Annotated in this window: 325 protein-coding genes, 5 tRNA genes and 1 riboswitch; of the genes, 159 read left to right on the top strand and 171 right to left on the bottom strand. The window is 65.1% G+C overall.

Annotated elements, in window-relative coordinates:
- The first annotated feature begins 197 nt into the window (after positions 1-197).
- Both IT549_RS13555 and IT549_RS13550 read left to right on the top strand, forming a co-directional pair.
- Positions 198-271: transfer RNA gene (locus IT549_RS13555), tRNA-Gly, on the top strand.
- 250 nt (positions 272-521) lie between these two features.
- Positions 522-1,682 carry an alpha/beta fold hydrolase gene (locus IT549_RS13550; protein ID WP_292974059.1) on the top strand — a complete coding sequence of 387 codons (1,161 nt, stop codon included), beginning with the start codon at positions 522-524 and terminating at the stop codon, positions 1,680-1,682.
- On the opposite strand, the gene IT549_RS13545 is transcribed toward IT549_RS13550, so the two are convergent.
- From IT549_RS13545 to IT549_RS13470, 16 genes are all read right to left on the bottom strand, one after another.
- A complete protein-coding gene (locus tag IT549_RS13545; protein WP_292974057.1) occupies positions 1,654-3,264 on the bottom strand; it encodes a fatty acid desaturase in 1,611 nt (536 codons plus the stop codon). The genes IT549_RS13550 and IT549_RS13545 overlap by 29 nt on opposite strands.
- The gene (locus IT549_RS13540; protein ID WP_292974055.1) at positions 3,257-4,192 is read right to left on the bottom strand and encodes a Rieske 2Fe-2S domain-containing protein; all 936 of its coding nucleotides are present in this window, start codon (positions 4,190-4,192) and stop codon (positions 3,257-3,259) included. The genes IT549_RS13545 and IT549_RS13540 overlap by 8 nt, the downstream gene beginning before the upstream one ends.
- Positions 4,189-4,773 (bottom strand): nuclear transport factor 2 family protein, encoded by a 585-nt coding sequence (locus tag IT549_RS13535; protein ID WP_292974053.1) that lies wholly within the window; start codon positions 4,771-4,773, stop codon positions 4,189-4,191. The genes IT549_RS13540 and IT549_RS13535 overlap by 4 nt, the downstream gene beginning before the upstream one ends.
- Positions 4,774-4,866: 93 nt before the next feature.
- Positions 4,867-5,949: a hypothetical protein gene (locus IT549_RS13530; protein WP_292974051.1), complete on the bottom strand. Its 1,083-nt coding sequence runs from the start codon at positions 5,947-5,949 to the stop codon at positions 4,867-4,869.
- Between the two features lie 3 nt (positions 5,950-5,952).
- Positions 5,953-7,308, bottom strand: a complete 1,356-nt coding sequence (locus tag IT549_RS13525) for a radical SAM protein (protein ID WP_292974049.1) — start codon at positions 7,306-7,308, stop codon at positions 5,953-5,955.
- A gap of 2 nt (positions 7,309-7,310) precedes the next feature.
- Complete coding sequence (locus IT549_RS13520) at positions 7,311-8,654, bottom strand: radical SAM protein (RefSeq protein WP_292974047.1); 1,344 nt, start codon at positions 8,652-8,654, stop codon at positions 7,311-7,313.
- Positions 8,651-10,159: a GH3 auxin-responsive promoter family protein gene (locus IT549_RS13515; RefSeq protein WP_292974045.1), complete on the bottom strand. Its 1,509-nt coding sequence runs from the start codon at positions 10,157-10,159 to the stop codon at positions 8,651-8,653. Before IT549_RS13515 ends, IT549_RS13520 begins: the two co-directional genes overlap by 4 nt.
- Positions 10,146-10,805, bottom strand: a complete 660-nt coding sequence (locus IT549_RS13510; protein ID WP_292974043.1) for a hypothetical protein — start codon at positions 10,803-10,805, stop codon at positions 10,146-10,148. The genes IT549_RS13515 and IT549_RS13510 overlap by 14 nt, the downstream gene beginning before the upstream one ends.
- A gap of 210 nt (positions 10,806-11,015) precedes the next feature.
- Positions 11,016-11,213: a hypothetical protein gene (locus IT549_RS13505; RefSeq protein WP_292974041.1), complete on the bottom strand. Its 198-nt coding sequence runs from the start codon at positions 11,211-11,213 to the stop codon at positions 11,016-11,018.
- A complete protein-coding gene (locus tag IT549_RS13500) occupies positions 11,213-11,608 on the bottom strand; it encodes a cytochrome c-type biogenesis protein (RefSeq protein WP_292974039.1) in 396 nt (131 codons plus the stop codon). The genes IT549_RS13505 and IT549_RS13500 overlap by 1 nt, the downstream gene beginning before the upstream one ends.
- The gene (locus tag IT549_RS13495) at positions 11,605-12,135 is read right to left on the bottom strand and encodes a redoxin family protein (protein WP_292974037.1); all 531 of its coding nucleotides are present in this window, start codon (positions 12,133-12,135) and stop codon (positions 11,605-11,607) included. Before IT549_RS13495 ends, IT549_RS13500 begins: the two co-directional genes overlap by 4 nt.
- On the bottom strand, positions 12,132-14,081 hold the full coding sequence (locus tag IT549_RS13490; protein ID WP_292974035.1) for a heme lyase CcmF/NrfE family subunit: 1,950 nt from the start codon (positions 14,079-14,081) through the stop codon (positions 12,132-12,134). The genes IT549_RS13495 and IT549_RS13490 overlap by 4 nt, the downstream gene beginning before the upstream one ends.
- Before the next feature lie 29 nt (positions 14,082-14,110).
- Positions 14,111-16,726: an SPOR domain-containing protein gene (locus IT549_RS13485; protein WP_292974033.1), complete on the bottom strand. Its 2,616-nt coding sequence runs from the start codon at positions 16,724-16,726 to the stop codon at positions 14,111-14,113.
- 70 nt (positions 16,727-16,796) lie between these two features.
- Positions 16,797-20,453 (bottom strand): cytochrome c3 family protein, encoded by a 3,657-nt coding sequence (locus IT549_RS13480; protein ID WP_292974031.1) that lies wholly within the window; start codon positions 20,451-20,453, stop codon positions 16,797-16,799.
- A gap of 209 nt (positions 20,454-20,662) precedes the next feature.
- Positions 20,663-22,432 carry a cytochrome c3 family protein gene (locus tag IT549_RS13475; RefSeq protein WP_292974029.1) on the bottom strand — a complete coding sequence of 590 codons (1,770 nt, stop codon included), beginning with the start codon at positions 22,430-22,432 and terminating at the stop codon, positions 20,663-20,665.
- Positions 22,432-23,211 carry a hypothetical protein gene (locus IT549_RS13470; RefSeq protein WP_292974027.1) on the bottom strand — a complete coding sequence of 260 codons (780 nt, stop codon included), beginning with the start codon at positions 23,209-23,211 and terminating at the stop codon, positions 22,432-22,434. The genes IT549_RS13475 and IT549_RS13470 overlap by 1 nt, the downstream gene beginning before the upstream one ends.
- Positions 23,212-23,529: 318 nt before the next feature.
- Here IT549_RS13470 and IT549_RS13465 point away from each other — a divergent pair, with 318 nt between their 5' ends.
- From IT549_RS13465 to IT549_RS13455, 3 genes are all read left to right on the top strand, one after another.
- Positions 23,530-24,597 (top strand): hypothetical protein, encoded by a 1,068-nt coding sequence (locus IT549_RS13465; protein ID WP_292974025.1) that lies wholly within the window; start codon positions 23,530-23,532, stop codon positions 24,595-24,597.
- A 2-nt stretch (positions 24,598-24,599) separates the two neighbouring features.
- Positions 24,600-25,910, top strand: a complete 1,311-nt coding sequence (locus IT549_RS13460) for an NAD(P)-binding domain-containing protein (protein WP_292974023.1) — start codon at positions 24,600-24,602, stop codon at positions 25,908-25,910.
- Positions 25,911-25,998: 88 nt separating this feature from the next.
- On the top strand, positions 25,999-26,649 hold the full coding sequence (locus IT549_RS13455; RefSeq protein ID WP_292974021.1) for a response regulator transcription factor: 651 nt from the start codon (positions 25,999-26,001) through the stop codon (positions 26,647-26,649).
- Positions 26,650-26,730: 81 nt separating this feature from the next.
- Here the strand turns inward: IT549_RS13455 and IT549_RS13450 are convergent, their stop codons facing one another.
- The 4 genes from IT549_RS13450 to IT549_RS13435 form a co-directional block, all read right to left on the bottom strand.
- Positions 26,731-27,864, bottom strand: coding sequence for an aminotransferase (locus IT549_RS13450; protein WP_292974019.1), 1,134 nt, complete (start codon positions 27,862-27,864; stop codon positions 26,731-26,733).
- Between the two features lie 128 nt (positions 27,865-27,992).
- Positions 27,993-29,429, bottom strand: a complete 1,437-nt coding sequence (locus tag IT549_RS13445; protein ID WP_292974017.1) for a bifunctional 3-(3-hydroxy-phenyl)propionate/3-hydroxycinnamic acid hydroxylase — start codon at positions 29,427-29,429, stop codon at positions 27,993-27,995.
- A gap of 5 nt (positions 29,430-29,434) precedes the next feature.
- Positions 29,435-30,274, bottom strand: a complete 840-nt coding sequence (locus IT549_RS13440; protein ID WP_292974015.1) for a fumarylacetoacetate hydrolase family protein — start codon at positions 30,272-30,274, stop codon at positions 29,435-29,437.
- Positions 30,271-31,290, bottom strand: coding sequence for a VOC family protein (locus IT549_RS13435; protein WP_292974013.1), 1,020 nt, complete (start codon positions 31,288-31,290; stop codon positions 30,271-30,273). The genes IT549_RS13440 and IT549_RS13435 overlap by 4 nt, the downstream gene beginning before the upstream one ends.
- Before the next feature lie 96 nt (positions 31,291-31,386).
- On the opposite strand from IT549_RS13435, the gene IT549_RS13430 reads away from it, so the two are divergent.
- Positions 31,387-32,010 (top strand): TetR/AcrR family transcriptional regulator, encoded by a 624-nt coding sequence (locus tag IT549_RS13430; protein ID WP_292974011.1) that lies wholly within the window; start codon positions 31,387-31,389, stop codon positions 32,008-32,010.
- A 133-nt stretch (positions 32,011-32,143) separates the two neighbouring features.
- On the opposite strand, the gene IT549_RS13425 is transcribed toward IT549_RS13430, so the two are convergent.
- The 7 genes from IT549_RS13425 to IT549_RS13395 all read right to left on the bottom strand — a co-directional run bounded on the left by IT549_RS13425 (position 32,144) and on the right by IT549_RS13395 (position 39,310).
- Positions 32,144-33,349, bottom strand: coding sequence for an MFS transporter (locus IT549_RS13425; RefSeq protein WP_292974009.1), 1,206 nt, complete (start codon positions 33,347-33,349; stop codon positions 32,144-32,146).
- Positions 33,346-34,569, bottom strand: coding sequence for an MFS transporter (locus tag IT549_RS13420; RefSeq protein ID WP_292974008.1), 1,224 nt, complete (start codon positions 34,567-34,569; stop codon positions 33,346-33,348). The genes IT549_RS13425 and IT549_RS13420 overlap by 4 nt, the downstream gene beginning before the upstream one ends.
- Before the next feature lie 11 nt (positions 34,570-34,580).
- Positions 34,581-34,955 carry a limonene-1,2-epoxide hydrolase family protein gene (locus IT549_RS13415; RefSeq protein WP_292974006.1) on the bottom strand — a complete coding sequence of 125 codons (375 nt, stop codon included), beginning with the start codon at positions 34,953-34,955 and terminating at the stop codon, positions 34,581-34,583.
- A 2-nt stretch (positions 34,956-34,957) separates the two neighbouring features.
- Complete coding sequence (locus tag IT549_RS13410; RefSeq protein ID WP_292974004.1) at positions 34,958-36,133, bottom strand: saccharopine dehydrogenase NADP-binding domain-containing protein; 1,176 nt, start codon at positions 36,131-36,133, stop codon at positions 34,958-34,960.
- A 246-nt stretch (positions 36,134-36,379) separates the two neighbouring features.
- Positions 36,380-37,552 (bottom strand): acyl-CoA dehydrogenase family protein, encoded by a 1,173-nt coding sequence (locus IT549_RS13405; protein WP_292974002.1) that lies wholly within the window; start codon positions 37,550-37,552, stop codon positions 36,380-36,382.
- Positions 37,553-37,718: 166 nt separating this feature from the next.
- Positions 37,719-38,273 carry a dCTP deaminase gene (gene dcd, locus IT549_RS13400; RefSeq protein ID WP_292974000.1) on the bottom strand — a complete coding sequence of 185 codons (555 nt, stop codon included), beginning with the start codon at positions 38,271-38,273 and terminating at the stop codon, positions 37,719-37,721.
- A 38-nt stretch (positions 38,274-38,311) separates the two neighbouring features.
- Positions 38,312-39,310 carry an NAD-dependent epimerase/dehydratase family protein gene (locus tag IT549_RS13395; protein WP_292973999.1) on the bottom strand — a complete coding sequence of 333 codons (999 nt, stop codon included), beginning with the start codon at positions 39,308-39,310 and terminating at the stop codon, positions 38,312-38,314.
- A 120-nt stretch (positions 39,311-39,430) separates the two neighbouring features.
- Here IT549_RS13395 and wecB point away from each other — a divergent pair, with 120 nt between their 5' ends.
- The 5 genes from wecB (at position 39,431) to IT549_RS13370 (ending at position 42,885) form a co-directional block, all read left to right on the top strand.
- A complete protein-coding gene (gene wecB / locus IT549_RS13390; protein ID WP_292973998.1) occupies positions 39,431-40,564 on the top strand; it encodes a UDP-N-acetylglucosamine 2-epimerase (non-hydrolyzing) in 1,134 nt (377 codons plus the stop codon).
- Positions 40,548-41,849, top strand: a complete 1,302-nt coding sequence (wecC, locus tag IT549_RS13385) for a UDP-N-acetyl-D-mannosamine dehydrogenase (RefSeq protein ID WP_292973996.1) — start codon at positions 40,548-40,550, stop codon at positions 41,847-41,849. The genes wecB and wecC overlap by 17 nt, the downstream gene beginning before the upstream one ends.
- A gap of 87 nt (positions 41,850-41,936) precedes the next feature.
- A complete protein-coding gene (locus IT549_RS13380; RefSeq protein WP_292973994.1) occupies positions 41,937-42,248 on the top strand; it encodes a hypothetical protein in 312 nt (103 codons plus the stop codon).
- The gene (locus IT549_RS13375) at positions 42,245-42,640 is read left to right on the top strand and encodes a hypothetical protein (RefSeq protein WP_292973992.1); all 396 of its coding nucleotides are present in this window, start codon (positions 42,245-42,247) and stop codon (positions 42,638-42,640) included. Before IT549_RS13380 ends, IT549_RS13375 begins: the two co-directional genes overlap by 4 nt.
- A 95-nt stretch (positions 42,641-42,735) precedes the next feature.
- Complete coding sequence (locus IT549_RS13370; protein WP_292973990.1) at positions 42,736-42,885, top strand: hypothetical protein; 150 nt, start codon at positions 42,736-42,738, stop codon at positions 42,883-42,885.
- Positions 42,886-42,897: 12 nt separating this feature from the next.
- Here IT549_RS13370 and IT549_RS13365 read toward each other — a convergent pair whose 3' ends face one another.
- Positions 42,898-43,185 carry a DUF1330 domain-containing protein gene (locus tag IT549_RS13365; RefSeq protein ID WP_292973988.1) on the bottom strand — a complete coding sequence of 96 codons (288 nt, stop codon included), beginning with the start codon at positions 43,183-43,185 and terminating at the stop codon, positions 42,898-42,900.
- Positions 43,186-43,465: 280 nt separating this feature from the next.
- Between IT549_RS13365 and IT549_RS13360 the strand changes: the two genes are divergently transcribed.
- A complete protein-coding gene (locus IT549_RS13360; protein WP_292973986.1) occupies positions 43,466-44,047 on the top strand; it encodes a hypothetical protein in 582 nt (193 codons plus the stop codon).
- Positions 44,048-44,401: 354 nt separating this feature from the next.
- On the opposite strand, the gene IT549_RS13355 is transcribed toward IT549_RS13360, so the two are convergent.
- From IT549_RS13355 to IT549_RS13305, 11 genes are all read right to left on the bottom strand, one after another.
- Positions 44,402-44,704 carry a DUF1294 domain-containing protein gene (locus IT549_RS13355; RefSeq protein WP_292973984.1) on the bottom strand — a complete coding sequence of 101 codons (303 nt, stop codon included), beginning with the start codon at positions 44,702-44,704 and terminating at the stop codon, positions 44,402-44,404.
- A 13-nt stretch (positions 44,705-44,717) separates the two neighbouring features.
- Positions 44,718-45,284 carry a hypothetical protein gene (locus IT549_RS13350; RefSeq protein WP_292973982.1) on the bottom strand — a complete coding sequence of 189 codons (567 nt, stop codon included), beginning with the start codon at positions 45,282-45,284 and terminating at the stop codon, positions 44,718-44,720.
- A 279-nt stretch (positions 45,285-45,563) separates the two neighbouring features.
- Positions 45,564-46,088: a hypothetical protein gene (locus tag IT549_RS13345; RefSeq protein WP_292973980.1), complete on the bottom strand. Its 525-nt coding sequence runs from the start codon at positions 46,086-46,088 to the stop codon at positions 45,564-45,566.
- Between the two features lie 94 nt (positions 46,089-46,182).
- Positions 46,183-46,416, bottom strand: coding sequence for a hypothetical protein (locus tag IT549_RS13340; RefSeq protein ID WP_292973978.1), 234 nt, complete (start codon positions 46,414-46,416; stop codon positions 46,183-46,185).
- 4 nt (positions 46,417-46,420) lie between these two features.
- On the bottom strand, positions 46,421-46,678 hold the full coding sequence (locus IT549_RS13335; RefSeq protein ID WP_292973976.1) for a DUF2442 domain-containing protein: 258 nt from the start codon (positions 46,676-46,678) through the stop codon (positions 46,421-46,423).
- A complete protein-coding gene (locus IT549_RS13330) occupies positions 46,662-46,904 on the bottom strand; it encodes a DUF4160 domain-containing protein (RefSeq protein WP_292973974.1) in 243 nt (80 codons plus the stop codon). Before IT549_RS13330 ends, IT549_RS13335 begins: the two co-directional genes overlap by 17 nt.
- Positions 46,905-46,908: 4 nt before the next feature.
- Positions 46,909-47,976, bottom strand: a complete 1,068-nt coding sequence (locus IT549_RS13325) for a ribonucleotide-diphosphate reductase subunit beta (protein WP_292973972.1) — start codon at positions 47,974-47,976, stop codon at positions 46,909-46,911.
- Positions 47,977-48,240: 264 nt separating this feature from the next.
- Positions 48,241-48,618, bottom strand: a complete 378-nt coding sequence (locus tag IT549_RS13320) for a PepSY domain-containing protein (RefSeq protein WP_292973971.1) — start codon at positions 48,616-48,618, stop codon at positions 48,241-48,243.
- A 168-nt stretch (positions 48,619-48,786) separates the two neighbouring features.
- A complete protein-coding gene (locus IT549_RS13315) occupies positions 48,787-49,404 on the bottom strand; it encodes a hypothetical protein (RefSeq protein WP_292973969.1) in 618 nt (205 codons plus the stop codon).
- Positions 49,401-49,790 carry a membrane protease subunit gene (locus tag IT549_RS13310; protein WP_292973967.1) on the bottom strand — a complete coding sequence of 130 codons (390 nt, stop codon included), beginning with the start codon at positions 49,788-49,790 and terminating at the stop codon, positions 49,401-49,403. Before IT549_RS13310 ends, IT549_RS13315 begins: the two co-directional genes overlap by 4 nt.
- Before the next feature lie 34 nt (positions 49,791-49,824).
- Positions 49,825-51,840, bottom strand: a complete 2,016-nt coding sequence (locus tag IT549_RS13305; protein WP_292973965.1) for a ribonucleoside-diphosphate reductase subunit alpha — start codon at positions 51,838-51,840, stop codon at positions 49,825-49,827.
- 644 nt (positions 51,841-52,484) lie between these two features.
- Here IT549_RS13305 and IT549_RS13300 point away from each other — a divergent pair.
- Both IT549_RS13300 and IT549_RS13295 read left to right on the top strand, forming a co-directional pair.
- Positions 52,485-53,015, top strand: a complete 531-nt coding sequence (locus IT549_RS13300) for a hypothetical protein (protein ID WP_292973963.1) — start codon at positions 52,485-52,487, stop codon at positions 53,013-53,015.
- Between the two features lie 78 nt (positions 53,016-53,093).
- On the top strand, positions 53,094-53,345 hold the full coding sequence (locus IT549_RS13295; protein ID WP_292973961.1) for a GlsB/YeaQ/YmgE family stress response membrane protein: 252 nt from the start codon (positions 53,094-53,096) through the stop codon (positions 53,343-53,345).
- 2 nt (positions 53,346-53,347) lie between these two features.
- Here the strand turns inward: IT549_RS13295 and IT549_RS13290 are convergent, their stop codons facing one another.
- Positions 53,348-53,758 (bottom strand): MAPEG family protein, encoded by a 411-nt coding sequence (locus IT549_RS13290; protein WP_292973959.1) that lies wholly within the window; start codon positions 53,756-53,758, stop codon positions 53,348-53,350.
- 100 nt (positions 53,759-53,858) lie between these two features.
- Between IT549_RS13290 and IT549_RS13285 the strand changes: the two genes are divergently transcribed.
- Positions 53,859-54,209 carry a helix-turn-helix domain-containing protein gene (locus IT549_RS13285; protein ID WP_292973957.1) on the top strand — a complete coding sequence of 117 codons (351 nt, stop codon included), beginning with the start codon at positions 53,859-53,861 and terminating at the stop codon, positions 54,207-54,209.
- Here the strand turns inward: IT549_RS13285 and IT549_RS13280 are convergent.
- The 5 genes from IT549_RS13280 to IT549_RS13260 form a co-directional block, all read right to left on the bottom strand.
- A complete protein-coding gene (locus tag IT549_RS13280) occupies positions 54,206-55,087 on the bottom strand; it encodes an alpha/beta fold hydrolase (protein WP_292973955.1) in 882 nt (293 codons plus the stop codon). The genes IT549_RS13285 and IT549_RS13280 overlap by 4 nt on opposite strands.
- 65 nt (positions 55,088-55,152) lie before the next feature.
- A complete protein-coding gene (ppk2, locus tag IT549_RS13275; RefSeq protein ID WP_292973953.1) occupies positions 55,153-56,226 on the bottom strand; it encodes a polyphosphate kinase 2 in 1,074 nt (357 codons plus the stop codon).
- Between the two features lie 131 nt (positions 56,227-56,357).
- On the bottom strand, positions 56,358-57,932 hold the full coding sequence (gene nadB, locus IT549_RS13270) for an L-aspartate oxidase (RefSeq protein ID WP_292973951.1): 1,575 nt from the start codon (positions 57,930-57,932) through the stop codon (positions 56,358-56,360).
- Positions 57,929-58,324 (bottom strand): DUF559 domain-containing protein, encoded by a 396-nt coding sequence (locus IT549_RS13265; protein WP_292973949.1) that lies wholly within the window; start codon positions 58,322-58,324, stop codon positions 57,929-57,931. The genes nadB and IT549_RS13265 overlap by 4 nt, the downstream gene beginning before the upstream one ends.
- 150 nt (positions 58,325-58,474) lie before the next feature.
- A complete protein-coding gene (locus IT549_RS13260) occupies positions 58,475-59,416 on the bottom strand; it encodes an ABC transporter ATP-binding protein (RefSeq protein WP_292973947.1) in 942 nt (313 codons plus the stop codon).
- A gap of 147 nt (positions 59,417-59,563) precedes the next feature.
- Here IT549_RS13260 and IT549_RS13255 point away from each other — a divergent pair, with 147 nt between their 5' ends.
- The 7 genes from IT549_RS13255 (at position 59,564) to IT549_RS13225 (ending at position 65,095) form a co-directional block, all read left to right on the top strand.
- On the top strand, positions 59,564-60,142 hold the full coding sequence (locus tag IT549_RS13255) for a DUF4402 domain-containing protein (protein WP_292973945.1): 579 nt from the start codon (positions 59,564-59,566) through the stop codon (positions 60,140-60,142).
- A gap of 128 nt (positions 60,143-60,270) precedes the next feature.
- A complete protein-coding gene (locus IT549_RS13250; protein ID WP_292973943.1) occupies positions 60,271-60,846 on the top strand; it encodes a DUF4402 domain-containing protein in 576 nt (191 codons plus the stop codon).
- A gap of 39 nt (positions 60,847-60,885) precedes the next feature.
- Positions 60,886-61,083 carry a zinc-finger domain-containing protein gene (locus tag IT549_RS13245; protein WP_292973942.1) on the top strand — a complete coding sequence of 66 codons (198 nt, stop codon included), beginning with the start codon at positions 60,886-60,888 and terminating at the stop codon, positions 61,081-61,083.
- Positions 61,084-61,128: 45 nt separating this feature from the next.
- Positions 61,129-62,562, top strand: coding sequence for a metalloprotease TldD (gene tldD / locus IT549_RS13240; RefSeq protein ID WP_292973940.1), 1,434 nt, complete (start codon positions 61,129-61,131; stop codon positions 62,560-62,562).
- Positions 62,563-62,642: 80 nt separating this feature from the next.
- The gene (locus tag IT549_RS13235; RefSeq protein ID WP_292973938.1) at positions 62,643-63,053 is read left to right on the top strand and encodes a hypothetical protein; all 411 of its coding nucleotides are present in this window, start codon (positions 62,643-62,645) and stop codon (positions 63,051-63,053) included.
- Positions 63,054-63,192: 139 nt separating this feature from the next.
- Positions 63,193-64,443, top strand: coding sequence for a cytochrome P450 (locus tag IT549_RS13230; protein WP_292973936.1), 1,251 nt, complete (start codon positions 63,193-63,195; stop codon positions 64,441-64,443).
- Positions 64,444-64,456: 13 nt separating this feature from the next.
- Positions 64,457-65,095: a TetR/AcrR family transcriptional regulator gene (locus tag IT549_RS13225; RefSeq protein WP_292973934.1), complete on the top strand. Its 639-nt coding sequence runs from the start codon at positions 64,457-64,459 to the stop codon at positions 65,093-65,095.
- 1 nt (position 65,096) lies between these two features.
- Here IT549_RS13225 and IT549_RS13220 read toward each other — a convergent pair whose 3' ends face one another.
- A complete protein-coding gene (locus tag IT549_RS13220; RefSeq protein WP_292973932.1) occupies positions 65,097-66,347 on the bottom strand; it encodes an MFS transporter in 1,251 nt (416 codons plus the stop codon).
- 68 nt (positions 66,348-66,415) lie between these two features.
- Between IT549_RS13220 and IT549_RS13215 the strand changes: the two genes are divergently transcribed.
- Positions 66,416-66,910 (top strand): asparaginase domain-containing protein, encoded by a 495-nt coding sequence (locus tag IT549_RS13215; protein ID WP_292973930.1) that lies wholly within the window; start codon positions 66,416-66,418, stop codon positions 66,908-66,910.
- Here IT549_RS13215 and IT549_RS13210 read toward each other — a convergent pair.
- Together IT549_RS13210 and guaA are read right to left on the bottom strand one after the other, a co-directional pair.
- On the bottom strand, positions 66,907-68,130 hold the full coding sequence (locus IT549_RS13210; RefSeq protein ID WP_292973928.1) for an esterase-like activity of phytase family protein: 1,224 nt from the start codon (positions 68,128-68,130) through the stop codon (positions 66,907-66,909). The genes IT549_RS13215 and IT549_RS13210 overlap by 4 nt on opposite strands.
- Before the next feature lie 15 nt (positions 68,131-68,145).
- A complete protein-coding gene (gene guaA, locus IT549_RS13205; RefSeq protein WP_292973926.1) occupies positions 68,146-69,717 on the bottom strand; it encodes a glutamine-hydrolyzing GMP synthase in 1,572 nt (523 codons plus the stop codon).
- A 65-nt stretch (positions 69,718-69,782) separates the two neighbouring features.
- Here guaA and IT549_RS13200 point away from each other — a divergent pair, with 65 nt between their 5' ends.
- Positions 69,783-71,021 carry an MFS transporter gene (locus IT549_RS13200; RefSeq protein ID WP_292973924.1) on the top strand — a complete coding sequence of 413 codons (1,239 nt, stop codon included), beginning with the start codon at positions 69,783-69,785 and terminating at the stop codon, positions 71,019-71,021.
- On the opposite strand, the gene IT549_RS13195 is transcribed toward IT549_RS13200, so the two are convergent.
- The 4 genes from IT549_RS13195 to IT549_RS13180 all read right to left on the bottom strand — a co-directional run bounded on the left by IT549_RS13195 (position 70,984) and on the right by IT549_RS13180 (position 75,966).
- A complete protein-coding gene (locus IT549_RS13195) occupies positions 70,984-72,522 on the bottom strand; it encodes a class I adenylate-forming enzyme family protein (protein WP_292973922.1) in 1,539 nt (512 codons plus the stop codon). The two genes, IT549_RS13200 and IT549_RS13195, sit on opposite strands and share 38 nt — an antisense overlap.
- Before the next feature lie 410 nt (positions 72,523-72,932).
- Positions 72,933-74,336, bottom strand: coding sequence for a M20/M25/M40 family metallo-hydrolase (locus IT549_RS13190; protein ID WP_292973920.1), 1,404 nt, complete (start codon positions 74,334-74,336; stop codon positions 72,933-72,935).
- A 59-nt stretch (positions 74,337-74,395) separates the two neighbouring features.
- Entirely contained in the window at positions 74,396-74,791 is a 396-nt protein-coding gene (locus tag IT549_RS13185; RefSeq protein WP_292973918.1) for a MarR family transcriptional regulator, read from the bottom strand.
- Positions 74,792-74,844: 53 nt separating this feature from the next.
- Entirely contained in the window at positions 74,845-75,966 is a 1,122-nt protein-coding gene (locus IT549_RS13180) for a hypothetical protein (RefSeq protein ID WP_292973916.1), read from the bottom strand.
- A 129-nt stretch (positions 75,967-76,095) separates the two neighbouring features.
- On the opposite strand from IT549_RS13180, the gene gyrB reads away from it, so the two are divergent.
- The 3 genes from gyrB to IT549_RS13165 all read left to right on the top strand — a co-directional run bounded on the left by gyrB (position 76,096) and on the right by IT549_RS13165 (position 81,262).
- Positions 76,096-78,639 carry a DNA topoisomerase (ATP-hydrolyzing) subunit B gene (gene gyrB, locus IT549_RS13175; protein ID WP_292973914.1) on the top strand — a complete coding sequence of 848 codons (2,544 nt, stop codon included), beginning with the start codon at positions 76,096-76,098 and terminating at the stop codon, positions 78,637-78,639.
- 121 nt (positions 78,640-78,760) lie between these two features.
- Complete coding sequence (locus tag IT549_RS13170; protein WP_292973912.1) at positions 78,761-79,828, top strand: bifunctional nicotinamide-nucleotide adenylyltransferase/Nudix hydroxylase; 1,068 nt, start codon at positions 78,761-78,763, stop codon at positions 79,826-79,828.
- Positions 79,829-79,879: 51 nt separating this feature from the next.
- The gene (locus IT549_RS13165) at positions 79,880-81,262 is read left to right on the top strand and encodes a nicotinate phosphoribosyltransferase (RefSeq protein ID WP_292973910.1); all 1,383 of its coding nucleotides are present in this window, start codon (positions 79,880-79,882) and stop codon (positions 81,260-81,262) included.
- A gap of 45 nt (positions 81,263-81,307) precedes the next feature.
- Here the strand turns inward: IT549_RS13165 and IT549_RS13160 are convergent, their stop codons facing one another.
- Together IT549_RS13160 and IT549_RS13155 are read right to left on the bottom strand one after the other, a co-directional pair.
- Entirely contained in the window at positions 81,308-81,943 is a 636-nt protein-coding gene (locus IT549_RS13160) for a response regulator transcription factor (protein WP_292973908.1), read from the bottom strand.
- Positions 81,940-83,202 carry a HAMP domain-containing sensor histidine kinase gene (locus IT549_RS13155; RefSeq protein ID WP_292973906.1) on the bottom strand — a complete coding sequence of 421 codons (1,263 nt, stop codon included), beginning with the start codon at positions 83,200-83,202 and terminating at the stop codon, positions 81,940-81,942. Before IT549_RS13155 ends, IT549_RS13160 begins: the two co-directional genes overlap by 4 nt.
- 191 nt (positions 83,203-83,393) lie before the next feature.
- Here IT549_RS13155 and IT549_RS13150 point away from each other — a divergent pair, with 191 nt between their 5' ends.
- Together IT549_RS13150 and IT549_RS13145 are read left to right on the top strand one after the other, a co-directional pair.
- Positions 83,394-83,789, top strand: a complete 396-nt coding sequence (locus tag IT549_RS13150) for a hypothetical protein (RefSeq protein WP_292973904.1) — start codon at positions 83,394-83,396, stop codon at positions 83,787-83,789.
- Between the two features lie 139 nt (positions 83,790-83,928).
- Entirely contained in the window at positions 83,929-85,011 is a 1,083-nt protein-coding gene (locus IT549_RS13145) for a C1 family peptidase (protein WP_292973902.1), read from the top strand.
- A gap of 58 nt (positions 85,012-85,069) precedes the next feature.
- Here IT549_RS13145 and IT549_RS13140 read toward each other — a convergent pair whose 3' ends face one another.
- Positions 85,070-85,705 (bottom strand): TetR/AcrR family transcriptional regulator, encoded by a 636-nt coding sequence (locus IT549_RS13140; protein ID WP_292973900.1) that lies wholly within the window; start codon positions 85,703-85,705, stop codon positions 85,070-85,072.
- A 131-nt stretch (positions 85,706-85,836) separates the two neighbouring features.
- On the opposite strand from IT549_RS13140, the gene IT549_RS13135 reads away from it, so the two are divergent.
- A complete protein-coding gene (locus IT549_RS13135; RefSeq protein WP_292973898.1) occupies positions 85,837-87,606 on the top strand; it encodes a bifunctional metallophosphatase/5'-nucleotidase in 1,770 nt (589 codons plus the stop codon).
- A 16-nt stretch (positions 87,607-87,622) separates the two neighbouring features.
- On the opposite strand, the gene IT549_RS13130 is transcribed toward IT549_RS13135, so the two are convergent.
- From IT549_RS13130 to lgt, 5 genes are all read right to left on the bottom strand, one after another.
- Positions 87,623-88,417: a DUF1295 domain-containing protein gene (locus tag IT549_RS13130; protein WP_292973896.1), complete on the bottom strand. Its 795-nt coding sequence runs from the start codon at positions 88,415-88,417 to the stop codon at positions 87,623-87,625.
- Positions 88,410-89,015, bottom strand: a complete 606-nt coding sequence (locus IT549_RS13125) for a 1-acyl-sn-glycerol-3-phosphate acyltransferase (RefSeq protein ID WP_292973894.1) — start codon at positions 89,013-89,015, stop codon at positions 88,410-88,412. Before IT549_RS13125 ends, IT549_RS13130 begins: the two co-directional genes overlap by 8 nt.
- Positions 89,016-89,113: 98 nt before the next feature.
- Entirely contained in the window at positions 89,114-89,446 is a 333-nt protein-coding gene (locus tag IT549_RS13120) for a hypothetical protein (RefSeq protein WP_292973892.1), read from the bottom strand.
- 25 nt (positions 89,447-89,471) lie between these two features.
- Complete coding sequence (locus tag IT549_RS13115) at positions 89,472-90,530, bottom strand: SAM-dependent methyltransferase (RefSeq protein WP_292973890.1); 1,059 nt, start codon at positions 90,528-90,530, stop codon at positions 89,472-89,474.
- Complete coding sequence (gene lgt / locus IT549_RS13110) at positions 90,527-91,420, bottom strand: prolipoprotein diacylglyceryl transferase (RefSeq protein WP_292974073.1); 894 nt, start codon at positions 91,418-91,420, stop codon at positions 90,527-90,529. Before lgt ends, IT549_RS13115 begins: the two co-directional genes overlap by 4 nt.
- A 189-nt stretch (positions 91,421-91,609) precedes the next feature.
- Here lgt and IT549_RS13105 point away from each other — a divergent pair, with 189 nt between their 5' ends.
- Positions 91,610-93,322, top strand: coding sequence for a class I adenylate-forming enzyme family protein (locus IT549_RS13105; protein WP_292973888.1), 1,713 nt, complete (start codon positions 91,610-91,612; stop codon positions 93,320-93,322).
- A complete protein-coding gene (locus IT549_RS13100; RefSeq protein ID WP_292973887.1) occupies positions 93,319-96,057 on the top strand; it encodes a [protein-PII] uridylyltransferase in 2,739 nt (912 codons plus the stop codon). Before IT549_RS13105 ends, IT549_RS13100 begins: the two co-directional genes overlap by 4 nt.
- A 31-nt stretch (positions 96,058-96,088) precedes the next feature.
- On the opposite strand, the gene IT549_RS13095 is transcribed toward IT549_RS13100, so the two are convergent.
- The 3 genes from IT549_RS13095 to IT549_RS13085 all read right to left on the bottom strand — a co-directional run bounded on the left by IT549_RS13095 (position 96,089) and on the right by IT549_RS13085 (position 97,065).
- Entirely contained in the window at positions 96,089-96,256 is a 168-nt protein-coding gene (locus IT549_RS13095) for an excalibur calcium-binding domain-containing protein (RefSeq protein ID WP_292973885.1), read from the bottom strand.
- A 248-nt stretch (positions 96,257-96,504) separates the two neighbouring features.
- On the bottom strand, positions 96,505-96,834 hold the full coding sequence (locus tag IT549_RS13090; protein ID WP_292973883.1) for a carboxymuconolactone decarboxylase family protein: 330 nt from the start codon (positions 96,832-96,834) through the stop codon (positions 96,505-96,507).
- A gap of 27 nt (positions 96,835-96,861) precedes the next feature.
- Positions 96,862-97,065: a hypothetical protein gene (locus tag IT549_RS13085; protein ID WP_292973881.1), complete on the bottom strand. Its 204-nt coding sequence runs from the start codon at positions 97,063-97,065 to the stop codon at positions 96,862-96,864.
- Positions 97,066-97,178: 113 nt separating this feature from the next.
- Between IT549_RS13085 and trxC the strand changes: the two genes are divergently transcribed.
- Positions 97,179-97,619, top strand: coding sequence for a thioredoxin TrxC (gene trxC, locus IT549_RS13080; RefSeq protein WP_292973879.1), 441 nt, complete (start codon positions 97,179-97,181; stop codon positions 97,617-97,619).
- 130 nt (positions 97,620-97,749) lie between these two features.
- Here trxC and IT549_RS13075 read toward each other — a convergent pair whose 3' ends face one another.
- Positions 97,750-98,778 (bottom strand): aspartate-semialdehyde dehydrogenase, encoded by a 1,029-nt coding sequence (locus IT549_RS13075; RefSeq protein ID WP_292973877.1) that lies wholly within the window; start codon positions 98,776-98,778, stop codon positions 97,750-97,752.
- A 249-nt stretch (positions 98,779-99,027) separates the two neighbouring features.
- Positions 99,028-100,689, bottom strand: coding sequence for an NAD+ synthase (locus IT549_RS13070; RefSeq protein ID WP_292973875.1), 1,662 nt, complete (start codon positions 100,687-100,689; stop codon positions 99,028-99,030).
- Positions 100,690-100,848: 159 nt separating this feature from the next.
- On the opposite strand from IT549_RS13070, the gene IT549_RS13065 reads away from it, so the two are divergent.
- Positions 100,849-101,967: a serine hydrolase domain-containing protein gene (locus IT549_RS13065; RefSeq protein ID WP_292973873.1), complete on the top strand. Its 1,119-nt coding sequence runs from the start codon at positions 100,849-100,851 to the stop codon at positions 101,965-101,967.
- Here IT549_RS13065 and IT549_RS13060 read toward each other — a convergent pair.
- Positions 101,964-102,941: a glutathione S-transferase N-terminal domain-containing protein gene (locus IT549_RS13060; protein WP_292973871.1), complete on the bottom strand. Its 978-nt coding sequence runs from the start codon at positions 102,939-102,941 to the stop codon at positions 101,964-101,966. The genes IT549_RS13065 and IT549_RS13060 overlap by 4 nt on opposite strands.
- Positions 102,942-103,021: 80 nt before the next feature.
- On the opposite strand from IT549_RS13060, the gene IT549_RS13055 reads away from it, so the two are divergent.
- On the top strand, positions 103,022-103,870 hold the full coding sequence (locus tag IT549_RS13055; protein WP_292973869.1) for a MipA/OmpV family protein: 849 nt from the start codon (positions 103,022-103,024) through the stop codon (positions 103,868-103,870).
- Between the two features lie 263 nt (positions 103,871-104,133).
- On the opposite strand, the gene IT549_RS13050 is transcribed toward IT549_RS13055, so the two are convergent.
- The 3 genes from IT549_RS13050 to IT549_RS13040 are packed head-to-tail and all read right to left on the bottom strand — an operon-like array spanning position 104,134 to position 107,575.
- Positions 104,134-104,991 carry an enoyl-CoA hydratase-related protein gene (locus IT549_RS13050; RefSeq protein ID WP_292973867.1) on the bottom strand — a complete coding sequence of 286 codons (858 nt, stop codon included), beginning with the start codon at positions 104,989-104,991 and terminating at the stop codon, positions 104,134-104,136.
- Complete coding sequence (locus IT549_RS13045) at positions 104,988-106,199, bottom strand: cytochrome P450 (protein WP_292973865.1); 1,212 nt, start codon at positions 106,197-106,199, stop codon at positions 104,988-104,990. Before IT549_RS13045 ends, IT549_RS13050 begins: the two co-directional genes overlap by 4 nt.
- Positions 106,196-107,575, bottom strand: coding sequence for an NAD(P)-binding domain-containing protein (locus IT549_RS13040; RefSeq protein WP_292973863.1), 1,380 nt, complete (start codon positions 107,573-107,575; stop codon positions 106,196-106,198). Before IT549_RS13040 ends, IT549_RS13045 begins: the two co-directional genes overlap by 4 nt.
- 158 nt (positions 107,576-107,733) lie before the next feature.
- Between IT549_RS13040 and IT549_RS13035 the strand changes: the two genes are divergently transcribed.
- A complete protein-coding gene (locus IT549_RS13035) occupies positions 107,734-108,132 on the top strand; it encodes a hypothetical protein (RefSeq protein ID WP_292973861.1) in 399 nt (132 codons plus the stop codon).
- 12 nt (positions 108,133-108,144) lie between these two features.
- Here IT549_RS13035 and IT549_RS13030 read toward each other — a convergent pair whose 3' ends face one another.
- From IT549_RS13030 to IT549_RS13010, 5 genes are all read right to left on the bottom strand, one after another.
- Positions 108,145-110,250, bottom strand: coding sequence for a hypothetical protein (locus IT549_RS13030; protein ID WP_292973859.1), 2,106 nt, complete (start codon positions 110,248-110,250; stop codon positions 108,145-108,147).
- A gap of 195 nt (positions 110,251-110,445) precedes the next feature.
- On the bottom strand, positions 110,446-111,069 hold the full coding sequence (locus IT549_RS13025) for an SOS response-associated peptidase family protein (RefSeq protein WP_292973857.1): 624 nt from the start codon (positions 111,067-111,069) through the stop codon (positions 110,446-110,448).
- Between the two features lie 46 nt (positions 111,070-111,115).
- Complete coding sequence (locus tag IT549_RS13020; protein WP_292973855.1) at positions 111,116-112,474, bottom strand: hypothetical protein; 1,359 nt, start codon at positions 112,472-112,474, stop codon at positions 111,116-111,118.
- Positions 112,475-112,500: 26 nt separating this feature from the next.
- Entirely contained in the window at positions 112,501-113,142 is a 642-nt protein-coding gene (locus IT549_RS13015; protein WP_292973853.1) for an ATP-binding cassette domain-containing protein, read from the bottom strand.
- Between the two features lie 70 nt (positions 113,143-113,212).
- Positions 113,213-114,913 (bottom strand): D-aminoacylase, encoded by a 1,701-nt coding sequence (locus tag IT549_RS13010; protein WP_292973851.1) that lies wholly within the window; start codon positions 114,911-114,913, stop codon positions 113,213-113,215.
- A 63-nt stretch (positions 114,914-114,976) separates the two neighbouring features.
- Between IT549_RS13010 and IT549_RS13005 the strand changes: the two genes are divergently transcribed.
- From IT549_RS13005 to IT549_RS12995, 3 genes are all read left to right on the top strand, one after another.
- Positions 114,977-115,804 carry a glycosyltransferase family 25 protein gene (locus IT549_RS13005; RefSeq protein ID WP_292973849.1) on the top strand — a complete coding sequence of 276 codons (828 nt, stop codon included), beginning with the start codon at positions 114,977-114,979 and terminating at the stop codon, positions 115,802-115,804.
- 32 nt (positions 115,805-115,836) lie between these two features.
- A riboswitch (TPP riboswitch) is annotated at positions 115,837-115,942 on the top strand.
- Positions 115,943-115,979: 37 nt separating this feature from the next.
- On the top strand, positions 115,980-117,839 hold the full coding sequence (thiC, locus tag IT549_RS13000) for a phosphomethylpyrimidine synthase ThiC (RefSeq protein WP_292973847.1): 1,860 nt from the start codon (positions 115,980-115,982) through the stop codon (positions 117,837-117,839).
- Positions 117,832-118,296, top strand: coding sequence for a RidA family protein (locus IT549_RS12995; RefSeq protein WP_292973845.1), 465 nt, complete (start codon positions 117,832-117,834; stop codon positions 118,294-118,296). The genes thiC and IT549_RS12995 overlap by 8 nt, the downstream gene beginning before the upstream one ends.
- Before the next feature lie 13 nt (positions 118,297-118,309).
- Here IT549_RS12995 and IT549_RS12990 read toward each other — a convergent pair whose 3' ends face one another.
- Positions 118,310-119,473, bottom strand: coding sequence for an aspartyl/asparaginyl beta-hydroxylase domain-containing protein (locus tag IT549_RS12990; RefSeq protein ID WP_292973843.1), 1,164 nt, complete (start codon positions 119,471-119,473; stop codon positions 118,310-118,312).
- A gap of 203 nt (positions 119,474-119,676) precedes the next feature.
- Here IT549_RS12990 and IT549_RS12985 point away from each other — a divergent pair.
- Positions 119,677-119,752: transfer RNA gene (locus IT549_RS12985), tRNA-Thr, on the top strand.
- Between the two features lie 36 nt (positions 119,753-119,788).
- On the opposite strand, the gene IT549_RS12980 is transcribed toward IT549_RS12985, so the two are convergent.
- Both IT549_RS12980 and IT549_RS12975 read right to left on the bottom strand, forming a co-directional pair.
- The gene (locus IT549_RS12980; protein ID WP_292973841.1) at positions 119,789-121,750 is read right to left on the bottom strand and encodes a tetratricopeptide repeat-containing sulfotransferase family protein; all 1,962 of its coding nucleotides are present in this window, start codon (positions 121,748-121,750) and stop codon (positions 119,789-119,791) included.
- 159 nt (positions 121,751-121,909) lie between these two features.
- Complete coding sequence (locus tag IT549_RS12975; protein ID WP_292973839.1) at positions 121,910-124,363, bottom strand: TonB-dependent receptor; 2,454 nt, start codon at positions 124,361-124,363, stop codon at positions 121,910-121,912.
- 229 nt (positions 124,364-124,592) lie between these two features.
- Between IT549_RS12975 and IT549_RS12970 the strand changes: the two genes are divergently transcribed.
- The 11 genes from IT549_RS12970 (at position 124,593) to IT549_RS12920 (ending at position 134,693) form a co-directional block, all read left to right on the top strand.
- Positions 124,593-125,558, top strand: coding sequence for a hypothetical protein (locus IT549_RS12970; protein ID WP_292973837.1), 966 nt, complete (start codon positions 124,593-124,595; stop codon positions 125,556-125,558).
- A gap of 70 nt (positions 125,559-125,628) precedes the next feature.
- On the top strand, positions 125,629-126,093 hold the full coding sequence (locus IT549_RS12965) for a hypothetical protein (RefSeq protein ID WP_292973835.1): 465 nt from the start codon (positions 125,629-125,631) through the stop codon (positions 126,091-126,093).
- Between the two features lie 123 nt (positions 126,094-126,216).
- Positions 126,217-126,798: a TerD family protein gene (locus tag IT549_RS12960; RefSeq protein WP_292973833.1), complete on the top strand. Its 582-nt coding sequence runs from the start codon at positions 126,217-126,219 to the stop codon at positions 126,796-126,798.
- A gap of 73 nt (positions 126,799-126,871) precedes the next feature.
- Positions 126,872-128,068 (top strand): TerD family protein, encoded by a 1,197-nt coding sequence (locus IT549_RS12955; protein WP_292973831.1) that lies wholly within the window; start codon positions 126,872-126,874, stop codon positions 128,066-128,068.
- 41 nt (positions 128,069-128,109) lie between these two features.
- Entirely contained in the window at positions 128,110-129,150 is a 1,041-nt protein-coding gene (locus IT549_RS12950) for a DUF475 domain-containing protein (RefSeq protein WP_292973829.1), read from the top strand.
- A 58-nt stretch (positions 129,151-129,208) separates the two neighbouring features.
- On the top strand, positions 129,209-129,787 hold the full coding sequence (locus tag IT549_RS12945) for a TerD family protein (RefSeq protein ID WP_292973827.1): 579 nt from the start codon (positions 129,209-129,211) through the stop codon (positions 129,785-129,787).
- A 27-nt stretch (positions 129,788-129,814) separates the two neighbouring features.
- A complete protein-coding gene (locus tag IT549_RS12940; RefSeq protein WP_292973825.1) occupies positions 129,815-130,399 on the top strand; it encodes a TerD family protein in 585 nt (194 codons plus the stop codon).
- Positions 130,400-130,418: 19 nt separating this feature from the next.
- The gene (locus tag IT549_RS12935) at positions 130,419-131,633 is read left to right on the top strand and encodes a trypsin-like peptidase domain-containing protein (protein WP_292973823.1); all 1,215 of its coding nucleotides are present in this window, start codon (positions 130,419-130,421) and stop codon (positions 131,631-131,633) included.
- Between the two features lie 68 nt (positions 131,634-131,701).
- Positions 131,702-132,871, top strand: coding sequence for a phosphoribosyltransferase domain-containing protein (locus IT549_RS12930; protein WP_292973821.1), 1,170 nt, complete (start codon positions 131,702-131,704; stop codon positions 132,869-132,871).
- Positions 132,871-133,629 (top strand): hypothetical protein, encoded by a 759-nt coding sequence (locus tag IT549_RS12925; protein WP_292973819.1) that lies wholly within the window; start codon positions 132,871-132,873, stop codon positions 133,627-133,629. Before IT549_RS12930 ends, IT549_RS12925 begins: the two co-directional genes overlap by 1 nt.
- Positions 133,626-134,693 (top strand): cysteine protease StiP domain-containing protein, encoded by a 1,068-nt coding sequence (locus IT549_RS12920; RefSeq protein ID WP_292973817.1) that lies wholly within the window; start codon positions 133,626-133,628, stop codon positions 134,691-134,693. Before IT549_RS12925 ends, IT549_RS12920 begins: the two co-directional genes overlap by 4 nt.
- On the opposite strand, the gene IT549_RS12915 is transcribed toward IT549_RS12920, so the two are convergent.
- From IT549_RS12915 to IT549_RS12900, 4 genes are read right to left on the bottom strand one after another with little or no spacing between them, the layout of a single operon-like run.
- The gene (locus tag IT549_RS12915) at positions 134,690-134,998 is read right to left on the bottom strand and encodes a metalloregulator ArsR/SmtB family transcription factor (protein ID WP_292973815.1); all 309 of its coding nucleotides are present in this window, start codon (positions 134,996-134,998) and stop codon (positions 134,690-134,692) included. The two genes, IT549_RS12920 and IT549_RS12915, sit on opposite strands and share 4 nt — an antisense overlap.
- Positions 134,995-138,207, bottom strand: coding sequence for an efflux RND transporter permease subunit (locus IT549_RS12910; protein WP_292973813.1), 3,213 nt, complete (start codon positions 138,205-138,207; stop codon positions 134,995-134,997). The genes IT549_RS12915 and IT549_RS12910 overlap by 4 nt, the downstream gene beginning before the upstream one ends.
- Positions 138,204-139,229, bottom strand: coding sequence for an efflux RND transporter periplasmic adaptor subunit (locus tag IT549_RS12905; RefSeq protein ID WP_292973811.1), 1,026 nt, complete (start codon positions 139,227-139,229; stop codon positions 138,204-138,206). The genes IT549_RS12910 and IT549_RS12905 overlap by 4 nt, the downstream gene beginning before the upstream one ends.
- A gap of 16 nt (positions 139,230-139,245) precedes the next feature.
- On the bottom strand, positions 139,246-139,581 hold the full coding sequence (locus IT549_RS12900; RefSeq protein ID WP_292973809.1) for a rhodanese-like domain-containing protein: 336 nt from the start codon (positions 139,579-139,581) through the stop codon (positions 139,246-139,248).
- A 154-nt stretch (positions 139,582-139,735) separates the two neighbouring features.
- Here IT549_RS12900 and IT549_RS12895 point away from each other — a divergent pair, with 154 nt between their 5' ends.
- The 6 genes from IT549_RS12895 to IT549_RS12870 all read left to right on the top strand — a co-directional run bounded on the left by IT549_RS12895 (position 139,736) and on the right by IT549_RS12870 (position 145,005).
- A complete protein-coding gene (locus IT549_RS12895) occupies positions 139,736-141,016 on the top strand; it encodes an FAD/NAD(P)-binding oxidoreductase (protein ID WP_292973807.1) in 1,281 nt (426 codons plus the stop codon).
- Between the two features lie 12 nt (positions 141,017-141,028).
- Positions 141,029-141,232 carry a DUF2892 domain-containing protein gene (locus IT549_RS12890; protein ID WP_292973805.1) on the top strand — a complete coding sequence of 68 codons (204 nt, stop codon included), beginning with the start codon at positions 141,029-141,031 and terminating at the stop codon, positions 141,230-141,232.
- Positions 141,233-141,335: 103 nt separating this feature from the next.
- Positions 141,336-142,259: an MBL fold metallo-hydrolase gene (locus tag IT549_RS12885; protein WP_292973803.1), complete on the top strand. Its 924-nt coding sequence runs from the start codon at positions 141,336-141,338 to the stop codon at positions 142,257-142,259.
- Positions 142,256-143,041, top strand: a complete 786-nt coding sequence (locus IT549_RS12880; protein WP_292973801.1) for a sulfite exporter TauE/SafE family protein — start codon at positions 142,256-142,258, stop codon at positions 143,039-143,041. Before IT549_RS12885 ends, IT549_RS12880 begins: the two co-directional genes overlap by 4 nt.
- Before the next feature lie 105 nt (positions 143,042-143,146).
- Entirely contained in the window at positions 143,147-144,832 is a 1,686-nt protein-coding gene (locus IT549_RS12875) for a class I adenylate-forming enzyme family protein (protein ID WP_292974071.1), read from the top strand.
- A gap of 41 nt (positions 144,833-144,873) precedes the next feature.
- Positions 144,874-145,005 (top strand): hypothetical protein, encoded by a 132-nt coding sequence (locus IT549_RS12870; RefSeq protein WP_292973799.1) that lies wholly within the window; start codon positions 144,874-144,876, stop codon positions 145,003-145,005.
- On the opposite strand, the gene IT549_RS12865 is transcribed toward IT549_RS12870, so the two are convergent.
- From IT549_RS12865 to IT549_RS12850, 4 genes are all read right to left on the bottom strand, one after another.
- Complete coding sequence (locus IT549_RS12865; RefSeq protein ID WP_292973797.1) at positions 144,994-145,737, bottom strand: sulfite exporter TauE/SafE family protein; 744 nt, start codon at positions 145,735-145,737, stop codon at positions 144,994-144,996. The genes IT549_RS12870 and IT549_RS12865 overlap by 12 nt on opposite strands.
- Positions 145,738-145,872: 135 nt before the next feature.
- Positions 145,873-147,876 (bottom strand): threonine--tRNA ligase, encoded by a 2,004-nt coding sequence (gene thrS, locus IT549_RS12860; protein WP_292973795.1) that lies wholly within the window; start codon positions 147,874-147,876, stop codon positions 145,873-145,875.
- Between the two features lie 379 nt (positions 147,877-148,255).
- Positions 148,256-148,582: a GIY-YIG nuclease family protein gene (locus IT549_RS12855; protein ID WP_292973793.1), complete on the bottom strand. Its 327-nt coding sequence runs from the start codon at positions 148,580-148,582 to the stop codon at positions 148,256-148,258.
- 109 nt (positions 148,583-148,691) lie between these two features.
- The gene (locus IT549_RS12850) at positions 148,692-150,335 is read right to left on the bottom strand and encodes an alkaline phosphatase D family protein (RefSeq protein WP_292973791.1); all 1,644 of its coding nucleotides are present in this window, start codon (positions 150,333-150,335) and stop codon (positions 148,692-148,694) included.
- Positions 150,336-150,496: 161 nt separating this feature from the next.
- Here IT549_RS12850 and IT549_RS12845 point away from each other — a divergent pair, with 161 nt between their 5' ends.
- From IT549_RS12845 to IT549_RS12815, 7 genes are all read left to right on the top strand, one after another.
- Positions 150,497-150,673: a hypothetical protein gene (locus IT549_RS12845; RefSeq protein ID WP_292973789.1), complete on the top strand. Its 177-nt coding sequence runs from the start codon at positions 150,497-150,499 to the stop codon at positions 150,671-150,673.
- The gene (locus tag IT549_RS12840; protein WP_292973787.1) at positions 150,670-151,275 is read left to right on the top strand and encodes a hypothetical protein; all 606 of its coding nucleotides are present in this window, start codon (positions 150,670-150,672) and stop codon (positions 151,273-151,275) included. Before IT549_RS12845 ends, IT549_RS12840 begins: the two co-directional genes overlap by 4 nt.
- The gene (locus IT549_RS12835) at positions 151,272-151,463 is read left to right on the top strand and encodes a helix-turn-helix transcriptional regulator (protein ID WP_292973785.1); all 192 of its coding nucleotides are present in this window, start codon (positions 151,272-151,274) and stop codon (positions 151,461-151,463) included. Before IT549_RS12840 ends, IT549_RS12835 begins: the two co-directional genes overlap by 4 nt.
- A 27-nt stretch (positions 151,464-151,490) precedes the next feature.
- Positions 151,491-152,228 carry an alpha/beta hydrolase gene (locus tag IT549_RS12830; protein WP_292973783.1) on the top strand — a complete coding sequence of 246 codons (738 nt, stop codon included), beginning with the start codon at positions 151,491-151,493 and terminating at the stop codon, positions 152,226-152,228.
- Between the two features lie 3 nt (positions 152,229-152,231).
- Complete coding sequence (locus IT549_RS12825) at positions 152,232-153,068, top strand: tetratricopeptide repeat protein (RefSeq protein ID WP_292973781.1); 837 nt, start codon at positions 152,232-152,234, stop codon at positions 153,066-153,068.
- Positions 153,065-154,045: an LLM class flavin-dependent oxidoreductase gene (locus IT549_RS12820; protein WP_292973779.1), complete on the top strand. Its 981-nt coding sequence runs from the start codon at positions 153,065-153,067 to the stop codon at positions 154,043-154,045. The genes IT549_RS12825 and IT549_RS12820 overlap by 4 nt, the downstream gene beginning before the upstream one ends.
- A 137-nt stretch (positions 154,046-154,182) precedes the next feature.
- Entirely contained in the window at positions 154,183-158,865 is a 4,683-nt protein-coding gene (locus IT549_RS12815) for an NAD-glutamate dehydrogenase domain-containing protein (RefSeq protein ID WP_292973777.1), read from the top strand.
- A gap of 110 nt (positions 158,866-158,975) precedes the next feature.
- On the opposite strand, the gene queG is transcribed toward IT549_RS12815, so the two are convergent.
- A complete protein-coding gene (gene queG / locus IT549_RS12810) occupies positions 158,976-160,043 on the bottom strand; it encodes a tRNA epoxyqueuosine(34) reductase QueG (RefSeq protein WP_292973775.1) in 1,068 nt (355 codons plus the stop codon).
- A gap of 47 nt (positions 160,044-160,090) precedes the next feature.
- Between queG and IT549_RS12805 the strand changes: the two genes are divergently transcribed.
- The 4 genes from IT549_RS12805 to msrB all read left to right on the top strand — a co-directional run bounded on the left by IT549_RS12805 (position 160,091) and on the right by msrB (position 164,340).
- Positions 160,091-161,077 (top strand): ATP-binding cassette domain-containing protein, encoded by a 987-nt coding sequence (locus IT549_RS12805; protein ID WP_292973773.1) that lies wholly within the window; start codon positions 160,091-160,093, stop codon positions 161,075-161,077.
- Entirely contained in the window at positions 161,074-162,318 is a 1,245-nt protein-coding gene (locus IT549_RS12800) for an ABC transporter permease (protein WP_292973771.1), read from the top strand. The genes IT549_RS12805 and IT549_RS12800 overlap by 4 nt, the downstream gene beginning before the upstream one ends.
- 113 nt (positions 162,319-162,431) lie before the next feature.
- On the top strand, positions 162,432-163,766 hold the full coding sequence (locus IT549_RS12795; protein ID WP_292973769.1) for a cytochrome P450: 1,335 nt from the start codon (positions 162,432-162,434) through the stop codon (positions 163,764-163,766).
- A 79-nt stretch (positions 163,767-163,845) separates the two neighbouring features.
- Positions 163,846-164,340: a peptide-methionine (R)-S-oxide reductase MsrB gene (msrB, locus tag IT549_RS12790; RefSeq protein WP_292973767.1), complete on the top strand. Its 495-nt coding sequence runs from the start codon at positions 163,846-163,848 to the stop codon at positions 164,338-164,340.
- Here the strand turns inward: msrB and IT549_RS12785 are convergent.
- The 7 genes from IT549_RS12785 to IT549_RS12755 all read right to left on the bottom strand — a co-directional run bounded on the left by IT549_RS12785 (position 164,337) and on the right by IT549_RS12755 (position 169,888).
- On the bottom strand, positions 164,337-166,091 hold the full coding sequence (locus IT549_RS12785) for a hypothetical protein (protein ID WP_292973765.1): 1,755 nt from the start codon (positions 166,089-166,091) through the stop codon (positions 164,337-164,339). The genes msrB and IT549_RS12785 overlap by 4 nt on opposite strands.
- Positions 166,088-166,504, bottom strand: a complete 417-nt coding sequence (locus IT549_RS12780) for a GtrA family protein (protein WP_292973763.1) — start codon at positions 166,502-166,504, stop codon at positions 166,088-166,090. Before IT549_RS12780 ends, IT549_RS12785 begins: the two co-directional genes overlap by 4 nt.
- Positions 166,505-166,516: 12 nt before the next feature.
- Positions 166,517-168,127, bottom strand: a complete 1,611-nt coding sequence (locus IT549_RS12775) for an NAD(P)/FAD-dependent oxidoreductase (RefSeq protein ID WP_292973761.1) — start codon at positions 168,125-168,127, stop codon at positions 166,517-166,519.
- Positions 168,128-168,171: 44 nt separating this feature from the next.
- Positions 168,172-168,837: a PilZ domain-containing protein gene (locus IT549_RS12770; protein WP_292973759.1), complete on the bottom strand. Its 666-nt coding sequence runs from the start codon at positions 168,835-168,837 to the stop codon at positions 168,172-168,174.
- Positions 168,838-168,935: 98 nt separating this feature from the next.
- Positions 168,936-169,020 (bottom strand) — tRNA-Leu (locus tag IT549_RS12765).
- A 95-nt stretch (positions 169,021-169,115) separates the two neighbouring features.
- Positions 169,116-169,397, bottom strand: a complete 282-nt coding sequence (locus IT549_RS12760; protein WP_292973757.1) for an integration host factor subunit beta — start codon at positions 169,395-169,397, stop codon at positions 169,116-169,118.
- 149 nt (positions 169,398-169,546) lie between these two features.
- Positions 169,547-169,888: a GntR family transcriptional regulator gene (locus tag IT549_RS12755; RefSeq protein ID WP_292973755.1), complete on the bottom strand. Its 342-nt coding sequence runs from the start codon at positions 169,886-169,888 to the stop codon at positions 169,547-169,549.
- Between the two features lie 195 nt (positions 169,889-170,083).
- On the opposite strand from IT549_RS12755, the gene IT549_RS12750 reads away from it, so the two are divergent.
- Genes IT549_RS12750 through IT549_RS12735 form a run of 4 tightly spaced genes read left to right on the top strand, consistent with a single transcriptional unit; the run spans position 170,084 to position 175,332 of the window.
- Positions 170,084-171,913 carry a peptide MFS transporter gene (locus tag IT549_RS12750; protein ID WP_292973753.1) on the top strand — a complete coding sequence of 610 codons (1,830 nt, stop codon included), beginning with the start codon at positions 170,084-170,086 and terminating at the stop codon, positions 171,911-171,913.
- Positions 171,914-171,915: 2 nt separating this feature from the next.
- Positions 171,916-173,334: an amidohydrolase gene (locus IT549_RS12745; protein WP_292973751.1), complete on the top strand. Its 1,419-nt coding sequence runs from the start codon at positions 171,916-171,918 to the stop codon at positions 173,332-173,334.
- Positions 173,331-174,623 carry an amidohydrolase family protein gene (locus IT549_RS12740; RefSeq protein WP_292973749.1) on the top strand — a complete coding sequence of 431 codons (1,293 nt, stop codon included), beginning with the start codon at positions 173,331-173,333 and terminating at the stop codon, positions 174,621-174,623. Before IT549_RS12745 ends, IT549_RS12740 begins: the two co-directional genes overlap by 4 nt.
- A 25-nt stretch (positions 174,624-174,648) precedes the next feature.
- Positions 174,649-175,332, top strand: a complete 684-nt coding sequence (locus tag IT549_RS12735; RefSeq protein WP_292973747.1) for an NnrU family protein — start codon at positions 174,649-174,651, stop codon at positions 175,330-175,332.
- A 4-nt stretch (positions 175,333-175,336) separates the two neighbouring features.
- Here IT549_RS12735 and IT549_RS12730 read toward each other — a convergent pair whose 3' ends face one another.
- Entirely contained in the window at positions 175,337-176,053 is a 717-nt protein-coding gene (locus IT549_RS12730; RefSeq protein ID WP_292973745.1) for a class I SAM-dependent methyltransferase, read from the bottom strand.
- Between the two features lie 94 nt (positions 176,054-176,147).
- On the opposite strand from IT549_RS12730, the gene IT549_RS12725 reads away from it, so the two are divergent.
- Together IT549_RS12725 and IT549_RS12720 are read left to right on the top strand one after the other, a co-directional pair.
- The gene (locus IT549_RS12725) at positions 176,148-177,284 is read left to right on the top strand and encodes a glycosyltransferase (protein WP_292973743.1); all 1,137 of its coding nucleotides are present in this window, start codon (positions 176,148-176,150) and stop codon (positions 177,282-177,284) included.
- On the top strand, positions 177,281-177,853 hold the full coding sequence (locus tag IT549_RS12720) for a putative colanic acid biosynthesis acetyltransferase (protein ID WP_292973741.1): 573 nt from the start codon (positions 177,281-177,283) through the stop codon (positions 177,851-177,853). The genes IT549_RS12725 and IT549_RS12720 overlap by 4 nt, the downstream gene beginning before the upstream one ends.
- On the opposite strand, the gene IT549_RS12715 is transcribed toward IT549_RS12720, so the two are convergent.
- The 10 genes from IT549_RS12715 to IT549_RS12670 all read right to left on the bottom strand — a co-directional run bounded on the left by IT549_RS12715 (position 177,837) and on the right by IT549_RS12670 (position 190,158).
- Positions 177,837-179,006, bottom strand: a complete 1,170-nt coding sequence (locus IT549_RS12715) for a hypothetical protein (protein ID WP_292973739.1) — start codon at positions 179,004-179,006, stop codon at positions 177,837-177,839. The genes IT549_RS12720 and IT549_RS12715 overlap by 17 nt on opposite strands.
- A 1-nt stretch (position 179,007) precedes the next feature.
- Positions 179,008-181,233, bottom strand: a complete 2,226-nt coding sequence (locus IT549_RS12710; protein ID WP_292973737.1) for a polysaccharide biosynthesis tyrosine autokinase — start codon at positions 181,231-181,233, stop codon at positions 179,008-179,010.
- A gap of 25 nt (positions 181,234-181,258) precedes the next feature.
- Positions 181,259-181,957 (bottom strand): polysaccharide biosynthesis/export family protein, encoded by a 699-nt coding sequence (locus tag IT549_RS12705; RefSeq protein WP_292973735.1) that lies wholly within the window; start codon positions 181,955-181,957, stop codon positions 181,259-181,261.
- Positions 181,957-183,300 carry an O-antigen ligase family protein gene (locus tag IT549_RS12700; RefSeq protein ID WP_292973733.1) on the bottom strand — a complete coding sequence of 448 codons (1,344 nt, stop codon included), beginning with the start codon at positions 183,298-183,300 and terminating at the stop codon, positions 181,957-181,959. The genes IT549_RS12705 and IT549_RS12700 overlap by 1 nt, the downstream gene beginning before the upstream one ends.
- Positions 183,301-183,462: 162 nt before the next feature.
- Positions 183,463-183,909, bottom strand: coding sequence for a hypothetical protein (locus IT549_RS12695; protein ID WP_292973731.1), 447 nt, complete (start codon positions 183,907-183,909; stop codon positions 183,463-183,465).
- Positions 183,910-184,077: 168 nt separating this feature from the next.
- The gene (locus IT549_RS12690) at positions 184,078-185,487 is read right to left on the bottom strand and encodes a sugar transferase (protein ID WP_292973729.1); all 1,410 of its coding nucleotides are present in this window, start codon (positions 185,485-185,487) and stop codon (positions 184,078-184,080) included.
- 92 nt (positions 185,488-185,579) lie between these two features.
- Positions 185,580-186,611 (bottom strand): DNA polymerase III subunit delta, encoded by a 1,032-nt coding sequence (gene holA / locus IT549_RS12685; protein WP_292973727.1) that lies wholly within the window; start codon positions 186,609-186,611, stop codon positions 185,580-185,582.
- Positions 186,608-187,111 (bottom strand): LPS assembly lipoprotein LptE, encoded by a 504-nt coding sequence (gene lptE, locus IT549_RS12680; RefSeq protein ID WP_292973725.1) that lies wholly within the window; start codon positions 187,109-187,111, stop codon positions 186,608-186,610. The genes holA and lptE overlap by 4 nt, the downstream gene beginning before the upstream one ends.
- Positions 187,111-189,639 carry a leucine--tRNA ligase gene (gene leuS, locus IT549_RS12675; RefSeq protein ID WP_292973724.1) on the bottom strand — a complete coding sequence of 843 codons (2,529 nt, stop codon included), beginning with the start codon at positions 189,637-189,639 and terminating at the stop codon, positions 187,111-187,113. The genes lptE and leuS overlap by 1 nt, the downstream gene beginning before the upstream one ends.
- Positions 189,640-189,690: 51 nt before the next feature.
- On the bottom strand, positions 189,691-190,158 hold the full coding sequence (locus tag IT549_RS12670; protein ID WP_292973723.1) for a DUF3576 domain-containing protein: 468 nt from the start codon (positions 190,156-190,158) through the stop codon (positions 189,691-189,693).
- A 249-nt stretch (positions 190,159-190,407) separates the two neighbouring features.
- Here IT549_RS12670 and IT549_RS12665 point away from each other — a divergent pair, with 249 nt between their 5' ends.
- Together IT549_RS12665 and phbB are read left to right on the top strand one after the other, a co-directional pair.
- Complete coding sequence (locus tag IT549_RS12665) at positions 190,408-191,163, top strand: hypothetical protein (RefSeq protein ID WP_292973722.1); 756 nt, start codon at positions 190,408-190,410, stop codon at positions 191,161-191,163.
- A gap of 108 nt (positions 191,164-191,271) precedes the next feature.
- On the top strand, positions 191,272-191,994 hold the full coding sequence (gene phbB / locus IT549_RS12660; RefSeq protein WP_292973720.1) for an acetoacetyl-CoA reductase: 723 nt from the start codon (positions 191,272-191,274) through the stop codon (positions 191,992-191,994).
- A 54-nt stretch (positions 191,995-192,048) separates the two neighbouring features.
- Here the strand turns inward: phbB and IT549_RS12655 are convergent, their stop codons facing one another.
- From IT549_RS12655 to IT549_RS12645, 3 genes are all read right to left on the bottom strand, one after another.
- The gene (locus tag IT549_RS12655) at positions 192,049-192,810 is read right to left on the bottom strand and encodes a DUF4019 domain-containing protein (RefSeq protein WP_292973718.1); all 762 of its coding nucleotides are present in this window, start codon (positions 192,808-192,810) and stop codon (positions 192,049-192,051) included.
- 67 nt (positions 192,811-192,877) lie between these two features.
- Complete coding sequence (locus IT549_RS12650) at positions 192,878-193,327, bottom strand: ester cyclase (RefSeq protein WP_292973716.1); 450 nt, start codon at positions 193,325-193,327, stop codon at positions 192,878-192,880.
- Complete coding sequence (locus IT549_RS12645) at positions 193,324-193,905, bottom strand: DUF2239 family protein (protein ID WP_292973714.1); 582 nt, start codon at positions 193,903-193,905, stop codon at positions 193,324-193,326. The genes IT549_RS12650 and IT549_RS12645 overlap by 4 nt, the downstream gene beginning before the upstream one ends.
- An 80-nt stretch (positions 193,906-193,985) precedes the next feature.
- Here IT549_RS12645 and IT549_RS12640 point away from each other — a divergent pair, with 80 nt between their 5' ends.
- The 3 genes from IT549_RS12640 to IT549_RS12630 all read left to right on the top strand — a co-directional run bounded on the left by IT549_RS12640 (position 193,986) and on the right by IT549_RS12630 (position 196,770).
- Positions 193,986-194,321 carry a GIY-YIG nuclease family protein gene (locus IT549_RS12640; RefSeq protein ID WP_292973712.1) on the top strand — a complete coding sequence of 112 codons (336 nt, stop codon included), beginning with the start codon at positions 193,986-193,988 and terminating at the stop codon, positions 194,319-194,321.
- Between the two features lie 68 nt (positions 194,322-194,389).
- Positions 194,390-194,632 carry a ribbon-helix-helix domain-containing protein gene (locus IT549_RS12635; RefSeq protein ID WP_292973710.1) on the top strand — a complete coding sequence of 81 codons (243 nt, stop codon included), beginning with the start codon at positions 194,390-194,392 and terminating at the stop codon, positions 194,630-194,632.
- A gap of 191 nt (positions 194,633-194,823) precedes the next feature.
- Entirely contained in the window at positions 194,824-196,770 is a 1,947-nt protein-coding gene (locus tag IT549_RS12630; RefSeq protein ID WP_292973708.1) for a hypothetical protein, read from the top strand.
- Between the two features lie 5 nt (positions 196,771-196,775).
- On the opposite strand, the gene IT549_RS12625 is transcribed toward IT549_RS12630, so the two are convergent.
- On the bottom strand, positions 196,776-197,084 hold the full coding sequence (locus tag IT549_RS12625) for a helix-turn-helix domain-containing protein (RefSeq protein WP_292973706.1): 309 nt from the start codon (positions 197,082-197,084) through the stop codon (positions 196,776-196,778).
- 361 nt (positions 197,085-197,445) lie between these two features.
- Here IT549_RS12625 and IT549_RS12620 point away from each other — a divergent pair, with 361 nt between their 5' ends.
- Together IT549_RS12620 and gstA are read left to right on the top strand one after the other, a co-directional pair.
- Entirely contained in the window at positions 197,446-198,510 is a 1,065-nt protein-coding gene (locus tag IT549_RS12620) for a nitronate monooxygenase (RefSeq protein WP_292973704.1), read from the top strand.
- A gap of 28 nt (positions 198,511-198,538) precedes the next feature.
- Positions 198,539-199,141 (top strand): glutathione transferase GstA, encoded by a 603-nt coding sequence (gene gstA / locus IT549_RS12615; RefSeq protein ID WP_292973702.1) that lies wholly within the window; start codon positions 198,539-198,541, stop codon positions 199,139-199,141.
- An 84-nt stretch (positions 199,142-199,225) separates the two neighbouring features.
- Here gstA and IT549_RS12610 read toward each other — a convergent pair whose 3' ends face one another.
- The 3 genes from IT549_RS12610 to IT549_RS12600 are packed head-to-tail and all read right to left on the bottom strand — an operon-like array spanning position 199,226 to position 201,530.
- Positions 199,226-199,909, bottom strand: coding sequence for a LytTR family DNA-binding domain-containing protein (locus IT549_RS12610; protein WP_292973700.1), 684 nt, complete (start codon positions 199,907-199,909; stop codon positions 199,226-199,228).
- Positions 199,903-201,402, bottom strand: coding sequence for a histidine kinase (locus tag IT549_RS12605; RefSeq protein ID WP_292973698.1), 1,500 nt, complete (start codon positions 201,400-201,402; stop codon positions 199,903-199,905). Before IT549_RS12605 ends, IT549_RS12610 begins: the two co-directional genes overlap by 7 nt.
- Positions 201,399-201,530: a hypothetical protein gene (locus IT549_RS12600; protein ID WP_292973696.1), complete on the bottom strand. Its 132-nt coding sequence runs from the start codon at positions 201,528-201,530 to the stop codon at positions 201,399-201,401. The genes IT549_RS12605 and IT549_RS12600 overlap by 4 nt, the downstream gene beginning before the upstream one ends.
- 59 nt (positions 201,531-201,589) lie before the next feature.
- Here IT549_RS12600 and IT549_RS12595 point away from each other — a divergent pair, with 59 nt between their 5' ends.
- From IT549_RS12595 to IT549_RS12550, 10 genes are all read left to right on the top strand, one after another.
- A complete protein-coding gene (locus IT549_RS12595) occupies positions 201,590-202,453 on the top strand; it encodes an ABC transporter ATP-binding protein (protein ID WP_292973694.1) in 864 nt (287 codons plus the stop codon).
- Positions 202,447-205,638 (top strand): hypothetical protein, encoded by a 3,192-nt coding sequence (locus IT549_RS12590; protein WP_292973692.1) that lies wholly within the window; start codon positions 202,447-202,449, stop codon positions 205,636-205,638. Before IT549_RS12595 ends, IT549_RS12590 begins: the two co-directional genes overlap by 7 nt.
- A 305-nt stretch (positions 205,639-205,943) precedes the next feature.
- Entirely contained in the window at positions 205,944-206,150 is a 207-nt protein-coding gene (locus IT549_RS12585) for an antitoxin Xre/MbcA/ParS toxin-binding domain-containing protein (RefSeq protein ID WP_292973690.1), read from the top strand.
- A gap of 130 nt (positions 206,151-206,280) precedes the next feature.
- Positions 206,281-206,496 (top strand): helix-turn-helix domain-containing protein, encoded by a 216-nt coding sequence (locus IT549_RS12580; RefSeq protein WP_292974069.1) that lies wholly within the window; start codon positions 206,281-206,283, stop codon positions 206,494-206,496.
- Between the two features lie 2 nt (positions 206,497-206,498).
- Positions 206,499-207,803 carry a type II toxin-antitoxin system HipA family toxin gene (locus IT549_RS12575; RefSeq protein WP_292973688.1) on the top strand — a complete coding sequence of 435 codons (1,305 nt, stop codon included), beginning with the start codon at positions 206,499-206,501 and terminating at the stop codon, positions 207,801-207,803.
- 52 nt (positions 207,804-207,855) lie between these two features.
- Positions 207,856-208,731, top strand: coding sequence for a DUF3883 domain-containing protein (locus IT549_RS12570; protein WP_292973686.1), 876 nt, complete (start codon positions 207,856-207,858; stop codon positions 208,729-208,731).
- Positions 208,732-209,382: 651 nt separating this feature from the next.
- Positions 209,383-209,667, top strand: coding sequence for a helix-turn-helix domain-containing protein (locus IT549_RS12565; RefSeq protein WP_365777050.1), 285 nt, complete (start codon positions 209,383-209,385; stop codon positions 209,665-209,667).
- A gap of 302 nt (positions 209,668-209,969) precedes the next feature.
- Positions 209,970-211,130 (top strand): glycoside hydrolase family 68 protein, encoded by a 1,161-nt coding sequence (locus tag IT549_RS12560; RefSeq protein ID WP_292973684.1) that lies wholly within the window; start codon positions 209,970-209,972, stop codon positions 211,128-211,130.
- On the top strand, positions 211,018-212,010 hold the full coding sequence (locus IT549_RS12555; RefSeq protein WP_365777046.1) for an ROK family protein: 993 nt from the start codon (positions 211,018-211,020) through the stop codon (positions 212,008-212,010). The genes IT549_RS12560 and IT549_RS12555 overlap by 113 nt, the downstream gene beginning before the upstream one ends.
- Positions 211,997-213,544 carry a tryptophan halogenase family protein gene (locus tag IT549_RS12550; RefSeq protein ID WP_292973682.1) on the top strand — a complete coding sequence of 516 codons (1,548 nt, stop codon included), beginning with the start codon at positions 211,997-211,999 and terminating at the stop codon, positions 213,542-213,544. Before IT549_RS12555 ends, IT549_RS12550 begins: the two co-directional genes overlap by 14 nt.
- Positions 213,545-213,635: 91 nt before the next feature.
- On the opposite strand, the gene IT549_RS12545 is transcribed toward IT549_RS12550, so the two are convergent.
- From IT549_RS12545 to IT549_RS12525, 5 genes are all read right to left on the bottom strand, one after another.
- Positions 213,636-216,098, bottom strand: coding sequence for a TonB-dependent receptor (locus IT549_RS12545; RefSeq protein ID WP_292973680.1), 2,463 nt, complete (start codon positions 216,096-216,098; stop codon positions 213,636-213,638).
- Positions 216,099-216,334: 236 nt separating this feature from the next.
- A complete protein-coding gene (locus tag IT549_RS12540; protein WP_292973678.1) occupies positions 216,335-217,342 on the bottom strand; it encodes a substrate-binding domain-containing protein in 1,008 nt (335 codons plus the stop codon).
- A gap of 98 nt (positions 217,343-217,440) precedes the next feature.
- A complete protein-coding gene (locus IT549_RS12535) occupies positions 217,441-218,727 on the bottom strand; it encodes an MFS transporter (RefSeq protein WP_292974063.1) in 1,287 nt (428 codons plus the stop codon).
- A 451-nt stretch (positions 218,728-219,178) separates the two neighbouring features.
- Positions 219,179-220,327: an integrase arm-type DNA-binding domain-containing protein gene (locus IT549_RS12530; RefSeq protein WP_292973676.1), complete on the bottom strand. Its 1,149-nt coding sequence runs from the start codon at positions 220,325-220,327 to the stop codon at positions 219,179-219,181.
- A gap of 156 nt (positions 220,328-220,483) precedes the next feature.
- Positions 220,484-220,574 (bottom strand) — tRNA-Ser (locus IT549_RS12525).
- A 76-nt stretch (positions 220,575-220,650) separates the two neighbouring features.
- Between IT549_RS12525 and IT549_RS12520 the strand changes: the two genes are divergently transcribed.
- The 3 genes from IT549_RS12520 (at position 220,651) to IT549_RS12510 (ending at position 222,778) form a co-directional block, all read left to right on the top strand.
- Positions 220,651-221,052, top strand: coding sequence for a metallopeptidase family protein (locus IT549_RS12520; RefSeq protein WP_292973674.1), 402 nt, complete (start codon positions 220,651-220,653; stop codon positions 221,050-221,052).
- Positions 221,053-221,335: 283 nt separating this feature from the next.
- A complete protein-coding gene (locus tag IT549_RS12515) occupies positions 221,336-222,316 on the top strand; it encodes a peptidylprolyl isomerase (protein ID WP_292973672.1) in 981 nt (326 codons plus the stop codon).
- 147 nt (positions 222,317-222,463) lie between these two features.
- A complete protein-coding gene (locus tag IT549_RS12510; protein WP_292973670.1) occupies positions 222,464-222,778 on the top strand; it encodes a DUF1905 domain-containing protein in 315 nt (104 codons plus the stop codon).
- 110 nt (positions 222,779-222,888) lie between these two features.
- Here the strand turns inward: IT549_RS12510 and IT549_RS12505 are convergent, their stop codons facing one another.
- The 5 genes from IT549_RS12505 to hemF all read right to left on the bottom strand — a co-directional run bounded on the left by IT549_RS12505 (position 222,889) and on the right by hemF (position 226,975).
- A complete protein-coding gene (locus IT549_RS12505; RefSeq protein ID WP_292973668.1) occupies positions 222,889-223,251 on the bottom strand; it encodes a VOC family protein in 363 nt (120 codons plus the stop codon).
- Positions 223,252-223,407: 156 nt separating this feature from the next.
- Positions 223,408-225,501 carry a bifunctional (p)ppGpp synthetase/guanosine-3',5'-bis(diphosphate) 3'-pyrophosphohydrolase gene (locus IT549_RS12500; RefSeq protein WP_292973666.1) on the bottom strand — a complete coding sequence of 698 codons (2,094 nt, stop codon included), beginning with the start codon at positions 225,499-225,501 and terminating at the stop codon, positions 223,408-223,410.
- Between the two features lie 48 nt (positions 225,502-225,549).
- Positions 225,550-225,846 carry a CcdB family protein gene (locus IT549_RS12495; RefSeq protein ID WP_292973664.1) on the bottom strand — a complete coding sequence of 99 codons (297 nt, stop codon included), beginning with the start codon at positions 225,844-225,846 and terminating at the stop codon, positions 225,550-225,552.
- Positions 225,847-226,086 (bottom strand): type II toxin-antitoxin system CcdA family antitoxin, encoded by a 240-nt coding sequence (locus tag IT549_RS12490; RefSeq protein WP_292973662.1) that lies wholly within the window; start codon positions 226,084-226,086, stop codon positions 225,847-225,849. It lies immediately after the preceding gene.
- A 31-nt stretch (positions 226,087-226,117) separates the two neighbouring features.
- Positions 226,118-226,975, bottom strand: coding sequence for an oxygen-dependent coproporphyrinogen oxidase (hemF, locus tag IT549_RS12485; protein ID WP_292973660.1), 858 nt, complete (start codon positions 226,973-226,975; stop codon positions 226,118-226,120).
- Positions 226,976-227,019: 44 nt separating this feature from the next.
- On the opposite strand from hemF, the gene pdeM reads away from it, so the two are divergent.
- The 5 genes from pdeM to IT549_RS12460 all read left to right on the top strand — a co-directional run bounded on the left by pdeM (position 227,020) and on the right by IT549_RS12460 (position 231,952).
- Positions 227,020-227,691, top strand: coding sequence for a ligase-associated DNA damage response endonuclease PdeM (pdeM, locus tag IT549_RS12480; protein WP_292973658.1), 672 nt, complete (start codon positions 227,020-227,022; stop codon positions 227,689-227,691).
- Positions 227,692-227,777: 86 nt separating this feature from the next.
- Entirely contained in the window at positions 227,778-228,299 is a 522-nt protein-coding gene (gene infC, locus IT549_RS12475; RefSeq protein WP_292973656.1) for a translation initiation factor IF-3, read from the top strand.
- A 37-nt stretch (positions 228,300-228,336) separates the two neighbouring features.
- Positions 228,337-229,740, top strand: coding sequence for a DASS family sodium-coupled anion symporter (locus IT549_RS12470; RefSeq protein ID WP_292973654.1), 1,404 nt, complete (start codon positions 228,337-228,339; stop codon positions 229,738-229,740).
- Between the two features lie 156 nt (positions 229,741-229,896).
- Positions 229,897-231,204, top strand: a complete 1,308-nt coding sequence (locus tag IT549_RS12465) for a cystathionine gamma-synthase family protein (RefSeq protein ID WP_292973652.1) — start codon at positions 229,897-229,899, stop codon at positions 231,202-231,204.
- 265 nt (positions 231,205-231,469) lie between these two features.
- Entirely contained in the window at positions 231,470-231,952 is a 483-nt protein-coding gene (locus tag IT549_RS12460) for a PaaI family thioesterase (RefSeq protein ID WP_292973650.1), read from the top strand.
- Here IT549_RS12460 and IT549_RS12455 read toward each other — a convergent pair whose 3' ends face one another.
- The 14 genes from IT549_RS12455 to hisB all read right to left on the bottom strand — a co-directional run bounded on the left by IT549_RS12455 (position 231,953) and on the right by hisB (position 241,365).
- The gene (locus IT549_RS12455) at positions 231,953-232,486 is read right to left on the bottom strand and encodes a J domain-containing protein (protein ID WP_292973648.1); all 534 of its coding nucleotides are present in this window, start codon (positions 232,484-232,486) and stop codon (positions 231,953-231,955) included.
- 414 nt (positions 232,487-232,900) lie between these two features.
- Complete coding sequence (gene pal, locus IT549_RS12450) at positions 232,901-233,419, bottom strand: peptidoglycan-associated lipoprotein Pal (protein WP_292973646.1); 519 nt, start codon at positions 233,417-233,419, stop codon at positions 232,901-232,903.
- Between the two features lie 49 nt (positions 233,420-233,468).
- On the bottom strand, positions 233,469-234,851 hold the full coding sequence (tolB, locus tag IT549_RS12445) for a Tol-Pal system beta propeller repeat protein TolB (protein WP_292973644.1): 1,383 nt from the start codon (positions 234,849-234,851) through the stop codon (positions 233,469-233,471).
- Positions 234,848-235,663, bottom strand: coding sequence for a hypothetical protein (locus IT549_RS12440; protein WP_292973642.1), 816 nt, complete (start codon positions 235,661-235,663; stop codon positions 234,848-234,850). Before IT549_RS12440 ends, tolB begins: the two co-directional genes overlap by 4 nt.
- A gap of 9 nt (positions 235,664-235,672) precedes the next feature.
- Complete coding sequence (locus tag IT549_RS12435; RefSeq protein ID WP_292973640.1) at positions 235,673-236,059, bottom strand: biopolymer transporter ExbD; 387 nt, start codon at positions 236,057-236,059, stop codon at positions 235,673-235,675.
- 49 nt (positions 236,060-236,108) lie between these two features.
- Positions 236,109-236,825, bottom strand: coding sequence for a protein TolQ (tolQ, locus tag IT549_RS12430; protein ID WP_292973638.1), 717 nt, complete (start codon positions 236,823-236,825; stop codon positions 236,109-236,111).
- A complete protein-coding gene (locus tag IT549_RS12425; protein ID WP_292973636.1) occupies positions 236,822-237,280 on the bottom strand; it encodes a YbgC/FadM family acyl-CoA thioesterase in 459 nt (152 codons plus the stop codon). Before IT549_RS12425 ends, tolQ begins: the two co-directional genes overlap by 4 nt.
- 255 nt (positions 237,281-237,535) lie before the next feature.
- Positions 237,536-237,913, bottom strand: coding sequence for a histidine triad nucleotide-binding protein (locus IT549_RS12420; protein ID WP_292973634.1), 378 nt, complete (start codon positions 237,911-237,913; stop codon positions 237,536-237,538).
- The gene (locus IT549_RS12415; RefSeq protein ID WP_292973632.1) at positions 237,913-238,227 is read right to left on the bottom strand and encodes a phosphoribosyl-ATP diphosphatase; all 315 of its coding nucleotides are present in this window, start codon (positions 238,225-238,227) and stop codon (positions 237,913-237,915) included. The genes IT549_RS12420 and IT549_RS12415 overlap by 1 nt, the downstream gene beginning before the upstream one ends.
- A gap of 37 nt (positions 238,228-238,264) precedes the next feature.
- A complete protein-coding gene (locus IT549_RS12410) occupies positions 238,265-238,444 on the bottom strand; it encodes a PEP-CTERM sorting domain-containing protein (RefSeq protein WP_292973630.1) in 180 nt (59 codons plus the stop codon).
- A 95-nt stretch (positions 238,445-238,539) separates the two neighbouring features.
- Positions 238,540-239,298, bottom strand: coding sequence for an imidazole glycerol phosphate synthase subunit HisF (gene hisF, locus IT549_RS12405; RefSeq protein WP_292973628.1), 759 nt, complete (start codon positions 239,296-239,298; stop codon positions 238,540-238,542).
- Positions 239,295-240,023, bottom strand: a complete 729-nt coding sequence (gene hisA, locus IT549_RS12400; RefSeq protein ID WP_292973626.1) for a 1-(5-phosphoribosyl)-5-[(5-phosphoribosylamino)methylideneamino]imidazole-4-carboxamide isomerase — start codon at positions 240,021-240,023, stop codon at positions 239,295-239,297. Before hisA ends, hisF begins: the two co-directional genes overlap by 4 nt.
- Positions 240,020-240,640, bottom strand: a complete 621-nt coding sequence (hisH, locus tag IT549_RS12395) for an imidazole glycerol phosphate synthase subunit HisH (protein WP_292973624.1) — start codon at positions 240,638-240,640, stop codon at positions 240,020-240,022. The genes hisA and hisH overlap by 4 nt, the downstream gene beginning before the upstream one ends.
- A 131-nt stretch (positions 240,641-240,771) precedes the next feature.
- Positions 240,772-241,365 (bottom strand): imidazoleglycerol-phosphate dehydratase HisB, encoded by a 594-nt coding sequence (gene hisB, locus IT549_RS12390; protein ID WP_292973622.1) that lies wholly within the window; start codon positions 241,363-241,365, stop codon positions 240,772-240,774.
- Between the two features lie 92 nt (positions 241,366-241,457).
- Here hisB and IT549_RS12385 point away from each other — a divergent pair, with 92 nt between their 5' ends.
- The 4 genes from IT549_RS12385 to gmk are packed head-to-tail and all read left to right on the top strand — an operon-like array spanning position 241,458 to position 243,676.
- A complete protein-coding gene (locus IT549_RS12385; protein ID WP_292973620.1) occupies positions 241,458-242,186 on the top strand; it encodes a hypothetical protein in 729 nt (242 codons plus the stop codon).
- Positions 242,187-242,233: 47 nt separating this feature from the next.
- Positions 242,234-242,716, top strand: a complete 483-nt coding sequence (locus tag IT549_RS12380) for a ClpXP protease specificity-enhancing factor SspB (RefSeq protein WP_292973618.1) — start codon at positions 242,234-242,236, stop codon at positions 242,714-242,716.
- Complete coding sequence (locus IT549_RS12375) at positions 242,716-242,997, top strand: hypothetical protein (RefSeq protein ID WP_292973616.1); 282 nt, start codon at positions 242,716-242,718, stop codon at positions 242,995-242,997. Before IT549_RS12380 ends, IT549_RS12375 begins: the two co-directional genes overlap by 1 nt.
- A gap of 31 nt (positions 242,998-243,028) precedes the next feature.
- Entirely contained in the window at positions 243,029-243,676 is a 648-nt protein-coding gene (gmk, locus tag IT549_RS12370; RefSeq protein WP_292973614.1) for a guanylate kinase, read from the top strand.
- A gap of 164 nt (positions 243,677-243,840) precedes the next feature.
- Here the strand turns inward: gmk and IT549_RS12365 are convergent, their stop codons facing one another.
- The 4 genes from IT549_RS12365 to IT549_RS12350 all read right to left on the bottom strand — a co-directional run bounded on the left by IT549_RS12365 (position 243,841) and on the right by IT549_RS12350 (position 248,228).
- Positions 243,841-244,725: an SMP-30/gluconolactonase/LRE family protein gene (locus IT549_RS12365; protein WP_292973612.1), complete on the bottom strand. Its 885-nt coding sequence runs from the start codon at positions 244,723-244,725 to the stop codon at positions 243,841-243,843.
- A 137-nt stretch (positions 244,726-244,862) separates the two neighbouring features.
- Positions 244,863-245,678, bottom strand: a complete 816-nt coding sequence (locus tag IT549_RS12360; protein ID WP_292973610.1) for an SDR family NAD(P)-dependent oxidoreductase — start codon at positions 245,676-245,678, stop codon at positions 244,863-244,865.
- Between the two features lie 121 nt (positions 245,679-245,799).
- Complete coding sequence (locus IT549_RS12355; RefSeq protein ID WP_292973608.1) at positions 245,800-246,939, bottom strand: acyl-CoA dehydrogenase family protein; 1,140 nt, start codon at positions 246,937-246,939, stop codon at positions 245,800-245,802.
- Positions 246,940-247,067: 128 nt separating this feature from the next.
- Positions 247,068-248,228, bottom strand: a complete 1,161-nt coding sequence (locus IT549_RS12350) for an acyl-CoA dehydrogenase family protein (protein WP_292973606.1) — start codon at positions 248,226-248,228, stop codon at positions 247,068-247,070.
- Positions 248,229-248,400: 172 nt separating this feature from the next.
- Here IT549_RS12350 and IT549_RS12345 point away from each other — a divergent pair, with 172 nt between their 5' ends.
- From IT549_RS12345 to IT549_RS12305, 9 genes are all read left to right on the top strand, one after another.
- Positions 248,401-249,267 carry an SDR family oxidoreductase gene (locus IT549_RS12345; RefSeq protein WP_292973604.1) on the top strand — a complete coding sequence of 289 codons (867 nt, stop codon included), beginning with the start codon at positions 248,401-248,403 and terminating at the stop codon, positions 249,265-249,267.
- Positions 249,268-249,275: 8 nt separating this feature from the next.
- Entirely contained in the window at positions 249,276-250,748 is a 1,473-nt protein-coding gene (locus IT549_RS12340; protein WP_292973602.1) for an MFS transporter, read from the top strand.
- Positions 250,749-250,835: 87 nt separating this feature from the next.
- Positions 250,836-252,119: an acyl-CoA dehydrogenase family protein gene (locus IT549_RS12335; protein WP_292973600.1), complete on the top strand. Its 1,284-nt coding sequence runs from the start codon at positions 250,836-250,838 to the stop codon at positions 252,117-252,119.
- Between the two features lie 157 nt (positions 252,120-252,276).
- Positions 252,277-253,365, top strand: a complete 1,089-nt coding sequence (locus IT549_RS12330; RefSeq protein ID WP_292973598.1) for a Zn-dependent alcohol dehydrogenase — start codon at positions 252,277-252,279, stop codon at positions 253,363-253,365.
- 167 nt (positions 253,366-253,532) lie between these two features.
- On the top strand, positions 253,533-254,606 hold the full coding sequence (locus IT549_RS12325; RefSeq protein WP_292973596.1) for a phosphotransferase family protein: 1,074 nt from the start codon (positions 253,533-253,535) through the stop codon (positions 254,604-254,606).
- Positions 254,603-255,364 carry an SDR family oxidoreductase gene (locus IT549_RS12320; protein ID WP_292973594.1) on the top strand — a complete coding sequence of 254 codons (762 nt, stop codon included), beginning with the start codon at positions 254,603-254,605 and terminating at the stop codon, positions 255,362-255,364. Before IT549_RS12325 ends, IT549_RS12320 begins: the two co-directional genes overlap by 4 nt.
- 73 nt (positions 255,365-255,437) lie before the next feature.
- Positions 255,438-256,277 carry a 2,3,4,5-tetrahydropyridine-2,6-dicarboxylate N-succinyltransferase gene (gene dapD, locus IT549_RS12315; protein WP_292973592.1) on the top strand — a complete coding sequence of 280 codons (840 nt, stop codon included), beginning with the start codon at positions 255,438-255,440 and terminating at the stop codon, positions 256,275-256,277.
- Complete coding sequence (locus IT549_RS12310; protein ID WP_292973590.1) at positions 256,277-257,062, top strand: glutaminyl-peptide cyclotransferase; 786 nt, start codon at positions 256,277-256,279, stop codon at positions 257,060-257,062. Before dapD ends, IT549_RS12310 begins: the two co-directional genes overlap by 1 nt.
- Positions 257,063-257,064: 2 nt before the next feature.
- Positions 257,065-257,499 carry an ion channel gene (locus IT549_RS12305; protein ID WP_292973588.1) on the top strand — a complete coding sequence of 145 codons (435 nt, stop codon included), beginning with the start codon at positions 257,065-257,067 and terminating at the stop codon, positions 257,497-257,499.
- On the opposite strand, the gene IT549_RS12300 is transcribed toward IT549_RS12305, so the two are convergent.
- The 10 genes from IT549_RS12300 to IT549_RS12255 all read right to left on the bottom strand — a co-directional run bounded on the left by IT549_RS12300 (position 257,496) and on the right by IT549_RS12255 (position 265,037).
- Positions 257,496-258,215, bottom strand: a complete 720-nt coding sequence (locus tag IT549_RS12300) for an HAD family hydrolase (protein WP_292973586.1) — start codon at positions 258,213-258,215, stop codon at positions 257,496-257,498. The genes IT549_RS12305 and IT549_RS12300 overlap by 4 nt on opposite strands.
- Complete coding sequence (locus tag IT549_RS12295) at positions 258,212-259,129, bottom strand: aminotransferase class IV (RefSeq protein ID WP_292973584.1); 918 nt, start codon at positions 259,127-259,129, stop codon at positions 258,212-258,214. Before IT549_RS12295 ends, IT549_RS12300 begins: the two co-directional genes overlap by 4 nt.
- Entirely contained in the window at positions 259,129-260,400 is a 1,272-nt protein-coding gene (locus IT549_RS12290) for a dipeptidase (protein WP_292973582.1), read from the bottom strand. The genes IT549_RS12295 and IT549_RS12290 overlap by 1 nt, the downstream gene beginning before the upstream one ends.
- A gap of 30 nt (positions 260,401-260,430) precedes the next feature.
- Entirely contained in the window at positions 260,431-261,573 is a 1,143-nt protein-coding gene (locus IT549_RS12285) for a hypothetical protein (protein WP_292973580.1), read from the bottom strand.
- 65 nt (positions 261,574-261,638) lie between these two features.
- Positions 261,639-262,484: a hypothetical protein gene (locus IT549_RS12280; RefSeq protein WP_292973578.1), complete on the bottom strand. Its 846-nt coding sequence runs from the start codon at positions 262,482-262,484 to the stop codon at positions 261,639-261,641.
- 98 nt (positions 262,485-262,582) lie between these two features.
- Entirely contained in the window at positions 262,583-262,837 is a 255-nt protein-coding gene (locus IT549_RS12275; RefSeq protein WP_292973576.1) for a DUF5654 family protein, read from the bottom strand.
- 164 nt (positions 262,838-263,001) lie between these two features.
- Positions 263,002-263,520: a hypothetical protein gene (locus tag IT549_RS12270; RefSeq protein WP_292973574.1), complete on the bottom strand. Its 519-nt coding sequence runs from the start codon at positions 263,518-263,520 to the stop codon at positions 263,002-263,004.
- 112 nt (positions 263,521-263,632) lie between these two features.
- Complete coding sequence (locus IT549_RS12265; RefSeq protein WP_292973572.1) at positions 263,633-264,070, bottom strand: hypothetical protein; 438 nt, start codon at positions 264,068-264,070, stop codon at positions 263,633-263,635.
- Positions 264,071-264,085: 15 nt separating this feature from the next.
- Positions 264,086-264,400: a cystatin domain-containing protein gene (locus tag IT549_RS12260; protein ID WP_292973570.1), complete on the bottom strand. Its 315-nt coding sequence runs from the start codon at positions 264,398-264,400 to the stop codon at positions 264,086-264,088.
- 19 nt (positions 264,401-264,419) lie between these two features.
- Positions 264,420-265,037 carry a hypothetical protein gene (locus tag IT549_RS12255; RefSeq protein WP_292973568.1) on the bottom strand — a complete coding sequence of 206 codons (618 nt, stop codon included), beginning with the start codon at positions 265,035-265,037 and terminating at the stop codon, positions 264,420-264,422.
- Positions 265,038-265,157: 120 nt separating this feature from the next.
- Between IT549_RS12255 and IT549_RS12250 the strand changes: the two genes are divergently transcribed.
- From IT549_RS12250 to IT549_RS12235, 4 genes are all read left to right on the top strand, one after another.
- Complete coding sequence (locus IT549_RS12250) at positions 265,158-265,652, top strand: hypothetical protein (protein ID WP_292973566.1); 495 nt, start codon at positions 265,158-265,160, stop codon at positions 265,650-265,652.
- Between the two features lie 74 nt (positions 265,653-265,726).
- On the top strand, positions 265,727-266,032 hold the full coding sequence (locus IT549_RS12245; RefSeq protein WP_292973564.1) for an alkylphosphonate utilization protein: 306 nt from the start codon (positions 265,727-265,729) through the stop codon (positions 266,030-266,032).
- A gap of 12 nt (positions 266,033-266,044) precedes the next feature.
- Positions 266,045-266,974 (top strand): 1-phosphofructokinase family hexose kinase, encoded by a 930-nt coding sequence (locus IT549_RS12240; RefSeq protein ID WP_292973562.1) that lies wholly within the window; start codon positions 266,045-266,047, stop codon positions 266,972-266,974.
- Positions 266,974-267,600, top strand: a complete 627-nt coding sequence (locus IT549_RS12235) for a Pr6Pr family membrane protein (protein WP_292973560.1) — start codon at positions 266,974-266,976, stop codon at positions 267,598-267,600. The genes IT549_RS12240 and IT549_RS12235 overlap by 1 nt, the downstream gene beginning before the upstream one ends.
- On the opposite strand, the gene IT549_RS12230 is transcribed toward IT549_RS12235, so the two are convergent.
- Both IT549_RS12230 and murA read right to left on the bottom strand, forming a co-directional pair.
- Entirely contained in the window at positions 267,597-267,944 is a 348-nt protein-coding gene (locus IT549_RS12230; RefSeq protein WP_292973558.1) for a hypothetical protein, read from the bottom strand. The two genes, IT549_RS12235 and IT549_RS12230, sit on opposite strands and share 4 nt — an antisense overlap.
- Before the next feature lie 4 nt (positions 267,945-267,948).
- Entirely contained in the window at positions 267,949-269,232 is a 1,284-nt protein-coding gene (gene murA / locus IT549_RS12225) for a UDP-N-acetylglucosamine 1-carboxyvinyltransferase (RefSeq protein ID WP_292973556.1), read from the bottom strand.
- Between the two features lie 117 nt (positions 269,233-269,349).
- Between murA and galU the strand changes: the two genes are divergently transcribed.
- Entirely contained in the window at positions 269,350-270,246 is an 897-nt protein-coding gene (galU, locus tag IT549_RS12220; RefSeq protein ID WP_292973554.1) for a UTP--glucose-1-phosphate uridylyltransferase GalU, read from the top strand.
- Between the two features lie 505 nt (positions 270,247-270,751).
- On the opposite strand, the gene IT549_RS12215 is transcribed toward galU, so the two are convergent.
- From IT549_RS12215 to IT549_RS12185, 7 genes are all read right to left on the bottom strand, one after another.
- Entirely contained in the window at positions 270,752-271,135 is a 384-nt protein-coding gene (locus tag IT549_RS12215; RefSeq protein WP_292973552.1) for a VOC family protein, read from the bottom strand.
- Between the two features lie 44 nt (positions 271,136-271,179).
- Entirely contained in the window at positions 271,180-272,502 is a 1,323-nt protein-coding gene (locus tag IT549_RS12210) for a cytochrome P450 (protein ID WP_292973550.1), read from the bottom strand.
- 41 nt (positions 272,503-272,543) lie between these two features.
- A complete protein-coding gene (locus IT549_RS12205) occupies positions 272,544-274,082 on the bottom strand; it encodes an acyl-CoA synthetase (protein WP_292973548.1) in 1,539 nt (512 codons plus the stop codon).
- A gap of 383 nt (positions 274,083-274,465) precedes the next feature.
- Positions 274,466-275,179 (bottom strand): M23 family metallopeptidase, encoded by a 714-nt coding sequence (locus IT549_RS12200; protein WP_292973546.1) that lies wholly within the window; start codon positions 275,177-275,179, stop codon positions 274,466-274,468.
- A 152-nt stretch (positions 275,180-275,331) separates the two neighbouring features.
- The gene (locus IT549_RS12195) at positions 275,332-276,135 is read right to left on the bottom strand and encodes a ferritin-like domain-containing protein (RefSeq protein WP_292973544.1); all 804 of its coding nucleotides are present in this window, start codon (positions 276,133-276,135) and stop codon (positions 275,332-275,334) included.
- A gap of 166 nt (positions 276,136-276,301) precedes the next feature.
- Positions 276,302-276,772, bottom strand: a complete 471-nt coding sequence (locus IT549_RS12190) for a peroxiredoxin (RefSeq protein ID WP_292973542.1) — start codon at positions 276,770-276,772, stop codon at positions 276,302-276,304.
- On the bottom strand, positions 276,772-279,483 hold the full coding sequence (locus IT549_RS12185; RefSeq protein ID WP_292973540.1) for a bifunctional [glutamine synthetase] adenylyltransferase/[glutamine synthetase]-adenylyl-L-tyrosine phosphorylase: 2,712 nt from the start codon (positions 279,481-279,483) through the stop codon (positions 276,772-276,774). Before IT549_RS12185 ends, IT549_RS12190 begins: the two co-directional genes overlap by 1 nt.
- A 134-nt stretch (positions 279,484-279,617) precedes the next feature.
- Between IT549_RS12185 and IT549_RS12180 the strand changes: the two genes are divergently transcribed.
- From IT549_RS12180 to IT549_RS12135, 10 genes are all read left to right on the top strand, one after another.
- Positions 279,618-281,300, top strand: coding sequence for a M28 family metallopeptidase (locus IT549_RS12180; protein WP_292973538.1), 1,683 nt, complete (start codon positions 279,618-279,620; stop codon positions 281,298-281,300).
- Position 281,301: 1 nt separating this feature from the next.
- Positions 281,302-282,297 (top strand): agmatine deiminase family protein, encoded by a 996-nt coding sequence (locus IT549_RS12175; protein WP_292973536.1) that lies wholly within the window; start codon positions 281,302-281,304, stop codon positions 282,295-282,297.
- Positions 282,294-283,034 carry a polysaccharide deacetylase family protein gene (locus tag IT549_RS12170; protein ID WP_292973534.1) on the top strand — a complete coding sequence of 247 codons (741 nt, stop codon included), beginning with the start codon at positions 282,294-282,296 and terminating at the stop codon, positions 283,032-283,034. Before IT549_RS12175 ends, IT549_RS12170 begins: the two co-directional genes overlap by 4 nt.
- The gene (locus IT549_RS12165) at positions 283,031-284,140 is read left to right on the top strand and encodes a glycosyltransferase (protein ID WP_292973532.1); all 1,110 of its coding nucleotides are present in this window, start codon (positions 283,031-283,033) and stop codon (positions 284,138-284,140) included. Before IT549_RS12170 ends, IT549_RS12165 begins: the two co-directional genes overlap by 4 nt.
- 83 nt (positions 284,141-284,223) lie before the next feature.
- Positions 284,224-285,156: a hypothetical protein gene (locus tag IT549_RS12160; protein WP_292973530.1), complete on the top strand. Its 933-nt coding sequence runs from the start codon at positions 284,224-284,226 to the stop codon at positions 285,154-285,156.
- Positions 285,153-285,680, top strand: a complete 528-nt coding sequence (locus IT549_RS12155) for a DUF2141 domain-containing protein (protein WP_292973528.1) — start codon at positions 285,153-285,155, stop codon at positions 285,678-285,680. Before IT549_RS12160 ends, IT549_RS12155 begins: the two co-directional genes overlap by 4 nt.
- 13 nt (positions 285,681-285,693) lie before the next feature.
- Complete coding sequence (locus tag IT549_RS12150; RefSeq protein ID WP_292973526.1) at positions 285,694-286,848, top strand: glycosyltransferase; 1,155 nt, start codon at positions 285,694-285,696, stop codon at positions 286,846-286,848.
- Positions 286,849-286,912: 64 nt separating this feature from the next.
- Positions 286,913-288,013: a 4-hydroxyphenylpyruvate dioxygenase gene (gene hppD, locus IT549_RS12145; RefSeq protein WP_292973524.1), complete on the top strand. Its 1,101-nt coding sequence runs from the start codon at positions 286,913-286,915 to the stop codon at positions 288,011-288,013.
- Positions 288,010-288,576, top strand: a complete 567-nt coding sequence (locus tag IT549_RS12140; protein ID WP_292973522.1) for a VOC family protein — start codon at positions 288,010-288,012, stop codon at positions 288,574-288,576. The genes hppD and IT549_RS12140 overlap by 4 nt, the downstream gene beginning before the upstream one ends.
- 171 nt (positions 288,577-288,747) lie before the next feature.
- Positions 288,748-290,691, top strand: coding sequence for a TonB-dependent receptor (locus IT549_RS12135; protein ID WP_292973520.1), 1,944 nt, complete (start codon positions 288,748-288,750; stop codon positions 290,689-290,691).
- Here IT549_RS12135 and IT549_RS12130 read toward each other — a convergent pair.
- Both IT549_RS12130 and IT549_RS12125 read right to left on the bottom strand, forming a co-directional pair.
- Complete coding sequence (locus tag IT549_RS12130) at positions 290,688-292,172, bottom strand: MFS transporter (protein ID WP_292973518.1); 1,485 nt, start codon at positions 292,170-292,172, stop codon at positions 290,688-290,690. The genes IT549_RS12135 and IT549_RS12130 overlap by 4 nt on opposite strands.
- Before the next feature lie 131 nt (positions 292,173-292,303).
- Positions 292,304-293,338 carry a LacI family DNA-binding transcriptional regulator gene (locus tag IT549_RS12125; RefSeq protein ID WP_292973516.1) on the bottom strand — a complete coding sequence of 345 codons (1,035 nt, stop codon included), beginning with the start codon at positions 293,336-293,338 and terminating at the stop codon, positions 292,304-292,306.
- 239 nt (positions 293,339-293,577) lie between these two features.
- Between IT549_RS12125 and IT549_RS12120 the strand changes: the two genes are divergently transcribed.
- From IT549_RS12120 to IT549_RS12095, 6 genes are all read left to right on the top strand, one after another.
- The gene (locus tag IT549_RS12120) at positions 293,578-296,328 is read left to right on the top strand and encodes a TonB-dependent receptor (RefSeq protein ID WP_292973514.1); all 2,751 of its coding nucleotides are present in this window, start codon (positions 293,578-293,580) and stop codon (positions 296,326-296,328) included.
- 99 nt (positions 296,329-296,427) lie between these two features.
- Positions 296,428-297,942 (top strand): tryptophan halogenase family protein, encoded by a 1,515-nt coding sequence (locus IT549_RS12115; protein ID WP_292973512.1) that lies wholly within the window; start codon positions 296,428-296,430, stop codon positions 297,940-297,942.
- A gap of 5 nt (positions 297,943-297,947) precedes the next feature.
- Positions 297,948-299,765, top strand: coding sequence for an alpha-amylase family glycosyl hydrolase (locus IT549_RS12110; RefSeq protein WP_292974061.1), 1,818 nt, complete (start codon positions 297,948-297,950; stop codon positions 299,763-299,765).
- Between the two features lie 16 nt (positions 299,766-299,781).
- Complete coding sequence (locus tag IT549_RS12105) at positions 299,782-301,419, top strand: alpha-amylase family glycosyl hydrolase (protein WP_292973510.1); 1,638 nt, start codon at positions 299,782-299,784, stop codon at positions 301,417-301,419.
- On the top strand, positions 301,420-303,468 hold the full coding sequence (locus IT549_RS12100) for a glycoside hydrolase family 97 protein (protein ID WP_292973508.1): 2,049 nt from the start codon (positions 301,420-301,422) through the stop codon (positions 303,466-303,468). It abuts the gene before it with no gap.
- On the top strand, positions 303,465-304,388 hold the full coding sequence (locus IT549_RS12095) for an alpha/beta hydrolase-fold protein (protein ID WP_292973506.1): 924 nt from the start codon (positions 303,465-303,467) through the stop codon (positions 304,386-304,388). The genes IT549_RS12100 and IT549_RS12095 overlap by 4 nt, the downstream gene beginning before the upstream one ends.
- Here the strand turns inward: IT549_RS12095 and IT549_RS12090 are convergent.
- Positions 304,371-304,847, bottom strand: coding sequence for an Lrp/AsnC family transcriptional regulator (locus IT549_RS12090; RefSeq protein ID WP_292973504.1), 477 nt, complete (start codon positions 304,845-304,847; stop codon positions 304,371-304,373). The genes IT549_RS12095 and IT549_RS12090 overlap by 18 nt on opposite strands.
- Positions 304,848-304,955: 108 nt before the next feature.
- Between IT549_RS12090 and IT549_RS12085 the strand changes: the two genes are divergently transcribed.
- The gene (locus IT549_RS12085) at positions 304,956-305,201 is read left to right on the top strand and encodes a DUF6356 family protein (RefSeq protein ID WP_292973502.1); all 246 of its coding nucleotides are present in this window, start codon (positions 304,956-304,958) and stop codon (positions 305,199-305,201) included.
- A 10-nt stretch (positions 305,202-305,211) separates the two neighbouring features.
- On the opposite strand, the gene IT549_RS12080 is transcribed toward IT549_RS12085, so the two are convergent.
- Positions 305,212-306,300 carry a putative sulfate exporter family transporter gene (locus tag IT549_RS12080; RefSeq protein WP_292973500.1) on the bottom strand — a complete coding sequence of 363 codons (1,089 nt, stop codon included), beginning with the start codon at positions 306,298-306,300 and terminating at the stop codon, positions 305,212-305,214.
- A 119-nt stretch (positions 306,301-306,419) separates the two neighbouring features.
- On the opposite strand from IT549_RS12080, the gene IT549_RS12075 reads away from it, so the two are divergent.
- Positions 306,420-307,304 (top strand): endonuclease/exonuclease/phosphatase family protein, encoded by an 885-nt coding sequence (locus tag IT549_RS12075; RefSeq protein WP_292973498.1) that lies wholly within the window; start codon positions 306,420-306,422, stop codon positions 307,302-307,304.
- On the opposite strand, the gene IT549_RS12070 is transcribed toward IT549_RS12075, so the two are convergent.
- Positions 307,267-308,280, bottom strand: coding sequence for a cupin-like domain-containing protein (locus IT549_RS12070; protein WP_292973497.1), 1,014 nt, complete (start codon positions 308,278-308,280; stop codon positions 307,267-307,269). The two genes, IT549_RS12075 and IT549_RS12070, sit on opposite strands and share 38 nt — an antisense overlap.
- Positions 308,281-308,430: 150 nt before the next feature.
- Here IT549_RS12070 and IT549_RS12065 point away from each other — a divergent pair, with 150 nt between their 5' ends.
- The 6 genes from IT549_RS12065 (at position 308,431) to IT549_RS12040 (ending at position 318,916) form a co-directional block, all read left to right on the top strand.
- Positions 308,431-309,462 (top strand): LacI family DNA-binding transcriptional regulator, encoded by a 1,032-nt coding sequence (locus tag IT549_RS12065; RefSeq protein ID WP_292973495.1) that lies wholly within the window; start codon positions 308,431-308,433, stop codon positions 309,460-309,462.
- 203 nt (positions 309,463-309,665) lie between these two features.
- Positions 309,666-312,557 (top strand): TonB-dependent receptor, encoded by a 2,892-nt coding sequence (locus IT549_RS12060; RefSeq protein WP_292973493.1) that lies wholly within the window; start codon positions 309,666-309,668, stop codon positions 312,555-312,557.
- Positions 312,558-312,662: 105 nt separating this feature from the next.
- Positions 312,663-314,663, top strand: coding sequence for a glycoside hydrolase family 3 protein (locus IT549_RS12055; protein WP_292973491.1), 2,001 nt, complete (start codon positions 312,663-312,665; stop codon positions 314,661-314,663).
- A gap of 16 nt (positions 314,664-314,679) precedes the next feature.
- Positions 314,680-316,182 carry a tryptophan halogenase family protein gene (locus tag IT549_RS12050; protein ID WP_292973489.1) on the top strand — a complete coding sequence of 501 codons (1,503 nt, stop codon included), beginning with the start codon at positions 314,680-314,682 and terminating at the stop codon, positions 316,180-316,182.
- On the top strand, positions 316,179-317,651 hold the full coding sequence (locus tag IT549_RS12045) for a glycoside hydrolase family 30 beta sandwich domain-containing protein (protein ID WP_292973487.1): 1,473 nt from the start codon (positions 316,179-316,181) through the stop codon (positions 317,649-317,651). Before IT549_RS12050 ends, IT549_RS12045 begins: the two co-directional genes overlap by 4 nt.
- A gap of 2 nt (positions 317,652-317,653) precedes the next feature.
- Entirely contained in the window at positions 317,654-318,916 is a 1,263-nt protein-coding gene (locus IT549_RS12040) for an MFS transporter (protein WP_292973485.1), read from the top strand.
- Positions 318,917-318,973: 57 nt separating this feature from the next.
- On the opposite strand, the gene IT549_RS12035 is transcribed toward IT549_RS12040, so the two are convergent.
- Positions 318,974-321,073 (bottom strand): PQQ-dependent dehydrogenase, methanol/ethanol family, encoded by a 2,100-nt coding sequence (locus IT549_RS12035; RefSeq protein ID WP_292973483.1) that lies wholly within the window; start codon positions 321,071-321,073, stop codon positions 318,974-318,976.
- A 170-nt stretch (positions 321,074-321,243) separates the two neighbouring features.
- On the opposite strand from IT549_RS12035, the gene IT549_RS12030 reads away from it, so the two are divergent.
- Complete coding sequence (locus tag IT549_RS12030; protein ID WP_292973481.1) at positions 321,244-322,110, top strand: dienelactone hydrolase family protein; 867 nt, start codon at positions 321,244-321,246, stop codon at positions 322,108-322,110.
- Here IT549_RS12030 and IT549_RS12025 read toward each other — a convergent pair.
- Entirely contained in the window at positions 322,107-322,598 is a 492-nt protein-coding gene (locus IT549_RS12025; RefSeq protein WP_292973479.1) for a hypothetical protein, read from the bottom strand. The genes IT549_RS12030 and IT549_RS12025 overlap by 4 nt on opposite strands.
- Before the next feature lie 112 nt (positions 322,599-322,710).
- Between IT549_RS12025 and IT549_RS12020 the strand changes: the two genes are divergently transcribed.
- From IT549_RS12020 to IT549_RS12005, 4 genes are all read left to right on the top strand, one after another.
- Positions 322,711-323,628, top strand: a complete 918-nt coding sequence (locus IT549_RS12020; protein WP_292973477.1) for an SPFH domain-containing protein — start codon at positions 322,711-322,713, stop codon at positions 323,626-323,628.
- Complete coding sequence (locus IT549_RS12015) at positions 323,625-324,071, top strand: NfeD family protein (protein WP_292973475.1); 447 nt, start codon at positions 323,625-323,627, stop codon at positions 324,069-324,071. The genes IT549_RS12020 and IT549_RS12015 overlap by 4 nt, the downstream gene beginning before the upstream one ends.
- 14 nt (positions 324,072-324,085) lie before the next feature.
- Entirely contained in the window at positions 324,086-324,472 is a 387-nt protein-coding gene (locus IT549_RS12010; protein WP_292973474.1) for a hypothetical protein, read from the top strand.
- A gap of 196 nt (positions 324,473-324,668) precedes the next feature.
- The gene (locus IT549_RS12005) at positions 324,669-326,708 is read left to right on the top strand and encodes a PBP1A family penicillin-binding protein (protein ID WP_365776986.1); all 2,040 of its coding nucleotides are present in this window, start codon (positions 324,669-324,671) and stop codon (positions 326,706-326,708) included.
- Here IT549_RS12005 and IT549_RS12000 read toward each other — a convergent pair.
- The 3 genes from IT549_RS12000 to IT549_RS11990 form a co-directional block, all read right to left on the bottom strand.
- Positions 326,700-328,205, bottom strand: coding sequence for a Do family serine endopeptidase (locus IT549_RS12000; protein WP_292973470.1), 1,506 nt, complete (start codon positions 328,203-328,205; stop codon positions 326,700-326,702). The genes IT549_RS12005 and IT549_RS12000 overlap by 9 nt on opposite strands.
- 94 nt (positions 328,206-328,299) lie before the next feature.
- Positions 328,300-329,136 carry an SPFH domain-containing protein gene (locus tag IT549_RS11995; protein ID WP_292973468.1) on the bottom strand — a complete coding sequence of 279 codons (837 nt, stop codon included), beginning with the start codon at positions 329,134-329,136 and terminating at the stop codon, positions 328,300-328,302.
- Position 329,137: 1 nt separating this feature from the next.
- Positions 329,138-330,217 (bottom strand): protease modulator HflK, encoded by a 1,080-nt coding sequence (locus IT549_RS11990; RefSeq protein ID WP_292973466.1) that lies wholly within the window; start codon positions 330,215-330,217, stop codon positions 329,138-329,140.
- Between the two features lie 78 nt (positions 330,218-330,295).
- Here IT549_RS11990 and IT549_RS11985 point away from each other — a divergent pair, with 78 nt between their 5' ends.
- Genes IT549_RS11985 through hemH form a run of 3 tightly spaced genes read left to right on the top strand, consistent with a single transcriptional unit; the run spans position 330,296 to position 334,545 of the window.
- On the top strand, positions 330,296-331,273 hold the full coding sequence (locus IT549_RS11985; RefSeq protein ID WP_292973464.1) for an Mrp/NBP35 family ATP-binding protein: 978 nt from the start codon (positions 330,296-330,298) through the stop codon (positions 331,271-331,273).
- A 36-nt stretch (positions 331,274-331,309) separates the two neighbouring features.
- Positions 331,310-333,535: a molybdopterin cofactor-binding domain-containing protein gene (locus tag IT549_RS11980; protein WP_365776981.1), complete on the top strand. Its 2,226-nt coding sequence runs from the start codon at positions 331,310-331,312 to the stop codon at positions 333,533-333,535.
- Entirely contained in the window at positions 333,535-334,545 is a 1,011-nt protein-coding gene (gene hemH / locus IT549_RS11975; RefSeq protein WP_292973460.1) for a ferrochelatase, read from the top strand. The genes IT549_RS11980 and hemH overlap by 1 nt, the downstream gene beginning before the upstream one ends.
- Here hemH and IT549_RS11970 read toward each other — a convergent pair.
- Positions 334,542-334,709, bottom strand: coding sequence for a DUF1674 domain-containing protein (locus IT549_RS11970; protein WP_292973458.1), 168 nt, complete (start codon positions 334,707-334,709; stop codon positions 334,542-334,544). The genes hemH and IT549_RS11970 overlap by 4 nt on opposite strands.
- A 52-nt stretch (positions 334,710-334,761) precedes the next feature.
- On the opposite strand from IT549_RS11970, the gene IT549_RS11965 reads away from it, so the two are divergent.
- Positions 334,762-335,994 (top strand): methyltransferase domain-containing protein, encoded by a 1,233-nt coding sequence (locus IT549_RS11965; protein WP_292973456.1) that lies wholly within the window; start codon positions 334,762-334,764, stop codon positions 335,992-335,994.
- Positions 335,995-336,054: 60 nt separating this feature from the next.
- Complete coding sequence (locus tag IT549_RS11960; protein ID WP_292973454.1) at positions 336,055-338,184, top strand: penicillin acylase family protein; 2,130 nt, start codon at positions 336,055-336,057, stop codon at positions 338,182-338,184.
- Positions 338,185-338,353: 169 nt separating this feature from the next.
- Here IT549_RS11960 and msrA read toward each other — a convergent pair whose 3' ends face one another.
- A complete protein-coding gene (gene msrA, locus IT549_RS11955; protein WP_292973452.1) occupies positions 338,354-338,881 on the bottom strand; it encodes a peptide-methionine (S)-S-oxide reductase MsrA in 528 nt (175 codons plus the stop codon).
- A 108-nt stretch (positions 338,882-338,989) separates the two neighbouring features.
- Here msrA and IT549_RS11950 point away from each other — a divergent pair, with 108 nt between their 5' ends.
- The 4 genes from IT549_RS11950 (at position 338,990) to IT549_RS11935 (ending at position 341,296) form a co-directional block, all read left to right on the top strand.
- Positions 338,990-339,847: a hypothetical protein gene (locus tag IT549_RS11950; protein ID WP_292973450.1), complete on the top strand. Its 858-nt coding sequence runs from the start codon at positions 338,990-338,992 to the stop codon at positions 339,845-339,847.
- Between the two features lie 13 nt (positions 339,848-339,860).
- Positions 339,861-340,712: an N-carbamoylputrescine amidase gene (gene aguB / locus IT549_RS11945; protein WP_292973448.1), complete on the top strand. Its 852-nt coding sequence runs from the start codon at positions 339,861-339,863 to the stop codon at positions 340,710-340,712.
- The gene (gene folK, locus IT549_RS11940; RefSeq protein ID WP_292973446.1) at positions 340,709-341,230 is read left to right on the top strand and encodes a 2-amino-4-hydroxy-6-hydroxymethyldihydropteridine diphosphokinase; all 522 of its coding nucleotides are present in this window, start codon (positions 340,709-340,711) and stop codon (positions 341,228-341,230) included. Before aguB ends, folK begins: the two co-directional genes overlap by 4 nt.
- Positions 341,221-341,296 (top strand) — tRNA-Lys (locus IT549_RS11935). Before folK ends, IT549_RS11935 begins: the two co-directional genes overlap by 10 nt.
- A 77-nt stretch (positions 341,297-341,373) precedes the next feature.
- On the opposite strand, the gene IT549_RS11930 is transcribed toward IT549_RS11935, so the two are convergent.
- Entirely contained in the window at positions 341,374-341,889 is a 516-nt protein-coding gene (locus IT549_RS11930; RefSeq protein ID WP_292973444.1) for a hypothetical protein, read from the bottom strand.
- 489 nt (positions 341,890-342,378) lie between these two features.
- On the opposite strand from IT549_RS11930, the gene IT549_RS11925 reads away from it, so the two are divergent.
- The 4 genes from IT549_RS11925 to IT549_RS16190 form a co-directional block, all read left to right on the top strand.
- Complete coding sequence (locus tag IT549_RS11925) at positions 342,379-342,648, top strand: hypothetical protein (RefSeq protein ID WP_292973442.1); 270 nt, start codon at positions 342,379-342,381, stop codon at positions 342,646-342,648.
- Positions 342,649-342,678: 30 nt separating this feature from the next.
- Positions 342,679-343,380 (top strand): hypothetical protein, encoded by a 702-nt coding sequence (locus tag IT549_RS11920; protein WP_292973440.1) that lies wholly within the window; start codon positions 342,679-342,681, stop codon positions 343,378-343,380.
- Positions 343,377-344,057, top strand: a complete 681-nt coding sequence (locus IT549_RS11915; RefSeq protein ID WP_292973438.1) for an HNH endonuclease signature motif containing protein — start codon at positions 343,377-343,379, stop codon at positions 344,055-344,057. The genes IT549_RS11920 and IT549_RS11915 overlap by 4 nt, the downstream gene beginning before the upstream one ends.
- A gap of 105 nt (positions 344,058-344,162) precedes the next feature.
- The coding region (locus tag IT549_RS16190; protein WP_365777163.1) for an integrase core domain-containing protein at positions 344,163-344,324 on the top strand (162 nt) is incomplete at its 3' end.

Raw genomic sequence — 344,324 nt, 5'->3', positions numbered from 1 at the left:
TGCCCGCTTCCTGCTCCTTCAAAATCGCAATGATCTGCTCTTCGTTGAACCTGCTTCGCTTCATATCGTCCGACTCCTTGCGTCAGACTCTACCAAAAAGCGGTCACATTTCAGGGGAGCACGTCAATCATCCTGCCAAATCGATTGACGAATCTCGCGCAATGTTGTGAAGGGCGCCCCAAGCCACGGCTGCCTAAGCGGGTATAGCATAGTGGTAATGCACCAGCTTCCCAAGCTGGCTAGAGGGGTTCGATTCCCCTTACCCGCTCCATTCTTTACCCCTGGCCAGACCGACGGCGTTTCGCCAAGCAAGTGCAAAAACGAATTGTAAAATCGCGTTGTTCGAACCGAGTTTTCGCAGGATTTACAACGGTTACCGATTTAGACCTGTAAGCTTCCCAAGCTTACGACGAGGGTTCGATTCCCTTCACCCTCCCACGACATCCCGAAAACCCCTGGACCTGTGCAGGTCCGGCCGCGCTTCGTTTGAACCGGGCCGGATTTGCTGCAATGATCCGGTCATGAAGAATATTTCGGATACCGAAGCCTACACGCTTTTCGACCATGTGTTCAGCAAGACGGTCCGGTCGTTGTCGGCGGTGGTCGGGCTCAAGCGGATCACGCAGCCGTTCTGGAACCGCTGGCTGGCTTCCGGCGTTGAACCGGAGGTCATTTTCGAATTCCTCGACGAAGTGGGGACGATCGACAACTGGGCCGGGACGGCCCAGGCAGTGGTCGGACGCAAGGAACAGCAATTCCTCGCCCGGCGCGATCAGCTGGAACCCGCGGCGCTGGTGGCGGAGCTGCGGCAGCTGTCCTACCTGTTCCACATGGCGCAGTGGGGGTGCCTGCCGCTCAACGATCAGCGTCGCGGTCTCTACCGCAAGGCCCGTGACTATTATTTCGAAGCCGAGACGCTGGCGTTCGGCGCCGCGTTCAAACGGATCGGGATCGCATGGGCCGGACAGGTGACCTACGCCAATCTGCACCGCCAGTCGCACAAGGCCCCGCTGGTCATCCTGGTCCACGGTATTGACGGCTGCAAGGAAGAGCACCTGGCGACCGAACTGGCGCTGCACGCGGCAGGATTTTCAACGCTGGTTTGCGATGGCCCGGGTCAGGGCGAAGCACTGATGCTGGATGGGATTGCCTGGACTGCGGACTTCCCCCGTTTTCTTAATGCCGCGATTGATGCGGCTGCGAACGAGGATGGAGTTGACGGATCGCGGGTTGGCTTCCTGGGCATCAGCATCGGGGGGATGTGGTGTATCGACGCGGCGTCCGGCGATCCCCGGGTGCGGGCGATCTTTGATCTCGGCGCGCCGCTCCACACCCGCAAGTTCCCCAAGCTGCCGTTCCTGATCAAGACCCGCCTGTGCCAGGTCACCGGGGCGCGAACCGATGCCGATGTCGCGGCGGTGCTGGGCCAGAACAACATCGAGGACCCGGCACTGCTGGGCCGGATGACAGCGCATGTCCGGATCCTCCACGGCGAACGTGACCGCGTTGTCGATACCGCCGACAAGCAGTGGCTGCTGGAACGGCTGCTGGAGGCTGGCCACCCGCGCGAAGCCAGCCTGAGGATCATCCCCGGGGGCGATCACTGCTGTACCGGCCATTTCGATACGGTACGTGACGATGCGGTGGACTTCTTTACCCGGACACTTCAGCCGGGCCGATAAGCTCGGCCTCGATCCGATCACGCGCACGGGTCAGCCACGGCCCGACCAGTCCCATGCCGATCCATGCGAGCAGCGCTCCGCCGGCAATATCAAGCAGCCAGTGCTGCCAGGTCAACCAGGTCGAAAGACAGATTGCCAGTGCCCAGATCCAGATCACTGCCGACCACAGCGGGCGCACCATGCTTCCGGCCGCCCAGGCGCAGGACAGCGCAAGCGCGACATGCAGCGAGGGCATGCAGTTGCCGATCAGGTTGACCGAATCCGCCAGCGCATAGAGCTGTGCGGTGATCGTGCCCGCTGGCACCGGCGGCGGGCTTGGCGGCACAACCGGAAACAGGATGAAGCACAGGCCGGCAATCACCACCTGAAAGACCAGCGCACCCAGCAGCGGCAGGGTGCGCCTCGGTTCCTGCTGCACAAGCGCGGCAATCAGCAACAGTGGCGTGATCGTCAGGTAGATGGCGGCACTGGCGGGCACGAACGGTGCCAGGGCATCGATCGGCAAGGAAAGATCATAGCGAACCTGGCGCGAGACGAAGTCGATGCTCGAGAGTCCGTAGACCAGGCTGAACACCACGCCGAAAATTGCCACGTGCGCCGCAATCACGCAGCGTGCCAGCAGCCGTTCGCGTGGTGCGCCCTGGTGTGATCCGGGCAGCAGGCGTGGCCCCTGCCACATCAGCAGCAATATCGAAAGGAACCGGCGCGGAGGGTTGCGGGTGGATTGCATGCGTGAAGGCAGGGCCTGCCACGGACAGTCCTGGTCGCGGTGGTGTTCAAGGTGGCAGTGATAGTTGAGGAACATCCGGCGGGTGAACCCGCCGACCACCAGATTCCACGCGCCCTCGACCCGGTCGAGCCGCGAAAACGCGTGATCGGCATATTGCAGCGAGCTCCACGCCAGTGCGAAAGCTGCATAGCAGGCGGCCCAGCCGGCCAGACTGAGATCGAGAGCGATGAACAGGGCGGCTTGCAAGGCAACGCTCGCAAGAAATTCGGCGCGCACGCGCCGCAGCGGCAGGCGCATCAGGCTTTCGAGGAATTCACCCGCGCTGGTCTGCTTCGAGAAGCCGCCATGCTCCGCGTTCAGCCGGCGCCACGGGACCAGCTCGGCAAACAGCGTGTAGAACACCAGGAACAGCGGGATGCCGGCCCAATAGAGTCCGGTCAGGATCGAGAACCATTGCGCGGTCTTCAGCGGGATTGCCTCATCCGGGCCGATATAGTCGAACCGCTCCAGCTCGCTGCGATTGTTGCGGTGATGGGTCAAGTGGGCGGAGCGTTGAAGCGTGAATGCGGTCGGAAAAAACGCCGCGGCGATTGATCCGCCCAGATCGTTGCGGCTTTGGCGCGGATCGAAATTGCCGTGCACCGCCTCGTGCATCAGCGCAAACAGCGTGTTGTTTGTAAAGGCGAACAGCGTTGCAGCTGCAATCAGACCAAGCGCCGAGGACGCGTGCGAGGCAAGCCACAACAGCGCAGCGTTGAGCGTGGCTGCACCGGCCAGGATCGCCCAGTTCTGGTGCGCGCGGGCCTTGGCGCCCGCGTCCGCCTGGTGACCGGCTGCGGCCAGCTCAGGCATGTGGAAGGCTGCGGAAGAAGGCGCAGATCTGCTGCATGAATTCATCGCCCAGACCATCAACCTGCGTCGGACCATGCCATGCGATCCGTTCGAGCACGCCAAGATCCTTGTAGAGAAACGATTTGAACAAGGTCCGCGCGATTCTGGCGTAGATGCGGTTCAGCACGGTATCGGGCCCGCGCACCCCGACCAGCCCCCTGATCCGGGTGCCGCCCGATCCCTGCGGGCAGAACGACATCAGGATGAAGGTCTGGCGCTGGCCGACCCGGGTTTCGACCAGGATCATGCTGCCGCGCAGGGTCCTGATCGTCCCGTGCACCCCGTCTTTCGCCAGGCGGGCCATGATCAGGTCGCTGATTCCAGCCTTTTGCGGGCGGGTGCGATAGCGGACCGTCAGCTGATCGCTGCCCTGGATTTCCAGGCTTGGCGGATCAAGCAGCTGGCGATCGTGGACAGCGGCGAGGTGCTCGATGTCGAGCCCGTTGGCGACCAGCCATTGCCAGGGGATCGGAAAGTCGTGTTCGCCGGCATAACACACCGCATTGCCGGCGATGCCGAACTGGTCGAGATCGGGCGCGGTTGCGGGGTCGCCAAGATAGACGAACAGCCCGCCCATGAATTCACGGAGCGGATAGCTGGGCTGCTGCAGCGGCCTGTCCTTGCCGCCGGCAAAGCGTCCGTCCGGCCCGATCAGGCGATAGTGCAGCGGACAGCGCAGTGCCTCGCCCTGCACCACACCGCCACCAAGATGGCACCCCATGTGCGCACAATGCGCCGCCAGGGCGACCGGAGCGCCGCCCTGGCGCCCGCGATAGAGCACCAGGTCACGATCGCCGATAGTGCCGGATATGATGGCTCCCGCCGCAAGGTCACGCGCCAGCCCAAGCAGGTACCAGTTTGCCGGCAGGACTGGCCCAAGATCGTTCATGCGGTGCGCTTGCGCCGTCCCAGCAGCCAACCCGCGAGCAGACCCAGCAGTCCCGCGCCGCCGGCAAGGTACTTGGTCAGGCCTTGCGATGCATTGAGCACCGGGTTGTCGAACATGTCGGCACCGAACTGGGCCGAGGCGATCTTCCACTTGCCGTCGCGATTGACGCTGGTTGCGGTCCAGCGCAGCGGAACGTCCATTTCCTTGCCGGTGGCGAGACGGAAGTGGACCAGCGCGGTGCCGGTGGTCAGCGCGAGCCGGTTGTCGGCATAGAGGATCGAGAGTTCATCGGGATCGGCCTTGATCGACATGTCCTCAACCAGCTTGGCCGAACCGACCATCATCTTCTGGTAATAGCCCTTCACCCCGTCGGGTCCCCTGGACAGGACCGAATCCATCGTGGTCAGGCGCACGTCTCCATCAAGTTCGGCCAACAGGGCGTCAACATTCTTGGCATTGAGCGCAGCGACCAGCCGGTCCTTCGTTGCGCGCAATTCCTGATGGGCCTGATCCTGTGCAGCCGCCGCCGCTGGTGCCGCAACAGGTGCGGCCGGCGCCTGGGCCAGCAGGGGTTGGGCCATGACAAGTGCGACCGTAGCCAAGATCCGTTTCATTCCACCCTCCAACTTGATGATCCCATCGAATAAGTCATCGTCCACACCGATCTGTCAAATCTAAAGCAAGGAAACGTCTGGAAAGACCGGACGTATTTCGCGTGGCTCAAACTGCGGATCGACTTCGGGCCAATGAACCGCATAAAGATCGGTCAGGTATTCGATTGCCCGGACCCGGCGTTTTAGAACCGCCCGCCAGGGATGCTCGACCGGCAGGCCCAGGGTGCCGACCCGCAATCCGCGACTGGCTGCCTGTGAAAGCGCTGCGCGGACCAGCCGCAGGGCCAGCGCGGGATCGTCGCCGCTGGCTGCCAGTGCGGGCATGAAGGCCTGCTCGATCCGTTCGCCCACCCCCGGTATTGCCGGCATGGCCAGCAGCGGGGCGACCAGATTGAAACCGCCGCGCAACCCGCGTGCGAGCGGCGGCAGGCCGCGAACCACCACCTGGCGCCACTGGCTCTGGTCCCAGACCCCGATCGTGCCGACCACCGCGCCGGCGCGGCGCAGTGCCAGGAACGACAGCCCGGGCAGGCCTTCGCCCGCGATCTCGTCCCAGGTCGGGGCGAACTGGCGCCGGGCGCCTTCCCGGGCCAGAAAGGCGCTGATCTCCGGCAGGTCCTCGGGACCGGCTTCGAAGATGTCAGGGTCGGCCGGGCATGCCCTTGCGCGGAACATCAGTGTCGCCAGCGAGCCGATCGGGCGATAGCGCGGAAATCCCTTGAGACCCGCAGTCAGCAGGCGTTGGGCCGGGCCATTGTCGGCCGCGATCGAAGTCAGCGCGAAGGGGCATTCATCCGCGCGCTCGGCATGGTCGCGCAGCGTCTGGAAACCGCCACGCAGGATCGCGATCCGGTGGCGGTGGCTGCGCGCGATCCGCAAGGCGCCAAGATAGGGCAGCAGGCGCTTCTGGCCTGCGATCCAGGCCGGCCGCACCAGCCGTTCGCACAGGCCCACTGCCGTGCCATCGGCGCTGTCTCGGGCGATCACCACCGTACACCGCTCGCCGGGCAGATGTGGTCCGCCAAGCCCGTCCGGCTCGCGCTCAAGCGAGATCTCCCAGCCGCCACCCAGCGGATTTTCGCGCAGCAGGCGCCGGATATCGGCTTCGTCGGCAGGGCCAGCTACGGCGAAAGTTATCGCCACGGTCTAACCGACCTCCAGCAACTCACCCTGCCACGCCGGATCGCCCAGCGGGAATCCGTCGCGAACCGACAGTTCGGCGTGGTGCATCCAGTTGATCGGCAGAAAATTGCGGGCCAGCACGCGCTCGCCGCGGTTGAGCGGGTCGGCGAAGCGTTTGACAATGCTGCGCAGGCCATAGAACCGCCGCCGGGCCGCCAGGCATCCTTCGCGAACCGCTGCGGCATCGCCATCGTCCGGGCGGAACGGCAGGTCGTTGTAGCGATAGCGCGGATCCAGCCACCAGGCATCGTACAGCAGCCGCCCTTCCTGCTCCAGCCGGCGATAGAGCGGCGTGCCGGGGAACGGGGTCAGATGATTGAAGGCGGCGATATAGAACCCCTGATCGATCGCGAATTCGGCCGCCTCCAGATAGGCTTCGGGCCGGGTCTCGCCATAGCCGAACACGAACGTGCCATAGACCCGGATATTGGCGCGGCGAAGGTTGGCCAGGGCATCGCCATATCCGCCCTTCATCCGGTTGAAATTCTTGCGCATCTGCCGCAGCACGGCTTCATCCAGGCTTTCGAACCCGATCAGCACACCTGCGCAGCCGGCCCTGCTGAGCCGCGCCAGCAAGGCCTCGTCGTGCGCGGCGTTGATGCTCATCTGGGTGATCCAGCGGATCCCCAGGGGGGCGATTGCGTCGGCGAATTCTCCGGTTGAGCCAATGTCGGCGGCGAAGTTGTCATCGACGAAGAAGAACATCTTGGTGCCGTCCTTCAGCGCCTTGAGCTCCTCGATCAGCGCGCCGATCGGCCGCCGCCGGCTGGTCCGGTCAAAGAAGCTCTGGATCGCGCAGAATTCGCACGGGAAGCGGCAGCCGCGACCGGTTTCGACCAGGCGGATCGGCAGGTAGCGCTTGCCGGCGAAGACCCGGCGGTCATAGCGGATTTCCGACAGACAGGGCTGGGCATCCGCCCGGTAGCGCGGTTTGAGCCGCCCGGACCGGGCGTCCTCGATCACTTGCGGCCAGACCCCTTCGGCCTCGCCGATCACCACCGCCTCGGCGTATCGTGCCACCTCGTCGGGTGCCAGCGTGGCGTGGAACCCGCCCATCACCACCGGCACCTTGCGGCGGCGAAACTCGCTGGCAATCTGGTAGGCGCGCCGGGCGGTGTAGGTTTCAACCGGAATCGCGACCAGATCGGCCGGGCGGTCGAAATCGATCGGCTCCATCCGGTCGTCGTAAAAGGCGATCTCGACATCGGGCGGGGTCAGCCCGGCCAGTGCGGCGATCGGCAGGCTCTCCATCTGCCATGAGCGGATATAGCTTTGCCCCGGGCGTCGTCCGATCGCCGGATGGACAAGGGTCAGGCGCATGGTCATGCCGGCAGCGGCTCACCTTCGTCGGCGGCATGCGGCCAATCGCAGGTGTAATGGGTGTGAAGGTGGTGGGCGTAGAACCGGTAGCCAAGGTTGGCCGCCAGCGAGAGCGGGATCTGCCCGCGGGCATGGCGCAGCCGCGACAGGATCGGCTTCCAACCATAGACCGCTTTCCACGCGCGCTCGTGTCCGGCAAGCAGCGCTGCCGGTGTCATGCCAAGCGGGCGGAACACCACGTGCTGGCCATCGTAAAGCTCCCAGTCGCGGGTCAGGATCCGGCCTTCGCGTTCAAACCGTGTGTGGATCGGCGTGCCGGGAAAGGGCGTCAGGATCGCGAAGCGGGGCAGGTCGATCTGGCTGCGGATCACGAAATCGGCAGTGGCATCGAAGGTGTCCTCGGTATCGGCATCGTTGCCGAACACGAAGCAGCCCTGAATCGTGATCCCGCGCTTGTGCAGATCGCGGACCAGTTCGGCATAAAGGTTCGGATCGTTGAAGCGCTTGTCGATCGAACCCAGCCCGGCGCGTGAAATCGATTCAAACCCGATCAGCAGGCCGGTGCAGCCGCTTTGCGCCATCAGGTCCATCAGCGCCGGATCGCGCCCGATCAGGCTGGTGGAAAGACCGAACCAGCGCACTTTCAGCGGGATCAGCGCGGTAAACAATTCGCGGGCATAGGCCGGATCGGATACCAGGTTGAGGTCGATGAACAGGATCTTGCGGCTGCCGACCCGGCGAATGTCCTCCACCACATGCGCTACCGGTTTCTGGAATTGCTTGCGCCCCCAGGCGCTGGGCGCAACGCAGAATTCGCAATTGTGCGCACAGGCCCGCGTCGCTTCGAACACCGCCTGGGTCAGGTAGTTGCGGCCATCGAGCAGCTCGCGCCGCGCGAATGGCAGGTTGGTCAGCTGGAAATTGGCGGCCTGCTGGTAACGCGGCTGCATCTGCCCCCGCGCGAAATCGCGCAGCAGCTGCGGCCAGCTTTCCTCGGCATAGCCGACGCAGATCGCATCGGCATGCTGCTGGGCCTCGTCGGGCATCAGGGTGACGTGCGGCCCGCCAAGCACGACAGTGCGCCCGCGGCGGCGCAGTTCGTCGGCAATTTCATAGGCCCGCGTGGAACTGCCGGTAATCACCGTGATGCCGACAATGTCCGCTTCAAGATCAAGCGGGATATCGCCGGTGCCTTCATCGTAAAGGACGAATTCGGGATCGAGTTCGGAGGGGACCAGCGCGGCAAGCGTGGTCAGGGTCAGCGGCTGATACCGCAAGGACTTGCGGAAAATGCCGCCCCGATTGCGGTAAAGCGGCCCTTTGGGCGAAAGCAGCGCAATCTTCACGGCAACAGCCACTCCTCAGAGCCGCTGCCCAGGGGCAGCAGGGCCAGGGGCTTCAGATCGCCCAGCCGGCGGCCCTGTGCAATCCCGCGGTGCGTCAATTGCACAGAAAGATCCGCGCGCCGGACCAGCCCGAGCGGTGCCAGCTGGCCCATCCGCCGGGCATGGGCATAGTGCGGGTTGCGTGCCAGCGCGGCTTCGACGCGATTCAGCGCCCCGGGTTCGGGCGTCTCCATCACCAGCACATAGCCGGCCGGATCGGCTCGTGCGGCCAGCACCGCCGGTCCGGCCAGCGCGGCCAGCGCCTCGCCGACAAAGCCATCGTCAAGCTTCTCGCCGACCAGATCGCTGTTGACCCCGGCGCGTCCAATGAACCGCAGCAGCGGCACTGTCCCCCGGTGGCCGACACATTCGACCAGGTCACCCAGATCGTAGCGGTAGAGCCCGCTCCGGGTGCTGACGACGATCCGATAGGCTTCGCCTTGCTGCAAGGTGTCGCACAGATGCGGAGTGCCGGCGGCATCGTGGAATTCGATCAGGCAGCTATCGACTGCGGGAACGCAGGCGCCGCCCGGTCCCCAGGGTACGGTTACGGCGGCTTCGGTTGCCAGCAGGCCTTTGGGCTCGATCGCGGCGTGCGGGAACTGGGCCTGCAGCCGCCGGGCATAGCCGGCCGAGATTCCGTCGCACCAGCACGAGATGCAATCGAGCGCGGGCCACAGCCGTTCGGTGTCGAGATCGGCCCCGGCCATCGCCGCTTGCAGACGGCGGCGCTCTGCCGGGGAAAGCCGCGCGAGCACCGCCTCGGCATGGCCTTCGAGCGAGCCGAGCAGCGCGAGCAGGAAGGTCGGGCTCCACAGTGAAACGAACGACAGATCAGGCGCAGCGATCAGCGCGGCAAGGGTCTCTACCTGCCATTGCCCCGGATCGCGCAACTGGCCCAGCGTCGGTGGCACAGCCAGCAGCGCGGCCAGCGCCGGGGCCAGGTCAGCACCAAGATAGGCGGCGTCTGAATCGAGCCCGATCGCCAGCCCGCCCGGGGTGACTTGCCGGGCCCGGGTCGCCGGACTGATCGTAAGATAGGCGCGGCCCCTGGCCAGCGCGGGCCGGCGCGCGATCAGGTCACCCAGCCACGGCAGCACGGCCCGCCGGAACCCGTCGAGCCCCGCTGCGGTATAGGGCACCAGCTTGGCCCCGCCAGTGCCCCCGGTCTCCTCGAACGCGATCACCAGCTCGGACGTCAGGCAATCGGCTTCGCCGCCTGCCATGCGCGCAATCCGCGGGGCAAAGCCGGAATGGCCGCGCACCGGAACCTGCCGGCAATAGGCTTCGAAATCGGTGATCGCGGCAAAGTCGTGTTCCCGCCCGAAGGCACAATCGGCGTTGGTCGAAACGATGCTGGCAAGCAGCTCGCGCTGGTGCTGCACGGCATTCGTCAGCGCCAGCGCAAAGCGCGCCGCCGCGCGCGAGCAGGCGGCTGTGAAGGGCGCCCAGTCAGCCCCCGTCATGGCCGTCCTGATACCAGCGGCGGGCCCGTTCGCGCATGTTTTCCGGCCCAAGCTCGCACAGGCAAGCCAGTTCGTCGCCGCGGCGGAAGCCGGGATTGGCAGCCATGAATTCGGCCACTGCGGGAATCCTGAGCTCACGCGCGGTGGGCTCTACCCACGGGCCTGCCAGCCGGCCTTGCGGTTCGGCAAAGCGGATCACGCCGCTGTTTCGGTCAAACTGTTCACCAAACATCGCCGTGGCAATCGCATCCCGCAACCTGGTCAGTTCACTTGCTTCGGGCTGGCCCGGCCGGGGAACATAGTGCCGGGCGAAGACCGGCAGGTAGCGGTAGGTTCGGTGACCTTTGGCAATCAGCAGCCAGACCATCCGCCGGCCCGGCGCCGATCGCGCCAGCCGGCCCACCTGGGTAAGCCAGGCCTGGGCCAGCTCCTGCTCTCCCCAAAACGCATGGTCGACGATCGTATCGCCCGAGAACAGCACCGAGATCGTCTCGCCGCGCCAATCGAACGGGAACAGCCTGGCGGTAGTGAAACCGACCACGCGGCCCGAATGCTCGAGCAGCAGGATGAAGTCCTTCGCACGAAGATCGGCTGAAAAACGGGCCAGATCGACGTCGGCATAGTATCGCGAAAAGAGTGCGAACAAGTCCTGCAACAGCAGTTCATCACAACCCGCTGCGTCGACAACCTTAGATCGCAGTGCCTGTGTTGGAGCTAAGGTGACGGGCATTGCCATCAGCTTAGTCACGCCCGAGCCGCCTTGTCCACCGCCAAGTGTGACCTTGCCTTTGCCCGGCAATGGCTGGTGAATTTCAGCTGTGCAGGCCGTGCCTGCCTGGGCTCGGCACCCCAGACTTCACTGCGCCTGCGGGATTGCGCGCGCGTTGGTGACGGGGCGACCGGCCATGTCAGGGTGGCCTTGCCAGGCATAGCCGGCCAGCGCGATCAGGATCGCCGCAGCGGCGAGTTCGAGCGCCTGACGCGAACAGCGGCGCGACAGGTAGAGCGCAAGCCAGCTGAGCAGGGCCAGCGCCAGGGTTATCGCCCAGCCCATCAGCCGCGCCCCAGCCTGACCCGGCGCGACACCAGCCAGACGCCGCCCAGCAGCGCCAGCAGCGGCACGATCCACAGCGGCAGGGTGGCGGGTTTGACCACCGGCTTGAAGCTGACCCAGTCACCGTATTTCGAAACCAGCATCGCGCGGACATCCTCGGGCTTGTCGCCGGCGGCGATCCGCTCGCGGATCAGGCGGCGCATGTCGCCCGCCAGGCTGGCATTGCTGCCCGAAACCGGCTGGCCCTGGCAGACCACGCAGCGAATCGAATCCATCAGGGCCACGGCCTGGGCTTCCTGCCTGGGATCGGCCAGCGAGATTTCGGCGAGATCCTGGGCGAACGCGGGCGCGGCAAGGGCCAGAGCGACAGCGGCGAGCAGGGCTGAAGGCTTCATGGCTTGATCCCCAGCAGGTTGAGCAGCATCGGCACGTCCTTGGGTTCGACGATCCCAATGTGCTGATAGATGATCTTGCCCTGGCCATCGACCACGAAGGTTTCCGGCACCCCGGCCGATCCGAACGCGATCTGTGCGCGGCCTTCGGGGTCAAGGCCGATCCGGCTGAACGGATTTCCGTTCTGGGCCAGGAACTTGGCCAGCGGTTCGGGCGCATCGTGGACGGCGATGCCATCGATCTGGGCGCCGGCGGCCTTGAGCTGGGCCAGCATCGGGGCCTCGGCGGCGCAGGGCACGCACCATGACGCGAAGATGTTGATCATCCGCGGCTTGCCGTCGCGGTAGTCGCTGCTGGCGGTTCCCGGCTGGCCAGGCATCACCGCCGCAGCACTGAATTCGGGCAGCGGCTTGCCGACCATCTGCGAGGCGATCACGCGATCATCAGGGTTCCTGAGCCCCACAAAGAAGGCACCAAACAGTGCCACCACCAGCACGAAGGGGGCCCACAACAGCACCTTGCGGTTCATGACCGAACCTCCGCGCCAATCGCGGCCTGCCAGGGCCAGCGATTGTTCCAGACATCGCGCTTGACCCGGCCCAGCAGCGCCAGCACGCCGCCCAGCGCGATCAGGATCCCGCCCAGCCAGATCAGGGTCACGAAGGGTTTCCACCACAGCCGCATCAGGAAGTTCTGCCCGTCCGAATTTTCACCCAGGACCAGATAGAGCTGGCCGTTCCAGAAGGTCTTGATCGCGGCCTGGTTGGTGGTCATCTGTGGATCGCTGAAGGCATGGAGCTGGGGCAGCATTTCGAACGGTTCGCCCCCACCGGCGCGGCGCACCGAAAGTACGGCCTCCAGCGCCTGGTAATTTGGCCCCGGCTTTTCGCGCACCCCCAGCAGGGTCACCTCGAACGGGCCGATCGGGCGCGTTTCATTTGTGGCCATCGCGACCATGCTTTCCTTGATGAAGGCGGCATCGCAGGCCATCCCCGCCATGCTGACCGCGCAGCCCAGGTGGGCGATCACCATGCCCCAGGTGAACAGCGGCGCGCGCTTGAGATCGCGCTTCCACAGCGGCGCAAGGCTGGCGACGCCCACCACCGCAGCGGCGACCAGCCCCAGCAGCGGCAGCACGCCGATCCGCCCGGCAAAGGCCGCGAGCAGCAGCAGCGCGGCGGCCCCGGCCAGCAGCGCGGGCGCCATCCGGTCAAGCAGCGCCTTCGGCAGGTCCTTGCGCCAGCGCAGCAGCGGCCCGGCACCGATCAGCAGCATCAGGATCAGCGCCAGCGGACCCGCCGCCGCATTGAAATAGGGCGCCCCGACCGAAATCTTTGCCCCGGTCGCCGCTTCGAGGATCAGCGGATAGAGCGTCCCGGCCATGACGATCACCAGGATCACGGTCAGGATCAGGTTGTTGACCACCAGCGCGGCCTCGCGGCTGAACAGGTCGAACCGGTTGCCTTCCAGCACAGTGCCGACCCGTGCCGCGAACAACGCCAGCGCCCCGGCGATGTAGATCGCCAGCAGCGCCAGGATGAACAGCCCGCGATCGGGATCGACCGCGAAGGAATGGACCGAGGTGAGGATCCCCGAGCGGACCAGGAAGGTCCCGACCATCGACATCGAGAAGGCCAGCACCGAAAGCATGATCGTCCAGGCGCGCAGGCCGTCGCGGGTGGCCAGCACGGTGACCGAATGGAGCAGCGCGGTGGCCGCCAGCCAGGGCATCAGGCTGGCGTTTTCGACCGGGTCCCAGAACCACCAGCCGCCCCAGCCCAGCGTGTAATAGGCCCAATAGGAGCCGGCGGTGATCCCCACGGTCAGGAAGATCCACGCACCCAGAATCCAGGGCCGCATCGCGCGGGCAAAATCGGGACTGACATTGCGGGTCAGCAATGCCCCCACCGCGAACGAGAAGGCCGCCGACATGCCGACATAACCGGCGTAAAGCGTGGGCGGATGAAAGGCGAGACCGGGATCCTGCAGCAGCGGATTGAGCCCGGCCCCCTCGATCACGCCCGAGATCCGCGCGAAGGGGTTCGAAGCGAACAGCAGGAAGGCGTAAAAGCCCAGCGCGATCGCCGCCTGCGCGGCCAGGGTCGCCAGCTTGGTATCGATCCGCAGCTTGCGTTCAAACAGCGCGATCGTGGCGCCCGACAGCCCCAGGATCGTCACCCACAGCAGCATCGAGCCTTCGTGGTTCCCCCAGGTGCCGGCAATCTTGTAGATCATCGGCTTGGCCGAATGGCTGTTGGCGGCGACCAGCAGCACGGTCATGTCCGAACGGGCAAAGACCGCGATCAGACAGGCAAAGGCAAAGCTGACCAGCCCGGCCTGGACCAGCGTGACCGGAACCATGGCCCCGGCCAGCGACAACTGCTTGCGGCCCACCGCCAGGGCGCCCAGCACCAGTTGCAGCAAGGCCATTACGGCGGCGAGCCAGAGGGCGGCCAGCCCGGCTTCAGCAATCAAACGTCAACTCCATTCCCAGGTCCGAACGCTCAGAAGTCCAGACGATAGCCGGCGCTGAGCACCCAGCCCTTTTCATTGACCCGGTCATAGGCCGAAGTCGTCGAATTCCACATCGTCTGCCGGGTGAAGTTACCACCGAATTCGATCTCGATCTCGCTGTTCTTGATCGGATAATAGTTAAGCCGCACGGTTGGCTGGAACTGTTTGAAGGTGCCGGGATTGGCCACCGCTCCTGCCGGCTTGTTGTCGCGAAAGCCATAGCGCAGGCGCGGGCTGAGGCGGAACGATTTGGTGATCGGCAGGCGGGCATTGAAATCAGCGGTATAGATCCGCGCGGTGGCGGTATCGGCATAGCGGCCGGACAGAATGTAGATATCGCTGCCCATCAGCAGATCGGACCCGATCAGCTGGACCCCATAGTAATACTCCTTGCCGATCGCCGGCATGGCCTGAATCTCGGGCGTGCCGGCCGTTGCCGCAGTACCGGGCGTGCCGCCGGTATCGGTCAGGGTAAAGTCGGTGCTGAGCTGCAGCTTTCTGGTGATCGGCCGCGAATAGGTGAGGGTCAGCGACTTGGCGATCAGCGTGCGATCCTGCGCCATGCGGTAGATCTGGTCATCGGTGAAGAACGGCTTCAGTCCGGCCAGGCTGGTGAAGGGCACGCTGTTGATCGTATCGAACTGGCCGATCAGGGCATTGGTGGTCGTCAGCAATGGCGAACGGCGATAGTCCGCAGTCAGGCTGAGGCTGGAGGTATCGGGGAAATTGTAGTTCAGCGTCAGCAGCCCCAGGTTGAGCTGGCCGAACTTCACATCATAGTCGAGCATCGCATAGGCGTTGAAGTTCTTCTTCAGCAGCCGGCTTTCGATCCCGACCGAGCGGCGATCGATAAACCCGCCCCTGGCATGCTGGTCGAACCAGTAGAGCGTGAACTGCACCGGGCTGCGCTTGGCCCCGAAATCGACGCTGGCGCCGTAAAAGGCGCGATCGGTGTTCACATAGGTCTGGCGCGATGACAGCACCGGGAAACCGGCCACGGCGTTCAGGCGCAGGTGCGGGTTGGCCTGGAAGCCCAGCAGAGCGCCATCGAACCGGCCCAGCACGCCCTGCGAATTGCGGGTCTGGCGCCCGATCCGCAGCTGGGTGTTGAGATCGTTGTCGCTGTAATCGAAATAGAGCGCGCTGATCGAACCGATCCCGCCGCCCGGCTTCGACCGGAAGGTCTGCGTTTCGGTGCCGTTGTCGATCGTGGTGATCGAGGTGCTGGTTCCGAAGTTCTTGGTATAGGACCCGGCGGCGCGGATCTGGAACATCCGGCGATCGTTGCCGCCCGAAATGGTCACATCGCCGGTGGTCAGCAGCTGGTTGACGTTGACCGAATTGTCAACTTCGTCACCCAAGGTGGACGAAGTGGTCAGCGTGCTGGTGCGGCCCTGGTCGCGGAAATAGAATTGCGAGACACTGCCGCGCAGGCCCCACTTCCACTTGCCGGCCCCGCCCGCAGCGATCCCGCTGGCCTGGCGCAGCGGGCCGCCGCCGGAGCCGCTGCCGTCCAGCGCGGCCAACCGTTGGCGTACCCGGTCAGTCCCCTCGCCGCTGGGATAGCGGCGCAGGTATTCTTCGTACTGAGCGCGGGCATGGGCGTTCTGCCCCTTCTTTTCGCGCGCCAGCCCCAGCAGCTCGATCGCGCGCGCGGTGTTGGCATTCTCGGGCTTTTGCGCTGCGTTGGTCAGCAGCTGGATCGCCCGGTCCGAATTGTTGTCCTTGATCGCACCTTCGGCCTCACCGATCAGCCGCGCGGTTTCCGCGGCATCGGCTTCGCTGCCGACCATGGCGACCGGAGGGGCGGATGCGGTCGGCGCGGCCGTGGCCGGTCCGGCCAGTGCCAGCGGCGCGGTGATCGCCTGTTCGCGTTCGGCCGGGGTGATTTTCACCACCCAGGCTTCGGGATAGGCACCCAGCAATTGCTTGCGCGCGGCATCCGCCTGTTCGCGGCTGTCGAAAAAGCCCAGCCGCAACCGATGCCAGGTCTGCGAATCGCGTTCGAACTGGGTTTCGTAGAGCACCCGCCCGGTCAGCGCCTGGGCCTGTGTTTCTGAAACCGGCGGGACTGCGCCCGGGGTTGAGCTGAGGTTGATGACATAGGACCCGCTGGGCGCCTGGGCCATGGCCGCGCCGCCCTGGCCCGGGCCGGCGCCAGCACCGACGCCGGCGGGCAAGGCCTGGTTCGAAACAGCGCAGGTCCCGGCTTTTTCCGGGGCGCTCAGGCTGATCACCAGCTGGGTGGGCAGTGCGCCAGCCTCAACCTTGAAGGCAGTGTCGCGGGTGAAGAACAGCGACAGGATCGGCCCGCCGGCGCTGCTGCCTTCATAGGAAACCGAGCGCAGTTCGGGCACGCTGGCCGGCGTGCGCAGCGAATCCGAACCAAGCCCGATCGCGGTGGAATCGAGCGGCTGGACGCGCACATGCAGTTCGCGCCCGGCCAGATCCGGAAAGTAACCCTGCAACTGGACCCGGGTGTTGAAGGTGATCGTCAGGTTGGTGCAATCGCCAACCTTCTGGACCTGCAGGTCGGCCAGGGCATCGTCCGAAACCGACTGGGCGAAAGCGGGGCTGGGCAGCACCACGCCCGCGGTAGCGGCCATCGCCGATGCGATAGTTAACGCGGTAGGGCTGCAGAAGTCGCGACGAAGGCTCAAGATTTTTCCCCGTGGATCAGAAGTCGGAAGAACTAACCCGATGCTCTCCCGATCGCCGTTCCTTGATCGTGGTCATCGAGCTGTTGGTATAGAGGTGGCAGGCGCCGGTGCAGTCGCGCAGCTCGGACACAGTGTAGTAAGCCGTTGTCGGGCTTTCATATTTCTTGTGCTCGCTCTGCTTGTAGTCATTGGAGTGGCACGCCGCGCAGGTGCCCGTGTAGCTGGGGGAGCGATAGGGCACAGTCTGCGAATTGGTGGTGTGACAATCGCTGCACAGCAGCGCGCGGGAGTGGGTACCCGGATAGTTTGGCGAGCTGTGGGTGAAGGTCAGCGTCGGCACCCAGGCGCTGGTGCGGTGGCAGGTTCCGCATTGCAGCGTGGTGATGAAATGGGTGGCCGATTTGCCGGTGGCATTGGTGCCGTTGTGGCAGCTCGAACAATTGGTCCCGACAGTGGTGTGATCGACCGAGGCGGGCAGCCAGGCAGTGGTGCGGTGGCAGGTGCTGCAATCGGCAGTGGTGGCAATGTGCGTGGCCGGCTTGCCCATGGCGGTGGTGCCGTTGTGACAGCTGGCGCAGGTGCCAAGCGCCTGGGTGTGATCCATCGTCGCCGCAGTCCAGGCGGTGGTCACGTGGCAATAATCGCAATTGCTGGTCGAATTGATGTGCGTGGGCGATTTGCCCGGCGCGGCGGTGCCGTTGTGGCAGCTGGCGCAGGTGCCGATCGCGTCTGCGTGATTGAACGTCTTGATCGGGACCCAGGCGACGGTGGTGTGGCAATCGCCGCAGGTGTTGGTGGTGTTGACGTGGGTCGCGTTCTTGCCGGTCGCCTGGGTGCCGTTGTGGCAGGTCGAACAACTGCTGGTCACGTTGGCGTGGCTGAAATTGGCTGGGGTCCACGCGGTGGTGGAATGGCAATCGCTGCACTGCGCGGTGGTGGCGATATGGGTCGCGGGCTTGCCCAGGGCCACGCTGCCGTTGTGGCAGCTTGAGCAGGTGCCGATCACATCGTTGTGGTTGACCGTCTTGGCCGGAGCCCAGGCGGCGCTGGTGTGGCAGTCTTCGCAGACATTGTTGGTGGCGATATGGGTGGCCGATTTGCCGGTGGCATTGGTGCCGTTGTGGCACGAATAGCAGCTGCCGGTCACATTGCTGTGACTGAAGTTCGCCGGGGTCCACGCGGTGGTGGAATGGCAATCGCTGCACTGCGCGGTTGTGGCGATGTGGGTGGCCGGCTTGCCCATCGCAGTGCTGCCGTTGTGGCAGCTCGAACAGGTGCCGATAACGTCGGCGTGGTTGACCGTCTTGGCCGGAGCCCAGGCGGTGGTGGTGTGGCAATCCTGGCAATTGCTGTTGGTGTTGATGTGCGTTGCACTCTTGCCGGTGGCATTGGTGCCGTTGTGGCACGAAGCGCAGGTGCCGGTCACATTGCTGTGGCTGAAGTTCGCCGGGGTCCAGGCGGTGGTGCTGTGGCAGGTCGAACATTCGGCGGTGGTGGCGATGTGGGTCGCGCTCTTGCCGCTGGCCTTGGTGCCGTTGTGGCAGCTGGAGCAGGTGCCGATCACGTCGGCATGGTTGACCGCCTTGGCCGGGGCCCAGGCCACGGTGGTGTGGCAATCCTGGCAGTTGCTGTTGGTGTTGATGTGCGTTGCGGATTTACCCGTCGCGTTGGTGCCGTTGTGGCACGACGCACAAGAGCCCGTGGCGTTGGCGTGGCTGAAGTTCGCCGGGGTCCAGGCGGTCGTGCTGTGGCAGGTCGAACATTCGGCGGTGGTGGCGATATGGGTCGCGCTCTTGCCACTGGCCTTGGTGCCATTGTGACAGCTGGAACAGGTGCCGATCACATCGGCATGGTTGACCGCCTTGGCGGGTGTCCAGACCGAAGTGGTGTGGCAGTCCTGGCAGTTGTTGTTGGTGGTGATGTGGCTGGCGCTTTTGCCCGTCGCATTGGTGCCGTTGTGGCAGGTCGAGCAGGCTGCGGTCACGCCGCTGTGGCTGAAGGTTGCCGGGGTCCAGGCTGTGGTGCTGTGGCAGGTTGAACATTCCTGCGTGGTCGGGATGTGCGTGGCCGATTTGCCCTTGGCCTTGGTGCCGTTGTGGCAGCTGGAACAGGTGCCGATCACATCAGCATGATTGACCGTCTTGGCCGGAGCCCAGGCCGTGGTGGTGTGGCAATCAGCACAATTGGTGTTGGTGTTGATATGGGTCGATGATTTGCCGGTGGCATTGGTGCCATTGTGGCAGGAATAGCAGGTGCCGGTGGCATTGGCGTGGTTGAAGTTCGCCGGGGTCCAGCCATTGGTGGAGTGACACTGGCTGCATTCTGCCGTGGTGGCAATATGGGTCGCGCTCTTGCCCTTGGCCTTGGTGCCGTTGTGACAGCTCGAACAGGTGCCGATCACGTCGGCGTGGTTGACCGCCTTGGCGGGTGTCCAGACCGAAGTGGTGTGGCAATCCTGGCAATTGTTGTTGGTGGCGATATGCGCGCTCGACTTGCCGGTGGCCTGGGTGCCGTTGTGACAGGTCGAACAGGCTGCGGTTACCCCGCTGTGGTTGAAGCTTGCGGGGGTCCAGGCGGCGGTGCTGTGGCAGCTGGAGCATTCCTGGCTGGTGGGCACGTGGGTACTTGGCTTGCCCTTGGCCTTGGTCCCGTTGTGGCAGCTCGAGCAGGTGCCGATCACGTCGGCATGGTTGACCGCCTTGGCCGGGGCCCAGGCGGTGGTGGTGTGGCAATCCTGGCAATTGGTATTGGTGCTGATGTGGCTCGACGATTTGCCGGTGGCGCTGGTGCCGTTGTGGCAACTGGCGCAGTTGCCGGTTACGCCGCTGTGGCTGAAGCTGGCCGGGGTCCAGGCCGTGCTGGTATGACACTGGCTGCATTCGGCGGTGGTGGCGATGTGGGTGGCGCCCTTGCCCTTGGCCCTGGTCCCGTTGTGGCAGGTCGAGCAGGTCGCGCTGGTATCGGCGTGGTTGAAAGTCGCCGGAGTCCAGGCTGCAACCTTGTGACAATCGGCGCAGGCATTGTTGGTCGGCAAGTGGCTGGCCGGCTTGCCCTTGGCGGTGGTGCCGTTGTGACAGCTGGCGCAATCGCCGGTCACCCCGGCGTGATCGAATCTGGCACCGGCCCAGCCGTTGGTGCCATGGCAGGTGCTGCAATCCTTGGTGGTCGGCAGGTGGGTGCTGCCCTTGCCGGTGGCCTTGCGGCCATCATGGCAACTGGCGCAGTTGCCGGTAACGCCGGTATGGTCAAACCGGGCTGCGTTCCAGTTGTTGGTCGTATGGCAGGCGCTGCATTCCTGCGCGGTCTGGATGTGGCTTGATGGCTTGCCCACCGCCTGCACCCCGTTGTGGCAGCCGGCGCAGGTGCCCGAATACTTGGAGTGATCGAACTTGCTGACCTGCCACTGTTTGGTGGTGTGGCAGCTGTCGCAATTGTCCTCGGTGCGCAGGTGGTTGGCCGGCAGGCCGGTGGCGCGGACCGAATTGTGGCAAGCCTTGCAGTCCCTGGGCGTGCCGTCGAACTGGCCATTGGCGTGGCAGCTTTCGCACTTCACCGTGGCATGGGCGCCGGTCAGCGGGAAGCCGGTCTTGAAATGGTCGAATTTGGTTGGCGGTGCTGCAGACACGGAAGGGCTTAGCACTGCGAACAGCAGCGCCATCAGGAACCCCAGCATTGCCGTGATCGTTCTGCGCGGCAAGGCACCCATCCACTTTGCGAACCCACCTCCCGGACCGGTTCCGGGTGGCCGATAGTCGGCTCATTGCCCGCAAACCCTAAACGGCTGCGGAAAGGGAATGGTATACCGGGGTGCTCCCTTGACCGCCTTGGACCATCGCTTCACCGGAATGGACTGCGGATTGTAAAGTTAATGTCAGGTTTCGATCAACCGCCGGGCCGCCCGTTGCGAATGATGATCTCGCTGAAATTGTTGGTGGTGTGGCACCGCGCGCAGTCTTCGCCAAAGCCGCCGCGGTGCGGATCGTTGCGGCGGTGGCAGTCGATGCACTGGTTGCCGGTCCGGGCCGGATCGCCGGCGCGGACATGGCAGGCCGAACAGATCAGCCCCTGGTGCTTGCCGGTCAGACTGAATTTTGTCTGTGTGTCGTGGTTGAAGCGCCAGGCCTTCCAGTCGGTCGAATTGTGGCAGGTCTGGCACGGTGCCGGCGTGCCCAGGGTGCCCTTGTGGTGATCGTCAGCATGGCAGGCGGCGCAGGTGGTGCCCTTGGCGCTGAAGGTCTTGTCGGCATGGCAGGCGGTGCAGGCCAGCTGGGCATGCTTGCCCAGCAGCGGGAAGCGCGTGAGGTCATGGGTGAAGCGGACCCCGATCGCCCAGCCGTCGGCCGTGTGGCACTTGCCGCAATCCGGTCCCAGCTTGCCAAGGTGCTTGTCGTCCTTGGCATGACAGGCGGCGCACTGCGTCTGCAGCTTCAGCTCCTTGGGCGGCTTGGTGTGGCAGCTTTCGCATTTGGCCTGGGCGTGTTTCCCGGCCAGCGGGAAACGGGTCATCGTGTTGTGGTTGAAGCTGACCACCTTCCAGCTGGTGACGGTGTGGCAGCGTTCGCAGTCCGGCCCGTTGCCGCCCTTGTGGGCATCGTCCTGGGTGTGGCAGCCAATGCAGGTGACCGGCGGCTTGACCAGCTTGGCTGGCTGCTTGTGGCAGGCCTGACACTGAGCCTGGCGGTGCGCGCCCTTCAGCGCAAAGCGGGTCATCGTGTCATGATCGAAGCTGGTCTGGGTCCAGCTGCGCGGATTGTGGCAACTGGCGCAATTGGGGCCGTTCTGGCCCTTGTGGGTATCGTCCTTGGCATGGCACGAATTGCAGTCACGCGCCGGGTGCTTGTTGGCATTGCCGGGACCATGGCAGCCGGCGCAAGCCGCCGTGGCATGCTGGCCGACCAGCGGAAACCCGGTGGTGCTGTGATCGAAGGTGGCCGAATTCCAGTTCGCCGTGGTGTGGCAACTGGCGCAATTGGTCCCGCGTGAGCCGCGATGCGCATCGTCGCGGGCGTGACACGAAACGCAGGTTTCGGGCAGTTTCCACTTCTGGCCGGCGTGGCAGGTCATGCACGCCACCGCGCGGTGCGCACCAGTCAGCGCGAACCCGGTCGAGGCGTGGTTGAAGCCCTGAACCGGCTTCCAGGCACTGGTGGTGTGGCAGTTCTGGCAATTGCGGCCCAGCTGGCCCTTGTGCGGATCGAACGGCCCGTGGCACCCGGCGCAATCGCGCGGACGCCCGCGATAGTCGTTGCCGCGGTGGCAGCTGGTGCACTTGGCCCGGGCATGCGCGCCGGTCAGCGCGAAATCGGTGAAGGCATGGTTGAAGGTGCGCTGGTTCAGCACAATGAGGCCGCCCCGGCCCTTGTGCTCGCTATGGCAGCTCTTGCAGGCCCCGGTGCGGGCCGGGTTGAACTTGCCATGGAACTTGGTCCCGGTGGCAACATCGGTCGCCACGCCCTTGTGACAGGCCAGGCAGCGCCCGTTCTGCGCCTCCTTGCGGAACGAGGAATGGCAGCTGTCGCACTTGGCCTCAAGCCTGGCATGGGCGCCGGAAAGCGGGCCTGGCGTGACCAGCTTTTCCATGATCGATTGCCCCATGACGGGCGCCGCCAGGCATAGCACCAGCAGCCAGACGATCGCCCGCCAGTTGCGCATCAGTACATGTGCACCGCAACGATATGCAGCACGGCGGCGGCAACCAGCAGGATGAACAGCGGCAGGTGCAGCAGGTGCCACAGCCGCAGCAGCCTGTCATAGAATGCGAACTCGGCAGCGCGGCGGACCGCTTCGAAATAGTCGTCCAGCAAGGCGCGCAGGGTCAGCAGGCGGCGGTCGGCACCGCGCGGCAGGTCGGCCAGCATCCGGCGCTTGGCAAAGCGGGTTTCGACCCCCAGCGTCAGCACTGCACCCGCGCTTGACCAGAAGGCACCGCCGGCCTTGACCGCGCGATCCTCGAACGGCTGGATCCCGGCCAGCACTGCTTCATGCGAGATCCCGGCCGCTTCCATCTTGGCCAGCATTTCGTCCATTTCCTGCTTCAGCGCGCGCAGCTCAAGCTTGCGGCCGGAATAGCCGCGGTGGACGCGTGAGTAGAAGAACCGGCCGATCAGGCCGCTGCTGGCCACCACAATCATCGCCCCCAGCGCCATTGCGCTGTTGAGCGCGCCCCAGGAAAACCGCGAATGGTACAGGATCGCCAGCGGCCCCAGCAGCCCCAGCAGCATGTGAAAGCGGAACCAGAAGCCGACCGTGCCAACGCTCTTGCTGGCCGGCTTCGCCCGCTTGCGCAGCGGATAGCCCAGCAACAGCAGCATCATCGAGCCGCCCAGGATCCCCAGCCAGTAGCCGATTCCCTGTTCGGGGTTGATCCAGTCTTCGTCACGGTGCAGCCAGCCGTAAACGATCGCCACCACCACGCCGGCCAGCACCAGCATGGATACGATGCGTTCGATCGAACTGGCGGTTAACCCTGTCCGTTGACCCGAAACTTGGAATGTTTGCGCCCTAGTAGCCATTGTCAGTCTGTATTCCTGCAGATTGGCGTTCAGGGCCAATTGCCAGATCATGCTTAGCGTTTGGTTTCGAAGGGGGGCATTTTGCCGACTCGTTTCATCGCTGCCTGCGGGCAAGACAGCGCTGATCGGCCGATTTGACAGGTTGGCGTAAGCTTTGACCTGTCCGATCGGCGTCAGGGAAGGGAAAGGCAAGGCGGTGCGCGCAGGCGTGCCGCTGGGAAAGGGATCGGTTCGCGAATGTTGCAGTATGTCCTCACCGCTTTGGCGGGAATCGCGCTTGGCATCGTCGGCATGCGGGTCTGGCAATCGCGCGATGGCGATCCGGGTGGATCGGCGCCGTCGGACGAGAGTTCTGTCGCAGCGGCAGAGCCGGGTGCCGCCGGAACCAACCGCAAGTTGCTGCTTGGTGCGGGCGGACTGGTTGCTGCGGCCATAGCGATCCTGCTGTTCCGGCCCGGTGAGGATGAAACATCATCCGTTCCCGCCGTACCGGTGGCCGGGGCCGACCAGAAGCTCGATGATGTCGATTCAATGATCCAGCGGCTGGCCCAGCGGCTTGAAAAGGAACCCAATGACGGCGAAGGCTGGCGGATGCTCGGCTGGTCCTATGTCATGACCCAGCGCCCGCAGCAGGCGCTGGCACCCTACAAGCGGGCGCTGCAGCTGCTGCCGAACAATGCCACCGTGCGCGCCGGCTATGGCGAAGCGCTGGTCGGGGTTGCGGGGGGCAAGGTGACGCCCGAAGCCAAGGCGGAATTCGACAAGGCGCTGCAGCTTGATCCGGCTGAGCCGCGGGCACGCTATTTCGATGGCCTGTGGCTGGCCCAGAACGGCAAGGCCAAGGAGGCGCTCGACAAGTGGATCGCGCTGGCCAACTCCGGTTCGGCCGATGCGCCGTGGCAGCCTGACGTGCAAAAGCAGATCAAGGATACGGCCGCGAAGCTGGGGATCGACGTGTCCGGGCGGCTCAAGGTCAAGGCTGCCGGGCCTTCTGCTGCCGCCGCCGCGCCGGCTGGCGGGGTTGCCGGGCCAACGCCTGAACAGATGGCGGCCGCCAGTGCGATGCCCGCTGACCAGCGTCAGGCTTCGGTCGATTCGATGGTTTCGGGGCTGGCGAGCAAGCTGGCTGCCAACCCCAAGAACCCCGAAGGCTGGGCCATGCTGCTGCGCTCGCGGATGGTGCTGAAGCAGCAGGACCAGGCCGCAAAGGATCTGGCCACCGCGCGCAAGGCGCTGGCCGGGGATGCCGCCGGGCTGGCAACGGTCGATGCCGCAGCCAAGGCGGTTGGAGTGCCGGGCGCCTGACCATGGCTTTCGATCCGCTACTGCTGGTCTATGCCCTGCCCCTGGCCGGGATCTGGGCGGTCTGGACGTTCGCGGCAAGGCGGCGTTCGGCCAAGGCGCGCGAGGTGCTGGAGGACAACCGCCAGGCCGGCTTGATGGAGCCCAACTCGCTGCACCCGGTGATCGATCCGGCCAAGTGCCTGGGCTGCGCCTCGTGTGTTCGGGCCTGCCCCGAGAAGAAGATCCTGGGCGTGATCGACGGCAAGGCCGCGCTGATCGAACCGACCATGTGCGTGGGTCACGGGGCCTGTGCTACGGCCTGTCCGACCCAGGCCATCACCCTGGTCTTCGGCACGGCCACCCGGGGGGTCGATATCCCGCTGCTCAGCCCCGAATTCGAAACCAGCGTGCCGGGCGTTTACATCGCTGGCGAACTGGGCGGGATGGGCCTGATCAAGAACGCGATCGAGCAGGGCCGCCAGGCGATTGCCGCTGCGGCGGCGCAGGCCAGGCGGATTGCCGTGGGCGATCCCGCGCTCGACGTGGTGATCGTCGGCTGCGGTCCGGCCGGCATCGCCGCCAGCCTTGGCGCGATGGAAGCCGGCCTGCGCTTCGTGACGATCGACCAGTCGAGCCTGGGCGGTACTGTCGCGCACTTCCCGCGCGGCAAGGTGGTGATGACCGCCCCGGCCAAGCTGCCACTGATCGGCGAGGTGCGGTTTGGCGAGATCAGCAAGGAACGATTGCTGGCCTTCTGGGAAGATGTGCTGGCGCGGACCGGGCTCAAGCCGCAGTTCGAGGAACAGGTCACCCAGGTCGAGCGGACCGGCGACCTGTTCGAGGTGGTCACCTCGCGCGGGCGCTATCGCACCCGGACGGTGCTGCTGGCGATCGGCCGGCGCGGTACGCCGCGCCCGCTGGGGGTGCCGGGTGAAGAGCAGTCCAAGGTGCTCTATCGCCTGATCGATCCCGAACAGTACGCCGGCCAGCGCGTGCTGGTGGTGGGCGGAGGCGACAGCGCGCTGGAAGCCGCCGCGCAGCTGGCCGATCAGCCCGGTACGCAGGTAACCCTGTCCTATCGCGGCCAGGCCTTCCAGCGAGCCCGCGCCAAGAACCGCGACCGGGTGGCGGCGCTGATCGCTGACGGAACGATGACTGCGCTGATGGGCAGCCAGGTTCGCTCGATCGGGACCGAGGCGATTGAGCTGGAAACCGAGCAGGGCCTGCTAAGCCTGCCCAATGACAGCGTAATTGTCTGCGCTGGCGGCCTGCTGCCCACGCAATTTCTGCACCAAATCGGGATCGAGGTTGAAACGAAGTTCGGGACCGTTTGACTACTACGCGGATTCCCGGCATTACTGCGGGATTGACAGGGCGGTACAGGCATTGATGTGCCGCACTTGGGGAGACGCAATGCATCTGATGCTGATCGAAGACCAGGCTGGTGCTTCCGATCTGCTGGCCCAGCGGCTGGGCGGTTCGGGATTCCAGATCACACAGGTCGGCTCGTTCGAAGCCGCGCTGGCGCACGTCAACGCCGGGCGTGCGGCCGCGCTGGTGGTCGATCAGACACTGGGCAATGCATCGCCGGCCAGCATGGTCCAGCCGCTGCGCGATGCCGGGATTGGCCAGCCGCTGTTGGTGCTCTCGCCGCGCGGCGCCTGGCGCGACAAGGTCGATGCGCTCGATGCCGGGGCCGATGACTATGTGTTCAAGCCGGTCCGCTCTGAAGAGGTCGCCGCGCGGCTGCGGGCGATCATCCGGCGCAGTTCCGGCCAGCCGTCGAACCGGATCACCAAGGGCGGGCTCGATCTTGATTTGAAGGCGCGCTGTGCCTGGCTTGATGGGCGCTGCCTTTATCTGACCCGCAATGAATTCCGGCTGGTCCAGGCGCTGATGCTGGGCCAGCACCATGTGGTGACCCGCGATGCGATTCGCGCTGCGCTGGGCGCTGACGGCGCGGGATTGACCGACAATGCGGTCGAAGTGCAGGTTGCGCGGCTGCGCCGCAAGGTCGGCAATGACCGGATCAAGACGATCCGCGGTGTGGGCTACCGGCTCGAAGTGCCCTAGGGCCGCGATTGTGACTACGGGATCGAACGCGACCCATGCCGCAAGGGCGGCGGCGGCAAGTGCCAGACCTGCTGACACAGCCTATCTGAACCTTGCCAGCCGCGCGATCGCTTCATCCAGAACAGCATCGGGCTTGGTAAAACACAGCCGCAGATAGCCGCGCTCGGGCGCCTCGGCATAGAAGGCCGATACCGGGATCGAGGCGACCCCGGCCTCGCGCACCAGCCGCTCGGACACCGCCAGGTCATCGGCCGGCAGGCCTGATGCGGCGAGGTCGATCGTCACGAACCAGGTGCCGCTGGCGGGCAGCACGGCAAAGCCCGCCGCCTCCAGCCCCGCGACCAGCCGCGCCTTGGCCTTGGCATAACGCGCACGGTGGTCCCGGTGCCAGGCCGCAGGGAGCGCGAAGGCTTCGGCCACCGCCCATTGCAGCGGCGTTGCGGTGGTGAAGGTCAGGAACTGGTGGCGCGCGGCGATCTGCGCAGCCAGTTCGGGTGCGGCGACTGCCCAGCCGACCTTCCAGCCGGTCATCGAAAAGATCTTGCCGGCCGAACCGACCTTGACCGAACGCCCGGCCAGCGCCGGGATCGCCAGCGGCGAAACGTGCGGCGTGCCGTCGAACACCATGCCCTCCCAGACCTCGTCGCACAGCACCCACAGGTCATGCGTCTCGCACAGCGCGCCGATCGCTTCGAGCGTGGCGCGATCGAGCATGGTGCCGACCGGGTTGTTCGGGGTGTTGAGCACGATGCCCCGGGTCCTGGGCCCGATCGCCGCGGCCAGCGCGTCCAGCGGGAAAGTCCAGTCGGGCGGGGTCAGGCTGACGAACCTGGCGGTGCCGCCGGCCCATTCGACCAGCGGCAGGTAGGCATCGTAAAGCGGCTGGACCAGCACCACCTCGTCGCCCGGGCGAACCAGCGCGAACAGGCTGGCGGCCAGCGCCTCGGTCCCGCCTGAGGTGACCACCACGCTTTCATCGGCCAGATCCAGCCCTTGCGTCCGCGCGTAATAGCCCCGGATCGCCGCGCGCAGATCGGGCAGGCCGCGCATCGGCGGGTACTGGTTCGATCGCTGCGCCAGCGCGCGCTGGGCAGCGGCGATCAGTTCGGGGGGCTCCTCCATCTCGGGGAAACCCTGTCCCAGGTTGATCGCGCCCAGTTCGCGCGCCAGGCCCGACATGTATTCGAACACCGTGGTCTTGGGTTGCTGGGTCATGGCACGCCGTTGTTGCTGGACGCTGGAACCTGACAAAGTTCACAGGGTTCACGAAATCAAAAACCGGCCTGCTTTGCCGTGCGGCAATGATGGCAGCTTGCCCGCCAGTAGGAAAGCCTGCTTGCGGCTCAGGCGCCGACCAGGGCCGCCCAGGCTGCCTTCAGACTGTCCGGATCGCCGCTGCCGAAGACTTGCCGGTCGGGCCGGACCAGCACCGCCTCGACTCCGGTCTTGGCGAACCAGCCTTCCAGCTGGTCCCGGAACGGGGCCAGGTCCGCCCGGTCGAGATCACTGCGGGCCAGCAGCCAGTGACCAGAGCCCAGCACCGTGTCGAGCCGGGTGCCATCGGCTGCGACCGGCTGCGGGAAATAGCTGCCCGCAGCGGGCGTGCCCGGCAGCACCGCGCCTTCGCCGATCGGCGGATAGGACACATTGCCATCAGGCGAATGTCCGGCGGCGCGCGCGGCCAGCATCTGTTCGTTGCGCATGGCGGCGGCGGCGGGATCGGTGATGCAGACCGTGCGGCCCATCATCACCGCCATGTCGATCGTCGCGCGCAGGTTGGGGCCGCGCTCGGTCTGGTAGGTGTCGAGCAGGGTGTCATCGGCGCCGCGCAGCACCGCGGTCAGCTTCCAGGCCAGGTTGTGGACGTCACGCAGGCCCGAACACATGCCCTGCCCGGCAAACGGCGGGGTCTGGTGCGCGGCATCGCCGGCCAGCAGCACCCGGCCCTTGCGCCATTGCTGCGCGATCCGCGCCTGGAAGGTATAGACCGCCTTGCGCTCCAGCCGCACCGCATCCTTGACCCCCCAGGGCTCAAGCAGCTTTTCGACGAAGACATCCTGGCTGACCTGTTCGGCGCTCTCTCCCGGCAGGATCATGAATTCCCAGCGGTGCCGCCCTTCGCCCATCAAGACGCAGGTGGTTGGCCGGGCCGGATCGCAGATCTGCAGGTTGATATCGGGCAGCTTCGAATAGTCATCGACCAGCGCGTCAACCACCAGCCAGGGCTCTTCAAAGCCCAGGTCCTCGAATGCAATCTGGCTGGCGGTGCGCACCGGGCTGCGCGCACCATCGGCGCCGACCAGATAGCGGGCGCGGAGCTGCCGTTCGCCTGCGGGCGTGGCCAGAGTTGCCGTCACGCCGTCGGCGTCCTCGACGAAGCCGGTCATTTCCCAGCGGCATTCCAGCCGCGCCTTGGGCAGGGCGGCCAGCTGCGCACGCAGCGCCTGCTCAACCGAAGGCTGATGGATCATGTTCGCCCCCGGCCAGCCGCCGGGGCCGATCTGGTCCGACCCTTCGAACCGCAGCAGCACCTGGCGGTCGGCGGTGAGAAAGTCATAGCGGGCGGTGGTCCGGCTGGTCCGCGCAACCTCATCCGCGACGCCCGCTTCCTGCAGGATCCGCATCACTTCATGATCGAGATGCGCGGCGCGCGGCAGCGGATAGATCGCGGCTTCCTTTTCGGCGACCAGCACCGACGTGCCCTGCTGCGCCAGCAGCACCGCCAAGGTCACCCCGGCGGGTCCACCGCCGACAATCAGGACATCGCAATCGTAAGCCATCGCCTTCAGCCCTCCGCCACCATTGTGCCTTCGATGTGGCCCAGCCCGTCGATTTCGGTGCGCACCACATCACCGGCCTTCAGGAACTGGCGCGGATCCATCGCTGCGCCGATCCCGCCGGGGGTGCCGGTGAACAGGCAATCGCCCGGCTCTAGCGTCATCCCCATCGAAAGGTGCTCGACCTGCTGCCAGACGTTGAAGACCAGGTGCCGGGTGTTCGAATCCTGGCGCTTTTCGCCGTTCACGAAGCAGCGAATGCCCAGGGTGTGCGGATCGCCCAGTTCATCGGCGGTAACGATCCACGGGCCCATCGGCGCGTGGGTGTCAAAGCTCTTGCCGAACGACCACTGCGGGGTGGCATGCTGGGCCATGCGCTCGGTCACGTCGTTGCCGACGCAATAGCCGAAGACCGCAGCCGGGGCGTCAGCACCGCCGATGTGCTTGCCGCCCTTGCCGATCACTGCGACCAGTTCGGCCTCGTAATCGTTGGTGAAGGCACCGCGGGCGATCAGGATCGGGTCGTAGGGGGCGTTGACGCTGGTCTGGGCCTTGGTGAACCAGACCTGCTTTTCGGGCGTGCCCATCTTCGATTCCTCGATATGGTCGGCATAGTTGAGCCCGATCGCAAAGATCTTGCCCGGGCGCTGGACCGGGGCCTCGAGCTTGACCGAGCTGAGCGGCACGCCGCCGCCCGCCGCCGCCTTGGCCTCAAGCTGGGGCTTCAGCGCATCCCAGTCCTTGATTAGGTCGATCATGCTGCCGGGCACGCCGGTATCGATCACGGTGCCATCAACGACGATCCCGGTGCGGGTCTGGCCCTGGGCGGTATAGGTGCAGAGTTTCATGCGGCAGCTTCCTTTGACTGGCGGGAGAACAGGCGCAGCACGCGAAGCCGCAGCGCCATGAAGAACGAGACGAGTCCGGCGGGCGGCGGCATCTTGCCGGCGAACATCGGGTGCGGGCTGCCCCACTGCACCGCCAGCAGCGCGCTCATCGGCATCACGTTGGGCGGATCCTTGGCGGTGAACAGGTCGCCATCTGTCCAGTGTTCCAGCTCGTTGCCGAAAGGGTCCTTCCAGTAGTCGAACACCTGGCTGCCCATGATGTGGCGGCCCACGCCCCAGGCCGCTTCGCGCTTCTTCGCCTTGAGGTGCTGGTGGCCCAGCATCAGGTCGTCAAGGTTCGACACTTCGAAAGCGGCATGCAGGATGCCAAGGTCACCCGGCAATTGCGCCAGAAACAGGGTGTGGTGATCGGCCGGCTTGTCGCCCCGGTCGCAGCGCATGAAGGCGCCCACCGGCACGTCCCTGGCTGCCTCGACCTCGTCCGAAGTCAGGAAGCCGAAGCGGTCCTTGTACCACTTTTCGCTCCTGCGGAAGTCACGCACCTTGAGCACGGCATGGCCGATCCGCTTGACGTGGGCCGGGCTGGGATCGAGCCGCACGGTCTTGCGGAAGCGCGGCTTGGCTGCGGCGGTGTTGAACGGCTGGTCGGCGGGCAGGGCGGCTGCAACGCCCTTGGCCTGGCCGGCGACAATCTCGACCGTGTAGCCATCGGGATCGGTCAGGCGCACCAGCTTGCCGCCGCCCGGTTCGCCGCTGTCCTCAACCGCCAGGCCTTCGGCAGCGGCCAGTCTTTCAAGGTCCTCGACCGTTTCGGCGCGGAAGCCGATCGCCAGGAACCTGGCTTCGCCCGGTTCGGTCACGTGGATGAAGGCGCGGCCATCGCTGCCCTTGGCATAGAGCCTGCCGCCGGCTTCGAAGCAGTGCATCCCGAAGTCTTCCAGGAAGGCCCGCATTGTGCCCAGATCGGGCGCGGCATAGCGGACATGGGCAATGTCCTCGACTCGGATCGTGCTCACGGCAGTTCTCCCTGGCATGCGAATATGCTGTGATTCGCAGTTGACTGTTTGGTCAATTATGTGTAGTTGACCAAACAGTCAAGAGGAGTTTCGTTCGTGGCTTCCGCTGCCCTTCATCCCCGTGCCGCGCGAACCCGCCAGGCCTTGCTGGCCGCCGGGTTCGAACTGCTGGCCGAACGCCCGATCGACGCGATCGCGATTGATGAGGTGGTGGCCCGCGCCGGGGTGGCCAAGGGCAGCTTCTTCAACCACTTCACCGACAAGCCCGGTTTTGGCCATGCAGTGGCCGAAGCGGTCCGGGCCGAACTCGAAGGGCGGGTCGAGGCCAGCAATGCCGGGGTCGAGGATCCGGTGCTGCGGCTGGCTGGCGGGATGCGCGAAGGCGTGCGCTTTGCACTGAGCGAGCGGACCCATGCGATTGTCATGCTGCGCGGGCTCGATGCTTCGACCGCGATCGATCACGAACTCAACCGCGGGATCCGCGCCGATATCGAAGCGCTGGTCGCCGCCGGCCTGGCCCGGCGCGAGGCGGAGACCAGCGGGGTCCGGTTCTGGCTGGGGCTGTGCCAGGTGGCGATGCTCAACGTGATCGAGCGCCGCCATAACCGCGCCGAAGCAGCGCTGCGGCTGTGCGAAATGCTGGTGCTGGGGCTGACCGGGCTGGGCGTTCCGGAGGATCGCGCCAGCGCCGCCGCACATGAAATTGCGGGAGGGCTTTAGTCTCTGTTTCAGCCAGGCTGAAACAGTGCAACACCGGCCCACTCCCCCGGCCCGACCACCCATAGGGTACGATCAACGGGTGGTCGGGCCGGGGGAGTAGGCCGGTGTTGACTGCATACAAGTGGAACTTGCTCTAGGCCTCGCGGCGCAGGTTGACCGGCAGGAACAGCATGGTTGACAGAGCCAGCAGGCAAACCGCGCCCAGCTGGATCGGGGCATAGCTGCCCAGGTAGTCGTAAGTGAAGCCGAACAGCGTGATGCCGATCGCAGTGCCGATCCAGCCGAAGCCGACCAGTGTCCCGAACACCGTGCCATAATTGTTCACGTCGAACCGGTGGGCGATGAAGTAGGCGAAGATATCGACCTCCGCTCCTTGCAGCACTCCGATCATCACGCAGGCCAGCAGGATCGGCCAGGTCAGCCCGCTGTCGCCAAGGAAGATCAGGAACCCGGTGGCGGGCAGCAGGGTCATGATCACCGCGACGCGCCGCGGATCGAACCGGTCGAGCGCGATCCCGCCGAACAGCTTGCCGCCGAATTGCCCGGCAGCGAACAGCGAAAGCCCGAAAGCCGCCGTCCGGGCCGAGATCTGTTCGTCCTGGACCATTGGCGAGAGCTGGCTGATCGTGCCCGAAACGCTGATCGAGGCGAGCATGCTGGCGCCGACCAGCAGCCAGAAATCCCGTTCTTTCAGGAAGGCGTTGCGGTTTGGATCCGATCCCGATTTCAATGGCGCTGTCCGTGCCAGCACCGCTTTGCGCGGCATCAGCACCAGCACCAGCGGCAGTCCGATCGCACAGGCGATCAGCGCCAGCGTGGCAAAGCCGGTGCGCCAGCCCTGCTGGCCAATCACCTCTTGCAGGAAGGGCGGGACCAGCATGGTCGAGATCGACACGCCGACCGCCACCAGCCCCAGCGCCATGCCGCGATACTTGCGAAAATGGGCACTGACCGGCCGGGTGATCAGGACCGACGAAGTCCCCCCGCCGATGAATCCGGCCAGCGCGACGGCCGTGGCCAGGCTGGCCAGTCCGGTCACCGCCTTGGCCAGCGAAAGCTCGATCACCGCCAGGCCCAGGCTGCCGGCGACAAAGGTCAGGTGAAAGCCGATCCGGTCAACGATCCGGCCGATCACCGGCGCACCGATCGCGGCGGTGATGATCAGCGCCTGGACCACGCCGATCTCACCCCGGCTGAGCTTGAACTCCTGTGCGATCGGGATCAGGAACATCGAGAAGGTGAAGAACATCAGCGAAATGCCGGTGCCATTCGCCGTGGCCATGGCCGCAACGATCCGCCAGCCGACGTGCCATTCGCTGTCGCGCGGAAACAGGCTCATGCCGGATCAACCTTTTTTGGCAGCGAAATCGCCAGCAGCAGCAGCGATGACAGCACCAGGCAGCCGATCGCCACACCCTGGGCCGGGGCATAGCTGCCGAAGTGGTCATAGGTCTTGCCCATGCCCAGCAGCCCGCCGACATTGCCGATCCAGCCCAGCCCGACCAGCGCGCCATAGATCGCGCTGTAATGGGCCAGTTCGAACCGGCGGGCGACGAAATAGGCGAAAATGTCGATCTCGGCACCTTGCTGGATGCCAATGATCGTCACCGCCAGCATGATCGCCGGGGCCATATTCGCCGCGGTCAGCAGGACCACGAAGCCTATTGCGGGCAGCAGGGTGAGCAGGAAGGCGGCGTAGCGCGGATCGATCCGGTCGAGCAGCCAGCCGCCGCCCAGCCGGCCGATGAAAGTCCCGGCCGAAAAGAACGACAGCGCCAGCGCGGCGGTGGCCGCATCAAGCCCGGCGTCCTGCACCATCGGGGCCAGCTGGCTTGCCGCGCCGGCAGTGGCCAGGCTCATCGTGATCAAGGCCAGCGCCAGCAGCCAGAAATCGCGCTCGCGCAGGAACCGGCGGTCGGTTGGCGTGGAAGCGGCCGCGGGCTTGCCGATCCCGCTGCCGGCCCGCCCGCCATCTGGCACCAGCAGCAGCACCGCAGGAATCCCGGCGAAGATCGAAACCATCGCCATGCCGAAAAAGGCACCGCGCCAGCCCCACAGTTCCAGCACCAGGTTGATCAACGGCGGGGCCATGATCGCCAGCACCGAAACCCCCACTGCCATCAGGCCCAGCGCCAGTCCGCGATGCTCCTTGAAATGGGCGTTGATCGGGCGGCTGAGCACCACGGTGCCGGTGCCTGCACCCAGCAGCCCGACCAGGGCGATCGTCAGCCCCATGTCGAACAGGCTGTTGGCGAACAGCGAAGCCCACAGGTGGATTGCTGCCACTGCCAGAGCGCAGGCGGCATAGATCCGCTTCACGCCGAACATGTCGGTCATGCGTCCGATCAGTGGTGATCCGATCGCGGCGGTGATGATCAGCGCCTGGACCGAGCCCAGATCCCCGCGGCTCACCTTCAGTTCGCTGGTCAGCGGCAGGATGAAGATCGAAAAGCTCAGGAACAGCAGGGAAACGCCAGCGGCGATCCCGATCGAGCAGCCCAGGATGATCTTCCAGCCCTGGCGGAATTCGCCCGTCAGTCCGGGCCATGCGAATGTCATCGATTCCGTGCCTAGCCTGCCAGCGCCTTCATGTAGGTGCCCATATCGAAATAGTCGCGCCAGACCCTGATCTTGCCCTGCTCCATTTCGAACACCCCGCAGCACGGCAGCTCGATCTGCTTGCCATCGGGCGTGACGGTCCGATCGACCCGCTCGGCGATCACCAGATCGCCGGATTCGACCAGGTTGAGCACTTCCCACTCGGTGCTGGCCCAGCCGGAAATGAACCCGGTGATGAAGGGGCGCAGCGCGTCGTGCCCGCTGACCGGAGCGATCGGCATGTTGTAATAGGTGCCATCGGGCGTGAAATAGCCCACCAGCTCCTCGACATCGAGGCGCGACCAGGCGGCGATGAACGCACGCACAACCTCGGCGTTGGTGGCCATGGCTAGTCCTCTACCGCAAAGCTGATTTCGGCGTGTTTGCGCAGCCGTTCGACCAGGGCCTCGCCCAGCAATGCGCCGGGGGTCGCCACCGCGCCCGCGGCCTGGCACGACAGCAGTGCGATCCCGGTTTCGGCGATCATCCGGCTGGTAGAACCATAGCCCGGATCATAGCGCCCCTTGACGCCGTAGCGGATCGTCCGCCCATCGGGCCATTCGCCCAGGAACAGCACGTCATAGTGCCCGTTCTGGCGCTCTTCGGGCGTGGGGCCTTCGCCGGGCTTGGGACCATTCTCACCGCCCATCATCGGGGTGGAGGCCATGTGCTTGGCAATTGCCTCGCCCTGATCGCCGGGGCCGGTCAGGACCATCTCGTCATACTGGAAATCGGCGCCATAGGGATGGCCCAGCAGCTGGTTGGTGCGGTGGACGTTCTTGGTGTTGATCGTTGCCATGATGAACGGTGCGCACCAGCTGCCCAGCGCCTCGTCATAGTTCGGCGCATCGCCGTTGGGCTGGGGCGGGCCTTCGAAACCCGGGGTCAGGCCAAAGGGGCTGACCATATAGGCGACCAGCGAATGATCCTGGCCCAGCGCCGCCATGGTGGCCTTGAGGCTGGCAGCCGTCCCGCCCGAAAAGCCGCCCTGCATCGCCCGGACCCGGCCCTTGACGCGCGGCGCGGCGCTGCCGTGGCGCTTCACCGCCTCCTGCTGCAGCATCAGCACGCCAAGATCGAACGGGATTGAATCGAACCCGCTGGAAAAGGCGATCCGCGCGCCAGAGCCTTGCGCGGCGGCATGATACTTGTCGATCATCTGGCGCATCCAGGCCGGTTCGCCGCACAGGTCGGCATAGTCGGTGCCGGCCGCAACGCAGGCCGCCAGCAGCGGCTCGCCATAGAGCTGATAGGGGCCGACCGTGGTCACTACCACCCGGGTGCTTTCGGCCAGTGCCTGCATGCTTGCCGGATCGTCCGAATTGGCGACCAGCAGCGGCACATCGGCGGGCGCGCCGATCAGGTCGCGCACTTCGGCCAGCTTGTCCGCACTGCGCCCGGCCATGGCCCACTTCGGGCCCTTCCCCTGATAGTGGTGCGCCAGGTATTCGGCGACCAGGCGGCCAGTGTACCCGGTCGCGCCATAGACGACGATATCATAGGGACGGTCGGCCTTGGCGGTCATGCGTGCTCTCCATTGCGCCCGAATCTGGTGCCGGGATCATGCGTGAGACCTGCATGAGATCGGTGGCAATGTCGAACTGATTTCGCCTGCCGTTACGGTAAGGAGGCTTCAATTCCGCTGGCGCGGAAGCAACACCGGCCCGCTCCCCCGGCCCGACCACCCGCTGATTGTACCCTATGGGTGGTCGGGCCGGGGGAGCGGGCCGGTGTTGCCCTGTTTCGGCCCCGCCAAAACAGCCAAACCTGATCAGAACCGGTATTGCCGGCTGGCCAGATCGAACATGATCTCTTCGCTGCCGCCGCCGATCGCCATGACCCGCACCTCGCGGTAGATCCGCTCGACCCGGCTGCCGCGCATGAAGCTGGCTCCGCCCAGGATCTGGCAAGCCTCGCGCGCGCAGAATTCCATGGTCTGGGTCGCCTGGACCTTGAGTAGTGCGAAATCGCCGGGGAAGGCCTGGCCGTTCAGCACCTGCCAGGCGCACTGGTCGATCCAGGCCTGGGTCGCCTGGATCCGGCGCAGCATGTCGGCCAGCTTGTGGCGGATCGCCTGATTGGTGACCAGCGGCTTGCCAAAGGTTTCGCGTTGCCGGGCCCAATCGAGCGCGTCCTCATAACAGATCCGGGCAAAGGCGGCGGCCTGCTGGCTCATCCCCAGCCGCTCGCCGTTGAAATTGCGCATGATCCCGGCAAAGCCGCCATTCTCGGGCCCGATCAGGTTTTCGGCCGGAACCTCGACATTGTCGAAGTGGATCGTTGCGGTGTCGCTCGAATGCCAGCCCATCTTGGCCAGCGCGGTGCGGGTCACCCCCGGCCGGTCCAGCTCGACCAGCAGCAGCGAGACCCCGCCGAAACCCGGCCCGCCGGTGCGGACCGCTAGCGTGATATAGTCCGCCCGCATGCCCGAGGTGATGTAGGTCTTCTCGCCATTGACCACGTAGCTTGCACCCTTGCGCTCCGCCTTGGTGCGCAGCTGGGCAACATCCGATCCGCCGCCGGGCTCGGTAATGCCCAGGCAGATGATCTTCTCTCCCGCCAGCACGTCTGGCGCGATCCGGCGTTGCAATTCGGGGCTGCCCATTGCCAGGATCGGCGGCAGCCCGATCCCGTGGGTCATCAGCGAAGCACAGACCCCGCCCGCGCCGGGGCGGGCCAGTTCCTCGGTCTGGACCAGACCGTGAAACAGGTTGAAGGCGGTGCCGGTGCCGCCGAATTCCTCGGGGTAGTTGAGGCCCAGGACGCCGGCCTGCGCCGCCTTGCGGTGCAACTCGCGCGGCAATTCGCCGGCGGCTTCCCACATATCGACATGGGGGGTGATTTCCTGCGCGACGAACTTGCGGACGGTATCGCAGACCGCCTCGTGGCTTTCATCGTAAAAGGGGGAGCGCGAACGCCACTGGTCGAACAAGGGCGTTTCCATGGATTGTCCCTCCGCAAGTTAGCGCATCACCACGCTAGCATATCTCGTCACCCCGGGCTTGACCCGGGGTTCGGCTTTTCTTCGGCTACGCTGTGGAAGGATGCAAGGTCGGAAAAGGCAGCCGGGCCCCGGGTCAAGCCCGGGGCGACGAAGCTGCAAGGGGAACCTACAACTTCGGCAGCGTTACCCCGCGCTGGCCCATGTATTTGCCGGCGCGGTCGCCATAGCTGACCTCGCAGGGTTCATTGCCCTGCAGGAACAGGAACTGGCAGGCCCCTTCGTTGGCATAGATCTTGGCGGGGAGCGGCGTGGTGTTCGAAAACTCCAGCGTCACATGCCCTTCCCATTCGGGTTCCAGCGGGGTGACGTTGACGATGATCCCGCAGCGGGCATAGGTGCTCTTGCCCAGGCAGATCACCAGCACGTCGCGCGGAATGCGGAAGTATTCGACCGTCCGGGCCAGCGCGAACGAATTGGGCGGGATGATGCAGCAGTCGGTCTTCATATCGACGAAGCTGTTGTCCGAAAAGTTCTTCGGATCGACCACCGCCGAATGGACGTTGGTGAAGACCTTGAACTCATCCGCCACCCGCGCGTCATAGCCATAGCTCGACAGGCCATAGCTGATGCACCCGTCGCGCTGCTGCCGCTCAACGAAGGGTTCGATCATGCCCGCGTGACGGGCTTCGTTGCGGATCCATTTGTCTGAGAGAATCGCCATGGATGGGTGATTGCCCATGGCGCGCCCTGCATCAAGGGTCAGGCCCCGTGATAGTCCCGATACCAGCGCACAAAGTTGGGGACACCCACCTCGATCGAGGTCGTCGGGGCATAGCCCAGGTCGCGGCTGATCGCGCTGATATCGGCGTAGGTTTTGTGCACATCGCCGGGCTGCATCGGCAGCAGCTGCATTTCGGCCTTCCGGCCGCAGGCCTCTTCCAGCAGGCCGATCACCTTCATCAAGGGTTCCGACTGGCTGTTGCCAATGTTGTAGAGCGCGTGCGGCTTGACCGAACCTCCGGCCTTTTCCGCGCCATCGTCGGCGGGGGCATGATCGAGGCAGGCGATCACCCCGGCCACGATATCGTCGATGTAGGTGAAGTCGCGGTACATGTCGCCGTGGTTGAACACCGGGATCGGCTCGCCCGCCAGGATCCGCCGGGTGAAGTTCCACATCATCATGTCCGGCCGGCCCCAGGGGCCATAGACGGTGAAGAAGCGCAGCCCGGTCAGCGGCAGGCGGAACAGGTGGGCGTAGGTTTCGCTCATCAGTTCGTCGGCGCGCTTGGTCGCGGCGTAGAGCGAGACCGGGTGGTCGGTGCGGTCCTCGACCGCGAAGGGCAGCTTGGCATTGCCGCCATAGACCGAGCTGGAGCTGGCATAGACCATATGTTCAACCTGGCGGTGCCGCGCGAGTTCGAGCAGGTTGACGTGACCCGCGAGGTTCGAGCTGACATAGGCCTGCGGGTTCTCGATCGAATAGCGCACCCCGGCCTGGGCGCCCAGGTGGACGATCCGGTCGATCTGCTGGCCATCCAGCGCCTTGGTCAGCGCGGCCATGTCCGCGAAGTCGAGTTCGTGGAAGGTGAAGCGGTTGCCGCCCGCTGCCGCCAGTGCCGCCAGCCGGTCACGCTTCAGCGAGGTCTGATAGTAGTCATTGACGCTGTCGATGCCGACCACCACGTCGCCGCGCGCCAGCAAGCGCTGGGCAAGGGCATATCCGATGAACCCGGCCGCGCCGGTAACAAGAATTTGCATTCTGGTTCCTTCAGGTCCGTTCGTCCTGCGGCTCCTCAGCACGAACGGGGTTGGGATGGCAGACAGCATTGACAGCAGGCTCTTATTTCATGGTTAACCCCTGGATGGTAGGGCGAAGAAATGACTGAACCGGCAAAGATAATGGTGGTCTTCGGGACCCGCCCCGAAGCGATCAAGCTGTTTCCCGTGGTGGCCGCGCTGCAGGCCGATCCGCGCGTGACCCCGGTGGTCTGCGTCTCTGCCCAGCATCGTCAGATGCTCGATCAGGTGCTGCAGATCGCCGGAATCGTTCCCGATTACGATCTTGACCTGATGAAGCCCGACCAGACGCTGGACGGGCTGACCGCCGCGCTGCTGACCGAACTGGGCAAGGTGATGGATGAAGTCCAGCCGGCCCGCGTGATCGTCCAGGGCGATACCGCCACCGCGATGGCCGGGGCGCTGGCGGCCTATTACCGCAAGATCCCGGTCGATCATGTCGAAGCGGGTCTGCGCAGCGGCAATATCTATCATCCCTGGCCCGAAGAGGTGAACCGCAAGATCATCGGCACGATCGCAGACATGCACTTCGCGCCGACCGATGTTTCGGCCAAGGCGCTGACCGACGAACAGGTCGATCCGGCGCGGGTGCATGTCACCGGCAACACGGTGATCGATGCGCTGCACTGGGTGACGGCCAGGATCGCGGCCGATCCCTCGCTCGCCGCCGGGCTGGCCGATCTGGAAGCGAAGTTTGCCGGCAAGCGGATCGTCGGGGTGACCAGCCACCGCCGCGAGAACTTTGGCGGGGGGATGGAGAACATCGCCGAAGCGATCCGCCAGGTTGCCGCGCGGAGCGACGTGGCGGTGATCTTTCCGGTCCACCTCAACCCCAATGTTCGCGCGGTGATGAACGCCGCGCTGGCCGGGCTGGACAATGTCGCCCTGATCGAGCCGCTCGACTATCCGCACTTCGCCCGGCTGCTCTCGCTGGCCGAGATCATGCTGACCGACAGCGGCGGGGTGCAGGAAGAAGCGCCGGCGCTGGGCAAGCCGGTGCTGGTGATGCGCGAAACCACCGAACGGCCCGAAGGCGTCACCGCCGGCACCGCCCGGCTGGTTGGCACCGAAACATCGGTTATCGTTACCGAATTGTTTAAGCTTCTCGACGATAAGGCTGCCTACGAACAGATGGCGCGGGCGCACAATCCCTTCGGGGATGGCCACTCCGCGCAGCGCATCGTGGAGCTGATCGGGAATGAAATCGGACGTTAAGCCTTCGGTTTGTGTTGTAGGGCTGGGCTATATCGGGCTGCCGACCGCAGCGGTCGTCGCGCGCTCGGGCTGCCAGGTGCTGGGGATCGATGTCTCACAGCATGTGGTCGATACGATCAATCGCGGCGAAATCCACATCGAGGAAGTCGATCTCGACGGGCTGGTGCACGGCGTGGTCGCGCGCGGGCTTCTGAAGGCCTCGATCGAAATGGCGCCGGCCGACGTCTTCGTGATCGCGGTGCCGACCCCGTTCGATGCCAATCACGCGCCCGACATTTCCTATGTCCTCGCCGCTGGTGAAGCGGTGGCCAGGGTGCTCAAGAGCGGCGACACGGTGATCCTCGAATCGACCAGCCCGGTCGGCACCACCGAAGCACTGCGCGACCTGATCGCGAAGCTGCGCCCCGATCTCAAGTGCCCCGGCCTGACCAGCGAGACCCCGGACCTCTCGATCGCCTATTGCCCGGAGCGCGTGCTGCCCGGCAAGATCCTGGAAGAGCTGACCAACAACGATCGCTCGATCGGCGGGATCACGCCGCGCTGTGCCCGCAAGGCGTTGACCTTCTACAAGCTGTTCGTGCGCGGGACCTGCGTGGTTACCGACAGCCGCAGCGCCGAGATGACCAAGCTGGTCGAGAATGCCTACCGCGACGTCAACATCGCCTTCGCCAACGAACTCAGCATCGTCGCCGACACGATGGGGCTCGACGTGTGGGAAGTGATCCGGCTGGCCAACCGCCATCCGCGCGTCAACATCCTCACCCCCGGCCCGGGCGTGGGCGGGCACTGCATCGCGGTCGATCCGTGGTTCATCGTCCACGGCGCGCCCGAACAGACCCCGCTGATCCGCACCGCGCGCGGGGTCAACGATGGCAAGATCCACCACGTGATCCAGCGCGCCGAAGCGCTGATTGCAGCCAACCCCGGCAAGCAGGTCGCCTGCCTGGGCCTGGCTTTCAAGGCCAACATCGATGACTTCCGCGAAAGCCCCGCCCGGCTGGTCGCGGTCACCCTGGCGCGCAAGTTCGGCAGCCGGATCAAGGTGGTTGAACCCTATGCCGCCGAGCTGCCCAAGGAATTCGCCGGGACCGAGGCCGAACTGATCGACATCGATACCGCGCTTGAGCAGAGCGAGATCCTGATCGTGCTGGTCGATCACGACCAGTTCAAGGCCGTGCCGCTGGCCGAACGCGCCCGCCATCTGGTCTATGACACCCGCGGGATCTGGCTTGACCAGCCCCGCGCCGATGTGGCTCCGGCCGACCGGCTCAAGCTCGCCAGCTAGGGTCAGGACCCCGCGCAAGAGCGGTTGACCTTCGCCAGGTAAGCGATCACACCGGATCCCGGTCGCGCGTTCATCGGAGGTTTCCGCATGTCCGCACTTATCCTCACTTACCAGCTCAAGGACGGGGTTAGCCCGGCCGATTTCGAAACCTGGGTCCAGACCATCGATCACCCGGCGATGCGCGGGCTGGCACGGGTCCGGTCTTTTGATACCTACCGGGTGACCGGCCGCCTGATCGGCGAAGGTGCGCCCGGCGTCCACTATGTCGAACTGTTCGATGTCCCCGATCTGGCCGGTTTTGCCAGCGAAGACATGGCCAGCGAAACGGTTCAGGCGGTCATGGGCCAGTTCATGGGCTTTGCCGAGGCGCCCGATTTCTACATTGCCGAGCGATTGTGACGCTCCACCCGCTCCGTGCCGCCTTGCCATACTGGGCGCTGGTCATGGCGCTGGGGCTGGTGCTGGGCACGCTGCGCGTGCTGTGGCTGGTCCCGCGCGTGGGAGAAGTGGCGGCGGTCGCGCTCGAACTGCCGGTGATGCTGGCGGCGAGCTGGCTGGCGGCGCGGCGGATCACGCTGCTGTATGGCATCCGCGCTGCGCCAGAGGCGCTGGTGATGGGCGCCGCCGCGTTCGTGCTGGTGCTGCTGGCCGAGCTGGCACTGGCCTGGGGGCTTTCGGCGCAGGCCCCGCTGGCCTGGGCGCGCAGCCTTACCACTCCGCCGGGCGCGCTGGGGCTGGCCGGGCAGGCGCTGTTCGCGCTGATGCCGCTGCTGGCCCGGCCGCGGGGTTGAGCGTTTAACCATCCGCTAACCAATTCACGCCAGAATCCCGCCCTGGCCGGACCGGAGGCTATAGTGCCGCCGGGGCCAAGCGAAAGGTCCTGCCGATGCAGACCGAAGCAGACCCGCCGCGCGGCGCTGATCGCCGCGGTGAAGATCGACGTAAGGCGCAGGTATCACCCTTGCCGTTCCCCGATCGCCGTCAGGGCGAGCGCCGCAGCGGGCAGGACCGGCGCAGCGGACCCCGCAACGGCTGACTCCTCCGGCGCCTAGAGCCCCTGGGTGATGAACACCCGGTAATCCGCCCCCTGAAAGCGCAGCTTGCGCGCCTCCTGATAGGCGGGCGAGGCATACCAGGCCCGCGCGGCGTCCATATCGGGAAATTCGATCATCACGCAGCCCGCCGCCTCGGGCCCTTCCAGCGTCTCGATCGGGCCGTAATAGGCCAGCGGCTTGCCTGGATGCCCGCCCAGCGACGGCCCGGCCTTGGCCGCATAGTCGGCCATGGCTGCGGCATCGTGCTCGCGTTCCTTGATGAAGACGATGTAGGCGCTCATTCCGGTCTCTCCGCTCTCCAAATCCAACCGCGATCATGCCGCACCGCGCGGCCAAGGCAAGCCGAATGGACACAGTGGACACAGTCCAAAACCATTTTTCCGCCGCGGCCCCGGCAGGGGTCTGAAAGCGGACGGGATCGGGGCTGCACATCGCCAAGGGCAAGCCAGATTGCGGCGAAGTAGGAAAGAGGTCCTGCATTTGCCGCGCCATTTGGCGTGAGCCAGATCACGGCACGGCCCGCTCGGTTCAGACAGGATTTGTCGCAGGGAGGCTGTGACCATGTCCGAAACCATCGCACAACGGCAACCGGCGAGGCTTGCCCTGACCGATTTCATCACCGAACTGAAGGGCGAGTACGAAGGCTGGTATGTCAAAGCGACACGGCGGACCTACAAGTGGTATGCCGGTCTGCAAGTTCTTGTTCTGCTGTCCAGCTTCGTCACTGCGGTCATCTCGGCAACGATCTCAAAGGAGATGTTCGATGGCTGGGGCAAGGCCGTCCTGATCTGTCTGCCAATGATTGGCGGGCTGGCCGCCGGTGTGATCTCGCAGTTCAAACTCTATGACATGTGGCGGCTGCGCGAAGATGGTCGGCTTGCATTCCAGGAACTGGTCAGCGAAGGACGTTGCCGGCTCGCCGGAGCCAGGGACGAGGCCGATTGCAATAGTATCCATCTTGATTTGCACAAGCGGGCCCAGGCTGCCGAACGCGCTCAGGCGGGCGGATTTTTCGGCTTCTTTTCGGCTGCCACCATCGCTGAATTCCGCAATGCGCCGGTTGCCACGGATAGAGCGGGAAAGCCGGCGAAGCCGGCCAGGACCGTACATCCGGCAAAGCCAAAGCAACCAGGGAAGGGGTGACCGATGGAAGTGCGTGATGGCGATTTCGGCGGCCGCGCGTTGGGGGCCATGGCGGTCGATCAGCTTGGCCGGCTGGTGCTGGAACGGCAAAAGACCCGCCGGTTGCTGATCGCGGCCTCCTGCCTGCTGTTCGGCGTGGCCGCGCTGCTAGTGGTTTTCGCGCCGGCAGGGCGCGAAGGGCTGGCCATGGTGCTGGGTGCGGTTATGCTGGTCTTTGCGCTTGGCGCGATCGGAGTGGCGAGCTTCCGGATCCGGTTGCCCGGTGCCGCGATCGACGCCGGGCAGCTCGATCCTGCCGCTGTGCAGCCGCTCGACAGCTTTCCCGACAGCGGCGATATCCTGCCTGAACCCGGGTCAACCCTGCCAGAGCGGCCGCCCCAGCCACCAGCCCAGCACCGCCACCTGCAGCACGGTGATCGCGTGGAGCTGGAACGAGAAGGGCTGCTTGCGGGTCTTGTGGCGAAACAGCGCCCGCCCGGCATAGGCGCCCAGGGTGCCGCCCAGCAGCGCCAGCCCCAGCAGGGTCGATTCCGCAATCCGCCAATGCCCGGCCTCGGCCCGGGCCTTGTCGATCCCGAACGCGGCAAAGGCGATGAAGTTCAACGCGATCAGCGCGGTGGCAAGGTTCGCCGGGGTGACGTGCTGGGTGAGGGGCATCATTGGTGCGGCATCAAACCGGCGGGCATTTCAACGCCTTCTTCGGGTCGGTCAGCAGCGACAGCTCGCGCGCTTCGCGGACCGCGCGGATGCGGTTCTCGTCGAAGGCCACCAGCCAGGTCGAATTGTCGCTGTCCCAGTGCGGGTCGGGGATCTCGGTGGGCATCAGCATGGCGTCGGTCTCATAGCGGACCAGCTGCCAGGTCTCGCGCCGCAGGACGATCACATAAAGCGCCTGATCCTTGCGATGGCCCGCGCCCTGCGCCAGTGGCCAGATCCCGCCGAGCGCGGCCGGCAGGCGATCGGGCTTGCCATTGGCCTCGCGCAGCGCCTTCGCCAGCACCGGCTCCTCGGCAAGGTCCACTTCGCCCAGTGCGTCGGTGTAGAAGAAATGGAACCGGGCCGCGTGGTCACCCCGGGGCTTGCCCGCGTTGATATCCGCCACCAGCTGCAGGACGGCAGGGCAGGCCGACTGCGGATCATGCGGCCGCGCAGCCACGACCGAAGTCGCCGCGACCGGGGCCGCGGCCAGCAGCCCGGCGGCCAGGGCCAGCCATGCGGAGATCATGCGGCGGGTCATGGCGGCAAGGCTAGGCGCAGGCGGCGCGGGGGGCAAGCGTGGTGGCGGGGCGGGATGCCGCGCTGAATGGGTTCACCCGAAGACACGAAGATGTAGCGCTTGGCGGCGAGGGTCTTTGCTCAGGATAGCCTGCGCCCGCTAACCGGCACCCAAAACCCTGCGGCGCAGCCGCTTTGATCGCCCGATAGACCAGACTTTGGATTAACGAGATGCCGTAGCCCTGGGCGGGACATCTTCGTGTCTTTGGGTGAGATTTTTGGAGGGTGCGTTGGATAGCAGCTACCTCAACGTCTCAAGCATCTTGTTCAAACCTGTCTTCAAGCCATCAATGTCGCATGGCTGAGCCAGTGCCTGCACACCAGACAAGGCAATGCTCTTCTGGTCAGGGAGGTCGGCTGCCGAAACGATGTGGAACTGCCACTGGCGCGGATTGCGGTGATCGGCCTTGGCCGGGTCAAACATAGGGTGCCAGGCAAAGACATAAATTGCGGCGGCTCGGCCGGGAGCTTGGATCCAGCTTGCTCCTTCCCATCGCCCGCTTCGTGCGGCGATGTCGAAGCGGCCTCGATTCGGTCTTGCCGTGCTATCATGCCAATCCTGCCGCGCCGCTGATTGCTTGATCTCCAGCCCCACACCGCCTGGTCCTTCGAAATCGAAAGACCCCCACCCATCGGCCTGCCAGCGCCATTCCGGCTCCAGCACTCCGGCAAGCATGGCTTCCACCAATGTGCCGCGAAATGCATTGCTGACCATAGGTTTGCCAACAAGCGCTTTGAGCAGGCGATCGCCGAGAGCGGGATCCATCATTTCGGGGTGAGGCCGGATTTATGGCTCGTGCAAAGGCACGGAAAGACTGCAATGGGGCGGGGCCAGGATCAGGCGCCACTGCCTGCGAGCCTCAGACAAGTTCCCAAATCCGACCTTTTGTCTTCTTGAGAAGCTTGCCTTCGTGCTGGAGCTTTTGAGCTTCCCAACGCATGGCGTATTGCCATGTGTAGAAAAGATCGCCGGAGGCTTCCAACTCTGCACGATGATTTTCCCAAATGTGCTTGGCAATGAGAGGCACAGGAGAAGGACCGAGATCAGTTAGTGCCTCGAACACCCAGCGCTTAAGGTCTTCGCGCGTAGCCATCTTCTTACTCCGCCGCAGCGAGTCTCGAATTGGTCATGTCGCCTCTTCCAGCCAGCAACCCCGCAATCGACACATCCTCGTCGAGCTCATCCCAATGGATGCCGTCGCGGCTTAGGAAGAAGGCCTTGCGAGCGTCGGGCTTGGCGTGGAGCAGGCGCGGAAACCAGGCAAGCGGGACGCCGATTGTACGGCCATCGTCGAGTTCGACCCACATGGAATGGTCATCAAAGCGGACCGCCAGCGGTTCAGGAGAAATAGTCATTCCACGCGCTTTCGATTTCCTCGCTGCGCTCCTCGATAACATGGATCAGATCTGAAAGCACGCGCGACGGAAAGCCTCTGTCATAGGCAAGCGAAACCTCGGGGCGCAGCCAGAACTTGGCCGTGTCGCGGCCCTTGGTGACATGGATGTGTACCGGCTCGAGCGGGTTGCCCTCATTCGAGAAGAAGTGAAAGCGATAGCCGTTCCAGTCGAAGACCTTCGGCATCCCCTCACTCCGCCGCGTTCACCCCGCCTGCGAACATATCCGGCTCGGCCCCGGCTTCGACGCCCAGGTCGTTCGCTCCGGCAACTTCGCTCTTGGCCTTGCGGCGCGCGTCGAAGCTTGACCAGACGTCGTTCCAGTTGCCCTTGGTCGCGGCCTTTGAATATTCGGTCGCGCGGGTTTCAAAGAAGTTGGCGTGTTCGACGCCGTTGAGCAGCGGGGCGAGCCAGGGGAGCGGGTGGTCTTCGATCATGTAGATCGCCGGCAGGCCCAGCTGGCTGAGGCGCCAGTCTGCGATGTAGCGGATGTAGCGCTTGATTTCCTTGGGGCTCATCCCCGGCACCGGGCCCATTTCGAAGGCCAGGTCGATGAAGTTGTCTTCCAGCCGCACGGTCTTCTGGCAGCAGTCGATGATGTCTTCCTTGACCGCCTTGGTCAGGCACTGACGCTCGGCGCAGAAGGCGTGGAACAGGCGGGTGATGCCTTCGCAGTGGAGCGATTCATCGCGCACCGACCATGAGACGATCTGGCCCATGCCCTTCATCTTGTTGAAGCGCGGGAAGTTCATCAGCATGGCGAAGCTGGCGAACAGCTGCATCCCTTCGGTGAAGCCGCCGAACATGGCCAGCGTGCGGGCGATATCCTCGTCGGTATCAACCCCGAAGGTGTGCATGTAGCTGCACTTGTCGGCCATTTCGGTATATTCGAGGAAGGCGCTGTATTCGGTTTCGGGCATGCCGATCGTGTCGAGTAGGTGCGAATAGGCGGCGATGTGGACCGTCTCCATGTTGGAGAAGGCGGCCAGCATCATCTTGACCTCGGTCGGCTTGAACACCCGGCCGTACTTTTCGTGGTAGCAATCCTGCACCTCGACGTCGGCCTGGGTGAAGAAGCGGAAGATCTGGGTGAGCAGGTTGCGCTCGGTCTCGCTGATCTTCTGCGCCCAGTCACGGCAGTCCTCGCCCAGCGGAACTTCCTCGGGCATCCAGTGTACCTGCTGCTGGCGCTTCCAGTAATCGTAGGCCCACGGATATTCGAAGGGCTTATAGGTCTTGCGGGCTTCGAGCAGGGGCATCTTACGACTCCGGATTGGAACGGTTGCAATTGCTAGCCGAGATCACCCCGCGGCGCGAATGCGGCGGGGGCGATTGGCTGGGGATAGGGTGGGGAAGAACGGGTTCACACGAAGACACGAAGACGCGAAGATGCCGCGCTGTGCGGCAAAGCCGCCCTGATCCTTCGGATCGTTCGGCTACGGGCCAGGTGAAGCCCAAGGCCTGCGGCGCGGAAAAGCCTCTTTGTGTCTTCGTGTCTTCGTGTGAACCAAATTGCGCTGCGGTCAGTCCCAGAACCAGCCCGGCTTCTGGACGCGCGCTTTGCGATTGCGCCACATCTGGATGTACAGCCACAGGCCCGAGACGCTGAAGAACACCAGCGCCAGTCCCGCCGCGATCGAAATGGCGATCCCCGCCGGGCCGAATTCCTCGCCGCCGTGCAGGTGATGCAGGAAGCCCACCCAGGCGCGCGCGCCGTTGGGATCGGGCTTGGGCCGGCAGGTCATCGTTTCGGGGCAGGTAAAGCCCGGCGGCGGCGCGGCGGCGGCCACCGGCTGCCCCTCGGCCACCAGGGCTGCAAACTGGCTCATCACGCCGGTCACCGCAATCCACAGCAGCACCGCTCCAAAGATCACCGACAGCCAGCGATGCCACTTGCGCATGCGAAACAGACTCCAAATTGATATTGCGAACGATTTGCAATAAACCCATTCTCGGCATCGGGGCAAGCGCCAATTGGGCGCAGCTCGGTGCCAGGGCGGCAAGCGACCGGGATCGCCCGCCAAGTGCGGCGTGCAGGCCAGGCTGGCCGATCGTTCGCGGCGGGATGGTCACTGCCCGTTCCCGGCCGGCGGCTTCAGTCCGGCGACGCACTGATCCAGCTGGGCCAGAAAGGCCGGTGTGCCGGGCAGGGGATAGGTGCCGATCTCCAGGCCTCGGCCGATCAGCGTAACATTGCTGGCGCGTTCGGCAATCCGGCGAAAAGTGGCCGCGTCCTTGCCCTTCCAGATGCCGACCACGGCTTCATCGCCGCTGGCCGTTGCCACGATCACGGCCTTGTCATCGCTGATCCTGCGATCGCCATCGGCAGTTGCGAACAGCAATTCGATCGGCATGGTCTGGTTGGCCTGAGGCCGCAACGAATTCCAGTTCGGGCTGGAGAAGACCATGTAATAGGTCAGCTCGGACCGGGCGCGGCGGATGCTTACCAGCACGCCATTCGGCAGCACGCGGCCGGTCACGCAGCCAAGACCATCTGGCTGCGGACCTAGTTCCCAGTCGCTACGGGTATCGGCCCGCGCAGGCGTCAGCGCCAACAGCGCTGCCAACCCCAGGATCCCGCCCAGACCAAGCAGTGCGGCCCGCCCCCCGGAGAACAGGGCGCGGCGATAGCCATTGGCCGCCACAATCGGCCGTCCCGCTCTGGCGGCGATGGCGAACCAGCTCATTGCCCCAGCCGCCGGGCTTCGGTTACCGGCAGCCCGCCTTCGGTGGGCACGTAGATCAGCTGCGCCTTGCTGTCTTCCAGCGCCTGGATCTGCAGGTAGCGCAGGTAGCCTTCGGGGCCGCCGAGCGAATCCTGCAGGATCTTGTTGGCCTTGGCGGCCCCTTCGGCGCGGATCACTTCGGCTTCGGCCAGGCTGATCGCGCTTTCCTTCTTGGCGCGCGCCTCAAGGATCGCGACCTGGCGCGAGCTTTGCGCTTCGGCCAGCGCGGCCTCGCCCGCCAGGCGTTGCTGGTAGACGCGGTATTGCGGCCAGCCGACCAGCAGGCCGAACAGCACCACAGCACCGATCACCAGCCCGACCAGCGAACATCCGGCTTTCTGATTCATTGCCTTCTCCAGCAGCGGCCGAAGCGTGTCCATCTTACTGGCAGCTCAGGCATTCCTCGTAATCGGTCTGCTCGCCCGCGCTGAGCTCGATCTTGGGGGCTTCGGCGGTGTTGTCCACCTCGACCCCGCCGGCAAAGCCCGCGCGCTGGACCGACTTCGAGCGCAGGTAATAGAGGCTCTTGATCCCCTTTTCCCAGGCCTGGAAGTGCAGCATCGCCAGGTCCCACTTGTCCACGTCTGCCGGGATGTAGAGGTTCAGCGACTGCGCCTGATCGATATAGGGCGTGCGGTCAGCCGCGAATTCGAGCAGCCAGCGCTGGTCGATCTCGAAGCTGGTCTTGTAAACCGCCTTTTCCTCGGGGCTGAGGAAGTCGAGGTGCTGGACCGAGCCGCCATGCTCAAGGATCGAGTTCCACACCGCGGTCGAATCCTTGCTCTTGGTCTGCAGCAGCGCCTCAAGGTAGGGGTTCTTGACCACGAAGCTGCCCGACAGCGTCTTGTGGGTGTAGATGTTGGCCGGGATCGGCTCGATGCAGGCGCTGGTGCCGCCGCAGATGATGCTGATCGACGCGGTCGGCGCGATCGCCATCTTGCAGCTGAAGCGCTGCATCACGCCCATGTCGGCGGCATCGGGGCAGGCCCCGCGTTCTTGCGCCAGCAGCAGGCTGGCCTCGTCGGCCTTGGCGGCGACGTGCTTGAACATCTTGAGGTTCCAGGCCTTGGCCATCGCGGTTTCGAAGCCGATGCCCTTCTTCTGCAGGAACGAGTGGAAGCCCATCACCCCCATCCCGACCGAGCGTTCGCGCATCGCCGAATACTTGGCCCGGGCCATTTCATCGGGCGCGCGGTCGATATAGTCCTGCAGGACATTGTCGAGGAAACGCAGCACGTCTTCGACGAAGCGGTCTTCCGCCTGCCATTCGTCCCAGGTTTCCAGGTTGAGCGAGGACAGGCAGCAGACCGCGGTGCGATCGTTGCCCAGATGGTCCTTGCCGGTCGGCAGGGTGATTTCGCTGCACAGGTTCGAGGTCGAGACCTTGAGCCCCAGATCGCGGTGATGCTTGGGCATCATCCGGTTCACGGTATCGTTGAAGACGATATAGGGCTCACCCGTGGCGAGGCGGGTTTCGACCAGCTTCTGGAACAGGCTGCGCGCATCGACCGTGCCGCGCACCGACCCGTCCTTGGGCGAACGCAGGTTGAATTCGGTGCCATCGCGCACCGCTTCCATGAATTCGTCGGTCAACAGCACGCCGTGATGCAGGTTGAGCGCCTTGCGGTTGAAATCGCCCGACGGCTTGCGGATTTCGAGGAACTCCTCGATCTCGGGGTGCGAGACGTCGAGGTAGCAGGCGGCCGAACCGCGCCGCAGCGAACCCTGCGAAATGGCCAGCGTCAGGCTGTCCATCACCCGCACGAAGGGGATGATCCCGCTGGTCTTGCCGTTGAGGCCAACCGGCTCGCCAATCCCGCGGACATTGCCCCAATAGGTCCCGATCCCGCCCCCGCGCGAGGCGAGCCAGACGTTCTCGTTCCAGGTGCCGACGATCCCTTCCAGGCTATCGCTGACCGAATTGAGGTAGCAGCTGATCGGCAGCCCGCGGTTGGTGCCGCCGTTCGACAGCACCGGCGTGGCCGGCATGAACCACAGCCGGCTGATATAGTCATAGAGCCGCTGGGCGTGGCCCTCATCATCGGCATAGGCCGCGGCGACGCGGGCGAACAGGTCCTGATAGCGCTCACCCGGGAGCAGGTAGCGGTCGTCGAGCGTTTCCTTGCCGAAATCGGTCAGCAGCGCATCGCGGGCGTGATCGACCTCGATCTCGAAACGGCGGTCGTGGATCGCCTTCGAATCGTCGGCCGGCTTGGCGGCCGCCGTCATCGCTCCGGCCAGGGCTTCCGCACCCAGCTTGGCCACCAGCACTTCGCTGCCCAGATCGCTTTTCTCGGTCATCGCCACGGCGGCGTCTGCCTCCTTCTTGGTCCGCGCCTTGGCCCCGGTTCGGCTGGCCACGTCACCCGACGCCAGCGCTGCTTCCACTTCGGCCATGCTCGGCTCGTCCCCGTTCCTGAATTCCACTTTCGCCCCCGCAATCCAAGGCCGCCCGCGGGCGGCCACAATGTTCCACATTCGTTCGAATCGGCGAGCAAGCGCCAATCCTACCAGACCGGAAGAACGAAACGAGAAAAAGTTATCCCCATTCCATCCCCAGCCCGCGACCTGCGCGGTGCCTTCCAGGCCCGAATCCGCTCCCGGCGCGCAAGTGGCGCTCAAGTGCCTGAATCTAGGTCTAGTAGGTCCCCCCGCATGTCGGACCACTATCCATAGTGCCAAATGGTGAGTCGCGCGCAAGAGGGTAAATGCGTTGTTCACCGTCGTGACTCGCCCCGGACTCGGTGCGGAGTCATGCCGCGTCGCAGCGACGCGCGGGAAAAGCGCCACTGACGCCGTGCGCAAGAGTCAAAATCAAAATCGAAAAAATTTTTGTCCGGGCAAAACCGTTTCGCCGCGTTGACACGGAAAGAATCGAGACAGGCAATCTTGTTGCGTCGGCGGCCCCTGATCGCGCAACCGTTTTGTGGTTGCCGATTGATTAGGGATGATCGGGAAAGGCGTCTTCACCACCCCCGGGGCACAGATCCGCTCCAACGCCCGCGACGAATCGCAGGCCCTGACCGGATTGGAGTTGCTCGATGCGCCGGACCATTCGCACCCTTGCCCTGCTGGCCATGCTGCCGGCGCTTGCCCTGCCGGCTGCGGCGCGGGCCGCCGATGCCGATGCCGGAGCCAACAAGGCCGACAGCCCGGGCTTTGCTGCGGCCGGTGGCGGGGTAGCAATCCAGACTGCGCTGCCTGCCTCGGTTGCACCGGCCGCGATCATGCCTTCCGCGAAGCCCGCTTCCCTGCTCCCCGATCGTCGCAGCGCCGCTGCCCTGGGCCAGGCCCTGGCCCAGGGCGGAGTGGCGCTGCCCGGCGAAGGGCTGGACGCGGCCTGCCAGGGTTTCGTCACGCTTTATCGCTGCGTCGCGACCATGCACATGGCGCAAAACCTGAAGCTTGAAGGCGGGTTCGCCGCTGCGCGCGAAATGCTGGTTTTCGATCGCGAGGCCAGCCTGGCAGACGTGGCCCGTGCCTTCGCCCCCGAAGCCGATCCGCTGGCCGCCGAACGGCAGGCCCAGGGCCAGGCGATGGGCGATCTGCGCAAGGCCGGGATCGTCAAGTAACCGCGCCGCCGCACCGCGGGGCTTGATTGCCCCGCCACGCAGCCTACCTTGCTTCCGTCATTTGCGGAGGCCCTGCCCATGTTCAATCTGATCGGCGCGATCTGTTCCGGCCTGTTCATCGGTGCCTTGGCGCGCTGGTTCTACCTTGGCGATGTCGATATGGGGCTGGGCATGACGATCCTGCTCGGCATCTCCGGCTCGCTGCTCGCCAGCTTTGCCGCCGGTCGCGGTTCCTATGGCGAAGGCTTCCAGCGCGCCGGCTGCTTTGCCTCGGTGCTGGGCGCGATGCTGCTGATCTTCATCGGCCGTCAGCTGGGTTGGCATTTCTGAATTCAGATCCAGCCCAGGATCCGGCCCAGCATTACACCCTGACAGCCCACACCTGACAGAAACAGCACGGTGCGCGCGGCAGGCAAGCCCAGCGTGTAGATCACATAGTGCGCCGCGCGGACCAGCAAATAGACCAGGGCGGCCATGGCGGTCGTCGCGTTGTCCCGTCCCAGAGCACAGACGATCAGCGTCAGCGGGGCGAAAATCGCCAGATTCTCAACCGCATTGTAATGCGCCTTCTTGGCACGCCGCGCCCAGGTGTTCGGTTCGGGTTCGGCGCCGCCACCCTCCATCAGCGCCTCGATCGGGCCCAGCGCCTTCAGCAGGTAGCCAATGTAGGGCATCCACAGCAGCCCGGTCAGGGCGATGGCCAGCGTCAGCCAGTGCAGTGTTGGGGTCATGGCAAGTTGCATGGTGTTCTCCTCTGCAACCAGCATCCCGCAATAGATGCATATTGGAAAGTAGGCAGTAATATTGCATATAGGTATACATAGTATACCAATGGAGCGAACCATGCGGAAGCAGCGCCACGGTGACAACGCCCGGATCGATTGCCCGATGGAATACACGCTCGATCTGATCGGCGGAAAATGGAAAGGGGCGATCCTCTATCGCCTGCTTGAAGGCACCAGGCGTTATGGCGAATTGCGGCGCTTGCTGTGCCGGATCACCCAGCGTTCGTTGACCCAGCAATTGCGCGAACTCGAAGACGATGGGCTGGTGCACCGCGAAGTGTTCGCCGAAGTGCCGCCGCGGGTTGAATACAGCCTGACCGACAAGGGGCGCACCCTGGCCCCGGTGCTCAACGCCCTGCTGGCCTGGGGCGTTGGGCAGGTTGGGCTGCCGAAAAATCCGGCAGACTAACGCGCGTGCCCGGCGATCGCGCCGGCGATTTCCTCGACCAGCTCCAGTGGCAGATCATGGCCCATGCCGGCAATCTCGTGCAGCTTGGCGCCGGGGATCGCCTTGGCAGTATCGCGCCCGCCTTCGACCGGAACCAGTGGATCGTCCACCCCGTGGATCACCAGCGTCGGTGCCGTGACCGAACGCAGCCGCTTGCGCCGGTCGCCATCGTCAACGATCGCGGCGAGCTGGCGCGCGGCGCCTTCGGGGAAGAAGCTGCGATGGAAATCGCGGGTGATCCGTTCGCGCAGGCGCTCTTCGGGGGTGGGATAGTCCGGGCTGCCGATCGCCCGCGAAACCTTGATCCCGATCGGGATCACCGCCTCCAGCGTGGCGCTGGCCGGCGGCTTGCTCAGCAATGCCTCCATTGCTTCCTTGCGCGGCGGAGGCAGGCGGCGGTTGCCGGTGGTCGAAAAGATCGAGGTCAGCGTCCGCACCTTGTGCGGATGGTCGATCGCCAGCAGCTGGGCGATCATCCCGCCCATCGACCCGCCGACAATATGCGCGCGCTCGATCCCCAGCACGTCCAGCAGCGCGGCGGCGTCCTGGGCCATGTCGGTCAGCCGATAGGGCAGCCTGGCCCGCAGGCCGAGCATCCGCATCAGCGCGACCCGCTTGAAATTGGGAATGCCGTGCTCGCTGAACTTGGTCGACAGGCCAATGTCGCGGTTGTCATGGCGGATCACGTAATAGCCGCGATCGACCAGCGCCTCGACCAGCTCGATCGGCCACAGCGTCAGCTGCGCGCCCAGCCCCATGATCAGCAGCAGCGGCGGATTGGCGGGATCGCCATGGGCTTCGTATTCGATCGAAATGCCGTTGGCCTGGACTTGCGGCATGGTTCCTCCCCGGGGATTATGGTTTCGCGCCGAAACCTACCCGGGGCGGAACGAATTTCAACGCCTCAATCGTCCTTGCCGCCAGTCCAGCCGTATTCGCCGCGTTCGTGGATCACGTTGGCGCGGCCCACGATCAGGTCATCGACCATGCCGATCCGCTTCACGTCCTTGTCCTTGTAGGGCAGCGAGTGGAGGACATAGCGCATGGCGTTGAGCCGGGCGCGCTTCTTGTCGTCGCTCTTGACCACCGTCCAGGGGCTGTCGGCGGTGTCGGTCGCGAAGAACATCGCTTCCTTGGCGCGGGTGTAGTCGTCCCACTTGTCGAGGCTGGCGAGATCGACCGGCGAAAGCTTCCATTGCTTGAGCGGGTGGACCTTGCGTTCCTTGAACCGGCGGCGCTGCTCGGCCTGGCTGACCGAGAACCAGAACTTGATCAGGTGGATGCCGCTGCGCACCAGATTGCGTTCGAACTCCGGCGCCTGGCGCAGGAATTCCTTGTATTCCTCGTCGGTGCAGAAGCCCATCACCCGTTCAACCCCGGAGCGGTTGTACCACGAACGGTCGAACAGCACGATTTCGCCCTTGGTCGGCAGATGCTCGACATAGCGCTGGAAGTACCACTGGCCGCGTTCAACCTCGCTGGGCTTTTCCAGCGCGACCACGCGCGCGCCGCGCGGGTTGAGGTGTTCCATCATCCGCTTGATTGTGCCGCCCTTGCCGGCGGCATCGCGGCCTTCGAACAGGATCACCACCCGCTGGCCGGTTTCCTTGGCCCATTGCTGCAGCTTGAGCAATTCGGTCTGGAGGATGAACTTCTCGCGCTCGTAATCCTTGCGCAGCATCTTGAACTTGTAGGGATAGCCGCCCCTGCGCCAGTCGTCGGCCAGTTCGTCACTGGTCTTGCGCGGCTTGCCGCCCGGCTTGGGCAGCCCCAGGTAATCGCGCATCCGCGCGGCATCGTCGGGCGAGGCGCCGGCGATGATTGCTTCGACCCCGTCGGCGCCGCTGGTTCCGGCGATTTCCTTGAGCGCGGCCTCTTCGGCTTCGAGGGCGGCTTCGGCGCGCTCAGCAGCCAGGCCTTCCTCAACCACCTGGGGCAGGGCGGCCTTGCGGGGGCGGGGGGTACGCGGGGCAGTCATCGTGTCAGGCTCCTCATGCGATTCCGCCCGGTCATAGCAGGCGAAAGTTCCTGTTTGGTTGACCGGATTGTCCCGCTGGGACCATGGAGAGTCAAACGGATAGGCTGCACTGGCTGTTGCATTTGGCGCAACTAGGGCACCAGCACCGTATCCTTCGCCACCTTCAGCGTCTCGGGATAGTCCAGCGTATAGTGCAGCCCGCGGCTTTCATGCCGGGCCAGCGCAGAGCGGACGATCAGTTCGGCGCACTGCAGCAGGTTGCGCAGTTCGATCAGGTCGGTCGAGACGCGGAAGTGGGCATAGTATTCCTCGATCTCGCCCTGCAGCATCTGGATCCGGTGCTTGGCGCGCTCGAGCCGCTTGGTGGTGCGCACGATCCCGACATAGTTCCACATGAAGCGGCGGATCTCGGTCCAGTTCTGCTTGATGACGACTTCCTCGTCGCTGTCGGTGACGCGGCTTTCGTCCCAGGCGCGGACCGGAGGCGGGGCGTCGAAACTGTCCCAGCGCGCCAGGATGTCGCTGGCCGCCGCTTCACCGAAAACGAAGCATTCAAGCAGGCTGTTGGAGGCCAGGCGATTGGCGCCATGCAGCCCGCTTTCGGTGCATTCGCCCGCGGCATAGAGCCCGGGCAGGTCGGTGCGGCCATTGAGGTCGATCACAATCCCGCCGCAGGTGTAATGCTGTGCCGGGACGACGGGAATCGGCCCCTTGGTCATGTCGATCCCCAGCCCGATCAGCTTTTCATAGATGTTGGGGAAATGCTCGCGCACGAACTCCGGCGGCTGGTGGCTGATATCGAGGTGCACGAAGTCGAGCCCGTCGCGCTTGATCTCGGCATCGTTGGCGCGGGCCACCACGTCGCGCGGGGCGAGTTCCGCGCGCTCGTCGTAATCGGGCATGTAGCGGTGCCCGGTCCTGGGATTGTAGAGCCGCCCGCCTTCGCCGCGCACCGCCTCGGTGATCAGGAAGTTCTTGACGTCGAGGTTGTAGAGGCAGGTCGGGTGGAACTGCATCATTTCCATGTTGCCGACCCGTGCCCCGGCGCGCCAGGCCATCGCGATGCCGTCACCGGTCGCCCCGCGCGGCGCGGTGCTGAACTGGTAAACCCGGCCCGCCCCGCCGGTCGCCAGCACGGTTGCCCGCGCGGTATGCGCCTCGACCTTGCCGCTGGCCTCATTGAGGGCATAGACCCCCCAGACCCGGCCCGAGCCCGAATAGCGTTCCTCATGCCGGCCGGTGATCAGGTCGATACAGGCCTGGTGCGGCAGCAGCGTGATGTTGGGATGATCCTGCGCAGCCTTGAGCAGCGCCGATTGCACCGCCCAGCCGGTTGCATCGGCCACGTGGACGATCCGGCGGTGCGAATGCCCGCCCTCGCGGGTCAGGTGCAGATGCTCGTCTTCGGTGTTGAACGGCACGCCCAGCTCGACCAGCCGGTCGATCGCATGCGGCGCGCGTTCGATCACGAATTCGACCGTCTCCAGCCGGTTGAGCCCGCCCCCGGCGACCATGGTATCGCGGATGTGGTTTTCGAACGTGTCCCCGGCATCAAGCACCGCGGCGATCCCGCCCTGGGCCCAGGCGGTCGACCCGCCGGTCAGCTCACCCTTGGCCAGCACCAGCACCTTGAGCCGATCTGCCAGCGCCAGCGCCGCGGTCAGCCCCGCCGCGCCCGATCCGACCACGATGACGTCGGCGTTCATTGACCCCCCTCCCGCTTGCGGGAGGGGTTGGGGGTGGGCCATTCGGCCAGCTTTTGCTTGATCGCAGTAACCACGCCTTCGACATTGCCGAGTACATCGGCATTTGTGAAGTGACAGACGTGATATCCCTGTTCGGTAAGATAGCGATCACGAAAGACATCGCGCCCCGGATTGATGTCGTGCGAATGGCCATCGAGTTCGATTACCAAGAGGCGCTCCCGGCACAGGAAGTCGGCAAAGAACGGTCCAACCGGCATTTGGCGACTGAATTTCACACCAAGCTGTGACCGAGCGAGATATTGCCAAAGCAAGCGTTCCGCAGGTGTGGCGGCGTTGCGCAGTTCGCGGGCACGGATGGTGTCGCGATCGCGGAACTTGCCTTGGCCTCTCACTGACCCACCCCCGCCCCCTCCCGCAAGCGGGAGGGGGGAAGAAGAGGCGGAGCAACGCCATTCCAAAGGCGGAACCGGCGAAGCAGGCGCGAGGCAATCCCCCTCCCGCTTGCGGGAGGGGTTAGGGGTGGGTCAGTCAGCAAACGCAAACTAGGCCGCAGCCTGGCTCGTCAGGTGGACGAAGACATCCTCAAGATCAGCCTCGCGGGTGGTAACGTCGATGATCCCCAGGCCCTGGCCCTGGACCAGCGCCAGCACTTCGCCGGCATTGGTACGGTCCTTGTCATAGGTGATCTCGATCGTGCGTTCGCCGGTCTTTTCGCATTTGAGGAAGGCGGCATGGCTGGGCAGCCTGGCCACTTCACCGTCCAGCGAAAGCACCACCACCTTTTCACGGGCCATGCCCACCAGCTCACGGGTTGGCTTGTTGGCGATCAGCTGGCCGTGGTTGATGATCGCGATCTGGTCACACAGCTGTTCGGCTTCTTCAAGGTAGTGCGTGGTCAGCACCACGGTGACGCCCCCGGCGTTGAGTTCGCTGACCAGTTCCCACAGTTGCCGCCGCAGTTCGACGTCAACCCCGGCGGTCGGCTCGTCCAGCACGATTACCGGCGGGGTGTGCACCAGCGCCTTGGCGATCAGCAGCCGCCGCTTCATGCCCCCTGACAGCGTCCGGGCATAGGCGTTGGCCTTGTCGGCCAGGTGGACCTGGCCCAGCAGTTCCAGGCTGCGCCGCGCAGCCTTGGGGACACCATAAAGCCCGGCCTGGTTTTCCAGCACTTCGAACGGCGTGAAGAACGGATCGAACACCACTTCCTGCGGGACGATCCCGATCGAACGCTTGGCGTTGCGGACGTCCTTGTCGATGTCGAAACCCCAGATTTCCGCGGTTCCGCTGCTTTTCATCACCAGTCCGGCCAGGATGTTGATCAGCGTTGACTTGCCCGCCCCGTTGGGTCCCAGCAGGCCGAAAATCTGCCCTTGCGGGACATCGAAACTGACATCGTTGAGCGCCAGTTTGGCGGGCGCGTTGCCGGCCGGGGCATAGCGCTTGACGAGGTTCCGGATCGAGATGGCTGCGGGCGTTTCCATGCCTCTGGCTTAGCGATAGAAGCGGGCTGCGCAAAGCCCCGGAATGCGCGATTTTGCCGTCAAATCCTACCGCGCCGTTAACCATACCCGTGCAGGGTGCTTTCAGCCCGCGGTCCTAGTCTGCACGGTATGCATTGGGGGGTTACCATGCAACGCGGCCGGTTCGGGCACGCGATTCGCGCTTTCTGCGCGTTGCTGGCGCTTGCCCTTGGCACGCTGCTGGCGGCGCCTGCGCAGGCCCAGAATGTGGTGCAAGCCAGCGCAGAGGCGGTCGTCGTGTCGCCGTTGTCGCTGGTCAGGGTCGATGATCTGAATTTTGGCCAGATCGTCGCCCGGCCTACTCCCGGTACGGTCACAATGGACGTCAATACGGGTGCTTGCACCGTCACCGGCGCAATCGTTCATGCCGGGACCTGCCAATACGCCCAATTTGCCGGAATGGGCGCACGTCGCATGACGGTGCGATTCCAAGTGCCAAATTCGATAACCGTTACCGGACCCGGCGGCGCAACCATGCTGATAAACAACATCACGCTGGGAACAGCACCCGATCTCACTTTCATTGGCGGGAATGGAAATGGACTGGGTAATGGCAATCGTCGTTACCGGATCGATTCACCGACGGGAATGTTTATGTTTCGCGTCGCGGGGCGTTTGAACGTCGGAGCAAATCAGGCTCCGGGGGTCTACAACGGAACTTTTCCGGTTACAGTCCAATACCAGTAGGACCGAAGCAGATGCCTTGATGCTTGTTTGCAGCAGTGATGCTGACATTCAGGCTAAGCAAATGGCAAATGGTCTGTTAACCTTAATAGTTTGGCTAACTGACACGCTCTTTAACTAGACCTTTGGCAATGCAGTTGCCGTTCCAAATCAAGATCGGGAATCTGATCTGTCGAAGGCTGGCGGTTTCGACGGGGTTGGTTTGCTGCGTGCTCGCTTGGCCGTCGGCTGCTCAAACTGTTGGAACGGCAGTGCAGGCCGAAGCCGTCGTGGTGACGCCACTCAGCTTTTTCAAAGTTGACGATCTGGTGTTCGGCAGCATTGTTCCGAGCGGTGCAGCAGGGACCGTCGTGATCGCGCCAAGCGGCGCCAGAACAAAGACCGGCGGGGTGATCCTTGCCTCAGGCGCTACGCCCCAGCCAGCCCGCTTTGCTGGCATGGGTAGCCGCAATCAGGCGGTCAACATACGGCTTGGCAGCAACTCAGTGACATTGAATCGCGTTGGTGGGGGCGCAAACATGACGGTGAACACATTCATCATCGGTAGCACGCCAACCGCCCAGTTGACGACGGCACCGACAACTTTCCGAATTGCATCATCGACGGGCATGTTCCTGTTCCCGGTCGGAGCAACTCTGCGGGTTAAGGCCAATCAGGCACCAGGCAGCTATACCGGCAACTTTGCGATAACATTGCAGTACCAGTAGGCTGGAAAAGCCCGCGCGGCGCTGCTAATGGCGCCTGTCATGACCACCACGCCCGAAACCCAGATCGTCACCACCACCCGCGTTTCCTGCGACGGTTCGGCCGGTATTCCCGGCGGCGCCGCGCTGGGCCATCCGCGCGTCTGGCTGGAAGTGGACGAGCGCGGCTTTGCCGAATGCGGCTATTGCGACAAGCGTTTCGTGCTGAAGGGCGGACCGGCGGATCAGGCCGCCGCCTGACCACTGCAAGCTGGTCAAGCGCGTGAGAGCCCTTATATCGGGGGCATGACCGTTCCCGATCCCCATGCCCTGCTGTTTGCCCAGCTTGATCCCGCGCGCGCCCAGGCACTGACCGCTGAAGCGCTGAGCGCGTGTGACGATGGCGAACTGTTCCTGCAATTCATTGCCAGCGAAAGCTTCCTGTTCGATGATGGCCGGCTGAAGACCGCCGACTATTCGCGCGATGCCGGGTTCGGGCTGCGCGGGGTTTCGGGCGAGATGACCGGCTTTGCCCATGCCAACGAGATCAGCGAAAGCGCGATCCGCCGTGCCGGCGAAACGCTGCGCCTGCTCGATCCGGCCCAAGGCCAGCCCACCCCGCCGCCGCGCGCCAACAACCGCCACCTCTATACCGATCAGTCGCCGCTCGATACGCTGGGCTTTGCCGAAAAGGTCCGGCTGCTGGAAACCATCGATGCCGCCGCGCGGGCGCGCGATCCGCGCGTGGTGCAGGTTTCGGCCAGCCTTGCCGCCAGCTGGTCGGTGATCGAGATCCTGCGCGCCGATGGCTTTACTGCAAGCGACATCCGCCCGCTGGTGCGGCTCAACGTCTCGATCGTTGCGGAAAGCAACGGCCGGCGTGAAACCGGCAGCTTCGGGCTGGGCGGGCGGCGGCTTTATGACGATCTGTTCGAACCCCAGACCTGGAACCGCGCGATCGACCGGGCGCTGGCCCAGGCCTTGACCAACCTGGAAAGCGTGGCCGCCCCGGCGGGCGAGATGACCGTGCTGGTCGGCCCCGGCTGGCCCGGCGTGCTGCTGCACGAAGCGGTTGGCCACGGGCTGGAAGGCGATTTCAACCGCAAGGGCGCCAGCGCCTTTTCGGGCCGGATCGGCGAGCGGGTCGGTGCGCCCGGGGTGACCGTGGTCGATGACGGAACCCTGCTGGGGCAGGGCGGCCAGGGTCGGCGCGGATCGCTGTCGATCGACGATGAAGGCACGCCCACCGGCGAAACCGTGCTGATCGAGGACGGGATCCTGAAAGGCTATATGCAGGACCGGCTCAACGCCCGGCTGATGGGCGTGGCTCCCACCGGCAATGGCCGGCGCGAAAGCTATGCCCATGCGCCGATGCCGCGGATGACCAACACCTTCATGAAGGCCGGCAACGACGATCCGGGTGAGCTGCTGTCACGGGTCAGGAACGGGATCTTCGCCAAGAGTTTTGGCGGCGGGCAGGTCGATATCGTTTCGGGCAAGTTCGTGTTCTCGTGCACCGAAGCCTACCTGATCGAAAACGGCAAGCTGGGCGCACCGATCAAGGGTGCCACCCTGATTGGCGATGGGCCGACCGTGCTGACCCGGGTCAAGGGGATCGGCAACGATCTGGAACTGGACGAAGGGGTCGGGATCTGCGGCAAGGGCGGGCAATCGGTGCCAGCCGGGGTCGGCCAGCCCAGTCTGCTGATCGAAGGACTGACGGTTGGGGGAACGGGCTGATTGGGTGGTTCGGGGCTTACTTCAGCCTCGGTTCAGGATCGCGGGCTAGTCTGAGGAAATCGGAGGCAAGGAGTCGGAAAATGCGCACAATCGCCATTGCACTGGTCGCCGCCGCGGCCTTGCTCAGCGGCCCTGCATTGCAGGCCAAGCCCAGGCTTAACCCCGAACAGCAATTGGCCAAGCTGCTGGAAGGCCGTGAGGCCGGCAAGCCGGTCCACTGTATTTCGCAGCACGATACCCGCGACATGCGCGTGCTGGATGGCACCGCGATCGTTTACGGCTGGGGCAACACGATCTGGGTCAACGTACCCCGTAACGTGGAGGACCTCGACGATGATGATATCATGGTCACCCGCACCAGCGGCAGCCAGCTGTGCAGCCTCGACATCGTCCACACGGTTGACCGGATGAGCCACATGACCACCGGCTTCGTCAACCTGGGCGAATTCGTGCCCTATCGCCGCGTCACGAAGGTGGCCAAGGCCGACTGATCCCCGCTGCTACCCGAGACAGCGAGACGCCGCCCGGAGCGATCCGGGCGGCGGTTTCGTATGTGCGGCTTGACTCGGCCGGGCGGGGAATTAGGGTAATCACCCTAAAATGATTCCCTTGGGAACCCGGGAGAGAGAAATGGCCACTGCCGCACCGCTGCAACGCACCGCAAGCCCGATCGCGCCGCTCGATGTCAGCCGCGCCGAACTTTATGAAGGCGAAGGCTGGCAGGAACCGTTCCGCCAGTTGCGCGCCGCAGCGCCGATCCAGTACGTGCCTGACAGCGATTTCGGCCCCTACTGGTCGGTTTCGACCTACAAGCCGATCGTCCATATCGAGGCGCTGCCCAAGATCTTTTCGTCGAGCTGGGAATACGGCGGGATCGCGATTCCCGGCAAGGTCGATGAACTGATCGAAGGCGAAATCCGCATGCCGATGTTCATCGCGATGGATCCGCCGCACCACACCGCCCAGCGCCGCACGGTCGCACCCAGCTTTGGTCCCAGCGAAGTGGCGGCGATGAAGGCCGAGGTCCAGGCCCGCACCGCCGAAGTGCTGGACAGCCTGCCGATTGGCGAGGCGTTCAACTGGGTCGATCGGGTCTCGATCGAACTGACCACCGGCATGCTCGCCAAGCTGTTCGACTTCCCCTGGGAAGAACGCCACAAGCTGACCTACTGGTCGGACATGGGCGGCAATGTCGAATCGATGAAGCGCCCCGAAGATATCGCTGCCCGCAATGCCGCGCTGTTCGAGATGGGCGCCGCCTTTGCCGAACTGTGGCAGCAGAAGATCGCCAAGCCGGGCAAGGACCTGATCTCGGTCATGCTGCAATCCGATGCGATGAACCACATGAGCCAGGAAGAATTCATCGGCAACCTGATCCTGCTGATCGTTGGCGGCAATGATACCACCCGCAATTCGATGTCGGCCTTTGCCTGGGGGCTGCACCAGTTCCCCGAGCAGCGCGCCAAGCTGGAAGCCGATCCCTCGCTGATCCCCAATGCGGTGCAGGAACTGATCCGCTGGCAGACCCCGCTGGCCCACATGCGCCGCACGGTGCAGGAGGATACCGAGATCGATGGCGTCCACATGAAGAAGGGCGACAAGGTCTGCCTGTGGTACATCTCGGCCAATCGTGACGAGTCTGTGTTCGAGGACGCCGATCAGGTGATCATCGATCGCGACAATGCCCGCCGGCACCTGTCGTTCGGCTATGGCATCCACCGTTGCGTCGGGGCGCGGGTGGCCGAACTGCAGCTGACCACCCTGCTTGAGGAAATGGCCAAGCGGCGGCTGCGCGCCACTGTGATCGAAGAGCCCGAGCGCGTCGCGACCTGCTTCGTCCACGGTTACAAGAAGGTCATGGTCGAGCTGTCGCACTACTGATCGGGACAGCCTGATGAAAACCAGGGACCGCATCGTTGCCACCGCGCTCGGCCTGTTCAACGAACAGGGCTATGGCGCGGTGACCACGGCCATGCTGGCGGCACAGTGCGGTATCGCCGAAGGCAACCTGTGGTACCACTTCAAGACCCGCGCCGTGCTGCTGGATGCGATCGGCGAACGCTTTGCCTCCTCGATCGAGGCGCGGCTGGCGATGCGCCCGGGCAGCGATCCGCTGGGTGACTACGCCGCATTGCTCGAAGCGGTCATGGCCGAATTCCGCGCCTTCCGCTTCATCTACCGCGATCAGCGCGCCTATGGCGACGATGCGGAAATGGTCAGCAACAACGCCCCGCGCTGGCTGGAAATGACCTTCGATCAGGTCGAAGCCTACCTCGCCGCACTGGTCGATATCGGCCTGCTTGACTGGCCGCGCGAGCGGCTGCGGGATCTGGCGATCAATTCGACCATCATCCTGCGCTATGGCCTTGAACATTACCGCGAACTGGGCGAGCCGATCGCCGAAGGCGCGGGCGCGGTGCGGCGCACCCTGCGGCGCCAGCTGACGCTGTTCGAACACCGGCTCGAACCCGCTGCGGCCAACCGGTTGCAGGCGGCGATCGAGGAAATGGGCGAAGAGTCGCTCGCCGCCTGACCTAGTCTGTCACCTGCCGGATTTCGGGCACGGCCCAGGCCCACCATGCCGCACCCAGCGCCGCAAGGCCCGCAGCCAGGGCGAAGGCCCAGCCGAACCCGCCCAGGTAATCGACGATCAGCCCGGTCGCGATCGGCCCGACGATCCCCGAGATGTTGCCCAGCGCGTTCTGCATGCCGACCCAGCCGCCCGCCGCGCGCGGGCCGGAAAAGATCTGCGCCACCGCGAACAGGTTGGTCGAAATCTGGCTGGTCCCCAGCCCGGCCAGCACCAGCCAGGCGCCCAGGTCCCACGGGCCGCGCGAGAAGTAGATGCCGATGATCGCCACGGTGGTCGCGATGTGCCCGAAGATCATCAGCCGTCGCCGCAGCGGGCCTTCGTCTGCGCCCAGCGCCACCTGCCGGTCCGACCAGTGCCCCACCGCCAGCGCCGCCACGCCCTGGGCCACGAAGCCCAGCGTGGTCAGCATGGTCATCATCGGGATCGAATAGCCCATGGTCTTGGTCAGCCACAGCGGCAGCCAGGTGAGCAGGAAATAGAACCCGTAGTTCGACAGGAAATGCGCGCCGCCCATCAGCCACAGCGTCGGGATCGTCATCAGTTTGCCCAGATCGAGCCGGCCGGCGCTGGGCTGGCTGAAGGTTCCAGCCTGGAGCGGGCGGGTGACCAGCTGCCAGGGGATCAGCCAGATCAGCGTGGCAAGGCCGAAGATCCAGAAGATCGGCCGCCAGCCGCCCATCGCCAGGATCGTGCCGCCAGCCAGCGAGCCGACCGCCGGGCCAAAGGCGATCGCCGCCGCCACCGCTGCATTGGCGATCCCGCGGCGGTGGGCGGGAACCTGCGCGGCGAAGATCTTGGAACTGCCGGGGAACGACACCGCCTCGCCAATCCCCAGCCCGACCCGCAGCACGATCAGCGCGGCCAGGCCATCGACGAAGCCGGTCAGGGCGGTGCTCAGTGCCCAAAGTGCCACACCCAGCGCAAAGACGCGGTAGACGCAGAACCGGTCGCACAGCCAGCCCATCACCAGGCACAGCGGGGCATAGGCCCAGAAGAAGGCGGAGACGCCGGTGCCGAACTCGGTCGCGGAAAAGCGCAGCTCTTCCTTCATGCTGGGCGCGGCGATGCCGATCGCGCCGCGATCGATGTAATTGAGCAAGACCGACGCAGCCAGCAGCACCACCAGCCAGGTCAGCGCGGCTCCGCTGGCACCGCGCACCGGCGCCGCCGCTCCCTTGTCGAGCATGGCCATTGGCATTCTCCCCACCTGTTTTGCCGCAGGCTAGCACGAAGGCGCCGCCCTGGGCTATGGCCCCGCGCATGACCCAGCAAGCGATCCTGGTCCTCACCACCGGCGGGACCATCGACAAGAACTATTTCGACGCGCTCAGCGAATACCAGATCGTCGATTCGGGTATTCCCGCGCTGCTGCAGGAAGCGCGCGTGGCCTTGCCGGTCAGGGTGGTCGAACTGATGCGCAAGGACAGCCTGGAACTGACCGAAGCCGATCGCCTGGCTGTAGCCGGGGCCGCGCGCGAGGCGCCCGAAACGCACGTGGTGGTCACCCACGGCACCGATACGATGACCGAGACAGCGAGGGTGCTCGCCGCCGAAGTACCGGGCAAGACCATCTGCCTCACCGGTGCGCTCAGCCCGGCGCGCTTTGCGGAGACCGACGCGCACTTCAACCTGGGCATGGCCTTCGCCACTGCCCAGATCGCGCCGCCGGGCGTCTATATCGCGATGAGCGGCGAGGTGTTCGACGGGCTCAAGGTCAGGAAAGACCGCGCGGCGGGCAAGTTCGTCGCGATCTAGCGCGGATCGACCCGCCAGAACTGCGTTCCCGCGCCCTCGGTGCCGTAGTCGCTGTCGTTGGCGAGCAGCAGCGCGCCATCCGGCAGCACCAGCATGCCTTCAAGGTCGGCGCAGATCTCTGGATGGTGGTCGGTCGAAAGGACCAGCGCTTTGTTCAGCAGGGTGACCCCCGCTGCCGCTGCCCCGGCCTGGCCAAGCTGTTCAAGGCTTGGGCGTTGATCCGGGTCGAGATAGCACGGCGGCACTGGCGTCTTGGGGCGGACGCGGTAAATGTGCGTCGATAGCGTCACCCGCTCCAGCACCAGCAGGCTGCCATCGGGCAGCGCGGCCAGTTCGCTGACTTTGACATCGCCGTGCTCAACCCTGCCCTTGGCGCAATCGCGCGCGAAGGCACCGGGCGGTTCGAGCGGGTAGGCATATTCGGCCAGCACCGTGGCCTCCAGCGGATCGAGCGCCCAGATCCGCACCACATCGCCCGCATCATGCGCGGCGCGATCGGGATGGGCCAGCGGGCTCTGGAACGCGGCATAGAGCACCGTTCCATCGGCCGACAGGGCCAGCGCTTCGAACCCGCGATTGTGTTTGCGCGCCCGGGCCAGCGCCGGCAGCGCTTCGACCACCGGAGCGGGCGATCCGGCGAACAGCGTGCCAGCCCCCTGCGGCACCACCCGGCGCTCGATCACCCCTTCGGCATCGATCAGCAGCAGCGACGGGCCGTATTCCTCGGCGATCCAGAAGCGGCCGTCGGGCAGCGCCGCGATCCCTTCGCTATCGGCCCCGGCGCGGCTGGCGCTGAGCGGCGCGCCCGCCAGGTCGAACACCGGCTCGTCCTCATCGCCTTGGGCAGCGGGCGGCGGCAGGCCGCCCAGCAGGGTGCCATCGGCATAACGCAGTTCGAACAGCGCTTCGGGCTTGATCCGCCCGCCGTCCAGCCGGAACCGCGCGAGTGCCGGACCGGTCCCCGGCAGCGGCATGATCTTCGCGCCATCCAGTTCAGTCAGCGGCTTCAATTGCTTCAGCCCATAGTGCTTCACCGCGTCCTTCGGCTTGATGTTCGGTCCGCGGTCACCCACCCCCCAGAACACGCCCGCCGGATCGCCCGGCCGCCAGGTCAACCCAGAGGTCAGGCTGCGGTGCAGCACCATTTCGCCCTTGGGCATGTCCAGCCGCGCCAGTGGCACGTCGGTCCAGTCGAGCCGCTGGGCCGGTCGATCAGTCAAGGCGGCGTCCGATCGTCACTCCCACTCGATCGTGCCCGGCGGCTTCGAGGTGAAGTCATAGACCACCCGGTTGATGCCCTTGACCTCATTGATGATCCGGGTCGCGACGCGGCTGAGGAATGCCGCGTCGAAGGGATAGATGTCGGCGGTCATGCCGTCGATGCTGGTCACGGCGCGCAGCGCGCAGACGCTGTCGTAAGTGCGGTAATCGCCCATCACCCCGACCGTACGGACTGGCAGCAGCACAGCGAAGGCCTGCCAGATCGCGTCGTAGAGCCCGGCATTGCGGATCTCTTCAAGATAGACCGCATCGGCCTTACGCAGGATGTCGCAGCGTTCCTTGGTCACTTCACCCGGGATGCGGATCGCCAGGCCCGGCCCGGGGAACGGATGCCGCCCGACGAACAGGTCGTTGAGGCCCAGTTCGCGGCCCAGCGCGCGGACTTCGTCCTTGAACAGTTCGCGAAGCGGCTCAACCAGCTTCATGTTCATCCGCTCGGGCAGGCCGCCTACATTGTGGTGGCTCTTGATCGTCACCGAAGGCCCGCCGGTGAACGAGACGCTCTCGATCACGTCGGGGTAGAGGGTGCCCTGCGCCAGGAAGTCGGCTCCGCCGATCCGCTTGGCCTCTTCCTCGAACACCGCGATGAATTCGCCACCGATAAACTTGCGCTTGGCTTCGGGGTCGGTCACCCCTTCAAGGCCCTTCATGAAGCGCGCCTCGGCATCGACCACCACCAGCGGGATGTTGTAGTGATCGCGGAACAGACTCTCGACCTGCTCGCGCTCGTTCAGGCGCAGCAGGCCGTGATCGACGAACACGCAGGTCAGCTGATCGCCGATCGCCTCGTGGATCAGGATCGCCGCGACAGAGCTGTCAACCCCGCCCGAAAGCCCGCAGATCACCCGGCCGCTGCCAACCTGCTCGCGGATTTCCCGCACCTTGGTTTCGCGGTAGGCGGCCATGGTCCAGTCGCCCTTCAGGCCGCAGACCTTGTGGACGAAATTGGCGATCAGCTTGCCGCCATCGGGGGTGTGAACCACCTCGGGGTGGAACTGGGTGCCGTAGAACTGGCGCGCTTCATCGGCGATCACCGCGAACGGCGCGCCGTCCGATACGGCGACGATGCGAAAGCCAGGGGCGAATTTGGTGACCTTGTCGCCATGGCTCATCCACACCTGGTGACGCTCGCCCACTGCCCACAGGCCGTCGAACAGGGCGCACGGTTCGGTGATGGTGATGAAGGCGCGGCCAAATTCGCCTTCCCATTCGCCCTGGTTGCCGGCCTCTACCGTGCCGCCCAGCTGGTGGCTCATCACCTGCTGGCCATAACAGATCCCCAGGATCGGCACCCCGGCATCGAACAGCATCTGCGGCGCGCGCGGGCTGCCTTCTTCGGGCACCCCGGCGGGCGATCCCGAGAGGATGATCCCGGCCGGCTTCATCCGCTGGAATGCCGCTTCGGCCTGGCTGAACGGGGCGATTTCGGAATAGACCCCGGCTTCGCGCACGCGGCGCGCGATCAGCTGGGTGACTTGGCTGCCGAAATCGACGATGAGGATGGAATCAGAAGGCTGGATCGTCATGGCTGGCCGATAATGAAGCAGGGGCGCGCTGGCAAGCGAAGGCACCCCAGGCAAAGGGAGAAACTGTGGACCAGCAACGCGCCTCGATCGGCATCGTCTTTGCCGTGGTGCTGATCGACATGCTGGGCTTCGGCATCGTCATGCCGGTGCTGCCCGGGCTGATCATGGAACTGGGCCACCTTACGGTAGATGCCGCGGCGGTCTGGGCGGGGTGGCTGGGGGCGGGCTATGCCACGCTGCAATTCATCTTCGCGCCGATCATCGGCAACCTTTCGGACCGGTTCGGACGGCGCCCGGTGCTGCTCGCCTCGCTGGTCGCCTTCGGAATCGACTATCTGGTGATGTGGCTGGCGCCGGGGCTGTGGTGGCTGGTGCTGGGACGGCTGGTGGCCGGGATCACCGGGGCCAGCTGGAGCGCGGCCTATGCCTTCATCGCCGATGTCTCCCCGCCAGAGAAGCGTGCCGCCAATTTCGGACTGATGGGCATGGCCTTTGGCCTGGGCTTCATCTTCGGGCCGGTGCTGGGCGGGCTGCTGGGCACGCTGGGGCCGCGGGTGCCGTTCCTGGCCGCCGCGCTGATGGCCTTTGCCAATGCCGCACTGGGCTGGTTCATCCTCAAGGAGAGCCTGACGCCCGAGCACCGGCGTCCGTTTGAGCTGGCCCGCGCCAATGCCTTCGCCGCGTTCCGGGCCTTGCGCCACCAGAGCGGCGCGGTGGCCTGGTTCATCGCCGCGACCGGCTTCTGGATGCTGGCCCACGTGGTCTATCCGGCGATCTGGTCCTATGTGGCGATCGCGGCCTGGAACTATGACAGCAAGGCGATCGGGCTGGCGCTGGGGGTGGTCGGGCTGTCGAGCGCCCTGGTCCAGGGGCTGGGACTGCGGTTCATCGCGCCCAGGCTGGGCGAGCGGCTGGCGGTGACGATCGGGGTGGCCAGCTTTGCGCTGTCCGCCGTGCTTTACACGCTCGCCGGCAGCACCTCGGCGATCTATGTGGCGATCCTGGTCGGCGGCCTGCAGGGTTTCATCAGCCCGTCGATCTCGGCGCTGGCCAGCCGGGCGATCGACGCCAAGAGCCAGGGCGAACTGCAAGGCGCGACCCAGGCGATCGGCTCGATCGCCTCGATCGTGGGCCCGCCGCTCTATTCGGCGGTATTCATGCGCTTTCACGGCCCCGGCGCGCTGGCCCAGGTGCCGACCATGCCGTTCCTGCTCGCAGCCCTCTTCTCGCTGGTGACCTTGCTGCTGTTCCTGCGCGGGCTGGCGCTTACGAAGAACCAAGCATATCCCTCAGCTCGGTCTTGAGCAATTTGCCGATGTGGCTTCGCGGCATTTCGGCAATCGCGTGGAGTGCGGAGACGCGCTGGGTCTTGCCCAGGCGACTGTTGGCGACCGTGCGGATGTCTTCGAGATCGCTTTCGCTCGCCCCGTTCTTCAGCACCACGAAGCCGACCGGGGTTTCGCCCCACTGATCGCTGGGCACGCCCACCACTGCGGCTTCGGCAACGCGGTCATCCTTGAGCAGTTCGCCTTCGAGATCGACCGGGAAGATGTTGAACCCGCCCGAGATGATCACGTCTTTGGTCCGTCCGACCAGTTCGACGAAACCATCGGCATCCAGCCGGCCGACATCGCCCATCCGCTGCCAGGTCGATCCGTCGCTGGGATCGATCCAGTAACCTTCGCGGGTCTTTTCGGGCTGGTTCTTGTACCCCAGCATCATCGTGGGTGACTTGCCGACCAGTTCGCCGGCCACCCCGGGAGGCACTTCGTTGCCCTGCTCGTCCAGCACTTTCAGGAAATGCCCCGGCGCAGGATAGCCTACGGTGTGGAGCTTGTCGGGATGTTCGTGGACCGGGAAGATGCAGGCGACCCCGCCTTCGGTCATCCCATAGATCTCGATCAGCCCGCCAGGCATGCGCTTTAGGACTTCGGCCTTGAGGTCAGCCGGGAAGGGCGCCGAAGTGCAGTACTTCATCCTCAGGCTCGACAGATCATAGTCGTCGAACTGCTCGAACTGCATCAGCCGGCGGTATTGCACCGGGACCAGCATGGTGTGGGTGATCTTTTCCGCCGCCGCGCGTTCAAGCCACTTCTGCGTGTCGAACTTGCCCATCAGGCTGGCGCAGCCGCCGGAATACATCGTCGGCAGGAACACCGCCATGGTGGTGTTCGAATAGAGCGGGGTGGAGCACAGCGTGCGGCTGTCGATGCCGTAATTGAGCGCCGCGCGGAAGGTCATCTGCCGCCAGCGCATTCCATGGCTATGGACGATGCCCTTGGGAATCCCGGTGGTGCCGCTGGAATAGATGATGTTGAGCGGATCCTTCTCGGTCGGCTCGAACGGCGCGGCCTTGGTGCCTTCCGGGGCCATGAATGCGTCAAGCTCGCTCAACAGGATCTGGTTCTGAACCGGCAGCTTGAAGCCGCCCAGTTCGTCCAGCTTGGCCTGGTCGATGAACAGGTGGATCGCGCCCGAATCGATTGCCATGCCCTTCAGCTGTTCGGGGCTGGCGCTGGTGGTCAGCGGCGCGGCGCAGCCCCCGGCGCGGATCGCGGCAAGGTAGATCAGCGCATAGGCGTTGCAGGTGGTGCCCAGGATCGCCACCGCCTGTCCGCGTTGCAGCCCGTCGGCCTGCAGCCGCGCGGCGATCCGTTCAACCCGGTCAGCCACTTCGCGCCACGAGAGCGTTTCGGCGCCGTCATACAGCGCCGGTGCCTCGCCGCGATAGTCACCCCAGGCGGCAATCAGGCCCGGGAAGGAACCGAACTCGGCATCTAGTCTTTCGGCGGGATTCTGGCTCATCGATCAAAGTTCCGGCATCTGGAAGTTCACAAAGTTGACAGGGTTCAGGAAAAGGAAATTGGCCCGATTCCGCCTGCTGGCGCAACCATGGCAGGGCGCGGCGCGGTAGGAAAGCCTGATGCGGGGTTAACGCGGCGGTTGCAAATATCGCAACATCCCTTTCGGCCTTTGCACTGGTAATCTCTACTATAATGCTTATGTTGCAAATGCGAACTGAGTTCGCGAACGCAAAACAGGAGATACCCCATGCGCAGCATCGCACAGATCATGCTGCCGGTCATCGTCGCGGCTTCGGTCAGCGGTCTGATGTTCACCGCCACGCTCGCCTAAGCGCAGCGGTCCGGCACATTTCCACAACAGCAAAGGGCCGTCACGCCTCGGTGTGACGGCCCTTTGTGTTGACGGCTTGGCTATTTTCCGCTCAGCAACTTGACCAGATCGTGGAGATAATCCCGCCCCTCCATCAACGCGCGCACTTCAATCCGCTCGTTGAGGCCATGGGTGCCGTTGCCGTCGGGATCACTCCACAGACCGGGCACACCATAGGTCGGGATCCCCACTGCGGCGAGATAGACCCCGTCGGTCGCGCCGGTCGACATGGTCGGGATCACCGGCACGCCTGGCCAGCGCTTGGCCGCGAGTTGCTCCATCGGCCCGATCAGCGCGGGCGTCATTGGCGGGGCCTTGGCGATCGGCTTGCCGCGCACTTTCTGTTCGATTTTGACCGCCGGGTTGCCGATCGCCCCCGCTAGCATGGCCTCGGTCTCATCGGCTGAGCGGCCCGGGAACATCCGGCAATTGACGTTGGCGGTAACCTTCTGCGGTAGCGCGTTCTGCGCGTGGCCGCCGTCGATCAGCGTCGCGACGCAAGTGGTACGCAGCAGCGAATGCAGCGTCTTGTCGGTGTTGACCGTGTCTTCGGCGGCCTTGTCTGCCGGATTGGCTGCAAGTGCGACCATGGCCTGACCCATGGCATCGTCGCGGTTGCTGCCGGCCTTGGTGAAGAAAGCGCGCGTGGTGTCGTTGAATTCCAGCGGGAACCGGAAATCGCGGACCTTGGCCAGCGCATCACCCATCACATAGATCGCATTGTCGCGCACCGGGCGCGACGAATGGCCGCCAGGATTGGTGACGGTCAGGGTAAAGTCCTGATAGGCCTTCTCGCCTACCTGGATGGTCTGCTGCAGCAGCTTGCCCTTGCCATCGGTGCGCCCGCCGCCGCCTTCGTTGAGCGCATATTCGGCATCGATCAGCTCACGCCGGTTTTTGGCGAGCCATTCCGCCCCGTTGAACGCGCCGCTGGTTTCCTCCCCGCAAGTCAAAGCCAGCTTGATCGTGCGCTTGGGCTTGTAGCCCTCCTTCTGGAAGCGGATCAGCGTGTCGGTAAAGATCGCGGCCTGGGCCTTGTCGTCCACGGTGCCGCGGGCATAGTAATAGCCATCCTCCTCGATCAACGTGAACGGATCGCGGACCCAATCCTCGCGCTTGGCCTCGACCACGTCGATATGCGCGAGCAGCAGCATCGGCTTGAGCTTCTTCGAAGTGCCGGGATAGACCACCACCAGCCCGCCATCCTTGGGATGTTCGGGCACGGAGAACAGGGTCATCTGGCTATCCGGGATCCCGGCCGCCTTCAATCGCGCTGCCATCCGCTCGGCCGCCAGCGTGCAGCTGCCACTGGTGACCGTGGTGTTGGTCTCCACCAGTTCCTTGTAAAGCCCGCGGAATTCGACCTGATCGGGGCGCAGTTGCATTGGCTGAGCCTGGGCGGCAACGGACGCGCTCAGCAAGAGTACGACGGCGAACTTTTTCATGGTTAAACCCCTTGTTGTCCGGGCCGATTGGAGCAGGTTTTCAGGGCTGGGGAAAGCGTTCAAATCGCGGTGTCGCGCGCGTTGTCCAGTTTCTGCCGCAGCCGCTGCAACAGTTGCAGCATGGTCTGCAGTTCGGTTTCGTCGAGGCTTTGCTCAACCAGTGGCAGCAGCGGGCCAATTGCGGCAACGCAGGCATCGCGCATCGCCCGGCCGGCTTCGGTCAGCGCAACCAGCTTGGCCCGGCCATCGGCGGGATCGGGGCGGACCGAAATCAGTCCGGATCGTTCCATCCGCGCAAGGGTGCTGGTCATGGTCCCCCGGGTCACCTGAATCGCATCGGCCAGCTGGGCCGGCGACTGCTCGGCCAGCCCCCGCCGGATAAAATGGTGCAGCACGGTAAATTGCGCGCGCGTGATACCGGCTGGCAGTGCCCGTTCGAACGCATTGCCGGCCAATTGATCAATAATCGCTATTTCGGTGAAAAGCTGGAAAGGCAGCGGCTCTCGGTTCATCGACGCAGGTGGGCCTCTAGCGGATAGCGGGCGGATGGAATCACCGGAGAGGCCATACCTACACGGGACAACATTTGCACGCATTGGCTGCTTTGCGCGCCAAGCAGTTGCCGGGCCTCGGTATAGAGATCGGCCATCGCGGGATATTCCTGCAGCGCCTGGCTCATCGGGTGCATCGCAGCCCCTGCGGCGGCGGCGCGCAGGCAAGTCCGGGCGTAGCGGCGCCCGGCAGCCAGTTGCGCAAGGCGCGAATTGTCCGGGGTTACCAACCACAGCACCGCCGGGACCGAGGCATGGACCTTTTGCAGATCTTCCAGCCCCAGCCGGAACGATGTGCTGGCGGGATCGGCCAGGCTTTCGCGGTTGGTCAGGCCCAGCAAGGATGTCCCCTCGATCAGCGGCCCGGTCAGTGCAAGGCCATCGGGATTGGCATCGACCTCGCGGTGGCCAATCCGCATCAGCCGGACACTTTCCATATGGGCCTGATGCGTCTCCATCTCGCGGGTTATGGCCGCCACGGTTAGCTTGCGGACCTGCGCCAGCAGAGCGGGATCGGCGCTGGCCTGCATGCCCTCGCCGCCAATTTGTTCGAGCAACCCGGGGGGTAACGGTCGGTAGGTCTGCCGGTTGGTGCGGCGCAAGGCGATGGCCCTGGCCAACGGGTCCGGGCCAGGCGCACCATCGGAGATAAAGCGCAGGCGCGCGACTGGGCGATGGTCAAGCCGGGGCTGCGGCTCGCCATCGGGAAACGGCTCCACCTCAAGGCGCAGGCCGCGCTTGCTGGCGGCAATCGCGGCGAGTTCGATGAAAGTCCCGAACCCAATCGTGATCTGCCGGTCAAACGGATCGGTTTGCGGTAGCCGCTTGTCCAGATCGCAGCTGAGCACCGCGGCATCGCTGCCTTCAAGGCGGATCAACCAGGGTTGGCGGTTGTGCGGATTGGGCGCCAGTATCGCATGGCGAAAAGCATCGAGCCGCGGATCGGCGACCGGCCGATTGAGGCTCAGCCACGGTGTTTGCGCGGTTTGCGGCATGCGCGTTACACGCCAGGTTCCCGCCGCCGCACCCGCGACAAGGGCCCCACCCAGCCCGATCAGAACTTGCCTGCGCCCTGCCATTGCCATTGCCATTGCTCCAATTTGATATCAAACTATATAACTTGATATCGAATTAAATATCCCCGGTCAATCGCGTCTTTTTGGGGGGATTGGCTTGGGTTTTGGGGGGCAAGTTTCTATGGGGGGTGCATGACTGAAGATAGTGCAAACCAGCCCAACGCCAACGCCTATGGCGCCGATCAGATCAAGGTCCTCAAGGGGCTCGACGCGGTGCGCAAGCGGCCCGGCATGTACATCGGCGATACCGACGATGGCTCGGGCCTGCATCACATGGTGTTCGAAGTGTCGGACAACGCGATCGACGAGGCGCTGGCCGGGCATTGCGACCTGGTGCTGATCGAACTCAACCCCGATGGCTCGGTCTCGGTCGAGGATAATGGCCGCGGGATTCCCACCGGCATGCACCCCGAAGAAGGCGTGTCGGCGGCCGAAGTGATCATGACCCAGCTCCACGCGGGCGGGAAATTCGAGAACACTTCGGACGATAACGCTTACAAGGTCTCGGGCGGCCTCCACGGGGTCGGCGTCTCGGTGGTCAACGCGCTGTCGGAATGGCTGGAACTGACGATCTGGCGCGAAGGTCAGGAACACTGGATGAAGTTCGCCCACGGCGATGCCGTGGCGCCGCTGGAAGTGCGCGGCCCCGCGCCGATGGCCACCGAAGGCGGCCGCGCTGGCAAGGTCAAGAACGGCACCCGGGTGACTTTCCTGGCCAGCGACGAAACCTTCAAGAACGTCACGGTCTATGACTTCGAAAAGCTGGAGCACCGCTACCGCGAGCTCGCCTTCCTCAATTCGGGCGTGCGGATCCTGCTGCGCGACCGGCGCGGGGAAGAGGTCAAGGAACATGACCTGTTCTACGAAGGCGGGATCGCTGCTTTCGTGAAGTTCCTCGATCGCAACAAGCAGGCGCTGATCCCCGATCCGATCTCGCTGTCGGCCGAACGCGACGGGATCGGGATCGACGTGGCGCTGGAATGGAACGATTCGTATTACGAAAACGTCCTGTGCTTCACCAACAACATCCCCCAGCGCGATGGCGGCACGCACCTGGCCGCGTTCCGCACCGCGCTGACCCGCGCGCTGAACGGCTATGCCGAGCGTTCGGGCATGCTCAAGAAGGAAAAGGTCTCGCTCTCGGGCGAGGATATGCGCGAAGGGCTGACCGCGATCGTTTCGGTCAAGCTGCCCGATCCGAAGTTCTCCAGCCAGACCAAGGACAAGCTGGTTTCCAGCGAAGTGCGCCAGCCGCTTGAAAGCCTGATGAGCGACAAGATGAGCGAATGGCTGGAGGAAAACCCCGCCAATGCCAAGGCGGTGATCCAGAAGATCATCGATGCCGCCGCCGCGCGCGAAGCCGCCCGCCGGGCGCGCGAACTGACCCGCCGCAAGGGCGCGATGGACATCGCCAGCCTGCCCGGCAAGCTGGCCGATTGCCAGGAACGCGATCCCGCCAAGTGCGAACTGTTCCTGGTCGAAGGGGATTCGGCCGGCGGTTCGGCCAAGCAGGGGCGTGACCGGCACATCCAGGCGATCCTGCCGCTGAAGGGCAAGATCCTCAACGTCGAGCGCGCCCGGTTTGACCGGATCATCTCCTCGAAGGAAGTCGGCACGCTGATCCAGGCGATGGGCACCGGGATCCGCGACGAGTTCAACCTAGAGAAGCTGCGTTATCACAAGATCGTGATCATGACCGACGCCGACGTTGACGGCGCGCACATCCGCACGCTGCTGCTCACCTTCTTCCACCGCCAGATGCCCGATATCATCAAGGCCGGGCACCTCTTCATCGCCCAGCCGCCGCTCTACAAGGTCAGCAAGGGCCGCAGCGAGGTTTACCTGAAGGACGGGCGCGAGCTGGACGAATATCTGGTCGAGGCCGGGATCGCCGGGCGCATGCTCGAAGGACCGGGCGGGGCGCGCTCGGGCGCGGACCTCAAGGCGCTGGTCGATCATGCGATCCGCCTGCGCAGCCTGATGGGCTTCGTGCCGCGCCGCTATGATCCCAGCGTGATCGAGGCGCTGGCGTTGGCCGGGGTGCTTGAGCCCGAGCTTGACCGCGCGGGCCGCGAGAAGGCGCTCAAGACTGCGGCCGAGATGCTGGGCCGGACCGACCGTGAGGCGGTCTGGACCGCCGCGCTGCGCGAAGACGGCTCGGTCCTTGTCGAGCGACTGTGGCGCGGCGTGACCGATGCCTTCCCGATCGAGGCCGCGTTCCTGACCAGCGCCGAAGCGCGCAAGCTGGCGCGGCTGGCCGCCGAACAGGCCGGTGCCTATCAGGGCGCGATGCGGCTGGTGCGCGGCAGCGGCCAGGTAGAGGAAGCGACGAGCGAAGCGCCGGTGGCCGAAGCCGAAGATGCCCAGGCTCAGGTCGTGACCAAGGTCATCGGGCGCGACGAGGGGATCGCCCGCCCGTCGCAGCTGCTCGAAGCCGTGCTGGCCGGTGGCCGCCGCGGCCTGTCGATCGCGCGCTACAAGGGGCTGGGCGAAATGAATGCCGAGCAATTGTGGGAAACCACGCTTGATCCCACCGCGCGCGTGCTGCTGCAGGTCAAGGTCGAGGACGCCGACGTCACCGACGAGATCTTTACCCGGCTGATGGGCGACGTGGTTGAACCGCGCCGCGACTTCATCCAGGAAAACGCGCTCAACGTGGCCAACCTCGACGTCTGATTGCGCAAATCACGCAGCGGCCGTTGCGAAATTTGCACTTTGTTAAGCCGCAGGATCGCACTATGCCCCTGTAACCCGCCGGGGAGTCCGGTGCGGTACAGCAATCGAGGGAGTCTCGATCATGGGCACAAAGTGCGATTTCGGCGTCTTTATCGGACGCTTCCAGCCGCTTCATCTGGGACACGAACACACCATCCGCCACGCGCTTGAGCGGGTGGACCGGCTGATCGTGCTGATCGGATCGGCCAATATGGCGCGCAATCCGCGCAACCCCTTCAGCTATGACGAACGCGTGGCCATGCTGCGCAGCGCCTTCCGGCTGGAAATGGCGGAAGGGCGGATCATTGCCGAACCGCTCAACGATCATCTCTATTCCGACACCGCCTGGGTCGCCGAGGTGCAGCGCCGGGTCAACGCGATCGTGCTCGATGCCGGCAACAACCAGGGCTTCCACAACCTGGGGATCAGCGATTTCAAGGTCGCGCTGACCGGGTTCGGCAGCGATGCCTCGTCCTATTACCTCAAGCTGTTTCCCGAATGGGGCAACATCCAGGTCGACAGCCCCTATGCCACCTTCCACGCGACCGACATCCGCGCGCGCTATTTCCAGCGCATCCCGGAAGTGCCGGCTTCAACCCTGTCGGTGGGCGTGGCCGAACAGCTCGACATGTTCAGGCGCGGCGAAACCTTCCGCGCGCTGCTGGAAGAGGCGGAGTATCTAGCCGACTATCCCAAACAATGGGGCAAGGGGCCGTTCGTCACCGCCGATGCGGTGGTGGTCCAGTCGGGCCATATCCTGCTGATCGAGCGCGGCCGCACGCCCGGCAAGGGCCTCTTGGCGCTGCCCGGCGGCTTCGTCGATCCCGATGAACGGATCCGCGATGCCGCGGTGCGCGAACTGCGCGAGGAAACCGCGATTGCCGACAGCAAGGGGCAGATCCCCCCGGCGATGCTGGCCAGCTTCATCGAGGATCAGCGCACCCGGGTGTTCGATGCCCCTAACCGCTCGCTGCGCGGGCGGATCATCACCCATGCCTTCCTGTTTCGCCTGCCCGAACGCCGCAAGCTGTTCAGCGTGAAGGGCGGCGACGATGCGGCGCATGCCCAGTGGTACCGCCTGGGCGACCTCAGCCCCGAGATGTTTTTCGAAGATCACTGGTCGATCATCGAGGATATGGCCGACCTTTGACCCTGCCCGCGGGGGAGCCCCGCGCGCCAACCCATGTGAGGAGTTCACATCATGACCAATCTGATCCTGGCCACCGACAGCTACAAGCACAGCCACTTCCTGCAGTACCCGCCCGAAGCCCGGCGGATCAGCGCCTATGCCGAAGCGCGTCGCAACGACTTTTCCGACCAGGTGCTGTTCCTGGGCCTGCAACCGTTCCTGATCGACTATCTGGGCAAGGCCGTGACCAGCGCCGATGTCGATGAGGCCGAAGCGATCTGCGCCGCGCACGGGGTGCCGTTCAACCGCGCGGGCTGGCAGGCGATCGTTGACGATCATGGCGGGTTCCTGCCGATCGAGATCAAGGCGCTGCCCGAAGGCATGATCGCGCCCAGCGGAGTGCCGCTGCTGCAGGTCAAGAACACCGATCCGCGCATGCCGTGGCTGCCGACCTTCATCGAAACCGCGTTGCTGCGAGCGATCTGGTACCCGACCACGGTCGGCACGCTCAGCTGGAAATGCAAGGCGATCATCCGCGCCGGGCTGGAACGCAGTTCGGACGACCCGGCCGGGCAACTGCCGTTCAAGCTGCACGATTTCGGCGCGCGCGGCGTGTCCAGCGGCGAAAGCGCGGCGCTGGGCGGGATGGCGCACCTGGTCAACTTCATGGGCACCGATACGCTGGAAGGGATTCTGGCGGCGCGGCGCTATTACGGGGCCGAAATGCCCGGCTTCTCGATCCCGGCGGCCGAACATTCGACCATGACCAGCTGGGGCCGCACGCGCGAGGAAGCGGCCTATGCCAACATGCTCGACCGTTTCGACGGTGAAGGGCGGATCGTCGCGGTGGTTTCGGACAGCTATGACCTTGACCGCGCGGTCGCGGAAATCTGGGGCGGAAGCCTCCATGCCAAGGTGCTGGGCCGCCAGGGTACGCTGGTGGTTCGCCCCGACAGCGGCGATCCGATCGAAACCCCGCTGCGCACGGTGAAAACGCTGTGGGACAAGTTCGGCGGCAGCACCAACAGCAAGGGTTTCCGCGTGCTCGATCCGCATGTCCGGGTGATCCAGGGCGACGGGATGAACATCGACAGCATTGCCCGCCTGGTTGACCGGATGGTCGAGGAAGGCTTTGCGATCGACAACATTGCCTTCGGGATGGGCGGCGGGCTGCTGCAGCAGGTCAACCGCGATACGCTGCGCTTCGCGATGAAGGCCAATGCCATGCAAGTGGCTGACGGGACCTGGACCGATGTATCCAAGACGCCCGCCACCGATCCCACCAAGGGCAGCAAGGCCGGACGTCAGGCAGTGGTGCTGGACCAGGGCCAGCCGGTCGCCCGGCGGCTCGACCAGATCGATCCCGCTGCCGACCTGCTGAAGCCGGTCTGGCGCGATGGCGAGCTGCTGGTCCGTCACAGCTTCGACGATCTGCGGCAGCGGTCAGAAGCCTGAATGCAATCGAGGGCAGCATGGCGCTGCCCTCGATTTGCTGACCCGCTAGCTGGGGATCAGGCCCAGTTCACGCGCCTTGCTCACTGCGGCATAGCGCGAGCTGACCCCCAGTGCGCGCATGGCATGGTCAAGGTGGGTCTTGATCGTGGATGGCGCGATGCCAAGCGCGGCGGCAACTTCCTTGTTCGACTGGCCCTTCGCGACCAGGGCCAGCACGCGGCGCTGCTGGGGCGAAAGAAATACCGCTTCGTCTGCTGGCGGCGGATGATCGGCCTGATCGATCAGGTTCAGCACTTCGGGCGGGATATAGCGCCCACCTGCCAGCACCAGCCGGGCCGCGCCCAGGATGACCTCGCCGCTGGAAAACTTGCCCACAAAACCAGCAACCCCGGCCTGCAGCAGCCAGACCATCAGGGCCTCATCCTGGCTCCCCGTCAGGACGCAGATCGGCACCAGCGGTGCCTGGGCCTGAAGCCTGGCGATCCCTTCGCGCGGGGGCAGGTCGGGCATCATCAGATCGCTGATGATCAGATCGGGCGCGGTCTCGGCAATCTGCTGGATTGCGGCCTGAAAATCCCCGGCCAGGGTTAGCCGGCAGCCCGGGAATTCCTGTTCGAGCATGGCCGCGATCGCATCGCGGACGATCGCATGGTCGTCGCAGATCAGGAAATGCCGGCTCATCGGGCGACTGCGCCTTTGAGGGCGATGGCAAAGCTGGCACCGCGGCGGCGGCGGAGCGGGGTGAGTTCGCCGCCAAGCAAGGCGATCAGCCGCCGGGCCGAGCCCAGGCCCAGGCCGAACCCGGCACCGGCGCGGCTGCCCTGGCGGTAATCTTCGAAAATCAGCTGCTGCTCGGGCGCGGGCACGCCCCGGCCATTGTCGCTGACGACCAGGTACACTCCGCCATCACGCAAGCCGCCGATCAGGTGGACACGGCGGGCCGCTGAATGGGTGATCGCATTGTGCAGCAGGTTGCCCAGCGCCCGCTCCAGCAGCACCGGGTCGGATTCGATGGTCAGCGGCGCGCAGCGCTGACGGATCGCCATGCCGGCCAGCTGCGCCTGCTGATCATATTGCTGCATCACCCTGCTGACCAGTTCGTCCAGCCTGACCCGCTGGTAATGCGGATCGACCGCATCGGCCTCAAGCCGCAGGTGGTAAAGCATCTGGCCCAGCATTGCCTGGCCGCTGCCAAGCGCGGACAGTGCCCGTTCGAGCAGTCGCCCGCGCTCGGCAATCGTTCTGGCCTTGAGCGCTGTCTCGGCAAACAGGCGGGCGGCCTGCAGGGGTTGCCCCAGATCATGGGTCGCCGCGGCGATGAACCGGGTTGTGGTATCGCGCGCGGCCGAAACTTCGGACAGGGCTGCTTCGAGCCGCTGGTTGGCAAGCGCCATTTCACGCTGGTTGAGCAGCGAGTCGATCACCACGCGCCGGAACGCATCGGCCGAATAGAACAGCACCAGGCCATAGAGCACCACCATCACGGTCAGGATATTCATCGCCAGCCCGCCCTGCAGCAGCAGGTAAGCGGCAAAGCTGCCCAGAACGGTGATGATGCTGAGCTTGTTGCCAAAGGCGTTTTCCGGATCAGAGATCATCTGCACCGGCACATAGCCTACGCAAAAGGCTACGATCACGATCCGGTGGGCTTCTCCGCCATAGGGCAGCAGCAGCCAGATCACCGCCACCGCCAGCGCATCGAACAGCATGGTCTGCTTCTTGTCCACCATCAGCCAGAAGCGCAGCAATTCCTGGCTGTCCTGGCGGCGCAGAAAGAACATCGCATCAAAGGCCAGGACCAGTGCCACCAGCACGCCGGCCACGGCCAGCCACCAGTTCATGATCGGCGCGGGAACCACCGGGCGAAAGAACAGCCAGATCAGCGCCAGTACCGCAAAGTAAATCGCCTGACCGCCAAGCATCACCCATGGGTTGAACACAAGCAATCGGGCCTGGGTTGGGATATCCAGGGCAGCAGACGCGGGGCTGTGCATCCCTGGCAAGTCAATCTCCCCCGATTATTCCCCCATCTGGAGGATGGTCTGCACCTGATCGCTGCCGGTACTGCTAGGTGAAACGGCAAGAAAATCAATGTGATTGAGGCCGTAAACAGTCAGGCGGAGTGATTCCGATGAAAATTCGCAACAAGACCCTTGCCCAAACCCTGATGCTGGCCGCCGGCCTGACCATTTCTGCGGCTCAGGCCTGGGCAACCGGCGTTCTCAACATTTCAGCCGTGGTCAAGAACCCGGCGACCATGACCAGCGGGGCCACCCTGGCGATTACCGGCACCTGTGTTCAGGGTCCCACGCCGGTCAAGATCAAGCTGGTCGATGCCACCAGCGGGGCGGTTTTCACGCCCTATGCCAGCATCAAGTGCGGGGCCAATGCCGCTACCGTCGGCAAAACCATCGAAATCCCCACCAGCGCAGTGCCTGCGGGCACCTACAAGGTCGCGCTCAAGCAGGGCACGGCCGTGGCCTGGTGGCAGATCGGTTCGGTCGTGCAGACGGTCGTGCTGCCCTGACGGTTGCAGCAGCGACCGGAACCGCAAATCCCAATCTCGGATCGCCAAGAAAACAAAGATCGATTTCCAGATCGGCAGGCGCCTGTGCCGCCGAAACTGGACGCATCCCATCAGCTTGCCCGGAGATCTTGAAATGCACATGACCACTTCCATCAAGTCAGCCTTGCCGCGCTTGGCGCTGATTGCCGCACTGGTGACGATGACCGCGCCCGCAGCGGCCCAGCCCGGCCGCACTCCGCCGGACATTGCTGCGACCAACAAGGGCGCGGTTGCCGCGCATATCAAGCAGTTGCAGCAGGATGCCGCCGCCAAGGGCTGGACCTTTGAGGTAGCAAGCAACCCGGCCATGGCCCGCCCGCTCAACCGGCTGGCCGCAACCGTGGTTCCCGCCGATATCGAGGCGCGGATCGAGACCATGAAGGTGCTGTCGCCCAAGCTGCTCGAAAACGAACGTCGGCAGGCCGCTGGCTCTACCGCAAAGCGCATGCTGCAGGGGCCGGTGGTAACCTGCACCGTCGCGTCCGCAGTTTGTAACTATCAGCCCGACATGACCCCGATCCGCGATCAGGGCAGCTGCGGTTCGTGCTGGGACTTCGCGGCAATGGGCGCCTGGGAGGCCAACTATTACCGGATCTCGTGGAGCAAGCCGGACGCCAGCGAACAGCACGTGCTCAACTGTTCCGGTGCGGGCAGCTGCGCCGGCGGTTTCTATGACACAGTGTTCAACTGGATGCTGACCAACAAGGTCCGCACCGAAGCGCAGCAGCCCTATGTCGTCAGCCAGGGTTCGTGCCAGACGATGCCGTCCGGTTCCTATCGGGTGGCCGCCTGGGGCTATGTTCCCGCAGTCAAGGCCATGCCCACCGTTGCGGCGATGAAGCAGGCGCTGGTGCAATATGGTCCGCTGACCACGACGGTCTATGCGACCGGCGCCTTCACGGCCTATCATGCCGGGGTGTTCAATGAGAATGCCAACCCGATGTCCAGCACCGGCTGGCCGCAGATCAATCACGGCGTGGTCATTGTCGGCTGGGATGACACCAAGGGAGCCTGGCGGGTGCGCAACAGCTGGGGCACGCCATGGGGCGAACAGGGCTATGCCTGGGTTGCCTATGGCAGCAACAACATCGGTGCCTATGCGGCCTGGGTTCGCCCGGTGGCCCAGTCGATCTTCACGCCGCTGGACAACAGCCAGCTGATCCAGCCGACTTTCCAGCAGTAAGGCGGAAGGGCCTGTTTCCCGGAAGGCAGTCTGGCTTGCCAGCTGCCTTCCCGGGATTTCAGGCGGCCCTGAGCCCGCTGACCGCGCGGGCGCCGCGATCGCTGGCGGAAAGGCCATCGAACACCGCGTCGATGATCCTGGCCAGCTTCTCGGTGGTCAGCTTGGGCATGACCATTTCCATCGCGCCGATGTTGCAATAGACGTTGGTGATCTGGTTCACCAGGCTGATCGCCTCATCGACCGAAAGCCCGGCAAAGTGGCCTTCAGCCATGGCTTCGCCGATGATCATCGCCAGATAGTGATCGCCCAGATCGACATAGGACCGGATCAGCTCGAAGTTTTCCTTGCCCAGCTCGACATAGCTGGAAAAGGCCACCGGATCGCGTTCCCATTCGGCCTTCATCAGCGCGAAGCGGCGGGCATAGAATTCGAACATCTTGCGGCGTGGCGGCAGGTCGGATGCGACCACCTCTTCCATGATTTCCAGCTTGGGCTGGAACCAGCGTTCGGCCACGGCCTCGACCAGCGCTTCCTTGCTGTCGAAATAACGATAGAGGTTGGCGGGCGACATGCCGGCGCGGGCGGCGATTTCGCCCACGGTCATCGCGCTGTTGCCGCGTTCCTCGATCAGATCGATCACATGGCCGATCAGCGCTTCGCGCCCGGCTTCGATGTCGGTTTGTGGCCGTGCCATGCCGTGTTTCTCCCCAGCGGCGTGCTTGCGTCCTCGCTATATAGAACGCCAGGTCGAAACATTCAAGAAACTGTCTTGCACGCATAATACGCAGCACTTGTTGCGCGGTCTGCACTTGCCTAGAAGGCGGCATGCTGATTCATCCCCGCCTTTCGCTCCTTGCGCCGCTCGCCCTGCTGGGGGCCTGCAGCGGCCAGCACGTCCAGTCCGCATCGGCCCAGAGCCCGCAAACGGTGACCGTGGGGATCGCCGCGCTCAACGATTTTCACGGCGCGCTGGAACCGCCCAAGACCTCGGTCATTGTCGGCGATGGCAAGGGTGGGGTGCTGCAACTGCCGGCCGGCGGATCGGCCTATCTGGCCAGCGCGGTCGATTCGATCCGGGGCCAGTATCCCAACCACCTGACCGTTGCGGCGGGTGATCTGATCGGGGCGACGCAGCTTTCCTCGTCGCTGTTCCTCGATGAACCGGCGATCGGGGTGATGAACCGGCTGGGGCTGGATTTCAATGCGGTCGGCAATCACGAATTCGATCGCGGACGCGACGAATTGATCCGCAAGCAGCTGGGCGGCTGCCGCCAGTACACCCAGCTGAAGCCCTGCCGGATCGAACAGTTCAGCGGCGCGCGCTTTGCCTTCCTGGCCGCCAACAGCATCGAGCCCGATGGCAAGACGCTGTTCGCACCCAGTGCGATCCGCACCTTTGGCAAGGGCAAGCGCCGGGTGAAGGTCGGCCTGATCGGCATCACGCTGAAGGAAACCGCCGACCTGTCATCGCGCGAGGGGCTGCAGGGGATCCGCTTTGCGGACGAGGCCGATACGGTCAACGCGCTGGTCCCCAAGCTCAAGGCGCAGGGTGCCGATGCGATCGTGCTGTTGATCCACCAGGGCGGCTATACCAAGGGCGATGTGCCCGATCCCGGCGCCTGCCCCAACCTGACCGGCGCGATCCGCCCGATCCTTGACCGGCTCGATACCCGGGTCGATGTGGTGATCTCTGGCCATACCCACTGGTCCTATGTTTGCGATTACGCGCAGTACAATCCGGCCAAGCCGTTCCTGCTGACCAGCGCCGGGGTGTTCGGCCAGTCGGTTACCGATCTGACGCTGGAAATCGATCCGGCGGCGGACAAGGTGGTGGCCAAGCGCGCCCGCAACGTGGTGGTGCAAAGCGTCGGCTATGACACCCGGATCGGCCGGATCGAACCCAAACCGGCCTACCCGGTGTTTGCGCCGCGTGCCGACATCGCCGCCTATGTCGGCAAGTATGGCGAGGCCGCCAAGGTCGAGATTCAGCGCCCCGCCGGCAAGCTGGCGGGCGAGGTTGCGCGTCCGGGCGGCGATTCGTCCGGCACCGGGGGAACGCTGGGCTATGTCATTGCCGATGCCCAGCTGGCCGCCACCCGCAAGGCCGGGGCGCAGATCGCCTTCATGAACCCCTTCGGGATCCGTTCGCCGCATATCCTGGCGCCCGCCGCCGATGGCACGCTGACCTTCGGGCAGATCTATGCGGTGCAGCCGTTCAACAACGGGCTGGTCACCCAGTCACTGACCGGAGCAGAGTTGAAGGCGGTGCTGGAAGAAGGGCTCGACGATACCCAGCCCAAGCAGGTGCTGAGCGGATCGGCAGGCTTCCTGTTCAGCTATGACCTGACCAGGCCGGCGGGCGACCGGGTGGTTGCGATGACGCTGGATGGCAAGCCGATCGATCCCGCGGCAACCTACCGCGTGACCACCAACAGCTTTCTGGCCAATGGCGGTGACAGCTTTGCCAGCCTGGCGAAGCAGCGCGATGCGGCAATTGCCCAGCTGAGCGATATCGAGGCGCTGGAGGCCTGGTTATCGGGCGGCGAACCGCGCGCGGTGCCGATTGGCGAACGCGCGATCCAGATCAAGCGCTGACCCGCAGCACTGCGGATCAGCCGCGTTTCGGCGGCCAGGGGATGAAGCCCGAGGTGCGCGCGACATAGTCGGCATAGCCCGGACGGCTCTTCGCAAGGCCCTTTTCCAGCAGCGGCTTGCCCGACCATTTTGTCAGCGTGAAGGTCAGGAAGAGAGGGCCGATCAGGCTGGCCAGCGCCACCCAGCTTCCACCTTCAGCCGCGACCAGCCAGATCCCCCACCAGGCGCAGCAATCGCCGAAATAGTTGGGGTGGCGGGTATAGCGCCACAGCCCGGTGTCGAGCACCTTGCCCTTGCTGGCGGGATCGGCCCGGAAGGCCTTGAGCTGGGCATCGCCGACGCTTTCGAACACCATCCCGGTCAGCCACAAGGCAAAGCCGGCCCAGCCCAGCAGGCCGATCGGCGCGGGCGAGGCCGCCGCCAGAATCCCGATCTGCGCGGGCAGGCTGGTGATGAACAGCAGCAGCGCCTGCGGGCCGAACACCACCCTGAATGCGGCGCTGCCATAGCGCCCGGCCTCGCGCGCCTTGGCCAGCATCCGGGCATAGCGCGGATCCTCGCCCTGCGCGCGCCAGCGGGTGAAAAGGTGCAGCGCCAGCCGCAGCCCCCAGATCGCGGTCATCGCCAGCAACAGGCCGGCCCGCGTGCCGGGATCGCCCATTTGCAGCCAGCTTGCCGCGGCCATGACCACCATGCCAAAGCCCCAGACCGCGTCGATGAACGAAACGTCGCCGATCCGCGCGGCCACCAGGCACAGCGCCAGCATCATCGCCAGATCGACCGCCAGATTGATCAGCAGCATGTCAGTCATCGCTTTTCTCCCGGGCCCGGATCAGGCTTGCTTCCAACGCCGCCCAGCGTGGATGATCGGGCACGACCGAGCGGTAGAATTCAAGCAGTTTGGCCAGGTCGGCGGCATAGTTGCCGCTGGGCATGATCGCCGCGCCGATCCCGCCCTTCATGGTCTTGTTGTTCACCCAGGCCGGAACGATCGGCACGCCCGCGCCCAGCGCGATGTGGTAGAACCCCGATCGCCAGCCCGAAATTGCCCCGCGCGTCCCTTCGGGTGCGATCACCAGCGCCAGTTCGTCGCGGCGGCCATATTCGCTCACCACCTGATCGACATAGTTCCTGTCCTTGGCCGAGCGATCGACCGCGATCCCGCCCATATCGAACATGAAGCGGGTCATCGGCCATTTGAACAGGCTGTGCTTGCCCATGAAATTGGGCCTGATCCCCAGCTGGGTCACCGCCCCCAGGAAGAACACGAAGTCCCAGTTCGAAGTGTGCGGCGCGCCCAGGATCACGCAGCGACTGGGCACCGGCGCGGCGCTGACGATGGTCCAGCCCTTCCAGCGGTAAAGCGCCAGCAGCACCCGTTTGACCAGGCGCGACGATAGTGACGCCATTGTCCGTTCTCCCCTTTTGCGCACAGGCATAGCAGCTTGGCGGGACTTGGCGAGGGGGCGGTCAACGATTCAGTGCAGGAATCCCGGCCTGGACCGGATCAATCCGGAACGTCGCAGCTGGCGCGGTCCAGCCGGACCTCTTGCCGGGGAAAGCCCAGGCGCCGCTGGCCGAATTTGATCAGCATGCCGCCGTTCGCCTGCCCCCACACGCCGCGACCATATTGCTTCGACACGGCAACGCAGTTTTCCTGCAGCACGATCTTGCGTTTCCCGCGCGTCAGCACCGCGCCCTTGCTGGTATAGGTCACCACCCAGATGCGTTCGGGTGTGGCGGCTTCGACCAGGGTTTCAGGCGCAGCTGCCCGGGCAAGACCGGCGGTCAGCACCAGCGCGGAAGATATCAGGGCGGTTTGGAGGATTTTGGGGATCATCGAAGTCGTTCCTTGAGGCTGAAAATCAGAACCCGGCGCCGCCCGGCCAGCTGGGACTGGCCAGCCCCATCACCTTGAACAGCAGCCCCATCTGCCCTTCGCCGACCAAGCGGTCCTTGGCTGCCTCGACCGCCTGGGCGTGCTGCGGGGCGAGTTCGGCCAGGGTCTGGGCGCGGGCGTCGATCCCCAGGTTCCGCAGCCAGCGGCCCTGCGGCACGGTGCCCAGCCACTTGCACCCGCGCGACTGGGCGATCGGGGCGAGCGTGGCGAAATCGACATGCGCGGTCAGGTCCGCCTCGCCCGGGTTGACGAAGGGATCAACCTTAAGGTGCGCGCGCACCGCCTGCAGGCTTGAGCCATCGCGCAGCTGATCGTGACCGTAATCGATGAACAGCGCCGCGCCGCCCTGTTCGATCAGCCGCCCGGCCACTTCATAGACGGTTGCCGCCGCACCGGGGCAGGTCTCGATGATCGTGCCGGGCTGGGCCGCGCGGCGCGCTTCGGGCACTGCGGCGTCCATCGGCTGGCTGCCGGCGATACAGGCAAAGCGTTCGCCTTCGGGAATGACCATCCGTTCACGCCAGCCTTCGGGCGTCATCACCAGTTGCCGCACCGGCAGCGCATCGAGGAATTCATTGGCGACCAGCAGGATCGGGCCATAGGGCGGCAGCGTGGAAAGATCGTGGTGCCACTGCGCACCGGGGACCGTTGCCAGCTGCACGTCCTTGAGCGCGGTCGAGGCCTCGACGAAATGGATCGAAGGCTCCAGCCCGTAACGCTTCATCACCCTGAGCGCATCGGCGGCCAGGGTGCCGCGCCCGGGGCCCAGTTCGACATAGTGGACCGGTTCCTCGCGCCCGGCGTTGATCCACATGTCGGCCAGCCACAGCCCGATCAGTTCGCCGAACATCTGGCTGATTTCGGGCGCGGTGACGAAATCGCCCGCCGTGCCCAGCGGGTCCTTGGCCGAATAGTAACGGGCGTTGCTTTCGCCCATATAGTGCATCAGGCTGATCGGCCCGGTGTTGGCGATCAGCCGCCGGAAGATCGCCGCCAGCGGTTCGGTTTCAGCCGGTTCGCTCATTCCGAAGCGGTGCTGCCCATTTCGGGGCGGCGCAGCGCGCGGATCATGAAGAACAGCCCGACCAGCATCAGCGGCACTGTCAGCCACTGGCCCATCGACAGCCCGGTGCGTTCGGCAAATTCGGTCAGCTGGGCATCAGGCTGACGGAAGAATTCGGTGATGAACCGGGCCAGGCCGATACCCAGCGCAAAGCAGCCAACCAGAAGGCCCGGGCGCCAGCGGGCACGGGTTTTCCAGAACAGCCAAAGCATGACCAGGGCCAGCACCAGCCCTTCAAGCCCGGCCTGGTAAAGCTGGCTGGGATGGCGCGCCAGATCGCCGCCATCGGGGAAAACCATCGCCCAGGGCACGTCGGGGCCGGCGACGCGGCCCCACAGCTCGCCATTGACGAAGTTCGCCAGCCGCCCCAGCAGCATGCCGACCGGCACCGGCACCGCGATGTAATCGCAGACCCGAAGGAAACTGAGTCCGTTGCGCCAGCAGACCCAGGCCAGCGCCACCAGCACCCCGATCAGCCCGCCATGGAAGCTCATCCCGCCGTTCCACAGCTGGATCAGCTGGCCCGGCTGGCTCCACAGGCTGGGAATCCCGGTGCTGCCGCCGGTGTAGAAGGTGGCATAGCCCAGCCGCCCGCCCAGGATCACGCCCAGGGTGCAATAGAAGAACAGGTCATCGACATGACGCTGGGCCAGCGGCGCGCCGGCGGTCTTCAGCGAACGGGTGACGTGCCAATAGGCAAACACGATCCCGAACAGGTAGGCCAGGCTGTACCAGCGCAGCTGGAACTCACCCAGCGGGGTGTTGAAGGCGAACAGGTAGTTCTTGATCCCCAGGTCGGCGAAATGGATCGGCGCATCGGCCGCTGCCGATGCCAGTGTAGCCAGCGCCAGGTGGGTCTGAAGTAGTGACAGCAAGCGGCTAACCCCTTAGACAAGCAGAGTGTTCAGGCGGCGCAATCGCACCCGGATTGGCGCTATCTGGCACAGAGCGCGGCGGAAACAAACCCGCCGCGTCGAATTGGGAACAGGAATGGGGCTGCGAAAGGGGCGGGCCTCGCTTGCTTGGAAGAAGGATGCCTCATGGCCAGCGAACTCGACAATGCCCTGAACGACGTGGTTGCCCGCCTGACTGCCCCGGGCGCGATGCTCGAAACCACCACTATCGAGCGCTATGGCCAGGCGCTGCCGATGCTGAAGAACGCGCCGCCCACGCTGCCGGCGATGTTCGAACATTTTTGCGCCCAGCACGCCGATGCGACCTTCCTGGTCGATGGCGAGATCCGCACCACCTTTGCCCAGGTCCATGCCGCCGCGCGTGAAGTGGCCGGTGCGCTGGTCGCCGGGCAGGGAGTGCAGAAGGGCGACCGGGTGGGGATCGCGGCGCGCAATTCGACCAACTGGATCATCGCCTACATGGGCGTGCTGATGGCCGGGGGCTGCGCGGCGCTGCTCAACGGCTGGTGGAGCGGCGAGGAAATGGCCGCCGGGATCGAGCTGACCGGGTGCAAGCTGGTGCTGGCTGACCCCCAGCGCGCGGCGCGGATTGCCGACCTCGATCTCGCAACGCGGGTGGTGGTGTTCGATCACGACAAGCCCTGGCGCGAAGGGCTCGCCTCGGTGCTTGGCAATGGCGGCGGGGCCGATACGCCGCTGCCGGACCTCACCGGTGATGACCTGGCGACGATCCTCTACACCTCGGGCTCGACCGGACAATCGAAGGGCGCCTGGTCGGATCACCGCGCGGTGACCCAGGCGGTGTTCTCCTACGTCGGGCAGACGCTGATGATGCTGACCTACCTGACCGAGCGCGACGAAGCCCCCACGGTGCAGCCGTGCAGCCTGGTCAACGTGCCGCTGTTCCACGTCACCGGCGAAGTGCCGCTGTTCCTGCAAAGCTTCGTGATCGGCCGCAAGCTGGTGCTGATGCCCAAGTGGAACGCCGAAGAGGCGATGCGGCTGATCGAGGCAGAAAAGGTCACCTATTTCGTCGGCGTACCGCTGATGAGCTTCGAGATCGCGACCCATCCCAACCGCGACAAGTATGATCTGTCCAGCTGTACCGCCTTTGCCGCCGGCGGCGCGCCGCGCCCGGTCGATCACGTCAAGCGGATCAAGGACGCGCTGCCGCACGCCTTCCCGCTGCTGGGCTATGGCCTGACCGAAACCAACGCGGCGGGCTGCGGCAACCTCAACGAAAACTACATCGCCAAGCCCGGATCGACCGGCACGGCCAGCAAGCCGCTGATCGACCTTGGCATCCTTGACGATGACGGCAAGTGCCTGCCCCCCGGCCAGACCGGCGAAGTGGCGATCCGTTCGATCGTCAATTTCAACGGCTATTGGGACAACAGCGAAGCCACCCGCCAGGCGATCATGCCCGATGGCTATTTCCGCACCGGTGACCTGGGTTATCTGGATGAGGACGGCTATCTGTTCATCGTCGATCGCAAGAAGGACATCATCATCCGCGGCGGCGAAAACATAAGCTGCATCGAGGTGGAAGAGGCGATCTATGCCCATCCCGATGTGGCCGAAGCCAGCGTGTTCGGCATGCCCGATGAAAAATTCGGCGAACTGCCGACCGGGGTCTATCTGGTCAAGGACGGCCGCAGCCTGTCCGAAGAGCAGCTGCGCGCCTACCTGCTGGAACACATCGCCCCGTTCAAGGTTCCGGTCCGGCTGTGGCAGGAACACGAAACCCTGCCGCGGCTGGGCACCGAAAAGGTTGACAAGCGGACCCTGAAGGCCCGTTACCTGACGGTGTGGGAAAGCGAGCAGAAGACCGGGGCGTGAGCCGCATCGAAAACCAGCGCGCGGTGATCGATCGCCGTGCGCTGGCCGGCGCGATCACCGATGCGGTTGCCGCCGAAGGCCCGGCCCGGGCCCGGCCCCGAGTGGTCGAACTGCTGCGCGAGGCGCTGGCTGGCGGCCGCGCCGAAATCGCCCGGCGGCTGGCCGCGCGCCCCTCGGCCGGGCACGACAGCGCCGAGGCGCAGGCCTTTCTGGTCGATCAGCTGATCCGGGTGATCCACGATCACGTTACCGCCGATCTCTATCCCGCGCCCAACCGCACCTCGGGCGAGCGGCTGACGATCATGGCGGTCGGTGGTTATGGCCGCGGTGAAATGGCGCCGCATTCGGACGTCGATGTGGCCTTCATCACCCCATCCAAGCAGACCGCCTGGTGTGAACAGGTGATCGAGGCGATGCTCTATTTCCTTTGGGATCTGGGGCTCAAGGTCGGCCATTCCAGCCGCAGCCTCGACGATGTGGTGCGCATGGCCAAGGGCGATCTGACGATCCGCACCGCGTTGCTCGAAGGGCGGTATGTCTGGGGTGATCAGGCGCTGTTTGATGAGGCGCAGCGCCGGTTCTGGGCCGAAGTGGTCGCCGGGACCGAGCGGCAGTTCGTGTCCGAAAAGCTGGGCGAGCGCAACGATCGCCACAAGCGGCTGGGCGACAGCCGCTATGTCGTCGAACCCAATGTGAAAGAGGGCAAGGGCGGCCTTCGGGACCTGCACACGCTCTACTGGATCGGCAAGTACATCCACCATGTCCGCGACGTGTCCGAACTGGTCGATGTCGGGCTGCTGACCGGCAGCGAGTACCGCGCCTTCCGTCGTGCCGAGAACTTCTTCTGGGCGGTGCGCTGCCACCTGCACACGATCACCCGCCGCGCCGAGGACCGGCTGACCTTTGACCTTCAGCGCGAGGTTGCCGCGCGGATGCAATTCGCCGACCGGCCCGGGCAAAGCTCGGTCGAACGGTTCATGCAGTACTTCTTCCTGCAGGCCAAACGCGTGGGCCACCTGACCGGGCTGTTCCTGGCCCAGCTGGACGAGCAATCGGGCAAGAAGGCTCCGCGCGGGCTGCTGGCGGGGTTCCGCGCGCGGCGGCGCAGTCTCAAGGGCTATGTGATCTATGGCGGCAAGATCAACGTGCCGTCGGACGACTGGTTCACCCAGGACCCGGTCCGCCTGATCGAGATCTTCGCGCTGGCCGATGCCCAGCACCTTGAAGTCCATCCGGAGGCGCTGCGCTGCGCGCTGCGCGATGCCCGCGCGGTCGATGCGGTGCGCGAAGATCCGCGGGCCAATGCGCTGTTCCTCGATCTGCTGACCAGCCGTAACGATCCAGAAACGGTGCTGCGCTGGTTCAACGAGGTCGGCGTGTTCGGCCGCTTCATTCCCGATTTCGGCCGGGTCAACGCGCAGATGCAGTTCGACATGTACCACCACTATACGGTGGACGAACATACCATCCGTGCGGTCGGGCTGATGGCGCGGATCGAAAAGGGCGAGATGAAGGGCGAGCATCCGCTGGCCACCGGGATCGTCCACAAGATCCAGCACCGCCGGGTGCTCTATGTCTCGATCCTGCTGCACGATATCGCCAAGGGCCGCCGCGGCGATCATTCGGTGCTGGGCGCCGAAGTGGCGCTGAAACTGTGCCCGCGGCTGGGGCTGTCGGAAGAGGAAACCCGCCTCGTCTCATGGCTGGTGGGCCAGCACCTGCTGATGAGCGCGGTCGCCTTCAAGCGCGATCTGGCCGACTGGAAGACGATCACCGATTTCGTTGCGCAGGTGCAGTCGGTCGAGCGGTTGCGGCTGCTGGCGATGCTGACCATCGTCGATATCCGCGCGGTCGGCCCGGGGGTATGGAACGGCTGGAAGCGCCAGCTGATCCACGAACTGTACGATGCCGCCGAAGAGCGGCTGCGGCTGGGCCACGTCCAGCACGGGCGCGAACAGCGGGTCGCGGCGAAGCAGGCGCAGGTGGCCGAACGGCTGGGCAAGGCCAAGGGGCTGGTTGCCAAATATGCCAAACAGTTCAACGATGCCTACTGGATTGCCGAACCCGACGATATCGTGGCGATGAACCTGACCCAGCTGGACCGGGCCAAGGGCGCTGCGCTCGACGTGCACTGCGAATACTATGCCGCGCGCGGGGCCACGCTGGTGACGGTGATCGCGGCCGACCATCCAGGGCTGTTCTATCGCATTGCTGGGGGGATCCACCTGGCCGGCGGCAACATCATCGACGCGCGGATTCACACCACGCGGGGCGGCATGGCGGTTGACAACTTCCTGGTCCAGGATCCCTTGGGCCGACCATTCAGCGAGGACAGCCAGCTCGCCCGGATCCGCACGATGATCGAGGATGCGCTGGCCAATCGGGTCAAGCTGGTCTCGCAGCTTGCCGCGCGGCCCAATGCCCGCCCGCGCGCCGATGCCTTCGATGTGCGGCCCTCGGTCGAAGTGGACAATTCGGCCTCGAACCGCTTCACGGTTGTCGAAATCAACGCCCGCGACCGCCCTGCGCTGCTCAGCCGACTGGCCCGCGCGCTGTTCGAAGCCAAGCTTATGGTCCATTCCGCGCACATCGCCACCTATGGCGAACGCGCGGTCGATACCTTCTATGTCACCGACCTCTTGGGCGAAAAGGTCGATGCCGTGGCGCGGCTGCGGACGGTCGAAAAGAAGCTGCTCGAAGCGGCGGACGAGGAAACGGTTGAGGTGGCGGTGTGAATCCAGGCTCTGGCTTCAAGCCGTTCCGGTGTCAGAAACCGGCATCCGGATGAGGCTCGCAAGCGATCCCATCACCGTCGCCATCCATCGATTCGTCATATCCCGGCTCGCCGGCATAGATCGGTGCGGTCCCTGCAGCCCGGGCTGAATTGCAGCCCTTCCAGTGATCTCCCGGTTGCGGAGGCCGTTTGCGATCCATCCGCGTCGCGGAAACGAGTGCCTGCACGGCTGAGGAACCAGCATCGATTGCCTTTCCGCCAACTGCGCTTGCCCTATCCGGCCATTTGACGATTGCCGTCCCCAACAGCCCGCCCAGACAAAGTCCGCCCAAAATCAGCTTGGGCGTCGAGCTTCGCGAGTCTCTCCTTGAAGACATGCCCAAGGATTACCACAGCATCACGGGATGGAAAGCGGAATGGCAGGATCTGGCTCCCAACAGGGGACAGGCTAACCCGCCGCCTCGGTAAACTGGTCGAACGCTTCCACCGCCTGTGCGGCGTACATCAGGCTGGGGCCGGCGCCCATGTAGATCGCCAGGCCCATCGTCTCCATGATTTCCTCACGCGTGGCGCCGTGCTGCAGTGCGGCCTTGGCGTGGAAGGCGATGCAGCCGTCGCAGCGGATCGCCACGGCGATCGCCATGGCCAGCAGTTCCTTGGTCTTGGTATCAAGCGCGCCGCCTGCCGTGGCGGCTGCCGCCATGGCCGAGAAGTTCTTCATCACTTCGGGGCTGCCGAGGCGCACCTGCTTGATCGCGGCCGACAGTTCGGTGGCCATGCCCGGCCAGTCCTTGTGCATCGCCGCCTACTCCGCCGTCTGGTCAGGCGAGCGGCGGACGATTTCGCGGGCGGCCCACCAGGATACCGGGATCGAGAGCACGAACCCGGCCAGCGCGGCCAGCGCCACCGGCTTCCAGCCGGGCAGGTTCATGGTCAGTACGGCGGTAACGAAAATCCCCATCAGCGCGGTCATGGTCATCGCGTGGATCACGAACATCAGCCGGTACATCATGGCCCTCCTGTTGCCACTTCGGAAAATATCAGGGTTTCCTAATGTAAATCGGCGCGGAGTCCTTGATCGGGGTCAACAAGCCCCCAGATAGACGGGAAAGGAGACCTGCCATGCCCAAGTCCACCGATCCGGCGCTGGTCGCCTGTCCGCATTGCGGGGCGCTCAACCGCGTGCCGGTCGAACGGCTGGGTGCGGCCCCCACCTGCGGCAAGTGCAAGGCCGCGCTGTTTGCGGCCAAGCCGATTGACGCCGATGCGGCGCGGTTCGACCGCCAGCTCAAGGGCACACTGCCGGTGCTGGTTGATTTCTGGGCCGAATGGTGCGGCCCGTGCAAGGCGATGGCCCCAGCCTTCGCCCAGGCCGCCAAGGAGCTTGAACCGCAGGTGCGGCTGCTTAAGGTCGAGACCGACCGCGTGCCGGATCTCGCCCGGCGCTATGGCATCCAGTCGATCCCGACCATGGTGCTGTTTGCCGAAGGACGGGAAGTGGCGCGGCAGAGCGGTGCCATGCCTGCCTCGGCGATTGTGGGTTGGGTGAAGGGCAACCTCTGACCCAACTCCGTTCGCCCTGAGCCTGTCGAAGGGCCGCCCTTTCTTTCCGGCCTTGCGCTTGAGGGCCGCAGAAAGAAGGACAGTGGTTCGACAGGCTCACCACGAACGGGTTTTGGATTGGCAGGCGCTATTACCCGATCAAGGCCTCGGCAATCTGCACCGCGTTGAGCGCGGCGCCCTTGCGCAGGTTGTCGCCAACCACGAACAACGCCAGGCCGTTCTCGGCGCTGCGGTCGATCCGCACCCGGCCGACATAGACCGGGTCCTTGCCGGTCGCCTCGAGCGGGTTGGGGCAGTCGCTGATCACCACGCCGGGGGCCTGCGCCAGCAGCTCAAGCGCGCGGCCCGGGCTGAGCGGGCGTTCGAATTCGACATTGAGCGAGATCGAGTGCCCGGTGAACACCGGCACGCGCACGCAGGTGCCCGATACCGGCAGGCCGGGGATGCCCAGGATCTTGCGGCTTTCGTCGCGCAGCTTCAGCTCTTCCTCGGTATAGTCGTCCTCGCCCAGCACATAGTTGAGCGGCACCACATTGTGCGCCATTGGCACTGCCCACTTCGCGGCAGCGGGCAGCAGGTCGTCATGCCCGCCTTCGGCCAGCAGCCGGGCCTTGTCACCCACATGGTCAAGCTGGCGGGCGAGCACGTCGATCCCTTCCAGCCCCGCGCCCGACACCGCCTGATAGGTGCTGGCGACGATCCGCTTGAGCCCCGCCTCGGCATGCAGCGGCCCCAGTACCGGCATCACCGCCATGGTGGTGCAATTGGGGTTGGCGATGATCCCCTTGGGCAGCTCCGCCATGGCATGAGGGTTCACTTCGGCGACCACCAGCGGCACGTCCGGGTCCGAACGGAAGGCCGAGCTGTTGTCGATCACGATGGCACCCGCCGCCGCGACCCTGGGCGCCAGCGCCTTCGAAGTCGAACCCCCGGCCGAGAACAGGACAATGTCGAGCCCGGAATAGTCCGCCGTCGCGGCATCCTCGATCGTCACGCCACCCAACACCTTGCCGGCCGAGCGGGCCGAGGCGAACAGGCGCAGCGTCTGAATCGGGAAATTGCGCTCCTTGAGGATCGCCAGCATGGTCGATCCGACCACGCCGGTCGCGCCGACGATGCCGACGTTAAGCTGCTGTCCCTGGGCGAAACGGTGAACCATCATGCTACTCCTCAAGTACGGAGAGCAGTGCGGGGGTTGAATTATCCTGATGGAAGCCCCGCCTGCTCGGTGCGGGGCGGGTTGTCCTGGGTGCCTTAACCGAACACCACCACAACCCGGCCCGCCGTGGCGGTCGGTTTAATGGTAATAGTCGGGGCGGTCATCCTGGACATCGAACGCGCCCCTAGCCGCCACTTCGCGCAATGGCAATGCCTTTGTTGCAGTGCAGCGTGAAAGAATAGTGCGCCCTCACCCGCTCCGAAATGCATTCGTGATCGGATAGCGCCGATCGCGTCCGAAGTTGCGGTTGCCCAGTTTGACCCCCGGCGGGGCCTGGCGGCGCTTGTATTCGGCAATGTAGAGCAGGCGTTCGATCCGCACGACGGTGTCACGGTCGAGTCCCTCGCTGACCAGCTGGTCGACACTCTTTTCGTGTTCGACCAGGCCCAGCAGGATCTTGTCGAGCACCGGATAGGGCGGCAGCGAATCCTCGTCCTTCTGGTCGGGGCGCAGTTCGGCCGAAGGCGGCCGGGTGATGATCGCCTGCGGCATCACCGGGCCATCCGGACCCAGCCCGATCTTGGGTTTGTGCCGGTTGCGCCATTCGCTGATCGCGAAGACGGTCATCTTGTAGGCGTCCTTCAACGGGTTGTAGCCGCCGGCCATGTCGCCATAGATCGTCGCATAGCCGACGCTCATCTCGCTCTTGTTGCCGGTGGTCAGCAGCATCGGCCCGAACTTGTTGGAGAGCGCCATCAGCGTCACCCCGCGAATGCGGCTCTGCACGTTCTCTTCGGTGATGTCGTAGTCCTTGTCGGCAAAACTGCCGGCCAGCATTTCGTCGAACGCCATGACCGCCGGATTGATCGGGATCGTGTCATAGCGGCAGCCGATCATCTTCGCGCATTCGGTGGCAAGGTCCAGGCTCAGCTGGCTGGTGAAGCGGCTGGGCAGCATCACCGACCAGACCCGCTCCGGCCCCAGCGCATCGGCGGCGATCGCCGCGCAGATTGCAGAGTCGATCCCGCCCGACAGGCCCAGCACCACGCCGGGGAAGCGGTTGCGGTTCACATAGTCGCGCAGCGCCAGCACCATCGCGCAGTAGATGTCCTCGGGATGATCGGCGAGCTTCGCAACCTCGCCGGGTTCGCAGCGCCAGCCGCTCACGGTACGGGTCCAGCGGGTGGTGACTTCCTGTTCTTCCCAGTCGGCCATCTGGACCGGGACCGAGCCATCGCCGTTGACCACGAAGCTGGCCCCGTCGAACACCAGCTCGTCCTGTCCGCCAACCCGGTTGAGGTAGGCCAGCGGCAGCCCGGTATCGGCGGCGCGGCGCCGGGCCACGCCTTCGATCCGCAGCGTATCCTTGTCGATTTCGTAGGGGCTGCCGTTGACGCAGATGAACAGTTCGGCCCCGAAGGTGGCGAGGTGGCGACAAACGTCGGGATGCCAGACGTCCTCGCAGATCGGCAGCCCGATCATCACGCCCCTGAACCCGATCGGCTCGGGCAGGGGGCCGGGCTGGAACAGGCGCACTTCGTCAAAGGTGCCGTAATTGGGCAGTTCGTGCTTCAGCCGGATCGCGGCGATCTTGCCCCCGTCGAGCAGCGCGATCCCGTTGTGCAGTGCGCCGTCCTGGATGAAGATCGAGCCGACCAGCATGGCCGGGCCGCCATCGGCGGTGACCCTGGCCATAGCCTCCAGCTCTTCGGCGGCGCGGGCGACGAAGGCGGGCTTCAGCACCAGATCCTCGGCCGGGTAGCCGACCAGCTGCATTTCGGGAAAGACCACCAGGTCCGCGCCCGCGGCCCTGGCCCGTTCGCGCGCGGCCAGCATCGCGCGGGCATTGCCGGCAATATCGCCGACCGATTGGTTGAGCTGGGCAAGCGTGATGGAAAGCGTATCGACCATTTCCCTTCCCTAAGCCGCGGTGAGGCGTTAGCCAATGGGGCGAAGAGAATACAGCTCCCAACACCGTTCGTGTCGAGCGAAGTCGAGACACTTTTGCGCGGCATCTCGACTTCGCTCGATGCGAACGGAGGGTGGTGATAGCAACAGAGAGGGAAATTGATGTTCGAACAGGCCTTTGCCGAAGCCAGGCTGCCATGCGCCGTGGGCATGATCGTTGATGCCGATGGCGTGCGCTTCAGCCAGGCGCTGGGCGTGACCGATGTTGACAGCCAGAGCCCGGTCAGCCTCGACACTCCGTTCCAGATCGCCTCGATGACCAAGGCGCTGGTCTCGGTCGCGGCGATGCAGCTGGTCGAACAGGGGCGGCTGGGGCTTGATAGCCCGATCGGCGAAGTACTGCCCGATCTGGCCGATCCGCAGGTCCTCACCGGCTTTGATGCGCAGGGCAAGCCGCAATTGCGCGCGGCCGCGCGGCCGATCACGCTGCGCCACCTGCTGACCCACACCGCCGGGCTGGGCTATTTCTTCATCCACCCGCAGGTGCTGCAGTATTTCGGCGCGGTCGGCATGCCCGCGCCGGGTTCGCTCGATTCGATCCGGATGCCGCTGATGTTCGATCCGGGCGACAGCTGGGAATATTCGGTGGCGATCGACTGGGCCGGGCTGGCGGTCGAAGCGGCGACGGGGCGCAAGCTGGGCGACTACATGGCCGAGCACCTGTTTGCCCCGCTGGGGATGAAAGGCACGGCCTTCCTCGATACGCTGCCCGCCGGTGCGGCGCAGGTCCATGTGCGCAATGAGGCTGGCGGGCTGAAGGTCCAGCCGATGTTCATCGGCGGGGGTGAGTACCACAACGGCGGCGGCGGGCTGATCGGCACCGCGCCCGACTATGCCCGCTTCGTGCGCGCCATGCTGCGCGGGGGCGAGCTGGACGGCCAGCGTGTGCTCAAGGCCGAAACGGTGGCGGAAATGGGCCGTAACCAGATCGGCCAGCTGCGCGCTGGTTACATGGGCAGCGCCATGCCGCACCTGGCCCAGCCCTATGACACCTTCCCCGATCAGCACACCACCTGGGGACTGGGCTTCCTGATCAATCCGGAACAGGGCCCTAACGGCCGCTCACCCGGCAGCCTGGCCTGGGCCGGGATCTTCAATTCCTATTACTGGATTGATCCGGTCAAGGGCTTGGGCGGCGTGATGATGAGCCAGCTCTCGCCGTTCGGCGATCCCGGCGCGCTGGCTTGCTTCGGCGCGCTGGAACGGCAGGCTTACGGCTAGGCCAAAAGCCCACGCCACTCCGCTCCAATCAGCTCGTCCACCGCAGCCCGCGCCGCGCCTTCCAATGCGCCGTAGCGCGCCTGCAGTTCGCGCAGGCATTTCAGCTGGTACTTGAACGTGCCCTGCTCGTACGGCAGCCCCATCGCTTCCATCCGGAAGGTCGCGGCCTCCATATCGGCTGCTTCGGCATTGGCGCGCAGGAACGGGACATAGACCTGGCCCGCGATCCGCACCAGTTCGGCCACCACGGGGGCAAAGCCCGGTTCCCATTCGCCTTCGGTGCCGCTCATGTCGTCGATGTGCGCCAGCCAGCGGTAGGTATAGGGATAGTCGACGCGCATCATTGCCTGCGGGGTGGGATCGGTGCCCAGCTGGGATAGCTGGCCATAGATCCCGAATTCGGCCATCGAGGGCCGCGTGCCGAACAGTGAGTGGCGGTTCACCACATGGTCTTCCAGCGCCGCCAGCACCGCCCGCGTGCTGGCTTCGATCAGCGGGAAGTTCTCACGCGTGCAGCCGACCAGCGCCATCCGCCCGACCTGCCGATCGCGGAACATCGCGGCGAATTTCTGGCTGGTCTCAAGCCCCCCGCCCTTGAGGTTGTCGAAGGCCAGCCAGCGGCTCATCTGGATCTGGTCGAGCTCTTCCAGCCAGCGATAGCCGAACATCGCCTTGGTCAGCCATTCGTCGGCGAAATCCTCGAGCAGGTGGGCGATGAAGGCCTGCGCGGGATCGGTCGGCACCACGCCGCGCCCCGGATGGCGCGCCTCCAGATCATAGACCAGCGGGGTCGAATCGTTGTCGAAATGTCCGTCGGGATATTGCAGCACCGGGATCACCGGGGCGCGGACCTGGCCCAGCGCCTCGCGCGCGGCGCTGCCGTCGATCCACAGGTGGGTCAGCCGGCGATAGCGCAGCAGTGCGCGCATCTTCATCGAATAGGGCGATCCGAGCGCGCCGTAGAGCCTGTACATTCCTGCCTCTCTTTCCCTTGTTCCTGTCGATCCCGATCCTATATCGCCGCCTGGGGGCGAGACTGGGAGATTCTTCTGCAATGTCCGTAATCCGCCTGCCGATCGCGCTTGCCGCGCTTGCCCTGTCCAGCCAGCCCGCGCTGGCCAGCGAAGCCGAAACCTTTCCGCCCCAGCGTTCCCCTCAGGGCGCCCCCCCCGAAGGCGATCGCGTGACGATCGGTTTTGGGCTGGGTCTGGCGCCCGATTATGAAGGGTCGAACGACTACCGGCTGCAGCCCGGCGGGATTTTTCAGGGCAAGGTCCAGGGCGTCGAGTTCCAGATGCGCGGGCTCAACCTCTATACCGATTTCGTGCCCGACAAGGGCAAGACCCGGCTGGTGCTGGGCCCGGTCGTCCAGCTGCGGCTGGACCGGACCGGCGATATCAAGGACCCGCGCGTCGCCGTGCTGGGGACCCGCAAGACCGCGGTCGAGCTGGGCCTGACCGCCGGGATCGGCAAGCGCGGGGTGCTGATCCCGCCGGCCAGCGTCAATTTCGATGTGACCTATCTGCACGATATCAATGGCGCGCATCGCAGCTATGTTATCACGCCCGCCTTGTCGCTGTCCTCGCCGGTATCGCAGCGCAGCTTTGCCCGGCTGGGGGTCAGCGCGGACTATGTCGGCAAGGGTTTTGCCAGGACCTATTTCGATGTCGCGCCCGGCGGCCCGCTGCCGGCCTATGCCACGCGCGGCGCGGGACTGAAGAGCGTGGGCACCTCGCTGCTCTATACCCACGACCTTGGCGGCAATCCGCGCAAGGGCTGGGGGCTGTTCGCGCTGGCCAATTACAAGCGGCTGGTCGGCCAGTTCGCCGACAGCCCGATCGTCAGGGATGCGGGCAGCGCCAGCCAGGGCTTTGCCGTGGCCGGGGTGGCCTACAGCTTTTAGGGTCAGGACCTCTTCCTCACGCCTTCGAGGCGCCGGAATGGCGAACATATCGGGCGGATATTCGCACGGGGAAGGCTGGTTGCCTTTCCAAGCGAATATCTGCTCGAGATGGAAGCCATTCCGGCGTCCCGCAGGGATTTGACCAAAATGGCCCAGCGCTGCGTTGGATAGTCTTGAAATAGAACCACTATTCCTTCGCCTATCCGCCTTGCGCTGAGCCATTTTGCCTAAAACCTCGAAGGCGTGAGGAAGAGGTCCTGACCCTAGCCCCACCACGGCGTTTCGGGGAGATCCCGGCTGACGCTGAGCGGGAATTGGGGCGCGCGCTTTTCGAGGAAGGCGGCCACCCCTTCGTGGACATCGCCCTGGGCGCCCAGCGCGATGTTAAGCGGGGCATCGACAGCCAGTGCACCGCGGGGGCTGTCCTCGGCCGAAAACTTCCACAGCATCCGCCGGGTCAGCGCCAGCGCCACCGGCGAGCACTGGGCGGCAATTTCCAGCGCCAGTTCGCGCGCCCGCGCCTCGACCCGTTCGGCCGGGACCAGTTCGCTGACCAGCCCCGCCGCCAGCGCTTCGGCGGCCGGAACCAGCGCGCCGGTCATGCACCACTTGAGCGCGGTGGAAAGGCCGACCAGCCGGGGCAGGAACCAGGCCGATCCGGCTTCGGGCACCAGCCCGCGCCGGGTGAAGACGCAGCCGAACTTCGCATTGTCCGCCGCGATCCGGATGTCGCAGGGCAGACTCAAGGTCAGGCCGACGCCCGCTGCCGAACCGTTGTAGGCGACCAGCAGCGGCTTCACGCTGTTCATCATTGCCGCCACGAAATCGCTGTCGCCGCGCTCTCCCGATCCCGCGCTGCCGAAGTTCTTCGCGCCTGCGCCGCTCTGGGTGTCAAAGGCTCCGGCCCCGGCCGATACGTCGGCGCCGGCGCAGAACACCCGCCCGGTCCCGGTCAGTACCAGCACTCTGATGGCATCGTCGGCATCGGCCTGCCGGATCGCGCGGACCAGCTCGCGGCCCATTTCGGCGGTATAGGCGTTGAGCACGTCGGGGCGGTTCAGCCGCACCCACAGGATCGGGCCCTCGGCCTCGACCAGCATGGTTTCGAACGGTGCGCTCACGCCGCTTCGATCCGCACCGGATAGGCGGTGATCCCGTGCAGGAACGGGCTGGCCAGCCGCGTTGGCCCCTCCTGCGGAACGATCCGCCAGCCGCGCTGGATGATCTCCTCGATCACCGTGCAGATCTGGATCTCGGCCAGCCGCGCGCCGACGCAGCGGTGGATCCCGTGGCCAAAGCCCAGGTGCCGCCGGGCGTTCTCACGGCCCACGTCGAAGCGCTCGGCATCGGCAAAGACCGCCTCGTCGCGGTTGGCGGCGAGGTACCACAGCACCACCTTTTCGCCTTCCTTCAGCTGCTGCCCGCCCAGCGCGACATCGCGGGTCATGGTCCGGCGCATGTGGGTGACCGGGCTTTGCCAGCGGATGATTTCCTGCGCGGCGTTGGGGATCAGCGAGGGGTCGGCGCGCAACCGCTCCAGCTCACTGGGGAACTTGTGCGCGGCCTCGATGAAGCCGCTGATCGAATTGCGGGTGGTGTCGTTGCCGCCGACGATCAGCAGCGCGATGTTGGCGATCCGCTCCAGCGCGGTGAGGTTGCCCATCGCCTCGGAATGGATCATCCGGCTGAGCAGGTCGTCGGCCGGCTCCTGCTGGCGCCGTGCTTCAAGCAATTCATCGAAGCGCGCCAGCATCAGCCCCATTTCGGCGAAGAACTGCGCCGAATAGTCCTCGTTCATCACCTCGGGCGAGACATTGCTGGCCATGTCGGACCACTTGCGCAGGTTCATCCGCTCGCCCCACGGGAAGTCGAGCACGATCGCCAGCATGGCAATCGTCACCGGGACCGAGACGCGATCGACCCAGTCGAAGGTCTCGCCCACCGGCAGCGCGTCGAACAGTTCTTTGGTGCGGGCCCGCACCTGCTGTTCGCGCTTGGCCATCTGGCTGGGGGTGAAGGCTGCGGCCACCACCCGGCGCTGCTCGGTATGGCGCGGCGGGTCCATCGCGATGAAGTTGGGAAACTCCTGCCCGGCAACGCCATCGGCAATCGTGATGTTGCCGATCTGCGAGGACCAGGTTTCGGGATCAAGCTCGACCGCCTGGATCAGCTCGTGGCTGACCACCGACCAATAGCCGCCATAGGCACTGTCCTCACGCCAGGAAACCGGCGCCTCTGCGCGCAGCCGGGCAAAGGGTTCACGCCAGCGGTCTTCGGTATAGAGTTCGGCATCGCTGAGATCGACCGGGGTCAGGGCGCGGGCAGTCATGCGGCAATCTCCTCTTGCTGGCGGGCGGGCACGGGCAGCGCGTTGCCCGCAGCCTGCGCGCGCCGGGCGCCCTGCGCCAGTTCCTTCTTGAGCGCGCGGACATAGTGATCGAAATCGAGCTGGATCGTGTGCCGCCGCGCGGCATAGTACTGCCCGGTGTAATAGTCCTCGTCGGCCTTGATCACCCGCTCCATCTCGGCCGGGGCGGGCGGCAGGTACTGGCCCGACAGATAGGCCGCGACCAGCTTCGATTGCTGCTCGGCAAAGTTGACCAGGGTGGGCAGCGGCTGGGCCAGGCCCATGTAGAACAGGTCGGGCACCCCCGGCTTCATGATCCGCTTGTAGAGCGGCGGCGGGCGATTGTCGGCGTCCGCGGTAAAGGCCGCGTCCTTGAAGAACGGGAAACGGATGTCATAACCGGTCGCCCAGATGATCACGTCGATCTGCTCGCGGCTGCCGTCGCTGAACACCACCTCCTTGCCGTCGAGCCGTTCGATCCCGCCCTTCATGGTAATGTCACCCGATCCCGCGCGAACCAGGAATTCGCCCGAGACCGTGCCGTGGCTTTCGAACGGGCCGATCTCGGGTTCGGGCAGGCCATAGTCGCTCATCTTGCCGACCAGCCCCTTGACCATCCGCGCGCCCAGCCATTGCTTCAGGCCCTTGGGCAACCAGGCCGGGGCCGGGTTCTTGTCGAGCGGCTGGCCCTTGTAATACTTGGGGAAGATCCACACCCCGCGCCGGGTGGAAACGAACAGCTTCGCTGCCATCGGGCGCTGCGACAGCTCGCTCGCCACGTCCATCGCCGAATTGCCCATGCCCACCACCAGCACCCGCTGGCCGATGCAGTCCACCGGCTCGAACGGGGTGCGGTACTGATGGCTATGGATCTGTTCGCCGTCGAACTTACCGGGGTATTCGGGGATCCGTGCCGCCCAGTGGTGGCCGTTGGCGACGCACAGCGCATCGTAATGCTTCACCTCACCGGTCGAAAGCGTGATCCGCCAGCCGCCTTCGGGCAGCCGCGTGGCATCCTCGACCCGGGTGTTGAACCGGATGTGCTGGCGCAGGCCGAAGTGATCGACGTAATCGTGAAAGTACTGCAGCAGCAGCGAATGGTGCGGATAGTCGGGCCAGTCGGCCGGGACCGGATAGTCTTCAAACGCCAGCCGCCATTTCGACGTGTCGATGTGCAGGCTCTGGTAACAGGCGCTCATCCCGTTGGGGTTGTTGTAGTACCAGGTCCCGCCGATATCGTCCGACGCCTCATAGACGTCGAAGGGAATGCCATGGTCCTTCAGCCGCTTGGCGGTGGTGAACCCGCTGCACCCCGCGCCGATGATGCAGACCGTGGGCCTGGAACTGCTCTGGGCCATCAGAATCGCCTCTCCCCTTTGTTTGAGGCGGACTATGTTTAACCGTGCGATTAATGTCCAGCGCGCATCGCCTCTGGACAAGCGCGCCGTGCCCGCGCATCGTGTGCCGGCAAAACAGAACACCTCCGGGGGGAAACCAACGGGTCTGGAGGGACATGATGGAATCGATTGACGTTACCGGCTGGTCGGCGATGCTGCTGGGGCTGACTGCGCTGTCGGCCGGGATCGGCGCGCTGCGCAAGCCCGGGGCCTGGCGCACCATGCTGGAAGAGGTGGAACGCAGCCCGGCGCTGCAATTCGTCTGCGGGATGCTTGAGCTGGTGATCGGCGCCACGGTCTATCTCGCCAACCCCTGGCTGCCCAACGATCTGCTGTCCTGTGTGCTCAAGGGCATGGGCGGGCTGATGATGGCCGAAGCGCTGGTGATCCTGGGCTTTGTCGACATCTACAGCCAGTTCTGGCTGCGCAGCCTGACCCACATGCACCGCGGCTGGGCGATGAGCACGGTGCTGCTTGGCCTGGCGCTGAGCGTGCTGGGGGCCTTGCGGCTGGCTTAGGGTCCAGACCTACTAACCCGAACCGCTGCCGAAAGTGCGGTTGACCGAAACATTCACGCCGACGTGCGAATCGCGGTGGCGGAATTCGCTGACCAGCGGCACCCCGGTGGTGCGATTGGGATCGTAGAACAGGCGAAAGCGCTCACCGGCGGAATCGAGCACGTTGCTGAGATCAAGCCGCAGGGTGGTGCGCTTGTCGGGGCGATATTCGACGAAAGTGGTCGCGAACGAGCGGGTGTTCGAAAAGCTGTCGATCTCGTCGATCCGGAAGATCGTGCTTGCGGCCTGCCGAGAAAGGCTGAAACCATAGGACCATTTGCTGAGATCGCGGCGCAGGTCGATCGACCAGTCCCAGTCGGGGCGGAAGCCGCTCCAGTCGCGCATCAGGTGGGTCAGCGGATCGCGCACCCGCGTGCCCTGCAGCCCGCCGGCCAGGCTGATCCGGGTCGCCTTCAGGCCCAGCCGGTCCAGCGGGGCATCGAAGGTCAGCCGGGCAAAGCGGCGGGTGCCGCTGCCGATGTTACCGGGCGCGTCAAAGCCGTCCTCGGTCAGGATCCGGTCCTGCTTGTCGCTGATCCAGTCGTGGCCCAGCTCCAGCTTGACCAGCCCCCGGCCCAGCACCGGGCGTTCGATCGTCAGCCGCGCTTCCCAGCTTTGCTGCGGCACCAGATTGGCATTGCCGCCATTGATCCGGTCGTTGGTCAGTTCGGCGGCGGAGATGAAATCGTAGAAATCGAGCTGCGCCACCTCGCGCCGCAGCCCGGCCTGGACGTGCCAGCCGTTCTTGCCCTTCCAGTCAAGCGTGAAGCCCGGCTTGAAATAACTGAGCGCACGGTCAGCGGTGGTATCGCCGCGCACCCGCAGCTTCGACGTTTCAAAGCCCAGCGTGGTATCGAGCCGCAACCGTCCGGTCAGCGCCCGGCCGAGGTTGAGATAGCCTTCGCCGCGCAGTTCATCGACTGTCGCGCGGGCGATCGGCAGATCGATCGGGGTGCGCGTCCCGCCCGGGCCCAGCGCGAACAGGTCGGTGGCGTTTTCCAGCCGGTTGTAGGCCAGCTCGGTGCCGAATTCGGCTGAAAAGCCCAGCAACCTGGGGTGGGTCCAGCTCAGCCGCCCCAGCACCTCGTCATAACGGGCGTCCTGTAGCTGTTCGAACCCGCCGGTGGTGTCTGAACCGATGCGGTTGAAATAGGCGTCGTAATTGTCGCGTTCGCGGCGGTTGCCCAGCGCGACGAACTTGATCACCCCGGCCCCCAGCGGGCGCGAAATGTCGCCGCCGAGTTCGTAATTGGTGTTGCGATAGTCCTGTTCCAGCCGGTCGTCGCGTACCGGCCCGCTGGCCGGGGTCAGGTGATTGCGCTGATGCAGGGTCAGATGCCCCGGCGAATAGCGCAGGTTCAGATGTTCGGCCCGGCCCGGCCCGCTTTCGTGCGCCCAGCTGGCGGCAACGAACGGGTCGTGGAGGTCGACGTCGTTGACCTTTTCGCGCAGTTCGATCCGTGAACCGTCACTCAGCAGGCGCAGATCGTCATAGCCCTCCTCGACATCGCCGCTGCGGCCCAGCCCGGCCGACAGGTTGAAGGTCGATCCGCCGGTGCGCAGCAGCACCGATCCCTCGATATCGCCCAGCAGCGGCCCGATGAATGTGCGACCCACGGTGGCCTTGACGTTGCCGTCGATCCCGCTCGTCTGCGAAACCACCACGTTGAGCACCTGGCTCTTGCCGGCATAGTCCGATCCGAACTGGTCGCCCGGTGCCACTTCGATCCGCACCACCCGCCGTGCCGGAATCCGGGCCAGGATGGCCTCCAGCGATTCCGATTTGGAGCTGGGCCGCGCGCCGTTGAACACCACGTTGCCGGCCGCGCCACTGAAGCCGCGCACTTCGCCATCGGATTGCTCCAGCACGAAGCCGGGCACGCGCCGGACGATGTCGAGCGCGGTGGTGGGGGCGAACTGGGTGAAGAAATCGGCCTGATAGACCGTCCGGCGGCTGGCCTCGGCGTTCAGCGCGGTGGGCGTGCCGTCGTTGTCGGCCAGTGCGGGGGTGGCGGGCAGGGCCAGCGCCAGCAGGCTGGCGGCGGCACGCAGATACGGGGTGGAGGGCAGTCTGGTCATCGGCATCCGATCGCATTGAAGGTGGATCGCCACCGATTCAGCCGCACCGGACGCAAGCATCCATCGCCGCCGCCCCTGCCCGAGTAGCCCGCATGTGCTATGGCCGGGGCGGGGCCGGTTCGATCCGGAATCGACCAAGGCCCGATCCGCGCCGATGAAGGGATTCCGGCGCGCGGTCGCCGGTAACCGGCTCGCTCAGTTTACGAATTCGGTCATCGCGCTGGAGGAATAGGGCTGGACCAGCGCCCCGGCGCGGTCCCAGCCGCCGTTCAGCCACAGCCGCCAGGCAGCGGGGTCATCGGGCAGGATCACCGGCATCCGTTCGGCCCCCAGATCGCGCAGCAGGGCGTTGGGTTCGCAGCTGAGCAAGGCAAAGCTGGGGATCTCGCTGTCCTTCCAGACCCCGGCGAAAGCGAAACAGGGCTGGTCGGTGCAGCCCAGCCAGTGCCGCACCCGCTTGCCATCGCGGTCCACCCCCTTGCCCCAGATCATGAACGCGCCGGCCGGGACCAGACAGCGGAATTCGCTGTTCCTGAGGTTGCCGATCCAGAACGGGCTTTCAAGGTTGCGCACGCTCAGCACCGGGCGCCCGTTCCACCCGGCAGCGGGCGGCGGAGGCACGCCCCACAGCCTGGGGATCAGCCGGCGCGGCTGGTGCGCGGCGCGCGGCCCAGCAATCGCCTCGCGCCCCTGGGTGATCACCGGAGCGAACTGCCCGGGCGCCAGCATGCCCCCGGCCCAGGGGTCCTGCCCCGGATCGGCATCGAAACGGGCACCCAGCTGCGCGGCGCTGGCATCGAGGCGGTAGAGGATCGTCACCAGCGCGGCATGATCCGTGGGGCTGCGAAGGGCAAGGGGGCAGCGCTCAGGTTGACAGGTAAACGTACCAGCCGATCAGCAGCACCACCCGCGCGGCAAAGCCAGAGCTGGTCAGGCTGGCCAGCCCGATCGCCACCAGCGCGGCGGCAAAGCCGGTGATCGCCCCCAGCGCCAGCGGTGCCGCCTGAACGGTAGCCAGCGCTGCGGGCAGCGCCAGTGCGATCGCCCAGCCGGTTCCGGCCAGCACAAAGGCGATGCGGCGATGCATCGGACCCAGTGCTGCGGTGCCGGTCAGCCCCAGCAACCGACGCGCTTCGCAGCGTCCGGCGTGGGCGGACAGCGCGAAGGCCAAGAGCAGCAGGGCGGCGGGGCTGCCGGCATGGCGATAGTCCGGCACCAGCCCGGCCAGCGCCGCTGCCAGCGCGAGCACTTTGAAGATCCGCCCGGCCCCGATCAGCCGCGCCTCGGCCCAGGCCAGCCGAACGAAGGGCAGCGATTGCAGCCGGGCTGGCGGAGCGTCCATTTGTGCCGGTGGAGGCGCGCCAGGATCAAGCCAGCGGGTCAGCCGCCCTGGCCCGCGTTGCTGTGCGACAGCCTGGTGGGGGCGATAGACCTGCGCGGCGAGCAGCACGGCCAGCACCGAAAGCACGATCCACAGCGCCCGTGACGGCGCATAGCCCGGCGCCGCCAGGCCGGCCATGGCGTCCAGCTTGACCCGGCCCGGCTTCACATCGACCCCGCCGATCGTGAAATTGTCATCCCGATGCGGCGATCCGGCCACCATCGGCGCGTAGAATCCGGTAAAGTCGGCCATGCTGACGGCCAGGCTGGGCGGCTGGCCCTGCATGCTGGCCGGCATGATGATCGATGCCATCCACAGCACCACGAACAGAAGGTCGCCCCAGCCGCGGCGCAACAGGGGACGGGCATCGAAGACCTGCCGCAAGGCGGCCAGCCCGATCAGCGCCGGGGCCGCGACCATCCACAGCGCCAGCGTGATCTGCCAGGGGTTGTAGGGGCCGCTGACCAGCATCCAACCCAGCACCCAGCCAGCCAGGTTCAGCGCGGTCAGGAAACCCAGCAAGACCGCGACATCGGCCCCGAACCGACCCAGCATGATCGCCCGGCGCGAGCCCGGGCTGACTTCCTCGACCTGCCAGGGCTGGCGGCGGGTCACATTGGCGCGCAGGTAGATATAGCCGACCGGCAGCAGCAGGGTGGAGACGATGATCCCCAGCCAGATCCCCAGCACCGGCGAAGTCAGCACTGGCAGGTGATCGCCGATCGCGATCGCCAGCCCGCCGCCGCTCTCGTCCGAAATCATGTAGCGCGCGCCAACCGGGGCGACCAGCAGCATCAGCCACAGCCCGCGGCTGCGGGCATAGCGCTGCAGGCTGGTGCGCAAACTTGACCGGGCAATCGCCGGCATCGTCATGCCTTGCTGGTCTTGCCGTCGGCGATCCGCAGCACCTGCACGGCCTGCGGGGCAAGCTGGTCAGCCAGGTGGGTGGTCATCACCACCACCGCGCGCCGGGCACGTTCGAGCAAGAGCGCGCTCACGGCAGCGGCGCTTTCATGGTCAAGCTCGGCGGTCGGCTCATCCAGCGCGATCAGTTGCGGGTCGCCCAGCAGCGCCTGGGCGAAGATCAGCCGCCGCCGCATCCCGCCCGAATAGCCCGCGATCCGCCGGTTGATATCGTCATGCAGACCGATCGCCGCGGTAATCGCGCCGAACTGCAGGTCGGCCTCGGCGGTATCGAGTCCCTTGAGCGCGGCAATGTGCAGCGCGAATTCGCGCGCGGTCAGCTCTTCGGGCAGCTCGACCGCCTGCGGGGCATAGCCCAGCACCTGTCGCAGCGTCTGGCGCGCGCCGGGCATGGGCGCGCCGTTCCAGCAGATCGTCCCGCTCTGCGGCTTCTCTGCCGTGGCGATGATCCGTAGCAGGGTGGATTTGCCCGCCCCGCTGGGGCCGACCAGCAGGGTCAGCCCAGCCGGGAAAGTGGCATCGACCCCGGCAAGAACGGACTTGCGGCCATAGGCCTTGGTGACGGCAGACAGCGTTAGTTCGGTCATGCGGGGTGTATTGCACACATAATACAATAAAGCGCAAGTGCCTTGTTGGACTTGCCCATTCCCGCGGCGGCTAGCCGCGCCAGCCCGGCCCCTTGACGAAGCGGCCCGGTGTGGCCCCGGTGTGGTCACCGCCGTGTAGCACCGCAGTACCATTGACCAGCACGTGGTTTACCCCGGTGGCATACTGGTGCGGCTTGTCGAACGTCGCGTGATCCTGGATCCTTGCCGGATCGAACACCACCACGTCGGCGGCATAACCGGCCGCCAGCCGCCCGCGCCCGCGCAGTCCCAGTTGCTGGGCGGGAAGCGCGGTTAGGCGGCGGATTCCCTCGGCCAGGCCCATCACCTTCTGATCGCGGACATAGCGCCCCAGGAACCGCGCAAAGGTGCCATAGGCGCGCGGGTGGGTGTTCCTCAGCAGGAACTTGCCCTCGGGCGCCATGCTGGCTGCGTCGCTGCCCAGCATGGTCCATTTCCAGGCGAGATTGGCCTTGAGGTTATCCTCGCTCATCGTGAAATAGGCGGTATCGACCCGGCTGCCATCCGCGATCACCAGATCGATCATCGTATCCTCGGGGCTGGTCCCGCGCATTTTCGCCACTTCGGCCAGGCTCTTGCCGGTCAGCGGTTTGAGCGCGGGGTTGTCAAAGCCCAGCAGCAGCACGTTTTCCGGGCTGCCGGCATTGCGATAGGTGTTGTCCCAGCCCTTGGGCTCGCCGCGCATCTCGGCCAGTACCCGCGCGCGGGTCGCCGGGTCCTTCAGCCGTTCGATCCACCTGTCGCGCCCGCCCTGCTGGACCCACAGCGGCATCGAGGCGTCAAGCCCGGTGGCGGCGGCGGTGTAGGTGTAGCAATTGGCCGAAACGTCGATCCCCGCCTTGCGCGCCGCATCCAGCCTGGCCAGCACTTTGGGTCCCTTGTCCCAATTGCGCTGACCCGAAGCCTTGAGGTGATAGGCCTGGACCCGCGCCCCGGTGCGCCGGCCGATTTCCAGCAATTCGTCAATCGCTGCGAACAGCTCGTCACTCTCGCCGCGGATGTGGCTGATATAGCTGCCGCCGAACTCCTTCGCCGCCGCCGTCAGCGCCACCAGTTCGGCGGTGTTGGCAAAATTGTCGGGCGCATAGATCAGCGAGGAGCCGATCCCCAGCGCCCCGGCCTTCATTTCGGCGCGGACCAGCGCCTGCATCCGCGCAAGCTGCTCGGGGCTGGCGCGCACGTCGTCATAGCCTACCTCATGCACCCGCAAGGTCCCCGCGCCGATAAACGAGGCGACATTGGTGCTGACGCCCTTGCGCTCAAGGAAGCCAAGGTATTCTGCCAGCGAAGTCCATTCGACCGGATAGTGGATATCGCCCTGTTCGCGCACCGCGCGGGCTTTCATCTCGGCGTTGAGCGGCCCCATCGAGGTGCCTTCGCCCATCACTTCCAGCGTCACCCCCTGGCGGATCCCGCCTTGCGAGCGGCCGTCCTCGATCAGGCTTTCGGTTGACCACGACAGCATGTTGATGAAGCCGGGGGCCACCGCCTGCCCGCGCGCGTCGATCTCCAGCGCGGCGCGCGCCGTGCCCAATTTGCCCACGGCCGCGATCCGCCCGCCGGCCACGGCAACATCGGCCTCGATCGGCGCGCCGCCCAGCCCGTCAAACACCGTGCCACCGCGAATGATCGCATCATAGCGCCCCAGCCTCCGCGCCCGGGCGATAGCAGGGGTGAGCGGCAGGGCGGCAAGGCCGGCCAGCAGCGTGCGGCGAGTCGTGGCAAGGGTCATGGGGCGGAAGGCTAAGCCCCTGGCGCGGGATGACAAGTCCTGCCGCCCCGGTTAGGGAGGGCCATGCCTCAGCAAATTCCGGTCTATGTCCTCTCGCTGCCCGCCGCCGCCGATCGGCGCGCACGGCTTGAGCGGCACCATGCGCGGATCGGGATCGAGCTGACCATGCTCGAAGGCGTCGATGGCCGCCTGATGAGCGAGGCCGAGCGGGCGGCGGCGGTTGCTCTGGGCGTGACACTGACCCCCAGCGAGATCGGCTGCCACCTCAGCCACGCCAGGGCCTGGCAGGCCTTGCTCGACAGCGGCAAACCCTGCGCGGTGGTGCTGGAGGATGACGGGCTGATCGACCGCAAGTTTGCGCCGTTCCTGCACGAAGGGCTGCCTACCGGCGCGTTCGATTACCTGTTCCTCGATGTCGATGCCCATAACGAGCGCGGGCTGGTCGCCTGGGACCGGGGTGACGGGCTGGCGCTGGGCCGGGGCTTCACCGCCTATGCGCTGTCCGACGGCGGCGAGGGCGCGCATGCCTATGTGATCACCCGGGCCGAGGCGCAGCGCCGGCTGGAACGGGCCGTGCCGCTGCTGGGGCCGGCCGATATCTATCACGTCCTGCCCTATCGCCCCCGGATCCGTGCCCTGATCAGGCCTAAGGGCGCCTGGGTCGCCCCGACCAGTCTGGTCTCCTCGATCAACGACCGCGCGGATTCGGTCGAGCAGGTGCCGCTGCGGGCGCTGCGCAAGTCGGCGCTGTTCTACGATGTGCTCGACTGGCTGCGCGGCGATCTGCGCAAGAAGCAGGCGCGCATCGACGCGATGGTCAAGGCTGGCGAACTCCCCGCCGGGCGCGACTGGCGTGCGATGCCGACGGGACGGCGGATGCTGTTCGACTAGGCTGGACGCCGCCCGCGCAGTCTCCTACTATCCGCCGATCCCCGGGGAGCCGCTTGGCTGAGAGGGAGGGCTCGCATCCTCCGACCCGTCGAACCTGAACCCGTTAGCACGGGCGGAGGGAGTGGTTGGCCGTTCAAGCCCGCGCTCTCCTCTCGCCTTCGAAGGAGCGTTTCGCATGGCCGACATCAACAGCAAGCTCGAAATCGGCGTCACCACCGGCCCGATCCGGGGATCGTCCAAGATCCATGTCGGCCCGCTGAAAGTGGCGATGCGCGAGATCCAGCTTGAGCCGTCGAGCGGCGAGCCGCCGGTAAGGGTCTATGACACCAGCGGCCCCTATACCGATCCCGCCGCAAGTATCGACATCGCCAAGGGCCTGCCCGAACTGCGCCGCGACTGGATCCGCGGGCGCGGCGATGTTGAGGAAGTGACGCAGCGCGAGGTGCGGCCAGAGGACAACGGCCAGCTTGGCCCGGACCGTTCGGGCGGGGTCCCCGCCTTCCCCAATGTTCGCCGCGAGGTGCTGCGCGCGAAGCCGGGCATGAACGTCAGCCAGATGCATTACGCCCGCCGGGGGATCGTCACCCCGGAAATGGAATATGTCGCCACGCGTGAGAATCTGGGCCGCGAAATGCTGCGCGAATATGCCCGCGACGGGCAGGACTGGGGCGCGGCGATCCCCGACTATGTCACCGGCGAATGGGTGCGCGAGGAAGTGGCGCGCGGCCGCGCGATCATCCCCAGCAACATCAACCACCCGGAAAGCGAGCCGATGGCGATCGGTCGCAATTTCCTGGTCAAGATCAATGCCAATATCGGCAATTCGGCGGTCGCATCGGATGTGGCCAGCGAAGTGGACAAGATGGTCTGGTCGATCCGCTGGGGCGCCGACACCGTCATGGACCTTTCGACCGGCCGCAACATCCACGACACCCGCGAATGGATCCTGCGCAACAGCCCGGTGCCGATCGGGACGGTGCCGATCTACCAGGCGCTCGAAAAGGTCGGCGGGATTGCCGAGGACCTGACCTGGGAGGTGTTCCGCGATACCCTGATCGAGCAGGCCGAACAGGGCGTGGACTATTTCACGATCCACGCCGGGGTGCGCCTGCCGTACATCCCGATGACCGCCAAGCGCGTGACCGGGATCGTCAGCCGTGGCGGCTCGATCATGGCCAAGTGGTGCCTGGCGCATCACAAGGAAAGCTTCCTCTACGAACGCTTCGACGAGATTACCGAGATCATGAAGGCCTATGACATCGCCTATTCGCTGGGCGATGGCCTGCGCCCCGGATCGATCGCCGATGCCAATGACGAAGCCCAGTTCGCCGAGCTCTACACCCTGGGCGAGCTGACCAAGCGCGCCTGGGACCAGGACGTCCAGGTGATGATCGAAGGCCCCGGCCACGTGCCGATGCACAAGATCAAGGAGAACATGGACAAGCAGCTCGAGGCCTGCGGCGAGGCGCCGTTCTACACGCTCGGGCCGCTGGTTACCGACATCGCGCCGGGCTATGATCACATCACCAGCGGGATCGGCGCGGCGATGATCGGGTGGTACGGCACCGCGATGCTCTGCTACGTCACCCCCAAGGAGCACCTCGGCCTGCCCGATCGTGACGACGTCAAGGTCGGCGTGGTCACCTACAAGCTTGCCGCGCACGCTGCCGATCTTGCCAAGGGCCACCCGGCGGCCAAGGTCCGCGACGACGCGCTGAGCCGTGCGCGGTTCGAATTCCGCTGGCGCGACCAGTTCAACCTGTCGCTCGATCCCGATACGGCCGAACAGTACCACGACCAGACCCTGCCGGCCGAAGGCGCCAAGACCGCGCATTTCTGCTCGATGTGCGGCCCCAAGTTCTGCAGCATGAAGATCACGCAGGAAGTACGCGATTTTGCCGCCAGGCAGAACCAGGAAAGCTCCGCCTTTATCGCAGCTGACGAGGCTGAAAAGGGCATGGAAGAGATGGCCGCCAAATACAACGAAGGCGGGCGCGAGCTCTATATCGGCGCCGGCGGGCGCGAGCATGACTAGCCGCCTGCTGGCCATCCTGACGCTGCTGCTGGCTGCGCCGGGCATGGCTGCGGCCAGGCCAGCCCCGGCGCCGCAGCCGCCGGTCTTCACCCCGTCAGAACTGCCCTATCCCTTCTCCAGCGCGGTCAAGGTCGGGAATGTCCTCTATCTCTCGGGTGAGATCGGTGCGGACACGAGCGGCAAGGCGGTCGTCCCCGGCGGGATCGAGCCCGAAACCCGGGCGATGTTCGAGCGGATCGGCAAGACCCTCAAGCGTCACGGGCTCGGCTTCGACGCTGTGTTCAAGTGCCAGGTCTTCCTGGCCGACATGGCCGACTGGCCCAGGTTCAACGCGATCTATGCGGGGTACTTCACCAAGGGCCGCTACCCGGCGCGCTCGGCAATGGGCGTGAACGGGCTGGCGCTGGGCGCCCGGGTGGAGATGGAATGCTGGGCCTGGGCACCGCTGCCCCGCTAGACTGATCCCGTGGCTAGACTGATCCCGTGCCCGCTCCGGTTGCAGCGAACAGCGCCGCCACTTCGGCGCGTTCCTGTTCGCTCAGGTCAGGGCGCCAGATGTCGAAGATCAGCACCACCCGTTCGCTGCCGCCCTCGTTCCAGGCCTCGTGCTCGATCGTGTCGTCGAACACCATCAGCTTGCCCGGCTGCCATTCGCGCACCTCGTTGCCGACCCGGAAGCCGCAGCCGGGCGGGACGATCAGCGGCAGGTGGCAGATCAGCCGGGTGTTGAACATGCCGGTATGCGCCGCGATCCGCGCCCCGGGCTTGAGCAGCGAGAACATCACCGTGGGCGAATTGACCGTACGCGGGGCCGGAACCTGCTGCATCGCTGCCCAGGTGCGCGGGCAGCGCTCGATCATCGCTGCATTGCGTTTGCCGTTCTCGCACAGGAACAGTGCGCTCCAGTCATAGCTGTCGATCAGGCGGTTGGTCTGGTTGCGCGGGGCATTGGCATCGCCGTGCATATAGGGGCGGAACTCGCCGCGCGCCTCGGCCAGCACGCCCTCCAGCTCGGCCTTGATTGCCGCGGTTTCGGCCTCGATCACGGCCGCCCAGTCGAACTGTTCGGTGTCGAAGAACTGGGTCTGGGCCAGTCCGGGAAAATAGAACCCGGTCGGCTGCTGGACGAAGATCGCCTTGCGTCCGGCCAGGATATCCAGCGCCTGCTGGAACCGGGGCGAGCGCCCGCCTTCGGGCAGACCGGCGCTGGCCAGCGCCGCTTCGCGCGCCGCGCCAACCCGGTCGCGCCAGGCCGCTACCACGCCTGCCACCCGGCTGAGTTCGGCAGCGATTTCGGGCGGGGGCTGGTGCCCTTCGGCCAGGCCCAGCGCGCTTTCATAGAAGGCCAGCGCCGCGCGGTTGTCGCCTGCGGCGGCGCGGCAATCGCCCTTCTGGACCTTGGCCATGACCAGCCCGGGATCGAGCGCCAGCGCCTGATCAAGCGCGGCTTCCTGCGCCGACAAATTGCCCAGCGCCCGCTCGGCCGCGGCCAGCAGCATCCAGATCTGGCTGTTCGCCCGCCCGGTCGCGGTCACCCGCAGCAGGCAATCGCGCGCCTCACCCGCCTGGCCGCGCTGCAAGGCCTCGGCCCCCTGCCGCACAAGTCCCAGCGCCTGATCGTTGCTCATCTGCATGGGAGCGCCATAGCGCGGGAGGGCGGGCTTGGGAAAGGGGGCGGGCCCGTTGCCGCCAAAGTCCGGAAATCCGCGCCCTGTGGCGGCCCGCATCCCCGATCGCGGGCGAATTCGCAGCGACGCAGGATAGCGATTGCATGCCTCCGTTTGGGACGCTAAAGGCCGCGCTTCAGCCCGCTCCCTCGCAAGAGGCCCTGCGGCAGGCCGCTTTAGCTCAGTTGGTAGAGCACATCATTCGTAATGATGGGGTCACGTGTTCGAGTCACGTAAGCGGCACCATTTCCTTTTAAATCAATAACTTATGTCGATCTGGGTTCAAATCCCCAGCGCGGTCTTGAGCGGGTCCAGCCAGGGTTCGTAGGCTTTCCACACTTCGGTGCCGTCGCGGTTGATCGGGCGGCGGACCTGTTCGCTGCTGGGGGTGCGCACCGCGCGTTCGGTCTTGTGGAATTCGAGGCAGCCCTGTTCGAACGGCAGGCCGCAATAGTCGAGGATCCGGCGGACCTGGCCTTCCAGGTCGTCGAGCACGTCCTCGTGCTGGACCCTCAGCACGCGGCCGGCGGGCAGGACCGTATCCCAGTGTTCCATCAGGCGGACATAGTCGCGGTAATAGCGGCCGATGTGGGTGAGATCGTAGGAGAAGTCCTGCCCCTGCGCGAACAGCTGCTTGAACACCGAAAAGCCGCAGGCCAGCGGTTCGCGGCGGGCATCGATGATCCGGGCATTGGGCAGGATCAGGTGGATCAGGCCGATGTGGCGGAAATTGTTGGGCATCTTGTCGATGAACCGGGGCTTGCCTTCGGTGCGGTGGATCCGGGTTGAATCGATATAGCCCTGGCCCAGTTCGGTCAGCCGTTCGACCGACAGGTCCTTGAGGTTGGCCGGGTAGATTTCTTCGGCATCGGCAGCCAGCCGGCCGCTCAGCCGGGCGGCGATTGCCATCACATCGGGCAGTTCGGTGGTCCCCTCGACCTGGCTGTGCGAGGCGAGGATCTGTTCGAGCAGGGTCGATCCGGCGCGGGGCAGGCCGACGATGAAGATCGGATCGGGGGCAGGGCAACCAGCCCCGGCCCGGTCGGCGAACAGCGCGGCCGGGCAATGCTTGACCTGCCGATCGAACTGGCGGGAGATTGCCGCCGGATCGTATTTGACCACCCCCTGGCGCAGGGCATTGCCGCGCTGGTAATATTCGAAGGAGCGGGCGTGATCCCGGGCATCCTCGAACGCCTTGCCCAGCGCGAAGCACAGGTGGATCCGATCATCCACAGCGATCCCCTGGCCAGCTTCCTGCGCCACCATTGCGGCCACTTCACTGTCGGTGAAGCGGTAGGTCTTGAGATTGGCCAGGCTCCAATAGGCGTCGCCGAAATCGGGCCGGACGGTGTAGGCGCGGCGATAGGCTTCGACCGCGCGGTCGATCTGGCCCAGCGTCTTGAGCGCATGGCCAAAGGTCATGCTGACCGTGGGGTGATCGGGTTCGTTCGCCTGCAGACGGGCATATTCGGCGGCAGCTTCATCGGTTCGGCCGACCTGCAGCAAGAGATTGGCGCGCTGCATCAGGAACTGCGGGTTGGCGGGCTCAAGCGCGATCAGCTGTTCGGATTCGCGCAGGGCCGCTTCGAACTTGAAGCGCTTGCTCAGCACTTCGGCAAGGTCGAACCGGGCGGGGACATAGTCCGGATTAAGCTCAAGGCATTTGGCCAGGACGAATTCGGCGTCCTCGTATTCGCCCAGCCGCGTGCCCAGTTCGGCCAGCAGCCGCATCGCCGCAGGATCAGTCGGCGCCTTCATCAGGTAGGCGCGAACCTGCTTCTCGGCCAGGTCGTAATTCTGGTCGTAATAGGCCGATAGCGCAGCCAGCACTTCGGGCGGATGGCTTTCGACGTCTCGTACCTTCTCGGCCAGCGCGGCGGCCCTGGCGGGGTCGGTCTGCTGGAAATGGGCGGCCAGCAACTTGAGCGAGGCGGTTAGCAGCGGGTTCAGTTCGGTCGCCCGTTCATAGGCAGCGATCGCTTCGGCGCGGTTGCCGGCCTGGCGATGGCAATGGCCCAGCTCTTGCCAGGCCCGGCCCAGGAGCGGCGCCAGGGCAATCATGCGGTCCAGCATGCGCTGCGCCGCAGGCAGATCGGCCCGCATCCGGGCGGCCACTGCCGCGACGTAGAACACGTCGGGATCATCGCCGCGTTCCGCCACCAGTCTTGCCGACAAGGCTCCGGCCGCCGCCAGATCGCCGCGCGCCAGCGCCCGTTTTGCTTCTACCAGGAGATCGTCTTGCACCTTGCGCAAACTTCCAGCTTCGATCGATGCGCCATCATGGCCGCATGGCCAGGGCGCGACAAGGGCCGTGAATACCAAGATCCCGGCGGGTCGAACCAGGTCAACCCGCCGGGATCCGGAATTTCACCTGACGGAGATCCGGGCCAGGCCCGGACCTGGTCAGTAGTTGTAGCTCAACCGCAGGCCGATCGTCCGCGGACGGATGGTCGAATTCAGGTTGATGTTGTCACTGTTCGAAATGAACGTGACCGCACGCTTGTCGGTCAGGTTGCTGATGTACAGTTCGCCGGTCCAGTTATCGAACTTGAGCCCGGCCGAAGCATCGAACTGGGCATAGCCCGGCAGCTTGTAGTTCTGCGGCTTGATCGTCGAGGTTTGCGACGAACCGACGAACTGGCCGCCAAGCTGGGCGAAGAACGTGGTGCCCGAAGTGGCCTCATGTTCATAGCGCATCCGCAGGCCGCCCTGCCAATGTGGGGCAAGCGCCAGCGGACTGCCCAGCGGAACGAAAGTCAGCGCCAGCGGTCCATCGCCCGGCTGCGGCTGGAATGCCGCCGGCGTGCTGCCAAAGTCGGACAATTCCGAATCGTTGTAGGCCAGGTTCGCGGTGATCGTGAAGTCCGGCGTGGCCCGCCAGACCAGATCGGTGGTGATCCCCTTGATCTTGGCGCTCGGGCCGTTCAGCACGAAGGTGGAGTTGCTGAGCGACGGGGCATAGATCGATACCGGAATTCCGGTCCAGTCGATCATGAAGGCCGAGCCGTTCCAGCGGATCCGGTTGTTGGCAAACTGCAGCTTCCAGCCCAGTTCATAGTTCTTCACGCCATCGGATTGATAGGTGAAGGGAATGGTGAAGTTGGGATCGCGGCTGGGCCCGCCGCGACGGTTGAAGCCGCCGGGCCGGTAACCTTCGGAATAGGTCGCATAGAGCAGCATGTCGGCGTTGGGCTTGTAGCTGAGCGTGACCTTGGGCGTGGTGCCCTTTTCGTGGTGCGGGCTGCGGCCGGCCAGCGAAACGGCATAATTGCCGCCGCCGCAGGTGTTGCCACTGGGCGACGTCGGCCCGCGGAAGCCGCAGTTGACCGAACCGCGCAGCGAGGTTTCCTGGTTGTACCAGCGCAGCCCCGCGGTCAGCGTCAGTTGCGGAGTGATGTCCACGCTCGCCTCGCCAAACAGGGCGAACTGGCTTTCGCCGCGTTCGGCGTCGTTGAAATAGACGCCGCCATCGGGCCGGATATAGTCGGTGATCCGGTCAGTGCCGCCGGCCGGCTGGCCATGGAAGCCCTGCACCGCGGCGCCTTCATAGTACCAGACGTTGTCGGCAAAGACCTTTGCCCGGTCAAAATAGACGCCGGCCTGCAGCCGGATCCGCTTGTCCGACGGGGTGGCGATCCGGAATTCCTGCGTGAACCGGTTGGACCGCGACTTGTCGATGTGGGTCATCCGCGGCGTGGCGCAGGTGGCATAGCCCGGGTACGAGCAGATGTAGTACGGCACCCACGGGCCAACGCTGGCATAGCGGGTATAGTCGAACTTTTGGTCAACCTTCCGGTCCAGGTAGGACCCGGTGTAAACCAGATCGAGCCCGCCCAGCTTGCCTTCGACTGACCACTGGACCTGGTTGAACTGGTCGTGGTTGAAATCGGGCGAGAACCGGGTGACCTGCAGATCGCCAAGGCTGGGGTCGTACTGGAACACGCCTTCGGCATCGAGCACCTGGTACATGTCCTGGACGGTCACGGTCCAATCGGGCGCGGGCGACCAGCGCAGTGAGATCCGCCCGCCCTTGTAGGTCGCGGGGTTGAAATCGTCGCGCGCGAAGGCTGCGTTGTTGATGGTCGGGCGCACACTTGCAACCGGAAGGCTGAAGGCAACGGTGCCGTCTGCGTTCCGGCCGATCAGCGGCATCTGGTAGGTTGCGGGAATGTTGTCGATATAGCCGCCCTGGCGATCGACGAACACCGTTGCCCGCATCGCCAGCTGGTCTTCGATAATCGGAATATTGATATAGCCCGATGCCGAACCGCTGAAGGCGTGGCCCGGGGTGGTGGCTGCACCCAGGCTAAAGCCGGCCTCGAACTTCGAGAGGTTGGGCTTGTTGGTGATGTAGCGGATCGCGCCGCCTTCGGCGCTGGCGCCGAACAGTGTGCCCTGCGGGCCTTCAAGAACCTCAACGCGCTCAAGATCGGTCACATAGACGTCAAGGTTGCGCCCGGGCACCGAAACCGCAGCATCGTCCAGGTACATCGCAACCGTGGGGCTGGAACCGGCCACCGCCGAAGTCTGGATCGCCACCTGCGAGATCGAAAGGCCACGGATCGAGACCGATTTCTGACCCGGGCCGCGGCCGCCGGCGTGAACCTGCGGCAGTTCGGTCAGCAGCTGATCGAAGCTGGTGATCCCGCGTTCGGCCAGCTGTTCGCCGCCCAGCGCCTGCACCGTCACCGGCACATCCTGCATCTTTTCAGCCCGGCGTGTGGCGGTGACGACGATGTCGGCAATGCCGCCGGTGTCTTCTTCCGCCGCCTGCCCGTCCTGGGCGTAGGCCGGAGCGGCCCACACGCTGGCCAGCACAACCGTGGCCGCGGTGGTAGTGAACAATTGTCGTTTCATAGAGCCTCCCTGTAAGTGGCGTGCGCGTTGCCGCGCTCAAACCCTTCCCTGCACGATCAAAGGTGGCAGGTTGGAACCGCAAGTCAATCGCGGTGATCCGGCATTAGGCCTGCTTATGAACTGCATAAGCGGACGCCGGGTGATCGGGGCGGGCAGGTCAGCGCAGCAACGGACCGGGTTTCGCCAAACTGCCTTGCCCTGCGCGGGCAAAGCCACCAGATAAGTACCTATGGCCGATCGCGAACTCGAACAAATCCTGCTCGATATTCTGGGTCAGGCGCCGCTCAGTCCGGCATTCCTGGCCGGGCGTGACCGGCTGGAACAGGCCGCAACCGCGGCCTCAGCCAGGCTGACGGCAGCGGTGAACCGCATGGCGATCCTGGGCGCCGACCGGGACAGCCAGGCCGAAGTTGCCCGGCGTCTGGCCGAATTGCAGGCCCTGGGCGATCTGCTTGCCGCCACGGCTCCGCAGGCGGCACCCGGTGGCTGGCGCAAACTGTTCGTGCGGCGAAAGGCGGATCCCGCCAGCCAGCGCGCTGCCGCGCGCGAGCGGTTCGTCGCCAGCGTGATCGAACTTGCGTCAAGCCGCGATGCCATGCTCCATCAGCTGGTCGCGATCGATCGTGCCAAGGCCATGCTGGCCGAGGCCTGCGGCGGGCTTGAGCGCGCGCGGGCCTGGCTGGGGCAGGCCCAGACGCGGATCGAGACCGCCATGCTGGGGGCCGATTCGGCCAGAGCCCAGGCGCTGGCGCGCGAAGTGCTGCCCACGCTGGTTGAACGGCAGTCGGCATTGGCGGTCGAACTGGCCCTGGGCAGCCAGGCCCACATGGCCCTGATTGCCTTGCATGAAAACAGTCAGGCGCTGGTTGATGCAATCGATAATGCCGCGCGCGCGGCGCGTTCGGTCGAAAGCAGCAACCGTGAAATTGACCGGGCCGACCGCAGGATGCGGGAAAGCGAGCGCGAGATCGCCCGGCTGACCGAAGCGATGGAAGGTGTGGCGGCGGCAACCGCGCGCGCCAACCCCAATCTGATCGACCCGGACATGGCCAGCCAGGACGGGCGCGCGCTGGACCAGGTCGGGCGGGCCCTGGCCAATGTTCGCCAGGCCCTGGGCGCGCTCGACAGTGAACGCGAACGCCTGGTCGGCGCCGCCCACTCGATCGCGCAAAGCCAATCGGATGACCGGCGTTAGGGACAGTGCAACCGGCTTTCGCGCATGCTAAGGCTTGAAGCGGCATGAAGGATTCGCCAAAGCGCGCAAGATGAAGGACTGGTTTCGCAAGATTCTGGGCTCAGGCCCCACGGCGCCAGCGCCGGCGGCACCAGCGCCGCCGCCGGTTCCGCGGGTTGATCTTGACGATGAACGGCTGCCGGCAAACGCCCGCGCCGCAGCCAGGGGCATTGCCGAAACGATCGACCGGCTGGTCCGCCAGGCTGACAGTTCGGCGTTTGACCGGATCGTGCTGAGCGAACTGGTCCAGTTGCGTGACGAACATCTGCCCAAATTGTTGCGCAGCTACATCGATGTGCCGGCCGAACACCGCAAGGAAATCTTCAAGAAGACCGGACGTTCGGCCAGCTTTGTGCTTGACGAGGCGCTGGCCAAGATGCGCGCCAGGGTTGATGCCTTGTCACGCGATCTGGCGCAGAGCGAGCTTGATGCCTTTGCCAACAATGCCGAATTCGTGACCCGCCGTTACGGCAAGATCGAAGATCCGTTTGGTTGAGCTGACCGACCTGTAATTGCCCGGTTTTCTCAAGTTCTTACCAGTTAACCAAATTGTAGCTTGCGGCTCACAAGGTGATCTTGCAGGATGATTCAGTGAGCCATCCTGGTGGGAGAAAAGTTCATGGTGAGTTTGGCAAAAGGGCAGAGCGTTTCGCTGGAAAAGCGCGATGGCAGCGCATTGACCCGGGTGATCATGGGGCTGGGCTGGGACGTCAAGCAGAAGAAGGGTTTCTTCGGCGCGCTGATGGGCGGCAATGACGAGATCGATCTTGATGCCTCGTGCCTGATGTTCAATGCCCAGGGCCAGCCGCTGGAGGCAATCTGGTTCGGCCAATTGCGCAGCGAAGATGGCAGCATCATCCACACCGGCGACAATCGCACCGGCGATGGCGATGGCGATGACGAACAGATCATCGTCGATCTGCCGCGCGTCCCTGCCGATGTGCAGACCTTGGTCTTCACCGTGAATTCGTTCCAGGGCGATACCTTCGACCGGATCGAAAATGCCTTTTGCCGCCTGGTTGATGCCACCACCGGGCAGGAAATGGCCCGTTATGACCTGACCGGCAGCGGTTCGCACACCGCGCAGATCATGGCCAAGCTTTCGCGCAGTGGCGCTGGCTGGGTGATGACCGCGATTGGCGGAATCACTTCGGGACGCACGTTCCACGACATGATGCCGGCCATCGTCCGCTCGCTATAAGATTTCAGCCCCGGTGCGCCGTTCGCGGTCGCCGGGGCTATCGATTCCAGCCCAAACAGAGAGACGGTAACCTATGCAATCGCTGCAAACCGGGGGCAACACCCAGATCGAGGCGAGCGCGATCAATGTGGCGATCGACTGGCCTTTGGCGGGGGCCGCCGGGCTGGATGGTTCGGCCTATCTGCTCGGGGCCTCGGGCAAGGTCCGCAGCGATGCCGACATGGTGTTTTACAACCAGCCCAACGGTGCCGGCGGCGCAGTCAAGGTGACCGCCAGCAGCGCCAGCGGGATCAAGTTCGATATCGATCTGGCGGCGATCCCCGCCGATGTTGAAAAGGTGGTGTTCTGCGTCACCGTGGACAGCGGTGCCGGGGGATCGACCCTGGCCCGGCATGACGGGCTGAAGCTGGTGATCGGCAGCGGCGGTGCCGCGCTGGTCGATTATGCCCCGGCACTGGGCAGCGCAACCGAAGCTGCGCTGATGGTGGCCGAACTCTATCGCCGCAATGGCTGGAAGCTGCGCGCGGTGGGGCAGGGCTTCAACGGCGGGCTGGGCCCGCTGGCGCGGTCCTTCGGGATCGATGTTGCGGACGAGCCAGCACCTGCGCCGCCGCCGCCACCGCCTCCTCCCCCCGCGGCACCGCCCCCTCCGCCTGCGGCGCCCGCAGCGCCGGTCAACCTGTCGAAGATTTCGCTCGACAAGACCCGGTCGAGCATCAGTCTGGAAAAGCGCGGGGCCTCGTTCGGTGAGATCAAGGTCAACCTCAACTGGAACCGCGGGCGCAAGGGCTTCTTTGGCGGCGGCAATGCGATCGACCTCGATCTGGGCTGTCTGATCGAATTTTCAAATGGCGACATGAACGTCGTCCAGGCGCTGGGCCGCCGGTTCGGCGATTTCTATGATCCGCCGTTTATCGCGCTGTCGGGAGATGATCGCACCGGTGATATCTCCGAAGGCGAAACGATGCGGATCAACGGCGCGAACTGGGCGATGTTCCGGCGGATCGCGATCTTTGCCTATATTTATGAAGGGGCACCCAACTGGGCCGCCACCGACGGCGTGGTGACAATCACCGCGCCGGATCAGCCGCCGATCGAAGTGCGGATGACCGAAGGCCGCAACGATCGCGGGTTCTGCGGTATCGCCGTGCTGGAAAACGAAGGCGGCACGCTCAAGATCACACGGCTCGTGGAATATTTCCGCGACCATTCCGAATATGACCGGCGGCTTGGCTTTGGCCTGCGCTGGAGTGCCGGGCGCAAGGACTGAACCATGCGCGACGTGGCCAAGCAATCAAGGGGGAATTGAGCATGATGAAGTATTTCCGGGGCAGCATGCTGTTCACGGTGGCCGGCCTGGGCGTGGGCGCCTGGCTGGGTTACATGAACGGCGGCACCATGGGCGCGGCGCTGGCCACGATGTGGATCTGTCTGGTGCTGAGCGTGCTGGAAGTTTCGCTTTCCTTCGACAACGCGGTGGTCAACGCCACCGTGCTCAAGGACATGGATCCGGTCTGGCAGCGGCGCTTTCTGACCTGGGGGATCCTGATCGCGGTGTTCGGCATGCGGATCATCTTCCCGCTGCTGATCGTCGCGATCGCCGCCAGCCTGGGACCAATCGAGGCGCTGCGGCTGGCGATCGAGGAACCGCTGCGCTACCAGCACATCATCGAAGGCGCACACGCCGGGATCATGGGCTTTGGCGGGGCCTTCCTGTTGCTGGTCGGCCTCAAGTTCTTCTTCGATTCCGAAAAGGAGCATGACTGGATCGGCCTGATCGAGCGCCCGCTGAAGAAGTTCGCGGACCTTGAAGCGTTCGAGATCATCCTGACGATCATGATCCTCTACTTCATTTCGAACCAGGTGGCCGATCCCGCCGAGGGGCGGACCTTCCTGGTGTCGGGCCTGATGGGGATTGCCACCTTCTTCGCGGTCGAATGGATCGGCAACGTGCTGGAAGCACCCGATGCCGCCGATGGCGTGCAGCGCGCCGGGCTGGGGGCGTTCCTCTATCTAGAAGTGCTCGACGCTTCGTTCAGCTTCGATGGGGTGATCGGGGCCTTTGCGCTGTCGAACAACCTGTTCGTGATCGCGGTCGGCCTGGGGATCGGGGCCATGTTCGTCCGGTCGCTGACGATCTTCCTGGTCGATAAGGGCACCCTGGCCGAATACCGCTATCTTGAGCATGGCGCATTCTGGGCGATCATTGCCCTGGCGATGATCATGCTGACCAGCTTGATGTTCCACATTCCCGAAACGGTCACCGGGCTGATCGGTGCGGCGCTGATCGGCCTGTCGCTGATGTCCTCGATCAAGCACAACCGGGCCGAAGCGGCAGCGGGCGACAACTGACTTTTTGCAATAACCGGCCCGGGCCAGTGGCCCGGACCCCAGCAGATGGAGTGAGACAATGAGTGTCAGTCTTTCAAAGGGCGGAAACGTTAGCCTGTCCAAGGAAGCACCGGGTCTTTCGAAGATCCTGATCGGACTGGGCTGGGACGTGCGTTCGACCGATGGCGCTGCGTTCGATCTGGATGCATCGTGCTTCCTGCTTAACGAAGGCGGCAAGGTGCGTTCGGACGGGGATTTCATCTTCTACAACAACCTGCGTTCGTCCGAAGGGTCGGTCGAGCACACCGGCGATAACCTGACCGGCGAAGGCGACGGCGATGACGAGGCGATCAAGGTCGATCTGAACGCGGTGCCCGCCGAAATCAGCAAGATCGCGGTGGCGGTGACGATCCACGATGCCGATGCGCGTCGCCAGAACTTCGGTTCGGTCAGCAACGCCTTCGTGCGGATCGTCGATGCCAGCAACGGCAACGAGATCACCCGCTATGACCTGACCGAGGATTCCTCGGTCGAAACCGCGATGATCTTTGGCGAGGTCTATCGCCACGGCGGCGAATGGAAATTCCGCGCGGTCGGACAGGGTTTTGCCGGCGGACTGGGCCCGCTGGCGCGCAATTTCGGCGTCAACATCGGCTGATCGGCCGGGCGCCCAAGGAGACATACGATGGCAGTTTCACTTACCAAGGGTGGCAATGTCAGCCTGACCAAGCAGGCCCCCGGGCTTAGCGCGGTCTTTGTCGGGCTGGGTTGGGATACCCGGGTTACCGATGGCGCGGCGTTCGATCTGGATGCTTCGGCTTTCCTGCTGGGCGCAGGCGGCAAGGTGCGCTCAGACGCCGATTTCATCTTCTACAACCAGCCGCAGTCGGCCGATGGCTCGGTGGTCCACAAGGGTGACAACCTGACCGGCGTGGGAGAAGGCGACGACGAGGTTGTTGCGGTCTCGCTGGCGCAGCTGCCTGCCGATGTCGAACGGATCGCCTTTACCGTGACGATCCACGAGGCTGACCAGCGCCGCCAGAACTTCGGGATGGTCCAGCGCGCCTTCATCCGCGTGGTCAACCAGTCGGACGGGACCGAACTGGCCCGCTATGATCTGTCGGAAGATGCCTCGGTCGAAACCGCGATGATCTTTGGCGAACTCTACCGCGATCCGAACGAGGCCGGCGGGTTCAAGTTCAAGGCGCGCGGCGAAGGCTTTGCCGGCGGGCTCGGCGCGCTGGCCGGCTCGATGGGCGTCAACATCTGATCGCCCGGCGGCCCGGACAATGACCAATCTGGTTGCGGGCCAACGGCTCAAGCTGGCCGCGCCGCAGCTGCGCTTCTCGCTCGAATGCGGGAACGCGGGGCTGCTGGCGGCGCGCTTTTCGCTGGTGGTGCTGTTTCTGGCCGGGGAACGGGCCAGTTCGGTCGAACCGGCCTATGCGCTGGGGCCGGGCAAGGATTCGCATCCCTTCGTCAGGTTTGACGCCGGTTTCACCACCGACGTTGCGCTCGACCGGCTCCCGCCCGAAGTTACCCGGGTCCAGGCCATTGCCTATGTTGCGGGCGGCCCGGGCACCGGCGCGGCCTTCATGGACCTGACCTGGGTCGAGGCGAAAGGCGATACCCCGGCCGATCCCTACAGCTTCCGGATCGATCTGGCCAATTGCGGCAACGCCACGCTGCACTTGATCGATGCCTATCGCCACGATGGCGGCTGGCGGCTGATGGCCAATGGCCAGGGCTTTACCGGCGGGCTGGGGGTGATCGGATCGCGGATCGGCGCGCATATCGACAGCAATCACGGCCTGCCTGATCCGCCGCGCTCCAGCGGCGGCTATGAGGATCCGGGCCGCAGCGGCCCGCGCCCGACACCGGGTTCCACGGCATCGGGCAGCGGCTTCGTGATCGCCCCCAACCACGTGCTGACCAATCACCACGTGATCGAGGACGCGCAGACGATCGAGGTCACCAACGAACGGCGATCGACCCCCGGCCGCGTGGTCTTTTCCGATCCGCACAACGATCTGGCGCTGGTCGAAATCGATACCCGGTTTGACCAGCTGGCCGCCTTCCGCGAAGGGATCGAGCTGCACCTGGGCGAAGACGTGGTGCTGGTTGGCTTCCCCTTGCAGAACCTCCTTGGTCAGGGGCCGCAGGTGACCGCCGGCAATGTCTCGGGCCTGTGCGGGTTCGGCAACAATGCCGCAGTCATGCAATATACCGCGCCCACCGCCAGCGGCGCATCGGGCGGGCCGATCCTCGATTCGACCGGGCTGGTGATCGGCGTGGTCCGCGCCGGGCTGGCGCATGACCAGATCCGCAGTGCCGGTTCGGCTTCGGAAAATATCAACTTCGGGGTGAAGGGCTCGGTCGCCCGGGCTTTTCTTGACGCCGCAGGTATTACCCCGCGCGTCGCGCACCCTGGACAAAGCCGGTCGCGCGCCGATATTGCCCGCGAGGCGCGCCAGTTCGCAACCTGTCTCAAGATCGGGTTCTGATTTCCCGCGAAATCGGCTATGGCATTGGCCGATAGGCGAACTCCCTCCCCCCACGTCAGGAGCAATAGTTGGAAAACGCACCCGCGTTTGACTTTACGACCGGTGCCGGAGCGCGCAGCCGCGTGGTCAGCCTGCCCAACGGCGCGCTGCACCTTGAATGGCGCGAGCGCGATTGGCCGCTGGACCGGCTATGCGCCTTCGCCGCGCGCGAGAACCGGCGGCGCGGGTTCCTGATCGTCTCGCGCGTGCTGGGCCGCCACATTCCGGCCCGCCCGGCCGAAATGCGCGCCGCCAGCAATGCTCTGGCGCGGCAATTGCCGGCCGACCTGCCCGAACCGGTGCTGGTAATGGGCATGGCCGAAACCGCGATCGCGCTGGGCCAGTCGGTGCATCAGGCCTGGTGCCAGGACAGCGGGCGCCGCGATGCGCTCTATCTCCATTCGACCCGCCAGCTGATCGGGCGCGAACCGATCGTGCGCTTTGAAGAGCCGCACAGTCATGCCTCATCGCACCTGATCTATGCCCCCGACTGCCCCGAATGGCCGCACCGGCTGGAGGATGTGCAAAGCCTGGTGCTGGTCGATGACGAGGTCACCACCGGCAACACCTTCGTCAACCTGGCGGCCCGACTGGCGCCGCTGCTGCCGCAGCTCAAGCGGATCGAGATCGCGGTGCTGACCGACTGGACCGGCGGAGACGGCTTCCTGGCCGCGATGCCGGCCCCGGCACGGGTCCACTCGCTGCTGGCCGGAACGCTCGCCTGGAAGGGTGAGGGGGATGAGAATGCCGCGGTCGAGCCCTGCACCGGGCGGCTCGGCACGCTGGATCAGCGCACCAATTTCGGCCGGCTCGGCACGCTGGGATTGCGGGCCGATCACGCGGCCCTGCTGGCCCAGTTCGCCCCCGATCACGGCGATCCGCTGCATGTGGTCGGCACTGGCGAGCTGCTCTATCCGGCTTTCCTGCTGGCCGAAGCGCTGGAGGCGGACGGACACGATGTGCTGGTTCAGGCCACCACCCGCAGCCCGGCCCGGGTCGGCGGGGCGATCTGTTCGGTGCTGCGCCTGGCCGACAACTACCAGACCGGCGTTCCCAACTTCCTTTACAACACCGGCAGCACCGGACGGCGGCTGCGGATCGTCTGCCACGAAACCCCGGCGGACTCGCTCGATCCGGCGCTGCTGCGCGATGGGGATCGAACGATTGATTTCGGGGCTGGCCACGTCGGGGTTGGGTAATGGTTCACGCGATTGCTCTGGTCGATCTGGATGACACCCTGTTCCAGACCCGCCGCAAATGCCCCGCAGACGTAAGCGAAGTCGACCTGACCGTGATGGCCTATGACCGCGAAGGTCAGCCCGCCAGCTTTGCCACGCCGCGCCAGCTGGCCTGGATCGAGTGGCTGCGCCGGGGCACCGTGCTGGTCCCGGTGACCGGCCGCAGCGTGGACGCGCTGCGCCGGGTCGATCTGGCCTTCGATCATGCAATCGCCGCCCATGGCGGGGTGGTGCTGCGCCCGGGCGGGCTGGTCTGTCCGGTCTGGCAGAACCGGATCGGGCAGGCTGCTGAAGCTGTCAGGGGTGATCTTGAAGCGCTCACTGCCGGTTTTGACAGGCAGGCCCAGGCCGCCGGGGCCGACGTGCGGGTGCGGATCATCGCAGAGGCGGACACGCCGCTCTATGTGGTTGCCAAGCACCGCGATCCGGCGCGCGAGGAAGAACTGCACGCCCTGGCGGAGCTTGTTCGTCCGGCGGTTCCGTCCGGCTGGACGGTGCACGTCAACGGCAACAATGTCGCCTACCTGCCCCCGCACCTGGGCAAGCGTCAGGCGGTCGAACACCTGCTGGGTGAACTGCGCGCCGCGCATCCCGCCTTGCCGGTGATCGGGCTGGGTGACAGCGTGACCGACGCGCCGTTCCTGGCGCTGTGCGATTTCGCGATGATTCCCGGCCAGTCGCAACTGGCCGAACGCGCCTTTCAGGGACTGCTGGCGTGAGCGGATTTTCGGGCAGTTACGATCCTGCCGACGTCACCTTTCTGCTGACCCCGCTCGACCTGCCGGTGATGACCGTGGCCGAAAAGGAAGCACTGCTGCGCGCCGGGCAGCGGCACTATTCCGAAGTGCTTTCGGCCGAAGCACCGCCCAGCGAGGCCTATCTGGCCGCTTACCGTGCGGCGCTGGCCGCCAATGGCGCCAGACTGGCCGGACATATCAAGGCACTGGCGGCGGCGCTGGCGCAGCGGACCTGTTCGCCCGCCGGACTGGCGCTGACCTCGTTCGCGCGGGCCGGGACGCCGGTCGGCGTGCTGCTGCGGCGCGAACTGGCGCGGCTGAGCGTGGCCGTCACCCACTATTCGGTTTCGATCGTGCGCGATCGCGGGATCGATCCGGCGGCGCTCGAACATGTGCTGGCGCGCCATGCGCCCGGCGATGTGGTGTTTCTGGATGGCTGGACCGGCAAGGGCACCATTTCGCGCGAACTGCGCGGCTCGCCCGATCTGCTGCGGCTGGGGGTGGAGCCATTTCTGGTGGTGGTGGCCGATCCGGGCGGACAGGCCGAACTGGCCGCGACGGGCGAGGATTACCTGATCCCTTCGGGCATCCTCAACGGGATCGTTTCGGGGCTGGTCAGCCGCTCGGCCATCGTGCCCGAACTGCGGCCCGGCCAGTTCCATGCCTGCCGCGTGCTGCACGAACTGGCCGGGCAGGACCTGAGCCGGTCCTTTGTCGATCAGATCGATGCTCTGGTGGAGGCACTGCCGCCAGCGGCGCCAGCCGTCTGGACCCCGGACGAACGCGCGGCGCGCGGCCGGGCCTGCACGCGGCTGGTCGAACGGATGCTGGCCGAACACGCGCTGAGCGATGTCAACCGGATCAAGCCTGGGCTGGCCGAAGCAACCCGCGCGGTGCTGCGCCGCCAACCGCGCGCCCTGCTGGTGTCCGGGCCGCAGGACGATGGCGCGCTTGATCATCTGCTGCTGCTGTGCGGCGAACGGTCCGTACCGGTGACCCGGGTGGACGACCTTGAAGGTTACTGCGCGGTCGCGATTCTGGATTAGCAGCTGTCGCCGCAGATATCGCACAGCGCGTGGATGATCGCGCGGACCTGCGGATCGCGCAGGCTGTAATAGCGGGTCTGCGCCTCGCCGCGCGTGCCGACCACGCCTTCGTCGCGTAGCAGGGCCAGATGCTGTGAAACCGCCGACTGCGACAGCCCGGTCAGTTCGACCAGTTCGGTGACCGAGGTTTCGCCCTCGTCCATCCGGCACAGCATCAGCAGGCGTTCGGGATGGCTCATCAGCTTGAGCCGCCCGGCCATGATCCCGGCGTTGCTTTTCAGTTCGGTCAGGTCGGTGGGCTTCATGCTGCATCCTCACCTAAGGGTTTCCCGTCGTCGCGCAAGACAATGTAAATCGCGGGGATTACCAGCACGGTCAGCGCGGTTGATGATGCCAGGCCGAACAGCAGCGAGATCGCCAGCCCCTGAAAGATCGGATCGGTCAGGATCACCGCCGCGCCGATCATCGCTGCTGCGGCGGTCAGCACGATCGGCTTGAAGCGGATCATCCCGGCTTCCAGCAGGGTTTCGCGCAGCGACTTGTCAGGGCTGCGGGCGTGGCGGATGAAATCGACCAGCAGGATCGAATTGCGCACGATGATCCCGGCCAGGGCGATGAAGCCGATCATGCTGGTGGCGGTGAACGGCGCCTGCAGCAGCATATGCCCCAGCACGATCCCGACCAGGGTCAGCGGGATCGGGGTCAGGATCACCAGCGGCAGCTGGAAGCTTCTGAACTGGCCCACCACCAGCACATAGATGCCCAGCAGGGCGACCATGAAGGCGGCGCCCATATCGCGGAAGGTGACCCAGGTGATTTCCCATTCACCGTCCCACAGCACGGCGGGCTTGCTTTCATCGACCGGCTGGCCGTTGAGCAGCACTTCGGGTTTGGTCAGGCCGGCCTTGGCCCAGTCGAATTCCTCGATCGCATCGTCAACCGCCAGCAGGCCATAGATCGGCGCTTCATAGCGCCCGGCCAAATCGGCCATGACCATCGTTGCCCCGCGTCCGTCGCGGCGGAACATGCTTTGCCCGCCGGGGACCATTTCGGCGCGGACCAGTTCGCCCAGCGGGATCAGCTGACCGCCCGGCGCCACCGCAACCGGGGTGGCGGCCAGCGAGGCCGACCACGACCGCTGGGCCTGCGCCAGCCCCAGCTCGATCGGCAGCGGATCACGCTCACCATCGCGGGGGGCATAGCCAACGGTCTGATTGCCCAGCAGCGCGCCGATCGAATCGAACAGCTGGCGTTCGGACAGGCCGTACTGGTCAAGCTTGGCCCGGTCGGGCACCAGCCGCAGCGTCGGGCGGGGCACGCCATAGCTGTTGTCAGTATCGACGATGTAGGGGACCGAGCGGAACAGCTTCTCGACTTGCTCTGCGGTCTTGCGGCGGGTGGCTTCGTCGGGGCCATAGACTTCGGCCAGCAGGGTCGCCAGCACCGGCGGGCCGGGCGGGGTTTCGACCACCTTGATCGAGGCGCCGGTGGGCAGCGACACCGCCTTGGCAAGCCGATTGCGAAGCTCCACTGCGATATCGTGGCTGGCGCGGCTACGGTCGCCCTTGGGGGCCAGGGTGACCATCAGGTCGCCCATTTCGGGCCTGGCGCGCAGGAAGTAGTGCCGCACCAGCCCGTTGAAATTGAACGGGGCCGAGGTGCCGGCATAGGCTTCCATCGCGGTCACCTCGGGCAATTGCCGGGCAACCGCGGCGGCCTGTTCGAGCACGCGGCTGGTCATTTCCAGGCTGGTCCCTTCGGGCATGTCGATCACCAGCTGGACTTCGCTCTTGTTGTCAAAGGGCAGCAGCTTCACTGTCACCGCCTTGAAGTAGAACATCGACATCGAAACCAGCGTTGCCACCCCGACCCCGATCAGGAAGCGCTTGGCGCTCTGCGGGGTGGCGATCACCTTGCTGGCATAGTGTTTGTAAAGCGCGCCCAGCTTGCCGCCGTGTTCGTCATGCCCGTGGGCCAGCGCGTTCTTCGCAAAGCGGATCATCAGCCAGGGGGCGATGATCACCGCGACGAAGAACGAAAAGATCATCGCGGCCGAGGCATTGATCGGGATCGGCGCCATATAGGGACCCATCAGGCCCGAAACGAACAGCATCGGCAGCAAGGCCGCGACCACGGTGAGCGTGGCGACAATCGTGGGGTTGCCCACTTCGGCCACCGCTTCCACCGCGGCATCAATCCGCGAACGGCCATCGTTCATCGCCCAGTGGCGGGCGATATTCTCGATCATCACGATCGCGTCATCGACCAGGATCCCGATCGAGAAGATCAGCGCGAACAGGCTGACGCGGTTGATCGTAAAGCCCATCACCTTGCTGGCGAACATGGTCAGCATGATCGTGGTCGGGATGACGATCGCGGTCACCCCGGCTTCGCGCCAGCCGATCGCAAAGCCGATCAGCACCACGATCGAAATCGTCGCCAGCGCCAGGTGGAAGATCAACTCGTTGGCCTTCTCGTTCGCGCTCTCGCCATAGTTGCGGCTTACCGCCACTTCGACGCTGCTGGGGATCAAGGTGCCCTTCAGCACCGCGAGCCGCTCGGTCACGTGCTCCGATACGGTCACCGCATTGGCCCCGGCGCGCTTGGCGATCGCCAGGCTGACCGCGGGGGTCATGGCCCAGCCGGCCTGCCCGTCTTTCGCCCAGCGCCAGGCGCGGGCCTGGTCCTCGCTGCTGGCCTGTTCGACAGTGGCAACGTCCTTCAGCAGGACCTGCGCCCCGGTGACCGAACGCACGGTCAGCTGGCCCAGTTCCTGCGCGCTTTTCAGCGTCTGCCCGGCGCTGACCACGATCGCCTGGCCCTGTTCGCGCACGGTTCCGGCGGGGAAGGCGCGGTTGGCCTGGCTGACCGCTTCGATCACATTGCCCAGCGGCACGCGGTAAGCGGCAAGGCGGCCCGGATCGGGCACCACGCGCAGCGCCTCGCGCTGGCCGCCGGTGATGAAGGAGAGGCCCACGTCATCGACCTTGGCCATTTCGGTGCGCAGCTTGCCCGCCAGTTCGAACAAGGCCTGGTCGTTCCATTGGCCCGGCGCGCCCGGTCTGGGGGTCAGCGTCAGCACCACGATCGGCACGTCGCTGATCCCGCGCACGGTCACCTGCGGCGGGGGGATCCCCACCGGAATGCGGTCCTTGTTGGCCTCGATCTTCTCGTTGATCCGGATCGAGGCGTCTTCGGGATTGGAGCCGACCAGGAACCGCGCGGTGACCATCACCCCGTTATCCTCGGCCTGCGTATAGACATGCTCAACTCCGTCCACGCTCTTGACGATCGTCTCCAGCGGCTTGGCCACCAGTTCGACCGCCTCGGGCGCGGAGAGGCCCGGCGCGGCCACCCGGATATCGACCATCGGCACCGAGATCTGCGGTTCTTCCTCGCGCGGGATGGTGATCGTCGCGATCAGTCCGACGATCACCGCCGCCAGCAGGAACAGCGGGGTCAGCGGCGACTGGATCGTCGCGCGGGTGATCTTGCCGGAAATGCCCAGGTTCATCGCGGCTGGCCCGCGATCAGGGTGTCGCCGGCAGCCACGCCCGAGAGCAGCTCGATCTTGCCCGGCTCACCCGCCGGGGCAACCTGCACCGGCACCTGGGTGGCGCTGCCATCCCTGGCCAGCACGGTGACATAGTCGATGCCATAGCGGTTGGTGACGAACCTGACCGGCACCAGCAGTCCGCTGCGCGCGCCGGTTTCGATCCGCGCGGCCATCCGCCGCCCGATCAGACTGTTGTCGATTCCCGGCATGTCGACATCGACCGTCAGCTGGCCCGCCACCACCGAGGGATAGACCTTGACCGCGCGGCCTTCGACCGCCGTGCCGCCGAACCCGCTGGTCGAAACCCGCGATCCGGGGTGGATCTGCGGGGCCAGCGATTCCGGCACCGAAAGCCGCAGGATGGTGGGCCCGGAAGTGATCACCGCCACCACCACGCCCGGCGCGACCGGGGCCCCGGCCGGCACATCGGCGCGCAGCACCCGTCCGCTCGACGGGGCGATCACCGCACCTTGCCCGGCGACTGCACCCACGGCCGATTGCTGGGCCTGCGCCGCGCGCACCTGGGCGCGGGCGGTATCGACGCCAGCCTGCGCCTGATCGAGCCGGGCCTTGGCATAGACGCCCTTGTCGTACAGGTATTTGACCCGCTTGAAATCGGCCTCGGCCTGGGCGACCTGCGCCTGCGCAGCGGCGGCCTGCGCGCCATAGGCCCCGGCCTGATAGCCCAGCTGGCTGTCAACGATCCGCCCGATCACCTGGCCCTGGCGGACCATATCGCCTTCGCGCACGCTGATCGCGGTCAGGATGCCGGGAATCCGGGCGAGCACCTGGGCTTCCTTCAGTGTCGCGATCTCGGCTGAAACGTCCTGCCACTGCACCGCCTGGCTGGGCTGCAGCACCAGCCGTTCACCGGCGGGTGCGGCCGCGCTCTTGCCGGGCGCTTCCTCGCCGCCGCAACCGGCCAAGGGCAGGGCCAGCGCCAGCGCCAGCCCGGTCAGGATCGTTCCCCCGCTACGCATCGTCCAAATTTCCCCTTCAGATTGCGACCGGCAGGCCGGCCGCGCGCCAGGCGCCGAAGCCGCCCGCGAGGTGCGTGTCGATCTCGGCCCGGGCTGCTGCGCATTTGTCGAGCGCCATGGCCGAGCGCCGCCCGGCGGCGCAGTTCAGGATCAGCGTCTTGTCGCCTGGATCGGGCAATTGGCTGGCGCGAAACACCGAAAGCGGCACGTTGATCGCGCCCGGGATATGCCCGGCGGCGAATTCGTCCGCCTCGCGCACATCGACCACCAGGGCGCGGCCCTGCTGGATCATCGAATCGAGCTGGCGCGGGGTCAGTTCGCGGTGCTGCTTTCTGCCGAAACCGAAAATCATCGTGAAATTCCTTGCTTGAGACCGTGCGGTCTCTGATTCATATTTCCACTTGCTAATATGCTATAACGCTCATATTAGTCAAGAGCGATATACGAAATCGAGTCGGACCAATCGGGTCGCACCACGCACAGGCCGGCATAAAGGGAGCAGGCAGATGGCATTGCCAAAAATCATCGTTCTGGGGGCAGGACTGGGCGGCACGATCGCCGCTTACGAAATTCGCGACGCGGTCAAGGGCAAGGCCGAAGTCATGGTGGTCAACGACGCGGACGATTACTGGTTCGTGCCGTCGAACCCGTGGGTCGCGGTCAAGTGGCGCGAACCCGATGCGATCAGGGTCCACCTGCCGCCGGTGATGGCGAAGAAGGGGATCGGCTTCACCTCGGTCGGCGCCAAGCGGGTCCATCCGGGCGAAAACCGGATCGAGCTGAACGACGGCACCTCGCTTGCCTATGACTACCTGGTGATCGCCACCGGACCCGACCTGGCCTTTGACGAGGTCGAAGGGCTGGGCCCCCAGGGCTTCACCTCATCGGTCTGCCGAACCGATCATGCCGCCGATGCCGCCGACGTGTTCGAACGGCTGGCCAAGGATCCCAAGCCGGTGGTGATCGGCGCCGCACAGGGCGCCTCGTGCTATGGCCCGGCCTACGAATTCGCGATGATCGTCGATACCGAGCTCAAGCGCCGCAAGATCCGCGATCGTGTGCCGATTACCTTCATCACCGCCGAGCCCTATATCGGGCACCTTGGCCTTGACGGGGTGGGCGATACCAAGGGTCTGCTCGAAAGCACGATGCGCGATCGCTATATCAAATGGATCACCAACGCCCGCATCGCCAAGGTTGAGGACGGGCTGATGCACGTCGAGGAAGTGAACGAGGACGGCAGCGTCAAGGCGGTGCACGATCTGCCGTTCGGCTTCTCGATGATCCTGCCGGCGTTCCGGGGCGTCCCTGCGGTCTACGGGATCGAGGGGCTGACCAATCCGCGCGGGTTCATCCTGGCCGACAAGCACCAGCGCAATCCGACCTTCCCCAATGTCTTCTCGCTGGGGGTCTGCGTGGCGATCCCGCCGGTCGGCAAGACCCCGGTACCCGTCGGCGTGCCCAAGACCGGGTTCATGATCGAATCGATGGTCACCGCGATCGCTGCGAACCTCAAGCTGATCCTGGCCGGCAAGGAACCGACCGAGGAAGCGACCTGGAACGCGGTCTGCCTGGCCGACTTCGGCGATGGCGGGGTGGCCTTCGTGGCCCAGCCGCAGATCCCGCCGCGCAACCTCAACTGGTCGAGCGAGGGCAAATGGGTCCACCTGGCCAAGATCGGGTTCGAGAAATACTTCCTCCACAAGATCCGCCGCGGCACCAGCGAGCCGTTCTACGAAAAGCTCGCGCTGCACGCGCTGGGCATCCGCAAGCTGCGCTTCAAATAGGGAACCTTTGCCATGACGCTCGATTCCGCCGTTTTCCGCTTTGCCGGCGTGGTGGTGCTGGCCAGCCTGGCGCTGGCGCACTGGGTCCACCCGGGCTTCCTGTGGCTGACCGCCTTTGCCGGGCTGAACATGTTCCAGGCCAGCTTCACCGGGTTCTGCCCGGCGGCATCGGTGTTCAGGAAGCTGGGCGTGCGGCCCGGCGCATCCTTCAAGTGATCACTTTCAGGTAGCCGCCCCCCGGCTATCTGGATAACGTCCTGCGTCGCCTCTCTCCCCCAAATCAGTTGGGCGGCGCAGGGCACCCTTTTCAGGTGTGAGCATGACCGACACAGCGCTGGAAACCGCCATCTCCCAGATCCAGGCCGCTCGCGCAGCGGGACCTTTGCCGGTGGTCCGGACGTTCTTTGACGAACCAACCTTTACCGCGACCCACGTGGTTCACGATCCCGAAAGCGGCCGCGCGGCGGTGATTGATCCGGTGCTCGATTTCGACCAGCCCTCAGGCCGGACCTCAACCGCATCGGCGCAAGGGCTGGTCGATTACGTCAGGGCCGAAGGACTGACGGTTGATTGGCTGCTGGAAACCCACGCCCATGCCGATCACCTTTCGGCGGCACCGTTCCTCAAGGCCGAACTGGGCGGCACGATGGCGATCGGTGCGGCGATCACCACGGTCCAGCAAACCTTCGCCAAGGTGTTCAACGAACCGGCCAGCTTTGCGCAGGACGGTTCGCAGTTCGACCGGCTGATGCAGGATGGTGAGCGGTTCGATCTGGGCGGCCTGCCGGCCACGGTGCTGCACGTACCCGGTCACACCCCGGCCTGCCTGGCCTTTGCGATCGGTGATGCGGTGTTCGTGGGCGATACCCTGTTCATGCCCGACTATGGCACCGCGCGCTGCGACTTTCCGGGCGGTGATGCGCGCCAGCTTTACCGGTCGATCCACCGCCTGCTGGCGCTGCCGGGTGAGACGCGGCTGTTCCTGTGCCACGATTACAAGGCGCCGGGGCGCGAAGACTATGTCTGGGAAACCACCGTTGCGGCGCAGCGTGCGGACAATGTCCACGTCCATGACGGGATCGGCGAAGATGCCTTCGTGGCGATGCGCGAAGCCCGTGACGCAACGCTGGCCATGCCGCGGCTGATCCTGCCGTCGGTCCAGGTCAACATTCGCGCCGGGCATTTTCCCGAACCCGAAGCCAACGGCGTCAGTTACCTGAAACTGCCGCTCAACCTGCTGTGATCGAAACCGCCCAATATATCCTTGCCGCGCTGTCGGGCGTGGCGGTGGGGTTCACCCTGGGGCTGGTCGGGGGTGGCGGCTCGATCCTGGCGGTGCCGCTGATGGTCTATGTGGTGGGGGTGAAAAGCCCGCACGTGGCGATCGGCACTAGCGCTCTCGCCGTGGCGGCCAATGCCCTGGCGGGGCTGGTCAACCATGCCCGCGCCGGCAACGTCAACTGGCGCTGCGGCGGGGCCTATGCGCTGGCCGGGGTGGCCGGGGCCTTTGCCGGGTCGAGCCTGGGCAAGGCCTTCGACGGGCAGAAGCTGCTGTTCCTGTTCGCCTTGCTGATGCTGGTGGTGGCCGCCGTGATGTTCCGCGGGCGCGGCGATCAGGGCGTCGAAGGGGTGGTCTGCAACCGCGACAACTTTCCCAAGGTTGCCAGTTTCGGGTTCGGTACCGGGGTGCTTTCAGGCTTCTTCGGGATCGGCGGCGGGTTCCTGATCGTGCCCGGACTGATCGCCTCAACCTCGATGACGATCTACCGCGCGATCGGCACCTCGCTGGTTGCGGTCAGCGCTTTTGGCCTTACCACCGCGCTCAACTATGCCTTGTCGGGCCTGCTCGACTGGGCGCTGGCTGGCAGCTTCATTGCCGGGGGTGTGCTGGGCAGCGTGGCCGGCACATCGGTGTCGCGGCGCCTTTCGGCCAGCAAGGGGCGGCTCAATATGGTCTTCGCGACGATGATCGTGCTGGTCGCGGTCTATATGCTGGTGAAGAGCTGGCAGGCCATTGCCGCTTGATAGGCGGATGCTTTGCGTTAGGCTGGACCCCGCAGCCCCCTGAACGGGGCAAGGGAGGATAGCTGGGTGTCATTGGGAATCGATCTGCCGGCCGGCTGGCCCGCGATGTCGCTGGGTCAGGCGCAGGACCTGCTCTGCGCACCGGGCATGCCGTTCGAAACCGAACTGGTCGAAGTGCGCGGCGTGCCGACGCGGGTGTGGAAGAACGCGCTGCCCAGTCTGGCCGCGCTGGTCGCGCAGGGGCGCAGCCACGGGCAGGCGACGTTCCTGGTCTATGAGGATGAACGTGTCAGCTATGACGCCTGGCACCGCGCGGTGGCAGCCATGGCGGCGCACCTGCAGGCGCTGGGGGTAGTGAAGGGTGACCGCGTGGCGCTGGCCATGCGCAACCTGCCCGAATGGCCGGTGGTGTTCTATGCCGCAGTCTCGATCGGGGCGATCTGCGTGCCGCTCAACGCCTGGTGGACCGGGGCGGAGCTGGTCTATGGCCTCAACAATTCGGGTGCCAGGGTGCTGGTCTGCGATGGTGAGCGGCTGGAGCGGATCCTGCCGCACCGGGCTGAATTGCCCGCGCTGGAACAGGTCATCGCCTCGCGGCTCGATGCGCCAGTGCAAGGCGTGGCGCGGCTGGAGGATGTGATCGGCGTGTCGGCGGCCTGGGCCTCGCTGCCCGATGCCGAACTGCCCGTGGTGGAACTGCACGCCGATGATCCGGCGACGATCCTCTACACCTCGGGCACCACCGGCAATCCCAAGGGGGCGCTGGGCACGCACCGCAATTTCCTCTCGAACATCCTCTCCAGCGGCTTTGTTGCCGCGCGCGGCATCCTGCGCCGGGGTGAGCCGCTGCCCGCACCGGCGAAGAAGGTGATGCTTACCGTCATCCCGCTGTTCCATGCCACCGCCTGCAGCGCGACGATGATGGGCGCGGTCGCGGGCGGGCACACCATCGTGCTGATGTACAAGTGGGACCCGGTGAAGGCCTTTGGCATTATCGAGCGCGAAAAGGTCAACGCCACCGGCGGGGTGCCGACGATCGCCTGGCAGCTGATCGAACACCCCGAGCGTGAGAACTATGACCTCTCAAGCATCGAGAGCATCGGTTATGGCGGCGCGCCGTCCGCGCCCGAACTGGTGCGCAAGATCTATGAAACCTTCGGCGCGATGCCCGGCAACGGCTGGGGGATGACCGAGACCACCGCCACCGTCACCACCCATTCGGGCGAGGACTACATCAACCGCCCGACCAGCGCCGGGCCGCCGGTCGCCACCGCCGATCTGGAGATCCGGGGCGAGGACGGGGTGACCGTGCTGCCGCCGGGCGAGATCGGCGAGCTGTGGGCGCGCGGGCCGATGATCGTGGCGGGATACTGGCAGAACCCCGAAGCCAGCGCCGCGACCTTTGTCGATGGCTGGGTCCGCACCGGCGATCTGGCCCGGATCGACGAGGAAGGCTTCCTGTTCATCGCCGACCGGGCCAAGGACATGGTGATCCGCGGCGGCGAGAATATCTATTCGACCGAGGTCGAGAACGCGCTTTACGAGCATCCGGCGGTAACCGACGCGGCGGTGGTGGGGATTCCGCACCGCGTGCTGGGCGAGGAGCCGGCGGCGGTGGTCCACCTGGGCGCCGGGCTGGAGGCGAGCGAGGAAGAGCTGCAACAGTTCTGCAGGACCCGGATCGCCGCGTTCAAGGTGCCGGTGAAGATCCTGTTCCACGCCGAAGGCCTGCCGCGCAATGCCAACGGCAAGATCCTCAAGAAAGACCTCAAGGCGCTTTTCGAAGACTGACCTTTACCGGATGGTAAGGCCGCCGCGCGATAGTGTGCGGCATGTCAAAAGTGATCGCCCTGATCATCGCCCGTCCGCTGGTCACTCCGGCCGAGTTGGTGCGCGGATCGCTGGTGATTGCCTGCGCGCTGGCGCTGATCCTGGCCGGTCCGTTCTGGCCCTCAGGCCTGTAACAGCTTCAGCAGCGCGGCCAGCGCCGAAAGCCCCAGCACGCCGCCGGTGAAACTGCGCCAGGCGGTATCGCTGATCTTGCCGAAGGCGCGGGTGCCCAGCCAGTTGCCCAGCAGCACCGCCGGAAACAGCACCGCGGCAAAGGCCGGCTCGCGCACCGTCGCCACCCCCAGCGCAAAGGCTGAGATTACCCCGGCCAGCGAGGTGGCCAGGAAGATCGTCATCATCGATGCCCGGGCCAGCTCGGGCGCGATTTCGCGGCGCAGGTAATAGGGCACCACCGGCGGCCCCGGCATCCCGGCAAAGCCGGTCAGGATCCCGGACAGCAGGCCGGTCCCGCCGGTTTCGGGCAGGCTGGGGGAATAGTGCGCCGGCTTCTTGGGCAGCAGCACCAGCAGGAACGATCCGAACGCGATCAGTGCGATCAGCAGCCGCGCCAGCGCCGGATCGGCACGGGCCAGCAGCCAGACCCCCAGCGGCGTTGCCAGGACCGCCACCGCCGAGATCTGGAACGCGGTCTTCTCGCTGGCATGGAGGATCTTCCTGAGGCCGACCAGCCCGATCAGCAGCCCCAGCCAGTTCGCCACCACCACCGCTTCACGCGGAGGGATCGCCAGGCCCAGCACCGGCACCAGCAGGATCGCCATGCCGAACCCGGCCAGCCCGCGCACAAAAGCCGCACCCAGCGCCGCGGCAATTGCTGCGGCGATCTGGATTTCGGTAAGGCCTAGCATGGCATTCCTCCCCGGCACGGGGAGGTGGCGCGCGCGCAGCGCGCGACGGAGGGGACTATCGGCCTAGCGCTGCGGGTGGCGGAGAGTCCCCACCACCCCCGCTTCGCGGCGGTCCCCCTCCCCTGAAGGGGAGGATTAGGCACGCAGGTCCGGCGGCGTCGCTTCGCCCTTCAGGAAGGCAATCGCTTCGGCCAGCGGCATCACCTTCTGGTGCTCGGCCCCCAACGTGCGCAGCGCCACGGTGCCTTCCTCGGCCTCGCGCTTGCCCACCACCAGCAGGTGCGGGACCTTCTTGAGGCTGTGGTCGCGGACCTTGTAGTTGATCTTCTCGTTGCGGGTGTCGGTTTCGACCCGCACCCCGGCCGCTTCCAGCTGCGCCGCGACTTCGGCGGCATAGGGATCGGCTTCTGAAACGATCGTCGCGACCACCGCCTGAACCGGGGCGAGCCAGACCGGCAGCTTGCCGGCATAGTGCTCGATCATGATCCCGATGAAGCGTTCGAAGGTGCCCAGGATCGCGCGGTGCAGCATCACCGGGCGGTGGCGCTCGCCATCCTCGCCGATGTAGCTGGCGTCGAGCCGCTCGGGCTGGACCGTATCGGTCTGCAAGGTGCCGCACTGCCAGGTCCGCCCGATCGCGTCGGTCAGGTGGAATTCCAGCTTGGGGGCATAGAAGGCGCCTTCGCCGGGCAGTTCTTCCCAGCCGAATTCCGCCGTGTTGCGCCCGGTCGCGGCCACCGCATCGCGCAGGCTCGCTTCCGACCAGTCCCACATCTCCTCGCTGCCGAAGCGCTTTTCGGGGCGCAGCGCCAGCTTGATCGCATAGTCGGGGAAGCCCAGATCGCGGTAGATCAGATCAAGCAGATCGCAGAACTTCTTGACCTCATCGACCAGCTGGTCCTGCCGCACGAAGATATGCGCGTCGTCCTGGGTGAACTGACGCACCCGCATGATCCCGTGCAGCGCACCGTGCGCCTCGTTGCGGTGGCAGCAGCCAAACTCGGCCATGCGGATCGGCAGGTCGCGATAGCTCTTGATCCCCTGCTTGAAGATCAGCACGTGCGCCGGGCAGTTCATCGGCTTGAGCGCCATCCAGTCGGCCTCGCCCGAAATGACCGGACCCTCGTCCTCGGTGTTGGGTACCTCGTCGGGGATCACGAACATGTTTTCGCGGTACTTGCCCCAGTGGCCGCTCTTCTCCCACTGGCGCGCGTCCATCACCTGCGGGGTCTTGACCTCGACATAGCCCGCGCCGTCCAGCCGGCGGCGCATATAGGCTTCCAGCGTCCGCCAGATCAGGTAGCCCTTGGGATGCCAGAACACGCTGCCATGCGCTTCAGCCTGCAGGTGGAACAGGTCCATTTCCTGCCCCAGCTTGCGGTGATCGCGCTTGGCCGCTTCTTCCAGCCGGTGCAGGTGCGCGTCGAGCTGCTTCTTGTTGAGCCAGCCGGTGCCATAGATCCGGGTCAGCTGCGCATTCTTCTGGTCGCCGCGCCAATAGGCGCCGGCCACCCGCATCAGCTTGAAGGCTGCCGGATCGAGCTTGCCGGTGCTGGGCAGGTGCGGCCCGCGGCACATGTCGAGCCAGTCATCGCCCGACCAATAGACCGTCAGCTCCTCGCCTTCGGGCAGTTCCTGGGCCCATTCGGCCTTGAACCGTTCGCCCTCGCTCGACCACTTGTCGATCAGCTGCTGGCGGGTCCAGACCTCGCGGCGCAGCGGCTTGTCGGCCTTGATGATCGCGCGCATCGCCTCTTCGATCGCCGGCAGGTCGTCCATCGAGAACGGCTCGCGGCCCTCGGGCGCCATCACATCGTAATAGAACCCGTCATCGGTCGCCGGGCCGAAGGTGATCTGCGTGCCGGGGAACAGCGTCTGGACCGCTTCGGCCAGCACGTGGGCATAGTCGTGCCGGGCCAGTTCCAGCGCATCCGCCTCGTCACGGGCAGTGACCAGCGCCAGGCTGGCGTCGGCCGTGAAAGGCCGGGTCAGATCCACCAGCTCGCCATCGATCCGCGCGGCCAGCGCCGCCTTGGCCAGACCCGGGCCGATCGCCAGGGCGACGTCCGCAGGGGTGGATCCGGCGGGCATTTCGCGGGACGAACCATCGGGCAGGCTGATCTTCAACATCTCGGACATGCGTCACTCTCGTCTTGCTTGCCGGGCGCCATGGCACAAGGCGGGGCGCTCCGAAAGGGGCGGCGTTTGTTTCAGCAGGTTCGAGAGGAAAACGCCAACCGCCCGAACCCGTTACCGGCCCGGGAGCGGCGGCGCGCTTTCGCCTAGGCGAAAGTGGCCAGCCCCGGGTGCGCCGGGGTGGTGGTAGTAGTCTGCAAGGCGTTGCGCTGCGTCATCGGGAGGGTGAATAGCAGGGAGAGGTTAAGGAAGCAATTGGGGGTGAGGTGAGTGGCTCCATGAAAAAGCCAAGCCCCGTGTCAAGCACGGGGCGACGGGATAGTTTGTTCCCAAGCCCAGCCACCAAACCCAGTCGTCGCCCCGTGCTTGACACGGGGCTTGGCTACTTTTCAACGCCAGGATCGGGCACTCCGCCATCTGGATACCACTGGTCCCACAGGTCCAGCCAATCGGGGTTATCGGCTTCGATCAGTGCGAATTTCCATTCCCGGCGCCACTTCTTGACGAGCTTTTCTCGTGCAATGGCCGGTTCGATCTCTTCGTGGCGTTCGGCATAGACCAGCCGCGTCTTGGAAAAATCCGTTACATGGATCGAACCCTTGCCCTCGCGATGCTGCCACACGCGGCGGATCAAGTCAGAGGTGACGCCGACATACATTCCGCCGCGATAGCGGTTCGTCATGATGTAGACCCAGCCGCCTTTTTCCATCCGGGCCTTATGCCAAACGGGAGGCCGCGAGGAAAGCCAAGCCCCGTGTCAAGCACGGGGCGACGGTTTGTTTTTGGGGCCGTTCTGGATCTTTCGGGATTGGGACAGCCTAAACCGAAAACTTCCTCTGCCCTGCCAGCACCGTCATCCGCTTCACGCCCGCCAGCGCCGTGCCCTTCTGCCGCACAGAGGCCATGAAGCGCCATTCGCTGGTCGCGGCTGCGGGGGTCAGTTCAACCGCCATGTAGCCGCGCTGCGCGGTGTCGCACCATTGCAGCTGGCGGTTGCGCTCGACCGTTGCCCGCGCCATTTCATCCGGCTTCAGCCAGCGGATCGAGCTTTCGGCACCCGGCGAAGTAACCGAATGCCCGGCCATCTCGACCCCTGCGCGCTCGTCATGGTGATCAAGGTCGAAAGCCCAGGCATTGTGGGTATCGCCGGTCAGCACCAGCAGTTCGGCATCGGCGGCCAGCGCACTGTCCAGCAGGCGGCGGCGCGCGGCCGGATAGCCGTCCCAGGCATCCATGTTGAGCGGCACGCCGACATGCCCGGCGGCGATCCCCGATTGCATCCGCTGCTTCAGCCAGTCGGCGCTGTTGGCGGGCATGCCGGCGATCAGCTTGTCGCTCATCGCCAGTTCGCCCATCACCACCTGCTGCGCCAGCACCTGCCAGCGCTTTCCGGCGCGCTTCGATGCCTTCAGGCCGCCCGCCAGCCACGCTTCCTGCTTCGCGCCCAGCAGGGTGCGGTCTTCCGCCCGCCAGGCCCCATCGCGGAACGCGGCGAACGCGGCCTCGGCCTGCCCGGGCGCGGCGCCCTTGAACACGCTCATCAGATCAAGCGGCTCACTGCGCGCGAGGTGCCGGGTTTCCAGCCGGAACATGGTGGCCAGCTGGCCAATTTCATACTGCGCGTAATAGTCGTCCGATACCGGCAGCCATTCGCGATAGGCCTTTTCCGCCGCCGCCTTGCGAAGCGCCCAGTCGCCTTCATCCGGCTGATGGTTCTCGGCCCCGCCGTGCCAGGTGTCGTTGGCCAGTTCGTGATCGTCCCAGACCGAAACCATCGGCAGCAGCTGGTGCAGGCGCTGCAAATCAGGATCGGCGCGGTACAGGCGAAAACGGTCGCGATATCCCTCCAGCGTGACCGCTTCCCTGACCGGAGCTTCACGCCCGGTGACGACCTGTTTGGCGCTGGGATAGTCGCCGCGCTCATATTCATAGAAATAGTCGCCCAGATGCACGGCAAGGTCGAACCCGCCGCTTTCGATCGCATGGGCATAGGCGTTGAAGTGGCCGAAGCCGTAGTTGGAGCATGAAAATACCGCCAGCCTGAAGCTGGGCACCTTGCCCACCGGCAGGGTGCGGGTGCGCCCGGTTACCGATCGGCTGCCATCCTTCGCGATGAAGCGATAGTGATACCAGCTGCCCGGCTTCAGCCCCTTGGCCCAGGCCTTGGCGCAGCCATCGTTGGCAGGGGAAGCCATGGCATCACCCTGGGCGACGATCCGGGCAAACCGCTCGTCGCTGGCCACTTCCCACCGCAGCGTTTCGTCCTGGTCACTGACATAGCGGGTCCACAGCAGTACCTGGCTGGCCCCGGGTTCACCGCTGGCGACGCCGTGGGTGAAACCCTTGCTGCCTTGCGCCAGCAGCGGCGAACCACACCCCGCCAGCCCCAGCATGGCCAGCTTCAGTGCATCGCGGCGGCTGGTTCGCGCCAGCGGCGCGGGATCGGGCGGAGGCAGGTCCATGGTGTTCTCCCTGATGGGCTGGTGCGCCGAGACTAGCGGGCTTTTGTGACGGAGCAATGATCGGATGGTGTCAAGGTAGCTTGGAGATTTGCAAAGGAAACTTGACAAATGCGAATCGATATGACAAGGTAGCTTTACAACTTGAGAAGGACGCTTGTCTTATGGACCCGATCATCAAGAATGTGTGCTGGGCCACTGCGCTGATCCTGCTGGCGCTGGCCAACTATGCCGGGCTGATTGCCGACAAGGACGCGAATGTGATGTTCGCGGTGATCCCCGCGCTGTGGGTGGCGACCGGCGGCTTGGGTCATTGCCTGCCGCGCAAGGCGCGGGCATGAGCCTCGCGGCGCGGATTTCCGGGCGTCAGCCGCTGGTCTGGGCCGCGGTGTTCGCCGGCGGCCTGGCGCTGACCGCCTGGTTGGAGCGCAGCGGGCGGATCGGCTGGCCGTGGAATGTGGCGCTGATCGCGCTGTTCGCGCTCAGCCTGCCGCTGATGCGGACAGCGTCGCTCAATCGCGCATCGGGCTGCGGCACGGCCACTCTGGCGCTGCGGGCTTACCAGAACCGTTCGCTGGTCTGGGCGCTGAGTTATGTCGCGCTGCTGGGTGTGGCGCTGACCGCGCGCAACACCTGGCATCCGGCGGGGCCGGTGCTGTGGCTGCTGGCCTTGCTGCCCAGCCTGACGATAGCCTACTATGTCTGGGCGTTGGGGCGCTATCTGGCCGAAGAGGATGACGAATACCAGCGCATGCGCCAGGTTAATTCGGCGCTGATCGCCACCGGGCTGCTGCTGGTGGTCGCATCGACCTGGGGCTTTCTGGAAACCTTCGGAGTGGCGCCGCATGTCGAAGGCTGGTGGTCGGTCGCGGTCTGGGCCGTGGGGCTGGGGCTGGGCAATCTGGTGCAGACGCTGCGCGAGCGGCAGGATGACGCAGCATGAAGAACCGCCTCAAGGTGCTGCGCGCCGAACGTGACTGGAGCCAGCAGGACCTGGCCGAGCGGCTGGGCGTTTCGCGCCAGAGCGTCAACGCGGTCGAAACCGGCAAGTACGATCCCTCGCTGCCGCTGGCTTTCCGCATCGCCGACCTGTTCGAACTGCCGATCGAGGCGATCTTCCAGCGTGACTGACCGCGCCGCTTGCGGCATGGACCGGGGATGATCGAGACCCGGTTTCACACGCTGCCCGATGGCACCCGCCTGGCCTATCGCCACACCCCCGGCAGCGGCCCGGCGCTGGTGTTCCTGCCGGGCTACATGAGCGACATGGCCGGCGGCAAGGCCACTGCGGTGTTCGACTGGGCCGTGGCCCAGGGGCGCGAATGCCTGCTGCTCGATTACTCGGGCTGCGGGGAAAGCGAGGGGAACTTTGCCGAGGGCACGCTGTCCCGCTGGGCAGGGCAGGTGGTGTGCTTGTTGAGTGACCTTTGTGTGCATGGCGTGGTACTGGTTGGTTCGTCGATGGGCGGGTGGCTGATGCTCCTGGTAGCGCTTGAGTTACCGTTGAAAATCAAGGGCCTGATCGGGATCGCTGCCGCGCCGGATTTCACCGAATGGGGTTTCTCGGACGCCCAGAAACAAAGTCTCGCCGCCGGTGAAATTCTCTATGAGGACAACCCCTACGGTCCCGAACCGACCCCGACCCATCCGGCCTTCTGGTCCGACGGACAGGCCAATCGCTTGCTCGACAAGGAAATCTCGCTGCTTTGCCCGGTTCGCCTGATCCACGGTCAGGCCGATCCCGATGTCCCCTGGCAGGTCTCGCTGCGCCTCGCCGCAGCGCTGCGTTCAGCCGATGTGCAGGTCCATCTGGTCAAGGACGGCGATCACCGCCTGTCGCGTCCGCAGGACCTTGCGCTCCTGCTCCAGACCGTGGCGGCCCTGCCCGGAGACTGACCGATGTCGCCTGCCCTCTTGCTGCTTCCCTTGCTCGCCCAGATGGGCCCGGGCGGCGCGGTGCAATTGAAACCGCTTGATATTCAGCGCGAAAAGCCCGCCAAGGTGGTGGCGGCGCAGCAGTCGCCCAAGCTCAAGGACTGCCTCGACCTCGCCATGCAGCGCCCGCCTGACGGGATCGCCCTGGCCGATGCCTGGCTGGCCGAAGCCAAGGCGATGACCGACCGCGCCGCGGCCAGCCAGTGCAAGGCTTTGGCGCTGACCCGGATCGACGGCTGGGGCGAAGCGGGCGCGCTGTTCCTTGCCGCCCGCGCCGATACGCCGGTGCATGAAAGCGGCGAGCGCGCCCGGCTTGGCGCGCTGGCCGGCAATGCCTTGCTGGTGGCGGGCGACACGGCGGGGGCGCTCGCCGCGCTCGACAACGCCCGGGCCGATGCCAATCAGGCGAAGGACCCCCAGCTGGGCGGGGTGATCCAGATTGACCGCGCCCGCGCGCTCGTTGCGCTGGGCCAGGCGGACAGCGCCGCTGCGGCGCTTCGCGAAGCGCGCGAGCTGGTGCCCGACAACGCCCAGGCCTGGCTGCTGTCCGCCACGCTTGCGCGCCGCCAGGGCAAGCTGGGCGAGGCGCAGGGCCAGATCCAGCGCGCGGCCGAGCTGATGCCGGTCGATCCCGAAATCGGCCTCGAAGCCGGGGTAATCGCGGTGCTGGGCGGCCGGGATGAGGCCGCGCGGCGCAGCTGGCAATCGGTGATCAAGGCCGCGCCCGGCAGCGATCATGCCAGGACCGCGCAACTCTATCTTGACCAGTTGGGGGCTGCGCCTACACAACCACCCAGGTGATCGAACTTTCCGTCCTTGATCTTGTCCCGGTGCGCGAAGGCGGCACCGTGGGCGAAGCACTGGCGGAAAGCGCCAAGCTGGCGGCCTGCGCCGAAGCAGCCGGTTACAAGCGGTTCTGGGTGGCCGAACACCACGCGATGGACGGGGTAGCCGGCGGCGCGACCTCGGTCGTGCTGGCGCATATCGGCCAGGCGACCAGCACGATCCGGATCGGGGCCGGCGGGATCATGCTGCCCAACCACAATCCCTTCGTGATCGCCGAACAGTTCGGTACGCTGGAGGCGCTGTTTCCCGGGCGGATCGACCTGGGCCTGGGCCGCGCGCCGGGGGCCGACATGCGGATCTCGCAGGCGCTGCGGCGCGATCTGGCGCGGGTCTCCGACATGTTCCCGCAGGACGTGGTCGAACTGCGCGCGCTGCTAACCGGGGAACCCGAACTGCCGATCCGCGCCACCCCGGGCCTTGGCGCGCAGGTTGAGCTGTGGATGCTCGGCTCCAGCCTGTTCGGCGCGCAGCTCGCCGCGGCGCTGGGCCTGCCCTATGCCTTCGCCTCGCATTTCGCGCCGGACTATCTCGACCAGGCGCTGGAGGTCTATCGCCGCCAGTTCCGCCCCTCAGCCGCGCTGGCCCAGCCGCATGTGATGGTCGCCGCCAATGTGCTGTGCGCCGACAGCGACGAGGAAGCCGCGCTGCTGCTGACCTCGATGGACCAGAGCTTTGTGGCGCTGCGCAGCGGCAATCCGGGGAGGCTGAAACCGCCGCTGCCGGGCTATCGCGACAGCCTGCCGCCCTCGGCGCTGGCCATGCTTGAGCACATGCGCTCGGTCAGCGCGGTTGGCGCGCCGGCCACCGTGGCCGCCAGCCTGGGCCGGATTATCGAGCGGACCCGCGCGGATGAGATCGTGGTATCCGGTGCAACCTTCGATCCGGCGGCGCGGCGGCGTTCGCTCGAATTAACCAAAAAAGCGTTGCAATAGGCCCATTTCCCTAGGGGCAAGGTGGTTGCAGTTGCGACCAGTTGGCTCTACAGTGCGCAAAAATGCTGCCATGCGTAGCAATAAAATAACAAGCAGGAATTAGCGGGTCGCCGGAACCCGCTTGAGGAGCGTTTGCGATGAGTTCGAAGTCCGCGTTGAGCAAGGCCCTGGCCGGGCACCTGGCCGATTCGCTGCTGCCGGGCGATCCGCCCTTTGCCAATGGCGGGCTTGAGCAGGCCACCGCCTTCGTCCTTGGTGCCGCAGCCCAGCGCGATGCCGGGCAGCCGGCGATCATGATTGAATCGATTTCGGGTTCAGCCAGCGAACGCTTCATGCGGATCGCGCTGATCAACGACGACATGCCGTTTCTGGTCGATTCGATCGCCGCCACGGTCGCCGCGCATGGTCTGGCGATCGACCGGTTGCTGCACCCGGTGGTGGCCGTGCGCCGCGACCCTTCGGGCAAGCTGACCGAAGTGCTGGGCGCGCAGGCCGCCGGCGAAAAGCGCGAATCGATGATCTACCTCGAGACCGAGCGCGGCGATGCCCGGGTGCGCCGCGCGCTCGAAACCGCGCTGGCTGCGACGCTGGCCGATGTCCGCGCCGCCGTGGCTGACTGGCCGCGGATGCAGGAAGCGATGGGGCAGGATGCCGATGCGCTGGCCGATGGCGAAGGCGCGGCGCTGCTGCGCTGGTTCAAGGACGGCATGCTGACCCAGTTGGGCCATGTTACCCGCCAGCGCGATGGCAGCCAGAGCGATGCGCTGGGGATCTGCAAGAAGAGCGCCAAGGTCCTGCTCGCCCCGGCAAGCTATGACCGGGCCTTTGCCTGGTTCGATGGCGCCGGCAAGAGCGGCGGGCGCGTGCCGCTGATCATCAAGTCGAACCTGATCGCCAATGTCCACCGCCGCGTGCCGCTTGACCTGTTCCTGGTTCCGGTGATCGACAAGGGCAAGGTTACCGCGCTGTCGGTCCATGCCGGGGTCTGGACAAGCGCCGCGCTGGCCGCAGCGCCCGACCGGATTCCGCGGATGCGCGCGCAGCTGGCCGAACTGATGGCCAAATTCGGGTTCAATCCCAGTGGTCACGCCGGCAAGGCGCTGGTCCATGCCCTGACCGCGCTGCCGCACGACCTGCTGATCGGCTTCTCCGATGCCGACCTTGAACGCATCGCGATGGCGATGATGAGCCTGGTCGATCGTCCGCGTCCGCGTCTGGCGCTGGTGCAGGCGCCGCTTGAACGCCACCTGTTTGCCTTCGTCTGGCTGCCGCGCGATGCGCTGTCCACCACCGTTCGGCTGGGCATTGCCCAGATGCTGAGCCACGCCGCCAATGCCCCTGTGCTCGACTGGAGCCTGCAGGTCGAAGGCAGCAACCTGGCCCTGATCCGCTTCGTGCTCGACATCCGCGATGGCGCGCCGGTTCCCGATGAAGCGCACCTTGACCAGCAATTGCAGGCCATGGTGCGCGGCTGGACCGATGCGGTCGAGGCCGAGATTGCCGCCAGCGAAGAGCCAAGCCGCGCCGCTGCAATCGCCGCGCGCTTTGCCGAAGCCTTCCCGCAGGCCTACCGCACCGCCTATGGCGCGGGCGAGGCGGCAATCGATATCGCCCGCCTGCGCCGCCTGGCCGAAGAGGGTGAGGAAGGCCCGCGTCGCGGCGCCCGCCTGCGCTGCGCCGATGCGATGGATCCGGGCGAACTGCGGCTCAAGCTGTATCAGCGCAGCGGGGCGATTGCGCTGTCGGATGCGGTCCCGGCGCTGGAGAATTTCGGCTTCAAGGTGATCGAGGACGTGCCGACCGACCTTGATGAAGGGCGGATGGGCACGATCCACGATTTCGCGCTGAGCGTTCCCGCCGGGCTCGATTGCACCGCACTGCTGGCCCGCGCGGACGATCTTGAGGCGGCGATTGCCGATGTGCTCAACGCGGCAGCCGAAGACGATCCGTTCAACCGCCTGATCGTGGCCGCCGGGCTTTCGGCGGGTGAGGCGAACTGGCTGCGCGCCTGGTACCGCTATCTGCGCCAGGCCGGGATGACCTATGGCATCCCGACCGTGGTCGATGCCTTGCAGAACGCCGCTGCGGTGACGCGTGGGATCATCGACCTGTTCGCCTGCCGCCACGATCCGGCCTTCAAGGGTGATCGGGCCAAGGCCGAAGCTGCCGCGCAGGATGCGATTCGCGATGGCCTGGCCAAGGTTTCGGCGATCAACGACGATCGCCTGCTGCGCCAGTACCGCGCGCTGGTCGAAGCCATGCTGCGGACCAATGCCTTTGCCCCCGCCGGGCAGGAGGCGCTGGCCTTCAAGCTCGATTCGGCACTGGTTCCGGGCCTGCCCAAGCCGCTGCCCTGGCGCGAGATCTTCGTCTATTCGCGGCGGGTTGAAGGCATCCACCTGCGCGCCGGCCCGGTTGCGCGTGGCGGGCTGCGCTGGTCCGACCGGCGCGATGACTTCCGCACTGAAATCCTTGGACTGATGAAGGCCCAGCGGGTCAAGAACGCGGTGATCGTGCCAACCGGAGCCAAGGGCGGTTTCTATCCCAAGCAGCTGCCCGATCCCAATCGTGATCGCGATGGCTGGCTGGTCGAAGGACGCGAAAGCTACAAGCTGTTCATCCGTACGCTGCTGTCGATCACCGACAACCTTTCGGGCGGCAAGGTGGTCCACCCCAAGACGGTGGTGATCCGTGACAGCGAAGATCCCTATTTCGTGGTCGCCGCCGACAAGGGCACGGCAACCTTCTCCGATACCGCCAATGGTATTGCCGAAGCGCATGACTTCTGGCTTGACGATGCCTTCGCCAGCGGCGGCTCGAAGGGCTATGACCACAAGGCGATGGGGATCACCGCCAAGGGGGCCTGGCTATCGGTCCAGCGGCACTTCCTGGAAATGGGGATCGATGTCCAGAAGGATCCGGTCCGCGTGGCCGGCTGCGGCGACATGTCGGGCGATGTGTTCGGCAATGGCATGCTGCTGTCGCAGACGATCAAGGTGGTCGCGGCTTTCGATCATCGCCACATCTTCCTCGATCCCGATCCCGATCCGGCCAAGAGCTGGACCGAGCGCGCGCGGATGTTCGCGCTGCCGCGCTCCAGCTGGGACGATTACGACAAGAAACTGATTTCGAAGGGCGGCGGCGTCTTTGCCCGCAGCCTCAAGGAAATCCCGCTTTCGCCGCAAGTGCGCGATATGCTGGGGCTGCAGGTCGAAACGATCGATCCCGACAGCCTGATCACCGCGATCCTCAAATCGCAGGTCGATCTGCTGTGGTTCGGCGGGATCGGCACCTATGTGAAAAGCAGCACCGAAAACAACGTCCAGGTCGGTGATCCGGCCAATGATGTGTTGCGGGTCGACGGGGCCGATCTCAACGCCAAGGTGATCGGCGAAGGGGCGAACCTTGGCTGCACCCAGGCCGGCCGGATCGAATTCGCGCTGAAGGGCGCCAATGGCGCCGGCGGACGCATCAACACCGACTTCATTGACAATTCGGCCGGGGTCGATTGTTCGGACAACGAGGTCAACATCAAGATCGCGCTGGCCGGGGCCAAGCGTGCCGGGCGGCTGACCGAACCGGCGCGGGTCAAGCTGCTGACCGAAATGACCGACGAGGTCGGCCATCTGGTGCTTGAGGACAACCGGCTTCAGGCGCTGGCGGTTTCGATCGCGCAGGCCGGCGGGGCCAAGGCCACCGCGTCGCACCTGCACCTGATCGAAACGCTGGAAGGCCTGGGTCAGCTCGATCGCAAGACCGAAGGTCTGGCCGATGCCGAAGTGCTGCTGCGCCGCGCGGCCGATGGCCAGGGCCTGGCCCGACCCGAACTGGCGGTGCTGCTGTCCTGCGCCAAGCTGGCCTTGCAGGAAGCGCTGGAAGATTCGCAGCTACCCGACGATCCGGGGCTGGACAGCGAATTGCTGGCCGCCTTCCCGGTGCCGATGCGCGGCAAATTCAAGCAGGATATCCTTGAACACCGCCTGCGGCGCGAGATCATCGCTACCAAGCTGACCAACCGGATGGTCAACCGGCTGGGGCTGATCCATCCCTACGAACTGGCCGAAGAGGAAGGCGCCACTCTGGCACAGGTCGCTGCGGCCTTTGTCGCAGCCGAACGCCTGCTGGGCATGCCGGCGATCTGGCAGGCGATCGAGGCCAGCGCGATGAGCGAGACCGCGCGCATCCTGCTGTTCGAACGCGCCGCTGCGGCGATGGCCGATCATATGGCCGACCTGCTGCGGGTCGGCAGCGGCACCATGGTGCCATCAAAGCTGGTTGCCGAACTGGAAGGCGGCGTGGGCGAGATCGCGGGCGATCTCGACAGGCTGCTCGCCAGCGAAGCCAAAGCGCAATCAGGCCGGATGCTGACGATGTTGACCGATGCCGGCGCTCCGGCGGCCGAAGCGGCGGCGGTGGCGCGCCTGTTCGACCTCGATGGCGCGATCGGGCTGGCCCGGCTGGCCCGCGAAAAGGGTGTCCCGGCGCGCGAGCTGACCGGTGCCTTCACCGATCTGGGTGCACGGCTGGGACTTGACTGGGCGCAGCAGACCGCCGCGCGGATGAGTCCTTCAGACCCGTGGGAGCGTTTGCTGGTCAATGGTCTGGCGCGCGATTTCCAGCAGATGCGGCTCGACTTCCTGCGCCGCAACGCCGGGAAGAAGGGCGAGGCGGTCCGGGCGGTCGACCGCTGGGCCGAGGATCAGGCCCAGGCAATCCGCCAGTTCCGCACGGTGATCACCCGCGCGCAAGTGGCGGTGCCGGTTGCCCCGGCGATGCTGGCGCAGATCGCCAGCCAGGCCCGGAATTTGCTCGCCCGCTAAAGAGGATCTGGAGGGGTTCGGCTTTCCTACATGGCCGCGCGCTGGCATAGTCGCCGCGCGGCTGGAAACGGCGGCTTTTTGAATCTTTGAACCCTGTGAACTTTGTCAGGTTAGCCGAGCTGGGCCCAGGCCCACTCGGCGGCTTCGGCGACAACCGCGTCCGGGTCCTGGCGCAGCACCTGCACTTGCGGGCGCAGCGTTTGGTCCGCGCTGTTCCCGGCGGCGTAGAGGCAGTTGCGCACGAAGCGGTTGCGGCCGATCCGCTTGATCGGCGAGCCGGAGAACAGTGCACGGAACCCCGCATCGTCGAGCGTCAGCAGCTCGGCGAGGCGCGGTGCGGCCAGCTCGGCGCGCGGCAGGAAGGCCTGCATGGTGCGCGCGGTATCGGCGAACTTGTTCCACGGGCAGACCGCCAGGCAATCGTCGCAGCCATAGATCCGGTTGCCCAGCGCCCTGCGCAGTTCGACCGGGATCGCCGCCTTGTGCTCGATCGTCAGGTAGGAAATGCAGCGCCGGGCATCGAGCCGATAGGGCGCGGGGAAGGCCTGGGTCGGGCAAGCGTCCTGACAGGCCTGGCACGAACCGCAGCGGCCCTTGCCAGCGGCATCGGGCGCGAATGGCAGGGTGGTGTAGATCGCGCCCAGGAACAGCCATGATCCGTGTTCGCGGCTGACCAGATTGGTGTGCTTGCCCTGCCAGCCCAGCCCGGCCGCCGCACCCAGCGGCTTCTCCATCACCGGGGCGGTATCGACGAAGACCTTGACCCCGGCCTCGCCAAATCCGCGTCGCTCCGCCTCGGTCACCAGCCAGCGGGCCAGCGTCTTGAGCGCCTTCTTGACTACGTCGTGATAATCCTTGCCCTGGGCATAGACCGAAATCCGGGCCCGGTCCGGGCGATCCGCCAGCGCCAGCGGATCGAGCGCCGGGGCATAGGACATGCCCAGCGCGATCACGCTCTGCGCTTCGCCCCACAACCCTTGCGGGCTGCGGCGATGCTCCAGCCGGGTCTCCATCCATTCCATCGCGCCGTGGCAGCCGTCGCCCAGCCATTGCTCAAGCCGCGCGGCGCGCAGCGGATCCTCGCGCGCCGGGGCAATTCCGCAGGCGGCAAAGCCCAGCCGCGCGGCCTCGGCTGACAGATCGTCCTGAAGCGATGCGATTTCCGCCACGTTAACCAAACTTCCTGTTGCTCCTGTTCACAGCCGTGCGACTATCGCCCCGTTCCATGAAGCTAGAGGATTGGCAGATGCACGGCAACGCGGGCGGCACTTCGGCGAAACCGCTCGCCATCGAAGCACGCGGGATCGTCAAGCGGTTCGACGGCTTTACCGCGGTTGACGGGATCGATCTGGCGGTGCCCGAAGGGGCAATCTACGGGATCCTTGGCCCCAACGGCGCCGGCAAGACCACCACGCTGCGTATGCTGCTGGGGATCATCGATCCGGATGAAGGCGTGCGCCGGGTGCTGGGCCACGACCGCCCGCACGAGGTTGCCCATACCATCGGCTACCTGCCCGAAGAGCGCGGCCTCTATCCGGCGATGAAGGCCTATGAAGCGATCGCCTTCCTGGGCGCGCTGCGCGGGCTGCCGCTGAAAGAAGGGCGCGAACGCGGCAAGGCGCTGCTTGAAGAGCATGGCCTGGGCTATGCGATCGATCGGCAGATCCGCCAGCTTTCGAAGGGCATGGCCCAGCAGGTCCAGTTGCTGGGCACCCTGGTCCACGAACCCCGGCTGGTCGTTTTCGATGAGCCGTTCTCGGGCCTAGACGCGCTCAACCAGGGCAAGCTCGAACGGATGATCCGCGGTCTGGCCGAAAAGGGCACCACGGTGATCTTCTCGACCCACGTGATCGCCCATGCCGAACGGCTGTGCGATGAAGTGGCGATCATCGCCGGGGGCCGGGTGCCGTTTGCCGGCCCGGTCGATGTGGCGCGCGACCGGATCCGCCCGCAGGTTCGCCTCGAAACCCGCGCCCAGGACGGCCAATGGCGCCAGGCGCTGCCCGCCGATGCCCGGCACGAAGGCAACTTTTGGTACTTCTCGCTGCCCGAAAGCGGGATCGAACCGTTGCTGCGGGCGCTGATCGAAGGCGAGGCGGGGATCCTCTCGCTGTCGATCGAACGCGCCGGCCTCCACGATGCTTTCGTGGCGATCGCCGGTGAAGCGGCCGCGCGCGCGCTGGCCGAGGAAAAGGATGAGGTGCGTCGATGAGCAGTGATACCCGCACCGGCCGGCTTTCGACGCTGCAGGCGGCCTTTGTGATCGCCCGGCGCGATTTCGTCGCGATCCTGTTTTCGCGCAGTTTCTTCTTCTTCCTGCTTGGTCCGCTGTTCCCGATCCTGGTCGGTGGCCTCGCCGGCGGGATCGGGGCCAAGGTGCAGGAAAGCGCCGACCGGCCTGTGCTGGGCATTGCCATGCAGGCCGATGATGCCGCGCGAATGGTGGCGGCGCAGCGATTGCTGGCCCCGCAGCTGGGGCCAAGCATGCCCGATGTGGTGGTGGTCAAGGAACTGAAGCGCGACGAGGCGTTCGATCCGCTCGCGGCCATGAAAAGCAACAAGGCCAACCTCGCTGCAATCGTGACCGGCACGCCCAGGGCCCCGGTGCTGACCGGCTCGGAAGAGCGGATCGGCCAGTGGCAGGGCCGTGTTGCGCTGCTTGCGGCCCAGGCCTCGGGCGCATCGCCCAGCACGTTTCCTGAGGTCAAGCTGGCCGGGATCGCCGCGACCACCCGCGCTGACCAGACCCACAGCCGGGTGGTGACCGCGCAGCTTGGCCAGACCGTGCTGTTCCTGCTCACCATGTTGCTCGCCGGGATGGTGCTGTCGAACCTGGTCGAGGAAAAGGGCAACAAGATCATCGAAGTGCTGGCGGCCGCGATCCCGATGGACGCGGTGTTCCTGGGCAAGCTGTTCGCCATGCTGGCGGTTTCGATGGTCGGGATCACGGTCTGGGCGATGGCCGGCTCGGTGGTCTGGCTGGGAGCCGGGCACAGCCTGGCCGACTATCCGGCACCGGCGGTTGGCTGGCCGACCTTCTTCGCGCTGGGGGTGGTCTACTTCTCGATGGGCTATCTGCTGCTCGGCTCGATCTTCCTGGCGATCGGTTCGATGGCGACAACTGTGCGCGAGGTGCAGACACTGTCGATGCCGGTGACGATGTTGCAGCTGCTCAACTTCTTCTTCGCCAGCTTCGCCATGGCCCAGCCGGGCACCTGGATCGAAAAGGCCGCGATGGTCGTGCCATTCTCCTCGCCCTTCACCATGCTGGCCAAGGCTGCGCAGGATGAGGCGCTGTGGATCCACGGCGCGGCGATTGCCTGGCAGCTGATCTGCGTGGCAGTGCTGGTGCGGCTGGGGGCAAGCCTGTTCAAGACGCGGGTGATGAAGAGCGGGTCGGCGGGCGCCAGCAAGCGCCGCTGGTGGCAGCGCAAGGCGCCGGTCGCCGCCTGACCCTGCGCTCCGTGCAGTTCACCGAGGCGCTATTGACATTTCGGTAAGTTGAGCGGGATAAGTCTCATCAAGCAACGCATCGGTCCGGATGGTGCGTGCGGGAGAGACAGATCATGGCCACGCAGGCAGCAAGCCCCGAACAGTTCACCTATCGTACCTCGCCCACGGTCACCGAGGCGTTCGAGAACTGGCTGAAGGACCACGCGCCCGATCTGCCCAAGCACACCGATCCCTGGGACGTTTCGCGGGCCGATATCTATGCCGAGGACCGCTGGCAGCCGATCTTTGCCGAAATGCGGGCCAAGGCCCCGGTCAACCAGGTCAGGGATACGCCCTACGGCACCTACTGGAACGTCACCACGGTCAAGACCATCCAGCACGTCGAATCGCTGCCCGAACTGTTCTCGTCCTCGTGGGATCGCGGCGGGATCACGATCGGCGATCCGCCAGCTGACGTCAGTCCCGAACGGCTTGAGGAACGCCGCCTGCCGATGTTCATTGCGATGGACCGGCCCGAACATACCGGCCAGCGCCGCACCGTCGCCCCGGCTTTCACCCCTGGTGAAATCGAGAAGATGGCCGAGGAAGTGCGCATGCGCACCGCTGCGGTGCTCGACAGCCTGCCGATCGGCCAGCAGTTTGACTGGGTTGACAAGGTCTCGATCGAACTGACCACCGGCATGCTGGCGATCCTGTTCGGCTTTCCCTGGGAAGACCGCCGCCTGTTGACCTTCTGGTCGGACTGGGCGGGCGGTACCGAACTGGCCTTTGCCAAGGAACTGCACGATACCCGCTGGGAAATCTTCAATGAGATGGCCCAGTACTTCAAGACGCTGTGGGTCGACCGGATGAGCAAGCCGCCGCAGCGCGATCTCATCTCGATGATGATCCATTCGGATGCGATGAACCAGATGAGTCCGCAGGAATTCATGGGCAACCTGATCCTGCTGATCGTCGGCGGCAATGATACCACCCGCAACACCATGTCGGGCATCATCCACGCGCTCGACCAGTTCCCCGACCAGCGCGACCTGTTCGAAAAGGATCCCTCGGTAATTCCGAACGGGGTGCAAGAATGCATCCGTTACCAGACCCCGCTCGCGCACATGCGCCGCACCGCTACCGCAGATTGCGAGCTGTTCGGTAACCAGGTCAAGGCCGGTGACAAGCTGGCGCTGTGGTACATTTCGGGCAACCGCGACGAAGAGGTGTTCCCCGATGCGGACAAGCTGATCCTGACCCGCGAAAACGCCCGTCGGCATGTGGCCTTCGGTTACGGCATCCACCGCTGCGTCGGTGCGCGGCTGGCCGAACTCCAGCTCAAGGTGCTGATGGAGGAAATGCACAAACGCCGGATGCGCGTGCATGTGACCGGCAAGGTCGAACGGGTGCGGGCGAACTTCGTCCATGGTTTCCGCACGCTGGAAACCACCATCGAAAAGTTCTGAGCCGGACTGCAACCTTTTGCGTCAAGCCAGCGAATGATGGCATAAGCGCCCTGCAATGCGCCGTGACCAGGAGGTTTCGATGAACCAGCTATCCCGTCGTTCGCTGCTCGGCTGGCTGGGAACTGGCGTGGCCGGCACCGCGCTGGCCGCCTGTGGCAGCGGCAAGGCCGAGGCCAAGGGCTTTCCGGTGCAGTTCAGCGAAGCCGAATGGAAGAAGCGGCTCAATCCCGAACAGTTCAGGGTCCTGCGCAAGAAGGACACCGAAGTACCCTTCACATCGCCGCTGCTGAAGGAGCACCGCCGGGGAACCTTCGTGTGCGCCGGATGCGCGCAGCCACTGTTTGCAAGCGCTACCAAGTATGACAGCAAGACCGGCTGGCCCAGCTTCTGGCAGGTGCTGCCCAAGGCGATCGGTACCTCGACCGATTGGGAAACCGGCTATCCGCGCACCGAAGTGCACTGCTCGCGCTGCGGCGGGCATCTGGGCCATGTCTTCAACGATGGACCCAAGCCCACCGGCAAGCGCTATTGCATGAACGGTGATGCGCTGCTGTTCCAGCCCGCCCCCGCCTAGGGCCGGACTTTCCAGAGTTTGAGCTCACCGGCATCGGTCGGCAATTGCACTGGCTCGAGCCAGGTCGGGGTCTTGCCGACCAGCAGATCGGCCATCAGCCCCTTGGGCGCGAACTTCGCATAGTTGCGGGCCTCGATCAGGTCTGAGCAGGCGATCACATAGCGCGCGCCATGACGGCGGACGATGGCTTCGGCCATGGCCGGATCGGCCAGGTAGGCGTTGATCACGTCGCTCATCGCTGCGGCCGCCCGGTGATGGCCGGTGGCGATCACGCTGTGCCGGGTTTGCAGCAGCAGGGTCGGGCCGATCTCGAACGGGGCGAACAGGGTGGAAGGCGGGACACTGTCCAACGCCGGCAGCGATCCCGGCAGGCTGCAGCCGCGGCCCAGCACCGGGGCTTCGCCCTGCGGATCGACCGGGGGCGGGGCAAGGGTGTCGCGCAGTTTGCCGGCGGCGAAGCCCGGGACCAGTACCAGCATGATCAGCGGCAGGACCAGCAACCGTGCCGCCAGCTTCATCTCGCTTGCCCGGCGCAGCCATTCCGAAATCGCATAGCCAAGCGGGATCGTGGCGATCGCGGCGGCCACGCCGCTGAACCGGGCGACCAGCACGGCAATCGTGAGTGATCCGGCGAGGACCAGCGTGAAATCGCGCAGCATGGCGCGGCGGCCATTGCTGGCACCAAGCCAGGTCAGCGCGGCAATCGCCAGTCCGGCCAGCGGCGGCACCAGCATCTGGACCATGCTGGGCGCTTCCTGGCGCCAGACCGGCATGCCTTCGAGCACATTGTTGTACCAGACCTGGCGCACCACCGGATCGAGCGCGGCAAAGGGCCCGGCCAGGCAGGCTGGTGACAGCGCAAGATAGACTGCGCCGGTCAGCGCGGCGGCCAGGCCCAGCAGCACCACGATCGCGATCCGCGACAGCGCTTCGAACCGGGCGATCAGGCCCACCAGCAAGGCGGCCAGGGTAAAGGCGATCAGATAGGCCGGAGTGACAGTGTCGCAGTGCAAGTCAAAGGCTGCCCCGCGCGTTGCAAAGAAGCTCGCCAGACTGGTCAGCGCCAGTGCGGCCAGCATCTGCACCAGCCAGCCGCGCTGGCGGGGATCGATCAGCCAGCGCAGTCCCAGGATTGCGGCGAACAGTACGGCAAAGGGCAGCAGTTCAAGGCTGATCGACAGGCCAATCCCCAGCGCGATGCCGATGGTCCAGCCGCCGCGCCGGGCGCTGGGTGAAAGCAGACCGTTGATCGCGGCCAGTTCGGCCACGATCTGCCAGCCGTGGTGATCGATCCGCATCGGTTGAAGCTGCGCCATCGCGGCCAACGCCATGATCCAGACCAGGCACGCGGCATAGGCGGCGCGCTCGCCAAACAGCTTTACCGCAATCCGCGCGGTCAGCAGCATGGCGCACAGCAGCGTGAGCAGCGGCACGATTACCGCTGCGGCCAGTTCAGCCCCGGGTTGCCCAAGGAACGGGCGCAGGGCCAGGATCAGCAGCGCCAGGGGCGTATCGACCAGCCGTGACCAGTGGGTCGCGACGCCCGCGGGCGGGTCAATCCGGTACTGGTGGGCATCGAACCAGTGCTGCCCGGCCAGCAGGTCGCGGACCTGCACCAGACGCAGTGCATCGTCGGGATCGGCCAGCTGGAAATCGTGGATCGAAGTCCAGGTCCGGACGATCAGGATCAGCGCAACGCCCAGCCAGGCAAGCGTGATCCGGGTCCAGAACCCACGCGGGACTGCGTTCATGCTGCGGCGTCCTTGCGGAACACCACCACATCGCGCAGCAGCCAGGTGATCGTAAAGCTGGCGCCGATCGCAACCAGTTTGGCTAGGCGCGGGTCAAGCCCCAGCATGGCGCCGCCGCTCACGATCGCGGTGGTGACGCCCAGGCCGATCAGTGCGGAGACGACGAACAGTGCCTTCTGGCGGGTACGGGCGGTGCCGTGTGCGGCCACGCTGCCCGTAAAGACTTTGCGGCTCGACACCAGCCAGTGGACCACGATGCCCAGCGCATAGCCCGCAGCAGCGGCTAGTCCGGGGGCAAGGCCCAGCGAAAGCAAGGCCAGGAAGCTCGCCATGTCGCAGCCCAGCGCGATGACGCTGGCGCCCAGATAGCGCACCAGCACCACACGGCGCAGCTGTTGCAGGGTGGCGAGCATGGCGGGCTATCCTCAGGCGGCGTCGCGGCGTTTGTCGGCTGCGATCCGCTCGGGCACTTCGCGCACCGAAGCCAGCGCAGCGGCCTGGTCCTCGTTCACCGCGCGGCGGCCTTCGGGTAGCTTTACCTGCTCACCCTCGTCGCCGGCTTCGTGATATTCGGCATCCTCGTTGACGCACCAGGTGTCATAGACGCGGGTTCCGGCGATTATGTTCTCGACCGTCAGCATTGCGGTCATCATCGCGTGGTCCTGGTTGTTGTAACGGTGCATGCCATTGCGGCCGACCAGATGCAGCGTCGGGTGACGTTCCTCCAACTCGGCGCGCATCGCGGCGACATGGCTGGCATAGTCCTCGTCATAGACCGGATAGGCCTTTTCCTGACGGACGACCGCACCGCCGATCACCTGCTCGGCTGAAACCAGTCCCAGCTGGGCCAGTTCGCGGGTGGCCAGTTCGATCAGATCGTTATCGGCCATCGACCACAGCCCGTCGCCTTCGAAGCAGAAGTATTCCAGGCCCACGCAGGCCACGCTTTCATCGGGCACCATTTCGGGCGACCACGAACGGAAGTTCTGGATCCGGCCAACCTTGACCTTGCTGTCATGGATATAGATCCAGTTGTCGGGGAACAGGTCCTCGGCCTTGATCTTCAGTGCCACGGTCAGGAAGTCGCGATAGCGCAGCTGCTTGGCCTCGATGCTGGTCGCCGGCAGCGGATGCAGCCGTGCGGCCAGTTCGCGCATCGGCGCGGAGGAGATCGCGTGCTTGGCGCGGATCGTCACTTCGCCGCCGTCGTGCGTCGCGGTCAGGCGCCAGCCCTGCTTGCCGTCGCTGGCAAGCTGCTTGAGCGCATGGCCCATCAACACTTCACCCTTGCCCGTCGCGACCATCTTGTCGCGCGCGGCGTCCCACATCATGCCGGGACCCTGGCGCGGGTAACGGAAGGTTTCGAGCAGGGTCTTCACTTCCTGCCCGTCGTTGGGCTTCTTGTTAAGCCCCAGGCTGCGCTTGAGGCCATCGACCACTGCGCCCCACAGGCTCAGGCCCTTGATCCGCTGCGCGGCCCAGTCGGCGCTCATCTCGTCACAGGGCATGCCCCAGACCTTCTCGGTGTAGGTCTTGAAGAAGATCGAATAGAGCTTCCAGCCGAACTGGTTGACGGTCCAGTCCTCGAAACTCTTGACCTGCTTGTTGGGGAACACCTGCGCCTTGGCGAAGCTTGCCATGCACAAGGCCGAGCGGATGATGCCCAGGTTCCACAATGCCTCGAAGGCACGCAGCGGGTAGGAGTAGAACTTGCCCTCGTAATAGATCCGGCTCATCCGCGGGCGCTGGATGAAATCGTCGGGCAGGATTTCGTTCCACAGGTCGACCACCTGCTGGCTCTTCGAAAAGAACCGGTGTCCGCCGATGTCAAAGCGGTAGCCTTCGTGCTCGACCGTGCGGCTGATTCCGCCGACATAGGTCGCGTCCTTCTCGATGACGGCGACACTGAGTCCGGCCTTGGTCAGCAGGTAACCGGCGGTCAGACCGGCTGGGCCGGCCCCGATAATTGCGACATCGACCGACTTTTCACGGTTTTTCGTGGCTTTTTGCGATCCGGTGAAACCTGCGACAGACATTTTGCCCCCAATTGAAGTGTGGCGGCAGAAGTGAAGGAAAATGCCTAATCGATGGTTAACGCGCGGCGTGAATCAGGCATTTTCGCTGGCTCAGCTGATGGTTGCTGCAACTGGCGGGTCAGCTGGGCCAGTTCGTCAAGCCGGAAGCCCTCCTGAAAGACCAGGCCGTGCAGGCCGCCACGGCGCCAGCGGACCCGGGCATGCAAAAGTGGCAGCGCGGGCGCTTCGATCCGGGCCTGGGCGCCCAGAGGCAGCGACCGGTCAAGCGCGATTGCGGCACCGTGCTGCGAAATGTCGCACAATCGCCCTGGGGTGGCGAGGCCGCCCGACACCAGCATCAAGACCAGCGGCGGGTTGAGCCTTAACCGCAGATGGCGCTTGGGGAACGGCCCGGCTTCGTCGATCAGTTTCTGAACATCGCGCGGCCCTCCGGCAAACCTGAAGCCTGCCTGCAAGTCGCGCTGCCAGACGCATTCCAGGCTGAGCCGTTCACCGCTGCCCAACTCAATTTCGCACTGGCTCTCAATTGCGAGGTCGTGAAACAACCGGACCTTCAATCCGCGATCGGAGACGTCGCGGACCAGGCACAGGTATTCGCCTTGACCGGTAACCAGCTTCGCCGCGCGCAGCAGCAGGGTATAGCGCTGGCCCGTCCGCTGATCCGGCGGCCGTTCGGTGGAACTGTCATTCTTGCGGCGCCTGGCTGCCATGGGGTCCTCCGCGCGGTCGGAACCTGCCGCCAGCGCTGGCACCCGTGCTAGCCGCTCTTGGCGAAGGCGGCCCTTATCGGTGACTAGGGGAATATTCGTGGTGCGGACGGTGGGACTCGAACCCACACGAGCAAGGCTCAGGGGATTTTAAGTCCCCGGCGTCTACCATTCCGCCACGTCCGCTCCGGTGCTGGCGCAATTTGCGCCATGCCGGGCTGCGAATAGTCTCGCGCCTTCAAAATTGCGAGTCTTGCGGAAACGCCTGCCCCCGATCAATTTCAATCCGCATTCAGGCGCGCGCGCATTTCCTTGCCAGGCTTGAAATAGGGCACCTTCTTGCCCGGCACGCTTACGGCTTCGCCGGTGCGCGGGTTGCGGCCCTTGCGGGCATCACGCTCACGCGTGGAGAAGGCACCAAAGCCGCGCAGTTCAACCCGGCCGCCTGTGGCCAGGCGCGCCGCGATTTCGTCGAAGAAGGTTCCGACGATCTTCTCGATTTCTTCCATGCGCAGCCCGGGATTTTCCTGGGCCAATGCCTGCAGCAGTTCGGAACGGATCATTTCACGCCTTTCAGCGGGCTGCCCTGCGGCAACCCGTACCTCGATTGGGAAAAAGCGCGGCACAGCTTCCGACCCGGAGCAAGCAGCACTGCACAAAACGATAGTGCCAAAACCCTTGGCGCTACGCAATCATAGAATATGGTAAAAAATTACAATTTCTCGGCGAGCAGGTCGGCTGGCGTGATCCCCAACCGCTCGATGCGCCGCGCAATCAGCGGCCACTCGCGCGAGAGGAACGCCTCACGCTCGCTCTGGCGCAGTTTCATTGCCGCACCGCGCGCCACGAACATGCCCACGCCGCGCTGCACCTCAACCAGGCCGTCCAGCTGGAATTGCTGGTAGGCCTTGGCCACGGTCAGCGGATTGGCGCCCTGTTCGGCGGCAAAGGCCCGAACCGAGGGTAGCATCCCGCCTTCGCCATAAGTTCCATCGATAATCGCTGCGGCAATGATGTCGCGCAATTTGAGGTATACGGGCTTGTTCTCAGGCATGGTGCATCAGTGCCATAATACAGCGTTGCAGGCAAGCGGAAACAGGCAGAGGCCCGCTATTCGCAAGGGCATTTCAAGCCCGCGCAACTTTTGCGCTTTGCAGGGCCGAAAAGGCCGCTAATCTCCTCCGATCCAGCGCCGACCGATTTGGTCGGCGAGTGCCATGAAGACAACGAGGGGAGCTTTTGCGGCACCATGACCAATCCAATTGATGATGCGGCAGCCGAACCCGGCGCCGTTCCTGTAGATGTAACTACGATTCATCCCGGCCCCTCTGGTGGCGGGGAATGGTTCGGCCATCCGCGCCAGCTGGCCCGGTTGTTCAGCACGGAAATGTGGGAGCGGTTCGGCTACTACGGAATGCGCGCGTTGCTGACGTTGTACTTGGCGCAGCATTTCCTGTTCAGCGATACCACCACCACAGGTGTCTATGGTGGCTTCACAGCTCTGGTTTACCTTACTCCGCTGATTGGCGGACTGCTGGCCGACCGCTATCTTGGTTCAAAGCGGGCGGTGAAATTCGGGGCGATCGTCATGGCGATCGGCTATCTGATCCTCAGCTATCAGGGCGATCCGGCTAAGCCGTTCGCCATGATCGAAGGCCAGCGCTATGAAGTGGCTATCGAAGGCAAGGGCGACGCCCGCCAGCAATTCGTGGTGGATGCTGGCCAGAAGCTGCTGATTAAAGGCAACGACGACAAGACCGTCTCATTGCTCGATGCCGGCGGCAAGGAAGTCCGCAAGATTGCCGACGGCCAGTTCAAGTCGGATGGTGAGCGTTCACCTACCACAGTGTTCCTGTTGCTAACCGGCCTCGCGCTGGTGACCATTGGCAATGGCTTCTTCAAGCCCAACATCTCGACCATGGTTGGTTCGCTCTATGCTCCCGGCGACGGGCGCCGCGATGCGGGCTTCACGATCTTCTACATGGGGATCAACCTGGGTTCGTTGTTCTCGCAGTTCCTCTGCCCGCTGCTCGCACTGGGCATGGGCTCGTGGGAAGGGATCGGTTGGTGGGCCGGCTTCCTGCTCGCTTCGGCCGGCATGTTCCTGTCATGGGCGCTGATCCAGTTCGATGGCGGCGCGCTTGACAGCGTTGGCAATCGCCCGGCCGATGCCCCGGCCAACAAGGACCTGCTGATCTATGTCGGTGCGCTGGCCATGGCCCCGGTGGTCTGGCTGCTGTTCTCGAACCTGATGGGCTATGTCCGTCCCGAAGCCGGTGCGGGCCTGGTGGGCTATTTCATGGGCCTGCCGATCATGGGCAAGATGATGTTCGGCACATTCCTGGTGGCGGTTCCCGCGATCCTGTTCTGGGCCTGGAAGAACGGCAGCAAGCAGGAGTTCCAGATGATGCTGGCGGCCATGGTGCTGATCACGTTCAACACCGTGTTCTGGACCTTGTTCGAACAGGCAGGCTCGTCGTTGACGCTCTTTGCCGAACGCAACACAAACCTGTCGGTTTTCGGGCTGTTCGAAATCAACGCCGCACAAACCCAGATCTTCAACGCACTGTTCATCGTGCTGCTGGCCCCGGTCTTTTCGGCGTTGTGGATCCGACTTTCCAACCGCGGGCTTGAGCCGACTATTCCGATGAAGTTCGCGGTAGCGCTAATGGGCGTTGGCGCGGGTTTCCTGTTTCTGGTTTTCGGAGCTCAATTCGCCGATGGCCAGTTCCAGGTCGGGCTGTGGTGGCTGGCCGGGCTCTATCTGATCCACTCGATGGCCGAGTTGCTGATTTCACCGGTCGGCCTGTCGATGATCACCAAGCTGTCGATTGCACGTATCGTCGGGCTGATGATGGGGGTCTGGTTCCTGTCGATCTCGGTCGCGCAATATGTCGCGGGCGTGGTTGCCCAGTTCGCCAGTGTCGAAACCGTTGGCGGCCAGGTCACCAATCTCAAGGTCAGCCTCGATACCTATGTCGGCGTGTTCACTACGATCGGCTGGGTCTCGGTGGGGATCGGGGCGCTGCTGATGGTGCTGGCGATCCCGCTCAAGAAACTGATGCACGGAGTGAAATAGGCATGCGCAAGGCCGGGATACTTGTCGCGACCGCCTTGGCCCTGGTGCTTCCCGGTACCGGGGCCTTGGCGGCCAAGGATCAGGACAAGGACAAGAAGGAACCCAGCGCGGCGGTGAAGGCTGCGCGGGATTTCAACAAGGATCCCTATCCTTCGACTTACAAGCCCTATCCGGGGCGGGCGACGGTGATTGTCGGCGCAACGGTGTTCGATGGCACCGGCAAGCGCTTTGACAAGGGCGTGGTGCTGCTCAAGGATGGTAAGGTTGCCGGGATCGGCGGCAGCCTGGCCGAACTCGACGTGCCGGCCGATGCGGTGCGGATCGATGGTACCGGCAAGTTCGTGACGCCGGGGATCATCGATGCCCATAGCCACCTGGGCGACTATCCCAGCCCGGGCGTTGATGCGCATTCGGACGGCAATGAAATGACCGATCCGGCCACTCCCAATGTCTGGGCCGAACATTCGGTCTGGCCGCAGGATGCGGGTTTCTCACGGGCCATGGCCAACGGCGGGGTAACCGCGCTGCTGGTCCTGCCCGGTTCGGGCAACCTGATGGGCGGGCGCGGAGTGGTGCTGAAGAATGTGCCCAGTCGCACGGTGCAGGGGATGAAGTTCCCCGCCGCGCCTTACAGCCTGAAGATGGCTTGCGGCGAAAACCCCAAGCGCGTCTATGGCAGCAAGGGCCGTGCGCCCAGCACCCGGATGGGCAATTTTGCGGTCAATCGCGAAACCTGGATCAAGGCGACCGAGTATCGCCGCAAGCGCGACGAGGGCAAGCTGGAAAGCCGCGACCTCAAGATGGAAACGCTTGCCGGTGTGCTCGACGGGACGATCCTGGTTCAAAACCACTGCTACCGGGCCGATGAAATGGCGCTGGTGCTCGATATGGCCAAGGAGTTCGGCTATCGGGTCTCGACATTCCATCATGGGGTCGAATCCTACAAGATCGGCGATCTGCTCAAGCAGGCTGATACCTGCAGCGCGGTCTGGGCCGATTGGGGGGGGTTCAAGATGGAAGCCTATGACGCGATCCCCGAGAATGCCGGGCTGCTCTTCAAGGCCGGGGCCTGCGTGGTAATCCATTCGGACGATGCCAACGGTATCCAGCGTCTGCCCCAGGAAGCTGCCAAGGCTCAGGGCGATGCGCGGCGGATCGGGATCGATATCGCTGATGCCGAAGTGATCCGCTGGCTGACGCTCAACCCCGCCAAGGCGATCGGCGTCGACAAGCTGACCGGCAGCCTCGAAGCGGGCAAGGCCGGTGACATGGTGCTTTGGAACGGCAATCCGCTATCGGTCTATTCGCGGCCGGAAAAGGTCTGGGTCGATGGGGCGCTGCTGTTCGATTCCAGCGATCGCAAACGCCGCCCGGTCAGCGATTTCGAACTTGGCCAACCGGGCGAAGGAGACGTGAAATGAAGCGCGCACTCCTCTCTGCTGTTGCACTTACGGTAGTCCTGGCGGCAACAGCTACGCAGGCGCAGGATGTGGCGATTACCAACGCCAGAGTCGTGATCGGTGACGGCAGCGATCCGATTGCAAACGGCACGGTTCTGGTGCGCGCCGGCAAGGTGGTGGCCGCGGGAGCTGGCGTTGCTGTGCCGGCCGGCGTCAAGGCGATCGACGCCCAGGGCAAATGGGTTACCCCGGGCCTGGTCGTGGCCGTCACCGACCTGGGTCTGGTCGATGTCGGCGCGGTTGATGACAGCAATGACAGCGCTGCCGGCAAGTCGCCGTTCAGCGCCTCGCTCGATCTGTCCACTGCGATCAATCCAGATGCCCAGCCGATCAAGGTCAGCCGGGCGGGCGGGGTTACCCGGGCAGCGGTGGCGCCGATTGGCACCAACACGATCTTTGGCGGGCAGGGCGCGGTGATCGACCTTGGTGCTGATCCGCAAGCCGTAACTGTGCCGCGGGCCTTCCAGTATGTCGAACTGGGTGAAACCGGTGCCAGCCGCGCCGGGGGCAGCCGGGTTGCGACTTATGCCGAACTGCACAACGCCCTGGGTGAAGCGAAGGAAATTTCGCTCGCCCCGGCCGGTGCGCGGCGCGACGATGTGCTGCTGACCCGCCGCGATGCGCAGGCGCTGGTCCCGGTGGTGACGGGTCGGCAGCCGCTTTACGTGCATGTCGAGCGAGCGGCTGATATCCGCATGGTGCTGGGCTTGCGCCAGGAATATCCGGCGCTGCGGTTGGTCATAGTCGGTGCGACCGAGGGCTGGCTGGTGGCCGGAGAGCTCGCCCGTTCCGGCGTTCCGGTGCTGGCAACCCCGCTCAATGACTTGCCTGACAGCTTCGAGCAGCTGGGTTCGACCCAGTCAAATGTCGGACGGATGAAGGCGGCCGGGGTTCGGGTTTCGCTGGGCGCGTTCTTCGATCAGCCGCGCTATGCCCCGCAGTATGCCGGGAACCTTGTAGCCCTGACGAGGGTGCCCGGCGCCAGTGGGCTCAGCTGGGGGCAGGCCTTTGCCGCGATCAGCTCAGGTCCGGCTGAGGCGATGGGCATGGGCGAGCGGTTTGGCAGTCTGCGCCCGGGCCGGGCCGGAGACGTGGTGATCTGGGATGGCGATCCGCTGGAGCTCACTTCAGGGGTGGTCAAGGTGTACATCGATGGCATTGAACAGCCCCTCGACAATCACCAGACGCGCCTTCGCGACCGTTACCAGACGCCGACCGAAGGGAGCCTGCCCAAGGCCTACGACTGGTAGCGAGATCCAGCCAACAGGGGGGAGCATGAACGAGGAATATGCAAGCCTGGTCGCCGCGACGCTGACCTTCGTCGGCACCCATTTCGCGCTGTCGCATCCGCTGCGGGCGGGGCTGGTCAAGCGACTGGGGGCGGGCGGATTCTCGGGGCTCTACTCGCTGGTGGCCCTTGCCAGCTTTGCCTGGATGGCGCTGGCCTTTCGGGGCCTGCCAATGGCCGAGCACAATCTGTGGGATGGCAGCGGCGAAGCAGCCTGGGCATTGGCCAGCCTGGTGATGCTGGCCGCATCGGTGCTGCTGGCCGGCTCGTTCAAGGGCAACCCGGCCATGCCGCGGCCTGATGCCGCCGAACAGGCCCGCCACCGCCCGAAGGGCGTGTTCAGGGTGACCCGCCACCCGATGATGTGGTCGATGGCGCTGTGGAGCGTCGCGCATATTCTGGTCAGCCCAACTCCGCGCGTGCTGATCCTGGGTCTGGCGATCGGCTTTCTCGCGCTGGTCGGCTCCTTCCTGCAAGACCGGAAGAAGTCACACCTGATGGGACCGGCCTGGGACACCTGGGAACGGCACACCACCTTCCTGCCCCGGCCTGCCGCACTGCTCGGCGCTGGTGCTGGTGCCTGGCTGGGCGGGATTGCATTGTGGCTTTCCGCCACCTGGTTGCATCTCTGGCTGACTGGAATTCCGGCTGGACCCTGGCGGTGGCTGTAAGGGTCTATTTCTCCAGCACGTAGGTAATTTCGTGGCAGAGCAGTGACGGGCGCAACCGCTTCAGCGCGGGCATGGCGCCCACCGCACGCACTTCCAGCAGTTTCAGCCCGCTGGCTTCGGCAAGCCGCCGCACTGTATCGACAGTGAAATAGTGCAGATGCCCGCCATCCCATTCGCGCTGCTCGAACCAGTTGGCGGCCGAAGTGACGGGAAGCTTGCCGCGCAACAGGTCAATCCGGCAGCGGATCGAGCCGACATTGGGCAGATTGACGAATAGCCGCGCCCCTGGCCGTGCCACCCGCGCCACTTCGGCAAAGGCGTGGAACGGATCATAGAGATGTTCGATCACCATCATCGCGATCACCACATCGAACCGCGCATCCTCGAACGGAAAGCGGTGGTCGAGGTTGGCCACATGGATCGCAAGATTATCCGGCCGCCCTTCGCGGGCAAGGCGATCGACAATGTCGACGATTTCATAACGGCTGCAACCCGGAGCCAGGTTCTCGACTACTCCGTTGCCACCATAGCCCATCTCCAGCGCATGTTTGCCGGGATTGTCGCGCAGGTATTCATAGACCGCCGAATAGCGGTGATTGCCAGCCTCCAGTGCCGCCCGGCTGAGCGAGGCAACACCGCCATCACGCTCAAGCTGTGCAGCAAAACTGCGTTCGTAGAAAATCCGCGCGGGATCGTCGGGCTGGACCGGTTCGCTTGCCATGATTTGAGGCCCTTAGCGCAGCAAGCCCGCGCAGCCAATGGACCTTCGTGGCGGGGCTGTGTAGGGCACAGTCCGATGAGATTTCAGCTCTGCCATGGATAGCGATGCGCCGCTTGCCGGTCGGCGGATCGGACTGGTTTCGGCCTGGGCCTCGCGCCTGGGCGGCGGGGTGTTCGAAGCCGTCTTGGCGCAGGCCCGGCTGATCAAGGCCCAGGGCGGCGAAGCCATGGTGTTCGCGCTGGAAGATGCCCACAGCGCCGAAGATGCAGGCCGCTTTGGCGAGGTTCCGGTTCGGGTCTTCCCGGTCACCGGCCCGGGCCAGATCGGCTATGCCCCGGGCCTGTTGCCGGCACTGCTGGCCGCGCAGCTCGATTGTCTGCACTTGCACGGGATCTGGATGTACCCTTCGCTGGCGGCCAGCCGCTGGGCTGGGCAGACCGGGAGTGGCTATGTGATTTCGCCGCACGGGATGCTCGATCCCTGGATCACCGCCCGGGGCCGGTGGAAGAAGGCGCTGGCCCGGGCCGGCTATGAACGCACCAGTTGGCGGCGGGCCAGCTTCCTTCACGCGCTGACCGACCGCGAGGCGCGGGATATCACGGATGAGACCGGGCGCGCCGACAGCGTGGTGATCGCCAATGCCGGACCTGCGGTCAGCAGTGCGTCCCCTGCAATCCGTCCGCCGCACCTGGTCTATATCGGCCGCATCCATCCCAAGAAGAACCTGCTGGCACTGGTCGAGGCGTGGCGCCAGATCGAGCGGCCCGGTGCTGCCCGGCTGACTCTGGCGGGCTGGGGCGAGGATGCCGATGTCGCCGATCTCAAGCGAAGCGTCAGCGCGGCGGGGCCATCGGTCGAATTCGTTGGCCCGGTCTATGGCGCGGCCAAACAGGCGCTGCTTGATGGCGCACGCTTTACCGTCTTGCCATCGCACAGCGAAGGTTTGCCGATGGCCGTGCTTGAAGGCTGGGCCGCCGGCGCCCCGGCGGTGCTGACGGCCGAATGCAACCTGCCCGAAGGGCTGGCCGCAGGCGCGGCGGTCGAATGCGGCTATCTGGCGGAAACGATCGCTCCGGCGCTGCAGCGCGCGCTGGCCATGGATGAACGCGAATGGGCGGCCATGGCCACGGCAGCGCGGGAACTGGCCCGGGGGTCCTTCTCTGCGGAAGCGATTGCTGCGAAATGGAGCACGGCATACCTGCGCGCAATCGACCTGGGGAGGGGACAATGACCGCACCGCTTGATGCCCGCAAAAGCCGCCCGCTGGAGGGCGGTGCCAGCTTTTCGCTGGGCAACCGGCTGGCCCGGGTGGTGTGGATGGCGGCGTGGCTGATGTTGTGCCGCTTTACCCCGCCGCCGTTCCATTCCTGGCGGCGGCTTGTGCTCAGGGCCTTTGGGGCGAAGGTCGGGCGGGGTGCGCGGGTTCATGCCAGTGTTTCGATCTGGTTGCCGGCCAACCTTGAGCTGGGCGACCAGGCGCTGATCGGGCCCGGAGTCAGGCTCTACAACCAGGGCCGGATTGCGATCGGCGCGCGCAGCGTGATTTCACAGCGCGCACATATCTGCGCCAGCACGCATGATGTGCGCGATCCGCTGTTTCAGTTGGTGCTGCGTCCGGTGACGATTGGCGAGCAATGCTGGGTTGCGGCTGAAGCCTTTGTCGGCCCCGGGGTGACCATGCACGATCGCGCGGTGCTGGGCGCGCGTGGGGCGCTGTTCGACGATGCGCGCGCGGATTCAGTCTATGCCGGCAATCCAGCGCAATATGTGAAGGATCGCCAGCTCAGCGCTGCAGCTTGAGTTCGACGCCTTCAAGCCAAACCTCGCCCGCTGCCGGGGTCACTCCAAATCCCAGGATCTGCGCACCACACCCGGCTGCGACGTTTGCCTCCGCCTGCCACAGGCCGGTTCCGCGATCGAGTGTGGGGGTTAGCCAGACCGGTTCGATACCGCGACACGTCAGGCTGGCGACCACCGCATCACTCGGCAAATCCTGGCTGTTGCCCGACCGCCAGCTCAGCAGATAGCGGCCCGGCGCCAGCGTCAGCAACTGGGTTGCCACCAGTCGGGTCCGCGCGGGGGTGCCATGAACTGTCAGGCGTTTGCCCGGACCGCTGGGCGACACTTCGAATCCCAGCGCCAGTTCGTTGTTGCCTTGCAGTTCCCAGGCAAAGGCGCTGGGCCTTTCACCCAGCGTTGCCAGCATGAACTGCCCGTCGCCCACCAAACCCTGGCCGGCAACCGGGCAATGGGCCCGCCACAGGGCCGCACCCTCGCTGAACTGGCCCAGCACCGCCAGCCGGTTCGCCCCCGGTGCAATCGCACTACAGCCCAAGACCAGCCGCCGGTCAGCCGCTTCGATCAGCACGGGTACGCGCTGCAACATGGCATCGACGGGCAAACTGGCTACGTCTCCGGCATAGGCATCCAGCCAGACCGGGGCAGCGGCCATGCGTTCGACCAGGGCCGTGCGCCCGGCCGGGTTACGCTCCATCGGATCCAGCAGGGACCGCTGGCGGTGCAGATCAGGCTGCTGGCGCAGCAAGGCATCCAGCCGCATCGCCGCGATGCGATAATCGTTCGCCTCCAGCGCGCGCGCCATCCAGTAGCTTTGCGTTATCGGCACGCGCCAGCCAAGCTTGCCGGCAACGCGAAAGGCCAGGTCGGCGCCGCCGCGTTCGCCGCTGGCGAGCCGTCCAGCACCCAGCATGGCTGCGCTTTGCGGGTCGGTCGGGCTGTCAGCGATCGCTGCCTTGCCCAGCGCAAGCGCTGCCTTGGCATCGCCGGCGGTCAGCGCCTGGCCGCCCCGAACCCGCAGCGCTTCGGATGCAAACAGCGCCGGCACCCTGGAGGCCAGGGCTGGCTGCTGGGCGCTGATCCGATCTAGTCCGCTGCCCAGCGCCAGTGCGGCATAGCCAAGGCAACCAAGAGCCAGGGCGATCCGCCGTGCCATGTCAGCGCTTCTCCGCTTCGCTTTCGTACTGGTAGTAATCGTAGCCGTAGTATTCGGAATAGCGGTTGCCGGCCTTGAGCGGATCGAATTTGGTCAGCACCGCGCCCAGCAGGATCGGACGCATGGCGCGCAAGCGGCGCAGCGCGGCCTTGAGCGAGCCGCGGCGGCTGCGATCAGCCTCAACCACGAAGACCACCCCGTCAACCAGCGCGGCCATCAGCGGCGCATCGGCCAGGCCCAGGATTGGCGGGCTATCGACCACCACGATATCGAACTGGCTGGCGGCTTCCTGCAGGATCTCCTCGATCCGTGCGGTTGACAGCAGCTCGGTCGGGCTGGGCGGGATCGGGCCGGCCACCAGCAGGCTCAGGTAATCCTGGTTCGATTTCAGCACCACTCCGGCCAGCGGATCGTGCGAGGTCAGCAGGGTCGAAAGACCCTTGTCGTTCGACAGCTCAAGCCGCTTGTGCAGCGAAGGACGACGCAAGTCGGCATCGACCAGCAGCACCCGCTTGCCCATCCGGGCAAAACCCGAAGCGATCGCGTGGCTGCTGGTGGTCTTGCCTTCCGATGCCTGCGCGCTGGTAACCAGCATGATCTGCGGCAGTCCATCCGGCGTCGAATAGAGCAGCGACCCGCGCAGCGAGTTGTAGGCTTCCGAAATCGGCGACTTGGGATCGAGCAGGGCATCCTGCGGCTCGCCACTCTGGCTTTGCGGGACCACGCCCAGCAGCGGCAGGGTCAGCTTGGCCTCGATATCCTCGGGCACGCGGATCGCGTCGTCGAACTGGTCCTTGAAGAACACCACCATTGCAGCCAGGCCCAGACCGATGATCAGGCCGACCAGCAGGTTCTTGAACAGATTGGGCGAGGACGGGCCCTTGGGCACTTCGGCGTTGTCGATGATCGAGATGTTCGACAGGCTGACGCCCGCGATCGCGTTCAGCGTCTTGTAGCGTTCGAGCAGACCTTCGTAGAGCTGGCGGTTGGTATCAGCTTCGCGGGCCAGCAGATTGTACTGCACCGATCGATCCTGTTCGGCCATGGTCTCGCCCTTCAGGCGGTTGACCTGTGCCTGCAGCGCGCGTTCGGTGCCCAGCGCAGACTGATATTCGTTGCGCACCGAATTGCGCACCGAATTGGCCACCTGGTTCAGCTGCTGGTTGATCGAGGACAGCTGGGCTTCGCGGGCCTTGATCGAAGGATAGTCGGCAAGGTGCCGGGCACGATCCTGATTGAGGTCCGCTTCGACCCGGGCCTTGTCGGACAGGAGGGTGACGATCGTAGGGTTCTGGAGGACCATCGTCGAGCTGAGCAGCGGTCCACTGGAAACCGCGCGCCACCGGCCTTCGGCCTCGATCCGGCGGGCGGTTGCTTCATTCGCGGCGGTGTTGAGCTGCGACAGGCTGGAGGTGGTGACCGAAGTGCCGCGATCGACCGACGTCTTGCCGCCGGTGCTGTCAATCTCGCCGTTGCCGGTGCGGATGATTCCAGCCTCGCGGGCATAGGAATTGACCGCACGTTCAGATGCCTCAAGCTTGATCTTGGCTTCGGCCAGCTGTTCGCCCAGGAAGTTGCGGGCATAGGCCGAACTGTCGAACTTGCGTTGCAGGTTGGCCTGGATGAATTCGGCGGCATAGCCGTTGGCGATCCGCGCAGAAAAGCTTGGATCGTTCGACTCATAACGCAGCGTGACGATGCGCGAATCGCGCGGCAGCTTGACGGTCAGGTTGCCGGCCAGCAGCCCGACCGCGTGATCGCGCAGCGCTTCGGGCGATGCGCCTGCCGGTGGGGCCGGCAGACCCTGCGCGGCATAGAGATCCGGATTGCCGATCAGGTTCAGCTTTTGCGCAACGCGCAAGGCCAGCCCGCGGCTCTGGATGATATCGGTCTGGGTCTTGAGGAAGCGGTCGATATCATAGGTCGCCGTTTCCGGATCCTGGCCGGCATCGTCCTTCGAGCTCAGGATGCGTCCGCTGGTATCATTGATTTGGATCGTTGAACTGGCGGCATAGCGCTTGGTCTGGAGCATGGTGGTGACCAGCGCGATCGCCAGGGCCGCTGCTACGATCGCCGCGATCAGCCACATGTTGGCGCGGATTGCGGCCGCCACATAGCGGAAGTCGAAGGCAGACCGGGTTGTGCCGAAGTGCTCGACCTCGTCGGCCGCGTCGAGATGCGCGTGGCCGAAATGATGCGGATCGACTGCGGGAAGATTGCTGGACAAGATGGCTTTCCTTGGATCCGCGGCTTTACCGGAAAATGTAGAACAGATTGAAGGCCGGCGCGGCCTGGAGGAATTGCTTCCAAGCCGATTTCAGGCTCGACCGACCGACCACCACGGTATCGCCGGCCAGCAGCTGCGGATCGGCGGCGCGGCCCTTGCGAATATCGTCAAGATTGAAGCGGGCGCCCATCCGCTGGTCGTTGACCACGCGGAAGATCATCACTTCGTCAAGCCGCGCGGTATCGGTCGGGCTCTTGGCCTGAGCGATCGCGGTCAGCAGCGTGGTGTTGGGCAGGGCTTCGAACACGCCGGGTTCGCGCACATCGCCTTCGACGGTGAAGGTGGTGCGGCGACGCTCGGTCACGATCACTGCCACCTGCGGGTCGCGAATGAAGCGCGCGCCCAGTCGCTGGACCAGATCGTCGCGCAGCTGGGCCGCGTTACGCCCGGCTGCGGGAACCTGTCCGGCCAGCGGAACCTGGATGTTGCCGCTCGAATCCACCACATAGGCGTCCGAGGTCAGTTCCGGTTCGCCCAGCACGCGGATCGAAAGGTGATCGCCGGCCCGCAGGGTGTCTTCATCGGGCCAGGCTTCAGAATTGGGAAACACCGCATAGGCCGCCGGTCCGGCAGGCAGTGAATCGGCGGCCTTTTCGGCGCAGCCCCCCAGCGCGAGGGCCACGACTGCAGCAGCAACAAGGCTCGCATGCCGAGGCTTGACCATTATTCGACTTCTCCTGGATCGGGTGCGACGCGCGGCGCCATCAGCAGTCCTGCGCAGACCGCGCCAAGGCAGGCCATTGCCATGGATCGTAAGGGATAATCAACCATCGAATGGAGCGCGAAAACGGCCAGTCCGGAGATCGCGAACCACGCCAACCCCTCGCCAATGCGGGCCGGATCACGCAGCGCCTGCCTTGCCGCGCGCAGCACGATCCAGCTGCAGGCCCCCAACACCGCGATTCCGGCGATTCCTGCTTCGATCAGCAGCTCGAGATAGTCGTTGTGCGCCCGGTTGGGCAGGAACGGACGCACCGCTTCCAGTTGCTCGTCGGCGATCAGCGCGGGGGTGAAATCGCCCATACCGACCCCGAAGGGGAAGTACTTGCGCGCTACGAAGGCGGCATCGCGCCACAATTGCGGGCGCAATTCGTTGGTGAAGTCGAATCGCTCGGCCACCGCCATCAGGGTTGGATTGCTGCGCACCAGCACCAGGCCCAGGACTGCGGACGCGGCCACGGCGGCCAGCGCTAGCAGCAGGTGACGCCGGGTCCAGGCCAGCCAGTCACGCAGCAGCCACAGGCTGACCGCCAAGGGTATCGGCAGCAGTGCCATCCCGGTGCGCGAGGCGGTCAGCACCACCCCCAGTGCGAACAGTGCCAGCCCGCCGCCGGCCAGGCACAGCACGATCACGGCCCGGTTCGGGATCATGTGCCGCGCAACCAGACGGCGCACCAGCAGCGGTACGGCGAGCATGGCGACCAGCAGGAAGTCGGCGGTCGAATTGCGGTTGGCCTGAAACCCGGTGATCACCGGGCGGGTTTCGTCGTACAGATGGACGGGGCTGGTCTCGCCGGCGGTCAGCTGTAACGCGCCCAGCAGCAGTGCGACCAAAGCTACCGTCAGCGTGACCATGACCAGGCGCATGCGGTAAGCGCTGGGCAGACAGGCAGTCATCACCAGCAGCAGCAACGGCGGCAGCAGCGAGAGCAGCGCGGCCAGCGTCCGCTGCGGGGCGAGCGCCAGCGGCCGCCAGGTCTCGTCAAGATCGATCAGCGCCAATGCTTCGCGCTGCACCTCGCGACCGGGCAGCGCTTGCCAGACGAATGGCGGCAGCGGGACAAGTTGCACCAGGGGCAGGGCCACGATCAAACCGGCGATCCACCAGGCGCCTTTGGGGACACGCTGCCAGTCGTTACGGCTGCCTGGCAAGGTCAACCAGGCCAGGGCAGCCAGCGCGGCCAGCAGGCTGAGAATCAGTTCGGGCAGCGGCGCGGGCGAGCCGCCACCACCCAGCACCAGCGCCGCGCCAAGCAGCGCTGCCGCCAGCCAACCATTGGCCCGCATCGTGTCGAGCAAGCTCGAATGGTTCGAACGACCTGGCAGGATCCCCCCCCCCCTAAATCCCCAAGCGATGGATATGCGAATCCGGCCGGCGGATTCGGTCAGACCTTATCCGCCCAGCGAACTTTCAGGCAATCGGAATTGATGGCCAGGAACGGCCAGAGTTCAGCCGTGGCTGGAACCGCCCAGGGCAACCCCAAGGCCGGCAGCGCCAACGACGCCCAGCAGCAGCGGGACCACATAGCCCGACCCGCCACCAGCGGTCGCGGTTTCAGCAACAGCCTTGCCAATCAGCGGTGCGCTTTCGCAGGTCCGATCACGCAGCAGGGCGGTGACGACGTCTTCGGCCGAACCGTTGTTGCTGGCAGCGCCGGTCGTTACGATGCAGACGCACTTGCCGTTGTCGAGCACCTGGCGGGCAATATCGGCAACGCCGGGTGTCCCCGTGCGGATCACATCGACCCGGCAGCGATTTTCCGCGCCGCCGTCCGCACCATCGGCGAAAGAGGACTGCAGAGCAGGCATGGCTTCGATCGAGCGAGTGCCGACACCGGCAAAACCGGCACCGACCAGGGCTACAGAAGCTGCAGCAGCAAGGAACTGCGAAGTCACTACGGAATACTCCTAGGGATATTTGCAGAGGCTTATAACACAGCACTTATTACCAAGTCCACCTCGTTTCGTCTCAAAAACATACGATTTCAGGGGCTTGCTACAAAGATAAACCTCACGTGAACAGGCGATCAAAAGTTGAAAAAACAATGCCTTAGCCAGTTCTGGCTAGAACGCCCGATCATGGGCCAGTACCCGGATCGTCCCAAGCACGATTCGCAAGTCCCGCCATAATGACCAGCCATCGAGATACTCGAGATCCGATTCCAGGCGCTCTGCAAGGTCTTCTTCACGCTCGGTCGCACCGCGCAGGCCGCGGATCTGCGCCAACCCGGTCAGTCCGGGCTTGAGTGCGTGGCGTTCCCAATAGCGGTCGTCAACTTCCCAGAACAGCTTCTCGCCGGCTTGCGAGCCCAGAGCATGGGGACGCGGGCCAACCATCGACATCTCGCCCTTCAGAACGTTGATCAGCTGGGGCAGCTCATCAATGCTGGTGCGCCGGATGAACCGTCCGACCCGGGTGACTCGATCATCATCGCGGCTTGTCGATTGTTCGCCCAGGCCGTCGCTGTGGGCCGCGCGCATCGAGCGGAACTTGTACATGTTGAAGAACCGGTTGCTGCGCCCGACGCGGCGCTGGAGGAACAGGATCGGACTGCCATCCTCCACCAGAATTGCGATCGCGACGATCAGCAGCAGAGGTGACAGCACCAGCAGGCCGCCACCTGCCAGGGTCAGGTCGAACAACCGCTTGGCTGCCCGCGCGCGCAGCCCCAGCGGGCCAATTGATACCCGCAGGAAACCCTGACCGCCAACCGCGCGCGCGCCATGCGCGCCCAGTTCGGCCACCGTGGGATCGATCACTTCACCATCGATGCTTGCGCCTTTCAGAAGTCGCGCCCAGGCCGCGCGACGTTCGGGCGGGCAGGTTACCACCACCCGATCGATCGCATGCAGTACGGCACCAATCCGGTTAAGTTCGGCCGGATTGTCCAGGGCGGGAACCAGCGCCATCGCCCGAGCATCGATGCACGGCACGCCCGGCAGATCAACCGCCGGGCCGCCATCGTCGATCAGCAGTTCGTTGATCAGCCTGTCGCCACACCGCCAACGTACGAAAGCGCGCAATTGCAGGCGGGTCCAGATCAAGGCGAGGCCGGCCATCATCACGCCGGCGGTGAACAACACGCGCGAGAATTCCGCGCTGGATTTGGTGTAGAAGGTGATGAACACCACTGCGGTAGCCGAGATCGCCAATGCGCCCAGCGCCCGCAAGGTCCCGGTTCGGGCCGACCGCAAAGTCGAAAGCGAATAGGCCCCGTTGTATAATGCAACCGTCAGAAATACCGGCAGCAGCAATTGCGCCAGCAGGCCCGCCTGTTCCAGCCCATGGCGACCAAGATAGAGATAGCCCGAAAGCCCGAAACCGGCAAAAATCGCCAGGATGTCGCCCAGCATCTGGGTCAGATAGGCCTGAAGCCGCCGCCGTTCGAGCGGCTGGGCCGGGACGAACGCTTCGCCCTGCGCGGGCGCGGCTTCAGCGGCTCGATCGGCGCTGCTGACGGAAATTTCGTTCATCGGTTGCAACCCGTTCGGATCGACTGCTCGATCTTTCGTGGCGCGTCCATGGCGGAGAACGTAGCTGCGGGCAAGCCGCCTCCCATCGTGCCTTAGCTGCGCGGAGCAGCGAATCGGGTGATTTCAGCAAGTTGCTGCGCCAGCAAAAGTTCGGCATTCTGGCTGTTGGCCAGCAGCAGCCGGTGCAGTTCGATGAGCCGGTCAACCAGCCGTGCCAGCTTGCGCCCGCGCCAGATCGACAATTGCTGGATCAGATCGCGCTGGTCCTTCCAGAACACGCGCTTGGCATTGGTCTCGGCCTCGATGAATTCGCGGACATTGCCGCGCGGGCCCATCCGCGCCGCCAGCTGCGCCAGCTGGGTGGCGCGACGTTCGAAGGCCAGCAGCAGGCCAACCGGGTTGAGCCCCAGTTCGCGCATCCGGTGCAGTTCGGCGGCCAGCTTGCCGCTTTCGCCCGCCAGAACGACGTTGACCAGCGACATGAAGCCATCATCCTCGGTCCGTGCACCGATCGCCTCAAGCGTGGCGGCATCGGCCTGGCGCGGCGCCTGCGGGCTGGCATCAAGGTAGAGCGCCAGCTTGGTCACTTCGGACTGGGCCAGCCGGGTGTCGAGCGCGGCCGCCTTGGCGATCCGTTCGGCCAGATCACCCGCCAGCCGCACCCCGGCGGCATCGGCCATGTCGCGCACCGCGCCGGTCACGCTGCGCAGGTCGGGCGGATAGAACATCGCCACCAGCGCATCGGGCCGGCCCGCCAGCAGTTTGGCGGTGCGTGACTTGTCGGTCGCTCCGCTGGCCACCACCAGCACCGGCCAGCCCGGGGTATCGTCTGCGATCAGGTTCTGCAGCGCATCGTGCGCATCATCGCCGCTGGCGCGGATCCAGATGTGGCGGGTGTCGCCGAACAGCGAACTCGATCGCGCCTCGTCGCCCAGCCGCACCGGATCCCGTTTAAGGTCGCCGCCCGCAAATTCGACCCGTTCGCCGGGATCCGGCAGCAGGCCCAGAATGTGATGCGCGGCATCGTGGGCGCCGGCCTCATCCGGGCCGCAGAAGAAGAACACCCGGGCTTCGCGTGCGGCACGGGCGGCCTGGGCCTTGAAGTCCTTCTGGGTTGCCTTCACGGCGCGGGCGCTGGGCCGCTGCGCAGCTTCAGCGCGACGCGCGTCACGATCCGGTCGGCCACTTCCTTGGCCAGGTTTTCCAGCGCCGCCTGCTCGGCGGCGATCGTGGCATATTCGCTGCTGGTCACGTCGATCCCGGCGTCGGAACCGACGGTTTCATCAAGCACGATCTGCCCGCTTTCCAGATCGACCAGCTGATAGCGCGCGCGCAGGGTCCGGCGTTCGCGCGCCACGGTATCGTCCGATAGCAGCCCCAGCCCCTCGAGCTTGTCGTCGAGCCGAACGTCGAGCCGATAGCGCTTGGCGCTCTGGCCGCCGGCACCAAGCCGGTCGGTCAGGGCATTGCGCACCAGCCAGCCGGACTTGCCCTCGATCGGTGAAACATCGACCGAAGACAGCCCCTGCGCCACCGTGCCACCCGCGCCGCCGCCGTACATCGGCGTCAGCCCGCAGGCAGCGAGCGGCAGCGACAGGGCCAGGGCGAGCGCCAGCCGTTTCATCACGCCACCAGGTTTACCAACCGGTCGGGCACCACGATCACTTTCTTGACTGCCTTGCCATCAAGCGCACGCTGGACCTTCTCGCTTGCCAGGGCAAGCGCTTCAAGCTCTTCGCGGGGCAGGCCCTTGGCCACGGTCACCGTATCACGCAGCTTGCCCAGCACCTGGATCGCCACGGTCACTTCATCCTCGATCAGCAAGGCGGGATCGTAGGTGGGCCAGGGGGCGTTGGCGATCATGCCTTGGCCGATTGCCGACCAGGCCTGCTCGGCAAGATGCGGCATCATCGGCGCGACCAGCAGCAGCACCGCGCGGATCGCGGCTGAGCGGCTGGCAGATGGCGCGGCCTTTTCGGTCGCATTGGTCAGTTCATAGATCCGGGCCACCGCCTTGTTGAAGCCCAGCCCTTCGATGTCCTGCGCGACTGCCGCGATGGTCTGGTCGCGCTTGCGGTCGAGCGCCTTGTCGTCACCGGTGGCGGCGGCATCGTACTGGCCAAACAGGCGCCACAGGCGCTGGACGAACCGCGCGCAGCCTTCGATCCCTGCTTCCGACCAGGGCAGGTCGCGTTCGGGCGGGCTGTCGCTGAGCATGAACCAGCGCACCGCGTCGGCGCCGTAAGTCGCAATGATATCGTCGGGATCGACAACATTCTTCTTCGACTTCGACATCTTGATCACCCGGCCGACCTCAACCGGCTGGCCATCGGCCCTGAGCGTGGCGCCTTCGCCCAGCCGTTCAACTTCCTGCGGGCTGAAATAGACCGGCGCGCCATTGGCGGGGTCGATCCGCGAATAGGTTTCGTGGGTCACCATCCCCTGTGTGAACAGGCTGGCGAAGGGCTCTTTCACGTCGATCATGCCGATATGATTGAGCGCGCGGGTCCAGAAGCGGGCATAGAGCAGGTGCAGGATCGCATGCTCGATACCGCCGATGTACTGTTCCACCGGCAGCCACTGCTTGATCACTTCGGGATCGAACGGCTTGTCGCCCGGCTGGCTGGCGAAGCGCAGGAAATACCAGCTCGAATCCGCGAAGGTATCAAGCGTGTCGGTTTCGCGTTCGGCCTTGCCGCCACACTTGGGGCAATCGACGTGCTTCCAGCTGGGGTGACGCAGCAGCGGGTTGCCCGGGGTCTGGAAATCGACATCCTCGGGCAGCACAACCGGCAGCTGGTCCTTGGGCACCGGCACCACGCCGCAATCGGCGCAGTGGATGAACGGGATTGGCGTGCCCCAATAGCGCTGACGCGAAATGCCCCAGTCGCGCAGCCGCCAGACGGTGGTGCCGTGACCCCACTGGCCTTGTTCGGCGCGGCTGATCACCTCGCCCTTGGCAGCTTCGACATCGAGCCCGTCGAGGAACCGCGAATTCACCAGCGCCCCCGGCCCGGTATAGGCTTCGCCACCTTCGAACACCGGGTCGGTCTTGTCGCCATCGGCGACCACACGGGTTACTGGCAGGCCATATTTGCGGGCAAAGTCGATGTCGCGCTGATCGTGCGCCGGGCAGCCGAAGACCGCGCCGGTGCCGTAATCCATCAGCACGAAATTGGCGATGTAGAGCGGCAGCTCGATCGTATCGTCAAACGGGTGCTTCAGCCGGATCCCGGTATCGTGGCCTAGCTTTTCCTGTGTTTCGATCTCGGCTGCGGTGGTCCCGCCCTTGCGGCACAGCTCGATGAACTGGGCCACCACCGGATCGTTCGCGGCCAGGCCCTGGGCGATCGGATGGTCGGCGGCAATCGCCACGAAGCTGGCGCCGAAGATCGTATCGGGCCGGGTGGTGAACACTTCCACTTCGGTGCTGCGATCGGCGTTCCAGAACCTGAACTGCAGGCCCTGGCTCTTGCCGATCCAGTTTTCCTGCATCAGCTTGACCTTTTCGGGCCAGTTCTTGAGCTCGCCCAGGCCGTCGAGCAGCTCGTCGGCGAACTGGGTGATCTTCAGGAACCACTGGTTGAGCTTGCGCTTTTCGACCAGCGCGCCAGAGCGCCAGCCGCGCCCGTCGATCACCTGTTCGTTGGCCAACACGGTCATGTCGACCGGGTCCCAGTTGACCGCCGATTCTTTGCGATAGACCAGTCCAGCCGCGTACATATCGAGGAACAGCGCCTGTTCGTGGCCGTAATAGTCGGGCTCGCAAGTCGCCAGTTCGCGGCTCCAGTCGAGCGCGAAGCCCAGCCGCTTGAGCTGGGCCTTCATGTTGGCGATGTTGTCGCGGGTCCAGCCGCCGGGGTGAACGCCCTTTTCCATCGCGGCATTCTCGGCCGGCATGCCGAAGGCGTCCCAGCCCATCGGGTGCAGCACTTCGAAGCCCTGCATCCGCTTGTAGCGCGCGAGCACGTCACCCATCGTGTAGTTGCGGACGTGGCCGATGTGGATCCGCCCCGAGGGGTAGGGAAACATCTCCAGCACGTAGGAGCGCGGCTTGGCGCTTGCATCATCGGCACGGAAAGTCTGCGCCGCATCCCAGGCGGCCTGCCAGCGCGGATCGGCGCTGGATGGTTCAAAACGCTCGCTAGTCATGGCAGTCCCTCTAGCCGCTCGACGCGGCTTGTCGAGGGGCAGTTACACCAATTACTTCGCAGCCGAAGCCTGGCGGCGCAGGTCACGGGCGCGGGTCAGGATCACGTCTTCCAGCTTCTGCACCGTGGCGGCCTGGACAGGCGCTTCGGCCCAGACGCCGTCCTGCATCACCTGGCGGCTGGCGGCGACGCGCAGTGCATCGGCGCGCAGATCCTGGTCGAGGATCGCGACCGATACCTTCATCCGCTCGTTCGGATTGTTGGGGTTGGCGTACCAGTCGGTCACGATCACCCCGCCGTTGCTGTCGGTCTGCAGCAGCGGCATGAAGCTCAGCGCTTCGAGGCTGGCGCGCCAGAGATAGCTGTTCACCCCGATGGTGGTGATCTTCGAAGCGGCAAGATCGGCCTTGGGACGGCCCCGGCCACCACAGGCCGACAAAGCCACCGTCGCGATCGCAATCAGCCCGACGCGGCCGATCAGGCCAAGAGTGCTCGGGCGGGTGAGAGTGCTGCCAGTCATTGCCGTATCGGTTCCTGTTCGCTTCGTTGCCAGCCTGCTTGCTGGGCGCGCTGCCTCTATAGCCGAGGCGGCACCGGCGGCAAGCCCGCTTTGGCGCGCTATAACCGGGCCAGGCGGTGAACCCGGCCTGAATAGCACGCGCCCTGCTCCGGTTAACCGCAAATTCAGCCCGGCTGACGCATTCCGGGCTTGGAAGATCGGGCTTTTGGCGCGATAGTCCATCTGGTGAGTCCAAGGAAACCTGCAGGCATGAGCCAGTCGGCAACAGAACGCAGCAAGGGCGGCGCCAGCACGGCGGCGATGCTGCTGTGCGGCGCGGTCAGCCTGCTGGCGTTGCCGAGCGCGGTTCTGGCCTATGCCGGTGGATTCGAGGCCGCCGACGAATCGCTGGCCGCCAGTTCGGTCAGTGGTGCTTTCGTTCCCGCCGAAGTTGATCCGCGGCTGTCGCGCTCGATCACGGTCAGGGCGCTTTCCAAGGGCAAGATGTTCCGCTTTACCCCGGCGGCCACGCCCAGCCGGGTGGATTCCTCGGTGGTGACCCTGGCGGTGCGGGTCAATGCCAACCTGCCTTCGCTGGCGATCCGTCGCAATGCGCCGAGCGATGCCGGCACACCAACCGCACTGCCAATCGCGCCCACCGCCTACAGCCTGGGTGCAACCCGCGGCTATCGCAGCTTCGCCCAGAACAGCGCTCCGCAGCAGGGCTTTCGCCAGATGGAGATGCCCGATCTGGCCAACTACAAGCCGAAGGCGGGTGTAGCCCCCGATCCGTCGCGCTTTGCCCCGCGGATCGCGCTGGATGAGCGCGAAAAGGCCGGGCGCAGCCCGCGCACCTTCGAGCAGAGCGACCAGCAGGTCGATCTGGGCGGTTCCTATCGGGTCACCCGCAACCTTGATGTTACCGCAGGCGTCCGTGTGACTTCCGATCGTGACCGGTTGCGCCCGATCACCGATGGCCGCCAGGACAGCCAAGCGGTCTACGTCGGCACCCAGTTCCGCTTCTAGGAAATCCCGATAGTTTACGTATGCGGCAGCTTGCGCGCGGGCGCGGGCCGGTTAAGCATGCCGTAACGGTATATTGGGCCCGAACCCAAAGGACAGGAGCGGATTTTCATGGCACGTGTAGCGATCGTAACCGGCGGCACCCGCGGCATTGGCGAAGCCATCTGCAAGCGCCTGCAACGTCAGGGGCACCAGGTGATCGCCAATTATGCCGGTAACGAGGAAAAGGCCAAGGCCTTCACTGCCTCCACCGGCATTCCGGCGATTCGCTGGGACGTGGGCGACCATGAGGCCTGCATCCACAACTGCAACGATATCGCCGCCGAATATGGACCCGTGGACATCGTCATCAACAACGCCGGGGTGACCCGCGACGGCGTGCTCCACAAGATGAGCTTCGATGACTGGAACGAGGTGATGCGGATCAACCTGGGTGGTTGCTTCAACATGGCCAAGGCGACTTTCCCCGGCATGCGCGAGCGCGGCTGGGGGCGGATCGTCAACATCGGGTCGATCAACGGCCAGGCCGGGCAATACGGGCAGGTCAACTATGCCGCTGCCAAATCGGGGATCCACGGCTTCACCAAGGCGCTGGCGCAGGAAGGGGCCAAATACGGCGTCACCGTCAACGCGATTGCGCCGGGCTATATCGATACCGACATGGTCGCTGCAGTGCCTGCCCCGGTGCTTGAAAAGATTATCGCCAAGATCCCGGTCGGCCGGCTGGGCATGGCCGAGGAGATCGCCCGCGGCGTGGCTTTCCTGACCAGCGATAACGGCGGCTTCATGACCGGCTCGACCATGAGCATTAATGGCGGCCAGCACATGTATTGATGGCGAACAGCGGCGATGGAGGGAGCTCCATCCGCCGCTGCCCGCGCCGCCCGGTCAGTCGAGCATCAGCCCAACCACCCGCCAGGCGCCGTCTTCGTAAGCCATCGCCAGCGTTTCGACAGCATCGCGCCCGCCGGCAAAGTGGGTGCGGAAACGGATGTTCCAGAACCCGTTGGGTGGGGCCGGGCCGAAATCGGCGGTGATCAGCTCGCGCGAGACTGCCGGTCCCTGCGCGCCGTGGGCGCCGCGCGCAGCGGCAGTCCACCCTTCCAGCGTGTTGTTCTTGCGAAACTGACTGCCGGTCGCAGTGTAGCTTGCTTGCCAGTTGCCTGCATCGACCAGCGCCAGGAACTGCCTGGCGGCCTGCTCGGCCTGTTGCTGCGATGCATCGGCGACAACCGCATTGGCCTTTGCCGCGCCCGGATCGCCCGTGCCGCCGCCGGTCAGCGCGACAGCGGCCAGAATTGCCATTGCCATGGTCATGACTGCTCCTCCGATCATCCAGCCCGCCCGCGGCACCATGCCGGGGCGCTGGCCGGAATGGAGCGCGGTCTGGTCCCGGCCCGGCGAAGGCGCACCCCCGATTGGCTTGTCCCCCAGCAATTCGGGGGTCTGTTCCTCAACCTCGCGCAGCAGCCGTGCGGCTTCGCGGCTGGATGACGTGGCCATCTTGCGCCGCGCATCGCGCAGCCGCTCGTTGATCGTGTGGACCGAAAGCCCCAGGTGCCGCGCCATCGATTTGGCATCATAACCGGTCACCAGCAGGCGCAGCGCCTGCTTTTCCTTTTCGGTGAGTGCCTGATGTCCCTGGGCCATGTCCCCGATTTAGGGGGCAGGACAAGGACGGGCCACCCCGAATTTTTCGTAGGTGCCTTGCAAGGCTTCAGGTCTGACTGGTCGAAATCAGATTGCTCTGGAGTTGCTGATAAACCCCAAGTCGATCAGCGATTTGCCAGTGGCCGGTCAGGCGTTCGCCGGTGTCGAAGAAGTAGACTGTCGCACCCGACATCCGGATTTCGCGGCCGGTTGCGGGGAAGCCAGGCAGGTCGCCCTGATGGGTTGCCGACCACAGCCACGACATCGCCAGTTCGTGTCCATCGCCAAACAGACCCTGGATCTGGAATCGTTGATCGGGAAATGCTGCGCGAGACTTGCAGACCCGATCCTGGTAGCCAGCCAGATCGAGTGTCATGCCTTCCCACGGATCGCCTGGATCGTGATGGATCGTGTATTGCTCCGCGACGTAATTGCCAGCCGCAGCGGAATCTCCCTGGTTCCACACCGCTTCGATAAAGTCGGTGAGGCGTTGCTTTCGCGCTGCAATTTGGATCATTCTTGCGCTCCGTCCTGGCCGCTGGCGCCAAGCCCCTGCGCATAGGTAACAACGTCGGCGGGCCAGCCGGCGATCCGCTCAGCAAATAGCTGGTCATCGCCGGCAAACAGCGCACGGCAGGCTTCTTCGAAACGCGGCAGGTCGCCCGCCATGGCATTCAGGAAACGATAGGTGCGTTCGCGGGCCAGGCGCTGGGACCCATGCTCACCATCGGCCCGGCGTGCGTCATCAACCAGTCGGCGCAGCGCCTGCGATGCACCGCCGGGCTGGGCCGCAAGCCATTCCCACTGGCGGGGCAGCAAAGTCACTTCGCGCGGCACAACCCCCAGTTTGGGGCGACCGCGCCCGCGGACTTCGCTGCTCTGGTGCTGGCTAAGGCGTTGCACAATCTCGGCCGTGCTGCCGCGCAGGTCGAGGTCGATCACCTTGCCGGTTTCATCGTCAAAAACCGTCAGGCCCGCGCCGCCGCCTTGCTGCCAGGCCTCTCTGATCGCCAGGGCAACGTCCACCAGCGGTCCGCGCGCCAGGATGCGGGACTGGGCAAAGGCGGTGCAGGGGTGGGTGAGAAAATCGACCATGGTCTTTTTTAATCCGGGTAAAAATGCTATGTCAATATACCCGGATAAATTTGATTCACGGCCGCGAAGGAACAGGACGAATGAAGACGACAGATCGCAAGGCGGCGCTTGCCGCCTATCGCGAACGCAAGGTGGAATGCGGCATCTATGCCCTGCGGTGCCTGGCAACGGGTGAAGTCTGGGCGGGCAGCGCCCCCAATCTGGCCACGATCCGCAACCGCCATTGGTTCACTCTGCGGATGGGCAGCCACACCGTGCATTCGCTCCAGTCTGCTTGGCATGTCCACGGGGAACAGGCGATGGAGTTCGAGGTGGTCGAGCGCCTGGCTGACGACGTTGCCGCCATGTCCCGTGACCGCATGCTGAAAGAGCGCCTGACGCACTGGCTCGCTGCACTTGGTGCGCAGCGCATCTGAACCGGTTCGACGCTTTGTCCGTAAAATCAGGAGTCCCTTTTGGCTTCGGCTGGCTATAGACCTGCGTCATGACCACGCCTTATCACCCCCCGGTCAAGCGCTCGATCGAGATCGCCGGTCACAAGACCTCGATCAGCCTTGAGCCGCTGTATTGGGAACTGCTCAAGCAGGCGGCCCAAGCTGAAGCCCTGCCGATCAATGCGCTGGTCGGGCGGATTGATGCCGAGCGGATCAAGGCGCCCACGCCGCCGGGCCTTGCGGGTGCGGTGCGCGTCTGGCTGGTGGCGTGGCTGGCCGGGCAAATGTCCTAGCTGCTTGCCCTGGCATCGCCCTCTGACTGACCAGCCCAGTGCGCGTTCGTTGCAGGCCAGGTCATCACCTTGCCCGGTGATAACCCGGTGCAGTTTGCCCATTCGCCGCACCGACAATTCGCTTGTCATCACTGGCGATTTGGTCGAGACCTGCGGGCCAGCACGTTGCAAGTGATAACCATAGTCAACTCTTGACCACTGCTCCTCCGCCCCCGCAGCCGCGCCTTTCGATCGGCGTCACCGGACACCGCTCCGGCAATCCCGCGTTCGCCGCCAACCGGGCGCGGATCGAAGCGGTGCTGGCGACCGTGCTGGATATCATCTCTGCCGCCGCCTCGGGAGAAGCGGTGCGGCTGCACACCTTGCTAGCTGACGGGACCGATCATCTGGCCGCGCAAAGCGCGCTCGCGCGCGGTTGGGAGCTGGTCGCGCCCTTGCCGTTTGGCCGGGCGCTCAACTGCGCGATCAACGCGCATCCGGCCACTGCCGATCAAGCGCGTGCGCTGCTTGACGGGCGGGACCCGCAAGATCCGGGTGTCAGCGCTGGTGCCGCGGCCATCAGGGACCTGTGCGCCAGGGCGCGGCTGTTCGAACTGTCCGATGCCGATGATGAAATCGCCGCGCTGCACCAGGCCATGCTGGCAGCGCCGGGCGATGTGCCGGCGGCACAGCATTTCGCGACCCGCGTGTCGCAGCGCGTTGAGCTGGCGGGTCGGGTCATGATCGAACAGTCCGATCTGCTGATCGGGGTCTGGGACGGGGTATCGCGCTCGTTCGGCGGGGGGACCGGGCATACCATCGGGGTCGCGCTGATGATGGGTGCGCCGGTGGTCCTGATCGATGCCCATGCGCCTGAACACTGGCGGGTGCTGCGCAGCGTCGAAGCCTTGCAGCATCCCTCGACCGAACCCGATGCCGAGCAGGCCGATCATCTTGCCGATGTGGTCAGGGCCGCACTGCATCCAGCCGGCGATGGCAGCGTGCGCCATGCGATGGCGGCGCTGGGCGTGCAGAAGTGGCGCGATCGCAGCCATCCGCTGTTCCACCTCTATCGCCGGGTTGAGGCAGTGTTCGGGGGCGGCGGCAATCGCCTGCGCTCGCTGCGCCAGACCTATGAAAAGCCCGAAGCGATTGCGACCGGCAGTGGGCAGGGCCTGCTGCGCGCGCTGGACACCTTGCCTGGTGCTGACCCGGCTTTCGCGCCGGCGATCGCCCAGCGGATCCTGCAACGCTTTGCCTGGGCCGATGGCCTGTCCACACGGGTTTCCGATCTCTATCGCGGCGGGATGGCTGCCAATTTCGTGGCCTCGGGCCTGGCGATCGTCGTCGGCACGGCCTATCTGCCGTTCTTCGATTCCGACGTTAAGTGGATCTTCGCGCTGACGGAGTTCCTGTTGCTCTGCAGTATCCTGGCAGTGACCTCGTATGGTCGGCGGGCGCGGTGGCATGCCCGCTGGTTTGAAACCAGGCGGGTTGCCGAATACCTGCGCCTTGCCCCGATCATGATGGCGCTGGGCACGGCCCGGGCGCCGGGACATTGGCCCAAGGGGGCGGGTGGCAACTGGCCCGAATTCTATGCGTTGCAGAGCCTGCGCGAGGTTGGCCTGCCGCAGGTGGCGACAACGCGCGAATACCTGCGCGGGGCGCTGCACGGCCTGCTTGATCAGCACATTGCCGGGCAGCTGGAATATCATCGTGCCAAAGCCAGGCGATTGGCCACGACGCATGCCAATCTGGACCGGCTATCGGCCTGGATGTTCCAGCTCGCCGTGCTGTCGGTCGCGTCCTACCTGGTGGTACGCGGCGCGGCGGCGCTGCACCTGGTGCCGCATGACTGGCCGCACGAACTGTCCAAGATCTTCACGTTCCTTGGTGTGCTGTTTCCTGCGCTGGGCGGGATGCTGGCGGGGATCCGCTATTTCGGGGACTTTGACCGGTTTGCGGCGATTTCGGAAGTGTCGACCGAAAAGCTCGAAGTGGTCCAACACCGCGCCGAACTGCTGCTGGCCGCACCCGCCAGCGCGCTTGATTATGCCAGTGTTGCCGAATTGGCCCGTGCCACCGACGACATTGTGGTGACCGAGATCGAAAACTGGCAAGCCGTGTTCGGCGGCAAGCATATCACTGTCCCGGTTTGACCGGCCTAACCGAAAGGGGCGGCTGCGGGCACAGCCCCGGCGCGCAGCTTCAGCCGTTTGCCGACCGAAACGATCGCCTTGATCGCGGGCATCAGTTCCTGCCCCAGATCGGTCAGTCGGTATTCCACCGATGGCGGGGATGAAGGCACGACCAGCCGGTCGATCACCCCGGCCTGCTCCATCTCCCGCAGCCGGGTTGTCAGCATCTTGGCCGAAACTTCGGGAATGTCGCGCCGCAGTTCACTGAAACGGCGCGGGCCGCCGCTGAGATGCCAGATGATATTGGGAGTCCACAGACCGCCGATCAGCTGCATGCATTCACCAAGCGGGCACAACGGTTCGAGATCTTCAGATCTGTTCTTACGTAATTTCAATGCCATAGGGCCTCACGGTTTCGCGGCGGTAACCTGATTGTGCGTCGCCAGCCTTGCAAGCATGGTAACTCAAATTTATCTGGTTACCAATCGAAACCAATGCGAAGTCGAACAATGTCCCATTCGCCAGACCTGACCTGAGCAAACAGCCCAGGGCCGCCCACCAAGCCGAATTTCTCTAACGCCGTGCCCGGCACTGCAGCCACGCCTGTTGCTGCAGTTGCCGAACGCAGGCGCGTGCCGCCTTGCTCCTTGCGGAGCCGTTTCCAGCGCGTCGAAGCGCGCCAGATCGCAGGATACCATGACCACGACCAAACATTCCCGCCTGGCCAGTCAGCTCGGCCTTGAATTGCCCCTGGTGCAGGGTCCCTTTGGCGGGGGACTGTCCACCGTCGAGCTGACCGCGACCGTTTCGAACAATGGCGCCCTGGGCTCGTTCGGGGCGCACAACCTGCCGGGCGAAGGGATCGCGCTGGCTATCGCTGCGACCCGGGCCCAGACTGACCGGCCCTTTGCGATTAACCTGTGGGTCAACGATCACGATCCCGGAGGGGATGACATGACCCCCGCCACGTTTGAGCGGGCCTGGGCCTTCTATGAGCCCTATTTCAAGGAGTTCGGGCTCGACCGGCCGGAACCGCCGCAGCATTATCATCCGCGCTTCGACGATCAGATCGATGCGCTGCTGGCCGCCCGACCGGCCGTGTTCAGCTTTGTGTTTGGCATCCCTTCTGCCGCCATCCTGCAGGAATGCCGCCGGCTGGGGATTCTCTCGATCGGCGCCGCAACCACCCTTGCCGAAGTCGAGGCGCTTGATGCGGCCGGGGTCGATGCGATCGTTGCATCCGGGTTTGAGGCTGGCGGCCATCGCCCGTCGTTCCTGGCCCGGGCCGAAGACAGCCTGATGGGCACGGCAACCCTGGTCCGCCTGGCGAGTACCAGAACCAGCAAGCCCATCATTGCTGCGGGCGGGATGGCCGATGCCGCGGGGATCCGGGCCGCCCGGGCAGCAGGTGCCGACCTTGCGCAGCTGGGCACCGCCTTTGTTGCCTGCGCCGAATCCGGGACAGCCGACGTTCACCGCGACGCACTGTTTTCTGCGCGCGCGCAGACCACGGTGCTGACCCGGGCCTACACCGGACGCCTGGCGCGCGGGATTCCCAGCCGGGTGATCGAGGAATTCGGCCGGCGCGCGCATGAGTTGCCGCCATTTCCGATCCACGGCTGGTTTGTCGGCAAGCTCAAGTCCGCCGGGCTGGCGGCCAATATCGAGGATTTCGTCTCGCTCTACGCCGGCCAGGCAGCCCCGCTGCTCAAACATCGCAGCGCGGCCGGGCTGATCGCTTCAATCCGCACTGAACTTTGATTCCCTTCCCCCCAACCAAGGAAATGTCATGAAACTTTACTACTCTCCAGGTGCCTGCTCGCTTTCGCCCAACATCATCCTGCACGAAATCGGTGCGGAATTTGTCCTGGCGCGGGTCGATCTGGCAACCAAGACGCTTGAAGTTAGCCGCGACTTCCGCTCGGTCACGGCCAAGGGCCAGGTGCCGGCGCTTGAACTCGGCGATGGCAGCGTGCTGACCGAAGGTGTGGCTATCGTGCTGCACCTGGCCGACAGCGCCCCTGCGGCGGGCCTGATCCCCCCGGCGGGTTCGATTGCGCGGGCCCGGGTGCAGGAGATGCTGAACTTCATCGCGACCGAGCTGCACAAGGCATTTGGCCCGCTGTTCAATCCCGCCAGCTCTGCTGATGCCAGGGCTGCGGCAACCGCGCTGGTATCAAGCAAGCTGGACGTGCTGGAAGGCCAACTGGCCGATGGTCGCCATTGGCTTTGCGGATCGCAGTTCACTCCGGCCGACAGCTATGGCTTTGCCGTGACCCGCTGGACTGCGTTTCAGGGCATCGATCTGAACCGCTGGCCGGCGATCGTCGACTGGATGGACCGGGTCGGGTCACGCCCGGCGGTCAAGGATGCGATGGCCCGAGAGGCCTGATCGCTTGGGGCGCAAGCCGAACCACCGCCCCCCGCACTCGAGCGTGCGCCCCACTTTTTCACCACCCCAAAGTCCGGCGATTGGCTATTTCAGCAGCCGTGCATCGCGAAACGAGCGGCCGATCGGGATCGTCCGGCCATCGCGCAGCCGCAGCCGGTCGCTGTGCTGGACAACGACCCGCGCCTTGTTGACGATGAAGCTGCGGTGGACCTGCGCAAAGCGATCATCAGGAAGCCGGTCGAGCAGGGACTTCAAGGTCGCAGTCGCCAGCACGCTGCCACCATCGCCGACTACCCGGACAAAGTTTCCTTCGGCTTCGAAGCTGGAGATTTCCGCCAGGCGGAAGCTTCGCATCGCCCGATCGACTTTCAGGACCAGATCGTCAGGTGCCGCTGCCTCGGCCCCCGTGCGCTCGGCGATCCGGCGGCGGACCTTGGCCAGTGCGGTGGCAAATCGATCCGCGCTGACCGGCTTCAGCAGGTAGTCGACCACGTCGAGTTCGAACCCGTCAAGCGCGTGTTCCTGATGCGCGCTGACGATCACTGTCAGAGGGGGCTTCGTCAGGCCGCGCAGCAGGTCGAGCCCGCCGAACATTGGCATGCGGATATCGAGGAACATCAGGTCCACCCGCTGAACCTGAAGCTGGGCCAAAGCATCGGCGGCGCTCAGGCAATGGGCCGCGATCGCGATGTCCGGTTCGCTGCGGCAATGGTGGGCCAGCACTTCGTGGGCCAGCGGCTCGTCATCGACGATCAGCACGTTCAGCATGGTTCGAGATCCAGTTCGAGCCGGGCCTGCCATTCGCTGCCCTGTTGCTTGGTCGATAGGTGGAAGTCCTGCCCGAACAGCAGTTCGAGCCGCCGCCGCAAGTTGGCCAGGCCCATGCCAGGCGCTTCGTCAGGCCGGCCGACAGGCAAAGAGTTCACGCAGCAAAAGTGCAGTCTTCCGCTTTCGATGCTTGCCGAAATCCGCACTTCACAAGCCCCGTCGCTGGGTTCCACGCCATGCTTGAAGGCATTCTCGACCAGCATGATCAGCAGCAGCGGTGGCAGTGCCAGGCCGGTTCCCGCCGGCGGCCAGTCAGCAATCAGGGTGCAGCGATGGCCAAAGCGCAGTTGCTGGAGATCGAGGTAGTTCCTCAGGTAGTCCATTTCCGCATCAAGCGCGACGCGCTCTTCGGGGCCGCGATAGACGACATAACGCAGCAGATCGGACAGTTTGATCACCGCCGCCGCGCTTTCCGCGCGGTCCTGCAGGCACAGGGCGTAGAGCGTGTTGAGCGTGTTGAACAGGAAGTGCGGGTTGATCTGCTGCTGCAGCAAATGCAGTTCGGCGCGCATTCGTTCGTGGCGGTTGCTGGCTTCGGCCTGTTCGGCCAGCAGCCGTTCGACCGCCAGGACGATCGGCAGGATGATCACCGTCAGCCAGATTGCGAAGCTGTAATTGGTCCAGTCGAACGGGTTGTGGTTTTCGGACGGGATGATGGTCCATTCCGGAATGTTGAGCGGCAAAAGCAGGCCCAGGCTGGATGCTGCCGGAGCGCCCAACGCCAGCAAGGCCAGCGTCGCAAAGCCGAAAGGGATCATCCCGTGGCGGTGCAACACCCGTCGGACCAGCACATGACGACAGGCCCAGTACCAGCCGTAAAGGGTCACACCAAGGGCACTGAACTGCACCAGATACCACAGCGCCTCACCGGGCTCCGCAGCGATCCGCCGCCAGTCCAGCAGCACCCGCAAGGGCTGGTTGCGCACCGCGTCCGGGGTCGAAGCGAACAGCGAGGTCGTACCCAGCACCCACAGGCCCAGCAGCGCCGCGACCGTGCCGTCAAGCGTCAGTGGCAGCCGCTGGATTGGCGCCCCGGCCCGGCCGGGCCTGCCATAGTGCTGGCGGGCTCCGGGATGGAGCAGCAGGAAGATCGCGCTGAACCCGGCGGCCAGTGCCCATTGCCCGGCTGTCAGCGTCCCGCCCGGCTTCACGACATGCAGCGTGGCGGGGTAGGCGAGGAACCCGGTCAGCCAGGCCAGCCCGGCAGGCGCCGGGCGCCACCGGCAGGCTGCCACATGCGCGGCGAGCGCGGGCAGGAGCAGGCCGACCACTCTGACCACGGTTCCGGCCAGCGCGGTCCACCGCGGGTCCGCGCTGCCAACCTGATCTGCCAGCGCGATCACCAGCGCCGCCACCAGCACCGGTGCCGCCTGGAGCAGCAGTGCGCGGTGACACGGCCCTTCTGACAGCTTCACCTCGATCGGTTCCCTCATGTCGCCCGGTGCTGGCGGCGGCGACGGGCAATTGGCAGTCCTTTTTGACGAACGGCCCGATTGCGCTGACGAATGGCGGCAAAGATGATGCCGTCGCAACCGATCACGGCAAAGCCGGCCTTGGTCATCGCGCGATTGCTCAACTGGAGAGACTGCGCCAGCCGCCTCTGGAAAGACCGGAGGCTGCATGCTGGAAGTTCGCAATCTTGGCAAAACCTATCGCGGCGGGGTGCGGGCGCTCGACGGGATCGACCTGTCGATCCCGCCCGGGATGTTCGGCCTGCTGGGTCCCAATGGTGCGGGCAAGAGCACGCTGATGCGCACCCTGGCGGCAATCCAGCTGCCCGACAGCGGCAGCATCCGATTTGACGGGATCGACGTGCTGGCCGATCCGGTGGCGCTGCGCCGCCGGCTGGGTTACTTGCCACAATCCTTTGGTGCCTATCCGCATGCCTCGTGCCGCACCATGCTGCGCCACATGGCGATCCTGAAGGGCCTGCCCGACGATGCGCAGACCGCCAGCCGGATCGACCAGCTGCTCGAACTGACCAATCTTACCGCGCATGCCGATCGGCCCGTGACCACCTTCTCCGGGGGAATGCGTCAGCGCTGGGGCATTGCCCAGGCGCTGCTGGGGGATCCGGCGCTGCTGATCCTGGATGAGCCGACCGCCGGGCTCGACCCCGAAGAGCGGATGCGGCTTTACAACCTGCTCAGCCAGCTCAGCGGCGAACGGGTGGTGCTGCTCTCGACCCATATTGTCGACGATATCGAACAGCTGTGCAGCGCAGTGGCAGTCGTGCAGGGCGGCAAGGTGGTGGCGCGCGGTGAAACGGCCCGGCTGGTGGAAGAGCTGGCTGGCCGGGTCTGGGAATCGGCCGAACCCGTCCCGGCGCGTTCGCCGGCCCGGCATCTCAGCACCGCCTACCGGCGCGGGCAGCCAGTGCACCGCTGCTTCGCGGTGTCGTGCCCGGGGGCTGGGTTCACGCCTGCCGTGCCCAGTCTTGAAGACCGGTACTTCCTCGAACTGCACGGCGCCCGGCCATGCTGACCCGCGCTGGCTGGCGCAGCGAATGGCTGGTGGTGCGGCGTCACCCGCTGGTCTGGGCGGCGATGGTGGGAGCGATCGCTTTCCTGGCGCTGGCCGCCGCGAACGAGGCCCCGCGCAACCAGCGCGAGCTGTTCGAAGCCGTGCTGCGGCTCAACCTGTTCGTCCCCGCGTTCGTGCTGCCGGTTGTCGCGGGCGCGCTGGCCCCGATCGTCTTCCTGCGCGAAGTCGAACACGGCCTGGGCGAGCTGTTTGCCGCCTATCCGCAAGTGCCGCGGGCCTGGCTGGCGGTCCGGCTGGCCGTTTTCTCGGCACTGCTGTTCGCCACTTGCGCGGCGCTGCAACTGGTCATCGCCGGCATGCTGACCCTGGACTATCCCGGCCACCTTGCAGCCCTGGCCTGGCTAAGCGCGGAGCTGGCGGTCTGGGTCCAGCTGCCGGCCTGCCTGATCTGGAGCAGCCTGCTGGCCTGGTTGAGCTGCGCCAGGGGCAAGTCCGGTCTGGTCTATTTCGCCGCAGCATTCGGCTGGGCGGCATACCTGGGCCTCGCCACTCTGACCGGATCGCCCCTGATCGCCGGCAGCCTGGTGGCCTGGCAGCCGCTGCGCACGGCGATGCTGCTGGCCGATCCCTATGCGATTACCGCGCTGGTCAATCCGCCGCCGCTGGCCGGCCTGCCGCTGTCGCGCGAAGTGGCCATGCTGCTGGGGCGGCTGGGCTGGCTGGCGGTGTGCCTGACGCTGCTGCGCGGAATTGGCCAGGTCCCGGCGCTCAATCCCGCCCACGATGGTGCCACGCCCCGATCGGCGCGGTGGTCCGCCCTGTCTGCCGTGCGGCAGGGGCAAGCCGGCCTGCTGATGCTCTCGCTGCGCTGGGTCCTGCGTGACAAGTTCGCGCTGCTGGCGATTGCTGGATGGACTCTGCTGATTTTTCCCGAGGTGTTCAGCGGGATGCGCTATGCCGAACCGCTCGCCGTATTGAACCCTGACAGCCGCGACGCCCTGAACCGCGTGATGTGGGATCTGCTGCCCGCCTTGGGGGCGCTTGTACTGCTCTATGCGGCGGACCGGGTCAGCCGCATGGCCGGCACTGCCCGGCTGGCCGAACTGGTCGCCGCCACGCCTTATGCTTCGTGGCGGCTGATCGCGGCGCAGCTTGCCTGCCTGTGGCTGGTAGCCGCAGCGCTGCTGGCGCTGACCTTGCTGATCGTTGCGGCGGCGCAGCTGGCGGCCCGGTCGCCGGTCGCGCTGCGCGAATATCTGGAACAGGGCGCCCAGGCCCTGCCGGGGCTGCTGCTCGCGGCAACGCTGTTTGTGACGCTGCACGCGGTGCTGCGATCGCGGCTTGTGGCGAATCTGGCCGGGCTGGTCCTGTTCGTGCTGGGGCATAGCAGCGTCATGATCGCCATGGGTCTGGACCATCCGCTGTGGAAGCCGCTCAATCTGCCGCTGGACGCACCCGATCGCGTGCTGGGGCTGGGAAACAACTGGGACGTGCTGGGCGGCTATGGGCCGTTCTGGGTCGCGCTCTGTGCCGGCGGCCTCTTGCTTGCTGTGCGGCTCCACCATCGCGGCACCCTCTGGCGACAGGCGACGCCGGTCCGGGCCCTGCTGCACCCGCTGGTGGCGGTCGCCGCACTGCTGCTGGCCGGCGGGGCGTGGCAAGGCGCACGCATCCACCAACGGCTCGTTGCCGACCATGCCCTGACCAGCGCCGATGAGCGCGCCCGGCGCCGGGCCGATTATGAACTGCGCTATGCGGAGTGGGAGGGGCGCCCCCAGCCGCAGGTTGCCGCGGTGCTGACCCGGGTCGATTTCGCCGCCGATGGCCGCAGTGTCGAGCTGCGCGCCGACCTGGCGCTGATCAACCGCACCGCCGCGCCGATCGCGCGGATCCTGGTCGGTCGCAACCAGACCGAGGTAGAGGGCGATGTCGCGATCGACGGCGCCAGTGCCGAAGCTCGCGATCCCTACACTGGCCAGATCGTGCTGCGGCTGGCCCGGCCGATGCAGCCGGGCGATGAGCGCGTGCTGCACTTTGCCGCCCGGATCCGCCAGTCGGGGCTTTCGGGCACCGCAGGGCTGATGATCCTGCGCCCGCAATTCGCCACCGTACCGGCGTTCCAGATCCTGCCGGTCATCGGTTTCCAGCGTGAGCTGACCCTGCGCGATCCGGCGCGGCGCGGACGGCTGGGGCTGCCGCCGCTGAATGTCGCGGCGCCGTCGCAAATGGGTGCCGCCACCGGCCTGCTGGCCGATCGGCAGGCCACGTTCGAAACGGTCCTTTCGGTTCCGACTGGCCAATCCGCGATCGCCCCGGGTGAACTGGTCCGCCAGTGGCGCAGCGCCGGGCGTGACCATTTCCTGTTCCGCACCGATCGCCCGATCCGCAACCTGCCGCTGTTCGCCGCAGTGCCATGGCCGGCGCAGCGCTGGCCGGCAGGATCGTTGACGACCGAAATCTACGCGCCCGACCCTGTCGGGCAGGACAGCGCCAACCTGCTGGCCATGCGCGATACGCTGGTCTGGCTCGATCGCGATGTGGCGCCCTACCCGGGAACGACCCTGCGCCTGATCGCCGCGCCGGAAACCGGCCCCAGCGGCTATGCGTTCCCGCAAGGCATGCTCATCTCGGACCGGCGCGGGTTCCGGGCGCGGCCGGCTGGCGATGCCGGGTTCGATCAGGCCTACCGCCGCGCGGTCCACGAAACCGCACACCAGTGGTTCGGGCACCTGCTGGGCTATGGCTTGCCGCAGGAACGGGCGTTCCTGATCGAATCGCTGGCCAAATATGCCGAGCTGGTGATGATCGAGCGGCGCTATGGCACCCCGGCAATGCAGGCGCTGGTCGATTGGGAGGCGGATCGCCTGGCCCACGCCCGGCTGGTTCCGGCCGAAGTCACCGTGCCGCTGATCGCTGCCGAGGATACCGAAGACATGTATTCGCGCGCCACCCTGGCCTTCGCCTGCCTGCGCCAGCGGCTGGGTGACAAGGCCATTGTCGGGGCGCTGCATGACCTAGCTGAAATGACCCGCCAATCCGGCCACCCGGCCCGCTCGCTCGATTTCGTGCTGGCGCTCAAGCGGCGCGGCGGAATGGAGCGCGCGGCAATCGTCGATATGCTGCTGTTCGATCAACTCGCCATCGAAACCGCGCTTCAGCGATCGGGGTGCCCGGTCAGCAGCTGAAGCCCAGGCCCAATCCGTTTGCTACCCAGGGGGCAATCGCAGGGCAAGGGGGCAGGTGGCGGAGCGGGAGGTAGCCGAAAAAATCATGTAAAAACATGATCTTAAAAATGAACTTGGGCGGAGGCGCAAGCTTTGCCCACAATTTATCCCACCGGGCAAAGCCCAGTGCACGACCGTTCGCCACGGTCCATTCCGATCCATCGGGGAGTCGGATTTCGGATAGCAAAAATGAGTGATTTGGGCAAGCCGGGAGTTTGCGTTAAGAGGGTGTTGCGTGTCCGCAATTGCCACGCCATCTTTGCTGCATGAACGGTCTGGAGGTCGGCGGCGATGACGCCAGGGTCTTGCTCGATCATTTGCGCGCGTTGATGGGTGGCGATCTTGATGCCGCACGCCAGTGGCTGCACACCGAAAACCTGGACTTTGGTTGCTCGCCCTTTGCTGCCATTGCAGGAAGCGCCGGAGTTGCAGGGGTTGCCGACTACCTCGCAGGTTTTCGCTTCAAGAACTGATCAAATATGTTCCCGATCGGTAAGATTTTGGCGTTGTTCCCGTTTTTCGGCATGATACCTTCCCGTTCGGTAAGAAAATGACTTGATCAGTCTGTTCGTTTGTGCTTTCTTCCCGCTCGGTAAGAATGCCATGATCGAAGACGCTCTCCAATTCGGCGCAGCCGTCGCCACTGCCCGCAAGGCCCTTGGCCTCACGCAGCGGGAGCTAGCGCTTGCGATCAACAGCGGCGAACGCTTCATCGTCGACCTTGAAGCGGGCAAGCCCACCGCCCAGCTCGGCAAAGCGCTCGCCGCCGCCCGAGCCGTCGGTCTGCGCCTGACCGCAATCGGCACAGCGCAAGGCTGACCGTGGAACTGCCCGTCCACTTCGGCAATCGCCAGGTCGCCACAATCAGCGCTGACGCCCAGGCAACAACGCTCACCTACGCCGACGCCTGGCTGACTGCCCCAGACCGCTTTCCAGTCTCGCTAGCCATGCCTTTGCAACGCGGGCCATTGGGCAGTGAACTGGTCCTGCCCTGGCTCATGAACCTGCTGCCCGAAGGCGAGCCCTTACGCGCGATGACCCGCGCCGTTGGTGTCGCCCCTGGGGATGCGCTCGGCCTGATCGCCGAAACCGGCAACGATCTCGCAGGAGCGCTCAGCATCGCCCCGCAGCAACCGCGCGGCGAGCCCGGTTATCGCCCGATCCTGGATGCCGACGCACTCGAACGGATAATCGAGGAACTACCCGCCCGCCCATTCTTGATCGGTGAGGAAGGCGTCTCGATGAGCCTCGCGGGTGCACAGGACAAGCTGCCCGTCGCGCTGATCGAAGGCGAGCTAGCCATCCCAATCAACGGCGCGCCATCGACCCACATCCTCAAACCCGACAATCCTCGCCTGCCCGGCAGCGTCCAGAACGAAGCGCTGTGCATGGTCCTGGCCCGACGGATCGGCCTCAATGTCGCACCAATCACGACCGGCGTTGCAGGAAGACGCAGCTATCTGCTCGTCGAACGCTACGACCGCACCGGAACCGGCCACGAGGTCAAGCGCCTGCACCAGGAAGACTTCTGCCAGGCACTAGCCCGCCCGCCTGCCGCCAAGTACGAATTCAACGGCACCGGAACGCGCGGCCCCTCGATTGCCGACCTGTTCTCGCTCGTCCGCCAGCACATGACCGCCCGCGATATCAACCGCCTACTCGACGCCGCAATCCTGAACATAGCGATCGGCAACGTGGACTCGCACGCCAAGAACTATTCGATCCTGCTCGGCCCCGGCGCCCCGCAACTGGCCCCGCTCTACGACCTGATGTCCGGCCTCGCTTGGGCCAATATCACCCAGAACCACGCCCAGGCTATCGGCGGCCAGCGCCGAGGCCGCCACATCTACGGCCGCCACTGGCGCCGCATGGCCGAAGCTGCAGGACTGGCAGCGCGGGGGACGGTGCAACGGGTAGAACAGGTGACTACGCGACTGCTTCGCGAATTGCCCGCAGCGGTTGAAGAAGTGGCAGCGATGCCTGCTGGCTTGGTAATGCTGAAGATCTTCGCGACGGAGATCGAAGAACGAGCGACCGAAGTCAGGACGCATTCTGGAATGGAAGGCGTTCCCGAATTAGATACTGCTGACACAGAGATTGGTCCGCCGGATTCGGCCTACAGTTGAAGCCCTCGGTCAGGCCCTGGTCAGAGTGCAACAAAGCGGATAGCCAGTACGAATGGCCGAGGCATGGAGCGATATCGAGATCGACCTGATCGTCGCAGACTATTTTGCGATGCTCAGCGACGAGCTGGCTGGTCACCCGTTCAACAAGGCCGAACATAATCGAGCCCTACAAGCCCTCTTGCATTCCCCTCAGCGAAGTCAGGGTTCGATCGAATTCAAACACCAAAATATCAGTGCAGTTCTTCTCGGTCTCGGCCAGCCATGGATCGACGGTTACAAGCCTGCCGCGAATTTTCAGAACGCCCTCGTCGACGGCGTGCTTCGTTGGCTGGATGCCAGGCCGGATTGGCTGGCACCGGGAAGCTTTGCGATGGGTGCTGCGGTTGGCGAAATGGATGCCATCACCGGATCCAGTCGCCTCATTCCGGATCAGCCTTCTCTATGGATCGGTCCTCCGCCGACCCAACGCAACGAACCGCCACCCGTTGATCCGGAATTCATGGCCGCAATTGGCCGCAAATATGACGTTGCCGAGCGCGATGCCCGCAATCGTAAACTGGGGAAGGCCGGTGAGGAGCTGGTCTTACATCACGAGCGACAAACCCTCTTGCAAGCTGGACGTGGCGATCTCGCAGACAAGGTGCGATGGACTTCAGTGCTAGATGGCGATGGATATGGCTTCGACATTTCCAGCTTCGAGCCTGATGGCCGTGAACGTTTGGTCGAAGTGAAAACGACCAATGGATGGGAGCGAACGCCCTTTCATATCTCTCGCAACGAGGTTGCAATCGCAGAAGCGCGCCGTGACGACTGGCACCTCCTTAGATTATGGAACTTCGCGCGGAAGCCGCAGGCATTTGCCCTCCGGCCGCCACTCAAAGATCACGTTGAGCTAACACCGACCAGTTTTCTCGCGGCCCTTCGGTAACAAATCGCTTTGAATTTCGGCTCGAATGCCGCGACGGCAAGAAATCCTTCCGGAATGAAGATCAGTGGCGGTATTTCAATAGGTTACGTACCCAGCACACAGCCGCGAAGCTGGGAACAGTGTAGAGCACACCCTACGCCACAATTTTGGCTGGTAAGGCACTTAGAAAATTGGAGAATTGGCCAATCTCGGCGCTTCGTCACTTCTCAATCGAAGCAAATCACCACAATCAGTTCAAATCACCCGCAATTCAATTGCGATCAGCACCTTGACTTTTATGAGAACATAAATAGAACGATATTGCCTTGCGAAGCGCGAACCAGGCTCCCCAAATTTGGAGTCTGCAATGAACAAAAACCGATCAGTACAAGCCTATCTCCCCTCGCATATCGTTGCTTGGATCGCCGGGGGGGCAAGGCGGGCAAAGGACACTCGTAGCCACTGGGTTGCGACTTTCCTGACCGATCTATTCCAGGGCCAGGAAGTCCGCAAAGATGCTCGCCCGCAGACGCTACAAATCCGTCGCCAGCTCGCTTTCGCCATGTGCGCGCTAGACAGGCTGATAGACGCACACCCAGATCCAAAGTTACGTCAGCGCGTAATCGACGCCTTCCGAATCCGCGTCGAGCGCGAGCAACTGGGCAGCAGTAAATGAGCGCCCGGAAGCACCCAGTGAAGGCTGGAGATGAGCAACTCCAACTGCCATTTGCTTTCGCGTCCAAGGCGAGCCGTTCGAATGGCGCTGAGCCTTTGGCGGTCCGCATTCCAGATGCCGTCCGTATGACTGGAATAGGCCGATCGAAGCTTTATGAGCTCATCGCCTCAGGTGATCTTGATGCGATCAAAGTGGGTCGTTGCACACTCGTGCCGATGGAAAGCTTGCGTGCCCTTTTGAGCAATGCTCGCGTCGTGCCTGGCCGCTTCATTGGCGGATAAGCTGGACAATCCGGAACGGCTGGTTTTGGAGCGAAGCCATAGAAAACCCGCCGGTAGATTTTGGAACGCGCTATGAAGTCTAAGCATCACAGTCTCGGCCAGCCGCGCGCCAACATTGCAGACGCGTAGACGCTCCCTGCGCTCAGCCGACAATCGACGGACAATTGCATGCCAGGGCTGATTGAAATGGCGGTCGCATCGGGGAATCAGGCTTGGTCGGCGAAGCGGCGCGCTTTCCATTCGATCTTTTATACAATCGATTGCAAATTTCTGTTGCACAGCGTTGCCCCATTTCCTAGGCGTTGGCGAAAGACGGTTTGATTAGGAATCCCTTCGCCTTGACCTCAGCATGGACGCACGAGCATGTTTCCCGCATCCAACCGCAGGATTTCCCTGCTGTTGGGCTGATTTCGGAACTCCAAGCTCGCCCTCTCCTCCCGGGAATTTTGCTGTGGGACATGTGGCCCGTACAGCTTCCTGACGGCAGCATCGCGGAAATCGCTGGCGGATCCCTGTGGATGGCGCTTGGGGCTCCTGACCGGTCGGATCCGGGACTGCGCCATTTTGAAGCGCGCATCAGGCTGTTGCGCTTGAAGGGCAACCAGTGGCGTGACCTGGGCTGGGCTCTGCCCGATACGGATTACGCCTTTGAACGCGAATGGGCTGGCACGGCCTTGCTGAAGGGCAAGACAGTCTCCTTGTTCTTTACCGCCGCTGGTCGCGCTGACCGCCCCGGCGGCTATCAGCAGCGGCTGTTTGAGGCGCACGGCACTTTGCAGCCAGACGGTCATATTGCGCACTGGAGCGACCTGCGCGAATCCGTCGTCAACAGCGGCGACTTCTACGATCTGGCTGATCAGCAAGAGGGCGAGCCGGGCAAGATCACGGCCTTTCGCGATCCCGCCTATTTCTGCGACCCGGCTGATGGGCAAGAGTATCTGCTGTTCACAGCCTCACTGGCGGGCTCGACATCCGAATACAACGGGGCCGTGGGCATTGCCCGCCGATCGGGCCAAGACAGCTGGGAATTATTGCCGCCGCTGCTGCATGCCGACGGCGTCAACAATGAGCTGGAACGCGCGCATATGGTCGCCCGGGATGGTCGTTACTATCTCTTCTGGGTGACCCAGGCCGGCACTTTTGATCCGGCGGGTCCGATTGGGCCCACGGGCCTTTACGGCATGGTCTCCGACCAGCTTTTTGGTGACTATGAACCGATCAACGGCAGCGGTCTGATCCTGGCCAATCCCCGCGAAGAGCCCTCACAGACCTATAGCTGGCACGTGACCAAAGAGCTGCTGGTGAGCAGCTTTGTCGATCATTGGGGCCTCAAGGGGCGCAGCCTGGCGAATGATTCCCAGCTGGCCGCCGAAAGCTTTGGCGGAACCCCGGCACCGTTCGTCAGGTTGGTTCTGGACGGCAATCGCGCAAGCCTGTGCGGTGACCTGGTCCATGTCGGCTGACGCGAGAAACCTGTTCGGCGCGGTCGAGGCGGGCGGAACCAAATTTGTCCTCGCCATCGGCAATGGCCACGATGAGATCGTCGCCCAGACGCAAATACCGACAACTACGCCCGACGAAACGCTCCAGCGCGCGATAGAGTGGTTTCAAGGCCAAGGCGGCATTGCAGCCTTGGGCATCGCCTCGTTTGGGCCGGTGGACCTTGATCCTGCCTCGCCAACATGGGGCAGCATCACCGACACCCCCAAGCCGGGTTGGAGCCAGGCCAGGGTCGCCGCTCGCCTTGGTGCTGCGTTGGGCTGTCCGGTTGGACTTGATACGGATGTGAATGGCGCTGCCATTGGTGAATATCAGCATGGTGCAGCCAAGGGCTGCGATGTGGCGATCTATGTCACTGTCGGTACCGGTATCGGGGGCGGGGCGATCATCGGCGGGGCGACGATCAAGGGAAGTCGCCACCCGGAAATGGGCCATGTGATGCTGCGCCGCCACCCTCAGGACCTGGGCTTTGCCGGTGCCTGCCCGGTTCATGGCGACTGCCTGGAAGGCCTGGCATCCGGCCCGGCGATCAAGGCGCGGTGGGGGGCCACGCTTTCCGACCTGGCACCGGACCATCTGGCCCACGAGATCATCGCCGATTACCTGGCCCAGCTCTGCCAGACCCTGATCGCGCTCTATTCACCGCAGCGGATCATTCTGGGTGGCGGGGTCTTGCAGACTGCAGGGTTGCTCGACAAGGTAAGAGCACGGGCGGCCGCTTATGCGGGCAGCTATTTCGGCGTGCTTGCGGATGAGATTATCGTCGCACCCGGCCTTGGCACTCGCTCCGGCATTGTCGGCGCATTCGAACTCGCAAAGAAGGCTGTGAATGTCGAAATCTGACGCCGATCAGGGAGTGGCGATTGTCATTGTCGGTGGCGGCACGGCAGGCTGGCTGACTGCGGCGTTCTTGCAAAACCAGCTGCCTCACACCCTGAACCGCCCAGTTGCAATTACAGTCATCGAAGCCGAGGATATTCCGACCGTTGGCGTGGGGGAGGCCACCATCCCCTCGATCCGCCAGACGCTGGCGGCTTGCGGTATCGAGGAACATCTCTTCCTGAAAAACTGCGGCGCTACCTTCAAGCAGGGCATCGAATTCATCAATTGGCGTGACGATCCCAAGCAGGACGGCACCAACAGCTATTTCCACCCGTTCGGTGACCAGATCATGGTCGCAGGAAGGGATGCGACCTGGCAATGGCTGCAACTGCCACCGGATCAGCGCGGCGCCTATGCCGAGCAATTTTCGGTGCAGGCCGAGATTGCCCGCAGCGGTCGGGCTCCAAAGAGCTTCACCGACAAGCCCTATGACGGGGCGCTCGCCTATGCCTATCATCTTGATGCCGGGAAACTTGCGCAGTTCCTGAAGACTCTCAGCAAAGGACGCGGCGTCTGCCACAAGGTACAAAAGGTCGTGGCGATCGAGCGCGATGGCGACGACATCAGCGCACTGCGATTGGATAATGACGAACGGATCGCGGCCGATCTGTTTGTCGACTGCACCGGCTTTGCCGCCCGGCTGATCAATTCCGATCAGCAGAACAGCTTCAACAGCCTGTCAGACACCTTGTTTGTTGACCGCGCCGTTGTGACCAGGGTTGAAAATGACAGCCTGGCGGACGTCATCGGCTATACCAAATCGACCGCACAAAGCGCCGGCTGGATCTGGGATATCGCGCTTCAGGACCGCCGGGGCGTCGGCCATGTCTACAGCTCGCGCTATATCGATGACGATGCCGCCAAGGGGGAGCTGGCGGCCTATGTGCAGCAGCCGGTCGAAGAGCTGGAAACGCGCCGGCTTGATATGCGCATTGGCTATCATGACCAGCAATGGCGCGGCAATTGCGTGGCGATCGGGCTGTCGAGCGGTTTTCTGGAGCCGCTCGAATCGACCGGAATCTATCTGATCGAGATGGCCAATTGGGCGATGCTGGAATTTGTGCCGCGCTATCTAGGCGGGGCGCAGCCCCAAGCCAGCTACAACCGGATACTGCACAATCACTATGACAACATCACCGATTTCCTGAAGCTGCACTATTGCCTGTCAAACCGGCGCGACACGGCATTCTGGCGTGACAATTGCGATACCGCGACGATTCCGCCTTCGCTGCAGGCCAATCTGGCGTCTTGGGAATCCGCGGTGCCCAGCATCTATGATTTCCACAGCACGACCCAGTGCTTCTCGGCCACCAATTACAAATTCGTCCTCTACGGCATGGGTTGGGCAGGGGCCGGAAGTGGCTCGCCCAAACCGGGCGGGCAGGTCAGCACCATGATTCAAGAGCTGGCCCAGCGCCGATCAAGGCTGCGTGATTTTGTGCAGCGCGACACCGTTGCGAATCTGGCCTATTTCGAGGCCCTCCAGAAGCTCTAGCGCGCGCCGCGCGCAAGGCTTGATCTATCTGTCACTGGACAAAAAAAGGGCGCCCGCAACCTGCGGACGCCCTTCCTTTTTGCGACCCCGATCAGAATTTGAAGCGGATGTTTGCAGCTACCGTGCGGCCCTGGATCGAACGTCCGATCGTCACCGTGTTGGGAGCCGCCGCATAGAGCGACTCACGCCCGTCATTCGCCGCTTCGGTGATCCCCGCCTTGTCGAACAGGTTGTTGACGTTGAGCGAAAGCTCCAGATTATCGGTCAGGCTCAGGGCCCCGGTCAGGTGCACGACCGAGTATCCCTTTTGGGTGAGCGTGTTGGCGTCGTTGGCAAAGCTGCTGCCAGTGCCGATCCAGCTGGCTGACAGGCGAACCCGGCCAAGGTCCAGGCTGGGCGTGACCGCCCAGATCAGCTTGGCCTGGCGCTGCGGCCGATTGCCGATCAGTGCCGTGTTCACGACGTTTGCGGAATTGCGCGCGTCGGTAATCTCGGCATCGGTGTAGGTGGCCGTTGCGTAGAGGTTGAACACGCCGCTCTTGTAGTAGGCTTCGAGCTCAAGGCCCTTGGCGTCATACTTGCGGATCTGCCCGGTCGGAGGCGTGATAGTGATGTTCGATTCTTCGGTTTTCGACAGGAACACGGTCCCGTAGAAATCGAGTTCGCCGCCTCCCAGCTTCAGATCTTGCGCCTTGAAGCCGACTTCGTACTGCTTGACCTGATCGACATAGGCACCTTCAGCGCCGGCCAGCAATCCGCCGCTTGCATCGCGAACCCCAAAATCAAGGGCGCGGTCAAAGTTGAACGAGGCGCCGCTCGAGGCGCGGCCAAAGATCGAGAAGTTGTCACCGACCAGGTAGTTGGCGCCAACGGACCAGGCGAAATTGTCGGCCTTCAGATCGGCACGGGCATCGACTACACCCGTGTTCAGCGAAACGGTGGCTTCCGATCCGGTAATCACGCCATCGCCATTGACATCGAACGGAGCTCCTGCCCCAGCCGTGCGCACCCCATTTTGCCGCATGAAATCGTACCGCATGCTGGCGTCAACGCTAAGGTTGCCGGACTTTACGGCGATCGCGGCAAACGGCGAACTAACTTCCGCTTCCAGATCGTAATTGCGGTTCGAACCGTCCCAGCCGAACGCCTGGTTGACGCCGGCAATGCCATTGATCGAACCCGGAGTTGCAATCAGCGCAGCATCGTTTTCGGTGGTTGTGACAAGCCGTGTCCAGTGCCAATCCTGCTTGAAATTCTGGTGCATGAAGAAGTGGCCAACGGTGAAGTCCACGGTCGAGCCACTGCCAATGTCAAAGGTCTTCGACAGGCGCACGTCGTTGGCGAAGTTGCTCATGTCATCAAGATTGACGTCGAACACGGCGACTTCGGTTGCGAGCCCGTTAGGCAGGTTGCCTGCGGTCACCGCCTGGCCGGCCAGGGGGCCATTGTAATAGGTCGAACCGGCGAGTGAGGCCGCGTCCAGTGCGCCATAGCTAAAGAAGCCCAGGAACTGGCCCGAGATGTCCTGATAGCGCGACTTGGTCGCGAGATTGATACCGCCGCCAAGGTCAAACTTGGTTTCGAGGCCAATCGACTTCACCTTGTGGTGCAGCCCATCGGCAGCATCATAAGGTTCAAGCTGGTTGCGACCGTTTACCGCAAGACCGTTGCGGGTCAGGTTGCTGTAGAGGCTGTGGTTGGCAGCATCGAAATTGCCAAGGCTGGTGCCGACTTCGCCGCTGGTCGCATTGCCGGTGCGCGAGACCAGCTGCGGGAAATAGGCCTGTTCCTTCTTGTCGATGAACTTGCCGGTGACGCGGACATAGCCGGCGTCGAATTCCTTGGTCAGGCTCAGGCGCAGCTGGCCGCCGGATACGGGGCTGTAGCCTGAATCGCGATAGTCACCGCCCTGCTGGAAGTGGCCGCCCAGATGGAAGTACAGATCGTCAGCCAGCCTGGCGCCATATTCCGCATCGACGCGGTAGTCCTTGTGGTCAACGCCGATACCGAATGCGACCGATCCGCCGCCGGTTTTGCCGGTCTTGCCGATCAGGTTGATGATCCCGCCCGGGCCGTTGGTGGTGAGCGTCGAGGCAGTGCCGCCGCGAACCGATTCAACACGGGCCAGCGTCGAATCCGACTTGAAGAAGCCATCGGCTGGCGCAAACAGATGATCGCCGAACAGCAGAATCGGAAGGCCATCTTCCTGCATCGAGAGGAACTTTGCGCCGCCGGTCGAGATCGGGATGCCGCGAACGTTGATGTTCGAGTTGCCGCCGCCCGATGAACTTTCCGAACGGATGCCCGGCAGCTGGCGGAAGACTTCGGCTAGGTTGGTCGGATTGCTGGCAGCGATCGCTTCCGAATCCAGCGAGGATACCGAAACCGAAGTGTCGATCTTGTTCTTGCCCGCCGCGGAGACCACACCGGTGACCACAATCTCGTTGTCTTCGGCGCCATTGCCCTCAGGCTGCGCATCCTGCGCATGGGCGCTCGCACTGATAAAGGCTGTCGTAGCAGCCGTTGCCAACAAGGCGCGACGGATCACTTTCATCGGTCATATCCTCCCGTGATCGCCCTATGATTGGGGCGTAATATTGCAGTGTGCGGGACAAGTCCTAATTCCAGAAACAAACGATTGCAAACGGAAAATACAACCGATTGCAAAAAGATGCTCGAGGTCGGCCACTCTCGGCATTTGCAGTTATATTACAGATATTTATGGCGAGTCGCCTAGATCGACCGCTGGCAACCCCGGCAGCTGCGCACGGAGCTTCATCCCTGGCGATCCTAAGGCTTGGGTTTTGCGCCCACAGTACTGCCACGAATCACCAGCTTTGTGGGCGTCAGCGTGGCACCCACCTGCTTGCCGGCAATCTTGTCGATCAGGGCATTGACCATGATCTCGCCGCCCAGGGCAATATTCTGATCGATGGTGGTCAATCCAGGCGAGATCATCTCAGCCTGTCCGATATTGTCGTAACCGACGATGGCAACATCTTCGGGCACCCGCAGACCCTTGGCCTGAACGGCGTGAATGGCTGCGATGGCAAGCACGTCCGACGCAGCAAAGATGGCATCAAATCCGGTTGAACCGTCGCACAGTTCAAGGACCTTGCGGTAAGCTTCATGGCCATCGAAGGACGAAGGGATCAGCAAGGGGAGGGACTTCCCATCCCCCTGTTCCTGCAAGACAGACACCAGCCCATCGTAACGCAGCTTCACCTCAGGCAGATCCACATCGCCGAGAAAAGCGATTTTATGACGACCGATATCCGTGAGGTGCTGACCAACCAGTCGCCCACCCTCGAAATTGTCGCTGCCCACCAGCGTATAGCCTGCCGCGTCGATCATGCCGCCCCAGACGACAACCCGATCGGCCGCATCGCCCAGCGATTTCAGCCGTTCGGTTCGTCCGGCCTGACCGATAACGATCAGGCCGTCCGCCTTGCCCGAAAGCAGCAGGCGCTGCTCGGCTATTTCGGATGGGCTGTGCGGCAGATTGATGATCAGGTCATAGTCATGCTTTGCAGCCGCCTGCGAAACAGCGCCGATCATTTCGAGGAAAAACGGATCGGAGAGGTTCTGGTGCGAACCCGGATAGACGGGAATGACGATACCCAGTGTCTGGCTAGATTGCTTGCGCAAGCTGCGCGCCCGGGCGTTGATGGCATAGCCCGTTTCGTTCGCCAGCCGGAGGATCAGCTCCTTGGTCTTGCCATTGACCAGGGGACTGTCATTCAAAGCGCGCGACACGGTTGAAATATCGACGCCCGACAGCTTTGCGAGACCGCTCATCGTAATTCTGGTGCGGTTAGGCATCGGCAATTTTTCACCCTGCATCTGACGCACCAAGGCCGGAATGGCATCCTGCAGATGCTTGCATGGTTTTGTCCCTAGCCATCAACCATTTTATGTTCAACCGGCACGCGGTGTCCCGCATTCACAAACAAGGTTGCCAGGGCCCCCAGCAGCATGAGCGCCCCGCCCAGGATCAGGACACTGCGCGGATCACCGCCCAATAGCGGGCGATAGATCAGCGGCATGGTCAGGGTCTGGATCAGCATCGGGATCACAATGAACATGTTGAAAATGCCCATGTAGATGCCATTGCGCTGCGGCGGGATACAATCGGCCAGCATGACATAGGTATTGCCCATCATCCCGGCCCAGCCAATGCCAATGCCCAGCATCAATACAAACAGCGCAGCCGGCGTATCGGCGCCAGGCAGCAGCAGCATGGCGATCCCGGATGCAGTCAAACAGGCCGCATGGGTTATCCGCGCGCCCAGCTTAGCGATAATGGGAATGAGCAGCAGTGCGCCCAGAAAGGCGACAAAGTTATAGAGCGCGCCTGCCTGCTGGGTGGTCAGCGTGGCGTCGCGAAAGGCAGCACTGGTCGCGTCGCTGGTGTTGTAGATCGAACGCCCGACAGCGAAAGTGACATACTGCCAATAGGCGAACATCGCATACCACTGGCACAGCATGGCAAGGGCCAGTTGGCGCATCGGCTTTGGCATTTCGCGGATCGCATCGACAATCTCGGCCATGGTCGCCTTGACTGTCATCGGCCTCTGCTCGAGCAAGGCCTTCTCATCATCGGTCAACGGCAGTTCCGGAACGCGCCAGACCGACCACACGATTGTGGAGATCGACAGGATCGCACCAATGATGAAAGCGATCCGCACGATCACCGGAATGCCGTTCGCGTCCAGCACGTCCTTGGCCACAATGCCCGTCAACAAAGTCGGCGCCAGATAGGACAGGGTCTGCGCCAGTCCCGTAAACGCGCTCTGCGTCAGAAAGCCAACCGAACGCTGCTCGCGCGCAAGCCGATCGGCAACATAGGCGCGGTAGGGCTCCATCGTGATGTTGTTGCCTGCATCCAGAATCCACAGCAGCGAGGCTGCAACCCAAAGCGCAGGGGAGTAGGGCATGAAGAATAGACAGATACTGCAGACAATCGCGCCAATCAGGAAATAGGGTGTCCGGCGCCCATAACGCGAATTGGTGCGGTCGCTCATCGCACCCACGATCGGCTGGATGATCAGTCCGGTCATCGGCCCGGCGAGCCACAACAACGGCATCGTCGCCTCATCGGCACCGAGGAAACCATAGATCGGCCCCATGTTCGCCTGCTGGAGCCCGAAACTGAATTGCAGCCCGAAAAAGCCCACATTCATCTCGATGATTCTCAGCAGCGACAATCTTGGCTTTTCGGCGGTCTGCACCTGAAACCCTCCCCAATTTTGCTCCGTCTCAGCGATTGTCTGGCACAGATCCAACTGGACTACAATCGTTTGTAAGTTGGTCGGTTGAGGATGATCAGCTTTGCCAATTTTCGAAGCGCTTTGTGAGGGCGCATTCATACAGCGCAAGAGAGGAGCCTCGAGCAAATCCAGATCTCTAACGCGCGGGAGCCGTGCTGCCGTAATGTTTGTCAACTATTCGTTGGAACATTCGCCCGGCGTTCCAATCGAATCCTTTCTCTTCCACTTGAGGCAAGCGTTCCGCTAAACGGCATCGCTTTCTAGATACTAGGAATTAGTCGGTCATGGGCGTTTGGCTAAACCTGAATGTACGGCGTGTCTTGGGCAAACGGGATTCAACCCTAGAATGACAACTTTGTCAGCGTCACTTGCCGTTACAGAAAGCCGCCCAATCAGACATCAGCGCCTTCCGCTTCTCCAGAAAATCAGTTCGCCGATAAGCCGCTTCGACCTTGTTGGAATTGGCATGCGCAAGCGCCGACTCGGCCACCTCTCCTGGATAGTCTGTCATATCCGCAACCCAATCCCTAAAGGCTGAGCGGAAGCCGTGGACGGTTACGCCGGCTTCCATGTCGCGGAGGATCTTGAGGAGGGTCATGTCGGACATTGGTGTCTTCAGCTTCATTCCGGGGAAGACCAGGTCGGTGCATGGCGCGCTGAAGGCCTTTGCGCGTTCGAGGGCATCGAGGACTTGCGACGCGAGGGGCACGAAGTGGGGGCGGCCCATTTTCATGCGGGTGGCGGGGATCGACCACATCGCTTTGTCCAGATCGAACTCGCTCCAGGTAGCGCCGCGAATTTCGCCGGAACGGGCGGCGGTGAGGATCAGGACTTCCATGGCGACGCGCCCGACCGATGAGCGTTCACGCAGTTTGGCGATGAAGGCGGGAATGTCGGTGTAAGGCATGGCGGCGAAGTGGCCGTCTTCCTTGGGCTGGCGGGGCAGGCCTTTGGATAGCGAGCGCATCGGAGCTTCGCTGTCGCGCATGCCGTTGACGTAGGCCCAGTCAAGCACCGCGCCGATCCGCTGGCGTACGCGGCGGGCCGTTTCAGGCTTGCTCAGCCAGATCGGCAGCAGCGCCTTGCGTATTTGCGGGCCTTCGATGTCGTTGACCAGGCGGTCGCCGATGAAGGGATAAGCGTAGGTTTCGAGCGTAGTGATCCACTGGACCTGATGCTTGCCGTTTTTCCAGCTGGCCTTGTGTTCGGCATGGACCTGTTCGGCGGCGACCCGAAAGGTCGGGATGACGATCTTCTCCTTCTTCTTTTCCGCGACCGGATCGATGCCCTGGGCGATCAGGCGGCGATATTCACGGGCCTTCTCTCGAGCCTCGGTCAGCGTCACGATAGACAACGAACCCAGACCGAAGTCGCGGCGTTTGCCATCGACACGGACCCGCAGCTTCCAGCTTCGTGAGCCACCGGGTGCGACTTCCATCATCAAACCGTCGCCATCAATGTAGCGACCGGGCTCGGTGAGGGTTTTGATCTTGGTTGCGCTCAACTGTCCCATCGCACGTCTCCATTCCGATTTTGCCCACCACTTAGCCCACCAACCGTGGTGGGCTAAGGTGGATGAGCATGGACGGCAGCGGACGGAGCCAGCGCCGTAAACACAAGGAATATAGCCGTTTTATGGGCATTTTTGAAAGGTAAAAATAGGGGTTGGTGGCGGAGCGGGAGGGATTCGAACCCTCGATACGCTTTTGACGTATACTCACTTTCCAGGCGAGCGCCTTCGACCACTCGGCCACCGCTCCGCATTTGCACTGGAAGGCGCGCCCTAGCGGTGACTTGGCGCTTTCGCAAGCGTGTGCGCTCTGGCAGCATGGGGCGATGTTGCGGCAGATCGGCCTGGCCCCCTCGCTTGACGAGATCGAAGCACTGGCGCGCGCCGCACTGGCGCGGCTGCCGCAGCCGTTCGCTGCGCACCTGGCCGAGGTGCGGCTGGTGGTGGAGGATTTTGCCGACGCGGAAACGCTGGCTGCGCTGGGGATCGATGACGCGTTCGAGCTGACCGGGCTCTACGAAGGCTGGCCGGTGGGCGAGAAGCATTCGGCGCCATCGGGTGCCATGCCCGACCGGATTAGGCTGTTCCGTTCCCCGATCCTCGACGAATGGGTCGCGCGCGGGGACGAGACACTGGAGCACCTGGTCGCGCATGTGTTGATCCACGAGGTCGGGCACCATTTCGGCCTCAGCGATGCCGATATCGCGGCGCTGGAGGCTGCGGGCTGACTGGACACGAACGCAAGAAATTGAAACCGTGACTTTTGACCGCGCGATCAGATCAAGATATTGATTTACTGAGATGAATTAGGTGTTTCCGGCCCCGGGCCGCAAGGCAGGGTGTGACCTTTGGATTGGAAGGTCACACCGCGATGCGACCTTTCCCAAGGCCTTGCTGGGCGGAACCGACAATGAGAATGAGCGAGCTGCGGCAGGCATCGCAGATTGCCGTGATGTAGGAAAGCGCCGCGCCGCCCTTTCCCTGCCGCGCGGGTGGTGGCAGGGTGCGGGAATGCGCAATCAGCTCCTCCCCCTCGCAATCATCGCCCTCGCCGCCGCCACGCCCGCCCAGCCGCAGGCGTCGGCCGCCATCGCTGCGGGCAAGTCCCAGCCGAGCCCGCTCGCGCCTGGCGAGATCGTCGCGGCCGCACCCAAGGCGGACTGGACGGCTATTGCCGCTTCCGATCTGCTGGTGATGGACCTGGCCCCCGATGCCAAGGGCAAGCCCCGCCGGGTGGTGATTCAGCTGATGCCCGCGCCGTTCTCGCAAGGCTGGATCGGCAATATCCGCAAGCTGGCGGCAGCGAAGTTCTGGGACGGGACCGCAGTGAACCGGGTGCAGGACAATTACGTCGTGCAGTGGGGCGATCCCGATGCCGAGGACAAGGTCAAGGCGAAGAAGCTGCCCGAGGGTTTGGCGGTGATGCCGGAGAGCGACTATGTCGAGAGACTCACTCCCATCAAGACTAAAACCCCGACGGCGAGAACGAAGCCAGCAACCGAGCGATTTCGCAAGGATCCCTACGGCAACAATCTGTTTGGTTTAGGTTGGCCACTTGGTGCTGCAGATTATTCGCTTTGGCCTGTCCACTGCTACGGCATGGTCGGCGTTGGCCGCGACCTTTCCCCCAACACCGGCACCGGCGCGGAACTCTACGTGGTGATCGGCCATGCCCCGCGCCACCTTGACCGCAACATCGCGCTGGTCGGCCGGGTGATCGAGGGGATCGAGTACCTGTCTTCGCTGCCGCGCGGGCATGCGGCGCTGGGGTTCTATGATCCGGCGCAGGGCGACGAGCGCACGGCGATCCAGTCGATCCGGCTGGGCAATGAGGTGAAAGACCTGCCGGCCTACGAGTATCTCTCCACCGAAAGCGCCAGCTTCGCCAAATACGCCGACGCCCGCGCCAACCGCCGCGATGCCTTCTTCATCCGCCCGGCCGGCGGGGCGGATGTGTGCAACATTCCGGTGCCGGTGCGGCGGACGCAATGATGAGGATTGGTTCACCCGAAGTACCAAAGATGTTATGCTTGGCCGTAGGCCCTTGTCCCAAGTCAATGCCGGGGCAATCGCAGCATCACGGATGGAAAGCGGCTGCGCCGCACGCGCTATCTCTTCGGTGCTTTGGGTGAACAACCAATGACCGAACACATCACCCACACCGGCCCGCTGTGGCGCTGGACCAGTTCGACCGGCACCGGCGCCTGGCATTTCGTGACGATCGACGGCGCGGCTGGCGAGGCGCTTTCGGGCACCGCGTTGATGCGGCGGCTGGAGCGGAGCATCGGCGGGTTCGGCTCGCTCAAGGTCACGGCCCGGATCGGCGACAGTACGTTCAAGACCTCGGTCTTTCCCAGCAAGGAGCTGGGCTGGCTGCTGCCGGTCAAGGCCGCCGTGCGCAAGGCCGAAGGGCTGGGCGAGGGGGATGTGGTCGAGGTGGTGCTGGAGGTTTGAGGTCCGGCTTCTGCGTGAACCCAAAACAATCGCTACCGCGCAGCAACAGGATCACCCGCGCGGACCCCTCCACCACCTTCGGTGGTCCCGCTTCCCGTTCAGGGGAGGCATCAGGCCTGGATCAGCTCGATCCGGTTGCCGAAGGGGTCCGCCACATGGCAGCGTTTGACGCCGGGAAGGTCGGTGTCAGGAACCACCGTTGCGCCGGCAGCAGCAAGCTCGGCTGCCAAACCATCGAGATCATCCACCAGCAGTGCCGGGTGCGCCTTCTTTGCCGGGCGGAAATCCGGCTCGACCCCCAGGTGCAGTCTTACTGCCGGGCCTTCGAACCAGCACCCGCCGCGCGCGGCCAGCAGCGGCGGCTTGGGGACTTCGGGCAGGCCGAGCAGGCCGGAATAGAAGTGCCTGGCCTGGTCTTCGCCGCCGGGCGGCATGGCCAGCTGGACATGGTCGATCCCGACTATGCGAGACATATCACTTACCCCAACTTGAACCGTTCGCCCTGAGCTTGTCGAAGGGCCGTTCTTCCTTCTTGGCGGCGGCTCCACTTGCAGCAAAGGACGGTCCTTCGACAGGCTCAGGACGAACGGGAGTGGGGAGGCAGTTGGGGCTGCTGATCGGGACTCCCATCAGATCCGCTCGGCCTCGGCCACGGCATCGCTGGCGCGCAGGGCGCTGACGATGCGGGTCAGGTGGGCCAGATCGTTGACCTCCAGATCGACCTCGTAGGTCGAGAACAGTTCGTCGCGCCCGGTGTTTTCCAGCGCGGCGATGTTGGCACGGTTGCCGGCGAAGATCCCGGCGGCTTCGGCCAGAGTACCCGGGCGGTTGTAGAGTACCACGCGCACCCGCCCGACCGCGCCGGTGGTGCGTTCGCCCCATGACAGGTCGAGCCAGTCGGCATCGACCCCGCTGGCGAGCTTCATGCAGTCGATCGCGTGGACTTCCACCCCCACGTCGGGCTGGCGGATCCCGACGATCCGGTCACCCGGCACCGGGTGGCAGCATTCGCCAAGGTGGAAGGCCATGCCCGCGGTCAGTCCGCGGATCGAGATCGCACGGTCCTGCTTGGGCCAGTTTTCTGGTTCGGCCATGTGCTTGGTGCTGCCCGGCACCAGCGCTTCCATCACCGCGCGGTCTTCCAGCTTGGCGGTGCCGATCGCGATCATCAGCTCTTCTTCCGAAGCCAGACCCAGCCGCTTGGCCGCATCCTTGACCGCCTTCTTGCCGATCTTGCTGGGCAGGCGTTCGACGATCTGTTCGTAAAGCTTGCGCCCGATCGTGGCCACTTCGGCGCGTTCCTTGGCGCGGACTGCGCGGCGGATTGCGGCGCGGGCCTTGCCGGTGACGACAAAACCCAGCCAGGCCAGCTGCGGGCTGGCGCTGCGGCTCTTGATCACCTCAACCACGTCGCCATTGTTGAGCGCGGTGCGCAGCGGCATGTGCCGCCCGTTGATCTTGGCACCCACCGCAAAGCTGCCGAGGTCCGAATGCAGCGCATAGGCGAAATCGACCGGGGTCGAACCCTTGGGCAGTTGCAGCAGCTGGCCCTTGGGGGTGAAGGCGAAGATCCGGTCCTGATAAATCGCCAGCTTGGTATGTTCGAGCAGTTCCTCGGCATCGTGGCTGGCATCGACGATTTCGATCAGGTCGCGCAGCCAGCCGACCTGCCCGTCGGGCCGGACCCCGCCCTGCTTGTAGGCCCAGTGCGCGGCCAGCCCGAATTCGTTGGTGCGGTGCATTTCATGCGTGCGCACCTGCACTTCCATCCGCATCGAATTTTCATAGATCAGCGCGGTGTGCAGGCTGCGATAGCCGTTCGACTTGGGGGTGGAGATGTAATCCTTGAAGCGGCCCGGGATCATCTGCCAGGTGGTGTGCAGCACCCCCAGCGCCTTGTAGCTGTCCTCCACCGTATCGGTCAGCACCCGGAAGGCCATGATATCGGTGATCTGTTCGAAGCTGACGTGGCGTTCGGCCATCTTCTTCCAGATCGAATAGGGATGCTTTTCGCGCCCCGAAACCTCAACCTTCAGGCCCGCTTCGGCCAGCGCCTGCTTGATCGCCAGCGCAATCGCATCGACCTGCCCGCCCTCGCTGCTGCGGATCTGGGCAAGCCGTCCGGTGATGATCGCATAGGCTTCGGGTTCGAGCTGTTCGAAGGCGAGCAGCTGCATCTCGCGCATGTATTCGTACATGCCCACGCGTTCGGCCAGCGGGGCATAGATATCCATCGTTTCGCGGGCGATCCGGCGGCGCTTTTCCTCGCTGCGGATGAAATGCAGCGTGCGCATGTTGTGCAAACGGTCGGCCAGCTTGACCAGCAGGACACGGATGTCCTCGCTCATCGCCAGGAAGAATTTGCGCAGGTTTTCGGCGGCGCGCTCGTTCTCGCCCATCGCCTCGATCTTCGACAGCTTGGTCACGCCATCGACCAGCCGGGCGACATCGGGGCCGAACAGCTTTTCGATTTCATCGGTGGTGGCCAGGGTATCTTCCACGGTATCGTGGAGCAGCGCGGTGATGATCGTTTCCTGATCGAGCTTGAGCTCGGTCATCAGCCCGGCGACTTCGACCGGGTGGCTGAAATAGGGATCGCCACTGGCGCGTTTCTGGCTGCCATGTTTCTGGACGGTATAGACATAGGCACGGTTGAGCATGGCCTCGTCGGCCTCGGGATCGTAGGCAAGAACCCGTTCAACCAGTTCGTATTGTCGCAGCATTGCAGGCAGTGTGGGGGGAATTGATGTGCAAGGGCAAGGGGTTTTGCGTCAGACCCCGGTAATCAGGAAATCAAGCGCGTTGTCGATCAGGCGATCCTCATCGCGCAGTGAGCACACTGTCGCTTCGATTTCCTTGCGCTTGATTGCTGTCGCCATGTGGGTGGCCATGATCCACCCTTGGCCATTGATCTCAAACAAGGGGTGCAGTCGTTTGATTGGATCGGGAATGTTCTTGGGATTGACCAGGGGCACAACAAATCTCGAGCCAAGGTGCTCAAGGATGTCGGCTTGGCAATCGATCGCCAGTTCGCCCGTGCGCAGCCGGTAGACAGAGTAACGAGCCATCTAGAACATGCGATACTTGGCGAGCGGAAGTTCGTTTTCTTCCATCCAGGTGTTCCAGGCTTCGATCGCCGGTGTGTTTTCCTCCAGCCAGCGCCGCTTGCGCTCTTCCTTCAGTGCGGATTCAAGCCCTGCTTCGCAAGCACGCGAGAGGTTGATGTCAAGCGCCTTGGCTTGATCTACAAGTTCCGTGGCGAGCGAGATGTTGGTCGAGCGGCGCGGGGTTTTGATGGGGGAATTCATGCGCATATTTTATGCGCATTCAGAATGTCCGTCAACTCCACTTGGCCTCGGGCGGCAGGCTCATCAGGATTGCGTCGATATTGCCGCCGGTCTTGAGCCCGAACAACGTGCCGCGATCATAGACCAGGTTGAATTCGGCATAGCGGCCGCGCCATTCCAGCTGCTGGTCCTTCTCGTCCGGGGTAAAGGGCAGGCCCATCCGGCGGCGGACCAGCCGCGGGAAAACCGCCAGGAATGCCTCGCCGACATCGCGGGTGAAGGCGAAATTGCCTTCGAAAGCGGCGTCGTCCGTGCATTCGAGGTGATCATAGAAGATCCCGCCCACCCCGCGGTGGACGCCGCGGTGCGGGATGAAGAAATAGTCGTCTGCCCAGGCCTTGAAGCGCGGATAATAGTCCGCGTCGTGCGCGTCGCAGGCGGCCTTGAACGCGGCGTGAAACTCCTCGGTGTCCTCGGCATAAGGGATCGGCGGGTTGAGATCGCCGCCGCCGCCGAACCAGGCCTTGGTGGTGGTGAGGAACCGGGTGTTCATGTGCACGGCGGGCACATGCGGGTTGGCCATGTGCGCGACCAGGCTGATCCCGGTGGCGGTGAAGCCGGGGTCTTCCTCCGAAGCGCCGTTGATGCTGGCAGCGAACCCGGGCGCGAACCTGCCGTGAACGGTCGAGACGTTGACGCCGACTTTCTCGAACACCTGGCCCTTCATCAGCCCCCGGGTGCCGCCGCCGGGGTTGGCATTGCCCTCTTCCTCGCGGTTCCAGCTGAGGTAGTCGAAGCGGGCCGGGCTGCCGGCCTCGGCCTCGATCTTTTCGAATTCGGCGCAGATCCGGTCGCGCAGGCTTTCGAACCAGGTCTTGGCGCGGGCGGTCATGGGGGTCCAGTCGGTCATGATGTGCCCTTGCCAAGGCAAAGCGGTTCCGGCAAGGGAAACCAATGGTTCCCTTTTCGTTCGCAGGTGAGGACATGGCGCTGGCGGGCGCCGCTGCGCTCTACTGGCCGCGCGAACAGGCGCTGCTGGTGGCCGACCTGCATCTGGAAAAGGCCCGCTTCTTCGCCCGCTTCGGGCAGATGCTGCCGCCCTATGACAGCCGCGAGACACTGGCGCGGGTGGCCGATGCGATCCGGCTGACGGGCGCGCGGCGGGTGTTCTGCCTGGGCGACAATTTCCACGATGCCGAAGGTGCCGAACGGCTTGAGCCGCACGCGCTGGGCATGCTGGAGGCGCTGACCCGCGCGACCGACTGGGTCTGGGTGGCGGGCAATCACGATCGCGGCGCGGTACCCTGCGGCACGGCGGTTGCGGAACTGGACGTTTCGGGTCTGGTGCTGCGGCACGAGGCCTTGGCGGGCGAGGTGCGGCCCGAGCTGTCGGGGCACTATCATCCGCGCCTGCGCATTGCGGCGCGCGGCCGCTTGATCGCCCGGCCCTGCGCGGTGGCGAGCGAGCGCAAGCTGATCCTCCCCGCCTTCGGTGCGCTGACCGGCGGAATGGACGCGGCCGATCCGGCGATCATCGCCGCGATGCAGCCCGCCCGCGCGGTCGATGCGCTGCTGGGGGTGCAGGGGCGGCTGGTGCAATATCCACTTTGGAGAGCCGCTGCCTAAGCTCTTCCCCAAACCGCAGAATCCCTTTAAGGACGCGCGACAGATTCACTGCAGGAGACTTTCCAATAGCACCCCCACCCCGGCGCATGTTGCAGCCCCCCGTGAAGAGCGGGCCTCGCTACAATCAGATGATCACGTCCGACAAGGTTCGCGTCATTGACGAGAACGGCGAGAATATCGGCGTGATGTACACCCGCGAGGCGATCGAACAGGCCGCCGATGTCGGCCTCGATCTTGTGGAAGTTTCGCCCAACGCCGATCCGCCGGTGTGCAAGTTCCTCGATGTCGGCAAGTTCCGCTATGAGGCCCAGAAAAAGGCCAATGCCGCGCGCAAGACCCAGAAGACGCAGGAGATCAAGGAGATCAAGATGCGTCCGAACATCGACGATCACGACTATGACGTGAAGATGCGCGCGATCCACAAATTCATCGGCGAAGGCGACAAGGTGAAGGTCACCCTGCGCTTTCGCGGGCGTGAGCTTTCGCACCAGCAACTGGGCATGAATCTGCTCAAGCGGGTGCAGGAAGACACTGCCGAGATCGCCAAGATCGAAGCCTATCCGCGCATGGAAGGCCGTCAGATGCTGATGGTGCTTTCGCCGAAATAGGCTGAATTCCTCCCCGCATCGGGGAAGGGGAGGAAACATGACTGCCCAGCGTATCGCTTTCTGGATCGGGCCGCTTGGCTTCCTGGTCACCTTGGTGCTGGCCGCGCCGGCCAGCATGCCCGCGCTGGCCTGGCCTACCGCCGGGCTGGTCTGGTGGATGGCGGCCTGGTGGATGAGCGAGGCGATGCCGCTGTCGGCAACCGCGCTGCTGCCGTTCATCGTCCTGCCGCTGATCGGGGTGGCCGATGCCAACAAGACCGCCGCGACCTATTATTCGCCGGTCATGTTCCTCTTCCTGGGCGGGGCCTTCCTGGCGCTGGCGATCGAGCGGACCGGTCTGCACCGGCGGCTGGCGCTGGCGATCCTGGCACGGGCTGGCCATTCGCCGCTGCGGCTGCTGCTGGCGGTGATGTGCGCCACGGCGCTGATCAGCATGTTCATTTCCAACACCTCGACTGCGCTGATCATGATGCCGATGGCGCTGGCGATGCTCGCTTCGGGCGGCGTGCGTGAGGGCGAGACGCTGGGCATGGCCGGAGCCTTGCCAATGGGCGTGGCCTTTGCCGCCACGCTGGGCGGCTATGGCACGATCGTTGGCACGCCAACCAATGCCATTGCCGTCGCCCTGCTGCAGAAAAGCCTGGGGGTGGAGATCAGCTTCCTCGAATGGTCGATGTACGGCCTTCCGCTGGTGGCGCTGTCGGTGCCCTTGGCCGCGCTGATTATCGCCCGGGTGCAGGATATCGGCCACTGCGGCTTCGATCCGGCCGCCGCGCGGGCCGCAATCCATCTGCCGCCGGCCTGGACCCGGCCCGAACGGCGCCTGGCCCCGATCTTTGCGCTGACCGTGCTGGCCTGGGTCTCGATGCCCGTGCTGAAGCCTTTCTTCCCGCCTGGCGGACTGGATGATGGAACCGTCGCCGCACTGGCCGGCCTGACCCTGTTCTTCATCCCCGATGGCACCGGCCGCCCGCTGCTCAAATGGGAGGAAGCCAACCGCGCGCCCTGGGGGGTGATCCTGATGTTCGGCGGCGGGCTGGCGCTGGCCATGGGCATGACCGAAAGCGGACTGGCCGGCTGGCTGGGCGAAATGCTGCTGCCGCTGAAGGCCGTGCCGCTGCCGGTGGTGGCGCTGGTGCTGGTCGGCTTCGTGGTACTGGTAACCGAATTTGCCAGCAACATCGCCGCTGCCAGCGGGATCATGCCGGTGGTCGGCGCACTGGTGGTGGCCCTGGGGGCAGATCCGATCCTGCTGGCCTTGCCCGCCGCGCTGGCGGCCAGCTGGGGCTTCATGCTGCCCGCCGGAACCGGGCCCAATGCCCTGGCCTGGGCCACCGGGCATATCGCGCTGCCCCGGGTGCTCAAGGCCGGGTTCCTGCTCGACGTCGCGGGAATTCCGCTGATGGTCGGCGTCGTCTGGGCAATCGCCTGGCTCGGCTGAACCGGTTGCAGTTGAAATCGGTTTCGCGCGCCGTTATTGCGCTGTGATCCGGTCCCATGCGGAGATGCGCGCCTGCGGAGGTTAGACGCGCCAGCGCCCGGGGATCCGCCCGGCTCCTGCCTTCCTAGGAGCGATTTGACAGGAAGGACGCCGGCCATGGCAGATACCCCCGCGCGCAAACCCAAAGCCTCGATCACCCGGATCGGCAACCGCGAACTTTCGCCCGCCACGCTGATGATGGGCCACGGGTACGATCCGATGCTGTCCGAAGGCAGCCTCAAGGCGCCGATCTTCCTGACCAGCACTTTCGCCTTCCCCAGCGCGGCAGATGGCAAGCGCTTCTTCGAAGGGATCACCGGCAAGGTCCCGGGCGGCACCGATGGCCTGGTTTATTCGCGCTTCAACGGCCCTAACCAGCAGATTCTGGAAGGCCGCCTGGCGGTGTGGGACGGCGCGGAAGAGGCACTGTGCTTTTCCAGCGGGATGACCGCGATCTGCGTATTGTTCATGACCTTTGCCTCGGCTGGCGATGTGATCGTCCATTCCGGTCCGCTCTATGCTGCCAGCGAAGGCTTCGTCGCCAAGACGCTCAGCCGGTTCGGCGTAAGCTATGTCGATTTCCCCGCCGGGGCGACCCGCGCCGAACTGGACGTGGTGATGGAACAGGCCAAGGCCAAGGCCGCGGCGCAGGGCGGTAAGGTGGCGATGGTCTATCTGGAAAGCCCGGCCAATCCCACCAACGCGCTGGTCGATGTCGAAGCCGTGCGCGATGCGCGCGACGCCGCCTTTGGTTCCGCCAATGACCCTCAGACTGTTCCGATCGCCATCGACAACACCTTCCTGGGCCCGCTGTGGAGCCGCCCGATCGACCACGGCGCGGACATCGTGGTCTATTCGCTGACCAAATACGTCGGCGGTCATTCCGATCTGGTCGCAGGATCGGTTTCGGGCGCGACAAAGTGGATGACCCCGGTTCGGATGCTGCGCAACGTGATGGGCGGGATCGCCGATCCCAACACCGCCTGGATGCTGATGCGCAGCCTTGAAACGGTTGAGCTGCGCATGACCCGCGCGGGTGAGAACGCCGCCAAGGTCTGCGCCTGGCTGGCCGCCCACCCCAAGGTCGAAAAGCTGGGCTATCTGGGCATGATCGACGATCCGCGCCAGCAGGACATCTTCGATCGCCACTGCAGCGGCGCAGGCAGCACCTTCTCGCTCTATATCAAGGGCGGCGAGCCTGAGGCGTTCCGGTTCCTCGATCACCTCAAGATCGCCAAGCTGGCGGTCAGCCTGGGCGGCACCGAAACGCTGGCCAGCCTGCCCGCGGCGATGACCCACCTGTCGGTGCCCGATGAACGCAAGGCGCAGCTGGGGATCACCGATAACCTGGTGCGCGTCAGCATCGGGATCGAGGACGCTGATGACCTGATTGCCGATTTCGAACAGGCTTTGGCGGCAGTTTGATAGTCTCACGCGGAGGCGCGGAGGCGCGGAGGTGAGCGGGGGGCTCTCGCAAAGGCGCAAAGGCGCAAAGAGGGTGCGCTAGCCGAATGCTTCCTTTCGATTCGATGCGCTTCGCCCGGCACGAGCGTTGAGGAAGAAAGGCGGCTGCGCCGCAATCTCCACTCCTTCGCGTCTTTGCGAGCGCACTCCCCTTCTCCGCGCCTCCGCGTCTCCGCGTGGGCCAATCCGACTTGCCCCGACCCGGGCATTGTGCTTGGGCCGCCGCATGACCCACGAACCGCATGACAAGCTGCAGAGCGACGAGGCCGCATCCGGCAATTCACGCCTGGTAACGATCACCGAAGGCTTCTGGGCCGGGTGGCAGCACTGGGAGCCGGTTGACGATTTCGAGGAGCATTCGGGGCCGTTCTATTGCAAGCCCGAAGGCCAGGGCCTGCTCTGCGGTTTCCTGCCCGATGCCAAGAACCGCAACGGCGGCGGCAACATCCACGGCGGGGCCCTGATGACCTTTGCCGACTATGTGCTGTTCATGACCGCGCTGGGCGTCGATCCGAGCCTGCACGGGGTGACGCTGACCATGAACAGCGAATTCATCGGCGCGGCCGAACCGGGCCGCCTGCTGACCGGGCGCGGTGAAATTGTCCGTGCCGGTTTCTCGATCATCTTCGTGCGCGGGCTGATCGATGACGATGGCCGCCCGGTGCTGAGCTTTTCGGCGACGATCAAGAAGTTGAAAGCCAGGGCCTGATCAGCCCTTCCACTCGCGCCGTTCCTCGGCCTGGCGCAGCACTTCATAGGCCAGTTGCAGCGCCTGGAAAGCCTTGGCCGCATCCTCGTCGCCGGGGCGGACATCGGGGTGGACTTCCTTGGCCTTGCTGCGCCAGGCCTTCCTGATCTCGTCGAAATCGGCATCCGGGGTCAGCCCCAGCACGTCGAGCGCGCGCAATTCGTCGCGGCTGCGGCTGCCATCGCCCGATCCGGCCCAGCCGTAGTGCGCGCTTTCCTTGTAACCCTCGTGGGTCTGGCGCTCTTCCGCCTCGCGCGCGGCGGCTTCCTCGGCGTCCAGCCCGGCAAAATAGTCCCAGCCCTGGTTGTATTCGGCGGCGTGCTGCTGGCAGAACATCCAGCGTTCCGGGCTGTTCGGGCTTTTGGGGGCAGGGCAGGTGCCGGCCTCGGTGCAGCCGTGCCGGTCGCACAGGCGCACTTGCACAGCATCGCGGCTGCTGCCGTAACCGCCCCAGCGGGGGAAGCCCCAATTATCGGATCTGCGCGCGCGGCTCATAGACCCCAGCGATAGGCCCAAGCGCGCCTCCGGTGCAAGCCAAACCCGAAAGGCAACATGATTTTAAGTTTTCATTTGCAATGTTGCATTGCAATATTCGCCGACCGCCCTATATCGGATGAGAACCTCCCCAGGATATCAGACCCATGAGCAACCAACTGAAACTCTCCGCCGCGCTCTCGCTGCTGCTGATGACCGGCTTCGCGCTGCTCTCGCAGCTGGGCGGCGCACTTGGCACCCAGCCGCTGATCGGCGGGTAAGACCTTTTTGCAAAGTGCACTGATCGCCTCCGCGATCAGCTTGCAACACCGGCCCGCTCCCCCGGCCCGACCACCCATAGGCTACCCTAGTTGCGGGTGGTCGGGCCGGGGGAGCGGGCCGGTGTTGCAAGGTCAGACGGAAGTCTGACCGCACCTAATCAATAGTCACCGTCACCGCGCGGCGGTTCTTGGCCCAGCTGTCCTCGTCCGAACCCAGCGCCAGCGGCCTTTCCTTGCCATGGCTGACCGTGGTGATCCGCCCGGCGTCGATCCCCAGGCTGACCAGATAGTTCTTGGCTGCATTGGCGCGGCGTTCGCCCAGCGCAAGGTTGTATTCGCGCGTCCCGCGTTCGTCGCAGTGCCCTTCGATCGTGATCCGCTTGGCCGGGTACTTGGCCAGCCAGACCGACTGCGCGGCCAGCGCCTGCTGGTCGGCGCTGTCGATGTTGTAGCGGTCCGTATCGAACAGGATCGTGTCCTGGCCCATCATCTGCGCGGCGAAATCGGCCTGGCTGCCCGGGACCGGACCCTGGTTCTGGCCCGAGGTATCGGTCGAAACCGCGCCACCCGGATCGGGCGGCAGGCTGGCCGGGGCCTTCTTCGAACAGGCCGAGAGCGCGAGACTGCCGGCGACCAGGGCCAGGGCAAGCGTGCTGCGGGTATTCATGGGCATCTCCTTTGGAATTCAGGCTTTCCTGTTTGCCCCCAAGAGTCAATCGGGATCAGGGACGAAGCGGTCCCCAGGCGGGATCGCTGCCATCAACGGGGGTATCGAGCTTGCGCTCGTTCTTGCCGGTCAGATCGACTTGCCATACCCCGGTCTTGCCGCTGCCGCGCGCGGTGCGGAAGAACTGGATCACGCGGCCATTGGGCGCCCAGGTGGGGGCCTCGTCCTGCCAGCTGTCGGTCAGGTAACGCAGCCCGCCGCCGCCCGGATCCATGATCGCGATGCGGAAGTTGCCGGCGATGTGGGTGAAGGCGATCTGATCGCCGCGCGGGCTCCATTCCGGGGTGGCGCTGCGCCCGCCGAAAAAGCTGATCCGCTTCTGCCCCGATCCATCGGCGTTCATCACATAGACCTGCTGGCTGCCGCTGCGATCGCTTTCGAACACGATCCGGCTGCCATCGGGCGAAAAGCTGCCGCCGATATCGATCCCCGGGCTGTCGGTCAGCTTGACCGCGTTGCCGCCGGCGGCGGGCATCTTGTAAACGTCGGTGTTGCCGGCAATCGCCATCGAATAGAGCACCCATTTGCCATCGGGCGACCAGCGCGGCGCGAACAGCGGGTTCTTCGACTGCAGCAGCAGATCCTGGCGATCGCGTTCCAGATCATAGACGTAGATCCGCGGGCTGCCGTTGTAATAGCTGAGGTAGAGGATCTTCTTGTAATCGGGCGAATAGCGCGGGGTCAGCGCGGTGGTCTGCCCGGTGGTCAGATAGCGGTGGTTGGCCCCATCCGAATCCATCACCGCCAGCCGCTTCATCCGCCGGTTCTTGGGCCCGGTTTCGGCCACATAGGCGATCCGGCTGTCGAAGAACGGGTTTTCGCCCGAAAGCCGCGAATAGGCCATGTCGGCGCACTTGTGCGCGGCGCGGCGCCATTCGCCCGGCGGCACGGTCCAGCCGGCCTTGGCCAGCGGCTGGCCCAGCCCGACATCGTAGAGATAGCAGCCGACCGTGACATTGCCGTCCGCCTCGCCCCGGACATAACCCTGCAGCAGCATGTCGGTGCCGCGCGACTGCCACGGGGCATAGTCGGGCGCCTGGACCTGGCCCAGCGCCGGGCGCGGCAGGCTGGCCGGGCCGGTCGGCTTGAACAGCCCGTTGTTGCGCAGATCGCTGTAGATCACCGAGGCCAGCGAAAAGCCCAGCGCCGCAGTGGTCCCCGCGCTGGTCTGGGTCGGCACATCGGCATTGGTGGCAAAGGCCGGGATCGCGATCGACTGGTTTTGCCATTCGCCTTCGCCGCTGACGGTGCCGGTCAGCACTTCCTCGCCGCCCGCTGCCGGGCTGGCCGAGGCTTCGGGCTGCGGCGCGGCCTGGGCCAGCAGGGCGGCGGGCAGGGCGGCCAGCGACAGGCAGGCCAGGATCCGGGTCAGCTTCATTGGTTGATCTTCCAGTCGAAAGTGAAGCGCAGCGTCTTCCAGGCGGAATAGTACTGCGGCGGAAGGGTGGTGAAGGGGGCGGCGAGCCGCACGGCTTTGACCGCCTGCTCCTGGTGGCGCTTGACCTGCGGACGGTTATCGTCGGTGATCCCGGTCTGCGACACCACGCGCGGCTGCCCGGCCAGCGTGCCATCGGGATTGAGGCTCCATTCGACCGTCGTCGCGAGCTTTTCGACATCGAGGCCATTGGGCCCCTGCCATTTGCGCTTGAGCTGGCGGGCCACTTCGGAGGCCAGCGAGCTCCGCACCGCACCGGTGATCTGGGCCGGCGGAGTCTGGGCCTTGCCCGGACTCTTGGCGCCGGGGATACCCTTGTTGAAGGCATCGTCGAAGGCTGAGCTGCCGGGCCTGGTGACGGTCTTGGGCGGGGTCTTGGGCGGTGCGGGCGCGGCCTTGGGGGTGGACACCGGTTTGACCGGCGGCGCGGGCTTGGCCGGAGCCTTGGCCACGGGGGCCGGGGCCGGGCGCGGCGGCGCGGGGACCGGCTTGGCAACCGGCACCGGCTCGGGCGCAGGCGGCGGCGGTTCCTTACCCACTACCGGGCCGGTATCGGGCGCAGGCTGGGCCATGGGTTCGGGCGCGGCGGAGGTCAGCCCGACCTCGTCGCTGATCGTCACCATCATCCGTTCGGGCGGGGGCAGCGGCGCAGGCGGGCGCTGCCAGACCAGCACGGCCAGCAGCGCACCATGCCCCAGCACGGCCAGGGCCAGGGCCAGGCGCTCATCGCGGTTCAGGGTGCTGCTGCGGGCCATGGCTAGGGGCTAGGGCGCGGAAACTGAACTGTTGGTGACCAGCGAGATCGCGTTGCAGCCGGCCCGGTTCAGCTCACCCATCACCGCCATGACCGTGCCGTATTCCAGGCCCTTGTCGGCGCGCAGGTCGATCTGCCGCTTCGCCTCGCTGCCGCAATCGAGCGCGGCAAGCCGGTCGGGCAGGGTGCCGGGATCGACCACCACCTGATCAAGATAGATCACGCCATCGGGCGTGATCGACAGGTTGGTTTGCTTCGGGGTCTGGTCCAGCGGCTTGGCGTTGCTGTCGGGCAGGTCGATCGGCACCCCGGCGTTGAGCAGCGGCGCGGTGACCATGAAGATGATCAGCAGCACCAGCATCACGTCAACCAGCGGGGTGACGTTAATCTCCGCCATCGGCGCGCGCCCGCGGCGGCCTTTGCGGCGGGGGGCGGACATTCCCATCCTACAGCCCCTCCAACTCGCGGCACAGGCTGGCGTGCAGCTTGTCGGCAAAGCGCTGCAGCCGGGCTTCCATCTGATCGACCCGGTGGGTGAAACGGTTGTAGGCGATCACCGCCGGGATTGCCGCGAACAGCCCGATCGCCGTGGCGAACAGCGCTTCGGAAATGCCCGGCGCCACCACTGCCAGCGAGGAGTTCTGCTGCTGGCCGATCTGGAAGAACGAATTCATGATCCCCCAGACGGTGCCGAACAGGCCCACGAAAGGCGCCACCGCACCGACCGTGGCCAGAAAATTGAGCCGTTCCGACAGCTTTTCCGCTTCCTGCGCGATCGCGCTGTCCATTGCCCCGGCCAGCCGTTCGCGCACGCCGGCCTTGTCATAGCCCTTGGCACCCAGCGAACGGCGCCATTCGGCCAGGCCTGCCGCGGCGACCCGGGCCGAAGGCACATCGCCCTTGCCGCGTTCGGCCTGGAAGGCGTCGATATCGCTGGTCTTCCAGAAATCGCGTTCATAATCATCGCACCGCTTGCGCAGCGACGATTGGCGCAGGCTGAAGGAAACCACGATGGTCCAGACCCAGATCGAGGCCAGCACCAGCCCGGCCATCACCACCTGAACCACGATATCGGCATCGAGGAACAGCTTTACCGGGTTGAGGTGACCCGAAATGGCTTTGGGTGCGGCCGCGGCCGCCGCAAGAAGCGAGAAATCGGTCATGAATGTCCTTCGATGGCAATGGTCTTGAAGGCCGCGCGCCAGGCTTCGGGCATGCGGCGCGGACGCCCGTCGGGGGCAACGAAGCCGACGCGAAAGCGGGCTTCGGACAGCAGCAGGCCGTCTTCGCGGAAGGCCTTCTGGTGCATCCGGCAGCTGGCCGCGCGCAGATCTTCGCAGGTGGTTTCGATCAGGACGCCATCATCCAGCCGCGCCGGGGCGGCATAGCGGATCGTCAGGTCGGCCACGGCAAAGGCGCCTTCGCCAGCCTCGTTCACCGCGCGCTGGTCAATCCCCAGCAGCCGCACGAAATCCGAACGCGCACGTTCGAACCAGCGCAGGTAATTGGCGTGATAGACCACCCCCGACAGGTCGGTATCCTCGAAATAGGCGCGCACCGCAAACCGGTGCAGGTGCCCGTCGATCTGACCGGCAGGATAGGCAGGATGTGACGTCATTTCGCCAGACTCTTAGCAACTGCGCGAGTCGCAGGGCAAGGGCGCAGCTTCAGGTCGGCGCAGCTATCGCCCGCTTTGTCAGTCGAAGGCTGGCCGACAACGCAAGAAAGTGGGTGGTTCACCCGAAGCACCCAAGAAGCAGCGCTTTGCGCCGCAGGCAGTGCTTTATACGGCGGTTCACTGGAACCTTCGTGAATCAAGGGCGGCTGAGCCGCAGACACCACATCTTTGGTGCTTCGGGTGAACCAAACCGATCTACCGCGCCAGCATTGGCCCCAGCGGCTTGCCGCCAAACAGGTGGACGTGCAGATGCGGCACTTCCTGGTGGCCGTGACCGCCAATGTTGGCCAGCAGCCGATAACCCGGCTCGACCAGCCCGGCCTCACGCGCGACATGGCCGACCGCGCGGACGAACCCGGCGATTTCTTCGGCCGGGGCCCTGGCGGAAAAATCATCCCAGCTGACATAAGGACCCTTGGGGATCACCAGCACATGCAGCGGCGCCTGCGGGTTGATGTCATGAAAGGCCAGCGCCCATTCGTCTTCATAGACGGTCCGGTTCGGAATTTCCCCGCGCAGGATCTTCGCAAAGATGTTCTGATCGTCATAGGGCAGGGTGGCGTCGATCGGCATCATTGACCTCGTGCAGCTTTTTCGGCGATCCCGCTGGTGCCTTCGCGGCGTTCGAGCTCGGCAAGGACTTCGTTCAGCGCCACGCCCTTGGCATCAAGCAGGACCAGCAGGTGGAACAGCGTATCAGCTGCCTCGCCAACCAGTTCCTCACGGCTGCCAGAGAGTGCGGCGACCACGGTTTCGATTGCTTCCTCACCCAGCTTGCGGGCAATCACCGGTACCCCGCGCGCGTTGAGCCTGGCGACCCAGCTGGTGTCGGGATCGGCGGCGCGGCGCTGGGCAATCGTTGCGGCCAGGCGGGATAGCGTGTCCATGCGCCCGGCTTTGCGGCGCATGGCCGCGCGGGTCAAGCTAGTCTTGGTCCTCGGGCCGCTTGCGGGCAACCTGGCGGCCGATGATCAGCCCGGCCAGGCCCATGCCCAGCAGGGCCAGGTCGCTGGGCTCGGGGATCGAGAAACCGCCAGCCGCCAGGGCCGGGGATGCCATGCCCAAGCCCAATGCCAATGCTGTCAGGAAGTGCCCCTTGTTCATGCCCTGCCGATGCCCGCAAGGTCGCGATGCGGCAAGCGATTCGCCCACGCCGTCCCATGCCGGGACTGCCGCTAAGTCATTCATGAAACAGTCATTTACCCGCGCGCAGGCAGGCCAGCCGCGCGCAGGGCAGCATGGGCCTGAGCGATGGTGTGCTTGCCGAAATGAAAGATCGAGGCCGCCAGCACCGCGCTGGCATGGCCCCGGGTCACTCCTTCGACCAGGTGATCGAGCGTGCCGACCCCGCCCGATGCCACCACCGGTACCGCTACCGCATCTGCAATCGTCCGGGTCAGTTCAAGGTCATACCCGGCCTGGGTGCCATCGCCGTCCATCGAGGTGACCAGGAGTTCGCCGGCGCCCAGTTCGGCCAGCCGCACCGCGTGCTCTACCGCGTCGATCCCGGTCGCCTTGCGTCCGCCGTGGGTGAAGATTTCCCAGCCTGAGCCGGTGCGCCGCGCATCGACCGACGCGACCACGCACTGGCTGCCCATTTTCCCGGCGATGTCGGCCACCACTTCGGGCCGCGCCACCGCCGCGCTGTTAACCGCCACCTTGTCGGCCCCGGCCAGCAGCAACGCGCGCGCGTCTTCCACCGTGCGCACCCCGCCGCCAACGGTCAGCGGCATGAAGCACACCTCCGCCGTGCGCCGCACCACTTCGAGCAGCGTGCCGCGCCCTTCGTGGCTGGCGCTGATATCGAGGAAGCACAGTTCATCCGCGCCCGCCGCATCATAGGCGCGGGCCTGCTCAACCGGATCGCCGGCATCCTTGAGGTCAACGAAATTCACGCCTTTGACCACGCGTCCATCGCGCACGTCGAGGCAGGGAATGACGCGGATGCGGACAGTCACGCCCGCCCCGCAATCGCGATCGCGGCAGCCAGATCGAGCCGGCCTTCGTAAAGCGCGCGCCCGGTGATCACGCCCTCGATCCCCTCGTTCGCATGCAGGGCCAGCACGTGAATATCGTCGAGGCCCTTGACCCCGCCCGAAGCGATCACCGGGATATCGACCCGGCGTGCCAGATCGACCGTGGCGTCGATGTTGACGCCTTTCAGCAGGCCATCGCGGCCGATATCGGTGAACAGCAGGCTGGCCACCCCGGCATCCTCGAACCGGCGGGCCAGATCGACCACCGCGACATCGGAAGTCTCGGCCCAGCCCTCGGTCGCGACCATCCCGTCGCGGGCATCGACCGCGACCACGATCCCGCCCGGGAATTCCTTCGCCATGTCCTTGACGAATTCGGGGTCCTTGAGCGCGGCCGAGCCCATCACCACCCGCGAGACGCCCAGATCGAACCAGCCTGCCACCGCCTCGCGGGTGCGGATCCCGCCGCCCAGCTGGACGTGGCCGGGGAAAGTCTCAAGGATCGCTTCGACCGCCGCGCGGTTTTCGGCCCTGCCCGCGAACGAGCCATCGAGATCGACCACGTGCAGGAACTGCGATCCCGCTTCGGCGAACAGCATGGCCTGGGCGGCCGGGTTGTCACCATAGACCGTCGCGCGGTCCATATCGCCTTCGGCCAGGCGCACCACCTGACCGGCCTTGAGGTCGATTGCGGGGAAAACGATCATGGCCGCCACTCCAGGAAGCGCGCGAGAAGCTGTAGCCCATAGGCCTGGCTCTTCTCGGGATGGAACTGCACCCCAACCATAGTGTCCTGCGCGACCGCAGCGACCAGCCCGCCGCCATGGTCGGTCATCGCCGCTACCGCATGGCCGTCTTCGGGCACGAAATGGTAGGAATGCAGGAAATAGGCCTCGCCCGGTTCGACCAGCGCGGCATGCGCGGTCACCTCGACATCGTTCCAGCCCATATGGGGGATCTTGATCGCCGGGTCGGTCCGCTCGATCAGCCGCACTTCGCCGCCGATCCAGCCCAGCCCCGGAGTGGTGCCATGTTCGACGCCGCGATCCGCCAGCAATTGCATGCCCACGCAGATCCCCAGGAACGGCGCGCCGCCCACCAGCACGCGTTCGCGCATCGCCTCTTCCAGGTGCGGGATCGCGCGCAGTCCTTCGGCGCAGGCCCTGAAGCTGCCGACGCCGGGCAGCACGATCCGGTCAGCCGCGCGGACCACATCGGGGTTCGCAGTGACCGAAACGGTATCGCAGCCCGCTGCTTTCAGCGCGTTGGCGACGGAATGGAGATTGCCAGCGCCGTAGTCGACGAGGGCAACGACCTCAGCCACCGTTGTTCTCCCGCTGACGCGGGGGCAACACCGGCCCGCTCCCCCGGCCCGGCCACCCATAGGGTACCATGAACGGGTGGCCGGGCCGGGGGAGCGGGCCGGTGTTGCCAGCCAGTCGCGGATGCGGCTGGCTACCCACCCAAGACTCCCTTGGTTGAAGGCACAGCGCCCGCCTTGCGTGGGTCAAGCTCCACCGCCTGGCGCATCGCCCGGGCAAAGCCCTTGAAGATGCCTTCGCAGATGTGGTGGTTGTTGCTGCCATAGAGCAGTTCGATGTGCAGCGTGATCCCCACTGCCTGGGCGATCGACTGGAACCAGTGCTCGAACAGCTCGGTATCCATTTCGCCCAGCCGTTCCTGGGTGAACCTGGCGTTCCAGACCAGCCAGGGCCGGCCCGAGATATCCAGCACCACGCGGCTCAGCGCTTCGTCCATCGCCGAATGGGCTTCGCCATACCGGCCGATCCCGCCCTTGTCGCCCAGCGCCTGGCCAATCGCCTGGCCGATCGCGATCGCGCTGTCCTCGGTCGTATGGTGCTGATCGACGTGGAGATCGCCCGTGATGTGGCACTTGATATCGATCAGCGAATGGCGGCTGAACTGCTCGATCATGTGATCGAGAAAGCCGATCCCGGTCGAGACATCATAGGCCCCGGTGCCGTCGAGGTTCACTTCGACGGCAATGTCGGTTTCGTGGGTCTTGCGGGCGATTCTGGCCGTGCGCATGGCGCCCCTATAGGCGTCACAGACACCTTGGCAAGGCGGGAACTGAGGCCTAGGGTCCCGCCCACAGATCTGTCGCGGTGGGGAGAGCGCCGATGGACTCGATTGGCACGCCGGGCCGCAGGGGTGCCCGTTCCGCGTTCCTGATGCTGCTGTGCATTGTGCTGGCCGGAGTGCTGGCGCTGGGCTTTGCTCGGACCTTCTTCTTGCAACCGGTGTTCCAGGCCCGCCCGCTGACCGTGCCGCTGGTGATCCACGGCCTGTGCGGGACCGGGTGGTTTGCCTTGCTGGTGTGGCAGGCCGTGCAGGTCCGCACGGGTAATATGGCCGGCCACCGGACGATTGGCGGCAAGCTGGGGATCGTGCTCGCCACCCTGGCGGTGCTCAGCGCGATGTGGATCGTCAGCCTGACCGCGTTCGATGGCAAGCAGACCGGCAGCGGGCTGTCGGACCAGTCGGGGCTGTTCATTCAGATCGGAACCTCCAGCTGGTTCGCGATCCTGGTCCTGCTGGGGTTCCGTTCGACCCGGCGGCCCGATTACCACAAGCGCTACATGATCATGGCCAGCATCGCGATGCTGGCGCCGGCCTATTCGCGAATTGCACGGCTGCTGGTCGAAGGCCGCACGCCGGTCGATTCCGCGTTCCTTGCCGTGCCGTTGGTCGCGGCGCTGTTTGTCCATGATTTCAGGACGCTGGGCCGGCCGCATCCGGTGACGCTGTGGACCGGGCTGGGCTATCTGGCCTATGTTGCGGTGCGGCTGCCGATCGCCCAGTCTGATCTGTGGACCAAAACCATAGTACCGGCGCTGTTCGGAATCTGACCGCTCAAGACTTGACCGCAAGGCCGGCTATCGCCACTTGTCCCTGCATGAGTGAAAGCCCGCCTGACAGCCTGATCCCCTATGACGAAATCGTGCAGGAGGCGCTGCGCGCGGTGGTGGGCCGGGTGCTGGGCCAGGTCGCGGCCAGCGGCGGAACCCTGCCGGGCGTCCACCATTTCTACATCACCTTCAAGACCGGCGCGCCGGGCGTCGATATCCCCGTGCATCTCAGGGAACGCTTCCCGGATGAGATGACGATCGTCCTGCAGAACAAGTTCTGGGATCTGACCGTGGGCGAAGATCAGTTCAGCGTCGGCCTGTCGTTCAACCAGTTGCCGACCAAGCTGGTGATCCCGTTCTCGGCAATCACCGCGTTCGTCGATCCGGCGGTCGATTTCGGGCTGCAGTTCCAGGCGGTCGAGGTTGAGGTCGAGCCTGAACCGCACGACGCAGCCGAAAATGATGCTCCCGCTGCCACCAGCGAAGACGGGTCCAACGTGGTGACGGTGGACTTCGGCAAGCGCAAGTAATGGCCGACAACCGCCTGGTCCGGAAGATTGCCCGCCAGAACGGGGCCAGATTGCTCGACGCCGCGATCGACACGCTGATGCCGGTCGATCTCGAACAGCTGCCGGCCAAGAAGAAGACCCTGCTGGGCGGGATCGCCGGTGCGGTTGCGGTGCGGGTGGCGACGCGTTCGGTGCCCGGTGCGATCGTGGTGGGCGGGGCGATGATCGCCAAGCGGCTCTATGACCGGCGGCACGCCGCATCCAAGCCGAAAGCGTCGGAAAAGGGCAAGCCCAAGGCTTGATTCGCACCCCCGCCTTGCGGCATCAGCACGCATGGCTTCCGACACCCGACCCAATGCCCTCTTACGCCGCGGCCTGATGTTCATCCTTTCCTCGCCCTCGGGCGCGGGCAAGACCACGATCAGCCGGATGCTGCTCGACCGCGACCCGGAAATCAGCCTGTCGGTTTCAGCCACCACCCGCCCGATCCGTCCGGGGGAAGTGGACGGGGTGCATTACCACTTCGTCGGGGAGGCTGAGTTTGACCGGATGGTCGAGGCCGACGAATTCTACGAATGGGCCACCGTCTTCGGCCATTCCTATGGCACGCCCAAAGCGCAGATCCGTGCGGGCCTCAAGGAAGGGCGCGATTACCTGTTCGATATCGACTGGCAGGGCACCCAGCAGCTCTACCAGAAGGATCAGCAGGACGTGGTCCGCGTGTTCATCCTGCCGCCCAGCATTGAAGAACTGCGCCGCCGCCTGACCGACCGCGCCACCGACGCGCCCGAAGTGATCCAGGCCCGGATGGAACGCGCCCGCGCCGAAATCAGCCACTGGGATGGTTATGACTATGTGGTGGTCAACGACGACGTCGAGGCCTGCTATGATCAGGTGCTCGAGATCCTCCACGCCGAACGCATGAAACGCGCCCGCCAGACCGGGCTGATCGGGTTTGTGCGGGGGTTGATGAAGGATTAGGGCCCTTCAGGTCCTCTCCAGATTTGCGGAGCACATCTGGGGAGGTGGCATTTGCGTAGCAAATGTCGGAGGGGTCTCTGCCCTCGCGCCATTCCCCCTCCGTCAGCGGCTATGCCGCTGCCACCTCCCCATTTGCACTACGTGAAAATGGAGAGGATCTTCGGCTAGGGCCAGCCTGCGCGTCCCGCATCCACCTCAGCCACCAGCACCTTGCCCAGCGGCGCCTTTGCTGCCGCAGTGGCATCTGAGCTCGGCGCGACCAGCATGAACAGGTGCCGCCCTTCCGGGCCGCCGAGCATGCAGGCGTAGCAGGGCAGGCCGTCGGTCTCGATCGTTTCGAGCACTGCGCCGCCCTCCGCGATCCGCAGGCATTGCGGTGCGAGCGGGTTGGCGATCCACACTGCGCCTTCGCTGTCGAGGCAGATGCCGTCGGGGATTGCGGGCCAGGTCGGGGCCCACTGGCGACGGTTCGAGAGAGTGCCGTCGGCGGCGATGTCGAACGCGGTCAGGCAGCCGGCCAGCGTTTCGCCCACGATCAGCGTCCGGCCATCGGGGGTAATCACCATGCCGTTGGGAAAGCTGAACCGCTCACCCGGCGCGGCATCGCTGACGCTGCCGTCGCCCTGGACCAGCGCCAGCATCGTTTTGGGATGATCGGCAATCACGTTTTCGGGGCCGCGCGCGTGGATTTCCGCATCGAGATCGAAGCCGAAGTTGCCGACGTAAGCCCGGCCCGTGCCATCGACCACCATGTCGTTGCACAGGTGGGCCGAATGGGTGCTCAGGTCGGCATGGCGTTCAAACCGGCCATCGGGCCAGCGCCGCCACAGCTCGCGCAGTTCCATCCGCACCACCAGCAGCGAGCCATCGGGCAGCCAGCCCAGCCCGGAAGGGCGGCCTTCCAGCTCCAGCTCGGTGCGCAGGTCACCTTTCAGCGAGACCGAGCAGACCCGGCTGGAGTAGAAGTCCGAGAACCACAGCCTTCCATCGTGCCAGCGTGGACCTTCGCCGAAATAGATCCCTTCGGCGAGTGTGCAGACCTGACGCATCCTTAGTCTCCTCCATTAACCCCGTTCGTGCTGAGCCTGTAGAAGCATTGTCCTTTTTGCGGTATCGCAAGGCGGCACGAAGAAAAGAACAGTCCTTCGACAAGCTCAGGACGAACGGATTAGGGGTTCTGGGAGGATTAGTGCCCCGAAGGATCGTTGAATTCGGTCGGGATCCAGGCGTTGACGATCCCGCCGTCGATCGGGATCGTGGTGCCGACCACATAGTCGCCGGCCCGGCTGGCGAGGTAGATCGCGCCGCCAGCGATATCCTCGGCCACGCCGACGCGGGCGAAGGGGATGCCCTTGGCGCTGCCTTCGGGGTTCTTCGCTGCGGCCTTGTTCATCTCGCTGGGATAGGCGCCCGGGGCAATGCAGGTGCAGACCACGTTGTCCTTGATCAGTCGCGCCGCCATCCGCTTTGTCAGGTGGATCACTGCCGCCTTCGAAGCCTGGTAGGAATAGGTTTCCCACGGGTTGGGGCGCAGTCCGTCGATCGAGGCGATGTTGATCACCTTGGCGGGCCGGTCAAAGCTGGCCGCAGCTTTCAGCAGCGGGAACAACGCTTGCGTGAGGAAGAACAGGCTCTTGACGTTGAGGTCCATCACCTTGTCCCAGCCGACTTCAGGGAACTGGCCGAATTCCGCGCCCCAGGCCGCGCCGGCATTGTTGACCAGCACGTCCAGCCGGCTCTCGCGCTTGTTCAGCTCGGCCACCAGATCGGCAAGGCCCTCGCGCTGGCTGAGGTCACCGGCGAGGCCGATCACCTTGCCGGGGTAGAGGGCGTTGAATTCGGCCTCGGTCTCGGCCAGCTGTTCGCGCTTGCGGGCGGTGATGTAAACGCGTTCGCACCCGGCGGCGAGGAACCCTTCGAGCAGCATCTTGCCGATCCCGCGGCTGCCGCCGGTGATCAGGGCGATCTTGCCTTCAAGGCTGAACAGCTTCGAAAAATCCATCCCAGCATCCTCTTCGTCGTCATCCCGGACTTGATCCGGGATCCCGCTTGTACTTGTGCCCGCCGCAGGAAGGAAGCGGGACCCCGGGTCAAGCCCGGGGTGACGAGATTTTGGCGGACTGTCAGTACCCGCTCAGCTTCGCCACCCGATCGGCGTGGTAATACAGGTCGCCCATGAACTCCGCCAGCGCGCGGTCGCGCTTCATGTAGAGGCCGATGTCGTATTCGTCGGTCATGCCGATCCCGCCGTGCATCTGTACCCCTTCCTTGACCGCAAGGCCCGCTGCCTTGCCAGCCTTGGCCTTGGCGACCGAAACCATCAGGTCGGCCTTTTCACTGCCGGTGTCGAGCAGCTGCTGGGCCTTGATCACCGTGGCGCGGGCAATTTCCAGCTCTGAATAGAGGTGCGCGGCGCGGTGTTGCAGCGCCTGGAATTCGCCGATCAGCTTGCCGAACTGCTTGCGCTGCTTGAGGTAGGTGGTGGTCATGTCGAACGACCCTTGCGCCACCCCGACCGATTCCGCAGCCGCGCCGACCCGGCCCGCGCGGATCACGCGGTTCAGCACGTCGCGCCCGCCATCGACTTCGCCGATCACCGCATCGGCATCAAGCTGCACCCCGTCGAGCTTGACGTGCGCGGCCTGCGAGCTGTCCACCAGCCGCGCGTTTTCCAGGCTGAGGCCAGCGGCGTCCTTCGGAACCGCGAACAGCGTGATCCCGGCATCGTCCTCGTCGCTGCCGGCAGTGCGCGCGGCAACCACCAGCATGTCGGCGCTGCCGCCCTGAACCACGAAGCTCTTCGCGCCGGAGAGCCTGAAGCCGTTGCCGGCCCGCTCAGCCCGGCAAGCGATCCGTTCGGGGCGATGCTTCGGCCCTTCATCGATCGCCACGGCGAAGACACTGTCACCCGCCAGCAGGCCCGGCAGATAGCGGCCCTTGAGCTCGTCCGAGGCCTGGCCAAGCGCGGTTGCGGCCATGACCGAGCTGGTCAGGAAAGGCGAAGGCGTCAGGTTGCGCCCGACTTCCTCAAGCACGATCCCGGCCTCGACATGCCCCATGCCCAGCCCGCCATCGGCCTCGGCCACCAGGATCCCGGTAAAGCCCAGCTCGGCAAACTGCTTCCACAGGCCGTGGCCGAAGCCATCCTTGCAATTGATGTCGCGATAGTGGCGCAGCTGCTTCGCGATGTTGCCTTCGTCGGCCATGAACTGGCGCGCGGTATCGGCCAGCATGGCCTGATCTTCGGTGTGGTAGAGCGGCATTGGAGTGCTCCTTCGAATTTTCTTCCGTCACCCCGGACTTGATCCGGGGTCCCGCTATTTATGGCCCGCCGCAGGAAGAAAGCGGGCCCCCGGGTCAAGCCCGGGGTGACGATGGCCAAGGGCGAACTTTATGCTCCCGGCAGGTCCAGGATTCGCTTGGAAATCACGTTGAGCATCACCTCGCTGGTGCCGCCCTCGATCGAATTGGCCTTGGTCCGCAGCCAGTTGCGCGCCTTGGACCCTCCGTTCGAGCTTTCGCTTTCCCATTCGAGCGCGGCGCTGCCGCCGGCTGCCATCAGCAGTTCGTGGCGGCGCTTGTTGATCTCGGTCCCGGCGTATTTCATCATGTTCGGCTGGGCGGGATGCGCCTTGCCGACCTTGATTTCATCGAGGAACTTTTCGCCCATCGCAGTGAAAGCCAGCGCATCGACATCGAACATCGCCAGTTCGGCGCGCAGGATCGGGTCTTCCAGGCCATTGCGCTTGGCAAAGGCCCCGATCGTGTTGAGCCGGTCATTCCCGCCCGCGCCCGAGATCATTTCGCGTTCGTGGCCGAGAAGGTACTTGGCGACGTCCCAGCCGCGGTTGAGTTCGCCGACGATCTGGTGCTTGGGCACCGTCACATTGTCGAAGAAGGTTTCGCAGAACGGCGAATTGCCGCTGATCAGCAGGATCGGCTTGGTCGAGACGCCAGGGCTGGTCATGTCGAACAGCAGGAAGCTAATTCCCTGGTACTTGTTGGCCTTGTCGGTGCGGACCAGGCAGAAGATCCAGTCGGCCTTGTTGGCATAAGAGGTCCAGATCTTGCTGCCGTTGACCACCCAGTGATCGCCCTTGTCTTCGCCAAAGGTCTGGAGTGAAACAAGGTCAGAACCCGAACCCGGTTCGGAATAGCCTTGGCACCAGCGAATCTCGCCGCGCGCGATCTGGTTCAGGTAATGGACCTTCTGTTCTTCGGTCCCGAACTTCAGCAGCGCCGGGCCCAGCATCCAGATGCCAAAGCTGGACAGCGGCGGGCGCGCGCCGATGCGGTTCATTTCCTCGCGCCAGACCTTGGCCTGGGCCGGGTCCAGTCCCGCGCCGCCATAGGGCTTGGGCCATTCGGGCACGGTATAGCCCTTGGCCGCGCAGCGCTCCATCCAGAGCTTCTGCGCTTCGTTCTTGAACTTGAAATTGCGCCCGCCCCAGCAGACGTCGTCTTCATCACGCGCGGGCTCACGCATTTCGGCGGGGCAGTTTTCTTCAAGCCAGGCGCGGATTTCCGCGCGGAAGGCGTCAAGGTCGGACATGGTGGGAACTCCTCTCTTAACCGAGAGGTTAAAGTGACTCGACCGCCCAGCGCAAGCGCGGATTTGTGGGGCTTGGTGCGATCGCCGCTTGCCGTAACGTAAACGTCAAGGGCGTTGACCGGGACGCTTCGCGGCCTAAGCTGGTGGCAAATCGAAACCGAGGAGAGGCCAAGTGGAAACAGGTGCGCGATTCGCCGGCAAATGCGTGGTGGTGACCGGGGCGGCATCGGGGATCGGACGCGCGGCAACGCTGCTGTTCGCCCGTGAAGGTGCGACGGTGTTCGCCGCCGACCTCAACCTTGAAGGCGCCGAAGCCGTTGCGCGCGAGGGGGAGAACATCATCCCGGTGGCCTGCGACGTGTGCGATGTGGCGCAGATCAAGGCGCTGATGGACCATGCCGCCGGCACCTGCGGCGGGATCGACGCGCTGTTCAACAACGCTGCCGCCGGCGGTGCGCGCGGCCGGATCGACGAGGTTGATGCCGAAGGCTGGGACTGGACCATGGATCTGGTGCTGCGTTCGGTCGCAATGGGAATCCACCATGCCGTGCCGCACATGAAGCACCGCAAGGGCGCGGCGATCGTCAACACCAGCAGCATCGCGGCGGTCGGCCCGGGCTATTCGCCCACCGCCTATGCCGTGGCCAAAGCCGGGGTGCTGCACCTGACCAAGTGCGCCGCGGCGGACCTTGCCCAGTTCGGGATCCGCGTGAACGCGGTGCAGCCGGGCTTCATCAACACCAACATCTTTACCGCCAGCATGGAAATGCCGGCCGAACTGGTTGATCAGGCCAAGGCGATGATCCTGCAGATGTCGAGCGCCGCACAGCCCGTGCCGCGCCCGGGCATGCCCGACGATATCGCCAATGCCGTTGCCTATCTGGCCAGCGATGCCGCCAGCTTTGTCACCGGCACCTCGCTGATCGTCGATGGCGGGATCACGGTCGGTCCGCGGCACTGCTGGGATCCGGAGGCGCCGGGGCTGTTCGATGCCCTGCAGGCCATGGCAGAAGGGGCGAACGCGGCTCCCGCATCGTGAGCGGGAAGATGAGCGCCGTGACCGCCAAGCCATTGCCGACGCGGCTGGCCTTCTTCCACGGGCTGGGTTCGATCGCCTATGGCATCAAGGACAACGGCTTTTCGACCTTCCTGCTGCTCTACTGCAATCTTGTCCTGGGGATGGACCCGCGCACGGTCAGCTTTGCGCTGATGGTTGCGCTGGTGATTGACGGATTCGTCGATCCGGTGGTCGGCTACCTGTCGGACCGCACCGTGACCAACTGGGGTCGGCGGCTACCCTGGCTTTACCTTGCCCCGATCCCGCTGGGCCTGGCTTGGTACCAGTTGTGGTCGTTGTCTGCGGCGCCCAGCTTCTGGGGCCTGGTGGCAATGGCAGCCGCAGTGCGCCTGCTGGTTTCGTGCTGCGAAGTTCCGTCGGTGGCGCTGGTTCCTGAACTGACCCGCGACTACGACGAACGAACCACCCTGATGCGGTTCCGGTTTCTGTTTGGCTGGGGCGGCGGCCTGCTGGTGATGTTCCTGGCCTATACGGTGTTCCTTGGCGGCAAGGGCGGCCTGCTCTCTGGCGAAGGCTACCGCAGCTACGGACTGTTCGGCGCGGCAATGATGACCACAGCCGTCCTTGTTTCGGCGCTCGGTCAGCATCGCCGGGTTGCGGTCCGGCCGCCCCGGCCCAGCAGCCCGCTCAATCTAGCGACGGCTTTTGGGGAGCTGAAGGAGTGCTTTTCGCACAAGGCGTTCCTAGTTTTGCTGCTGGGCGGCGCGCTCGCCTATACCAGTCAGGGCGTGACTTTTTCGATGAGCAACTATCTCTATCTGTTCATCTGGCGCATGCCGGAAACGGTGTGGGAACTGACGCTGTTTGGCCGGGTGTTCCATCCTAGTGGTATGGATTTCTATCCCTGGGTGCTCTTCCTCAGTGTAGTCACATGCTTCTTCCTGATGCCGGGCTGGCACCGGCGTTGGGGCAAGCGCGACACCGCAGTGGTCACCTCTGTGCTGGGAATGATCTTCTGGGTAATGCCCTTCCTGTTTCGCGCGATTGAGCTGTGGCCGGTTGAAGGCAGCAAGCTTTCGACAGTGCTGATCTTCGCCTTCTTCTTCGTCTGCAACGTCTTTTCGGTCGCGGCGATGGTTTCGGCCAGTTCGATGATGGCCGATGTGGTCGAAGCGAGTGAAGAGCAGACCGGGCGGCGTAGCGAGGGGGTGTTCTTTTCGGGCAATTTCTTCATGCAGAAATGCGCGACCGGCCTTGGCATCTTCATCACCGGGCAGCTACTCGCGTTGGCCAACCTGCCCGAAAAGGCCAAGCCCGGGCAGGTGCCGATGGCGGTGATCGACACGCTGGCACTGACCTATGTCATTGTCGTCTTCGTCTTCGCGGTGTTGATTGCGCTGGTGCTACGCCGTTTCCCGATCACTCGCGCCGATCACGAAGCGCGGGTGGCTGCGCTCGGGGCGGCGCGGCTCAACCCGGACGCGGAGGGCATGCACCCTTAACCGAACGATTAAATCGTCCTTGGCTAGGGGCCTTCCCCGTGGCAGTGAGGGCAGCGAGATTCGACAGTATCAGGAAAGGAAGATCCCATGGATTTCGATCCCACCGAACGGCAAGTCTACTGGCGCGACCGCGTGCGTGCCTTCATCGAAAGCAATGTCCGCCCGCGCGTTGGCGACTACAAGAAGCAGGATGCCGAAGGCGATCGCTGGAAGGTGCTGCAGGTCGTCGAGGATGAAAAGGCAAAGGCCAAGGCCGCCGGGATCTGGAACCTGTTCATGCCGCCGCAGTCGGGCCGGACCCATGTGGACGATACCTTCGAATTCGACGGCCCCGGGCTGACCAACCTTGAGTATGCGCTTTGCGCCGAGGAAATGGGCCGCGTCGGCTTTGCTTCGGAAGTGTTCAACTGCTCGGCGCCCGACACCGGCAACATGGAAGTGCTGCACCGCTACGGCACCCGTGAGCAGAAGGACCAGTGGCTGAAGCCGCTGATGAACGGCGAAATCCGTTCGGCCTTCCTGATGACCGAACCGCAGGTCGCCTCGTCGGACGCGACCAACATCGAATGCTCGATCCGCCGCGAAGGCGACGAATATGTCCTCAACGGCACCAAGTGGTGGTCGTCGGGTGCGGGTGATCCGCGGTGCAAGATCGCGATCGTGATGGGCAAGACCGATTTCGAAGCCAAGAAGCATGCCCAGCAGTCGATGGTGCTGATGGAACTCGATGCCCCCGGCGTAGAGATCGTCCGCCACCTTCCGGTCTTCGGCTATGACGATGCCCCGCACGGGCACATGGAAATCAAGCTCAACAACGTCCGCATTCCGGCCAGCAACATGCTGCTGGGCGAAGGTCGCGGGTTCGAGATCGCCCAGGGCCGCCTCGGGCCGGGCCGCATCCACCACTGCATGCGCACCATCGGCGTGGCCGAGGAAGCGCTGGAACGGATGGTCAAGCGCCTGCAGTCGCGCGTGGCCTTCGGCAAGTCGATCAGCACGCACTCGATCTGGGAACAGCGCATCGCCGAAGCCCGGATCGAGATCGAATGCTCGCGCCTGCTCTGCCTCAAGGCCGCGGACATGATGGACAAGGTCGGCAACAAGGCCGCCCAGGCCGAAATCGCGATGATCAAGGTCAAGGCGCCCAACATGGCGCTGAAGATCATCGACGATGCGATCCAGGCCCACGGTGGCGGCGGCGTGTCCGAAGACTTCGGTCTGGCCAAGATGTACGCCGGTCAGCGCACGCTGCGCATCGCCGACGGTCCGGACGAAGTCCACAACCGCTCGATCGCCCGCCTCGAAATGGGCAAGTATGCGCCGCAGGCACCCTCGGGCCCGACTTCGGGTGATTTGGGGGTTGCGCGTTAGGTGCAGCCGCGCCGACCGTAAGGAAGGCGCACTACATTCTCCCCGCCCACTTGTGGGAGGGGCAGGGGGAGGGCCTGTTATCCGAGCGCCGATAACATGCCCTCCCCCAAGACCCCTCCCGCAGGCGGGAGGGGAGTTTCAAGGGAGTTAAGTGCATATGAAAGCCGCAGTCCTGATCGAACCCAACAAGCCGCTTGAAATCGAGCAGCTCCAGATCAGCAAACCCGGCCCGCATGAGGTGCTGATCCGCACCGCCGCCTGCGGCCTCTGCCATTCGGACCTGCATTTCATCGAAGGCACCTATCCCCATCCGCTGCCGGCAGTTCCGGGCCACGAAGCCGCCGGGATCGTCGAGGCGGTCGGCAGCGAAGTGCGCACGGTAAAGCCGGGCGATGCCGTGGTGACCTGCCTTTCGGCCTTCTGCGGGCACTGCGAATTCTGCGTGACCGGTCGCATGGCGCTGTGCCTGGGCGCCGATACCCGCCGCGCGCCGGGCGATGCACCGCGCCTTAGCCGGCCTGATGGCAGCCCGGTTGGCCAGATGCTCAACCTTTCGGCCTTCGCTGAAATGATGCTGATCCACGAACACGCCTGCACCCGGATCGATCCCGAAATGCCGCTCGACCGTGCCTCGGTGATCGGCTGCGCGGTGACCACCGGTGCGGGTACGATCTTCAACGCCTGCAAGGTGACCCCGGGTGAAACCGTGGCCGTGGTGGGCTGCGGCGGCGTGGGCCTGGCCGCGATCAATGCTGCCAAGATCGCCGGTGCCGGCAAGATCATCGCCGCCGATCCGATGCCTGAAAAGCGCGAACTGGCGATGAAGCTGGGCGCGACCCACACCGTCGATGCCCTGGCCGACGATGCCGCCGCGCAGATCGTCGAGCTGACCAAGGGCGGGGTCGATTACGCGGTCGAAGCGGTCGGCCGCCCGGCCTCGGGCGAACTCGCGGTCAAGTCGCTGCGGCGCGGCGGCACCGCGACGATCCTGGGAATGATGCCGCTGAACCACTCGGTCGGGCTCAGCGCGATGGATCTGCTGTCGGGCAAGAAGCTGCAGGGTGCGATCATGGGGATGAACCACTTCCCGGTCGACATGCCGCGGCTGGTTGATTTCTACATGCGCGGATTGCTTGATCTCGATACGATCATCGCCGAGCGGATCCCGCTGGAGAAGATCAATGAAGGCTTTGAAACGATGAAGTCTGGCGCTTCGGCGCGCAGCGTCATCGTGTTCGATAGCTGAGCAATTGGTGATACAATTCCGTTCGTCCTGAGGAGCCGCAGGACTGAGCTTGTCGAAGGCCGAAGGCGTCTCGAAGGACCTCAGCGCTGCGGTGCTTCGAGACGGGGCCTTCGACAAGCTCAGTCCCCTCCTCAGCGCGAACGGATAGGGGAATACGGAGACCGGAAATGAGCGAAGCCATCAACGCGGACGAAGCCTTTGTCGGCACTGTCGAGCCCGAAGGCGCGGACAGGCTGGACGAAGGCAAGCTGGCGGCCTGGCTGCAGACCAATGTCGATGGTTTCGAAGGCCCGCTGCACCTGACCAAGTTCAAGGGCGGACAATCGAACCCGACCTACAAGATCGAGGCCAAGAGCGGCAACTACGTGCTGCGGCGCAAGCCGTTCGGACCCTTGCTGCCCAGCGCGCATGCGGTTGACCGCGAATACAAGGTCCAGAACGCGCTCAACAAGGCCGGGTTCCCGGCCGCCCGCCAGTTCGGCCTGTGCACCGACGATAGCGTGGTCGGTTCGTGGTTCTACATCATGGACATGGTCGACGGGAAAACGATCTGGGACGGGGCCATGCCGGGGGCCGCGCCGGGCTATCGCCGCGACACCTATCTGGCGATGATCGACACGCTGGCCCAGCTCCACAACGTCGATGTCGAGGCGGTTGGCCTGTCCGACTTCGGCAAGCCGGGCAACTATTTCGGCCGTCAGGTCGATCGCTGGACCAAGCAGTACAAGCTGTCCGAAACCGAACACATGCCCGATATGGAGCGGCTGATCGAATGGCTGCCGGCAACGCTGCCCGAACAGACCCGCATCAGCGTGGTCCACGGCGATTACCGGATCGACAACATGATCTGGGCCAAGGACGAACCCAGGGTGCTGGCGGTGCTTGACTGGGAGCTTTCGACACTGGGCGATCCGCTGGGCGACTTTTCCTATGTCTGCATGGCCTATGTCACCGACAATGGCGGCCGTTCGGGCGTGGCAGACCTTGATCGCAAGGCGCTGGGCATTCCAGAGTTGGAGGAAGTGGTCGAGCGCTATTGCACAGCCACCGGGCGTGACAGCCTGCCCGATATGAACTGGCTGTTCGCCTATAACTTCTTCCGCCTCGCGGGCATCCTTCAGGGGATCAAGAAGCGCGTGATCGACGGTACTGCCAGTTCGGCTCACGCCAAGGCGCAGTCCGATCGGGTCCAGCCCTTGGTCGATCGCGCAACCGAATTTGCGCTGAAGGCCGGGATGTGAACCAGTTCGACCTGACCGGCAAGGTGGCGATCGTCACCGGCTCATCGCGCGGGATCGGACAGGCGATTGCCGAGGATCTGGTCGATCACGGGGCCAAGGTGGTGATCACCAGCCGCAACCTTGCTCCGTGCGAGGAAGTGGCTGCGGCAATCAACGCCAGGCATCCCGGTGCCGCGATCGCGGTATCCTCCAGCCTGTCCTCGAAAGAATCGCTTCAGGCGATGGTTGATGCCGGGCGTGCCGCGTTCGGCAAGATCGACGTGCTGGTCTGCAACGCGGCGTCGAACCCGCACTATGGCCCGATGGCGACGATTACCGACGAAGCGTTTCGCAAGACGCTGGACAACAACATTGTCGCACAGCACTGGCTGGTGACCATGGTCGCCCCCGAAATGCGCGCGCGCAAAAGCGGTTCGATCATCCTGGTCTCTTCGATCGGCGGCCTGCGCGGTTCGCCGATCCTGGGGGCCTATGCGATCACCAAGGCTGCAGATATCCAGATGGCGCGCAACCTGGCCCGCGAATTCGGCGCCGACAATGTCCGGGTCAACGCGATCGCGCCGGGGCTGGTGCGGACCGATTTCGCCAAGGCGCTGTGGGAAAATCCCGAAAATCTCAAGCATTCGGTCTCCAACGCCTGCCTGGGCCGGATCGGCGAACCGCACGAGATTGCCGGGGCGGCGGTGTTTCTGGCCAGCGAGGCTTCCAGCTTCATGACCGGACAGACCATGGTGCTCGACGGCGGGGTTGTCGTTTAAGCCGCTTGCCGGGCGCGCTCGCGATGGATAGGCGGGATTCGTTTTCCCGACTTCGTCCTGGAGAGTGCCCACCATGTCTGCCGAACTTGCCGCCGCGATCGAAAGTGCCTGGGAAGCGCGCGACAGTGTTACCCCTGACAGCAAGGATGTGCGCGAAGCGGTCGACGCCGCGCTCGAGCTGCTCGACAGCGGCCAGGCACGGGTCGCCCAGCCCGATGGTCAGGGCGGCTGGCAGGTCAACCAGTGGCTCAAGAAGGCCGTGCTGCTCAGCTTCCGGCTGAACGACAATGCGGTGATGGACTATGGATCGGCCGGCGCGCCCTCGTTCGACAAGGTGCCGCTGAAGTTCAGCGGCTGGGATGCGGACCGCTTTCGCAAGGCCGGGATCCGCGCGGTGCCCGGCGCGATCGCCCGGCGCGGCGCGCATATCGGTAAGAACGTGGTGCTGATGCCCAGCTTCGTGAACATCGGCGCCCACGTTGGCGACGGGACCATGATCGACACCTGGGCCTCGGTTGGCTCCTGCGCGCAGGTTGGCGCGGGGTGCCACATCTCTGCCGGCGCGGGGATCGGCGGAGTGCTGGAGCCGATGCAGGCCAACCCGACGATCATCGGTGACAACTGCTTCATCGGCGCCCGCAGCGAAATCGTCGAAGGCGTGATTGTTGGCGAAGGCTGCGTGGTGGCGATGGGCGTGTTCATCACCGCGACCAGCAAGATCGTCAACCGCCAGACCGGTGAAGTAATCACCGGGCACATCCCGCCCTACAGCGTGGTGGTACCCGGCGCGATGCCCGGCAAGCCGCTGCCCGACGGCACGCCCGGCCCCTCGCTGGCCTGCGCGGTGATCATCAAGCAGGTCGATGCCCAGACCCGGGCCAAGACCGGGATCAACGAATTGCTGCGCGACTGATGCAGCGGCTGGCCGCCCTGCTGCTGGCACTTGCGGCCCTGTCGCCGCTGGGCGCCCAGCAGGCGGAAGAGGCACCGATCGCGGTTGAGCGGGCGGTGGCGCTGCAGCGTTTTCCGCATGATCCCGGTGCCTTCACCCAGGGGCTGTTCATCGATCAGGGTGAGCTGTGGGAAAGCACCGGCATGGTCGGTCGTTCCTCGGTCCGCAAGGTCGATCTCGCCACCGGCAAGGTGCTGAAGCGCGTCACCGTTGTCCCACCCTATTTCGGCGAGGGGATCGCCCCCTGGCAGGGTCAGGTGCTGAGCCTGACCTGGCAGAACGGCACCGGGTTCCGCTGGGACCGCAAGAGCCTGAAGAAGCGCGGCACGTTCAAATATGCGGGTGAGGGCTGGGCGCTGACCAGCAGTGGCCGCGAACTGGTGATGTCGGACGGGACCGACACGCTGCGTTTCGTTGATCCGGCGACCTTTGCCGTCAAGCGCACGGTTCGGGTGACCGTCCAGGGGCGACCGCTGGCGCGGATCAACGAGCTGGAATGGGTCGATGGCGAAGTGCTGGCCAATATCTGGATGACCGACTGGATCGTGCGGATCGATCCCGCCAGCGGCAAGGTGGTGGGGGTGATCGACCTGTCGCAGATCCACCGCGATTCGGGCGCGCTGGGATCAGACCAGGTGGCCAACGGGATCGCCTGGGATGCCAAGGCCAGGAAGCTCTATGTCACCGGCAAGGAGTGGCCGTGGCTCTATGAGGTGCGGCTCGAACCCGCCCCGACGGCGCACTGACCGTGGCCAACCTGTTCGCCCAGTTTGCCGTATCGACCGTGATGGTGCTGGTCTGCGTGGCGATCCACGGACTGGGGCTGTTCAGCCTCAGCCGGGTGATGCGCACCGAAGCCGCGCTGGAACGGCTGCGTCATATCCGCCCGCTCAGCCCGCGCGGGGCCGGGTTCACGCTGGTGATCGTGCTGGCCATGTTCATGCTGCACGGGCTGGAAATCTGGGGCTTTGCGCTGGTTTACTGGGCGCTTGGCGCGGTCGAAGGTCTGGAAGGCGCGCTCTACTTTTCGACCATCAGCTATTCGACCGTGGGTTACAACGATACCCACATCGTCCCGGCCTGGCGGCTGATGGGGGCGTTTGAAAGCATTCTGGGGGTCTTTCTGCTGGGCTGGTCAACCGCGTTCTTCTTTCGCATGCTGGGGCGGATCGAAGCGCACTAGAGAGCGTAGGCGCGCATCGCCTCGTAATAGGGGCGGCACTCCTCGGCGAGTGTGGCTGCCTCCCCGTCCAGCTCCGGCATGGGGCCGGGCGGCCCGCCAAAGGTGCTCGAATTCGCCACCGCATCGTACCAGTGGCTGGCCCAGATTCCGTCGTCACGATGGATCCCGGCCGGCCAGTGCAGCATCGCCGGATCCCAGCCAATTCCCAGCCGCTCGCACAGCAAGGCCAGCTTGCCAGCGGGATCGGCCAGAAAGCTTGAGGTGTCCACCACCGCCGGTTCCAGGCCGGCAGCCCTGGCCCAGTCGAAGTATTCGAGCAGGCGCAGATAGCCCAGATCCTCGATCGTGGCGGCACCGCGCTTGACCCCGTAGCTGGCGATCACCCGTTCAGGCTCGCGGATCAGGAAGGCGTGGGCGTGACCGGGAAAGTCACGGATCGAAATCGGGCCGGCCATGTGGTGCGGCATGTGCTTCTGATACCAGACCGCCTTGCCGCCCGGCACCGGCCCGCGCAGTGCAGCGGCAACGCTGTGCCAATCGCAGTCCATATCGGCGATCACCTCTGCGGCCAGCGGATGGTCGGCACCGGTGGCCTTCAGGTATGCGCCATAGAATGGCTCGTCGCTGACCGCGCAGTCAGCGCGCGAAGAAAAGCTGCGCATCATCGTGGTCGAGATGTTGCGCGGGCCCGACCACATCGCGATCCGCAGGCTCATGCCGCGCAGTCTCGATCCATCAGCTCGCGGTACAGCCCCTGCAGGCGCTCAACCATCGGGCCGCGTGCCTGGGTCAGCACGCGCCCGTCGATTTCGGTTACCGGGACCACACCGGCGAAAGTGCCGGTCACGAAAGCTTCGTCGGCGCCGTGTGCCTCGGTCAGCGAAAAGTTCTTTTCGAAGACCGGAATACCGGCTTCGCGGCAGACCCGGATCACATTGGCGCGGGTGATCCCCGACAGGCAGTAGTCGCCAGTGCTGGTCCAGACCTCGCCCTTGCGGACGATGAAGAAATGGGTCGAATTGCAGGTCGCGACAAAGCCATGCGGATCGAGCATCAGCCCCTCGTTGGCACCCGCCTGGGTCGCCTGGATGCAGGCGGTGATGCAGTTCAGCTTGCTGTGCGAATTGAGCTTGGGATCCTGCACCGCCGGATCGCCGCGCCGGACGTGGACGGTGAACAGCCTGATCCCGTGATTGATCACTTCGGGCAGAGGATGCTTGTATTCGGGAATGATCACAATCGTTGCTGGCGACACCACCACACGCGGGTCCTGATAGGGAGTGGAACGGATCCCGCGGGTGACCATCAGGCGGATATGCACGCCGTCTTCACCGCGCATGCCGTTAGCATCGATCAGTTCGTCAAGCCGCCGCGTCAGGTCTGCGCGGGTCAGCCCGATATCCATCATGATCGCCTTGGCGCCTTCGTAAAGCCGGTCAAGGTGGGCATCGAGGAAGGCGAAGCGGCCCTTGTGCAGCCGCAGCCCCTCCCACACCCCGTCGCCCAGCATGAAGCCGGAATCGAACACCGAAACGACCGCCTGGGCGCGCGGCACCAGCGCGCCGTTGACGCTGATCAGGATCGTTTCATTGCGCGGATCGGCGATAAATTCCTGCGTGCCGGTGGCCATCAGAAGCTCGTCGGGTTTTCGATCGGCGGGTCGTTCCGGTGGGCCTGGGCATAGGCTTCGGCCGCCTTGAGCACACGCATCATGTTGCGGCTGGCCAGCTTTTCAAGGTCCTGCTGGCTCCAGCCCCGCCGCGCCAGTTCAACGAACAGGGCCGGATAGGTCGAGACATCTTCCATCCCCGCGACAGTCGTTTCGATACCGTCCATGTCTCCGCCCAGACCGACATGATCGACCCCGATCCGCTTGGCGATATAGTCGATGTGGTCGGCCACATCCTTGATCGATCCGCGCGGCATCGGATGGGCCTTGTCCCATTCGGCCAGGAGTGCCCTGGCCCGATCGGGATTGCCGCGGTTCAGCGCCTTGAACCGGGTCTCGGCGGCGTCATGTTCGGCGCTCCATTGCCGGGCTGCTTCAAGCACATAGGGCGGATAGAAGTTGACCATCACGATCCCGCCATTGGCCTTTAGCGCATCGAGCGCGCGGTCAGGCACATTGCGCGGATGCTGGTTGAGCGCAAAGGCCTGCGAATGGCTGAAGATCACCGGCGCCCCGGCCACAGCCATCGCATCAAGCATGGTCTTTTCACTGACGTGCGAAAGATCGACCAGCATGCCCAGCCGCTGCATTTCGCGCACCACGTCCTTGCCGAACGCGGTCAGCCCATCATGTTTGGCCTCATCGGTGGAAGCATCGGCCCAGGTGGTGTTCTTGAAATGGGTCAGCGTCATGTACCGCGCGCCCAGCGCATACATCTGGCGCAGAACGGCCAGGCTGCCGCCAATCGAATGCCCGCCTTCCATCCCCATCAAAGAAGCGATCTTGCGCTGTTTCCAGGCTGCTTCGACACAGGCGCTGTCCAGGCACAGCATCATGTCGGCGGAATAGCGCGCCACCAGCCGCCGGGTGACATCGATCTGTTCCAGCGTGGCCTGCACGGCCTGCTGATCGTTGAGATTGGCCGAGACATAGACCGACCAGAACTGCGCCCCGACCTGTCCCCGGCGCAGACGCCTGAGATCGGTCTGCATCGCCGCGACGCCCTTGGCCGGATCGGCGGTTGGCAGGGTATCGGTGAAATCGAAGCCTTCCAGAATGTTCCTGCGCCGATCGCGCAGCTGTTCGGGCACATCGTTGTGACCATCCCAGACCGGCGCGGCGGCAAGCGCGGCGGCGGCAACCTGTTCGGGCGTGCGGGCCGGTTTGGCCGGCAGCGAAGTCGTAACGGCCAGCAGCGAAGCTGCGGCGGCGAACATGGCGAAGTGGCGCATCGATGATCCCGTGTTGGTTGTGGCGTGAACCTAGCCAAGCTCTCCGGCTTGGTCGAGCAGCTTCAGCATCACCGCCGCGCCGCATTGCTGCGACCGCGCATTGGCATCGAACCGCCCGTCGGCCACGAACTTGCCGCGCGTGTAGAGGTTCGAGAAGCTCCACAGATAGGGTGATGCGCGGCCGCTCTTGCGATAGCCAAACCCGTTGTAGGCCTCCAGACGGTGAAGCATGCGCGGCAGTGACCAGTCACTCTGCCCGGTAAAGCCCATCAGCCGCAGCGCATCGATCGCGCTGGCCTCCCAATCGGATGGCGGCAGCCAGACCCTGGGGCGCCCCGGCGGCACCTGGCGGGTGCGTTGGCTCAGCGGATGATCGCCGTTGTGCAGGTGCGCGCGAAAATTGAAGCTTGCCTCGAGGCCATGAATTGCGGCGATAAATTGCCAGGGCACCCCGGCCTGCTTGCCGATCCCGGCATAGCGTTCACGCGACTGGCGCATCATCGCCAGGTGCCAGTCGGTGCTTTGCTGGCGTTCCGGACGCAGCTCGATCGCGGCAAACCAGGCGGCATATTCGCTGGCGATCGCCTCGAACCTGATCGCGGGGTTGACCGGGGGAAGGATCGCCTCGACAGCCGGAGCATCGGCGCTGGGTAAGGCGATCGGCCTGCGCACCGGCAACAGGTCATCGTCTTCGCCAGGCAGCAGGGGCGTGGCCACCCGGGCCGGGCGATGGAACCGGAAGTCTTCCAGCTCGGGCGGGGTCTGTTGGGGCTGATCCGTAAACCAGGCGTCCGGGGCTTCGTACTGGGTACGATGGAGCCGCGCGAGCAGCGCACCGGCCCTGTCTGCAAAGGCCGGACTGATCCGCTCGGCCCGATCGACCAGGGCTACCAGCCGCGGCATCGCCACCTCGTAAATCCGCGCCGGATCGGTCGGAATCCCGCCTTCGCCGATTGACAGCTTGCTGGCTGGCAGCCGCCGCAGCTTGGCTTCCTGTTCCAGCTTGAGCAGCTCGGCAACCAGATCGAGCGCGCCGCGCGCTTCCTGCGGCAGCAGCGCCTGAACCGGCATCGGCAGTTTGCCTTGCAGCACGCCAGGCAGCGAGACCGGCGCGGCCAGAGCCAGCGCCGCGCCGCTGCCCAGCAATTCCCTTCGGCTCAAGGCTGCGCGCATCGACTCGCCCCTTTCGGGGCAAGTCTAGCACTATCAGCCAGTTAACCAAGCCAAGGGAAAGCGGATTACTTTGCCGGGGTGCAGTTCTTGAACCAGACTACATCGCGGGTATCGCTGTATTCGTCGAAGGTCCCGGTCAGCTTGATCGACTTTCCGGGCTTGAGCTGCATGCTGTAAACCGAGGTGCCGGGTCCCATCATGCAGCTGATCGACCAGAACGATTTGGCCAGACCGGGCAGGCGCAGGGCCAGTTCATGCGGCTGCAGGATCTTGTAGGCCACGCGGATATCGCTGCCATCGCGGGTGATATAGTCCACCGTCCCGCTGAGCGTGAACTGGCGGCCGGTGTAGCGCTGCGGGATCGTCAGCGGATTGCGCTCGGCATCCTTGGAGATCTGCTGCGAAAATGCCTGGGCACTCAGGGCCAGCGGAGCGCCAAACGAGGTCACCGCCTTGGCACCGCTCGCGGCCGCCAGGCGCCCGGCCTTGCCGCCCTTGAGCTGGTACAGCATGCCGCAAAGCTCGGCCTTGACGGCATCCGCCTTGGCGGTCTGGCCGGTCCGCAGCTTCACTTCGACCTGAACCGTCCCGACACCATTGGCCGTGCTCGCGTTGACCTCCGCCGGAATTGCGCGGCTGTTGCCGTTCATCGGCTGCTCGATCAGCATGGCGCCGCCTTCGGGCTCGGCGGCAATCACGGTGTAGCCGCGGGTTGAAACGATTCCCCGCAACTGATTGATCGCAACCGCTGGCGGCATGTCGGGAACCGAAACCATGGCTATGTAGTGCTGTCCGGAAAGGACGCTGCCCTTCTTGATGAAGGTGTCTTCACAGGTTCCGGCGCGGGCCGCAGCGGGCAAGGCGAGTGCGGAGAGGATCAGTGCTCCGGCGATGGCGTTACGATTGTTCACGGATTTACCCTTCGAGAAATGACAGCGGCTCAAGGCCAAACGTGTCGCATATCAGCTGTTTTCTTGCTGATTATTGAATAAAACTGTCGCCAGCCCGATCAGCCTTCGGCCTCGCGTTCGAACGCGGCGTTGCCGCCGATCTTTGCTGCCAGCCGGCCCAGCGTGGCCAGCACGACCACCGCAATCACGGTTGCCAGGATCGCATAAGTGTATAGCCCGGCCAGGTCTTCACCCAGGCCCAGCTTGGTCAGCGTTGCCTTGATCGCTTCGTTCCAGGCCAGCGCCGCGACCAGGCCGAGCGAGGCTGAGGCGAGTGAAATCATTGTCTGCACCATTGCGCGCGGATCGGTCATAAGGCGATTGTTCCCTGCGTGATTGAAACCGGGCCGTATTCTATAGACCCGGATGGCAGGAACAAGGCGCGCAAGAGCGAATAGAATGCACTGGTACATTCTAATGCGTTGACTGTTACAATACGCGCTGCCGGTACGAACCGACGATTTGTCTGGACTGCAGGTTAATCCAGTTCGCCGACCAGCCGTCCTGCGCTGCGCGACAGGCTGGGCGAATCCATCGCCGCCGCCTGTTTTGCCACACCCGCGGCCGAGCGGCAGAACCCGGCCGGATCACGCTGGTTCGAAAAGCGGTTGTAAAGCCGGGTCTGGTGCCGGTCGAGCCCGCTGCCATGGCGCTTCTGTTCGCCCGAATAGGCCGAGGCCAATAGCCCGCGATGGCGCGAAAGCAGCCGGGCATAGTCCCCCGCCACCGAAACGCGTCCGCGCCCCTTGCACATCAACGCGGCGACGTTGAGCCCGGCCCGCAAGTGCCAGACAGCTTCGCTGGGATCGGCAATGGCCACCGGAGCAGCGCGCACGGGTGCTGCGGGCCGCACCGTCGGTGCAGGCTTGCCGGGTGCTTCGGGCCAGGGCGGCAGCGGCCTGGCCGCTGCGGCGCGTGGTTGCGATTGTGCCTGCGGCTGCGATGCGCAGCCAGCCAGCACACTCAGGATTCCGGCAAGTGCAACGAACGTCCTCATGGGTGCGACCCTCCAGCCCGGCGACTCGGCCAGTTTGGCCGTCACGGCAAGATGCGATCCCATCGCATGCGACCACTTGCCCCAGTGTTGCGGCAAGTGCTGAATCGCGCGTTCAGTCTGTCCGGGTCCGGCCCGCCAGCAGGCCCTTGATCACCAGCGCCAGGGCGCCAAGCATGGCAAACGACAGGCTGATCAGCAGGCCGGTGACGACCGCTTCCTGCGCTGCGCTGGCATGATGCCCGGCGGCGGCGATCGGCATGGTTTCTCCGCCAGCACCCCAGATCGCGGCCAACAGCGTCGCAGCCCAATTGGCCAGCGAGCCAAAGGCCAGCAGCCAGAATGCGGCCTGATCGAGCCGGGGTGACAGTGCCACCCGATGCCAGGTTGCTGCCAGCGCCAGCAGCAGCGTGCCGTTCATCAGGCCTTCGAGGTGCGAAGCCACGCCCATCCGCGGATTGGTGAAAGCGGCGGTGCCGAACCCGGTCAACAAACCCAGCATCACCATTACCGCACCAAGCAACGCCAGATTCCGCGCAGTTCGCTCGCGCATATTGGCCTCCCGGTCTTATTTGACCCGCTTGAAATGCGTCAGTTGCATCGTCCCGTCGAGCTTCTTCCAGACCTGTACGCGCCAGCGCTTGCCATCGCTCAGCACCAGCAACATGCGGTAATTCATGCCCGCCACAACCTGACGTTCGGCCCCGACGATGGTTTTCAGCTTGCCGTGCGGCTTGGGCAGGTGGGCGACCGCATAGCGCGCCGCCGGGCCGACTTCGCTGGCCAGCGCAGGGCCAGGCACTTCGCTCCACCCGCCAACGACCGATTGTGCGGTAAGCGGCGGCGCCAGAGCGAGCCCGATTGCCATGATCACCTTACGCATTGCCTTGTTCCCTTCCGGTCTAGCGGATTACCCCGATCGCATCGGGTGCCGGATCATTGCCCGGCACGCCAAGCGGGCCGCCACTCAGCCACACTGCCAGATTGGGAGAGTTCTTGTCGACCCCGGCCGGCAGCTTGATCAGGATCCAGGCGAAATCGCCAAAGGCGCGCGGCGCTGGGCCGAACGAAGCCTTGAATTCGGCATTGGTCATCGTGCCACTCTTGAAGGCCCAGCCGGCCGCACTGCCCGCAGCCGGTTTGCCGCTGCGGCCATCATAGATCGCCGAAACCAGCCCTTTGAGGTCGGTGGCCATCCACATCGAACTGTCGAACCCGGGAGCCTCCGGGTCTGCCGCCTTGCTCTCGAACGCGATCACATCCCATTTGGCAAGTTCGCCGGCCGGCAGCTTCAGCGCCTTCTCAACCGTTGCTGCGCTGACCTTGCCCGGCTTGAAATCGCGAACATAGGTGCTGGCGAAGAAGCTGATCGAGGTTGCCATTCCGTCTGGCTGGCCCAGCACGGCGGCGTTCGTAGGTCCGGCGGGGCCATCGGCGGGTTTGGCCGCCCAATTCACTGTGGTGGCCAGGGCAGGGCCGGCGGCCAGCAGAGCGGCAAGGGCAAACGGCTTGATAGTCATCGCAATTCTCCTCTGCGGGCCAGTTTATGCGCGAAGCAGCAGGGCGGCGCTACCCGTTTGGGCAGGTCCGCATCGGGCACGGCTTGCGCTTCACCGGCCGGAGCCTTACCCGTTGCGGTCATGGCCTTTTCCTCATTCCGTTCACGGCTGCGCGCGTTCCAGGCGATGCGCGGTGATCCGCCGGACCCAGCCTTTGTCACCGATCTCGAGTGGCTTGAGAACCGCGATCTTGACCTGTCGATCAGGCTGGGGGCGATGCTGGCGTTCAATGCCCTGCTGATCACGGTCGGGACCCATCCAATTTCCGCGAGCCCAGGCGCACCGCTCAGCCTTGATGCGCCAAGCCAACCGGGTCTGGTCCTCGTCAGCCTGGTCGGGCTGGTGCCGCTGGTGGTATCCTGCGTTCTGGCACTGCGGGCCCTGATGGTCGGTGAGGAGTTTGACGGCGAGGGGATCGAGGACGACCAAATGGCGCGTCAGCGGCTGTTTGCCGCCTTTGTCCATTCGATCGATGTGCAGGCACGTTTTCTGGGATTGGCGATCCGCTGGACGCTGGCCGGAGCCGGGCTGACCGCACTGGTCTGGGGAGCGATCCTGGCTGACAAAATGGGCTGAACGGGCCGCGCATACGAATTGGCTTGGCATTGCGCCGGGCTTGCTGTCATGCCCTTGCCCGAGAGGAGCCGGTAATGGCCGACGACGAAGACTACGTGTACGATGAAGAGAGCGGTGAATGGCTGCCGGCTTCCGAACTGGCCGCCAAGCGCGCTGCCGAAAGCCTGGTCGAAGTTCGCGATGCGGTCGGCAATCTTCTGGCTGACGGCGACGCGGTTACCCTGATCAAGGACCTGACCGTCAAGGGGGCCGGGCAGACGCTTAAGCAGGGCACCGTGATCCCGTCGATCCGGCTGACCGGCGATCCGCAGGAAATCGACTGCAAGTACCCGGGCATCAAGGGCCTGGTGCTGCGCGCCGAGTTCGTTCGCAAGCGCTGAGCCGACAAGCCGATGGAGCGCGTCGCCACCCTCACGCTCAACCCCTCGATCGACTCGGCGTGCGAGGCCGAGGCGGTTTCGGCAACGCGCAAGATCCGCACCCGCGGCGAACGCTATGATCCGGGCGGCGGCGGGCTTAACGTCGCGCGCGTCTTGCACCGGTTCGGCGTGCCGGTCGAAGCGATCTACCTGTCGGGCGGGCCGACCGGCGCGCTGCTCGATGAATTGCTGGACGAGGCGGGGCTGCCGCGCCGGGCGATCCATATCGCCGATCACACGCGCATGAGCCTGGCGGTCTATGAACGGTCCACCGGGCACGAATACCGCTTTGTTCCCGAAGGTCCCAAAGTGGCCGAGGATGAGTGGCGGGCGCTGCTGGGGGCCTGCTTTGCCAGCCCTGCCGAATGGGTGGTCGCATCGGGCAGCCTGCCGCGCGGTGTGCCGGAAGATTTCTTCGCCCGGCTTGCCGCCCCCCTGGTCGCACAGGATCGCAAGCTGGTACTCGATACTTCGGGGGCGGCGCTCAAGGCCGGGCTCGAAGCGGGCAATATCCACATCGCGAAACCCAGCGTCGGCGAATTCGAAGTGTTCGTTGGCCGGCCGCTCAAGAGCCATGCCGATGTGGCCGATGCCGCGATGCCGCTGGTCAAGGCCGGCAAGGTGCAGATGCTGGCGGTGACCATGGGCGAGGAGGGCGCGGTGCTGGTCCATTCGGGCGGGGTGCTGACCCATCCGGGGATCAAGGCGGTAGCGCATTCCACCACCGGCGCCGGCGACAGCTTCGTCGGCGGACTGGTCCAGGGTCTCATCGCGGGCGAAGGCGTTGAGCTTGCGTTCCTGCGGGCCATTGCCAGCGGCACCGCTGCCGTGCTGCATCCCGGAACCGAACTGTGCCGGATCGAGGATGTCGAGCGATTGCTGGCGGAACTCAAGGGCGGGTAATGGTCCAGCCTGCCGCCCGGATAACCGCCGCCATTCTGGCCGCCACGACCTTGCTGGCGATGATCCCGCTGCTGCTCAATTCCAGCGCCGAACACGGCGGACTGCTGGCCGGGACCTGGGCCTTGCTGCGGTTTTTCACGATCACCACCAACACGCTGGTCGGGGTGGTCTTCGCCATGATCGCCTGGCGCGGGCCGGATCGGATCAGCCCGGGCCTGCTGGGCGGGACCATGCTGGCGATTGTGCTGGTCGGCGTGGTCTTCAATCTGCTGCTTGGCGGGTTGACCCATGCCACGGTGTGGGACTGGCTGGGAGACCGGATCCATCACGTGGTCATGCCGGCGCTGGTGCCGCTGTGGTGGCTGGTGTTTGCCCGGAAAGGGGCGCTTCGTAGCTCGGATCCGCTGCGCTGGGCGCTCTATCCGCTGGCCTATGCCGGATACATTTTCCTGCGGGTCGGGCTCGAGACTCCGGGATCGGGGATCGCCTATCCCTATTTCTTCATGGACGCCGGTCGGCTTGGCTACCTGCAGGCGATTGCCAATATGGGGGCGATCGCGCTGGGCTTTGTGCTGACCGGCTATGGCGTGGTCTGGCTTGACCGCCGCCTGGCGCGCCGCGGCTAAGCCCGCCGGCGGCGCAGCAGGAACGCCGCGAACAGGAGCGTGAACAGCGCATCCCCCAGCAGGATCCAGCCAGTCCCCGGCACGGCCCGGCCGGCCTGCACTTCGGGCAGCATCAATGCGACCACGCCCAGCTTGCCGACCACCCCGGTCCACAGCACTTGTGCAAGCCGCTCGGGCTCACGCGAAACCATGGCGTAAACCAGGCCAAAGCAGCCAACCAGCAGCGCAACCACCCGGTCGCTGACCGAAGTACTGGGCACCAGGAACGAGCCCGCCGCGATCACCAGATTGTAGGCGGCCGCGCCGCGCAGCATCCAGATCCAGAACGGAGCGACGGCCGGCACCGCCTCAGTCCCCGCCAACGCGTTCGATCTGCGCGCCGACCAGCGCGAGCTTTTCCTCCAGCCGTTCGTACCCGCGATCAAGGTGGTAGAGCCGGTGAACCTGGGTCTCGCCCTCGGCGGCAAGGCCGGCGATCACCAGGCTCATCGAGGCGCGCAGGTCGGTCGCCATCACTTCGGCGCCGGTCAGTTTGCTGACCCCGTGAACCACGGCGGTGCGGCCCTTGGTCTCGATATGCGCGCCCATCCGGTTCAGTTCGGGTACGTGCATATAGCGGTTCTCGAAGATCGTCTCGGTCAGGACCGAGCTGCCTTCGGCAAGGCACAGCATGGCCATCAGCTGTGCCTGCATGTCGGTAGCGAAGCCCGGGTAAGGCGCGGTGGCGAGTGTCACCGCCTTCAGCTTGCCTTCGGCGGCCACCTGGATCCCGCCGCTCTTGGGCTCGACATGGACCCCGGCATCGCGCAGCGCCTGCAAGGTCGCGTCCATTTCGTCAGCGACGGCGTGCTTCAGGAACACCTCGCCCCCGGTGATCGCTGCGGCGCAGGCATAGCTTCCGGCCTCGATCCGGTCGCTCATCACCCGGTAGGTCGCACCGTGCAACCGCGAGACGCCGTGAATCGTCAGGTCGCTGGTGCCGATCCCCTCGATCTGTGCGCCCATCGCCACCAGCAGGTTGCACAGGTCAACGATTTCCGGCTCGCGCGCGGCGTTGTGCAGCACGGTCTTGCCGGTGCACAGCACCGCCGCCATCACCGCGTTCTCGGTCGCGCCGACCGAGACCACCGGGAAGCTGTAGCGCCCGCCGGGCAAGCCGCCATCGGGCGCGATCGCCCTGACATAGCCTGCCGCCAGTTCGATCGTGGCGCCCATCGCTTCCAGCGCCTTCAGGTGCAGGTCGATCGGGCGGTTGCCGATCGCGCAGCCGCCGGGCAGCGATACGGTCGCCTCACCCATCCGCGCCAGCATCGGGCCCAGCACCAGGATCGAGGCGCGCATCTTGCGGACCAGTTCATAGGGCGCGACCGAACTGGTGATCCGCGGCGCTTCCAGCGTCATCACCCGCCCGAAATCTTCAGGCCGGCTGCCGGCAATCGCGGTCGAGATGCCGAACTGGTTCATCAGGTGCTGGAACCCGTCGATATCGGCCAGTCGCGGCAGATTGCGCAGCGTCAGCGGCTCTTCGGTCAGCAGCGCGCAGGGCAGCAGGGTAAGCGCGGCGTTCTTCGCGCCCGAGATGGGAATGGTCCCGGCAAGGCGCTTGCCGCCCTCGATGATGATTTTATCCATAGGTTTCCGTTTAGCGCGATTCCGCCGCGCGGCAAGCCGAGCAGGTCGCGGGCGTTGCAACCAGCTGTCGAAACCGCTTTAACGCCATTGCAACAGCATCATGGTTAAGGGCCGCGCATGACCAATCACGCTTCGCACAAGCCGATCAAGAAGGCGGTGTTCCCGGTGGCCGGCCTCGGCACCCGCTTCCTCCCCGCAACCAAGGCGATTCCCAAGGAAATGCTGCCGGTGATCGACCGGCCGCTGATCCAGTACGCGGTCGATGAAGCGCGCGAGGCCGGGATCGAGCAGCTGATTTTCGTGACCGGGCGCGGCAAGACCGCGATCGTCGAACATTTCGACATGGCCTTCGAACTCGAAACCACGATGAAGGACCGCGAAAAAGCGCTCGACGTGCTGGAACCGACGCGGATCCAGCCGGGCAACCTGGTCACCGTCCGCCAGCAGGTGCCGCTGGGGCTGGGCCACGCGATCTGGTGCGCGCGGGCGATCGTCGGCGATGAACCCTTCGCGATCTTCCTGCCGGACGAACTGATGATCGCCAACAAGGGCTCGACCGGCTGCATGAAGCAGATGGTCGAAGCCTACAACGAAGTGGGCGGCAACCTGATCTCGGTGCTCGAAGTGCCGGAAGAGGAAGTCTCCAGCTATGGCGTGATCGCGCCGGGCGCCAGCCAGGGCGCACTGACCGAGGTCAAGGGGCTGGTTGAAAAGCCCAGGCGTGAGGATGCGCCCAGCAACCTGATTATTTCGGGCCGCTACATCCTCCAGCCCGAAGTGATGCGGGTGCTGGAGAACCAGGGCAAGGGCGCCGGCGGGGAAGTGCAGCTGACCGATGCCATGGCCCAGATGATCGGCCACCAGCCATTCCACGCGGTGACTTTCGCAGGGCGGCGCTATGACTGCGGCAGCAAGACCGGCTTCGTCGAAGCCACGCTGGCGATCGCGCTGGAACGCGAGGACATGGCCGACGAAGTTCGCGCCATGGCCAGACGCCTGCTGGGCGAAGGCTGAACGCCGATCCCGCCGCGCCCCGAGTCGCGGTGGCTCCGTCGGGGTTTAGTTGATGAAAGTCATTCGCAGCGCATCGTTGCGGCCATAGCAAACGCAGCGCAGGCACCTGCGCACGCGGGATGGACAAGATCGACGATTTCAAAGAGCCGTCCGGAGTCTGACAGGTTCTGACGGTGTAGGAAAATCGGGCCGGAAACTCTGTTCCGTCCATCATCGTCACCCCGGACCCGATCCGGGGGCCCGCTGCCTCATTGGCCCGCGCACTCCGGCGCAGCGTCGCCGGAAAAAAAGCTGGATCCCGGGTCAAGCCCGGGATGACGCTGTGGTATACGCGGCTTCCTGCGCGGTCAGCTGGCGTCGGTGCTGGATCAGCAAGAAGCGCCCCCCGTCACACCCCCGCAACAAACCCGCGGCATCACGCGGGCATGACCCAAGCACCCATCAAGTTCGACTGGAATGGCTGGTACGCCTCCATTCCCGGAATCCCGGCTGGCTGGGGCCAGCCCTATTCGACCGGCTGCACGCCGGGGGGATACCAGGCGAGTTCGATCCGCAGCCCGTCAGGGTCGGGCACGAACAGCGCCACGGTGCCGTCCGGGAATTGCTGGCGCCGCGCGGCATAGCCATTTTCGGCCAGCAGTGCGGCCAGCCGGTCAACCGCCGCCACGTCGGGCGCGCGGAAGCCGAAGTGGTTGAGCCCTGCGCCATAGCGTTCGTAAGGCCGCGTCCCGTCCTGCGCCTTGCGCAGTTGCAGGTGCAGCCCATCGCTGGCCTGTCGCCAGATCCCCTCGCGCACTTTCTCAAAGCCCAGTTCGGGCAGGATCAGGTCATAGAAGCGGCGCCCTGCTGCGGGGTCGCTGTAGAGGATGGTCAGGTGATCGAGTTGCATGGCGCCGATGTGGGATGCCCGCGCCCGCTTGCAAGGGCGGCGCTTCAGCTTGCCTTGATCCTTAGCGGCAGGGTCTTGAGCCCGCCGACGAAGGTGCTCTTGGCGCGCTTGGGCTCGCCCGCCAGCTCGATCGCGTCGATTCGGTCGAGCAGCGCCTCGAACAGCAGCCGCATTTCCAGCCGCGCCAGGTGCAGCCCCAGGCACTGGTGCGCGCCGGCGCCGAAGGCCAGGTGGCGGTTGGCCGGGCGGCTGGCATCGAACCGGCGCGGATCGGGGAACTGCGCGGGATCGTGATTGGCGGCAACATAGTTGACCATCAGCCAGTCGCCTTCTTTGACCTGCACGCCGCCCAGTTCGACATCCGCGCTGGCAGTGCGCATGAAGTGCTGGACCGGGCTGGTCCAGCGGATCGCTTCCTCGACGATGCCGGGCACCAGACTGCGGTCAGCCTTGACCCGCGCGAATTGGTCAGGATCCTGCGCCAGCGCCAGCATCGCGCCCGCCGTGCTGGCGCTGGTGGTGTCATGCCCGGCGGCAGCGACGATGATGTAATAGCCGGCCCGGTCGCGGGCCGAAATCGGCTCACCATCGATCGTGGCATTGGCCAGGATCGTCGCGACATCGTCGGTCGGATTGGCGCGGCGCTGCGCGGCCAGGCCTTCGAAATAGGTCTCGAATTCGGCCACCGCGCCGAACACGATCTGGCTGATCATTTCGGGCGTCATCTCGGCCATGCCGCTTTGCGACAGGTCCTCGTCCTGCCCGCCGAACATCTGCTGGGTCAGGAACAGCATTTTCGGCTCGTCTTCTTCGGGCACACCCAGGATCTGCATCACCACGTGCAGCGGATAGGGCGCGGCGACCAGCGGCACGAAGTCCACCACCGGGTCTGCGCCCGGCGCGCTCTTGCTGGCGGCAACAAACTTGTCGGCGGTGCGCGCGGCCAGCTGGCGGATCCGCTCCTCGATCGACTTGAGGTTCTTGGGCATGAACCAGTCCTGCGTCAGGCGGCGCAGCTTGGGATGCTTGGGCGCGTCGAGCACCACCAGTGATGAAACCAGGTTGGGGCTTTCCTCGCCCTGCTTGCGGGTCACCTCGCGGGCCAGCGCTTCGCCCGAATGGTTGGTGAACACCGTGGCGCGCGGTGCGTTGAGGAAGGTCTGGTTATCCTTCGATACCTTCATCGCCTCGTCATAGCCGGTGATCAGCCAGAACGGGTCGTGATCGCCGCGCGGACTTTCGATCCGGGTGACCGGGCCTTCGCTGCGCAGCTGGTCGAACAGGTCGAGCAGCGGGGTCCAGGCGGCATAGCTCTTGGGATCGATCACGGCCTCGGCCGCGGCGGGCGAGGCGATGGGCGCGGTCATTGGCTGTTCTCCCGTTCTGTTATTGGCGCGGTGCGGCGGGCTCAGCCGCCCGCCAGACCCTTTTCATAGGCTTCCTTGTATTCATCGCGCAGCAGCCGCTTGTAGAGCTTGCCGGTCAGCTCGCGCGGCAGCTGTTCGCGGAAATCGATCTGGCGCGGCATCTTTACCCGGCTGAGCTGCGGGGCAAGATAGGCCATCAGCTCCTCGGCCAGTTCGGGGCCTTCTTCGCCCATGTCCATCGGCTGGACCACGGCCACCACCTTTTCGCCCATGTCGGGATCCGGCGCGCCGATCACTGCGGCATCGGCCACCTTGGGGTGGGTGACCAGCAGGTTCTCGATCTCTTGCGGATAGATGTTCACCCCGCCCGAAATGATCATGAAGCTCTTGCGATCGGTCAGGAACAGATAGCCGTCCGCGTCCTGATAGCCGACGTCGCCCAGGCTCGACCAGCCGTGCTTGTTGCGGGCGTCCTGGGTTTTCTGCGGATCGTTGTGGTATTCGAAGGGGACCATCCCTTCGGTCGGTTCGAAGAAGATCTGGCCTTCGGTGCCGTGGGGCACTTCATCGCCGTTCTCGTCGCAGACCCGGATGATCCCGGTTAGCGCGCGGCCGACCGTGCCGGGCTTTTCCAGCCATTCCTGGCTGGTCACGAAAGTGAAGCCGTTGCCCTCGGTGCCGGCATAGTACTCATAGATCACCGGGCCCCACCATTCGATCATCGCCTTCTTGACCGGCACCGGGCAGGGTGCGGCGGCGTGGATCGCGCATTTGAGCGTCGAGGTATCGTACTTGCGGCGCACCTCTTCGGGCAGCTTGAGCATCCGCACGAAATGGGTGGGGACGAACTGGCTGTCGGTCACCTTGTACTTTTCGATCGCGGCCAGCGCGGCTTCGGGATCGAACTTTTCCATCACCACCACGGTGCCGCCCAGCTTCTGGATCGTCATCGACCAGCGCAGCGGTGCAGCGTGATAGAGCGGGGCGGGAGAGAGATAGACCGAATCCGGTTTGATCCCGAAGGCCATCATGGTCAGCCCGACCAGGGCATTGGCCTGATCGATCGCGGGATCTTCGGGCAGTGGGATCTTGACCCCCTTGGGCCGCCCGGTGGTGCCGCTGGAATAGAGCATGTCCACCCCGGCGCGCTCATCGGCGATCGGGGTGTCGGGCATCTTGGCCAGCTCGGCCTCGGCATTCACGCCAAAGCGCAGTTGCGGCACCTGCGGGGCCAGCTTGGCCACTTCGTCCATCGTTTCGGTAAGGTAGGTCGAGGAGAACAGCAGCTTGGCGCCGCTGTCTTCAAGGATATAGGCGATTTCGGGCGCGGTCAGGCGGCTGGAAATGCCGACATAGTGCACGCCCGAACGCTGGAAGCCCCAGGTCAGGCAGAAGAACCACGGGTGGTTTTCCATGCACAGCGCCACGGTATCGCCGATCTGCACGCCGTTGGCGCGCAGCAGCTGCGCGACCTGGTTGGAACGGCGATCAAGCTCGGCAAAGCTGATCGTCTCGCCGCTGCCGGCCATGATGATGGCGGGCTTGTCGGGCTGGGTTCGGGCGTGAATTGAAGGGTGCATCGCTCTCTCCTTACGCGGCGCTGCGGCCGCGTTTGGATAGAGGTTTAACCGATCGATTAAATGACGCAAGGACTCTTGTTGGGTGCGGACAGGCCATCCGGCCTGTCCTTGCAACACCGGCCCGCTCCCCCGGCCCGACCGCCCGCAACTAGGGTACCCTATGGGTGGTCGGGGCGCCCCGACAAAACGTCCCCCGGACGTTTTGCGACTTCGGAGCACGGGAGCGGGCCGGCCAGGCCAGGAAAGCCCGGATGGGCTTTCCGCACCGGCTTTAGCCGGACGACAAACGAAAAGGGCGACGGTTGCCCGTCGCCCTCTTTCCAGCATCCTCTCCGAAGCTGGACCCCGTCCGGGGTCTTCGCCCCGATCCGGACGAATAAATCTTAGTCTTCGTCGCCGTCGCCCTGCCCGGCCAGGCCGGCATTGGCGGGAGCCGCAGCCAGCGCGGGCTGGCTGGCGCCCTGCATGTAGGGCACCGGGTTCACCGCAACGCCGCCGATCCGCACTTCATAGTGCAGGTGCGGGCCGGTCGAACGGCCGGTCGAACCGACGTAACCGATCAGGTCGCCCTTGCGGACCTTCTGGCCGGCGGCGACGTTGAGCCGCGAAAGGTGGCCATAACGGGTCTGGATGTTCCCGCCGTGCTCCATCGCGATGTAGAGGCCATAGCTTGAGAACCATTCGGCCTTGCTGATCACGCCATCGGCGGTGGCATAGATCGGGGTGCCGGTCGGCTGGGCCAGGTCAACACCCTTGTGCGCGCGGCGACCGCCCAGCACGGGGTGGAAGCGCATGCCATAACCGCTGGTCAGCGCAGCGCCTTCAACCGGCATGCGCGAAGGGATCGAAACCGTGGTCGGACGATAGGTGGGGGCAGCCGAAACGACCACGGCAGCACTGGTGGCGGGGGCAAGAACCAGCTGACCGTTGTCCATCGACTTCCAGCCGTTGAACAGGCTGCGGAAATCTTCATCGCCCTGAACCGCCGGCTTGGCAGCCTGGGCAGCGCGCAGCGGCGCGGTGACATCGGCGTTGGCAGCAGCGCTGTTGGCCAGCGCCGGGGTTGCGACCGAAAGGCTCGACAGCGCGGCAATCATGCCGGCGATACCGCGGAGCTTGGCAAAAAACGAAACAGCGACCACTCAAAAAACCTTGTTTTGCGACCCGGCCGGGACCGAGCAATTCCTTGTTTTGAGATGGTCGGTAAGCCCCCCGCCGTCTCGTTGTGGGGGGCTTGCCGGGGTCAGAGTTAACAATCAACCCCGGCATAGAAGGAGCGCGGTAAACCGGCACTGAGACGCGCTGAGTCGTTGAACGGTGGCTTAACAAGCCCTCCGAAATGCTCCGCGACCAATGATTTCCATAGGATTTCCGCCGATTCTCCGCGGCGTGCGGATTCGGCGATGAAATGCGTTGAGCCGAATCGAACGTGGATGATTTCATCGTCAAGGATGCGACTCAGGATCCTTGCGCCGCGCGAATCGCCCGCCGCGCGGACCCGCTCCAGCGTGGCCGGGGTCACGTCGAGCCCGCGTGCCTCCAGCACCATCGGCACCACCGCCAGCCGGGCGGCAACATCGTGCGCGGTTTTGCGCGCGGCGTCCCACAGCCCCGAATGCGCCGGCAGCGCGCCGTAGTGGCTGCCCAGGCTGTGCAGGTGCCGTTCGAGCAGCGCGAAATGCATCGCCTCGTCGGCGGCGACTGCCAGGAAATCGGAAACGAACTGCCGCCCCATCTGCGCGCCGAAGCGTCCGGCCATGTCGAGCGCCAGGTCGATCGCGACGAATTCGATGTGCGCCAGGGCATGCCACAGCGCCACGCGGCCGCGCTCCGACCCGCCCCCAGAACCTCCGAATCCGCGCTTGGGCATGCGGCTGGGCGGCAGCAATTCGGGCCGGGCGGGGCGGCCCGGTTCAGCGGGCATCGCGACATCGAAGGCGAAGGCCTGCCGCCCCAGCCGCCAGTCACGCACCAGCGCGCGGGTGCGCATCACCTTGGCGCGCGGATCGCATTCCAGCAGCGCGGCGCGGATCGCCTGGGCAAGCGACTGCATCAGACCCTCTCCATTTTCACAAAGTGCAAATGGGGAGGTTGCAGCGCGAAGCGCTGACGGAGGGGTGTCGACGCTGGCGTCCAATGCCCCTCCGTCTGGGCCGGGCGGCCCAGCCACCTCCCCGTTTGTGGCATTCGCCAAAAACGGAGAGGACCTTCGACTCCGATCACAACGCCTTGGCCGCTTCCAGCACTTCGGCGGCGTGGCCCTTGACCTTGACCGGGCTCCAGACGCGGGCGATCCGGCCTGCGGCATCGACCAGCACGGTCGAGCGGACCATGCCCATGTAGGTGCGGCCGTAGTTCTGCTTTTCGCCCCAGAAACCCAGCGCGTCGGACAGGCCATGTTCGGCCGCGTCGCTGGCCAGCGGGGCGGTGAGATCGTACTTGGCGATGAACTTCTGATGCCGCGCGGGCGGGTCCTTGCTGATCCCCAGCAATGCGGTTCCGGCCTCGGCGAATTCCGCCGCGAGCTCGGAAAAGTCCTTGTTTTCGGTGGTGCAGCCGGGGGTGTCATCCTTGGGATAGAAGAACAGCACCAGCTTCTGCCCGGCAAATTGGGCCGGGCTGACGGGCGCACCGTCGGGTGCGGTCAGCGCGATCTGGGGCAGTGTGTCGCCCACTTTGGCAGCAGCCATCAGTCAATCTCCAGTTGTTCGCCGAACACTTCGCCCCAGCAGCGCGCCACGGCGGCGCGGGCGGAGGCGAGATTCGCGGTCAGCTGATCCCAATCGCCGCATTGGCAGGCTTGTGCAAGCACCGCGCGCGCGGCGGCGGGCGGTTCCTGCGCATCGGGGGCGAGCAGCCGCGAGGCGATCAGGAACCGGGCCAGCACCCGGTTGGCCTGCTCGATCTCGGCCGGGACCAGCCCTTCGGCGGCGAGCTGCGCCAGCGCCCCGCGCAGCGACTGGTCGAGTCCGCGCCCGTGGCGCAGCTGGAGGTAGTGGGTGATGAATTCGACATCGACCAGCCCGCCTCTGGCCAGTTTGATATCGAGCGGGCCCTTGGCCGGCTTGTGCCGGGCCATCTCGCTGCGCATGTGCAGCACGTCCTCGCGCAATTTGGCGGGATCGCGCGGTGCGCACAGCACTTCGCCGACGATCCGTTCCAGCTCGGCGCGGCCGGCCGGCGGGCCATAGAGCACGCGGCCGCGGGTCAGCGCCATGTGTTCCCAGGTCCAGGCCGCCTCGCGCTGGTAACGCTGGAAACTGTCGAGGTTGACCGCCAGCGGCCCCTGCGCGCCAGAAGGCCGCAGCCGGGTATCGACCTCGTACAGCGCACCCTCGGCGGTCGGCACCGACAGCGCGGCGACCACCCGCTGGCCGAGGCGGTTGAAATAGAGCGTCGCGCCGAGCGGCCTTGCCCCATCGCTTTCGGTGGCGTGATCGCCGGTGAACAGGAACACCAGGTCCAGGTCTGACGCGTGGGTCAGCGCGCCGCCGCCCAGCCGCCCCAGCCCCAGGATCAGCAGCTCCCCGCCCGGCACCCGGCCATGGACCCGCTCGAATTCGGCGCGGGTGGCATCGACCAGCACCTGCAGCGCGGCTTCGGCAACCCGGCTCAGCGCCCCGGCGATCTCCAGCGGATCGCGGCTGCCCTCGATCAGCTGCACCCCCAGCGCAAAGCGCTTTTCGCCGACCCGGCGCCGCACCCGGTCGAGCAGCGCCTCGTAATCGTCATCCTCCTCACCGCGCGCGAACTGCGCGGCCAGCGTGGCGACATCGCCCGGCAGGTCAAAGGCGCTGGCATCGATCAGCGGGTCAAGCAGGTCAGCGCGGCGCGCCAGCGCATCGGCCAGCGGCGGCGCCAGCCCCAGGATCCGCGCCAGCAGCCCGATCAGGGCCGGGCGCGCTTCCAGCAGGCGGAACAGGTTGATCGCGCTGGGCAGGTTGGTGAGCAGTTCTTCCCAGCGCAGCAAGGCGCGGTCCGGCTCGGGCGAGCGGGCGAAGGCGGCCAGCAGCGGGCCCTGGACCGCATCCCAGGCGGCGCGGGCAGCCTCGCTGCGCAGCGCGCGGACCTTGCCCGAAGTCCAGCCGGTTATCCGCCCGGCCAGCACCTCGGGATCGGTGAAGCCCAGCCTGCCCAGCTCATCCGCCAGGGCATCGCCGCGCGGCGCGGCGGCGGGGCCGCCCGAACTTTCGGCCATGTGCCGGGCCAGCAGGGCGTCATAGCGCAGGCCCACCCGCTCGCTGATCTCGGCCAGTTCCGCGACCAGCGCCGCCCCATCGGGTAGTCCGTCGAGCCGGGCCACGGCATCAAGCGCTTCGGGGCTTTCGGGCAGCTTGTGGGTCTGCTGGTCGGCCACCATCTGCAGGCGGTGCTCAACCTGGCGCAGCCGGTCATAGCTTTCGCCCAGCACGCGGGCATCCTCGGGATCGACCAGTCCGGCCACGGCCAGCGCATCGAGGCTGGCGCGGGTGCCGCGCAGCCGCAGTTCGGGCTGGCGTCCGCCGTGGATCAGCTGGTGGGTCTGGGCGAAGAATTCAACCTCGCGGATCCCGCCGCGCCCTTTCTTGAGATCGAACCCGGGGCCGGGGAAGGGCGGACCCGCATAGTTGGCGCGGATCTGCTGGGTCAGCCGGCCAATTTCGGAAATGGCCCCGAAATCGAGGCTCTTGCGCCAGACGAACGGCCGGATCGCGGCCAGGAAGGCCTCACCCGCGGCCACATCACCGGCGCAGGCCCGGGCCCGGATGAAGGCCGCGCGCTCCCAGGCCAGGGCCGAGCTTTCATAGTGGCTCAGCGCGCCATCGATCGGGATCGCCAGCGGGCTGACCTCACTGGCCGGACGCAGCCGCAGGTCGACCCGGAAGACATAGCCTTCGTGATCGACGTGGCTCATCAGCTGCATCAGCGTGCGCGCCACGCGCTGGGCGGCCTCGCCCGGCTCATCGCGGTCGCGGCGGGGCAGAAGCTGCGGATCGTAGAGCAGGATCGGATCGATGTCGGACGAATAGTTGAGCTCACCCGCGCCATGCTTGCCCAGCGCCAAGGCCAGGAACCCGGCCGGTTCGGCATCGCTGACCCGCGCCTGGATCGCGGCGGTGATTGCGGTATCGAGCGCGCGGTCGGCAAAGCCTGATAGCTCACCGGTAACGCGTAGCAGCGGAAAGGCCCCGGCCAGATCGCCGATCGCCAGCGCCAGCGCCAGCGCGCGTTTTTCACGGCGCAGCGCCGATCCGGTATCGGAGGCGTCGGCTCCGGCGGATCTGGCCCAGGCCAGTGCCGCTTCGCCATCGCCCGCTGCCAGCAAGGCTTCAAGCCCGGGCAGCCGGTCAAGCGACTGGGCAAGGTAAGGCGCATGGGCGCGAGCCCGCGCAATGGCTCCGTTCCAGTCCGGCGTAGTCATGGCCTGGTGCGTTGCACCGAGACGGGCGCGCAATCAAGCCGTTCGTCGGTTGCCGCCTTGCGCGCTGGCCGCCGCTTTGCCACTGTCATATCCGACTGATTTGACGAACGCAGCGCGAAAGGGATCGCTCGATCATGAAACCGAACAACAGCCTGCTGATCGCGGGCCTGGCCGCCACGCTGGCCGGCAGCGCGCTCTATGCCGCCAAGCCCGCAGCGGTGCCGCCGGTACCCCGGATTGCCCCGCCTGCGCTGGGCAGCGAGACGATCCGCGAGGTGACCCGCGATCTGTCCGACGACAGTTTCGAAGGGCGCGGCCCGGGCACTGCGGGCGAGGACAAGACGATCGCCTATATCATCCAGCGCTTCAAGGCGGCGGGGCTCAAGCCCGGCAACAAGGGATCGTGGGTGCAGGAAGTGCCGCTGCTGGAGATCGAGGGGAAGAATTTTTCGGGCCTGGCGGTTAAGGCCGGCGGGCAGACCCTGCAATTCGCCAACGGCAGCGATATCGTCGCTGGTTCCTATCGCGCCGCGCCGCGCACCCAGCTTGACGATGCGCCGCTGGTCTTCGTCGGTTATGGCATCAACGCCCCCGAACTGGGCTGGAACGACTATGCCGGGCTGGACATGAAGGGCAAGATCGCGGTGATCCTGGTCAACGACCCGGATTATGAGAACGCGGATGAAAGCGGCCCGTTCAAGGGCCGGCGGATGACCTATTACGGGCGCTGGATCTACAAGTTCGAGGAAGCCGCGCGGCAGGGCGCGGCGGGCGCGCTGATCGTCCATGATACCTATCCCGCGGCCTATGGCTGGCAGGTGGTCAATTCGAGCTGGTCGGGTCCGCAGCTGTTCATCGATTCCAAGGGCGGGGGAATGGACCAGACCCAGGTCAACGGCTGGATCCAGAAGCCGGTTGCCGAAGCGGTGCTCAAGGCCAGCGGGCAGGATCTGGCCACGCTTTCGGCCCGGGCCAAGCAGCGCGGGTTCAAGGCGGTGCCGCTGGGCTCCACGGCCAGCCTGTCGTTCGACAACACCATCCGCCGGTCCAAGTCGCACAATGTGATCGGGATCCAGCCGGGACGGAAGCGGCCGAATGAATATGTGCTCTACACCGGGCACTGGGACCATCTGGGGCGCTGCACGCCCGACAAGACCGGCGATGACATCTGCAACGGGGCGATCGACAATGCCACCGGGATCGGTGCGATGGTGACCCTGGCTCAGGCCAATGTGAAGGCCGGTGCGGCCGATCGCAGCCAGGTTTTTCTGGCAGTGACTTTGGAGGAATCGGGCCTGCTGGGGTCCAGGTACTACGCCGAAAATCCGGTCTATCCGCTGGCGCGGACGGTTGGCGGGGTTAATATGGACGGGGTTGCTCCGGGCAGCCCCAGCCGCGATGTTGCGGTGACCGGCGGCGACAAGAACCAGCTGACCCGCTATCTGCAGGTGGCGATGAAGACGATGGGCTTTTACCAGACGCCTGAGGACCATCCCGAACGCGGGCATTACTATCGCAGCGATCACTTCAGCTTTGCCAAGCTGGGCGTGCCGATGTTCGCGGTTGGGCGCGGCAGTGACTGGGTGAACGGCGGCAAGGCTGCCGGCGAAGCGGCGGGCGAGACCTATGTCCGCAACGATTACCACCAGCCCAGCGACGAATACGACCCCAAGTGGGACTGGTCGGGTGCGGTGCAGGAAATGCAGCTCTATTATGTGCTGGGCCGCAGCCTGGCGATGACCCGTGACTGGCCCAACTGGCACAAGGGCGATGAATTCCGTCTGGTCCGCGATCGCAGCCGGGCGGGGGTGAAGTAGCATGACCGATCCGATCCTGCGGATGCCGCCCGAATGGCATCCGCAGCAATGGCTGTGGGTGGGCTTTCCGCACGATCCCGTGGAATGGCCGGGCTTTCTGGGCCGCGCGCAGGAACAGATCGCCCGGTTCGCCAGCGCGGTCGCTGAAAGCGGGCAGGAAGTGCGGCTGGTGGTGCGCGACGAGGCCAACCGCGCGCGCGCTGCGGCGCTGTGCTCGGCCAAGGTCAGGCTTGAAGTGCGGCGCTATGGCGATGTCTGGCTGCGCGACACCGGACCGCTGGTGATCGAGCGTGACGGACACCAGCTGGGCGCGCGGTTCGGCTTCAACGGCTGGGGCGGCAAGTACCTGATGGATGGCGATCAGGAAATCGGCGCCGAACTGGCGACCAGCGCCGGGCTGCCGGTCGCCAGTGCCGACTGGGTGCTTGAAGGCGGGGCGCTCGATTGCGACGGCACCGGGCTGGTCGCGACCACCCAGCAGTGCCTGCTCAATCCCAACCGCAACCCGCAGCTGACCCGCTCCGGCATCGAAGGCCGGCTGCACCGCGATCTGGGATTTGACCGGGTGCTGTGGCTGGGGGACGGGCTGATCAACGATCACACCGACGGGCATGTCGATAATCTGGCCCGGTTCGTTGCGCCGGGCGTGCTGGCACTGCCGCGCGCGACCGGGGCGGACGATCCCAACGCCGCGATCTATGCCGATGCCCGGGCCCGGGCCGAGGCGTTCGGCGTAAGCGTGCGCGAGGTTCCCTCGCCGGGCCGGGTTGAAACGGATGGCCGGATCGAGCCTGCCAGCTACATGAATTTCGCGATCACTTCGCATCTGGTTGCGGTCCCGGTCTATGGCACCGCGCATGACGCTGACGGCGTGGCCGCGATTGCCGAACTGTTTCCGGATCGCGACGTGGTGGGGATCATGGCCGATGCCGTGCTGGCGGGCGGCGGATCGTTCCACTGCGCCAGCCAGCAGATGCCGGAGCCGCTCGAACCGTGAGCGGCAAGCTGCTCCTCGCCTCGATCCACGACGTCGGCCCGCGGTTTGAACGTGAGGTCGATCAGCTGGCCGGACTGCTGGCGGGGATCCTCGGCGGGCCGAAGTTCGCCATGCTGGTGGTGCCCGATCATTGGGGCGAGGCGCCGCTGGCGCAGAACAAGGCCTTTCAGGCCCGCCTGCGCGACTGGGCCGATCAGGGCGTCGAAATGTTCGTCCACGGCTGGTTCCACAAGGACCTGGCCGAGCATTCGGGCGCGGCGGCGTTCAAGGCCAGGCACATGACTGCGGGCGAGGGGGAGTTCCTGGGCCTGAGCCGCGAAGTGGCGGCGCAGCGGATGGCCGATGGACGCAAGCTGATCGAGGATGCGATCGGGCGCGAAGTGGCGGGGTTCATCGCCCCGGCCTGGCTCTATGGCGAAGGCGTGCGCGCGGCGCTGGCGGACAGCGGCTTTGCCCTGGCCGAGGATCATATGCGGGTCTGGCGGCCAAGCGATGGCAAGGTGCTGGCCAAGGGACCGGTGATCACTTGGGCCAGCCGGTCGGTCCCGCGTCAGCTGTCTTCGCGGTTCTTTGCCGGACTGGCGCGCCATGCGCTGCATCCGCAAAAGGTGATGCGGATCGCGGTCCATCCCGGTGACACCACGGTTCCCGCGCTGTTACACAGCATTGCCCAGACCTACACCGCCTATGCCCGCCGCCGCCCGGCCGGGCGCTATGCCGACCTGCTGACGCCGTGAAGATCGCGGTTCCGATCCATTCGTTCGAACCCGGCGGGGTCGAACGCGTCGCGCTCAATCTCTGCGCGGCCTGGCAGGCGGCGGGCGAGGACGTCACCGTGGTGCTGGGGCGCGAGGACGGGGCGATGCGCCAGACCGCCCCGGCGCTCGACTATGCGCTGCTGCCCGAACCCGTGCCGACCGCCGCTTTCGAGACCCTGTGGATGATCCGCGTGCTGCGCCGCTTCCTGGCGCGCGAGCGGGCCGACGTGATCTTTGCCTCGGGCAACACCTACGGGATCGTTGCGGTGGCAATGAAGCTGCTGCTGGGCAAGCGCTGCCCGCCGGTGGCAATCAAGCTGTCGAACGACCTCTACCGCAAGGACATGATCGCACCCTACCGCGCGGCCTATCACTGGTGGCTGCGTTTGCAGGGGCGCTGTCTCGACCATTTCGTCGGCATGGCCCAGCCGATGCGGGCCGAGATTGCCGAACTGATGCGCGTGCCCGACGACCGGATCACGGTGATCGAGGACCCATCGCTGGCCGAGGCGCAGTTCGCCGCACTGTCCGCGCTGCCCCGGGGCGAAGCGCTGCCGCGCGCACCGCACTTCCTGGCGGTCGGGCGGCTGGCCCCGCAGAAGAACTTTCCGCTGCTGCTGCGTGCCTTCTCCCGGCTGGAGGATCCCGCCGCGCGGCTGACGATCCTGGGTGAGGGGCCGGAGCGCGGCAAGCTGGAGCGGCTGGCGCGCGAACTGGGGCTGGCTGACCGGCTGGCGATGCCCGGCCATGTCGCCGATCCGCTGCCCTATCTGGCCGGTGCCAGCGCCTATGTCCTCTCGTCCGACTACGAAGGCGTTCCCGCCGTGGTGATCGAGGCGCTGGCGGCCGGGCTGCCACTGGCCGCGACGCGCTGCTCGGTCTCGATGCCCGGCCTGCTAGGCGAAGGGCAGTTCGGGGTGCTGGTCGAACCCGGCGATGCCGCCGGGCTGACCCTTGCGATGCAGCAGGTGCTGGCCATGCCGTTCGATCCGGCCGCTGCGCGCGCCTATGCCGCGCCGTTTCGGATTTCGCGTGCGGCGCCCCGCTACAGCGAACTCTTTGCAAAGCTGGTCAGTGCAGGCTAACGGGTTGCGGCGCGAAGTTCATGGGCTGTTCACAGCCCGGCGGGCATTGGCGCGCGGCTATGACCACCAGAGGGCTGCAAGTGATGGCTGACGATAGCGCCGCTTCCAGCGCCTCGACCCCACGTATCGAAGTACCGCTCGAAACTGTCGAAGAGCATGGCCGGACGCGGCTGGCCGGGCTGTTCTCGATGGTGGTCTCGCTGGCGCTGCTGGTTGTCGCGGTCTTCCAGTTCCGCAGCCTGTCGCTGACCGATGTCAGCGCGATGATCCCGACCAACCCGGTGTTCTGGATGGTTTTCGCCGGATACTATCTGGCCGGCCCGGTCAGTGAATGGTTCATCTACCGGCGGCTCTGGAACATGCCGTTCAGCGGGCTGGGTGCGCTGATCCGCAAGCTGGTTTCGAACGAGATCCTGCTGGGCTACCTGGGCGAGGCGCAGTTCTATGGCTGGGCGCGCAGCCGGCTCAACTTCGTTACCGCCCCGTTCGGCGCGATCAAGGATGTGACGATCCTGTCGGCGCTGGTCGGCAACTTTGCCACGCTGGCGATGCTGGCCTGGGCCTGGCCGCTGGTCGCCTCGGGCCAGCTTGGCCTTGAAGGCCGCACGGTGTTCGTCTCGCTGGGCGTGGTCTTGGTCACCTCGTTTGTGATCCTGCTGTTCCGCCAGCGCCTGTTCAGCCTGACCCGGCCCGAACTGCTGTTCATTTCCTGGGTCCATCTGGCGCGGATCGCGGCGGTGGTGATCCTGTCGGCCTGGATGTGGCACCTGGTGCTGCCCACGGTCGAAGTCGGGCTGTGGATCGTCATGGCCACGCTCAGGATGCTGGTCTCGCGCCTGCCGCTGCTGCCCAACAAGGATGTGGTCTTTGCCGGGATCGCGGTGTTCCTGCTGGGCCACGATGTCGAAATCGCCGGATTGATGACCTTGATGGCGGTGCTCCTATTGCTTACCCATCTGGTGGTCGGCGGCCTGTTTGCGCTGGCCGACCTGTTTGACGCGGAGAAAGTGAAATGAAGCCTATCGTGCTTGTTGCGGCCATCCCGCTGCTGCTGGCGGCCGGGCCTGCGTTGCGTTCCACCCCCGATCTGGGCAAGGCCGAAGGGCGCTGCCGCGCGGGCGAAAGCGGCCCGGCATTGCTGGTCGAAGCGGTCGGGATGAAGGACCGTTCGGGCAATATGAAGCTGGAAGTCTATCCCTCGAACGAGCAGGACTTCCTGGCTGACGACAACGTGCTGATCGCCGCCGGCAAAACCTTCCGCCGGGTCGAGGCGCCCACCCCGCAATCGGGTGCGGTGGTACTGTGCGTGCGGATTCCGGGCCCTGGCACCTATGCGGTGTCAATGCTGCACGATCGCAACACCGATCGGCGGTTCAACTGGAAGATCGACGGGATCGGTTTTTCGGGCAACCCCAAGCTGGGCTGGTCGAAGCCGAACTACCGCAAGGCCAGCGTGCGCGTATCGAGCGGCGGGGTTTCGAAAATCCAGGTAACGATGAACTACAAGAACGGGCTGGGCGTTTCGCCGCTGAAGCAGTAGTACCTGCCGCATCATGCGGATTGTCGATGTCTGTGCCTTTTACACTCCGCATGGCGGCGGGGTGAAGACTTACGTCGAACAGAAACTGCGGCTGGGGCCCCAGCTGGGTCATGAGATCGTGATCCTGGCCCCGGGCGACAAGCACGAGGTGATCGAGCGCGGCCCTGGCGCGCGGATCGTCACCTTGCCCAGCCCGCGCTTTCCGCTGGACCGGAACTACTGGTATTTCGACGACGAGCAGGCGCTGCACGCCACGCTTGACCTGCTTGAGCCCGATTTTGTCGAGGTGTCATCGCCCTGGCGCAGCCCGGCGCAGGTTGCGCGCTGGACCGGCAAGGCCCCGCGCAGCCTGTTCATGCACGCCGATCCGCTTTCGGCCTATGCCTATCGCTACCTTGAACCGCTGCTCAGCCGCGAGGCGATCGACAAGGGCTTCGGCACCTTCTGGGAACATCTGCGCCGCCTGGGCGAGGATTTTGACACCGTGGTCTGCGCCAGCGGCGAACTGCGTGACCGGCTGGTTGCGGGCGGGGTGGCCAACACCACCTTGCAGCCGATGGGGATCGAGGAAGGGGTGTTCAGCCCGGCCAACCGCGATCCCGAACTGCGCCGCCGCCTGCTGGACCTGTGCGAACTGCCTGAAAGCGCGCACCTGCTGATCGGGGTGGGGCGGCTTTCGTCGGAAAAGCGCTGGCCGCTGGTGATCGACGCGGTGGTTGCCGCCAGCCAGCACGTGCCGCTGGGGCTGGTGCTGCTGGGGGCGGGCAAGCAATTGCGCACGATCACCAAGGCGATCGCCGGCAATCCGCATATCCGGGTGCTCAAGCCCGAGCGTGACCGCGCGCGCTTTGCCACGATCGTCGCCAGCGCCGATGCACTGGTCCACGGCTGCGAGGCGGAGACGTTCTGCCTCTCCGCCGCCGAAGCCCGCGCCAGCGGGGTGCCGGTGATCGTGCCCGATCGCGGCGGTGCGGCCGATCATGCCGCCGATGGCGCCGGGGTGACCTATGCCGCGGTTGACCGGGTCAGCCTGGCCGAAGCGATCCTGCAGATGGAGGCGTTGCAATGGCGCCGCACCGATGCCCCGGTCAGGACAATGCGCGAGCACTTCGCGCAATTGTTCAACCATTACGCCGGGATCGTCGAACGGCGGCTTCAACCGGCCTGACCTTGACTTTGCGGCCCTGCTAATTTAGTTACATCTGCAACCAATAGTGTTGCGGAGCCCCCAAATGACCGACCTGTTTGACAATCCCCTTGGCCTCGACGGATTCGAATTCATCGAATTCTCCGCGCCGGAAAAGGGCGTGCTCGAGCCGGTCTTCGCGGCGATGGGCTTCACGCTGATCGCCCAGCACCGGTCAAAGGATGTGCAGCTGTGGCGACAGGGCGGGATCAACCTGATCGCCAACTACGAACCGCGCAGCGCCGCGGCCTATTTCGCTGCCGAACACGGTGCTTCGTGCTGCGGCATGGGCTGGCGGGTCAAGGATGCGAAAAAGGCCTATGAACTGGCGCTGGAACGCGGGGCCGAACCGGTTGAAAGCCGCACCGGGGTGATGGAACTGCGCCTGCCCGCGATCCGCGGGATCGGCGGATCGATCATCTACCTGATCGATCGCTACGAAGGGCAAGAGCACGGTGACCTGTCGATCTACGACATCGATTTCGTCTATCTGCCCGGGGTCGATCGCCATCCGGCCGGGGCCGGATTCCACACCATCGATCACCTGACCCACAACGTCTATGGCGGGCGCATGGCCCACTGGGGCGGCTTTTATGAACGCGTCTTCGGCTTCCGCGAGATCCGCTATTTCGACATCAAGGGCGAATATACCGGCCTCACCAGCCGGGCGATGACCGCGCCCGATGGCAAGATCCGCATTCCGCTCAATGAAGAGGGCAAGGCCGGTGGCGGCCAGATCGAGGAATTCCTGCGCCAATATAATGGCGAGGGGATCCAGCACATCGCCTTTGCCTGCGATGACCTGATCGGCTGCTGGGACCGGCTCAAGGCGCTGGGCACCCCGTTCATGACCGCGCCGCCCGCGACCTATTACGAAATGCTGGCCGAACGCCTGCCCGGCCACGGCGAGCCGGTGGAGGAATTGCAGCAGCGCGGGATTCTGCTCGACGGTTCGACCCGGCAGGGCGATCCCCGGCTGCTGCTGCAGATCTTTTCCGAAACGATGGTCGGCCCGGTGTTCTTCGAATTCATCCAGCGCAAGAAGGATGAAGGCTTTGGCGAAGGCAATTTCACCGCGCTATTCGAAAGCATGGAACGCGATCAGCTGCGCCGCGGCGCGCTTGACGTGAAGGAGCCCGCACAGTGACCCAGGCACCCACCCTTCAGCGCATCCACCACGTCGCCTATCGCTGCAAGGACGCGAAAGAGACGGTCGAATGGTACGCCCGCGTGCTGGGCATGGACTACACCACCGCTTTCGCCGAGGACAAGGTGCCCTCGACTGGCGAGGACGATCCCTACATGCACATCTTCCTCGATGCGGGCGGCGGCAATGTGCTGGCCTTCTTCGAACTGCCGCAGCAGCCCGAAATGGGACGCGATGAAAACACTCCGGCCTGGGTCCAGCACCTCGCCTTCGAAGTGGCCGATGAAGCTGCGCTGCTGGCCGCCAAGGCGCACATCGAAGCCCAGGGGATCGAGGTGCTGGGGCCGACCTATCACGGGATCTTCCGCTCGATCTATTTCTTCGATCCCAATGGCCACCGGCTGGAACTGGCCTGCAACATCGGCACTGCCGACCAGTACGCCGAACTGCGCGCGCTGGCCCCGGTGATGCTCAACGAATGGGCCGCCACCAAGCGCGCCCCGCGCCATGCGGCGTGGCTGCATGAGGACCCCGCCGAGCGCGGAGATGCGGCGACATCGTAATTTGCCCCATGCCGGGCTGCGAACGGCAATCTTCTGCGCTTCCGGTGCTCACGTACTGAAGTACGCTGTGCGCCGGTTCTCGAAGCTCACCATTCTCGCTCCGGCCTGCGCCAAATTCCGACGCCGCCGCGTGGCACTTTAAAACCTTGGCAGTTGCGCTTAAGACGCAGTGTGCGTTTCGATTTGCAACTGGGGGCTCTGGTCGGTGTGGTGCTGGCGGCAATGCCGCAGGCAGCCCTTGCGCAGCGCGCGAACGAGAATGTCGCGACCCAGTCGGGCGATGCCTTTGGCCGCACTGTCGGGCAGGACAAGTCGGGGCTCTATTCCGTTGACGATGTGCGCGGCTTCAATCCGGTCGATGCCGGCAATGTGCGGCTGGAAGGGCTGTACTTTGATCAGGTTGACCGGCTCTCCTCGCGGCTGACCGACAGCAACACAATCCGGGTTGGCCCGGCGGCGCTGCGTTATCCCTTTCCGGCGCCAACTGGCCTCGTCGATTATTCGCTGACCCAGCCGCGCGGGGTGACCAGCTACAGCTTCAATCTGGAGGACGGCGGCAGCAATTCCGACGGGATCGGCGGTTCGTTCGAATTCAAGCAGCCGCTCGATGGCAAGCGGCTCGGGATCTCGGGCGGGTTCGGGTTCCGCAACGCGACCGAATGGGAAGGCGGCACCGCGCGGTTCCGCACCGTGGGCGCGACGCTTGGCTGGCATCCCAGCGATCAGGTGAGCGTGCTGGTGTTCGGCGGCGCGTTCTATTTCCTCAAGGATTCGGCGCGGCCGACCTTCTACCCGGTCGGCACCGAACCGCCGCCGCAGACCAAACGCGGGCGCAATCTCAGCCAGGACTGGACCCAGCGCAATTCGGTCAACTGGGCCTATGGCACGGTGGTCAAGGCGCCGCTTGGTTCGCTGGGGCTGGAAGCCGGGCTGTTCTACAACGGGCGCACCCAGGACAGCGTCTATGCCGACCTGTTCTTTGGCGTGGCAGCCGATGGCTCGGTCGCCTCGCGCCGGATCATCGCCGATGGCGACAACCGCGATGCCTCGCTCTCGGGCGAACTCCGGCTGGTCAAGCAGTGGCAGCACGGGGTGACCAGCCACCGCCTGATCGCCAGCCTGCGCGGGCGTTCGCGCGACCGGCGCTTTGGCGGCAGCCAGTCGATCGACCTTGGCCCCAGCACGATCCTGGCGCGCGATGTGCGGGGCGAACCGCTGGTGGCGCTGGGCCCCAAGAGCCTTGACCAGGTCCGCCAGCTGACCTTCGGCCTGTCCTATTCGCTGGTCAGCACCGGGCGCTATGGCTTCGATGCCAGCATTTCGAAGACCAGCTATCGCAAGGCGATCGACTTTGCCGATCCGCTCGCCCCCGATCCGGTTTCGCGCGACGGGCCGATCATGTGGAACTTTTCGGGCACGGTGAACGTCATGCCCACGCTGTCGCTTTACGGCGGGATTTCGCACGGGATGGAGGAAGCGCTGGCCGCGCCCGAAGTGGCGGTCAACCGCGCCGAAGCCCCCGCCGCGATCCACACCCGCCAGCTCGAGGCCGGGTTCAAGTACGGGGTCACCCCGCGCCTGACGCTGATCGCGGGCCTGTTTTCGATCACCAAGCCTTACTACAACCTCGATCCGGCGCTGCGCTATCGCCAGCTGGGCACGCTGCGCAATCGCGGGATCGAACTGTCGCTGACCGGCCAGATCCTGCCGGGGCTGACCGTGGTCGGCGGGACCATGCTGCTCGATCCGCAGATCTCGGGCGAGGCGGTGACCAGCCACCTGATCGGTCCGCGCCCGGTCGGCCAGATCCGCCGCCGCTCGGTGCTCAATCTCGATTGGCGCAGCGGGCAGGGCAAGGGGCCGTTCTCGCTCGATGTCGCGATTGAAAGCCTGTCGAGCCGGATCGGCAACAGCGCCAATACGCTGACCGCGCCGCCGCGCACCACGGTCAACCTGGGCGCGCGTTATCGCTTCAGGCTGGCCGGAGCGGACTGGCTGTTTCGCCCGGTCCTGCAGAACGCGTTCAACAGCTATGGCTGGAACGTCTCAAGCTCGGGCGGGTTCACCTATGCCGCGCCGCGCGCACTGACCCTGCAATTGGTGGCCGATTTCTAGGCTACCTCGACCCGGCGCATCGCCATGGCCGCCAGCACCAGCGTTCCGGCCGCAAAGGCCATGGTCCAGATCGGATCGCCGGGGAAGAAGGCCTTCATGATCGTCCCCATTACGGTGGCGACCAGCAGCTGCGGCAGCACCACGAAGACGTTGAACAGCCCCATGTAGATGCCCAGCTTGGCCTGCGGCAGGCTTGAAGCCAGGATCGCATAGGGCATGGCCAGGATCGAAGCCCAGGCAATGCCGATGCCCAGCTCGCTCAGCACCAGCCACATCGGATCGCTGATCACGAAGAAGCTGGCATAGCCCGCCGCGCCGCACAGCAGCCCGAACATATGGGTGCGAACCTTGCCCCAGCGCGCCGAAAGCCGCGGCAGCAAGGCCAGCGCGGCAATCGCGGCAACCCCGTTATAGACCGAAAACAGCACCCCCACCCAGTTGCCGGCCTGCTGGTAGGCGGCGCTGGTCGGATCGACCGTGCCGAAAAAGTTCTTGGCAACGATCGGGGTGGTGTTGAACCACATGATGAACAGCGCCGACCAGCTGAAGAACTGGACCAGCGCCAGCCGCTTCATGATCTCGGGCATGCCGGAAAAATCGCCGACGATCCCGGTCAGCATCGAGGCCGGCCGGCCGGCCCGGGCCAGGCGGATCGCCACATGGCTGATCAGGCCATAGCCGATCAGCAGCGCGGCCAAGAGGTAGATCTCCTTCTCAAGCGCCCACCGCTCGGTTGCAATCGCCAGCGCCGCGCCGCCGACAATCCACCAGAACGAAGCGCCACTGTCACGCTGGGCCAGCCGCGCGGTCGCGCCGCTATCGCCGTCCTGCTGGACTTCGCCGAACGCGGTCATCTCCTCGGGGCTGTATTCGCGGGTGCTCAACACGGTCCACATCACCGCTGCAAACAGTGCCGCGCCGCCCGCCCAGAACGAATAGCGCACCGTATCGGGGATCACCCCCGCCGCCGCCTCGTTGGCCACCCCCCAATGCTCGAGCAGGTAGGGGAACAGCGAACCGGCCACCGCGCCGGCGCCGATGAAAGCGGTCTGCACGGCATAGCCGGCAGTATGCTGGTCCTTGCGCAGCATATCGCCGACAAAGGCCCGGAACGGTTCCATCGAGATGTTGAGACTGGCATCGAGCAGCCACAGCAACAGCGCCGCCATCAGCAGCGCGCCGGACAAGGGCATGATCAGCAACGAAAGCGCCGCCAGCAAAGCTCCGGCCAGGAAGTAGGGCCTGCGCCGCCCAAGCTTGCCCAGCCAGGTCCGGTCACTCAGGTGCCCGATCACCGGCTGAACCACCAGCCCGGTCAGGGGCGCGGCTGCCCACAGCCAGGGCAGATCGTCCATGCTGGCCCCCAGCGTCTGGAAGATCCGGCTCATGTTCGCGTTCTGCAACGCGAAACCGATCTGGATGCCGAAGAATCCGAAGCTGATATTGGCAAGGCCTGCCCAGCCCTGGCGCGGTTTTTCCATCGGGTGCGTCCCCTCCATTCCCTGCACTTTGGGTCGCACGCAGGGACCGCAGGAGCAATAGGCATACGAATACGTAGCTGGGTTGGGATAGCCGATCGCCTCCGCGATCCGCTTGCATCACCGGCCCGCTCCTACCCCCCGGTACTCCCGCGCACCACCAGCCGCGCCGGGATTGCACGGCTGGGCATCGGGCGGTCTTCGATGCCCGCCAGCAGCGTTTCGACCAGCAGCTCGCCGCCGCCCTTGAGGTCTTGCGAGATCGTGGTCAGCGGCGGGCTGGTCAGGCTGGCGGCGGGGATATCGTCAAAGCCGATCACCGCCACGTCCTGGGGCACGCGCTTGCCGGTCTGGGCCAGGGCCTGCATGGCGCCGATCGCGATCAGGTCGCTGGCGGCGAAGACCGCGTCAAAGCTGGCTCCAGCGGCGATCAGCGCCTGCACCGCCGCGCGGCCATCGCCTTCGCTGTTCAGCGCATTGCGCTGCAGGGCCGGGTCGATTGCCACCCCGGCCCCATTGAGCGCGACGCAGAGCCCGCGATAGCGGTCGGCGAATTCGGGATAGTGTTCGTCGGCCTGGCCCAGAAAGGCGATCCGCCGCCGCCCCTGCGCCAACAGGTGCTCGCCCGCCAGCCGCCCCGCGCCGAAATTGTCCGATCCCACGGTGGCGCCGATATTGTCGTCGCGAACCGATCCCCAGCGGACAAATTCGGTCTCGCTGGTGACCAGTTCCCGCAGGCGGCTTTCGTACAATGTATAGTCGCCATACCCCAGCAGGATCAGCCCGTCGGCGCGGTGACTGTCCTGATAACGGGTGTGCCAATCGTCCTCCATCTTCTGGAACGAGATCAGCAGGTCCAGCCCGCGATTGGCGGTGGCCCGGGTGATCGATCCCAGCATGGCGAGGAAGAACGGGTTGATGTTGGCACCGTCGGGCGTCGGGTCCTCGAAGAACAGCAGCGCGATGGTGTTGGACCGCTGCGAGCGCAGCGACGAGGCGTTCTTGTCGACCGAATAGTTGAGCTCGCGCGCGATCGCCTCGATCCGCTGGCGGGTGGCCTCGCTGACCGATTTCGATCCGCGCAGCGCGCGGCTGACCGTGGGCTGCGAAACCCCGGCGCGAAAGGCGATATCGAAACTGGTCGGCTTGGTGGAGCGCTTGCGGCCCATCGCCTCCCTCCCATTCAAGGGCAGCCTAGGCCTGGCAAGGAGCCGTGGCAAGGCGGCCACACTTCGGCTTACGCATAAATTGGGTATACGTATGCCTTATTCCTTCAAGGTGGCCCCAGGCCCTATTCCGGACAGCAATGCAGATGCGGCAAGGGATGATGCCGCGCGTTGCAGTTGGGAATTTGCCCGGCAAGACAAGAAATCTGGGGTCTGCCGGGACCATAGGGAGGGGACAAGACGTGGCACTTCGTACCAAGATTTCCGGCGGGTTTGGCGTTTCGGCGCTGGCGATTGCCGTTTCCGCCGTGGCGCTGCCTTCGGCCGCCATGGCGCAGGACGCCCCGGCCGCTGCCGAGGAAGAGCAGGCTGCCGACATTACCGTGACCGGCTTCCGCCAGTCGATCGTCAATGCCGCTGAGCAGAAGCGCAGTTCGACCTCGATCGTCGAAGTGATCTCGGCCGAAGATATCGGCAAGCTGCCGGATTCGTCGATCGGTGAAGCGCTGTCGCGTCTGCCGGGCCTGGCGACCCAGCGGTTCGACGGTCGTTCGAGCAAGCTTTCGGTGCGCGGCCTTTCGCCCGATTTCACCACCACCACGCTCAATGGCCGCGAAATGGTTTCGTCGGACAACAACCGCGCGGTTGAATTCGACCAGTTCCCCTCGGAACTGCTCAGCGGCGCGGTGGTCTACAAGACCCCCGATGCCTCGCTGACCGCCCAGGCGATCGGCGGCACCGTCGATCTCAAGACCGTTCGTCCGCTCTCGCAGAAGAGCCGGATTCTGGTGGTGGGCCTGCGCGGCGAAATCAACGACAAGGGCAAGCTCAACCCCGACACCAACGACAAGGGCTATCGCGCCAACATCACCTACATCGACCAGAACGCCGATGGTACGGTGGGCTGGGCGCTGGGCTATGCCCGCATGGTCCAGCCGATCCAGGAACAGTACATCCACACCTGGGGCTATTCGAACCTGGGCACGCCGGCCGCACCGCAGATGTTCATCGACGGGATCAAGCCCTACGTGAAGTCGAACGAGCTGACCCGCGACGGCTTCATGGGCACGCTTGAATTCAAGCCGACCGACAGCTGGAACCTGACGCTCGACGCGTTCTATTCGAAGTTCAACGACGAACAGACCCTGCGCGGCCAGGAAATCGCCGGCTACACTGCGGCAACCCGCACGGTGCTCAGCACCAGCCCCGGCGGCGTGGTGACCGAAGGGCGCTGGACCGGCATCCGCACCATGTCGCGCAACGACTTTTCGGATCGCAATTCGGACAATCTGGCGTTCGGGCTTAACAGCCGCCACGACCTTGGCAGCGGCTGGACGTTGGAATTCGACGGCAGCCATTCGAGCGCCGATCGCACGTACTCGGCCTATGAAACCTACACCTCGACCGGGCGCGGTTCGACCGGGCTGACCGACACGATCACCTACACGCTGGGCGGATCGAACGGGCTGACGGTGGCTTCGGGCCTCAACTATGCGGATTCGAGCATCTGGCGGCTGGGTGACAACCTGGGCTGGGGCGGTCCGCTGTGCACCGCGGCGCAGGGCTGGCAGTGCGCCAGCCAGGACGGCTTCGTCAACGAAGAGACTTCGAACGACCACCTGACCGCGTTCAAGCTGGCCGCGAAGCGCGAAATGGAAGGCTCGATCAGCGCCATCCACATGGGCGCCAAGTATTCGCTGCGCAGCAAGTCGCACACCCGCCAAGGCCAGTTCCTGACGCTCAACGCCTATCCGGCGCTGCTGCCGATCCCGACCAACCTGCTGGTTACCCCCGCCAACCTGGACTTCCTGGGGATGGGGCCGACGATCAGCTATGATGCCCGCGCGCTGGTCGCTTCGGGGGCCTATTACTTCTCGCCCGAAAATGCGCTGACTGCCGGGACCAACACCTGGGAGGTCAAGGAAAACGTCCTTAACCTCTACGCGATGGCCGATCTCAACGTGCCGATGGGCGGCATGACGCTGACCGGCAACATCGGCGTGCAGGCGGTCCACACCGATCAGAGCTCGCAGGGCATTGTCGGCAACAACACCGGCGGCGTGATCACGCTGCAGAACGTCAATCAGGGCGCGAAGTACTGGGATGTGCTGCCCAGCGCCAACCTGATCCTGAACGTCAGCGACAACACCAAGATCCGCTTCGGCGCGGCGCGGGTGCTGGCCCGGGCGCGGATGGAGCAGATGAATTCCAGCCGGACCTTCTCGTTCGATCCGGCCAAGGCGCTGAACACCGATATCTTCAATTCGCCGTGGGGCGGCAACGGCGGCAACCCGATGCTGCGGCCGTGGCGCGCCTGGCAGTTCGACCTGTCGGTCGAACACTACTTCGGCAAGGGCGGCTACATCGCGATCGCGCCGTTCTACAAGCACCTTGAAAACTACGTTTATGATTCGCAGGTGCTGGTCGATTTCACCGGGGTTACCGCGCCGGGTCCGCTCCAGCCGACGCTGCAGCAGGGCTTCATCACCGCGCCGGACAACGGCAAGGGCGGCAAGATCTACGGGCTTGAACTGTCGGCCTCGTTCCCGCTCAGCACGCTCAGCGATGCACTCAGCGGCTTCGGCCTGATCGGCAGCGCCTCGCTGACCCGCAGCGAAGTGCGCCGCACCGCGGCATCGCCGGTCGAGCAGCTGCCGGGCCTGTCGCGCAATGTCCTCAACGGCACCTTCTATTATGAAGGCGGCGGCTTCGGGGCCCGCATCAGCGTGCGTCACCGCTCGTCGTTCCTGGCCGAATCGTTCGCGATCGGGCTGTCGCGCCAGCTGACCCAGGCCAAGGGCGAAACGCTGTTCGATGCGCAGCTGTCGTATGATCTGGGCAAGATGGGGATCAAGGGCCTGACCGTGTACCTGCAGGGTACCAACCTGACCGACGAACCCTTCATCCAGTACTACAACAACGACCCGACCCAGTTCCGCCACTGGCACACCTATGGCCGGAACTTCCTGGCGGGCGTGACTTACAAGTTCTGATCAATGCCGGGTGTGGCCGGGTCAGCAGCAGTTGACCCGGCCATCATTCCGCCGCCAAGTTCAAGACAGTCAAGTTCTTGACCAATCGGGAGACGTTTGGTGGCGCAGGATCGTGTTCGCAGGCTGTTGATCGTTGGCGGCGGCACCGCGGGCTGGATGGCCGCCGCGCTCCTTTCGCGCATGTTTGGCCAGACCCTGGCGATCACGCTGGTTGAAAGCGAGGATATCGGCACGATCGGGGTGGGTGAGGCAACGATCCCGCCGATCCAGACCTTCAACGATGCGCTGCGGATCGATGAAGCGGAATTCCTGCGCGCCACCCAGGGCACGATCAAGCTGGGGATCCAGTTCAACGACTGGGGCCGGCTGGGTGACAGCTACATGCACGCCTTTGGCGGGATCGGGCATCACCATGCGCTCTCGCCGTTCGTGCACTATTTCCTGCGCGCCCGCGCGGCCGGGCGGACCGATAGGCTGTGGGACTATTCGCTGAACGAGCGCGCGGCCCAGGCCGGCAAGTTCGGCAAGCTGCCGGCAATCCAGGGCACGCCGCTGGCCGGGCTGAACTATGCCTATCACTTCGATGCCGGGCTCTATGCCCGGTTCCTGCGCGACCTGGCGGAGCGCGGCGGCGTGGTCCGCCGCGAAGGCAAGGTGGCCGGAGTGCGGCTGCGCGGCAGCGACGGCTTTGTCGAAGCGGTTGAAATGGAGGGCGGCGAGGCGATCGAGGCCGATTGCTTCATCGATTGCACCGGGATGCGCGCGCTGCTGATCGGCGATGCGCTGAAGGTCGGGTTCATCGACTGGGGCCAGTGGCTGCCCTGCGACCGGGCGATCGCGGTGCAGAGCGAAAATGTCGCCCCGCCGCGGCCCTATACCCAGTCGTCCGCGCATTCGGCCGGCTGGCAGTGGCGGATCCCGCTGCAGCACCGCACCGGCAACGGCCACGTCTTTTCCAGCGCCTGGATGAGCGAGGACGAGGCGACGCAGATCCTGCTCGACGGGCTGGAAGGGCCCAGGGTCAACGATCCCCGCGTGATCCGGTTCCGCACCGGCCGGCGCGAGAAGTTCTGGGATCGCAACGTCATCGCGATCGGCCTGTCGAGCGGGTTCCTCGAGCCGCTGGAAAGCACCAGCATCCACCTGATCCAGCAGGCCGTGGTCAAGCTGGCGACGCTGTTCCCGGACCAGGGGTTTGCCCCGGCCTTTGCCGCTGAATACAACCGCCAGATGATCGATGAATTCGAAGGGATCCGCGATTTCATCGTCCTGCACTATCACGCCAACCAGCGCGATGATGCGCCGATGTGGCGCCACTGTGCGGCGATGGCGGTGCCCGACAGCCTGACCCGCCGGATCGAGCTGTTCCGCCAGTCGGGCCGGATCTTCCGCGAACAGAACGAACTGTTCCACGAGGTCGGCTGGATGCAGGTGATGATCGGGCAGAACATCTGGCCGCAGCGCTACGATCACATGGCCGATGCCCTGCCCGAGGGCGAGCTCAACGAATTTCTCGACAACCTCAAGATCATCATGGGCGGCGCGATCAGCCGTCTGCCAGATCACGCCGCCTATCTGGCGCAGCTGGGGTGCAAGGTGGTGGGAGCGGCCTGATGCGCATGGGAATACGGCACCTGACCGCGCTGGCGGCACTGGCCCTGCTGGGCGGAACGCCGCCGGCTCCGGCGGACACCCCGGCCGATTACCGCGCCCGCGCGCCGCAGGAAGAGGTGGTCTATTTCGTCCTGCCCGATCGCTTCGCCAACGGCGATCCCCGCAACGATCGCGGCGGGCTGAAGGGGGATCGGCTCAAGACCGGGTTCGATCCGTCAGCCAAGGGTTTCTACCACGGCGGCGACCTGAAAGGGCTGACTGCCCGGCTCGATTACATCCAGGGGCTGGGCGCCACCGCGGTCTGGTTCGCGCCGGTGTTCAGGAACAAGCCGGTGCAGGGCCCGCCGGGCGATGAAAGCGCGGGCTATCACGGCTACTGGATCACCGACTTCACCCGGGTCGATCCGCATTTCGGTTCAAACGCGGAATTCAAGGCCTTCGTCGATGCTGCCCATGCGCGGGGGATGAAGGTCTACATGGACATCGTGGTGAACCACACAGCCGATGTGATCCAGTACCGCGAAGTGGCCAAGGACGGCTATCCTTATCGATCAAAGGCCGACTATCCGTTCAGCCGCAAGGGCGGGGTAACCGGCCCGGCGATCAATCCCGGCTTTGGCGATGACAGCGATCCCGCGCCCGCCAACTGGGCCCGAATGGTCGATCCCGCATTTGCCTATAGCCCCTATGTTCCCAAGGGCGAGGAGGCGGCCAAGGTGCCGGCCTGGCTCAACGATCCGCTGTTCTACCACAACCGCGGCAACACCGATTGGGTGGGCGAAAGCTCGGGCTATGGCGATTTCATGGGGCTGGACGATATCGCGACCGAAAACCCCCGGGTGCTGGCCGGGTTCATCGAGATCTACGGCAGCTGGATCGACCGGTTCGGGATCGACGGCTTCCGGATCGACACTGCCAAGCATGTGAACCCGGAATTCTGGCAGGCCTTCGTGCCGGCCATGCTCGAACGCGCCCGGGCGCGGGGCATTCCCAACTTCCACATCTTTGGCGAGATCGCGACCAGCGACTTCGATCCGGCACTGCTGGCCGGCTGGACCCGCAAGGCCGGTCTGCCATCGAACCTCGATTTCGGCTTTGCCGTGGCTGCGGTCCAGGCCGCCAGCGGCGCGCGGGGCAGCGACCTGCTGGCGCGCTGGGTCGATGACGACGTGCTCTATGAAGGCGGAGCCAGGGGTGCGCTGATCCAGCCAACCTTCCTGGGCAACCACGATGCCGGCCGCTTCGCGATGTTCCTCAAGCAGCTCAATCCCAAGGCCGATGCCGAGGAACTGCTGGCGCGCGACATGCTGGGCCATGCCATGCTGCTGACCCTGCGCGGGGTGCCGGTGATCTATTACGGCGAGGAACAGGGGATGATTGGCCACGGCGGCGATCAGCTGGCCCGCCAGTCGCTGTTCGCCAGCAAGGTGCCGCAGTACAATGACCAGCCGCTACTGGGCTCGGCCGCCACCACCGCGCAGGACAATTACAATCCGCAGCACCCGCTCTATCGCCTGATCGCCGAACTGGCGGCGGTGCGGCGCGAAACCCCGGCGCTGACCTCGGGCCGCACCCTTGTACGGCGGTCTTCGGACAAGCCCGGGCTGTTCGTGGTCTCGCGCTTTGATCCGGTCACCTGGCGGGAAGTGGTGCTGGCCTTCAACACCGCCAATTCGGCGCAGACCGCGCGCGTCACGGTTGCCGCGCGCAGTCTCGAATTCACCCCGCTGGCCGGGCAGTGTTCGCTCAAGGCGGATGCCCCCGGCAGTCTTACCGTAACCCTCGCGCCGCTCGGCTTTGCCGTCTGCGCCGCCAAACCGTGAAATCCGACCCCGTTCCATGAACCGACTTACCCGCATCGAGGCCGAACAGAATTCCGCGCAGGACGCGCCGTGGTGGCGCGGCGCGTCGATCTATCAGGTCTATCCGCGCAGCTTCTGCGATTCGAACGGCGATGGCATTGGCGATCTGCCGGGGGTGACCGCGCGGCTCGATCACATCGCCGCGCTGGGGGCCGATGCGATCTGGATCTCGCCGTTCTTCACCTCGCCGATGAAGGACTTCGGCTATGACGTGGCCGACTATTGCGGGGTCGATCCGATCTTCGGCACGCTCGATCATTTTGATGCGCTGGTTGCCCGGGCGCACGAACTGGGGCTGAAAGTACTGATCGATCAGGTCTATGCGCATACCTCCGATGCGCATGCCTGGTTCGCCGAAAGCCGGCAGGATCGCACCAACCCGAAGGCCGACTGGTACGTCTGGGCCGATCCCAAGGCCGATGGTTCGCCGCCCAGCAACTGGCAATCGGTGTTCGGCGGCCCGGCCTGGACCTGGGATGCGCGGCGCGGGCAATATTACCTGCACAACTTCCTCAGCGCCCAGCCGCAGCTCAACTGCCACCGGACAGAGGTGCAGGACGCGCTGCTGGCGGCGGCACGGTTCTGGCTCGATCGCGGGGTCGATGGCTTCCGTCTCGATGCGCTCAATTTCGCGATGCACGACCCGGCGCTGACCGACAATCCGCCCGCGCCCGACGATGGCCGCGCGCGCAGCCGTCCGTTCGATTATCAGCTGCATCTGCACAACCAGTCGCAGCCCGGAATTCCCGTCTTTATCGAGCGGATCCGCGCGCTGTGCGACCGCTATGGCGCGGTCTTCACCATGGCCGAGGTCGGCGGGCGTCAGGCGCTGGGCGAAATGCACGCATTCACGGCGGGCGATGCGCGGCTCAACAGCGCCTATGGCTTCGATTTCCTCTATGCCGACCGGCTGACCCCGGCGCTGGTTGCTGTGGCTCAGGCGAACTGGCCAGAGAGCGACGGGATGGGCTGGCCCAGCTGGGCGTTCGAGAACCACGATGCCCCGCGCGCCCTGTCGCGCTGGTGCGCACCGGGGGATCGCGACGCCTTTGCCCGTACCAAGATCGCGCTGCTCTGCACGCTGCGCGGCAATCCGATCATCTATCAGGGGGAGGAGCTGGGGCTGGTCCAGGTCGATATCCCCTATGACCAGCTGCAGGATCCCGAAGCGATCGCCAACTGGCCGCAGACCCTGTCGCGCGATGGTGCGCGCACCCCGATGCCGTGGGTGGCGCAGGACGAGCAGGGCGGCTTCAGCCAGGGCCAGCCGTGGCTGCCGCTGGGCGAAGAGAACCTGGCCCGCGCGGTCGATCGGCAGGCAGCCGATCCCGCTTCGCTGCTTAACCTGACGCGTGACCTGCTGGCGCTGCGCCGGTCCAGTCCGGCGCTGAAGCTGGGCGGGTTCGAAGTGATCCACGCCGATCCGGCGCTGCTGGTGGTCCGCCGTCAGGACAATGGGCAGGCGGTGCTGGGCCTGTTCAACCTGGGCACGGCTGCCTGTGCCTGGCCCGCCGGGCTGGCCGCGCAGGGCCGCGAACTGATTGCACTCAATGGGGCCGCAGCCGGCCAGGACCTGCCGCCATTTGGCACGCTGCTGATCGAGGAGACGAACTGAATGCGCCTGCTGCCCCTGATCGCCGCGCTGTCGGCCGCAAGTCTTGCCGTGCCGGCCCAGGCACAGGAGCCTGCCAAGGCGGTAACGGTCAGCTCGCCCGATGGCAGCCTGGTGGTCAGCATCGGGGCCGGCAATGAAGGCCATCCGACCTGGACGGTCAGCCGCAAGGGCAAGCTGCTGATCGCGCCATCGCGGCTGGGCTTTCTGCTGACCGACGGATTGCCGCTCGATCGCGGTTTCGCGGTGACCGGCAGTGAAACTGCGACCGGCGACGAGACCTGGGAGCAGCCCTGGGGTGAGCGCCGCTTCGTGCGCAGCCACTACAATGAAGCGGTGGTGCGCTTCCGCCAGGCCGAGCATCGCGGCGCGCGGCTGCTCAACATTCGAGTGCGGGTGTTCGATAACGGGCTGGGGCTGCGCTATGAGCTGCCCGAGCAGCCCGGCCTCAAGACCATGAACATCGCCGAGGAACTGACCGAATTCCGCCTGGTGCCCAAGGGCACCGCCTGGTGGATCCCCGGCGGTGAATTCAACCGGTACGAGCAAATCTATCAAAAGACCCCGATCGACGCGATTTCGACCGCACATACCCCGGCAACGATGCGGCTCGACGATGGCACGCACCTCGCCTTCCACGAGGCGGCGCTGGTTGACTATTCGGCCTACTGGCTCAAGCGGGCCGATGGGCAGACCTTCCGCACCACACTTTCTCCTTCCTCGCGCGGGGCCAAGGTGGTGCGCGACCTGCCGTTTGCCACTCCGTGGCGGACAATCCGCATCGCTGACAACGCCAGCGGCCTGGTCGAGAACGATCTGGAACTGAACCTCAATGAACCCAACAAGCTGGGCGATGTGTCGTGGGTGCAGCCCGGCCGCTATGTTGGCATCTGGTGGGGGATGATCAGCGGAAAATGGTCATGGGCCACCGGGGCGCAGCACGGCGCAACCACCCAGCGGACCAAGCAGATGATCGACTTCGCCAAGAAGCACAAGTTCCGCGGCGTGCTGGTTGAAGGCTGGAACAAGGGCTGGGATGGTGACTGGTTCGGCACCGGGTTCGACTACAGCTTTACCCAAAGCACTGCGGATTTCGATCTCAAGGCCGTGACCGACTATGCCCGCAAGCAGGGCGTGCGGCTGATCGGGCATCACGAAACCGGCGGCAACATCGCGGTCTATGAAGCCCAGCTTGAAGACGCGATGAAGCTTTATGGCCAGCTGGGTGTCGATGTGGTCAAGACCGGCTATGTCGCCGATGCCGGCGGGATCATTGCGCCCGGCGACAAGCCCGGCGAAGTGCGGATGGAATGGCACGATGGCCAGCGCCAGGTGCAGCACCACCTGAAGGTCGTCCAGACCGCGGCGAAATACAGGGTTGCGGTCAATCCGCACGAGCCGGTCAAGGATACCGGCCTTCGCCGGACCTATCCCAACTGGGTTGCCCGCGAAGGTGCGCGGGGGATGGAATACAACGCCTGGGGGCCGTTCAACAATCCGCCCGGGCACGAAGCGGCGCTGGTCTATACCCGGATGCTGGCGGGGCCGATGGACTTCACACCCGGCGTGCTAAGCCTTCAAGGCAGCAACGGTGTGCCGATGTCGTCAACACTGGCCAAGCAGCTCGGGCTCTATCTGGCGATCTATTCGCCGATCCAGATGGCGGCCGATTTCCCCGAGAGCCTTGAGGCCCATCCCAGGGAACTGGCTTTCATCAGCCAGGTGCCGACCGATTGGGCCGAAAGCCATCTGGTTGCCGGGGAAGTGGGGGAATATGCGATCTTTGCCCGCAAGGACCGCAACAGCGCGGACTGGTATGTGGGCGGGGTCGGGGGCGCTGAGGAGCATAGCGTCACGATCAGCTTCGATTTCCTCGAACCCGGCAAGACCTATACCGCAACCATCTACAAGGATGCTCCGGGCGCGACCTACCAGACCGAGACCCGCCACGCGATCGCCTATGAAACCCGCAAGGTCCGCAAGGGCGACACACTGGAGCTGTGGCTTGCTCCCGGCGGCGGTGCGGCGATGCGGCTGGCCGCGGGCAAGTGATCGCGCGGCTGGCCGGGCTGTGGCTGCTGCTGGCCTGCTGGCTGGCTCTGCCCGGCGCGGCGCGGGCCGAAGATCAGGGGCAATTGCTGCAATTCGAACATGTCAGCGCGGCGGGTCTGCCCGAACAGCGGCTGACCGTCTGGTTGCCGCCCGGCTATGACCGGTCGAAGCGGCGCTACGGCGTGGTCTACATGCACGACGGGCATAACCTGTTCGAGCTGAAGTACAGCAATTTCAACAAGATTTGGGCGGTCGACAAGGCGATGCTGGCGGCCATGCGCAGCGGCCGGGTGGACCCGCACATCGTGGTCGGGATCTGGGCGCCGGGGGCGGATCGCTATCGCCAGTACCTGCCGCAGGACATCTACCGGACTTCCAGCGGTGACCTGCTGGTGCAGATGGACAAGCTGGCCGCCGGGCCGGTCATGTCCGAAGCCTACCTGGCCTGGCTGGCGGGCCCGCTCAAGCGCTGGGTTGATGGCCGGTTTCGCACGCTGAGCGACCGCGACCACACCGCGATTGCCGGATCGAGCATGGGCGGGCTGGTGAGCTGCTATGCCTTCCTGCGCTATCCTGCCACCTATGGCCGCGCGGCCTGTATCAGCTCACACTGGCCGGCTGCGATTCCGGGTGAGGTCGGGGTGACCAATCCCGCGCTTGCGGCGATGTGGGATGGCTGGTTCGCGGCGCGACTGGGCCGGCCCGACGGGCGGCGGCTGTGGCTCGATCACGGTACCGCCACGCTCGATGCGCACTATGCGCCCTATCAGCAGGCGGTCGATGCGCGGATCGCGGCCATGGGCTGGCGGCGCGGGCGTGACTGGCAGAGCAAGGTCTATCCCGGCGCCGAGCATGAGGAAAACGCCTGGGCCGCGCGCCTGCCCGAAATTTTCGGCTGGCTGCTACGCCGGTCGCGGTAGGGCGGTGGTCGCCTTCATCTTTTCCATCGAGAAGCTGGAACTGACATCGGCCAGGTCCGGCACTGCGGCAATCAGCCGGCGATAGATCCGGTCGTAGTGCGCGATATCGCGCACCACCAGCTTGAGCAGGTAATCGACATCACCGGCCATCCGGTGGCATTCGCTGACTTCCTCGATCGCCGCGATCCCCGTGCTGAACGCCTCCAGCCAGGCCGGGTCGTGGCGCTGGGTGCGGATCGCCACGAAAACGGTGGTGGCCAGCCCCAGCTTTTCGGGATCGAGCAGCGCCACCCGCCGGGCGATCACCCCGCTGTCCTCCAGCCGCCTGATCCGCCGCCAGCAGGCGTTGCTTGACAGGCCGACCCGTTCCCCCACCTCGTGTACAGGCAGCGAGGCATCGTGTTGCAGCACGCCCAGGATCGCCCAGTCGATCGAATCAAGTTGCGTAATATCGGTCATATATGGGATAAAATATCGCAGATAGAGCGATTTGACCATAACAAAGGTGATGATTTCGCCCAATCACTGCGATAGGATTCGATCAATCAATCCTTGGGGGAAATTCCGATGTCGATCCAGCGCCTGTTTACCGAACACCCCGCTTCGGTCGATGAGACCTATGGCGAGCATTTCGTGATGGCGACCGGGTTTGGCCTGCGGATGATCCTGGGCGGCTTTGCCTGCCTGATCCACGGCATTCTGCCGTTCCTGTTCGTGCGCACCGGATCGCTGCAGATTGCGACCCTGCACGAACGGATGGTCACCAAGCGCAACCGCAAGCAACTGCCCGCGGTGCTCGATTTCGTGATCTAGAGCAGCAAGCTTAAAGCAGCAGGTACGCAAACCCCAGCGCGGCTGCAAAGCTGGCGATCGAGGCGGTTACCACCGGCACCGCCGCGCGCCAGCCCATCTGCAGCAGCAGGTCCATCCGGCTGCGCATCGCGGTGGCGGTCACCGCCAGCAGCAGCAGCGTCTTCGACAGCACCAGCCCGCCATCGACCAGCGGCCGGGGGATCGTGACCATGCTGTTGAGCGCGACCACCCCCAGGAAGGCCAGGATGAACCACGGCAGCGCCAGCCGCTGCCACAGCGGGCCTTGCGTGTTGCCGTCGGCCGGGCCGATCGCCAGGCTGGTCAGCGCAACGATCGGGGCCAGCATGGCGACCCGCGCCAGCTTCACGATCGTGGCGTAATTGCCGGCTGGATCGGAAAAGGCATAGCCGCCGCCGATGGCCTGCGCGACATCGTGGATCGACGCGCCGATCAGGAACCCGGCCTGCCCGTCGCTCAGCCCCAGCTCGCCCGCCAGCGCGGGATAGACCGACATGGCAAAGGCGCTGGCCAGCGAGATCCCCACCAGCGTCAGCGCGAACTGGGCCTGGCTCAGCCGGTCCTTGCCGATCACGCCGTACAGCGCCAGCGCCGCGCTGGCTCCGCAGATCGCGGTTGCGCCGCCCGCCAGGATCCCGGCGAAGCGGCTTTGCCCGGCCACTTTCGCCCCGACCATTCCGGCGGCCATGGTCACCGCCATGACCACCCCCAGCGCGGCGAAGGGCGCTGGCCCCAGCGCTTCGATCTGGGCCACGGTGACCTGCAGCCCCAGCACCACGATCCCCCAGCGCAGGCAGGTGCGCGAGGCGAAGTCCAGCCCGGCGTGACTGCGCGGATCGTGGCTGATGAAATTGAGCGACAGGCCGACCAGCAGCCCCAGCAGGATGATCGGAAAGCCATAGTGCTCCGACAGCCAGGCCGCCGCGGCAGCCGCCACTCCGCACAGCGCCAGCCCCGGAAACAGCGGCGCGCGCGGCGCCGGCGCGCTGGGCGCGGTTTCCGCCAGATGCATCTCGCCGAACAGGTCGCCGCCGTGCGGCAGCGAGTCCCAGTCAATCGCGCGCTTTTCGCCTTGCGTCATGCGTCCCCCCGAATGGGAATGATCCATGCCCCATGTCGGCGAACAAGGCAAAGGATTGACAGCACGCACTCCGCATCCGCCATCATGCGCGTACGCGTGAGACGGCAGGTGGAGTTGCGATGATGATTGTGCGGATGATGCTGGCTTTGGCGCTGCTGGTCAGCGCGCCGATCGCCCAGGCGGCCACCTGCCGGCCTGATCCGTTCCGGGTGATGACCTACAACATCCGGCTCGACACCGAAAGCGACGGAGCGAACCGCTGGCCCCATCGCCGCGCGCTGTTCACCGGCCAGATCCGGCTGCTTTCGCCCGACCTGCTGGGCATGCAGGAAGTGCTGCCCGGCCAGCGCGCCGATCTGGTGGCTGATCTGCCAGGCTATCTGGCGCTGGGCGGCGGGCGCGATGATGGCAAGCTGGCGGGCGAGGCTTCGCCGCTGTTCGTCGCGCGTGCGCGCTTTGCCGTGCTGGCCAGCGGGATGTTCTGGCTGTCCCCCACGCCTGCGGTGCCATCGCTGGGCTGGGACGCGTCGTATCGCCGGGTCGCCACCTGGGCGCACCTGCGCCGCCGGGCTGACGGGCTGGCGCTGCTGGCGATCAACACCCATTGGGACCATCTGGGCAAGGAGGCGCGGCTGGGCAGCGCGCGCCAGCTGCGCCAATGGATCACGGCCAATCGCCGCAAGGGTGAGGCGGTGGTGCTGCTGGGCGATTTCAACGCGCCGCTGACCGAGGCATCGCTGCAGGCATTGCTCAGCCCGCCGCTGCTGCGCGATAGCCGGGCACTGTCGCTGGAACCGCCGATCGGCGCGACGATCACTTTCAACGGCTGGACCACGGTGCCCACCGCCGGCGACACGATTGACCATGTGCTGGTGGGTGATGGCCTGGGCGTGCAGCGCTATCACGCGCTGGCCGAGCATTTCGACGGTCGGCTGGCGTCCGATCACTTCCCGGTGATCGCCGACCTTATCCCCCAAGCTTGCGCAGCAAGGCCGCGCGCATAGCGTCAAGATCGCGGGCATCACGCGCGTCGAGAATTCCGCGCGCATGGTCTGGCAAGTGCGCACCGGCCGGGCCGTGGCTTTCGAACACATAGGTATCGAACATCGCCTGCCAGTGGCGGCGGGCATTGGGCGGCAGCTGGCGCAGCGCCATCATCCCCATCAGCATCGCATCCCACGGCGAGCCACCCGGCTCGCCCTCGCGCCACCAATAGTTGACCAGCATCGACACTGGCGAAAGCGCCTGGACGTGGTGATACCAGCCATAGGGGATGTAGATCGCATCGCCGGGTTCCAGCTCGGCCACCAGCGCGGCATCGCAGGCCTGGGCAAAGCGCGGGTAGCGCTCGAAGTCCGGCTCGAGCGGATCGGTCATCGCGATCGGCGTGCCGGCCGGGGTCGGATCGAACGGTCCGAGGTACAGGTTGGATGCCTGTTCGGGGGCATAGAGCGTGAAGCGGCGGCGCCCGGCCGCGCAATAGGCCACATTGTCGGCCGGGTCGCTGTGCGCGGCCACCCGGGCGCGATTGCCGATCCACAACCGCGCCTCGCCCTGACCCGGGCTGAGCGGCAGGGGATTTTCGGCAAGGAACTGCGGTGCGGCCTGGCTGGCCAGAATGCCCTGCGCGGCCAGGGTCGGCGCGGCGGGATCGTCGATCGCCCGCTCCAGTGCATCGAGGAACAGGCCGAACGGGGCGCGGCGGCGGGCAAAATTGAACCCGCGCAGGTCCGGGGCATAGTGGAACCGGCCAGCTTCGGACTGAGGGGCGATTGAGAAATCGATCTCACCCGGAGCCGCACAGCGCCTGAGGTAGGCCAGCACTTCGCGCTCACCCTGGCTGGCGGCCTGCACGACCGGCCAGTCACCGGCTACTCCGCGCAGCACGAACGGCTCTGGCCCGCCCAGTGCGGCAAGCTTGAAATCGGCCAGTTCAGGTAAGGGCTGGGGGATCGTCTGCTCCTGTCTGGACCCGGTCATTGTGGAGTTCATCCCACATGTCGGGCGCTGTGGGAAGCGCTTCCATAGGCCGCCTTGCGATCGGCCTTTCCATCGGCGCTTGCCATTCGGGCGCGGGCTTGCGACATTGCGGCGGGCAATCAGGGGCAGTGCAGGATTAGCGGGCCAGGCGTGAACAGACCGACCATCGACGATGTCGCGGCGCTTGCTGGCGTGGCGCGAACCACCGTGTCGCGGGTGCTCAACAAGCAGCCCAACGTGCGCGAGGAAGTGCGCGCCAAGGTGATGCAGGCGGTTGAAAAGCTGGGCTACCGGGTCAACCTGCAGGCCCGCAACCTGGCGGGACGCAAGGGGCTGCGGATTACCATGGTCCACGCCTCGGACTTCGATACCGAGCCGAATTCGTACTATTCGTCCGCGCTTGAGCTGGGCGCGACCCGTGCCGGAGTGAGCCTGGGGGTGCAGCTGCTCAACCAGGTGGTCAACCAGAACGATCCCGGTGCCGCCGCCGAAATCGTCGCGCGGCTCAGCGAGGACCAGTGCGACGGGGTGATCCTGACCCCGCCGTTTTCCGATGACGCGAATCTGCTGCGCACGCTGCGCGGTTTGGGCATTGCCGCGGTCTGCATCGCCGGCGCGCGCCAGGCCGAGGAACTGGCGCTGGTGCTGGGGATCGACGATTACCGCGCCGGGCACGATATTGGCACGCACCTGCTGGCGCAGGGGCATCGCAAGTTCGGCTTCATCAAGGGGCTGAAGGGCCACGCCTCGGCCGAAACGCGTTATGACGGATTTCTGGCCGCTTTGGCTGAGCAGGGGCTCAGCGAAGCCGATGTGGCCGTTGCCCGCGGGACCTTCACGTTCCGCTCGGGCCATGATTGCGCGCAGGCGCTGCTGGGCGGTGATCGTCAGCTGACCGCGCTGGTCTGTGCCAACGACGATATGGCGGCGGGCGCGCTGCTCGCCGCGCACAAGCTGGGCCTGGCGATCCCGCAGGATGTGGCGATCACCGGGTTCGACGATACCCCGGTTTCGGAAATCGTCTGGCCGCCGCTGACCACGATCCACCAGCCGCTGAGGCGGATGGGAGCCCGCGCGGTGGAACGCCTGGTGGAAGCGGTATCGGAATCGGCCAGCCAGGCCGGGCGTGAAACGCTGGGTCACGATCTGGTGGTCCGCGATTCGAGCTTTTCGGCGGTCTGACGCAGTCCTTTCACCGCGCTCCCCACAATTTCGCATCCTGGCTGCTTGACCTTTGGTGATGCATTGGGCATTTGTTGGAAGCGCTTCCAACAAGGAAGTGACTACAACGGGCGCACGTCCTGTGCTTGGGATTCGCGGAAAACCGCGCAAAACGGAGGGGTTTGATGGGTATGAGGGTGCTTTCGACCACGGCTGCGAATCGCATGCCGAAGGCCTACCGATTCGGAGCTACCGCGGTCTCCGCGCTGGCCATGGCGATGCTTGCCCCGCAAGCTGCCTTCGCGCAGGAGGCACCGGCTGATGAAGGCGCCAGCGATGGACAGGAAATCACGGTTTCCGGGATCCGCTATTCGCTGGGCAACGCGATCAACGAAAAGCGCAAGAACGAAAGCATCGTCGAAGCCGTTTCGGCTGAAGACATCGGCAAGCTGCCCGACGTTTCGATCGCGGAATCGATCGCACGTCTTCCGGGCCTTGCTGCCCAGCGCGTCAATGGCCGCGCCCAGGTGATCTCGCTGCGCGGGTTCTCGCCGGACTTTACCACCACCTTCCTCAACGGCCGGCCTCAGGCCAGCTCGGGTGACAACCGCTCGGTCGAATTCGACCAGTATCCGTCCGAACTGCTCAACATGGTGGTCGTTTACAAGACCCCCGATGCCAGCATCTCGGGCATGGGCCTGTCGGGCTCGATCGATCTGCGCACCGTGCGACCGCTTGAATATGGCAAGCGCGCGTTCGTTGTGAACATGCGCGGTGAAGTGAATTCGGGCGGCAAGCTGAATGACGATGTGCGCAACTGGGGCTGGCGCGCCAGTGCAAGCTGGATCGGCCAGAATGCCGACGGCACGGTTGGCTGGGCTTTGGGCTACGCCCATCTCGACTCTCCCTCGCAGAATCGCCACGTCAAGGCCTACGGCTATGAAAAGTTCGATCATGGGTGCTTCTGGGGTGACGGTCCTTCTTGGTGCGATCCGGCGTTGAACGGGCGCGTTGCGCCTGCCTCGGCCCGCAATTCGCAGTTCATCAGCGGGCAGGAAGTGTTTGCCTATTCTCGCGAACAGCGGCGCGATGCTGCGATCGGCATTCTCGAACTGCAGCCGAGCGAGAAGGCGCACCTCGAACTTGACCTCTACTACTCAAGTTTCAAGCAGCGCGAAGTGATGCGCGGCGTGCAGTGGTTTGACAATCCCTGGGCTGACCAACAGACTCTTCGCAATGTTTCGAACGCAACCGTCGGGGGAACGGACGTGGCGGTTTCGGGCATGGCCAATGGGATCGCACCGCAATTGCGCAACGACTATAACACCCGCGACGATCAGCTCTTCTCGGCGGGTCTGAACGGTGAGTTTGCGATGACCGACAAGCTCAAGCTGGTCGCTGACCTGTCTTATTCGACCAACACCCGCGACGAAAGCATCACTGAAACCTATGCGGGCTTTGGCTGCTGCGCGACGTCGGCAACGCAGAACGCCAATCGGGTGTTCGATTCGATCGGTTTTGACTTCACGCAGTTCCTGGCCGGGCAAGGATTTCCCGACTGGAGCGAAGGGCTGAACTATTCCGACGCGTCGCGCGTTTCGCTGGGTGACCGGGCGCCGTGGGGCGGCTGGGGCCACGATGGCCAGACCAAGGAACCGCACGTCAAGGAAACCGTCTTCGCGACCGACATCGGCTTCAACTATGAAATGGACGGGCCGATCAAGAGCGTCGACTTCGGCGCCAACTACAGCCGGACGACCAAAAGCAAGGACGTGGCCGAGTTCGACCTGTTCCTCAAGAACGGTCGCACCCAGGCGCTGGTCGATCCGCAGTATCTGGTGAACCCGACTTCGCTGGGCTTTGCCGGGATGGGTTCGGTGCTGTCGGTCAACCTGCCGCTGGCGCTGCCGGTCTATTATGACAAGACCGTCTATGTCGACCGCAACACCTTCGACAAGGCTTGGGACATCGCCGAAAACACCATCACGCTGAAGGCGAAGATGAACATCGATACCGGCAATCTGCACGGTAACATCGGTGTGCAGTGGGTTCACCAGGAGCAGAAGTCGCATGGCTATGCGATCAACTTCCTGGTCACCCCGCGTCAGGTCGATCCGATCAGCGATGGCACCAGCTACAGCGACTGGCTGCCCAGCCTCAACCTGACCTATGAACTGGGCGGTGGGCACCGGGTGCGCCTGGGTCTGTCGCGCCAGATGGCCCGTCCGCGCATGGACGAAATGCGCGCCGACTTCATTCCGGGCGCCGACAATATTTGCGGAGGTGGCGGCGGTTCGTCGGCGCAGTGCCAGCCGGGCGGCACCATCCACCCGTGGAACGCCAATGGCGGCAACGCCAAGCTTGAACCGTGGCGGGCCAAGTCGATCGACGTGGCCTATGAATGGTACATCGACAAGTCGAGCTACATCGCGATCTCGGGCTTCTACAAGGATCTTGAGAACTACGTGTACCTGCAGCAGCAGTCGTTCGACTTCTCGGGCCTGACCCTGCCGCCTTCGGTGGTGGTGCCGGTCGGGGTGACGGTCAGCCCGATCGGGACCATCCGCCAGCCGGCCAACGGCAAGGGTGGCAGCATCTACGGGGTTGAAGTCAGCGGCGCGCTGAACTTCGGCAAGATCGCACCGGTGCTTGACGGCTTCGGGGTGATCGCCAGCTACTCCTACGTGAAGTCGAACCTGCGTCCGACCGACTCGACCAACCCGAACACGGTTCAGGCGACCCGCATTCCGGGGCTGTCGAACCACGTCTACAACATCACCGGTTACTTCGAGAAGGGCGGCTTCCAGGCGCGGGCGAGCTATCGCTATCGTTCGGGCTTCAAGGGTGAAGTGGTTCAGCTGTTCGCAAACCGTGGGCTGACTGAAATCCTCGCCGATCGCCAGCTTGACGCCCAGATCGGCTATACCTTCCCCGACGGAAGTTCACTGGGTGGGCTGTCGATCCTGTTGCAGGCCAACAATGTGACCGATTCACCCTATCGTACTCGCCTGGGTGTCGATGGTGGTGGGCCGCGTACGAATGACGGCGGCTATCTGCCGGAAATCTACGAAAAGTACGGCCGCCAGTTCCTGCTTGGCTTCAGCTACAAGTTCTGAAGCCTTCGTTAGGGTCCGCAGGTCGGGCCGGCGCTTTGCGGGAAAGTCCATGCTTGCAGGGACTTTCCCCATGAGGGAGCGTCGGCCCGGCTTCGGGCGGCTGAAATGATGCAATTCGGAAACGGGCGGGTAGTGCTGGTGAAGTTCAAATATGTCCTGGCGGCGGGTGCGCTCGCTACTGTTCTGGCTGGCGCGGCAAGCGGCAAGATTGCCAATCCGGCGGGCTGGTCGGCTGATGAGGCCAAGGCGATCGCGGCCTGGCCCGCGCGCAAGGCAACTGGCAAGATTGACCCGGCGATCGAGATCCGGATAGCCAAGATCGTCAAGGGCATGACGCTCGAACAGAAGATCGGGCAGATTACCCAGCCCAGCATCCTGTCGATCACGCCTGACCAGGTTCGCAAGCACTACATCGGCACCATCCTCAACGGCGGGGGTGCCTGGCCGGCGATGAACAAGCATGCCTCGGTCAAGGACTGGGCCAATCTGGCCGACCAGTTCGCCAAGGCGGCGATGTCAACCGACATGAAGGTCAAGATCCCGCTGATCTGGGGGATCGATGCGGTCCACGGCAACAACAACGTGCACGGGGCCACGATCTTCCCGCACAACATCGGGCTGGGCGCGACCCGCGATCCCAATCTGGTTTACCGGATCGGTCGGGCGACGGCCAAGCAGGTGCGAGCCACCGGGCTGGGTTGGGCGTTCGCACCGACACTGGCGGTGGTGCAGAACCAGCGCTGGGGCCGTGCCTATGAAGGCTATTCGAGCGACCCGGCCCAGGTGGCCTTGCTGGGCACGGCTTTGGTGCGCGGCTTGCAGGGCACGCTGAAGGGTGATGGCGACGTGCTGGCCTCCGCCAAGCACTATCTGGGCGATGGCGGCACCTTGAATGGGGTGGACCAGGGCGAAACCCGCACCTCGGCGCGCGATCTGGTGAACGTGCACGGGCGCGGGTACTATTCGACCCTCGATGCCAACGTGCAGACCGTGATGATTTCCTATTCAAGCTGGACGATGGACGGAGTGCCGTTCGGCAAGATGCACGGCAACCGTGCGCTGATCGACGGCGTGCTCAAGCGTAAGCTCAATTTTGACGGGATCGTGGTTTCGGACTGGAACGCGATCGAACAGGTTCCGGGCTGCAAGGTCGATCACTGTCCGGCGGCGATCAACGCCGGGATCGACGTGTTCATGGTTCCCGAAAAGTGGGAAAGCTTCATCGCCAACACCGTGGCCGACGTGAAGGAAGGCCGCGTGCCGATGGCGCGGATCGACGATGCGGTGACCCGTATCCTGCGCGTCAAGTTCCGCACCGGGCTGTTCGACCGGCCGATTTCCGCCGGGCGCTTCACCGGTCAGGCTTCCGCGCTTGAGAATCGCGCGCTGGCCCAGGAAGCCGTGCGCAAGAGCGCGGTCCTGCTCAAGAATGACAAGGCCACGCTGCCGCTGAAGCCGGGCAAGCGCGTGCTGGTGGTGGGCGCGGCGGCCGACAGTTTCCCGATGCAGGCCGGTGGCTGGTCGGTGACCTGGCAGGGCGATGAGATCAACAACGGTGATTTCCCGACCGGCGAAACCGTGCTGACCGGGCTGCGCCGGGTCTATGGCGCGGGCAATGTCACCTTCTCGGCCGATGGCAGCGCCTTTGCACCCGGCAAGTTCGATGCAGTGATCGCGGTCATTGCCGAAAGCCCGCATGCCGAAATGAAGGGCGACGTGCGCTGGCCCGCACCGATCGGGCAATCGCTGCAATATCCGGCTGACCTGGCATTGCTCGACAAGGTCGGGGGCAAGGGTGTGCCGCTGGTGACGTTGCTCTATTCGGGCCGCACCACCTATACGACCGACCTGATCAACCGTTCGGATGCCTTTGTGGCGGCTTTCCTGCCCGGCAGCGAAGCGGGCGCGCTGGCCGATCTGTTCGCCGCGACCCGGGGTTATGACTTTACCGGCCGCCTCTCGTTCGCCTGGCCATCGACCACCTGCCCGACCAACGGCTATCCCGCCGCCGAGCAGCTGTTTGCGCGCGGTTTCGGCTTGTCCTATGCCAAGGCACGGCAGACCGGTCATCTGGTGGAATCAGCAAACCTGACCGCCTGTCCGTAACGCAGGAGTACTGGCCATGAAGAGCTTGCGGCGCATCCTGATTGCTGGGGGCGGGTCGTCTGGCTGGATGACCGCGGCACTGCTCGCCCGGCTGTTCCAGGGGCTCTACGATATCGTCCTGGTCGAAAGCGAAGACATCGGCACGATCGGGGTGGGCGAAGCAACGATCCCGGCGATCAAGAAATACAATGAGATCCTGGGGCTTGATGAAAACGACTTCATGAAGCGCACCCAGGCCAGCTTCAAGCTGGGTATCCAGTTCGAAGGCTGGCTCAACGGCGATGACAGCTATGTCCATGGCTTTGGGTTGATCGGCCAGGACTGGGAATGGCTGCGCATGCACCACTACTGGCTCAAGGCGCGTGAGCTAGGCCGGGCCAGCAATTTCGACGATTATTCGATCAACGCGTCGGCGGCCACGGCCAACAGGTTCATGCGTGCCCAGCTGGAAATGGGCGACAGCCCACTTGGCCAGATTGGCCATGCCTTCCACATGGATGCCGGACTGTTTGCCCGGTTCCTGTCGGGCTATGCCCAGGATCGCGGCGTGCGCCGCCGCGAAGGCAAGATTGTCCAGACCAACCTGCGCGCCGACGATGGCTTCATCGAAAGCGTGGTGATGAACGACGGCGAAGTGATCGAGGCCGATCTGTTCGTCGATTGCTCGGGCTTTCGCGGGCTGTTCATCAATCAGGCGCTGGGGGTGGAGTTTGAGGACTGGTCGCACTGGTTGCCGTGCAACCGGGCGATCGCGGTGCCCTGTGCGCGGTCAGACAATTTCACGCCCTACACCCGCTCGATCGCGCACGGCGCGGGGTGGCAATGGCGGATCCCGTTGCAGCACCGCACCGGCAACGGCCATGTCTTCTCCACCCAGTACATGGACGATGCCGAGGCTGAGCGGATCCTGCTGGCGAACCTTGATGGCGATCAGTTGGCGAACCCGTTCAAGGTCGATTTCAAGGCCGGCAAGCGCAAGCAGCTGTGGCACAAGAACTGCGTGGCGATCGGGCTGGCCGGGGGCTTCCTCGAACCGCTTGAATCGACCAGCCTGCACCTGGTCCAGGCCGGGATCATCCGGATGATCCGGCTGCTGCCCGATGCCGGCTTCGACCAGTCGAACATCGATGAATTCAACCGCCAGACCGATTTCGAATTCGAACGGATCCGCGATTTCATCATCCTGCACTACAAGGCCACCGCCCGGTCCGACACGCCGTTCTGGAACTATTGCCGGACCATGGAAGTGCCCGCCACCCTGCAGCGCAAGATCGACCTGTGGATGGCCAACGCCCGGATCTTCCGCGAAGACGAGGAACTGTTCGCCGAGGAAAGCTGGATCCAGGTGTTCCTGGGCCAGGGCATGATCCCGCACGGCTATGATCCCCTGGTCAACATCAAGAGCGAGACCCAGATCGCGCAGTATCTGGGCAATATCCAGGCGGTGATTGGCAAATGCGTCAAGGTGATGCCCAGCCACGCCGAATACGTCGCCAAGACCTGCCCGGCCGAAGCATGATCCGGATCAGACCAGCCTTGCGCGCGCTGGCCGCGCCACTGCTGGCATGCCTGCTTGCCGGTTGCGGCAGCGGATCGGGTAGCCGTGCAGGCGGCGAAACGGTGCCGCCGGCCCCCACCGCAGGCGCAGTGGCGGTCTGGGCCAGCAGCAGCGATGCCACCCGCAAGCTCTCCCGGCAGGCCGATCTGGCGCTGGGTGAAGCTGCGGCGCCGGCCAGTACCGACCTGGTGGTCGATCCGGCCCGGCAGGATCAGGAAATCGTCGGCTATGGCGCGGCGATGACCGATGCCTCCGCGCAATTGTTCCAGACCACCCTGAACCGCGCCCAGCGCGACGAACTGTTCGCCGAACTGTTCGGACGGCAGGGGCAGGGGCTGGGGCTGTCGTTCGTGCGCGTACCGATTGGCGCGTCGGACTTTTCGACCCGCCATTACAGTCTGGATGACATGCCCAGGGGGCAGAGTGACCCCGCGCTGGCGAAGTTCTCGATGGCGGGGGCGGAAGCGGCGCAATTGCCCGCGCTGCGCGCCGCGCGGGCGGTCAATCCCGAACTGACGCTGATGGCCAGCCCGTGGAGCGCGCCGGGCTGGATGAAGGACACCGACAGCCTGATCAAGGGGCGGCTCAAGCCCGAGCATTACGGTGCCTTCGCGGCTTACTTCGTGCGCTATCTCGATGTGATGGCGGCGGGCGGCTTGCCGGTGCGCTATGTCACCGCGCAGAACGAACCCGATTTCGAGCCCGAGAATTATCCCGGAATGCGGCTCAACGCGCCCGAACGTGCGCGCTTTATCGGCGCGCATCTGGGGCCGGCGCTGGCTGCGCGCAGCCAGCCGGTGGGGATCCTCGACTGGGATCACAACTGGGACAAGCCCAACGAACCGCTGACCGTGCTGGCCGATCCGGTTGCGGCGCGGCAGGTCACCGGGATTGCCTGGCATTGCTATGCCGGCGATGTTCAGGCGATGGGCCAGGTCCGCCAGGCGCACCCTGACAAGGAGGTGTTCTTCACCGAATGTTCGGGCGGGGGCTGGGCGCCCGAATGGGGCAAGACGCTGGGCTGGATGATCGACAACCTGGTGATCGCGCCCAGCCGCGCCGGATCGCGGGGTTCGATCCTGTGGAATCTGGCGCTTGACCAGAACAGCGGCCCGCATCTGGGCGGCTGTGGCAATTGCCGCGGGGTAGTGACGATCGACACCGTAACGCGTAGCGTGACCCGCAATGTCGAATACTATGTGCTTGGCCATGTCAGCCGTTTCGTGCGGCCCGGTGCGCGGGCGATCACCAGTCAGGGCGGCCCGGCGGGGATGACCCACGCCGCCTTCCGCAACCGCGATGGCAGCCTGGTGCTGCTGGTCCACAATGCCGGCACGGCCGAGGCCCGGCTGAAAGTGCGCAGTGGCAGCAAGACCTTTGCCGTGACTGCCCCGGCGGGCGAAGTCATGACCCTGGTCTGGAGCGGCTAGGCTTGGAACGGCTGCGCCAGTTGGGGGTGACCGGGGCCTTTGTCGCGGTGACCACGCTGTTCCTTGGCTGGGGCTTCATCTCGTCGAACAACGATCCGCTGATCGTGGCGATGCGCGCCGCGTTCGATCTCAATTACACCGAAGCGTTGATGATCCAGCTGGTCAGTTTTGCTGCCAACGGGCTGATGTCATTCCCGGCAGCTTCGATCGGCAACCGGCTGGGACCGGTAACGACCATCCTGATCGCGCTGGGAACCATGATCGGCGGCTGCCTGCTGGTCGGCCTGGCGGTTGGCTGGCACAGCTATGCGGCGGTACTGGCCGCGCTGTTCGTGCTGGCGCTGGGGATCACCACGCTGCAAGTCTCGGCCAATCCGCTGGCGGCCGCGCTGGGTCCGGCCCGGACCAGCCATTTCCGCCTCAATTTCGCGCAGGCTTTCAACTCGCTGGGGGTGGTGCTGGGGGTCAACTATGGCGCGGCAGTGATGCTGGGTGACAAGGTGCTGAGTGCCGGCCAGGATCGGCTGGCCGATCCGCGCGCGGTGGCCGAAGTGCTGCAGGCGGTGCAGCGTGCCTTTACGGCGATGGCTGGACTGCTGGCGCTGCTGGCGCTGCTGGTCTGGCTGCAACGGCGGCGGATCGGGCAGGCGGCAGCGGCGATCCCGGTGGTCAGCGGTGCCTCGGTGCTCGATGCGCTGCGGTCCCGCTGGGCGCTGTTCGGGGCGCTGGCGATCGGGCTCTATGTCGGGGCGGAAGTCTCGATCGGCTCGATCATGATCGCCTTCCTGCACCAGCGCGACGTGTTGGGACTGCCACTGGAAGTGGGCGGGTTCTACCTCGCCAACCTCTATTGGGGCGGGGCCCTGGCCGGCCGGGCGATTGGCACTGCGCTGCTGACCCGGGTGCGCGCCGCCCGCCTGCTAGCGTTTTGCGCGATGATGACCACACTGCTGTGCCTGATCGCCTTTGCCGGGCTGGGGCCGCTGTCGGGCTATGCCGCGCTGGCCGTGGGGCTGTTCAATTCGATCATGTTCCCGACGATCTTCACGCTCACGCTTGAGCGTTCGGGCGTGTCGCAAAGCTCCACGTCGGGACTGCTTGTGCTGGCGATCTCGCTGGGGGCGGTGATCCCCTATCTGGTCGCGCGGCTGGCGGATGTGGAAGGACTGGCCTTTGCCTTCGTCGTGCCGGCGATTGCCTATGGCGCGATCCTGCTGTTCGCGCTGCGCGCCGCGCTGACCGAGCCGCGCCCCGCCGCCCAATAGAAAACAGCCCCCCGCACGGATGGCGAGGGGCTGTGTTCCAAGCTTGCGACCGAGGGCCTAGTGTTCGCCCAGCGCCTTGTCCTCATTGGCGCGCTTGATCACATAGTGGCGGATCGCCTCGACCTGATCGGGATTGAACTGGTCCTTCCAGGCGACCATCCCGTTGGCGCTGAGCGCGCCATCGTGGACGATCTTCTTCCAGGCCTCGGCATTGCCGAGCACGGCCGAGTGGCGCAGGTCCGGGTTGAGCGATCCGGCCACTGCGGAAGCGCCGTGGCAGACCGAGCAGCTGTTGGCGTAGAGCTTGCCGCCCAGCGCGATCTGTTCGCCCTTGCCGGTCAGCGGCGGCGGGTCGAGCACGCGCTTGGCGCTGGGCGGGGCGGCGGGCAGCACACCCTTGGCGCCCAGCTTGAACACCATCAGCCGGCTGATGTTGGGGGTCATGGTCGAAACCAGCTTGCCGGCCGAAACGTCCCAGACGCCGCCCCAGCCGACCAGCACCGCGATGTATTGCTCACCGTCGATCATGTAGGTCATCGGCGCGGCCAGGACGCCGCTCTGCGTGCCAAAGCTCCACAGCTGCTTGCCGGTATCGGCTGTATAAGCGCGGAATTCACCCAGCGCGGTGCCCTGGAATACCAGGTTGCCGGCGGTTGACAGCGTCCCGCCGTTGGTCGGGGTGGAATGCGGCACGCTCCACCGGGCCTTGCCGGTCAGCGGATCGAAGGCCACCAGCGCGCCCTTCATCGCCGCCTTGGTCGCGGCGCGGATCGCCTTGTCGGCCGGAATATCGCCGCCCGAAACGTCGATCCCCAGCTGGAAGCCGGTGGTGCCCGGTTTCCAATCGGGATCGCCCATGTAGAACTGCGGGGTATAGTTGACCGGGATATAGACCAGCCCGGTCTTGGGGCTGAAGCTCATCGGGGTCCAGCTGTGGGCGCCGACCGCACCGGGGAAGCCCACGAAGGGCTTGCCGGTCACTTCATACTTGGCCTCCGGGTTGATCTTGGGCGCGCCGGTAACCGGATCGAGCCCGCTGGCCCAGTTGATCCCTTCGACGAACGGATTGCCCGAGATGAACTTTCCGGTCTTGGCATCCAGCGTGTAGAAGAACCCGTTCTTGGGCGCGTGCATCACCACGCGGCGCTGCTGGCCGCCGATGGTCACATCGCGCACAATCAGCTGCTGGGTTGAATCGAAGTCCCAGCGGTCTTCCGGGGTTTCCTGGAAGTGCCAGGCATATTCGCCGGTATCGGCATTCACCGCCACCACCGACGCGGTGTACAGGCTGTCGCCGGCGCCGTCGGTGTTGCGGTGCGCGGGGTTCCACGGTTCGGCATTGGCAGTGCCGAAGATCACCAGGTTGGTGACCGGATCATAGGTGATCGAATCCCACACGTTGCCGCCGCCGCCGCGCTTCCAGAAATCGCCGCTCCAGGTCTTGGCGGCGGCTTCCAGGTGCTTGCCTTCCTGCGGCTTCGACGGATCGCCCGGCACGGTGTAGAACTTCCAGATCTCGTCACCGGTCTGGGCATCATAGGCGGCAACATAGCCGCGGCTGAAATATTCGGCCCCGGCCTGGCCGATCAGGACCATGCCCTTGGCGATCCGCGGCGCGCCGGTGATCGCCATATGCGAATCCTTGGGGATGGTCGGCTTGTCGAACACCACTTTGCCGGTCTTCTGCTCAAGCGCGACCAGCCGGCCATCGAGCGTGCCGACATAGACCTTGTCGCCATAGAGCGCGACGCCGCGGTTGACCGCATCGCAGCAGACATCGACCAGCTTGGCGCGCGGCACCTTGGGATCGTAGGACCATTTGAGCGCGCCGGTCCTGGCGTCATAGGCCTTGACCATCGACCAGGCGGTGGTGACGTAAAGCACCCCGTCGTGCATCAGCGGGGTGGCTTCCTGCCCGCGCGCGGTATCCATGTCGGCTGACCAGGCCAGCCCGAGTTCGCCGACATTCTTGTCATTGATCTTGTCGAGCCCGGAGAAGCGCGTTTCGGTGTGATCGCCGGCCACGGTCAGCCATTCGCCTTCGGGCGGATTGGCCAGCATTGCGTCGGTCACCCCCTCGGTTGCGGGAGGTGACGGGCTCTTGCCGCAGGCGGCAAGCGTCAGCAGGGCGGCGGCGGCAAGCAGCTTCAGGCGCATCGGTGATCCCTCTCCAAGATCTGCCCGCTCGTGCGGCGAGTCAGATACGCGGACAATTCGCCGGATTCCGCGACAAATTGCAACCTCAATGTTAACCGCGCGATTAGTTTTGGACCGCGGCGAGCGGATGGCTATCCTCGGGCGCAATCCGGATTCGAAGGGACCAAGCGATGTGCGATGATCTGACCGCCCTTGAAGAAGAGCAGGCGCTGGCCGCGCGCGGCCTCAGCCGCCGTGAATTCGCTGCGATCGGCGCGGCCGGAATGCTGGTGGCAGCCGGAACGGCGCAGGCCAGGGCTGGGGCACTGAAGGAAGCGATGGTCGAAGTGCCAACCCCCGATGGCCAGGCCGACGCCTTCTTTGTCCGCCCGGCCAAGGGCAGGCACCCGGCGGTGATCCTGTGGCCCGATATTGCCGGGCTGCGCGATGCCTACAAGGAAATGGGCCGGCGGCTGGCCGGGGCCGGTTATGCGGTGCTGGTGGTCAATCACTATTATCGCGCGGCTAAGGCGCCGCTGCTGGCCTCGATGGCCGAATGGCGCAGCCCGGCGGGTCAGGAGAAGCTGAAGCCGGCGATCGCCACGCTTTCGCCCGCCAACACCGTAAAGGATGCCGCTGCCTTCGTGGCCTGGCTCGACAAGCAGGCCGGGGTGGACCGCAAGCGCGGGATCGGGACCCAGGGCTATTGCCAGACGGGATCCTTCGCGATCCGCAGCGCGGCGGCGCTGCCGGCGCGGATCAAGGCGGCGGCCTCGTTCCACGGCGGCGGGCTGGTCAGCGACAAGCCCGACAGTCCACATAGCCTGTTCGCCAAAAGCCAGGCTGGCTTCCTGATCGCGATCGCGCGCAACGACGATGCCCGCTCACCGGGCGACAAGGATGCGCTGAAGGCTGCGGGCCAGGCTTCGGGCCGCTATGTCGAGGTGGAGGTGTATAAGGCCGACCACGGCTGGTGCACGCTCGATGCCCCGGTCTATAACAAGGCCGAGGCCGACCGCGCCTGGGGCCGGTTGCTGGAGCTTTACAGAAAGCTTTAGGAGACCGAGTTCGAGGTACCCGCGACGGTCTGGCCCTTGGGCTTAACCAGGATCACGACTTCATCGTAAACCGCCAGCAGGTGGCTGTCGTACCACTGGTCGATCACGCATTTGACACGGCCGAAGAAGGCGGGAACGTCTTCCAGCACATAGTGATGGCCAAGATTGGCCCCGCCGCGCTCGCCATAGGTGTTGGGCAGCTGGACATCGAGCGCCTGGCCCTTGAGGTAGGCGGCGATTTCATCGACGTGCTGCTTCAGCGCCATCCGGCGATGATCGCCGCTGCTGCCGCCACTGCGGGCATGGCCCAGCTCTTCCTTGGCCTTTTCGATCAGCGTGTTGATGTAGGCATAGATGCGGTCCATGTTCTCGCGCTTGAGCGAGATCATCGTATCGACATAGTCCTTCTGCACGCGCAGCGCCGCCGTTTCGGGGTGCTCGCTGCCCCAGAAGCCTTGGGACCAATCTTTGGGATTCTGCTGGATCATGCCCGCCACACTAACGCCGCATGGTTACCAGCCGGTTAAGCATCCGGTTTTGCTTGTCGCCGGGCGGGCGGGCGCTAACATGGCATTTCCGGTTTGAAAGGGAGCCTTTGTGATGGGTCCGTTGATGGTCATGATCCTGGCCGCTGTGGCCGTGTTTCTGCTGCTGGGCGTGCGGGTTGTACGCCAGGGGCACGTCTATACGATTGAGCGATTGGGCAAGTTCACGCTGGCGGCGCAGCCGGGTCTGCACCTGATTATCCCGTTCGTCGATCGGGTTGGCCACAAGGTCAACATGATGGAGCAGGTGCTGGACATTCCCGGCCAGGAAATCATCACCCGCGACAACGCGATGGTCGGGGTCGATGCGGTGGTATTCTTCCAGGTGCTTGATCCGGGCAAGGCCGCCTATGAGGTTTCGAACCTCTATGTCGCGATCATGCAGCTGACCACCACCAACCTGCGCACGGTGATGGGTTCGATGGACCTCGACGAGACGCTGTCGAAGCGTGACGAGATCAATGCCAAGCTGCTGCAGGTGATCGATCACGCCACCGAACCCTGGGGGATCAAGATCACCCGGATCGAGATCAAGGATATCCGCCCGCCGGCCGATATTTCCAACGCCATGGCCCGGCAGATGAAGGCTGAACGTGAAAAGCGGGCCCAGATCCTTGAGGCCGAAGGGCTGCGGGCTTCGGAAATCCTGCGGGCCGAAGGTGAAAAGCAGGCCCAGATCCTGTCGGCCGAAGGCCGCAAGGAAGCCGCCTTCCGCGATGCCGAGGCGCGCGAACGCGCGGCCGCGGCCGAAGCACAGGCGACCCGGGTGGTCAGCGAGGCGATTGCCGGATCGGGCAGCCAGGCGCTGAACTATTTCATCGCCCAGAAATACACCGAGGCGGTTTCGCAGTTCGCGACTTCGCCCAATGCCAAGACCATCCTGTTCCCGGTCGAGGCGACCCAGTTGATCGGCACGGTCGGCGGGATCGGCGAACTGGTCAAGGATGCGCTGGGCGAGGGAGCAAAGAAATGAGCCTGCTCGAAGGGATCGAGCCGCACTGGCTGTGGCTGACCCTGGGCCTGGTGCTGGCGGTGGGCGAAATGACCATCCCCGGCGTTTTCCTGATCTGGATGGCGGGTGCTGCCATGCTGACCGGGCTGGCCACCTGGCTGATGCCGATCGGACTACCCTGGCAGGTGGTGCTGTTTGCCGGCCTGTCGATGGTTTCGGTCTTTGCCGGGCGCAACTGGCTGCGCCGCCATCCGATCCAGCCGGCCGATCCCAAGATGAACGATCGCGGCGCGCGGGCGGTGGGCGAAGCCGTGGTCGTCACCCAGGTGATCGAAGGCGGACAGGGCCGGGTCCGGCTGGGCGACAGCGAATGGTTGGCGCGTGGCCCCGATGCCGAGCCGGGCACACGGATGCGGGTATCGGGCCATGACGGCGCGGTCCTGCTGGTTGAACACCTGCATTGAATGAAAGGACACCGATGAAACCTCTCCTCCTGGGCCTTGGCGCCGCGACAATCCTGACCGGGCTGGCGGTTCCGGCAAGTGCTTATGATGGCACCGCGCAGGGCGATGCGGTGTGTATCCGGATCCTGGCCGAAGCCGCGGTCAAGTTGAAAGAAAAGCCCCCGACCTATGCCGTGGTGATGAACTTCCAGGGTTACTACACCGCGCGGGTCCGTCAGGCGATTGGTCCCAAGGGTGATCTGGCCGCCGCCCTGCGCGCCGGCAGTGATGTGGCCGGCAAGATGGACGGGCCGACTTACAAGGCGACCGGAAGCAAATGCCTGGAAGGTGCCGCACAGAAGGATCTGGAGGAACTGTTCATCACGAATGACCGGCTTGGCGCAAACCTGGCGGACAAGTAGCGCGGTCTGCACGCCAAATTGACATTTCACCCATTAACCCTGCGCGGCAATTGCCCTAATGGGGCAGAAGAGCGTTGGCCTGATGCCGCGCTGGAGGGATTGAACAAGCGTAATGGCCAGGAATGATATCCGGCGTGCACCGCCTGCGGGTGGCGGCAGGTCTGCCAAGCCCAAGCCCACGGGTTTCCGGCTGTTCATGCGCCGCCTGTTCGTCTGGGGTGGTGCCCTGGCGCTGCTGGGCGTCCTGTCGCTGGCAGTGGCGGTGGGCCTCGCGGCCAATTCGCTGCCCGACTATGATGAACTCAAGGCCACCCAGAACGAACAGATGATCGTGGTGCGCGCGCGCGACGGCACCGAACTGGTCACGCTGGGGCCGTCCTATGGCAAGTGGATTGCCGCCGGGCAGATCCCGCAGGTCATGAAGGACGCGATCCTTTCGACCGAGGACAAGCGTTATTATCAGCATATCGGGGTCGATCCGATCGGGATCGTGCGCTCGTTCTATGTGCGCTATCGCGACGGGCGCTGGCGGCAGGGCGGCTCGACCATCACCCAGCAGCTGGCCCGCACCGTGTTCCTCAACAACAGCCGGACCTTTGGCCGCAAGCTGCGTGAAGGGGTGCTGGCGCTGGCGATCGAATGGAAATTTTCCAAGGATCAGGTGCTCGAGCTCTATCTCAACAAGGTCTATTTCGGCGGCGGGGCCTATGGCATCGATTCCGCCAGCCGCAAGTTCTTCGGCCATCCCGGCACCCAGCTGAGCCTGCCCGAGGCGGCAATCATCGCCGGGCTGGTCAAGGCCCCGTCGCACTATTCGCCCACTGCCGATGCGGTGGCTGCGGTCGATCGCGGCAAGGTGGTGCTGGGGCTGATGCGTGAAAACGGCAAGGCCAGCGCCGATCAGGTTGCCGCAATCGATTTCAAGTCGATCAAGTTCGTGACCGAAACCGGGCAGAATTCGGTCCGCTATTTCACTGACTGGGCCTTGCCGCAGCTTGATATCCTGCTGGGCGAAAACGATCAGCCGATCGAGGTCTGGACCACGCTCGATCCCAAGCTTCAGGCCGCCGCGACCGACGCGATCCAGCGCAATGTGCCGGGCGGTGCGCAGGGCGCGCTGGTCAGCATGGACCGCGACGGCGCGGTGCTGGCGATGGTCGGCGGGACCGATTACGTCACGTCGAACTATAACCGCGCGATCAATGCAGTGCGTCAGCCCGGTTCGGTCTGGAAGCTGTTCGTCTATCTCGCCGCGCTTGAAGCCGGCTATACCCCGGCCAGCGAGGTGATTGACGAACCGGTGACGATCCAGGGCTGGAGCCCGCGCAATTCGGGCGGGACCTTTGCCGGCAAGATCGACGTGCGCACCGCCTTTGCCTATTCCAAGAACACCGTGGCTGCGCAGCTGGGCAACGAAGTGGGCTTCAACGCCGTGGCCGCGGTTGCGCGGCGGTTCGGGATCACCACCCCGATCTCGACCGTCCCGTCGATGGTGCTGGGATCGAACGAGGTGCGGCTGATCGACATGACCCGGGCCTTTGCCGCAGTCTCGGCCAAGGGGCAGTCGGTCGAGCCCTATGGCATCGTCAAGATCGCCACCACCGATGGTCAGGTGCTGTACCAGCACAAGCCCAAGGGCAGTGTGGCGCTGGTCAGTCCCAACGTCGCCAATGGCATGACCGACCTGCTGCAAAGCGCGGTTGCTTCCGGCACTGGCCAGGCGGCGCAGATCGGGCGGCCGGTTGCGGGCAAGACCGGGACCACCACATCGAACAAGGATGGCTGGTTCCTGGGCTTTTCCAGCGGAGTCACCACCGGGGTGTGGATGGGCCGCGACGATGACAAACCGGTGGGCGGGCTGCAGGGCGGGACAGCCCCGGCCCGGGCTTTTTCATCCTATATGAAGGTCGCGGTGGCCGGACGTCCGGTCGAGAAGTTCGAAACCGAAATGACCGCGCCGGCCTGGCAGCTGGAGCCCGACGACGAAGCCAATTTCAGCGGCAGCCCCGAAGACTATTACTATGTCGATGAAAACGGCAACCTGATCGAACCGACCCGCGGGGGCGCCAGTCCGGGTGCCGATCGCCAGGCCGCGCCGCGCGATGATGGTCCGGGCGATCCCAACGATCAATTGGTCCCGGTCAATCCGCCACCCGCGGCCAACGAGGATTTCCTCAATGAGGCGACGGGCCGGAAGGGGAGCGGATCCTCCTCCCGGCCGCCCCAATCACTTTAGCCGCACGCCGATGTAGATCGTGCCCTGCAGGCCAGGGCGCATCACTTCGATCGTCACGCTGGGCCGGCCGGCCGCCTTGGCGGCCTTGATCGCCGCGTCCAGCGCACTGACCGAGGTGATCGGCTGGAAGTTGACGCCCACCACAATGTCGCCGCGCTGCAGGCCCTGATTGGCCGCATCGGAATCGCTATCGACCCGGGCGATCACCGCGCCGCGGGTTGATCCGGGCACGCGCAGCTGCTGGGCGATATCGGCATCCATGTCGAGCACCCGCAGCCCCAGCGTGTCCGAAGTCGGGCCTTCGCCCTTGCCGTTGGCATTGTTGAACGGGCTTTCGCGCTGTTCGGGCGGGGCCAGGGTCTTGGCCAGCTCGTCCTGTCCGGGGCGGCGGGCAACCGTCGCGGTGACGGTCAGCGGCTTGCCCTGGCGCAGCAGATCGATCGGGATCCGGGTGCCCGGGGCGATATTGGCGACGATCGTTGACAGCGAGGTATCGGGTGTAACCTCGATCCCGTTGACCTTGATCACGATGTCACCCGGCTTGATCCCGGCCTGCGCGCCCGGCATGCCCGCCGGAACGCCGCGCACCAGCTCGCCGCGGTTGTGCGGCAGGCCCAGCGAATCCGCCATGGCATCGGTGACCGGCTGGATCTGAACACCCAGGAACCCGCGCTCGATCGCCTTGCCGGCCATCAGCTTTTCGACGATCGGCTTGGCCGTATCCGAAGGGATCGCGAAACCGATCCCGATGTTGCCGCCGCTGGGGGCGACGATCCAGTTGTTGATGCCGATCACGTTGCCGCGCATGTCGAACATCGGCCCGCCCGAATTGCCCGAATTGATCGAGGCGTCGGTCTGGATATAGTGATCGTAGGCGCCCGATCCGGTGTTGCGGTTGACCGAACTGACGATCCCCGAAGTGACCGATCCGCCGAGCCCGAACGGGTTGCCGATCGCGATGATCCAGTCACCGGCGCGGGCCTTGCTGCTTTCGCCAAAGCGCACGAACGGTAGCGGGCTCTTGGCGTCGATCTTGAGCACGGCTATATCCGAATCAACATCGCGGCCCACGATCCGCGCCGGATATTCGGCGCCATCAGCCAGCTTGACCGTGACGTTGTCGGCCGCGCCCTTGCGATCGAGGCTGATCACGTGGTTGTTGGTCACCACATAGCCATCGGCCGAAACAATGAAGCCCGAACCGACCGCTTCGGCCACCCGTGCCTGGGCACCCTGGCCCATCATCGCGCCCAGCGGCGTATTGGCCAGCGGGTTTTCGACCTGCACTTTCTGGCGCACGGCAATGTTGACCACGGCCGGTTGCAGCTGTGCGGTGAGATCGGCGAAGCTGGCCGGCGCACCGGCGCGCGGGACAACCGCCTGCATCCGGCTCTCATCGTTCTGGGCCACCTGGGCACCGGCGGGAAAACCGGTTGCCAGCGAAAGCGCCGCGCCGCCCAGCAACAGCGCACTTGTCACTCCATAAGCGTATCGCACCTGTCTTGGTCCTTCTGCTTCAAATCCAGCCCGCCCCGGCAACACGGATTCACCCCGCGCGGCCTGAACGGGAATTGAACGGGCAAATCGCGCGCTATTGCCCGTTGAGATACTTGAGATAGGCACTGCCCGGCGGAATTACGATAGTGGCCGCATTGCGCCGGCGCGGATCCGCCAGCATCGTCTCATAACTGCGCAGCGCGCGGAAATAGGCATAGAATTCCGGATCCTGCCCGGCGCTCTGCTGCATGATCGTGGCGGCCTCGCCTTGGGCCTGGGCCAGGATCGCCTTGGCTTCTTCGGCGCTGCCCAGTTCGATCGCATAGGCCTCGCGCTCATGATACTCCTGCATCCGATCGTAGGTCTGCTTGAGCCCGGCCTCGGTCAGCCCGATCCGCCCGATCCGGAAATCAACCACCTGCACGCCAAAGCTGCGGGCCTTGGCATCGATCCGCGACAGCAGCTTGCGGCTGGCCCCGCCGCTGCCCGGCAGGGCGATCGACTGGGCGCTGTGCTGGCCCAGTTCCTCTTCCAGCAGCGAAGGCAGCACCGCGCGCAGCTGACTTTCGGCCTTGTCACCTTCACCCGGCACCGCCAGCAGCCGCACCGGATCGATGATCCGGTAGGTCAGGTCGGCATCGACCAGCAGCACCTGGGCATCGGCGGTGCGGATCTGCTGGCCGCCCAGCGAATAGCCGATCAGGCCGCGCTCAAACAGCGTCACCTGTTCGACCAGCGGCAGCTTGAAGACCACCCCGGTGCCGTGCGGTCCATCCGGGCGGAAGCGGTTGACCACGCGGTCGGGTTCACCCATCCGCTCGATCACCGCCTGGTGGCCTTCATCGACCACCACCACGCTCGACAGGCCCAGCAGCGCCAGAAAGGCCAGCGCGAACAGGGCGATCCCCTTGCCGGGTCCGGTACGGCCCATCTCAGCGCCCTCCCGCAGGGGCTTGGGGATCGGGCGATGGTCCGGCCGGGCCATTGGTGCCGCCCAGCACCACCTTGTCGTTGTTGCGCAGCACGCGTTCCATCGTTTCGTAATACATCCGCTGGCGGGTGACCGCCGGGGCCAGTTTGTATTCGGGGTAGATCTGGTTGAAGGCATCGGCCTCGGCCCGGGCTTCAGCCAGCCGCCGCGCGCGCCAGTCCAGCGCGTCCTGGCGGTTCTTGCGCTGACCTTCGCGGGCCTGGGCGATCTTCTTGAAAGTATCGGCCAGCCTGGTCGGCGGTCCGGTCCGGGGCACTTCGACCCCGGCCAGCACTACACCCGATTGCCAGGCATCAAGCACGCGCTCCATCCGTCCGGCGACGCGCTGCTGCAATTCGGCCTGGCGCTTGCCGTTGATAATTTCGGCATAGTCGAATTCGGCCACGGCGGCGCGCATCTGGGCATCGGCCAGACGGCGGATCGCGGCCTCGCCTTCCGGCAGGTTGTAGGCAAAGCGGCGCAGGTCACCGATCCGCCAGCGGATCTGGAACGACAGGTTGACCAGTTTGCCATCGCGGGTCGGCATCAGCGTTTCGGCTTCCTTGTCGGGCAGGACCGTGGTCTCTTCCTTGCCGGTTACCCGCCGGTCAACCGCCTGGAATGGCCAGGGCAGGGTAATGTTGAGGCCCGGGCCAAGCGTGCCCGAATAGCGCCCCAGCGTGGTCAACAGCGCGCGCTCGTCCCTGGCCAGCACGTGGATCGAACTGGCCATCAGCCAGGCCGATACCAGCCCCAGCGTCAGCCAGGGCACCATCCGCACGCGCCTGCCGCTGCCATTGCCGCCCGATCCCCCGCCGCCCCGGCTGCGCAGGATATCGTCGATCCGGGCCGAGCGCCGGGGGGCAGTTTCTTCTTCCGGGTTCAGCCAGGGATTGCGCCCTGGCGCATCGCCGGGCGCATCTGCGCCATCGCCAGCCGGTTCGGGACCCTGCCCGTCATCGCCGCGCCCATTGCCCCAGGGGCTGTCCCCCTGCGACATCGCCAGCGCCGGTTCGCGCCCTGAACTGCCAAAACCTCTCATCGTCAGACACTATAGGTGTGCATGACGCACAAAAACAGTGTCTCGCGCGGCTTTTTCCTTGCTAGGGGTGCGCGCATTATGAGTGACCCCACCGAAACCCTGCGCACCGCGCTGCCTCCGCTTGCCCAATCCCGCCTGCAATCGCTGCGTCTGGCCGATGGCCGGGCAGTGGTGGTGCTTGATGCCGGCGGGCTCGACGCGCTGGAACGCGAACGGCTGGAGGCGGCGGTCAAGGAAGCGCTGGCCGGCCAGCCGGGCGTTGCCGAAGTGCGCGTGGCCTTGATGGCGGACAAGGTCCGGCGGGCGATCATTGCAGTCGGTTCGGGCAAGGGCGGGGTCGGCAAGAGCACCGTTTCCGCCAACCTGGCGATCGCGCTGGCCCGCGCCGGGCGCAAGGTCGGGCTGGTCGATGCCGATATCTATGGCCCCTCGCAGCCTCGCCTGCTGGGCAGCGAAGGGGTAAAGCCGCAGGCCCGTGGTGACAAGCTGGTGCCGGTCCCCAACCAGTGGGGCGTGCCGCTGCTGTCGATGGGCCAGCTGATCGAACCGGGCAAGGCGATCGCCTGGCGCGGGCCGATGGCCGGCAATGCCCTGGGCCAGCTGATCGATGCCGACTGGGGCGATGCCGAAGTGCTGGTGGTCGATCTGCCGCCGGGCACCGGCGATGTCCAGCTGACCATGCTGCAGCGCTACAAGCCGACCGGTGCGGTGATCGTCTCCACCCCGCAGGATCTGGCACTGATCGACGCGCGCCGCGCGATCCAGCTGTTCGAAGTGGGCGAAGTGCCGGTGATCGGCATGGTCGAGAACATGGCCGGATACCAGTGCCCGCATTGCGGCGAGCTGTCCGATCCGTTCGGGCAGGGCGGGGCCGAAGCCGCAGCGGGCGAAATGGGCCTGGCCTTCCTGGGCCGGGTCCCGCTGGAACTGGCGATCCGCAAGGCCAGCGATGCCGGCACGCCGCCCGCCGCGGGTGAGGGCGCGGCGGCCGATGCCTTTGCCGCTCTGGCCCGGCGAGTTGGCACCTGGCTCGACAATCGCGGCGGGCGCGGCTGAACCATGCAGGTCACGCGCCGGGGAATCCTGTTGGGAATGGGCGCCGCGGGTGGGCTGATCGCCGCCTGGGCGCTGACCCCGCGCAGCTTTGCCCCGCCGCTCAGCCCGGGTGAGGGCGAATATGCCTTCGATGCCTGGCTCAAGATCGGCAAGGACGGGGTGGTCAGCGTGGCAGTGCCCGACCTCGAAATGGGTCAGGGCGTTGCGACCCTGCTGGCGCAGGTCGTGGCGATGGAGCTGGGCGCTGACTGGCGGCAAGTAGCGATCGAGCCGGCGCCGGTCAGCGGGGCCTATGCCAATGCGGTGCTGGCGGCTCGCTGGGCGCCGCTGTGGCTGCCGCTGGGTTCGGGTCTGGCCGACGATCCGGGCAGCCTGCTGGCGCGGCGCTTTGCCGAACGCGATGCCTTTACCGCCACCGCCGATGGCACCGCGCTCGCCGCGCACGAAGTGGCGGCGCGGGCTGCGGCGGCGGGTGCGCGGGCGATGCTGGCCCAGGCTGCGGCCGACAAGTGGGGTGTCAGCTGGGAAGAATGCGAAGCGCAGGGCGGCTTTATCCTGCACGACAAGAACCGCGCCTCGTTTGCCGAACTGGTTGAAGCGGCAACGGACTATTCCCCGCCCGATCCGCCGGTTGCCCGCGCGCAGCCGCCGCAGGAGAACCCGACCGAATTCCCGCCGGGCGCACCGCTGCGCTTCCCCCGGCTTGATCTGCCCAGCAAGGTTGACGGCAGCCACCAGTTCGCCGCCGACGTGCGCCTGCCCGACATGCGCTTTGCCGCGATCCGCCATGCCCCGGTGGGGCAGGAGGCGCGGCTGGGCAGCTTCGATGCCAAACGCGCGCCGGAAGTGAAGCTGGTGACCGGGCCCGACTGGCTGGCGGCGGTGGGTGAAACCTGGTGGGCGGCCGAACAGGCGCTCAGCCGGATCGCGCCCAATTTCGCCGCGAAGGCCAAGGCCGAAAGCGGGCGGATCGCCGCGCGGCTGGACGAAGGCTTGCGCTATGGCGATGCCAACCGCTTTGCCAGCCAGGGCGATCCCGATAGCTGGCTGCGCGGCAAATTCGAACACACCGCGCTCTACACAGTGGCTCCGGCGCTCCATGCCGGGGTGGAAACCGCCTGTGCCACCGCGCGGTTTGAAAACGGACGGCTGGAACTGTGGGTCGCCAGTCAGGCCCCGCAGGCCTGCCGCCAGGCGGCGGCGCGCGCGCTCGATCTCTCGCTTGATGAAGTGACGCTCTATCCGATGCCGGCCGGAGGCAGCTTTGACGCCCGGCTGGAAAGCGAACACGCGGTTGAGGCGGCGCTGATCGCCAAGGCGGTTGGCAAGCCGGTGCAGCTGACCTGGTCGCGCTGGCAGGAACAGCTGCGCGCCCGTCCGCGCACTCCGGCGCGCGCGGTGATGGCGGCGCGCACCGCGCAGGATGGCTCGCTCACCGCGCTCAAGCTCAGGATCGCGATGCCGGCCACCGTGCGCGAATTTGGCGGGCGGCTGTTCAATGGCCGCAAGGCTGCCGATGCGCTGGCGCTGCAGGATCAGACCGATGATCTGGCGATGGAGGGCATGGTCCCGCCCTATGCGATCGAGCATCTGGTGGTGGAGCATGTGCCGGTGGAAATCGGCCTGCCAACCGGGCGATTGCGCGGCAATTCGCACGGGATCGGCGCCTTCCTGATCGAAACCTTCATTGACGAGCTGGCCAAGCGCTCGGGGCGTGAGGCGCTGTCCTACCGCATGGCCATGCTGGCCAGCGAACCCAGGCTGGCCGCCTGCCTTCAGCGCGCCGCGACATTGGCCGAATGGGGCGGCGGCGGGGGTGGCAGCGGGCAGGGGCTGGCCTGCTGGAAGATGACGCTGGGGCCGCGCGAAGGGCGGATTGCGCTGGTCGCCAGTGCCCGGCACGACGATCGCGGGATCCGCGTCGAAAAGCTGACCGCGGTGGTCGATATCGGCCGGATCGTGAACGTCGATCTGGCCCGCCAGCAGATCGAAGGCGGGCTGCTGTTCGGCATGGGGCTGGCGAACGGCTGCACCACCGCCTATGCCGATGGCTTGCCGCTGACCGGGCGGCTGGGGCTGATGGGCCTGCCGCTGTTGTCCGATAGTCCGGAGATTCTGGTGGAATTTGTCGAAAGCGATGCCGATCCCTTCGATCCGGGCGAACTGGGCGCGGTGATCGCGCCGCCGGCGATTGCCAATGCGCTCTATTCGGCCGGCTCGGTGCGCCTGCACTCGCTGCCGCTCACGCTGGAGCAGGGCTGATGCTGCCCGCCGGTCATCCCACGGTGCAAAGCCCGCGCGTGGGCGTGCTGCTGGTCAACCTTGGCACTCCCGATGCGCCGACGCCCGGCGCGGTGCGGCGGTACCTCAAGGAATTCCTGTGGGATCGCCGGGTGGTGGAAATCCCGCGCGCGGTGTGGTGGCCGGTGCTCAACCTGATCATTCTCAACACCCGCCCGAAAAAGAGCGCGCACGCCTATCAGCAGGTCTGGACCCCGGATGGCTCACCGCTGGCCGCGATCACCAAGGCCCAGGCGGGTGCCTTGCAGGACCGGCTGGGGCCATCGGTCATGGTCAGCTGGGCGATGCGCTATGGCAATCCGGCGCTGGGGGCAGAGCTGCAGAAGCTGAAGGACGCCGGGTGCGAGCGGATCCTGATCGCCCCGCTCTATCCGCAATATTCGGGTGCGACCACCGCTTCGGCGCTCGACGCGCTGGGCAGCCAGCTCGCCGCGATGCGCTGGCAACCGGCGGTGCGCACCCTGCCGCCCTATTACGATGACCCAGCCCATATCGAGGCATTGCGCAGTGACACTGCCCGGCAGCTCAAGGCACTGCCGTTTACCCCCGAAGTGCTGCTGCTCTCGTTCCACGGGATGCCTGAACGGACGCTCCATCTGGGCGATCCCTATCACTGCCAGTGCCAGAAAACCGCGCGGCTGCTGGCCGAGGCGCTGAAGGGTGAATTCCCTGATCTCAGGATCGAAGTGACCTTCCAGAGCCGTTTCGGCCGCGCCAAATGGCTCGAACCCGCGACCGACGCGGTGCTCGCCGCCGAGGCTGCCAGGGGCACCAAAGCACTGGCCATCGCTGCCCCCGGCTTCTCCGCCGATTGCCTCGAAACCCGCGAGGAACTGGCGATCCGTGGCCGGGAACAGTTCCTCGAAGCCGGCGGAAAGGACTTCGCCGCGCTCGATTGCCTCAATGCCGGAGAGGCCGGAATGGCCATGCTGGACGCGCTGGTGCGGCGCGAACTGGCGGGGTGGCTCTAGAAATCCACCGCGATGCCCTTTTTCACCCAGTCGCCATAGCGGGTGGGGGAAAGGCCATCGGGATCGGCCTCGTCCTTGGCCTTGGCCGGCTGCGGCGCGGGATCGTTGGTCCAGTGCGCGGGCTTGGCGAAGGGCTTGAGGCGTTTGGTGGCACGCTGGGTCATGGCGCACAGATAGGCCTTTCGGGCGGGCGGGCCAAGGGCTAGGGCGATCCGGATGGACATTCCCGGTTTTCCAGCGCGCAAGGGTGCGCTCAAATTGCTCGATGCCGTGCTGCGCCGGGGTGAGACGCTCGATGTGGCGGCGCATGGCGCCTTGCAAGGGATCAAGGGCGCGGCCGACAAGGCCTTGGCCCGCGCGCTGGCCGGAGAGGCGCTGCGCTGGTTGACCGATCTTGATGCGCTGATCGACAGCGCGACCCGCCAGGTCCTGCCCGACGATGCCAAGCCGCGTTCGGTCTTGCGGCTGATGCTGGCCGGCTGGCTGCGGCTGGAAACCCCGCCGCATGCGGTGATCGCGACCGGGCTGGAACTGCTCAGCGGCGGACCGCGGCGGCTGGCGCACGGGGTGTTCTCTACCCTGGTCAAGCGCGGGGTGACCTTGCCCGCAGCGCCAAGCTTGCCGCCCGAAGTGGCCGCGCGCTGGGGCGAGCGGGCCGGGGCGATCGCGGCCGGGCTGGCGGTGCCGCCGCCGCTTGACCTCAGCCTGCGCGATGCCGATGCCACCGCTGAATGGGCCGAACGGCTGGGGGGGCAGTCGCTGGCGCTCGGCCATGTCCGCCTGCCGCGCGGCACCGCGGTGGAGAACCTTGAAGGCTTTGGTGAGGGCGCCTGGTGGGTGCAGGACCTCGCCGCCAGCCTGCCCGCGCGGCTGCTGGGCGCGGGTACAGGACGGAAGGTGCTTGACCTCTGCGCCGCGCCGGGCGGCAAGACGCTGCAACTCGCGGCGGCGGGCTGGCAGGTGACCGCGCTCGACCTGTCGGCCAAGCGGCTGGCGCGGCTGGAGGAGAACCTCAAGCGCACTGGGCTTAGCGCCAGCGTGGTCCAGGGCGATGCGCTGGGCTGGCAGGCCGATCGGCAGTTCGATGCCGTGCTGCTCGACGCGCCGTGCACCGCCACCGGCACCTGCCGCCGCCATCCCGATGTGCTGCACCGGATCGGCCCGCGCCAGATTGCCGAGATGACCGAGCTGCAGGCGCAGATGCTGACCCGCGCAGCCGGCTGGCTCAAGCCCGGCGGCACGCTGGTCTATGCGGTCTGCTCGCTCGAAAGTGCCGAGGGTGAGGAACAGGCCGCCCGCGTCGCCCTGCCGCAGGATCCGATCCGCGCCGAGGAACTGCCCGCCGGCCTGGCCCCCACCTCCGAAGGCTGGCTGCGTACCGATCCGGGCCTGCTGGCCGAAGCGGGCGGGCTCGACGGGTTCTTCATTGCCAGGTGGCGCAAGGACTGACCCCTTGCCCTGACCGGGCATCCCGCGCACTATCGCCCCCGACAATTCCGGGGAGAGACCATGCGCCATATCGCCACCTTGACCGCACTGCTGCTGGGCGTGTCCAGCCCGGCGTTGGCCTATCAGGCCGAGATCAAGCGTGACGACTGGGGGATCGCCCACGTTCACGGCAAGACCGATGCCGATGCGGTGTTCGGGATGATCTATGCCCAGGCCGAGGATGACTTCAACCGGATCGAGATGAATTACCTCACCAACCTGGGCCGCCGGGCCGAGGCTGACGGTGAGGAATACATCTGGGAGGATCTGCGCCAGCGGCTGTGGATTGATCCGACTGAACTCAAGGCGCAGTATGCTGCCAGCCCGGCGTGGCTGAAGGAACTGATGCAGGCCTGGGCGGCGGGACTCAACCAGTATCTGGCCGATCATCCGGAAGTGAAGCCCAAGGTAATCACCCGGTTCGAACCGTGGATGGCGCTGAGCTTTTCCGAAGGCAGCATCGGCGGCGATATCGAGAACGTGCCGCTCAGCCAGCTCGAAGCCTTCTACACCGGCCAGCAAATCGCGATGAGCGCCGACGAACGCGGCCTGTCATTCAGGGAGCCGCTGGGTTCGAACGGCTTTGCGATTGGCCCCTCGCATTCCGCCAGCGGCAATCCGCTGCTGCTGATCAACCCGCACACCAGCTTTTTCTTCCGCTCCGAACTGCAGGTGCAGAGCGACCAGGGCCTCAACGCCTATGGCGCGGCGACCTGGGGGCAGTTCTTCATCTATCAGGGTTTTAACGATCAGGCCGGATGGATGCACACCTCCAGCGGGATCGACAATGTCGATGAATTTGCCGAGACCGTGGTGAAGCGCCCGGCCGGCGGTTACGCCTATCGTTATGGCAAGGAAGCGCGCGCGGTGAAGGAAAAGCGCGTCACACTGGCCTTCCGCAAGGGTGACGGCAGCATGGGCAGCCGCACTTTCACCACCTATCGCACTCACCACGGCCCGATCGTGCGCAAGGACGGCGGCAAGTGGATCGCCTTTGCGATCATGCACAAGCCGGTCGCGGCGCTGCAGCAAAGCTTCCTGCGCACCAAAACCCATTCGCTGGCCGAATTCCGCAAGGTCGCCGCGCTCAGGGCGAACAGTTCGAACAACACGATCTTTGCCAGCAAAAAGGGCGAGATCGCCTACCTCCACCCGCAGTTCCTGCCGGTGCGCAACGACCGGTTCGATTACCGCAAGCCGGTCGATGGCAGCAATCCGCTGACCGACTGGAAGGGCCTGACCCCGCTGGCCGCGCTGCCCACCGTGGTCAATCCGGCCAACGGCTGGCTGTTCAACGTCAATGATTCGCCGTGGTGGGCGGCGGGCAAGGATAGCCCCAGGCAGGCGCAGTTCCCGCGCTATACCGACGTGGCGGGCAAGGAACCGCGCACCCCGCATGCGATCGCGGTGCTGTCTGCCCGCAAGAGCTTCACGCTCGATCAGCTCCTTGCGGCGGCCTACGATCCGTGGCTGCCCTATTTCGCCGAACTGCTCCCGCCGCTGGTCAAGGCGCACGAACAGGCACCCGATCCCAAACGCGCCGAGGCGGTGGCCATGCTCAAGGCCTGGGACTGCAAGTGGGGGCTGGCTTCGAAGGAAACCAGCCTGGCGGTGTTCTGGGGCGAGGCACTGGCCGCGCGCGGCGAGGCGGCGGCGGAGGCGCAGGGGATCACGATCGAAACCTGGCTATCGACCAGGGCCAGCAATGCCGACCGGCTGGCCGCGCTGGACGAGGCGATGGCGCGGCTGACCCAGGACTTCGGCTCGTGGCAAGTGCCCTGGGGTGAGATCAACCGCTACCAGCGCAACGACGGCGCGATCCGCCAGACTTTCGACGATGCCAAACCCTCGACCCCGGTGCCCTTCGCCAGCGGCAACTGGGGCTCGCTCGCCAGCTTCGGTTCGCAGCGCTATCCGGGGACGAAGCGCTATTACGGCACCTATGGCAACAGCTTCGTCGCGGTGGTTGAGTTCGGGCCGAGGGTGAAGGCTCGCGCGGTTACCGCCGGGGGCGAAAGCGGCAATCCGGCCTCACCGCACTTTGCCGACCAGGTCGATCGCTATGCCACCGGCAACCTGCGCCCCGTCTATTTCTGGCCGGAAGACCTTGCGGGACATGTGAAGGCGGTGAAGGTGGTGAAGGGGGGCTGACGCTGCAAGGCCCTCTCCAGATTTGCGCAGCACATCTGGGGAGGTGGCAGCCCGAAGGGCTGACGGAGGGGTATCGACGCTGACGTTAAGGGCCCCTCCGTCTCGGCCTTGCGGCCGATCCACCTCCCCATTTGTCGCATTCGCGAAAAATGGAGAGGATCAAGGAAGACTACCCCTTCATCCTTTCCGCAAAGCCCTTCTTCAGCTTGGCCAGCTTGGGCGGGATCACCGCCAGGCAATAGGGGTTCCGCTGGCCTTCGCCCTGCCAGTATTCCTGGTGGTAATCCTCGGCTGGCCACCACCGGGCCGGGCCTTCGATGGTGGTGACAACCGGTTCGCTGCGGTCGGCCTGGGCGCGGGCGATTGCCGCTTCCACTTCGCCGCGCTGGGCGTCGTCGGTCAGGAACACGGCCGAGCGGTACTGCGTGCCCACGTCGCCGCCCTGGCGGTTGAGCTGGGTCGGGTCGTGGGTTGCGAAGAACACGTCGAGCAAGTCGGCATAGGAAATGACCGTCGGGTCATAGGTCACCAGAATCGCCTCGGCGTGCATGGTGTCGCCGGCGCAGACTGCCTTGTAGGTCGGGTTATCGGTGTGCCCGCCGATATAGCCGCTGGTCACCGCGCTGACCCCGGCCAGCTGGCCGAACACCGCTTCGGTACACCAGAAACATCCGCCCGCCAGGATCGCCTCGGCCATGTGACTTTCTCCTTTTCCGACAAGATAAATAGGCACGCGTCCGGCCCTTGTCATCGCCCGTCGCTGCGCTAATTTGCAAGCTGTTCGCAAACAGAAGGAAATCCCGCCATGCGCCGTCCGCTTTTCGCCCTTGCCGCCCTTGCCCTTTCGGTGCCGCTGGCAGTCGGGATTCATGCTCCGCTTGAAGCGAAGGACAAGGTTACCGACGGCCAGGCGATGGCTGTGGTCTTGGCCAATCCCGCCCGCGACGGGGACCGGGTACGCGACCAGTATCGCCATCCGGCCGAAACCCTGGCCTTTTTCAAGATCCGTCCGGGGATGACCGTGGTTGACTACATGCCTTCGGGCGGCTGGTACACGCGCGTGCTGGTGCCCTATCTGGGTGAGAAGGGTCGCTACATCGGACTCAATCCCGATGTCCGCAATCTGGGCGACAACTGGAAAAAGAACTATTCCGACGCCCACGACACTTTCCCGGCCAAGGCGCAGGGCTGGTTCGCAGGCATGACCGGTCTGGCCCCGATCGATGCCTGGAACAGCAACGACCTGCCTGGCGACCTCAACGGCAAGGTCGATCGGGTGATCGTGATGCGCGAGGTTCATAACCTGTGGCGTCAGGATATCATGCGCAAGGAACTGACGGTGCTCCACGGCCTGCTGAAGGACGATGGCCTGCTGGGGATCGAGGAACACCGCGCCAAGGACAAGTCGCCGGTCGCCTACCTCGATGGCAGCAAGGGTTACATGCGTCAGCAGGACGTGATCGCGCTGGTCGAGGCCTGCGGGTTCGTGCTGGTCGGCAAGAGCGAGATCAACGCCAACAAGAAGGACCCGGCCAACCACGCGCGCGGCGTGTGGATGCTGCCGCCCAACCTGTCGGGCGTGACCGACCCGGTCGAAAAGGCCCGCCTGACCGTAGTGGGCGAGAGCGACCGGATGACGCTGTTGTTCCGCAAGCGGAAGTGATACCGGCGCGGCCATGAGCACGCTTACTGTCGCCGCCCTGCAACTCGCGCTTGGTTCCTCCGACGAGGCCGAGAACATCGCCGCTGTCGCCGCGCTGATCGAAGCGGCTGCGGCGCAGGGCGCGCAGGTGGTGCTGCCGCCCGAGCTGTTTTCCGGCCCTTACTTCTGCCAGATCGAGGACGAGGCACTGTTCGCGCTGGCGCGGCCCACGCGCGATCACCCTTCTGTGGTGGCGATGCGCGCGCTGGCGGCGAAGCTGAAAGTGGCGATCCCGACCAGCTTCTTCGAACGCGACGGGCATCACTATTACAACACCATGGCCTGGATCGATCCTGACGGCGAGATCCAGGGGACCTATCGCAAGAGCCATATCCCCGATGGGCCGGGCTATGAGGAAAAGTACTATTTCCGCCCCGGCAATGACGGGTTCAAGGTCTGGAACGCGTTCGGGCACAAGCTGGGCCTGGGGATCTGCTGGGACCAATGGTACCCCGAATGCGCGCGGGTGATGGCGCTGCTGGGCGCCGAAGTGCTGCTTTATCCGACCGCAATCGGGTCCGAACCCTATGACGCCGATCTCGATACCAGCCGGATGTGGCGCCGGGCGATGCAGGGGCACAGCGTTTCGAACTGCATGCCGGTGGTCGCGGCGAACCGGATCGGCACCGAGAACGGCCAGCGCTTTTACGGCCACAGCTTCATCACCGATGAATGGGGCGATCTGGCGGAGGAATTCGGCGGCGGCGAAAGCGGCGTGCTGGTCCACACGCTCGACCTGGACCGCGCCGCGCGCCACCGCGCCGGCATGGGCTTTTTCCGCGATCGCCGTCCGCAGCTTTACGGCCGGATCGCCGAGGACAAGTGAACCATCGCTACCTGATTGCGCTGGGATCGAACCGGCGCCATCCCCGCTTTGGTCGGCCCGAACATGTTCTGGCCGCCGCCTTGGCTGCGCTGGAGGCACACGGCATCAAGGTGGAGGCGCTGGGTCCGACGATCCGCAGCGCTCCGATCGGCCCTTCGCTGCGGCGCTATGCCAATGGCGCGCTGGTGGCGGCATCCCGGCTGGAACCCGACGAACTGCTCGATGAACTGAAGGCGATCGAACGCCGGTTCGGCCGCCGCACCGGCGGGCAGCGCTGGAGCAGCCGGGTACTCGACCTCGATATTGTATTGTGGAGCGGCGGAGCCTGGTCTTCGCCCGGCCTGACCGTGCCGCACGCCGCTTTTCGCGAACGCCTGTTCGTGCTGACCCCGGCGCTGCCCATCGCGGGCACCTGGCGTGATCCGCTGAGCGGGCGGACCCTGCGGCAGATCACGGCACGCTTGACCCGGCCACGCCCGATCCCTAGTTGGGCGCCTTCCGGTGAAGCGGGCCCTTAGCTCAGTCGGTAGAGCAACTGACTTTTAATCAGTAGGTCGCTGGTTCGAACCCAGCAGGGCTCACCACGTTTTTCAATAGTTTAACCGCACCTCAGGCTTTCGCATGGATGCTCCTGACAACCACATAGCAACCACGCGCGCGGTCAATCTGGGGTAATCAGAGGGAAAGTCTGCCCTCTCTCAAAATCGCGCGAACGCAGATTGTCGCTGTTGAAGCCAGGCTCGACATGGCCTGCCTTCAGCTTGTCCGCGATCCTTTTCTGACCAGCCTGTTTAACGAACCCATTGAAGTGCCGGGCGGGCACCTTGTGGATGTAGGCGTATTCCATGGCATCGCTGAGATCGGCGCGTCTGTTTCGGCCTAGTTTGATCTTGTCCCCCAGTATCGCGATCAGGCCGACTTTGAAGGGCTTTCCCTTGATGGAATGGCGGCCCCTTTTCAGAGATCGGTCGTAATCAACCAGATGTTCAAGCATGGGCCAGCGGCCATCCTTCACGATCCTTTGCAGGTGCTGGTATGCCTTTCTGGAGAGCCAATCGTCCGTCGTTTCCTCAAACTGACCAGCCGCATCGCGAGCGCCGAGCTTTTCCCATTGCCTGTGGAACTTGGCTCTAAGTTGGATGAACGATCGGATCTGATGTTGCTGCTCGACGGTCATACGACTGCCAGACTTCTTCGGTAATTTCGTCGCCATCTGATTGTCCTCGAAAACGAGGACAGTCCGTAGCAGGTTTGAGGTGTCCTCCAAAGCGAGGACACTCATTCCCCAAAACTACCTGAACGACCCCGATTTGAGCCTCACGGATGGCGGTAGCTTCAGACCTGTAAACGGAAGAGAGCCTTCACCTTGTGTTGGCCGGTCAGCCGAATTTGTCGGCTCCGTAACATCTGAACGAGGAATCGATAACATGGCGAAGAACCCAAAGTTACCCAAACTGGCGCGGACGAAGAATGCCTGCCGCGATTGCGAAACCCATTTGAAGGAAGTCGCAATGCTCAGCAGGAAGGTGAAGAGCCAGCAGAGGCAGATTGCCCGGCTGACTAGCTCGGACGGCGGGCAAAAGGGGAAGCAGCTAGCGGCCAGTTCATTCGTAACACGCAGGGTGTTAACATCATCCACATCGGCAAAGCAGGGTTAGCCAAAACGATGATTCCCGTCCCGCCTCAGGATCAGCAGGCAAAGCTGCTGGAATTGCTGAATGCCGCCTTCACTCGAGCCGACCGCCTAGAAGCCGAAGCCGCCCGCGCCCGCGCGCTGTTTGACCGGCTGGAAGCCGCGCTCCTCGCCAAGGCCTTCCGGGGCGAACTGGTTCCGCAAGATCCAAACGACGAACCAGCCCAAGTGTTGCTGGACCGCATCCGCGCAGACCGCGCCGCCGCGCCGAAGACGAAGCGGGGGAGGCGTTCCAGCTTGTGACCCCACCATAAGGCTATCAGGAGAATTGGCGTGAACATGCTACTGGATTGGCAAAAGCTGGGCCTGTTCGCGGCCATTGCGGCGGTTGCCGCTCATGTATGCATGTTCAAGCTTCAATCCCGACCGAAGGTTCACAAGCTGGCCGTTTATGCCTCTGCATTGATTGGCGGCTGCTCCCTGCTTCTCGGCTTATACCAATCAGATGAACAGCTGGCGAAGTGGGCACGCCCATCTTTGGAGCTTAACCGCAAAGCGGAGCTAAGTATGCTGACAATGCAGATCGAATCGGATCGTCAGTATTTTTGCGAGAGCCCGAAGGCGGTTCGGACCGAATATTCACCCTCCAACTTTGACCAGATTGTGGCGGCTGAAACGGCAGCTTGTGGAACCATGAAGACCTTGAAGGCCAGGAGCGGAATATGGGAGTCGGCTACTAACGACATTTCCCTTCCAGAGTTGAAAGCTGAACATTTCGCCATCGCCATGCCTCAGCAAAGCGCACGTGAATTGCTCAGATTGGCTAAAGCACACAATGTTGCAGCTGCGGAGGTCAGGCGCCTTGATAGCATGGGATCGCCGTCTGCGTTGCTTCTAACTCTCACTGCGTTTGGTCCTTATGCTTTCATTCTCGCCTTCACGGTGGGCCTGGCCAGCATCTGGTTCCCTGCCAGTGCAGGCACAGCTAAAACAGCCGGACTCCGCAGGAAGCGAAAGGCACGTGAAGCGAAATGAGTGATGGTAACCGCGAATTGTTGATCACTCATGCGCAGTTCGCGAGTGCTTTACGCGAGGCTGCCGGAATGGACGCAGGGACGCTGCGAACTTCCAGTGGCGGCAAGGCACCTCGCAGCTATTTCGTGCGTGTTAATGGCCGATTGCTCTCGCTAAAGGCAGTTACGCGTCTTGCATACATTCGGGCAGGCCAGAAGTGGAACGACCTCCAATCAGAGTTGGTTTTCCGCAAGCTTCGCAACAGATTTGACGTCGTCCATATCACAATAAAGACTGAACGCGAACGCCTTGAGCGGCAGCGACAAACAGCAGAGCGATGGGCAAGGCCAGAGCAGGCCAGGTTTCGCGAAAGGCTGCTAGAGTTTTACGGCGGCAGTTGCGCCGTTTCGGGGTGTTCGGTTCTCGACGCCGTAGACGCCGCGCACATCATAGGTGTGGATGGTGCAGGAGAAGATATCGATTCAAATGGCTTGATTCTCCGAGCCGACCTTCACCGCCTCTTCGATCGCGATCTCATGGCAGTCGATCCAGCTACAGGAATCGTGCATTTCCACCCCATTTGTGGCGCTAGCTATCAATTGCTGATCGGCACCAGGGTGAATCTTCCCCAAGAAGGCCCCCAGCTTGCGCACTTTGCAGAGCGCTGGCAACGATTTACGCGTCGAGTAGCGGGGTAACGGGCGAAGTCTTTATGGCCGAACCCGAGCATGGGCCCCAAGTCAAAGGTTGTTCAGTGATGCTGTCACAAGCCAGACTTAACTTCGAGAAGTTCCTGCTTCGCGATGTCCGTGAGCTTAGCGACCTTCATCGACGCGCACTGGCGGCACGATTACAACACGGTCAGGCCGCACTCGAAACTGGGCGGGAAGACCCCCGCCGAGATCGCCGGCCAACGTGTCTGGGGGCATGCCCCCAGACACGTTGCCATCCCATCAAACAACCAT

The organism is Novosphingobium sp. (genome assembly GCF_020852455.1).
GTDB lineage: Bacteria > Pseudomonadota > Alphaproteobacteria > Sphingomonadales > Sphingomonadaceae > Novosphingobium.
Note: the sequence above shows the minus strand (reverse complement) of the source record. Positions and strands in the feature narration are given on the sequence as shown.

Excerpts from the sequence above, each read along its gene's own strand:
- IT549_RS13550 (WP_292974059.1), top strand. The coding sequence starts at position 522 with ATGAAGAATATTTCGGATACCGAAGCCTACACGCTTTTCGACCATGTG.
- IT549_RS13545 (WP_292974057.1), bottom strand. The coding sequence starts at position 3,264 with ATGCCTGAGCTGGCCGCAGCCGGTCACCAGGCGGACGCGGGCGCCAAG.
- IT549_RS13540 (WP_292974055.1), bottom strand. The coding sequence starts at position 4,192 with ATGAACGATCTTGGGCCAGTCCTGCCGGCAAACTGGTACCTGCTTGGG.
- IT549_RS13535 (WP_292974053.1), bottom strand. The coding sequence starts at position 4,773 with ATGGCCCAACCCCTGCTGGCCCAGGCGCCGGCCGCACCTGTTGCGGCA.
- IT549_RS13525 (WP_292974049.1), bottom strand. The coding sequence starts at position 7,308 with ATGCGCCTGACCCTTGTCCATCCGGCGATCGGACGACGCCCGGGGCAA.
- IT549_RS13515 (WP_292974045.1), bottom strand. The coding sequence starts at position 10,159 with ATGACGGGGGCTGACTGGGCGCCCTTCACAGCCGCCTGCTCGCGCGCG.
- IT549_RS13505 (WP_292974041.1), bottom strand. The coding sequence starts at position 11,213 with ATGGGCTGGGCGATAACCCTGGCGCTGGCCCTGCTCAGCTGGCTTGCG.
- IT549_RS13500 (WP_292974039.1), bottom strand. The coding sequence starts at position 11,608 with ATGAAGCCTTCAGCCCTGCTCGCCGCTGTCGCTCTGGCCCTTGCCGCG.
- IT549_RS13495 (WP_292974037.1), bottom strand. The coding sequence starts at position 12,135 with ATGAACCGCAAGGTGCTGTTGTGGGCCCCCTTCGTGCTGGTGGTGGCA.
- IT549_RS13485 (WP_292974033.1), bottom strand. The coding sequence starts at position 16,726 with ATGGCCGCTACCGCGGGCGTGGTGCTGCCCAGCCCCGCTTTCGCCCAG.
- IT549_RS13480 (WP_292974031.1), bottom strand. The coding sequence starts at position 20,453 with ATGCTGGGGTTCCTGATGGCGCTGCTGTTCGCAGTGCTAAGCCCTTCC.
- IT549_RS13475 (WP_292974029.1), bottom strand. The coding sequence starts at position 22,432 with ATGCGCAACTGGCGGGCGATCGTCTGGCTGCTGGTGCTATGCCTGGCG.
- IT549_RS13470 (WP_292974027.1), bottom strand. The coding sequence starts at position 23,211 with ATGCTGGTGCTGGCCGGCGTGGTGGTGGCGATCGTTTACGGCTGGCTG.
- IT549_RS13465 (WP_292974025.1), top strand. The coding sequence starts at position 23,530 with ATGTTGCAGTATGTCCTCACCGCTTTGGCGGGAATCGCGCTTGGCATC.
- IT549_RS13460 (WP_292974023.1), top strand. The coding sequence starts at position 24,600 with ATGGCTTTCGATCCGCTACTGCTGGTCTATGCCCTGCCCCTGGCCGGG.
- IT549_RS13455 (WP_292974021.1), top strand. The coding sequence starts at position 25,999 with ATGCTGATCGAAGACCAGGCTGGTGCTTCCGATCTGCTGGCCCAGCGG.
- IT549_RS13450 (WP_292974019.1), bottom strand. The coding sequence starts at position 27,864 with ATGACCCAGCAACCCAAGACCACGGTGTTCGAATACATGTCGGGCCTG.
- IT549_RS13445 (WP_292974017.1), bottom strand. The coding sequence starts at position 29,429 with ATGGCTTACGATTGCGATGTCCTGATTGTCGGCGGTGGACCCGCCGGG.
- IT549_RS13440 (WP_292974015.1), bottom strand. The coding sequence starts at position 30,274 with ATGAAACTCTGCACCTATACCGCCCAGGGCCAGACCCGCACCGGGATC.
- IT549_RS13425 (WP_292974009.1), bottom strand. The coding sequence starts at position 33,349 with ATGAGCCTGTTTCCGCGCGACAGCGAATGGCACGTCGGCTGGCGGATC.
- IT549_RS13420 (WP_292974008.1), bottom strand. The coding sequence starts at position 34,569 with ATGACATTCGCATGGCCCGGACTGACGGGCGAATTCCGCCAGGGCTGG.
- IT549_RS13415 (WP_292974006.1), bottom strand. The coding sequence starts at position 34,955 with ATGGCCACCAACGCCGAGGTTGTGCGTGCGTTCATCGCCGCCTGGTCG.
- IT549_RS13410 (WP_292974004.1), bottom strand. The coding sequence starts at position 36,133 with ATGACCGCCAAGGCCGACCGTCCCTATGATATCGTCGTCTATGGCGCG.
- IT549_RS13405 (WP_292974002.1), bottom strand. The coding sequence starts at position 37,552 with ATGGAAACGCCCTTGTTCGACCAGTGGCGTTCGCGCTCCCCCTTTTAC.
- dcd (WP_292974000.1), bottom strand. The coding sequence starts at position 38,273 with ATGGCGATTCTCTCAGACAAATGGATCCGCAACGAAGCCCGTCACGCG.
- IT549_RS13395 (WP_292973999.1), bottom strand. The coding sequence starts at position 39,310 with ATGCAAATTCTTGTTACCGGCGCGGCCGGGTTCATCGGATATGCCCTT.
- wecB (WP_292973998.1), top strand. The coding sequence starts at position 39,431 with ATGACTGAACCGGCAAAGATAATGGTGGTCTTCGGGACCCGCCCCGAA.
- wecC (WP_292973996.1), top strand. The coding sequence starts at position 40,548 with ATGAAATCGGACGTTAAGCCTTCGGTTTGTGTTGTAGGGCTGGGCTAT.
- IT549_RS13380 (WP_292973994.1), top strand. The coding sequence starts at position 41,937 with ATGTCCGCACTTATCCTCACTTACCAGCTCAAGGACGGGGTTAGCCCG.
- IT549_RS13370 (WP_292973990.1), top strand. The coding sequence starts at position 42,736 with ATGCAGACCGAAGCAGACCCGCCGCGCGGCGCTGATCGCCGCGGTGAA.
- IT549_RS13365 (WP_292973988.1), bottom strand. The coding sequence starts at position 43,185 with ATGAGCGCCTACATCGTCTTCATCAAGGAACGCGAGCACGATGCCGCA.
- IT549_RS13360 (WP_292973986.1), top strand. The coding sequence starts at position 43,466 with ATGTCCGAAACCATCGCACAACGGCAACCGGCGAGGCTTGCCCTGACC.
- IT549_RS13355 (WP_292973984.1), bottom strand. The coding sequence starts at position 44,704 with ATGCCCCTCACCCAGCACGTCACCCCGGCGAACCTTGCCACCGCGCTG.
- IT549_RS13350 (WP_292973982.1), bottom strand. The coding sequence starts at position 45,284 with ATGACCCGCCGCATGATCTCCGCATGGCTGGCCCTGGCCGCCGGGCTG.
- IT549_RS13345 (WP_292973980.1), bottom strand. The coding sequence starts at position 46,088 with ATGGATCCCGCTCTCGGCGATCGCCTGCTCAAAGCGCTTGTTGGCAAA.
- IT549_RS13340 (WP_292973978.1), bottom strand. The coding sequence starts at position 46,416 with ATGGCTACGCGCGAAGACCTTAAGCGCTGGGTGTTCGAGGCACTAACT.
- IT549_RS13335 (WP_292973976.1), bottom strand. The coding sequence starts at position 46,678 with ATGACTATTTCTCCTGAACCGCTGGCGGTCCGCTTTGATGACCATTCC.
- IT549_RS13330 (WP_292973974.1), bottom strand. The coding sequence starts at position 46,904 with ATGCCGAAGGTCTTCGACTGGAACGGCTATCGCTTTCACTTCTTCTCG.
- IT549_RS13325 (WP_292973972.1), bottom strand. The coding sequence starts at position 47,976 with ATGCCCCTGCTCGAAGCCCGCAAGACCTATAAGCCCTTCGAATATCCG.
- IT549_RS13320 (WP_292973971.1), bottom strand. The coding sequence starts at position 48,618 with ATGCGCAAGTGGCATCGCTGGCTGTCGGTGATCTTTGGAGCGGTGCTG.
- IT549_RS13315 (WP_292973969.1), bottom strand. The coding sequence starts at position 49,404 with ATGAGCTGGTTCGCCATCGCCGCCAGAGCGGGACGGCCGATTGTGGCG.
- IT549_RS13310 (WP_292973967.1), bottom strand. The coding sequence starts at position 49,790 with ATGAATCAGAAAGCCGGATGTTCGCTGGTCGGGCTGGTGATCGGTGCT.
- IT549_RS13305 (WP_292973965.1), bottom strand. The coding sequence starts at position 51,840 with ATGGCCGAAGTGGAAGCAGCGCTGGCGTCGGGTGACGTGGCCAGCCGA.
- IT549_RS13300 (WP_292973963.1), top strand. The coding sequence starts at position 52,485 with ATGCGCCGGACCATTCGCACCCTTGCCCTGCTGGCCATGCTGCCGGCG.
- IT549_RS13295 (WP_292973961.1), top strand. The coding sequence starts at position 53,094 with ATGTTCAATCTGATCGGCGCGATCTGTTCCGGCCTGTTCATCGGTGCC.
- IT549_RS13290 (WP_292973959.1), bottom strand. The coding sequence starts at position 53,758 with ATGCAACTTGCCATGACCCCAACACTGCACTGGCTGACGCTGGCCATC.
- IT549_RS13285 (WP_292973957.1), top strand. The coding sequence starts at position 53,859 with ATGCGGAAGCAGCGCCACGGTGACAACGCCCGGATCGATTGCCCGATG.
- IT549_RS13280 (WP_292973955.1), bottom strand. The coding sequence starts at position 55,087 with ATGCCGCAAGTCCAGGCCAACGGCATTTCGATCGAATACGAAGCCCAT.
- ppk2 (WP_292973953.1), bottom strand. The coding sequence starts at position 56,226 with ATGACTGCCCCGCGTACCCCCCGCCCCCGCAAGGCCGCCCTGCCCCAG.
- nadB (WP_292973951.1), bottom strand. The coding sequence starts at position 57,932 with ATGAACGCCGACGTCATCGTGGTCGGATCGGGCGCGGCGGGGCTGACC.
- IT549_RS13260 (WP_292973947.1), bottom strand. The coding sequence starts at position 59,416 with ATGGAAACGCCCGCAGCCATCTCGATCCGGAACCTCGTCAAGCGCTAT.
- IT549_RS13255 (WP_292973945.1), top strand. The coding sequence starts at position 59,564 with ATGCAACGCGGCCGGTTCGGGCACGCGATTCGCGCTTTCTGCGCGTTG.
- IT549_RS13250 (WP_292973943.1), top strand. The coding sequence starts at position 60,271 with ATGCAGTTGCCGTTCCAAATCAAGATCGGGAATCTGATCTGTCGAAGG.
- IT549_RS13245 (WP_292973942.1), top strand. The coding sequence starts at position 60,886 with ATGACCACCACGCCCGAAACCCAGATCGTCACCACCACCCGCGTTTCC.
- tldD (WP_292973940.1), top strand. The coding sequence starts at position 61,129 with ATGACCGTTCCCGATCCCCATGCCCTGCTGTTTGCCCAGCTTGATCCC.
- IT549_RS13235 (WP_292973938.1), top strand. The coding sequence starts at position 62,643 with ATGCGCACAATCGCCATTGCACTGGTCGCCGCCGCGGCCTTGCTCAGC.
- IT549_RS13230 (WP_292973936.1), top strand. The coding sequence starts at position 63,193 with ATGGCCACTGCCGCACCGCTGCAACGCACCGCAAGCCCGATCGCGCCG.
- IT549_RS13225 (WP_292973934.1), top strand. The coding sequence starts at position 64,457 with ATGAAAACCAGGGACCGCATCGTTGCCACCGCGCTCGGCCTGTTCAAC.
- IT549_RS13220 (WP_292973932.1), bottom strand. The coding sequence starts at position 66,347 with ATGGCCATGCTCGACAAGGGAGCGGCGGCGCCGGTGCGCGGTGCCAGC.
- IT549_RS13215 (WP_292973930.1), top strand. The coding sequence starts at position 66,416 with ATGACCCAGCAAGCGATCCTGGTCCTCACCACCGGCGGGACCATCGAC.
- guaA (WP_292973926.1), bottom strand. The coding sequence starts at position 69,717 with ATGACGATCCAGCCTTCTGATTCCATCCTCATCGTCGATTTCGGCAGC.
- IT549_RS13195 (WP_292973922.1), bottom strand. The coding sequence starts at position 72,522 with ATGAGCCAGAATCCCGCCGAAAGACTAGATGCCGAGTTCGGTTCCTTC.
- IT549_RS13190 (WP_292973920.1), bottom strand. The coding sequence starts at position 74,336 with ATGAAAAAGTTCGCCGTCGTACTCTTGCTGAGCGCGTCCGTTGCCGCC.
- IT549_RS13180 (WP_292973916.1), bottom strand. The coding sequence starts at position 75,966 with ATGGCAGGGCGCAGGCAAGTTCTGATCGGGCTGGGTGGGGCCCTTGTC.
- gyrB (WP_292973914.1), top strand. The coding sequence starts at position 76,096 with ATGACTGAAGATAGTGCAAACCAGCCCAACGCCAACGCCTATGGCGCC.
- IT549_RS13170 (WP_292973912.1), top strand. The coding sequence starts at position 78,761 with ATGGGCACAAAGTGCGATTTCGGCGTCTTTATCGGACGCTTCCAGCCG.
- IT549_RS13165 (WP_292973910.1), top strand. The coding sequence starts at position 79,880 with ATGACCAATCTGATCCTGGCCACCGACAGCTACAAGCACAGCCACTTC.
- IT549_RS13160 (WP_292973908.1), bottom strand. The coding sequence starts at position 81,943 with ATGAGCCGGCATTTCCTGATCTGCGACGACCATGCGATCGTCCGCGAT.
- IT549_RS13150 (WP_292973904.1), top strand. The coding sequence starts at position 83,394 with ATGAAAATTCGCAACAAGACCCTTGCCCAAACCCTGATGCTGGCCGCC.
- IT549_RS13145 (WP_292973902.1), top strand. The coding sequence starts at position 83,929 with ATGACCACTTCCATCAAGTCAGCCTTGCCGCGCTTGGCGCTGATTGCC.
- IT549_RS13140 (WP_292973900.1), bottom strand. The coding sequence starts at position 85,705 with ATGGCACGGCCACAAACCGACATCGAAGCCGGGCGCGAAGCGCTGATC.
- IT549_RS13135 (WP_292973898.1), top strand. The coding sequence starts at position 85,837 with ATGCTGATTCATCCCCGCCTTTCGCTCCTTGCGCCGCTCGCCCTGCTG.
- IT549_RS13130 (WP_292973896.1), bottom strand. The coding sequence starts at position 88,417 with ATGACTGACATGCTGCTGATCAATCTGGCGGTCGATCTGGCGATGATG.
- IT549_RS13125 (WP_292973894.1), bottom strand. The coding sequence starts at position 89,015 with ATGGCGTCACTATCGTCGCGCCTGGTCAAACGGGTGCTGCTGGCGCTT.
- IT549_RS13120 (WP_292973892.1), bottom strand. The coding sequence starts at position 89,446 with ATGATCCCCAAAATCCTCCAAACCGCCCTGATATCTTCCGCGCTGGTG.
- IT549_RS13115 (WP_292973890.1), bottom strand. The coding sequence starts at position 90,530 with ATGAGCGAACCGGCTGAAACCGAACCGCTGGCGGCGATCTTCCGGCGG.
- IT549_RS13105 (WP_292973888.1), top strand. The coding sequence starts at position 91,610 with ATGGCCAGCGAACTCGACAATGCCCTGAACGACGTGGTTGCCCGCCTG.
- IT549_RS13095 (WP_292973885.1), bottom strand. The coding sequence starts at position 96,256 with ATGGATCGCAAACGGCCTCCGCAACCGGGAGATCACTGGAAGGGCTGC.
- IT549_RS13090 (WP_292973883.1), bottom strand. The coding sequence starts at position 96,834 with ATGGCCACCGAACTGTCGGCCGCGATCAAGCAGGTGCGCCTCGGCAGC.
- IT549_RS13085 (WP_292973881.1), bottom strand. The coding sequence starts at position 97,065 with ATGTACCGGCTGATGTTCGTGATCCACGCGATGACCATGACCGCGCTG.
- trxC (WP_292973879.1), top strand. The coding sequence starts at position 97,179 with ATGCCCAAGTCCACCGATCCGGCGCTGGTCGCCTGTCCGCATTGCGGG.
- IT549_RS13075 (WP_292973877.1), bottom strand. The coding sequence starts at position 98,778 with ATGGTTCACCGTTTCGCCCAGGGACAGCAGCTTAACGTCGGCATCGTC.
- IT549_RS13070 (WP_292973875.1), bottom strand. The coding sequence starts at position 100,689 with ATGGTCGATACGCTTTCCATCACGCTTGCCCAGCTCAACCAATCGGTC.
- IT549_RS13065 (WP_292973873.1), top strand. The coding sequence starts at position 100,849 with ATGTTCGAACAGGCCTTTGCCGAAGCCAGGCTGCCATGCGCCGTGGGC.
- IT549_RS13060 (WP_292973871.1), bottom strand. The coding sequence starts at position 102,941 with ATGTACAGGCTCTACGGCGCGCTCGGATCGCCCTATTCGATGAAGATG.
- IT549_RS13055 (WP_292973869.1), top strand. The coding sequence starts at position 103,022 with ATGTCCGTAATCCGCCTGCCGATCGCGCTTGCCGCGCTTGCCCTGTCC.
- IT549_RS13045 (WP_292973865.1), bottom strand. The coding sequence starts at position 106,199 with ATGACTGCCCGCGCCCTGACCCCGGTCGATCTCAGCGATGCCGAACTC.
- IT549_RS13040 (WP_292973863.1), bottom strand. The coding sequence starts at position 107,575 with ATGGCCCAGAGCAGTTCCAGGCCCACGGTCTGCATCATCGGCGCGGGG.
- IT549_RS13035 (WP_292973861.1), top strand. The coding sequence starts at position 107,734 with ATGGAATCGATTGACGTTACCGGCTGGTCGGCGATGCTGCTGGGGCTG.
- IT549_RS13030 (WP_292973859.1), bottom strand. The coding sequence starts at position 110,250 with ATGACCAGACTGCCCTCCACCCCGTATCTGCGTGCCGCCGCCAGCCTG.
- IT549_RS13015 (WP_292973853.1), bottom strand. The coding sequence starts at position 113,142 with ATGACCGAACTAACGCTGTCTGCCGTCACCAAGGCCTATGGCCGCAAG.
- IT549_RS13010 (WP_292973851.1), bottom strand. The coding sequence starts at position 114,913 with ATGACCCTTGCCACGACTCGCCGCACGCTGCTGGCCGGCCTTGCCGCC.
- IT549_RS13005 (WP_292973849.1), top strand. The coding sequence starts at position 114,977 with ATGCCTCAGCAAATTCCGGTCTATGTCCTCTCGCTGCCCGCCGCCGCC.
- thiC (WP_292973847.1), top strand. The coding sequence starts at position 115,980 with ATGGCCGACATCAACAGCAAGCTCGAAATCGGCGTCACCACCGGCCCG.
- IT549_RS12995 (WP_292973845.1), top strand. The coding sequence starts at position 117,832 with ATGACTAGCCGCCTGCTGGCCATCCTGACGCTGCTGCTGGCTGCGCCG.
- IT549_RS12990 (WP_292973843.1), bottom strand. The coding sequence starts at position 119,473 with ATGCAGATGAGCAACGATCAGGCGCTGGGACTTGTGCGGCAGGGGGCC.
- IT549_RS12975 (WP_292973839.1), bottom strand. The coding sequence starts at position 124,363 with ATGAAACGACAATTGTTCACTACCACCGCGGCCACGGTTGTGCTGGCC.
- IT549_RS12970 (WP_292973837.1), top strand. The coding sequence starts at position 124,593 with ATGGCCGATCGCGAACTCGAACAAATCCTGCTCGATATTCTGGGTCAG.
- IT549_RS12965 (WP_292973835.1), top strand. The coding sequence starts at position 125,629 with ATGAAGGACTGGTTTCGCAAGATTCTGGGCTCAGGCCCCACGGCGCCA.
- IT549_RS12960 (WP_292973833.1), top strand. The coding sequence starts at position 126,217 with ATGGTGAGTTTGGCAAAAGGGCAGAGCGTTTCGCTGGAAAAGCGCGAT.
- IT549_RS12955 (WP_292973831.1), top strand. The coding sequence starts at position 126,872 with ATGCAATCGCTGCAAACCGGGGGCAACACCCAGATCGAGGCGAGCGCG.
- IT549_RS12950 (WP_292973829.1), top strand. The coding sequence starts at position 128,110 with ATGATGAAGTATTTCCGGGGCAGCATGCTGTTCACGGTGGCCGGCCTG.
- IT549_RS12945 (WP_292973827.1), top strand. The coding sequence starts at position 129,209 with ATGAGTGTCAGTCTTTCAAAGGGCGGAAACGTTAGCCTGTCCAAGGAA.
- IT549_RS12940 (WP_292973825.1), top strand. The coding sequence starts at position 129,815 with ATGGCAGTTTCACTTACCAAGGGTGGCAATGTCAGCCTGACCAAGCAG.
- IT549_RS12935 (WP_292973823.1), top strand. The coding sequence starts at position 130,419 with ATGACCAATCTGGTTGCGGGCCAACGGCTCAAGCTGGCCGCGCCGCAG.
- IT549_RS12925 (WP_292973819.1), top strand. The coding sequence starts at position 132,871 with ATGGTTCACGCGATTGCTCTGGTCGATCTGGATGACACCCTGTTCCAG.
- IT549_RS12915 (WP_292973815.1), bottom strand. The coding sequence starts at position 134,998 with ATGAAGCCCACCGACCTGACCGAACTGAAAAGCAACGCCGGGATCATG.
- IT549_RS12910 (WP_292973813.1), bottom strand. The coding sequence starts at position 138,207 with ATGAACCTGGGCATTTCCGGCAAGATCACCCGCGCGACGATCCAGTCG.
- IT549_RS12905 (WP_292973811.1), bottom strand. The coding sequence starts at position 139,229 with ATGCGTAGCGGGGGAACGATCCTGACCGGGCTGGCGCTGGCGCTGGCC.
- IT549_RS12900 (WP_292973809.1), bottom strand. The coding sequence starts at position 139,581 with ATGATTTTCGGTTTCGGCAGAAAGCAGCACCGCGAACTGACCCCGCGC.
- IT549_RS12895 (WP_292973807.1), top strand. The coding sequence starts at position 139,736 with ATGGCATTGCCAAAAATCATCGTTCTGGGGGCAGGACTGGGCGGCACG.
- IT549_RS12890 (WP_292973805.1), top strand. The coding sequence starts at position 141,029 with ATGACGCTCGATTCCGCCGTTTTCCGCTTTGCCGGCGTGGTGGTGCTG.
- IT549_RS12885 (WP_292973803.1), top strand. The coding sequence starts at position 141,336 with ATGACCGACACAGCGCTGGAAACCGCCATCTCCCAGATCCAGGCCGCT.
- IT549_RS12875 (WP_292974071.1), top strand. The coding sequence starts at position 143,147 with ATGTCGCTGGGTCAGGCGCAGGACCTGCTCTGCGCACCGGGCATGCCG.
- IT549_RS12870 (WP_292973799.1), top strand. The coding sequence starts at position 144,874 with ATGTCAAAAGTGATCGCCCTGATCATCGCCCGTCCGCTGGTCACTCCG.
- IT549_RS12865 (WP_292973797.1), bottom strand. The coding sequence starts at position 145,737 with ATGCTAGGCCTTACCGAAATCCAGATCGCCGCAGCAATTGCCGCGGCG.
- thrS (WP_292973795.1), bottom strand. The coding sequence starts at position 147,876 with ATGTCCGAGATGTTGAAGATCAGCCTGCCCGATGGTTCGTCCCGCGAA.
- IT549_RS12855 (WP_292973793.1), bottom strand. The coding sequence starts at position 148,582 with ATGGAAAAAGGCGGCTGGGTCTACATCATGACGAACCGCTATCGCGGC.
- IT549_RS12850 (WP_292973791.1), bottom strand. The coding sequence starts at position 150,335 with ATGGACCTGCCTCCGCCCGATCCCGCGCCGCTGGCGCGAACCAGCCGC.
- IT549_RS12845 (WP_292973789.1), top strand. The coding sequence starts at position 150,497 with ATGGACCCGATCATCAAGAATGTGTGCTGGGCCACTGCGCTGATCCTG.
- IT549_RS12840 (WP_292973787.1), top strand. The coding sequence starts at position 150,670 with ATGAGCCTCGCGGCGCGGATTTCCGGGCGTCAGCCGCTGGTCTGGGCC.
- IT549_RS12835 (WP_292973785.1), top strand. The coding sequence starts at position 151,272 with ATGAAGAACCGCCTCAAGGTGCTGCGCGCCGAACGTGACTGGAGCCAG.
- IT549_RS12830 (WP_292973783.1), top strand. The coding sequence starts at position 151,491 with ATGATCGAGACCCGGTTTCACACGCTGCCCGATGGCACCCGCCTGGCC.
- IT549_RS12825 (WP_292973781.1), top strand. The coding sequence starts at position 152,232 with ATGTCGCCTGCCCTCTTGCTGCTTCCCTTGCTCGCCCAGATGGGCCCG.
- IT549_RS12815 (WP_292973777.1), top strand. The coding sequence starts at position 154,183 with ATGAGTTCGAAGTCCGCGTTGAGCAAGGCCCTGGCCGGGCACCTGGCC.
- IT549_RS12805 (WP_292973773.1), top strand. The coding sequence starts at position 160,091 with ATGAAGCTAGAGGATTGGCAGATGCACGGCAACGCGGGCGGCACTTCG.
- IT549_RS12800 (WP_292973771.1), top strand. The coding sequence starts at position 161,074 with ATGAGCAGTGATACCCGCACCGGCCGGCTTTCGACGCTGCAGGCGGCC.
- IT549_RS12795 (WP_292973769.1), top strand. The coding sequence starts at position 162,432 with ATGGCCACGCAGGCAGCAAGCCCCGAACAGTTCACCTATCGTACCTCG.
- msrB (WP_292973767.1), top strand. The coding sequence starts at position 163,846 with ATGAACCAGCTATCCCGTCGTTCGCTGCTCGGCTGGCTGGGAACTGGC.
- IT549_RS12785 (WP_292973765.1), bottom strand. The coding sequence starts at position 166,091 with ATGAACGCAGTCCCGCGTGGGTTCTGGACCCGGATCACGCTTGCCTGG.
- IT549_RS12780 (WP_292973763.1), bottom strand. The coding sequence starts at position 166,504 with ATGCTCGCCACCCTGCAACAGCTGCGCCGTGTGGTGCTGGTGCGCTAT.
- IT549_RS12775 (WP_292973761.1), bottom strand. The coding sequence starts at position 168,127 with ATGTCTGTCGCAGGTTTCACCGGATCGCAAAAAGCCACGAAAAACCGT.
- IT549_RS12770 (WP_292973759.1), bottom strand. The coding sequence starts at position 168,837 with ATGGCAGCCAGGCGCCGCAAGAATGACAGTTCCACCGAACGGCCGCCG.
- IT549_RS12760 (WP_292973757.1), bottom strand. The coding sequence starts at position 169,397 with ATGATCCGTTCCGAACTGCTGCAGGCATTGGCCCAGGAAAATCCCGGG.
- IT549_RS12755 (WP_292973755.1), bottom strand. The coding sequence starts at position 169,888 with ATGCCTGAGAACAAGCCCGTATACCTCAAATTGCGCGACATCATTGCC.
- IT549_RS12750 (WP_292973753.1), top strand. The coding sequence starts at position 170,084 with ATGACCAATCCAATTGATGATGCGGCAGCCGAACCCGGCGCCGTTCCT.
- IT549_RS12745 (WP_292973751.1), top strand. The coding sequence starts at position 171,916 with ATGCGCAAGGCCGGGATACTTGTCGCGACCGCCTTGGCCCTGGTGCTT.
- IT549_RS12740 (WP_292973749.1), top strand. The coding sequence starts at position 173,331 with ATGAAGCGCGCACTCCTCTCTGCTGTTGCACTTACGGTAGTCCTGGCG.
- IT549_RS12735 (WP_292973747.1), top strand. The coding sequence starts at position 174,649 with ATGAACGAGGAATATGCAAGCCTGGTCGCCGCGACGCTGACCTTCGTC.
- IT549_RS12730 (WP_292973745.1), bottom strand. The coding sequence starts at position 176,053 with ATGGCAAGCGAACCGGTCCAGCCCGACGATCCCGCGCGGATTTTCTAC.
- IT549_RS12725 (WP_292973743.1), top strand. The coding sequence starts at position 176,148 with ATGGATAGCGATGCGCCGCTTGCCGGTCGGCGGATCGGACTGGTTTCG.
- IT549_RS12720 (WP_292973741.1), top strand. The coding sequence starts at position 177,281 with ATGACCGCACCGCTTGATGCCCGCAAAAGCCGCCCGCTGGAGGGCGGT.
- IT549_RS12715 (WP_292973739.1), bottom strand. The coding sequence starts at position 179,006 with ATGGCACGGCGGATCGCCCTGGCTCTTGGTTGCCTTGGCTATGCCGCA.
- IT549_RS12705 (WP_292973735.1), bottom strand. The coding sequence starts at position 181,957 with ATGGTCAAGCCTCGGCATGCGAGCCTTGTTGCTGCTGCAGTCGTGGCC.
- IT549_RS12700 (WP_292973733.1), bottom strand. The coding sequence starts at position 183,300 with ATGCGGGCCAATGGTTGGCTGGCGGCAGCGCTGCTTGGCGCGGCGCTG.
- IT549_RS12690 (WP_292973729.1), bottom strand. The coding sequence starts at position 185,487 with ATGAACGAAATTTCCGTCAGCAGCGCCGATCGAGCCGCTGAAGCCGCG.
- lptE (WP_292973725.1), bottom strand. The coding sequence starts at position 187,111 with ATGAAACGGCTGGCGCTCGCCCTGGCCCTGTCGCTGCCGCTCGCTGCC.
- leuS (WP_292973724.1), bottom strand. The coding sequence starts at position 189,639 with ATGACTAGCGAGCGTTTTGAACCATCCAGCGCCGATCCGCGCTGGCAG.
- IT549_RS12670 (WP_292973723.1), bottom strand. The coding sequence starts at position 190,158 with ATGACTGGCAGCACTCTCACCCGCCCGAGCACTCTTGGCCTGATCGGC.
- IT549_RS12665 (WP_292973722.1), top strand. The coding sequence starts at position 190,408 with ATGAGCCAGTCGGCAACAGAACGCAGCAAGGGCGGCGCCAGCACGGCG.
- phbB (WP_292973720.1), top strand. The coding sequence starts at position 191,272 with ATGGCACGTGTAGCGATCGTAACCGGCGGCACCCGCGGCATTGGCGAA.
- IT549_RS12655 (WP_292973718.1), bottom strand. The coding sequence starts at position 192,810 with ATGGCCCAGGGACATCAGGCACTCACCGAAAAGGAAAAGCAGGCGCTG.
- IT549_RS12650 (WP_292973716.1), bottom strand. The coding sequence starts at position 193,327 with ATGATCCAAATTGCAGCGCGAAAGCAACGCCTCACCGACTTTATCGAA.
- IT549_RS12645 (WP_292973714.1), bottom strand. The coding sequence starts at position 193,905 with ATGGTCGATTTTCTCACCCACCCCTGCACCGCCTTTGCCCAGTCCCGC.
- IT549_RS12640 (WP_292973712.1), top strand. The coding sequence starts at position 193,986 with ATGAAGACGACAGATCGCAAGGCGGCGCTTGCCGCCTATCGCGAACGC.
- IT549_RS12635 (WP_292973710.1), top strand. The coding sequence starts at position 194,390 with ATGACCACGCCTTATCACCCCCCGGTCAAGCGCTCGATCGAGATCGCC.
- IT549_RS12625 (WP_292973706.1), bottom strand. The coding sequence starts at position 197,084 with ATGCAGCTGATCGGCGGTCTGTGGACTCCCAATATCATCTGGCATCTC.
- IT549_RS12620 (WP_292973704.1), top strand. The coding sequence starts at position 197,446 with ATGACCACGACCAAACATTCCCGCCTGGCCAGTCAGCTCGGCCTTGAA.
- gstA (WP_292973702.1), top strand. The coding sequence starts at position 198,539 with ATGAAACTTTACTACTCTCCAGGTGCCTGCTCGCTTTCGCCCAACATC.
- IT549_RS12610 (WP_292973700.1), bottom strand. The coding sequence starts at position 199,909 with ATGCTGAACGTGCTGATCGTCGATGACGAGCCGCTGGCCCACGAAGTG.
- IT549_RS12605 (WP_292973698.1), bottom strand. The coding sequence starts at position 201,402 with ATGAGGGAACCGATCGAGGTGAAGCTGTCAGAAGGGCCGTGTCACCGC.
- IT549_RS12600 (WP_292973696.1), bottom strand. The coding sequence starts at position 201,530 with ATGACCAAGGCCGGCTTTGCCGTGATCGGTTGCGACGGCATCATCTTT.
- IT549_RS12595 (WP_292973694.1), top strand. The coding sequence starts at position 201,590 with ATGCTGGAAGTTCGCAATCTTGGCAAAACCTATCGCGGCGGGGTGCGG.
- IT549_RS12590 (WP_292973692.1), top strand. The coding sequence starts at position 202,447 with ATGCTGACCCGCGCTGGCTGGCGCAGCGAATGGCTGGTGGTGCGGCGT.
- IT549_RS12585 (WP_292973690.1), top strand. The coding sequence starts at position 205,944 with ATGAACGGTCTGGAGGTCGGCGGCGATGACGCCAGGGTCTTGCTCGAT.
- IT549_RS12580 (WP_292974069.1), top strand. The coding sequence starts at position 206,281 with ATGATCGAAGACGCTCTCCAATTCGGCGCAGCCGTCGCCACTGCCCGC.
- IT549_RS12570 (WP_292973686.1), top strand. The coding sequence starts at position 207,856 with ATGGCCGAGGCATGGAGCGATATCGAGATCGACCTGATCGTCGCAGAC.
- IT549_RS12565 (WP_365777050.1), top strand. The coding sequence starts at position 209,383 with ATGAGCGCCCGGAAGCACCCAGTGAAGGCTGGAGATGAGCAACTCCAA.
- IT549_RS12555 (WP_365777046.1), top strand. The coding sequence starts at position 211,018 with ATGATTCCCAGCTGGCCGCCGAAAGCTTTGGCGGAACCCCGGCACCGT.
- IT549_RS12550 (WP_292973682.1), top strand. The coding sequence starts at position 211,997 with ATGTCGAAATCTGACGCCGATCAGGGAGTGGCGATTGTCATTGTCGGT.
- IT549_RS12545 (WP_292973680.1), bottom strand. The coding sequence starts at position 216,098 with ATGAAAGTGATCCGTCGCGCCTTGTTGGCAACGGCTGCTACGACAGCC.
- IT549_RS12540 (WP_292973678.1), bottom strand. The coding sequence starts at position 217,342 with ATGAGCGGTCTCGCAAAGCTGTCGGGCGTCGATATTTCAACCGTGTCG.
- IT549_RS12535 (WP_292974063.1), bottom strand. The coding sequence starts at position 218,727 with ATGAATGTGGGCTTTTTCGGGCTGCAATTCAGTTTCGGGCTCCAGCAG.
- IT549_RS12530 (WP_292973676.1), bottom strand. The coding sequence starts at position 220,327 with ATGGGACAGTTGAGCGCAACCAAGATCAAAACCCTCACCGAGCCCGGT.
- IT549_RS12520 (WP_292973674.1), top strand. The coding sequence starts at position 220,651 with ATGTTGCGGCAGATCGGCCTGGCCCCCTCGCTTGACGAGATCGAAGCA.
- IT549_RS12515 (WP_292973672.1), top strand. The coding sequence starts at position 221,336 with ATGCGCAATCAGCTCCTCCCCCTCGCAATCATCGCCCTCGCCGCCGCC.
- IT549_RS12510 (WP_292973670.1), top strand. The coding sequence starts at position 222,464 with ATGACCGAACACATCACCCACACCGGCCCGCTGTGGCGCTGGACCAGT.
- IT549_RS12505 (WP_292973668.1), bottom strand. The coding sequence starts at position 223,251 with ATGTCTCGCATAGTCGGGATCGACCATGTCCAGCTGGCCATGCCGCCC.
- IT549_RS12500 (WP_292973666.1), bottom strand. The coding sequence starts at position 225,501 with ATGCTGCGACAATACGAACTGGTTGAACGGGTTCTTGCCTACGATCCC.
- IT549_RS12495 (WP_292973664.1), bottom strand. The coding sequence starts at position 225,846 with ATGGCTCGTTACTCTGTCTACCGGCTGCGCACGGGCGAACTGGCGATC.
- IT549_RS12490 (WP_292973662.1), bottom strand. The coding sequence starts at position 226,086 with ATGAATTCCCCCATCAAAACCCCGCGCCGCTCGACCAACATCTCGCTC.
- hemF (WP_292973660.1), bottom strand. The coding sequence starts at position 226,975 with ATGACCGACTGGACCCCCATGACCGCCCGCGCCAAGACCTGGTTCGAA.
- pdeM (WP_292973658.1), top strand. The coding sequence starts at position 227,020 with ATGGTTCCCTTTTCGTTCGCAGGTGAGGACATGGCGCTGGCGGGCGCC.
- infC (WP_292973656.1), top strand. The coding sequence starts at position 227,778 with ATGTTGCAGCCCCCCGTGAAGAGCGGGCCTCGCTACAATCAGATGATC.
- IT549_RS12470 (WP_292973654.1), top strand. The coding sequence starts at position 228,337 with ATGACTGCCCAGCGTATCGCTTTCTGGATCGGGCCGCTTGGCTTCCTG.
- IT549_RS12465 (WP_292973652.1), top strand. The coding sequence starts at position 229,897 with ATGGCAGATACCCCCGCGCGCAAACCCAAAGCCTCGATCACCCGGATC.
- IT549_RS12460 (WP_292973650.1), top strand. The coding sequence starts at position 231,470 with ATGACCCACGAACCGCATGACAAGCTGCAGAGCGACGAGGCCGCATCC.
- IT549_RS12455 (WP_292973648.1), bottom strand. The coding sequence starts at position 232,486 with ATGAGCCGCGCGCGCAGATCCGATAATTGGGGCTTCCCCCGCTGGGGC.
- pal (WP_292973646.1), bottom strand. The coding sequence starts at position 233,419 with ATGCCCATGAATACCCGCAGCACGCTTGCCCTGGCCCTGGTCGCCGGC.
- tolB (WP_292973644.1), bottom strand. The coding sequence starts at position 234,851 with ATGAAGCTGACCCGGATCCTGGCCTGCCTGTCGCTGGCCGCCCTGCCC.
- IT549_RS12440 (WP_292973642.1), bottom strand. The coding sequence starts at position 235,663 with ATGGCCCGCAGCAGCACCCTGAACCGCGATGAGCGCCTGGCCCTGGCC.
- IT549_RS12435 (WP_292973640.1), bottom strand. The coding sequence starts at position 236,059 with ATGGCGGAGATTAACGTCACCCCGCTGGTTGACGTGATGCTGGTGCTG.
- tolQ (WP_292973638.1), bottom strand. The coding sequence starts at position 236,825 with ATGACCGATTTCTCGCTTCTTGCGGCGGCCGCGGCCGCACCCAAAGCC.
- IT549_RS12425 (WP_292973636.1), bottom strand. The coding sequence starts at position 237,280 with ATGACGTCACATCCTGCCTATCCTGCCGGTCAGATCGACGGGCACCTG.
- IT549_RS12420 (WP_292973634.1), bottom strand. The coding sequence starts at position 237,913 with ATGCCGATCGACGCCACCCTGCCCTATGACGATCAGAACATCTTTGCG.
- IT549_RS12415 (WP_292973632.1), bottom strand. The coding sequence starts at position 238,227 with ATGGACACGCTATCCCGCCTGGCCGCAACGATTGCCCAGCGCCGCGCC.
- IT549_RS12410 (WP_292973630.1), bottom strand. The coding sequence starts at position 238,444 with ATGAACAAGGGGCACTTCCTGACAGCATTGGCATTGGGCTTGGGCATG.
- hisA (WP_292973626.1), bottom strand. The coding sequence starts at position 240,023 with ATGATCGTTTTCCCCGCAATCGACCTCAAGGCCGGTCAGGTGGTGCGC.
- hisB (WP_292973622.1), bottom strand. The coding sequence starts at position 241,365 with ATGCGCACGGCCAGAATCGCCCGCAAGACCCACGAAACCGACATTGCC.
- IT549_RS12385 (WP_292973620.1), top strand. The coding sequence starts at position 241,458 with ATGGACTCGATTGGCACGCCGGGCCGCAGGGGTGCCCGTTCCGCGTTC.
- IT549_RS12380 (WP_292973618.1), top strand. The coding sequence starts at position 242,234 with ATGAGTGAAAGCCCGCCTGACAGCCTGATCCCCTATGACGAAATCGTG.
- IT549_RS12375 (WP_292973616.1), top strand. The coding sequence starts at position 242,716 with ATGGCCGACAACCGCCTGGTCCGGAAGATTGCCCGCCAGAACGGGGCC.
- gmk (WP_292973614.1), top strand. The coding sequence starts at position 243,029 with ATGGCTTCCGACACCCGACCCAATGCCCTCTTACGCCGCGGCCTGATG.
- IT549_RS12365 (WP_292973612.1), bottom strand. The coding sequence starts at position 244,725 with ATGCGTCAGGTCTGCACACTCGCCGAAGGGATCTATTTCGGCGAAGGT.
- IT549_RS12360 (WP_292973610.1), bottom strand. The coding sequence starts at position 245,678 with ATGGATTTTTCGAAGCTGTTCAGCCTTGAAGGCAAGATCGCCCTGATC.
- IT549_RS12355 (WP_292973608.1), bottom strand. The coding sequence starts at position 246,939 with ATGCCGCTCTACCACACCGAAGATCAGGCCATGCTGGCCGATACCGCG.
- IT549_RS12350 (WP_292973606.1), bottom strand. The coding sequence starts at position 248,228 with ATGTCCGACCTTGACGCCTTCCGCGCGGAAATCCGCGCCTGGCTTGAA.
- IT549_RS12340 (WP_292973602.1), top strand. The coding sequence starts at position 249,276 with ATGAGCGCCGTGACCGCCAAGCCATTGCCGACGCGGCTGGCCTTCTTC.
- IT549_RS12335 (WP_292973600.1), top strand. The coding sequence starts at position 250,836 with ATGGATTTCGATCCCACCGAACGGCAAGTCTACTGGCGCGACCGCGTG.
- IT549_RS12330 (WP_292973598.1), top strand. The coding sequence starts at position 252,277 with ATGAAAGCCGCAGTCCTGATCGAACCCAACAAGCCGCTTGAAATCGAG.
- IT549_RS12325 (WP_292973596.1), top strand. The coding sequence starts at position 253,533 with ATGAGCGAAGCCATCAACGCGGACGAAGCCTTTGTCGGCACTGTCGAG.
- dapD (WP_292973592.1), top strand. The coding sequence starts at position 255,438 with ATGTCTGCCGAACTTGCCGCCGCGATCGAAAGTGCCTGGGAAGCGCGC.
- IT549_RS12310 (WP_292973590.1), top strand. The coding sequence starts at position 256,277 with ATGCAGCGGCTGGCCGCCCTGCTGCTGGCACTTGCGGCCCTGTCGCCG.
- IT549_RS12300 (WP_292973586.1), bottom strand. The coding sequence starts at position 258,215 with ATGAGCCTGCGGATCGCGATGTGGTCGGGCCCGCGCAACATCTCGACC.
- IT549_RS12295 (WP_292973584.1), bottom strand. The coding sequence starts at position 259,129 with ATGGCCACCGGCACGCAGGAATTTATCGCCGATCCGCGCAATGAAACG.
- IT549_RS12290 (WP_292973582.1), bottom strand. The coding sequence starts at position 260,400 with ATGCGCCACTTCGCCATGTTCGCCGCCGCAGCTTCGCTGCTGGCCGTT.
- IT549_RS12285 (WP_292973580.1), bottom strand. The coding sequence starts at position 261,573 with ATGCGCGCAGCCTTGAGCCGAAGGGAATTGCTGGGCAGCGGCGCGGCG.
- IT549_RS12275 (WP_292973576.1), bottom strand. The coding sequence starts at position 262,837 with ATGACCGATCCGCGCGCAATGGTGCAGACAATGATTTCACTCGCCTCA.
- IT549_RS12270 (WP_292973574.1), bottom strand. The coding sequence starts at position 263,520 with ATGAGGACGTTCGTTGCACTTGCCGGAATCCTGAGTGTGCTGGCTGGC.
- IT549_RS12265 (WP_292973572.1), bottom strand. The coding sequence starts at position 264,070 with ATGCGCGAGCGAACTGCGCGGAATCTGGCGTTGCTTGGTGCGGTAATG.
- IT549_RS12260 (WP_292973570.1), bottom strand. The coding sequence starts at position 264,400 with ATGCGTAAGGTGATCATGGCAATCGGGCTCGCTCTGGCGCCGCCGCTT.
- IT549_RS12255 (WP_292973568.1), bottom strand. The coding sequence starts at position 265,037 with ATGACTATCAAGCCGTTTGCCCTTGCCGCTCTGCTGGCCGCCGGCCCT.
- IT549_RS12250 (WP_292973566.1), top strand. The coding sequence starts at position 265,158 with ATGGCCTTTTCCTCATTCCGTTCACGGCTGCGCGCGTTCCAGGCGATG.
- IT549_RS12245 (WP_292973564.1), top strand. The coding sequence starts at position 265,727 with ATGGCCGACGACGAAGACTACGTGTACGATGAAGAGAGCGGTGAATGG.
- IT549_RS12240 (WP_292973562.1), top strand. The coding sequence starts at position 266,045 with ATGGAGCGCGTCGCCACCCTCACGCTCAACCCCTCGATCGACTCGGCG.
- IT549_RS12235 (WP_292973560.1), top strand. The coding sequence starts at position 266,974 with ATGGTCCAGCCTGCCGCCCGGATAACCGCCGCCATTCTGGCCGCCACG.
- murA (WP_292973556.1), bottom strand. The coding sequence starts at position 269,232 with ATGGATAAAATCATCATCGAGGGCGGCAAGCGCCTTGCCGGGACCATT.
- galU (WP_292973554.1), top strand. The coding sequence starts at position 269,350 with ATGACCAATCACGCTTCGCACAAGCCGATCAAGAAGGCGGTGTTCCCG.
- IT549_RS12215 (WP_292973552.1), bottom strand. The coding sequence starts at position 271,135 with ATGCAACTCGATCACCTGACCATCCTCTACAGCGACCCCGCAGCAGGG.
- IT549_RS12210 (WP_292973550.1), bottom strand. The coding sequence starts at position 272,502 with ATGACCGCGCCCATCGCCTCGCCCGCCGCGGCCGAGGCCGTGATCGAT.
- IT549_RS12205 (WP_292973548.1), bottom strand. The coding sequence starts at position 274,082 with ATGCACCCTTCAATTCACGCCCGAACCCAGCCCGACAAGCCCGCCATC.
- IT549_RS12200 (WP_292973546.1), bottom strand. The coding sequence starts at position 275,179 with ATGATTGCCGCGCTGTCGAGCCTTTCGGTCGCAACCCCGGCGCTGGCC.
- IT549_RS12195 (WP_292973544.1), bottom strand. The coding sequence starts at position 276,135 with ATGCAGTCGCTTGCCCAGGCGATCCGCGCCGCGCTGCTGGAATGCGAT.
- IT549_RS12190 (WP_292973542.1), bottom strand. The coding sequence starts at position 276,772 with ATGGCTGCTGCCAAAGTGGGCGACACACTGCCCCAGATCGCGCTGACC.
- IT549_RS12185 (WP_292973540.1), bottom strand. The coding sequence starts at position 279,483 with ATGACTACGCCGGACTGGAACGGAGCCATTGCGCGGGCTCGCGCCCAT.
- IT549_RS12180 (WP_292973538.1), top strand. The coding sequence starts at position 279,618 with ATGAAACCGAACAACAGCCTGCTGATCGCGGGCCTGGCCGCCACGCTG.
- IT549_RS12175 (WP_292973536.1), top strand. The coding sequence starts at position 281,302 with ATGACCGATCCGATCCTGCGGATGCCGCCCGAATGGCATCCGCAGCAA.
- IT549_RS12160 (WP_292973530.1), top strand. The coding sequence starts at position 284,224 with ATGGCTGACGATAGCGCCGCTTCCAGCGCCTCGACCCCACGTATCGAA.
- IT549_RS12155 (WP_292973528.1), top strand. The coding sequence starts at position 285,153 with ATGAAGCCTATCGTGCTTGTTGCGGCCATCCCGCTGCTGCTGGCGGCC.
- IT549_RS12150 (WP_292973526.1), top strand. The coding sequence starts at position 285,694 with ATGCGGATTGTCGATGTCTGTGCCTTTTACACTCCGCATGGCGGCGGG.
- hppD (WP_292973524.1), top strand. The coding sequence starts at position 286,913 with ATGACCGACCTGTTTGACAATCCCCTTGGCCTCGACGGATTCGAATTC.
- IT549_RS12130 (WP_292973518.1), bottom strand. The coding sequence starts at position 292,172 with ATGGAAAAACCGCGCCAGGGCTGGGCAGGCCTTGCCAATATCAGCTTC.
- IT549_RS12125 (WP_292973516.1), bottom strand. The coding sequence starts at position 293,338 with ATGGGCCGCAAGCGCTCCACCAAGCCGACCAGTTTCGATATCGCCTTT.
- IT549_RS12110 (WP_292974061.1), top strand. The coding sequence starts at position 297,948 with ATGGGAATACGGCACCTGACCGCGCTGGCGGCACTGGCCCTGCTGGGC.
- IT549_RS12105 (WP_292973510.1), top strand. The coding sequence starts at position 299,782 with ATGAACCGACTTACCCGCATCGAGGCCGAACAGAATTCCGCGCAGGAC.
- IT549_RS12100 (WP_292973508.1), top strand. The coding sequence starts at position 301,420 with ATGCGCCTGCTGCCCCTGATCGCCGCGCTGTCGGCCGCAAGTCTTGCC.
- IT549_RS12090 (WP_292973504.1), bottom strand. The coding sequence starts at position 304,847 with ATGACCGATATTACGCAACTTGATTCGATCGACTGGGCGATCCTGGGC.
- IT549_RS12085 (WP_292973502.1), top strand. The coding sequence starts at position 304,956 with ATGTCGATCCAGCGCCTGTTTACCGAACACCCCGCTTCGGTCGATGAG.
- IT549_RS12080 (WP_292973500.1), bottom strand. The coding sequence starts at position 306,300 with ATGACGCAAGGCGAAAAGCGCGCGATTGACTGGGACTCGCTGCCGCAC.
- IT549_RS12075 (WP_292973498.1), top strand. The coding sequence starts at position 306,420 with ATGATGATTGTGCGGATGATGCTGGCTTTGGCGCTGCTGGTCAGCGCG.
- IT549_RS12070 (WP_292973497.1), bottom strand. The coding sequence starts at position 308,280 with ATGACCGGGTCCAGACAGGAGCAGACGATCCCCCAGCCCTTACCTGAA.
- IT549_RS12060 (WP_292973493.1), top strand. The coding sequence starts at position 309,666 with ATGCCGAAGGCCTACCGATTCGGAGCTACCGCGGTCTCCGCGCTGGCC.
- IT549_RS12055 (WP_292973491.1), top strand. The coding sequence starts at position 312,663 with ATGATGCAATTCGGAAACGGGCGGGTAGTGCTGGTGAAGTTCAAATAT.
- IT549_RS12050 (WP_292973489.1), top strand. The coding sequence starts at position 314,680 with ATGAAGAGCTTGCGGCGCATCCTGATTGCTGGGGGCGGGTCGTCTGGC.
- IT549_RS12045 (WP_292973487.1), top strand. The coding sequence starts at position 316,179 with ATGATCCGGATCAGACCAGCCTTGCGCGCGCTGGCCGCGCCACTGCTG.
- IT549_RS12035 (WP_292973483.1), bottom strand. The coding sequence starts at position 321,073 with ATGCGCCTGAAGCTGCTTGCCGCCGCCGCCCTGCTGACGCTTGCCGCC.
- IT549_RS12030 (WP_292973481.1), top strand. The coding sequence starts at position 321,244 with ATGTGCGATGATCTGACCGCCCTTGAAGAAGAGCAGGCGCTGGCCGCG.
- IT549_RS12025 (WP_292973479.1), bottom strand. The coding sequence starts at position 322,598 with ATGATCCAGCAGAATCCCAAAGATTGGTCCCAAGGCTTCTGGGGCAGC.
- IT549_RS12020 (WP_292973477.1), top strand. The coding sequence starts at position 322,711 with ATGGGTCCGTTGATGGTCATGATCCTGGCCGCTGTGGCCGTGTTTCTG.
- IT549_RS12015 (WP_292973475.1), top strand. The coding sequence starts at position 323,625 with ATGAGCCTGCTCGAAGGGATCGAGCCGCACTGGCTGTGGCTGACCCTG.
- IT549_RS12010 (WP_292973474.1), top strand. The coding sequence starts at position 324,086 with ATGAAACCTCTCCTCCTGGGCCTTGGCGCCGCGACAATCCTGACCGGG.
- IT549_RS12005 (WP_365776986.1), top strand. The coding sequence starts at position 324,669 with ATGCGCCGCCTGTTCGTCTGGGGTGGTGCCCTGGCGCTGCTGGGCGTC.
- IT549_RS11995 (WP_292973468.1), bottom strand. The coding sequence starts at position 329,136 with ATGGGCCGTACCGGACCCGGCAAGGGGATCGCCCTGTTCGCGCTGGCC.
- IT549_RS11990 (WP_292973466.1), bottom strand. The coding sequence starts at position 330,217 with ATGAGAGGTTTTGGCAGTTCAGGGCGCGAACCGGCGCTGGCGATGTCG.
- IT549_RS11985 (WP_292973464.1), top strand. The coding sequence starts at position 330,296 with ATGAGTGACCCCACCGAAACCCTGCGCACCGCGCTGCCTCCGCTTGCC.
- IT549_RS11980 (WP_365776981.1), top strand. The coding sequence starts at position 331,310 with ATGGGCGCCGCGGGTGGGCTGATCGCCGCCTGGGCGCTGACCCCGCGC.
- hemH (WP_292973460.1), top strand. The coding sequence starts at position 333,535 with ATGCTGCCCGCCGGTCATCCCACGGTGCAAAGCCCGCGCGTGGGCGTG.
- IT549_RS11970 (WP_292973458.1), bottom strand. The coding sequence starts at position 334,709 with ATGACCCAGCGTGCCACCAAACGCCTCAAGCCCTTCGCCAAGCCCGCG.
- IT549_RS11965 (WP_292973456.1), top strand. The coding sequence starts at position 334,762 with ATGGACATTCCCGGTTTTCCAGCGCGCAAGGGTGCGCTCAAATTGCTC.
- IT549_RS11960 (WP_292973454.1), top strand. The coding sequence starts at position 336,055 with ATGCGCCATATCGCCACCTTGACCGCACTGCTGCTGGGCGTGTCCAGC.
- msrA (WP_292973452.1), bottom strand. The coding sequence starts at position 338,881 with ATGGCCGAGGCGATCCTGGCGGGCGGATGTTTCTGGTGTACCGAAGCG.
- IT549_RS11950 (WP_292973450.1), top strand. The coding sequence starts at position 338,990 with ATGCGCCGTCCGCTTTTCGCCCTTGCCGCCCTTGCCCTTTCGGTGCCG.
- aguB (WP_292973448.1), top strand. The coding sequence starts at position 339,861 with ATGAGCACGCTTACTGTCGCCGCCCTGCAACTCGCGCTTGGTTCCTCC.
- IT549_RS11930 (WP_292973444.1), bottom strand. The coding sequence starts at position 341,889 with ATGACCGTCGAGCAGCAACATCAGATCCGATCGTTCATCCAACTTAGA.
- IT549_RS11925 (WP_292973442.1), top strand. The coding sequence starts at position 342,379 with ATGATTCCCGTCCCGCCTCAGGATCAGCAGGCAAAGCTGCTGGAATTG.
- IT549_RS11915 (WP_292973438.1), top strand. The coding sequence starts at position 343,377 with ATGAGTGATGGTAACCGCGAATTGTTGATCACTCATGCGCAGTTCGCG.